This window comes from Ruegeria sp. BI11 (assembly GCF_056538005.1).
Genome location: NZ_JBQFSM010000002.1, coordinates 1 through 455,029 on the forward strand (window position 1 = coordinate 1; position 455,029 = coordinate 455,029).

A 455,029-nucleotide genomic window follows, 5' to 3' on the forward strand; every position below is an offset into this window, starting at 1 on the left:
CACCAGCCCCCACATGAAGAAAAGGCGCGTCACCCCAAATCTCGACAGCCGTCAAACCAGCCAAAACATCGACTTCTTCAACAGTATCCGGACAAAGCGGACACTAGGAGTTGCCTCCCGTAAGTCCAGTTCACGGGAACAACTTGGATGACTACTCCTCGATCTTGAGGATCAGAGGAGTTTCAATCTTCGCGTCAACATCGAAAGTTGAGCGCCCGGTATGGTTCAGGTGACGTCCATAAGTATGAAGTGAAACTGCCACTTTGTCGCCGTTGTTAACGACGCTGTGGATGTCTTCCGGTAGACAGCAGACTGCGGTGCCGGGGTAGAGCGTCTCCTCCTTGGTTGGTACAAGGTCCGCGAAACCGGGCTTGGAGCCATCGTCTAATCGTTGATAGTTGGTTTCGTGTTCCTGCCCCTCAATCCCGGATACGACTGCCCAAGTCTTGTGATTATGGGCTTCTACACCTCGCCCCGGTGCCCAAGCGATAGCAAAAACTGCAAGATCGTGATTGTCCTCTTCGTGCAATAGATGAAGGCCAACACCCTGTTCAGGGTCAGTGTACCGATACTTCTCGTCGAACCAACTCGGATCGGAAGCGAGACGTAGCGCGAGAGGTTTAATCCTTTCGGTTATTATCCCAACCTCCGTCTCCTCTGCGACTATGGCGCGAATGTCTTTGACGTAATCTTGAACAGAATAGGCAATCATGAATGCACCTCCCCGTGTGAGTATTCATCAGGATAGCCGACAACCTCTGGAACCCAAAGCCGACACTCGGGCTGAGCGCAGCGTCGGACACAACGGGCTCAAACCGGTCATTTGACGGTTTCGGTTGGATAAGGGCTCAAAACCATCCGTATCGAGCGCACCAACGACCATGCAGCATATGACGTTGGATGTCAGTTCCATCCTCTAGGGTGCAAACACCAATAAACCTGTCGTAGCTTCGTCTTCCGTTGACCTTGCACGATGCCTTCTTTCCAAGGACGAGCCTGTCCATTTCAAGCGTGGCTTGGTTACCTTTTAGGGTGCCAGATTCATCGCAGTCTAAAGTGGCAAGTCGCACGGCTACTCCTTTCACCTCGATTGTATCGCCGTCGCGAACATGGGTCACTTCTCCCGACAAGATGTGACCATCGGCCTTCGGAAAGTACGCTCCACTTTTCATGCTTAAGCCGTCATTCGTGACCACTCCCACTAAAACGAGAAGTGCAATGAATGTAGTCACCACCCATTTGTTAAGACTGAAAGAGCGTTTGAAGACCTTTTTCGTGTTATAGGAGCGAATAATCGCTCTACGCACCTTTGGTGCCACGAATTTTCGCCCAATCCTTAGTCCGATAGCTCGAGCAACTGCAGCCAATAAACAAAGGCAAAAAGCAGCAAGCAGTATTACAGGAAGGCTCAATTCCGACATACGATGGAACTGCCCCTTTTTGGGCCACACAGCAAGCTGGAAGTTATGATACTCCAGCCTCAGCAGGTCAGTCTTTCTCTATTTCGCTGCTGTTGCGTACTTCAAAAACAAATTCTCCGCTTTGACCAAAACCGGACCTTGGATCTGAGCACCAATAATCGACTACTTCTTTGAAGCCGCCATTTGCGCAAACTAAAAGAGCAACCGCGTTGAAGCGAACGCCAAATATTATTGTTCAGATATCCAAGTTTGTTAGGAGCGCCCCCTGAACCGGCAAAAAGAGGTTTCGGTTCACCCCCTTCGCCAGCACAAGGAAATAGCGCCGCCTCCCCCATAACTGGAGCGGCACCAAAGAATTCTAGTGTATTGAGTTACGGTCTCTGGAAGTGACAACCAGGCTTCGGTGTGTTCCGTCGCAAGGCGCAGTGAGACAGCCCCCATGCCACGATGGTTAGACACACGTCCCACATCAGGTTTACCCAGAGGTAGTGAGATTTAGATCATCATTCACGCATCATCGAAAAGGCCTGTCAGCCCCTTCTAGCAACCCCACCATGAGACCTAGCTATCTCCTGTCGGATAACCGAGGGTGACCCAAGTCTTCCCCCGAGTTCATCATACAACGCCTTGAAGGTCGTCAGGATCACGTCATCCAACTCGGCCCTCTTGGCATAGACGCTAATGCCCAGGTCGTCTTTGTTGGAATGACCAACCGCTAGGTTCCTGACCTCTCTGGCAACACCAGCATTCACCAGAGCGGAAACAGCGGTTCGCCTGAATGAATGCATATCCCATTTGGAGGTATCACCCCCGAGCGCCTTTCTCGCTTTCTCCAAGGCTTTCCCAAGGTAATGGCTAGGTTGCTTGTCGTAGCCCCCCAAGTTGATCCGAGGGAACAACCGACCCTTATTCTCGGGACAAGACGGTTCAACCACACCAGCTCTATTGATGGCCTCTCGAAGCAAAGCACAATCATCTTCGCCAACAATCATGACAGACCGCTTCCCGGCTTCTGTCTTGGCCTCAGGGATGTTGATGCAAATGTGGTCTCGTCTGTCGTCAATGTCGGACAAGTAGCGCCCACAGATTTCATTCAGTCGGCATCCGGTTACCCAAAGTAGCCGCACGGTGACGAACATTTCGAATTGGTATTTGAGGGCAGAGTTGCCAGCTATGTAGGCCAGCAGGCTTTCAGCTTCCTCTCGGGTTACTGGCCTGAGCTTCTTCTCTCTTGGGTCAGCTTTCTTCTTCTGACCCGCCACCCGCCTCAGGAGAGACGAAAAGGGATTACGCACATCGGGATCGACCAAACCCCAATGATCTAAAACGCGCCAGTAGGACGCTAGGCAACACTGATAGGACTGCAAGGACCGCGCTGAGAGAAGTTCGCCAGTACGTTCAGAAGGTGTTCGCTTGAGGTACTCCATGAAATCCAGAGCCAACGCCCTGTTGATCTCTGTAACCTCAATGTTCCCGGCGAACGCCTCAAAGCCCTCAAGGTGTTGTCTGTACCTTACCTTTGTGGACTCTTTGATACCGTCTGCTTCGGTCATCCAGCGATGAGCCGTGTCCCTTACGGTGCTCCCCTCCTGCGGGTTATGTCGTGCGACCTGCCTAACAATAGGCTCGGGCATAGAACCCTCACCAATCGACGCAAGAATTTCCGGCAAGACTTCTTTTCGCCGGATCAAAGCCTCAGCCAAATCCTGCGTTCCGAGACCACGCACGATCTCTTTTTTGCCGATGATAGCTTGATATTCGTTGGGAACTGCGACTCTGACCGCGTATCCCTTGCCTCTCTTAAAGAGGCCCTTTGGTACCCGTACATCCATCTCAAAAGGCTCCATTTACCGTTACATTCGGCGAAGAAACCTATTGAAAATCAAGCACTTGGTGCGGTCGAGAAGACTCGAACTTCCACGGGTGTTACCCCACAGCGACCTCAACGCTGCGCGTCTACCAATTCCGCCACGACCGCACTGCCAGTGACTTGGTAGAGGGGCGTATAGACCCAGATGATCGAGATGTGAAGAGGCAAAAAACACGCCGGTTTGAATTCCCCAGCCGCATCCATATCTATAACGTCCAAAGGAACCTTATTACCCGTTCAGGAGCCTGAACATGACCGCCGCAGATTCTCGACCCGTCCTTCAGATAGATATAATCTCAGACATTGTTTGCCCCTGGTGCATTGTTGGATTTCAACAGCTTGATCGAGCATTGAAGCAGGAAGGCGTTCTGGCGCATCTCAGGTGGCATCCGTTTGAACTGAACCCCAACATGCCGCCCGAAGGCCAGAACCTGCGCGAACATATCCTCGAAAAATACGGCTCGACACTTGAACAGAGCCAACAGTCACGGGACCGGCTGACCACGCTTGGGGCCGAACTGGGATTTACGTTCAACTTCAACGAGGACAGCAGAATAGTGAACACTTTTGCTGCGCATCAGTTGTTGGATTGGGCGGAAACGCAGGGTCGTCAGCATCCGATGAAACTGGCGCTGTTCAAGGCGTATTTCACTGAACAGAAGGACGTGTCCAAGGTTGACGCATTGCTTGATGCAGTTGCGGATGCCGGTCTACCCGTAGATGCCGCGCGGTCTGCGCTCGAATCTGGCGAGCACGTCGCCGCAGTGCGCAAAAAGCAGGAGTTCTGGACGAGCCGAGGCATTTCCGGTGTTCCGTCGATGGTGTTTGGCGGCAAATACCTGGTGACCGGGGCGCAAGGCACGGAGACCTACGCCCAAATTCTGCAACGGTGCCTGGCCGAGGCTGCCTGACCCCTTCCCCTTGCCGCGCCTGCACGATATGGAACCGCCATGGAATGGAAGATCACCGACGGGTTGACCGATTACACCGAAGCCGTCGCATTTATGGAGGCGCGCGTTGCCGCTATTGCAGCCGGCGAAGCCGACGAATGTGTCTGGCTGCTCGAGCACCCGCCTCTCTACACGGCCGGAACCTCGGCCCGGTCTGAGGATCTGACTGACCCAGACCGGTTTCCCGTATACGAAGCCAAGCGTGGCGGCGAGTACACCTATCACGGGCCCGGTCAGCGCGTGGCCTATGTCATGCTTGATCTGAACAAGCGCGGCAAGGACGTGCGGGGCTTTGTCAAAAAGCTTGAGAGCTGGGTGATCGCCGCGCTAGCAGAATTCAACGTAAAGGGCGAAATCCGCGACGGTCGCGTCGGCGTGTGGGTGCAGCGCGATGACAAGCCGCTGACGGTGACGGGCCAGCCCGCCGAAGACAAGATCGCCGCCATCGGATTGCGGCTGCGCAAATGGGTCAGTTTCCACGGCATCTCGATCAATGTCGAACCTGACCTTGAACATTTTTCCGGCATTGTCCCCTGCGGAATCAGCGAACATGGTGTGACCTCTCTGGTCGATCTTGGGTTGCCCGTGACAATGGCCGATGTGGATACTGCCCTACAAAAAACCTTTGCGGATAGCTTCGAAACGGCCCCTGCGTAGCCTGAATTCGAATCGCCATTTGCGGGAAAATGGATTAACAATTCCCGCCCAGAATTCACTTTGTTTCCGAACACGAATGCAATCCACCATTTAGCCCGTTAATTTTGAGTTTAATTGGCGGAAAGCTCACTCAGAACGATACAAAACGCGCGTTTACGGGTAGTCTATATTTACCGTTCTAGAGTGAGTGGTGTGTTAAACCGGTAATCCCGGAAAGCCCGGGTGTCGGACAAGTGTTTGGTTACGAGTCTGCCGTTCCGACCCCAAATCGGAACGGCAATTCCATTTCAGGCCAATTGCACATTGTCATGCCCAAATCGAGGCAACGCTTCCCGCGGTTGACCGGCGCGTTCCACTTCCAGCGTGACATGTCCAATTCCGAACTGTGTCTTCAGGGTATCTTTCACGGCCAGCCTTATGGATTCCGAATCCGACCAATTCATAGCTTCAATCTCAAGATGCGCGGTCAGGGCCGGTTCCCTCTCCTGCATGCTCCAAAGGTGGATGTGATGGACACCTGCCACACCTTCGGTGGTTTCGATCGCGGTAGCCACCTCCTCGGGCGTCAGATCGGGTGGCGCGCCAAGCATCAGCACTCGGATGGTTTCCCCGATCTCAGATTTAACGTGCCACAGGATGTAGACCGAGATCAGGATCGTCACTGCGGGGTCGACCCAGGTCCAGCCGAACAGGATGACGGACGCTCCGGCCACAATGACGGCAACTGACCCGAGCGCGTCCGCGACATTGTGGATGAAAGCCGCGCGGATGTTCACACTGTCTTTTGACATCGAATAGGTCAGTGCAGCGGTGATTAGGTCGACGACTAAGGCAAGCGCCGCGATCCAGACGACCAGCCAACCGTTGACGGGTTCGGGCTGGAAAAACCGCATTACACCTTCGTACAAGAGATACACCGACAGCACGATCAATGTTGTGTAGTTGACCAATGCCGCGACCACTTCGGCGCGGCCATAGCCGAAACTCATGCGCGGATCGGCCGGGCGGCGGGCGATCTTGCGCGCGAAGAAGGCAATGATCAGAGCGATTGCATCTGAAAAATTGTGTAACGCGTCTGCAATCAGCGCCAGAGACCCCGACAGGATGCCGCCGATGACCTGCGCCAAGGTCAGCAGCATGTTCACCGCAATCGCCCCCGCGACGCGCAAATCACCTGCGTCCGGGTCGATATGGTGGTGGTTGTGTCCTTCGTGGCCGTGATCGTGTGCCATGGTGCCAGTGATCCTTGTTTTGGCTGCACAGCTTATGTAATTCCTCTAGCCACTAGAGGTTCAAGAGACGAAAGCGAAAAAATGTATTCAATCGGAGAGCTTTCCCGCCGGACGGGCGTCAAGGTGCCCACAATCCGGTTCTACGAAGACAAAGGGTTGCTGCCACAGCCGGAAAGAACAGCAGGAAACCAGCGCCGCTATGACGCCGCCGCATTAAAACGGTTGCAGTTCATTCGCCATGGCCGGGACCTTGGGCTGCCCCTGACCGATATCGAGGCATTGTTGTCATTGGAAGGCGCTCGAGGCGCTGATCTGAACCGGGCGCATGAGATCGCCGAGCGTCAACTGGCCGATCTGCGTACGCGTATCGCCCAACTGAGCAGGCTTGAGGCGGAACTGACCCGCATCGCCTCGGCTTGTGACGGTGAGCACGACCATGTCTGCGCCGTGCTCCACACGTTTGGCGACCACAGCGCATGCCTGGGGCCGCATGACAGAAAGTACTGATCAGGCCAGCACAGCTTTGATCTTGTCCGCGTGCTGAGCGATCAAGTCGAAATCACCCATCTTGCCCGGTGGTCGCATGGCAACACCTTCCTGACGCGGCAGGATATGAAAATGCAGGTGGAACACCTCTTGCCCGCCCGCGGCTTCGTTGAATTGCTGGACGGTGACACCGTCCGCGTCAAATGCATTGACCACAGCGTTCGCCAGTTTCTGGACGGTTGCCGTCACAGCAGCCAGCTGCGCGGGCGATGCGTCCAGCAGGTTCCGGCAGGGTGTTTTGGGGATCACCAACAAATGTCCGTCTGACCGCGGCATGATATCCATGAAGGCCAGGGTTTCATCATCCTCGTACACGCGGATCGCGGGAATTTCTCCACGCAGAATCTTTGCAAAGATGTTGTCGGGATCGTAGGCGGCCATATCTTGTCTCCGGTTTCGGGAATTGAGGTTAGTTCTGCGACCCTCAATAACGGGGGTCAAGGCGGAACTCTGCCATCCAGCCAGATTGGACGCGGACGGGCCCTTGAAATCCGGAAGGCAATCGCCAGATAGGGCCTGTCCGAGACCGGGAATTCGCGGGTTTCCCTCCTGCCCGCGACAATTATTCTTGATCCAGATCAAACTCGGCCATTGAAGGTGCCCCCTTCGCCCTCTAAAACCAGCAGGAATCCCGCGCGCCGGAGAGGTCTGGCTGCGCGGTTTAGTTGCAACAGGAGGCACCTATAATGGCAGACGCAGCCATTCATGGTCACGAGCATGAAGACAATCGCGGTTTCTTTACCCGCTGGTTCATGTCGACCAACCACAAGGACATCGGGATTCTGTACCTGATCTTCTCGGCGATTGCCGGTCTGATCTCGGTTCTGATGACCGTTTACATGCGGCTCGAGCTGATGCACCCCGGTGTTCAGTTCATGTGCCTGGAAGGCTTCATGGCCGATCCGTGCACACCGAACGGACACCTGTGGAACGTGATGATCACCTATCACGGTGTTCTGATGATGTTCTTCGTTGTCATTCCGGCCCTTTTCGGCGGATTTGGCAACTATTTCATGCCGTTGCAGATCGGTGCGCCGGATATGGCGTTCCCTCGTATGAACAACCTGTCGTTCTGGCTGTACGTCGCAGGCACCTCGCTGGGTGTCGCTTCGCTGCTTTCCCCGGGTGGTAACGATCAGCTCGGTTCGGGCGTGGGTTGGGTTCTGTACCCGCCGCTGTCAACGACCGAGGGCGGCATGTCCATGGACCTTGCGATCTTTGCCGTGCACGTATCGGGCGCCTCCTCGATCCTCGGCGCGATCAACATGATCACCACTTTCTTGAACATGCGTGCCCCGGGCATGACCTTGTTCAAGGTACCGCTGTTCAGCTGGTCGATCTTCGTCACCTCGTGGCTGATTCTTCTGTCGCTGCCGGTTCTGGCGGGCGCAATCACCATGCTGCTGATGGATCGCAACTTTGGCTTCACCTTCTTTGATCCGGCCGGCGGTGGCGATCCGATCCTGTATCAGCACATCCTGTGGTTCTTCGGCCACCCGGAAGTGTACATCGTGATCCTGCCGGGCTTTGGCATCATCAGCCACGTGATCGCCACCTTCGCTCGTAAGCCGATCTTTGGTTACCTGCCGATGGTTTGGGCGATCATCGCGATTGGTGTTCTGGGCTTTGTCGTGTGGGCGCACCACATGTACACCGTCGGCATGTCGCTACGTCAGCAGGCATACTTCATGCTGGCCACCATGGTCATCGCGGTGCCTACTGGCGTTAAGGTGTTCTCATGGATCGCGACCATGTGGGGCGGTTCCATCGAGTTCAAGACACCGATGCTGTTTGCATTTGGCTTCCTGTTCCTGTTCACCGTTGGCGGTGTAACTGGGGTTGTGCTGTCGCAGGCTGGTATCGACCGCGCCTATCACGACACCTACTATGTGGTTGCGCACTTCCACTATGTGATGTCGCTGGGTGCTGTCTTTGCGATCTTTGCTGGTGTCTACTTCTACTTCTCTAAGATGACTGGCCGTCAGTACTCGGAGTTCTGGGGCAAGGTTCACTTCTGGCTGTTCTTCATCGGCGCCAACTTGACCTTCTTCCCACAGCACTTCCTGGGCCGTCAGGGCATGCCGCGCCGCTACATCGACTATCCCGAAGCATTCGCACAGTGGAACTTCGTATCGTCGATTGGTGCGTTCATCTCCTTCGCTTCGTTCCTGCTGTTCTTTGGCATCGTGATCTACGCCCTGCTGCGTGGCGCGAAAGAGACCCGACCTAACCCGTGGAACGAATACGCGGATACGCTTGAATGGACCCTGCCCACCCCGCCACCTGAGCATACGTTCGAGCAGCTGCCGAAGCAAGAAGACTGGGACAAGGGCCACGCGCACTGATCCCGTATCCGGATAAAATCCAGAAAAGCCCCGCCCAGTGCGGGGCTTTTTTTCCACTGCGTCGCTCCGCCCGTGCGTGCGTAGACACATCCAGTACCGAGCGAATAGTATTCAAAAACAGGAATTCAGAGCACCCCGACGGAAAACACGCAAACCATGATACTTCACGACGGCATTTCGATCAGAAAACTGCTAAAGGGTTCGGTTGGTTTTATCGGTATCGTTCTGGCTTGGATTTTTCTGGTTCAGGTAGTGGATGAACTGACACCCATTGACCTGATTTCGAACCCAAGTCCACCGGTGGCGATGCTCGGTTTGGCGGTGGCGTTCTTTCTGGGGTTCAAGAATACCTCGACCTATGGCCGCTGGACTGAGGCACGCAGGGTCTGGGGCGATATCGCCAATACAAGCCGGGACTGGGGCAATACGATCAGTACCCTTGTTCAACCCGATGCCTCTGTGATTGATGCAGACCTGCGCGATGAGCTGATCGAACGGCACATCGCTTGGCTAAACATGCTGGCCTATCAACTGCGTCAACCCGCCACCAACGGCCGCAAGCGCAGGCCTTGGATGTTCGGTCATAAGCCTGTATCCGGCCGCGAAGATCTACACCAAAACCCCGAAAGCTGGCGGAACAGCCAACTCGAGGCGGATTTGCCGCTGCTGGAGGGTAAGGCCAATCGCGCGGCCTGTCTTCTCAACCTGCAGGCTCGGCGCGTGTCAGACATGGCGCAACAGGGAAAGATAGACCCTTATTGGCACGTAGCGCTGATGGACCGGCTTTCCCGCTTTACGACGGCACAGGGCCAGTGTGAGCGGATCAAGAACACGCCGTTCCCGCGTCAGGTCGCCGAAGTGGGCCGCCTGTTCAGCTGGATATTCATTTTCCTGCTGCCGCTGGCCTTCAATGATGAACGTTCCATCATGTTGGGCGTTGACGCCTCGATATTGAGAACAGTCTTGGTCGACTGGATGACCTTTGCCCCTGTCGGGGCGCTGGTCTGCTGGATTTTCTTCGTGACCGAGCGCGTCAGTGCCTCGATGGAGGACCCATTCGAAGGGGATGTCACCGACGTTCCGATCTCGGCGCTATGCAGGACAATCGAGATCGATATGCGTCAAATGACTGGCTGCGGCGTCCCGCCACAGCCTGCGCAACCTGTCGAAACAGCCCTGTTTTGAACCAAGCGCCGTCACGCTGGCGAACCGGGTGTTTCAGGCACAATTCGAAAATCCGACCATTTTAGGGTATGATACGTGAAGCAACTCTGAGATCGGAGTGATTACATGCCTGAAATTGATTTTTGGTATTCCATTGGCAGCACATACAGCTTCCTGACGATCATGCGGCTGGATGATTGGTGCGACGAACACGACGTGGCGGTGACTTGGCGGCCGTTCAACGTGCGCACGGTCATGGCGGAACAGAAGAATATTCCATTTGCAGGCAAACCAGTGAAGTCCGCTTATATGTGGCGGGATATCGAACGTCGGGCCGCAAAATACCACATCCACGCCAAGCTGCCCGCGCCCTATCCGATCTCGGACCTGCCGCTTGCCAATCAGGTTGCCTTGCTGGGCATGGGGGATGGCTGGGGCAAGAATTTCACCCAGACCCTGTATCGCATTTGGTTCGAAGACAATATCGAGGCCGGCAGCGAAACCGCGATCTCGGAGGCGCTGCACAGATGCCAGCAGGATCCACGATTAGTGCTGGCCCGCGCCCGCAGCCCCGATACTGTCGCTGCACTTGAGGCAGAAACCGAACAGGCCGCGAAACTTGGTGTTTTTGGCGCGCCAAGCCTAGTCGTCCGCGGCGAGGTTTTCTGGGGAGATGACCGTCTGGACGATGCACTGTCTTGGGTACGCGTCGGCCACGTTGCGTGATCATTTACCGTCGACACATCCCTACGTTGCGCTAAATATTAGACATGCCCTATCAATGGAAAAAGACATCAGAATCCGAACAAGAATTGCGACTTTGGCCGCATAATTCTCTGCCGCCGCGTGGTGCGATGATTGTGATCATGTCCGTGTTTCTGATTGGAATGATCCCTTTGATGGCAGTACTCGGCTCGGCCATCCTTTGGGGGCTGTTGCCGTTCTTGCTGCTAACCGTTCTGGGCCTGTGGCTGGCTATCCAGACCAACTATCGCGCGCGCAGTGTGTTCGAGATTCTTACTCTGACCGGCACGCGGGCACATTTGGTCCACCATGATCCGCGAAGCGGTCAGCAGGAATGGACCTGCAACCGCTATTGGGCCCGCCCCGAGATGCACAAACGCGGTGGGCCTGTCCCGAATTACGTAACCCTGACCGGAGACGGACGCGAAGTCGAAATCGGAGCATTTCTGTCCGAGGAAGAACGTATCGCGCTGTATGATGACCTGATACAAAAACTGCGCGAACCGGTCGCGCAGTAAGTGCTACTTCAGAAGATAAAAGGCCTCAGCAACCGCCGCCTGTCGCGGCGCAAAGCTGATCTTTGACCATGGGCCCAACTTTGCCGAAATCCATCCGGCCAGTGTAGCGAGTCTTAAGTTCCCCCATCACCTTGCCCATGTCGCGGATCGAGCCCGCTCCTGTCGCGGTGATCGCCGTTTGGATGGCCTTGGAAACTTCGTCATCGTCCAACTGTTTGGGCAGGAATTCCTCGATAACCTCTACTTCGCGCAGTTCGCGCTCGGCTAAGTCTAGCCGTCCACCCTCTTCATAGGCGCGCGCGCTTTCCTTACGCTGTTTGGTCATTTTACCAAGGATTTCAAGAACCTCGGCGTCGCCGCAGCCCTTGGCCTCTTCGTTGTCAGACGCCCGCGAAGCAATATCGCGGTCCTTAATTGCGGCATTGATCAACCGCAGCGTCGATAGACGCTCGGCGTCCTTGTCTTTCATTGCTTGCTTCAGGGCTGAGTTCACCCGTGATCGCATATCCATATGTTCTGTCCATCCCCATGGAAAAGGAACCCCGACCATATCGAAACAAAAAGCGTGATACAACAGGGGGCGAATATCATTAACCCTTTGATTTTCCACAATAGCCCAAATTTTGAACAGACTTGACCCAGCGCCACAACCCCCTTAGGTATGCGCCGATTTACCCAGCAGGAGAGTCGCCCCATGGCCCAGAACGTCCCGTCCAAGCCCACCGCATGTCTGGCTTTGGCCGACGGAACATTGTTCTACGGGATGGGCTTTGGTGCCACCGGCCATACTGTGGCCGAGCTGTGCTTTAACACCGCAATGACCGGATATCAGGAGATCATGACCGATCCCTCTTATGCCGGTCAAATCGTGACCTTCACTTTCCCCCATATCGGCAATGTCGGTGTGAACCCCGAGGATGATGAAACCGGCGATCCGGTTGCAGCTGGGATGGTGGTCAAATGGGACCCGACCGAGCCGTCCAACTGGCGCGCAACCGAAGAGTTGAAGACCTGGCTGACCAGCCGTGGCCGCATCGCTATCGGTGGCGTAGACACCCGCCGCCTGACCCGCGCCATCCGTCAGCAAGGCGCGCCGCATGTGGCCCTGGCCCATGATCCCGAAGGCAATTTCGACATTGAGGCGCTGATCGCCTCCGCGCGAGGCTTTGCGGGGCTTGAAGGCATGGATCTGGCCAAAGAGGTAACCTGCGCCCAAAGCTATCGCTGGGATGAGATGCGTTGGGCCTGGCCTGATGGTTATCCCCGTCAGGAAGAACCTGCACACAAGGTTGTCGCCATCGACTACGGCGCCAAGCGCAACATTCTGCGGTGCCTGGCCTCGGCTGGCTGCGATGTCACCGTGCTGCCCGCCACCGCGACCGCAGCCGAGGTGTTGGCCCACAATCCCGACGGGGTATTTCTGTCCAACGGCCCTGGCGACCCGGCGGCGACCGGCGAATACGCTGTCCCCATGATCAAAGAGGTTCTGGACACTACTGAACTGCCAGTCTTTGGCATCTGCCTTGGTCACCAGATGTTGGCACTGGCGCTTGGCGGTCAGACCGTCAAGATGAACCACGGGCACCACGGCGCCAACCACCCGGTCAAGGACATGGAAACAGGCAAGGTCGAGATCACCTCGATGAACCACGGCTTTGCAGTGGATGCGCAAACGCTGCCCGACGGCGTGGTCGAAACCCACCGGTCCCTGTTCGACGGATCGAACTGCGGCATCCGCATGACGGATCGTCCGGTCTATTCCGTGCAGCACCACCCCGAAGCCTCGCCCGGCCCCCAGGACAGTTTCTATCTGTTCGAGCGCTTTGCCGAAGCAATGGCCGCCCAGAAAGCAAAGGCATAAACACCTGTTCGATCATGGTTAACCTGCTGTTAACCTAAATATCGCAACCCTGACGTTTGGTAATCGCGTCAGGGTTGTTTCTTTATGGTCGAGCTTAACCTGCAGCATTTCGCGCGCGCAGCGCCGATCCCTACGCAGGAGCGCAAGCCGTTGGGGGCTTGCCTGATCGACCGTGGACTGATCACCCAATCTCAATTGGACGAGGCGCTGTTTCTGCAATCATGGCAACAGGCACCATTGGGCGAAATTTTGGTGGCCGAAGGCTGGGTCAACCGTCAGGATGTTCTAAGCGCGCTGTCTGAACAGACCGGTCTACAAATTGCCGATTTCAATAGCTCGCCCCTGCCCTCGGAAACTTGTCAGATCAGGCCAGTTGACTTCTGGCTAACCCATAACGTCATCCCCTGGCGACGTTTGGGACCCATCTTGCTTGTTGCAACAGCGCGGCCTGATCTGTTCCCAACAGTGCGCAGCGAGTTGGAGGATGTCGGTTACACCATCATGCCGGTACTCGCCGCCGCCGATCAGATTGACGACACCATTGCACGCGTATTCTCCTCTCCCCTCGCCAAAACGGCAGAGACACGCGTGGAGCTGGATAAAAGCTGCAGATCATGGACCTCGAGATCTCGTCTCGGACCCGCCTTTGCTATGACAGGTGTTACGGGTTTGTTTGCCGCATTTCCCACTGTAGGCCTGACTGTTTTGACCGCCGCTGCCGTGATCAGCTTGATCCTTTTCATGTGCCTCCGTCTGGTTGGCCTGCTAGCCTTTGTTTGGCAATCCTTAAAGCGCCAACCTGATTTAAGGTCACCTAACCCACCAAAGGCGTTGCCCTGCGTGTCGATCATGGTACCGCTCTACAAAGAGCGCGAAATTGCTGATGCGTTGATCCGTCGGCTACGGCGACTGACATACCCCAAGGCGCTGCTGGACGTCATTCTGGTGCTTGAGGAAGCTGATGAAGTAACGCGTGCCGCCCTTGCACAGGCTGATCTGCCCAGCTGGATCAGGACAGTCGAGGTCCCCGAACTGAGCGGATTAACCACAAAACCGCGCGCGATGAACTACGCGTTGGATTTCTGCCGTGGCGATTTTCTGGGCGTCTGGGATGCCGAGGACGCGCCGCAGCCGGATCAGATCGAACGTGTCGTCCGGCATTTCGAGCGGGCCGACGACAATGTCGTATGCCTGCAGGGTGTACTGGACTATTACAACCCCCGCACCAACTGGCGATCGCGTTGCTTTACCATCGAATACAACAGTTGGTTTCGGGTCATCCTGCAGGGCATTGCTCGGCTAGGACTTGTCGTGCCCTTGGGTGGCACCACATTCTTCTTCCGCCGCGACAAGCTGTTGGAATTAGGCGGATGGGACGCCCATAACGTCACCGAGGATGCCGATCTTGGCGTGCGCCTTGCGCGAGCCGGCTATCGCACTGAAATGGTCGACACCACCACCTTTGAGGAGGCGAACTTTCGCGCCTGGCCTTGGGTTCGGCAAAGGTCGCGATGGCTCAAAGGGTTCATGGTCACATACCTTGTACACATGCGGGCACCCTTGCGTCTGCTGCGGGATCTGGGCCTCCTACGGTTTCTTGGCTTTCAAGCGTTTTTTCTGGGAACCATAGGTCAATTTCTTCTTGCCCCGGTTCTGTGGTTGTTCTGGCTGACAAGCTTCGGTGTGAGCAGCCCGTTGGACCCTATTCTCTCTGACACCATGATGGCGTTGCTGATCGGTCTTTTCCTAAGTGCCGAGATCACCAATGCCACTGTTGGCGCGATGGCCGTTTCTGCACGTGAAAGACGGTTTCTATTGGCATGGGTCCCGACAATGCCACTGTATTTCCCGTTGGGCATTCTCGCAGCGTATAAGGCCCTGTGGGAATTGGTGCTGAACCCCTTCTTCTGGGACAAAACGCAACACGGGCAGGCCTGTGAAGAGAGCCTGCCACCAGTGTAATCAATTCTCGCGTTGAACCGCGTCCTGTTTCAGACGTGTCATGAACGCCACCGAAATGTGATCCTTAAGCGCGCGCGCGGCGGCCTCTTCGTCGCGTGCAGCGATCGCCTCGACGATCCCTTTGTGCTCGCTCTGCGCGATCTCTCCGCGCCCCTGCACGGCCAAAGACGTCGTCGCCATCAGTGCCATGGTGCGATGCACAAGGTCCAGCTGCTGCACTAGATAGCGGTTATGCGAGGCTAGATGAATCTGCTCGTGAAACCGGCGGTTCGCCCGTGACAGAGCTTGGGGATCATTAACCAACGCGTCGTCCTCGGCCACCATTTCCTGCAGCACCTTGATTTCTTCCTCAGTAGCGTGCTTGGCAGCCAGCTTGGCAGCCAGCCCCTCCAACTCGCGCCGCACGACGTACAGTTCAGCCATCTGATTGTGGTTCAGAGAGGCCACGATCAACGACCGCCCGTCCCGTTCAAGCAGCGATTGCGTCTCAAGCCGCTGTAGGGCTTCGCGGATGGGTGTACGCGACACGCCGAACCGTTCGGCAAGTTCGCTTTCCACCAGACGGTCGCCGGGCTTGTAAACGCCCACGTCGATCGCTTCGAGAATAAGGCTGTAGGCGTCTTTGGACGGCTGTCTGGATTGGGTCATTGGGTGGTTTGTCTCCTCGTTCGGACATGTCTATCCGTCACTTGCCCTGCGGATCAAGTGCAGCATTGAAAACCATGCCTCCGCAGCCTAAACAATCCCCATGGTCAAACCTGCTTTTGCTCACGTCACCCAATGGGTGTTCGACCTCGACAATACGCTCTACCCGCCGCATATGCGCCTGTTCGATCAGATCGAGGTGCTGATGACGGATTATGTGGTACAGGCCATCGGCGTTGACCGGGCCGAGGCGGATCGTCTGCGCTCTCACTATTGGCGGCAGTACGGGACCACCTTGGCTGGTCTGATGGCCGAGCATGATCTGGACCCCGATCCCTATCTGCACGCAGTCCATCAGGTCGACATGAGCCACATGGACCCGGATGCTGAACTGGCTGATCACATCCGATCCCTGCCCGGCCGCCGGATCGTCTATACCAACGGCAGCGCACCCTATGCGGAACGTGTGCTAGAGGCGCGCGGCCTCAACGGACTGTTCGATGCGATCTATGGGGTCGAACACGCCGGTTATCGCCCCAAGCCCGAACAAGCGGCGTTCGAGGCGATCTTTACCCAAGATGGAATCGATGCCCCACAGGCTGCTATGTTCGAGGACGACCCGCGCAATTTGGCCGCCCCGCATGCGATGGGAATGCGCACCGTTCACGTCGCGCCCGAGCCGCACGAGGCCGACCATATCCACCATCACACAGACGATTTAACCGCGTTTCTGGCCCGCCTGCGATAGGCTGTCACACTGCGACGATCTGCACATTCTGCAGGTGCGAAATCGATCCTATATGCGCCTCAGCGACGAACAGAATCGGAGACCCCATGAGCGCGATCGAGATGCCTCGGCGCCTGCCCATCTGGCAGCGCCTGTTGTTTGCAATCCCTGTTTTCGGTTGGCTGGCCCGCGATGCCGCCAACGGAACGGCCGAGGATTGGTATTACACGGCCGGTGCCATTTTCAGCATGTGGGGATGTTCAGCCCTGCTGTTTGGCCTGCCGGGTCTTTTCATTCCGGCTGTCATGATGGTGCCCATGATGTTCATCCTTCTCATCCTGATTTCGCGCGGCTGACACACGGGACAGGATGTCACTTGGCACCGGCCTTGCAACCGAACTAGGTTCTGCCCGAGACTGAGGGACCAAGGCCATGACTAACAGCTGTGACATCCTGATTTCCGGCGGAGGGATCGCCGGGCTGACTGCGGCGGCGGTCTTTGGAACTGCCGGGTTCGACGTGGTCTGCGTCGATCCCTCTCCGCCGATTACAGAACGAGACGTGGACGGGTCTGACCTTCGGACTACGGCGTTTCTACAACCGGCGCATGGGTTGTTGGCTCAATGCGGGCTGTGGCAGCGGCTGGATGAATACGCCGCCCCTCTGCAAATTATGCGAATCGTGGATGCGGGCGGCGATGTGCCTGAACCGCGGGTGGTACGTGATTTCAACGCGGCCGACATCTCGGACCAGCCCTTTGGCTGGAACCTGCCCAACTGGCTACTGCGGCGCGAGATGGTCGCGCGTCTGGCCGAGCTGCCCAATGTCGATTTCCGCCCTGGCACCGGCACAGTCAGCCTGTTCACCCGCACCGCCGAGGCCCGCGTTGGGCTGAGCGACGGCAGCCGTATCCGCTGCAAGCTGGTGATCGCGGCAGACGGGCGCAGTTCCCCGATGCGCGAGGCCGCCGGGATCAATGTCCATACCACCCGGTACGGCCAAAAAGCGCTGGCTTTTGCCGTCACACATTCGATCCCACATGAGAATGTCTCGACTGAGATTCACCGATCTGGCGGGCCGTTCACTCTGGTCCCCCTGCCCGATTGGCAGGGTCAGCCCTCATCGGCGATTGTCTGGATGGAGCGCGGCCCCCGGGCAGTTGAACTGCTAAACACCGAGCCCGAGGCGTTCGAGGTACTGATGACCGAACGCTCATGCGGGTTGTTCGGGCCGTTGAAACTGGCCTCACGCCGAACGATCTGGCCGATCATCAGCCAGTCGGCGGAACGGCTGTCGGGTGAGAGGATTGCCCTGATGGCCGAGGCCGCCCATGTGGTGCCTCCGATCGGAGCGCAGGGGTTGAACATGTCGCTGGGCGATCTGCGAACCTTGCTAGATCTGGCGCAAGCCCGCCCCGAAGGTCTGGGCGATGCGCAGATGCTGGACGCCTATCACAAGGCCCGCCATACCGAAATCGAGTTGCGTGTCAAAGGGATCGACCTGCTGAACCGCGCCTCGATGATCGAGGCGCGTCCGCTGCGGGATGCCCGGGCGATGGGACTGAATGCGCTCTATTCCCTGCCGCCCGTGCGTAAAACGCTGATGCAGATGGGCCTCGGCGTACGCTGAGGCCTCTAAATCACAACACCTGATCCAGAACGCGCTTGAGCCGCGCGATCGTGCCGTCTACGTCATACAGCTTGTCCAGCCCGAATAGGCCCAAACGGAACGTGCTGAACCCCTCGGGCTCATCACATTGCAGTGGAACGCCTGCCGCGATCTGCATCCCCAGGGCAGCGAATTTCTTGCCGTTCTGAACCTCAGGGTCCGAGGTATAGGTGACTACAACACCTGGTGCGCCAAATCCGTCCGCCGCAACCGAGACCAGACCTTTTTCTTTCAGCATCGCACGTACCCCATCACCCAAGGCCCACTGTGCGTCACGCAATTTTTCGAAACCGTAATCACGGGTTTCAACCATGGTGTCCCGGAACGCCAGCAGCGCATCGGTCGGCATGGTCGCGTGATAGGCATGGCCACCGTTCTCATACGCCTGCATGATCTGTCGCCATTTCTTCAGATCCACCGCGAAACTGTCGGATGTCGTCACTTCCAACCGTGCTTCAGCGCGCTCGGACAGCATGACCAGACCGGCACTGGGCGTTGCACTCCACCCTTTTTGCGGGGCCGAAATCAGGACGTCCACGCCAGTTGCCTTCATATCAATCCAGGCACAGCCCGAAGCGATACAATCCAACACCATCAGCGCGCCAACCTCGTGTGCGGCCTCAGCCATCGCGGTCACATAATCATCGGGTAGAATGAGGCCCGCAGCCGTTTCCACATGCGGAGCAAACACCACATCCGGGCGCTGTTCACGAATTGTTGACACCACTTCTTCGATAGGGGCCGGTGCAAATGGGGATGGGGTGGAGTTTCCGGTCTGCCGCGCCTTGAGCACCGTCGCCGATGCGGTCAGAGAGGCGGATTCGATAATCTGGCTCCAACGATAGGAAAACCACCCGTTGCGAACGACCAAAACATTGGCGTTACGCGCGAATTGACGCGCCACAGCTTCCATCGCATAGGTGCCGCCGCCTGGAATCAGCGCCGCGCCATCGGCGTTGTAAACATTGCACAACATAGCCGAAATATCGCGCATGACGGTCTGAAACCGGGCCGACATGTGGTTCAGAGACCGATCCGTGAATACAACCGAGAATTCTTCGAGCCCGTTCGGGTCGATATTTTCCAAGAGCGCGGGCATGTTGTGTCCTTTCCAAGCGTCTTCAGGATTTCTGAAACTATGCCATGATTGGCAAAGCCACTATCGCTATTGAAAGTGACCCAAGGGAACCCAAAAACCTAACGAAAAACCGACTATTCTATGCGCAAATTGCGCCATTCTTGACGCCAAACAGTGTCAACACCCCTTTACACCCTGACGTGTTTCTGAACAGATATATTCACTTTGTAGAAGAAAGGTATTGTTTCTCGTGACTGCTCAAAAGCGGATCAGTTTTCAGGTTGTGCGTGACGAAGTTAAACGGCGTATTGAAAGCCGGATTTGGCCACAGGGATCATTGCTTCCAACGGAAACGCAGCTAGCCGAAGAATTCAACTGTGCGCGTGCAACGGTAAACCGCGCGCTGCGAGAGCTTGCCGAACAAGGGTTCGTCGAACGCAAACGCAAAAGCGGAACCCGGGTCAAAAAAGAACCCAGCAAGCACGCGAAACTGGAATTTTCTCTGGCACGTCAGTCAGTTGAGAATCAAAACTCAACCTATCGCTATGCACTGGTCGAACGTAACGTCGTGTCCAGCCCCGGTTGGCTGGCTTCGCAACTCAGCGTGTCACCCGATGCGCGGGTGTTGCATGTGATCTGCATGCACTATGCCGACAACCGCCCCTTTCAGTTAGAGGAGCGTTGGATCAACATCGACACTGTGCCCGACGTAGAGAATGCCGACCTCAGCACGCATGGCCCGCATGAGTGGCTGCTTAACGTCGCTCCTTTTACCGAGGCTGAGGTTGCATTCTGCGCAATTTCCGCTGACGGGCGGCTGGCGGAATTCATGGGCACCACCGCCGGCACGTCGATGATTCAATTGGAACGCACCACCTGGAAAGACGGTGTTCCAATGACCTTTGCCCGGATGACACATCACCCCGGCTATTGTATCCGCACCAAATACTGATCCTGCTTAGCCGATTGGACCGGGCAAACGTTCCTCGCTTAACAATACGTTTGCCTCAACCTCACCCGCGCCGGGTAAGGTCATGATCCGCCGTCGCAGCACCCGTTCGAAATCGGACAAGTCGCGGGCAACAACCCGCAGGCGATAGTCGTATAAACCCAATACGTGTTCAACGGTCTGCACCTCGGGGATTGCGCTGACGGCGCGTTCAAAATCCTCAAGACTGACCTGCCCCTTACGCGCCAGTTTAACACCCAGAAATACGGTCACGCCGAATCCCAGCGCCTCGGCATTCAGGCGTAGGCGACGCCCCTTGATGACCCCTGCGGTTTCCAGTCGGCGGATGCGCCGCCATGTTGCCGGTTGGGACAGCCCCAGCTTGCGCCCCAACGCCCCGGCGCTTTGCGTGGCATCCTGCACCAGCGCTCGCAGGATTGTCCGGTCAATTTCATCAAGCTCGATCATACCGGCAATACTTCGTTTCGTTTAACCCGCGCGATATGCATCAGCGCCTCGATATCGGCTATGTGCGGCAGAGTGAGGATACGATCACGATAGAGCTGCTGATAGTGGCTCATGCTACGTGCAATTATTGACAACCGAACGTCGACACGACCCAAAAATGTTTGAATCTCAATAACCTCTGAGACATTTCTCGCAGCCGCCGTGAACTCGTCAAACGCGCGCGGCTGCGTTTTGTCCAGTGTCACGCGTAGAGAGACCTCGACTGCATATCCCATCGCTGCCCAGTCGATAACGACTTCCTGCCCTAGAATGACGCCCGAAGCCTGCATCTTTTCGACCCGACGCCAGCACACGCCCTGACTGATCCCACACCGCTCGGCCAGTTCGGCCATGGAAAGGGTCGGTTCGGCTTGCAAGTGGCGCAGAATGCGTCGGTCCATATCATCAAGCATGATTTATCCGATAAATGACGAATTCACGAATAAGTTTTCGCATTTTTCTTCAATAGTCGATTGTAAAGCGCTCGCCAATAGCCGTGCGCCCCTCTAAAACCACGGCAACCGTAACTGAAAGGACCGAAACATGCGCGTCTATTACGATCGCGATTGCGACATCAACCTGATCAAAGACAAAAAAGTGGCAATCTTGGGCTACGGCTCGCAAGGCCACGCCCACGCACTGAACCTGCGGGATTCGGGCGCCAAGAACCTGGTTGTTGCTCTGCGCGAAGGGTCGGCCTCGGCCAAGAAAGCCGAAGCCGAAGGTCTGGAAGTCATGGGTATCGCCGAAGCGGCAGCATGGTGCGACGTTATCATGTTCACCATGCCCGACGAGCTGCAGGCTGAAACCTACAAAAAATACGTGCATGACAACATCAAGCCGGGTTCGGCCATCGCATTCGCGCATGGCCTGAACGTCCACTTTGGCCTGATCGAGCCGAAAGAAGGCGTCGACGTCATCATGATGGCCCCCAAAGGTCCCGGCCACACCGTGCGTGGCGAATACGTCAAAGGTGGCGGCGTGCCCTGCCTGGTCGCTGTCCACAACGACGCAACCGGCAAAGCGCTGGAAATCGGCCTGTCGTATTGCTCGGCTATCGGTGGCGGCCGGTCGGGCATCATCGAAACCAACTTCCGCGAAGAATGTGAAACCGACCTGTTCGGCGAACAGGCGGTTCTGTGTGGCGGTCTGGTCGAACTAATCCGCTGTGGTTTCGAAACGCTGGTTGAAGCCGGTTACGCACCGGAAATGGCCTATTTTGAGTGTCTGCACGAAGTGAAGCTGATCGTTGACCTGATCTATGAAGGCGGCATCGCCAACATGGATTACTCGATCTCGAACACTGCCGAGTACGGCCAGTACGTCACCGGCCCGCGCATCTTGAAATACGACGAGACCAAAGCGCGCATGAAAGCCGTTCTGGACGACATCCAACAGGGTAAATTCGTTCGCGACTTCATGCTGGAGAACGCTGTCGGTCAGCCGACCATCAAGGCGTCGCGCCGCGCCAATGACGAGCACATGATCGAGGAAACCGGTGCGAAACTGCGCGCCATGATGCCTTGGATCTCGGCAGGCAAAATGGTCGACAAGGAAAAGAACTGATCCTAACTGTTCTTAACTAAGGGGCGGCCAAACGGCCGCCCTTTTTTGTCACTGCCGTTTACCTAGCCGAGGCGCAAAATGGTTGATCAACCCACATCCCGCGATTGGAGCGGCGTGATCGCTCTGGGCCTCATCTGGGGTGGCACCTTCATGGTTGTTGCCATGGCGCTAGAGGGGTACGGGCCGGTTACCGTTGCCACTGCGCGTACGACGTTGGGTGCATTGACTTTACTGGGGATGATGGCGCTGACCGGACGCAAGCTGCCGACCGGCGATCTGAACCTGTGGTGGTTCATTGCCATCATCGGGCTGCTGTCCACTGCCTTACCCTTTATGCTGCTCAGTTGGGGACAGCAATATGTGGCTTCGGCCTTTGCCGGGCTGTCGATGGCCGCGATTCCACTGATGGTGCTGCCACTGGCACATTTCTTTTCAGACGAACCGTTAAATGCCCGCAGGTTCTTCGGTGTTTCACTGGGGTTTTGCGGGGCCTTGGTGCTGATCGGACCGGGTTTGACGCAGATCGGGCAAGGAAACGAACCCCTGGCGCAGTTGGCCTGCATCGGCGCAGCTTTGTGTTATTCCTGCGCGTCGATCTTCACACGGCGCTGCCCGCCGATTGATCCAGTAGTGCTGGCCGCACTGTCTCTGGTGGTAGGCGCCGTCCTTTTATTGCCGATCATGCTGGTGACCGAGGGCCTGCCACGCTGGGAAGGCACACGCCCCGGTCTGGCCATTGTCGCGCTGGGTCTTTTGCCGACGGCCTTTGCCACACTGTTGCGCGTATCGATCATTCGCAGCGCCGGGTCCGTCTTTCTGACGCTGGTCAACTATCAAGTGCCAATCTGGTCGATGGTCTTTGGCGCATGGATTCTGTCCGAGGCCCTACCCCTGCGCTTTTACATCGCGCTGACCATGATCCTGACCGGTCTGGCCATCAGCCAGTGGTTCAGCTTGCGCAAGATGCTGTTCGGTCGTTAACTGGCAACCGCCTCAACCTCGGCCACAATGCCATCGACGACTTGCGTCAGCAAGGCATCATCTTCACATTCCGCCATCACACGGATCAGAGGTTCAGTCCCCGACTTACGGATCAGCAGACGGCCTTGCCCGTTCAGACGCGCCTCGGCATCTGCTATGGCCGCTTTGACCGAACTGGTCTCCAGCGGGGTTTGCCCTTCGCCGTAACGCACGTTTTTAAGCAGCTGTGGAACGGTTTCGAATTGCACCGACAGCTCGGACGCCTTGCGGCCCGAATGCACCATCTCGGCCAGGAAATGCAGACCGGCCATCAGGCCATCTCCGGTGGTGGCGAAATCGCTCATGACGATGTGGCCCGACTGCTCGCCGCCCAGGTTGAACCCGCCTTCGCGCATCCGTTCGACGACATAGCGGTCACCAACAGCCGTCCGCTCCAGCCGCAGCCCCTGCGCGGCTAGATGCCGTTCCAGCCCGAGGTTCGACATGACGGTTGCAACCAACGCGCCGCCTTCAAGTCGATCCGCCTTGGCCCAGCTGGTCGCCAGTAGCGCCATCAACTGATCTCCGTCAGCCACCTGCCCGTTTTCATCCACCATCACGACACGGTCGGCATCCCCATCCAGGCAAATGCCCACATCCGCGCCGTGCGCGACAACCGTCTCGGCCGCGAGCTGAGGTTTGGTCGAACCGCAATGCAAGTTGATATTCTTACCGTTTGGCGCAATTCCGACCGGAATGACGTCTGCACCCAACTCCCACAGGACTTCGGGTGCGGTGCGGTGGGCCGCGCCGTTGGCACAATCAACCACCACTTTCAGCCCGTCCAAACGCAGATCCCGGGACAGTGATGATTTTACCCGCTCACCATATCGGAACCGCGCATCGTCCACACGGCGAGCCCGGCCAATGTTCTGCGCCTGTGCCGGTTTGACACCCTCTTCGATCAGACGCTCAATCTCCAGCTCAGCCTGATCGGACAGTTTGTACCCGTCGGGGCCAAAGAACTTGATGCCATTATCGTCGGCCGGGTTATGACTGGCCGAAATCATCACACCCAGATCTGCCCGCATCGAGCGAGTCATCAACCCCACCGCCGGCGTCGGCACCGGACCCAATAGCAGCACGTTCATACCTGTCGAGGTCAGCCCCGCCGTCAACGCGTTTTCCAGCATATACCCGGACAGGCGCGTGTCCTTGCCGATCACCACCCTGTGCGCACCGGATTGATCGCGGCGGAAATAACGCCCTACGGCAGCCCCAATACGCAAGGCCATTTCGGCCGTAATCGGATGAGTATTGGCGGTGCCCCGCACCCCGTCGGTTCCGAACAGCTTACGCATCGTATACTCCGTTAATTTCCTGCCTGCGACTGGATTAGCGGACGGCAGCCCACAGACGCAAGGCCTGAACAGTATGAGCCACGTCATGAACACGTACGATTTGCACGCCTTGTGACAATCCAGCTAAGGCCACGGCGATTGACCCCGGCGCGCGGGCATCCTTGCGTGGTTCTTGCCCAATCTGCCCGATAAAGCCTTTGCGCGAGACACCCAGCAGAATCGGGCATCCCAGCCCATGGAAAAGGCTGAGGTTTTGCAGCAGGGTCAAATTGTGCGCCTGAGTCTTGCCGAACCCAATGCCCGGATCGATCACGATCTGGTCGCGGCTCAGTCCGATCTTTTCCAGTTTTTCAACCTGACCTTCAAGGAAATCGTAGACGTCCAACAGCACGTCATCATATTGCGGGTCGTCTTGCATCACGGAGGGATCGCCCTGCATATGCATCACGCAGACGGGCGCGTCCACTTCAGCACAGAACGGCGCAAGCTGCGGGTCAAACGTAAAGCCGGAGACGTCATTAATCAGCCCTGCCCCGGACTTCCATGCCGCCCGTGCAACGTTAGCCTTTCGGGTGTCGATGGAAACAAGCACCTTGGTCTGAGCACGAATGGCTTCGATTACTGGCTGCGTCCGATCGATTTCCTCATCCTCGGGCACGAATGTAGCCCCCGGTCGGGTCGATTCACCACCGATATCCAGAATGCTGGCGCCGTGGGCCACCATCTGCTCAGCAGCGGACACTGCCGCCTCGACCGAATTATGCACCCCGCCGTCCGAGAAACTATCGGGCGTGGCGTTGAGGATGCCCATGATCTGCGGACGATCCATCGCAACACCCGCAATCTTGGCGCGGGGGCGCATCAGCCGGTTCAGCACCTCGGCTGGGATATCCTGCGCGGCGACAATCGTCGGCGCATCCGTGCGAGAAAGTTGCTCTGCATGAGTAAACCACAAGTCCTGCCCGGCAAGGGAAACCGCCCCATCAGGGCGTGCTCGGCCGTGCTGCACCAGCGGTCGGAAATACGTGGTCACAGTTGCGCCTGATCCAATGGAATGGCCCGCAGAGGCGTCTTTGGCGCATTCGGCAAGGCACCGCCGATGACCATCATCTCGCTGGCTTCAAAAGTTGCCGCGAACCAGGCTGCCAACGCGACAGCGTCCGAAGGGGCCGCCGATGGCCCATCCACTGCATCCAGCACAATCTTGGACGGAGCCCAAACACAGATTTGCCCGTTCTTCATCGCCCAGTCCAATTCTGTCCGCGTCGACACCACCACGCACCGGTGATCCCGTGCAGCTAGAACCCAAGCGTTTTGTTCGATCGCCAGCAGATCAATCCGGCGTTGTGTCATCGCGTGACCGGTCTGCGGCACCGTCAGTTCCGACGCGCCGACACACAGGATCAACGGCCGCTGACGGTTTTCCAACTGATCAATCCAACCCGTCAGGTTAGAGGACGAAATGGCCTCGTTCGACAGGAAAACCAACCGCGGATGAGGGCGTTCTTCCTCGACCATATCGTGATGAACCGTGTCCTTGCCGCGCACGATTTCCACACCCAGAGCGCCCGGTCCACGATCAAGTTTTTCAATGCGAACAAAGGCCCTTACGGCCTGAGGTTCAAGCAAAATACGTTCCGCCACTCGGTCGGCCAACGTTTCAAGCAAGTTCAAACGCTCGGCAGCCAGCTCGTGAGCAATCGCTTCGGTCACGCGGTCGTATGACAGGATGCGATCAACGTCGTCATCAATCGGGTCGGTCAGCGGACGCACCTCGACCACGATGTTGAAGCAGATGCGCTGTGTAGTACCACGCTCAGCCTGAAAGGCACCAATCTCAATTTCAACAATATGATCCCTGAGCGAGATGCGATCCAGCGGGCCGCGCGTAGCGGTCGCTTCGGACCGTTCGGACGGGTGCGCAAAGGCAAGGCGGATTTCAGAGCTCATTGGGCTGACCTTTTCGGGCTTGGTAGAGTGATCCACCAAATTTATTGGATGCGCGCGCGTATAGCATCGCAACAAACGCCATTCTAGTCGTTGATTGCGGCGTCAGGTCACGCGAAACCAGCTCATCATCCCAGATGAGGCGTGTCCCAGCATATGACAATGCAACAACCAGTCGCCCGGATTGTCAGCCACAAGGGCGATTTCGCGGGTTTGCCCGCGCTCCACCAGCACCGTATCGCGCCATGGACCAAGACTGCCGTCAGGCAAGATCAGTCGAAAATGGTGCCCATGCAGGTGCATAGCATGCGGAAAGGCGGTCTCGTTGACAAACTCGATCCGGTGAACATTACCCCGCTGCGCGTCCAGAAAGGGGTCCTGCGGGCGTTCAGCATACCCGTTCAAGGCCCAGAACCGACCCAGCTGCGCCAACTCGCGGCCGGAAAGCTGTGTGTCGCCAAGCTGCGCGGATTCCAGCCACCGCATCGCGCCGCCCTGCAACGTCATCCGATGCAGGGCGGCATTGTCCAGCGTCACTTGAGGCAGCGGATTCGGGGGCAGCGGCGTAACACCCGACCGGGCGGTGTTTGCAGACGAACCGGACACGGGGAACCGGACCAAACCAAAGCCCCCGTCGCGCTCGCGACTGATCAGACCGGCGACCGTGTCAGGTTCGGCCACAACGTCCAAGATCAAATCCGCCCGCTGAGCCGGGGCCAACGGAAAGCCTTCCTCAACCGCAAGCGGGGTCTTAAGCGGCATACCATCCAGTGCCACGATCCAACCCGCTACACCATCCAGGGCCAGATCATATACGCGCGCGTTCGAAGCGTTAATCAGCCGCAGGCGTAAACGATCATGGCGACGAACGGGAAAAGCGGGATCAAACCGACCATTGACTGAAATGAGGTTCCCCAACCGCCCGGCATGGCTAAGATCATGACCATTGTCGAAATCATCAACGATATGCCCTGTTTCCGGGTCCAGTCGCCAATCGTCCAGCATCAGCGTCAGGTCCTGATCGACGTCCGGCCCTTCGGCTTCTTCAACGATCAGAGGGCCGTAAAGACCGCGCGCGACCTGTTCGACCGAGCGGTTATGCGCGTGATACCAATAGGTTCCCGCGTCCGGGACCATAAAATCGTATTGGAACCCCTCACCCGTCGCGATCACGTCCTGAGTCAGCCCCGGTACACCGTCCATCGCATTGTCGATCCGGATGCCATGCCAATGCACTGTCGTGGGCTCAGGCAGTTCATTCACCAGCCTACGTTGGACCCGCGCCCCCTGAGGCACCCGGATTTCGACGCCGGGCACACCACCGCCATAGGACCAAACAGGAGTTTGAGGAAAGCCGTCCGGGGCGATCTGCTGCATCGCAGTCTGTGCGATCAGATCAGAGCCGGACGCACGGACCGAGTGCGGCAATACCGTCAGTGCGGCTATCGATTGCAGAAACTGTCTGCGTGTAAATGTCATTGCGGGCCTCCTGGCCCGCAACATAGTGTATAAAACGCCCCGCGCCATTAGGCTTCCAGCGCGGGTGCGTCAATCAGTTGCTCGCTGTTCGATAGTTGTGCCTGTAGAAAATATGAACACCGATCCGCGCGGTTTCCTTGTACACGCGCGACCAGGACGGACGAACCGCCGTGGTGTGGTAGTGTGTGGCACCCTCGGTCAGATCTTTGGCAACACCGTCGATGGCTGCGCGCGCTACTTTAGAAACGCGCTCATACGCCTTCTTTTCGTGGATCACTTCTTTTTGGCCATCACAGGTATAGGTGAACTGGCACTGGTATTTCTTACCGGTCCCCTGCTTGATCACACCGCACAGCGAGTCCGGAAACCGGCCACTGTTCACGCGGTTCAGGATAACCTCGGCCACGGCAAACTGTCCGCGCACGCTTTCGCCGCGTGCTTCAAAGTACAACGCTTCGGCCAAGCATTTGAAGTTTTCGTCCCCGGTGGCCTTGGGCTGTTGGTCCAACCAATCCTTCGAGTACGACATTTTTTTTGGCTCAAGCTCTTTGCGGGGCTTGAACAGAGTCAGATAGTCGCGAAAGTTCTGACCCGGCACTTCAGTCCGGGTAACAAGTTCGCGTTCGGCAGTATCGGTGGCTTTCCTTTCAGCGAAAGACACACTCGGCAGCATGGTTGCCGCCATCGTGGCAGCAGCCAGTATGTATCGTAGCATCAGATAACCTCGCACAGGCACATATCGCGCCGTACCCTCCCCCGGCGGGCGCGACGAGGCATTTAGCGCAGTCCGGCGCAGACGTCCAGATCAGAAGAAAACGCAAGTGGAAAATCGCCCGTAGCGAAAATTAATTCTGCCACAAGGTTGCTTAAAAACCACTAATCCTAGGGCTAACGGCCCGTGTCAACCCCCAAGTCTGGACGAAATTGCCAGTTGGGCGGAAGCCAGCCGAGCAACAGGCACCCGGAACGGAGAGCATGACACATAGTCAAACCCCAGATCGCGGCAGATGGCGATTGATTCGGGGTTACCGCCATGCTCACCACACACTGAAAGAGTAACATCCGGCTGGGCCTGACGTCCACGTTCTGCGCCCAGTTTCAGCAATTCTCCGACCCCTTCCGGGTCGAGCACATGGAACGGGTCCTCGACGAAAACCCCCTGACGAACATAGTCAGACATGAACCGGCCCGCGTCGTCGCGCGACAGACCATAGGTCATTTGTGTCAGATCGTTGGTGCCAAAACTCAGGAACGCAGTCTGTGGCGCAATATCATCCGCCCGCAAACAGGCCCGAGGCGTTTCAACCATGACGCCCAGACGGTATTCGAATTCCTCTCCACGTTCGCTCGCAACCGACGCCGCAACCGAGTCGATGCGGGATTTGACCAGCTCAACCTCGCGCTTGGCCGAAACCAGCGGGATCATCACCTCGGGCACAACGGGTGCACCGTCCTTGCTGGCCTCAAGCGTCGCCTCGAAGATGGCGCGCGCCTGCATGTCGTAGATCTCGGGCACGGTCACCCCCAAGCGTACACCGCGCAATCCCAGCATCGGGTTATATTCGCTCATTGCCGCGACACGCCGTTCGACATCCGACACCGGCAGATCCAACGCTTCGGCCAATTCGCGCTGTCCACTGCGTGTGGTCGGCAGGAATTCGTGCAGCGGCGGGTCGAACAGGCGGATACAGACAGGCTGGCCTTCCATGATCCGGAATAGCTGCACGAAGTCGTCGCGCTGCATGGGCAGCAAGCGTTCCAGAACCGCCGCACGTCCCGATGGGGTCTGCGCAAAAATCATCTCGCGCATCACGATCAGGCGACCGGGATCAAAGAACATGTGCTCAGTGCGGCACAGGCCGATCCCCTGCGCCAGAAAGTTCCGGGCGGTCTGCGCGTCTGCCGGTGTATCGGCATTGGCGCGGATGGCGATGTCGCGCTCGTCATCGGCCCAGCTCATAAGCGTTTGAAAACAATCGTCCAGCGCAGCCTCAAGCATCGCGGGTTGCCCAGCCAGAACCTGTCCCGAAGATCCGTCGATTGTCAAAACGTCGCCCGTTTTGAACACTCGTCCATCCGGTGCTGACAGCAGCCTTTTCTTGGTCTGAAACCGCATCTCGGAAGCACCGACAATACAAGGCAGCCCCAAACCGCGCCCGATAACCGCGGCATGGCTGGTCATACCGCCCTTTTCGGTCAAAACGGCAACAGCCGCATGCATCCCGCGCACATCCTCGGGCGAGGTTTCGCGGCGCACCAGAATACACGGTTCGCCTCGCGCGGCGCTGGCCTGCGCCTCGGCGGCAGTAAACACTATCTTGCCTGTCGCAGCACCCGGGCTGGCGGCGATACCGGTGGTCAGAACGTCCCGCTCTGCTTCGGGGTGGACCTGCCGGTGCAGCATTTCGTTCAGGGAATGCGGATCGACCCGCATCACCGCCTCTTGCGGCGGGATGATACCGTCTTCAGCCAGGCGAACTGCGATCCGCATCGCCGCACGAGCACTACGTTGTACGCGCACGCCATCCAGAATGTGCACATGGCCATTCTCGATCACGAACTCGACCTGCATTTCCTCGCGCAGTTTGGTGCGCATCAATGCCGCATGCGTCTTGAGGTCAGCAAATGCTTTCGGCGCGACCTCTTCCAGTGATTTCCCGCGCGGGTCCTTTTCCAAATACAGCGCGGCCACGTCTTCACCCAGCGCATCGCGGCCCTGGCTCTGGCTGAGGTAGCGACCGGTGATCTGTGGCATTCCCGTCGTAGGATCAATCAGTTGCAACACGCCCGAGCCACATTCGCCCTGCCCGACACCGGGGATCATTTCCTGAATGACCAAACCCAACCCCGCATCCGCAGGTGCCCCCTTGGCCTGACGCAACAACCGCGCCGAGGTTCCATCCCATGCACGCGCCATCGACCGCAGCACTGCTATCAACTGTTCGCCCCGTTTCTGGGGGAATACTTCGTCCGTCTCGTCCTCATAGGCGCGTAAGGACTGGCTCAGTCCCTCACTGCCATCCGCGTTAATATCGTCAAAAACGTCCGCGTCCAGACGGGCCACATGAATTGCGTAGCTTTGGACAAATCGCAGGTACAATGCGGCGGCGGCCTCGGCCCCCATCGAATCCGACAGGTCCACATAGCGCGCATCGTTCATACCGATATTCAGGATAGCACCGGGGCCGCCCCAATCGGGGTCTTCGGAACTGGGCCGCACACACAGCAACGCCGACTGATCGAATTGCTCCAATATGGCGTCGATGTCGGGCACTTGCCCTTCCGCAATCCGATGCACCGCATCAAACGACAGCGCCACCGTTCGCGGCACCGGAAGGTCCAAACGGACCAGACGTTGCAGGCATTTCGCCCGACCGCCATGAGTGTTGGCGGCGACGGGGGCTTCGGTCGTGATCAGAGTAGTATGCGGATTATTCTGCACTGCAGCACCTTTTGATTTCACTGCAGCATAAGCCCTTGCACCAATGGCGCAAGGGCGTTCTGGATTAACCTTCGATCTTGCTGAGATCCGCCACGCTGGAGCAGACCTGACGGATTTGGCTCAGCAGGTTCAAACGGTTGCGGCGAACGATATCGTTGTCCGTGTTCACCTGAACCTCGTCAAAGAACGCATCGACCGGGCCACGCAGCGCCGCCATTGTGGCCATCGCCTTGGGGAAGTCTTCGGCCTTCAATGCCGGTTCGATTTCTGCCTGCGCCTGCTCAAGGGCCGCAAACAGCGCCCGTTCACTGTCCGTCTCGGCGAATTTCACATCCGCGCCATAGGAGTATTCGACGCCATCCTTTTCCTCGGCCTGCGTCAGGATATTGTTGGAGCGCTTGAAGCCCTGCACGAGGTTCTCTCCATCCTCGGTGGCAATCACCGCACTCAGAGCGCGGGCGCGTTTGACCAGTAGGTTGAGGTCGTCATTCCCCTCCATCGCGATGCAGGCGTCGATGATGTCGTGACGTATACCCTCGTCCCGCAGGAAAACCTTGAGGCGGTCGTGGAAAAACGACAGCAAATCCGCAGGCACTGCCGAGACGATGGCATTCGCCGCCTCGACCTGGTGGGCCAGTTCGTGCACGCGTTTGGCTACCGCGTCTTTGTCCTCGTCGCTTGCCTGTGTTTGCTCGGCCTTGGCACCCAACAGGGCAGCTTGCCACTCAGGCAGCTTCAAAAGAACCTTCAACGCAGCTGCAAACAGGTCGGCCATCGACAGGCGCAGATCGTTTTCCAGAACCAGCCGCGTGACACCCAAAGCCGCACGGCGCAAGGCAAAGGGGTCTTTTGATCCAGTCGGTTTCTCATCAATCGCCCAGAACCCGGTTAGCGTGTCCAGCTTGTCGGCCAGCGCAACGGTCACCGACAGGGGCGCAGTCGGCACATAATCCGACGGACCCAGTGGCGAGTAATGTTCCTGCGCAACGGCAGCCACGGCGGCGTCTTCGCCAGCGGCTTCGATGTAGTAACGGCCCATAAGCCCCTGAAGTTCCGGAAATTCGTAAACCATTTCCGAGTTCAGATCAGCCTTGGCCAGACGCGCGGCTTTCTCGGCCTGATCCGCATCTGCACCAGTCACTGGGGCCAGTTCGCGGGCCAGCGCAGCGATGCGGTCGATCCGCTCGGCCTGCGTGCCCAGCTTGTTGTGGAAGGTCACATTCTCAAGCGCGCGGGTCCATTGGGCGATATCCGATTTGGCGACACGCAGGTCGTTCTCCCAAAAGAATTTGGCGTCTGCCAAACGCGCCGACAGCACCTTTTGGTTGCCCGCCAGAATGGTCGCGCCATTGTCGGTGGTTTCGCGGTTGGCGACGGTTATGAACCGCTCGATCCGACCCGTCTTTGGATTGCGGACCGAGAAGAATTTCTGATGCTCTTTCATCGAGGTTTGCAGCACCTCAGGCGGCAGGTCGAGGAACTCCTCGTCGATCTTCCCCATCAGGACCACAGGCCATTCAACCAGCCCCGCGACTTCGGCCAGCAGGCCCTTGTCGTCGACCACTTCCAGACCGGCGGCAAAGGCCATGTTCTGGGCGTCGTTCCAGATATGTTCAGCCCGTTCGGCGGGGTTCAGTACCACAAAGGCACGCTTCAGTTTGGCGACGTAATCGTCGAAGGAAGTAACCGTAAACCGATCCGGCGCCATAAAGCGGTGACCCGCAGTGGTATCACCCGCCTTGATCCCTTCGACCTCAAGCGGCACGACCTGCGCGCCTGCCTCATCGGACAGAATGCACAGGATCGAATGCAAGGGACGCACCCAACGCAGTGAGCCGCTGCCCCAGCGCATCGACTTCGGCCAGGGGAAGTTGCGAATGGTCGCCTCTAACACCTCGGCCACGATCTCAGCCGCCGGGCGACCCGCTTTTTCGATGGTGGCGAAATAGACCGCGCCCTTGGGTGTGTCGCGCTCTTCCAACTGATCGCGGGTTAGCCCTGCGCCACGCAGAAAGCCTTCGATGGCTTTATCGGGTGCGCCGACTTTCGGCCCTTTGCGTTCTTCGCGGATCGTCGGGCTCTCAGTCAGAAGACCTTCGATCGCCAGCGTCAGGCGGCGCGGCGTGGTCAGCGCGGCGGCACCGGCATAGGTCAGACCGGCCTCGACCAAACCGTCGGTGATCCGCTTTTTCAGGTCCTCACCCGCGCGGGTCTGCATGCGGGCGGGGATTTCCTCGGAAAACAGTTCGATCAGCAGGTCGGGCATTTTCGGTCCTTAGAAATTGACGATCGTCTGGATGACGATGGCATTGGCGATATCCACAAAGAAGGCGGATACAAGGGGCAGCACGATAAAGGCAATAGGCGACGGGCCATATCGCTTGGTAACTGCGGTCATATTGGCAATGGCGGTCGGGGTCGCGCCCAAAGCGAAACCGCCAAATCCCGCAGACAACACGGCGGCGCGATAGTTGCCGCCCATCACCGGGAACAGCACCCAGATCACAAAAGCCACAGTAAACAGGGTCTGCGCGGTCAAGACGGCAACGATGGCCAGACCCAGCTCGGCGATTGTCCAAAGTTGCAGGCTCATCAGCGACATCGCCAGAAACGCCCCCAGCGAGAATTCCGAGATCAGAGCCAGCGAGGGTGTGCGCGACACTGGCGGCGCATTTGGCGCAACGGCTTCGCGCAGGTTGGCGATGACGATCCCCATGATCAGGCAGGGCACGAACGATGGCAACTTCAGCCCGGTGGCAAGGATCGCCTCATTCAGCGCCAAGCCAAAGATGATCGCCACATTCAGATGCAGCAGAACACGCATGATTGTCAGGTGGTCGATCTTGGCCTCATCCTCGTTGGGATTGTCCGGCAAGCCAACCGTGTGTTCTTCGCCCGGACGCTCCGGTGACAGGTTTTTACCTTCGATCAATAGGCGCGCAATCGGCCCGCCAACCAGAGCGGCCAGCACAAGGCCCAACGTCGCCACAGCTACGCCCAGTTCTGTCGCACCCGTCAGGCCGGTCGCAGCACCAACCTCGGGTGCCCAGGCAATCGCCGTGCCGTGGCCACCGATCAGAGAGGCTGACCCAAACAGAACCCCGGCCTGCGCCGGATAGCCAAAGGCCACGGCCCCAACCGCACCGACAACATTTTGGGCAACAATCGTTACTATCGTCAAAATTACAAGCAATAACAGAGGCTTGCCACCAGCAATCAAGTCAGACAGGCGGGCATTCAGGCCGATCCCGGCAAAGAACACAATCAGCAGGAAATCCCGGGCGGCCAGGTCGAAACTCAACTCAAGACCGAAAGCCAGATACAGAAACAGCAGCAGGAACGAAGCCAGTAGACCGCCCGTCACCGGTTCGGGAATATTGAACTGCCGGAGCACAGCCACCCGCGCGTTGATCTCAGCCCCGATCAGATAGACCGCGATGCCCAGCGTGGCAGTTAGCAGGTTTGAAACCTCATGCACGGCCTCGGTCATAGCGCCCTCAGCTTTCGGGTCGCGGCGGGCATTCCTCGCCGACTACGGTGCCGTCATAGGCCTTTTCACCGCAATTATTCAGCGCGTGCCAGACATAGCCTTTGCCATCTGCGGTTATGGCGACGATCCGGTCCACACCATAGTGAATATTCTTGGCGCCCATATAAGCCTGCGCCTGCCCCGTTTTCAGGGCCTCGGCAATGGCCACTGCGTCGTAGCAATCAAACCAACCCGGCGCGGTCAGCGGTTCGGGGTCTTCGACCGACTGAAAAACTGCCAGGTCTTCACCCGTCATCTCAGTTTCAAAACACGCCCGGTAGCGGATCGGAGAGCTGTCCGCATCGATCGCCTGAAACGCCGAATAGACGATTAGCCGGGGTTCCTCTTCCCCTTCGGCAAGCAATGCCACGTCCTGCCCCGGTTTGGCCTCGACGTTATAGTAGAACCCGTACACCTGCAGGTAATACATTCCCACCCCGGCCAACACCGCGGAAACAAGAAGGATGATTGCAAGCAGTTTTCCGGTCATCTTCTCAACATCCCAATCACGCGGCCTCTTTCAACTTGGCAAAAAATAGGCCAGTTTCCAAACTGATACAGGTCGGAACGAGGCTTTTTGAATGGACATGACCCTTGCCGTTGGGTTCTTCGGCGCGCTGTTTGCGATCATGAACCCGATCACCAACCTGCCCGTCTTCCTGAGCGTAACTGACGGCCTGACGCCCACCGACCAGCGAAAGGTCGCGGCGAAAACAGCGACGTACTGCCTGATCCTGGGTGGAGCATTCGCGGCCATTGGCAATCAGACGCTTGGCCTGTTCGGAATCAGTGTTGATGATCTGCGCGTCGCGGGTGGTCTGGTCGTACTTATGATCGGTTTGAACATGCTGAACGGCAACGAAAGCACCTCGCATCACGGGACCAAGGGGGAAAAGCAAGCCTACCCCGAACCCGCAACTGTGGCCTTCTACCCGCTGGCCTTTCCTATTTTGGTCGGACCCGGAACGATCACAACGCTGATCCTCTATGCTCACCACATTTCGAAACCCATGGACGCCATCATATATGCAGGCGTGTTTCTGGTTGTCCTGTTCCTGCTGTTCATCACCTTCTGGAACGCCTCGGCCCTGGCAAAACGTCTGTCCGACAACGCACGCGTGATCATGAGCCGCTTCATGGGCATGATCCTGTCGGCCATCGCAATCGGCATGATTGCGGATGGCCTGAAAGTGCTGTTGCCGGGATTGGCCTGAGCGCGCCATCAGGCCTCGAACCCGGCGGCCTTGGTCTGCACGAACGCATCGGCACATTGCTTGGCCAGCGCCCGCACGCGACCAATATAAGCCTGCCGTTCCGTGACCGAGATCACGCCCCGCGCATCCAGCAGGTTAAAGATGTGGCTGGCCTTGATGCATTGGTCATAGGCCGGGTGAGCCATGATGATGCGCTTGCCAGTTTTGGGATCGTCATGATCCTGCGCAAGAATGGCGGCGCATTCGGCCTCGGCCTCTTCGAAGTGACGCAGCAGAACTTCGGTATTGGCAACGTCAAAGTTCCAGCGGGCATATTCTTCTTCGGTCTGTTTGAAGATGTCGCCATAGGTCAGCGGGCTGGGCGATTGCGGATCGTTGAAAGGCATATCCATCACGTGGTCGATGCCCAGCACATACATTGCCAGTCGTTCCAGACCATAGGTCAGCTCACCGGAGACCGGCGCGCAATCGTGGCCCCCAACCTGTTGGAAATAGGTAAACTGGCTGACTTCCATACCGTCGCACCAAACTTCCCAGCCAAGCCCCCAGGCACCCAGCGTGGGGCTTTCCCAGTCATCTTCGACAAAGCGGATGTCATGCAGGTCCATGTCGATACCGATGGCCTGAAGGCTGCCCAAATACAGCTCCTGCAGATCCGGCGGGCTGGGTTTGATCAGCACCTGGTACTGATAATAATGCTGCAACCGGTTCGGGTTCTCTCCGTACCGCCCATCAGTCGGGCGGCGCGAGGGCTGCACATACGCTGCCGCCCACGGTTTCGACCCCAGGGCGCGCAATGTGGTGGCTGGGTGGAACGTACCCGCACCAACCTCCATGTCATAGGGCTGCAGGATGGCGCAACCTTTCGAGGCCCAATAGGTCTGAAGTCGCAGAATAATTTCTTGAAAAGAACGTGGTACGCTGGACGGTTCGGTCATGACATTCCCTTTGGGCACGTCTGCGCCCGGTTCCGGTCGGTTTTGCCCTTCCTATGCAAGGGGCCAAGGGGCGTCAACGGGCCAATCGGGTCAGGCTGTCACTGCGCCGCCACACTGGAAATTCCCCGTATTCCGGGCATGGCTTTCTGCGTCTCAAATCGCGTAGTCTGCCGCAAAGCTAAAACACTGCGAACACGGGCAGACAATGACACGCATATTCACTGCAATTTTGTTTCTATTTTCTATCGGCGCAAGCGTCGCATCAGCGCAACAGGACGCTGGTGTTTGGGTACAGGTCGAAGCACGCCCTTCGCTGCGCGAAGCGCAAGAGCGCGCACAGGCTTATGCAAACGTCCTGCCCGATGTGAACGGGTTTCGCCTGAACTCTGGCTGGTATGCCATTGTTATCGGGCCCTATTTGCGCAGTGATGCCGAGCAGGTCCTGGACGTTTACCGGGCCGAGGGTCAGATACCCGCTGACAGCTACATTGCCTTCACAAGCTCATTGGGTCAGCAGTTCTGGCCGGTCGGAGAAAATATCCTGAACCGGGGTGTGGTGACGCCGCCCGTCGAAAACACCCCGCAACCTGAGCCGACCATATCCGGGCTGTCGGCTGAGCCCGCAGATGAAACCCGGTCGCAGGCCTTGCAGTCTGAACGTTTGCTGACCGCACTAGAACGTAGGGATTTGCAGACCGCCCTTCAGGCCGCAGGTTTTTACAACGCCACCATCGACGGCGCATTCGGTCAAGGAACACGCCGTTCAATGGGCGATTGGCAGCGTTTCAACGGCTTTGAAGTCACTGGTGTTCTGACCACAGCGCAACGCAAGGCGCTGATGGATGACTACAACGCACCGCTGATCAGCGTCGGCATGGCGCGTTATTCGGACCCGCAGGCCGGTATTGATCTGGACCTTCCGTTGGATGTCGTTGCCTTTGACCGATATGAGGCCCCCTTTGCGCATTTCCAAGGTACCGACGATTTGGGCGCCAAGGCGCTGTTGATCAGCCAGGAAGGCGACAAGGCCACCCTGCGCGCGCTGTACGAGGTCATGCAGTCGCTTGAGATTGTCCCCCTGGGCGGTCCGCGAGAGCTGCGTGGTGATCGCTTTACGCTGGAAGGTCGCGGCAATGGTGTTGTCTCCTATACTCAGGCAGCGCTGAAGGACGGCCAGATCAAAGGTTTCACGCTTGTCTGGCCCGAAGGGGATGAAGGTCGTCGAGCGCGAGTTCTGGCCGCGATCAAGGCCAGCTTTACCACCAATAGCGCTGTGCTGGACGCAGGGGCCGGGGCGAATGCCGAGCAACGGATCGATCTTGTTTCCGGCCTGCAAATCCGCAAGCCGCGCCTGTCCCGGTCCGGCTTTTTCACCGATGCCAGCGGTACAATCCTGACGGTATCCGAGGCCACCGACAGCTGCACCCGGATCACCCTGAACGACGATCAGGAAGTTCAGGTCGCCTGGGCCGATGCTGATCTGGGCGTGGCCGTTCTGCGCCCTCGCAACAACCTTGCGCCGATCAGCGTTGCGGAATTCGGCACCGACCAACCGCGCATCCAATCCGAGGTCGCAGTGTCGGGCTTTTCGTATCAGGGCGCACTGGGGGCGCCGACGCTGACCTATGGCCAGATCACTGACGTGCGCGGCCTGAACGGAGAAGACGGTGTCAAACGTCTGGCGATGGCCGCCCAACCGGGTGATGCGGGCGGGCCTGTTTTTGACGGCGCAGGTCAGGTTGTCGGTATGTTGCTACCCACCCCGTCCGATGGGCGCACCCTGCCCGCCTCGGTCAGTCTGGCAGCCACGGCTGAGCGGTTGAACACGGCGCTTGAACAGGCGGGCGTCTCGGGCCAACCGGGTCAATCGACTGCCGAGATCTCGCCCAACGAACTTAGCCGCAGGGCCAACGGAATGACCGTTCTGGTGCATTGTTGGGATTAAATTGATCCCAAAAAGTGGAACGCCGCCCCTTTGGGCGGCGTTTTTTGTGGTTACACGATATCAGGCGTTACGCGAATCAGGGTTGGAACCGGCGCATCAAAGGCCGCGCGCAGTGCGGTCTGCATCTCGGTCAAACTGGTAGGCGCGGCAGACAGGGCCCCAAAAGCCTCGGCCAGTTTGCAGAAATCCGGGTTGTGGGCGATCACCGCGTTCGGCGCGATCTGACCTCGGACCATACTGTCCTCGATCTCTTTGAGCTTGCCGTTGTCCCACAGGATAATGGGCAGTGAAAGGCCCAGCTCGACCGCTGCGCCAAGCTCCATCATTGTATAGTGAAATCCGTAATCCCCGGCGATCACAGCTGTTGGTTTTCTCCGACGCGCTACCGCACCGCCAATACCAGCGGGCAAACCATATCCCAGCGTGCCAAAGCCGGTCGGGTGATGCCAGTGATAGGGATAGGCCATATCCCAGACCTCTTTCCCCGCATAGGCGATTTGGGTCATGTCGGAATAGATCATCGTATCCGCTGGGATGGCATCACGCAGAGCATCAAGCACCGGAACAATCCCCGGCCGCTCGGCATCGACCTCGGCACGCCAGCGTCTGCGCGCCTCGGTGATTTCTTCCGGTGTCCAACCCGTTGCGGGTTTCACCTTGTCAATCGCACCCCACAAGGCATGCGCAAAGCTTTCCCCATCAGCCTGCAGCTTGACGCCTGCGCGATGGTGGTCGGACAGAACTCTGGGATCAAGATCGACCCGCACCAGATGAGCGTTGTGCCCCAGGTTGTCGCGCCACAGATCGACCTCGCCAAGTTCAGCACCCACGGCAACTACAAGGTCAGCAGACCCTATTACCTCGGCACTGCCGGGGCGGGTCAGCATGGCGCCAAAGTCCAGTGCATAACCCTGCCCGGCCATCCCACGCCCGGCAAAGGTTGTGAAACAGGCCGCACCCAGTTCCGTCAATATCTGTCGCCACAGATTGGACCGCGCGCCACCGCCCAAAATGAACAACGGCCTGCGCGCGATATTCAGCAGTGACATGACCGGTGCTATATCGGGCGGCAAAACCTTGGTGCGCAGACCCGGCTGATTGGGAAATGGCGCGGGGTCGGCATCGGCCTCAAGCTGGGCAATCGGCACCTGAATATGTTTGGGACGCGGACGGAACAGTTCGAATTCTTCAAAAGCACGCTCGACCAACCCATAGGCGGCCTGTGCGGAATTGGCCTGCCGCGACCAGTCGGTCACGGTCTCAGCAGCTCCAAGCTGATCCTTCATCTGATGCAATTGCCCATGTACCGCCTGTGATTCATCCAGACACGAAGACATCACCAGCAAAGGCACCGAATCCGTATAGGCCTGCCCCATCGGCGTCATGATATTGCACAGCCCAGGCCCGGTGATGACATAGGCTACACCCGGCTTGCCGGTCGCGCGGGCATAACCATCGGCCATAAAGCCAGCCCCCTGTTCATGCCGGGCCAGAACATGCGTGATGCCGGCTTCCTCGATGCCGCGATACATTTCTTGGTTGTGAACGCCGGGGATACCGAAAATCACGTCAACGCCCCGATCTTTCAACATATGTGAAATCTGGGCACCCAAAGGTCTTTTCATCAGTTTCTCCAGAATTGGACGGTAAACAACGCATAGACGGCCAGCAATTCCAACCGCCCGACCAGCATGCCGATGGACAACAACCATTTAGCGGTGTCATTCAGCCCGGCGAAATTTCCTGCTGGGCCGATCTGGCTGCCCAGCCCCGGCCCGACATTGGCCAGTGCCGTCGCAGCCCCCGAAACCGAAGTGATAAAGTCCAACCCGGTCAGCGCCAACGCCCAGGCCAGTACGCCCAGCGACAGCACAAAGAACATGAAAAAGCTCATCACCGAGGTCAAAACATCCGTCCCGATTGTGCGTCCGCCATATTGCGGGATGAAGACGCCGTGGGGCGATCGGATGCGGCGAATTTGGGTTTTGATCGACGCAAACAGCAGCTGATAGCGGAAAATCTTGATCGAGCAGGCAGTCGAGCCCGCGCAGCCTCCGATCAGGCCTATCAGAAAGAACAGCATGACGGGGAAACTGCCCCAAGTCATATAGTTGACGCTGGCATAGCCTGTGCCGGAAATGATCGATGTGATGTTGAACAGCGATTCCCGGAATGCCTGTTCCCAATGATGCGGAAAGACGACGGTTAGGAAAACCGCCATGACCAAAACCAACACAAGGACTGTTGCAAGGAAGGTTTGTATCTGGCTGTCCTGCCACAAAGATTTCGTGTTGCCATTGGCGAACTGAACATAGCGCACGAAGGGCAGCGCCGCGAGGATCATGAAGACCGCAGCCGCATACTCGATCGGCCCCGAAAAACTGGCAAAAGACGAGTCGTAGTTCGCGAACCCTCCAGTCGCGATGGTGGTCATTGCATGCACAACAGCATCAAAGAACTTCATGCCTAGACCGGTGTAGACGAGCGCGCAAACAAAGGTCAGAAAGACATAAATCAGCGAAATTTGCCCCGCAATTTCTTGCGCACGCGGCAGGATTTTCCCCATGGTTTCAAAACCTTCAGAGCGGAAGATTTGCATCCCGCCAACCCGAAGTTCGGGCAAAAACACCATGGCGACAACGATGATTCCGATACCGCCCAGCCACTGCAGCAGCCCGCGCCACAACAACAAGCCTTGAGGCAGATCATCAAGCCCGGAAATGACGGTCGAGCCGGTGGTGGTCAGCCCCGACATTGCCTCAAAATAGGCGTCGACAAAGCGCAGCTCGGTTTCACCAAAAAGAAACGGGATTGCGCCAAAAAAGGGCAGCGCCACCCAGACACCGGTTGTCAGCAAAAAGGTCTGACGGATCGTCAGACCTTCGCCCACCCCGTTTGAACAGCTGATGGACAGTACAACACCCGTCAGCATAGTGATGATGCCGCTTCCCAGAAACACGTGCCATTGGCCCCGGCCTTCGATGAAATCCGCAAGCATAGGCAGCATCATGGTCGCCCCAAGAATGGCGACCAACAGGCCAATCACATATCCAACCGGGCGCATGTCCGTCATGAGGCGCAGCGTTGGCGCGCCTGCACGACTGTGTCAAGCGGATGTCCCGTTTACTCGTCGGTTTTGCTGACGGGTGTGGGCATCGCGGGCGGTTTCGAAGGCGCGCGCGTCCGGTTTTGAGGTGCCGCAGGTTTGTTCGCTTCCGCCAGGGGCGCAACGGGCTTAGCCGCTACTTTCGGGACTACGGGTGTCACGGCAGGTGCCTCTGGCTTAGGCGTGGCCGGTTTTGTTGCCTGCGCCTTTGGCGCGGCTGGCTTGGCAGTGGCCTTTGGTGCCGCGGGTTTCGCAGCTGCTTTCGGGGCCGCAGATCTGGCCGTTGGTTTGGGAGTGACGGGCTTTGCCTCAGCCTTGGTAGCCACCGCTTTAGGCGCAGCAGCCTTGGCAACTGTGGGTTTGGCGACCGCTTTTACCACAGCTGGCTTTGGCGCTGCAGCCTTAGCGGCAGTTTTTGCCACAGCCGGTTTGGGCGATTCGGCTTTCGGAGTGGTTGTCTTTTTGGCTCGAACGATTGGCTTGGATTTGGGCGCGGCTGTCGGTTCGGCTTTGGCCACTGGCTTGGCGGCCGCCGTTTTGGACTTGAACTCCGGCTTCTTCTCTGCCGGAGCAGGAACCGAGGATGACGCATGCAGGGCCTGTACTGGCACGAAAGGCAACTCCATGGCCGAGCTTGCCAAAATCTGCATGATCTTCAGTTGGTTGCTGACCGCGTAACCGGCCATTCGAATGGCCGCCGCCTGAAATTCAAGCGGTTGGGTAATCGGATTCATTAGTCATTTCTCCTGTAAAAGCGATGCAACCTTCAAAGGAAATAACGAACTTGCCCCGCCCCGATCTATGGGGCGGACGACCAAGGCCTGAAATCCCCGGGCGTTGCACGTCACGGCTTCCTTTCAGAGTGGTCTGAGGGCTGGCAGGCACACACACCACGGCTGCATTCCTCGCCAGTTTAGCGCGAAACACACTGCTCGTGCAGAAATTTTGCTGCGATGCGGCAAAATTTCGCCAATTGGATCAAATTGAGACTTTAAGGTTCCCTTACCGAGTTACCCGACGTGGAACAGGGTCGTGAACAGGCGCGGGTCCAGACTGGCCGAAACAAAGGTTGGACCTTCGGTCAGGACTGACACCGCATCATGGCTGTGCAAGCTTTCCTGATGGCTGGCCACTACACGGAAATCCCCGACATGGTGATCGGCCAGAAGCTCAGCGCAGAATAGCCGCGCGGCGTCTTCGACAAAGATTGGGTTGGCGGCGTTCAACTCGGCAAAGGCTTGTTCATCCTCACGCTTGACCATTACTTGCGTTTCCGTCGGCACGGCGCGACGGCACAGTGCGATCAGGTCCTCGAACCAAAGACAGTTCGCTGTACAATCCAGAACGACGGAAATCCGCGCGACAGAACGCTGTGAATGCGGCGTTGCCAACTGCCCCCGCGTAGCTCGCGCATGTTCGCTCAGTTCAAGCGAGCATGGGCAAGTCGACGAGTAAACGTAATCCAGATGCATGATCTTCTGGCGCACACCGTTCTGTTCGACCAGTTCCAAGGCAATATCGTAATATTGATATCCTTTCAGCCCCGAACGCAGGCTTTCCACCCGATCCGGGTAGGAAAATCGCATCTGTATCCGTGCATCGAAACTGTCCAGATCGGTCATGTAGTCATCCAGGGCAGCTTCCATGACGTCAAAACTGAACGTACGCTCAGCATGTTTGTAGAACGAGCGCATGATGCGGGACATGTTGATGCCCTTCTTTTCCGCCTCAAGACTGACCGTTCCGGTGACCGAAGTCTCAAGTGTCAGGTCCTCACCATGCTTACGGTGAAAACGGATCGGCAGGCGGAAATTGGAAATGCCAACATGCTGAATTTGCTGTTTGGCCCCGCGGATCAGGCTGGATGGCCCGTTCTGAAGGTCAGGCAACGTTGCGCGATAGGCCGCGTCGACCTTGAAGTCTTCGGCATAGTCACGTGAAAGCGATGGATAATTTACTGGAACCAGCCCCGGAACCAAGCGCGCAACAGCCGGATCAAGCTGGCTGATTTCAGCTTCGGTCGCAGTCTCGGCCCATTTGCGCAGAGTTTTAAGCGCGGCGGCTGCGTCATCATTGTCAGGTGCGTCTTCAATGCTGCGGGGGTGCACGTTCATCGAACGGGGCTCCTTGGTTGGTCGCCGGAATATATACGGGATCGGCAGATTTTCCAGTCTAACCTTATACGCGCAAAAACAAAGCCTGGATGCATATTTGCACAGGGCGCCATATCTGCGCCCCATGCATTGCGGTGAATGCGGGATTTACCGCTGGGAAACGTCCAGCGCCTGCTTGATATCGGACAACAGATCGCCGGAATCTTCCAGACCAATAGACAGGCGGATCAGGCCGGGCGTGATGCTCAGCTCGTCCTTCTGCTCATCGCTTAGGCGCTGGTGCGTCGTTGTTGCCGGATGCGTTGCAATCGACTTTGTATCGCCCAGATTGTTGGAAATCACCGGAATCGTCAGTGCGTTAAGGAAGGCAAACGCGGCCTTTTTCCCGCCCTTGATGTCTAGCGACAGCACGGTGCCGCCCTTGCCGCCCAACTGTGACTGAACCAGCTCATTCTGCGGATGCGTTTTCAGCCCCGGATACAATGTGCGTTCCAGCGCGGGGTGACCTTCCAGCGCCTCAGCCACGATTTGAGCCGTCTCAGCCTGCGCATTGACCCGCAGGGTCATTGTCTCAATACCTTTCAGCATGATCCAGGCGTTGAACGGGCTGAGCGCACCGCCGGTGTGCTTCATATAGGGTTCAACCGTACCGCGGATGAAATCTTTGGAGCCGATGATGACACCACCCAGTGCACGTCCCTGCCCGTCGATATGCTTGGTCGCGGAATAGATCACCACGTCCGCACCTTGTTCGATGGCCCGCGAAAACACCGGAGTGGAAAAGACGTTATCCACAACAACCAAAGCCCCGGCTGCGTGGGCAAGTTCAGACACAGCGGCAATATCGATCACTTCAAGCGCCGGGTTCGACATGGATTCAAAGAACACTGCCTTGGTGTCGGGCCGGATCGCTGCCTTCCATTGCTCCAGATCGGTGCCGTCCACATAGGACACATCCACCCCGAACCGGGTCAGGATGTTCTCAACGATATATAGACACGAACCAAACAGCGCCTTGGCCGAAACAATGTGGTCCCCGGCCTTAAGCATCGAGGTGAGCGCACCATTCACCGCCGCCATCCCCGAAGCCGTTGCAAAGGCATCCTCACCGCCCTCCAGCGCCGCGATGCGCTGCTCGAACATCGACACGGTGGGGTTGCCATAACGGGCATAGATGAAGTCATCCGGGCCACATTCCAGGAACCGGGCCTCGGCCTGTTCGGCATTTTCGTAGACGAATCCTTGGGTTAGAAAGATCGCCTCGCTGACTTCATTGTATTGGCTGCGACGGATGCCGCCATGGACGGCTTGGGTGCGTTTGTTCCAGCTTTCGCTCATGTCATTCCTCTCGACCCTTGTCTGGCAAGGGCATCAAAAAAACCCCAGACGCGGTCAAGCGAAAGGGGCCTTTCATCCTGACCTTTTAGCGGTTTTGTTTAGCGTGGCCCGCAATCCGGTAACAAATCGCCACGTAGTGGAGTTGGCCATACGCCGCACATGCGGTCGCGTCAACCCTGACAGGGGCAACGTTTCGGATATGTAACAGTCGATTTACCAAGTGTTCCGACCGGCGCTTTATGTGTGCTTAGCTCTGCTGCTCACGGCTTTTTGCCTCTGCCCGTCACAAAGGACCCTTGCCGTTTGGACAGAAAGCCTCATGATCCCTTCAACCCAAGGAGACGTCATGATCGACCTGTATTTCTGGCCCACCCCAAATGGTTGGAAAGCGTCCATCGCTTTGGAAGAGATGGAGCTGCCCTACACCACTCATCTGGTCAATATCGGCAAGGGGGACCAGTTCGACACCAAGTTCCTGAAGATTTCCCCCAACAACCGCATGCCCGCCATTGTCGACCCGGATGGCCCGGATGGCGCGCCAATCTCAGTGTTCGAAAGCGGCGCAATCCTGATGTATCTGGCACGTAAGACCGGGCGCTTTTACGGCAAATCCGAGCGTGACCGGATCGCGGTCGAAGAATGGCTGATGTGGCAGATGGGCGGCGTTGGCCCTATGGCCGGTCAGGCGCACCACTTCCTGAAATACGCGCCCTATATGGACCCGCCGCAAGACCTTCCCTACGCCCAAGACCGCTATCGCACCGAGGTCGGGCGTCTGTACGGCGTGCTGGATAGGCGGCTGGCTGAAAATGAATATGTTGCGGGTGACTTCTATTCCATTGCCGACATTTCCATCTGGGGCTGGGCCAGCCTATGGGAAGGCCAGCAGCAGGTGCTGGAGGATAAGCCCCACTTTGCCCGCTGGCTGGAAACGGTTAGCGCCCGACCCGGCGTCCAGGCCGGTCGCGCGCTACATGCCGAATTGCGTGGGGATAACCGGGATAGACTGGCACAAGAGACCTTGTTTAAGCGATAAGGCACGTTGATCCAGTGTCGGCTCTGAGCCCAAATTGACATCTACGTTTCATTATGCGCGCCTATAGTTATGGTAACTAAAAAGTGAAGACAGCTCGTGTCCTTGGATCAAGCCTATGCCAGCAGTCCAACGAACTCACGACCCAACGCTATTTCGATTTAGGGGAACAACTTGACCGAACATTTAACTCTCAGAGACGGTAGAACGCTCGCTTTCAGCACTTACGGCGACCCTAATGGTACACCTGTGATTTTTAGCCATGGGTTTTCCGACTCTCACGTAATTCGTCAACCCGACGACAGTTTAACCGCTTCGCTTGGAGTGCGATGGATTGCGGCAGATCAGCCCGGTGTCGGAGGGTCCAGTCCGAAGAAGGATCGGAAAATGGTCGATTGGGGCGCTGATATGGAAGATCTGGCTGACCATCTTGGCCTCGATACATTCAACGTAGCGGGCCATTCCGGGGGCGGCCCCCACGCTTTGGCCGTGGCCCTTCACATGCCTGAACGTGTACGCAAAGTCGCGCTCGCGTCTCCTGTGGCGCCATTCGATGAGCCCGGCGTTACCAAAATGTTGGTGTTGAAGGATTTGAAGACCATCGCGAAACTGCGCCACCTGACATTGTTGATCCGCTGGGCAGAGCGCATCGGAGCAAAAAACGCTTTGAAAGACATCCCTTCATATGTGGAGTCTGTCGTTGATCAATTGCCCAACGAAGCCAAAACAATCCTCCGCAATCCAGAGCAACAAGCTTTGTTTGAAGAGAACTTTCGCCTTGGCTACCAACAACACGAGGAAGGTGTTTTCGAAATGACGATGGCTCTTTGGGACTGGGGGTTTTCGCCAAAGGAAATCCAGCAGCCAGTGGAGATGTTTTATGGTACTGCGGACGACATTATTTCACCAGAATTGCCACGACACCTTTGCTCTGAGCTTGCTAACTGTACAACGCACGAGTGGTCGGGCGCAGGGCACTATGGGTTTGTGGATCGCGAACGGTGGACCGAGTTTGTAGGCGCGGTCGCCAGTCTGTCTTAAAAGTTAAAGGCAGTTCGTCCCGCATTGCAGACCTACCTTCCCCCCTCACCAAACATACTGCATGCCCGAGAATCCTTCGATCTCTTCCGCGACCACATGGGTCACCGAATGCGCCCGCAATATGCCGATTTGCGCAAGGACAATCGGGGCACGCAAGCGCAGAGCAATTTGTTCAAGTAAAGGGAAATCCCTGCTATACTCTGACTTTAAATAGGAAAAGGATATTGCAAAGCCCGGTCCGGTGCGCGCCTCGACAGAAGAATTGAGGCCGGTCATGATACAATCGATCGGACCTGAAAAGGAACGAGTTATTTTATGCGAGTATTGGCCTCTTTGTTTGTTTTTTGCGCAGGTATGGCGAGTGCCGCGCCGGATTGCGAGGAACCTGCGCAGGCTCAACCACACGAGCTTGTGGCGTATGACCCGTCCGCTGAACTGGATGTTCTTTTAGAGGAAGACGCTGCACCTCCCCTCCCTAAGCAAGAACTTACTGTATCTCCTAGACCGCGACTGCGGCCCTGTAAGTTCCGTCAAATCGAAGTCGGCCGCGAACGGATGCGAGAGCGCGGTGCGGTGTGTGGCGACTGGACTATTGTCGGCGAGGTCCGAAAGCCTTTTATAGGAAAGTACCGGGGATGCGGTGTTGCTGAACCGGTGAGAATCCACATGGTCGCTGATGTTTTCCTCAGCCAATTGGCACTGATGGATTGCGAGACCGCCATCACGCTCAAGACATGGTTGGAGAATACGGCCAAACCGGCCTTTGCCGATCAAGGTGGCGGTCTGAAAGGAATGCGTCTGGCTGGTCACTATGCATGTAAGACACAGAACAACCAACCGAACGCACGGATGTCGGAACATGCCCGGGGCCGCGCGATTGATATCTCATCCTTTATACTTATGGATGGTACTGTGATTACCGTACGCGACGGGTGGACAGCCGAAGATACAAGCGACGTAATGCACGAGCTTCATGCCGGCGCCTGCGGTCTGTTCGGCACGGTTTTGGGCCCCAATGCCGACCGCTATCACAAAGGGCATTTTCATTTTGACACGGCTCGCCGCAGTAGCGGACCCATTTGCCGCTAGCGGCCTAACCCTTCCCCTGCACCAGCACATCCAGCATGGGTGAGATATCCTCGATCTCTTCCGCGATCACATGGGTCACCGAATGCGCCCGCTGCATCCTACCCGTGACCCGCAACAACCGCCCCGAGATCACCGCGCGGCGGAATTGCTCGTAGATCTTGCGCCAGACCACCACGTTTACGATGCCGGTCTCATCCTCAAGTGTGACAAAGATCACCCCCTTGGCCGTCCCCGGCCTCTGCCGCAGGATCACCAGCCCGGCGACGGCAACGCGCGCACCCTCGGGCGGGTCGTCCAGCCGGTTGGCTGGCAAGCAGGTCGGCGGGCGCGGCCAGTTCCGATTTGAAACCGCAGGACGAACAGGGGCAACAAGCATGAGAACAAAAATAGAACAAATTGCATGAAAGTCCAGACACGGCGTGTTGAGTCGCAAATGGTACTGGAAAGACCTAAATGCCTTCACTAAGGAAGAATTCGACAATCGAAAGAGGAAGACGCACGCAATGGCAAAGATCACCTATGTCGAGCACGGCGGTACCGAACATACAGTCGAGGTCGCCAACGGACTGACCGTCATGGAAGGGGCCCGTGACAATAACATCCCCGGCATCGAGGCCGATTGCGGCGGCGCCTGCGCCTGCTCGACCTGCCATGTCTACATCCACCCCGACTGGGTCGAGAAAATCCCGGGCAAGGACGACATGGAAGAAGACATGCTGGACTTTGCCTATGAACCCGATCCAGCCCGCTCGCGGCTGACCTGCCAGATCAAAGTCACGGACGAGTTGGACGGCCTGGTGGTTCAGATGCCCGAAAAGCAGATCTAATGCTATTCCAAGCGCCGCGTCTGCCCACCCGCCTGTGGCGACGTGGGGCACGCGGCGCGCTGATGACATTGTGTATGTGGCCGACCGGAGAAGTTGCTGCGGTTGCTGAAACAATCACAAGCGCTCGCTTTACAGAACCCACCACACGCTATGCTCATGGGGTTTTGGGCGATAACATAGAGTATGGCGCACTGGAACTGACTGTTAACGGTGATGCGTTCACCATTCGACTGCCTTACAACAGAGTGTTTGAAGACCTAGCCCCAAGGCTAATAGACATAGACATGGACGGCGCATTCGAGGTCATCGTGGTTGAATCCCACAACCAAACAGGCGCTCAACTGGCGATCTATGACAGCAACCAAGAGAAAATCGCCGCCACACCACACATCGGCACCCGATTTCGCTGGCTGGCTCCGATTGGCGCCATTGATATGGATGGCGATGGTCATGTGGAAATCGCCTATATCGACCGGCCCCATCTGGCTAAGACCCTGCGTATCTGGCGTTTCAGCGATGGTGGCTTGACCGAGATTACCGCCCTGCCCGGCCTCACCAATCATCGTATCGGCGAAAACTTCATCACCGGCGGCGTCAGAGATTGCGGCACCGGTCCCGAGCTAATCGTCGTCAGTGCCGATTGGCAACAGATCGTCAGCGTCAGCTATGAAGAGGACTGGAAAACACAGGCGCTGTCTCCGTTCACCCGCACTGCGATGAAACAAACTCTGAACTGTTCAGATTAAACACAACTGCAGCCCGCGTCAGCGGGCCGCCCGGCCCAAGGCCTTTGGCGGTGCATTCTTGATGCAGCGTCAGGGCGCGGGAGCTTTTTGGATCACAGCGCCCGCCAACCGATATCGCGACGGCAAAACCCGTCAGACCAGTCGATGCCATCAACCGCCGCATAGGCCCGATCCCGCGCCTCCTGCAATGTGTCTCCACGCGCGGTGACATTAAGAACCCGACCGCCCGAGGCCACAATCTGCCCATCCGAAGCTTTGGTTCCGGCATGGAACACCATATTCCCACTATCCTCGGGCAACCCTTCAAGGCCGTTAATCAAACTCCCCTTTTCATAGGAGCCGGGATAACCATTTGCCGCCATCACCACGGTCAGGGCATGATCATCCGCCCAATTCACCCTTGCCTCGCCCAAGCGGCCCTCGGCCGCAGCATGCATCAGGTCCATTGCCTGTGCACCAAGACGCATCATCAGAACCTGACATTCAGGATCACCAAAGCGCACATTGTATTCCACCAGCCGAGGCTGACCGTCTTTGATCATCAGACCGGCATAGAGAACGCCCTGAAACGGCATGTCACGACGCTTCATTTCGGCCACCGTGGGCTTGATGATTTCTTCCATCGCGCGCTCTTCAACTTCGGCGCTCAGAACCGGTGCCGGAGAATAGGCCCCCATACCGCCGGTGTTCAGGCCGGTATCGCCCTCGCCGACGCGCTTGTGGTCCTGTGCAGTACCGACGGACAGGATGTTCTCACCATCACATAGCACGAACAAAGACGCCTCTTCACCATCCATGAACTCTTCGATGACCACCTCGGCCCCTGCCCCGCCAAACGCGCCACCGAACATATCGTCAATAGCGTCCAGCGCAGTTTGCTCATCCATTGCCACGATCACGCCTTTACCTGCGGCGAGCCCATCAGCCTTTACCACAATCGGCGCGCCCTGTTCGCGAACATAGGTCTTGGCTGGTTCTGCCTCGGTGAACCGCGCATAGGCCGCAGTTGGTGCCCCCGACGCATCGCAAATTTCCTTGGTAAAGCTTTTCGACGCTTCCAACTGCGCTGCTGCGGCTGATGGTCCGAATACCAGCACACCTGCCTCTCGCAAACGATCCGCTACGCCTGCGGCCAAGGGCGCCTCGGGGCCGACAATCACAAAATCAATCGCGTTTTCCTCGGCAAAGCTGACGACCTCCCCACCGTTTTCAATATCCAGCGCGGCACAATCCGCAATCTGCGCAATTCCTGCATTACCCGGTGCCACGATCAGACGGTCACATTTGGGGTTCTGCATCACCGCCCAGGCCAGGCTGTGTTCCCGCCCACCACTGCCGAGAATAAGGATATTCATGAATGCTCTCCGATCTGCTTGGCCTCGCCTTGCGGGCGTTCTAAGCTGGCCGGGCATTTGACACAAGGCGCTGAAATGTCCGACCTGCTTGACGACCCAATTCCCGGCCAAAACACCCCTGAATACACCGTCTCGGACATCTCGGGCGAGGTGAAACGCACGCTCGAAGGCACGTTTGGCCGAATCCGTGTGCGTGGTGAGGTCGGACGTGTGTTCAAAGCGCGCTCGGGGCATCTGTATTACGACATCAAGGATGACCGAAACGTGCTCGCCTGCACCACGTGGAAAGGTCAGATCTCGGGCTTGTCCGTCGTGCCTGAAGAAGGGCTTGAGGTTGTCGTCACCGGACGTCTGACCGCGTTTGGCGCGCAGTCGAAATACAACCTGAACGTCGATGAAGTCGCTGTTGCCGGGCAAGGCGCGCTGATGGCGTTGCTGGAAAAACGCAAGAAACAGCTTGAGGCCGAGGGGCTGTTTGCCCCTGAACGTAAGAAACCCTTGCCTTACTTGCCGCAGGTTATCGGAGTTGTGACTTCACCTTCAGGTGCGGTCATCCGGGACATTCTACACCGCCTGCGGGATCGGTTCCCGCGTAAAGTTCTAATATGGCCGGTCGCCGTGCAGGGATCAAATTGCGCCGCCGAGGTTGCGAATGCGATCAACGGCTTTAACCAGCTTACTCCCGGCGGCGCGCTGCCTCGCCCTGACTTGATCATTGTCGCCCGGGGTGGCGGTTCGATCGAAGATCTGTGGGGCTTTAACGAGGAAATCGTCGCACGCGCCGCTGCTGGGTCAGATATCCCACTGATTTCCGCCGTGGGGCACGAGACGGACACGACGCTGATCGACTATGTCTCGGACCGTCGTGCGCCCACCCCCACTGCCGCCGCTGAACTAGCCGTGCCCGTGCGGATGGAGTTGTTGGCTTGGACCGGGGAACAAGGCGCGCGTCTATCCCGCGCCGCAACCGATGCGGTCCAACGGCGTTCGCAGCGCCTGCGCGATCTGTCTCGAGCGCTGCCCCGTCCGGACAGCTTGTTGAACACTCCGCGGCAAAGCCTTGATTTGATTGCAGATCGCCTGACCCCGGCGCTAGAACGCGGCGTTCAAAATCGCCACCTTCAAGTGGTGAAACTCTCTGCCCATTTGCGCCCCTCAACGCTGCGCAACCTTGTTTCAAGCCGACAGGAAGCGGTGCGGAACCTGTCCTCGCGCCTGTCCTTGCGCCCTATCCAGCGCGAGATCGAGGTGCAGCGACAGACCATTGCGCGCCTTTCTGATCGCATGAACGTCGCCCAGACAACACGCCTGGACCGAGCGCGGCAACAGTTGGACGCCACCGACCGCCTGCGCGAAACGCTCAGCTACAAAGCCACATTACAACGTGGATACGCTGTGGTCCGCGCCGAGGACCAGGTTGTCACGACGAAAGCGCAGGCTGAAAAGCTTAGTTCACTCCAAATCGAATTCGCCGATGGCGTATTGACCACTGGTCAAATGGCAACTCAACGGCCAGCCTCGAAAAAACCGCCCAAAAAAGATGCGCCAGATCAGGGTTCTTTATTCTGAACTGGCCTCAGACACCTACATCCGGCCCATGACAGATCATCTCTTCGTCGACATCCTCGGCTTCGTAGAGTTCTGTTTCCTCAGGATCACCGTTGAATTGGGCGATCAGGCCGCCCCCTGAACGGGTGAACACCCAGCATTGCGGGTCCAACCGGTCTTCGTAGATGAAACAGATCTGGCCGTCCTGTTCGTACCAGACGCCATGCTTGCAATCGCCGTCCAGAAACGACCAGATGACACGGCGATTAGGCAAGTATCTTTCGACGCCATAAACCTGCCCCTGAAATCCGTAGAACAGGGTTTTTCCCTGCGTGTAATCATCGAAATCAGCCCCCGACAACGCCGATTGCGCTGACGCCAAAGACGCGGGCAGCAAAAGAAGAATCGCAAGATACCTGAGCATGATCGCATTGTGTCAGAAGGCCTTGCGCAGTGCCAATCACCAATTCCCCAAAACCGCCTGCCTCTACGTCACCGATTGAGGAGAATCAACAACCCGTCACAAGCTAAGGAAAACACGAGGGATTTACATGCCGACTGTACTCTTGTGGCTCGCAGCCGCCTGTGCCTTGGCCTATCTGCCGTTGTCACCGCGCCCAGCCAGCGCCTTGCGAACAGTGCTAAAGACGGCCTCCGTCGCCTTGCTGGCCGTCATCGCCTTGTTGGGTGCAAGCCCGCTCTTATTGGTCGTCGCTTTGTTGCTGTGCGCCATCGGCGACGCGCTGTTGTCGCGAGAGACGGACGGCACCTTTATGGTCGGCATTGGTGCTTTCGCCGCAGGTCATCTGACCTATATCACTCTGTTTCTGACCGACCCTTCAAGCAATCTAGCCCTGATTTTCAACCGGCCCGGGTATTTCTGGTCACTCATCATTCTTGGCATTGTTGCCGCTACCCTACTGACTCCAAGAGCCGGAGATCTCAAAGGGCCCGTGCTGGGTTATATCCCGATCATTCTGGGAATGGGTATTACCGTTCTGTCCCTTCCGGAATCCGGGACACTGCGCTGGGCCCTACCGGCGGCCTTGGCTTTCATTGCATCGGACCTGATCCTAGCGACCGAAAAGTTTCTGCTGCCCCCAGATCACCCTACCCTAAGGATCACCCCCTATCTGGTCTGGCCGCTTTATTGGGGCGCGCAAGCCGGTTTGCTGGTCGCGTTCCTCTGACCCTTTGCAACTGTCGCAAATCCGCATTAGGTGAGGGGAACATCTGCGGAGACCAAAAATGGCGTTTTTCTCAAAGCTCAAGGACAAGCTGTTCAAATCCTCGTCCCGTCTCGAACAGGGGCTTGAGGCCATCGTCGAAGATGGTGGCGAGGAAACGGCCGCCCCCGATCCGATCATCCCCGAGCCCGAGCCGCAGCCCGAACCTGCGCCGGAAGTTCCGCAACCGGTTCCCGAAGTGCCTGAGCCTACGCCAGCACCGCAACCTGTCGAAGTACCTGAGCCCGCGCCTGTTGATCCGACACCTGCGCCCCCGCCGCCCGAGGCGCCCCCCTCCAAAGGTGTGCTGGGTCGGCTGTTCGGCCGCAGCGAGGCTAAAACCGCCGTACGCCGCACCTTGGACGACGACATGCTGGAACAGCTCGAAGAGCTGCTGATCGCATCAGACATGGGCGTCGACACCGCCCTGCGCGTCACCGCGAACATGGCCGAGGGACGTTATGGCCGAAAGCTCTCGACGCAGGAAATCAAACAGCTTTTAGCGCAGGAAGTGGCCCGCGTTATGGAGCCAGTCGCCAAACCCCTACCCATCTACTCCAAACGCCCGCAAGTGGTGCTGGTCGTTGGCGTGAACGGATCTGGCAAGACCACAACAATCGGCAAACTGGCCAGCCAGTTCAAAGCCGCAGGCAAAAAGGTCGTGATCGCTGCCGGCGACACCTTCCGCGCAGCCGCGGTCGAACAGTTGCAAGTCTGGGGCGAACGCGCGGGCGTTCCCGTCCTGACCGCCCCCGAAGGGTCCGATCCGGCCAGCCTTGCCTTCGACGCCCTGACCAAGGCGCAAGAGGACGGCGCCGATTTGCTGATGATCGACACCGCCGGTCGCCTGCAGAACCGAGCGGACCTGATGGAAGAACTGGCCAAGATCGTTCGCGTCATCCGCAAGAAAGACGAAACCGCGCCCCACAATACCTTGCTGGTGCTGGACGCTACCACCGGTCAAAATGCGCTGAGCCAGGTGGAAACCTTCCGCAATCTGGCGGATGTCTCGGGCTTGGTGATGACGAAACTTGACGGTACCGCCAAGGGCGGCGTCCTGGTCGCGCTGGCCGACAAGTTCGGCTTGCCCATCCACGCCATCGGTGTCGGCGAGCAGATCGACGACCTCGCCCCCTTCGACCCCGAAGAATTCGCCGCCGCGCTCACCGGTCTGGATCAATCCTGATCCACAGCTTCATCTGGCCCCCAATATCCTCCGGGGGTCTGGGGGTGGAAAACCCCCATCCTCTCCCTCCAGCGAAAAGACCTGATATTTGAGCGACTGGCTGATCTCCTTAGAAGGCACTGAAGCAGGCCACCAACTCGCCCTTGGCCTCGCTTTGATGGCCGCTTTCCTGCACGCAGTGTTCGGCGCCCTGCAAAAAGGCCGTCACGATCCGTGGCTGTCGCGTGGGGCCATCGACGCCAGCTATTGCCTGATGGCCGCGCCATTCGCCTTTTTCGTTGTGCCGTGGCCCGAACCCTATATGTGGCCAATCTTTGCTACCGTCTGGCTGATCCATGTCGCCTACAAGGTCTTGCAGGCGATGGCCTATACCAAGGGCTCCTACACCGTCGTCTACCCGGTTGTCCGTGGCACCGGCCCCCTGTTCACCGTCATCGGTGCCTATCTGTTGTTCGGTGAAACATTTACTGGCACCCAATGGTTTGGTGTGGGCGTCCTGCTGGCCGGTATCTTCGGATTGGCCGCTTACAATCTTCGATTCCTCGAAACCAATCGCGAAACGCTGAGTATTGCGCTGGTCTTGGCCGTCGCGACCGGTTTGTTCGTAGCGCTCTATACTACCTACGACGCCTATGGCATTCGCGCTACTGCTGATCCATTCACCTTTCTGGCCTGGTTCTTCATGATCGACGGCGCGACCATGCCGTTTTATGCGTTTCTCAGATGGCGTGCCATGATCAACCGCCCGGCCATTGGCCCTTTGATGCTGCGTGGCCTTGCAGGTGGCATAATCGCCCCCATGTCTTTCGGAGCCATCATGCTGGCCACAAGGCTCGACAAGGTCGGCGAAGCAGCCGTTTTGCGTGAAACCTCAACCGTCTTTGCAGCGCTGATCGGATGGCTGGTTCTGAAAGAAACAGTGGGGCCAAGACGGATTGCGCTGATGGCATTGATTGCATTGGGCGCCGTAATAGTTGAAATGGGCGGGTAAGCAGCAGGAAACCGTTATGACAGGCAAAAAAGAGATCAACCCGTTTCTGAAACAGGTGCTGGAGCTTGGGCCCCCGTTGGCCTTCTTCTTCATCTACCTGCGCCTGCGCGATGACAGCTTCCTAATAGGTGGCATCGAATATTCCGGCTTTATTGTCGCCACCATCCTTTTCGTACCGCTGATGCTGGCCGCGATGGGTGTTCTTTGGTATCTGACCGGTAAGCTCAGCCGAATTCAGATATTCACCGCATTCATGGTCATCTTCTTTGGTGGTCTGACCGCCTGGTTCAATGATGAGCGGTTCTTCAAAATGAAAACCACGTTGGTCTATGGCTTCTTTTCAATCATGCTGGGCATTGGTCTGCTGCAGGGCAAATCCTACCTCGCGTATGTTCTGGATGAGATGCTGCCGATGCGCCACGAAGGCTGGATGATCCTGACCCGGCGGCTGTGTGGTTGCTTCGCAGTGCTAGCCGCAGCCAACGAATTTGTCTGGCGGACAATGTCCACCGACCTTTGGGTCAAGATTGAAACCTTTGCTTTTCCCATCGCGCTGATGGTGTTTCTGATGCTCCAGTTCAATCTCCTGCAAGGCTACATGGATGACCCTGACCACCAATAGATGAGCCGGACAAGAAGGCCCTCGCCTCATGCGTTTGCACTGGATTGTCGGTTAAGACCGACAAAAACCTTGGCTTAACGCCGAAGCTGTGGAAGGTTGTGTCACCACCAAACCACTCACAGCCGGAGAATCTGGAACTCATGACAGCTTTCCCAGACAGCGGCTTCCTGTCCGAGGCATCCGATGGGCTGAAGGCCATGCTTTCCGCCCAGGCGACTGAAATCACATTGAATCGCGGCGATGTCCTGTTTGAACAAGGCGACGAAGGCGACGCATTGTATGCGATCCTTGAAGGCACACTTGAGGTGTCATTTCTTGCCATGAGCGGTCGAAAATTATCGCTAACCCTGATGCGCCCTGGAGAAGTGTTTGGAGAGATCGCCCTATTCGACAGCGGCCCCCGAACCGCCACCATCGCCGCAGCAGAACCCTCGCGCGTTCTGCGTGTCCGGCAAGGTGATGTGATGGAGCAAATTCGCCAGCATCCCGATCTGGCGGTCGACCTGATCCGGCTGGCTGGTCTGCGTATGCGGTGGATGGGATCGCAACTGAACGAACAGGTGTTCCTGCCTATGCCGATCCGGCTGGCTCGAAAGCTGCTACATTTGTCCGGCCTTCAAGATGACCCGTCGACACGAATTACGCTGTCGCAAAGCGAACTAGCCGAATTTGTGGGTGCCACCCGTGAAGCTGTGTCAAAGACAATCTCGACCTGGAAACGCGACAACGTGGTAGAAGCGTCGCGCGGTGGTTTGATGATTCAAGATTTCCAGGCCTTGCGCGAATTGGCGGAGTCGGACCTGATCTGACCCCCTGTGACCTGCTTCACAGACCTTTTACCGCGCAAAGCCTAGTCTCAATTTGTTACCGTAGGAGGTCAGAGAATCATCCCCGATATCTGTCCACTGACCTCTCCCTGTATCAGAGCCATACGCCTCCCCGGTGTATGGCTCATTTCATTTCAGGCTTCTAATAGCAAAAGGCCGGGGCATTAACCCCGGCCTTTTGACTTGTTAAGTTGTCAGTTATTCACCCAAGCTAAGCGCTACAAAGCGAGGCTCTCCACCACGGCGCACCAGTAGCAGCAACGACTTGCGACCAGCCTCGCGCGCTTCTTCCATGCGCGTCTCAAGGTCGCCAATTGAAGTAACCTTCTGCTGACCGGCTTCGGTGATCAGATCACCGGCGCGCAGACCCTTGGAATAGGCTTCTGACGTTTCGTCCACCTCGGTTACAACCAGACCTTCAGCATCCGCGTCCAGACCAAGATCGGTGCGCAGCGTGTCGGTCAGGGGTGAAATTGTCAGACCCAAAATGTCGGCGTTCTCTTCAGGCGCAGCCTCCGGAGTTTCTTCCTCTTCGCTGTCAGCGCGTTCTGCATCCTCGCGGCGGCCCAGTGTTACAAGAACGGTCTGAGTACCCCCGTCGCGGTGCACCACGACACGAACCGATTTGCCAACCGTGGTCTCGCCCACCTGACGAACCAGGCCGCGGGTATCTTCGACCTCGACTCCGTCAAAGCTGAGGATCACGTCACCTGCTAGAAGGCCTGCTTCCTTAGCCGGACCATCCGGAACATCGCTGATCAGCGCGCCCCCAGGTTTGTCCAGCCCCATCGCTTCGGCCATGTCCTCGGTCACGTCCTGAATGCGCACACCCAGCCAGCCACGGCGAGTCTCGCCGAATTCGCGCAGTTGATCGACGACTTTGACGACCACATTGGACGCCATCGAGAATCCGATCCCGATCGAGCCACCATTAGGTGACAGGATCGCGGTGTTCACGCCGATCACCTCGCCATTCATATTGAACAGCGGCCCGCCCGAGTTCCCTCGGTTAATCGCAGCATCGGTCTGAATGTAGTCATCATACGAACCGCTCAGCGCCCGGTTGCGGGCCGACACGATACCAGCCGAGACCGAAAATCCCTGCCCTAACGGGTTGCCCATGGCGATCACCCAATCACCCACGCGGGCAATATCGCTGTCGCCGAATTGTACATATTGTAGAGGACCCGTGGCTTCGACCTTGAGCAGCGCGATATCGGTTTTTTCATCCGTGCCGATCACCTTGGCGGGCAGCTCTTTCTTGGGCTGGCCATCACCGGGAAAGAATTCCACAAGAATCTCATCAGCTTCGGCGATGACGTGATTATTGGTGACGATATAGCCGTCTTCGGAAATCACAAAGCCCGATCCCAAAGCATTGCTGCGGCGCGGGGCGTTTTCACCATTATCTCCGCGATCCTGAAACTCGCGGAAGAAATCCTCGAACGGAGAGCCCTCGGGCACGATCCCTTGCGGACCGGTCTGGTTTTCAATCAGCGTCGACGTCGTGATGTTCACTACCGCTGGGCTGATCTTTTCGGCCAATGGAGCTAAGCTTTCGTTCCGCGCCTGCGCGGCAACGGCTTGGGCCAGTACAAGCAGCATCCCCGCAAAGGCCAACCACATCAGCCGCATGAAACTAACACCATCGTCCCTTTGGACCGAAATACTGCGCGCTTGTGCCTGCACTTGGGAACTCCTTGTCGACAATTCTATGGCGGTCGCCCTTCAGCAACCCTTCTTAGCAACCAATGTAGTCAGTTTGTCCAAGCCCGCAACTCGGGATCGCGGGTAATTCACTGGCAATTGAAATGTCTGTATTAAAACCCGAGCTGATACGCGCCCCAAAGCAACACCAGACCACTAACCACGCATAGCAGCCCGGCCAACCGGCGCGCCTGTTCAGGCAAGCTCCGCAGCGCCTCAAGCATACGTTCAATAAGCGAAGGGGCCAGCGCATAGGCCAGCCCCTCGACAATCAGTACCAGCCCAAGGGCCAGAAGGATCATACCCATTACCGGCCGCCCTGACCGGTCGGCGATTTCAGGTAGTTGAAGAACTCGGAATCCGGGGTCAACACCATCGAGCTGTTGCCCCCGCCCAGAGCCTGTTCGTAAGCGGATAGCGAGCGGTAGAATTCAAAGAACTCTGGGTCCGCGCCATAGGCTTCGGCAAAGATCGCGTTGCGTTCGGCGTCAGCCTCACCGCGAATGATCTCGGCCTCACGGTTGGCATCCGATACCAGTTCGACCACGGTCCGGTCGGCCTGCGCGCGGATACGCTGCGCGGCTTCCTTACCACGGGCGCGTTCGTCGGTGGCTTCACGTTCCCGTTCGGCTTTCATCCGGTTAAAGGTCGCTTCGAGGTTGGCTTGTGGCAGGTCCGTTGCTTTCAGACGCACGTCAATCACGTTGACGCCCAGCGCCTGTGCCTCCGCAATGGCGCTGTTGCGGATACGCAGCATCAGTGCGGCCCGGTCAGAGCTGAGGATGTCGCGGGACGACACCGAACCCAGAACTTCGCGGGTTTCGGCGCGCAGGATACGGTCCAGACGATCCTCAGCGAGAGGAATACCGCCAACACCAACGGCCTGACGGAACCGGTTCAAGTCGGCGATCCGATACCGCGCAAAGGCATCAACAACCAGACGGCGATCATCCAGAGGCGTAACCTCCAGCGGCTGAACGTCAATCGACAGGATGCGGTCGTCATAACGCACCACGTCATCGACAAACGGCAGCTTGAACGCCAGACCCGGGGTTTCCTTGACGTCGACGACACGACCAAACCGCAGAACAAGAGCACGCTCACGCTCATCCACGATGTAGATCGAAGACAAGCCAACTACAGCCAGAATGATGACGGCAATTAGGATAAGGGGTGATTTACGCATCAGTTGCTCTCCTCGGCCTGATTGCGGCGCAATTCGTTCAGCGGCAGATACGGCACGACGCCCTGCCCCTGACCGGTCGAGTTCTCATCCAGGATGATCTTGTCCACGTCACCCAGAACTTGCTCCATCCGTTCCAGATACAGGCGTTTGCGGGTCACGTCCGGCGCTTTGGAGTATTCCTCCAAAACCGCGCTGAAACGGCTGGCCTCACCCTGGGCACTGTTGACCTGCTGGGCGCGATAGGCTTCGGCTTGTTCCAGAACCTGGGCGGCTTCACCACGCGCATCAGCCAAAACCTGGTTTGCATAGGCGTCAGCCACGTTCTGTAGACGGTCACGTTCCTGCGCAGCCGCCTGAACGTCGCGGAATGCTGCTATCACGTCTTGCGGCGGGTCAGCCTTGTCAAAGTTTACACGAATGATGTTCACGCCGGAATCGTAGCTGTCCATCGTCGACTGGATCAGTTCCTGCAGACGCTCAGCGATAATACCACGGTCCCGGTTCAGGATCGGGGCCAGCTCGCTTTGCGCAATAATCTCACGCATCGCCGATTCTGACACGGCCTGGATCGTCTGACGCGGGTCGCGCAGGTTGAACAGGTACTTGGCCGGATCGTTGATGTTCCAAACGACCTGATAGTCGATATCGACAACGTTTTCATCGCCGGTCAGCATCAGACCATCGTCGCTGCCACGGGCGCCGCCCATGTCTTCGGTCTGTTCACGAGTAACCGGGATGACCTCGGCAGTCACGAAGGGCCACGGGGCAATGTTCAGACCCGGGTTTCCAACGGCAGAAAACTCACCCAGAAACAGCTCAACTGACTGTTCTTCGGGTTTTACAGTGTAAACGCTGGCAGCGCCCCAAAGAACCGCTGCGACAAGCACGCCGATCGCAATCGTACCTTTGGTAAAGATCGGACCTCCGCCACCTGCTCCCCGTCCACTGCCGCCACGGCCGCCACCGCCCCCCATCAGGACGCGCAGCTGTTCCTGGCCTTTTTTCATCAGCTCGTCGATCTCGGGGATCTGCGGGCCATCGCCTTCGGGGGGCTTGCGCCCGTCCCCGTTGTTACCCCGATTTCCTCCGCCACCGGAAGAGCCTCCGCCCCCCCAGGGGCCACCGCTGTTGCCCGCCATATGTATCTATTCCTTCGTGTTGGACCGTGTGATCACGGGTTCCCTTGTAACTTGTGTACGCGCGGTTGCAAATCAAGCAGTGCGTACAGGTTGCCGCATTGTCACCAGTTCTTCGGCCATGACCGGATGAACCGCAACCGTACGGTCGAAATCTTCCTTGGTTGCACCCATTTTTACGGCGATTCCGGCCAGCTGGATCATCTCACCTGCGCCCGGGGCAACGATGTGGCAGCCCAATACCTTGCGTGTGGCTTGGCTGACGATCAGTTTCATCAGCACCCGTTGTGTGCCGCCGGCGAAAGACTTCTGCATCGGCTTGAAAGATGTCGCGTAAACCTCAATCGGTTCCTGCGCCGCTGCGTCCTCTTCGCTTAGGCCCACGGTGCCGAATTCCGGCTGGGTAAAGATCCCAGTAGGGATCAGTTCGTGATCCACAGGCGTCGGGTTGCCTTTGAATACGGTTTCCACAAAGGCCATGCCTTCGCGGATCGCAACCGGAGTCAGGTTCACACGGTCAGTCACATCCCCGATCGCGTAGATCGAGGGTACGCCGGTCTGGCTGTATTCGTCCACGATAATCTCACCCTTGCGACCACGCTCGACGCCAACGGCCTCAAGCCCCAGATTATCGGCGTTGGGTGTGCGGCCAGTAGCATACATGACCACGTCAAACAGTTGTTCAGTCCCGTTGGTGGCCTTAACCCAGATCTTGTCACCTTGCTTTTTCATCTCCAGCACATTGGTACCCAGATGCAGGTCAATGCCGTTCTGGCACATCTCTTCACTAATCAAACCACGCGCCTCTTCATCGAAACCACGCAAAATTTGCGCACCGCGATAGAACTGAGTGGTTTTCACGCCCATCCCGTTCATGATGCCCGCGAACTCGCTGGCGATATACCCGCCGCCCACGATCAAGATGCTCTGGGGCAGTTTTTCCAGATGGAAAATCTCATTCGAGGTAATCGCTAGATCCGAGCCCGGAAACTCGGGCACAACCGGACGGCCACCGGTTGCGATCAGAATGTGCTTGGCCGTTTTACGAGTGCCATCGGCCAGTTCAACCGTGTGCGCATCGACTACATGAGCGCGCTGATCAAAGCTTTCGACACCGTTGTTTTTCAGGATGCTGCGATAGACACCTTCCAGCCTGTCTAGTTCCGCTACCAGCTTGTCGTGGAACGTGTTCCAATCCAGCGCGCCGGGTTTGACATCCCAGCCATAGGCCTGCGCGTCCTGCATGGTGCCCGAGAATTCACTGGCAAAGACCATCAGTTTTTTCGGCACACAGCCCCGAATGACGCAGGTACCGCCGTAACGATCTTCTTCGGCCAGCGCCACCTTGGCACCATTCTCACCGGCTGCCACACGCGCCGCGCGCACCCCGCCCGAGCCGCCTCCGATGACGAACAGATCATAATCAAAGCTCATTTACCGTGCCTCTTCCAAATTACCGCAAGCGCCCATTGGGCTTGCAAGGGGTGTACTCTATCTCGCGCTGCTGTCCATAGTCTTCCGTTTGGCAAACTGAACCTCCCACGGGCTGTCCAAGTCGGGCCAATACTCGCGCAAAGTGTCGATGAACTGGTCAGATATGCGCTGCGGAATGCGTTTCAACGGAAAGTCTGCGAGACTATTCTCGTTTCGAAGTCGAATACAAACTGCCGCTTGCGCCTGAAAAGGTATGCAACTGCTCGCCCGCAGCACCTCAATCGCCTTCACCTCATCCCAGCGGCAACTGACGATTTCACAAAGCCCAGCTGGCTTTTTGTAAGCAAAAGAAAGCCCTTCGGGCGAAACAGAGGCAACCAAATCAGTTCTGCGAAGCAGCTGACCTAAGTAAATTAGGACACAAACAGCAAGAATGCCCATGCTCACGTCAAAAAACAGGGCATATGGGCTTTCCGGGCGCGGCGTAAAGCCAAAGTAGGCGATCGGTATCAATCCCAACAAGATAGCACCGCCGCCCCTCAGAACTAGGCGCAGTACTCGGGTGAGCTTCTTTTCTCTGACAACGAAAGTGGCCGCTGCTTCCAACCCTTAATCCGCCAGATCCGAGAAAAGGTTCTCACCACCATCCACCAGCTCGTCCAGCTCGGTTGTGCCTGCGTTGATATCGCGCAATTCGACCCGACCGTCGCCGTGGCCGATCACAACCTTGTCACAGATGTCGATGAACAACCCGTTCTCGACCACGCCCGGCACCTGATTGAGCACCAGCGCCAATTGGCGTGCATTGCCGATGCGTTGCAGATGCAGGTCCAGAACATGGTTGCCCTCATCTGTCACAAAAGGTGCCTCACCATCCATGCGCAGCATGGCCGAAGTACCCAGAACATCCATTGTGTCCAGCACCTCTTGGATCAAAGTGCGGGTGGTTTGCCAGCCAAAGGGGATCACCTCGACTGGCAGGGGAAATGCGCCCAGGGTTTCGACCTCTTTACCCGCATCGGCGATGACAACCATCTGGTCACTGGCTGTGGCCACGATCTTTTCCTGCAGATGCGCACCACCGCCGCCTTTGATCAGGTTCAGATCACCATCGAACTCATCCGCGCCGTCGATTGTCAGGTCCAGCCATCCGGCTTGATCCAATGAGACCACTTCGATCCCGACTTCACGGGCCAGTTGAGCGGTACGGATCGAGGTCGGAACTCCCTTTATCCGCAACCCTTCGTTCTGCACCCGTTCGCCAAGCCGGCGCACCATCCAGGCCGCGGTTGAGCCGGTCCCCAGACCGACACGCATACCGTCCTGAACCAAATCAGCGGCGCGGCGTGCGGCAACAAATTTGGCATTGTCGATGGGTGACAGATCTCCGGTCATGGCAGCGTTTCCCTTTATTACTGCCAGACTTATACGGAATGCAGTCACCAACCGCGAGAGCCAATTCGACGCTGGATAGCGTAAACATGTGAGGAAAATACGCGTTTCCGATGGGAAACGTCGCAATCGAGGCTTCCGGCATCCGCCCTGCATTGTACATAGGAACGCATGACCGCGCCCTATCGCTTACACTATGCCCCCGACAACGCCTCGCTTGTGATCAGACTGGCGCTGGAAGAGATGGGCCTGCCCTATGAAACCGTTCTGGTGGACCGCCGCCGGAACGATCAGGACAGTGCGGCCTATCGGGACTTGAACCCGAACGGATTGATCCCGGTGTTGGACACCCCACAAGGACCGATCTTTGAAACGGCGGCCATTCTGTTGTGGCTGGCGGATACGCATGCACAACTGGCTCCTGCCCCAGACTGCCCGGACCGGGCGGCGTTTTTGAAATGGCTGTTCTTTGCATCCAACACGCTGCACGCCGATCTGCGCATTCTGTTCTATGCCGAGAAATACATCGACGCCGCTCAGGCCGAGACCCTGCGTACAGGAATACGCCCGCGCCTGCGCCGACATCTGCAAGTACTGGATGTCGTGGCCCGGAACGCACCGATCTGGCTGCACGCCGATACTCCCTCGGTTCTGACCTATTATCTGGCCTGCCAAATGCGCTGGATGGCGCTGTACCCTGCCAGCGCGGATCGCAGTTGGTTTCAACTGGCGGACACGCCTTATCTGCAAGAAATCCTGACGCGGCTGGAATCCCGCCCCGCAACCCAGGCCGCCATCGCGGCCGAAGGGTTGGGGGTTACGCCGTTCACTTCACCACGTTACGCTACACCTGAAGAAGGCTCAGCTACCTAATATGTTTTTATCTGTCTTCGATATGTTCAAAGTGGGCATCGGCCCGTCTTCGTCTCATACCATGGGGCCGATGGTGGCCGCCGCGCGTTTTCTGGACCTGATGCGCGCGTCTCCGTTCGAATTCGCGGGGCTGCGCGGCTCGCTGCACGGATCGCTGGCCTTTACCGGGGTCGGACACGCCACCGACCGCGCCACCATCCTCGGGCTGGCCGGGTTTGTGCCCGACACCTATGACAACGACAAGGCCGAGGCCGCACTGGCCGAGATTTCCGAAACGCACTTGGTCACGCCCGAAGGGTTGCCGACGCTTCAGTTCAACCCAAAGAGCGATCTGATCTTTGATTATGAAAACAACCTGCCCGGCCACGCCAACGGCATGATCCTGATGGCCACCGACGCGCAGGGCGATGTGATCCTGCGGCAGGTTTACTATTCGGTCGGCGGTGGGTTTGTCCTGACCGAAGAGGAACTGGCCGATGGCAAGGCTACGGACGAGGGCGACCCGGTCCCCTTCCCGTTCAAATCCGCCGCCGAAATGCTTGAAATGGCAAAGGCCAGCGGCAAAAGCATCGCTCAGATGAAGCGCGAGAACGAGATTTCGCGCGGCTGCGCCGACAGTTTCGCCAAGGGCACCGCACGTCTGTGGGAGGTTATGAACAACTGCATCGAACGCGGCCTGTCGACTGACGGTATTTTGCCCGGCGGCCTGAACGTGCGTCGCCGCGCCAAGGGCATTCACGATGCCCTTCTGGCCGAACGGGGCATGAACCTGAACGCGCCGCACACCATCAATGACTGGATGAGCGTCTATGCGATGGCGGTGAACGAGGAAAACGCTGCCGGCGGGCAGGTTGTCACCGCCCCGACCAATGGTGCAGCTGGCACGATGCCTTCAGTGCTGCGCTATTACCTTGATCACGTGCCGAGCGCGTCGGAAAGCCATATCGAGGATTTCCTGCTGACCGCTGCCGCCATCGGCGGGCTGGTAAAATATAACGCTTCGATCTCAGGCGCCGAAGCGGGCTGTCAAGCCGAGGTCGGAAGTGCGTCGGCTATGGCCGCAGCAGGGCTGTGCGCCGTTATGGGCGGCACGCCGGAACAGGTTGAAAACGCCGCTGAAATCGCGCTGGAACACCATCTAGGCATGACCTGTGACCCGGTTGCTGGTCTTGTGCAGGTGCCCTGCATCGAACGCAATGGGCTGGCTGCGATCAAAGCCGTTTCAGCGGCCTCTCTGGCATTGCGTGGTGATGGGAAGCACTTTGTGCCGCTGGACTCCGTCATCGAGACCATGCGCCAGACCGGCCATGATATGCATGAGAAATACAAAGAAACGTCTTTGGGTGGTCTGGCGGTGAACGTACCCAACTGCTGATGCCGCAATAAGGGAGATACCATGCGGGGACATTGTCTGTGCGGCACCATCCGGTACGAGGTTACGCCTCCGGTCCTGTCCTGCGTCACCTGTCATTGCGACAGTTGCAGACGGCAATGCGCCGCGCCGATGACCACTTATTTCGGCGTGCGCGACGGCCAGTGGCGCTGGACTAGTGACGAGCCGAAAACCTTCGCTTCGTCGCCCGGTGTCACCCGCAGTTTCTGCCCCGATTGCGGCACTCCGATATCATTCCGGTCGCAATCCATGTCGGATGTGCTTCATCTTTATGTGGCGACGCTGGAAGACCCCAACCAATTGGAACCCACATTGCATGTGGCGCATGAGGAAAAGCTGCATTGGCTGAAGCTGGGTGACGGCCTGCCCACCTGCATCGGGCCGGACTACACCAAGGTTCAGCCTCTGCCCTAAACGCTTTCCACCGGGTCCCAAACCCCGTAGCGTCACGCGTATGACACAAGATCGCCCGGTCTTTGGCATCGTTTTGATGCTTGGCTTTTGTATCATCGCGCCGATGGGCGATGCGATGGCAAAACTTTTGGCCGAAACCACTCCCATCGGCATGCTCGTCTTTGTCCGCTTTGCAGTTCAGGCGCTGGTGCTGATCCCACTAGCTCTGCTGACCGGACGAACACTACGCATGCGTGGCCGTATTCTGCGGTTGACCTTCATTCGCACGGTTCTGCATGTCCTAGCCCTCGCAGCCATGTTCAGTTCACTGCTGTTCCTGCCGCTGGCCGATGCGATCGCCATCGTCTTTGTAATGCCGTTCATCATGCTGATTCTGGGCAAATGCGTGCTGGGAGAAACCGTCGGTCCGCGCCGCCTGACTGCCTGTGCCGTGGGCTTTGTTGGCACCTTACTGGTCATCCAGCCCAGCTTTGTTCAAGTGGGTACCGCAGCCCTGCTGCCGCTGGTGGTGGCATTGCTCTTTTCCCTGTTCATGCTGGTGACCCGCCAGATCGCCAAGGACACCGACCCAATCGCCTTGCAGGCCGTGTCAGGCCTGATGGCCACTGTACTATTGCTGCCGATTCTGTTGGTTGGGTCAATCAGCAGCACTTGGGTCGTATCGCTGATCGTTCCGCACCCGGACATCCACCTTTTGCTGATCGCAATCGGGTTGCTGGGCACTGTAGCTCATCTGTTCATGACATGGGCGCTGCGTTTTGCGCCTTCGGCAACGTTGGCGCCAATGCAGTATCTGGAAATTCCGATGGCCACCCTGTTCGGCTGGCTCATCTTTCATGATCTGCCCAACGGGATCGCGGCTATCGGTATTGGGATAATCATCACCGCGGGCCTCTATGTCATTCTGCACGAGCGGGCCAACGCCCGATCTGCTCCGACAGAAACGCCTGCATGACCTGATCCAAGGCGTCGCGCGGCACCATGACCAACAGGCCGGGCCCGTCCACTTCTAGCTCCACACTCGACAAGGCGCGATTGGAGGTCCCGACGCGGCCGTTCGGCTCTAACACCAAATCGTCGATCGGCCATTCCAGCCCCCGGCTGCGCCCGGTTACCCGCTGAAACGGGAAAAGCGAAACCACATCGCCGGGTGAGAGATCAAACGCGATCCGTGGCGGCGCGTGGAATACGACCTCATGTTCCCCCAGCAAAACGCAGGGGCGATCCTGCAGCCGGACTAACGCATTGAGCACCGCCAACTGGTGATCCAACCGTCCGCCCAGAAATCCGATCCCCAGAACCAGCGGTGCTTCGACGCTGCGCAGGGTCTTGTCGAAATCCGTGCTGTCCTGCTCGCGGATCGGGAACAAACGATCTGCCGGAATCCGGTCACGATAAGAGCTATTCAGCGAATCAAAATCACCGATAACCGCATCCGGCATACGCCCCGAATCCATAACCGGGATCGCTCCGCCATCTGCGGCCACAATGGCATTGACGCGAATCAGCGCCAAATTTAGGTCTTCGGGACCGATTTCTCCGCCTCCGACCACCGCGATTGGCTCCTCAGACCGCACAATTGACTGATTTTTTTTAAGATTGATCATTTTTCCCGGATTTGGACACATTGAGACCACAAAATGGTAGGTTCATGCAGAGAGTTTCGAGCCATTGGTGTGCCCGTCGCCGGGAATATGGCTCTCGTAGTTTGTAGAGGACGTGCGTCTGATGGTACAGAATAACAAGGTTTTGACCGTTTCTTATGGAACCTTCTCGTGCACTTTGGAAGGCTTTGATGATTCCTTTGAAACGATGAAAGCGATTGCCGAATATTTCCGCGATCTCGCGGCGGATGATCGCTACTTTGGTTCTGAACCCCCGCAGCCCGACACAGAAATGCTTACCCGGATCGCGCAGCGTGACGCGTCCCGCAAGGTCGAAGCCAGCCAAAGCGATGCCGGCTTGCTTATCCGCGCAACCGACGAAACTGCCACTCCACCCCAATCCGCTGCCAGCGCGTCGGGTCTGAACGTCATTGGCACCCCGTCCCCCTCTCAGCCTGTTTTCACCGACGCAGAGGCCGTGGAAGATACCCCGCCACCTGCTGCGGACAGCATAGCAGCCAAGCTGCAGCGCATCCGTGCCGTTGTCTCTCATTCCGAAGAGAACTCGGTCATCTATACCGAAGACGAAGACACGACCCTGATGAAAAGTGCCGGTCCGTCTGACGCGGTTGCTGCGGCCTTTGCAGCTGGTTCGCTTGATCCCTCAGATCTGGACGTCGCGCCCGAAGTCAGCGCCCCCGCCGAAACACAAGACAATGCGGAGGAAGTGACCGAAGCGGAGCTTGAAGTGCCACAGTCTGAGGACGCGGAGACCTTGGTTCTGGAAAGCGAACCCGAAGCTTTGGAAGAAACCGAAGCCCAGGAAACTGAAGCGTTGGACACAGCTGAGGAAGACCAGACCGAAGAAGAAACGTTGGATGCCCTGTTTTCGGATCTTGAGTTTTCCGCCAAAAACGCGACCGAAGAAGAACCCAATATCCTTGGCGACACCGGTTCGGAAGAAGACACTATCGCTCCTGCCGATGAAGGCGTGCTGACGGAAGAGGATGAAATCGACCTGCTGGAAGAAATTTCAAGCGTCGAAGCTGTTCTAGCAAAGCGCGCGGCCAAGGCAGACGATGAAGGGGCCGACTTGGATCGGGATGTGTCGCGTCTGATGGACAAGGCCGGCGAACAGCTGAACGATCCGGACACCAGCAATCAGCGCGAAGCCTACACGCATTTGCGCGCGGCTGTCGCGGCAACCGAAGCCGAACGTGATGGCAATAAGGCCGCGGGGCAGGACGGTGAAGAACAGGGCTATCGTGGTGATTTGTCTTCGGTCGTCAGCCCGCGCCGCCCGGACGTTCAGGTTACCAGCATGCGCCCAAGCAGCGATGAAGCGGCCCCTCTAAAGCTGGTGGCTGAACAGCGCATCGACAATCAGACCGTAGACACCGGGCCTATCACCCCTCGCCGCGTCAAATCCGAAGCTGAAGCTGAAGACGAAACACCCGAAGAAGGTGGTTTTGCCCTATTCGCTCAGGAACAGGGTGCGCAGTCCCTGCCCGACTTGCTTGAGGCTGCCGCGGCATACCTGTCCTTTATCGAAGGTCAGGAACAGTTTTCGCGCCCGCAGTTGATGAACAAAATCCGCTCGCTCAAGCAGAATGAATTCAATCGCGAGGAAAGCCTGCGGTCCTTCGGTCAGTTGCTGCGCGACGGAAAAATCGAAAAAGCAGGCGGCGGGCGTTTTGCGGCCTCGACCGACATCGGGTTCCGCCCGGATGACGAGCGCGCAGCGGGTTGACCGCAGACCAGATCATTTGAAAAGGGGCCAGAGATTTCTCTGGCCCCTTTTTGATTTTCACTGGCATGGACGACGGTCAATCCGAGTTTTGCTCTGGGTCTTCTTTTCCGACACCCTTGAAGACAAACTTGAACGGCAGGGCCCACAGAATGCCCAATACGACATAGACCAGCAGTTCCAGCCAGATCGGTGGGCGATCGAGCCAGTTCACCACCGTCACCACCGCCACGATATAAACCGGAAGCCCGATCAGCAGCAGCACCAGCGACCAGCGCCGCCGGGCCTTGTAGCTCAGACCGGTTTTGCCGTTATCACTCATCAGTCGGCAAACGGGTCGGTCACCAGAATGGTGTCATCCCGCTCCGGGCTGGTGGATAGAAGGGCAACGGGGCACTCGATCAGTTCTTCCACGCGACGCACATATTTGATCGCGTTGGCTGGCAAATCGGCCCAGCTACGCGCGCCTTCTGTGGATTCGCTCCAGCCTGGCATTTCTTCATAGATGGGTTTGCAGCGCGCTTGCTGGTCTGCAGCAGTGGGCAGATAATCCAGACGCTCACCGTCCAGCTCATATCCCACGCAGATTTTCAGCGTTTCGAACCCATCCAGCACGTCCAGCTTGGTAAGCGAGATGCCGTTCACACCACTGGTCGCACAGGTCTGACGCACCAGACAGGCGTCAAACCAACCGCAACGCCGCTTGCGTCCCGTTACGGTACCAAATTCATGCCCACGTGTTCCCAGGCGCAGACCATCGTCGTCATCCAGTTCGGTCGGGAAAGGCCCCTCACCCACGCGGGTGGTGTATGCCTTGACGATCCCCAGAACAAAATCGACCGATCCCGGTCCAATACCTACGCCGGTCGCCGCTTGCCCGGCGATCACGTTGGAAGAGGTCACAAAAGGATAGGTGCCGAAATCAATATCCAGCAACGCGCCTTGCGCCCCTTCGAACAATATACGCTTACCCGCCTTGCGCTTTTCGTTCAGCACTTTCCAGACCGGAGCTGCAAAAGGCAGGATTTCCGAAGCGATCTCTTTCAGTTGGTCAACCAGCTTGTCCCGGTCGACTGCTTCGATTCCCAGACCTTTGCGCAGCGGGTCATGATGTTGCAGCGCGCGGTCTACGCGCGCTTCAAGCGTGGCCTGATCCGCCAGATCAGCAACGCGCACCGAGCGGCGACCAACTTTGTCTTCGTACGCCGGGCCAATGCCGCGCCCGGTTGTGCCGATTTTGGTGCCTTTGCTGGCGGCTTCTTCGCGAGCCCGGTCAAGCTCACCATGGATCGGCAGGATCAAAGGTGTGTTTTCGGCGATCATCAACGTTTCAGGTGTGATCTCGACACCTTGCTCACGGATCGAAGCGATCTCCTTGACCAGATGCCATGGGTCCAAAACCACACCATTGCCGATGACGCTCAGCTTACCGCCGCGCACAACGCCCGAGGGCAGCGCGTTCAGCTTGTAGACTTCGCCATCAATGACCAGCGTATGACCGGCGTTATGCCCGCCCTGAAAACGCGCGATCACGTCTGCCCGCTCGCTGAGCCAGTCGACGATCTTGCCTTTTCCTTCGTCGCCCCACTGGGCGCCGACAACAACCACATTGGCCATATTCGGTCCTTTTGCGCTGAGTTACCAAACTCGGGTCGTATAGCTGGGTCAACGCGACAGGGAAACCGGTAATTCGCCGCAGTTAAGAACCACGCTACGCGTGGTGCCTCCGGCGGAGGTATTTTTGGCCAGATGAAGATCGGATCCCCTGTTTACCTGCCCACAAATACTTCAGGGGAGTCGCCGGGAACGGGCGGCGGGGGCAGCGCCCCCTATTCACTTGCCACTAAATGCACAGGTTGCCCATGCGGCGTCGTCAGGTATGCCTCTTCCCAGGCATTTCTTAACTGCTGAATGTCACCCGGTTCAGCCGAGCCCTGTTCGACCAGCAATCGCTCAAGGGTTTCCAGCCACGCTTGGAAGTAGTCATCCCCGCCATCCAGTTCCCTGTCTAGCCCGTGTCGTTTCAACGTCTGCGAAAACCTTTCGGCCCAGTCGGGCCAGTCGAATCGTCCGGCCTCGTTCAATGCAACAGTCACGGCAAAGACCTGGGCGTGCCAGGGTTCGGCGAAAACCGGTTCTGGCGCGGAATGGGTGACGCAGTTGCTCATGCGGGCTCCAGATAGCTTTGCCACAGGTCCAGAACCACCTCATCATTCGGATGCTCCGGATCGGCCCACAGTTCAGAGGCGGCAAAGGCCACCGCATAAAGGGGTTCCGGGGCCTCACCCAAACCGTGCGCATTTGAATCCGGCAGAACATGGGTGCCGTGCAGCCGCAAAATTCGGCCATTTGCACCAGCCGCATAGATCGGTAGCCGCGTATGGCCGCCTGTCACCAGACGATTGGCTGCAGGATCCACAGTGCGAACTTTCTGCCCAACCTCAAACTGTATCGGCACGTCTGAGGGCCGATCTGCTGGCCCGCCTTTGGCCAAGGCTCCTGAGACGGTCCCTGCTTTCAGAACATGGGCTGTCAACGGGTGTGGGTTTTCTGTGCCCGCGCCCGACAAATCATCCACAGTTAGCACACCCTTCTCGACCAGCAGATCGGCCAAACCGGATATCCACTTTTCGTAATAGGAGAATCGCGCGTAGTCCTTCGGCGACAACTTTTCCCGCGCGTGGCGCGAAACGTCGATGTTCCATTGCCCCAGAAACCCCGCCGCAAGCGTCACGGCCAATGCGCGACCGTGCCAGTCTTCGGCAAAGACGGGGGCGTCTTCGGCCTCGGGATTAACCGGGCCGTCCCCAAAGCGACCGCCCATATCGTGCACACGGGTCATGATGGCACCTTAGGCAGGCCTGTGCCAATCATGCTGTCCCGGGTGACAAGTGTGGCGAGGTCGTCTTCGCCCAACCCTTCTGACCCTTCCGGGCGCATCGGCAACACGAGGTAGCGTATCTCCGCGGTCGAATCCCACACTCGCACAGCCGTTTCGGCCGGCAATGCGACACCAAATTCGGCCAATACTTTGCGAGGTTCGCGCACGGCGCGGGCTCGATAGGCATCGGATTTATACCAGCCCGGCGGAATACCCAGCAGAGGCCACGGATAGCAGCTGCATAATGTGCACACGACCATGTTGTGTTGATCCGGCGTATTCTCGACCGCCATGATGTGTTCACCCTGTCGACCGTAGAAACCCAGATCGGCAACAACTGATGTAGCGTCCTCCAGCAGAGCTTTCCGGAACGCTGGGTCAGCCCAAGCTTTCGCAACGACCTGCGCGCCATTCTGCGGGCCGATCTTATTCTGATAGGTGTCGATGATCTCATCCAGCGCTGCGGGATCGATCAGTCCCTTGCGCGTCAGAATCGTTTCAAGAGCCTTGACCCGCAGCGCAGGTTCAGGCGGCAACAAGGCGTGCGGGTGGTCGTGATCGTCATGTGGCATGGCCCGCAGCCTGCGTCAGCAATTGCCCACCTGTCCAGTCTCTTTGATGTGATACGGCCCATCACGTGTTATGATGCTAACTCATCCCTTGCCCCCGCTGGCAAACTTGCATAAGTACCACGCGATACACGCCACGCTGTACAGGACCACCATGGAAAACGTCGTTCTCATCATCCATCTTCTTTTGGCTCTGGGCTTGATCGCCGTTGTCCTGATGCAGCGGTCCGAAGGCGGCGGCCTGGGTATGGGCGGTGGCGGCGGTGGCGCCATGACAGGCCGTGCAGCAGCGACCGCGCTGGGCAAAGTGACCTGGATTCTGGCGGCCTGTTTTATCGTGACTTCGATCACGCTGACCATTCTGGCCGCTCAGAAGTCTTCAGGCAGCTCGGTTATCGATCGTCTGGGCGTTCCGGCTCCGGCCGCGACCGAGGAAAGCACCCCGGCGGTTCCGTCGGCGGATGATCTGTTGCCTCCGGCTCAGGGCGACAACGCGCCCCTGATTCCTCAGGCCAACTGATCCACAAAACCTAGAAATCTTAAAGAGAGCTGCAACAGCATCTTGCGGTTCTCTTGCGCTATTGGCGCGAATCCTTTATACGTGAAGTCCCGTGATGCAGCGGTTTTTCGAAGCCGCCGGGCAGCTGATTTTGACGTCTCACGGGAGCAGCCGAAAAACATGGCGCGTTTTATTTTCATCACTGGTGGTGTGGTTTCATCCTTGGGCAAAGGACTGGCATCGGCGGCCTTGGGTGCGCTGTTGCAAGCCCGGGGATACTCGGTGCGTTTGCGTAAGCTGGACCCCTATCTGAACGTCGATCCCGGCACGATGTCGCCGTTCGAACACGGCGAAGTATTCGTCACCGATGACGGGGCCGAAACCGATCTGGATCTGGGCCACTATGAGCGTTTCACTGGTGTGGCTGCCCGCAAGACTGACTCGGTCAGCTCGGGGCGAATTTATTCCAACGTGTTGGAGAAAGAGCGCCGCGGCGATTACCTCGGCAAGACCATTCAGGTGATCCCGCACGTCACCAACGAGATCAAGGATTTCATCTCGATTGGTGAGGATGAGGTCGATTTCATGCTCTGCGAAATCGGCGGTACGGTGGGCGACATCGAAGGCCTGCCCTTCTTTGAGGCCATTCGTCAGTTCAGCCAGGACAAGCCGCGCGGTCAGTGTATTTTCATGCATCTGACGCTGCTGCCTTACATCAAGGCTTCGGGCGAGTTGAAAACCAAACCGACCCAGCACTCGGTGAAAGAACTGCGCTCGATTGGCCTGGCTCCCGATATTCTGGTTTGCCGATCCGAAGGACCGATCCCGGCCAAAGAGCGCGAAAAGCTGGCGCTCTTCTGCAACGTACGCCCCGACAGCGTGATTGCGGCACAGGACCTCAGCACCATCTATGACGCACCTTTGGCGTATCACAAAGAAGGCCTAGATCAGGCGGTTCTGGATGCGTTCCAGATCAGCCCTGCCCCCAAACCCGATCTGACCAAATGGGAAGACGTCAGCGACCGCATCCACAACGCCGAAGGCGAAGTGAAGGTCGCCATTGTCGGCAAATACACTCAGCTAGAAGACGCCTATAAGTCGATTGCCGAGGCGCTGACCCATGGCGGCATGGCCAACCGGGTTAAGGTCAAGGTCGAATGGGTCGATGCCGAAGTGTTCGATACCGAAGACGCCGCCCCTCATTTGGAAGGTTTCCACGCGATCCTCGTGCCGGGTGGATTTGGTGAACGCGGCACCGAAGGCAAAATCAAAGCGGCGCAATATGCGCGTGAACACAAGGTGCCCTATCTGGGCATCTGTCTGGGCATGCAAATGGCCGTGATCGAAGCGGCCCGCAACGCCGCAGGTATCACCGAAGCCGGGTCCGAGGAATTCGATCACGAAGTCGGAAAACGGCGTTTTGAACCAGTGGTTTACCATCTGAAAGAGTGGGTGCAGGGCAACCACAAGGTCGAACGCAAAGTAGGCGACGACAAGGGCGGCACCATGCGTCTGGGCGCATACAATGCGGTGCTGGCCGAGGGCTCGAAAGTGGCCGAGGTTTATGGTGGCACGCAGATCGAGGAACGTCATCGCCACCGCTATGAAGTGGACATCAAGTACCGCGAAAAGCTGGAAAAGGCGGGCCTGAACTTCTCGGGCATGTCACCAGACGGACGTTTGCCCGAGATCGTCGAATGGTCGGATCATCCGTGGTTCATCGGTGTGCAATATCACCCCGAGCTGAAATCCAAACCGTTTGACCCGCACCCCTTATTCCGCGACTTTGTACGCGCCGCAAAGGACAGCTCGCGCCTGGTCTGATCTCGGACAGATCACTGTATTGTGTTAGTCGGCGCGAAACATCTTTACGCGCCGACTATTTGCACGGTTAACTGCCGCCATAGCAGCGACAGGAGACCGGCATGACCAACCAGATTACCCAAGCAGAAGAATTCGCCGCCCTACACAGAAAGGGCGAACCGGTCATCCTGTACAATATCTGGGATCCGGGCAGCGCCGGGGCTGTCCGCGAAGCAGGTGCCAAGGCGATTGCGACCGGCAGTGCTCCAGTTGCAATGGCACAGGGGTTCGGGGACGGTCAGAAAATCTCACTGGATGCAGCCTTGGACAATGCAAGCCGGATTGTGGCGGCAGTAGACCTGCCCGTGTCGCTGGATTTCGAGTGCGCTTATGCCGAGGACGTACTGGGCGTTGCTGCCAACGTTAAACTGGCGCTGGAAACTGGTGTCATCGGCTTTAACTTTGAAGATCAGATCGTTGGCACCAGCGACCTTTACGACATTGAAACGCAGGAAGCGCGCGTCCGTGCCATGCGCGAAGGCTGTGATGCTGCTGGTGTCCCGGCCTTCATAAACGCCCGAACGGATATCTTCCTGAAAGCAAAACCTGACACTCATGACGATAGGATGCTGGACGATGCGATTGCACGGGCCAAGGCCTATGCAGACGCCGGGGCCAGCGGTTTTTTTGCTCCGGGGCTCAAGGATGAAGGGCTGATTGCCCGGCTCTGCGAATCGACTGACCTGCCCGTAAATATCATTGCCCTGCCCGGCACCCCTGACACTGCCACGCTGGCCTCATTGGGTGTGGCGCGGATCAGCTATGGCCCTGTGCCCTATCGTCAGATGCTGGGCTGGTTGCAGGAACAGGCAAAACAGGCCTTTCAATCGGGTTGATCCATCAGCAGACGGATCACGCTCAGCGTGTTCCTGCCAAATCCGGTAATCTTGCGACCATTCGGCCTTTGACGGATCGTCAGTGCTTGGCGGTCCTCAAATAATGAAATAACCTGATAACATGTTGAAGAAATTCTTTCAGGCTTTTCGCCCACCGCAGCACGATAACTTGCCTGACCCAGATGCCGAGCTGGCCTTGGGTGCGCTCATGGTGCGCGTGGCGCAGGCGGATCGTGACTATAAGCTTGAGGAAATCAGCCTGATCGACCGCATCCTTGCGCGGCTTTACCAGCACAACGCGATCGAGGCCGCCAAGGTCCGTGCCACTTGTGAAAAGTTGCACGCCGCCGCGCCAGAAACCGATACGTTTGGCAAGCTGATCCGCGAGACCACCGACCTGCACGAACGCCTGGCCGCGCTGGATGCTCTATGGGAAGTCGTTTTGGCCGATGGCGACACGGACGAGGGTGAGATCAAGATCGTGGAAGAGGCACGCATTGCCATGGGCCTCAGCTTTAACGACAGCCAGACCGCCCGCGAGCGTGTTCAAAGAACCTTGGAAGAGCATTAAGCCCCATCTATATCTAACTCATGTTTAGTGATTTCCTCTCCCGGCTAACACAGCCCGCCCCTGATCCGCTTGCCGATGATGATGCCCGTCTGGCCTTGACTGCCCTGTTGGTACGCATCGCCCGGTCTGACAACGACTATGCCGACACCGAGATGGCCCGAATCGACAAGATTTCGGCCCAGCGCTACGGCCTGTCTCCGTTCGAGGCCGCCGCCCTGCGCGCGCGCGCCGAGGATCTTGAGGCCGAAGCCCCCGACACAGTGCGCTTTACCCGTGCGATCAAAGAGGCGGTAGCCTATGACGACCGCCTAGCCGTGGTGCAGGCGATGTGGTCGGTCGCATTGGCTGACGGGCAGCGCACCGGCGAGGAGGACTCGCTGTTGCGGCTAGTAGTCAGCCTGCTGGGCGTCAGCGATGTGGATTCGGCGCTAGCACGTCAAAAGGCCGCCAAGTCGTGATCGCGATGCTGGGCATGTATGACATGCCCGCAGTGCAGCCTGCGAATGATCGGTTCTGGGCATTGATTCGTGACCACTTGGGCTATGGTCCCGCTCAACTGACCCGAGACACCGATTTCTGGAATATCTGGAAACATCCAGACCTGATCTTTGCTCAGACCTGCGGCATGCCCTATCGCACCCATCTGCATGGCAAGGTAAAGTTGGTAGGCACCCCGGACTATGGGCTGAAAGACTGCCCGCCCGGCTATTACCGATCCGTTTTTGTGGCCCGACGCGACGATCCGCGCGATCTGCGCGCCCTTACGGTCGGCACCTTCGCCTATAATGAAACTCTGTCGCAATCGGGTTGGGCAGCTCCGATGGTCCATCTTGAGAAGCTCGACCTTCGCCCCAAGACCATGCTGGAGACCGGTGGACATGCGCGTTCGGCCGACGCAGTAGCCGATCGTCGGGCTGATTATGCGGCGTTGGATGCTTTGACCTGGGAACTGCTCAAGGCGCATTCTGATCTCGGCCCGACCTTGCGCGAAGTCGACATGACATCGCCAACACCCGCCCTGCCCTATATCACTGCCAGCGGACAAGACGCGCCAGAAATCGCGCGCGCGGTACGGGCTGCAATTGGCGACCTGACCCTGCATGATCGCGGCCTGCTGCACCTTCGCGGCCTGATTGACATTCCTGCGGACAACTATCTGGCGGTTCCCAATCCGTCTCAGGATTAGACTATCGGACGTGACTACTATCCAAATCGGGCAGTACCTGTGGTCAATTTGACAGTTTCAGCACCCGTTGATGTCATTTGCGCATTGCATTGCCCCGATTTTTGCGCCCTATTACCGCACCAACACCGACAACACATGGGCCACCCGTGACAGATTCCACTCCCGTTATCGAAATCAAAAACCTCCACAAAAGTTTCGGCCATCTCGAAGTGCTGAAAGGGGTCGATATTACGGCAAGGCGCGGGGATGTGGTTTCGTTGATCGGATCGTCTGGATCGGGCAAATCCACTCTGTTGCGCTGCTGTAACCTGCTGGAAGATAGCCAGCAGGGCGAGATCCTGTTCAAGGGTGAACCCGTTCGCTGGGCCGGAGACCTGCACCACCGCCGTCCGGCCGACCCTAAGCAGGTGATGCGCATCCGTACCAACCTGTCGATGGTATTTCAGCAGTTCAACCTGTGGGCCCATATGACCATCCTGCAAAACGTGATGGAGGCCCCGGTGACCGTTTTGGGCCGCGATCCGAAAGAGGTTGAGGACAGCGCCCGCAAGTATCTGGAAAAGGTTGGCATCGGCGATAAGTGCGACGTTTACCCCGCGCAACTGTCCGGCGGCCAGCAACAACGCGCAGCCATCGCCCGCGGCCTCTGCATGGAACCCGAGGCGCTACTTTTTGACGAACCCACCTCGGCGCTGGACCCGGAACTGGAACAGGAAGTGATCAAGGTGATCAAGGATTTGGCCGCCGAAGGTCGCACCATGATCATCGTGACCCACGACATGAAAATGGCGGCTGATATCTCAAGCCATGTCGTATTCCTGCATCAGGGCTTGATCGAAGAAGAGGGCCTGCCGGAAGATATCTTTACGTCCCCCGAATCCGAACGGCTTCGGGGCTTTCTATCCGCCACACAAGCGGCTTAACTTCAGGACAGAAAACAAAACTGGGGAGTATCCAATGAAAAAACTGATTCTGACCACTGCAGCCCTGGCGCTGAGCGCTGGCATGACCATGGCGGACACCATCCGTCTGGGCACCGAAGGCGCTTATGCGCCGTGGAACTTCGTCAATGATGCGGGCGAGATCGACGGTTTTGAGCGTGAGCTGGGCGATGAGCTGTGCAAGCGCGCCGGTCTGGAATGCGAATGGGTCAAGAACGACTGGGATTCGATCATTCCGAACCTCGTGTCGGGCAACTACGATGCGATCATCGCGGGTATGTCGATCACCGACGAGCGTGACGAAGTCATCGACTTCACCCACAACTACACGCCGCCGGATCCGTCGGCCTATATCGCCATGTCCGATGGCGTAGACCTGACTGGCGGAGTGATCGCAGCGCAGACCGGTACCATTCAGGCGGGTTACGTTGCTGATTCCGGTGCAACTCTGGTTGAGTTCGCAAGCCCGGAAGAAACCATCGCCGCCGTACGCGGTGGTGAAGCGGATGCAGTTCTGGCAGACAAATCCTTCCTGGTGCCTTTCACCGAAGATGGCTCGGGTCTAGTCTTTGTTGGCGACGAAGTTCCGCTGGGCGGTGGCGTCGGCATGGGCATTCGCGAATCCGACGGTGAGTTGAAAGAAAAGTTCAACACAGCGATCCAGTCCATGAAGGACGACGGCAGCCTGAACGAGCTGATCACCAAGTGGGAAGTGTCCTCGACCTTCTAATGAACTCCGCGGCGCGCCTGTTCTAAGGCGCGCCGCCTCTGCGCCCTTGCCAGTCAAAGAGGCCCGCCATTTTCTCGTTTTGCACTGATCCCGATACACTCGGCACGTTCCGTTGGTTCTCGTGTTACCTGACCAATGGTGTGCATTGGGTGTTCTACCTGTCCTTCTTCAAGGTCTTGCTGTTGCTGGCTATTACAGCGCCCGTGGCGTTGGGTTTTGGCTTCTTGGGCGCCATGGCAGCCCGATCGCACTTTCCGCCACTCAGCTTACTGGGCAAGGGCTATATCGCAATCGTGCGTGGCGTGCCTGACATTGCCTTCTTCATGTTCTTCGTGATCGCGCTAGATCAGGCATTCGAATGGACCCGGCATCAGATATTGTGCCCGGAGTGGACCGATCCGATCCGACAGGGCAATGACTTCATCGTTTGCCAGGCTGCCAAACTGCCGCTCGGCACTGCCCCTGAATGGGTGCACGAAACTTACGGGTTCTTTCTGGCCGTCATAACATTCTCGATCGTTTTCGGTGCCTTTGCCGCAAATGTGCTTTTTGGCGGTATGCGCGCCGTTCCTCACGCTCAGCTGGAAACGGCCGGAGCCTATGGGATGACCCGCCGCCAGACCTTCTGGCGCATTCTTGTGCCCCAAATGTGGGTCTATGCCCTGCCCGGCCTGTCGAACCTGTGGATGGTGCTGATCAAGGCCACTCCGCTGCTGTTCCTGCTGGGTATCGAAGATATCGTTTATTGGGCGCGCGAGCTGGGCGGCTACAAGAACCCGAAATTCACCCAGTACCCGCATGGTGACTGGCGCATGTGGTACTTCCTTGCCCTGCTGGTGTTCTACCTGGGCATGACCCGCGTCTCGGAAATCGGGCTGGAACGGCTGATGCGCCGCCTGTCCCATGGTCAGGCGACCTCGGGCGGAGAGCTGTTGCGCAAGGAGACCACCGCATGAGCTGCTTGCAAACGATTCAGGACTACGGCCTGCGCTCAATCGGGATTGGCGAACGTCTGCTGCCGCGGAATGATTTTACCCTGTGCGAACAGTTTACCCTGATCGGCTCGGGTATGATCTGGAACATCTATTTCGGGATCATGGCGCTGATCACCGGTTTTTTCCTGGCAACAGCGCTTGCCATGGGCAAGGCATCTAAGAACAAATGGCTGCGGAAACCGGCAGAGTGGTTCATCTTCCTGTTCCGAGGCTCGCCGCTGTTTATCCAGTTCTTCTTTGCCTATTTCTTCTTCCTGTCGCTAAAGCAGAGCTACCCGTTCCTCGACGCGCTCACCTCGGCCTGGCTAGGCGCTTTGATCGTGCTGTTCTTTAACACTGCGGCTTATTCCGGAGAGATCTTCTATGGCGCCCTGCGCTCGATCCCCAAGGGCGATATAGAGGCCGCGGACGCCTATGGTATGACCGGCTGGGCGCGGTTTCGCCGCATCGTGTGGCCAACCATGCTGCGGCTGGCATGGCCTGCCTACACGAACGAGGCGATCTTCCTGTTCCATGCGACAACGCTGGTGTTCTTCTCGGCCTTCCCGGTCTGGCAGCAACGTGGCGATGCGCTGTATTACGCTGGCTATTTCGCGGACAAGACGTTCAACCCGTTCATCCCCTACCCGATTCTGGCCTTCTACTTCATCCTGCTAACCCTTGTGGTCATCTGGGGCTTTGGTCGGGTAAACAGGCACTTGAACCGCCACTTGCCCGCCGCCAAGCAGAGCAAGATGAAGCTGAGATTGAATCTGGCGCGCTAAACTCAGGCGCGCCAGCCGTCCCATTTTGATTTACGACAAACTACACCCAATGCGTCCGCAAGGTCGCGTTGTTCGTGTGTCTGGTTAAGGAGAGATGGTACCGCCTCCCTGGCTTGAACAGGGGACCTCTGGATCCACAATCCAGCGCTCTAACCAACTGAGCTAAGGCGGCACTCGTGAGGGGCGATGTACCGAACGCGCCGAAGGAATGCAAGAGGATTAAAGCCGAATTTTCCAGCTTTGTTCGACGAGATCGACACCAAAAGAATGCACCGGATTACTGGCCAGCAACTGCCACCCGTTCGCCCGATACAGCGCGCAGGCTGCCTCGTGGCTTTCATGGGTCCACAGGCGCATTTCTGCATACCCAACGCTACGCGCGTAGCCCATACACGTGTCCAGCATGCGTTTTCCCAAGCCCTTACCCCGTGCATCAGGCAGCAGTAGAAAAAGCCGTAGTTTTGCAGTTTGTTCATCCAGAGCGACGCAGAATATGCTACCAAGTCTTTTGCCGTCATGTTCCGCGATCCAACCGCGTTCGCAGGTTGGATCATGGTTGACGACAAAATCCTCAAGAATGCTCTGGACCAAAGCACCGAAAGAGGCATCAAAACCCTCGTCACGAGCATAATACCAGCCGTGCTGCTCTACCAGCCAAGCTGCATCTCCGGCGCGAAAGGGCCTGATCTGAACGTTTTCCATTCCTTATCTGACAGCAAAGGCAGCTTGATTCTCAACCCTTTGCGCGCTAGCACGAACGCCTAGTCCCGGAGGCGAACATGGGCATCAACACCGAACGTGACATTCAGGCAAACCTGCAGATCGGCCCTACCGATCACGGCATGGTGCGGCTATTCATTGAGGCAGATAACCTCGAAATCCCGATGGATTTTGACCCCGAAGAAGCCGAGGAAATCGCGGACGAAATCCGCGCTGCTGCTCAGGCTGCCCGAGCCGTCCAAAGCTGATCGCCTAAATCCGAGGATCACGCAGCGCCTGTAACCTGCGCGCCGCGTCGGTTGCGAATTTCTGAATCATCTTCTTGCGCCGCGCCGGGGCAACTTTGTCTTCCGGCGCCATGCGCACGATCTCGGCATCATAGGCGTCGGCGATGATCAGGCCGGTATCCGCAGGCAGCAGATCGGTCGGAAAGTCGATATCGACGGCCCAGAAGAATCGATCACACCACTCAAGATAGCCCTGCCACTTGGAATCGGACTGATAATCCGCCCTGCTGGATTTGCATTCGATCACCCAAAGCTCACCCTTTGGGCCCAGCCCCATGACATCGACGCGGAGACCCCGCATCGGCACGAATTCTTCAATTGATACAAACCTGTGGGCCGACAGATGGCGGGCCACACCGCGGGCAAGTTTTTGTCCGGGTTGCAGATCGAGTGTCATACGGGAAATGTGAACAATTCGTGAACAAAAATCAAGAACCACTTCACCCTTGACATGATACCTTTTGGTATTTCATTTATATGATACCAAAAGGTATCTCTAATGGTGAAGCAAATGCAGCCTCAAACTCAAAACGCCTTTCGTGCGTTGGCCGATCCAACGCGTCGCGACATAGTACAGATGCTTGCCGCACAGGACATGACCATCGCCCAACTGACCGAGCGGTTCGACATGACCCGCGCGGCCGTCAAAAAGCACCTAATCGTTTTGTCAGATGGTGGCCTGATCACGGTCGAAGCGCGCGGACGGGAACGTATCAACCGGCTGGCACCGCAGGGTATGGCCCCTGTTCTAGACTGGCTCAGCTATTTCGACCAGTTCTGGGACGACCGCCTGAACAAACTGAAAGAAGCCATTGAAAGGAAAGACACATGACACATGCCGTTCTGCAAAAAACGATCTTTCTACGGGCCGAACCCACAACCGTCTGGGCCTATTTGACGGACCCTGACCGTCTGGCCGAATGGTTTCACAAACCCGAACGCCCCCTATCCGCTGGCCAAAAGCTTGAGATGTTCGGAACAACCAGTGGTGATCTGTTGATATGGGGAGAAGTGCGCGTTGCACGCCCGCCGGAATACCTGGAATACACATTCACCGTCAAACCCATGGGGGACGCCGTCAGCGTGGTAAAATGGACGCTAGAACCCGTGCCGGGCGGCACCCGACTTGCGTTGCAGCACGAAGGCCTACCACAAGGTGCCGAAGCCTTTGGCCTGATCCTGTCGCTCGATAGCGGCTGGGATGAGCATTTCGGCAAGATGCGCACTGCCCTGAACGAAACAGTTGATGCCTGACCCCTTGTGCAAACCCGCCGCAACCCCTACTTAGGCGCGTGGCGGGTTCTGCCCTTCTTGTGATAGGTAGCATTCTGGTGGCCTTAAGCAATTCCGAGGGGGCTGGCTCTGTTCAGGTCCTGGCCTGATTACCCGGCGCCCACCTGTACATACAGGTCCTCGGGAATCACACCGCACGGTTGACTGGCGGTCCCGCCACATTCTTTCTGGGTAATCAACGCCCTGTGCGGGCTTTCTGTTTCGCAATTGCGGGCTTGAAACTATGAACAACTGGAGTTCCACGGCGTGGGCCTTCGGGCTTTTCCGCCATGCTCATAATCACATAGGCGAACTGAACCCCGGCAAAGACGATCCCGTTCATGAACCAGATCATCAGGATCGCGATCACCCCGATATCTGATCCAGTGATCAAGCTGCGTAAATTGGCCACGTTCAGCGCCAACAGCACCCCGACAAAAATGGCCGAGATGACAAAACCCCATGCGACCTGTGTGATATACAGTCTGATCAGTTTGGGCATGGCTGGCCTCCTTGCGCTATGACATTCAGGTTAGCGCATCTAAGACCGGGGTAAAGGCGTCAGAACGCCTCGGGCTTGGCTTCGCGCGCCATGTGATCCAGCACGGCGTTGACGAATTTCGGTTCTTTGCCTTCCGGGAAAAAGGCGCGGGCGACGTCGACAAATTCGGTGATGACCACTTTAGGTGGCGTGTCGCCCTGAGTCAGTTCGGCACCAGCAGCACGGAAAGTGGCGCGCAGGGTTGGGTCGATGCGCGCGATCGGCCATTTGGCGACCAATGCGCGGTCAGTCATCTGATCAATCGGTGCCTGATAGTTCACGGCATCCTCAACCAGCTTGCGAAAGACGCTGGTGTTACCGTCCAGCATCTCTTCGCCCTCATAGACGGCGCCGAAACGGTGATCCAGAAACTCATTCACAACCTGTTCGGTCGTCTGGCCCGACTGCTCCATCTGGAACAGCGCCTGCACGGCGTAGAGCCGGGCGGCAGATTTCATCAGGCGTTTCTGGTTGGCCGGTTTCGGCGCGTCTGTCTGGGTCATGCTGTCGTGGGTCCGTTGCTGTCGCCCGCCACAAGGATGGACTCGGACGGGGGCTTGAAGCCGACGCCCTTTTTCGAAGCGCCCCACTTACGGCTGAGCGCGATCAGATGCAAGGCCGCAGCGGCTGCTCCGCCACCTTTATTCATCTTTTCAGGATTTGCGCGGACTTCGGCTTGATCGTCATTCTCGACGGTCAGGATGCCGTTGCCGATCAGCAGGCCCTGCAGGCCCATCAACTGAATGGCACGACTGGAGTCGTTGCAGACGGTCTCATAATGCGTGGTCTCACCGCGGATGACGCAGCCCAATGCCACATAGCCGTCGTAGTTACACTGGCGGTCTGCCATGGCGATGGCAGTTGGGATTTCCAGCGCACCGGGAACCTCAACAACGTCACAAGTGCCACCAGCAGCTTCGATCTCGGCCTTTGCACCAGCGACCATGTTATCGGCAATGGCGCGGTAGAAAGGAGCCACAACCAGCAGCAGTTTCACCGGTTTGTCGAAGGTCGGTGTCGGCAGGACGCCATGTTTGTCTTGTTCAGCCACGATCAGTCATCCTTGAGAATGGAGCGGGTACCGACGATGGACAGGCCAAACGCGTCGAGCCCCAAATATACAGTTTCCGGTGAATCCGTCAGCAGCACCAGTTCCTGAATGCCCATCTTGGACAGGATCTGCGCGCCCAGACCGGTTTGCTTGATGGTGCGCGGCCCTTCGTCCTCGACTGCATACAGCGAGTTGCGCGGCTGGCGGAACAAGCAGACGACGCCGCGGCCTTCCTCGGCGATCTTTTCCATCGCGCGGGGCAGTTCGCGCGATGATTTGGGACCGAGGCCCAGAATGTCCGGCGCTTCGTGCAGCGCGTGGGTGCGGGTCAAGACAGGCTCGGGTGTGGTTACATCGCCTTTGATCATCACGACGTGCTCAATCCCGTGGGTCTGATCGGTGAAAATCCGCATCTCCCACTCGCCACCATATTCTGAGGTGACGGTTTCACGCGACGTCTCAACTACAAGATTGTCATTGCGAGAGCGGTACGTGATCAGGTCGCTGATCGTGCCGATCTTCATGTCGTGGGTTTTGGCGAACTCAACCAGATCGGGCAATCGCGCCATCGTGCCATCAGCCTTCATGATCTCACAGATCACGCCCGACGGGTTCAGGCCGGCCAGACGTGAGATATCCACGGCGGCCTCGGTATGGCCCGCGCGGACCAGCACCCCGCCCCGTTTGGCGCGCAGGGGGAAGATGTGGCCGGGGGTGGCGATATGCGCCATCGTGTTCTGTTCGTTAATTGCGGTCGCCACGGTCAATGCGCGATCGGCGGCGGAAATGCCGGTTGAAACGCCCTCACGCGCCTCAATCGACACAGTAAACGCGGTTTCATGGCGGGACGAGTTGTTTACGGCCATCATCGGCAGATCCAAGGCCTCGATCCGCTCCGCAGTCATCGGCAGGCAGATCAGCCCACGTCCATGGGTGGCCATGAAGTTGATCGCGTCGGCGTCGGCAAATTCGGCGGAGATCACCAGATCGCCTTCGTTTTCGCGATCTTCGTGGTCAACCAGAATATACATCCGGCCCTTGCGCGCCTCGTCGATGATGTCTTCAATCGGGCTGATCGCGTCGCGCAATTGGGCTTCGACAGGTCCTGGGGTTTCAAAGCTCATGAGGCAGCCTTTCACAGAGCATGTTTGACCCGGTGGATAGACTACCAGAGGGCCAAAGACCAGAGCACTTGCGGCACCAGACGATCCCGACGCGACGTAGTTTCAGGACATCTCGGCCAGGCGCGCGACGTAGCGGGCCAAGGTGTCGATCTCAAGATTCACCTTGTCGCCAACTGAGACGTCACCCCAGGTTGTGACTTCCTTGGTGTGCGGGATGAAATTGATGCCGAAATCACAATCATCCACATCGTTGACGGTCAGCGATGTTCCGTTCAGTGCGACCGAACCTTTCGGAGCAATAAACCGGGCCAGATCCTTGGGTGCGCGCAGAGTAACGCGGGTGCTGTCGCCTTCGTCCTGCACGGCGACCACTTCGGCCACGCCGTCCACATGGCCCGACACGATGTGTCCGCCCAATTCGTCGCCAACCTTCAGGGCACGTTCCAGATTAACGCGCTTGCCGACCTGCCAGCTGTCCAGATTTGTTTTCGACACAGTTTCGGCGCTGATCTGCACATCATACCAATCATCGCCCAGTGCAATTACAGTCAGGCACACCCCATCGCTGGCGATCGAGGCGCCGATATCGATTCCAGCCGTGTCGTAATCCGTTTTGATCCGGGCTCGCAGATCGCCCTGCTGATCCAGTTCGGTGACGGTGCCGATATCGGTGACGATCCCTGTAAACATTCCGCTAACCCTTGGTTTCTAACCTGATCCAGTGTTCCTAGCCGAGGTAAGCGCAAGCGGCGTGGCGGGCAAGCCCCAGCTTGCCGTGAAAGGCCGAAACGGGCATAATTTCCCGAACAAAGGGCAAGAGCAGTATTGATGTCACCCGACGCCACAGGCCTGAACCGCCGTGTCTTCCTGTTTCTGCAGGGACCACATGGTCCGTTCTTCAACGGACTCGGTCGCATGCTGCGATCTTCGGGGGCCGAGGTCCTGCGTGTCGGGTTCAACGCCGGGGATCAGGCGTTCTGGTTCGACAAAGCCTCGTACGTCCCATTCCTCGACGCGCCTGAGCTTTGGCCCAACCGGTTGTCTGAGCTGATCATTGATCGGGGCATCACGGACATTGTCCTCTACGGCGACACGCGTCCAATTCACGCCAGCGCCGTGAAGATCGCTCAAACCAAAGGTGTGACCATTCATGTATTCGAGGAAGGCTATCTTCGCCCCTGGTGGGTGACTTATGAGCGGTTCGGATCCAACGGAAACTCGCGCCTTATGACGCTGGACGTAGATCAGATGCGGCACGCTTTGGATCACACCACAGCCCAGTCACCGCCACCGCCATCGCATTGGGGGGATATGCGGCAGCACATTTTTTACGGGGCGCTTTATCACTGGTTCGTGCTGTTTCTGAACCGGCGATATCGCAATTTTAGACGCCATCGGGATCTGCCCGTCTCAAAGGAGTTCAGACTGTATTTCAAGCGTCTGGCCCTGATGCCCTTTCATCGGATTCAACGCCGCTGGGCCACGGCACGCGTGCTGGGAAACGGTCACCCCTATCATCTTGCACTACTGCAACTGGGGCATGACAGCTCGGTTCAATCCCATTCGGATTATTCCTGCATGTCCGACTTTCTTGAGGATGTCATCCGCGGGTTCGCCAGTGGAGCGTCTGAGCATCACCGGTTGGTCGTGAAAGAACACCCGCTGGAAAACCACCGCGAACCATTGCGCCACCGCGTGCAAGAGTTGGCACAAGCACATGGAATTTCGGATCGCGTACATTATTTACCGGGTGGCAAGCTAGCCAAACTGCTGGATGGCGCAAGTTCTGCTGTGACCATCAACTCGACTGCCGGGCAGCAGGTTTTATGGCGTGGCATTCCGCTGCGTATCTTCGGAAAATCGGTCTATGACAAACCCGAATTCGTATCGCGCCAACCGCTGGCGGCATTCTACGCCAACCCGATGGCCCCTGATCAGGATGCCTACCAGATCTATCGCCAATTTCTGTTGAAAACGAGCCAAGTGCCCGGAGGATTCTATTCACGCCGGGGCCGAAGGCAGCTTTTGCGCGGCGTGACGGATATGATCCTGACGGCCGAAGATCCCTATCAATCCGTCCTGTCTCACAAAGAGGCGCAGACGCCACAGTTAAAGCTTGTTGAGTAAAACTGGCCGGTTGGCGCTAGAAGTTATCGCGCGAACCGGGTAGCCTGCGCCCAACAAAAGACGATAACAAAAACGACCGAGGATTACCGGCAGTGCAGCGCTTTCCAATCCAATGGATACGGGGAATTTCCATTGTGGCCGCAATTGGTCTGTTGGCCGGGTGCCAACTTCCTAAATCCGGCCCCAACAAAACCGAGATTCTGGCAGGCTCCACAGAAAAAGGCGGCAATGCTTTCGTAGTCGAGGTCGACGATCGTGTTGCAAGGGCAACTTCGGCGATCCAGCAATACGGGTTTTCGTCCTCTTTCCGCAATGCCCAACGCCTGGCGGCAGACACTGTGCGCCCCGGCGACATCCTTGGCCTGACGATTTGGGAAAACGTCGATGATGGGTTGCTGTCCGGTGAACTTAGCTCCTCGACCCTTCTTGAACAGATACAGGTCGACAGCGACGGATTCATTTTCGTGCCTTATGCCGGACGCATTCGGGCCTCGGGCAACACGCCCGAGCAACTGCGCCAGCTGATCACCAGCAAGCTGCAGGAACAAACGCCTGACCCACAAGTCGAAGTTCGTCGTGTCGCGGGGGATGGTGCCACAGTTTCTCTTAGCGGTGAGATTGGGGTGGCGGGAATATATCCGATTGAACGACCAAGCCGCACACTGTCCGGAATGCTGTCGCAGGCTGGTGGCGTTGCAGTAGGCTCTGACATCGCGCTGGTAACGTTGATCCGAGGAAATGAGCGTGGGACGGTCTGGTATGACGATCTGGTCCGCAGCCCTCAACTAGACGTCGCGCTACGCGGCGGAGACCGCATTCTGGTCGAGGCTGACAGCCGGTCCTATATTGCACTGGGGGCAACCGGGCAGTCGCGTGTGGCCTTTGACACGCAAGACCTATCGGCGCTTGAGGCACTGGCTCAGGTGGGTGGATTGCAATCCCTGTCCTCGGACCCGACCGGTATTTTCGTGCTGCGCAAGGAACGGCAGGACATTGCTCGCAACGTCATGGGCCGCCAGGATCTGCAAGGGGATCAGCGCATGATCTACCTGCTGAACTTGACCGAGCCCAACGGATTGTTCGTGGCCCGGGATTTTGTCATCCGCGACGACGACACAATCTATGTGACTGAAGCCCCTTATGCACAGTGGAGCAAATCGATCTCCTTGATCGCCGGTGGCCTGACACCGGTCGCTAACGTCGCCACTCTGACGGGCGGCTGATGCAACCTGCCCCAACAGCCGGGACACAGCGGACCCGGCTGTTTGTCTACAACGGTGGCTTCCTGACACAACGCCGCATAAGGCGCATCCTGCACCTCAAAGGTTATGACATTCGACTGGGCCTGCCCAGCGACAAGGACGTCGTGGGGGTTTGGGGCAACAGCCCAACCGCTCATCGTGGCATTGGAATCGCAACCCGACACAACGCGCCGGTTCTGCGAGTTGAGGATGCCTTTTTGCGCTCATTACATCCGGGACGGACAGGTGATCCCCCGCTGGGTCTACTGCTTGACCGGTCCGGGGTGCATTTCGACCCAGCACAGCCTTCGGACCTAGAAACTCTGTTAGCGACTCATCCGTTGGACGACACCGCACTGCTGAACCGGGCCCGGTACGGGGCTGACAGAATGCGTGAATTGCATCTCAGCAAGTATTCTGCCGTCGATCCCTCCCTACCGCCGCCAGAGCCGGGTTATGTTCTGGTGGTCGATCAGGCGCGGGATGATGCGTCGGTTACTGCCAGTGCGGGGGATGACGCGCGGTTCCGCGAAATGTTGGTGATGGCGCAAGAGGAAAACCCCGGTGCCCGCGTTCTAATCAAAACACATCCCGAAACCGCTGCCGGGTATCGCAGTGGGTACTATTCGGATCAGGATGTGTCCGACCGGGTTTCGTTTGTGACCGATCCCATCAGCCCTTGGGCTCTGCTGGAAGGCGCGATCGGTGTCTACACCCTGTCCTCACAACTGGGGTTCGAGGCCATAATGGCCGGGCACAAGCCGCGTGTCTTCGGCCAGCCCTTCTATGCCGGTTGGGGCCTGACACAAGATGAGGCGTACATTCCGCGCCGCCAGCGCAGCTTGACCAGAGCGCAATTATTCGCGGCTGCGATGATCCTCTATCCCACGTGGTACGACCCCTATCAGGACCAGTTGTGCGAGCTGGAAAATGTGCTGGACACGCTTGAGGCACAAACACGTGCATGGCGTCAAGATCACAAGGGCTGGACGGCATCCGGCATGCGAATGTGGAAGCGCAAACATCTGCAACAGATGTTCGGTCGTGAAAAGAAAATCCGGTTTACCCCGGACCAACCAGAAACATCCGACCGTCCCCATATGGTCTGGGCCAATCAGACCCGCGGTGCGGAGAAGGTAGTCAGGGTAGAGGACGGTTTTTTACGATCCCGCGGGCTTGGTGCCAACCTCGTGCCTCCGCTGTCTTTGGCAACGGACGATCTGGGCATCTACTACGACCCGACGCATCCAAGCCAGTTGGAAGAGTTGATCACCGCGCGCGAAACTCTACGCCCGGATCAGGAACTGCGGGCTGAACGGCTGGTGGCGCAAATCGTTTCGGGTCGGCTGAGCAAATACAATACCGGAGGTGCGGCCCCTGATCTCCCCGAAGGGCATCGCATTTTGGTTCCGGGCCAGGTCGAGGACGATGCCTCGATCCTGCTTGGCACCACGACGATCCGGACCAATACCGATCTGCTGCGAGCCGCACGTGAGGCGAATCCGAATTCGATCCTGGTTTACAAACACCATCCCGATGTCGAGGCTGGGCTGCGCGAAGGGTCAATTGATGACGAGAGCCTTGCTGACGTGATCGTCAAAAACACAGACCCTGCCGTGCTGCTGTCACAGGTGAACGAGGTCTGGACGATGACCTCACTGCTTGGTTTCGAGGCCCTGTTGCGTGGGGTGCCTGTGACCACGCTTGGGGCACCGTTTTATGCCGGGTGGGGGCTGACAAACGATCTGGGAACGGTACCAGCGCGGCGTGGCGCAAGGCCATCGATGCTGGGATTGGTGCATGCTGCCCTGATTGACTATCCGCGATACCTTGATCCGCTCACCGGACAGCCCTGCCCTGTCGAAATTGCTTTGCAACGCTTGACCGACGGCTATGAACGAAAAGGCGGGCCATCTCTGCGTCTGTTATCAAAACTGCAAGGCGCGCTTGCCACGCATGCGCACCTATGGCGTCGTCGTTAGCGAAGCGCCCGCGCCCAGCGATGCAGCACATCCGGACCGATGGCCCGGGTTTCAATCAGGTCAAACCGAGGGGCTGCATCCAGTTTCTCCAACCCCAGCGCCCCAATCGCTGGCAAACCTTCGGCACCGATTGTCAAACCCGCGCTGAAACCCACCAACTCATCCACCAGATCATCGGCCAGAAAGGACGCCGCCAAAGCCGATCCCCCTTCGCAGAAGACGCGCGTCAATCCGGCCTGGCCTAGTTGCTGTAGCAGGTCAGCCGCATCTATGTGATGATCCTGTAGCGCACAGGGGATCAGACGCGCGCCCAATCCATCCCACGCGCGGGCGCGTTCGGCATCCGGGGACGGGCCATGGCACAACCAAACCGGGACTTCAGCAGCAGTGCGCGCCAACTGCCCCATCAGCGGAATATCCAGATGGCGCGAGACAACCACTCTTACCGGTTGCGCCTCGACCCCCAGATCGCGAACGGTCAGTGACGGATCATCAGCCCGCGCAGTCCCCGCGCCGACCATCACCGCGTCATGGCGCGCGCGCATGGCATGAACTGCCCGGCGTGCTTTTGGCCCCGTGATCCACTGGCTGTGCCCGGTTGACGTCGCAATACGCCCGTCGAAACTGCTGGCCAGTTTGAGGGTTACAAACGGGCGTCCTTGTTCCGTTTTCAGGAAAAAACCCGCATGATCGCGCGCGGCTTGTTCCGCCAGAACGCCGGTAGTGACCTCAATCCCGGCCTCGCGCAGCATCGCAAAACCCTGTCCTGCCACACGCGGATCGCTATCCTCGACCGCTGAAACGACCCGCGACACACCCGCCTGGATCAGTGCCTCGGCGCAGGGCGGTGTTTGGCCATGATGGGAACAGGGTTCCAACGAGACATATGCAGTTGCACCACGCGCGGCCTCGCCAGCCTGCGCTAGCGCCTGGGTTTCACCATGCGGACGGCCACCGGGTTGGGTCCAGCCGCGCCCGACGATCCGACCGTCGCGCACGATGACACACCCCACGGCGGGGTTGGGCCAGCAAGTCCCTTGGCCGCGCTGCCCCAATGACAAGGCCAGCGCCATATATCGCTTATCTGTGTCGCTCACTCGTCCGTCGAAGGCTGCGGCGGGCGCAGTTCGTGGACAAACTCCTCGAAATCATCGGCCGCCTGGAAATTCTTGTATACACTCGCAAAACGAACATAGGCCACGGTATCGATCCGCGCCAGAGCTTCCATGACGATCTCACCAATCTTGCTGGACGGAATATCAGTCTCACCCATGCTTTCCAGACGGCGGACGATGCCCGAGATCATCTGGTCGATCCGATCCGGATCAATGGGACGTTTCTGCATCGAAATCCGGATCGAGCGTTCCAGCTTATCCCGGTCGAAATCTTCCCGTTTTCCGTTGGTTTTGATCACCACCAGATCGCGTAGCTGCACGCGTTCATAAGTGGTAAACCGCCCTCCACAGGCGGGACAAAACCGGCGTCTGCGGATCGCGACGTGATCCTCTGCCGGGCGTGAATCTTTGACCTGAGTGTCGATATTACCGCAAAACGGGCAGCGCATCCGCCGTCTCCTCGTCCCTTGTTCCGCCTCTTATTGTAAGCGCAATGGCTTAGTTATCCACAACTATAGGGCAGCCGCTAGGATTTGGGTAGTCGGAATTTTTCACCGCAATATAAAGGGGTCACGCGAAATGCGCCGCAACCTTTCGGTGATGCGGCGCGGTGCGATGTTCGAATAGATAGATACCCTGCCAGGTGCCCAGAACGGGTTGTCCGGACACCACAGGGATCGACAGGGATACCGGCAAGAGCGCAGCTTTGATATGGGCCGGCATATCATCAGGTCCTTCATAGGTGTGCTGCAGATAAGCCATGGACGGATGATCCGACGGTGGCACCAGCCGATCAAAAAAGGCTCGCAAGTCCGTTTGCACCTCAGGGTCCGCGTTTTCCTGGATGACCAGAGAACAGGAAGTATGCCGCACAAATAGCGTCAACAATCCATCACGCTCGACCGAGTTTAGCCAGTGACGCACATCCGCTGTGAACTCGTACAGCCCCGGCCCTTGTGTGGAAACTACAAACTCGGTCTTCATGCGATCGTCAGCCCTACATCAGTCGATGAAAGGTCGTGTGCTACACCGTCCATTGGCCGCCGACACGGACATGTTGAAACCCGGCTGAAACCCCGTCGAAAAACCACTGCTTTGCTGCGGAACGCCCTCGGGAGCCGTAAGCGAAAACTGCACTGCTGTTCTGCGCCCCGTGGCCTCGCTTGGACCATAGCCGCGCTTGACGTAAATCCGTTGTTGCCAACTAGCGCCAAGTGTTCTGCGTGCAAAATCAGAGGCTGCACACCAGTACCCGTCTGTATCGGTGCGTCCGCGCGGGATCACCTCAAAGACTGTGTTGCTAAGCGCTACGGTCTGATAGCCAAACCGAGCGAACGTCGCTGACGCTGGCGTAGACAATACCAGGGCCGCGAACACCGCGTAAGTCATAACCTTTTTCATAATCACACTCTTTCCTGTTTCGAGGTAGGTCTTGACCTAGTGTACTCTGAATTACGACAAAGTCGGTTCACGATGAATTCAATCCGGGCACGTTTCGACGTGAACAGGTTCTAGCCAGCCGCGATACCGGATCAATAACCCAAGACCCAGCATTTCGGCCGAAACGTCAAAGCAAAAATGCCCTGTTTTATTCTGCCATTCTACTGTTGAAGAGCGTGGCAGTAAAAATGCGGGGCACGGAAGACCCAAAATACTTAGGCGCTGGATGTGGATCATCAAGCGTCCTGCATCGATCTCTGGCACCAGCCAAAGGGTCAGACGGCCCAGTTGTTCACGAACGCATTCCAGGCCGTGATCATATGTCAGCAGGGATCGAGTCGTATGGCCGTCGAAATCTCGCGCCCACTGCCAAGTATTGCCGTCACGATCGATTCTGACTTGCACCGGTATATCATCACCATCCGGAGGAAAGCGCCCCAACCGCAGGGTCAGTTTGGTCAGCCACCCTTTGCCCCCGACGATACTGCACCGTCCTGCGTAATGCCCGGGACTAGTGTGCAGTCGGTGCAGGGCTGAAGGCACATCAACTCCGGCAGGTAGCGATTGCAGAAAGGGATCGAGATCCACTCAAAACCCCTGGGGTAAAAAACGGGATTGCAGTGCAGCATCTGGGATCATGCAGGTCGGACTGCGTCCGAATATCTTGTACCTGTTGCGCGCGACGGCGTGGTACAGCGGATCCTTGAGCCATCCGGGCAGAAACCTGCAAATAGACAGGATTGGCCAAATCCCCGGCAGCGCATTCATCGCCGCTGCGAACGCGTCCAGACGCTGATGCACCTTGCCATTAACAATAACAAGGTTGGTTTCGAAATCCTGCGTGGGCAGCCCAAGTTCTTGATACAACCGTTGCCCCAGCGGCGATTGCGCAGTCGCGAATTTAAAACGCTGCGATTTGTCTCGCACTGTCATGAACTAAAAAAATCCGGAACACAGAACGCATTCGCCATCGAAAACAATAGCATCCTGAGCATCCACAAGTTCAGCGATGGCAAGGTTCGACATGTATGCTGCCCCGGTCGTTTTACCTGCACTAACACTTTCATCCCGGCCAAGACCGGGCAATGCGACATGAGGCCGTCCGATTTAAAGGTGCTTGAATGTGCCGGGGAGCCACCGGTTTAGGTGGTTGTTTTATCCAGGGCTCTGACCTCATCCCCATAAGGTGCTAACCCGACATCGGGCGGGATTTACAAAATGTCCGCCCTTTGGTCTTGTATTTGTTGGCCAAAACCATTCGAATTCCAGACATTGAGGCAATACTTTTAAGCGAATAACGCCCAATGGCCACACGGGTGCCGAGCCCGATTGAAAACATGGTGGAAAAGTTATGGAAGTTGACATTGCCCGCCTGCAGCTTTTAACCAAAGCGCTTGATCAACGGACAAACAGCACCGACGCGTCGGACCGTATCCTTCAAAAATGCGAGCTGACCCGGGATAAAATCGCAGCACCGTCAACAACGTGCAGCGCCCAGCAAGAGGCCATGTTTGCGCGCTATGCCTGTGATACCTTGGGCGACATCACCTTTGCCGCACAGGCCGGACTGCAGTTTTCCTCATCCTCAAGCCTGACGGCCTATATTAGTAAGTATTCACGTGACTTGCGTCAGGTGATCGAAAACACGTCACGCTTTCACATGTTCATCGATCCTGCCATTGCCTTTGCACTCCGTCTTGCCGGAAACTTTGCCACCGTCGAGGCCGAATGGAAGGATGCCAGCTACGCCCGCTATCACCGCCGGACCGAGTTCCTCATGTTCGCCGGACTGGCCCGTATGCGGATCCTGACGCAATCGAACTTCTATCCGATTGAGATACGGTTTCAGCATGAAGTCGGAAGAAACAGCGTTAATTTTAAAAAACTTGCAGGATTTCCAGTTGTGTTTGGCGCGGAAAGGCTGGAAATCGTCCTTGCCGTATCCTCGCTGGACTTGCCAGTTCCAACCTATGACTCGAACCTGCGCGCGCATCTTCTAGAATATGGCGAACGCGTCCTCGCCGAACGGCGTTCGCCCAAGCAAAAACTAAGGGCACAGGTCGAAGGGCTTATCACCCGATCAATGCCCGGTGCTGTCATTCACGCCGACGAGGCTGCCGCCAATCTGGGGATGAGCCCGCGCACTTTTACCCGGCGGCTAAAAGAGGAAGGGGCCAGCTATCGCGATATCGTCGACGATCTCAGATGCGATCTGGCGCAAACCTTCATTACCAACGGCATGCCGCTGTCCGAGATTGCCTATTCTCTGGGCTACGCGGACCAACCAGCCTTTTCGACCGCTTTCAAACGCTGGACTGGTCAGGCCCCCAGCACGTTCCGCAGCCGTCTGGATTTACCGGACAAGCCCTAAGGTCTGTAGCCGGGGGTCATCAGCCGCAAAGCCTCGCCCCGGCCTGTCCCATGAGTGGACAATGCGGATATAAAGAGGCGCAGGGACCTTGCCTTGTGACTTCTCGCCAATTTGATCTTTGATGCGGACAATGTGAAAGCCCGTTGGCAGAAAGAAAAAAGGCGCCTCATTCGAGACGCCTTTGGTTTTATTGATCCAGGAAAGATCGCAGCTTACGCGATCGGCTGGGATGTTTCAGCTTGCGCAGCGCTTTCGCTTCGATCTGACGGATCCGTTCGCGGGTCACACTGAACTGTTGACCGACTTCTTCCAGCGTATGGTCGGTGTTCATGCCGATACCGAAACGCATCCGCAGAACCCGCTCCTCACGCGGCGTGAGCGAGGCCAGAACCCGAGTGGTCGTTTCCTTGAGGTTTTCCTGAATGGCGCTGTCCAGCGGCAGCACGGCATTCTTGTCCTCGATGAAATCGCCCAGTTGGCTGTCTTCCTCGTCGCCAATCGGCGTTTCGAGTGAGATCGGCTCCTTGGCGATTTTCATCACCTTGCGAACCTTTTCCAGCGGCATCTGCAGCTTTTCGGCCAGTTCTTCCGGCGTCGGCTCGCGGCCGATTTCGTGCAACATCTGACGGCCGGTCCGGACCAGCTTGTTGATCGTTTCGATCATGTGGACCGGAATACGGATTGTTCGCGCCTGATCCGCGATGGATCGCGTGATCGCCTGACGGATCCACCAGGTCGCATAGGTCGAGAACTTATAGCCGCGGCGGTATTCGAATTTGTCTACCGCCTTCATCAAGCCGATGTTACCTTCCTGAATAAGATCAAGGAATTGCAGGCCACGGTTCGTGTACTTTTTGGCAATCGAGATCACCAAGCGCAGGTTCGCTTCGACCATTTCCTTCTTGGCCTGACGCGCCTCTTTCTCACCCTTCTGAACCTGTTGCACGATGCGGCGGAATTCAGGGATGTCGAGACCGACATACTGCCCGACCTGGGCCATGTCGTTGCGCAGTTCCTCAACCTTGGCGGTCGAGCGTTCAATGAACATCTGCCAACCCCGGCCCGGCTTTTCGGCCATCTCAGCCAGCCAGTTCGGGTCCAGTTCGCGGCCGCGATAGGCGTCGATAAACTCGCGACGGTTGATCCGAGCCTGGTCCGCCAGCTTCACCATCGCACTGTCCAGCGACATAACGCGGCGGTTGATGCCGTAAAGCTGGTCAATCAGCGCTTCGATCCGGTTGTTGTGCAGGTGAAGACCATTCACCAGTTCAACAATCTCGGCCCGCAGCTTCTGGTAGGTCTCTTCGTCCTTCTCGCTAAACGAGCCATCCTCGTTGAGCGTGGCTGAAATCCGGCTGTCCTGCATTTCCGACAACATCGAGAAATCGGTCGAAATCCGCTCGAGCGTGGTCAACACCTGATCTTTCAGGGCCGCTTCCATCGCAGCCAACGACATGTTTGCCTGATCGTCGTCGTCGTCATCATCGTCGCTAGCGATCGGGTTGCCGTCCGCGTCCAGTTCCGGGCCAGTGTCCTTGGCAGGCTTTGCCGCCTGCACTACCGAGGTATCGACAACAGGCTCTTCGACGTCGCCGTCTTCGTCCATCTGGTTGCCAAATGTGGTCTCCAGATCAATGACGTCACGCAGAAGAATGTCTTCGGACAGCAATTCGTCGTGCCAGATGGTGATCGCCTGGAAGGTCAGCGGGCTTTCGCACAGACCGGCAATCATGGTGTTGCGACCGGCTTCGATCCTCTTGGCGATAGCAATCTCGCCCTCGCGGCTCAGCAGTTCGACACTGCCCATTTCGCGCAGATACATGCGCACGGGGTCGTCGGTGCGATCCAGTTTTTCTGTCGCGGCGCCAGCCAGCGCAACCTCACGGTTACTTTCCGTGGTAGTCAGTTCCGTCGAGCCTTTATTCTCTTCCTCTTCGGCCTCTTCATCTTCGATGATGTTGATGCCCATTTCGGACAGCATCGACATTACATCTTCGATCTGTTCCGAGCTGACCTGATCAGGCGGCAGCACCTGATTAAGCTGGTCGTAGGTGATGTAACCTTTCTCGCGGGCCTCGGCGATCATCTTTTTGACCTGGGCCTGGCTCATGTCCAGCGAGATTTCCTGTTCCTGCTCGTCGGATTTGCGGTCTTCGTTCGTATCCTTGGCGGCCATTCAATGCTCCTGCAGGGATGGGTGATTCGTTTCAACCGAATCATTAGCGCGTAGAAGTGATTCGGCCACCCGTTTACCCGTTTTTCTTTTCCAGTGCCTTACGAAAACACCAGTTCATCGGCGTTTCCGTTCAAAATTGATGCCTGACATGATTGCTTTGAACGCATCTTTCTCGTCGCGGTTGATCCGCGCGCCATTGTCGGCGATGTCGAAAACAGCCCTGTCCTCGTTCTGGCTGCGGCTTGTGCGGTTGCGCTCTTCGGCGGCTTGCGCCAGCCGGTACGTCAACGCCTCATCGGCCAGATCGGACAGTTCCTCTGCAGCTTCGGCAATCTCAGCATCCAACCCCCGGAGCGCTTTGATTTTTGCGAGTTCCTCGGCCAGCGTCATCTCGGCCTTTTCAACGTCGCCTGGTTTGTACACACAGGGGATTACTGCGACATGGCGAAGGGCCAGCAGATTTTCAAGGGCTTGGGGCCCCAAAGTTTCGGCAATGTGGTCTTTCAGGTTGTCAGGGTCGTCAATCGCATGGCGCAGGATCGCATGACGCAGGGCCGCATGGTCGGGATCTCGGCACTCCATCTCTTCCAACTGATGTTCAAACTGCACAACGACTTCGGGATTCAAGGCGGCAATGGCCAGAATGGCCGCCTCGCGCAGTTGAATTTCGGCCCCCTCGGAAGACGCCAGGAACGACGCCCGCGCGCCGGGCGTTGCCGGTTGTTTCTGCGACTGCCATTTGCCACGTGGTTGCCATTGACGATTCCCGGATTGACGCTGCGGGCGGAACAGTTGCCAACGCAGATCCTTGATCTCTTGCCCATAGTGAGACCGGATAGACGGGTCTCGGATCAGTTTGATTTTGTTCCGCAACACCTTGTCCAACGCCGCCTTGCGTTCCGGGCTGTCAAAAACCTTGCCTTCCGTTTCACGCTGCCACAGCAGTTTGACCATCGGAATGGCCCCATCCAACACGGATTGGACCGCCCCTGCCCCTTCGGCGCGCAACAGATCGTCAGGATCCTTGCCTTCCGGCATCAGGGCAAAGCGCAGGGATTTCCCTGCCTCCAACAGCGGCAACGCCAGATCAACAGCCCGCATGGCGGCCCGTAGACCAGCCGCATCACCATCCAGTGCGATGATCGGCTCGTCCGAGATTCGCCACAGCAATTGCAACTGATGTTCGGTAATCGCGGTACCAAGCGGCGCGACCGAGGCGCCAAACCCGGCCTCGGCCAACGCAATTACGTCCATATAGCCCTCGGCCACGACCAGAGGCAGCCCCTTGCCAGCTGATTGCCGTGCGGGGCCGTGGTTATACAGGCTGCGCCCCTTATCGAACAACTCAGTCTCAGGTGAATTCAGGTATTTGGCGTTGTCATTCGGGTCCATCGCCCTTCCGCCAAAAGCGATGCAGCGCCCGCGCGGGTCGCGGATCGGGAACATGATCCGATTGCGGAACGTATCATATGGCTTTTTGCCTTTGTTCGATGGCTTGGCTAAACCTGCTCCAAGGATCAGATCCTCGGCCACGTTCTTGCCACGCAGATGATCCCACAGCGCCTGCCATCCGTCGGGGGCAAAACCGATTTCCCAACGCTCCAACGCCTGCGCATCCAGTCCGCGGCGGGTCAAATAATCTTGCGCTGCACCCCCGGCCCCGGTCTTAAGTTGCAGGCGGAAGAACTGCGCCGCCTGATCCATAACTTCGGCCAGTTGCGAACGGCGGTCCTGCTTTTCCTGCGCTTTCGGATCGCGCGCGGGCATCGGCATCCCGGCTTCGCGTGCCAGAATCTCGACCGCCTCGATGAACGAGACATTCTCGGTCTCTTTCACAAAGCTGATCGCGTCACCTTTGGCGTGGCAGCCAAAACAGTAGTAGAACCCCTTTTGATCATCGACATGGAAGGACGCGGTCTTTTCGTGATGAAACGGGCAAGGTGCCCACATGTCGCCCTTACCCTGATTGGACTTGCGTGCGTCCCACATGACCTTACGCCCAACAACCTGAGACAGGCTAAGGCGGGTACGCAGTTCATCAAGAAATCCGGGGGGCAGTGACATGGGTCAAACTTGGCAGAAATGAAAACGCGCGCCAAGGGGAAGGCGCGCGGTTGTCCACAGAGAATTCGCTGACCTGTGGATTATTGCTGAAGACACAGCTCCAACCAGGCGGCACCCAGGTCCTTTTTGCGCACGTCACGCATCTTTTGCTCATAAACCCAAGGGGTGATCAACGGAATGGCAGCGTTGTAGTTTTCGGGCCATGTCGGGCTAGTATCAGCTACCGCCTGCGGTACGTCGCGCTCCTTGACCCTATTTAGTCGGGCCTTTTGGATCGCCGCAACGACATCGGCTTGGTACTGGCAGCTTTGTTCTTTGGTTTCTTCAGCAGCCAGAGGTGTGGCCAGCAACAGGGCCGCGATGGCGGTACGCAACATGGGTAACTCCCGGAATCGTTTCTTTCGCGGCAGCTTACCTGTCAGACACTTCGCCTGCCATCGTCCTTTTTCCCGCGTGTGACTAATCTAGGCCGGACAGCAACAGGGGCAATCGGACGACGGTCCGATTGCCCCTGTCAAGCAAAGGATCAAAGGCCCTTGGCGCGATAGCTTTTCGAAACCCGATCAATCGCCACGATATAGGCCGCCGTCCGCAGATCCTCGACATCGTCGCGGCTGTGCCAGACCTCGCGCATAGATTGGTAGGCAATACGCATCGTGTCATCGAGACCCGAACGCACCAACTCCAACTCGTCAGCACCACGTAGATACTTAGCCTTAAAGTCCGGAGACATCGACCACGCATCACCCAGATAGCGGTCCAACCGCTCCAACTCGCTGACGATTAGCTCGTGCCGCGCCTCTTCCTGACGGCGCTGCATCCGGCCAAAGCGGATATGGCTGAGGTTCTTTACCCATTCAAAGTAAGAAACCGTCACACCACCAGCATTCGCGTACATGTCGGGGATGATCACGGTGCCCTTCTTGCGCAGGATTTCATCTGCGCCAGCCGTCACCGGACCATTCGCTGCCTCAATGATCAAAGGCGCTTTGATCCGGTCGGCATTTGACAGGTTGATGACACCTTCAAGCGCCGCCGGGATGAGGATATCGCATTCGGCCTCCAGAACGTCAGCGCCTTCGGCAGAATGTGTCGCGTCCGGATAATCGCTGACGCCACCATGCTTTACGATCCACTGGCGGACCGATTCAACATCAATCCCGTCGGGGTTATACAGCGCACCATCCCATTCGATGATGCCGACGATGCGGGAACCGTCCTCTTCGCTCAGGAATTTCGCCGCGTGATACCCCACGTTGCCCAATCCCTGCACGACAACGCGCTTTCCGTCCAGTTTGCCGGACAGCCCGGCTTTTTGCGTATCCTCGGGATGCCGGAAGAACTCGCGCAAAGCGTATTGGATGCCCCGCCCGGTCGCCTCGACACGCCCGGCGATACCACCGGCATTCAACGGCTTGCCGGTCACACAGGCGCGCGAGTTGATGTCGGTTGTGTTCATTCGCGCGTACTGGTCCGAAATCCACGCCATCTCACGCTCACCCGTGCCCATATCCGGCGCAGGCACGTTCTGAGAAGGGTTGATCAGATCACGTTTGGCAAGTTCGTAGGCAAATCGCCGTGTGATCTGCTCCAGCTCGTGCTCTTCATATTGCCGCGGATCGATGCACAAACCACCCTTCGAGCCGCCAAACGGCGTTTCCACAAGCGCACATTTGTAAGTCATCAGTGCCGCCAGAGCTTCGACTTCGTCTTGGTTCACGGCCAGAGCGTAACGAATACCGCCCTTGACCGGCTCCATATGCTCAGAGTGAACGGAACGATACCCGGTGAAAGTATGAATCTCACCCCGCAGACGTACGCCGAACCGCACCGTGTAGGTCGCGTTACAGACCCTGATTTTTTCCTCCAGCCCGGGGGGTAAATCCATCAGGGACGCCGCCCTGTTGAACATAAGGTCCACACTCTCGCGAAAACTGGGTTCTTTTATGGCCGTCATTTATTCCTCCATGCCGGCGAACGAATTGCCCTCTGCCGTTTTGTCGCACCCATTGGGTAAACGATCAATAATTAAGCAGAAATAAAACTCGAAAAACGCATCAAAAAAACTGTGGTGGTCACTGAGTCGCCAAACTCGGCTTGATGCAACGAAATTGTCGCTCATTCGAAAACAGAGGCGCCCGATGCTGGCAAATTATCCCGCTTTTACCGGCAAACCCGCCCAGTAGGTGGCGTTTTCGCCTAAATCCCGCCACGATTCGGCGTTAATTTTTGAGAGTTAATATTTCCTTAGCAGTTTGGATGTCTGCTCAGCGAGGCTGTCAAAATGAAGAAGCGCATATTTCTAAGCGGCACAAAGAATTCTGAGAAAAAGGCTACGGCCGTACGCCGTTTCGCCAGGGACGAAGATGGTGCGGTATTCACGCTGTTCGTGATCATCGGGCTACTGATGATGTTTGCGACAACCGGAATGGGCGTCGATATCATGAAGTTTGAGCGTGAACGAGCATCGATGCAAGCAACCTTGGACCGCGCTGTTCTGGCTGCCGCCAATTTGGATCAGGTCGATATCCCCGCCAAAGTGGTTGCCGAAGAATATATCAACAAATCCGGTTTGGAGGACGTTAACTACGAAATCCAAGTATATGAGGGTATTGGAGCTCGAAGGGTAGTCGCGACGTCCGATAAAATCGTCAGAACAAATTTCATGAAATGGGTGGGCATCCCCGCCTTGAATGCCGAGGTAACCAGTACTGCGGAAGAATCTGTTGGTTCTGTTGAAATTTCGCTGGTTCTGGACATGTCAGGTTCGATGACCCGGACGTCCGCCACCGAGGGAAAATCCAAAATTGCGGTTCTGCAGGAAGCAGCCAAAAGTTTCGTAACTACGATGTACGAAAAGGAAAATCCTGACAAGATTTCAATCTCGATCATCCCCTACGCAACACAGGTGAATGCGGGTGAGAATATTCTGGGTAAGTTCACCAACGTGACGTCGGAACACAACTACTCACATTGCCTGAACTTCAGCGGATCAGATTTCAGCAGAGCCGATTTAGATCCAGACGGCTCATATTTGCGCACAGCCCACTTCGATCGCTATCGAACTAACGGAACCCAATGGGAAGCCCCCAGATATCCCACTTGCCCCACTCGCGCAGGAAGTGAAATCATAGCTCATACAAATGATATCGATGATTTGCATGACCAAATCGACGACCTGACCGCGCAAGGCAACACCTCAATCGACATCGGCGTGAAATGGGGCATGGCTTTGCTTGATCCCGATTTTCAAGACATTATAGGTCAGTTGTCGACGGAGAGAGAGAGCCCGACTTCGAGCAAGACAATTGTTCCTGCGACGTTCAGTGATCGCCCGAAGAACTATGAAGACGATGTTGAAAAAATCCTTATCGTCTTTACCGATGGTGAAAACACTTCGCAATATAGATTGGATAACGATCTACGTGACGGCAATTCGGATGTTTGGTTCAATACTGAATACACCCATTCGGACGGCAAAAAAGGTGAATACAGCGTCAGAGTCTCAGACCCTGATGAATCGCCTCTTTACTACTGGTCCCGCCAACGGGTGTACCGTGGCCACCCCCATGGCGACCATGAGGCAGGTGATGCGGTTCGCCTGACTTATCCTCAGCTGTTTAACCGAACCTCGCTGCGTTGGAATGCAGAAAACAATTACCGCTTTGACAGCAACCGTATCAACAACTGGTACTACGGTGCATATAACTCCATCGGTTCGTCCACGAAGAACACTCGCACTTCGAATATCTGTTCTGCCGCAAAAAATAAGGGTGTGATCGTCTATGGCATTGCCTTCGAGGCACCTGCAGTCGGCGTAACCACCATTGAGGATTGTGCCAGCAGCCCCAGCACTGTTTACGCCGTCAACAGCGACGGGAGTCTGGGCAGCAACAACCTGTCCCTTGAGCAGGTGTTTGAATCCATCGCGGCATCGATCAAACAACTGAAGCTGACACAATGACCCGTGGAATTCTAAGCAAAATATTACGGTTCAGACGATCCGAGAAGGGCGCGTTGGCGGTTGAGTTCGTCATCCTGTTCCCCATGTACCTCGTCATAATATTGTGCGCCGTAGAATACGCACTGGTTTCTGTAAAGCAGGTTATGCTGGAGCGTGCTGTCGATATAGTTGTCCGCGATATTCGTCTGGGGACCGGATCCGGGCCCACACACAACACGATCAAGGAAGCAATTTGCGAAAGGGCACTCGTCATTGATGACTGCTCTAACAACTTGCAGCTCGAAATGATCCTTCAGAGCGCTTTTACCGGTGTGACACTGCCGGTGGAACCAGACTGTACAGATCGCGCGGAACCGGCAAAACCCGTCCGGGAATTCAGAAACGGTGCAGCAAATGAATTGATGATTCTGCGCGCCTGCGCCCAGATTGATCCGGTTTTCCCCGGTTCGGACATGGCAATCGCCCTGATGAGTGACGACGGCCTTATTTCCCTGACTGCAACGACCGCTTTTGTTCAGGAGCCTTGATCCAATGCGTTTTCTTTCTAGTATCCGACAGCATCTGCAGAAGTCAGCACGTCGTGAGAACGGGAGCCTCTCGCTGGAGGCGCTGCTCCTCTTCCCGATTTTGGTTATGACGCTTTCGTTGACCTATACGTTCTTTGATGGCTTTCGCCAAAGCACACTGAACATAAAAGCGGCATATACGGTCAGCGATCTGCTTTCGCGGGAAAAGGATACTGTTACTGACACCTACATCGAGTCCATGCACACCTTGATGCAACGGATGGTAGACAGCACCGCAGATTTAAGATTGCGTGTGTCATTCATCAGGTATTTCGCAGACGGCAACTATTACGATGTCGAATGGTCGACAACTTGCGGCTTTCCAGGGATTTGGAACAACAGCAATATCGAAATATTGCGTGAGCGGCTTCCGCCGATGGCTGACTTGGAACCAATGATCCTTGTCGAGTCGTCGAACGATTACGAATGGACGATTAAGCCTGCCTGGCTGGATACTGACTATCAGTTCGAGAACTATATTTTCACGCGTCCACGCTTTGAAGATCAGATTATCGGGGATGTTTCTCCTCTAGGCTGCCAGACGTAACCAGCGCCTGCAGCATTTCGCACATAAACTTGGTTTCGGCGGCCGTTGCCACTCCGCCGACGCCTATCCGGCGCCCCAAACGCCACCACAGGCCCGGTGCCCAACTGTTTTCCGCACTTTCCCTTGTCTTCAGAAGAAACCCGTTTGAGGGTTTGAATGCAAAGACGCCCCGGTCGATGCCCTCAATGTCCTCCACCCTTGCAATCAGCTTCCCTGCCCCGGTTCTGAGTTCGGTTTGCGTCAGCTCGATCGAGTCATCGGTCGCGAACCACATTCGGTAGGCCAGCCAGAAAGACGCACCACCAATCGCCAGCAGGAAAACCAGCCAAATCGGCTCTGACGGATGTGCTAGGGCTACATAGAACACGAGTATGCCGACACCGCCCAACATTCCGGTGCCCAACCAGCGTCTGGCGATTGAAGGTTTAACAGTGGCCAAAACGTCTTGCTGCATGTGACTCCCCGATATTTTCGTCAGGGTTTAGCGGTTTTGATCCGGGAAGGACAGAGGGGTAGATTTCCGCACAGCAACCGTTCTTTTCTGCGGATTGACCCATCCCGCACCTAACATACATGGATGCCAAAGCTAATGGAGGTCACAATGTCCCTACGACCCGTTTTGGAAACCCGCAATGCCGTCCCCACGCTAGAAGGCGCAGGCGTCAAATTACATCGCGCGTTCGGGTTTCAGGACCCGGCGGAACTGGACCCGTTCTTGCTGTTTGACGACTTTCGCAATGAACGCCCACAGGATTATCAGGCGGGTTTCCCCTGGCATCCCCATCGTGGCATCGAAACGATCACCTATGTTCTGGCTGGCACCGTTGAACACTCAGATTCGTTGGGCAACAGCGGAACGCTAGGCGCCGGAGATGTGCAATGGATGACGGCAGGATCCGGGATTTTGCATCAGGAGATGCCCGCAGGTAATCCCGCAGGCCAGATGCACGGGTTCCAGCTATGGGGTAACCTGCCATCGACACAAAAGATGACCACACCGCGCTATCAAGACGTGCAAAGCAAAGAAATCCCGGAAGTTATAGACGACGACGGCACCAAAGTACGTGTGATTGTAGGAGAGTTCTGGGGCAAGACCGGTCCGGTCGATGGGATTGCAGCCGACCCGCAATATCTGGACATTCAAATCCCCGCGGGCATCAGGAAAACTTTCCGCATCGACACCTATCGCCGTGCATTCGCATATGTGTTCGAAGGTCAGGGTGCCTTTGCCGATGCCTCACAACCTACTGGCGTCCTACTGGAAAAGGAAGTTGCAGGGCAGGAACTCAACATCCGTGATATGTCCGGTGATCGAACGCTCGTCCGCTTTGGTACCGGGGACGAGATTACGGTACAGGCCGGCTCTGAAGGCGTGCGGTTCCTTTTGATATCAGGTGCACCGATTGCCGAACCCGTGGCTTGGCACGGCCCCATTGTCATGAACACTCGGTCCGAGTTGGAGCAAGCCTTTCGCGAATTGCGCAACGGCAGTTTCATTCGACCAGCGCACTAGGACGAGACGGATCGGCGGACCATGTCCCAATAGACCTGCTCGACTTCGTCCAGCGACAGGCGCCCGCCCGCGCGATACCAGGTCATCACCCCGTTCAGCATGGCAATGACCGCCAGGGTGGCGATCTTGGTATCCGCGATACTAAACACCCCGCCCTCCTGCCCTTTGCGCAGAATGGCCTCAAGCGCGTTTTCATAGCTGCGACGTAAAGCTTCGATTTCCGAGAAATTCTCGGAAGTCAGGTTGCGCAACTCCATATAGGCAATGAACACCTCATCGGGGCGCTCCAGGTGAAAGCGGATGTGGAACCCTACAAACTGACGCAACGCCTCGGACGCATCGGTCGGATGGTCAAGGTCGTCAAATGCCGACAACAACTCTTGCATGTGCTCGTGCATCAGGCGGTAAAGCAGGCTTTGCTTGTCCGGCGTGTAGTTGTACAACGCCCCGGCCTGCACCCCGACCTCGGATGCGATCTGGCGCATCGAAACAGCCGCATAACCGTGGCGGGCGAACAACCCCAACGCTGCCGTGCGGATGCGTGGGCCGGTGATATCAGAATGTGAACCTTGCGTACGTGCCATCCTGCCACCGTATCTGAACGTTTGTTCAGATAGAACCCCGCTTGAACCAAACCACTAAAAGGTGCATCACGGTTGTTATTGTCCTTGAAAGGGTTCTGCATGAAGCCCCTGTCCTTGCTGATCCTGATGCTCGCCTGCGCCGGATGCGCCAATTTTCCGGAATTGGAAGGGAGCGAACCGCCTGAGCTCAAATCAGCCCGTTATCCCAAGCTTATTCCGTTGCAGGAAAATCTGGGGCCAGCTGTCGATCCGGTGAGCGAGGCCGCCGAGGTCGAAGAAGACCTGATCGCACGACGCGAAGCGCTTGAGAAAAAGTCCGCAGAACTCCAGAACGCGGAAATCAACTGAGCCTTTGCGATTCAGCCCCGCCCGGGGCCGCGATGCATTGCACCCTAGCGCCGAACCCGCTAAGGCAGCGCAGAACGGGCGACAGGCCCGAAACCACGAAATTTCGAGCGGAAAGGAACCCACGGGATGACACAGGCGCTGCGGCTGGGAATTGCGGGCTTGGGAACGGTTGGCGTGGGTGTCGTGAAGATCATCCGCCGCCATGCTGACCTGTTGCAGGCGCGTACGGGCCGACCTGTCGAGATCGTTGCCGTTTCGGCGCGCGATTCAAACAAGGATCGCGGTGTAAATCTGTCGGACTACGCTTGGGAAACGGATCCCGTGGCGCTGGCGAAACGCGATGATATCGACGTGTTCGTCGAGCTGATCGGGGGCGAAAACGGCCCGGCCAAAGCCTCGGTCGAGGCGGCGCTGGCAACCGGCAAGGACGTGGTGACCGCCAATAAGGCACTGCTGGCGATTCATGGACAGGAACTGGCCGAAAAGGCCGAAGCCGCCGGTCGTGTGATCCGGTTCGAGGCCGCCGTTGCGGGCGGTATCCCCGTTATCAAATCGCTGACCGAAGGGCTGGCCGGGAACGACATCACACGCGTCATGGGCGTGATGAACGGCACCTGCAATTATATCCTGACCCGCATGCAATCGCAGGAACTGGGCTATAATGCGCTGTTCGAAGAATGCGCGCAGCTTGGCTATCTTGAGGCCGATCCGAACCTAGACGTGGGCGGCATTGACGCAGCACATAAACTGGCGCTGCTGTCCTCGATCGCGTTTGGTACAAAACCGAATTTCGACGGCATCCAGATCGAAGGCATTCAGCAGATCACCCTAGAAGATATTCATCAGGCCGCCGACATGGGCTATCGCATCAAGTTGCTGGGTGTTGCGCAACGTTCAGCCCGAGGGTTGGAGCAGCGCATGCAGCCCTGCCTGGTGCCCAGCAGCTCGCCCCTTGGGCAATTGGAAGGCGGCACCAACATGGTGGTGATCGAAGGCGATGCAGTGGAGCATGTCGTTCTGCGCGGCCCCGGTGCCGGCGAAGGCCCCACGGCCAGCGCTGTGATGGGCGATGTCTGCGATCTGGCGCGCGGGCTGCAAATTCCGACCTTTGGCCGCCCCGCGAACTCGTTGCAGGATGCCAAGCCTGCCGTGACCGGCCTGCCCGCCCCCTATTATCTGCGCCTTGCCCTGTTCGACAAACCCGGTGCGCTGGCCAAGGTGGCGGCCATTCTGGGCGATGCAGGTGTTTCAATCGACCGGATGCGCCAATACGGACACACCGAAAGCACCGCTCCGGTTCTGATTGTCACCCACAAGACCACGCGCGCCACGCTGGACGTTGCCCTGAACGGGCTGCGGGAAACCGATGTGGTGGCGGAAGAGCCCGTTGCATTGCGCATCGAAGAGGTTTGACCCTTGCGGCCTGCCCAAGGGGCAGGCTATGCCGAAGAAAACGCCGATACTGACCTGAGGATAGTGAAAAATGAGTGCTGCCAAGATTGATTTCAACGACCGCCTGTTGTCTCTGGGCCTTGCGCGGGTCGCAGAACAGGCCGCACTGGCTTCGGCCTCGCTGGTTGGCCGCGGTGATGAGAAAGCCGCCGATCAGGCAGCGGTAAACGCCATGCGCGAACAGCTGAACCTGCTGGATATCGCTGGCGTTGTGGTGATCGGTGAAGGCGAGCGAGACGAAGCGCCGATGCTGTACATCGGCGAAGAGGTCGGCACCGGTGAAGGCCCCGGCGTGGATATCGCGCTGGACCCGCTGGAAGGCACCACACTGACCGCCAAGGACATGCCGAACGCCCTGACTGTGATTGCCATGGGCCCGCGAGGTTCGATGCTGCATGCGCCAGACGTTTATATGGATAAGCTGGCCATTGGTCCGGGTTTCCCTGAAGGTGTCGTCAATCTGGACATGAGCCCGCGCGAGCGTGTTGAAGCACTGGCCAAGGCCAAGGATTGCAAGCCCGCCGACATTACTGTGTGCATTCTGGAACGCCCTCGTCACGAAGCGATGATAGCTGAGGTTCGTGAAACCGGCGCCTCGATCCGCCTGATCACCGACGGTGACGTGGCCGGAGTCATGCACTGCGCCGAAAGCGAAACAACTGGCATCGACATGTATATGGGATCGGGTGGCGCGCCCGAAGGTGTTCTGGCTGCCGCTGCGTTGAAATGCATGGGTGGGCAGATCTTTGGCCGCCTGTTGTTCCGCAACGATGATGAACGCGGACGCGCTGCCAAAGCAGGCATAACCGATCTGGACCGGGTTTATTCCCGCGACGAGATGGTCACCGCCGACGTGATCTTTGCCGCAACCGGCGTAACCGGCGGATCGCTGCTGCCACGCATCAAGCGCGAGCCCGGTTGGGTTGAGACCACCACCTTGCTGATGCGGTCGAAAACCGGTTCAGTCCGCCGCATGTCGTACCGCACGCCGATGTGGCCACACGACAACGCGTGATGGTTTGCGCCTTTGTTCTTCGCAAAGGTATCGATAGTTAAGATCAGGCCGGGTCCGAGAGGGTCCGGCCTTGGTATATGAAAGGCAGGTCATGGGCTTTTTAGGGGTTGAGCAGTCATTGAACGGACGGCGCTGGGTCGGACCATCGGCTGAAACCGAGCGGGCTACTGAAGTGCTTATCCAACAGGCCGGTCTGCCTCGCGCTGTGTGTCAGGTTCTGGCGCGGCGCGGCGTCCCCGCGATGGAGGCCTCTGGGTTTCTGGAACCCAAACTGAAAGAACTGCTGCCCGACCCACATGACATGAAGGATATGGAGAAGGCCGCAACGCGGTTCTTGTCCGCAGTAAGAAACAAGCAGCGGATCGCCGTTTTCGCAGATTACGATGTGGACGGCGGCAGTTCCGCAGCATTGCTGCTGGTGTGGCTGCGGCAGATGGGTCTACAAGCCACTTTGTACGTCCCCGACAGGATTGACGAAGGTTATGGCCCCAACGTGCCTGCCATGCAGGAATTGGCCGCAGCGCATGACCTGATCATCTGCGTCGATTGCGGCACGCTGAGCCACGAACCGATCGCCGCTGCTAAGGGCGCGGATGTAATCGTTCTGGACCACCACTTGGGCGGGGAAACCCTGCCGGACTGTGCCGCCGTGGTAAACCCGAACCGGCAGGATGAAAGCGGAGATCTGGGCTATTTCTGTGCCGCCGCCGTCGTTTTCTTGATGCTGGTAGAAGCCGGGCGTCAACTGCGTGAGGCAGGCGCGAATGGCCCTGAGCTGATCAGCCTACTGGACCTGGTGGCGCTGGCGACCGTGGCGGACGTCGCCCCTTTGGTCGGAGCGAACCGGGCACTTGTTCGTCAGGGGCTGAAGGTCATGGCCCAGCGGCAGAGGCCGGGTCTGGTGGCTTTGTCCGACGTAGCAAGAATGGATTCGGCGCCGAACAGTTACCACTTAGGGTTTCTGCTTGGACCGCGTGTGAACGCGGGCGGACGCATCGGTCAGTCCGATCTGGGTGCGCGGTTGCTCAGCACCGATTCGATGCATGAGGCGCAGGCGCTTTCGCAACGACTGGATGAATTGAACACCGAGCGGCGTGACATCGAAAATGCCGTGCGTGCCGCAGCGTTGGAGCAGGCCGAGGAACGTGGCCTGGATGCGCCGCTGGTCTGGGCTGCGGGCGAAGGCTGGCACCCCGGCGTGGTCGGCATCGTGGCCTCACGCCTGAAGGAAAGCGCCAACCGCCCCGCGATTGTCATTGGCTTTGACGGAGATGAGGGTAAAGGCTCGGGCCGCTCAGTCTCGGGCGTTGATCTGGGTGCCTCAATCCAACGGCTTGCCGCCGAAGGGTTGCTGGTCAAGGGCGGCGGCCACAAAATGGCGGCGGGCCTGACTGTGATGCGTGACCAGTTAGAGCCTGCCATGGCGCGCCTCAGCGAATTGCTGGCCAGACAGGGGGCGGGCGAAGGCGGGCCGGCCGATCTGAAACTGGACGGAACCCTGATGCCCGGCGCAGCCACTATTGATCTGATCGAACAGATTGAAAAGGCTGGCCCGTTCGGGGCCAGCGCCCCTGCCCCGCGATATGCTCTGCCAGACCTTCAAGTCCGATTTGCCAAGCGCGTTGGCGAATCTCATCTGAAACTGTCCCTGTCCGATGGGGTTGGTGGCGGCCTTGATGCCATCGCTTTTGGAGCCTTTGACGGTCCGATGGGTGAAAAGCTGTCAGATCACGGCGGTGTACGCTTTCATTTCGCCGGACGGCTAGAGGTGAACTCATGGGGTGGACGCCAAAGCGTGCAACTTCGGCTCGAAGACGCGGCAGAGGCAATTTAAGCTCGAATTCGAACCTTGGAAAAAACTTTCACATCCTTGCGTTTTTCGGCTTGCGGGGGTCCGGGTGAAACCGTAAAAGGCCCTCCACAAGCCAGCGTGGCCCGTTCGTCTATCGGTTAGGACGCCAGGTTTTCAACCTGGAAAGAGGGGTTCGATTCCCCTACGGGCTACCACTTGTGCTTGCGCCATACCAAATGGCCCGTTCGTCTATCGGTTAGGACGCCAGGTTTTCAACCTGGAAAGAGGGGTTCGATTCCCCTACGGGCTACCACTTCCCTATTTAGATACCAAACTTCTCGTGGCACAGATTTTGTATCTGCCCCCAGATTGACTTGAATTCCGGTGTTTTTTCCGCCGCATAGTGAAAGTTCTTCATCAATCCGGTGAGCTGCGTAAACACCTGCCGCACCTCGGCCTTGTCAGCGAACTCCGCATTAGATTGGGTCACGTCGTAGACCAGCTTGAAGGTCATCTTCTGACGTTCTAGCGGCACCGTCGCGTCTACTTTGTCAAACGCGTCCTGCTGCAGATAAACCATATCAACGAACAGCGCTTTTTGCTGGGTTATGAAATCTTGGATCGTGACGCCTTCTTCCCCGGTCACCTGCATCATCTGTTCGACCTGTTCGCCTTTTTCGATCAACGCTAGCAAATCGCGGACTTTACCAGTCCAGCCGGGTTCGGCGTTTTTGTCGTACCAGTTGGACAATTGATCCGTATAGCGTGACCAGCTGAGCATCGGATCGACCGCAGGATAAAACCGCTTGTACGCGCGCTCCGAAGACAAGCCGAGGAAGCATTTCACCGTAGAGAGGGTCGATTGCGTTACCGGCTCGTCAAAATTGCCACCAGCGGGTGAGACCGTTCCGATAAGGGTCAGACTACCCAAATCCCCGTTATTGGTTTTCAACAACCCCGCACGCTCGTACAGCCCCTTGATCGAGCTTTCCAGATAGGCGGGAAAACCCTCTTCACCCGGGATTTCTTCAAGCTTTCCGGATGTTTCTCGCATCGCCTGTGCCCAGCGGCTGGTGCTGTCGGCAATCAGCAACACGTCATAACCCATCTGTCGATAGTATTCGCCCAGCGTGATACCGGTGAAGATCGAGGCCTCGCGCGCGGCTACCGGCATGGACGACGTGTTACAGATGATGATCGTCCGATCCATCAGACTGCCCCCCGTGGCCGGGTCGGTCATCTTGGGAAACTCGTGGATCGTTTCCACCACTTCACCGGCACGCTCGCCACAGGCCACGACGATGACGATGTCCACCTTGGCATTGCGTGCGATCAGGTTTTGCAACACTGTTTTACCCGCTCCAAACGGCCCGGGAATACAAGCCGTTCCACCCCGCGCAATGGGAAAGAACGTGTCAATCAGGCGCTGAGAGGTCAGGACCGGTTCGGTCGGATACAACCGCTCGGACAGCGCGCGTTTCAGAATGCTTTCCGGCAAAGGCCGACGCACCGGCCATTTCTGACACAGGGTCAGGGTGTGTTCGCCGCCCTGTTCATCTTCCAGACGTGCCACTATGTCGTGGATCGTAGCCGCGCCTTTTTGCACCCAGACAACTTTGTAGTCGCCTAACCAGTTAAAAGGCAGCATGATCTTGTGAGTGAAATGGCCCTCGGGCACCGTTCCAATGCTATCGCCAGCCGTCACCGTGTCCCCGACCTTGACGGACGGTGTGAACGACCATTTCGCCTGATCGTCCAGTGGTGCCACATCCGCCCCGCGTGGCAGGAAGGTGCCAAATTCGGCCGCCACTTTGGGCAATGGCGATTGCAACCCGTCGAACACCTGCCCCAGCAGCCCCGGCCCTAACTCAACCGACAGCAATTGGCCGGACTGCTCGACCGGATCGCCCACCGCGACACCATCTGTACTTTCATAAACCTGCACATCCGCCGTATCACCACGCACGCGCAGCACCTCGGCTTTCAGGCGTTCCTGACGCCCGCCCGGACCGGAACGTGTCGGCAGGATAAAGACCACTTCGTTCTTGACCAGCTGCCCGGGTTGCCCCGAGGCGTCATGATTGGCCTGAATCTGCACCAATCCCTCTTGCACCGAGACAACCCGAGCGGTTGCGGTCTGTGAGGCGGGGGGTGGGGCTGTCATGTGCTTGCTCCATCAAAGTCGATCTTGGCAACACCTGCCATGGCTTGCTGCGCCAGTTGTTCAAATCTCTTGGCCGCGTCCTGCGCATTGCTTTGCGCCCAACGGTCAAAAATGTTCCAAATCAGCACGTAGATCGCCACCGCCTCGAAATCGAAGTAATGGCGGGCAGCGTGGCGTTTCAGCTGCTTGTGGCTGACCGACAAGAGCAGCCGTTCCAAGCCCAAAGGATCTGCAGCGTCCAGTAGTTGTTGGGCTTCTTTGATCCAAGGCATCGGGCCTTCCAGTCGGAAGCTTGGGTCGCTCCAATTGGCAGAGATATGTCGGGCCCAACGCCCCATACCAAACGATCCGGCAGGCGGGCTGCCCCCCTGTTTGCGCAGGCGCAGCGCAGCTACCGCTGTACGCAAGTCCATTCGTTCGATTAGCATCTTTCGCAAGGTGGGCTGGGGGATTTCTCGTAACGCCTCGTTGCAGCGTGCGATGGCTTGCCCATCAGTGACGCCCATATCATAGTCACCCCAGTTCAAAGCATGTTCCAACACCTTCAAAACGCGCGTATTCTCAGGATTCAGCGCGGTCAGACGTCGATCCAGGCGCAGCCGCGACAGGGGCGGCTGTTTAGCGACAAACAACCGCTCAGACCCCGGCAAGCTGCAGATCAGCGCGATATAGGCGTCTGGGTTTGGCATCCTAACGGATCACCCCCTCCAGAACTGCACGGAAGCGCGGCTGCAGATGTTCCATCAGCAAGGAAGCCACCGCTTTATCCGTCAGGTCCAAAGCCACGCCTTGATCCTCAGCCCGCACCCGGATGCCAGCATCGGCATCGTCCGAGGCATGCAGTTCGACCTGCTCACGCAGCATTTCAGCCGTCAGGCCCAGTACGTATTTGGTGAGCTTTCCGGATTGGATATCGTCGGCATTCTGTTTGATATCCTCTTGCGTAGCGACCTTGGCGGGAAGAATAACCTCTACCTTACCCTCCAGTTTAGCTCCTTCCGCTGCCCGGCCTACGACCTCGAGTATCATCTGCCTCAACAGGTCTGGGTCGGCCATTTCCTTGGTGACAAGGCGTTCGACATCTTCGCGGAATTGATCCGTTAACCCAGCTTTCATGGTCAGCACCGCATCCCGCATAGCGGTGTTCAGCGCCTGTTCGCCCGCTGCGCGGTAGTTGTCGGTGTCGGCACGGGCCTTCTGCTGATACCCATCCGCCTCGCGTTTAGCATCAGCCAGTATCTTCGCGGCCTCAGCCTTTGCTTCAGCGCGCAGCTTTTCCGCATCTGCCTGCCCGGCGGCCACCCCATCATTGCGCAGCTTATCGATCAGCGCATCAACGCCGTGAGAGATCATGCCATCCTGTGCCATCAACTTATCCCCGCGCTGATGACCAGAGCAAAGACGAAGGCAAAGACGCCAAAACCTTCAATGATCGCCGCCGGGGCCAGCGATAACCCGAAGATTTCCGGCTTTTCCTTGGTTGCGTTAATCGCTGCGGCACAGGCCCGGCCCTGCCAGATACCGCAATACATCAAGGCGATGCCTGACAGGATGCCAATTCCGAACAACCCACCCGCATTCTCAGGCGTCACGTCACGGTTCAGGGTGAACATGATGACGATGCCGTAGATCACCATGGTCGAGGGAAATGCTGAGACACCGACGAAGCGACCATAACCTCCCTCGGTCTCGGTCATGGCGCCGATGCTGGCCATACCGGCAATGGAACAGCCAATGGCGCTTGCCGCCGCGCCCAGCGCCATGGGTGCGTAAATCCCCAGCCAACCCAATGTAAGAACAAGCTCATTCATTCCTGAACCTCCTTGCGGGCGAACGGGCGAAAGACAATGCCTTCGTCCGGCAAACCCCATTTAAAGAATTCGATGTAGTTGAGACGCAGACCGTGAACGACGCCGCTCATCATCGCGAGGGCGAAGTTCAGGGCATGGCCGACGATCAGGATCAGCAACGCGAACAGAATGCCAGGCCCCTTCAGCGCATGCATCACCGACACCGCCAGATCGTTAAATGTGATCGCCAGTGAGGCCGATGCCAAGCCCAACGCAAACAGGCGCATATAGCTGAGCACGTCTCCGAATGCGCCCATCGCCCCCGCCAAAGCTTGGATGCCGCCGATCAAGCGCCATAACCAATCGGTTGGCTTTTTGATCTGCCGGTCGCTGGAAAACAGTAGAATGGCCAAAATGCCCGTGCCGAGAATCACCGCACCGGGCGTTGGGGCCGCCCCCTTCATATAGCTAAGCCACAGGACAAACCCGCCGATCAGCGCGGCGATCCAGCCCAGATTGGCAATCGCTTTGCGCTGCCCCCAGGCGGCGTGGGCAGCCAGCGCATTGGCAAGCACAAGATGCAGCACACCTACAACGATCGAAACCATCATCATGGCGTTAAAGTTGTTCAGATCGAGCAGTTTGATCTTGGCGAGGGCGGACCCGTCCAGCGGGGACACACCGAAATAACTGCCCACCAGAACCCCATACACAATCGTCGCGCCCGAGATGATCAGCCCATATCGGCGCCATGATTTCTGCCCGGCAGTTCCGTCCATTCGTTTCCAAAATAGAAGCAGGCCAAGCAGAATAACCGCGCCGTACCCCGCATCGGCTACAATCATGGCAAAGAAGAACGCGAAGGACACGGCAACGATGACACTTGGGTCCCAATCCTTGTAGCCGGGCACTTGATAAAACAGCGCCAAGTCAACAGCAGCATTGCGTTTTTGCGGTTGCTCCAACAGCGTGGGCGGCGAGTCCTCCGGGTCCGCGTCCTCGATCAGAACTGCTGCATCCTTACTTTTCGCCATGTCCAGAACAGCATCAATGCGATCCTCCGGCACCCAGCCCTGCAGGGCGAACATCGCCTCTTCGTCGCGCACTTTCTGTGTCGCATGGGCAAGCTCCGCAGCGCTCTCGGCCACCGACAGGTTACGTCGCATCAGCGTCAAATAGCGGGTCTGCGCGACCCGCTCGGCCTCAAGCGCTTCGATGGCAATTTCCGCCTCTTCCAACTGGGCTTCAAGCTCATGAATAGGCAAGGAACCGGTATGGGTGCGCGGTACTGGCAGAATGTCGTCGGCTGGCTCGTCCGGCGCGATCAGGACGGCATAAATAAACCGATGATCCTGCTCCAGGATGGCCCAAGGCAGCGTCAGGCCGTTCAAAGCATCGCGATGCTTCAACGGCAGTTGGTAGAACCACAGCCGGTTGCCTGCCAGAACGTCATCGGGTGGGAAGTCCAGATCGCCCCACGGTCGCACCTGTGCAATTCGGTTGACCAGAAAGTCCCGCCGGTCCATCATGTCACGGCTGCGCTGCATAAGGTCCTGCACGTCCTTGACGAATTGATCCATGCTAAAGTCCGGATCGCGCTGTATCTGACGGCGCGGCTCAGCCACATCTGTCAGAAAACGCAATGCTTTATAGGCGTTTCTTGCCCCGCGTTCGCTGATCTTTTCTGGCTCGGCTGGTGGCAGGGCCAGTGGCAGCACATGCATGCACCCCAGGTCTTGCAACGCCTCAAGCGTTTCGGTTTTCTGCCCGGCCCGCCCCACCAGCGAAAGCTTCTTGAGGCACGCGATACTCATGTGGCCGCCTCCTGCGCGTGTTTACGCTTGGAAATTTTCGAGCGAACCACGGCCTGCATCTGCTCATCGCTCAGATAGATGCGGATTTTCTTGATATTGGCCTTGGCACGCGGGATCAGAACCTTTTCAAAAAGGTTCACCCGCTGCGTGATCGTGGCTACGGCTTTGTCAAATATCCTCACCCGTTCTTCGGCCACTTTTACCCGCAAGCGTGCTTCGATCATGTCATGTAGCAACTGCGCTGCGGCATCGACCCAATGAGGCTTGGCCAGCAGAGAATAGGGGCGCACTGCAACTTCGATCCGGTCCAAATCGGGCATCTTGACACCCACAACGTTGACCTCTTTGACCTTGTAGTCCTTCAGTTCCACCAACCCGTCCAAATCAATGGCCTGCTGCGCCAGCATCGGCAGTTTTGCCCCCACCTGCTGGGCAAGTTCATGCACCTCGTCCTGCAGTCGGCGCACATCCTCGCGGGCTTTCACCCGTTCCGCCATCAATTGCTGACGTTTCAGGTCTAGCGACGGCAGAAACCGCTCATAGCTTTTCAGCTGTGTCTGCTCGCGCGCGAGCGACGATTTATTCAGCTGCAACCGCGCCATCGGCATCCTTTGGGAAATACTTGTCGACCAGAGCTTGCTTCATCAGCAATTGTTCAGGTGAAAAACACTCGGCCAACGTCTTCCAGCCCAAATCTAGCGCCTCCTCTAGCGGGATCGAGACGTTGATGTCCATGAACCGCGTCCGGAACAACGCCCCGAATTTCAGCAACTGATGGTCGTAGTCCGACAGATCAAAGGCCATCGCCTGTTTCTGTGCAGCGTCGCGACTTTCCGAATAAAACCGGATCATCGTGTTCATGATTTGCCCGTGGTCTTCGCGGGTCGTCTTTCCGATCACATTCTGCTTGAGGCGTGAGAGACTGCCGAACGGATCAATTACGCCGGAATGCAGGTAGAACTGGCCTTCAGTGATATAGCCCGTGTTGTCCGGCACCGGGTGGGTCACGTCATTGCCTGGCATCGTCGTCACGGTCAGCACGGTGACCGACCCGCCCTTGGCGTAATCACACGCCTTTTCGTACCGGCGCGCCAACTGCGAATATAGATCACCCATATACCCGCGCTGCGATGGCACGCGTTCCTGACTGATGCCAACCTCTTTCATCGCATCGGCGAAAGCGGTCATATCGGTCATCAGGACGAGTACACGCTTGCCCTCTTCCACCGCGAATTTTTCGGCCACGGCCAGCGCCATATCAGGCACCAAAAGGCGCTCGACCAGAGGGTCCATCGCCTGATTGACGAACATTACCGTGCGAGAGAACACGCCCGCATCCTCGAAGGATGTGCGGAAGGTGTGGTAATCATCAAAGATCAATCCCAGTCCGCCGAACACCACTATATCGGCATCCGCCTGAATACCGATTCGGCTAAGAAAGGCGTTGAACGGCTCGCCCGAAACCGAGAAGATCGGGATCTTCTGGCTTTCAACCAGCGTGTTGAATACGTCGATCATCGGCACATCGGTGCGGATCATCTTGTTGGGAACCGCACGTTCAGCCGGGTTTACGGTGGGACCACCGATGTCGATGCGCGGCTCGGCTGACAGGTCAGGCCCACCGTCGATTGCCACCCCTGCCCCGTCGAACACGCGCCCCAAAATATTAGCCGAATACGGCGTCTGCATCGGGTGGCCAAGAAAGGTTGCCGTCGCCTCGGTCGAGATGCCCTTGGTGCCGGAAAACACCTGCAACGTTACCACATCCCGGTCGATTAAGATCGCCTGTGCCAGAGTTTTTCGGCCATCCACCGTCTCGATCACAGCCAGATCGTTGAACCGAACAGCCGGGTCGCGAGAGCCATCAATCGGCACCCGAACCTTGATCGTGTCACCGACAATTTCCAAAACACGCGTGTACTTCAACAGACTTCGGGACATCACCTACCCCCATGCGTCAAAGACATTTTCAGTAATTCCGCCACAGTGGTCAGTGGCATTTTTTGCAATCGTAATGACAGCTTACAACGAATTCAATAATTGGCAACCAAGGATAACTTCACGCTTCGAAACCGGTGGAATTCTCATTTACTAAAAATTTAGTTTGACACCTGCGCAGAAAATCGCTGATGCTGCACGTCATCCGGTTAGCGCCGGACAACCATAATTCTTGGGAGGAGACAGATGCGGAGACATCTACTTTCCGCAGTGGCGGCGGCTGCCGTCATTGCGGGGCACGGTCCCGTTTGGGCCGACGAAGCCGCAGCACAACGTTGGATCGACGACGAATTCCAGCCATCAACCTTGTCGAAAGACGAACAGATGTCGGAAATGCAGTGGTTCATCGAAGCTGCACAGCCTTACGCTGGCATGGAAATCAACGTCCTGTCCGAAGGCATCCCGACCCACTCTTACGAATCCGAGGTCCTGACCAAGGCGTTCGAGGAAATCACCGGTATCAAGGTCAACCACCAGATCCTCGGCGAAGGCGAAGTGGTTCAGGCGGTTCAAACCCAGCTGCAGACCGGTCGGAACCTGTATGATGGCTATGTCAACGACAGCGACCTGATCGGCACCCACTCGCGCTTGCAACTGGCCTATCCGCTGACTGACATGATGGCTGGCGACTGGGCGGCGACAACCTCGCCGACGCTGGATCTGGATGACTTCATGGGCATTCAGTTCACCACCGGTCCGGATGGCAAGCTGTATCAGCTGCCTGACCAGCAGTTTGCGAACCTCTACTGGTTCCGCAAGGACTGGTTCGACGACGAAGCCAACAAAGCCGCGTTCAAAGAAAAGTACGGCTATGACCTGGGCGTTCCGGTCAACTGGTCGGCATACGAAGACATTGCCGAATTCTTCACCAATGACGTGAAGGAAGTCGACGGGGTGGCGATCTATGGCCACATGGACTACGGCAAGCGCGCACCTGACCTTGGCTGGCGTATGACCGATGCCTGGCTTTCGATGGCAGGTGCCGGTGACGTGGGCGAGCCGAACGGCGTGCCGGTCGACGAATGGGGCATCCGCATGGAAGCGGGCACCTGTAACCCTGTTGGTGCGTCGGTATCACGCGGTGGTGCTGCAAACGGCCCGGCTGCGGTCTACGCGATCCGCAAGTGGGACGAATGGCTGCGGGCTTATGCTCCTCCGGGTGCGGCGTCTTATGACTTCTACCAGTCGCTACCGGCGCTCAGCCAAGGCAACGTGGCCCAGCAGATCTTCTGGTACACCGCCTTTACAGCCGACATGGTGAAGCCGAAGTCCGAAGGCAACAACACCGTGGATGACGAAGGCACGCCGCTGTGGCGGATGGCGCCCAGCCCGCATGGTCCCTACTGGGAAGATGGCCAGAAGGTGGGCTATCAGGATGTGGGTTCGTGGACCTTCCTGAAATCGACCCCAGCGGATCGTGCTCAGGCAGCTTGGCTCTATGCTCAGTTCGTGACCTCCAAGACCGTTGACGTGAAAAAGTCCCACGTGGGTCTGACCTTCATTCGCGACAGCTCGGTCAACCACGAGTCGTTCACCGAACGCGCGCCTAAGCTGGGTGGTCTGGTCGAGTTCTACCGCTCGCCTGACCGTGTGGCATGGTCGCCGACCGGCATCAACGTGCCGGACTATCCGAAGCTGGCCCAGATCTGGTGGCAGCAGATCGGTGACGTGAACTCGGGTGCGTTCACTCCGCAAGAGGCGATGGACCGTCTGGCCGAAGAGATGGACATCACTATGGCCCGTATGCAGGCCGCGGATGAAAGCGCCGGTGTCTACGGTGGCTGTGGTCCTCGCCTGAACGAACCGCAGGATCCTGCCTTCTGGTTGGAAAAAGAGGGTTCGCCAAAGGCCAAGCTTGAGAACGAAAAGCCGCAAGGCCAGACCGTCAACTATGACGAACTGGTTCAGCGCTGGCAGGCTCAGTGAACCATTGAAACCTTGGGGATGCCGATTCAGGCATCCCCACCCCAAAGGCCAGTGCGACGCACTGTAGGACCGGAACCCACGGACATGATCGAATTACAAGATGCCACCAAACGTGTTGGCAACGTCATCCATATAAAACCCACCAACCTGACGCTGCAAACGGGCCATTTCAACGTGCTGTTGGGCGCGACGGGCTCGGGCAAGACCTCTCTTATCAAGATGATGGCCGGGCTGGACCCGATCGCCTCGGGCAAGGTTCTGATGGATGGGCAGGATGTGACCCGGCTGAACACGCAAAAGCGGCAGATCAGCCTAGTGCACCAGTTCTTTGTGAACTACCCGCATATGAGTGTTTTCGACAATATCGCGTCGCCGCTACGCGTGGCTGGCATGGCGAAATCCGAGATTGAAGGCCGCGTGGAAGAGGCCGCCGACCTGTTGCAGCTACGCCCGATGCTGCACCGTCGCCCGCACGAGCTGTCGGGCGGGCAACAACAACGTACTGCGCTGGCCCGTGCCATCGCGAAGGAAAGCCGCGCCGTGTTCCTGGATGAACCGCTGGCCAACCTCGACTACAAACTGCGCGAAGAACTGCGAGAGCAACTGCCCGACCTGTTTGCTGGACGCGGTGCCGTTGTGGTCTATGCCACCTCGGAACCCGAAGAGGCCCTGTTGTTGGGGGGTTACACCGCCCTGATGGAAGATGGCCACGTCACGCAGTTCGGCCCGACCGCTGATATCTATCGCAATCCCGAAAACATCGCTGCTGCGCGAGTCTTCTCAGACCCGCCAATCAATGTGGCTCGTATCTCGGTCTCTGGCGCTCAGGCGCAATTGGAGGGCGGAGGCAGCTGGACCGTTTCGGACATGGCAGATGGGAAATACACGGTTGCCGTGCGCCCACACCGAGTTACGCCGTTCCGTACATCTAACGCGGATGTTGAACTGACCGGTCGCGTAATCGTCACTGAATTGTCCGGCTCTGATTCCAGTGCGCATTTCCAACATGGTGAGGAGGCATGGGTGTCTCTGGCCGCTGGTGTGCATCCATATCGGGTGGGTGAGGATCACAGTTTCTACATGAACCCGGCCCATTGCCGGTATTTCGGCCAAGACGGCAAAAGGGTGGCCTGACATGGCACAGATCAAGCTTTCAAACCTGCGACACAGCTATATGCCAACGCCGAAAGGCCCCGAGGACTATGCGCTGAAAGAAATCGACGTGACTTGGCGTGATGGCGGAGCTTATGCACTGCTCGGCCCGTCGGGCTGCGGCAAGTCGACATTGCTGAACATCATCTCGGGGCTGCTGACCCCATCCGAGGGGCAGATTCTGTTCGATGACCGCGACGTGACCGCCCTACCCCCGGATCAGCGCAACATCGCGCAGGTGTTCCAGTTCCCGGTGATCTACGACACGATGACTGTGGGTGAAAATCTGGCGTTCCCGTTAAAAAACCGCGGCGTGGACCCGGCGACGATCAAGCGCCGTGTTGATGAAATCGCCGAAATGCTGGACGTCACGGATATGCTCAACACCGGTGCCAGCGGCCTCAGCCCGGACAACAAGCAGAAGATTTCGATGGGTCGCGGTTTGGTGCGCGATGATGTGAATGCGGTGATGTTTGATGAGCCACTGACTGTGATCGACCCTCACCTGAAATGGAAACTGCGGTCCAAGCTGAAAGAGCTGCACCAGCGCGTGCAAGCCACGATGATCTACGTCACCCATGACCAGACCGAAGCGCTGACCTTCGCCGACGAGGTCGTGGTGATGCAGGAAGGCGAAGTGGTTCAGATCGGCACCCCGGTCGAACTGTTTGAACGCCCGCAGCACACATTTGTCGGCCACTTCATCGGCTCCCCAGGCATGAACGTTCTGCCGTGTGAGGCGAAAGGTGACCGTGCCCTGTTCGAAGGTCACGAGGTGATGCTGGAAGGTCCAACCCACGGAGACGGAGGCCGCACCGATCTGGGCATCCGCCCCGAGTACGTGGGATTCGGCGACACCGGTATCCCGGCTCATGTGACCAAGGTCTCGGACATTGGCCGTCACTACGTGGTCAGTGCGATGGTCGGCAATACCGCCCTGAAGGCCGTGACCGAACACAATGTGCCCGAACCCGGATCACAAGTCTTCCTGCAATTCAAACCTGAACAATCCCGCGTCTACCGCGACGGCTGGATCGCAACCGAGGAGCGGGCGAAATGAGAACGGAAAACCAAAAGGCATGGTTCTTTGTCCTGCCGGTTTTGGCGCTGGTCGCGTTCAACGCGCTGGTGCCGATGATGACGGTCGTCAACTACTCGGTGCAGGAAACCTTTGGCAACAACCAGTTCTTCTGGGAAGGGCTGGGTTGGTTCGAACAAATCTTGCGGTCCGACCGGTTTCAAGCCGCGCTGGGACGGCAATTTCTGTTTACTTTCTTGATCTTGCTGATCGAAGTTCCCCTAGGCATTATCGTTGCGCTTTCAATGCCGCGTAAAGGGTTTTGGGTGCCGGTTTGTCTGGTTCTGATGGCCCTGCCCATGCTGATCCCGTGGAACGTGGTCGGCTCGATGTGGAACATCTTTACGCTGCCCAAAATCGGCCTGCTCGGGTATTTCCTGAATGACGTTTTGGGCATCAACTATGACATGACCCAACAGCCAATCTCGGCCTGGATTACAGTCATCGTCATGGATGTCTGGCACTGGACGTCTCTGGTTGTGCTCCTGTGTTATGCGGGTCTGGTTTCGATCCCCGATGCCTACTATCAGGCGGCCAAGATCGACGGTGCCAGCCCGTGGTCGGTGTTCCGCTACATCCAGCTGCCAAAGATGAAAACCGTCCTGACCATCGCAATTCTGCTGCGCTTCATGGACAGCTTCAACATCTATACCGAGCCCTTCGTCTTGACAGGAGGCGGTCCCGGAAACTCAACCACCCTGTTGTCGATCGACCTTGTGAAGATCGCTTTGGGACAGTTCGACCTTGGTCCTGCGGCCGCGATGAGCCTGATCTACTTCGCCATCACACTGCTTGTCTCTTGGGTCTTTTACACTCTGATGACAAAGGATGACGCGCAATGAAGAAGCGGTCCCTTATCCCGATCCTCTATATCGCGTTTCTGATGCTGCCGATCTATTGGCTGGTCGCGATGTCCTTCAAGACTACGAATGAGATCCTGTCGGGATTTTCCCTGTTCCCTCAGACCTTTACGTTGGAGAACTACATTACGATCTTCACCGATCCCACGTGGTACTGGGGCTACATCAACTCGATCATCTACGTGACGATGAATACGGTACTTTCCGTGTGCGTCGCCCTGCCCGCGGCGTATGCTTTCTCGCGCTATCGGTTCCTGGGCGACAAGCAACTGTTCTTCTGGCTGCTGACCAACCGGATGGCCCCTGCCGCGGTCTTCGCATTGCCGTTCTTCCAACTGTATTCCTCCATTGGACTGTTCGATACACATCTGGCTGTGGCGCTGGCACATACGCTGTTCAACGTGCCACTGGCAGTGTGGATTCTGGAAGGTTTCATGCGCGGTATACCGAAGGAACTTGATGAGACAGCCTATGTCGACGGCTATTCCTTCCCGCGTTTCTTCGTGACCATCTTCCTGCCCAACATCAAAGCCGGCGTCGGCGTCGCGGCCTTCTTCTGTTTCATGTTCTCGTGGGTGGAAATGCTGCTGGCCAAAACCCTGACGGCGGTCGAGGCCAAACCTATCGCCGCCGTGATGACCCGCACGGCGTCCAGCGCGGGGTATGAGCTAGGCCTGCTGGCCGCTGCCGGGACACTGACCATCATCCCCGGCGCCATCGTCATCTGGTTTGTTCGCAACTACATCGCGCGCGGTTTCGCGATGGGACGCGTGTGAGGTTCGATATGCGTAAACTTCTATTCACCCTCCCCTTCCTGCCCTCGACGGCCTTTGCCCAGGCACAAGCCGGATGGGGCAATGTTGGCCAGCAAGAAGAAAAGGGGTTCTCCTGGACTGACCCTCTGTGGCCCGATTTCTGGATGGCTTGGACCCCGGCGACCCTGGCTGTGTTCGTAGGCATCTTTTCGGCCATTGCACTAATCGGCGTGCTCGAAGGGTTCAAGTATCGTGACGGAATCGAACGGCGCGGTGTTCTGGGCCTGACGACCACGCTGGGGGATCGGCTGTTTATCACCCTGTTGGGCTCGGCCTACATCTTCCTTGCCTGGCTGGGACTGGTAGGCCAACCGGTCTGGACACCGCTTTTCCTGTCCATCGGCTGGGGCATCTTCGTCTTCTGGAAAGTTTAAGCTTTGCGAAACAGCGAAAGGATGCTTGTCTGTCAGGCATACTAAAAAATGCGACACGAAAGACCGATGCGAAAGAAAAAGACAACAAACCTGCTGACCGAAGTGGAACTTGAGTTCATGAACGAGCTCTGGGCGCTGGGTCAGGGCTCGGTCCGTGACGTGCTTGATCGCCTGCCAGCCGAACGCAATCTGGCTTATACGTCCGGCGCGACCATCCTGCGTATTCTCGATGAAAAAGGGTTTGTCGAAAGCCGCAAGGACGGAAAGACGCTGATTTATTCGCCGCTGCTGGAAAAGGACAGGTATCAGGCAAGGTCGCTGCAAAACCTTTCGCGGACTCTTTTCGACGACACGCCCGCCACACTGGTCGCGCGTCTGGTTGACGACGCAGGGCTGAGCGAAGCCGATCTGGAGGAAATTCGAGCACTGGTAGAGAGGAGACTGCAAAATGACAGCGGTTAAACCGGTTCTCGACGCTTATCTGGAATTGAATCTGGTCCTTGGGCTGGCTGCGCTTATATGGCTGGCTGCGCGGGGTATTCTGTCCAGAACTTCCTATAGCCACAGTTTTGTGACGCAACTGCGCGCGCTCAAGGCGCTTTGCCTGTGTGTTGTCCTCAGCCCCGTTCTGGCTTTGGGCGTGTCTGTGCTGGCCAGTCACACCCCGGCCAAGGGGACTGTAGCCATCGGCGACATCGCCGTGGCAGCCTATCTGCGCGGTGACATCGCCATGCCAGCCACCCAGTTCGAAGCCTTGCTGAATACGCGCCAGCGATGGGTCGAAGTTTTGTTCAGCGGGGACTACCCCATTGTCTCGGCTATCCTTGTACTGCTGGCGTTGGCCGCACTGGCTTATACCCTGCGCGTGATCCGCGATGGACTGTCGATCCGCGAGACAGTGAACACCAGCTTCCTGTGGCGGCGTTCGGCCAAGGTGGATATCCGCTTATCCGACCGCATCGCCGTGCCATTCGCCGTGCGCGGGCTGCGCCGACGCCATGTGGTGCTGCCCAGTCACCTGCTGGATTCCCCGCGCGAGATGCGCTTTGCCCTTGCACATGAGCTGCAACACATCCGCGCCGGTGACGTCGAATGGGAACTGGGGTTCGAACTGCTGCGCCCCCTGCTGTTCTGGAACCCAGCCTATCTTGTTCTTAAGTATCAGTTCGACCGCCTACGAGAGCTGGCCTGCGATCAGTCGGTTGTGGCCCGCAAGGGCATCGACACGCAGGATTACACCAACTGCCTTCTGGATTATTGCGCCCGAACCGTTTCGCGCGGCAGCCCTCGGGTGCTGAACGTAGCCCTCGTTACGGGCGGCAAAGCCAAGCGGGTGCTACGGCAGCGTGTGATCGCCCTGGCCGACGCGCCGTCGGTAAACTCCTCAATGCCGATCATGTTTCTTGGCCTGACCGTTCTGTTCGCTCTGTTGCTTGGCCTTGGTGCCGCTTCGGTTCAACAGACTGAGGATTGGAGCCACGACCGGCTAATGTTGTCGACTGTCGTCAACCTCGAACGGCTGGAAGCGCGCAATCAGGGAAACTGATTGGATCTACCAGCCCCGCCGCCCAAATAGCGCTTGCAATCGAGTCTGGCCAGAAAACGGGTCCATCGGTTGCGGCGTGGCCAATTTTGATACCACCCGGCGCACTAGAACCCAACAAACCCCTGCGAAAATTACTCCTCCCAAGGCTTGGCCCAACAGCACTCCCGGCGCACCCGCGATATAGGCGCCCGCCACCGCAAAAGGCCAGGTACCCAAGGTATGCCGCCCCCAGTTCACCCAAGTTGAATACACCGGGTGGCCCAGATTATTGAAACTGGCATTCGCGACAAAGATCACGCCGTTAAAGAAAGATGCCAAGGCCAGCGGCCCGCAGAACAGGTAAATCAGCGCCCGCGTTTCCCCCTGCGCCTGAAACAGATCAGCAATCGGCGCGCGCAATAAAAACAGCGTGACGGCCATCAGGCAAACATAGACAGCGGTGAATTTGACCCCGGCCAGAAAGCTCTTTTTCACACGACCGTATTGCCCTGCCCCGAAATTCTGTCCGACGATCGGCCCAATGGCCCCGGACAAGGCAAAGATGACCGAGAACGCCACGGGCAGCAACCGTCCAATCACGGCCATGCCAGCCACCGCATCAGTTCCGAACTGTGCGATCTCACGAATTACGATGGCATTGCCGATCGGGGTAGCGATATTGGTCAAAACGGCAGGTACGGCAATCGCCCCGACCGGACGGATATCAACCCCAAGCTGCTGTAAAGATGGTCGACCAAAACCGCTGTGCACCCGAACGGCTGGTCTGACCGCCGCGATCAACATGCAAATACGCGCAATGACCGAGGCGATGGCAGCCCCATCCAGCCCCAGCCCAACGGCAAAAATCAGGATCGGATCAAGCACGGCATTTGCCACGCCGCCATAAATCGTGGCCATCATCGAACGCTGCGCATCTCCGTAGGCGCGCAGAACCGCCATCCCGGTCATCGCTACAGCCATCACCCACATGGTTGGCAGAATGATCGAGGTATAACGGGCGGCTAGTCGCAGAACTTCGCCCTCAGCGCCTAATAGAGACAGCAGGAATGTCAAATTGAACAGAACGACCACAGAAACGATCAAGCCGACCACGGCACCCAGTACAGCCACACTGGTGCCGAATTGGCGCGCTTGCTCATGTCGCCCGGCGCCAAGCTCCCGTGCGACCAAAGCCCCGGCAGCGATCGATAGGCCAACATTGATCGAGTTGGTGAAAAACAAAAGCGTCCCGGCATAACCAACCGCTGCGGCCAGTGCATCGTTCCCCAGCATTGAGATGAAGACCATGTCGACGAAATCGACGGCGAAAATTGCCATCAGGCCGATACTGGTGGTCAGGGACATGCGGGTTACGTGCCCCATCAGGCTGCCCGTAAGAAAGACCGCTTTGCTTTTGGATTGTGTCGCCATGCCGTCTTCGGCCTCTTTATGCGTTCGTTTTTTTGCGTCCGCTACTGGAGCTGTCCGCTAAATCTCTGGTTCCTTTTGCGCAGCTTGATAACCGCGCAGGAACTGCAGGACAAACTCCGACAATTCCGACCGAACGGCATCCGCATCCAGTGCAACAAAGCGACCCTCGAGGGAAAGCTTGACGATCCCATGAACTGCTGAAAACACCGTACGTGCGCGCAGGGCTAGTGTGGCCTCATCCAAATCGGGGCCGAACTGTGCCAATGGGTTGATCACTTGGGCGATCAGCGACGCGTGCTCCTCAAGGTGCCATTCGGGTACGAGCACCCCTGGCGGCATCCTGTGATCAAACAGTGCCGCCCAGAGGTTCGGATTTTCGGTACCGAATTCAAGATAGGCCAGCGCGAGCGCAAGAAGCTTTTGATCAGGCGCGGACTGAGATGCAGCTGCTCTCTGCAGGCAGGTGTGCAAACGCGCAAGCGTGCGAGAGTTCACCGCCAGAATCAGCAGATCTAAATCGTCATAGGCGTTATACAGGCTGCCCAAAGCGCAACCTGCGTCCTTGGTCACATCACGGGCCCGCAGCGCGGCCAATCCGTGCTTTTCAATCCTGTTTTCAGCTGCGTTCAGAAGATTTTTCTTTAGAATTTCTTTCTTATTTTTAGGCACTTACACCTCCTGTATCGCAACTTTATGAACGTTGTTCATTTTTAGTATTGAACAACGTTCATAAATATCGCACCCTCACTACATGAACAATGTTCATAAACGAGGAGCCGAAGATGTTCAAACAGTTTGCCACTTTGTTTCGCGGTCGAGCCCATGAGGCTGCAACCGCAATCACCGACCGCCACGCCCTTCCCATCTTGCGCCAGCAAATCCGTGATTGCGCTCATGCCGTGCAGATGTCGCGCAAAGCCGTTGCCGTCGCGATGGCGCAGAATGAACAGGAAAAGAAACAGCATGACCGATTGAACCGGCAGATTGCCGACCTCGAAACACGCACACTGGATGCGCTGCAACAGAACCGTGAGGATCTGGCGCAGGATGCGGCGGACGCAATTGCTCATCTTGAGGCGGAACGCGATGTGTCGACCCAGGCTCAAGCTCGGTTCGATACCGAAATCGCCCGACTGCGCACAGTTCTGCGCGAGGCCGAAACCCGATTGCGCCAATTGCAGCGTGGTCAACGCCTTGCCACGGCGGCGGATAAAACACAGCGCCTTCAGAAAGTAGCCCCAGACAGCGGTCTATCCACACTGCGCGAAGCCGAAGACACCCTGCAGCGCTTGCAGGAGCGTCAAAGCGAAATGGATGCAACTGCCCGCGCCATGACCGAATTGGAGGCCACCGGATCAGCGGAAAACGTCCGCGACCGGCTGGCCGAGGCAGGATGCGGCAAGCCTTTACGCTCTAGCGCTGACGAGGTTCTAGAGCGTCTAAAAAAGAAAGCTCAGAAATCCGGCAAGTCGAAATCGAACTGACGTTAACAAACCAATTTAACTAACTGAAAGAGTGAAAGGAATAATATCATGAATACCGAAGAAACTCTGAACCTGCCTCAGTCGAATGCATGGAACATGTTTACCATTGGCTCATTTATCGTCGCTGCGCTGATGATGGCGGGCGGCATCTACTTCCTCGAGGCCAGCTTTGCTGCGAAAGGGTTCTATTCGATGTCGGCGCTGATGCTGGTACACACCACCGTTTCGATCACCAAAACCCTGCGTGACCGCGAAGAATCCCAGCGACTGCACAACAGGATCGAGGACGCAAAGACCGAGAAACTGTTGAAAGAAGTCGGCGACAATATCGCCGCCTAAACAATCACATCGCGCAGTGAAAGGCGCGCGCGGCTGGGGGTGGTTCCGTTGGCGACCCCCAGTCGCAAAGCATTGAACAGCACACTGTCGCTGGGCAGTGCGAACCGGTCCGATACGGCTAAGCGCGTGGCTGGATCATCTGCCAACGCCGCCGCAGGCCACCCGACCATCCCCCGCGCAGAGGCCTGTAGCCAGCTTCGATAGAACACGCGCCCAGCCTCGACCATCGACGCACCGGAGGGCCAGTGGAACAAGGCGATTGCCCCTGCCTCTTTGCTGCGGGTGGCCTCGCCTGAAAGTTTCGGACCAAAGCCCAACGCGGACAACAGATCAAAGACCCAGCCGCCAAGCACGAACGGCACGAACCGTGCGGTGATGGCATCCATGGCCAGCACGTTCCGATTCAGACCATCGGTTTCAAAATTTGGATCGTCCCTGTGCAACCGCATCCAATTCAACAACTCGGCGCGAAACGCTCTGGACCGCAGGATCCGGGCCGATGCGATGTCGATCTGGTCGGCAAGCCATCCGATCTGATCCGCGTCTGTCACTAATGTCATGTGCCGGACACTCCAGCCCTCAAATGCGGCACCCGGCGTTGGTGAAAATCCGGCACGATGGGTCAATCGCCCGGACATCTGGGCTGACAAAGCGGCCACCTCTGGGTCCGCCACCCCCTCGGGAACAATCCGAGCGATTGGGCGCAATCCGTTGACCCCGACACCGTCCAATAGACTCACTCTGGCCCCTTCCCCACGCCCGGCTAAAGCCAGAACCGTGGCTTCTACGGCCGCCCCGCACGAGACCTCTAAATCGCGATCCTCTGGGTCACCGATGGGCAAGCGTCTTGAGAGGTCCGCGAAAACTTCGATACCGCCATTCCGCAGCCCCCACCGCGCGGGTTGGGTATTGTGGGCTGACGGTGCGAGCATTGCCTGCCCCACTACGGCTTCGAAATCCGCTTGGTCCATTAAATCAGATCCTTGGAAAACAGATGCAGCCGGTGTAGCGGCTTGGCCCCTGCCTTTTCGGTTTGTCGCAGGCTGGCCGTGTTTTCATCGGCAATCCAGGTGCCCCCAACGGTTTTGTACCCCGCCGCAATCATATCCCGCGTCATGTCGCTCAGCATCAGTGGGTTGACCGAGCGTCCTTGAAACTCTGGCATGACGCCCTGAAAAATCACCACAGCACGGTCCCTGCGGGCCTTGTATCGCAGGTAATGCCAAGGCAGTGACAAGCGTATCCGCGAGCCGAGCCGCCGCAATAGCGGGTTCAGATCAGGGATCGCAATCACCGCCCCAACCGGTTTGCCCTGATAATGCACCACCTTGGAAATGCGCGGGTCCATGATCCATTTCAGATCTTTTGCCTGAAAAGCAAACTCTTCAGCCGAGACTGGCACAAACATAGGGTTATCCGAAAAACTGCAGTTCAGGATCGCACGGGCATCCTCAAGCCGCTCGGCAATGGTTGATCGGGTGACGGGCGCGAAAGAAAACCCCTCCTCCAGCAGCTGCGCGCGCTGAGCGTCGGGCAAAACTTGCGGGGCTGGGTTTGTGTCCAGTCGGCGTTCGAACGTAGTCACAGGGAAATGCGCCGTGTACCCGTTCGCCTGCAGTAATCGTGGCAGGTGCGCTGGCCCCCAAATCTGGTCGGTAAATGGAGCTTGATCGAAGCCCGCTGTCATCACGCCTGCCTGCTGCATTGCGGTCAGGTTGAAATTGCCCGTCAGCCGCGCCATGCCTTTGGCGCGGGCCCAGTTTTCAGCGGCCCCTAGCAAAGCTGCCGCCGCATCCGGATCATCGGCGCAATCGAAGTAACCAAAGCAGGCGCGCGCTTCGTCATGTAAGTCGTTCGACGCCCGATGCAGATGGGCGGTTATCCGACCCACAGGTTCCTGGTTCCGCAACGCGGTGAAATAAGTGAAGTCGGACGCGGCCGAAAACAAAGGGTTACCAAGGGACAAGAACCGTTTCAGGTCTGCCTTCATCGGCGACACATACGGGGTGCCCGGCCCATAGGCGTGAAACGGAGCTGCGAAAAAGCTAGAGAAATCTCGTTCCAGAAGCCGGATCATGTTTGTTTCCCTGCAACCAGAATGCCTGCCATCCGTTGCACCGCTTGCAAGGCTGCCCCGGTGCTGTCCAACGCGGCGATTTCGGGGTTGTTCAACATCACTACCCGAAACGGGTCAGCGGACAGCAGCACGGCATGGGTTGCATCGAAACGGGAGAACAACCAGTTGACCTGTTCGTCCTTGGCCTCGCCCAATTGTTGCACCGGCATTTTGGTGAAGTGGTCTTGCAGATCCTCAAGGTTCATTTCCTCCAAATCTGCCGCTTCCACCAGTACGGCATCCGGGGCGCCGGCAGCACGGCGCAGCAGGGTCAGGCTGACCTCGGGGCCCTGCCCCTTGGCCTCGGCAATCTCGCGCAGAGCGATCAGTTGGCGGTCTTCGATCCGTAAGGCAATTGCGGCCTGCCAGATCGCCAACAGAATAAGCGCAGACAGGATAATTGCCATCGTCTGCACACTGCCTCCGAGGTCAAGCGATGCAAGATCGGACAGGATCAGGGTCATCAGCCCTGTCACCAAAAATACGATCCCGAAACTGCGCAGAATATCCCGCGACCGCAGACCCGAACGATTCATCCCAATCGACAGCCAGCACAGAACAAGAACCGCCACACCACCCAACCGGGCGGGGGCCTCAACCATCGCGTCCCGCATGTAATCCGTCGCTAGGAATGGCAGGATCAGCAGGAAAGACAGGCTTATCCGGTTGATGGTCCTGTTTTCCGCTACGGACAGGCTGGCGCGGTCGCGGCGCAGCACGAACACGGCCACACCGCCCAGCCCGATCAGTTGAAATGTCAACAAAGCGGCCAACCGAAGGCCCTCAAGGCTGCTGAACTGAAGAAGACCGAACAGCGATAGAACCACCGCCCCCAAAGCGCAGGTCAGTTTCAGGATCGGCGGGGCATGCCGACGCATCAACCCTTCGGCTAGGATGAGCGCCGCCAAGGGCAACAACGCCGCACAACAGTTTGCAACCGCCGAGAAAAACCAACCCCAGTCATTCCAATGACCGATCCGTGACAGCATCAGAATGATCAGCAACCACAGGCAAAATCGAAATCGTTTGGCGATTTCTGGCCTGTGCACAAGATCGCCCAGATGCAGCAGCACAACCAGCGCGCCCAGCGCGGCGCAAATCGATACCCATAAATCAGCCGTAAAGGCGGCCCCGGTCATGCTGCTAACAGCCTGTTCATTTGTCGACGAACCAGCGGGCGCATCAAAGCGGCCAGAATGCCCGGCAAAGGCCGCTCAATCTTGCCGGTATGAGGGTTCAGGAACCAGCCGCGATGATCTGCTCCGTGCGGACGGCCCAGAACGGCATTAATCGCCTCGCCCCCCATCAACGTTCCGGCCATGATCACCATCGGGGCAAAGGACATGCGGCTGCGGGTACCTGCAATCACCTCCCCCGCCAGCGCTAGATCAACATGATGGCGCGACGACGAATGCGTCAGCACATACTCGGCCTCTGCCGTAGCTGCCGCATCGCGCATGCCTGGTGTCAGTGAATTCCAAGCAGAGTCTTGCGTTGGATACCCCAGGCGCTCTTCCGGCATCGGATCGGCAGGCTTAGTGACATAAACCGACGGCAGGGGCGAAGCATAGGCGTCAATCACTGCCCGCCCCTTGGCACGCGCGGTCCGGTACAGCAGCAGGCTGGCACCAAGATCATCGGTGCCGTTGATCACCACATCCGCAGTTTGAACCAAACGATCTACATGATCGGTCCAATCTGACCCCAGAACCTCAATCTCGGCTTCGGGATTGATCTGCATACACTGATCGCGGGTCGCCTTGGCCTTGTCGTGGTCAACGGTCGCCAGGGTGGCGAAAAGCTGACGGTTCAGGTTCGAAATTTCGAACGCGTCTAGATCAGCAAGGATCAAGCGCCCTACTCCGGCGCGGATCAGGGTCATGATCGCACTGCCGCCCATCCCTCCGGTCCCGCAGACAAATACACGGGCATTGCGCAACGCCGACTGTTGATCCTCAGAAACAAAACCGAGATTGCGTGTCGTGAATTCCTGATAGGTAAATTTGGTCATTTTTCCTGTTCTCGTGCCCGCAGGATGCCAAAGTCCCGCCGTGTATCGGCCCACTGCCACAACGGCAGCGCCATACGTTGCAAAACAGCAGCGACGACGGCCAGCGCGACAGCCGCAAAGGACCCCCGGGGAACCTCGCGCCCGACATAGGACAGAGCGGTCGGCGTATCCATCTGGCCCAACTGCAACACATCGTCGCCACGATCATAGTTCAACTGATCGCGGCAATATTCGTTGACGATCTGGTCCCGGTGCTTGGGGGCATCCTCGAACGTTTTCTTCAGATAGTCCGAGCCGCCAGTATAAGCGTTGGTGATTACGAAACGCTCTTCATCAAATCCGGCTTCGGGGCCTACCCCAAAGACGTGACGATGATGCCGCATAATGCCACGCGCCAGCAAAAGGTGCAGAAGGCTACGCCGGCTCTGCGCGCCTCCCTCCGGAGTAGGGAACACCCGTGCGAACCCGTTTCCGACCAGCCCCACAACGGCAGGCACCTGCGTGACATTCGAAATCCACAGCGGGCGCATACCATTGCGAAACAGCATCAGCACGCAGGTCAGGCCATACAACACCCAGCTAAGCCCTTGGCTGCGCAGGTTTGGGTCGACCATGACCAGCCCCAGATGCAAAACCTCTTCGGACCGGTGCCCCAGGTCGACATCAATCAAGGCAAGCGCGTTAAAGGCCACAGGCGTCTGATCATCCCGGCGCGAGACCAAAGTGATAACGGATTGCCCAAGCCGGTCGCGATCCCTGGCGAAAACTCCATAGGCCAATTCACCTGCTGGAAGGGTTTTGGACGCCACCTGACGCAAGTCGGCAACCAACTCGTCCAACTCGGAAGATGACATCCATAATCCGGGTCGTTCGACAATGCGAACGTGATATCCGCCCGAGGCGTTCAGCCGGATATCCATATATTGCTGAGACGCGGCGTTAATGATGGCGCTTAACAAAGCCTGTTCCTGTTATTCACTACTCATCGCCAGATACGAGTTTCAATTTGGCAAAACTATGGTTTGGACCGCGCGTTTTCACGTCGACCGGAGTTATGCCTTATGAGCCGGTTAAAATCCGTTTCGTGCAAGTGGTGAATTCCACCAGTCACTTGCACTTTCTTAGATTGCCGCACCTGGGCAAATTGACCAGCCTAAGCCAAAACGAAAGGAGACTTAGGTTATGAAAATCGTCACGGGAAAACAGACCCGCGTGGATGTGGCCGCTTTGGTGCTCGCCCACCAAAGGGGCGCATGAACGAGGATGGCCGGATTCCCGAACATCTTGATAGCCTGACCGAAACGAAACTCAAGACGTTGCAGAACGCACCCGCGGCAATGTCTTATCAAGCGTTACCACGTTGGTCTTCTAGGATGGTTCAATCAGACCCATAACACAGCAAACCATTATTATATAATAAAAAATCCCCGTCCGGTTGTTAACATCAGATCGGGTTTAGCTATTTGCGCTGAGCATGTTAGGGATTGATGGCAGTCAAACCCAGTTTCGGTTCTGAATATCACAGCCCCCCGCGCGTCTGAAGCTCCGCAATTTGGGACGCGAGTACGCGAAGTTCTGAATCTGATTTTGGATCAACTCAAGGCTTAAAGCCAATGGTGCGATATTTGCCGAAGTTTTTAAGAGAAATACCTGCCAATTTCGGGAAAACGCTGCGCGATGTCGGCTGCTGTTTTCGATCCGAACACCGGTGTAGGATCACCCGCGAGGATCGCGTCGGTCTGGGCTCGTGCTGCCTCAATCAAGCTGGGTGAGCCCGCATCCGACCAGGCTTGTGGCGTCGTTCGATCCGCAAGCGCGGGATAATAATAGTCGCTTTGCATGCGACCCAGCGTTTGACCCGCACCAAGAAAATGCCCGGGACCATCCAAACACATGTCGCGGATCACATCGAATGCAAGCGCATCCTCGGTGATCTCAAACCCTCGTGTCGCACGCATCACCGAGCCTATTAGGTCATTGTCCAGCACAAAGCTTTCTTTGCTCGCTGCCAGAAGCGAGCCGTACATGCCAGCGGCTTCGTAGATCAGATTGGCCCCTGCCAACGCGCTGAGTAATTCGGTTATGCCTTTTTCGTACCCCGCCTGAAAATCCGGCAGTTTGCTGTCCGTCATCCCCGCACTCACCGCACAGGGAATACCATAATATTGCGCCATCTGCGCACAGGCGGCCATCAACACGCCTTGCTCGGCACTGCCACCGGACATCGCTCCGGTGCGAAGATCGCTGACAAAAGGCAACGCACCAAACAGCGCCGGGTGCCCGGGATTCAGTAAATTCAGATAGACAAGCCCGGCAAGAACCTCAGCGGTCTGCTGTGCGACGGCGCCCGCCAAGGGAGCAGGGCTTGTCGCGCCCGCCTGCCCCGCCGACACCAGTTTAAGCGGTGTGCCGGTGTCGGCCGCGCATTCTATGATGCGTAATGCGTCGGCGGCAAAAGTCAGGGGGGGTACGACAAAACATGTGGAAACGCAGCAGAACGGTCTTGCCCGCCAGGCCGCTTCGCTCCCCGAGATCATATGGAACATCTCGACCGCTGCACGCATAGTCTCGGCAGAACTGAAGGAAGTTCCGATTGGCTTGGCCGTACCCGCTGCACAAGCAAAAGCGGTGTTCATCTCCATTGCGTGTGTGTCAGGTATATCCCGTGCGACAACGGTGCGCTGAAACATGTGGATATTGGGCAGCGCTTCAGCCAGCCGCGCCATGTCGTGCAGGTCCTTCAGCCTGCTATCGCGCACCTCGCCCGTTTTGCTGTCGACGATGTGGACCGCAGCACCCGACGTGCCAAGGTGTATGCGTGTACCGCTTGGCTGCAAGTCATATTCCGGGCGCTGACCGTACAGCTTGAAACCGCGCCCAACCACTTCCAGCACCTGTTCAACCATCTTGAACGGAAACAAAAGCCGACCGCCCTTTGAAACCGAGCCCCCAGCAGCAACGACGGTGTCGACACAGCGAGAGGACGCATTGGCCATGCCGATCTCGGCCAGAATGCGCAGCGCGGTTTTATGGATAGCTTCAACGCCATCGGTTGAGATCGGGCGGTATTGACCACCTTCAATGCCCGGCCAGATCGCGTGGGTTGGGCCTGTGCCCGCCCCACCCTTTCGCTGTAACCTGCGAGCGGCCCGCCCTGATCTTACGCGGTTCATGCATATTCTCCCTGACGGCAAAACAGCGCGGAAACGGCCGGCAACTCGGGCCAGATCCGCAATCGCTCGATCCATGTTTCGGGCACTTGCCCCGCATTTGCCGCGAACTTCGCCCACAGCTGCGATTGTGACATCGGGGATTGCGGCGCACCTGTGGGGAAGCTGCAGCTCTCTTCGATGGTCTGTCCATCATCAAGCGTCAACACAACCCGGTCTGGGTCTTTGGCCGAATAGTTCTGACCGGGCTGATTTGGCGCAAAAGCGTGCACACGCGACTTGGCAATCAGGCGACCAATTATCGGCTCGTTCCACGCTTCCGCCTTGAGGTCGGCATGCGTCAAGTCACCATGAACTATCCCCATTGCCGCCACAAACGGTAGACTGAACAACGCCTCTGGGGTGGATTTGGGTTGATCAAATGGCAAAACGGCGGCGTGGAAATCGGGCAAGTAAAGGTCAACCGCACTTATTTTCGACGGGTCAATGCGATCGCGAATTCTTAGCGCGCAGGTCATGATCCGATGTGTATATCCGCAGCTTGGCCAAGGCTTCAGAACCAACCCATATTCGGCCAGCGCGTATCCTGTTCCCAGTTTCCCCAACGCCTCCTCCAACCGTTCGGGCGCAAGCCCACCCATCAAAGCCGCCTGCCCGCGTTCATGATCCAACACATGGGCCTGTCCGGTGACACCCGCGCGACCCAGACAGGCGGCTTCGACCCCTGCCCGTGCGGCGAACCCCGCCTGAACCGGCTTGGCATTGGACCCGAACTGGCAGGTATAGCCACCGATGGCACTGATGGAGAGGGACATCGCGTGGGCCGTCTCCACAGCGTCAAGCCTCATAAGGCGTGCGCAGGCGGCAGCCGCCGCTGTAGCCCCCAAAGTAGCCGTGGAATGCCACCCCGCATCGTAGTGTTCAAAGTTCAACGCCTCCCCCAGACGCGCTATAACTTCGAACCCCGCCAGATAGGCCTGCGCTAGTTCACGGCCCGACGCCTCTGACCCCATGACGGCCAGCATCGCGGGAAACAAAACGACGGTCGGATGCGTGTTGCCGGGCAATTCCCAATCATCGAAATCCAGCGCGTGACCCGCGACGGCATTCAAAAATGCCGCATGCGGGCGCGACGTTGTTACTTCGGCGCCCAGCACAGTTGCGTTGCCTTCCACGGACATTGCCCTCACAGCCGCGCGGGTTTTGTGGGCCACTTCGGTTCTTGCACCTGCTAGAATGCAGCCCAAAGTATCGAGCACCCCATCGCGCAGCACGCCCAAGGTATCCGTGTCAGGCGCAAGCGGATCTTCGACCACAAATGTGGCCAAACGGGTAAGGGCGGTCTGGGTCACGGCACCCATCCGGCAATCAGGATGACACCGGTGGTTCTTATGCGAACTAGAGCTTCATCCCGAACCTGATGTGCCAGCTCCAATATTTGGACGCACTTCCATTGTCGCTGGTTATAAACAACCGTTGCCTGCACCTTCATAATGCACCTCACTTGAGGAATACCGCATTTCTAGGAGAATGCTAATTTTGCTTGTTTTTCTCCGATAGATCGAAAATCCTTATATTTGACATTCCGCAGGGGAATGATGTGACATCTCTGAACTGGAAATTGCTGATTGCTTTTGAGGCGGCCGCGCGGCACCAAAGCTTTACGCGTGCCGCGCAAGAGCTGAACGTACAGCAACCCGCGATCAGCCGTCGCGTCGCCGCACTTGAAACGGAACTTGGTGTCGGGCTTTTGAATCGTACCCGGCCCAATATTTCACTGACGCGAGAAGGTGAGGTTCTGTTTCGCGCTGTCGCCAGCGGCATTATGCAAGTCAGCAGCGCAGCAGAACAAATCTGCCATCGTTCAGACAGAAAGGTTGTCACCGTTAACACGACCATCGGTTTCGCCAGCTGTTATCTTATGAAACGCCTGCCCGCCTTTCGCGCGGCGTATCCCGAAATCTCTATCGAATTGATTTCCCGGGATCAAAACGATGCCTTTGGACCTGACGCAGACATCATCGTTGCGTTTGACCATCCAGACCGGCTGCCGGGGGTTAAACACCGCCTGATCTTTCAGGAAACCATGGTCGCCGTGGCACATCCGAATGTCGCGAACACGATCCCTGACACCCCGACGGCCTTATCCCAATGCCCCCTTCTTTATCTTACAATGGGCAATCACACCGACGACTGGAATACGTTCTTCGCAGGTACTGGCGTCGCTCCACCTTCGCCGGTGTCCGAGCGAAAATTCACCAGCTTCATGGTTTATCTGCAGGCCGCATTGAACGGTGACGGCGTGATCTTGGGATGGGAAACACTGTTGCAGGACCATTTTGACCTTAAGCAACTAGCGCCGGTGACAACAAGGCGACTAAATACAGAACGCGGTTATTTCGCGTGCCTGGCGGAGCGCGCTCATCGCAACTCCGCAGCGTTGAAAATACTGGATTGGCTGGCAGATGCCTAACCATCTCATGTGTAGATTGTACTACGGTAGGTTGGCAATCAGCTCGCTTTGGTAGCCAAACAACGCGGGCAGCCCGCCCGTATGCAGCATGACAACCTTCTGCCCCGGCTGGATTTTTCCTGTTTCAACCAGATGCAGTAATCCGGCGAAAGTTTTCGCGGTATAAACAGGATCGAGGAAAATTCCTTCGGTCCGAGCCATCTTTTCCAAAGCGGCCTGTGTCTTGGGGCTTAACTTGCCGTAGCCTGGGGGCAAGGCCTCGTCCATAACCTCAATCCTGTCCTGCAAAGGAGCTGCTTCAATACCAAGCAAATCAGCCAGCTTTTGCAGGACGATTTCCATTCGTGAGTGCTGCTGGTTCCTATCGCGGCGCACGCAGACACCGAACATCGGCGCGGGCACCTCTGCCAACGCGACCCCGGTCAGCAAGCCGCCATGCGTCGCCCCGCTGCCCGACGGAACCACGACCGCATCGAAACCGCGCATCTGTTGGCACATTTCCAGACCAGCGGCGACGTACCCCAGAGCACCCAGCGGCGGGTGGTGCAGCCCCAGATGAATGACGTAAGGCTTGCGTCCTTGCGCCTTCAACTCATCCGCCCGCGCATGCAGGGCTGCATCTGCTCCGGCCTCATCCTCACCCAGAGGATAGCTCATGTGTTCTGCCCCCAGGATTTTGGCCAACAGCACATTCCCGGAGGTGTAATAGTCAGGCCCCATATCGCGCACCCGCTCTTCCAGTTGCAGGACCGACTGCATGCCCAACCTTGCGGCGGCTGCGGCGGCAGAGCGTACATAATTGGATTGAACCGCACCCGTGATCAGGACGGTATCAGCACCTTGCTCCAGCGCGTCGCCGAAATAGAATTCGAGCTGCCGTGTCTTGTTTCCCCCAAACCCGAGGCCCGTCAGATCATCGCGTTTCAGCCAGAGATCAATACCCAGCTCGTCAGACATCCTGTTCAGGCGTTCTAGCGGAGTTGGGCCGGACATAAATTGGGCGCGTGGGAATTGGGCCAGAATATCTTTGTGTGTCATCACTTGCCCCTCAGAGATAGGCCATCACATAGGCACGTTGAAAGAGAACACAGCAGGCGATCAGCGAAACCACACGGATTGCTGCGGTGATTAGAGGTTGCGGCAGATACCGGCTGATAGCGCGGCCAATCAGGCTGCCGACAAGAGTGACTACAGCGAAGGCCCATAACTGCGGCCCGAACGGGATCGCCTGCGCCGACGACATGCTGTGCAACAAGAACGCAATGCCATAGGCCACCAGAGCAATAGGCTGAACCAACTTTGCGACTTCTTTGGCTTGGCAACCCTTCGCAATCAGACCGAACACCATCAGGGGACCCGGTGTCGCCGCCCATACGGTTGCTAGCCCGGACAAACCCGATACGGCTGAAAAACCCGCCGTGCCAATGGCGCGGTGAAAAGGGATCAAAGTTGTAATCAACCCGATCAATAGCAAGCAGGCCGTCAGGGTAAGAACGAACACCTCGCTTAGAAACGGGTAGATCGCCAGCCCTGCGACCACGCCGGCAAGGCACCCGGAAATGCCGACAATGATAGTCTTCCGTTTAATCGCAATGATGCGCCGGTCGGAAGCAATCAATGACACTATGGTGTTCAACAACAGCAAGACGGGCACGGCTGTCGATGTTCCCAACAGGATCATCATTGGCGGGCCCGCGATGATGCTGAACCCGATACCAACGCCGACCTGAAGTACAGCACCCAAGCAGATGGCGACCATCAGGATGGATAGCTCGACAGTCACTTCACACCCCCTTGATCATGGTCACCCCTTGCAAGGATTGGAGTATCCGCAATTGCGGGCCGGGGTCCATGCCTTTCCGATAAGGTAGGAAACGCACGGCCCGTTAATATTTACGTCCAGGGCATGATCCCGGAATATGCGCTGCGCGTGGCAACTGTGTGTGCCATTTGAGCCAAGGTCGTCAGGTCAAATACCGGCAGCTGAAGCTCTTGCTGAATAAGCGCGGAGTATGGCGGCAGATCGGTGCATTCCAGAACGATAGACCGGATGTCAGGTGACTGCTGTTTCAGGTTGCGCACCGCTTCCATCAACTCGGCCTCGATCAGATCTGTATCCATTCGGGTTCTTGTGTTTCGCAGGATCACTTCGGCGAATTCGCTGGTGTGCTCCAACCCTTGTACGGCGACGGGAATATTAGCGGCCCCGACGCCTTCAAAATGCCGATCCGTCAACGCCGAGGCGTCGGCTGTCACTACGCCTACCGGCGCGTCGGCCCCGGTCATATGAAAGGCCAGAGGCACCTGGATCAGGCTGGATGAAAATACAGGGACGGACACCGCCGCCGCCAGTTCCTTTTGAAACAAGGCCAGAAATCCGCAGCTGCCGGTGATGGCTCGCACGCCTTCGGCCTCAAGCCTCTGCGCACCTTTGATGAACGGGTCAAGAAGCTCGGGCGTGGGGTTTTTCAGCAGGGTCGGAACGGTCACGCCGTCGATCATTTCATACAGAACTGGAAACGGTAGGCTGGATGGATTCTTGATATGGCCCGGAGGTTTAGGGAAATAGCTCTCAAGACAAAGAACGCCTATTGAGGCCCCGCAGATGTTCTGACCGCCTTCGTAGATCGGCATGGTATTCAAGTCCTTTCGATGTGAATGTGCCGCAGATTCAAAACCGGTTGGGGGAATACGGCGCCAGATTGATGTTCGGCTTGCGGTCGGACACAAGATCAGCAACCAGTTCTCCGGTTTTTGGGGCCATCATCAGGCCGTAGTGTGAATGCCCGAACGCAGCATATAGCCCGGTTTTGCCCTCAATCTGTCCAATCGCAGGAAGGCTGTCGGGGAATGAGGGTCGCCGCCCCATCCAGAACCGCGCCTGACTGGTATCGAGATCCGGCACCATGGATTTAGCCTGTTCCGTCAGGATCCTTTCCTTGCGCGGATCGACCGGCGCGTCGACCTTTGCGAACTCGGCCGTCCCGGCCACCCGAAGCCCATCCGCCATCGAGCTTGCCACCACCTTAGCATCCACATCCATGACCGAGTTGTTCAGGTTGGCGGCGGGTGTCGGGAATTCAACGTGATACCCACGCTCGGCGACAAGCGGAACAGACAGACCAAGCGGTTTCAAAAGGTCGGCTGACCAAACGCCCGCCGCCAGAATGACCTTGCGCGCGTGCAAACTCCTTTGCGGCGTGGACAGATGCCAATCGCCGTCCTGTGTCGCGGTCAGCCCAGTGATCTCAGTCTTTACGATCTCGGCACCCTGCCGGCGCGCTTTTTCCGCCAGAACCGCTCCAACGCGCCCAGGCGAGGTTACGCGGGCCTGCCCCTTGATCAGTACAGCCGCTTTGAACTCGGGCGTCAGCGCAGGTTCCAGACGGCGCAATTCCTGACCGTCCACGCGCTCAAGCTGACCGCCTTTTTCCTGACGAATTAGATAGTCGAGGCCTTCTAGGTTTGCTTGTTCAGGACGACGGAACGCATGGACATAGTAGCTGTCAGCAATCAGATCCTCGTGGCCAGTGCCTTGCAGGTACCGACGGTACAGGTCAATCGACGGACGGCACAGAAGTTCCATCGCATCCGATACTTCGCGCACAGTCTTTTCACTGGAATTGCCCAGAAATCGCAGACCCCAGGGGATCATCTTCGGCCAGAAGGCAGGCTGGACCGAAAGTGCGCTTTTCGGGTCTAAAAGCATCTGGGGCAGTTTCTTCCATATCCCCGGAACCGCCTGTGGGATGATCGACCACGGCGACACCACGCCGGCATTCCCGAACGAGGTCTCCTGACCCGGCTCGCCCCTATCGACGAGCCGAACCTGGATGCCGCGTTCCTGAAGTGACAGGGCGCAGCAGATGCCGACGATGCCGGCACCGATGATGGTGACTTGTTCCGTCATTTGTCAGGCCGTGGAATGGCTGCGATTGCGGGCAATCAACTGCGTTACAATAACCGGTGAAGCCACGGCCAGCGCGACCAGATCGGCGGTCAATGTCGGAGCCACGAAAATAACCCCGGCGACCGCCATTAAGATGCGCGACACCATGTTCAAGGGGCTCAGCCAATAGCCAACGACCGCTGCAGACAGGGCGATTACCCCCGCGATACAGCTTGAAGCCGTATAGGTGAATTCCCACAGATCAAACCCTGTCGAAGACACGAACAGCAGAACCGGCGCGTAGACAAATGCCATCGGCGCAATGACCTTACCCAACCCGAGAGTAAAAGCCGACAGTCCGGTGCGGAACGGGTTCGAGTTCGCAATCGCCGCCGCCGCATAGGCCGAAGTACAGACCGGCGGCGTGATTTCAGAAACTACCCCGTAGTACAAAACGAACAGGTGGCTGGCGATCGGCGGCACGCCAAGCTGCGCCAGCGCAGGCTGCGCGACGGATACCAGCATGATGTACAACGCCGTAGTCGGAATGCCCGCGCCCATCAGGATGCAGACGATGGCAATGAACACCAGCGAGATGAACAGCTGCAGGTCTTCCATCGCAAACAGCTGGAAGCTGCCGAACGAGATCATGTTGTACAGATCCGACGCCAAATTGCCCGCGCCCTGCGTCACCATGAACCCGATGCGGAACCCGATGCCAGTGGTGTTAATCACACCGACCACGATGCCCACGGCAGCAGCCGCGGCACCTACAGCCAGCGAGTATTTCACACCCAATTCGACCGCCTGCAGCATCTCAGGCACTTCGATCCGTTTTTGCGGATTGAGCGTTGCGACCACAGACAAGGCGCAAAGAATGGCCGTCATGGTCAGATCGAACCCGCCATCCGAGAACTTCCAGAGGACAAAGGCCAGGAATGCGGCTGCGTAGATCAGCGTCGGAGGCTGTTTGATCCGCGACATACCCGCAATCACCGCCAGCGAGATACCACAGAAAGCTGACATAAATGGCGTGTAACCAGTGAACAGAACCACCAGAAGACCGATCAGAGGGACAATGTTCGCCCAGCCTTCGGCCCAGACGGCCTTGAGCTGCGGCAGCTGCTCTTTGGCCAGACCCTGCAAGTTCAGTTTGCGCGCCATCAGGTGTACCACGGCAAAGACACCGACATAGTGCAGGATGGCCGGGAAGATCGCCGCGATCACGATAGTGGTATACGGGACCTCAAGGAACTCGGCCATAATAAACGCAGCAGCACCCATTATCGGCGGTGTAATCTGTCCACCCGCCGAAGACGCAGCCTCGACCCCGCCAGCAAAATGGCCGGGGTATCCAAGGCGCTTCATGTTGGGAATTGTCAGCGCGCCGGTTGAAACGGTGTTGGCCACCGAAGAACCCGAGATCGTGCCGAAGAAGGCCGAGGATACCACCGACACTTTTGCCGGACCGCCAGTATAGCGGCCCGCCAAAATCGTGGCGTTATCGATGAAAAGTTGCCCCAGACCCGTACGCTGTGCGATCACGCCGAACAGGACAAAGTGGAACACGATGGTCGAAACGACCCACAGAGTGACGCCATAGATGCCTTCCTGCGGGAAATACATCGAAGACACGAAGGTTTTGAAGTTCACACCGGGATGTTGCAGCAATCCGGGGAAATACGGCCCCAGCAGCGCGTATGAGATGAATACGCAGATGATCAGCGGCAAAACCCAGCCCAACGTGCGGCGTGCGATGTCCAGAACCAGCAGGATGATGACGACACCAAGGAACACGTCGTACCCGTTCGGGTTACCCATCCGGAAGGTCTGCTCCTCGATCCCCAGAAAGGGAATGCCACGCCAGGCAACGCCAACATACAGCGCCGCAACAATGCCCAGCGCCATGAAGACCAGATCATAAAGGGGTATGTTGCCGATGCGGAACCGGCTGACTTTCAGCGCATACAGGCTTTGCGACCCGATAATCGGGATCGTCGCGTAAACCAGAATAAACAGCAGGGCCAGATAGATACCCATATGCCAGTGGTCGGCAGGCAGGCCAAACCCGGCAGTGAAAAATTCATAGAACGCAAAGATCAGTGCAACGACGCGCAGGACCTTACCGGTGGTTGGTGTGACCTGCCGAACAGCGGCACCTTCGTCGAACTGTTCTTCGATGGCCGCAAGTTCCTCGGCCGTCAGTTCGTGGTCATCAAGTTTCTGGGTCTCGGTCATGATGGCCCCCTGATTTTGCATAATTCAAGTGTGCGGTGCCCCGCTATGGGGCACCGGACGATAGGTTACGGTGAGTTGCGATTACTGCAGAAGCCCAGCTTCTTTGTAAAACTTCTCGGCACCCGGATGCAGCGGAACGCCCAGCGCTTCGACACCGTCCAGAGCTGTATCCGGCGTGATCTGCTTGCCCTTGGCATGGCCGTTGTCCAGTAGTTTACGAGTGTTGTCGTTCCACAGGGCTTGGGTCAGTTGATAGACCAGATCATCCGACAGGTCCGAAGACACGACCAGCATCGCGCTGACCGCAGGGGTCTTGGTTTCGCCGTCGATGCCTTCATAAACGCCGCCAGGAATGGCCGAAGGGATATAGGCCGGGATGATCTCGTTGATCTTGGCCAGATCTTCGTCGCTGAAGGAATGCAGGTTCATACCCTTGGTCGAGGACAACTGCACCATCGCGGCAACCGGCCAGCCCGCAGCATAGAAGTAGGCGTCCAGCTGACCGTCGGCCAAACGCTCGGCGCTTTGGCTGTTGTTCAGCTCGGCTTCGTCCATGTTGTCACGGTTGACGCCCCAAGCATCCAGCATCTGCAGCACGGCAACTTGCGTGCCTGATCCCGCCTGCGCGATACCGACTCGCTTGCCCTCCAGATCGCCCAGATCGTTGATCGTCGAACCCGCTGGCAGCACCAGATGCAGGTCTTCAGGGAACAGATTGGCGACAATGCGCAGCTTGGGGTGCGGTTTGCCTTCGAACTTGCCTTCGCCCAGATACATCGATCGAGTGACGTCCGCCGCCGCAAGGCCAGCTTCCAGTTCGCCGTTCTGAACAGCAGCGTTGTTGAACACCGACGCGGTAGTCGATTGCGCGATCGCAATCAGACCCGGAACACCGCACTGGCCACCTTCTTCACAGGGGCGCGAACCCGGAGGGGCCGAGATGCCGTTAGCTATGGTGCCGCCAATGGGGAAATACGTTCCGCCGGCGCCGCCGGTGCCAATACGGAAAAAGGTCGGGTCCTGCGCCAGCGCCGGTGCGGCCAGCGCACCAGCCAAAGCCAGTCCAGTCAAGCATTTCACTAATTTCATTTTTATCTCCCAAGTTTGAACGTCGGATTCGGTTTCCCCGAATTTCGATCCTGCAAGCGTAAAGGCAATTTTCATAAAAACAAATTTGTTATATTTCACAAAACTAAACTTTAATTTATATATCAAACATGAACCTTACCCAGCTTAATGTTTTTCGCGAGGTGATGGAGTCCGGCTCCATCTCGCAGACCGCCAAGAAATTGAACCGGACGCAGCCAGCGATCAGCCTTGCCCTGAAGAACCTCGAAAAATCATTGGGACTGACGTTGTTCGAGCGCAAAGGGCGTCGGCTGATTCCGGTCCCCGAGGCGCATTACCTGTTAGCCGAAACCACAGGTATTCTGGATCGCCTTTCAACGATATCCAACACCATGGAGGGGTTGATCAAAGGGCATTCCGGCAGTCTGAATATCGCCACGATGCCCGGCCCATCGGCTTTTTTGTTCCCACGCTTTATCAGTCAATCAGTGGGCGAAAACCCTGATATTCAGATTACCCTGTCCTCGCGCAGCTCACCGCAAATCATGGAACTTGCAGGGACTCAGAATATCGATTTCGGCTTTGCAGATTTTGAACATTCGACCGGAAGAAAAGCACAATACTTAGCCGAACTCATTCGTGCAGACTGTTTCTGCGCGATAGACAGCGAACATCCCCTGGCCTCGCGGGATACCATAACAATTTCCGATCTGGACGGGGCACCGATGGGGGGATTGTATGCAACCCATCCATTTCAGCGGAAAATCCGACGATCGTTTCGGGACATGTCCGCAAATTACAACCCAACTGTGACCTGTCAGTATTTTTTGCCACTCATTCCCTTTGTAAGTTCGGGCCAATGCTGCACCATCGTTGATCCGTTGACCGTTGCAACCGAGCGCGAGATGAACCTATCCAATGGCAAGGTCGTCTTCGTGCCCTTAAGCAATCCGCTAAGGTACGAGTATGCGATCCTTGAACCTGCCCACCGGCCTCCATCCCAATTGGCTTTAAAGATCAAGGCAGGTTGGAAAGCCGAAGTCTTAAAGATGCTCGAGGAAGTGGGGGCCAATCCTCGAACCGAATGGATTGGGGATGTGCACAGCAAGTAGTGATTAACTGGTCACGTAAGCATTGGGTCATGCAACCCCACTAGTTGCAGCGGTCAACTAAATGCGAGTCGCGCTGCAAACACCTGATCGGACAAAACGAGGACGAGACACTTGGAAACCGGGAACATAAAGAACATGAAAAGCAAGGTGAAGGTGGTTGAATTATAATTGTTTTATGGCGGTGTTGTCAGGCAAATTCGAACCAGTTTCAGCCGGACCAGAATAGCTGCCCTTTATGCAGCACCAAGTTCTCGCCACTCGGCGAGAGCCGCGGTGCGTGTCAGCTTGAAGGTATCTCTGCTGGCTAGCGATCTTTCCTGATTGAAGTGGTTTTATACGGAGGAATGGTTGGAGGCGAATTTCTGTAGACTTCGCATGTGCCTGAAACGCTGCATGGCGCGTTCACATCGTCGAAACGGCTGGTGCGAATTCTCGACGCGGTTGTTGAACCACCTTCCCCTCTGTTGTTTTTGGAACGCGCCCATTTCTCTGAGCGCCACCTTGTAGGAAACGAAGCGATCCGTCACGACTTCTTCTGCACAACCATGGCGCTTCATCAATTTCTTAAAAGATTTCAATGCTGCAGCTTTGTTTCGACGTTTGGTGATGACTGCTTCCAGCACCTCGCCTTCGTGATCAACGGCCCGCCAAAGATAATGCCGCTTGCCATTTACCCTCACGAAAACTTCGTCAACGTGCCACTTCCATTTGGAGAACGCGCGCAGTTGCTGAACTCGCTTTCGTCTGATCTCAGAGGCAAACATCGGACCGAACCTGTCCCACCAATATCGGACGGTCTCGTGGCCCACCTCAATTCCCCGTTCGTGCAATAGGTCTTCTACGTTTCGAAGCGAAAGCGGAAATCGAACATAAAGCATCACTGTCAAACGAATGACCTCTGGATTGGTTTTGAAGTATTTGAAGGGAGCAAGTTTGGTCATTCCCAAACGCTAAGCAACCACCCTGTCCCACTCAAGGAAAGTTAATCTGACAAAACCGAGCGTACAGCATCACTGCCAGACGAATGACCTCTGGACTGGTCTTGAAGTACTTGAAAGGCGATTGTTTAGCCATACGCGAAGGCTCTGAAAGCACCCTGCCCGCCTCAACCCAAGTTCTTCTGACAAGGCCGGTTTAGGTGACGTTCAAGATCGGACTATCCAACAATCTGACCAATTCTCCAAAATAACCTCCAGAACGCGCGGGACGTGTGGGATCAGATGTAATTGCCACAGCAAGGTTTCGATCAGGATGGGCCGCTATGATTTGCCCTCCATACCCACGCGCCAATGCATAGCCTGAAGGGGACAGAAACCAGCCATAGCCGTAATCCAATCCAGAGAAAGGCGAACGGCCGTGTGGCTTGCTCGATTCCAAAACCCAACGCTCAGGAATGATTTCCCTGTTGGCAAAAGCCCCGCGGTCCCGAAGCAACACCGCGATCTTCAACATTGACCTCGGCGTAATCGCCATCTCATTCCCACCCAAGTAGTAACCCTGCGGATCCTTGGTCCAAGCAGGTATTTCGATACCAAGCGGTGCACCCAGCCTCTCACGCGTCAGTCTCAAAAGACTTTGTCCGGTGGCCACGGTCAATGCCGCGCCAAGTACATGGGTCGATCCAGTGGAATAGAGCATCCGCTCTCCGGGCTCAGCAACCATCGGTCGTGTCAACACATCCGCAATCCAGTTGGGAGAGTTGATCCATTCTCCGTAATTGCTGCCTGAGGTTCTTTCGAGACCTGCCCGTAGCGTCACCAGGTCCTCCATCGTAATACTTTCAGAACCGGGTGTCGCATTAGCAGGCAAGAGTTGCGGAGCAACCTCCTGCAAGGTGGCATCTACCGATGGAATTTCCTGTCGATTGATCGCCGTCCCAAGCAACAGAGCTACAATACTTTTCGAACAAGATTTTATATTGGCCGGCCTATCCAAGCCTGCCCCCTGTCGGGCCTGAGCGAAAATGACCTCGTTTCCACGTTGAATTTGAAGTGAGTGCAACTGCGGCAGGTGGCTAATCGCATCACTCAGGGCCGCAGTTTGTCCCCGTGCAATATACGGAACAGCCATTGCGGTTGCGGTGACCAACAGAAACTTTCGACGAGTAGTCATAGGATTCATTTGGAAGCGTTTCTCCGAATGTCCAGAGACCGACGCAACATCGTAGCTATTTTGTTCAGAATGTTAGATACGCTCTCCAAAACGTAATGTGGGATTTGAGGCAACAGGAAGCTTGGTTCGTGCATTTGGCTGACATCCTGGCGCGTTAGAACTGTGGTAGACTGGCCCTGAGGACATTCTAGCAGGAGAGCTCCAGTTGCTACCGAATTCACTCCGTCTCACACTCTCCGCCATGACGATTGCCATCTCGGCAGGCGCCCTGCCCGACCGCGCCGAAGCGATATCGCCAGATGTTCCGGCGTGGCTACAAAAGCATGTGGGTACGGGTGATGGGCAAATCGCGCCGATCGTCCTGAAAAGGGCTCGAGCGCTTTACAAAGAGAAACTACGCCGAGGCGAAGTAAGGAACCCCTGCTATCTTGCCAAAGACGCAACCCGTCCCAGCACTGCAAGAAACGGCAATCCGGGCAGGCGATTTTACGTCATTTGCGAGTCACAAAAGTCTTTCCGGGCGGTCTCGTCCGGCTATGGAAATGGACGAAAACTCAAGGGCGCCAATTTTTCGAATGGTCGGCAATGCGCGAAGAATTTCAGCAATGCAGAAGGATCCAAACTAACCGCCGGAGGTGCCTATGTGACGGCCGAAACCCGCACATCCTTCAAAGGTTACTACAGTCGATCCGGAAAAACTCAACCGTTCTACAGAACATTCCTATTGTTTGATGGTGAAGGTGAAACGAGCAATGCCAGGGAACGAGCCATCGGTGGGCATCCCGCTGTTTTCCTTAAGTGGCAATGCAGGTTCAAAAGCCCACAAAGCACGCATGCAGACAACGACGGTTATGTCCCCTATGGAAGGCTTGTGAACTACACTGGTGGTCGCAGCAATGGTTGCACAACCTGGTCACAGTCCGCCTCAAAGGACATTTTAGCGCTTGTAGAAGGGAACCCGACGACCCTTTACATCTACCCAGAATCCAAAGACATCAACGCTGTGGCCAAGGCGGTGAAAAAAGGGAAGTCACTGTCGCGCGCTGGGATTTACTGGAACGCAGCTTGCTTGCAAGCAATTGGCGCACCAAAATTCTGGCCCAAAAGCAACCTCCAACCGATCATAAACAGTTGGAGAGCATCTTTACCCAAGCAACCGCCGCTGGAATTGCCGATCTGCAAGTAGATAACACTGCGCAAGAGAACCCAAACGCGCTGCATACCACGACTTTCTGCTTTCGGCTCCAAGCTTCGAACGTCGCGTCGCTACCTTCCCACTTTGTGTGAATACCGGCCCCCATCCCGAAGCGCGGACTCGTGCACTCACTCAATACGTCCTGATGGGAATGAGTGTCTGTCCTAAAACCCGGCTACTCAAGGCATCTGGCGATCCCAAATCAACTTCACCATCCAGAAGCAGTGCTCATTTTGAGGCCAAGCGACCATGAAAAACGGATTTTTGCTGAGACACTGGCATTGGCGAAGCCGTTTTCGTTGCCGTCTGGCATCCATTCGATTGCTGCATGAAGACTCTGGACAAAATTTCTGCTGGCCGGTTTTCCATGCTGCCTGCGGATTGAGTTTTGTAAGTACTATCTGCGGCAACGTGTAGTAACACTGCCGAAGCCGATAACTGTTGAATCGCGGCTTGGATTCCTGAGCGAAACCCCGACCCACTATATAAGAAAAACAAAACCATGTTTGTGCACACAGGGTATCTGACTGACATATCCGAATACGAAAAGTGCGCCACGCGCGCGTTGCCCCATCTGAAACCCGAAGACATTGCCATCGCCACTCGGGAACGCGTAAGATTTTTGCCATTGCGAAGTTTCTGGATCAGCCTGGGCTCAGCATTCGAAATATGCCACTTTACATCCTCTGAGTGTGGATAGCCCATGATCTTCAAAGCAGCACCTGTTTCTGCCTGTACGACCCTTATTTCAAAGGCTTAGCGTTCTCAAGAGCGGGTCAAGTTACTGCAATCCATGATAACATGCGGGGCCATCAAGCATTGACAAATATTACTTCGGTGACGGCAACTACCAAAGATGGATAACTTATCGGACCTCAGACTATTTGTTCGGGTTGCTCTGACAGAGAGCTTCGCTGCTGCGGCACGTATTGAAGGCATGACCAGCTCTGCAATTTCAAAGGCTGTTCAGCGTGTCGAAGCAGAGGTCGGGGCAAAGCTCTTCTCGCGCACCACACGATCTGTCGCGTTGACCGTTGAAGGAGAGAGACTCTTGGAAGGCGCTCGCAAATTGCTGGATGAAGCAGAGAGCCTCAAGTCCGAGTTCACGGATAGTCTGGATGAACCGAGAGGGAAACTCGTCATTTCTGCATCAGCGGTGTTTGGTCGGTTGTGGCTAACGCGGCGCGCCCTGTCCTTCATGTGCCGCTACAAACATGTCGAGGTGGAACTGAGGTTCGAGGATCGCATCGTCGATCTTGCGTCCGAAGGTATCGATGTCGCGATCCGCATCGGCACGTTGGGCGACAGCGCCAACCTTGTCGCTCGAAAGCTATTTAGTGATGTCATACATACCGTTGCAGCTCCAACTTACATAGAACGTTACGGGCACCCACAGCGGATAACTGATCTGGAAGGGCATCGCGGCATCCACTATCGGGCCCAAAACACCGGACGTCTGTTTCCCTTCCTTTTTGAATGCGAAGGTAACCCCATACGTCGCACGTTGGACCCGGTTCTTGTCGCCAACGACATAGACGCCATTCACCAAGCTACGGAAGCCGGACTCGGGATTGCACAACTACCAACATACTTAATCCTTGATTCATTGGCGCAGAACCGACTGGTAAAAGTAATGGAAGACGTACGCGTGGACAGCTTTCCTTATTCGATTGTTTATCTTGATCGCAGGCTTGTTGCGCCTCGGGTGAGGGCATTCGTCGATTTTTTGGTGTCAAATCCACCAAGTTTCTGAGCTAAATCATTATTATTAATGCTTAATTTAATTAGGTCCCGACAGGAAAGATTGATCATCCTGCCCCCGGGGTACTCGATCCAAAATTAAACAAGACATTCTGACCATAACCCAGGGCACATAGCTCAATGGTGAGGACAGAATAATGGCATACAAAGAACACCTGTTTTCCGGTATCGCAGTTGGCGCAGTAGTCGCCGGCGGTTTGTGGTACGCGGCAAACACAATGCAAATATCCAGCTTCGTCGGCACGGCCGAAGCGTCTGCGCCAGCGGTGCCTCCCCCAGCACCCACGGTTGAGGTTTTCCCAGCGGAAGTTCGTGAAATAACGGATTGGGATGAATTCACCGGTCGTTTTGAAGCCGTGGATGAGGTCTTTATCCAAGCAAGAGTGTCTGGGCACTTGGACAAAGTGCACTTTGCATCAGGGCAAATCGTCAATAAGGGCGATCTGCTGTTTTCAATTGACCCGCGTCCTTACCAAGCTTTGCTTTCAGAAGCCGAAGCGCATCTGGCCGAAGCGCGAGCAGCTGCCAAACTGAGCCAGTCGGAACTTGAGCGTGCAGAGCTACTCCGCGAACAAGGTCATATCAGCCAGTCTATCCTGGACACGCGACGCCAGAATGCTGCGATAGCCGAGGCCAGTATCGCTTCGGCCAAGGCAGCGATTGAACGCGCGCGGCTGGACCTTGAGTTCACACAGATCCATGCTCCCGTCACTGGGCGGATTTCCGATGATTTTATTAGCGAAGGTAACCTGGTTTCCGCAGGGTCTGGCTCAGCAGCGCTGACGTCGATCGTGTCTATTGACCCAATTCACTTCGTGTTTGACGTGACCGAACAGCATTATCTTGAGTACATGCGACTGAACAAAGACATCGGTTTTCGTGGCCTTGCAGGTGACCTGCCAGTCGAGATCATGTTGACCGGTGGCGCAGATTTTGAGCATTCCGGCCAGATCGATTTCGTCGACAACCGTCTGGATGCCGGCACCGGGACCCTCAGGGGACAAGCTGTGCTGGAGAACAAAGATGGCCTGCTTGTTCCCGGAATGTTTGGGCGTATGCGCCTTGCGGCTGAAACCGATGCCAACGGCATCGTCATTCCCGAAAAGGCAATCAACTCGGATCAGGCGACCAAATTCGTTTGGGTTGTAGGCGCAAACGGCACGATTACCCGCCGCGACGTCGTCCTCCACGACCGCCACGATGGTTTGCGAGCCGTCGAAGGTCTGGAAGCGGGCGAACAGGTCGTCGTCAGTGGACTGCACATGGTCGCTGCCGGTGCAAAGGTTCAGGTTCGCAATTCATCGGACACCGATACGACCGAGGTCGCGCTGCGTTGATCGCAGCATTCTGTAAGGTGAGGACAATCCAATGAAACTGCCCCATTTCTTCATTGATCGACCGATCTTTGCGATCGTGATCTCCGCATTTATCACTATTGTTGGCGCGCTGAGCTACTTCACGTTGCCAGTGGCGCAATACCCGGAGGTTGCTCCGCCGACCGTTCAGGTAACCGCGCAATACCCAGGTGCCTCCGCCGAAACAATCGCGCAAACCGTGGCAACGCCGCTTGAACAACAGATAAACGGCGTTGAAGGGATGCTGTACCTCTCGTCGCAGGCGACAGGTGACGGCAATCTGACGATCACTGTCACATTCGAACTGGGCACTGATCTGGATGCGGCACAGGTTCTGGTTCAGAACCGTGTCGCCATCGCCGAACCTCGCCTGCCGGAAACTGTGCGGCGCCTTGGTGTTGTCACTCAGAAAGCCTCTCCCGATCTTTTGTTGGTTGTCCACATGTTCTCGCCCGACGCATCGCGCGATGCGCTCTACATCACAAATGCAGCGCAACGGGTGCGCGATGAGTTGACGCGTCTTGGCGGCGTTGGCGACGTAGCCCTCTTTGGTGCGCGGGATTACTCCATGCGTATTTGGCTGGACCCCGAGCGTATTGCAGCGCTTGGCATGACCCCGGGCGAAGTGATTTCGGCCCTGCGCAGTCAAAACGCGCAGGTGGCCTCGGGCCTTTTGAATCAACAGCCGACCCCAGATGCAACCGACTTCGAAATCTCGGTGCAGACAGCAGGTCGGTTGTCGGATGTATCCGAGTTTGAACGGATCATCGTAAAACGCGGTGAGGAAGGACGGATCGTGCGTCTTTCTGACATCGCGCGGGTCGAGCTTGGGGCCGCGAACTATACGACGCGTGCCTACCTGAACACAGACGCCGCTGTCGCAATGGTCGTGAACCAGCGCCCCGGAACCAATGCGTTGGAAACGGCAGCAGATGTTCTAGAAACTGTCGAACGGCTGAGCCAGGATTTCCCCGAAGGCCTTGCATATGATGTCATCTACAATCCAACCGAATACATCCAGGCATCGATTGATGCGGTCGTCAAAACCATGCTCGAAGCGGTTGTGTTGGTCGTGGCTGTCATCTTGCTGTTCCTAGGCACCTGGCGTGCGGCTGTAACCCCCATTCTGGCAATCCCGGTTTCGCTTGTCGGCACTTTCGCGGTTATGTCGGCCCTCGGGTATTCGATCAACAACTTGTCTCTGTTTGGCCTTGTCCTTGCAGTTGGTATCGTCGTCGATGACGCAATCATTGTTGTCGAGGGGATTGAAAAACATATCCGCAACGGCGCCTCCCCACGCGAAGCCGCCCGTAAGACGATGAGAGAAGTCTCGGGCGCGCTGATTGCCACCTCTCTGGTCCTCGCTGCTGTGTTCATCCCGACGGCAGCCGTCGCCGGTATCTCGGGTGAGTTTTATCGCCAATTCGCTGTGACCATTACTGCAGCCACCGCAATCTCGCTGCTGGTATCGCTGACGCTGTCACCCTCTCTGGCGGCGATGCTGCTAAAACCGCATGGCGAGCAGAAACCTGGTCTGTTGATGCGTCCGATTGCGTTTGCACTGTCCAAATTTGATGCTGGCTTTGATCGCGCATCAAATGGCTATGCCTGGGCCACACGCCGGCTGGTGCGCGTACCGGCCATTATGTTGAGCCTGTTTGCCGGTTTGCTGCTGCTGACAGATGCCCAGTTCTCAAAAGTACCGGGTGGTTTCGTACCTGAGCAGGATCAGGGGTACTACATCACCGTGGTCCAGCTTCCCCCAGGCGCATCGCTGGAACGTACGGACAAAGTTGTGCGTCATGCGGTGGATGAACTGCTTGATATCAAGGGCGTGGAAAACGCTGCTGTCTTCTCGGGCTTCAACGGGGCCACTTTCACCACCGAGTCCAACACCGGCGTGATCTTCTTTGCTACGACACCGTTCGAGGATCGCAAGACACAGGGCGTAAGAGCCGAAGATGTTTTGGCCGAAGCCCGTCAGCGCATGGCGACCATCGACGATGCGGCAATCTTTGTTATCGCACCCCCGCCCGTGCGCGGTATCGGGACCGGTGGCGGCTTTAAGATGATGCTTCAGGATACGGGTGATGTCGGCCCTGTCGCTTTGGAACAAGCCGCAAGGGCGCTGTCGGCTGAGGCCAATGCAGACCCGGGTCTTGTCGCGGTCTTCTCGCTGTATTCCACCGGCACCCCGCGTGTCTGGGCCGAGATTGACCGTGAGCGCGCCGAGATGCTTAACGTACCGGTTGCAAACGTCAACGAGGCTCTGGAGGTCTACCTTGGGTCGTCCTACGTGAACGATTTCAACCTGTATGGCCGGACATACACCGTAGTTGCTCAGGCTGATGCCCAGTTTCGTGAGACCGCCGAAGACGTCGCGCGCTTGCGCACTCGGTCCGACGACGGTGCAATGGTGCCCCTCGGCGCGGTGGCAAGCTTCGAAGACACCACAGGCCCTTTGCGTCAGCCGCGGTACAACCTCTTCCCGGCCGCTGCTGTGCAAGGTCAAACTATGCCCGGCGTGTCCTCAGCAGAAGCCTTGGAACGTATGGAGGCACTGGCCGATCGCATTCTTCCGGAAGGTATCAGCTATGAGTGGACTGAACTGAGCTATCAGGAAAAGAACACCGAGGATACCGCTTTGATAGTGTTTGGCTTTGCCGTGCTCTTTGTGTTCCTGGTTCTGGCGGCACAGTATGAGAGCTGGGCCTTACCCGCTGCCGTCATCCTGATCGTTCCAATGGTTCTATTGTCTGCGATCACCGGGGTCTGGATCGCAGGTCTGGACAACAACATTCTCGTCCAGATCGGGTTTGTGGTACTGGTCGCCTTGGCATCAAAGAACGCGATCCTGATTGTCGAGTTCGCGCGCCAGGCCGAGGATCAGGGCCTTGATCGCTGGCAGGCCGCGGTTCAGGCCGCCCAAACAAGATTGCGTCCGATCGTCATGACCTCACTTGCCTTCATTCTCGGTGTGGTGCCCCTTATGATGGCAACCGGCGCAGGCGCTGAGATGCGTCAGGCGCTTGGTGTCTCTGTCTTCTCGGGGATGCTGGGCGTTACTGTATTCGGCCTACTCTTCACACCACTGTTTTATGTTGTGCTACGCGCAATCGAACAACGTGTCTTCGACAAAGGGACCGCCGAAGCTTCACAGGCGGAGGAAACTGCGAAGTATCAAAGCGTCTGATCCCTCACCTTCAGACGCCTTGACGAAGCCCGCCACACAACGTGGCGGGCTTTTCTTTTGAGAGTATATTTCAACTCAGGGTACCCACCTGGCCTAGAAGACGGCTGCGTGAACGGCTGCCTGCTAATTGAGAGGTGAAACGTGTCAGCTTGAAAATGTCTGGGCTGCTGAGAGAGCTTTCTTGGTTGAATTAGTTGAAGACGCAGAAGTTAACAGCGGCGACTTCAAACAATCCCCGAATGCGCCTGAAACACTGCATTGCACCCTCTCTTCATCGGAATGGGAGTTTTGAGCTCTCACCCGCGATTGTTGAGCCATTGCCCCCAGTTCTCTTAGCGCGACCCGAAACAAGGCGAAGCGCATCTGTGACCAACTCGTTGGTTATGCCATGTCGTTTCATCAATTTCTTAAAAGTTTTCAAAGCCGCCTACTTTTTTCGGCGTTTGTTCACTACTGCTTCCAGCACCTCGCCCTCGCGATCAACCGCGGACCGCAGTTAGTGGCGCTTGCCGACTATCTTCCCGTAGACCACGTCGACATGCCACATTTATTTCTGCACTGCACATAGTTACTGCGCTCGATTTCACCTGATCGAGGAGGCAAACATTGGACCAAAACGGTTCCATTAGCTGCGCACAGTTTCGTGGCTCACGTTGATCTCCCGCTCGTGCAGTAGGTCTTCTTCATTCTGCAACGAAAGCTGAAGCCGAAGGTTCAACATCACCGCAAGGCGGATGAAGTCCAGACTGGTTTTGAGGTATTTGAATGAGGCAGGTTTGCCCATCCCTCAAAGCTACGAAAGCCCTTGCCGCTCAAGCAAAGCTAATCCAAGAAGACCGCTCGGGTGTTTCCGGCTATACTCACAGCAATGCATCGCGCCAGCGCGTGAACAACAATTACCAAAACAACCGCTGGCGCAGAGGGGGATTACCATGGAACAACGCCTCTCAGCTATTCTGGCGGCCGATATGGTCGGGTACTCGCGCTTGATGGAAGTCGACGAGCTGGGTGTTTTGTCACGTCAAAAGAAACACCGGCGAGAGTTGATTGATCCGGAAATAATCCGTCGGCGCGGAAGCATTATCAAAACGACCGGAGACGGCATGCTGGCCTCGTTTGAGTCAGTTCAGGACGCGGTTCAATGCGCCGTCAACATTCAACAAGCCATGAGTCTAAGAGAAACCGAACTGGAGGACGACAAGAGAATTCGATTTCGCGTGGGCATCAATCTGGGCGATGTCATTTTCGACGACGGCGATATCTTCGGGGATGGTGTGAATGTCGCCGCGCGGCTTGAAGGTTTGGCAGAACCCGGAGGCGTTTGCGTCTCAGATATCGTGCATCAGGCGATTCAGGACCGGGTCGACGCGCCGTTTCGCGATATGGGTGGCCAACGCGTAAAGAACATCAGCCGCCCCATTCGAGTCTGGCAATGGTCCCCTCAGGCGGCCCCCGTACGTGTTGCTCCAGAGATTTCTCTGCAGCAACACGTGAAGTTCTGCAAATCGGCAGATGGCGTTAATCTCGCCTGGGCGTCGACCGGAGAAGGCACCCCTGTTCTGAAAGCCCCCAATTGGCTTAATCACATCGAGTATGAGTGGAGCAGCCCAGTCTGGGGTGACTTCCTGTCAGAAATGTCCAAACTATGCCAATTGGTTCGGTTCGATCAGCGGGGCAATGGGCTTTCCGATTGGGAGGTCGAGGACATATCAGAAGAACGCATGATCGACGATATGATTGCCGTGGCCGATGCTGCCGGGCTGGATCGTTTTGGCCTGTTCGGCATAAGCCAAGGGGCTGCTTTTTCAATTCGATTTGCAGCAAAACACCCCGACCGTGTGAAATTTCTTATCTTGCTCGGGGGGTTCGTGCGGGGGCGCATGATGCGGGGAAACCCAGACGCCGAAAAGTTCTACGAGGCTGCTCGTGCCATGGTATCGGCCGGTTGGGGCTCACCAAACCCCGTTTACCGCCATTTCTTTACGTCTTGCTACATGCCTGATGCGACATTGGAAGAAGGGGCAAGTTTCGACGAAATGCAGCGCATATCCGCCAGCCCAGAAACGGCCTTGCGGATCGTGGAAATGAACGCCTACGTGGACGCGCGCGCGGCTGCTCAGCGCCTGAAAGTTCCGACTTTGGTGCTGCATGTTCAAGGCGATATGGCCGCTCCTATCAGTGAAGGACGTGAGACAGCCCGGTTAATCCCGGCGGCTGAATTTGTTGAACTTCCCGGTGCAAACCATTGCATGATCCGCGGCCATTCGGGATTTGATGAATTCTTTCAGGAAATCGAGCCGTTTCTAAAAGAACATGCATATTTTTAAACAACTTACGCTAAGATGAGTCTGTAGTTGCTTTGTACTCGCAGTTTCCTACAGACCGTATTTTTCGGAGGACGTAATGACTGATTTTCCAGAAGACGTTTCCTAAAATTTGCACTGATTAACTCAAGCCAAGTTCTTCTGACAAGGCCGCGTTCTGCCATTAGATCATTCATATGTCCAAGCCTAAAAAATGTTCAACTTCAACTGTGGATATTGTTTCGTGCGCTCGGGATGAACTCAAACCATCAAGCGCAACGCGTGAAGTTACAGCGCAATTAGGCCGACAATGGGGATCGCAATTAGCCCAATAACAAATGTCGCGATCAAAAGGGCTGATGCTGTGGCCGAGTCACACCCATATCGTGCAGCTATCACCGCAGCCAAAGCGCCCGATGGCATAGCTGCCTCGACAACCAGGATATCTTTTTGAAATTCGGTTAAACCAAGCACAATCGCAAAAGCTGCTGCGACCAAAGGTTCGAGGATCAACTTCAACACACACACCAGAAAGAGTAGCCCTGCAATTTCCCGGAACGGGATAGGCTTCAGCATGAGACCAATTGTGAAAGCGACTAGAAATGTGAGTGAATCGCTAGCGATCCTCAGTACACCTGTCAGCAAATCCATTACTTTATGATCTGGAGCAAGATCAAAGGAAGAAACAAGGATCCCCAAGACAAAGGCAATAAAGATCGGAGATTGAACAAAAGAAATCGTCGCATCGATCACGTCCGGGCCATCTTCCATATCGGCACCAAAATAGCTGGCAATCGCGACACCGAACGTAAAGAGCGGAAGGATTACGCCGACTTCGCCCATGATTACTAGCTGGCTCATCACTTCAGAATTGTCGCCGTAGATACCGTGAACAAGTGAGTAGCCCAGCGTAGATGTGCTTCCTACTCCCGAGACCAAAATTACAGAACCCAGGACTGGGCGTTCCAACTGTAACCACCTGCCGACCAGCCAAGCCACCACCATTACCAAAGCGGTCGAAGTGAAAATAACAAAGGCAAGATTAAGGTTATGAAAATTGAACGGCTCGCGGCTGAGATTTGCAAAAATCAGCGCCGGAAGAGCGAAGTCTGTTACAAGCCGCGCGAACACTCCCTGTTCATGTGCTTGAATAACATTTTTTTTTCGAAACCAGATCGCGGCCCCAACTAAGACCAGCATCACAATAAACGTGTCGAACAAACTTTCAAATTGCACTTGTTACCCCACTCATTGATGAGCGCGCTCCGTACGGTGTACCGACACTAACCCGGAGCAAAGCGCCGTGCCAGAGCTCAAGATCAGTGCTAAACCGTTTACCATGGGCGATCTCTCTATCAAAAAGCTCCTCACCGTGGGTCTTCGAATAACATAGTTAAGCCGAAATCTGTCCTTTATACCGAGCGTTCATACTGTGAGTGGTTTTAGAAGCCAGCAGCCTAAAACGGACACTTAGTGCTAGGCATTGGCATTTCCGAAGAGCGCGTTGGCGGGGGTGTCCGAGTCTACTAGCGCAATGCACCGTTGGTGTTTTTTAGCCAAATAGTGCAGAATATTTTCGGATCTACCGCACACTATGTAGACCATTCGGCGGGATAGCGGATATGAGACAAGACCGCGACAATTACTCCAGACGACCTAATCTCGTTGCGCGCGGCGTCGCAAGAATCGCGCTTTCAGTTCGAGCGAAACTGCTTACCGCGTTTTTAGGCGTCACCTGCTTGCTTGTCGGTCTCGCTCTATTTGGTCTGTACTCATTGCACCAAGCAAATGTCCGAACCGAAGCGATGATTCAAGACCAAGAGCGTATCGCTTTTTTCAACGATGCATACATCAGTTTATCCAATATCATTGCATATACGTTGGCAATATATCCGAGTATGGAATCTGAGGTTGCTCCAAAAGAATATGGTTTTTTTAGAGTGCCGACTTGGGCTGCTTATAATCGAACGGTCGACCTGGAACGGGACCTTGCGCTGGGTGCGCGCCGGTTCGGACAGACCGGTATGCCAGATGAGAAAACGATTTCCGACCTTCGGGCTGACCTTCAGCCCATTATACCAATCACTTTGGAAATAAGGCGCTTAGGGGCTGAAGCGAAGTTTAGAGAGGCTGCGGAATATGGAATTGCGCAAGCTTTCGAACCACTCCAAGCAATGCAAAGAGATGCCTATACCGTCGTTCAGCAAATCGAACGTGAGATGCGAAGCCGCGCGAGGACGACGACACAGGCATATCTTACCTCACGTCAGAACATCGTCGCGGTGGCGTTGATTGCGATCGGCGTCGCGCTTCTTCTTGGTTATTCGATTTCTTCTTCACTTCTGTGGCCAATTCAACGCATCCGCGTAGCACTGGGTAGGCTTTCCAAAGGTGGGTTCGATGAAAAAGTTGACGTTCCTAATCGGGACGAACTTGGTGAGCTGGCGCATCATGTCAATCAGACCAGTCTAAAACTAGGAGAGCTTTACGAACAAGTAAAAGCGCAAAAAACGCAGTTAGCCGACTGGAACGCAGTTTTGGAAACACGCGTGGCCGAGCAGGTCGAAGAGATCGAGCGCACCAACCGCTTGAAGCGCTATTTGCCTGCACAGGTGGCCACGATGATTGTCGGCGCTTCTGATGAAGAAGATGTACTGCGAACTCGTCGAGCGGAGATTACAGTTTTGTTTGCCGATCTGCGGGGGTTTACCGCCTTTGCGAGCGCTGCGACTCCGGATCAGATTATTGAAGTTCTCAATACTTTTCACAGCACCTGTGGCCCACTTGTTGAGGCGCATGGAGGAACACTGGAGCGGTTCCTAGGTGATGGTTTGATGGTTCTGTTCGGCGCTCCGGTTCCGGTAGAGCATGCGGCTCAGCGGGCTGTAGATTTGGCGCAAGAAATGCAAGGAAGGGTGCGCGGTGCCATGGCATCGTTCAAAGCTGGCGCAGACGAAAGAGGTCTGGGGCTTGGAATTGGGATTGCTACAGGCGCTGCAACGATGGGCCAGATCGGATTTGAAAACCGCCTTGATTACTCTGCCATTGGCCCGGCCCCAAACCTCGCAGCAAGACTTTGTGAAATCGCCAAAGATGGCCAAACACTGATTTCTCACGCCACAGCTTGGCAGGTGAAAAGCGAAATGATGCCCGCAGGCCCATTCGATCTTAAAGGGGTCGGTTCAAGTATAGCAGCATTCCAGCTGATATCTTGTGCGGAGAGAGTCTAAGGCTGCGCCTCTGTTTGGATTGCAGGAGAACCAACCAATATAGAACTGGAATGCTGTTTTTGCGTAGAAGGCCTAACCTTGCAAAGTCTGCGATCGGCCATTGCAGACATTTGCCGTACTGGATGTGCCGCATCGCAGCGTTCCCAAAACGGACCTTGGTTGGCTGCAGAGAAAGTACTGGGGTACGTTCAGATTTCCCAAATTATGACTGTTCAGACGCAAATTATTCACGTCTTTCAGACCACCCCCTTCTGAATGAAGTCGGCGCTTCACCGTAGCGTTTCTTGAATCGTACCGTAAGTTGTGTAGCGCTGCTAAAGCCTGTGGCTGCCGCGATCTCCGCAACCGCCATCTCGGTTTCGCTAAGCAATGCGAAAGCCCTCGAAACGCGCAGTTCTATATAAAACTGTACAGGCGAAGTTTCGACATACTTTTGAAAAAGGCGCTCCAACTGGCGACGAGATATCTGCACGGCTTCTGCTATTTCAGAGATATCTAACGGCTCTTCCAGGTTTTCCTGCATGATCTGCATCGCATTGATCAGGTACTGGTTACGACTACCCAACGCCACCGAAAAGGCTGATTTCTGAAGCGTTTTACTATTATTGGACCGAAAGTGGATGCACATGTCCGAAACGATGACCGCCAGATCATTTCCGAAATCGGATTCGATCATGTCCAACATCATGTCGGTCGCGGCATTTCCGCCGCCACATGTCATAAGTTCATTGTCGATCTCATATAGGTTTGATGATGGCTCCAAGTCATCAAAATGTTCGATGAAAGCAGGGTGGTTTTCCCAATGCAATGTGAATCTTTTACCTGACAGAACTCCTGCCTTAGCAAGGGCGAAAGCGCCCGTGCAGATACCTCCCAGATTACATCCAAAGGTTCTTTGGCGGCTGATCCACGACAGGACTTTAGAGTTTGTACTTTCCGCCGGTTCAATACCCGAGCAAACAAACAGCCGCGAGGATCGCGGTAGATTACGCAGGGCATAATCCGGTGTAATTTCAATCCCATTCGAGCAGGTAACCGGATTTCCGTCTTCGGTAATCAGGAACCACTTATACAGTTCCTTGTTTGTAACTTGATTGGCGATCCTCAGAGGTTCCACTGCAGCGCTAAAGGCTAGCATAGTGAGCTTAGGCAGCAGCAGGAAATAAATCTCCTTGGCCGATCCATCATAGTCTATGCGATAGCTGGCCGCACCCTTTGGGACAAAGTTTCTAGGGTCCATATGCTCTCCTCCTACTATCGACCAAGGCGGATGAAGGGCACCAACACCTTATTTGGTGTTGGTGCAGCACGATCAGGCACTCATCTGCGCAACAGGTTCGCCGCTTTCCTCCCAGGAGCGAATCTCTTCTTCGCTCGCTTTAGGTGAAAAGAGCCCGGTCATGGCATAGAAGATACCGATCACCGGTGACAGCCAGCAAGCAAACGCGAGTGGAATATACAGCAGGTTTTCGAAGTTTCCGTCCGCAATTCCCAAGCCAAGTGCAGTGATCACGAACGCCCCACCGGCATTCCATGGGATCAGAGGGGACACCAGTGTTCCGCCTTCCTCTACCGCCCGGGATAGGTTCAGCGGGGAATAACCCATCGCGCGATAGACCGGTGCATACATCCGGCCCGGCAGAGCAATCGACAGGTAGGGATCACCCGCAACAGTGTTGGTCGCGACAGATGTCAGAATGGCCGAGGTTTGAATACCAGCAAACGTTTTCACCTTCGAGATGACAACTTTGATGATGGCCTGTAGGCACCCAACGCGTTCAAGTGCTCCGCCGAAACCCAGGGCCAGCAGCACCAGAGAGATCGTCCACATCATCGACTGGATTCCACCGCGGTTCAGCAGGGGATCGATCTCGGGAACACCTGTATCAATCGAATAGCCGCTGTTGGCGAAGGTGAACGTCTCATGCAGCCCTGCCCCCTGACAGAAGATAGCCATGATGCCGCCCGCTACGGCGCCCGCAAACAGTGACGGGATCGGAGGTTGTTTCATGACGGCCAGCACAATGACCAGAACCGCCGGAAACAGCATGATCGGAGAAATCCAGAACGCGTCGTCCAGCGCGGTCGTAATTGCGTGAATTCGGTCAAACGAAACCTGAGACGTATCAATCAGAGTGAAACCAACGACAAAGTAAATCACCAGTGCAATCAACATCGATGGAACTGTCGTAGGAAGCATATTCCGAATGTGATCGAAAAGGTTTGTCCCTGTCACGGCTGGGGCAAGGTTGGTTGTATCCGACAAAGGCGAGATCTTGTCGCCGAAGAACGCGCCAGAGACCACCGCCCCTGCCGTCCAATACATTGGAATACCAAATCCGGCTCCGATCCCCATCAGCGCCAAACCAACTGTGCCGGTGGTTCCCCACGAGGTGCCCAATGAAACAGAGACAATGGAGCAAAGGACCATGCCTGCGGCCAGGAAAAGTTCAGGCGACAAAATCTTGAGACCATAATAGATCAGTGTCGGCACAGTCCCGCTTGCTATCCACACACCAATGATCATTCCCACTGTAATCAGTATCGACACTGACGGCAGTGAGATATTAATTACGTGGAACACGCCTTCTTCGATGCTGGGCCACTTGTGCCCTAACAGAAGGCCAACGATGCCAGTGATCGCGATCCCGAATGCCAGTGGTATATGCGGGGTAAAGTCCCCGAAATAGAAAAGCTGCAGCCCAAGCACACACAGGGTAAGCACTATTGGCAAAAGGGCCAGTAATAAGCCGGGCTGCCGTATGTTGTCTTCATTCGCAGACATATGGGTCTCCTCCTTTGGAATAATCCAGATCCGTGATGATCTGCGGAAGAAACCAAGTTTGGCGGTGTGAGACTGTCGGTCAGAGCGCACATCTTGTTAGAATTTGCGACATTGGGGCGTCGGATTTCGGCGGGTTCGAATGAATTGAAGACTGACCAATGCGATCACGCTAAACAATTTACCTGCGTTTAGGCCATCTCACCTTCCTTATTGGAGCACCTTACAAATTTTGCTCGAATTGAAGTGGTTCTGTTGGTCACGACCCATAAGAGGCATTGAATAAGTACCGCACATGCTGTGGTCGCAGCCGGCTTAGCGGTCAACCGCTGCGAGTTCAAAGTTACGTGCGCGTCAGAGGCCGGGAGCGCAATAGGGCTACACTTCAAATATCTACATTCAATGACAGAAGCCCTACAGGTTTTATTGCTTGATCCAGTCGGCCTGCGTAATCGCTTGAGTAAAACATTCGCGAAATGCTTAAGAACATTGCGCAGCTCGATTGAGATTCAACTGACCTTCGTACGAAATAAAAACTGATTTTTTGCACATCCATGTCACAAACCCCATGCTTGCTGCGTCCTGTTTCTGTACACCCCTAAAACAGGAGCGCCACATGAAATCCCGCCTCAACCATTTCGCTGTTGCCCCGCAGCTGATGCAGCCAATGCTAAATATGGAGGAATGTCTCAAATCATCGAGCCTGGAGCACAGTCTCATCGAATTGGTAAAACTGCGTGTGTCGCAGATCAACGGTTGCGCATTCTGCATCCACATGCACACCCATGACGCGCGTGCGCAGGGTGAAAGTGAAGACAGGCTTCACTTGTTGAATGCCTGGCGAGAATCATCTCTCTATTCCGAGCGTGAACGCGCCGCTCTTGCCTGGGCCGAAACGCTGACCCGCATCGAGCAGAATGGCGCACCGGATCACATCTATGAAGAGATGGCCGTTCAGTTTTCAGATCAGGAAAAGATCGCCCTGACATTAGCGGTGACAACGATCAATGCCTGGAACCGCATTGCTATTGGCTTTGCAACGCCACATCCTACCGCCAAGGAGGCCTAGGCCGTATGAGTCATATGACTTCACTCGTCAACGACCAGACTTTTGTCGATCTGCGACCGCGCTTGTTTGCGGTCGCCTATCGAATGCTGGGCACCGTAAGTGACGCAGAGGATGTAGTACAGGACGCATTTTTGCGTTGGCAGAAAGTTGATCATGTCAGTGTGAGGGACGCGACGGGGTTTCTGATCCGAACGGTCACACGATTATGTCTCGATCACATGCGGGCCGCGCGTACTCGGCGCGACACATATCCCGGTGAGTGGTTGCCCGAACCACTGATCACAGATGATGACACGGAGCGACTGGATTGGGACGTCTCGGTGGCACTCCTGCTGGCGCTGGAGCGGTTAACGCCTCTCGAGCGGGCAGCCTTTCTACTCCACGATGTGTTCGAGCAATCCTATGACGAGCTGGCACGGGCACTGGAACGCACACCTGAATCCTGCCGCCAGCTTGTCAGCCGAGCTCGGAAACATGTGCAGCGCAGCAAACCTCGAACGCAGGTTGAGCCGCAACAAGGCGAAGCTATCGCGAAGGCATTTTTTATGGCCGCCAAAAGCGGCGACACCGACGTTCTTACCAATTTGCTTGCGCAAGACGTACGATTTGTTTCGGATGGCGGCGGCAAAGTGCTGGCGACACTCAATCCGATTTTGGGCCGAGACAAGGTGATGCGGCTATTGTCTGGACTGGCGCGTAAATACTCTGATCAACCTGACCAACAATGGCAATTCTGCCACCTGAACAATCTGCCATCGATCCTCAGCCACGAAACTGACGGCATTTTGCAAACAACATCCTTGGAGATCGAATACGACTTGATTACAGCTGTTTACGTGGTGCGCAATCCGGAAAAGACTCGTCATCTGTCTTTTGGCGAACACGCGCCCATCTACCTCGGCCTATCTGACTGAGCTGACAACATCGGCCCATACCAGTCATTTGGCGAGATGCAGAATTTCTGCGCCCAAACCCGCATTGCGGACATTCGCTCCAAGCTGCACGTTCTGGGAGCCGACGAATATTCAGCTCGCGGACAATGCCGCCATCGGACGGCTTTCAAGCGGCAATAGGTCTCGGCTCCTTCTCAACCATTCGTTCATTCCGTCTATATCACTATCCATTCGGCAGGTATGCGCCCAGACTTGCGACCTCCGTGACCAGACCCAATCGTGATAGCATGCGCGCCAGAAGAGCGGCTCTGAGGGAAGGAGCATTTCAATGTCGGCAGAGAAGCAACTGGAAGACCTAAAGGCAAGCTGGGCGGCGCTTGCGGAGGGAGACATGGACAAGCTCGCCGGATTCTACGCGGAAGAGATGGTTTTCGTGCTGCCCGGACAGGAGGATGTGTTGCAAGGCCGCACGGCATTCAGGGCTGCGCTGGACGGGATTGGAGAGGCTCTGCCGCCCGGCTTCGACATTAAGGATCTACGCTACTGCCCCGGTGACAACGAGATCGTGAACATCGTGGAGTTCACTTCGGACAAGCTACCGGGAGGTTCACAATGTGCGGTTTTGTTCAGGTTCGGTACCAACGGCCTGGTGGTCGAGGAGCGATGGTACATCGATACCGAGCAGTGGAAGGCTGCGTTTTAGAGGGATGCATCGATCCGCGCGGCGGCGTGCGTAAATCCTATCGCGAGCGCCTCGGTGCGTAAAGTTCGGAGGCGTGCCTTTACATCCTCGCCGCGCCCGTCGCGAGCGAGCGCGCGGCCACGTTCGCCGAAAAACCGGCTCCACGGTAGAGGCTCGCCGCTGGTGTATATCTCTAGCTGTTCGGCGTACCGGTCGGCCTCGTCCCAATCCCCGAGATCGAGGGACACCTCGATAGCGTCACGATAAAACCAGAGCGGATTGTGTGCACCGACACCTTGCACGACGAGTTCCTCTCCCTCCGCCAGGATCTCTCGCTGACGGTCACCGTCACGGGTGACGAGCGCGAGGCTGCCAAGCGCCCGCCCGCCGAGAAAGCGCATGCTGGACTCTGATTGACGAAATGCGTCAACCGCGCTCACGACCAAGCGTTCTGCATTAGCATGGTCGCCCTGGAGCGCAGTCGCGCGGCCGAGATACTCGCGGCCAACATTTTCGAAATTTACCGAGCCGATCCGTTTTGCGGCATCGATGGTGCTCAGCGCCCAGTCCCTGGTTGCCGCAATGTCAAAGAGCTCCAGCGTGTAGATACCGACCAGTAGGGCCACCACCTCGGCGCGCGGATTGAAGTGCGATCTTGCCAGCTGCAGTGCTTCCTCACAGTCCGCGAGGGCATCCTCTGTACGGCAGAGATAGAGCAACGTCTGACCACGCATCGCAAGATTTGCCGCAATCGCGTCGTCGAGGCCGTGCTCACAGCCAAGAGAAACACAATCATCGAACCGTGCGTGGGCCGAGATCATCCGCGCTGCGGCAAACTCGGCGTCACCCAGATTGCCCTGCGCCTGCGCCTCTAGTTCACGGGACCCCGCTTGCCGGGCGAGATCCAGCGATCGGCGGTTCTCGGCAAGACTGGCCGCGGTGTCGCCGCGCACGAAGTGCACGCCTGCCTGAAGCTGGCAAATCCGGGCGCGCTCATTCAGCAGAGGCGCGTCGTCCGCCTCGCGAAGCGCGTTTGAAAGCGTGTCGAGCACGTCGTCGTAGGCCTCAGCGATGCGTTGCGCCTCGGCGACCCCGATGAGCGCCCTGGATCGTTCTGCTCCGCTATCTGTAGCATCATGGGCGGCGCGATATGCTTCGATCATCTGGTCGGTCTTGCCGAGGCGCCTCGACAGATCGCCCAGCAGCATTTGCAGATCGTATTGCTCTGGGCCTGTTGAGAGCTCACTTCCGCGCACCGCGAGTTGCATTGCGGTTTCGTAGCGGACTCGCGCCGCTTGGTCCTGCGCCGCCGCCAGGACAGCGGCCGGAGCCTCAGGCGACTCTGCGCAGTCGAGGTGCTGAGCATGCAAGATCAGATCGCGGGTTCGATAGTGCTCGGCTGCACGCAGATGAAGTTCGCGTCGCCTGTCGCGCAGAATCGACGCATTGACGCCTTCCCGGATCAGGGCATGGGCGAACAGATGCTCCTCACCCTCGAGTCTGACAAGCCGATGCCGGATGAGTGTTTCGCATTCGTAGGTAGGTTTCCCTATCAGATCGCGAAGCGTCGATAGTTCAAAGCGATTGCCGAGGACCGATGCCGCCATGATCGCCTCGCGATCCCGAACCGGAAGCCGGTCGATCCGTGCCAGTACAAGGCCGTGGATCGTGTCCGGCAAATCTGTGCTCTGAACGTGGGATAGGTTGCGCATCATCTGCTCGAGAAAGAGTGGGTTTCCGTCCGAACGCTCAACTAGTCGCCCGAGGTCGATGGCAAGCCCATCGGCCAAGGCCTCGGCAAGCTGAACCGCATCTGCCTCGTGCAGTGGTTGCAACTCGATCGACGTGATCGGGCAGCCTCGGAAGAACCGGGCAAAATCAGGGGATAGTGTCCACCCGTCAATCCGGCTCGTCAGCGTAAGAATTGCCGGACAATGGGACAGGTCCGCCGCCAGTCCAGAGAGGACGTCAATCGTTGCCTGTTCCGCCCAGTGCACATCCTCCATCACGATTAGCCGTGGTGCCTTTGCGGCCTGCGCTGCGATAAGCGCACCAAGCGTCACGCCGATGCCGGCGAGCCGTTCATCGCTCGGCATCTTGGAATAGATCCGCTGCAAGTGATCAGGCTGTGGAAGATCAAGCAGGTCGTTTAAGAAAATCAAATTACCCGCGGCGATGCTCCCGTCAATGAGAATCTGGTCAAGCACTTTGCGGCGTTCTGCTGCATCTGTCTGAAGCGGTAGCCCCAACAGGGTCGAGGCTAGGTCGCGCAGAACGCGTGGGCCACGAGCAGCACCAAAATCGACAATGTGCAGACGGTGAGTTGCAAATCCCTGTGCATCGGCGATCCCAATATATTCCTCGGTCAGTCGCGTTTTGCCGATCCCAGCCTCGCCGCGCAGAAACACGATATGTCCGGACCCGTCTGCTCGGACGCATTCGGTGATGGACGTGAGCTGGCTTAGTTCAGCGGCGCGGCCAACAAACGGCGTTGCGTAATCCGTTTGCTCCGATTCCCGGAAACACTTGAAGGCCCAAATCGGAACTTCCGCATCGAACCCCTGCACCGACGCCTCGCCTCGTGACGCAAAATCAGCAATCTGCGAGGTCGCTCGGTAGACCGCTTCAGACACCAGCGTCTCTTCAGGTGCCGCTATGTCGTCAAGACGGGAAGCCAAGTTCACGGTATTGCCGGTTACCGTGTACTCGACATGTTGCTCGCTGCCCGTCCGGTTGGCGACAACTTGACCGGAGGCGATCCCGACGTGGGCGCTGAGATCGAGACCCAGTCTATCGGACAGGTTGCGGATCGCATCGTGGATTTCAGACGCTGCACGCAGCGCCCGTTCAGGATCATCGGAGTGGGCGATCGGTGCGCCGAAGACGGCCATGACACAATCGCCGATGTGCTTATCGACCCTCCCTGCGTAGTTCTCGACGACCGCGTCCACGGCGGCGAAGTAGTTATTCAGAAGCTTGTGTGCTTCCTCCGGGTCCAGACGAGCTGAGAGCCGCGTGTAGCCTGTCAGGTCCGCGAACAGCACCGTGACCTGCCGTCTTTGGCCAATAACCGCTCCGGCACGGTCCGGAGTCACCTCGGCCGCTGTTGCCGCGGCATCGTTGACGGCCTTGAGGATCTTTTTTCTGTGACCAAGCAGCACACCGATTGAGGCCAGATCCGCGTCGGTCAATTCAGGCAACGTGTCGATGTCTATCGCGTTCTCCTCGAAGACCGCGACGTACCTGTCTAGACCAAGCTCCCTAAGCCATTCAGTGATCGACATCCGGAAAACACCCGAGGATAGAACCCAGTGCGACAATAACAGACGCACGAAAGGATGTCGTCGCTTCCCTATGGGCGACGAAATAGAGGCGGTGCACGAATAGCAAGTGTGCCCGAATGAAAATCGGTGCCAGACTTGGCACAACTCTATGCCGTAGCGCTTCCTGTCGGTCAGCCTGCACTATCCTCCTGTAATGGGGCAAACCGTCCCTCGGGCATGTCCACAGCTCTGTAGGCTTCGACGAAAGGTAGGATGTGTTCATCCGGCCGCGCAAAGCGCCGATACATCCAGACAACGTCGGCAATTTTTATTCCCGGACGAATCTTGTTGAGCCTGTCCCGCGCGGCAATGGCGGCGTCGCGCGGACCAAGTTCAGCCAGAATTGCGACCTCTATGGAGACCGACCACCAGATGTCCGGCTGTGCCCCCTTGCGATAGGTGCTCAGTGCTGTTTCATAATCTCCGTTCAGGAAATGATACTCGGCCAGCGCCTGATACCAGTTTGGGTCTGCTGCATTTGGGTCAAGCGCTATTGCATTCTCAACAAGCGCAGCGCCCAATTCCAGACGCCCGGACCAAATAAACTCATAACCGATTTGCCCTTGCAAATAACGATCTGTCCCCAATGCAAGCGCTGTTTCGGCGGACGAGAAGAACCCGTCAAGATCGCGCTGAATCTGAAGCACAAGCGCCAGAAGGAAGTGACCGCGGGCAGAATACGGGTTCAGGGACACTGCGTTCCGCGCCGCCTCTTCCGCGCGTTGGATTTTCTCGTCCTGCGTCCCCGGATACAGCCCGGTGAAAAGCTTCACATCCGTTAGCAGCGCCTCGGCCAATTGCGCCCACCCGCGCCAATATTCGGGTTCGTCTTCAACAACACGTAGGATACAGCCGCGGACGCGCTCTTGCATATCCCGTCGGTTCAGGAAACCAACGCGCAGCAGGGAACATTCATAAGACGAGAGATGCTCCGGAGGTTTCGCACGCGCATGACCTGCGTGAATGCGCTTGATGGTGCTGTCAGACGAATTCGAAACAGTCTCAGTTTGCCGCCAAATCCGCGAACTTATCCGGAATAAAGTTGACGCCACTCGGTAAGAGCGGCGGTGCGCGTCAGCTTGAAGGTGTCTCGGCTGGTTAGCGGTCTTTTCTGGTTGAAGTGGTTGTAGACGGAGGAATGGACGGAGGCGAATTTCTGCAAACTTCGCATTCTCCTGAAACGTTGCATGGCGCGTTCTCTTCGTCTGAAAGGCAGGTGCGAATTCTCAGCGCGGTTGTTGAGCCACCTGCCCGTCTTTTGTGTTTCGAGCGCGCCCAGCTCTCTGAGCGCGGCTCTGTATGAGGCGAAGCGATCCGTGACGACGGTTTCCGCTTTGCCGTGCCGCTTCATCAATTTCTTAAGGAATTTCAGTGCTGCAGCTTTGTTTCGACGTTTGGTGACAACGGCTTCCAGTACCTCGCCTTCTTGATCGACGGCCCGCCAGAGGTAGTGTCTCTTGCCATTCACCTTCACAAAAACTTCGTCCACGTGCCACTTCCATTTCGAAAATGCCCGCAGTTGCTGGACTCGCTTCCGCCTTATCTCTGATGCAAACATCGGACCGAACCTGTTCCACCAGTACCGGACAGTTTCGTGGCTTACATCGATGCCTCGCTCATGAAGCAGATCTTCGACATTCCGAAGCGAGAGCGGGAAACGGATGTACAGCATCAAAGCAAGGCGGAAGATCTCGGGACTGGTCTTAAAGTATTTGAAAGAGGCAGGTTTGGTCATATGCAAAAGCTACGCAACCGCCCTGCCCCGCTCAAGCAAAGTTCTTCTGACAAGACCGTTCCTTCAATTCCCAGTCTAAAGCCAACGCTCACCCAAACATGTTTATCCACCGGATCACCATTGGTGAAAGGCAGATCAGCAGAAGAACGGGCATCATACACATGGCCATTACGGCTGACATCTGCACTGGCAGTCGGTTGGCTTTCTCCTGCGCGCGAAGCTCGCGATCCACGCGCATGTCGGTGGCAAACCTGCGTAGTGAAGCAGAAATGCTGGTACCGTATTGATTGGATTGCAGTAAGGCGTTGGCGAAAGAGTTGACCTCATCAATGCCGACGCGTTCCGCCATGTCCATAAAGGCAGCCTCACGTTCCTTACCTGCTTGCAGTTCCAATTGGAGTATCGTGAACTCTTGCGAAATCTCCGGTGCCGCATGTGCCATCTCGTGCGACACTCGCACCATTGCAGCGTCAAATCCCAACCCAGCCTCTATTGCAACCTGCAACAGGTCCAGCGCATTCGGAAGGCTGTGTTCGATAGCCTGGCGGCGCTTTCTTATACGGTACCGCAGCCAAAGGGCTGGGCCGTAGAATCCAACTACCATCAAGCCGGTGACAATCTGCAGCGCGTTCACCCAGGTGATGCCCTGCAAAACATTGGCAATCCCTAGCTGAACCTGAGTTTCCAGCGGCAACGCCAATGCCATAACGAAAGCGGTCGGCAGCACAAACCCCATAACCAAACGAAACAAATAAAACGATCTGATGGCATGTCTGCGCTGAATACCAGCCTGCTTTAACATTCTACCAATTCGGGAACGTTCGCGTTTCGACGAGGGCACAAATGCTTTGAGCAGACCATGAGGGTCGCTGTCATCCCCCTGGATGAGGTCAAAATCTGCTCCGTATCCCCGAGAAATCGATCCGACTCGCATCCGGCGCGCGGCCGTGTCATCGGTTGCGGTCATGCCAGAGATTCCGAGGATTACAAAGAAAACACTTACGGCGATCCCGCCCAGTACAAGATACTGAAGTGGAAGGTCTTGGCCGTTCAGAAAGTTTTGAAAAAATTCCATTATTCCGCTCCCACTCAGAATTTAAATTTGACAAGCCGCTGCAGGATAAGCCCTTGAGCAATTGTCAGGCCGATGATCGCACACGCGAAATATGGAAACAGCGGATCATTTCGGACATCGCCGTAGAACGAGGGCGTGGACATCTCGATTGTGAAGTAGATAAACACCGGCAAGATCGTGAGAATTAGGCTGCTAAGACGTCCCTCAGCAGAGATTGCCTTGATCTTTTTTTGCATGGTTTGCCGGTCTCGGATGACCTGGGACAGGATGCTGAGGACACGGGCAAGGTTGCCACCGGTTCCGTGCTGAATACCGATGCTGACGGCAAGATAGTTCGCATCCTCTGTTCCGACGCGTTTCGCGAAATCCTGAAAAGCTGTTGCAACGTCGTCGCCATAGTTAATCTGGTCTTGAATAATGCCAAACTCAGAACCAATCGGATCCGGAAGATCCGTCGCCACATTTCCAACAGTTACCGCCACGGGGTGTCCGACTTTCAGGCCGCGGGCCATAAGATCCAATGCATCCGGCAACTGTTTCGTCAGTTTTTTGGATCGGGCATCCTTCATGGCGATCAGCACCAGCACCGGCAGAACGGCGCTCAGAACGGCACTCAGAACTAGGGCAATTTCCGGGGCGAGGAACTGCGATACCGCGACAAAGACCGCTACGGCCACACAGGTGGCAGCGAGGACTATCCAGATTGGGCTGATCGTTAATCCAGCCTGAACAAGCAGACGACGAAAACGGGCGATTAGGCCGGGTTTTTCACCGGGCGCCGTCATTGCAGGATCACGCAGGAGTTGCAGAACCTGATCGGTCGAAGCCCCGCTTTGGATCAGCTTCATGCGGCGGTTTCTGGCCTCACTGATAGACTCCTTGCGTAGGAAAAGCTGCTGCAATCCTTCGTAGGCAAGAAGGATTCCAAGAAAAATCGAAATGTAGAACAGAATGCTCAGGGTGTTTGGTTGCAGGTCAATCATGACGACATGGCCCCGCGAATAAACATGTTGGTGTCCACGTCGATCCCGGCGGCGATCAGCTGATCGAAGCATTTTGGACGAATGCCCGTAGGTAGGAACTCTCCCAAAACCTGTCCGTCCTCGGATTTACCACGTCGTTTGAAAACAAAAATGTCCTGCATGGTGATCGTGTCATCCTCCATGCCGGTAATTTCCGAGATGCTGACGACTCTGCGGGTGCCGTCACTAAGGCGGCTGAGTTGGAGAACGATCTGTATCGCCGAAGCTATCTGCGACCGGATGGTTCTGACAGGTAAGTCAGCGCCGAGCATTGTAACCATCTGCTCGACCCGGCTTAAGGCATCACGCGCCGAGTTCGCGTGAACTGTCGTCATCGACCCGTCATGACCCGTGTTCATGGCTTGAAGCATGTCAAAACACTCAGAACCACGAACCTCGCCCACAATGATGCGGTCGGGCCGCATTCTTAGGGCGTTACGGACCAGATCACGTTGGGTGATTACACCTTGCCCTTCCGCATTTGCAGGGCGGGTTTCCAAGCGAACGACATGGTTCTGCTGAAGCTGTAATTCGGCAGCATCTTCGATGGTAACGATACGTTGCTTGCCGTCGATAAACGATGACACCGCGTTCAGCATTGTCGTTTTACCCGTGCCGGTGCCGCCTGAAATAAGAATATTCAATCTTGCTTCGACAAGCGCCTCAAGGAGTTTCGCCGCTTGATCATTCATGCTTTCCTGATCAACAAGCTTTTTTATTGTCAGTGGGTTACGAGAAAACTTGCGAATTGACAAAGCGGGCCCATCGACTGAACACGGTCGGATGATCGCGTTGACACGACTGCCGTCTTCCAAGCGGGCGTCGACCCAGGGTTGAGACTCGTCAATGCGCCGACCAACCTTGCTGACGATCTTGTCAATAATTCTCAACAGATGGCGCTCATCACGAAACCTTACATTTGAATGCTCCAGCAAGCCGAAACGCTCGACGTAAACACTGTCATACGAATTTACGAGGATGTCGTTGATGGTCGGGTCTTCCAGCAGTGGCTCCAAAGGTCCCAATCCCATGACTTCGTGGATCAGTTCGTCAACCAGCGCGGTAAAAGCTTCGGACCGCATATGCATGTTTTCAGCTTCGACCAGACCGGTTACCAGAGATGCGATCTGGCGTTTCAATTCCGAACGTTCGACCTTATCGATTACTGAAAGATTTAACCGGTCCAGAAGCTCACCATGCAGGCGGCTTTTGAGTTCCAGATGAGCCTGCAGGTCGGTGTCCACGGGATCAGGAGCCACCTTGGACTTGGCGGGAATGTCAATGGGTCGTTCCAGTGTCAGCACGTTCGACTTGGAAGCAACCTTACGTGATCTAAATTCGTTGAACACGGTGATCTCCTTTTATGCTTTATTCGTTGCCACTGGCCGCGTGTCAGCCGAAACGGCAGCGGCCAGTTTTGCTAAGGCTTTTCCAAGATCCGATTGCGGTTTCATGTCCACAACGGGTCGTCCAAGATCGACGGAATTTCTTGCAACTTTCGGATTGTCCGGTAGCCAGTGTTTCAGGCTCGTTTCCAATACCTTTTCTGCTTCGCGGACATGCGAAGACCTGATCAAGGTGCTCCGTTCTCTGTTGACCACGACTTCCACCGGAAGGCCGACGTTTGCCTCGCGGTAAAAATCAATCAATCGCCGCGCCTGTCGCACGCATGGGACAGTGGTATCGGTAATCAAAGCCATCTGTGCGGCTCGTTTGAAAATGGGTTCAACCCATTCAACAACGGCGCAGGGAAGGTCGATGATGATATAGTCATAACGTTGCTGCAGCCGACCCAGCATCCCTTCGATCAGATCAGGGCGTATCGATTGCAATGGCACCATCGGAGCAGGCGCGCACAGTACGTCGACGCCAAGTCCATGCTCTTGCAGGATCGAAGACAGAAAGTGATCATCAGGAATTTCGGAGTTTTCAATGAGCTGAAGGAACCCTCCGTTATCCTCGATATCCAGAAAAACATTCGAATTTCCGAACTGAAGATCAAAATCTAAAAGTGCTACACGATTTTTTGCGGACTTCCGGAAGAAAGATCCCTTTCCGCCGACAAGAGAGCACGCCAGGTTGACAGCTACTGTTGTAGCCCCGATACCGCCGCGTGCCTTTGCGACCGGTATAACCTTGCCTAACGCCGACGGACCATCAGCAAAAGTTGTCTGTGAAACCGCACGCGCATTTAGTTTTTCATTGACAGCGGTTTTCAATCCTTCGCCATCAATCGACAGCGGCAAAACCTCATCAATACCGATCTTGTACAACTCGCGCGCTTTGGTGATCGACAGATCATTCTGAGTGAGCGCAACAAACAAGGTGTCATCGTCGCGGTGCGTCAGGACGGCCTCGATAGCGCGGAGCTCTCCTGTGTCATCAGGGTCGATTTCAAAGATCACCAGATCATGTTTGAATGCAATATCGAGGGCAGTTCCATTCAACATCTGAAACGATGCCCCGTTCCTGGTGACTTTATTTTCCTCATTTTCGGGAAAGACATCCGCAACCAGCTGCGCGATCTCTGCGCTTTCCGAAACAAGCATAATGGCCTGTGATTTCGGCGTGAAAACATTCTGATCTCTCATCCTGACTCTCCTAATGCAAGGTCTTCAGCAGGCAGCGAGACGCTGAAGTTTGAGTAACCGACTGTCGAAGATATTGTGCTGTTAGTTGCGCCCGCGGCATTTGCCAGCGCGGCCAACGGTGACACGAATTGAAAATCATTAAGGTTCAATTCGACTGAGACCATGGGGGTATATGGACCACCTAGGAAACCCAGATTGGGGTTGAAGTCATAATGAAATTGTAAGTTGTCTATTGTGGCATCGGGGGGCAAAAGCGGGCTAATCCGGGCCCAGATTTCCGAGGCCGTAGCATTGGTTGCGACACCGGAACACGAAGGGGTTTGAGGATCCGCACAAACCCCGGCCGAGGCACTGCAGGACGTGCCAAACCGCGGTGACAAAGTAGAGGTTCCCCGCTGATGCGTCGTGGGTACTCCGGGGCACGCAGGCGGTCGAACGATTGCAATGCGCACTGCAAGTTGCGAGGCTTTTTGAGCATTCGCAACGCTATAGGACATGCGACCGAAATCCAGTAACGCCATGAATAGGAAGAGAAACAGGGAAACGACAATGGCGAACTCGACAAGAACGCCGCCTCTTTGATCCCGAAGAACTTTCTGCCCTCGGCGAAGCAAGTGCGTGCGGATATGAAGCAGACCTTTCATTGCCCAAAAATCCGTGAAGTGTCCGAAACGTCAGTCGTCACCGAAGACAGCCCGTTGCCAAAGAGAGACAGGATTCCGCCCATCGGAAACTGAATGGTGATGTTCGCACTGACCGTACCGACGGGCGCCGGGTTGACCCGATAGGATCCTGATACACAGGACAAGCTGGGTGTCACCGAATTGACCGTTATGCTGGGTGGGAACAGGCCGTTGGCATTTTTGTCGTCCTCGACGATGCCCTTCAGAGTAGTAGTGAGTCCCGCAACCGAGCCACCAGAGGTACAGATATCTGCCGGAGTGACTCTGGACAGATAGCGACTGGCGTCGCGAACGCCTGCTATGACCGATTGGTATGACCACATCATACGTGCAGATTCCAACGTGACCGCCAGCAACAACAGCATAATTGGCATGACCAGGCCAAATTCCACGAGGATCGCGCCATCATCCTTTTTTGCAAAGCGTTTGAGGGATTCTGCGAGGTGGGTTTTCATGATCCTGCGTCCCATCACCGATACAGTTGCACGAGGTCGCGAAAGATACCGCCGAACCCATTACCGCCGCTGCCGACACCTGAAACATCAGGGAAGCCTACGATTTCGCCGTGGATGTCAAAGCTGGGTGGTGAGCTACCGTCATCCCCCACCGGTTCGGTTAGGAAAACGGCAACAAATTTCGTGACCGGAACCCCCCTGGTCGAGCCGGAAACCGGGTTTTGAGCGCAATCAATGCCTGCTGCGGTCACGACACGACGCGCCGGGTTTGTGGACATTTGGTTTGAACACATCGGGCGGCCGGTTTCCGCAAGCGACGGGTCCAGGATCGAATTTGCGTTCGGTGGTGAATGTGGGTTGCTATTGCCGTACGCGATTTCCCGCAGGTACATTCCGTATCTTGTACCAGCAAACACGCTATCCGTTACGCTAAGCGCTGGAAGGTGAGCATCGCTGCCAATTCCGTCCGCTGTGCCGTCTGCAAGGTCATGGTTCCGGTTAAGATACCCTGCGCGATCCCAGACACCGTCTCCGAACCGGTTGTTACCGCCACACGTACCTGCTGCCATGCAAGTGTCGCGACCAAGAGCAGCCGTGTCAGGCGTTACCTCTTCGTTACCTTGAATGCAGGAACCACCGCCATTTTTCTGTATACCTTTGATGACATTCGGAGCTGGCGCAAAGTCAGGGTTGTTTTTCTCACCGTTAAGTACGGAGCGGAAAATATCAAAGCGGACATTGAACGCGGCATTGGTGATTCCGACCTTCTGACCCGGTTCAGTATCCAGACCATTGGTGAGGACGCATTGCGTGATCTGGCTTTGCGCCGCGATGAGGCAGGCAAGTTTGTTCCCGCCTTCATCCGCACATACGCCAGAGGCATCTTCAAATGTCGCCAGGTCGATAAACCCGAAGTTCCCCGGCCCCCAAGCAGTCCCATTGCCGCCACTGCGAAGCAGGATCTGATCGCCAACGTTCAGTGTAGATTCCCAATGCGGAGGCAGGCAGAACATTAAAGGTGAGATATCGCAGGCCGCTTTGGAGTATCCCGCGACAGCCTCGGCCGATACGCTGGCCGATACGCCACTTCCACCAAGCATTCTGTCCAAAGCCGAAGCAAGGTTCATGCTAAGGGATTTGGGCGTCAGCACGATATGCGCAAATTTGGCTTCTCTTGGATTGGTGGTGACATCTGCGCCCAACGGCGTGAGGTCCGAAACCGGCAGAGCGGAGTGAAACAAAAGCGTATAATCCGACGAGCCCGAAAGCGTGGTAGGACCGTTGGCAAATGTCTGGCTGTCACTGATCAAGTTGGCCGCTGCATTGGTTGCGCGGGTGATGGCATCAGGTTGTCCGTCCAACTCTCCTGCGGCAGCCAGGGCTACGTTGTCCGCGAAGGACTGAAGCTCTGCATGGGTTGAGTTTAATCGGCCTACATCCAGCGTGATCGCAAAGAAACCGAGAAACGCAACAAATGCTGTGCCCCAAAGGATCGCAACCGTGCCGCGCTCGTCCTTAGCAAAGAATGATATGTTGGCTTTCAAATGCATGGCGCAGACTTATTGTGCAGCGTTCTGGCTAACTTCGATCGAGCGGGCTTTTGGCTTGACCTCTGGGCTGACAGCTGTCGGAGTAGATGGGGCATCCGTCTGATTGCTGGATTCCGTCTGAGGGGGTGTCTCCGTTTCTGTCGCTTCGTCAGCTCCTCGGGAGTTTCTCTGAATGACGACAACTTCGGATTCCGTGCCGCGGTTCAACCTGACTGTCGGTTGCGCTTCGACTTTTTCAGCCGGGCCTTCTTCTTGAAGAAGATCGCGCAAGCGAACCATTTCCATTGGTTTGTCCTCGACACCGTCCAACGTTCTGAGAGTGAGGCTCAGGGTTCCGGCTTTTTGGGCCAAAGCCAGACGCTGGCCTTGCTGAGGGGTCACTTCCACCGTGATCGTGCGGGCAATTTCGGGTTGATCGCTCAGTTCTTCGGATTGCTGATCCACACCAATCACACGAATCTTCTGCAAGATAGTGACAGCGCTCAGTTCCATATTCGCACCCTGCGTCAAAACAATATCAACCCAGTCTCCTGGTGTAACAAACCCGCCGACCGCGGTAACGGCGTCGACTTCGATCGCCATAGCGCGCGTATTTTCACCCAGTTTTTGAACCAGCGTGACCTTCTCTCCAAAATTCGAAACTTTCGTAAGAAGCATGACTTCACCGGGATAGAACCGTCCCTTAGCGCGGCGCAGCTGCCGGCGACTATCTGGAACAAGTACGTCTAGCTCAGTGAACACTCCGGCGGGTAGCGCTTCGCGTGGCCAGAGATGAGTTGTGACATGGTGCTCTTCAATCGTCTGCCCAAAAGCGATTTCCGATCGCGCGACGTAGATCTCAACCAGATCAGCGTTCATCGACGGTCCGGGCGTAGTCGTGGTGAACTGAAGGTGATCTTTCGCCAGGAACACAGAGCCTGACGCAATCGCAATTCCGAATAATGTGGTAATAACTGGTCTGATACGCATCTCTGTCTCCAAAAGTTACACTCAAAAAGTTCGAAACTTGAACAAAGGTGATTTCGAAAATTCTGGCGGTATATTCTGCGCCGCTACACTGATGCACAGGCGCAGAATTCTGTTTTGGTTTGCCAACTACAATTTATTGCTGGTTCAGCAGGGGTTGGTGGTGCCAGTGGCAGTCAGAGCGCCGCAAGCGCCTCTAACGTTCGTAGCCGTTGTTGTCCCCAGAAACGAGAAAGCACCAACTGCAATTGATGCGACAACCAAAAGGGCAAGGCCATATTCAACAATAGCCGCACCGCTTTCTTCTTTGACAAACTTCTTCATAAATTTGGTCATGTTTCCCCCGAAAGGTTAAATTGAAATCCACGCTGCATTTGTTGCAACGCAAGCCATACATTTCGCATCGGCTCTGAAATAACGATAGTGATCAAAAAATATTAAGCCTTCCGATAAAAATAGGAAAATAACAACTAAAAGTTGTAATATTTGATGTCGAAACATCTTTGAAGATATTAAAATAAACCCTGCATTAACAGGGCATTAACATTTTTTCGAATCACCCCAAACGGAAACAATGCGGCTATTCAGGGCGCAATTATGGCCAAAAGCTGTGGCAAAATCGGCCGATATACTATTTCTTTGAATCAGGCGAAATCTGAAGTCGAGTTGCGAGAGGCGGGAAATTTATTTATTTAAAACAATGTATTGAAGGTGATGTGAAAGAATTCCCATCACGACTTTTCTCCAATCAAAGCCTTAAAGCCAGTTGCCGAGCCAATGCGTCCTGAACAAATTTGTAACTGCGGTGGAACCGAGTTGGTACGTCCAGCTGCGCAACGATTACAGGTTTGGTTAATAGAGTAATGAGTGTCAGTTTTCCCAAAGACGTTCAGGCGCAAGATAGCTTGAGTTTGGTTATGGAGTGGATGCATGCATTAGCGGGCAACAATTCCGTTTCGCAAGTATTGAATCATCTAATCAGTTTAATTAATGCTGATGCTGCATTAATTGCGCGAACATATAAGTCAGAACGAAAAGTAAAATATATTGCTCGGTGTTGTGGAGAGGAAGGAAAAGTCTGGCCTTACCAACCCCGCACCCAAATAGAGCTTGTTCTTGGTGAGTGTTTTTCAACGGCAAGGGTTGGCTCAATTTGGAGTTTGTCTGACGCATTAGTTTCGAGCAAATCAGTAGTGCCTCATCATAACGAGCGAAATTTGTTTGGGTTAAGTGAGGCAATTGTCGTGCCGCTTGAAAGAACTGGCGGGCATGTAGATCACCTTGAACTGCATTACAAACACAGACCTGCCCAATATGATCTGGACTTACTGGCCATATTGGCGCCGACACTAGCGTCCGGCTGGTGCAAGCGAACGCCTGGTTCAATTTCCTCGAGTTTGGAGAAGGGGCGCCACCACCAACTTAGAGAGGTTTCGGAAAACAAGCATGTTCCAATTTTGGATCCTCAAAACCCTGCGGGGCTAAGCCGGTGTGAATTTCGGGTTTGTGCCATGTTGAAGGAGGGATTGACGGTCAAAAAAGTTTCTCAAGCCCTGACTGTCTGCCCTACGACTGTTCGTTCGCATCTGAGTTCAGTTTTTTCGAAGACAGGCGTTTCTAATCAAGTTGAACTGCTGCACTTGTTAAATCGAAAAAATGTTTCAGACCGTGGATCCAGTGATGCTGAAACAGCGCGTATCGGTTGATCGCAAGTGAATGCCAAAGCTGTAAAGCAACTGGTTGGCCACGTAGGTTGGCTAAACGCTCCATTAATTGCTCAGACGTTGAGCGATGGAGCAAGGTCAAATACGACTACTGATACTCTTCTATAATCATGGGCTATTTAGATCATTAGTGGGGTCTTAAGTAGCGAAGAGCCACTAAGAATATTGTTGATCTATCGGCGACAAATTTAACCTAAGGTGAACAATGTGTTCTCGTAGTATTCAACAGACATCGCGCATACTCATCCTACCGAGCCGAGACGGTTAAGGGCGCTTGGCTCCCTGGAAGGGGAACAGCATGATTAAGTCTGCCACTGAAAACGCTAGGGATCCGGTTTCTGTAAAAATGAAACCATCACGTTCCGCCGCACACGAATATTTGTCAGACACAACGAAATCCGGCAGCGGGCGTTTCCCGCCTGTCGAAAATGCTCTGACGGCAATCGTAAACAACGAACTGCTAGAAAGAGCAAAAAGGACGTCTGATCCTTCATCATGACGTCTGCAGTTTTCCCGGGACACGTCCTACCCGGGAAAACACCAACGCAAAAGCCCGCTCCAATCAGAGCGGGCTTTTTTACAGTGAGAACTCAAGGACAGTGAGCCAAATGGTTTTCGGGATCATGACGCGAGGCCGTGCGAAACTAGGACGAACGGTTCCTCACCTACAGCATTCCAACCCGGTACTTAGCCATTACCAACAAGTTCTTCATCTTGTTCTCCACCAGGCGTCTGATCTTCTCCGACCGGCTCGGCACTGACTTCATCGTCTTCGTATTTGTCTTCGTCATACGAACTGCCAAGCGTGGTTTTGACAGCATCTTCATCGGGATTGGAGGCGCGCACAGCGTCCAGGACACGGTCCTGTTGTTGCGTTGCGACCGTGTCGTCTTCAGAAAAGCCACCCTTGTGATGATCCAAAAGGTTGTCTTCTGCCTGATGCACGGCTTCTGCGGCCGCCAACTGATTTTCCGTAGGGCGGTCAATCGGATTACCGTCTTCGTCCGTGGTTAAGTCGTGTGCGTCTTTGACGGCTTGGGCGTCTTCCAGTGTTTCAGGGTCAGTCGACCCAGGATTGGCTTCTTCGTTGGCGAGGACGTCCTCAGCTTCCTCTATGGACAGAGGGGCTTCGTCCAAATAATCCAGCGCTGCATTGATTTCCTTCACGTCTTCAGGGCTCAACGTGTTGTTTTCACCCATAATATGATTGAATTCGGCATCCGCTACGGCAAGACCTGCAGCCAGGCTGACCGGCCCTGTTCCTTTCATATACTGACCGTTGGCGATATGCGCGAGCTTTGCCTTGGCGCTAGAGTTAATGGCACCGTTCAGCTTGCCAAGGTTGCGCGGTTTAAGCGGACCATCTTCAATATATGCGGCTTTCCTGCTAGTCGGACGCAGAGATCGTTTAACCGACGTAGGTTTTGTTTTTGCCGCGGTAGTTACCTGCTTGTTACCATTGAACAGCCCTTTGAAACCTTTTCTTTGCTTTTTATTCGCAGTTTGTTTCTTGTTACCGCCAAACAAACCATTCAGAGAAAATTGACCTTTCTTAGAGGATCCGGAGGTGACCCCTTTGGAGCCATTGGGCTTACGACCAGATTTCCCGGCCTTTTTGCCTCCGCCATTCCTGGATGCCGCTGACCCGTTGCTCTTGTCTTTACCTTTTCCACTACTCGCGCTGCTGCCGCCATCGCCATGGCCTTTACCACCGCCATTGCCCTTACCGCCCCCATTTCCGTTGCCACCGCCGTTACCCTTGCCACCGCCGTTCCCCTTTCCTTCCTTGGCGTAGGCGGCATCAGGGAACGCGAACGCGCCAACAATTGCTGTAGATCCCAGCAATGCGATTGCTATTGCAGTGGCTTTTAATAAGCCGGTCGATTTGGTTTTCATGACGGTCCTCGTTTGTTGTGTGCGAATTTCGTCAGACAGCGCGCCGCGTAGAATAACGGCAGAACAAGTATATGTGTCGGAATCAGGAACCAACTTGCAGATTTAAGCCCATTATCGTTGAACCTGAGACGAACCGACCGTTCATCGTGAGTTCACCATGAAATCTGTAGATTTAGGACACAATTGCGCAGTAATGAGTACGGAAGATGAGAAAGCTCGTAATCATTGTTTGTCTGCTCGCCTTTTTCCAGATCGGAGAAGGGCAAGCTGCCGTGCGCGAGCTAAAGCAATCTGAATTGCGCCAAGCAACAGCTTCTGGCGGCGCCATTCGCTTGAAGAGAGTCCTCAGGGGTGTTGAGAGAGTTTTTGGTGGAAAGCCGGTTGATGCACGCGCTTTCCAAACCGACAAAGTTTACTACCGCATTCTGGTGAAAAAGCCGAACGGGAAAATCGTAAGCGTTATTGTGGATGCCCAAACTGGTGTCGTGGTGTCCAATCGTTCGAATGTTGGGCGTCAAATTTCCAACGCCGCTCGCTCTACCACTGGCAACTCTGCCAAGTCCGCTGCGCAAGGACAATCCCGCAGCAAAGGCAATCAGGGCAATAGCGGAAGTAATGGCAACGGAAATTCTGGCGGCAACTCCGGTGGCAATGGTGGCGGCAACTCCGGTGGCAATGGTGGCGGCAACTCCGGTGGCAATGGCGGCGGCAACTCCGGTGGCAATGGTGGCGGCAACTCCGGTGGCAATGGTGGCGGCAACTCCGGCGGCAATGGTGGCGGCAACTCCGGTGGCAATGGTGGCGGCAACTCCGGTGGCAACTCCGGTGGCAATAGCGGCGGCAATAGTGGCGGCAACTCCGGCGGCAATAGTGGCGGCAACTCCGGCGGCAATAGTGGCGGCAACTCCGGCGGCAATAGTGGCGGCAACTCCGGAGGCAAAAAATAGTGGTTAAAATATTTTTCGAAGGCCTGTAGAAACAAAATATGAGAGTATTACTCGCTGAAGATGAACCCCACCTTTGTGAGCAGATCAAAAAGCTGCTGAACGCTGAGGGCCGAGTGGTCGATGTTGTTAACAACGGAACCGATGCTCAGCATTTGGGAGCAACCGAACCATATGACGTGATCATTCTCGATCTTGGGCTTCCGGAACGAGATGGCATCTCAGTTTTGCGCGACTGGCGAAACGCAGGCGTAAAAACCCCTGTATTGATCCTGACTGCACGCGATGGGTGGAGCGAACGGGTCGATGGATTGGATGCCGGTGCGGATGATTACATGACCAAGCCATTTCATTTACCCGAGCTGGCCGCACGTGTGCGTGCCATCTTGCGCCGCCAGAGTGGGCAACTAAATCCTGTTATCGAGATGGGGGACGTCATTCTTGATACGCGTAATGGACGTGTGACTGTTGATGGCGTTCCGATCGACTTAACCGCCCAGGAGATAGCCGTTCTTACTTACCTGGCTCATAACGCCGGGCGCTTGATCCCAAGATCCGAACTTTCGGAACATATCTACGAGTATAATGGTGACCGGGACTCGAATACCATCGCGGTTTTTATAAACCGGCTGCGTAACAAATTGGGACCTGACCTGATCACTACGGTTCGGGGTCGCGGATATATGATCGATACACTCTAATGTTGTCACTCCGTCAACGGGCATTGCTTGGGGGTATAGCGTCCGGGGCCTTGTCAGTTGGCGTGGGCACGTTAGCGGTGTTTTCATTCATCGATTCCCGAGTTTCAAACCGGTTCGATACCGCCCTTCGAGATCGCCACACCCAGCTTGTCGTAGGGCTGAGCGTCACGACCCAAGATCCAGGTGCCCTGCGTGACCTCATGTTCGACCCTGCATATAGTTCGCCATACTCCGGCAGATACTGGCAGGTCACCAACGGCGACGGAGACGTTTTCACGTCTGCGTCACTGTTTGATGAAACAATCGCCGAACCACCCGAGGCCTCAGATTACGCTACCCTTTGGAACACTACGGGCCCCGAGGGCGAAACGCTGCGCAGCGTGTACCAACAGATTGCCTTCGAAGATGGCACCGTCTGGGGCATAAGTGTTGCCGAAAGCCAAGCGCAATTGGTCAATGAAAGACAGGCGGCTCAGCGCAGTCTTCTGCCGGTGTTTGGGTTGGTTGGCCTGATTGGCGTTGCGAGTTCGTTGATGCTGATGTCTGTCATCCTGGGGCCTCTTCGTAAATTGCGCACGGATGTGGCCCATCGGTGGGACGCTGATGACGACCTGAAACCAAAGGATTATCCGGAGGAAGTGGCCCCATTGGTTGATGACCTGAATCAACTTTTGCGTCGCAATAGGGACATTGTGTCCGGCTCGCGCAGGCAAGCCGCTGATCTGGCACATGCTTTGAAAACACCTGCCACTATTCTGAGAAATGAATTGCAGGCTATGTCCCAGTCCGGAGTCGACACAAATATCGCTGCTGAAGCTCTCGATCGGATCGACGCTCAGCTCAGTCGGTCGCTCGCGCGGATCAGGGCCCTAAACACGGCTGAGTTAACGCACTCCCGGACGGATATTTCACACTCAGTCGAACGTCTCGCACGGCTGTTTTCAAAAATTGCCGAGAGGGAAGGCAAAAAGCTGTATGTTAAAAGCGATCCCGAACTCTGGGTGCGAATGGATACGCAAGATATCGAAGAAGTTCTCGGTAACTTACTTGATAACGCGGTCAAATGGTGTCGTGGCCAAGTAAAACTGATTGCGGAAAGCCGGGAAGACTGCGTCGAGATCTGTATCGAAGATGACGGACCGGGTATCCCTGAGGACGCAATACGCGAAGCATTGCGCTCTGGTGGCCGGCTTGACACGTCGGTGAGAGGCAGCGGGTTGGGGCTGTCAATTGCGGTTGATCTTCTTAATGCATACGATGCGCACTTTGACTTAGGAAAATCTGGCTCGCTTGGAGGTTTAAGCGGCCGGGTGGTGATTCCAACTAAGCCCTAAACGGCGGCGACTGAGAAAATTTGTGGCTCTTTGCATAGATTTCTGAGCAGCCTCATCTGACTGGTCCAGTTTGATTGTTAGTGCATTGTTGGCCTCCGATCCATTGGGATGGTGCTGTCAGACGAATTCAAACCAGTCTCAGTTTGCCGCGAAAACGGTGTACCTATCCGGAACAAAGTTGACGCCACTCGGCAAGAGCGGCGGTGCGCGTCAGCTTGAAGGTGCCTCGTCTAGCTAACGATCTTTCCTGGTTGAAGTGGTTGTAGACGGAGGAATGGACGGCCGCGAATTTCTGAAAATTTCGTATGCGCCTGAAACGTTGCATGGCGCGCTCACGTCGTCGAAATGGCAGGTGCGAATTCTCGACACGGTTGTTGAGCCACCTGCCCGTCATTTGTTTTTCCAGTGCACCCAGATCTCTGAGCGCAGCCTTGTAGGATGCGAAGCGATCCGTCACGATGTTTTCCGCTTTGCCGTGTCGCTTCATCAATTTCTGGAGAAATTTCAATGCCGCCTGCCTGTTTCGGCGTTTGGTGACAAATGCTTCTAGCACCTCACCTTCGTGATCGACTGCACGCCAGAGATAGTGGCGTTTGCCATTCACCGTCACAAAAACCTCGTCCGCGTGTCACTTCCATTTTAGAAGGCTCGAAATTGCTGAACACGCTTTCTTCGGATCTCAGCAGCAAACATCGGGCCGAACCTGTTCCACCAAAATCGAACAGTCTCGTGGCTCACCTGAATTCCCCTTTCGTGCAACAGGTCTTCCACGTTTCGAAGCGACAATGGGAACCGAACGTATAGCATGACTGCCAGACGAATGATCTCTGGACCAGTCTTGAAGTACTTGAATGGCGATTGTTTGATCAAGCGCGTAGGCTACGAGGGCACCCTGGCCGCCTCAACCCAAGTTCTTCTGACAAGACCCGGAGGAGTGAACGGCGGCGAGCTTCTGCAAACTTCGCATCCGCCTTAACCGCTGCATCGTATGTTGCGAACGGCTGTTTCGTCCGCAGAGCAATCATTCATGACTGGCGTAGCGAATGTCCACTTCGGGCCCAACGCGGTTATCCGCCGCATTGGGCATGAACGACCACTTTGCGGACTTTGCCGACAATGCAGCTTGACCATGTTGCTGACGCAGCATCCGTTCGCAGATGCGGTACTATTTTCGCTACATCGCAGCCGATGTCGCCAGATTTGTCATTCGCATGCAACGACTTCGCTCACTTTGAAACCGTGCTTTTGCCGCTGGCTATCCCGATAAGCGAGACGCGGATAAAACTGCCCTTCGGGTCATGGCGGGCGACTACCGGTCCATGCTCACTCAGGACATCCGACGATTTTAGCAAGGCTTGCGGCCTGTCCCAACGGGACCAACGTCAATTGTGCGGACCAAAGCTGAAACTCAACACATTTTTTTGTCATCACTGCTATCAATCGAGCTTGGTTTTCAAAATGGTCTGCGCCCTGGCCCGTTTTCTGTCGGCGCTTGTCCAATACTTGCTGATTGCTCCGGAGCCAGCTTGCCGTCCTCAACGTAAATCGGGTTTCGCAACTAGCTTATTGCCAGGGAATAAATTTCAACCAATTCATCTCGACCGCGAAGCTTATGGGCGCCGATGCGCTTAAATTCTATCGGCTTGACCAAGGCACTGCGAACAGAGCTGGAAACAAGAATATTCACTTCAGCCTGGGTGTCGCCCAAAACTTTTCCGGCTTCTTCCAACCGCTGCGCGACATTCACTGCGTCGCCTACCACAGTATAGCTCAGCCTCCCTTCACTACCGATGTTTCCAACAACCACACGACCGATGTGAAGCCCTATGCGTAGTCTCACAGAATAGGGTAAGCCAGCCGCCGTTCGTTCATTTTGATTATACTTCTGAACCCACCGAGCGATCTCAGTCGCAGCTTGGCAGGCCAGATCAGCCGCGTCATCTTGATGTTCCAATGCGCCCCAGACAGCCATCACCGAATCTCCGATGAATTTGTCGATGGTACCGCGATTTTTCTGAATGCAATCCGCCAGCCCGGCAAAGTGGTCATTTAGGAACAATGCCGTTTGAGAGGCCGTAAGATGTTCCGACAGTGTCGTAAACTCGACAATATCCGTAAACATGATGACGACATCCCGATGAGATGAATTGATCTGTTTGCCGGCATGGTGGCGCATCAATTGACGGACCAAACGCTTAGGGACATAGAGTTCAAACCAACGCAGGCCTTCGAGCATGAAATTGTATGAACGTGCCGCCTCATCCAGTTCTCGGAAGAAGGAACCTTCGATTTCGGCAATATTCGAAATATCTAGATCATGTACACGCTTTGCGCTGTCAGACAGCCGTCGAACAGGCTTGGCGATCTTCTGACCAATCAACGCCGCCACCCCGGCCGAAATGACCGCCATTATAGCACAGAACCATATCGCCCATTTTAGTCGAGCTGCTTCCGAAATAATGTCGTGGGTTTCAAAATATGTGGCTACGGTAAGTGCTTGATCGCCATAGTTGATCAGCTCTTCAAAGAATATGACATACTCCCAATCGGCGTAGGCAACAAAACGCGTGTTCGCCCCGGTCAGAAAGTACTTTGCGACGCTAAGGCGATCATTTGGCTGCCACATGGCCGATACGATGGGATCGGAGAACCGGTCTTGCTGCGGAAGTGGTGCCGCACGATTTAAACCCGCATAACCAAATGCCATCAGTGGGTGGGCCAATACGGCATTCCTACCGTAAAGCATGAACACATTTGCACCGAACTCCATTTCCTGATCAGCCAAAAATTCAGAGAGTTTCACGACCGAAACCCAGGCTGATAGAACCCCAATTATTTTACCTTTCTGAATGATTGGACTTTGGTAGCTTAGCACCGACTGACTGTATTCATCGCGCCAGAGAATACTGCCCCAACGCGCTTTCCCGGTGTCAATTGCTTCATCTACAAGGTGGCGCAGATCGACATCGTCCCCGAGTTTTAGGAAAATGGGTAGTGTCTCTTCCTGGGTACGTTCAACGCCTGTCAAAGTGTGCTTTCTGTCAATAAATTGTATCCTAACAATCTGAGGGGTAGCTGAAACAGCGCCAAGCAAAAGGCTCACAAACTCTTCAGATCCGTCCGCCTCCACTTCGCCAGCGGCAATCCTGCTCGCGATAAAATCAACTTGATCAGAAGCTGCTGTCAAATAGCGCTCTACCTGTTGGCGTTGGGTTCCGATGATTAGCTGCGCCTTCTGTGTCAGCAAATCCGAGGTATTGCGGTAGCCAACAACTAGACCCACACCCAATACACCTGCGACTGAAGTGAGAACAAAGAAGCCCAGCCCAAGCGCCAAGGCGACCGACATCGAGGCATGCCACTCGCCACCTTCCCCTTGGGAAGTAATTGCTTTTTTGCCCCCCATGACGCGCCCCGTGAACGAGACAAACTTTTGGTGTAATTCTGTGGATTATATACATTTTCTTGAATTTTTAAAGTCTTGCTTACTTTGGGTCACCTTCGGGCTAATTGGTAGGGCTTCAGCTACGCCAGTAGGTCAGCTCTGGATTCCATGAAAAGATTGCGCCACACGGCAATTGCAGCGGAACTTTTCAGCTCGAAAGTGTCTCAACCGATGGATGAGCGCTTTTCTCTGAATTGGATATAGATGAAGGAAAAAACGGCGGCGGATCTTTGCAAGCCTCGCTTTCGTTTGAAACTCCGCATGAGCAGTTCTCTTCCTATTCATTCTCCTCGTCAGAACAGGAAGCTTGAGTTCCAAACTCGGTTGTTGAGTCACCTAGCCCTGCGAGATGGTTAAATGTGAAAAGACCTGATTGCAGCTTTGAGCATCCTACACAGAAAAGTAATTCGCCCAACGCCAGCTCTGGTCTCGAACCTAACCACTGCCGCGTTGCGACCGTAGGTCTGGTCTGGATTGGCGAGCGGCAAGTGCCGCCCGCCAACATAGTTCAAATGTCGATTTGCTCGGCGATGCTCAGCGCATCTTCAAGTTCGACACCAAGATATCTGACAGTGCTGTCAACCTTTGTGTGTCCAAGCAACAGTTGAACCGCCCGGAGATTTCCGGTTTTGCGGTAGATCTCCGCCGCCTTGGTCCGGCGCAGCGAATGGGTGCCGTAGCCACTGGGTTCCAACCCAATCGCAGCCACCCAATCCGGCACAATTCGGCCATATTGGCGGGTTGAGATATGAGGGCGGTCATGAAACCGGCTGGGAAACATGCAACGGCAGCCGATCATTTCCGGCGACTTGATCCATGCGGCAATGGTATCCCGCGTGTTTTCAGAGAGTTCGAACTGAACGGGTCGCCGGGTTTTGCTCTGGATCACAGACACCCTTTCGCGAACGCGGTCATCTCTGACCAAATCGCAGACGGGCAGTTTCACCAAGTCGCATCCGCGAAGCTTGCTATCAATCGCTATGTTGAACAGCGTGAGATCACGCAGATTCTTAGCCAATTCGAGCCGCGCGCGGATTGCCCTCACTTGTTTCGGCAACAGCGACCTTTTCTGGCCGACGATCCGGCCCCTGTTCCAGGCTCTTCGTTTCGGGGTAACAGCGGGGAGTTAGACTCTTGACATATTGGGCCCTTCAATCCTCCCCCCAATCCCCGACATCATCACCGCGCTGATACCTGAATTTTACTGTTGGTTTGAATGGCCGTTGTCCGATTGCTTGTTCTTCGGGAAACGCTGCGGGTGCATTGGGCTGGTCTGAGCCCGTAGCCGACCTTTGAGTAGAGGGGTGAAACTGGTTATTTAGCGCACCAAGCTAGGAGACAATAGCAGTGCTGTGATACAAAAGGACTGAACACTCGGTACAAGGCTCCCTGCGCTCATTGTGTCAAATCGGTCTAAGGTCTCAGTACCGAGCTGGTTCAATACGCTTTATTAGGCAAGAAAATGTCTCAGTATGATTGAGTTCAGCAGGTCTCCACTTTTAGATAGCGTTGCTGCTTGGCTGATGGGGTGCGGTCTTCGCGATACTAAGGCCGAGGATGTAGTGCAAGGCTTTGGCAACCGTCTGGTTTCCGCTGGTGTCCCTGTAGCTCGGATCAACGTCGGGGGCATGGTCCTGCACCCAATTTTTGGCGCCTTGAATGTGCTTTGGACGGTCCGCGACGACCAAGCCAAGGTCGAACTAACGCCCAGAGACCAGCTTGCGACACCTGGATTCCGCAATACACCTTTTTTCGATTTGGCGCATAACGGCGGTTCCTATAGGCGTTACAAATTGGAGGATGGGTCGGTCGAGACCAGTTTTCCGATCCTGGAAGACCTTCGTTCAGATGGTGCAACGGATTACCTGGTTCAATTTGAAAGCTATCATCGCGATGACGCTAGCCGCTGGTCGGATTTTCCGCTCGGAATGGAGGGCGTTATGATGTCGGTTTCTACACGACGTATAGGCGGATTTAGCGACTCTGAAATCAACTATATCCGAGCACTCATGCCTGCCCTTGCGCTGGTTATAAAAAACGCTCAATCGCGCATTCTTGCGCAAGGTCTCATGGATGCCTATCTAGGAAGCTACTCTGGAAACCGTGTCCTTGAAGGCGTAATCGAGCGCGGCGATGGAGGGGCAATCGACTGTATTTTGTTTTATTGCGACCTTAGAAACTCCAGTCGGATGGCAGAAGACATGCCATTGAATAGATATCTTGCGTTAATTAACGACTATTTCGATTGCACGGCCGGAGCAGTAGAAGATCACGGCGGTGAAATCCTTAAATTTATCGGCGACGCGGTTATGGCAATCTTCCCAGTGGACGAAAAGTCGAGGCCGGCAGTCGACATGAGCCGCGCTGCATTGTCTTCAGTGTTGGAGAGCTTAGCTCGCGCGAGGGAAAAAAACATCACCTGGCAAAAGCACGGCGGCAGAATTGAATTTGGAATTGCCTTACATCGGGGTTCCGTAATGTATGGAAACGTCGGCACGGAACGTAGGCTGGATTTCACCACGATTGGCCCGGCGGTAAACCAAGTCAATCGGCTTGAGGGACTGTGTAAGTCTCTAAAAACACCTTTGGTAATGTCCTCGGAATTCGCAGCGGATGTTGCAACGCGGCTTGAGCCCTTGGGACAACACCAGTTAGCAGGTATGTCACAAACAACACAGGTCTTTACGCTTCCAGAGTTCGCACCACCGGTCGATAAAAGTAGCTCAATCAATCGATCCAAATGAACGATTTATTTGATCTTAAGTTAGTCATTTCGGTTTTCTGCAACAAATAATGAACGACTGCTTTGTCCGCGTAGCGGACGTCGAGCGGAATTAGCTGAATGTCTGCATCCAGCGCAAAGCGGACATAGCAGCGGCCGCAGCGTTCATCGAAGAGGGCAGCAAGCAGACCTTTGCCGCAGTTTCAGCAGAATTTATCGCAGGCCCGACAAGCAGACATTCAGGATCGAATTTACAACCGGCTTACGCCGACGATAACGCCATGACCTGAAAACAAATAAAGTCCAATAAGCTCTCAAATTTAAGACGGATGCAAGGCTGTGAATGGCTCATACTGTATCGAATGTATTCGTTGGAGGCGAGCTTTGCCCCCAAAGTGAAAGTCTGGTTTGGTGATTCACGGGCCCAGGTCACCAGGTGACCTTCAACTGTCAAAAGTTTACAACAGAGCCCGATGCGGAAGGATTCTAATAAGGCCAAAACTGGCTTTGGATGCAAAAGCCCCACGCAGTCTCTGCGCGGGGCTCTTCAATATCTGATTTTTAACCTAGTTCCCAGCCGAAACCGAACCGATCGACCAGAACATCGTCTCGCCTGATGCGTCGTCGACGCCGTCATTGTCGGTCATCACAAACGCCTCGCCAGAGGGCAGGATGGCCAGACCTTCGATCTTGTCCAGCACATAGCCACCGGTTGAGGTCAGATCGGGCAGCAGGTCGCGGACCTCTTGCTTGCTTACGACGGGGAGTTCACCACCCAGCGGCACAGGCGTCATCTCGGACAGCGGGATGCGATAGACCTTTTTGGTCACTGCGCGGTGGCCGTGCTGGTTGTCGCGCTCGATCACATAGACATGGTCGCCGAAGGCTACGATTTCCGACAGACCAACCCAGCCGGTTTCAGGATCGGCCTTGGGATAGAGAACCGCACCCCATTCTTGGGTCTCCAGATTGTAGGCTACCAGTTTCACGTGGTTTTCCGGATCGTCCTTCCACTCGCGCTGGACGGCCATCCAAAGGGTGTCATCAACCCTGGTGATGCCCTCAAAGCCAAAGCGCTTCTCAACAGCCATCAGCTCGGGCGGCAGGCCGATTTCGCCTTTGCGGTCCTTAATCAAACCATCGGCCGAGACGTGATAAATCGCGTGCGGGATGACCCGGTCGGTGCGGCCTTCAGAGGCGACGTAGAACCCGCCTTCGCCATCCAGCGTGATGCCTTCCAGGTCCAGCTTTTGTGCGGGATTGCCGTCCTGACGGTGGATGCGGATTACGTCCACGATGCGGGCGGGCTGCTGGCTGGGGTCAATCTTGAAGATCGAGGGCTGGAAGCCGTAGAAACTATCATTGACCGCATAAATCATGCCGTTTTCGTCGGCGACCAAACCGGAGAGCGCTCCCCACCCAATCAGCTCATCAGTGCCTTCCGAGGTCAGATGCGGATAGTTGGCGCGGGCGTCTTGATATTCGAAGATGCTGACATGCGCACGCGGGCCGCCATCTTTGATCAGGTCTTTTTCGTTGGCCGAGATCAGCAGGTTGCGCTCGGGAATGGCAACATAGCCTTCCGGGCCAACACCCGAAGGCAGCAACTGTTTAAGCACCGGGTTGGCCGGGTCGGTCGCGTCATAGACACCCACGACCGAGGCGCGCTCGGCGCCCACAAAGATCATCGGTGCACCGCCGAAAGTGGCTGCGGTCACGCTTTCGGGCTCAACGCCTTTGCTGTCCGAGCGTTTGTCGGGGTAGTGGCCGATCTGGATGATAGCTTTCTCGAACTCGGTGCCATTTTCGTAAACGACCGTGCCGTCCTTGTGGAAGATCGTCCAGCCACGCGAACCGCCCTCATAGTCGCCTTCGTTGGCGATGGCGAAGTGACTGTCGTCGATCCACTTCACCGCGTCCGGCTCGCGCAGGCGGCCCGGCTGGCTTTCGGTGAAGATCAGCGCGCCACGCTCGTCGGTGGCGTCGATACCCTCTAGATCCACGCTACCTGCCGAGAAATGGCTGACCACGTTGCCGCCTTTGTCGACAACCGCAATGTGGTTGTTTTCTTGTAAGGTGACGACGGTTTCGCCAAGGCCATTGATGTCAACGAACTCAGGCTCGGGATCGGTCGGGGCAACCTCGGCCAAACCGGTCAGCGAGGCTATCTTCATGCCTGCGCAATCCAGCGCGCCGTCTTTCAGCGGCACCAGCGCCAACGAACCAGCCGGCAGTTGCGGGATGATGCCGTCATTCAGGTCTTCGTCGCGCTCATTTTCAATCGCTACGGCAACAAAGCTACCATCGGGGGCAATGGCGACACTGTCGGGCTGACCGCCCAGATCACAGGCACCAGTCGCCGCCTTGCCCGAAATATCGACTGAGATCAGCTTGCCCGAAGGGGCAGTGTAGCTCTCCGAGGTGTTCACGCCCACAAAGGCCGTCGTGTCAACAATACCAACTGAGGTCGGCTCGCCACCCACTTTCATCGCTCCCAGAGGAGCCGGGTTTGCCGGGTCAGTGATGTCGACCATGCCGATCACGCCCAGCGGGCTGTCGGTGTAGACCAGCACCATACCGTCCGCAGTTGCTGCGATGATCTCGGGCGACGTCTCGCGGGTGGTATCGGCCCCCTCGGCCATGTTCTTGACTACGGGGAAAGACGCAATTCGGTTGAAATTCATCTCTGCCACGGCCTGACCGGTTGTCAGGGCAAAGGCAGATGTCAGGCAGGCAAAGCGCAATGACATCGTTTGGTATCCTCTCTCGCTTGGATGAGAGTGGCATGGCCGTGGTTCATTGCGGTTTTGTGACGGTTCGGAATCAGTTTGATGACAAGCGCAAAAAGGTAAGTCACCACCGTATACGCTGGCCAATTTAAAACCCCTCAGACCAAAGGTTGTGTCGCAAGTTTTCGACATCTTTATCCGAAACGAGATATCCATATCTGATTGTGTCGACAGATCACGCGCTTGCGACCCGAAAATCCATGTCGATTAGCGAGATTGACGGCGATGACTTCGTACTCTTCGCGCATAGATGCGCCAGAGAATTCTCTGGTTGGTTCGTTTGGAACTTTTTGCCAGACGCTGTATGGGAACAAACGTAGCGCCATGGTGCGGACGAAGCACAAGCTTGAAAAGTGAGCCATTTGCCTCGGTTGCGGTTGCTCTGTTCTGCAAGGCAGACACTCGCCGCTATTTAGCGAATGACCGCGCCGAGCCCAATCCACTAATTCTGCATTTCGACTTAACGGCAGCTTTGGATGGACTTTACCGAGCGATAGACGATACCTAGGTGAGAGATTTTTCCATAAAATAGACTTTGTCGCGCCAAGAATGGGGAAAGCCCTCTGGATGTGGCATTGGGACGAAACCAGCCTTCTCATACATTGCGCGCGCATGCGTCAAAAACGTTGCGGATGAGTAGAAAACCCGGGTGTAGCCGTCAGCGGCCATCTGCTCGAACATGTGCTCTAGAAGCTTTCGACCAAGGTGATGGCCGCGACCAGCAGGACTTACGAACATTCGGTTAAATTCAGCGGTTCCTAGACTAGCTTCACTATACATGACGCACCCCATAGGTTTGCTATCAACTGACGCAATCAGAATGCCGCCAAGTGGCCGTTCGTGCAGTTTTGGCAAATTCTTCAGGATCGCCTCAAAGCTGACAGGGTCCATCGGATGGTCGTCACCCCGAGGCCAATCAGTTGGATAGTTTTCCCAGTGCCAATCCAACCATTCGCGGCATAGCGCACGAGCGGCTTCAATGTCTTCTCCATTGCTGGCCAGCCGAATTGCAATTTCTGTCACGCTCAACCCTCTACTCTCAAGAGGAATTTTCAATATTTTTTATTGTGAAGCAATGGCCCAAGAACCAGAAACGGACTTTGGTGCGGATGCGGCGAAAGACTGGTTTGTCCGCAAAGAATCCAAGGCACTCATAGTGATTTTGTGCTGCGCGCGCACGCAGCGGGAAAATTGCTACGCCTGCGTGGCCCTCGACGCTGCTATGCAGCGGAAAACCTGCCATTCGTTCGTAGTGCGGCGAGCACCCAGAGGGCGAGGATAAAGTCGCGGGACAAAGCTGACTTCTTTCGGATTAAAAAAATCAATAAATGTGGTCACACTGGAAACTCAATCTTTCAGAACCACGCCACATCGCAACTAACTTCATTGAGATGTCCGCCGCTCTTTTTCCGGCCAGAATTCATCCACCACGACATATGCGATGATTACAAAGAAGGCGGCGCTGGCAACTTGCAAAACTCGAGTGATGCTCTTGACGTCAGCCTCGTCTGAAAACGGTGCAACCGACCCGCCGTATACAATCAGAGCCGTTGTAATAGCGGAGCCGGCGGCGGCGGCGAGCGGGACTTTTGACTTTCCAAGTGCTCCGAGTGTTAGGCAAAAGAAAAAACACAGCATAATGGGGGTTAGAATTACAGGAGCTATTACGTTTATTTCATAACAAATGATGGATACAGCCGCCCCAAGAAGGTTTGCCGTCAGCATAGCTTTTGCAACTGTTTTGCCTGCAGCGGGCATTGCCGCAAGCTGCTGGCTCAGCAGAGCGACAAAAAACAGAACCAGTAGTGCAGATGCGCCGGAAACAAAAAACGCCAAGGCAAACGGCACTGTTACAAGCGACATCCTGACTATTCGGCGATGTGGGTCGAAGTTCGGCGACGATGCGGCCTTCTTTTGAGCGGGCGTTTGAGGTTCAGCGGGTATCAACACGAACATTAGTGTCGATACAAAGCCTGCAAACAGCAGGTTCAAAGGTATCCAATACACGAGCACCAAGGCCAGATCCTGTGATTGCAAAACCAAGTTCGGGATCATCAGTGCACCCATCAGGGCAATGACACCCGGTAAAACTCCGGCTCCGGAAACCGACCACATGAAAGACAGGATTATTCCAATGGCCACCAGAATAAGAAAAACAAGAGGATATGGTGAGAAGATTGACGACACCAGGAACGAAATGAACATCAATCCAATCGAAAAAACAAACAGCTTAGCAAATGCTGCCAGAGGCAATGCGGCTGGCGCCTGCAAAAACAGTGCGGTGAACACCGCCCCAACGACGGCAAGTGGCCAGCCAAGAAACAAGCCCAAGGAAAAGACGCCGGTAACACCCACCGCAAGCCGGGCGACAGAGCGTTGGTCCTCAGTACGCATAGGACAGTATTGAAACCACGCGGATGTAGGTGCGGCCTACGAGATTCAGCAACGAGTTGTCACTTAGATACATGATCACATCGGCCTGCCCGTTTAACTGAAAGCGAAGATCATCTTCGGCACTTCCAGCTTCATAGCCGGGTAAAACAATCCTGACTGGGAACCTTTCCGGCTCCCGCAAAAATCCCTTGGTGCTTGGCGGGCTCGCCAATTGCCCCGGCTCATCACCGCCACTCAAAGAAACAGCAGCACTAAAGCTCTCAATGACGCCCGGAACAATCTTACCTGGATGCATATCCAACACCACATCAACCGGAGACCCTATTGAAGCTCTTCCCAGGTTGTTCTCTGTAAAATACGCTTCGATCCAGACGTCAGTTGCATCCAGAAACGTCAAAAGATCCTGGCCGGATCGCGCATACGTTCCGGGGGCTATCAGCAGATTAGAGATGACGCCTGTCGCCGGGGCACGCAGTTCGGTCCATTCAAGGTTCAGTTCCGCATCCGCCAAGGCCGCCAATGCGCGCTGGATTTTCGGGTTATCAATCCCATCGTCACCAAGCCTTTGCTTTGCTTTTTCCAGATCAGCTTGTGCGTTCTCAAAGTTTGCCTCAGATTCTGCCAGTTGTCCTCGTGCGTCATCGGCCTTTGAGACGGCAATCAACCCTTTCTTTTCAAGCGCAAACACACGTTCCGTCTGAATGCGCATTGTGTCCAGATCGCTCTGGGCCCTTGCGAGTTTGGCTTGTGCTGCACTTACCTCTGCCGAAGACGCACCCACCTCTTGGGTCGCCGCTTCGAGATCAGCTTCCGCCTTTGAACGCTCAATTTCGTAGGGCCTCGAATCTATTCGAACCAGAACATCACCTGCCGAAACGACTTGGCCGTTTTCTACCAAGACTTCCGTTACCGTTCCGGTCACCTGAGGCACGATTTGGGTGGCCACAGCTTTTACTCTGGCGTTACCGGTAAATGGCGTTTTCCGATCAGCGACCAGGTACCAAACAAGAAAAATCAGAATGACAGCCAGGGTGGTCCAAATCGTCTTCCTCATTTCGCTGCACCTTCTGCAGCGCCCTCGGCTTCGGGCGAGACATCAATCCAAACCTTGAAGAGCTCATAGAAGACAGCAAAGAGAACCGGCCCCATAAAGACACCGATCAAACCATACGCCATCATACCTCCGAGAACACCGATGAGGATGACCAACATGGGTGTCTCAAGGCCTTTTGAAATGAACACGGGCCTTAGGAAACTGTCCATTATCATGACGGGAACGGCCAATACGGTGAAAACCAAAGCAGTTCCGCCGGACATGGAACTCCATGCGTAGATAATTACCGGTATTAGAACCAATCCAGGCCCGATTTGGATAATCGAGAGTATCAGGCAGATGAATGCCAGAGTGGCGGCCGAAGAAATCCCGAACAAAGCCAACAGTATCCAAACGAAGACAGCCTGAATGGCTGCCACGCCGATCACGCCCTTTGTCACGTTCCGGATCGTTGCGCCTGCAAGCGTTACGAATTCACCGCCGCGTGGTGCGAAGACACGGTTGGCAAAGCGCTGAAGGCCCTGGACCAAACTTGGCCCGGGGCTGAACAAAGCCCCCATAATCAATACGGACAGAGCTAAGCCAAGCAGCCCGATTCCGATGCCCAGCACCTTTCCGAAGAGCGATTTGGTGATCTCAAGGATTTGTGTGCCATATTTCGCAAGCGCGCCGTCAAGATTGCGCTCAAACATTCCCCAGACTTCGGCAATTTTGTCTCCGACCAAAGGCAATTCCTTGAGACCCTCGGGCGCAGGTGGGACCTTCAACTCACCTTTGTCTGCTTGTTCCGCGAATTCAGACCCAAGTTCTGCGGCACCGGACACCGCGGTAGCGACTGGTCCGAGGGTCAGAACAAGGCCCAACAAAACCAAGATCGTCGTGGCAAGTTTTTTCCGTCCTCCCAGTTTAGACTGAAGCCAATCAAATGCCGGGTAAAGCGCCACACAGAGGATCGTTGCCCAGATAACCACGCTCGCAAGCGGGGCCACCATGACCAGGGCGCTGTAGAGGAATAGTCCGAGAAAGAGCAATCGTATCGCTAGATCGACAATCTTTGCGTCCTGTGTCTTTTCCATTCCATCCCTCCATATGCTTTTCGAATGTTACACTCAAAAAACATAATATGTATATTTTTTTGAATTTTAGTGATCATCTATTAGCTTGAAGATACAAATGAATCCGGGCCACGGCTTGAGAGGCCCAGTCAAACCAATGCCTGGGCATGAACTCGATTTGGCCAAATTGGGATAATCTATTTGTCGGCTTTTTTGTCGTCTTGGGACAAGATTGTATCTGCAACTGTGGTCGCCGCGGTCACGAAGACACCGAGACCTACAATGATGTATACCATTGTGAAGATTTTCCCTGCCGCGGTTTCAGGTGAGAAGTCACCAAACCCCACGGTCGAAATTGTCACCACAGAAAAGTAGATTGAGTCGAGCCAACTCCAACCTTCGACAAAGTGGTAAAAGATCGAGGCCCATAAAATCATTCCAATTGTGAAAGCAAGAATGCCTTTCACTCTACCGTCTTTGAAAGCGACGCCTATCCCTCTTGTTATTCTGGTAAGTGAGTTCATCGTGTCCTCGTCGATTAAAGAATTCATATATAGCAGTAATTAGATGAATGTGGGAAATAGATGGATTTTACTGCTTTTAGTTTGGAAGATGAGTCCAGCCGCCATAGCCAAAGCTCGCGCAACTGTCCGTTTCTGGCTATTGAGAAGGTGCTGTCAGACAAATTCGAACCAGTCTCAGCTAGGCCAGTAGAGCTGCCCTTTATTCGGCGCAAAGACAGCGCCACTCGGCAAGAGCAGCGGTGCGCGTCAGCTTGAAGGTGTCTCGGCTGGTTAGCGGTCTTTTCTGGTTGAAGTGGTTGTAGACGGAGGAATGGACGGAGGCGAATTTCTGCAAACTTCGCATTCTCCTGAAACGTTGCATGGCGCGTTCTCTTCGTCTGAAAGGCAGGTGCGAATTCTCAGCGCGGTTGTTGAGCCACCTGCCCGTCTTTTGTGTTTCGAGCGCGCCCAGCTCTCTGAGCGCGGCTCTGTATGAGGCGAAGCGATCCGTGACGACGGTTTCCGCTTTGCCGTGCCGCTTCATCAATTTCTTAAGGAATTTCAGTGCTGCAGCTTTGTTTCGACGTTTGGTGACAACGGCTTCCAGTACCTCGCCTTCTTGATCGACGGCCCGCCAGAGGTAGTGTCTCTTGCCATTCACCTTCACAAAAACTTCGTCCACGTGCCACTTCCATTTCGAAAATGCCCGCAGTTGCTGGACTCGCTTCCGCCTTATCTCTGATGCAAACATCGGACCGAACCTGTTCCACCAGTACCGGACAGTTTCGTGGCTTACATCGATGCCTCGCTCATGAAGCAGATCTTCGACATTCCGAAGCGAGAGCGGGAAACGGATGTACAGCATCAAAGCAAGGCGGAAGATCTCGGGACTGGTCTTAAAGTATTTGAAAGAGGCAGGTTTGGTCATATGCAAAAGCTACGCAACCGCCCTGCCCCGCTCAAGCAATGTTCTTCTGACAAGACCGCCGCCTGCGCCAGCCAGAGTTCCTGACGCCCGATATCAAGGCATTCGGAATAGCCGTCCATCGTGATATCCCAATAATGTATACCATAGTATGCCTAATGAGAATTGCCATTTCAACTGCCGTTCCACTCAGATTCCGGCACATATACATGCCCATCCGCCAATTTACGCGCAGTCCTCACCAGACCGGCAGAAATTACGTTGAACTCCCCATCGTTCGAGAAGTCCACCAGAACGTCGATCTTGCCCGAGGCGTGCTCCAACACAACTTCAGCCGGGCTTGAATCCGGGCGATCAAGCAACCCGTCTGCGACGGTTCCGGGCGTCAAAGCGCAAGATGCCATGCATTGCGCACCCGTAACGGCCATTGTCGGGTGAGTTTTCCATGGCATGAAATACCGAACTGCAAGGGTACCACCCTCTCTTGCAGGTGCCATCAGGCCGAATTTAGGAGTTACCGATTTCGATACGTCCCCCATACCCATCAGTTCCCCGGCTTCGATCCGCACTGCCTCCATCCGGTCGAAGAAAACCCGGTTGGCATTCAGCTCTTCGGCGCTTTCATACCCTGTCAGTCCGAAATCCGCTGCCCGGGCTATGGCCATCGGCATAGCGACATCTATGCAAGTCAGCTCGATCCCCTGCACTGTATCGCGCAAGTTTCCTGTGGGTAGAAATGAACCTGTCGCCGAGCCCACAACGCCCATAAAGTTCAGTTGCACGGGTGCAGAATGACCGGGAACCCCCGCGATTTCCGCATCGCCCTCGTAGACCAACTCTCCGCCTGGGGTCTGCACTTTGGCAACGACACGAGCGCCTGTATTGACGGCGCGAATGCGGATTTCGGTCTCATCGCCGTTGGGCTGAAGCATTCCCATTTCGATCGCAGCTGGACCAACTCCTGAGAGGATGTTTCCGCAGGTGGGTTTAAAATCGACCAGCTTCTCATCAACAGAAACCTGCGCGAAGAAATAGTCGATATCGGCCCATTCGTCCTCGCTGACTGAAAGCATCGCCACTTTGGTCGTCACTGCGTTACCACCACCGATCCCGTCGATATTGAGCGCTTGTCCGGCCCCGAGGGCAGCGACCAGCACATCAGCCAGCGTGCCCCTGTCTTCAGGCAGATCAGAGCGCCGAAAATAAGGCCCTCGGGAAGTGCCGCCGCGCATGAAAACATATGGGATTGCTGTCTGGGTCATTGCGAACCCTCCTTTACAAACCGTTGAAATTTCTGATTTCAGCGCTGCCCGGCCCGCCAGATTGGCAGGCCGGGCAACCGTGGAGCGCCTACTTGAGTGGCCATGGCAGGTTCACCATGCCCTGCAACAAGCCCGGCGGGAAATCCCGGTTCAAAGCGCCAGCCATGAAGCACATGAAACCGATGCCGCAGGCCGTCAGGAGAAGCGTCATCTGCCAGCTTGACCCGGCGCGAATGCGGAAGAATGCGATCAGGAACCCAATCAAGGCGAGGATGAACCCCACAACCCAAGTGGCCGCGATCAGACCTGCAAACCACGCGAGCGTTGACCATAGTCCATGTGGCGCGCTCGCATCCTCACCGGCGAGTTCCTTGTCAGCAAAGATCGCGTCCCCCTCGGGTCGCCGCATCATCTGGATCAACAGAATGACGCAGCAGAACAGCGACACGCTGCCAATCACGAGCGGGATGATTTTGTCGGTCATGTTGTAGTCAGGGATCATGTTGGCATTGACCAACGCTACGATCAGATAGGCCATGATCACCAACAGGAAGATCAGCGGCGCGCGCTTACTGCCGGATTTGACCTCACCTTCGGCCATGATCATCTTGGCTTGACGAATGCCTAGAATGACCGAAACTACCGTGACCACTATCAGTACAATAACGATCGGGCTGAAGACGTACTCCATGCCTTCGCCAAAGCTTTTGCGGAAGCGGAAAGAGGCAATCTGGAACGCCTGGTTGGTGAATTTCTCTACCGGGTTCGACAGCACGAACCCAATCAGAAAGGCCGGGCGCGACCAGTCGAAACGGCGCAGGAAAATGCCGATCAGGCCGATGACAAACAGGGCCAGAAGGTCTTCGAAGTTTTGGCCGGACTGGAAAGCCGCAAAGCTGATCAGCATGAACAGAAACGGCGCCAGATAGGTGAAACGAATTGTCGTCAGCTTGGCGATCCCACCCGAGGCTGCAATACACAGGATGGTGCCCACCACGTTGGCGAGAGCCAGCAGCCAGACAATCGAATAGGTGATGTCGAGATTATCCTTGAGCATGCTAGGACCAACCTCGATATCGCCGGATCCCAACAGTGCAACAGCGCCGATAAAGATCGCCATCGAACCCGAGCCGGGGATACCAAACAGTAGCGTTGGGACGAGCCCCCCGCCCTCTTTGGCGTTGTTCGAGCTTTCCGGCCCAATGACGCCACGCACTTCGCCCTTGCCGAAGTTGCTTTTGTCTTTGGTCGACTGAACCGAATGACCATAGGCAATCCAGTCAACAACCGAGCCACCAAGCCCGGGAATGACACCTACAACCACGCCAATGATCGAACAGCGGACCGACAACCAGATGTTCGCAGCCCAGTCTTTGACGCCATCCAGCCAACCAGCTCCCAGCGAGGCTCCCTTGGCAATCGACCGGTCTTGTCGCAACAGCGAGACGATTTCGGGTATCGCAAAGATACCCAAACCAACGATGACCAACTTCAGACCATCGGTCAGGTAAGGAATGTCATAAGTCGCCATGCGCAGCGAACCGCCAGCGTCCGCCTCGCCAATCGTACCGACCATCAAGCCCAGCCCTGCGGCGGCGACACCCTTCAGCGGGATACGTCCGGCGAGAATGGCTACCATCGACAAACCAAGAATGGTGATCATCAGCATCTCGGGCAGACCGAATGCTAGAACGATGGGCCGCGCGACCAAGATGAACATGGTCAGAAAAGTTGCGCCGACCAAACCGCCAAACAGCGATGAGGCAAAGGCCGCTGACAATGCCCGCGCGGCCTCACCCTTTTTCGCCATCGGGAAGCCGTCCAGCACCGTGGCCTGCGAGGCAGAGCTACCGGGGATGCCCATAAGAACTGATGCGAAGGTGTCAGAAGTCGGAACAACGGCAACCATCCCGATCATCAGCGCCAACCCAAGGATAGGGTCCATGCCGAACATGAAAGGCAGCAATAAGGACAGACCTGCAATACCGCCAAGCCCTGGGAAAACACCTACGGCCAGTCCCATAACGACGCCGAGAACAAGATACCCCAGAACAATAGGTTGCAGGATCAGACCCCACGCGTCACTGAGCGCGGGAACAGCGGTGGCGAAAACCTCCATAACGGCCGCCTTTCATAAATTGTCTTGTGATTGGAAAAGCGCGTGCCCGACATTAGGGCACGCGCAGTGGTGTCTAGGCTTAATTCAACTCGACACCGTAGGCTTCTTTGAGCCAATTCAGAACGTAGGCTTTGGCGTTGTCGTCGACGTTTGTCGCGGTTTGCAGCGCCGCTTTAGAGCCGTCACCTACGAACACCGGGTATTTGCCCACGCGCTTCGAGGAGATGTCGGCAAAATCGCTGCGCTCGGTTACAGCCTGGAACGCTGCTGTGTATGCGTCGACCACTTCCTGAGGTGTATCACCCGGCAGGAACGCCAGCTTCTGAACCGGGAAGCCGGCTACAAAGAATGCTTTCCACGCATCCCATGCCTCACCGCTGGTTTCACAGCCATCGGTGGCTTCACATACTTCCTTAAATGTCGGGATATCCGGGAAGGTCGGGTCACGGACGATATTACCATCCGCATCCAGCGCCCCCCAAGTCATCATCGGCACAGCCTGACCGGATTCAACCAGCGGGGCCGATCCACCCAGATAGCCGGACGAGGTCTGATAATCGATGTTGGCTTCACCGCGCTCGAACATCAGACGACCATCGCCACGGCCTTTGATGCCAAAAACAGGTTCAACATTCATGCCCAGCATTTGCCATGCCAGCAGCGGCACAAGGTCAAGGCGTGTCGCGCCCTGTGAACCGTAAATGAAGTTGGTGTCTTTTAGCGCGTTCGCGGAGCCATCAAACTTTGCTCCGTCTTCGGCGTTCAGATAGGCAACACCGCCGGTTCCCGACGCCATAACTGGAATCCAGTCGTTATATTCATAGCGCACGCGGGGATCGCTCAGCAGATACGGGAATTGAGTTGAACCGGAGGTGCCAAACAGCAGCGTTCCATCATCATGGCTCTGCTCCTGGAACCAGTTTGCGCCTTTGGTTGAACCAGCGCCCGGCATAAATTTTACGACCACTGTAGGTTGACCCGGTAGAGCTTCCGACAGAAGCGGCGCAAAGAAGTTGGCCCACTTTGCAGACCCCCCCGTTTCCGAGAACGGGATCACCCATTCAACGGTCTTGCCCGAGAAATCGACCTCGGCAGCGGCAGGTGCGGCGATACCGGCGGCGGCGATCAGCCCCACGACGGCGCGACGGGTGAAATAGGAAATGGTCATTGGTTCCTCCCTGTTGACCAGACAACCACGCTAGCGCCCTCTGCGCCACCGAGATCGCAAATAGAACTGTGGGGTTGATTCCCCCTCCCATCTGGCAATCATGGAGCGCCAACCTTGCGCGAAACTTGCAGGAGCACGAATGCGGATCGTCATCGTCGAGGATAATGAGACCCTTGCCAACGCCATTGCCTATCGCCTGCGGGATCGGGGTCATGCAGCAGAAGTGCTTGTGGATGGCGATGAGGCTGAATTGTATCTCGCGCAAGAGGGCGCGGACCTAGTTGTTCTGGACATCAATTTACCCGGACAGTCTGGTCTGGAGATTCTAAAGTCTCTTCGCAATCGTGGCGACGGAGTGCCGGTGATCTTACTCACGGCACGTGCCGAAACACGCGACCGCGTTTCCGGGTTGGATATGGGTGCCGATGATTATCTGGTTAAGCCATTTGAAATGGACGAGTTGGAAGCACGTATCCGGGCGCTTTCTCGACGCAAAGATCTCGACTACGGAGCAAAGGAGAACATCGGTGGTCTGGAATTCGACCGCGCCGCACGTCAGGTCAGTGTGCAAGGAGAAGTAATGGATATTCCGCGGCGGGAAATCGCGGTGCTTGAATGTTTGCTAGAACGCCGCGGCAGGATTGTTCCCAAAAGCCAATTGACCGATTACGTCTATGGCGTGGGTGCCGATGTGGAAGCCTCGGCCGTTGAGCCTCATGTATCTCGGCTGAGAAAACGTCTTCAAGATCTCGGTATTAGAATTAAGACAGCCCGTGGTCTGGGATATCTGCTTGAGGTGCAGAAGTGATCAATCACGGCTCGCTCAGGTTAAGACTTTTCATTCTTATCCTAACCCCCTTGGTGCTAATTGCCGCTCTGCTTGGTCTTTGGCGCTTTATGATTGCGCAGAATACGGCTCAGGAATTGTTCGACGACAGCCTGTTATCTGCTGGCCTGGCCATATCGCGAGATGTTGCGATTTCAGGAGGTGACGCGCTGTCACCAACGACACGCAGCATGATCCGCGACGCGTCGGGCGGAGAGATATTTTATCACGTTACGGGCCCCGGCGGCATTTACGTGACGGGCTATGCCTACCCTCCGGCAGCCACCACCCCATCTGCTCAAGAGGCGTACAAACCGCAGTTTTTCGAAGCGCTCTACCGCCAAGAACCAGTGCGCGTTCTCAAGATGACGGAACGCGTGACCATAGAAAATCTAATCGGAGATGCGACGGTTACCGTCTGGCAACGTATGGCGGATCGCAATGCGTTTGCGAATGAACTGTCAATCCGCGCAGGAATTCTCATGGGAGTTCTGCTGGCCACCCTCGCAATTGTGGTGTGGTTCGGCGTTGCTCGTGGCCTTAGGCCATTGTTGGATTTGCAGGACGCAATTGACCTGCGTTCACCGGATGACCTTAGTGAGATTAAGCGCCCTGTCCCAGTCGAAGTTCAAGGAGTTGTCAGAACCCTGAACCGGCTTTTTGGGCAGGTGGAAAAAAGTATCAACGCCCATCAAGTGTTTATATCCGAAGCTGCACATCAGCTGCGGAATCCAGCGGCCGCCGTGCAGTCGATGGCCGAAGCGCTGCAGGACGCGAAAACGGATGTCGATCGAGAAAAACGCATCTCAGAGCTTGTGGCGGCTGCAAAAAACTCAGCGACGGTGGCTGAACAGCTGTTATCACTTGAAAGGCTCAGGCAGCCGACGCACCAAGACCAAATGGATAAAATTGACTTCCGCTCGGTCGTGGAAGAGGCCTGCGCGGAGATGGGAGTTCACATCCTCGCAAAGGGTATCGAGTTTGATGTCACGATACCTGAGACGGCGGTCAAGGTATTCGGCGACCGGGTCTTTCTGATTGAGGCTCTAAAGAACCTGTTGGACAACGCAGTCAAACACGGTGGCACAATGTTGAGCCAAATTTCAGTTGTGCTGCGGTGTGACGGAAAATACGTCAACCTTACTGTGACCGATGATGGTGTTGGCCTTTCGCCAGACCAACGCGAAGCGGCATTCAATCGGTTTTCTCAATTGGAGTATTCAGAGGGCAGCGGATTGGGGCTGTCAATCGTCTCTGCAGTGGCGGAGCGCCACGGAGGAATGGTCGAAATCAACCCAGTCGAAAGAGGAGCGAGAATTACGCTTGAGCTTCCCATAGTCCTGTAAGCTGTTTCTAATTTCACTCGGAACCCAAAACCAGTCAAAGTCAACGCGAGTTTTTGCGGTTGCCGCGAAAGTCAGTTTTTCGCCCTGAGCGACGAACGCAGCTCTCAAAATCTGTATCTATGTCGTCTTCAGGGCTCTCTGCGGACCTCGGAGGCAGCGCGCCATCCTCTGATATGGTGCCTCGTCAAGGTCGGGTTGTCGCTTTGGGAGAGCATGGCGGATCGGAGGATCAGTCATGGAAACACCAAACCTACCGGCCATTCGCGCGCTTCACCCTGCTTGGAACAAAGGACGTATCGTTAGCCAGAAAAGACCGCTGAAGCCAAACCACGTCTGGGCGATCCGAGTCCGACTTGAACTGGCCGAGAACCATCGCGACCTCGCGCTGTTCAATATGGCAATCGACAGCAAACTTCACGGCTGTGATCTTGTGAGGATGAAAGTCGTCGACGTGATGGCATCAGGACAGATCAAAGAGCGTGCCTCCGTACTTCAAAGCAAACTCAGAAACCAGTCCGCTTCGAGATTTCCGAGGGCACGCGGGCTTCAGTCGAATAGTGGATGGGGGATGAACTCATGGTTGTCTCGGAGTATATTTGGCCTGGCCGCTTCCGTGAGCGCCTGCACATTTCAACACGCCAATATTCGCGGATCGTCCGCGATTGGGTCACATCCATTGGCCTTGAGGCAAGCGCATACGAAACGCATTCAATACGGCGTACCAAAGTAACCCAGATCTAAAAGAAGACTGGCAACCTGCGCGCCGCGCAGTTGCTTCTTGGACATACGAAGATGGACAATACAGTTAGATATCTTGGCGTTGAACTTGAAGACGCTCTAACTATTGCCGAAGCCATTGAAATTTGTGCAGTTGGGTCACTTTCACGGGCGGCCCAGAGCCGACATCCAGCGGTAGGTCGCGATGCTGCGGACGCAGTTCTCATTTCCGACATTCGCCGCGACTGCCAAACCCCGATCTGGGCAACCTTACAATTGGCAACAAAGCTGCTGTTTTTCGCAACTCTGCTAGTGGTCGCTTTGGTGAAAATCTTGGATACAGGATGTAGATTCAGCGTTGAAACTCACCATCAGACAACTCTCGAACGCAGTCCAGCAAGGCGGTCGAGTATCGAGATGTTTCGTCTTCCAGCCGAAACAACGGCACGGATACGCTGACTGCGGCAATTGGCTGGGCGTATTCATCGAGGATGGGCGCGCCAAAACATGCTATACCGGTTTCGTTCTCCTGACTGTCAAAAACGAACCCCTTCGCACGGCATTGATTTATCTGCGCGCGCAATTTGATTGGATCAGTGGTTGTGAACGGGGTGATCGGCTCCAGAGTCGCATTTTCCAGGAAGGCGGCGAGCTTTTCTTCGGGCAAAGCCGAAAGGTAGGCTTTGCCGACTCCGCTGGAGTGAAGCGGGACAAACGTGCCTACGGTCGAGTTCATGCGCACTGTCTCAAGGCTTTCGATCTTGTCGATATAAACAAGCCCCTCACCACTTGGCACGGCGAGATGTACTGTTTCGCCGGTCTGATCCCTGACGCGAACCAAGGCATCCCGCGCCCTGTCACGAATGTCAGACTTGGCCAGCGCAGAACGGGCAAGATTGATCAGGCGCGGGCCGGGTTTGTAGCTTTTGTCCTTTAACTGCACGATCAGCCCTTCGAACTCCAAGCCATTTAACAACCGGTAGAGAGTTGGGCGCGTAAAGGCGCATTCTTCCAGGAGCTCGGCCAGAGTTGGCGGGTTTTTGCAGTCGCAAATATGCTGCAACAATCCAATGCTGCGTGCAAAGCTTTGGGTTCCCTGGACCTGTTTTGCCATTCCCACCTCTCCGATTGACGGGGCGTATTGGCTGTGTATATTCCATATATTGGTCAGTTTGTCCATAATGTGGATTAAAAAAACTGATCGCAATGGGTAGGAGCCGAAATGCCACTGACCGAAACCGACGAAAATCCGCGCGTGCCATACAAGCATCCGATCCCGCAGGATGCCTTGCCCGAGATTGTGATCCCTGACGCGCTGGCCGAAGATGATCCGCGCATGTGGGTACAACAGGCTGAGCACGTGTTTTTCCGCCCGCTCTGCCTGAATGTCTCGCAAGGCTACTGGATGAACTTGCTGAAAGTCACCAAGTCCGGTGTTTTGTCGCGCCACCGCCATCCAAACGCGGTGCATGGTTTTGTTATGAAAGGGCGTTGGCATTACCTGGAGCATGATTGGTTTGCCGAAGAGGGCAGTTATGTATTCGAACCGCCCGGAGAGACCCACACCCTTGTTGTGCCCGATGATGTTGAGGAAATGATCACCTATTTTCAGGTTAACGGGGTGATGTACTACTGCGATCCCGACGGAAATCACCTGGGCTATGAGGACGTGTTCACTAAGATCGATATGTGCCGTGCGCATTTCGAAAAGGTTGGCCTAGGCGCTGACTACGTGAAGAATTTTATCCGGTAAGACATCATGAGCAATGTAACCTATGACTTCGCAGGCCGCACCGCCGTTATTACCGGCGGGGCAGCCGGGATCGGAGCCGAAATCGCACGCTACTTTGCGGCTGCCGGCGCCAACGTGGCGATCTGGGATCTTTCAGAACCAAATGACGCCCCCGAGGGTGCAATCGCTTGTAAAGTAGATATCAGCCAACCAGACCAGATCGCCGCGGGTGTTGCAGAGACCAGAAAAGCCTTCGGTGGCATCGATTTTCTGTCGCACAATGCGGGTTTCGCGGGTCCAACACTTCCGGTCGTGGAAAATGATCCGGCGGTCTGGGCCCGCGTAATTGAGGTCAATCTGACCGGGACTTTTTACTTGGCTCATGCTATCGTTCCCGTGATGCAAGAGGCTGGCTTTGGCCGGATCGTCAATATGGCCTCGCTTGCAGGCAAAGAAGGCACGCCTAACGCCTCGGCCTATTCGGCGTCCAAAGCAGGTGTCATTGGTTTTACCAAGTCGCTTGCCAAGGAACTGGCGCAGACTGATATTCGCGTCAATTGCATCGCTCCCGCTGCCATCAAGACGGCGATTCTGGATCAGATGACGCCAGATTTCGTGCAAATCATGATCGACAAATCCCCAATGAAACGCCTCGGCTGGGTTGAAGAGGCCGCGCGCATGGTGATGTGGCTGAGTTCCGAAGATTGCACATTTAACACTGGCGCAGTCTTTGATCTCTCAGGAGGAAGAGCGACCTATTGATGGCGCAGATTCGCAATTTTACGCCAGGCCCCGTGGAAGTGGCTGCAAATGTGTTGGCGGCGCAACTCGGTCCCCAGGGCCTGCATGTTGGTCCTGAGTTTTCGCAAGCCTATGTACGCGCGACTGAAAATCTGAAGACTGTATTTGGAACCAGCGGGTATGTCGGGATCATACCAGGCTCTGGCACATTGGCCAATGAAATGGCGATCCGGGCGATGCTGGACGAGAGACAGACAGCATTGATCCTGGATGCGGGCTATTTCAGCAATATCCTGAAAAAATCTGTTGAAGGCTGTGGGGCGACTGCCGTGTTGATGCCTGTCCACGAAGGTCAGCCCGCGGACCCAGAGGCCGTGCGTGCGGCGCTGTCACAACAGAAATACGACCTCCTCTGTTTTACCCATGTAGAAACCTCGACCGGATTGCAGCAACCGGTCGAAGCCCTCGCCAAAGTCGCCTCAGAGGCGGGCCTTCCCGTCATGGTCGATAGTGTCAGCGCACTTGGCACATCTCCTGCGCAAATGGATGACTGGGGGGTGTCGGTGATGACGTCGGCCTCGCAGAAAGGGTTGGGCTCTGTACCGGGGATCGGGTTAATTGCCGTAGCAGATGAGGCTTGGGAGCGGATCGAAGCGAAGCAGTCTCAGCGCGGTGGCTTCACGGATGTAATACGGTGGCGGGATCAATACGACATCGCAAGGGACTGGCATCCAATCCTGACGACCATGCCCGTGGCGGTCGTTCATGCGCTGGACGTCGCGCTGGATGGCATGCTGAAAGAAGGGTTGAACACCCGCTACGCCCGTCACGCTGAGGCGCGCGATTTCATATGCAACGGTATGAAACGTCTCGGTCTGGGAATGCAGATCCAATTAAACGCCCGCGCCGCAGGGGTCACCGCGATCAAAACCGGCGACCGCTTCGCGTCATCCGAACTAGTGACCTTTCTGATCGCCGAACATCAAATCCGCATTGCCGGAGGTTTTGGAGCAAATAGAGAAGAAGTGTTCCGAGTGGCGCATATGGGCGAAAACGCACAGATCGAAGCAATGAAATCTGTGATTTTGGGCATCGAGAGCTTTTTGATCCGTTAGGCTTAGGGTCGACATAAAAATCAGCCAAAGCCTCTTTGCCCTTCCATGATGCACACTGCAGCCGTTATTCACACACCCCGCAGCGTTGGTTGCTCTGGGCCCGTTACGGTTATCGAGTACATTGCAGAATCGACCGAAAGGTCGACCCGGGCGATTGATAGCGACAGCCCTTTACCGACATTCGATATTTTTTAGATGTTACTAGTCGACTTACCGAAAGCCGCCATTCGTGCACAGAGCAGCATTTTGAGTTGCATAGCGACAGCAATGCCTGAAAAGTGCTGTTCGAAGAAGTAAAAGCACAAACGGACTGGTGAACAAGAAGCCTCGTCAACGCTCTTGCAGCAATGCTCACTTGATAGGATATGAAGTGAGTAGTTAACCGGCTGGCATGCCACTCCGTGAAACAGTATAAGACGTTTCTTGCGCAACAAGACAGGGATCGTGGGTCACCGCCATGAGGTCATTATCGAACCCCGCCGTGGCAGTCGAAAAGGTTGTCCGCCCGAAGGTCCGTGAGTACTTTATGGACCGGCGGGCCGAGGTAGATATGTTTGTGGCAAGGCATTTCACCTGGCCCGGAACACTTCTCCTTCACCGGTCGGCGCTCGGTTGGGACATCCTGCGCGCCCCGATGAATGTGATGCTATCGCCGATCCTGGTGCTGACGCGGATCGCGGCATATCTTTGCCGCCGTGCCCGGTGGCATGGCGGCTCGGACTGGCTGGCCTCAAGGCGGATCCTGTTGCACACCACTGTTGCGCGCAGGGTCGAGGCCTGCGTCGTGACCGATCTTCTGCAACTGTCCTTGGCGCAAGGGGCTACGGCTCGTAGTCCGGACGCGCTTTCGCGCGCCATCCTTGCTGCACCGAAGTTTCGCGAAATGATCCGAAAACGTGAGAGCTCGGCAGATGCGGAGGCTCTCAGCCATCGAATGGCGGGTGCGATTTCCGAGTATGCAGCAACTCGGTCTGCTGTTGCCGAGATGACTACTGTGCTCTGTGCGCTTGTTGTCGGAGCACTGGTCTTTCAGGCGCTTACACCGGGCATGATCTCGATGGCGCCGGGCGTTGCTGATGCTATGGCAAGCACCAATGCCATCACGGAGTTTCCACTGGGTCAGACAATTGGTGGGATTTGGTACGGTTTTTTCCCGACGGACGCATCGCCCTGGCTTACCACCGTCACCATGGTGGGGCTTGTCATGATCGGATCGGTTTTCGCCGCGTTCGCAGGTGTGTTTGCCGACCCCGTTCAGAGTCGCTTTGGCATTCATCGCCGCCGCCTTCTTCGTCTGATCGATACGCTCGAGGTCGAACTTACAGGACTAGGACAGAGCCCCTTCGTCGCGCGTGAGCATTTCTACGCCCGGCTTTTGGACCTCTGGGATGCTGGTGCGGGTTTACTCCGTGTCTTCCGGAACTGACGCGCAGACTTGGAGGCGAGCCTCGGCCCAAACCGGTCACTGGCCAAAGGTTCACACCGCTGCGGAGCGATCCGTCAGGCCGGATGTTCGCTGCGAAAGCAACGTCGGCAGTCTAGCGAACCTAAAGACTGTCTCTCAGTTCGATTGGCCTGCCCATTGTGACAACACATCCAGCACGCGAACAATGGATGGGTGGGACTTCAGTCTTTTTGGAAACGCAATTCGGTAGCTACTTGGCAATTCCAACCTTGGACTATCCAATTTTACAACCCGTTCCGCCGACAGATCATCAGCCGCCATCGCCGCTGGAACCAAAGCTGCGCCAAAACCGTGGCCAGCAAATTTCAGAGCTACGCTGCTGGATCGGACCGACATGCCCAGGCCTCGGTTAATAGTTTTTCCGACAGGCAGCACAGTTTCCCAATTCGGTGATGATGCAAAACCGCTGCCCCAACGAGTATGGATCAGATATCTGTCCGGCAAACCCTGCACATGCGGACCGAAACGGCGTACGAAATCCGGGCTAGCAACCGCAACCAGACTATCGACAAAGAGGTTACGGATCTGAAAGTCGCCATACAGATCATGACCAAAGAAGATGCGCATGTCGATCTTGTCACGGGCAAAATCTATTGGGTCATCGTCAATACGCACATCAATGGGGGAATACTCATCTGCGTTCAACAGCGGTGCCAGCTTGCGCGGCAGCCAGGTTTCAACAACAGAATGAGGCGCGCTCAGCACCAATCGGGTCTTCTTGATCTGCTCGCTTTGCATTTTGGCCGACAACGCCGCCAGGCTGGCCATGGCCTGGGCGAGCTGAGGGTAAGCTGCCTGCCCAGCATCGGTTAGCGACAGCCTGTTACCCTGACGGATAAACAACGCCTGTTGCCAGAACTCCTCCAACAGTTTCACCTGCTGGCTGACAGCGGGGGAACTGACGCCCAGTTCGGCAGCGGCTGCCGTAAAGGATCCGGTTCTGGCGGCCGCTTCAAAGGCTTTGAGAGCGTTCAGAGGGGCATTGTAGATCACTGGCATACCAATAGTTTTTCTTATGCATCATAAATAGAAATACTGTTTGTTGAAAAGGGGGCCAGTTGTACCGTGTGCAAAGGCAAAAGGAGGACTGACATGCGCGATCTTATCAATCTGCAGGATTACCCTTTGGATCAGCCCGGCAGCACAGACTGGGTCGCCTTAGTTGCCGACTGCAAGGCCAAGCTTGCAAAGGACGGCTTGTTCAACCTAGCGGGGTTTATCAATACTGACGCACTGCCCAGCGCGGTCGCAGAGCTCAAGCCGGTTCTTACGTCAGAATCCTTCACCCATGCCCGCAAGCACAACATCTATTTCCAAAAAGAGATTGTAGGGCTGCCCGCTGACCACCCGGCGTTGACCGAGTTTGAAACCTCGAACAGCACGATATGCGCGGATCAAATGGGCCAGGCAGCGGTGATCCGGCTATATGAGTGGCCGCCCTTTGCGCAATTCCTTGCAGCGGTGATGGGGAAGACAGAACTGTTCACCATGCAGGATCCTTTGGCGCGCGTGAATGTGATGGGCTATCACGAGGGACAGGCGCTGAACTGGCATTTTGACCGCTCCGAATTCACCACGACCTTGCTTTTGCAAGCACCCGAGATTGGCGGCGAGTTTGAATATGATCAGGATCTGCGCAGCGAAGATGACCCGAACTATACTGGTGTAGCTGATCTGTTGGAAGGCCGCCGCACCCCTATGCGCATCGAGCTAGAGCCAGGCACGCTCAACATCTTCAAGGGTAAGAACACCGCCCATCGTGTTACACCCGTGCAGGGTGATCAGGACCGCATCATCGCCGTCTTCTCCTACTACGAGCGCCCCGGGGTTCAGTTTAGCGACGAAGAGCGCGTTGGCTTTTACGGTCGCACCGCATGAGCCTCGACACTGCCTTTAAGGATGATCGCAAGCTCACCTACCTGAACGCCGAAGGCGCGGACAAACCGCTTAATAGTCCGGTTGGCGATGACGTACTGGCCCGCGCACGCGCCTATCGGCTGAGCCGTTTGCGCGCGGCGCTGGACCAATCGGATTGCGCGGCGCTGCTGCTCTATGATCCCTGCAACATCCGCTATGCGTTTGACTGCTCGAATATGCAGGTTTGGACGCTGCACAACCCGATGCGTTACGCGCTTATTCTGGCCGGTGGCCCGGCGATAATGTTCGAATTTAAGGGCTGCCTGCACCAATGCGAGGGATTACCGGGCATTGACGAAATCCGCGTTGCCAAAACCTGGATGTTCATGGCGTCGGGTGACAAGGTCAGCGCGGCAACAGTCACCTGGGCTGATGAGATTGCCGACTTGATCCAGAAGTACGGCGGTGGAAATACGCGCATCGCCTGTGACAGCCTTGTCGGCAGCGGGGTCTATGCGCTTGAGGCACACGGGCTGAACTATGTCGAAGGCACGCAACTGACCGAAATCGCACGCTCCATCAAATCGGCGGACGAAATCGAGTTGATGCGCTGGACCATCCGCGTGTGCGAGGCCGGGATGGCTCGGATTTACGACCACTCTCGTCCCGGCGTTACCGAGCGCGAGCTTTGGGCGCACCTGCATTTTGAGAACGCCCGATCCGGCGGCGATTGGTTGGAGACCAAGCTGCTGACTTGCGGTTCACGTACGAATCCCTGGTACCGGGAATGTTCCGACCGGGTGTGTCAGGCAGGCGAGATGATCTCCTTCGACACAGACATGATCGGGCCTTATGGGTACTGTGCCGATCTCTCACGGTCCTGGACCTGCGGCTATACCAAGATGAGCGATACTCAGCGGCGGCTCTATGACACAGCTCTGGAGCAGGTTCATCACAACCTAGACCTTCTTCATCCAGGCCTAAGCTTCAACGAATTTAATGACAAAAGCTGGCGCATCCCAGACGCGCATGTGCCCTATCGCTATTCACTCGCAATCCACGGCGTTGGTATGGCTGACGAATGGCCGGTAGTGCCTTTGCATGTAGATTGGGGGCCGGATGCAATGTCAGGGCATTTTGAGCCTAACCAGGTGGTCTGTGTCGAAAGCCTGATCGGCGAACAGGGATCGGAAAGCATCAAGCTGGAAACCCAGGTTTTGGTCACAGAAACAGGGGTCGAACGACTGGACAGCTTTCCGTTTGAATAGCGCTGCTTCAAAATTTAAGTGAACTCGATCTCTGATTACAAGGTCAGAAGACGGCATGTTAGCTGCCAATTATCCGCAGTGCAGTATCGGTCACTCCGGGCTCGTTCTAGACCTCGGAGCTGATGCAGCATAAGCCCCTGCCCCGTTTTTCGTGACCTGTCAACAGCCCTTACCGGACACTCAGCTGCGTTCATAATTGCTGCGGACGCTGCCCACAAAGCCGCCGTTCGCCGCAACGGTGGATTTGATCGGTTGGTAAATTGGCAGATTGCGCAACAAACCCTCTATTTCAATTGAATATTTGAAGGATAACTTTGCAAAAAATATTGGTAGCTTGCATCAAACTACCAAAAGCCCAAATGACCTTCCGCAACTTCTTCTTCGATTTCGGCAAATGGTCCGCGGGTCTCTACTTTTCGTTGACCTGCTGCAAACACGGTTTCACAAGGCAGATCCAGCGTCAGGTTCTCTTCGTTGTCGCCGGTGAGTACAGCCAATCGCTTTTCAGTCATCCCGTAGACGACGGTTCCAATTCCTGCCCAATAGCAGGCCCCGGCGCACATGCAACACGGTTCCACGGATGTGTATAACGTACATTTTTCCAAGTATTCAGGTTGGTACTTTCGGCTTGCTGCTCGGGCAACATTCAATTCCGCATGCCCAACGCCTTTTTCATACGAGTACGAGTTTCCTGCGCGAAACAATATGTCGCCTTGGGGGCCGACGAGAACGGCCCCGAAGGGATGGTTGCCGGTTTCTCGGCACTCTTGGGCTATCTTTATGGTTTCACGCAGATATTTCAGATCATCACACATCTGTTTTTCCTTTTGCCCCTGAATATTCCGGGAACCGTTTGCCCTGCGGGTCAAAGTAGTTCTTCTGTAGCTGCGGTGTTCCTCAGACAGGGCTGACTGCACCATCAGTGTTTTTGGCAAGAAAAGCCGCGCGACGCTCAAACAGGCCTGGAAGTACTTCGTGAACCTCAGCGATCAGATCAGACATATCAGCGGTCATGAGCTTTTCATCACGCACGATCTGGTTACCGTCCACCATTGTCATGACTACGTCCGAGCCCTGCGCTGAACGAACAAGATTGTAATGGAGGTTAAAGAACTCACCCTCACCAATCAAAGGTGTCATCCGCGGCGTTTCGGTGGGTACTGCAATGATGTCAGCTTTCTTGCCGACCTCCAACGAGCCGATCTCATCCTCCAGGCCGATGCTTTTTGCGCCGTCGATGGTGCCCATTCGCAGGACCTCCCACGCGTCCAATGCGCTGGCGTCCAGATTGTTCAGTTTCCCGAGAAGAGACGTGCATTTCATGTCGTCGAACATATCGAGGTTGTTGTTCTCTTTTTCGCCATCTGTACCGATTCCGACAGCAACGCCGGCCTTGACCAGCTTTTCCACAGGCGCAATGCCACTTGCCAGTTTCATGTTGCTGACCGGGTTGTGGGCGACGCCAACGCTATTTTCGGCAATGACTTCGATTTCTGAATCGTCCAGCCACACACAATGGGCCAGCAGAGTATTTCGAGGTTCAAAGAAACCCAGTTCCTTGAGAATATGAACCGAGCGCTTGCCATAGCGACGATCCATTTCCCGCAATTCGATCTCGGCTTCGTTACTGTGCGTATGAAAGCCAGTGTCGTATTTCAGAGCCAGATCAATGAAATCCCGGTGCCTTTCAGGCGAGGCATAAAACAAATGTTCCAGACCCACCCAAACATTGATCCGAGCCTCCGACCTGCGATGCCAGTCTTCAAGAATCTGTTCGTTAGATGCCAGAGTTTCGAAATAGTTGTAGTCCGGGTGTTCGCCGACATACGGCACAAGGACTGACCGTGTGCCGATTGTATCCGCGGCCTTCGCGCTACCGTGCATATACCGCCACATGTCAACAATTGTTGTCGACCCGGACAGGGCTGATTCTGCATAGCAAAGCCAAGATGCCGCTTCCGCCTCGCGCGCATTGAGAACCCGATGCATGGGGTCAATATACATGCGTAGCCAGTCCCAAACGGGCAACCCTTCGGCCGTTCCGAGCAGGATGCCCGAATGGCAATGCGCGTTTCTTGATCGCCCGGAAGGCCGTCGGGGCGGTAAACAGCGCTGCAACCTCATGATCCTGAATGACTCGCCAGAAGGCGCCTGCGTCGGGCGTGCCCACCGGCTTGCACTCGTAGACCACGGTGGCGCAGCCATGTAGCAGCGGCCCGTAGCAGATGTAGGAGTGCCCAACGACCCAGCCCACGTCTGATGCTGCCCAGAACACCTCACCGGGTTTGATCCCATAGAGGCGACCCGTCGGGAGCAATGGGGTTTTGCTGATACTGGCAATTGAACACGGCTGCGCCCATTTCACGACGCTTGGTTTCCAGCGTGTCCTGACCCAAACGGGACGGGCACAAGAGATCACCCGGTTTGCGGCGCATGACTCTTCCACGCCCAAGAGGCACCGTCTCATGTTCTTCGGCGATGGCAGGCAGGTTCAGATGCCGATAGGTGCCACGTTCGAGCAGGTAACCCGGCGGATCCATCTCGTGTAGTCGTTGTGCAACCATAACGACACGCCCTTCGGTCGGGTTGTCGAAGCGCGACAGCAAGGTCCTCTCAATGAACTCCTGTGCCTTGACAGCTCGGCCTCGGAACCCGCATCACCAGCTTTCAGCAGGTCATCGATGATGATGTAATCGGCGCCATGGCCATTAACAGAACTGCCGATTGAGACAGCCTTACGGCTGCCTCCCTTTGTGGTGCGGATTTCTTCTGAGGTTTTGCCCCTTTTGGCCAAAACCGTTTCAGGGAACATTTCCCGATACCAGGGCGCCGACATGATCCGACGACAATCTTCGGAATGCTTGCGCGCCAGATCCAGCCCATAGCTGGCAACACTAGTCTTGGCGCTCGGTAATTGCTCGAGAAGATAAGCACCATACAAAACACCCAGTGTAGCGGATTTCAGGCACCAGCAAACCGCGCTCCAAAATCATCCCATAGGATTCAAACCTGTCCTGGAAGCCATAGAACGATAGAAGGGAAGGCAACGAGCATCGCGATAGTCGCAGCATCCGCCATAAAGAAAGGCGTTACACCTTTAAAAACATCCTGAACGCTTAGGTCATCACGAACGCCGGCCACGACAAAGCAATTCAGCCCGATGGGTGGGGTGATCAGGCAAAACTCGGCCATTTTGACAACCAGAATGCCGAACCAGATTGCGCACATAGGCCCGGACATACCGAAGGTACTGTCGGCTGCACTTACGGCCTCACCACCGTTCAATGCCATGACGGCGGGGTAAACTACAGGCAACGTCAGCAACAGCATTCCAATCGCATCCATAAACATGCCTAATACGGCATAAGCCAGAAGAATACAGATCAGGATTAGCATCGGAGACATCTCAAGCGAGGTAATCCAGTCGGAGAATGCACTTGGCAGTTCGGCGAAACCGAGAAAACGAACGTAAACCAACACGCCCCAGATGATCGTGAATATCATGACGCTCAGCTTGGCGGTTTCCAAAAGCGCGTCTTTGAGTTCGGACCAGCGCATGCCTTGATACAGCGCCATGAGGAACACCACGAAGGCTCCGATGGCCCCGCCTTCTGTCGGCGTACCCCAGGCGTCACCTCCGAACGGGTTGTAGACAAAAAAGATGATAGTCACGACTACAATCACGATAGGCAATGCGGGCGGCAGCGAGAGGAAACGTTCTTTCCACGTAAAGCCCCTGACTGCGGGACCAAATCCTTTGATCACGACGGCCATACCAATGATCAGCAAGCCATAAATTACCGCCGAGAACATGCCCGGGATGAATCCGGCCAACAGCAGTTTGCCCACGTCCTGTTCGACAATAATCGCGTAGATGACCAGAATGGCCGAAGGCGGAATGAGCGAGGCGAGCGTACCGCCTGCAGCGACGACACCTGCAGCAAAGCGCTTGTCGTAGCCGATCTTCAGCATCTCGGGGATTGCGATACGGGCGAACACAGCGGAAGTGGCGACCGATGCCCCGGATACTGCCGCAAACCCAGCGGTTGCGAAAACGGTCGAAACCGCCAGGCCGCCCGGAACCCAAGCCAGCCATCGCTTAGCCGCCTCGAACAGTGCCTTGGTCAGGCCCGCGTAATAGGCAAGGTAGCCAATCAGGATGAAAGTTGGGATAAGGCTCAATGCCTGGCTTGAGATTTTGGAATGCGGCACCTGCCCCGCTGTTTTGACGGCCACAGTCACAGCCTTGCCGAACCGCGCCGGATCGTACCCAAACTTGGCCCAAAAGATCCAGATCAGCCCAACCATGCCAGCTGTCGCGGCGGCAAAGGCCACTCGCATCCCCAACACCACAAGAACAAGCATACCGCCCGAGACGATCAGACCAATTTCAATGGGTTCCATCAGATTTAACCTCAGTTGTCGTGGCCCGAGACATGCTCGGCTTCCATTGCAGCTTGAGTGGCTGCATCGGTTATTAGTGGGACGGCAATAGGTGCCTGATCGGGGTGCCTGATCGCGCGACCATAGGCCCAGAGCTGCAGAACAAGCCTTAGGCAAAGCACGCTAAAGGCGACGGGGGCCAACAGCTTTGCAGGCCACAACGGGATACCTATGTCGATAGAGCTGTCGCGGCTCCAGAGGGGAGCACCAAAGTCAAAGCTGCGTGCGAAATGCGCCCAGCTCCCCCAGATCAGCAAGACGATCAGCGCCAGAATGACAGCGGTTGTGACAAACTCAACGATATAGAGCGTCCGGCCTCTAAGCGCTCCAACAACCATGTCCATTCGGATATGACCGCCATCACGCTGCGCATAGGAAATCCCCATGAAGGCGATCAACGGCATGGCCTGCTCGATCCAGTCCACGTAACCGGGAAGTGGCGCATTGGCGAAATTCCGACCACCAACGGAGACCACGGCCATGACCATCAGCGAGAAAACTGCAAGACCGCTGATCAAAGCCAGAAAGCTCTCCAGTTTGTAAAGGCGTTGATCGAGAATGCTGAGACGGCTGTCGTCAGACAGCACCTGGGATGACCCGGCCATCGTTGTACTCCGCTGTCAGGGGAAAGGGCACCCGACGCCAGCTTGGCCGACGCCGGGTTGTGAGTGGATTAGCTGCCGTTTGCGATCTTCCCAGTCACAAGGTCATAGAGCTCTTGTGCTGGTAGGCCACGCTCGGTGTTTTCTGCAATCCAGGCCTCGGCCGCGGGTGCGGCAGCGGCTTCTTTGAACGCTGCGATTTCTTCATCGCTGAAAGTGACCCGTTCGATGCCGCGCTGATCCAGCTCAGGGCCCCACGCTTCCATCGTTTTGGTCTGGTAGTGGCTCACGTAGTGGTCCAGTGCCTCATCCACCGATCCCAGCAGAGCTTCGCGGTGTTCGTCAGATAGGTCTTCCAATGCCAGCGTGTTAACCACGACAGGGCAGTTGACGGTGCCGGGGTTGAGGTTCGTCGTCCACCACGTGCCATTTTCAATGGTGCCAAAGGACATATGCGCGTGTGGTGCAAAGCTGACAGCTTTGACGATGCCGCTATCCATCGCCTGACGCACTTCCGACGCAGACATCGAGGTCGGAACTGCCCCGACCGTCTCCATCGCCTTGCCGATACCACCTGTCGCCCGTACGCTCAGACCTTCAAAATCGGTTAGAGATTTCGGCGCTTCACCGACACCAACAAGGTTGTACTGCGGCAGCGGCGACGGCATCAGCAGAGTTGCGTCCCAGCGGGCCAGATCCTCGACAACGGCCGGGTGTTGATAAACGGCCATTGACAAGTCGACCTCTTGCTCCAGCGATGTCACACCCAGAAACGGCAGTTCCAAGACAGTGATCGAGGGGTTCTTGTCGCGGTGATAGCCAGCACAGAACTGGGCCATTTCAAACGCGCCAATCGAAATCCCATCGAGGTTTTCCTTGTTCTTCGAAAGGCCACCATAGCTGATGTTCAGAGTGAACTCACCGTTGGTCTTTTCGTTCACCAGTTCGGCAAGTTTCTCGACGTGTTCGGTAAAGGCACGACGCTTGCCCCACAGGGAAACGTTCCATTCGACAGCCAGTGCTTCGGATGCAACGGTCAGTGACAGGGCAGCAATGGCCGCCCGGTTAAGATGTTTGCGCATAATGGCTCCTCCCAGATCACGCAATTCGCTTGAGTGGAGTATTCAGGATGTGCAGCAGCCTGCCTATGAAGGAAAATGCGCGTGAACAGTCAGATCCCCTGCGGATATCCGCAGAGTGGTTTCATCTACAAAAGCGCCTCTTTATCGAGACCGAGTTTGACGATCTTTTCGTTGAGCGTCCGGCGGCCAATCCCAAGCGCTTCGGCGGCGGCATCCATGCGGCCTTTATGCGCCTTGATGGCTTTCCCGACGAGTTCACGTTCAAAAGCGGCAACCGCTTCGCGCAGCGTATCCGGCACGTCGTCGAAGTGCTGATCGCTTTGGATAGCCTTCACCACCGACCCTCCTCCGCGCCGGGCCGCCAAAATGCGCCGTTCGCAGACATGGCGCAATTCACGTACATTCCCGGGCCAGCTATGCGCAAGCAAAGCGGCCAAATCGTCCTGATCGAGTTCTGGCGCGTCTATCTCATAAACCTGCGCGTATTCGTTCAAGAAATGCGTTGCCAACAGAACAAGATCATCCCGTCTTTGACGCAGAGGAGGTAAAGACAGGACAACAGTATTCAATCGAAACAAAAGGTCCTGACGTAGGCGGCCTTCCTCGGCTGCCAATACAACATCTTCGTTGGTTGCTGACACGACCCTGAAGCTTACTGGCACTGGCGACACAGCCCCCACCGGCAGCACCTGCTGATCTTCGATGACCCTTAGCAGCTTGGCCTGCGCTGCAGGCGGGCATGAGCAGATTTCATCCAGAAACAAGGTCCCGCCCGATGCCGCCACTAGTCTTCCGTCGGATTCACCCGCGACGCCGAACATTTCCGCCTCAAACGTATCGGCAGACAATGCGGCGCAATTCAGCGCCAGAAACGTTGCTTCCGGCGAGCGGCCCAAATCATGTAAAGCATGCGCAACCAGCTCTTTCCCGGTGCCTGTATCCCCCTGCAACAAAACCGCAACCGATGTATCGGCAAGATCAAGTACTTCTTGTCGCAAGTCTGTAATGGCGTCTGTTTGACCCAGCAGGATGCGGTCAAGCCCCGACAGTTTGAACAGCCGGTCTTTAAGGCGGGCATTGCTTTTCCGCATTCGGTTTTGCTCAGCCGCGTGCTTCAGCACCGTCAGCAATCGCCGAGGTTCATATGGCTTTTCGATGAACCCATACGCCCCGTTCTGTATGGCCTGAACCGCCATCGGGATGTCACCATGTGCCGAAATCAATACCACCGGAGGCGCCGCATGCTTGTCCAGTCTGGCCAGCAATTCAAGTCCCGACATGCCGGGCATACGCACATCCGATAGAATGACATCGGGCGAGGCGCTGGCCAGATGTTCCGTCACCTGGGTCGCGCGCGGCAGGGCACTAACAGTCCAGCCAGCGGCTTCGAGCAACTCGACAAGAGATTGTCGCATCGATTTGTCATCATCAACGACCAAGACTTTGAAGGGTTGCTGCTGGGTCATTCGTCCGTTTCTTCAGTAATTGAGGCCATCGGGAATGTGACACGGAAAATTGTTCCACCGCCATCGCGATTTCGGGCCGTCATTGTGCCATCGTGATCATTGACAATGCTGGTGGAAATGGCCAGTCCCAAGCCCATGCCTCGCCCGCTCTCTCTTGTGGTTACAAATGGCTCTTGCAACTCAGCCAGCGTTGCCTCGCCCAACCCGTGACCATTGTCCTGAATTTCAAACACTGCTTCATCGTCAGAAGCCATGACAGCGATATGGATTTCAGGTGCATCCGCTTCGTCCATCGCGTCAATCGCATTGCGCACGAGATTAGTGATGACCTGTTCGATTCGCAGGGCACTGCCCCGGATAAAGACCGGGCCGATCGGCGCATCAATTGAGACTTTCACCTTGCCCTGTTCGATGTTTGGCGCCAACAGCGCCAAAGCGGCGTTGACCGAGGCACATAAATCTACGTCGTCGAACGCCTCACTCTCTGACCGTGCGAAAAAACGCAATTGGCGCGTGATCCCTTCCATCCTGTCAACCAGGCTTCCGATTTTTTGCGGCAACTTGGTCTCACCAGAAGATGAGATCTCTTCTGCCACTAGATGATTGCGCATCGCAGCGATGGGCTGGCCCAATTCATGCGTGACCGACGCGGAAAGTTGCCCCAGAGCCGCCAGTCGGCTTGCGCGCTCCAACTCGCCTTGGGTGCGTTTGAGGCTCTGTTCGGCTGTCTTCCGGTCGTCAATTTCGATGGCGAGCCTTTCATTCGCCTCACGTAGCTTTGCTTCTTCCTCTTCAGACCGCGCCAACGCCGCGCTTACGCGTCTTGCGCGTTGTATTTGGAAGAAGATAAATGCGAGCCCCGCCAAAAGGACAAAAACTGCAGTTACAAGCCAACTACGCGCTACGGCCTGGTCGTCACTTACAAAATAGTGAAGCGACCACCCATGGGGTAAATCTGTCGTTGCAAGATGCAAACGCTTCGTCCCCGCAATTCTGGCCTGATCCCCCGGTAGCTCAACCCAATCCAACGCATCTAAGTCTTGCCCTGGAAACTGCCTGGCATCTCGAATTCGTTCTTGCTGTGGTCCTGACAGTGGCGTCAACGCACGATATTGCCAATCCGAGTTCGAAGAAAGCAGAACGACACCGTCTTCATTGGCCAATAGAACCTGTTCGCCCGAGTTTTTCCAACTATCCTGAAGATCAGAGAAATCGATCTTAATCGCTATCACACCAATAGAAGCTCCCTGGTCGTCAAGCACAGCGTTGGCGATGAAGTATCCTGGCAGACCAGTCGTTGCCCCGATGGCATAGAAGCGGCCCTGTTTACCAGAAATGGCGCTTTGGAAATACGGGCGGAAAGCGTAGTTTTGGCCAACAAAGCTCCCTGTGTCGCGGTAGTTCGATGCGGAAATCGTGATCCCGTCTTCGTCCATCAGGTAGATCGCATCCAGCCCGGCCTGCTCTGCAAAATCCTCGAGGCGTCGGTTTAAAGTTTCGGTGCCGTCTCCTTCGGCTGTTCCAACTACAAAGGAATCCTGTGACAGCACGTATGTGAGGTGGGAAAATCGTTCGAGTTCGCTGCTTACCGAGCTTTGGTATAGAGAGAGTCGGCCCTGAGCTTTTGAAAGCTCCTCCGAAACGAAGTATTGGTAAGAAACCAAATAAAGGCCAATGCTGGCGGCAATGGCTACTAAAATACCAACAATATACGAAGTTGATCGCATTGAGTGCCCATAGACTGCGACAGCATAGGATCACAGCAGGATTTAGCCGTCCATCCCAAGACTTCTAGTTCGACAATTGCATATTCAGTACAAACAAGCATGACCAAACAGTTTTAGAACGCAATTCAATGAACAAACCTGCGGAAACAACTTTTGCTTTCCGCGCGTAGACGCGGCCCAAACCTGCCATTGACCCGCAGCCTACGATGCTGCTGTGCGGCTCACCGAACCCGTCATTCGCTGCACGAGCTCGACCCTGAGCATCTAGAACTCACCCCGCGGTTCTTTGCTAATCCGTAAGCTGGAAACATGGCGCGCGTGGGGGTTAGGAATCTGGAAAAGCGAATACTATGCGCCTGTCCTTTTCGAATTGTGTCTAAGGGATAAAATCGAACCGCTACGGGGAACCCCCAATATCGCGTCCACATCTCGTTTGTTAGGCTTGAGTTAACGGAGCAACCACACACAACTCCGAGACCCCCGAGATTGAGAGGCTGGCTTTACCCCCTCGTCCAGCCTCTCGCTCTGCCCATTACCTCAACCTTGATATGACAGGCAGATCTGGCTGTGAGCGGCAGCGTGGTTCAAGTGCATCCTATTAACCAGCTTGGGTAACTTCGATGCCGCATTCATGCAGGAGGCCTTCTAAACTTCGAAGGGACTGAGGAAACCGAATGCACAGCATCACCGGCAAACGGATGAGTTCTTTCTCGTTTTGAGCGGCAAAATGCGCATTGAATTGCGAGGCTGCGATGTCGTTCTTAGGGCTGGAGAGCTTTTATGTTGTCCCAAAGGCTGTAGAATACCCGCCTTTTGCAGACGGCGACGTCAATCTATTGCAGATCGAACCAAAAGGTTTCCCAAACCAAACAGGCCCGACAACTTCTGCCACCAAAGTGTAGATATGGCCGACGTTCATAGAGCCCGCAGCATCAATGCGAGTTCCAGCACATTGGCGACCCAAGCCGGAAGCTCGATTGGATATTGCAATGCTGCATTTGCAGTCCGCGTAATCGAGCAAATGTAAATAGTTAAAACTTTGCCACAGGTACAGTCGTCGAACCTATCTCTAGAGTTCAGGAGCCATTGCGTAACATTCTGTTTTTCTTAATAATCTCACCAAGGGTCGCGCGCGCATCCGGCAACACCGCTGTGAAGCGCACCATAAAACAACCATCGTCGTGATGCTGGTCCATTACTTTAGCGTAAAGCGTCAGATTGCTGTCAGACCCGCCTTGCCACTTGATCTGGAACTGAAGATCCCTGAAAGGCTTTGGTGCTGTCTCGGATTGTATGCACGCTGCGACGGGGGAAAGCTTCAGAAGCTGGCCGTGCTGCGCCATACCCACAACCTGTTTACCGACAACCGCTCTGTACGAGAGCGCAACAGGCAAATTTATGTCTGCCATCTCCACAGATTGCGATGAAAGGGTGATCGCATAGGTGCCCCCCATGCCAAGCAATTCATAAATCTTCAAAGGATCGCCAGAACCTTTGGGTTCAACCGTGCGCATCGCTCCTAGTTCAATAGGGGTTTTGACGGCTTCACGCGTATTATCTGCGATCAGTATCTGGCCACCGACAGTGTAGCTTTCGATCCTTGCAGCTAGGTTGGTTGTTCTACCCACAACGCTATACTTGGCGCGTTTATCAGAACCGATATTGCCAACGACGACTTCACCCGTGTTCAGACCGATGCCCATCTCGATTTCCGGGAAGCCGTTTCTGGTATTCCATTCATTAACCCAACCCATCCGTTGCTGCATTTCCAGCGCACAGGCCAAAGCGCGGTCAGCATCGTCGGGCCGTTGCAAGGGTGCGCCAAACACCACCAAGATCGCGTCGCCGATGAAGGCATCAATTGTGCCATTGTATTTCTGGATGACGTTGGTCATTTCGCTGAGGTATGTATTCAGCATTGCCACGATGCTTTCCGGTGGCAACTCGTCAGAAAGGGTCGAGAACCCCCGCAGATCTGACATCAACATGGTAACCGTGGTTTTCTTCCCGCTGAAGTCCACTCCATCCGCCGATTTCAACAACTGGTCCACAACTTCCGCGGCAAGAAACTGACCGAACGTCTGTTCAAGAAATTTTGCTTGAACCTCAAGCTGCTCGGTTCGCTCGCGAACTTTTTCTTCCAGATGTTCAACGATCTCAGCATTGCGCATTGAAACGGCAATCTGTCCTGACAGCAGCGACAGCAGTTGCGCTCGTTCCGGTTTGAAGGCCGAACTCACCAGGTTGTTTTCCAGATAGACCAGGCCAATCAATTCGTTCAGGTGGAGGATAGGCTGACACAGAACGGAGCGCGTTTCGTTTTGCTGAACGTAGGGGTCAACCATGAAACGCTCGTCAAGCTGAGCGTCGTCCACCAGAACGACCTCGTGCGTTCGCGCCGTGAAATTGATTACGCTGGTCGGGAGAATTCTGGACCCTTGGTCGGAATCGAGAGGAACGGGATTCTGGAATGTACCAACCTCGGACGTAACGCTGACCTCTGTCTCGATCCTCAATTCGTCGCCATGTGCAAGTAAAAGCACGCCGCGTTGAGCACCGGCGTTTTCGATCAGAATTCCAAGCAACCGATCCAGAAGCCGCCCCTGTACCACTTCCGCTGAGATCGTCTGAGCCGCTTTCAACAGCGTATTCAGGTCAAGGTCCTGCCCCAAGAATAGATTGGTCGCTTTTTCGGTAGTTGAGGTAAGGTTTTCAGTGATCTGTTGCGTGGTTGCGCGATGATCACGATATTCGGTGAGGAGTTGTGGGAACTCCAGCTCTAGCTCCTCCACTTTGCGATGCGCCCCCCACAAACGGTAGGCATGCCGGGCATCGCGTAGGTACATCGAACCGATCCGAGCGCTGGGTCGACGCTCAATCACGTGTCGCGCGGCCAGTTCACACGCCAGGGCCTCATCCTGTAGAAACCGACCCTTCTGTGCTGCATCAATGGCCGCGTCCAATAGGTCCAGCACATCTGCATCATTACCGTTCAGGCGCGCAATTTCCGCCCTCACCATAAGGGTTTTAGCCAGGAAGTTGTCCGGACCGGACTCCGCCCATTGGTTCAGCCTTTCGTGATTTTCTTCCAGACGGCTTTGCATATCGGGATCGGGCTCGCCATCCCGAAGAAGCGCGGCGATCGAAAGCGATTGATAGAGAAGGTGGTCGGCAAGGCAGGGATGGTTGACGACAAAGCTGAGGATCGGCTCCACCAAACGCGTCTCAGCAAGCGCTTCTTGCGGTTTTCCGAACACATAAAGGGCTTGGGCTTTTAGAATTCTATAGAAACAGATGGCCATGGACATCTGGTTCTCTTCACACCCGGCCAGAAATGTTGCTTCTTCCAGATCTTCGGTGGAAAAATCAGTGCTGGATTGCGTACGTCCCGCCAGCGTTGAAAGCACCAGCCGATACGCGTTAATACCAGCAGCAGCACCATGGTTTTGCGCGCGTTGGATGGTGTCCAACTGGGCTGGCATCGCATCCAGTACGTCTTCAAGCGGTTTGCCCGCGAAGCTGTCAATCACGACGCGGTACATTACCAGATAACCCGCCCAGAGAATGTCGCCTGAATCCGTCCCCTCCCGATAACCCCGTTCGATCACGGGTATCGCATTACGTACATGTTTTACCCACGGGATGAGCTCCACGCCGGTAACCAGGCACACAGTTGCTGTCGGGGCACGTGCACCAAACTTGTCGCAGAGCCGCAAGGACAGCTCACCGAATGCCGCACCCTCGCGGTACTTGCCCATGAACGCGCCAAGGATCAGGCCGAAATTGGCAAAAAACAGTGCAGATTCCGGTGCGTTACCGTGCTTCAAAGACAATTGCACCGAAGTGCCGACAATCAGCGGGAAAAGCTCTTGGTTGTTCAGGAACGCTGCGATGGTCAGATGCCGCAAGCTGCGTTGCGCCAGCGCGATTTCAGGGCTGTCGACGTCTGCATTGTCAAAAAGCGCCGCCGGGTTTGTGGCCCCAAGCATCGCCGCAGCCTGGCCGATCGCGTTTTGGCCGGCTTCTTCCAGATTATCCAGGCTCATCTGGACGCCGACAAGCTCCAGGGCCTTGATACCAGCATCAATGGCTTCGTCGAATTCCATCAGCAAAGTATGCTGCGCAATACGCGTGAAGTAGATTTCCGCCTTTTCAAGGTCAGTTCGTGCGTGTGCCAACGTTGTGGTCACAATTTCGGTACATCGCTCGAAATTGCCGGTCAAGTATTCGAGCGCTGCGGACAGGCGCTGAGCTTCAAACATCAGCTCATAATTTTCGTCCCAGCCGTCCGGACCCAAAAGCTCTGACGTGACGTTAACGAAAGACAGCGCGGCCTCATAGGCAGCCGAGTCAAAAGCCCTGCGCGCGGCAATCAGGTCAAGATGCGCAAGATCAAGCTGCTCTGCTCGGTCCTCCATTCCGCCCCGCCCGATGTTGAGTTGATCGACAACTTCAAAAATTCGGTCATTCAACTCTTCCGGTGTCAGCCGGGCTCTGAGCTGGCGTCCAATGGCAAGATGAACGCTGTTGTGCCCGTCAGTATCGATCAGATCATAGGCGGCCTGCTGAATACGGTCGTGTTGAAACTCAAAGTCCCGCACGACAAGCGGGGACAAGACGTTATCCGTCTCCGTTACAACCAGATCAGAGAGCGGCTGGATCATCTCCTTCTGAATGGCCGGCAGCAGGCGTTCGAACGCTTCCTGAGGTTCGATTTTCAAGATCAGCGCGAGTGTATCGATGTCAAATCGGTTGCCGACACAGGATGCAATTTGCAGGACGGATTGTGTGCCCTGCTCCAACCTGCGCAGTTTTTCCAGCAGAAGGTCGACCACATTGTCGGTGATCTTTACCGCGCGGATCGCCTGAATATCCCATGTCCATTTCGTGGGCTCGTAGGAGTTTACGGTCTTTTGGACAATCAGCTTTTCATGGTGCAGGTCCATCAGAAACTGCCGTGTAAAAAGCGGGTTGCCTTGGGTCTTTTGCACCACGAGTTGCGCCAGTTCGATAACCTGTGATGCATCCGCATGAAACGTGTCCGCAATCAAATCTGCGATATCGGACACGCTCAGCGGGGCTAGTGACAGATTTGACAAACGCCCCCCAGCCTCCCGAACCGATTCAAGTGCCCGCGACATGGGATGCATCGCGTCTACTTCGTTGCTGCGATACGAGCCGATCAAAAGCAGGCGGCCAATCTGATCGTCGGTCAAAACAATCTTCAATAGCCCCAGCGTCGCGCTGTCGGCCCATTGAAGATCATCCAGAAACAGCACGACAACCCGGTCGTGGGCACAAAGCGCGCGCAAAAACCGGCGAACGGTTTGGTTGAACCTGTTCATGGCCTCTGTGGCGTCCAGCTCTGGTGCAGCAGGCTGTGGCCCGATGATCAACTCTAGCTCCGGCACAACGTCCAAAAGGACCGATGCATTCGGGGCCAAAGCGTCATTGAGTTCCTTGCGCCAGGTTGCGTACCGTGTCTGACTTTCGGTCAGCAATTGCCGCACAAGGTCCTGCAGGGCGACCGTCAGGCCCGAATACGGGTCGTTTTTTTTGAACTGTTCGAACTTGCCCTTGATGAAATAACCACGCGCTCGGGTGATCGGTTTATGAACTTCGTTCACCAACGCCGTCTTGCCAGCACCCGAAGAGCCGGAAACCAACATCATCTCAGCAGGTCCTTGACGGACGCGTTCAAATGCTTCGAGCAATGTGCGCACTTCTTGATCGCGACCATACAGCCGTTCAGGCACCGTAAAACGCTGCGCACGATCCTTGAGACCCGGCACAAACTGGTCGAGATCGACGCCAAGCCGTACAGCTGTAAGGTCTGCAACGATGCCAAGGGCGCTTTGATAGCGATCCTCAGCCTTTTTGGCCATCATTCGCTGCACAATCTTGGACAGCGCCAGAGATACGTTCGGATTTTGCCTATGTGCAGGAACAGGTTCGCGGGCGACGTGGCAGTGTACAAGCTCTAGTTTGTCGTCAACCTCGAAAGGCGGCACACCTGTGAGCATCTGGTAGAAGGTTGCGCCCATCGAATAGAAATCGGTGCGATGGTCAAGCGTTCGGTTCATGCGCCCGGTTTGTTCGGGAGAAATATAGGGCAAACTGCCTTCTAGAACCTCTGGGCTTTTCAGGATTGGATGCTCGGTCGAAAACCGAGTCGCAATCCCAAAATCAATCAGTTTCACCTCGCCAGTTCCCGGATTTATGAGCACGTTTTGAGGCGAGATATCCTTGTGGATCACGCGCGCCTGATGAATGCCGTCAACAGATCGGGCAATCTGAATAGCGGTCTCAAGGAATTCTTCGTGTGACAGCGCTCGGGACGACAGCAGATCCGCGACAGAGATCCCCTCGAAGTCCTCCAGAACTATCATGAGCGACTTGTCATGGCGCTGTAAGTCCAGAGCTTTGATCACGCCCGGTAGGTTCAGGCTGCTTGTAATCTCGAACTCGCTGCGGAAGCGCGCAAGCCTGCTGGCGCTGGGAAAATCGCTTTTTAGGAGTTTTATGACAACGCGTTCACTATCAGAGTCGCGCGTTGCGCGGAACACGAACGAATTGGTGCTTTCATAGAGAGTCTCGGACAATTGAAAGCCCGGAACAAAAGACATCTGCACGTTAGCCATTTGCGCTGTCACCCACCGACATTTTGTTTGCACCATAGTACCCTATACCATGGCCGACTTGTGCAAAATTGAGTTCCGAAAAATTGCCAAACGGGATGAATTTCGTCAGCTTCGGCAGTATTTCCTGCTCCCACTTTTCCTGTTCTGTACAGGTCCCGATTTCTGTGCCGGGCAAGTCGCGCCCAACGTCCAGAAAATCGGTCATCGCATTCATATGGCCCGCCAAGTAGTCATGCCCGCGCGCGCGCTCAAGACTGCGGGACGCCAGGTTCCAAAACGGACTGTCCCATCGCGATCCACGCGCGTAGTGCCAGGTAATAAACAGTGAGTTGCGCAGGACATAAGAGCGCATGGTCCGGTTCGCGTGTTCCACGGCACCCACGTCCGGCGCGCTTTGCGGGTGGTGATCCGTCATCCAGCGCTGCGCGATGCGGACTTGCATGATCGTGGCACCGATGGCCGTGGCCTCAAGTGGTTCGACGAATGACGCGGCATTGCCAATGGTGAAAATACGACCATCAAACCAGTTGCGGCGCATGAAGTTCGGAAAACTTACGCGAACACGGATTTCCGTTGGTTCGACCTGCTCTTCTTTGAGAAAAACATCGAAATCCGCCAGTACGTCTTCGTCGCTGCTGAGTGAAGGATTGAAGACATACCCGCAGGAGGTCCAGTCCCGCAGTGGGATTTGGAATATCCACCCATGTGGTCGGGCGATTAAACGGGACATGCTGGTTTCGGTACTGGGTGGCAGACGGCGCACCATCGCGCGGCCAGTGGGTATCCAATCCATGCGAATGATCTCGGGATCTTCTGGTGCTTGCGTCCAAGCCCCCGCAGGAAATCCCCGCGCGTCCAACACATAGTCGCATTCCAGTTGACTGCCGTCCTCAAACCCGATGGCTACGCCACCGGGCAGCGCCTCTAGGGACACAACCCGGGCATCAAGCTGCTTTGCCCGCACATGATCACTGATAATCCCCGTCACACGACCGGCGTCAAAGTGGTATCCGAAAAGACGCGGTGGCTGAAATCTGTTCACGAAATCCGTGCTATGTGATCCCCATGCTTCATAGTGTGACCCAAGCTTTACTGTCGCGCCACAACGTGCGCCCAGTTCGTCCGGTCCGATGCCTGTGACCTCGTCCAGCCACAAAGGAAAGCGTGGTGTTGTTCCTTCTCCGACACCGATTGTCGGGATGCGGGAATCGTAAATGTGCCACAGCTCAGCCTTCGGGAAATAGCGAGTCATGTGGGCTGCAGCAATGAAACCGGCCGTTCCGCCGCCCAATACACCAATTTTCATGATACAGCCTCATTTGTTAAGGTTTCCGGTATGCGCAGCATATGCTGGAGTTCCAACAACATTATGGCCAAAGAAGGATCAAAAGGGGCAGCCCGTGTAAGGCTGTTGATCTGATCCGCCAAACCGGGTTGCGACGCAGCTGTTGTCCAATCGTTCGTTGCGATCATCCAGGGCAACTGGTTATGCTTGGCAAGTTGAAACTGGAAGCGGTTTGCCGTGTTGGTCATGTTTTGGTCTGGCTGATTTAGATAACCTTGCAGCAACTGAACACCTCGGGCCGCCGCCGTCATTCCCAGCCCGGCATAGGGGTCAAGAGCACAGACGCTGTCACCAATTGCAAACAGATTGTCTGGCCAGAAAGAGTATTGTTCGTAGTGCCGACGGCGATTTGCGGTGCGACCAAACAGATGCGGGGGCGTCACCGGCACTGCGCGTTTCAGGACGTCATAAAGTTCTGTGGCCGGTAGCAACGCCGCCGACGCAAGAAAGGTCTCGTCATTTGTCGGCAATGGGACATCTTCGGGAGTTTGCAGCACCACCCCCCACAGATCGTTCTCTGCCCGCATCATCATTCCTGCACGTCCATGGGTCGGCGCCAACGCAAGGCCTTGCCAGTCCGGGGCTTGATCTGGTGCCAGCCGCACCCAACGTGAAACATACTGCCGACCCGGTGCGATTTCGGTCAGGGCGATCTGGTGCTGCTCGCCATAAATTCGGGCAAGCCAGCGTGGCAGACGCGAGGCGGCACCGCTGGCATCGACGACCACATCAGCATTGTTCAAAACTTGCAAAGCGCCGTTGGTCGACTGAAGCCTCACACCACATACGCGTGCGCCATCTCGCGAGACCTCAAGCCCAATAACGCGCTGGACCGTTTTAATCTGCACATCGCGGGCTTCGCGTAACACTGCAAGCAGCGCGCTTTCGATGAGCCCGCGTGAGGCCCCATAGAGGGTTATGCCAGTTTCAACCCTCGGCAACCACCCTGAGGCCACCCGCATCGCAACATCTGCACCCGCGTCATAAACCACCGCACCGCGTGCAGTCAATTCGTCGCGCCAACCCGGAACCAGTTCGTCAAAAGCTTGGGCGCCAGCTCCCATTAACATGTGCAGGCAGTGGCTTTGCGGCAATTCGGGGCGTGTTGCGGGCGCGCCATCCGAAGGTTCCACGTAGTTTGACCGTTCCAGAACCGTAACGTTGGCAAAACAGTCCTTTAGCATGTTTGCACAGAGCAGTCCCGCAATACCCCCACCAATGACAAGCGCTTGGGCGCCTTTTATTCGTGGCTTAGCTGGCTGTGGAACGGCTGGCATTTGCACAGGAGTCAGAACGCGTTTTCGGGGGTGTCGTAGGAAATTCGCTCAAAGGTTTGCGAGACGACAAATTGGAAACCGTCTGTCCTTCCTTCTGCATCGCGGGGAACAAATGGACCGATTATCCGGCGCTGATTGGGATTGAGGAAATACTGATTGTTGTAGTAGTCCCCGGTCGGGAAGTTCAAATGAAACAGGTAGGTTCCGGGGGAGCTCTCGACACCGTGGACTTTGATATCACCGGTGATCGAGTCGCAGGACTTGCCGTCGACTTGCAGTTCAAACTCACGCAGCACAAACAAATCTTTAAGCGCCTTACCATGTTCGTGCTCTTGTATCAGCTCGTCCAGGCTTCCAAGGTCTTCCTGCCTGTAGTGCATTACTTTCCCGGGTTCTTTCCAGTCGATCGTTAGGATACTGGGTCCGGTGTAGAGGTACTTCCCCTTGTTGTCATAAACGATTGAATGACCAGTCCACATTCCAATCATAATGTCGAATGGACGGGCATAGTCGAAATAGCTGCTAGTCATCTGGGGTTCCTCACTCAATGAGTCAAAATTGTATCACGTGGGGGTTCAGGTCTTGCTCACGGGCTGGCGTAGAAAGCCATCCCTGACGCACGGGTATGTCATAAAGGCGCCCAGGACCAAATCGAGCCCAGAAATGGCGCAAGCCCGGAGCCACAACGCGCACCACTGGAAAATTCACATCTGGCCGAGTCTGGTCGAGAACAAAGACATCAATGCCATTGTCTTTTAAGCGCGATACGCAGGCTTCGATATCCGAGAGAATGTCGCCACTTGCCAGACTTTCGCTTTCATCAAGCTTTAGCATCGGTTGCCTGGTGTCGGGTACAAGATAATCGGCTTTGGAAAGGCTCGTTTTTCGCCACCAACTTATCGCTTCGGAACTGCCAAGATGAGTCGCGTCGAGGGCCGTACCGCCTGTTTTTGGAACGGCTTCCAGAGATTGATTAATTTCCGTAAGTGCCCGCGACAGAGCCACCTCGGGATCGAGATGACAGCCAAACCCGTAAATAATGTCTTCTTCGGACTTGTCTATTCTGCCCGAAATGGCCGCAAAGGTAGGTATGCCAATGTCGCTTGTTACGTCTATCACCCGCAGATTTCTGCTTAGCTTATTGTAATGAAACGATAAATCGCGCCCATATGTGTCGCTGGAACTTGCTATATCGACACCAGGGCGGATTAGCCGGTTGTACCACCAAATCGCGACCGCATCTCTTTCAATCAGCTCCAGCAGACCCTGCAGAATAGCTTCTTCCAGTGTGCCGCCAGCGGCGCAGCCGTTGGAATCCGCACGTCCATAGACGGAGCCGGCGCCTTGATAGCCGAAATAGCACATTGATGTCGGCAGGTATCGCATGGTGTCATCACTCAGCGACCAAAGCGGTGTCCATTCGATTTCGGCTTCCCGGTCAAAAGGCTCCGGCACCCAGTATGCTTTGTGGTCTTTGCAATTAAGCGCAGCACGATCCGCATATTGTTGAGCGCTGTAGCCCTGGCATTCGTTCGGTAAAATGACCGGCGCATCTAGGTCCTTGAGCGCGGCAAGGCGCCGAAGCTCGGTGCCATCAAAAACGCCACAGTAGCGTTCCAGGGACTCAGCCACCGCACTGATACGAGCCTGCTCTGGGCTGCGACCTTTTCCACCTGATCGCCGCCGAAGTCCTTCGCGCAGAAAAAACCGGGTGTCATGCAAGTCAGAAAAGTTGTGATCGGCGGAGTAGGTTGGCGTGATCCAAGACCCTTGGCCGGAAAAACCACCCCGAACACCCGGGGCGAGTGAGCCAACAATACCGGTGATCGGGCTTACATTTCGGTCCAGAATTGCCTGCACATCATTGGTGTGGCAGGACCGATGCCCACCATCTGAGTCACGAACTTTGGGTCGCGGCTGTAGATTTGGTTTAGGTGGCGTTTCGGGCATGGTGAAATTGTCACCGCATACCGGGCATTGCGGTCGGCGTGTTAGAATATGCTCCTGCCGTTCCATCGACAGATGTTCCGTGCTGATCACTCGGTTAGCCAACACCGACGGGCCGCCGACACCGATCCAACGTGTCACTTCAGTAGCGAGTTCTGCCAGGGCTGCGGTCTGCGAAGTGTCACTATTGGCTTCTGGGGCGAGCCGGGTGCCGGTCAAACCTGAAAGAGTGCCGATATGGGTTTCGACGCGGCGGTGCCATCTCAGACGATTTGCAAGGCATTCCCAGCACGCTGTTTCACCGGGAAGAAATGCAGGGCCTAGCCAGCTTTGAATACCGCCTGGGTTGACCAAAATCCACGGCCGTCCTTCTGCAACAAACCGCTTGTTCAACGCGTCCAATTCAGCGGCAAGATAGTTGTTGGTTACAACAACGCTCAGCTCGCCGCGATCAACGACGCGCACCCCGTTTTTTTCGAGAAGCGCGCGCAGACTGTCGCCAATTCGGCCAATGCAGACGACATCTACCGGCGTGTTTTTCACACGCTCTGCCGCTTCAACAGGGTTCACCCCCGCCAACTCCCAAAAGGCCTGCTGGTCGCGCGGCATCACCGAACTGTCTTCGGCTAGAAATCCACGCTTTTTGAGCAGGTCCAGAGCAGAGAGAATGTCGGCGCTAGCATAGCTCTGGCACAGTTGGTCGAAGATATCCTCGACCAACTGCTTTCCGTCCAGAAAAGGTGCCAGATCGGAAAAAATAGTAGACTTCAGGCAGTTGTGACCTTGCTCGCTGAACAAGTACAAGCCTTCTTCGGGAACTACGATTGCCTTGATGCTGGATTTGAACCGTGGTGCCGCAGTGGCACTGTCATACATAAGAGCGCTTGCCTTCAGCAGCAGGCCGGTGGTGCAACAGCAGTATCATGCTCGTGGAGATCATCATCGTGCACGTCGTCGGGTTTGTCTCCGACACTCACGATCTTTGAAAAAGTCTTGCCGATTTCTTCGCCATATGCCTTTACTGCGGCTGTTGGGTCTTGCTCGAGCAGCGTCCGAAATTCCGGATCTTTCCAGGCTTTTGCATGCATTTTGCCCCAGTCTTCATTCGTCGGTGCTGTCATTGAATATTCCTCCTTTGGTTGATTGCCGTCTGCACATTTGTAACGATTTGCTGCTTTTTGTTAACCTTGTCACACAAGCAAAAGACACGATCAAGTTGTGACGAGGCCTTTCTGCCAAGAGTTAACCTAAATAAAGCGCATACATTACGGACTTATGTGGTTTTGGGCGGCAGGCCGACGTCGGACCTCGAACCTATTGGGTGTTCCTGAAACGGGTTCCAACCTAAAGCTGCGCGCTATTGTTTGGATGACGACTACCATCTGTGACAAGGATTGAGCAGCCGCAATACAAACTCTTGGACCGGCCCCGAAAGGCATATACGCTTTGGCCGAAAGCGGCGGAATTCGACCCGCAGCAAAGCGGTCAGGTTGAAACTCAGAAGGCTGCGAAAAGTAGCGAGGATCTCGATGCAGCAGACCCGGGCAGACCCAAACTCCCTGCCCTTCAGCCAGTTGGTAGTCACCCATCCTAAAGCCGCGCGCCACTTCACGATAAAGAATTGGTGCCGGGGGCGTCATGCGCATCGACTCTCGCAAAATCGCCATTGTTCGGCTTGTGCCAAGCGCCGCATTACTGAAACGTTCGGAATCATCAAGGGGTGCTGCCTCATCGACCAGTTGCCAGTCCAGATCATAGTCGGCAATGTCGGTCCAGAGCTGCGTCAAAGCGAATGGCATAGTTAGATGGCCCGCAAAAAGCATCTGAACAATTTCCCCCACGACGTCTTGTTTGGAAAGAACGTCGGGAGCCATGTGATGCGCCCTCACCAAGGCCGAGAGAACGTCACCTCGATCAACGAATTCCTCAAAACGAGCGCGGATGATGGCCAGGACCCGATCCATGTTTCTGGGTGCCCGAGGGCGCGTCATTTGCACCGCTCCTTCGGCACCGCCCACAGTCGCAGTGAAGTCCTCTCCATAGCCCTCAAGGTAGGGCACAAGGCCACTGCGCTCCTGAGCAGTTCCCCAACCCTCAAGATCGGCATCCAAAACTGTGCGCAGCGCGAGTCGGGAAATCAACAACCGAACCTCATGCGCAAGGTCAATCGGTTCTCTGTCCGCCCAATGGGCAGTGATCGATTCCGTGAGTTCTCCTGTCAAAACCAGCCGAGGTTCACGCAACACGGAACGAAAGAGCGGCAGCAAGAGTTGGCGACGCTGGCGCCAAATTTCAGGATCGTCCAGCGTTGTCAGCCCGTCGCCCCAATACCCGGCGTTCGAGGCCCGCAAAAAATCAGGCTTGCGCAGATCTGCCTCGTGGAAGCGAAAAAGGTTCCGGGCAAGGTCAGCATCATTTACAAAGATGATCGGTCCGGTGCCCAGATCAAAACTCGAAACGTTTCCATACGTATCCGCCAACTGACTGAGAAAGTCGAACGAGCTGCGGTGAAAAAACTTCGCATTGAGCCGCGCATTTTGGGTGCCGACTGGTCCGGGCGGCAAAGTCAATTTGAAGTCCTGCAAGGGTTTTCGTTATGAACCAGCCAAATGTTTGGGCATATGGGTTGGCTCCCGACGTCCTGCTCGACGAGACCGGCGAAGTTGCGAAGTTGCACAGCGCTACTGAGTCGATATCTGTTACCGACCAAGCCCAAAAATCGCTTGCCAAGAAACTCGCCCAAAGCTGTTGGAGTGAAGAGGAACTGGCAGCTTGCCTCGGCCCAAGTCCAGATGCAGAGGTTAACTGTGCGTCGTTCTTGTTGCGCCTTGATCAGCGCGGGTTTCTCTGTCGTTTTGTTATGCATAACGCTCAGCCTATCGCTGTTTGTGCGCCACAACGCGCGCCCGTCAGCGGCCTTCCGAAATTCGAACCGGATACTACTATTCGGCTTTCTCAACAGACACTTTTGCAGCCCCGACAAAATGGGATCAGAGCGATGGCCCCTGGAAGTTGGGCGACCGTGGATCTGTTGGACCCACAGATCGGCCCATTGCTTTTTAAGCTGTCCGAGGGCGTTGAGGCGGCGCAGGCCCCAAATTGCGTGCCGAGTCTTGAACCCCATGCTTTCGAGGCTTTGATGCAACTCTTTGCGTGGTGCGATTTGCTGGAAGGCCTTGAGGAACCTAAAACGCCTGTGCATGAAGCGCTTTTCCATAGCCAAACACGCCTCGGCTTCGCAAGGAAAAAACTCGGAAAAACGGGAAAATCGCATAAGTCTGAACACCCAGGTAAACATGTGCCGGACATTGCGCTGCCGCTCCCCGAAATCGCGGATATTATTGCAAGCGACCCGCCGCATATGCTGGTGTCCCGCCGTCGAAGAAGTCGTCGTGATCAAGGTCGCACACCAATCAGTCTTGCGCAGCTTAACGAGTTGCTTTTCCGATGTTTCTACCAAGAGAATGGTCACCGCTCTTATCCCAGTGGTGGTGGTATTCACCCATTGACTGCGTATCTTGTTGTTAATCATTGCGACGGTTTGGAGCCAGGGCTTTATTCCTACGATAGTGAACGTCACGGCCTCACAAGGGTTAGCAAAATCATTCCTGCTCTCAAGAGTCTTTTGAAAGACGCCGCAGCGTCAGCCAACTGTGTTTCGCACACACAAATTTTGCTTCTTTTATCTGCTGACATGGCGACCACCCGCACCGCCTACGGTGCACTGGCGTACTCATTGGTCCTCAAAGAGGTTGGCGCTGTTTATCAAAATGTTCAACTCGCAAGCGAGGCGATGCAGTTAGCGGCATGCCCCCTGGGAACCGGAAACTCTTTAGTCTTCGCAAATGTCGGTGGGCGAAATGTGTGTGATGCGCCATTGGTTGGTGAAATGATTATTGGGTCAAGTGAGTGAGTTGTTGATGGGGGGATGCAAAGGCAAATGTCCGTCGCGGAACCTTCCAGTTCGACAACTCCGTCGCCGCTGACATTGGTGCAGATAGTTATCTGATCGATGGTGAAACGGTCACCAAGACCGATGGTGGCGGTGCTGTAAGACGAATTCGAACCAATCTCATTTTGCTGCGGAAACTGTGAACCTATCTGGAAGAAAGCTGGCACTACTATACTAGAGCGGCGGTGCGCGTCAGTTTGAACGTGTCTCGATTGGCGAGCGATCTTTCTTGATTGACGTAACTGTAGACAGAGGAATGGACGGAGGGGAATTTCTGCAGATTTCGCGTACGCCTGAAACGCTGCATGGCGCGTTTTAATCGTCGGAACGACAAGTGCGAATTCTCGACACATCTGTTGAGCCACCTGCCCGTCTTTCGCTTTTTCGTAACACCGAGTTCTCTGTGTGCCGCCCGATATGATACGAAGCTATCCGTGACCAACTCGTTCGATGCGCTGTACCTCTTCAAAAATTTCCTGATTAATTTCAATACCTCAGCTTGTTTCGACGTCTGGCAAGCACGACTTCAAACACCTCACCTTCGTGATCAGCGGCCCGCCATAGATAATACCGCTAGCCACTCACTTTCACGAAAACCTCGTCTACGTGCCACTTCCATTTGGAGAACACGCGCAGCTGCTGAAAACGCTTCCGTCTGATCGCAGTAGCAAACATCGGGCCGAACCTGTTCTACCGATATCGGACAGTTTCGTGGCTCACGTCGATGTCTCGCTCGTCCAGCAGATCTTCGACATTCCAAAGCGAGAGCGGGAATCGGATGTACAGCACCACCGTAAGACGAATGATCTCGGGGCTGGTTGTGGAGTATTTGAAAGAGTCAGATCTGGTCATGGGCAAAAGCTTCGCAACCGTTCTGCCACGCTCAAGCAAAGTTCTTCTGACAAGACCTGAACGACCACTTTGCGGACAAAGCGGACGCTCAATCGTTTGATTTTCGCCCCGATCTGTATTCTGGAAGTTTGGCCAAGGCCGATTTCAACGCGTCACCCCATCCATCGGAAACACTGCGAAAGTACTGATCGTCAGTTTCGAATCTTGACCGCGTACCGCCGTCAAGGCTGTCTTCATCGTAGAGAAGCAGGTCAAGCGGAGCCCCGACAGACAGATTGGCCTTAATCGTGGAGTCAAAACTGACAAGCAAGAGTTTTACGGTTTCTGAAAAACTCATTTCCGGATCATAGGCGCGCACCAAAATTGGGCGACCGTACTTCGTCTCGCCGATCTGAAAGAACGGGGTGTCGTCGCCGGCCTCGATAAAATTGCCTTCAGGGTAGATCAAAAACAGGCGAGACGGGCCGCCCTTGATCTGGCCTCCAACAATGAGCGTCGCATGAAATGCGCTGTCTGCTTGCTGACCAGACCGGGCATGCTCCTCGATGACGTCGTTAAGCGTAGCCGCGACCAGTTGCGCAACTTGAAACATCGTCGGTGCCTCTAAGATCGATGGTGAACGATCTGCCGGCGCTTTTGTTCGTTCTTCCAGAAGGCTTATTGTGGCCTGAGTAGTGGCCAGGTTTCCGGCCGTTAGGATTGTGATAGACCGGTCCCTTTCGACTGTCCAGTTGAACATCTTGTTGAAGGTCGAAACATTGTCCACGCCTGCATTCGTGCGTGTATCGGACATGAACACCAGCCCGCGATTCAGCCGCATGCCCACAGCATAGGTCATCAAATTCTCCGTTACTGCTGTGCGACTTGCAACTGCACTGTCAATTGCTCGCCCGCTGTCCCAATTCTATTCCCTATTACCGGTGCGGCTTGAGCATAGTCCAGCCCGGTTGCGACGCGTACGTATCGATCGTCAGGTGAAATCCCATTTGAAACGTCAAACCCCACCCAGCCAAGCCCATCCAAATGCACTTCGGCCCAGGCATGGGTCGCGTCCTGCAGCTCCGTTTCGTTCATCATCAAGTAGCCCGAAACGTAGCGTGCTGGCACTCCGAGCTGTCGCGCGCAGGTAATAAGGATGTGCGCGTGGTCCTGACACACGCCGCGCTCGGCTTTTAGGGCATCTTCTGCGCTCCAGCCCGGGTGCGAACTTCCAATTTCGTATGAGACCTGAGCTCGAATTTTTTCGGACAGAGCATGCATCTGCTTCAGCGGCTCGCTGTTGGGCAATGCGCTTATCAGCTCTGCAACTCCTTTCCCTGGCGATGTCTGCGGAGTGCTTCTTTTGAACAGCCACAAGGGCGTCGACCCTTCGTGACGCCCCAGAACACCGTGCGTGTCTTTCACTTCAACAACGCCTTCGGAGATCAACGAGATACTTTGAGTGTTTGCTTCGAAACTGATCAATTCCACCGTGTTACGGTGATAGTCTTCAAATGTAAGCTCTTTGCGCCCGCCGGTGACCTGGGTGCTCCAACTTACAATGCTCTGATTTCGAAATGACTTTGGTGTTTTTCGCAGCTGTTGCAGTCCGAAAGGAACCGGAGCGTCAAAATCGTATCGTGTCTCGTGTCGAATGTGCAGTTTCATTGGCTACTCGTAGAACCTGTAATCAATCTCGATCTGACGGCTCAAATTGCCGAGATCGGTCAGAAATTCCTGAATGTACTCATGCAGACCAAATTCAAAGATATCCGAGATTTTCTGATCCAGGTACTTCTCGTAGAGAGCATTCGATGCCTCGCACGAAGGCCCGGCAAAGCCGTAGTCTTTCTTCAGGTAGGACAGGTTTTCCTGAATCTTTCTGCAGCAGAAGTGCAAACTGCGAGGCATCCGCTGATCCAGGATCAAAAACTGCGCAATGTCAGACGGCCGCGTTTTCTCACCATGGGTCATTCGATAACCGCCGCCAGCGCCGACAGAGCGCAGGATGCTTTCCCATTGGATGTTGTCCAGTGACGAGCCGACTGAGAAGGCTGTGGGCAGAAGAACATAATATTTCACGTCCAGAATGCGGCCGGTATTGTCGGCCCGTTCGACAAATGTCCCGATGCGGGTGAAATCGAAAATGTCGTTGCGCAGCATGGTCCCCAAAGTGGCACCACGGACTAGAGCCGCCTGTTGTCGAATGAGTTCCAACGTTGCAGGTAAGTCCCGCTCATTCACGCGTCGTTTCATCACCTCATCGATCTGCATCCAGGTGGAGTTAACCGCACTCCAGACATCATGGGTGAGCGCCGTCCGAACAAGGCGCGCGTTGTCCCGGGCTTGCTTGATGACCGACTTGATCGAGGATGGGTTATCAGCGTCACGCAGCACCCAATCGACTGCATTGTCTTTTGAAATCTCGTCGTACTTGGCGTGGTACTCATCCAGAACTCCGGCCGTTTTCAGAACCGAACCCCATTCCTCGGCAGAATTCTTAGTACGGGTCAACGCCATTCTCTGACCTGTTTCAAGCAGCCTCGTCGTATTTTCCGCTCGCTCAAGATACCGGGACATCCAGAACAACCCGCCAGCAGTTTTTCCCAGCATGGTCAGTCCTCCAGAACCCAGGTGTCTTTGGTCCCGCCACCCTGGCTTGAATTCACGACGAGAGATCCCTTCTTAAGCGCCACACGGGTCAAACCGCCGGGCGTGATCTTGATCCCTTCGGGCGACACCAAAACGAACGGCCTTAGGTCAACATGTCTGGGCGCAAGTCCCGAGCGCGCAAAGATCGGAACCGTCGAAAGCGACAGAGTCGGCTGGGCAATGTAGTTCCCGGGCCGCGATTTGAGCTTGTCGCGGAACGCCGAAATCTCTTTCTTGCTGGCGGTCGGTCCGATCAACATTCCGTAGCCGCCAGACCCGTGTACTTCTTTCACAACAAGCTCACACAGGTTGTCCAGCACGTAGGAGAGAGACTCAGGATCACTGCAGCGCCAGGTCGGGACGTTTTTTAGCAAGGGCTTCTCACCCGTGTAGAATTCAACAATTTCAGGCATGTAAGAATAGATCGCCTTATCGTCGGCAATACCGGTCCCCGGTGCGTTGGCGATCGTGATGCCTCCTGCGCGGTACACGTCCAGGATACCTGGAACGCCCAAGGCGCTATCGGGGTTGAAATTCAGGGGGTCCAGAAAGTCGTCATCTACCCGGCGGTAAAGTACGTCGATGGGCTTATAGCCTCTGGTGGTGCGCATGCAAACACGCCCATCGACAACGCGTAGGTCGTGGCCTTCGACCAATTCCACGGCCATCTGATCAGCAAGAAACGCATGTTCGTAATAGGCTGAATTATAGATGCCGGGGGTTAAAACCGCGACAGTGGGTTCTCCGACCGCGCAAGCTGGTGCGCAGGCAGCAAGAGATCGTCTCAGATTGCGGGGGTAGTCCGAAACATTCCGAACATTAGTCGCGCTGAAGAGCTCGGGGAACATCTTTAGCATCGTTTCCCGGTTCTCCAACATATAGCTGACCCCGGATGGCGTTCGGGCATTGTCTTCCAGAACGAAAAACTCGTCTGGTCCGGTTCGCACCAGATCGACGCCGACAATGTGCGTATAGACCCGACCAGGGGGTGAGACACCAAGCATCTGCGGCAAGAAGGCCTCGTTTCCGGCAATCATCTCGGCTGGTACACGCCCGGCCCTGACGATTTCTTGACGGTGGTAGATGTCGTGTAGAAATGCATTGATTGCCCGCACCCGCTGTTCGATACCGCGTTCCAGCCGCTGCCATTCCCGCGCTGAAATAACTCTTGGCACGATATCAAACGGTATTAGACGTTCCTCAGCCTCGGCTTTTCCATAAACGTTAAAAGTGATGCCCGTCAGTCTAAAGACTTCCTCGGCTTCGCGCTGTTTCGCCCTCAGTCGTGATGCATCTTCAGCATTGAACCAGCGGCCGATCTCTTCGTATGGACCTCTGAGTGATCCATCGCCGTTGAACATTTCATCAAAATACTCACTCATGCTTTTAGTTTCACGCATAAATCAGAATTTTCAAGTCATTCAGGCTTGGCTGGATGTCGCCTCGGGGGATAGCGTCTAATTTTCAGGCTATCTAGTCAGTTTGATAATTCTAACAACATGGTGTTTTTCGTGTTTCCAGTTGAAGCCGCATTCAATGTGTTGCACTCAACAGTAACTGGTTTTGCGCTGGATTTGAACATCCGCATTGGGGTTCGAAGCCGTCATTCGCCGCACGCGGTAAGAATGACTACTCTGCGGACGAAGCAGACGTTTAGGACCCTAAGTCAACGGGCAGTTCTACGTAAAAAGATCAGTAGAAAGGTACTTCAATCCGGAGTCGCAAATGATCACGGAAACGGTCTGGCCTTTGTGAGGGCCTTTTAGTAGCTCGACAGCACCCGCCACGTTAGCGCCGGCAGAAAACCCAGCGAAAATGCCTTCGAAGCGCGCCAGATCGCGACAGGTCTGACGCGCTGTGTGGCCATCAATTTGAAGAAAACCATCCCACACGAACCCTCGAAGGAAATCGAGATCACCCATAACATACCCTCCTCCCTGAATTGGATGTTCGGGGCTTGTCACTTCCTGACCCGCGATCACAGCAGCACCTTCAGGCTCAATGGGATAGCATTTGATCTCTGAATTCCGCGATCGCAAGTACTTGGACGTCCCGGCCAAAGTGCCACCCGATCCGACAAAATCACAGAAGGCATCGATGTTGCCGCCGGACTGTTCCCAAAGTTCCGGGCCAGTCGTATGTTCATGGGCACTGGGATTGCCTTCTCGTTGGAATTGGTCAGCTCGAAATGCGTTGCGTTCAATCGTCAGTTTTGCAGCCACGCGATCAACCTCTGCGAGGTCCGCGCCTGATACTTCCCCTGGGCGACTTCCCGGCATTTGATCTACCAACACGACTTCAGCACCAAGAGCCTGCATCATTTGTGCACGCTCAGGCGAGTTGCCTTTGGACATGACAGCAACGAATGGGTAGCCTTTGATACTGCAGACGATAGCAAGGCCGGTGCCCATATTGCCACTAGTCAGCTCAACGATTGTCTGCCCTTGCTCTATCGTGCCATTGGCCTCAGCTGCTTCAATGACTCCAAGCGCCGCGCGGTCTTTTTTGGAGAATCCGGGGTTTAAGTAATCGAGCTTGGCTAAAATTTTTCCCTCGCAGCCATAATGCTTTACCAGCCGATCAAGACACACCAAAGGTGTTTTTCCAATCGCTCCAAGAATGGAACAAAGTGTACCAGTCATTTTAAGAGCCCCAACTCTGTTTCGAAGCGAACTTTGGTAGACACTGCAGAGTTTTGCAACTTGGGCGCCTAGCGCTCTTCCACCATGAAGTAACTTGAGGCTGCTCTGTAGACGACACAGCCTATCGCGGAAATCAGGTTTGCCGTTAGAGACCGACCCAAAATTGACGTCCAGTCTCGGAAACTAAAGTGGCAAACAATTTCATGTGGATACCTGCTGAAGTGCCAACTCACAAATATACCTGCTGGTTATCAACTGCTTCCAATAGTGCCGTCGCAACTGCGTCGATCATTTTGGTGCGAGGTGAGGCTGACATACTTGCCAGGCCAACAATGCGCTTAGGTCCATTCCGTTCAAGGGAGATTCTTTTGAGCCGCAAGTGGTCATATGCAGCTAAGCGGCTGTCTGGTATGATTGATACGCCAAGTTCAGCGGCCACCATACTTGAGATTGCTTCAAGGCTCTCTAGTTCCATGGCGTCCTTGACTTCAATGCCCTTTCTTTGCAGCCAAGTCTCGATTTGCCTTCCCACAACCGCATCACGAGTAAAGCGAATAAACGGTGACGCACCAAGCAGTTCTTTCGGAGGTAAATCTGGGGTGTTTTCTGAGACAAGCAGGACCAATTTCTCGGATACAATTTCAGAGAATTCCAACGTGTTTGGCAGAATATCTGGTCGGGAAATGATCGCCGCTTGAACCTGCCCGCGGTCTAATTGCAGCAAAAGCTGATTGGTCAAACCTGGAACAATTCTTACACGGATATCCGGATGCACGGACTTTAGCCTCGCTAGCGCAATCGGCACCAACCCAGTCAGGGTCGTTGGAACGGCACCCAGAGTTATTTCGCCAGAGAGCTCGTTGTTCGACCTCACCCTTTCCGCCAAACCGTCGTATGCGGCCACAACCGCAGCGGCCTCTCCGACAAACGTTAGCCCGGCACGGGTCAGTTTGGGTGATTTGGCCGATCGGTCAAATAATACGAGCCCCAACGCGACCTCCAGATTCCGCATCTGGTGACTGACCGCCGAAGGAGTTAGATGCTCCGCCTCTGACGCGGCACGGAAGCTACCATGTCGATGAACTGCGATTAGAGTTCGCAGTGCCCGAATGCTCATTCCGATAACCTCGCTACCGCTAAAACCGTGACCATTATGTGAAATTTTTTCACTAATTAGTCAAAAATTTTTCGTTTTTGTTCATTTTTACTGAAGTGTACCTTGCGCATAGCCCGCCCTATGAAACCAAACCCAGAGGTGCTTATGGTTGCTCCTAAATCCAACACCTATACTTCCATCGTCGCCAAACCCTTCGCTCCAAATCTCGGGGCTGAGATCTACGGAGTCGATCTAAGCCGGCCTATTCCAGACAACCAGTTCGCAGAGATCTGCGACGCTTTTCACACCTATCAAGTACTGTTCTTCAAAGAGCAGAAAGAAATTCCACCTGCGCAGCACATTGAATTTGGGAAGCGCTTTGGACCGCTTCATGCGCACCCCGCAGCCCCAACAATGGAAGGATATCCAGAGATTTTCGAAATCCATGCAACCAAGAATTCCAAGGTAGCAAACGGTGAGTTCTGGCACTCTGACGTCTCTTGCGACGAGACGCCTCCTCTTGGAACTATGCTTCAAATCCATATCGCCCCTCCCTGTGGCGGGGACACTATGTTCAGTGATATGTATGCGGCCTACGACGATCTTTCTGAACCGATAAAAGATATGATCAACGGGTTATCTGCACTTCATAGTTCAGAGCACATCTACAAAGGCCGCTATAGCGACCGGGGACAAAAAGACAGCGATATTGATTGTCCCGAAGCAGTTCATCCGATTGTTAGAACTCATCCGGAAACGGGACGGAAATCGCTATTTGTGAACCGAACTTTTACGACAAAGATTGTGGGCTTGTCGGATAAGGAAAGCGATGCGATCCTCAACATGCTTTTCGAGCATGCGGAACAAATCAACTATCAAATCCGGTTCAGGTGGTCGCTTAACGACATGGCCTTTTGGGACAACCGGTGCTGTATGCATCGTGCGATCTGGGACTATTGGCCCGCAGAGCGTAAAGGCCGACGTGTGACCGTGAAAGGCGATAGACCTGTTTAGTGTCGACCGAACCAAATTGCTCAATCAAAGAAACCAGATCTTTAGGAGCGCAAAGTGCGAGCTGCAGTCGTAAGAGAGTTTTGTGAAGACCTTTCGATTGAGACGGTCCCGGATCCAACCTGCCCAGACAATGGAGTGGTCCTGGAGGTCGCTGCCTGTGGCGTATGCCGCTCGGATTACCATGGATGGTCTGGTGCACACCCCAAAGTTCAAAATGGCTCCATCTTAGGGCACGAATACTGTGGAACTGTGGTGGAGGCAGGGCCTCAAGCGAAGCACAATGTTGGTGACCGCCTCATAGCGCCATTCATCTTGGGGTGCGGCAGCTGCAACGCTTGTCAAACAGGCGTATCAAACACTTGTGCTAACCAAATCGTTCCTGGATTTGGAACGCCTGGTGCCTACGCAGAATACGTTGCAGTGCCTTTTGACCACAACTTGGTTCACTTGCCACAAACGCTGCCCCCTGCCTTGGCGGCAGGGCTCGGGTGTCGTGTAACCACTGCTTGGCATGCTTTGACAGACCGTGCAGATGTGGCAGCTGGTGAATGGGTGGCTGTCCACGGAACAGGAGGGATTGGCTTGTCCGTTCTTCTATTGGCAAAATTGCTTGGATGCCGAGTTGTCGTAGTGGATGTGGTTGAAGAGAAACTTGAGCACGCAAAGCTCAACGGCGCGGACGCCACAGTAAATGCAAGCAAAGAAGACGCCGCGGCTGCGATCCGAGATATCACGGATGGAGGAGCACAGGTTTCCATAGAAGCACTGGGGATCGAAACAACGACGAACGCATCCTTAGAGTGTCTCGCTATCCTTGGTCGACACGTGCAAATTGGTATGCCGTCGGGTGACGGCCAGATGCAGGTGAACATGCGTGCAATCTATTCCAATCAGCTCTCGTTTTTCGGCACTCGTGGTATGCCTTCATGGAAATACCCTCGCCTTCTAGGAATGATCGAACGTGGCGAAGTGGATATCCAGCCAATGGTCGCCAGAGAAATCCGATTGGAAGAGGCTAGCAATGAACTTCGCGCAATGAATGGACCGACTTCCCCCGGAACCGCTGTTATCACAAGGTTTCAGCCGTGAAGCTTTAAATGGGCCACACCAGATTGATGATAACGACGACTACGAAGTAGGCTAGAACAACTTTCCAGTTCCATTGGTGCTTGTTTTCTTCGTTGATCACGCCAGCCGATTTCAATGCCAGGTTAGTGATGATGGTGCTGTCAGACGAATTCGAACCAGTCTCAGCTAGGCCAGTAGAGCTGCCCTTTATTCGGCGCAAAGACAGCGCCACTCGGCAAGAGCAGCGGTGCGGGTCAGCTTGAAGATGTCTCGGCTGGTGAGCGATCGTTCTTGGTTAAAGTGATTGTAGACGGAGGAATGGACGGAGGCGAATTTCTGTAAACTTTGCAAACGCCTGAATCGCTGCATCGCGCGTTCTCTTCGTCGGAAAGGAAGGTGTGAGTTCTCAACCCGGTTGTTAAGCCACCTGCCCGTCCTTTGTTTTTCGGTAACGCCAAGCTCTCTGAGCGCGGCTCTGTATGAGGCGAAGCGATCCGTGACGACGTTTTCCGCTTTGCCGTGTCGCTTCATCAATTTCTTTAGGAATTTCAGTGCTGCAGCTTTGTTTCGGCGTTTGGTGACAACGGCTTCCAGCACCTCACCTTCGTGATCAACAGCCCGCCAGAGGTAGTGCCTCTTGCCATTCACCTTCACGAAAACCTCGTCCACGTGCCACTTCCATTTGGAGAAGGCCCGCAGTTGCTGAACACGCTTTCTTCGGATTTCAGCAGCAAACGTTGGGCCAAACCTGTTCCACCAGTACCGGACAGTTTCGTGGCTTACATCGATGCCTCGCTCATGAAACAGATCTTCGACATTCCGAAGCGAGAGCGGGAAACGGATGTACAGCATCACCGCAAGGCGGATGATCTCGGGGCTGGTTTGGAAGTACTTGAAGGAGGCAGGTTTGGTCATGGACAAAAGCTACGCAACCGCCCTGCCCCGCTCAAGCAATGTTCTTCTGACAAGACCTTTACCCAATTTGGGAAATCGGCGAGATGCGCCTATTTTTTCATCCAAGACCAGGGTCGCTGTCTAAAATTTAGACGCACGATGTCGAAATAAGCAGATTTCGACACTGTAGATTAGTGTTCCGCCCCTTCAACAGAGAAACAGGTGCCACCAAACCAAGCTCTAAAGGTGTCTTATTACCCAAGTTACAGCCATATTGCCCACGCACAGTGCTGTTCCACCGCGTGCTGCAGGCGCCGTCAGCTTGAGCACCAAGCAATTGGGCGACAGGACAGTGCTGAACAAGTTTCGCCAGTCCGGGTCTTTCAAGTGCCTGTTCCCCAGGACCAATACACCTCATCTTGACGCGGTTCTCCTAAACACGGCCGGCGGCGTAACCGGGGGCGATTCATTTCGATTTTCCGGCAAGGCGGCGAAAGGAACCGCGCTGACTTTGACAACACAAGCCTGCGAGCGCGCCTACAAGGCCAAGCCGCAAGAATGTGGCCAGATTACCAATCATCTATCTGTTGAAACTGAAGCCCGACTGAACTGGTTGCCGCAAGAGACCATTCTGTTCAATGGCAGTGCTCTGGACCGACGCCTGAAAGTCGAGATGGCGCCGGATGCCGAGTTGCTGATGGTAGAGCCTCTCATCTTCGGGCGCATCGCTATGGGCGAGACACTTACCGATATCCGCCTAAACGATCGGATCGAGATGCAACGCCAAGGAAAGACGGTGTTCCTTGACGCGATCCAGTTCTCTGGTGATTGGCAAAAGCATCTGTCCAAGCCGCATATTGCAAACGGCGCAGGAGCGATGGCGCTGATCGTCTTTGCTTCGGAGTCGGCCGAAGGTCATCTGGATTCCATTCGCAAAATGCTCCCCAAGGACGCAGGGGCAACACTAGTCCAAGACGGCCTTCTGGCTATCCGTATTCTGGCCCACAACAGCTTGGCTCTTCGCCGCGCATTGATGCCGGTTTTGTGCCGGTTGAACAAAAACACATTACCCCGATGCTGGATGCTCTGACATGAACCTGACACCTCGTGAAAAAGATAAACTGCTGGTCGCCATGGCCGCCGAGGTCGCTCGAAAGCGACTGACACGTGGAGTCAAGCTGAACCACCCAGAGGCGATCGCCCTGATCACCGACGCCGTGGTCGAGGGCGCGCGCGATGGACGTTCAGTTGCTGACATGATGCAAGCCGGGGCCGAGGTGATCACCCGCGAGCAATGCATGGAGGGTGTGCCTGAAATGATCCACGAGGTTCAGGTCGAAGCCACCTTTCCAGATGGCACCAAGCTGGTGACTGTCCATAACCCCATTCGCTGAAAAGGAAACCAATATGACACGCATGCTTTTCCCCGCCCTGATCTTCGCTGGCCCCGCAGCAGCCCATAACGGAACGCATATCCACGCGCACGGCACCGATTACGCCGCGATGGGCGTTGGGCTGGCAGTTGTTGCGCTGGCCGCTGTCGCGCTGATCACAAAGCTGAACAGATGATCCCCGGAGAGCTGTTCCCGGCTGATGGTGAAATTGCCCTGAACCCCGACACTGATGCGATCACTTTGATGGTCGCCAATACCGGAGACCGCCCGGTTCAGGTCGGCTCACACTATCATTTCGCCGAAACCAACCCGGCGCTCGACTTCAATCGCGCTGCCGCGCATGGCCTGCGTCTGGACATTGCGCCGGGCACCGCTGTGCGGTTCGAACCGGGGCAAGAGCGTGAGGTCTCACTGATCCCTATCGGCGGAGCGCGCAATGTTTACGGCTTCAATCAAAAGGTCATGGGGGCACTCTGATGCCAGCAACAATCAAGCGCTCAGACTATGCCGCGATGTTCGGCCCCACCACCGGGGATAAGCTGAGGCTGGCCGACACCGATCTTGTGATCGAGGTCGAACGTGATCTGACCAGCTATGGCGAAGAGGTCAAGTTTGGTGGCGGAAAGGTAATTCGCGACGGGATGGGGCAGTCTCAGGCCACGCGCGCCGAAGGTGCTGTGGATACGGTCATCACCAACGCACTGATCGTCGATCACTCAGGTATCTACAAGGCTGACGTTGGCCTGAAAGACGGGCGGATCGCAAAGATCGGCAAGGCAGGAAACCCCGATACACAACCAGGTGTCGACATCATCATCGGACCTGGAACCGAGGCCATTGCTGGCGAGGGTCGTATCCTGACGGCAGGTGGGTTCGACAGCCATATCCACTTCATCTGCCCGCAACAGATCGAAGACGCGCTGCATTCCGGCCTGACCACCATGCTGGGTGGCGGCACCGGTCCGGCGCATGGAACGTTGGCGACCACCTGCACCCCTGGCCCCTGGCATATCGGGCGGATGTTGCAGGCGGCGGATGCCTTTCCCATGAATCTGGCGTTTGCAGGCAAGGGCAACGCCTCGCTGCCCGCAGCGCTTGAGGAACAGGTCAAGGCCGGGGCCTGCGCCCTGAAACTGCACGAAGATTGGGGCACGACCCCTGCCGCCATCGACTGCTGCTTGTCGGTGGCAGACGCAATGGACGTTCAGGTTATGATCCACACCGACACGCTCAATGAATCAGGCTTTGTCGAAAACACCGTGGCAGCCCTGAAGGGCCGTACAATTCACGCCTTCCACACCGAAGGCGCAGGCGGCGGCCATGCTCCGGATATCATCAAGATCTGCGGCGAGAACCACGTGCTGCCGTCCTCGACGAACCCGACTCGGCCTTTCACAGTCAACACGGTAGAAGAGCATCTGGACATGCTGATGGTCTGCCACCACCTCGATAAATCCATACCCGAAGACGTGGCCTTTGCCGAAAGCCGCATCCGGCGTGAGACCATCGCAGCCGAGGATATCCTGCACGACATGGGCGCATTCAGCATCATCGCGTCTGACAGTCAGGCCATGGGCCGGGTCGGAGAGGTTTTGATCCGCACGTGGCAAACCGCAGACAAGATGAAGAAACAGCGCGGGCGCCTGCCCAAGGAAACCGGTGAGAACGACAACTTTCGCGTTCGCCGCTATATCGCGAAATACACCATCAACCCGGCCATTGCCCATGGGCTCAGCCACGAGATCGGGAGCATCGAGGAAGGCAAACGCGCCGACCTCGTCCTTTGGAACCCAGCCTTTTTTGGCGTGAAGCCCGAGATGGTTCTGCTGGGCGGCACCATAGCCTGCGCGCAGATGGGTGATCCCAACGCTTCGATCCCCACACCGCAGCCCGTTTATAGTCGCCCTATGTTTGGCGCTTACGGACGGTCGGTGGAAAACTCGGCGATCACATTTGTCTCGCAGGCGGCTCAGGCGGATGGGATCGGTGATACACTGGGATTGGCAAAGCAAACCGTCGCCGTCCAAAACACACGAGAAATTGGCAAGCAGGATCTTCTGCTGAACAACGCGACACCGCATGTCGATGTCGACCCGGAAACCTATGAGGTGCGCGCGGATGGCGAATTGCTAACCTGTCAGCCTGCCGAAGTTCTACCGATGGCACAGCGATACTTCATGTTCTGATTAAAAATTACGCTGCATTGCAGCAAGCGCATCCCGGGCATGACCAATCACCCACTACTAAGCGAGTGAAAGATGACAGATATTAGGACGCAAGGGAGGACCAACGTCTCGCAAACATACGAGGGTCCCAATGGCACACACAGAAAATCACCCGCATACCGGTTTTTCCGTATTCGGCCTGTTCTCGGCGATCGGTTCGTCGATCTATTCGGCTCTTGCTCGATTGGCCGAAGCACGATCGCGCACCGATCAAATCCAGTTCCTCCAATCGCTGAGCGACGAAGAACTGCGCAAACGCGGCCTGTCCCGCGACCGGATCGTACAACACGTTTTCGCGGGTTCTATCTGGTAACAGTTGTCCGTTCTACAGAGGGGGCATTGGCATGACCATCCTCCTTTGTACAGCACGTCAGTATTCTGATCATTTACACGGCGAGCCTGCAGACGCCCTGTCGCTGACCTATGAAGACCGGTTTTTGCGCCGCAAGGTTCTGACATGCGAAAGTGGCGAACAGATTCTTGTCGATCTGGCGCAAACGACGTCATTAAACCACGGCGGCGCTTTGGTTCTGGATGACGGCCGCGAAGTAGAAATACAAGCTGCACCCGAAGTTCTGCTGGCGGTAACAGCCCCGGATCTGGCGCGTATCGCATGGCATATCGGCAATCGCCATACGCCTTGCCAGATCGAAAAGGATCGCCTGTTGATCCAAGTCGATCACGTTATCCGAGACCTGCTTCTCAAAATCGGGGCAAATGTGCGAGAGGTGCACGAGCCGTTCACCCCCGAAGGCGGGGCCTATGGCCACGGCAGGACCCATGGCCACGTCCACTGACGCCGACATCCTAACGCTGACACAATGGTTGTCCCCTGCCTATCCTGTGGGGGGATTTGCCTACTCTCACGGGCTTGAGGCAGCGATTGACCGGGGAACTGTTGCGAATTCTCAGGACACCGAAGCCTGGATTTCAGATGTGCTGGAACATGGTTCTGGATGGAATGATGCTCTGTTCGTTGTGGCGGCCTTTAATGCGCAGGACAAAGATGAACTAATCAACATCGATGTCATGGCGCGGGCCTTTTGCGCGACATCCGAAAGGCTCATGGAAACCGAGTTGCTGGGACAGGCCTTCGGAAAGGTCACAAAAGGCGTCTGGGAACTGGACCTTGAGCAGTTCACCTACCCCGTCTCAATTGGACGGGCTGCAAGACTACTAAACCTTCCCTTGCTGCTGACGACCAAGATGTTTCTGCAAGCATTCGCAAGCAACCTTGTCGCATGTGCGACGCGTCTTGTGCCACTGGGGCAGACTGATGCTCAGAGGTTGATCCGCCAGCTGACGCCGCTTTGTGCCCAGATTGCTGAAAGAGCACAAACGGCAAGTTTGGGCGCGTTAAGCTCTACGGCGTTTTTGGCGGACATTGCGTCCATGAAACACGAAACACAATATTCGAGGATTTTCCGCACATGACCAGTATGAACGGCCCGCTTCGCGTAGGTATTGGAGGCCCGGTAGGAGCCGGAAAAACCACCTTGACCGCCGCCTTGTCTGAAGCGCTGCGCGATGTCTGCTCGGTGGGTGTTATTACCAACGACATTTATACGCAGGAAGATGCCGAAGCGCTGATGCGCATGCAGATTCTGCCACGGGACAGGATCATCGGCGTCGAAACCGGTGGCTGCCCGCATACAGCGATCCGCGAAGACGCCTCGATCAATTTGGCGGCCGTCGCCGAAATGCAGACACGTCATCCTGACCTCGACGTGGTGTTGATTGAAAGCGGAGGCGACAATCTATCAGCCACATTCAGCCCGGAACTGGCGGATATGACCATCTACGTGATCGATGTCGCCGCAGGCGAGGAAATCCCTAGGAAAGGCGGGCCGGCGATTACGAAATCGGACATCCTTGTGATCAACAAGACCGACCTTGCGCCGCATGTTGGCGCTTCGCTGCAGGTCATGGAACGTGATGCGAAAATGATGCGTAAAGGACGACACTTCTTGTTCTCGTCACTTCGTCACAGAAGCGGGGTCGACGCAATTGTGGATCTGCTTGTGAAAGTCGGAGGTCTAGAGGTTTCGAAAGCGAAATAGCCCCCGAGATCAAGGGGCCAAGTTATCGATGCCCAAAGCCTATTGGAGAAACCGAAGGCACGATCATCATTTTCGCACTTGCCTGGATGTTTTTATGCTTTTGCTTGCAGGCTGAATGCAAACAAAATTCACCAGGGGGTGCTGTCAGACGAATTCGAACCAGTCTCAGTTTGCCGCGGAAATCGCGAACTTATCCGGAACAAAGTTGACGCCACTCGGTAAGAGCGGCGGTGCGCGTCAGCTTGAAGGTGTCTCGGCTGGTTAGCGATCTTTCCTGGTTGAAGTGATTGTAGACGGAGGAATGGACGGAGGCGAATTTCTGTAAACTTTGCAAACGCCTGAATCGCTGCATCGCGCGTTCTCTTCGTCGGAAAGGAAGGTGTGAGTTCTCAACCCGGTTGTTAAGCCACCTGCCCGTCCTTTGTTTTTCGGTAACGCCAAGCTCTCTGAGCGCGGCTCTGTATGAGGCGAAGCGATCCGTGACGACGTTTTCCGCTTTGCCGTGTCGCTTCATCAATTTCTTTAGGAATTTCAGTGCTGCAGCTTTGTTTCGGCGTTTGGTGACAACGGCTTCCAGCACCTCACCTTCGTGATCAACAGCCCGCCAGAGGTAGTGCCTCTTGCCATTCACCTTCACGAAAACCTCGTCCACGTGCCACTTCCATTTGGAGAAGGCCCGCAGCTGCTGAACACGCTTTCTTCGGATTTCAGCAGCAAACGTTGGGCCAAACCTGTTCCACCAGTACCGGACAGTTTCGTGGCTTACATCGATGCCTCGCTCATGAAACAGATCTTCGACATTCCGAAGCGAGAGCGGGAAACGGATGTACAGCATCACCGCAAGGCGGATGATCTCGGGGCTGGTTTGGAAGTACTTGAAGGAGGCAGGTTTGGTCATGGACAAAAGCTACGCAACCGCCCTGCCCCGCTCAAGCAATGTTCTTCTGACAAGACCCCATAGAGATCTCGCATCGCTAGCTTTGGATCACCGAATTACGTGAACCGAACACTTGGCATGATGCACGACTCTGTTCGCAGTGGAACCTAGAAATATGTCCTCGAATCCGGGCTTATGCGAAGCTAACACGATGCAATCGGCGTCGCTCTGGTTTGCGAAGTCGACAATTGCCCTACCCGCATGCCCGGAGATGAGCTGTACCTTCGCGTCTGAAATTTCAGAGGCAGTCTTATGAAGGTTCTCCAATATCTCATGCCGCGTATGTGCAAGCACTTCACTCGGAATCTGAGAACCCACATATGCCGGAATAGGTTCTTGGACGTGCACAACGGTGAAAACAGCGTCGGCATCAGCCAATTGGCGCGCAGCCTTAAACGACGCTTGAGTATCGTGTTCTTTGTCCAGAGCAACCGGGATCAGGATGTTCTTGTACATTTGACCTCCTATCTACTGCTCCGATGATTTCAGTTTGGTTTTTCGGCGGCACGAACCCTAAACAGGCTCGGACTTTGAAGATTTCCCCGCGCTCTTTGTAGCGGCTGCAACGTCATCAACTGTTTTCTCAACAGCTTCAGCTTCGGTTTCAGCGACATAGGATGCACAACGAGACACGGTTTCGAACCACTCCTGCGCGTCAGCAACCAACCGCTCAGCCGAATGTCGCTGCCATTCCGTCATAGTCTGAAGGGCTTTCGATGGATCGGACGGGTTCGCAGAAGACACTTTGCGTGCAGCTTGTAGAGCCGTCCGCACCGCCTCATGACGCCGTTCGAACCAATGCTGCGCAAAGGCCTCTGTTTCTTCGAGCATTTTTTCTTGCGCGTCCCAAAATTGTTCGATCTGGGCACCGAAGGCTGGATTGCCAGACATGGGCGGCTGCATTTGCTTGAAAACATCCACAAGTGAGGTCGGGCTATTTGTGCTAGATGTCTTTGTCGGCATCGAAAGTTCCTCCTCATTTCCTGAATGAGCTATTGTGCCACCTGCGGCGCGCTTTCGCCTTAATACAGATCAATATCCCCCATTTTTTAGGATCTTCGGCTTAGGCTGCGACGGGACATTGGCATTCTCTCCGACATCGGTTCCAAGATGGCAGGGTTGGAGTTAAAGTAGTTTAGACAAGAACTTAACGCTTGGATCTCTATGCACATTGCCGGCTTTCTGATTACCCTAGGTGTCCTCTTCCTTGCCGGATTGGCGGCCGATCAACTTGGCCGGGTCACGCATCTTCCTCGTGTTACAACCTTGCTTTTCCTCGGTCTGATCGCCGGGAACGCCGGAATGGGTTTGATCCCACTCGACGTTGCAATGTGGTTCGACGAGATTTCCATTGTGGCTTTAACGATGGTCGCGTTTCTTCTTGGAGGTTCTTTAACCCGCGAGAACCTGGTTCGGCATGGCAGAGCCATTCTGACGATTTCGATTTCAATCGTGGTTGCAACCCTTGTTATCGTGTCTGCTGGATTAACCGCAATCGGCGTACCCTTCGGGTTGGCATTGGTGCTGGCGGCAATTGCTACAGCTACGGCTCCGGCCGCCATGACAGACGTGATCAAGCAATCTGGGGTGTCCAACAGCTTCACCGAGACATTAAAGGGCGTCGTCGCAATTGATGACGCTTGGGGTCTGATCGTTTTCAGCATCGCCTTGGTTCTGGCCGGTCATTCGGATGGTTGGGCCACCGTCACGACCACAGCGATGTGGGATTTCGGAGGGGCTATTTTGTTGGGTTCCGCGCTAGGCGTGCCATCCGCTTACCTCACAGGTCGCTTGAAGCCGGGAGAGCCAATGCAAGCCGAAGCGGTAGGAATCGTATTTCTGACAGCAGGCCTTTCGTTGTGGCTTGAAGTTTCGTTCCTTGTCGCAGGCATGGTTGCTGGCGCAGTTATTGGGAATCTTGCCCGCCATCACGACCGTGCTTTTCATGAGATCGAGCACATTCAGTGGCCGTTCATGATTTTGTTCTTCCTACTGGCTGGCGCCACGCTGGATATTGAAGCCTTCGGCTTGATGGGCTGGGCTGGTGGTCTTTTCCTATTCTTGCGCGCCGTCGCCCGCCTCGTCGGGGGTTATTGCGGAGCGAGACTTGGCAGCCTGCCTAGCCGTCAGACCCGCTGGTACGGCCCAGCTTTGTTACCACAGGCCGGTGTCGCGGTAGGAATGGCCCTCATCGCCGGAGAGCAATTTCCACATTGGGCCGCGTCGATCATGGCCTTTACTCTAGCCAGTGCTGTGGCTTTCGAGGTGTTGGGGCCGCCGTTGACTCTCATGTCAATCAGACGAACGGCTGACACAGATGAGCAGATTGGTCCATGACTATTCAGACTGAGTCGATTCAAGAAAGGCGAGCAAATTCGCCAACGGCAGGCCTACCATCATTGGTTGCCCACTAGGCAAAGCCACCGCGATATGTTGGTCTGTCTCAAACACCGCACCAAAGATTGGCATTTCGCCCCCATGGGCGAGCAATTGCGAACGACCGTCAATCTGTTCAGCTATACGATCTATCGGAAACACACCGTCGTTTTCGCCTGCCAATTTGGTGAGGTCAGGTGTTCGAATAGCCAGCATTTCCGCCATTGGCCCGTCTCCGGTTGCTTCGAAACCGTGACATTGCCAGCAATACGTCCGGTACAAATCACGTCCATCATCGACGCTGACCTCCTGCGCTAGTACGGGCCCCGTGACGAACAGTGCCAGTAAAATCCCACGAACAATCTGCATACGCTCCTCCAATTAGCTGCCCCGGATGCAGATCTTATTAATGCGCATCCTTAAGAAACTTCTTTGACCTTGCTCATGTTGCACCCTTCAGCACGAAGATTGGCGTTTAGGTCGAATAGCGCATGAGCACGTGCCAAATCTAATCAAGTCCAGCCTCCAACTACGCCACGCCGTCATTGACCTCACCACCCTTGCGCCCAGACGGCACTCCTTCCAATGCGTTCAAATGCCAACGAATTCGCCAGAGGTGATAAGACACGCGATGCAACCATCTGAGGGCATCCAAGCGAGCCCAGACCACTTCATCCGGCAGACTGTCAGTCGCAGCGTCGGAGATGAGCAAGTCTCTGCGAAGTTTCCTCTGTCGCCGCATAAAACGGCGAAGACGGTTCAGCGTGCTTTCACACTGCAATGGATTGTCGATCTCTAAATAGCCGTCAGTCGCTGTAATCAACACCGAAGCAAGCCGCTGCAAACGCCGGTCTTTCGGTAACTCGCTTATCCGATCATCTTGGCTACACCGGTAAAGCAGCCGGTCAAGATGGTCGAGGACATGGTACATACTCTTGATGCTGGATATCTCTGCGTCGGACCTGCTGGGCAATTCTATCTTGTCTAGGTACGAGCGCGCTTCCGATACAGCAGTCTCGATGCTGTCCCGCCCATACTCGGTTCCGCTTGTCTGAGATATACCCATTCATGACCGAAGGTGCGCCACTTCGGCCCTTACAATTTGTTCGACTGCAGCTTTTGCTGCATCCACCGCTATTTCCGGTATCCCGAGGACGAGTGAATCCAAAGATCTCGTTAACTCAGCCCCTTTGTCGGGTACGAGCGCCTCGACAAATCTGGCGAAGGGTTTCGCGAACGGCAAGATCAGCGCCACGCCTATGGCTTTGAAGAAACTATGGAACGCGACAAGCGCAGTCAGAGAGTTTCCAGCCCCCGTCCCGCTTACAAAGACCGCAGTAAACGGCCCCAGCAGAAAAAATGCCATTGCCCCTGTCATCACGTTGTAGATCACATGAGCAAAACCGGTGCGGCGCGCCATCGTGCCCCCACCCAAGGTGGCCAGAACAGCGGTGAAAGTTGTCCCCACGTCCATTCCAATGACCAGAGCCGCCGCTTGAGGGAAGTTCACAGCACCGGCGCTCAACGCAGCCAATGCCGTTGCAACACCAGCACTCGAAGACTGCGTCACCATGGTGATAACGACACCGATCAATACAAGCTTCATCCTGCCCAGCAGCGTATCAGGTGGAAAATCGGCAGGGGTAACTACGCCGCGAAAGGCGTCAAGCCCGGACTTTAGTTGCTCGATCCCAATGAAAATCAAGCTGAATCCGGCCAACGCCAGCCCAAAGCCGGCAACCGCTTTCCTTCCCGAAAGCGCCAGCAAAGCCCCAACAAAAACAACGGGCAACATCACTTGCCCCAAGTCCAGCTTGAACCCCAAAAGCGCGACGAGCCAACCTGTCATGGTCGTTCCGATATTGGCCCCAAAGATGATCCCAAGCGCTTGAGGAAACGTGAGCAGGCCAGATGCGACAAATCCGACGGCCGCGACGGTCGTCGCGCTGGAAGACTGGATTGCAGCGGTCGTGACCGCGCCCGTTACCGCCCCGGTAAAAGGTGTCGATGTGAATCGGCCCAAAATATCTCGCAGTCGCGCCCCTGCCAAAGCCTTCAAACCGTCCGTCATCAACAGCATGCCGATAAGGAACAGGCCGATGCCACCCAGGGCTGGTAACAGGTTCCAGAGCATCACGAATTGCCTTCCACCCTAAATCTCACACCGCCTAACATGTTTGCTTTGCCTTTAAGTCCGACGACAAACGATAGTTGGTTTGCGTTCAGCCTCGCAGACCCGAAGCCGCGAGTTGATTGACATAGATCAAAGCACCAATACGAATTACATAGTGAAATTCGAATGTTTGGACATATTCTACATTCACCGTCCTGTCCCCAAGTAAACACGAAGGTGAACGGAATTTTGAAGGAGTGGAGGTTCCACCCACGGGGGCTCGGCAAGAGTGATGGCGAGCCCCCAGTTAGTTGATTGGCACCCAATGTGCCCAGACGTCGAGACACAAGGCATTCGGTGCGGCTTGGACCATAGGATTAAGCCGCTGCGCCAATCGAGACAAAAAGAGAAGGACGCCACTGACGACGTTCGGAGTGGGCAGTTGGCGGAAATCACTTATGAACTCTGTTGATCCAAACGAACAGAAACTCAGGCGGGCCCTTACTACCCCGTTGCTCACGCTTTATGGCCTTGGGGTAACGGTCGGAGCGGGCATTTACGTTTTAGTCGGTGCAACAGCAGACATTGCCGGACCGTTTGCGGCGTTGTCGTTCGTTGTAGCTGCGCTCGTCGTATCTCTCACCGCGCTTTCGTATGCAGAACTCGCAACTCGATTTCCTGTCAGCGCAGGTGAAGCAGCCTATGTTGAGGCGGGATTTCGGAAAAACTGGATGGCGGTTTTCGTTGGGCTTGCGGTGGCAGCCTCGGGCGTTATCTCCGCTTCGGCCGTTGCAATTGGGGCAGCATCATACCTTCACGCTTTGACCGGTTTTGCGATCCCTATTTTAACTATCAGTGTTGTTTTGATCATGGGTCTAATCGCGCTCTGGGGGATCACTGAGTCGGTCTTTGTTGCGGCTGTCATCACGATCATCGAGATCGCAGGTCTTCTTTTTGTGATTGGCTGGGGCATGTCGATCCAAGATCCGCAGGGATACGGGATCAGTTCGATGCTTCCCCCGCTTGAACTCGACGCGTGGAAAGGCATTTTCGCTGCATCACTTCTCGCCTTCTTTGCATTTGTTGGCTTTGAGGACATGGCCAATGTCGCGGAAGAGGTTAAAGACCCTGTGCGCACCATCCCAAAAGCGATTTTGCTAACGCTCGTTCTGGCGACCGTGTTGTATCTAGGAACTTCAATGACTGTTCTACTTGTTGTTCCGATCGATGTTCTTTCGATGTCCGCAGCACCCCTCGCGCTTGTGTTTTCAAACGCCCCTGAGGTGGTTAAACAGGGCTTTTCCGCGGTCGCGATTGTGGCGACAGTCAATGGAGTACTGATCCAGATGATTATGGCCTCACGGGTGATCTACGGACTAGCAGACCGTGACCATTTGCCGAAGGTTCTGGCGATAGTCCCTAAAGCAACGCAGACACCGGTTGTTGCTACTTTGCTGGTTGTGGCGATCATCGTTCTGCTGACTCAAACTATACCGATTGGTACTCTGGCAGAGCGCACATCCCAGATCGTTCTGGGCGTCTTTGTGCTCGTCAACATTTCGCTGATCCTGCTGAAGATGCAGCCGGACGAGGCCGCCAAGCATTTCCGCGTTCCTCTTGTGGTACCAATCTTTGGTGTGATCACCAGTGCATTGCTTTTCGGAGCTGGATTTCTCTAACTAGACAAAACGACCCAAAGGCCTCAACGAGCTGCCATGTCATATGACGACTGACCAAACTTCCATGGGATCAAAACTTTCGGCCTGGTGGCATAGAACGTTTGTGGATCTGGTTCAGCAGCTGCAATGGTCCTATCTGCCGCCATTGATGGTCTATTTTGCGGCCGGTGTGTCCGGCCTGACCTCGGTCGTCGGTGCTTTTTTCTTAAAAGACTACCTCGATTTATCCGCCTCTTTCGTTGCAGGGCTAGCATTTTGGGCTGGTATCCCGTGGATACTCAAAATGCCGCTTGGTCATGTCGTGGACCTGTTTTGGCGCTGGAAGTCCCTGCTGATCTTGTTCGGCGCGTCCTTGATCACGTTGTCTTTGCTCACCATGTACGGGCTCGTGACCGCACCTGCGCAGATGTCCAGTTTCATGCCGTTGGAAGACTGGTATGTTTTTGCCTTGCTCTTGGCGCCTTCGGGCTATGCAATTCAAGACGTTGTTGCCGACGCCATGACGGTTGAGGCGGTGCCAAAGGTTGACCAGAACGGCGCACCATTTTCGCCGGAAGAAACTCGTGCACAGCACACAACGATGCAGACCTTGGGCAGAGTTTCGATCATTTCCGGGTTTGCGGCGGTTGCGGCTGTAAACATCTGGATATTCTCTGGAACCGAGGAACTGCAAGAATCCGAACGCCTTGCGCTTTATGGCCAAGTATATCTGATAGCTCTGGCCATCCCGGTGTTGTCCGTCAGTGGAGTGGTTCTTCACAGCTTTATCCAGCGTCAACTTATCAAGCGCGGCCACCCGCCTCACACACCGGATGAAGTCACCGAAGTCAAATGGTCCATATTGCTCGGCGGCCTTGCCTTCGTTGTGCTCAGCATCGTGCTGGGAACTGCCGATTTCGAATTTGCGCAAGAGACCGTTTTTGCGGTTTCCCTGACTGTGATCCTGTACCTCATGTCGCGTCTGCTGAAGGAGTTGGACCCGGCCCAAGCCAAAGCCCTAATCGGGACAGCGACAATAATTTTTGTATTTCGTGCCGTTCCTCTGCCGGGACCAGGCCTGACTTGGTTTGAAATCGATGAACTGGGGTTCGATGAGCAATTCCTGGCAATTCTGGCTTTGTTGACTTCGATGCTGGCCCTGCTCGGGTTAATCGTCCTTCGACCATTTATGGCCAACCGCTCGATTGCGCATGTGGTGGCGTTGCTAACGATTGCGGCGGGCGTTCTCGCACTGCCTAACCTTGCCCTCTACTACGGTGTGCACGAATGGACGGCGGCGCATACCGGCGGAGTTGTCGACGCAAGGTTCATTGCCATTCTTGATACAGCTGTTGAGTCGCCGCTTGGACAGATCGCCATGGTCCCGATGTTGGCTTGGATCGCACGCAATGCCCCTGTTCAGTTAAAAGCGACCTTCTTCGCGGTGATGGCATCGTTCACAAACATGGCTTTGTCGGCCAGCAGCCTCAGCACCAAATACCTCAACCAAACATACGTCGTCACTCGCGCCGTCACAAATCCAGAGACCGGTGAAGTCACGTCTACCGCGGACTACAGCCAACTTGGGTACTTGCTGATCTCCGTGGCCGTGATCTCGATGATCGTTCCACTGGCCACAGTGTTCTTTGTTCAAAACTCGCGCTTCCGAACGAGCGAATGATCACTGGCTTTCGACCTCTCCTAGCAGAGCTCTGAGAAGTGAGACCGGGACGCCGATGTTTGAACCGCCAAACTCGGGCAGGATCGCAGCATTTACGGCAACGACCTCGCCCCGCCGATTCAATGCTGGCCCTCCACTCCCACCGGTCGTGGTCTCGGCGTCATAAACTATAGCGCTCCCGCTTGTCCGCGCAACTATCCCCCGGCTTGCTAGCGGGTGTATCTTGCTTTGCGCGGAAAGCCGGGACGCTATCGACCAAAAATTCAACGTCCCTTCTGCTTCCAGTTCCTCTAAAAAGCCCGGACCAGCCTGCGCGATCAATGCTTTCAAACCCGTTGGATACCCCAACAGATAAAGCTCTTCACCTACACGCGACGTGGCATCTGCCAACGGAATGCCGAGGTCGTGAACGCGGCTTGGCTCTACTGCCAAAATCGCCAAGTCTGCCGCTTCGCTGAACCGGACCAAACGCGCCTCTATTGGTTCCGTCTGATCAGGCAAATAGGCCAGCAGCCTCAACATTTCAGGCTTGAGACCAGCGTTGTTCAGCGCTTTTTCTCGTTTCCCCGAGGTCCAAGGCAAAGCGACATGGCGGTTGGTGGCCATCAACGGTGCCCCAGCAATCAAAAACCCGGTTCCGGTGAACTGAAATTCTGCGGGTTCGCCGGTCCCGTCCGGTTCGATCCAAGGTTGGCCAAACGGGGTTTTCAGGTTTTCTCCGTTCGGTCCCAACACGTGCCGCAAAATCTTCCCGCTTTCCACGTGGCGCAGCCCATAAGCCCCTTGAATGAACGCGACGGATTGAATCGAAGCAGCGATTACGCGCGTGGGTGCTCCCGCCCGCTGTTCCAAGGTTCCAAGACGTTGTTCAGTCGACAAGACCTGGTTCTCAAAAGCGTCACGCAATGAAGCAAAGTCATCAGGCGTAAGTGCGTCTTCTCGCGTCTGAGCGAGCATAACCGCGACCGCTTCGATCTTGCGGGACTCCTGTTCGATACTATCCGCCAAGCGCCGGTCGTTTTGGTAAAGCAAGTACCCAAACCCCGCGATCACAAGAAGCGTCGCAAGAACTGTGATCCTGAACAATATCGTGGTTTGAGAGGCAAGCCGCCGCCCACTGTCGCGCAGGGCACCAGACATCTTTTTAGCGAAAGGTCGACGGCTCGTTCGGGTGTAAGCATATGCATCACTGAGGATATCCTCGACTGTATGGTGCGCGGGAAATGAGTGATCGCACAACCTATACCGAGACATAGGGCCCTTTTCGCCGAACTCGATCATGTCGCCATGGTTAAGAGACGCCGATGAGGTTTTTTGTCCGTTCACCCATACATTGCGCCCTGCTGACGCGGTTATAGTGTAACCGTCGTCAGCCCACTGTAAGGTGGCAATATCGTTGTCATGCGGAGGCAGGTCGTCTTCAGGTCGAAGGCTTAACACCCTGCCATCGTCAACAGAAACAGTTAGGCCTTGATCAACAAGCCAGTTCACGGTTCCGCGCGATGGTCCGGTCAGGCTCTCCAGAAAGGCCCGCACCTCACCTTCACCAGCATGTCCTGAGGGTGTCATGCCACTCTCTTCTGGTTTTCGCATTGTGGCCCCCTACCCAAACGCGTGAGGGCATTCTACCACGCTTAAACGCCAATCCCATGGCCTGGTACGAATGTGCAAAAAACACATTTGTACAAATACTTGCGGTGCCTGCGCGGATTCAACCAAAGACACTTATCAGGACGCAACTCTTAGAAGGTCGATCCACGATAGACCCTCTGCCTTGGTCTTTTCAAGCACTGTATCGATCCACCAAACCGTCTATTTCGACGATACCTTGATCTTACGGCTTGGATCCCTAGGCTCTGACTTCGGCATTTCGATATGCAGAACGCCTTTGTCGAATTCAGCTGAAATCTTGTCGATTTCCACAGTGTCTGGCAGCGACATGGCTCTGGAAAAACTGCCATAGCTTCTTTCGCTGACACGCAGATCGCCCGTTTCATCATGCGCAATCTTCTTCTGACCGCGCAGGATCAGCCTGCGATCCTTGATTTCAATTTCCACATCATCCTCTTCGAGCCCTGGCAATTCAGCCGTCAGGACAATCGCAGAATCCGTTTCTTGGACATCGATTGCCGGTGAAATCGCACCTGTCATGTCAAGAGACGGAAAACCCGTGCGTTGCGCAGCCGTTTCCATTGGTAGGAAAGGTGATCCTCCCCCGAAAAAACGCGACATCAGGGTTTCCATTTCACGCCGAAAGTTGTCGGAGAGCGGATGCGTTCCAGTGAAAAGTTGCGGGGATTTTTTGTCTTCTAGCATTTTTTGAGCCTCCTCCTTTGGTCCGATTTCGCGCGCGCAACATTATGACAGAAAAGGCGGTCAAGCACCTTGATCTTGCGCAAGCATACAACCTCATCCGTCGCCAGATCGCTCGCACCGGTTGAACGAACAGAAACGGGAACCGTCGTCCAACAGGCTTGCCAGGTCGTGCTGGAGTTAACACCAATCTCAGTAGTCTTGATCGGAACCCCAGGTCAGCTTAGCGTTTATTCTAAATGAGCCCGAGTTGCCTACCTTTAGCGCAGTGGAGCAAAACCGTATGAAATGGCCTTATCTGGCGCTGATTTACGTTTTGCTGATCTTGGCTCCCTTGGGTTTTTCTTGGTCTCTGGGATGGCCACCGCGATCATTTCATCAAGAGCTCGCGTCCGGGCTTGGAATGCTTGCGTTTTCAATAATCTTAGTGGAGTTCCTGCTGTCTGGGCGGTTCAGGTTCATCTCCTCCGGCTTAGGTATGGATGTGACCATGCGGGTGCATCAGCTGATGGCCCGTACAGCACTCGGCTTAGCGCTGATACACCCGCTTCTGTATCAGGGTACGCCTTCTGGCGGACGCCGACCGTGGGATGAAACAAACCAAATTACGATTTCCACCGACTTTTCAGCGCTGGTATCGGGCATCGGCGCTTATTTTTTACTGTTCATTCTGGTCGCCTCGGCAATTGCGCGTAAATCCCTTGATTACAAGTACGAGACATGGCGCCTCTTACACGGGCTGGGAGCCTTGGTGATTGCGTGCCTGCTGTTGCATCACACAGTCTATGCTGGGCGCTACGGTGGGCATCCGCTACTAACCTATCTCTGGCTTGCCCTAACCAGTATTGCAGTTGGAACTTTGCTGTATGTCTATCTCGTTCGCCCTTTACGTCAGAGGAAGAGACCGTGGCGCGTCACGTCTGTGTCTCGACTAACACCGAAGCAATGGGAGTTGCGCGTCGTGCCAGATGGTCACAACGGACTAAACTTCGAAGCAGGGCAATTCGCTTGGCTAAACGTCGGCCACAGTGTTTTTTCGCTGCATGAAAACCCATTCTCGATTAGTTCAGCACCCGCCGAAGGCCCCGAAGTTTCATTCGTGATAAAGGAGCTTGGGGATTTCACATGTGGCCTCGGACAGATCGCTCCGCAAACCACGGCCTATCTGGATGCCCCGCACGGGAATCTGTCGATCAGCCACCGCACTGAGACAGGTATTGTTCTGATCGCAGGTGGTGTCGGGATCGCGCCCATGTTGAGCATTTTGCGTCAGGTGCGGTTGAGTGGAACACAGTACGATCTCAAGCTTATCTATGGCAACCGGGTGGAGGAACAGATTGCTTTTCGCCAGGAGTTGTCCAAAGAAGAAACAGTATTTGTTCTATCCGAGCCGCCAGAGGATTGGTCCGGAGAGACAGGCTTGATCGACGGTCATCTGTTGGACCGCAATTTGTCTTCTGAACAATTTGAAAGCTGGCTTTTTGTTCTCTGCGGCCCCCCTGCCATGATGGGCACGGTCGAAGATCATCTGATTGAGCGGGGCACCGCGTCACACCGGATTTTGTCTGAAAGGTTTGACTATGATTAGACTGCTCAGAAACCTGCCCGCACGCCAACAAGTGAAACTCGCAGTGTGGTTGATCAGTATTTCAATCTTCGTCGCTGTCTTGGCCTTTTGCTTAAGGTAGAAAGCTAGACCGCCAGGGGTTGGCTAGCTTCAAGGCTGCCGGCCGAAAAGGCAGGTTTTCTTGTAGATGGATGCCGTCACGAACTTCCTTAAAAACATGCTCCGCGTGGACAGCATGAGCATACCGCAACGATCCAGATATGCCCCTATGAGACGCCTTTGATGGAGATCAAGGGCAACGCACGTCACTTATTCATAATAAGCAATCTATTCAGACCGATTTTTGGGAGGATCGGAATGACCTTACTCATCGCCTTCGCCACGGTCGAAGGCCAAACAGCAAAGATTGCGCGCTTCATCACCGATCTCGCGAAGAATGCCGGTTTCGACGCAAAGCTGATCAATACCGATGAAATGCCCAGTCACGTTTCACTTGACGATGTGGTCAAGGTTATTCTCCTGGCCCCTGTCCACGAGCGTAAGCACCCCAAGTCATTCGAAGCATTTGTCGCTTCAAATAGAGATGCCTTAATGAAGCGAAAGTCTCTCGTGCTTTCCGTCGGTTTAAAAGCTGCTTTCGCGTCAGGTCGAGAAGAAGCACGCGACTATCTTGACGAAATGCTTCTTCGAACAGGTTTTGAACCAAATGCGACGGCTTTGATCGCAGGCGCGGTGAGGCCCGAAAACTACGGGTATTTTGAGAGGGAGATTCTTCAGCACGTCGTCTTGCTCGGTCGAAAAATCGATCCACGAGAAGGGGCAAGGGAGTTTACTGACTGGGATGAACTCACGTTGATTGTGATAGAGTTCCTTGGCGAAAACGGGCGGGCAAACACGCTTCAACCTCAGGCAAACTCTTAAAAAAGTTTCTCAAGTATTTACCGATGAACTTTGATAGCTATGACTCCCAGAAAGTCACAGTTATCGGCTCACTTCATCAGTGTCCGAAAAGCACTGGTAAACTTGTCTGCTCCAACATTGCTTGCGTCGTGCCCCCAAAAACTGACTCTCGCAAATGGGAATGCCCATAAGCGCCCATAACAATGAGATCAGCCCCCGCTTCTCTTGCTCGTTCTTGAATGCAATGTGCAACTGAATTTCCCCCGCACTGGAACTGCGACACGGTCACGTTGCAACCGTGATGGCCGAGCCATTCAGCTAGGTCAGTTCCGTGCACACTACCTTCTACGTCCTCAGGCGACGGCAAATCAAAACATCCAATTACAACTTCCTTGGCAGCCAGAAGAATGGGTAAAGCTAAATGCGTCGCCCTGGACGCAGGCAAGCTGTCATTCCATGCCAAAAAAACGCAGTCGCGTTGGGCAAACGGATCTCCATTGATCATCAGAGCAACCGGCGAATGAAACAATACTCCGCACGTGATCTTGTGAAATAAATCGGGGTCTTTTCGCAAATCAGCGTCTAGAAAAGCGATATCAGAGCATTTGGCTTGTTCTGCTACAAGTTGCTGTAACTCTTCACCAAGTCCCATGAAGCCAGTTACATTTGCAGATACGCCCTGCCCAGCAAGAAGCGCTTCAACTTCAGTGGCGCGAGACTTCAGGGCGGCATTTTTCGCGTGAAGAACGTCCAACCAGTTTGAGGGCAGACCCGCCTCAACGAACCTGTTTGAACCATACTTCAGGTAAGGCAGGTTAGGTAAGGCCGCGATCAATACGCAATTCAAGTGGTCGTTCTGGATATGGGCAGTTTCAGCGCATTCCAAAATCGACGCGTCGTCAGCATCAACTCCTACATAGTATGCCACTGTTCTGTGTTGCATTCCCGACCTCCGCACGGAATTTCACTTCGCCCGAAAGCAGTGCGCATTGATTGAACCAGCAAATAGCCGATGTTGTTAGCCGCTCTTCTTACTTCGGCAGCATGAAAAACTCTTCCAGCACAATCTTGCCTTCCGCCACCGAATACACCGCGATCTCGCGCAGGGTCATACGCTCACCCGTGGCCTTCTGAACGACTTCGGCTCTGAAGCGGACTCCAAAGCGGTTGGGTGGGTGGACGTAGGGGCCATCCAATTCTAGTTCTTGGATTTCATGCGATGCCAACCAATCCTCTCTTTTTCCCTTGATGGCTTCTCGCCCCTTTGAAACGCGAAATTGTCGAACCGGAGGCACGACTGCCTCTATCGACTGTGCGTTTTCGGCATACATTTCATCAACACTTGCAAGGCCCCTGCGCTCACGCATGGCCTGGACGAATGATCTTCCGATTTCAATCAACTCTTCCATGAGCCCCCCCCTGAATTACCATTGACAGTACCACTTCTTGCCCGCGCTAATCTTGACAAGGATCAATAAGCATATCGATGGATACTGTGAGGCCGGTTCGAACAAGTCTCAGCTAGGCCAACAGAGATGTCGCTTATAACGCGCCAAGTTCGCGCCACTCGGCAAGAGCGGCGGTGCCGTGTCAACTTGAAGGTGTCTCGGCTGGGAAGGGATCGCCCCTGGTTGAAGTGATTGGAGACGGAGGAGTGAACGGCGGCGAGCTTCTGCAAACTTCGCATCCGCCTTAACCGCTGCATCGTATGTCGCGAACGGCTGTTTTGTCCGCAGAGCAATCATTCATGACCGACGCAGCGAATGTCCACTTCGGGCCCAACGCGGTTATCCGCTGCACTGGGCATGAACGACCACTTTGCGGGACTTTGCAGCCATCCGCATTCTTAATTCAAAGGACCGCAGTCAGCCCTAAGCGGACATTCACAACTAGACTTCGCAGGTTCCACGACGCGTGGCTAAGCCGAACTAGATCTGCCGAGGCAATTCTATACCTTTGACCCAAAACACAGTGTTTCAACCAAATCCAAGAAACCACTGAATTATGAACGCGTTCGCCAAATCGACAAAGAATGCTGACACCAAAGGCAGAACAATAAATGCCACTGGCGAAGGGCCATACCTTTGCGTGACTGCGGTCATATTCGCAATGGCGGTTGGCGTTGCACCCAAAGAGAAACCGGCGAATCCCGCGGATATGACGGCTGCGAAGTAGTTTTTTCCCATCAGGCGGAACACGATGAAAATTATAAACGCGACGGCCGCGATTGATTGCAAGAGCATGGTGGTTATCAGAACTCCCGCACTGCTGGCGAGCGTCCACAACTCCATACTCATCAGCGACATTGCCAAAAATACTGACAGGCTGAATTCGGAGATCACGTTCATTGCCGGCGTACCCGCGGGCCATTTGAGCTTTGGAAACAAGGGCGGCAACAAGTTCGACAGTACGATGCCGCTTAAGAGGCACGGCACGAACAGGGGCAGCTTGACCCCTGCTGCCTCCAGTGCTTCGAACACGGAGTACCCAATCGCAATAGCGATGTGAATCCACAGAACACAATTCATCAGATCGACATGAGTAACTGTCGATGGTTGGTCGGTAGTTGGCTCCGCAACCGTCGCAACTTCTTCTTCAACGTCGTCGACACTCTTGAGGTCGTTCTTTTGAATGAGAAAACGGGCAATGGGCCCACCCAGAACGCTGGCCAGGATCAGACCAACGGTCGCCGTGGCTATTCCCAGTTCAGAAGCGCCGACAACTTGGTAGCTATTTTCTATGGTTGGGCCCCAGGCAATGGCTGTGCCGTGGCCTCCAATCAAAGATGCGGTTCCCAACAGCACGCCTGCTTGTGACGGCATGCCGAACAAAAGCGCGCCAATCATGCCCACCACGTTCTGTACGAGCATAAAGGCAATCGTGAGCCCAAGCATGAGCACAAGAAGGGGTCCACCCTTTATCAGATCAGCAAAACGGGCGTTTAGACCAACTGTCGTGAAAAAGTAGACCAACAAAAAGTCTCTGGCGCTTAGTTCGTAGCTGATTGCACGGCCAGTGGCTAAAACCACAAGCAAAGCCAGAATGGCCGCCAGAAGGCCTCCGCTGACTGGCTCCGGAATGCTGTACTTGGACAAGACTGCGTAACGACGGGTCAACCGTGCGCCAAGAAAATAGACCAATATACCGATTGTAACGGCGCCAAAGCTGTCAATTTCTATCGGATCAAGCATTTCCATGGTGTATTGTTTCCCCGTTCAAGCAAGTGAACTTCTGTCAATTTTGTTAGCATTGGTTTTGTCTAAGTCTTTGAATTTGATAAGTTAGATCAGGTATCCTTTTTGATTTTGCTCGGTGGTACTCCAGTCCACCCCTTGAATGCGTGCGCGAAGCTCGTTGCGTCAGAGTAGCCGAGCATTTCCGCCACTTGCGTCACACTGTGATCGCCTTCCTTCAACAATTCTTCCGCGCGATTACGCTTCAGATCCGCGAGCAGTTTGCCAAGGGTCGTGCCCTCTTTCCTTAGCTTCCGAGCAAGCTGCTGCTCGGATACGCAACACCCCTGCCCCGCTCAAGCAAAGTTCTTCTGACAAGACCCTCAGGCGTAGAAATGGGACTCGCCAAAAGCGGCGTGCCGCACACTACAGGCGGTACTCAGGCTGCATTGGAGTATCTCAAGGCCGCGTAACGCCGGACAGAGTCTCCAAAAACTCAACCAGGTCTGCAATCTCCTGCTCGGATAAATTCAGTTCAGAGAGTATGGCTTCGCCATCGGCGTGAAGCCTTTCTATATCAATTTCGTTATAGTGTCGGACTACGGCGTCCAGATCATCCAGGCTGCCGTCATGCATGTAGGGGGCGGTTTCGGCCACACCTCGAAGGCTGGGCGTACGAAAGGTTCCAAAATCGGAATGGCTCCTTCGTACATTTCGGACCGCCCACGCGCCTTGCTTTTCCGGATCGTCAGTCCAGGCTCCGTCCAATGTGTAAGGGCTGGAGAGCAAGAAGTTCAACCCTCCGAACCGGCCATCGTCGACTTCGGTTTCACTCAGAAAATATGGCACGCCCGCGTCGTGGAATTCGTTGTTGGAAAATCTCGGGCCATTATGGCAGAACGCGCAATTCCCGCGCCCCAAGAAGAGCTGAAGCCCTCGCTGGGCAGCTTCGGGGTAGTTCGCAGCCTCTACCAGATCGCTGCGCTTCAACGCGTCGCGAAAATCGTCAAATTGTGTCCGCTCGGTTACCAGCGTTTCCAGATAAGCTGATAGGGCCTTGGCAATGTTTACCAAGACCTGCTCTGTGTCTTGGCTTTGAACATCGCCAAAAATGACCTCAAAATCTTCAATGTACGTACTCTCGGAAATGGCTCTCATTAGGCTTTCTTTGCTGTGCGCCATCTCTTGTTCTTCAATGATCGGATGCAAGCTGGCAGCCCATAGATTATCGCTCTTTCCACCCCACCCGTACCATCGCAGACCAGCCAGATTTCGCAGTGATGGCGTATTCCGATCCAAAATCACGCGACCGAATGTTCGTGCCTCGGAGTTGGTGAGTGCCCGCTCGGGGTCGTGACAACTTGCACAGGCAAATGCACCATCAATCGACAACACCGGATCGTCGAAAAGCGCTGCGCCCAGCGCAATCGCTCGGGGATCTTTTGAAACCCTGTTGCTTGGATCAGGTTGGAATGATGGTGGCCACGGCCCAAAGGACAGCGTTTGTTGGATTTCGTCTTCTGACAATAGGACTTCTGCACGCACCGAACTCGTCAGCAAGACTAGCGCAGCTGTCACCCACAACTTCATTTCAGCGCAATGTCAAAGGTGTAGGATACCGATTGCCCGTTGTATTCGACGTCCACTTGAAGCTCCCACATTCCCGGCATGTGAAACAGCATATCATCAACACGGAACACACCGTCGCCTTTTGCAGTGACGACTGGAAGGTAGTTCATCCCGTGTTGGTGAGCAGGCATGATTGCATCGATGCGCATATCACTCACGGCAATTTCGCTGCACATAGTGAGGATTATTGAAAACGGTTGAGCCAACGGAATTTCGTTGACAGTCACATGCACCGCAGGCGCGTTCTGAATTTCCGAACCCATCCGTTGCCCGGTCGCCTCACAAGCGACGGCAGCGCCAGAAGATACCAGAAACCAGACGAGCCAGCGGATCATTTTGATGCCAGCAATCGTTCTGCGTTGGCATAGGCAATGTTGTCCGCGATCTGGTCTGGAAGCAAATCCAGCCATTCGCGTGAAAAATCTGCATGCGGGCCGACGTAATACCAGCGCTCCGGCGCAAATGTATCGGTACCGACCATAAACCGATCAGGATGCGCTTCGAACGCAGCTTGCCAATCCGGATCGACACGGCCCTGCGAGACCATGTCGGAACGGAACGCCAGATCGGCCCAAAGCCGGGGATACGCATTTAAAGCGTCGACAACCTTTCCCGGATCGTCAAAGCCAGAATGTGCCCACAATACCCGAGCCTCCGGCCAGGTTTCGAAGATCAGGTCAACCGCGTCGCGATCACCGTGATGGTGCAGAATTAAGTTCCGTTCCTTCGCCAGTGCGATCATACGCTGGATAACCGGCGTTTTGATATCGTCCCCATAGGCGTGAAACTCGCCGATGGCTTCGTAGTCGTTCTTCGACAGATTTGCTTCCAGATAATCGATTACTGTTTCGTCGTGCATCCAGGTGTTGATCTCACCGCGACGACGATAGGGACGAAGTGCCGGAACAACGATGTCCGGCGCTGCAGCCAAAAGCAGTTGCGTTCCGTTATTGTCCGAGCTGGAAACCAGGGCTTTCCGCACGCCTGCATCCCGCAGGATTTTGGCCACTTGTTCGGGCGGAACCAGTTTCACGGCATCATGGCTGTAGTGAATATGTGCATCGAAAATCGGTCGCTCGTCGGCGATGGCCACTCCGCTGACTAGCGCTGCACATACAATGAATGTGTATTTTAGCACTTCAAGCATCCTCCATAGCGTTCAGTCCCGAGCAAGCGTGACGTCGAAATTCACGTGCAGGTAAGGTTCAGTGATCCTACCAGAAAGTGCCATGTCATCGGGAAATTCCGAAGCTGGTCGTTCAACATACGTCATCACCAGATCGTCTCGAACACCAAAGACCGTATCCTGATCCAGATAGGGATCGTCGTCCGGAAAAATCTCGGTCACGAGTGAGCGATAGCCGGGGGCTTTGACGATAAAGTGCAGGTGTGAGGGCCTCCACGGATGGCGACCGCAAGCACGCAGAATATCGCCAACTGGCCCGTCAGACGGCACAGTGTATTCAACTGGCTTTACTGTGGTGAACGCGTATCTGCCATCGTCACCGACTGTCATCAGTCCGTGGAAAGAGTAGGTGTCCTGTTCTTCATCCTGACTGGCGTAGAGGCCGTTGGGTGCCGTTTGCCAGATGTCGAGTTCTGCTCCTGCAATGGGATTGCCCGCTGTGTCCCGAATGATGCCTTCAGCAAGCAGAACCGGCCCGCCGTAATGTCGTTTCATATCCCCACCCATGGGCAGCGGAGGTGCGCCGGATACATGAAACGGGCCCAACACCGACGAACTTGTTGCGTCTGGACTTGAATGCAGCATGTCCACCAAAGAAGACAGGCCCAGGACGTCCGACGCCAGCACAAACTCGTGCCGGTCCTCGGTTTCCACAGCGGCACAGCCCTCGAGAAACGCAATCCCAGCTCGCCATTCGTCATGCGTCAGGTTGGTTTCGCGCGCGAAGTCATGAAGGTGTTTGACAAGTGACCCCATGATTTCGCGCATCCGCGGATCAGTGTCTTTGGACAAGTATCCCATGAAGACGTCGGTGATATTGTCTTTGGTGACAGTGCGCATCTTGGCCTCCTTAAATCAGGGCAAGGCTGAGGATCGGGAACTCGATCAGAATGAACAGAACAATTAGCATCACGAACGCAAAGGGAAGCGCGCCCATGAACACGTCCTTAAGTGATATGCGATCATCGTTGATCGTGGATTTTATAACAAAGCACGATATGCCCAACGGCGGTGTCAAAAGCCCGATCTCAGCTCCGACCACGGTGATTATCCCGAACCAGATCAGCGACATATCAAGGGCTTCGGCCATCGGAAGAAACAATGGCACAACGATCAGAATGATGGACGCAGTGTCGAGCAACGTTCCCAAGAAAAGCATCAGCAAGACATAGAGCAGCATGATCGACCAGAAGGACGCCGAATTCCCGGCGAGCAAGTCCTGCAACTGGTTGGGTAGCCCGGCGAGTCCCAGCATGCGGCTGTAGATTGACGCTGCTGTGATCAGGAACAGGATCGCCGCTGTGATATGGCCGGTCTCCAGCAACGCATCCCAGAAGGCTCTGGGCGTCATGGATTTGCGCGCAACGGCGATAACCAGCGCGACCAGAGCCCCGGCTGCCCCTGCCTCGACAGCAGTTAGCCACCCCGTGTAAATGCCGCCGAGCACCACGGTGATGATGAACAATGTCGGCAGGGTTTTAGATGCGATCTCGCGCCCTGACATCCACTCGGTGTCTTCGACGACGCGGCCTCCAACGAAAGATGGTGTGAAACGCCCCATGACCCAGATCGCGCCGACATATGCGATTGCCAGCATAATCCCCGGGATAACCCCCGCTAGGAACATGTCCCCCACGGATTGTTCCGCCACAAAAGAATAGATAATCAGCATCGCCGAAGGCGGGATAATCATCCCCAAAACCGAAGACCCGGCAACCACGCCAACAGCAAAGCGTGGGTTATAGGCCTGCGCCATCATCTGCGGCACTGAGACTTTGGTGAACACGGATGCGGATGCAATTGACGACCCGGTTACGGCAGCAAAAACGGCATTGGCCCCGACGGTCGCCATGCCGATTCCGCCTTTGACCTTGCGAAACCGCATCGTCATGACTTCGTAGATGTCCTTACCTAATCCAGCCTTTGAAACGATGAGCCCCATGAAGGTAAAAAGAGGGATTGTAGCGAAGCTGTATTCCATCGCGCTGTCGCCGACCGCCACTTTCAGCAAGTTAAGCGCAAGCGTGAAGTTGTCCCGCATCAGCCAGATCGACACGAACGAGACCACGCCCAAAGCAATCGGAATGTAGACGCCGGCGTAAATCAGAAAGACGATTGCAATGACCGAGATCAGGCCAATCTCAATCGGCGTCATTCTGCGGCCTCGTCATGCTCTGGGGTGCGAATAAGTTGCGGGCGGTCCTGCGCCGTGACGACCTTGAGCAGGAAAATCACGCAGGCAAGCGCAGTACCGCACGCGATGACCAGTTTGACCGGCCACCATGGCAGTGTGAAAAGACCCGGAACGCCAAAGTAGTCCTGCGTCTCCCACATGTGTAGAAATTCTGGAAAAGTCACATAAGCGATCAAAGCCATGAAGATTGCCGAGATGGCGTTTATGATGCGCCGCAGGTTGGCTGTCAGGCCGGGGCGGCGATGGTGCAGCAGGTTTAGAAACCCGTCAGAACGTGTCAGCCGGTCCACTCTGACTACGTCGGCCAATTGGAAAAAAACGATCATCACGACCGAAAACTGCACCATCTCGTAGGTTCCGCGCAGTGGGGCAGAAAACAGACCGCGCGCAACGACATCCACGTTTAGGATAACCACCAACGCCAGAACGACGAGCGTACCCAAAGCGTTGGCAGCGATTGCAAGCGAATTGGCAACCCGTGACAGGACAGCAACAGCAGTCTTCAGCATGTAAGGCCCCTTTCTCAGGTCGCCGAAAGGTTATTTGACCGTCCAGTCGCGCACACCAGTGAATCCGGCGCCCTGAAGCTTGCTCAGATAAGCGGCTAGCATCTCTGTGCCCTGTTCGCCGTTTTCGTTAAGCGTTGCAGCCCATTCCTGCGCAACATTGGGCATCGCATTTGCCCACGCGGCGCGGTCTTCATCCGAGATTTCAATGATCGATCCGCCAGCTTCTACAAAGGCATCTCGTGACGCTGCGGCTCGGTCCATCGCAATGCCTGCCACATGGTCACGGTAGTCAATAGCCACGGCCTGTAGTACTTCTTTGACCTCATCGGGCAGACTCGCCCAGTAGTCGGCATTGACGGTGACTGTTTTTGTATTCACCGCACCAAGGTCTGCCTTCAACATGTAAGGGGCCACTTCGACGATTTTGAACGTCTTGGAAGCTTCCGGCCAAATCATTACGCAATCGACGAGGCCGGTTTGGACCATGTTGTAGAAATCTGTAAGACCACCGCGAACGCCAGCCGCGTCCTTGATACCCTCGAGATAGCGCAGGTTCAGACCAGCACCCGCGATCTTGCGTCCTTCAAGGTCTGCAACTTTCTCGACCGGCTCTGAGCAGAACATCTGATATGTGTCGAGCACAACGCCTGTCGCCAGATAGACCTGATTTTGCGCAGCGAACTCATTCTGCATCGCCGGGTATTCTCGCGCGATCTCGTCGACCGCCTTGGCCACTGCGCGAGCATCCGACGCGACGAATGGTGTCGAGCCCGAGATCCCCTGGCTGGGCAGCTTGGACGAATGGAAGATGGTTGTGACGATGCCAATGTCGCCCAAACCCAACTGTACGCCTTCCAGAACACCTTTGGGTTTTACAATAGAACCGCCATAGTTCTCCTGCCAGTTCATCTTGTAATTGCCGGACTCGGCCAACCGCTTATCTACTTCAGGAATAAAGAAGTTTGTGAATTCTTTCACCCACAAGGCCCGGTCTGGGTAACCATCAATTACGACAGCTGAAATGGTCTCTTCCGCTGCGACTGACAGTGCCATAGTGCTTGCCACGGCAACACCCAGCAGACTGCACTTGGTCCAGTTTTTCATTATCTCTCCTCCCAGAAAGTTTGATCTTGTTGCCCTTTATTTGTTCGCCTTGAACCCCGGCAGTCAGTCCTCTCCACACCAACCGATTTGCGCAGCATTGCGACGGCAAAGTACTTGGCCGATTGGCCGCCCACTTGCGTCATTTCCTCATGCATAAGAACAAACCCTGTCGAACGGAAATCGCGGCAGTTTGTGAAACAAACCCGTTTCATCGGCGTAACCTAGATTGCACAGAAAGTTCGATTTGAGGGTGGTTCCTGCAAAGAACTCCTCGTCGACAATCTTGTTCGAAAAGCCTGACATGGCACCAACGTCCAACCCAACGGCCCGTGCCGCGATCATGAAATAAGCGCCCTGAAGCGTACCATTGCGAAACGCCGTATCGGCCACGTAATCGGGATTATTTTCGAACAACGGCCGACGATCTTCGTGTGGGAAAAGGAAGGGCAGTTCCTTCCAGAACTCCATGTCGTAGGCAATTATGGCCGTGACTGGCGCGCCCATCATCTTTGGCACGTTCTTTGGCTTCAAAGACTTGGCAAGCTGCTCTTTGCCCTCGGCACTTTTCACGAAAATGAACCGCGCAGGCAGTGTATTCATACTGGTCGCGCCGTTGATCGTGATGTCGTAAATCTCTTCAAGCAACGCGTCGGAAACCGGCTTGTTTGTCCACGCATAGTGCGACCGGGACTCGCGCAGAATCAAGGCGATTGCGTCATCCGACAGACGAGGAATGCGCGCGCGCAGTTCGCGATGATCTTGCTGCGCCTTGGCGCGAAGTGCCTCCAGCTCTGCCCCGGTCGGTGCGCTCATTCTGCTGCCACCTTTGACCTGTTGTCTTTTTCGTCCACGATCGGGCTGGCACAGACGCCGATACCTTCGATCTCGACCTCAACGGTTTCGCCCGGCTTCAACCAGCGAGGGTCGGGTTTTTTGGCGTGGCCCACGCCCGGCGGTGTTCCCAATGCAACCAGATCTCCCGGTTCCAGGGTCATGAATTCCGAAATTGTCGCGATCACCTGGCGGACACCCCAGATCATGTTGGCGGTATTCGAACTTTGAAGAACCTCATCGCCAACGCGGCTTTCGATCTTGAGGCCCGAAGCGCCTTCGGGCAACTCATCCTGAGTCACGGTGAAGGGGCCAATTGCGCCCGTGTCGTCAAAGTTCTTACCCGGCGTCCACTGAACCGTTTTGCGCTGATAGTCCCGCACCGACCCATCGTTGAAAACGGTATAACCAAACACATGATCCAGCGCGTTTTCTTCCGAGATATGGCGACCGCGTTTCCCAACGATCAGCATCAATTCCGCTTCATAATCGAAATGCTCGGAAGCCGCCGGTCGCACCATGGGTTTGCCAGCCGCCATGATTGAGTTCTTTCCGCGCATGAACAGCGTGGGGTACTCGGGAATGTCGTATCCACCTTCTTTGATATGGTCGGTATAGTTCAATCCCATGCAAACAATGGTCCCGGGGGCGGCCACCGGCAATGCCGGCGTGATAGTCGAGACTGGCACAGGCACCGCTGCTGAGATTTTATCGGCCAGTGAGTCGCTCAAACCAGGATCGGCAATCAACCCCATCAGATCTGTGCCGACACCAGAGTCCAAAGCCGTTAAATTTACTGCTTTTTCGCCGTTCACGGCAAACACCGCGGTACCTTCCGAAGTCTCTCCCACTAGGTATTTCATTTTCATCATCCATATCAGTTTGCTTGATTTTTGCCGATTATTTTGCCATGTGTCAAATAATATCGATTTTATTGGAGGGCGCAGATGGTTGCCTGGGCAGACTACAAATCAGAAGCACAGAGCCGCGGCGCACTTGCTTTGGAGCTTTACGTTGCACACAGCACGCCTGCCAAAGCGCCCGAAGACGTGAAGGCGTCACTTCCTGATCACCTGGCATATCAGGCGCAGCTTGAACGTTCGGGTCAGCTGGCTTTTGCCGGACCAATGTCGGATGAAACCGGTGAGCATATGCAGGGAATGGGCCTGATCATCTACCGCGCCGACAGCCTTGAGGCCGCTCGAAATCTAGCCGAGGACGACCCGATGCATAAAAGCGGGGCGCGCAGTTTTGTTCTTCGGCGCTGGATGATCAACGAAGGCTCACTGAACCTGACAGTCGGCCTATCGACCGGAACAAGCGCCCTCAGTTAAAAGCACTTCAAAGATTGCGCATTCAAAGAGGAAAAGTCGGATATGGACGTCATGCTTGATGCCGAGGGCAAAGAGAAATCAGCCACTCATGGTGCGTATCGACGGCTGCGCGATATGATCCTCACAGGCGAGTTGCCGCCCGGACAGAAGCTCAAGATCGAACAACTCCGTGGTCTTCTGGACACGGGCGCAAGCCCGGTTCGGGAGGCGCTTAGCCTCCTGACGTCTGACATGCTGGTCGAGCGGATTGATCAGCGCGGATTTCGGGCGGCGCCAGTCAGCAAATCCAACTTCGAGGAAATACTGTTGCTCCGATGCAACCTCGAGGAAACAGCGCTGCGCGCTTCCATCGCTAATGCAGATGGAGCTTGGGAGGACAGGCTTGTTTTGCGGCATCACCATATGAAAAAGGCCAGTCAAAAAGGTGCACCAGACTTCGAAGACGCCCACAAAGCGTTTCATATGGCCTTGTTGGAAAATGCAAAACTGCCGTTGCTGCTACGGTATTGCTCGCAGCTTTATGACCTCAACATTCGCTATCGTTATCTGGCGGCGGGAGGGCCAAGTTACAAAAAGCGCGATATCGCTGCCGAACACCAGCAAATCCTGGATGCCGCACTCGACCACGATGCAGACAGCGCAACCCGGCACTTGCTCAACCACTACCGCCGAACGGGTGAGTACCTGAGCAGTCAGATGGAGTCCTGAAATGCAGCGGAACTGGTTTCTGGGCGATCTTCTGAATCAGCTGTTCGATCGTCCCGGCCAAAAGCGCGGCAACGATGACAATCGATCCATTGCAGAGCTTTGTGAGGCCTTGTTGTCCGCCGAAGGCGAAGTATCGGGCTTCACCCTCGCCTCCACAATTCTTGATCGCTACCAGACCTTGAAAGACCCCGAGAAATTGGAGTTTTTCGCCTATTTGAATGACCAACTTGAGCTGGACGTGGATCAGCTTGCCGAAGTGGCAAGCCTCTATGCCAACGACAGAAGTGTCAATTTATATCAAAAGCTTAGCGAAGTCGCGGAACCCAGACGGCAAGAGTTGTTGCGCCGATTGAACCAACCATCCGGCGCGACACAAGAACTCGTAGCAATGCGCGTTGACCTATTGCGCTTTCTTAAATCCAACCCCGAGCTCAAACGAACAGATACTGATTTCGTTCAATTGCTGAGAAGCTGGTTCAATCGGGGCTTTCTTGTCCTCAAACAAATCAGTTGGGATACCCCTGCCTGCGTTTTGGACAAGATCGTTGCCTACGAAGCGGTCCATCAAATCAACGATCTGGATGATCTGCGACGCAGGCTCTACCCGCCGGATCGTCGTTGCTTTGCATTCTTCCATCCTTCGATGCCAGATGAGCCGCTGATTTTTGTCGAAGTTGCTCTGACGGCTGAAGTTCCAGACGCAATCGATGCGCTTTTGTCCGAAGATCGGGAACCGATCGAAACCGAACAAGCGAAAGTCGCGGCGTTCTACTCTATCTCGAATTGCCAGAAAGGTTTAACCGGTATCAGCTTTGGCAATCTGTTGATCAAACAGGTTGTAACTGAGCTGTCGCGAGAACTTGAGGGGCTTGATACATTTGTGACCTTGTCGCCGATACCGGGGCTGAACCGTTGGCTAGGGGGCGAAACAGATAATCCTGAGCACGGCCACGCCGCCGAGGCCGTACTTGCGGCAACAACCTCGCCGCAAGATTTGCGCGCAATGGCCGCCCGGTACCTGTTGTTCGCCAAACGCGAGGATGGGATGCCGCTGGATCCCGTGGCCCGCTTTCACCTCGGAAACGGTGCCGAGTTGCACGAGTTGCACGCCGAAGCCGATTTGTCACCGAACGGACGATCACAATCCAGCGGTGCGATGGTGAACTACCTGTACGATTTAAACAAAACAGAACGTCATCACGAAGAATTCGCGACACCTGCGACGATCGAAGCCTCGCGTTCTGCTCGCGCAGCCTCAACCGCTGCGCTTGCGACCAAGCCAAGGGAAAATACCGCGTGACCAACACTCTATACGACAGCCTGTTTGCCCGGCATGAGGGCAACGAGGCTCCGTTCCTGCAACTCGACGATGACCAGGTTGTGTCCTATGACGCGTTTTTGAAGCGCACCGCGCAGGTCGCGCATGTTTTGCAAAACAACGGCGTTTCACCTGGCGATCGCATCGTTGTGCAAGCGCCCAAGCTGGCCGATACGATAGCCCTCTACGCCGCTTCGGTACAGGCAGGTGCAGTCTACCTGCCGCTTAACACTGCCTACACATTGGCAGAGTTGGACTATTTTATCTCTGATGCCCAACCTTCGATGATCGTTTGCGACAGCAGAGACGAAATTGAAGTCGGAAAATTGGCGGCTCGGTCTGGGGCGAAGCTGCGGACACTCGGCGGCGTTTACCCTAGCCTGAGCAGCGAGGCCGACGCGCAGCCCTGCGTATTCGAAACCGTGGATCGCGCTCCGGACGATCTTGCCGCGTTGCTCTACACATCAGGCACCACAGGCCGTTCCAAAGGCGCAATGCTGAGCCATCAAAACCTATTGTCCAACGCCCAAGCTCTTGTTGGTCTGTGGGGTATCACAAACGACGATCGCTTGGTTCACGCGCTGCCGATCTTTCACACGCACGGGCTTTTCGTGGCGGTGAATACGTCACTACTCGCCGGTGCCAGAGTTCGCCTTATGCAAAAGTTCGACCTCGGCGCCATCCTGGATGAATTGCCCCAGTCGACCCTTTTGATGGGGGTTCCCACTTTCTATACCAGACTGTTGGCAGACGACCGGTTCACAAAAGAGATCACAGGGAACATGCGCCTGTTCGTCTCGGGCTCTGCCCCCCTGCTTGCCGAAACCCATCAGGCATTCGAAACGCGCACCGGCCACCGCATACTTGAGCGCTATGGCATGACCGAGACAAACATGAACACCTCTAACCCCTATAGTGGCGTACGTCGCGCGGGAACTGTCGGCATGGCACTGCCCGGCATCGAGGTGATCGTAACACATACGGAAACCGGAGAACCACTGCCCCCGGGTGAAGTTGGAATGATCGAAGTCCGCGGCCCCAACGTGTTCAAAGGCTATTGGCAGATGCCCGAGAAAACCGCCGAAGAGTTGCGAGAGAACGGGTTCTTCATCACCGGGGACTTGGGCCAATTCAGCGGGGACAGCTATCTATCGATTGTGGGCCGGTCGAAAGACCTGATCATTACCGGTGGTTACAACGTGTATCCCAAAGAAATTGAAGAGATCCTGAACGACATCGACGGTGTTCTGGAATCGGCGGTTTTCGGCGTCCCCGACAACGATTTTGGCGAAGCAATCATCGCCGCTCTGGTTATTGAGCCAAGCGTAAAACTTGAAGCGGATCAGATTGCTGAGACCATCAGGAACAAGCTGTCGCGCTTCAAACATCCGCGCCGCTACGAATTCGTCTCGGAATTGCCGCGAAACACTATGGGAAAAGTTCAAAAGAACGTGCTGCGCGAACGGTACGCGGACATGGAACTGTCGCCGGCAGAATCTTAGTAAGCCCATCCAGATGCTCAATCAAATCAAGACTTTCAGATCGGATACTACCCTCCCCTTCAGACTGCCAAACTCATTAGGAGATCCATAATGACCCGCATGACGGCAAAAGACTTCGACCAGGAACTTCTGGACCTGTACGACTTTTACGCGCACGGCAAGATCACCAAGCGCCAATTCCTGGATCGCGCCGGAAAGTTCGCGGTCGGCGGCGTGACAGCGGTTGCGTTGCTGAACATGCTCAGCCCGAATTATGCGATGGCTCAGCAAGTGTCATTCAACGATCCTGATATCCACGCAGACTACATTACCTATCCGTCACCCAATGGAACCGGTGATGTCCGAGGGTATCTTGTCCGGCCCGCTGGCGTTGAAGAGCCCCTACCTGGGGTGCTGGTGATCCACGAAAACCGCGGTTTGAATCCTTACATCGAGGATGTGGCGCGCAGGTTGGCAAAAGCCGGATTTATGGCGTTGGCCCCCGACGGTCTGACATCGGTTGGCGGCTACCCGGGCAACGACGCCGATGGGCGCGAGTTGCAAAAGACAGTGGACCGTGTCGAGTTGATGAACGATTTCTTCAATGGGTTTGAATACTTGCTGAACCGAAAAGACTGCACCGGCAAAGTCGGTGCTGTGGGTTTCTGCTATGGCGGTGGTGTGGTCGGCGCAATTGCCGTGGCCTACCCCGAACTGGCGGCAGGAGTGCCATTCTACGGACGTCAGCCTGCGACAGAAGATGTACCCAAAATTCAGGCACCGTTACTTGTTCAGATGGGAGAGCTTGACGAACGCATCAACGCAGGTTGGCCAGATTTTGAAGCCGCTCTGCAATCCAACGATAAGGTTTACGAGGCGTATATCTACGAAAATGCCAACCATGGTTTTCACAACGACAGCACGCCGCGCTATGATGAGGAGATGGCAAACCTAGCTTGGGATCGCACTATTGATTGGTTTAACACCTATCTGAAATGAGTTCCCGGAACGGTGAAGCGACTGCAACAATTTTGTCATGGCTTCGGTGCTTACAGGTCCCGAGAGGTGCCGTAAGGCGACTTCCAACCAGTTTCTGGTAGGCCTGAGAGACTGTCCTTTAAGCCGCGCAAAGATCGCTCCACCCGCCCTGAGCGGCAGACCGCGTCAGCTTGAAGGTGTCTAGGCTAGAGAGAGTGGAATGCTCCATTTGATATGGATCACCGTTATGTTTGGGAAACGGAGGACTGAGAATGTCGAACAAGAGACAAGGTCAGAAGAAATAGTTCAGAAACTTCGGCAAGTTGATACGATCGTCGGTTATGGAATGATGCTTGCAGATGCGATCCGCGAGGTTCGCATAAGGGGACCGGCTGTGGCCGGTGCCCTTTCAAGGCTGGGTTATTCCGAGATTTAAGCCCGATAGAATAGGTGCCCGGGGTAGGCGCGGGAAAGCTTTCTAACCCGCGCTGGATAGTGCAGATCGCTGTCTTTCTACCCACAAGCCCTTCTAGGTCTGGTCCTACAAATCCGATCAAAGGTATCGAGCCAGCACTTTCGGGAGGAGTTGAAAGTGCTGGCCCGTGCGTTGGCGCTCCCTGTTGGCTTTTTCGCCCCCGCGCATGCTGGCTTACTCTGGGAGGAGCGAGAACCAGCAAATTTCGTGTTGCCCTCTGACGTAGAGAGCCTCGGATCAATTAGTCAGCCATTAACTTCGCGGCATATTTTGGGATATCGGATCGCGAAATTCCGATCTGAGAGAGTTGATAGTCGCTCATGTTCGAAAGTGTGGAGAGCATTCGAGCCATTTGCAGTGCCTTTAAGGCAGCATTTGCTGTGGATCCGATCCACGCCAAGAAGCTGATTGATTGCGCGATAGTATGACCGCGATTTGTACCAACCGTCTGGGTGTCAACAGCCATAGGCGGCCTCCAAAGCGAGTTTTTTGATGTTACTGCGCGGGATGCCCAGATCTGTCAGGTCGCGGTCAGACAGAACTGAGAGCTCATAATACGTTGCGCGATAAATCCTGCGCTTGGACTGTGCATTTCGCATCGTGTCCAACTTTTGATGAAAGAACGTGCGGCCAGCTTCGAAAACGACATCCAGCCCGCTGTTTGATCGAGTAATTGCCATGATATTACCTCGCTCATTGCTGCAATGCAGTATTTATGCTGCAATGCAGAGATAGGCGAGTTTGGTAGCGCTCTCAATTTGGCAATTTGGCAAAGGCCCCATGCCAGATTGGAACAGCAAGGGTCATGACATGGATATCTCTGCTCAAATGTTAATCTTTGCGACGGTTGTCGAGCAGGGAAGCATATCTGCGGCTGCACGATCAATGAGACAAACCCCATCGGCTGTAAGCAAGCAGATCGGCTTGCTCGAAGATCAGGTGCACTACCGCCTTCTGAATCGCACCAGAACAGGTGTCTCCCCGACGCAAGAAGGCCAAGCATTCTACGAAAAATGCAAAGCGATGGCTGAAAAATTCAAAGAGGCCGAAGCGATGATCAATAACTTTGACGGCATCCCGCGCGGACTACTTAGAGTCGCGTCCACGGTTGCCTTTGGTAAGTCCCAGCTTATTCCTGCTCTGCCTGAATTCATGGAAGAAAATCTCGAGGTTCAAGTGTCGTTGGATTTAACCGACCGAGAGATTGATCTTCGGAGTGAAGGGTTCGATGTAGCGATCTGCTTTGCTGAACAACGCAAGAACCCAGATGTGGTCGTCAGGCGCATTATGCGGAGCCGCAGGGTGCTTTGTGCTTCACCTGAATACATTGAGCGGTCTGGAACGCCGTCGAATTTTACTGAATTGGCCGATCACAATTGCCTCAGGGTTGTAGGAGGAAGCCAAAGGAACTCTTGGAACAGCATCGAACCAAAGGCAGGCGACGAATTTGAAGCAACGGGCAGTTTTCAAGGAAACAGCACTGATGTCGTCTTTCGAGCGGCACTAGCCGGTATAGGGATTGCGCGGCTCCCCTGTTACATCGCAGACTGCAAGTTTAAATCCGGCGAACTCGTCCATGTTATGCCGGAATACGCACCACCCAGCACTGATATCGTCGTGATGTTTGCCGACAGGCGCAATCTAGCGCCCAAAACCCGAGCGTTCGTGGATTACCTGGTGCGACGGTTTCGGAATGTCCAAGACGATAACTGATTGGGCAATCAACAGTGAAAACTAACTGGACGGCTTTAGATCGTCTCGGCCTCAATTCCCGGGAAAATCGAAAGCACAAGCGCCTGAAAGGATTGCACATCCCCACTTCGAACTGCTGGTCCTGCAAAGAGCTTTTCCGTACAATTCGGAACTAGATCCAACCCGATATAGAGCCTTATGAAGGCAAGTTGGACACTCGCGTAGCTGGTCTGAGGACGACCCGCTGTTGCCGGTGTGCGCAATCCGTGAAGAACTAAAACAGCGAACATTGCGAGAAAACCGATAAACGCGCAGGCACATAGAATGTTGATGGTTCCCATCCCCGTCAACGCGGAGATACGCCAGCTGACCAAAAGGGGGAACAAGCCCAACAGAAAAACAACCTCGGTATCGCGATAGGTGCTAACAAAGTCAGCGCAACGGACAAGCAAAGAAAACCGATCAGAAAGTAAATCGCAGATGAACTCTTAATCGCCGAAACTGCTTCATCGCTTACTCCGAAATGCGACAAACCTAACCAGATAAGAATGGCGAGCAACGCTGCAATACCGGTAAGCACGGCGGAAGAAACACGAAGCGTCTGTATCATTCGAGGATAGGTCAAAACTGCGCCTCCAAGTCAGGTCATCTTTTGTCGAATGAGCGATCCGGTTCTCCGATTAGACAATTCAGCACCCACGGGTAGCTTGTCGTGACATAATATCCGTACTGGCCATCCACAGTCATGCCATTGCACTTATCTAGATCGCCAGCCGCAGTGAACTCGTAGTCATCGATATATGTCCCGTCCGGAGTACCACCCGGCCCGTTAGGCGGCGCAGGCCGAGGCGTAGTCTTGAGTTGGTAGCCGGAAATCGCAGGTCTTATCGTACCATCCCTGTCTTTGAATATCGTCCCGTAGATCGGAAAGCCGTCAGCGGCGAAGCCAATAGCTGGTGACGGCTTATCAAGGTCATGATCCAAAAACAGAGCATTTGGATTGGAATGGTAATGATACCTGCCATCGGGCTGGGCATGGGCATTGTGCAGATCTACACCAAAATACTGATCGTAGGACGGCGGATCGAGCAACCATGGATCAGTATCTCGACACCCCGCCAATACATTGCCGTTCTTGTCTGCTCGCGGGCCGCTCGGGCGATAACACCCAGCCGAAAGCAAATCGACCGGCACGCCATTCAATAAAATGGCATCATAACTCCGTTGCGACAGCGCGGTTTGGTTGCTGGCCTTCTCCGGATTTCTGGGAATCCGAAAAGTGCCAGGCAATTCGCGTACATTGTTAGCGAAGTTGGCTGTAGGCCCGTTGAAATCATGGTTAGGAATGCCATTGGTCTTGAGGGTGCAGTGCTGGCTTTCTGCCGAGATTTCGATTTCGGAGTTAAACCGTTGTTGGCGCGTTACATCCTCCACTGAAGCGGAATACACTCCTGCATAATCCGCGCAGTCTCCAGATCGGTTGCTGAGCAAAAGGTTGGTGATGTCCTGGGCTTCGTTTTGCGCATTAGCCTGAACGGTAACAAAACCCACGAAAAGCGCGCTGATTGCCAAATATACCAATCGCATGGTTCAATCTCCCAAGGGTTTTCGAAATTCCATAAATAAGTCACTCGATGAGAAGTTAGGCCAAGCGTCCAATCGTCAGAAGGCTACGCGATCACCACCCTTCAAATCCAGAATTTCCCTGGCTTCATCAGGCGTCGCCACCTGACTGCCTAGATCTTCTACGATGCGTCGAATTTTGGCGACTTGCTGAGCGTTGCTTTCGGCCAACTCTCCACGTGAGATGAACAAGCTGTCTTCTAGGCCAACGCGAAGATTGCCGCCCATCTGACTTGCAGTGGTAGCAAGCGACATCTGCGCACCGCCGGCTCCGAGAACGGACCAGCGGTAGTCATCACCAAACAGGCGATCTGCTGTGCGTTTCATGAAGATCAGGTTGTCGACCTCAGGCCCGATACCACCGAGGATTCCAAAGATGAACTGAATGAAAATAGGTGCTTTGAACAACCCAATATCCATGCAGAATTTCAAGTTATACAAGTGGCCGACATCGTAGCATTCATGTTCGAATTTGATGACATGCGGCGCGAGCGTTTCTGCCGCTTCTCGAATGTCCCGGAACGTATTGCGAAAGATGTTCTGATCGGAGTTCGCGACATAGCCTTTCTCCCAATCAAATTTCCAATCATCATCGCCATACCGGTTGGCCAATGGGTGAAACGAGAAGTTCATCGAACCCATATTCATCGAGCACATCTCGGGGCTGAAAGTCTTGGCCGGGTTGATCCGGTCTTGAATGGATAGTGTCAGCGATCCTCCAGTCGATAGGTTCACAACGGCATCGGTCGCCTGTTTTATGCGGGGCAGAAATGGCGCAAAGTCATTTGGGTCGACGGATGGCGACCCGTCCTCGGGATTTCGCGCATGCAGGTGTAGGATCGACGCTCCTGCCTCGGCGGCCTCAATCGCCTGCCGCGCGATGTCATCATAAGTGTAGGGCAAGGCATCCGACATAGTGGGTGTATGGATCGCTCCTGTTACGGCGCAAGTGATGATCGTTTTTTTTTGACGGGCCATGGGTTCAGTGCTCCTTGGGTTGTCCGATGTGCTTTACGCGATAGCCCAGCGGGAAAAGTTGCAGATCATAGCGGCTGCGGATCACGCCCCAGATACCTTTCGGTGCCTTAAGCATGACGACAATCGCAACCACTCCGAGAACGATGAGGTACGTTGTTCCGAGGTCGGCCAGAGTTTCGCGAAGCGCGAAGAAGACGAGCGTACCGATAATCGGACCTTCGATGGTGCCGATGCCACCGATCACCACGATAAAGATTACAAAGGCCGTCCAGTCATTGACGCTGAACGCCGCATCCGGTGATATGCGCAGCTTTTGAAGGAAAATAAGAGCGCCGATCATTGCCGTGAATGCCGACGTTACGACGTACACAATGAACTTCGTTCGCCAGATATCGATGCCGAGGCTACCTGCAGCCAATTCGTTGTCGCGAATTGCCGTCAACGCCAAACCCTGGCGCGAGCGCAGGAAGAGATACACTGCAGTCACCACCAGCACAGCTGCTCCGAGCGCCAACCAATAACTGAGCGCTTCTCGCATTGCGCGACCGGACGCCAGAGATTTAACGATGGCAACGGGTAGCGAAGATCCGGATCCCCCGCCAAGCGCTGAGATTTGTGCGAAGCTCAGTCTAAAGACCTCTGCGATTACCCAGGTGCCAATGGCAAAATATGCGCCCCGAAGCCTGAAGATCAGAATAGCAACAGGGATAGAGATCAAAGCCCCTAGCGCACCTGCAGCTGCGATAGCAACCAGTGGGTGCAAACCGCCCAGCATCGTAAGCGCAAAAAGCATATAGCCGCCGAAACCCACATAGGCTTGCTGACCAACCGAGACGAGGCCGGCGTAGCCCGCCATGAGGTTCCAAAGGGTGGCAAGGGAGAGATAGAGAAACAGCTCTCCCATCAAGCGCATGTCGGCGCGGCCTGCCCACCAGGGCGCTGCAATCAGAACAAGCAGAGCAATTGCGGTTAGGATCGCAGCAATTCTGGCAGCTTTTGATGATCGAGATACAGAATAACCTTGCAGATTCATCCAGAAACCCTCGGGAAGAGGCCGTTCGGACGAACGGCAAGAATAACAAGGAAGGCAATATGGCCGGCTAGTACTTGCCAGCCCGGATCAATCTTGGCTCCGATGGTTTGCGCGACGCCAAGAATAACGCCGCCAATTAGAGTGCCCCAAAGGTTGCCAAGCCCGCCGATAATTACAGCCTCAAAGCCAAAGATCAGGCGACCACCACCGATGGACGGATCAAAGCTTGTCCGAATACCAAGCAGGATACCAGCGATTGCCGTCACACCTAGGGCAAGCGCCATGGCTAGTCCAAAAATATGCCGACGATTGAGACCCATGAGCTGGGCGATGTCTTGATTGTCGGACACTGCTCGAAATGCGCGACCAAGTGCGGTGTGATAAAAGGTCCATTGCAACCCCCAGATTACAGCAATCGCAATCCCGAAGGTTAGCAGCGGTAGTATCCCGAGGGTCACACCGCCTACTGCAACGCTGGCTGTTTCCAGCGCACCAGCATTCAATGTTTGGGGGTCGGCCGTGTAGACCTCCAACAACCCGTTCTGAATAATCACACTCAGCCCAAACGTGACAAGCAACGGCGGAAGAATATCATCGCCCAGAGTTTGGTTCAGTAGACCGCGTTGAAGGGCATACCCAATAAGCGCCATAGCGGGAACGACAATCACCAACGCGGCCATAGGATGCATCCCGGTCGCGGTCGTTACGGTCAGCCCGAGATACGCGGCCAACACAATCAGATCGCCATGGGCAATATTGACAAGCCGCATAACTCCAAAGATCAGCGACAGACCGGCGGCAAACAACGCGTATAGCCCACCCAGCAAAGTTCCCTGCACGATAGCGTTCAGCCATTCCATATTATTCGATCCCGAAGTACGCGCGCGAAATGTCTTCGCGCGAAACGGTGTCAGACGCGCTTTCCAGCGAAACGCGCCCCTCCTGCAGGCAGTAGACCCGGCTTGAGACCGAAAGTGCCTTGGTGATGTCCTGTTCGACGATGATCGCGCTCATGCCCTCGCCGATGATGCCGGGCAGCGCCTCATAGATGTCCTTGATGATGATCGGTGCCAGCCCCAGGCTAATTTCGTCGAACAGGATCAGATCAGGATTGGCCATCAATGCGCGCCCGATGGCTACCATCTGCTGTTGACCGCCTGAAAGCGATGTTGATGCCTGATCTTTGCGCTCTTCGAGGATCGGGAACAGATCATAGACAGCTTTCAGATCCCAAGGGCCCGGGCGACCAACTTGGGCTCCGATCATCAGGTTTTCTTTGACTGACAAAGATGGGAATAACTGGCGACCTTCTGGAACCATGGCAAGGCCAAGTTCTGCAACCTCGTCTGCGCGAAGCCGGCTGATATCCTGACCTCGATAGTGAATCTGATCCACTCCGTTCGTCAGCAACCCGGTGATTGACCGCATCAGGGTCGTCTTGCCTGCGCCGTTTGCACCAATGATTGCCAGAACTTCTCCCTCGCCGACGTCCAATTCGACATCATAAAGCGCTTGGAAATCGCCGTAATAGGAGTTCAAACCGCGTGTCTGAAGAATTGAGTCAGGCATCGGCTTCGATCCCCAGATAGATTTCTTTGACTTCCGCGCTTTCCATGATTGCCTGCGGCTCGCCCTCGGCGATCTTCTTTCCGAAGTCTATGACGATCAGACGATCCACGACAGCCAGCAGGGCGTGCACAACATGTTCGATCCAGATGATGGTGACGCCAGAGGCGTGGATGCCTTTGATGGTCTGGACCAGTGACTTGCACTCGGCTTCAGTCAAACCACCTGCAATCTCATCCAGCAACAGCAGTTTGGGCTTGGCGCAGAGCGCACGTGTCAGCTCCAGTCGTTTTCGTTCCAGCAGGGTCAGACTGCCCGCAAGAACGTTTGCCTTGAGCAACAGTTCCGTTTGATCCAGAACCTCCAGACAAAAGCGCTCAGCCTGATGTCCGCGCATGCCAGCCGATTGCGTGGCGGCGATCATCGCGTTTTCGAAAACAGTCATTCCCGAAAACGGCTGCGGGACCTGAAAAGAACGCGCGATACCTGCATGGCTGCGCTTTGAGGCGTTCCATTTGGTGACGTTCTCCCCATTGAATTCTATGACACCGGAGTTCGATTTCAGCGTCCCAGTGATCAAGTTGAACATCGAGGTTTTGCCAGCGCCGTTGGGGCCTATTACCCCGAGTGCTTCGCCTTGCTGGACCTCATAGCTCATAGCATCGGCGACAGTGACCGCGCCAAATGCCTTGCTCAGGTCTTGGAGTCTCAAGATTGTAGTCATGTTTCTCTCGGATAGAGGGTTCGGCGCCAAGATCGGTACCGAACATCTGTTCAGCCCAGCAGTTTCATATCTGCTGTCACCGGAACTTCGGGCGCGGTGCTGTTTGCAACGATCTGCAATTCGTAGGCGTCTCCGGACTTCTGCCACTGGCCACCGACCAGCGGTGTTTTGGTGACGTTGTTCATCGGCCCATCACCCCAGTTCACCGGCCCGACGATTGTGTTCAGGTTCGTGGAGGTAATTGCGGAAATGACCGAAGATGGGTCTTCCAGATCATCCGCCCGTTTGATGACATCTGCGACGACCTCAAACAGGGCATGTTTAAAGCCAAGGGGTTGAGTCCAAGGTCGACCCGACTCTGCTGTATAGCCTTCGGCAAGGTCTTTCGAGGAAATGCCCGTGAGTGAGGACGAGAACGGATGATGCGGAGACCACCAGACCTCGGTTGACAACCCGTCACCACGTTCGCCCAGTGATTCAATGACGGATGGGAACAGAAGTGCTTTGCCAATGGTCACGACCTTCGGGTTGAACCCTTGCTGGGCGGCTTGGCTCCAGAACGTAGCGAAATCAGGTGGGATCATATTGCCTGTTACGATTTCGCAACCAGCAGCCTTGAACGCTGCGATCTGGTTTGAGAAATCGTCGGACAGAGGCTGATAGCGACCTGGATCGGTCAGCGTGTATCCGGCGGCGGCAAGCGGTTTGGGCAGGCCCAGTTCCGCATCGCCCCAAGCATTACCGTCGGCATCGTTGGGGAAGAGACCACCCACTGCCTTGGTCACGCCAGTTTTGTCCCACATATCAAGGAACGCTGCGATCACATCTTCAAGGCCCCAAAAGAAGTGATAGGTCGTTTCAAACCCCTCACCCGGAACGCCATTGCGGCCAAAGAAATAGGGCTGCCAAGGGCAGTCGGTCGTGATGCAGGGAACTTCGTTGATCTCTGCCTGATCAGCAACAGGGTTCACCGTGTCCGGCGTTGAAGCCGCCACGATGATATCGACCTCATCGCCCAAGATCAGGTCAGCCGCGACCTCTGCTGCGCGGTTGGGGTTGGACTGACTGTCTTTTGAGATGATCTCGACATTCCAGGTCTTTCCATTGTTGTCCAACCCGGCCGAAAAGACCTGCTGTATGGCTTGAAGCACGTACTCGTCGGCCTCAGCGAAACCAGCTAGTGGACCGGTGCGTGGGCTGACGTTGCCAATCCTTAGCGTCGGGTTTGCAGCATAGGCACGCGTTGCCCGGAGGATGGCCGGAGCAGCGATTGCGGCCGTAGCGCCGGCAATAAAACTGCGCCTCGTGGCCGTCTTAAAAGTCTTTGTCATTGTGTCCTCCCTTCACCGGCCTCCCGCCAGTGTTTGATTGATCTTACAAAGTCTTCTCGAGATTTTTCAGATGTTTCGCCACACGTTGGCGAACCTGTTCTGCTTCGCCCTCGGCCCATTTCCTGAAACCTTCGCCTGATTTCATGCCAAGCTTACCTGCATCGACAAGCGACTTGAGGTAAGATGAAGGTCCCTTATGCGCTTCGAGATCGTGCAGTACGTTTTCGTGGATATCGAGCGTCAGGTCGGTGCCAACCAGATCTGCGTTCTCCAACGGGCCAAGGACCGCCAATCGCCGCCCAAAGCTGGACTTGATCACAGTATCAACGGCTTCCGCGTCGCAAATACCGTTTTCCACCAGACTGACCGCTTCGCGCCACAACGCATGTTGAAGGCGATTGCCGATAAAGCCGGGCACGTCCTTTTCGACCATCACCGGAGTTTTTCCTGCGTCCTTCAGCAGATCGAACATGGTTTGCGCGATCTTGGGGTCAGTCCATTCCGTCTTGATAACTTCAACTAGCGGGATCATATGCGGCGGGTTCCACCAATGCGTCCCCAACGAGCGGTTTTTCAGCCGCAAACCGGACATGATCTGAGTAATCGGCATGACCGAGGTATTTGATGCGAGTATGCAAGTCTCTGGTGCATGCATCTCGATCTCGGCAAAGATCGCTTGCTTGAGCGCCAACTTTTCCGGCGCCGCTTCAAAAACAGCATCGGCATTTTGAACCGCACCTTGTGTCGTCGCAAAAATCTCAATCAGCTTGAGGGTTTTTGTGATTGTGACCTCGTCGTCCCCCATCGCGGCCATGCTCGCGCGGATGCGGTCAGGCACGGTGGCTCGTGCCTCTTCAACGGGATCTGTGATGGCGACATATTGACCTGCTCTTGCCAAGGTCAGTGCGATACCGTGCCCCATAAGACCCGCGCCAATTACCGCTATCTGCTGTTTCTTGCGCACCATTCTTTAACCCGCCGTATATCCGCCGTCGGCATGCAGGATATGCCCGGTGTAAAAATCAGAGGCGCGTGAGGCGAGAAACAGGAGCGGACCTGCCAGGTCTTCAGGCTCACCCAGTCGTCCTTTGGGAACACGGGTTAGGAAGCCATCGCGCACTGCTTTCGCTTCGTCGGTTTCTTCGAACATCCAAGCGGTCAAAGGCGAACGAAATACTGTGGGCGCGATGGCGTTGACGGTAATCCCTGTTGGACCCAGCTCACATCCCAAGGCTCTAGTAATACCGTTCACGGCCGCCTTTGACGCGCAATACGCTGTGTAGCCGGCAGGGTGCCCCAAGATGCTGCGCGCAGAACTGACGAAAATGATCTTGCCATATTCGCTTTGCTTCATGTGTGCCGCCGCCGCGCGCGCCAACAACCAGCTTTGGTTCACGTTGGCATCCATCACTGCGTCAAAGGTTTCCGGCGCCATTTCGTTGATCGGCGCAACTTTGTTCATACCGGACGCGACAACGAGAATGTCGAGTTTACCAAAGTTGTTGATGGCTTCGTCGACCAAGGCCGCACATGACGCTTCATCAGTCGGTCGTGTGTTTATTGCAACGACCGTTGCACCAAGTACCTCGCACTCTTTGGCAATCTCATCGAGCGCATCTTGGTTGCCTGCAGCCAGTACCAGATTGCAACCAGCCCCGGCGAGGGCACGCGCGGCCACCATCCCGAAGGCACCCGAGGCTCCGGTGATCAGCGCGACGTTTCCCTTAACGTCAAACATCTTGAGTGGATCAGACATTCTTTTCGTCCTCAGCTTTCTGGCGGATACGGAATGACCACCAGTATTTTGCTGGTGTGGTTGGTGCGGTTTTCAATTTTGCGTATTTCGCCCGGCGCGATCGTGCAGCTATCCATGGGCCCAAGAATGGTTTCTATGCCGTCAACGATGACAGTCATTTCACCTTCCAGAACGACGTAGACTTTCTCAAAAGGGCTAGAGTCCGGCCCTGCGCCACCGCCCGGTAGGAACTGGCTGAAGCCGATCCACTGATTTGTCGGCCCGCCTTCCTCAAACCCCTGCAAGCGAAGCCCATGACATCCAAAATGGTTCGGTGCTTCGTAGGGTTGGGCGTCTTGAAAACGCTTCAGATGCATGTCCATCTCCGCTCAGGATTAATGGCGGCCGCCAGCGAACCAGCGACCGGTCCGTGAGTGTTCAGAAGTCTTCGCCAGCTTCGATGCGGTAGGATTGGTTCTTGTCGATCATCGCGACCAAGCGGATGATGCAACCGTCGCCACGGTCCCAATTCCACGGGAAGAACGCGAAGGTACAACGCTTCCCGGTCACTGCATCCAGATCGCCGCCGACGTTTTCGATGCCGAGAATGCCTTTAGAGAAGAGCATGTTGTGCACTGGCTCCCACTCGGGGAAATCAACCTCCCAGGGGGTGCCGCCTGACCACTCAAGATACTCTTTTTCGAGGTGTGGCATGATCGGACCGTTTCGCTGCGGACCGATGGCAGTTGCCAGCGGGTGATCGTTCGCCTGGGTATCGTGGCCAACGACTTTCACACCCTTCTCTATCATCCACTCAGCAGCGGAAGGAACGAGACCCGGGCAATAAGCAAAGTAGTCACCATCTTCATATTGCTTGTGCCAGCCGGTGTTGATGATCAGCACATCACCTTTGCGGATTGCGTGACCACAAGCCTTTTCCAGATCATCACCGGTGATTTGCTCCCACTTCCGTTTGGGTACAGAGACCACCAAACCCGAGCCGAAGAAATGGGGGAGCGGGACCTCGTCGATGAATGGCGTTCCCTGAACAACATGCGCTGGCGCATCAATATGCGTGGTCACGTGCATCGTCGTGGTAATCGTCTGAGACAATACGCCGGATTTGGCCATATAGTGCTTTCGGTCGATCTGGACGTCCTTGAAATACGGCCAGTTGGGGCACTGAAACCCGTATCTGTGGCTAAGGTTGTAAAACTCAAGCCCCATGTCATTGTCGGTGTTTGCCTGAAACTCAATGCCGCGGATTTCAACCATTGGGCATATCTCCTCTATTCGCCGACAACGCGGCGGTGTTCGCTTTTCTATTGTCTGGGTGGCCTCCCCACCTGTCCCGTATGATGATGCATACGCACCGCATTACGGTCAACTAAAAACTCACTATACGGTTGACTTGCACCGCATTGTGGTACAACACTAATAAATTACCAGGCATTCGAAATTACGATGCCAGGACAGGATGAGGTGGGTTAAATGACTGAAAAAGCGGATAAAGGTGGCATTCAGGTCATTTCCAGAGCGGCCTCTATTATGCGTGTTTTGAAAGAAAACCAATCCGGAATGAGCTTGGGAAAAATCGCCGAGCGCGTTGACCTGCCCCGTTCTACGGTACAGAGAATCACAAGCGCACTGGCTGCGGAAAAACTTGTTATAGCAGATGCAAATGGGGGTGGCTTGAGGCTCGGCCCCGAACTAAGCGCTCTCGCAGGCGCAGCGCAGTACAGCATCGTCGAACACTGCCGGCTTCTCTTGACGGAGCTAACCCAAAAAACCGGGGAAACCACAGACCTCGCTGTGATGCGTGGAATTGGCATGGTTTTTCTGGATCAGGTTCCGGGCGTTTACCGTTTGACCACGGTCTCGCAAGTAGGCGAAGTCTTTCCATTGACCACCACGGCAAATGGTAAAGCCTGTCTTGCGCAACTCACAAAAGAGGATGCGATCAAGCTAATCAGAAACGAATGGGACCGGAATGGCGTACATAGGAATATAGATGAGTTCCTGTCAGAATTGGATGTGATCCGAGAACACGGCCTAGCCTATGATTTAGATGAGCATTCTGGAGGTGTATCCGCAATTGGGTTTTCTTTCGTCGATTGGGTTGGCGATCTGCACGCGATCTCTATCCCGGTGCCCACTACTCGGTTTGCAAAACAGAGATCAACCATCGAAAAAGCGCTTCTTGAAACGGCCGCCAATATCCAACTAACTATCCGGTGAAAGTCCGCTTTTGCGTTCTCACAATTACTTGCCATGCCATTTTCGTTCCGAATAGCAGCCCTTTGTGCGTTTGCAGCATTTTCCAGCGCCAGCTGCCTCTGGTGTTCCGGGAAAATCGCCCGTGCTGCAACGCGATCAGCACTGCGACCAGGCTAGACTAAAAGGTTGCGATATTTTTCCGAAATTGCGGTCACTGCTGCCTTGGTTTCCAAAGGCAATTCAGGCTGCTGCAGTTCCGCCAATTTCTCTCGGAGGTCGTCGTCAAGTCGCGCAAACAAGTCTTGATCTGCTAACCCAGAATTGCTGAGCGGAATGTTCGGGCCAAAATACCGGGAATTCCAAACCTGGGTCCGGCAATTGTCGACCGTGTGCTGATGAGCGAGGAAGTTTCCAGTGGGGCCAACTTCTCGAATGAGATCAACAGCCATCTGGTCGGAAGATATTTCCAACCCCTGCCACATCTTTCGCAGCAGCCCTGCCAGATCGTCGCACAACAAAAGCGCGTGCAGCGAATAGGTCAGTCCCTGATCGAGCGAACCCATGTAGTCGATTGTGGCGGGACGGTTGTAGAACATCTGTGTCATGTTTGACGAAATTTCCCAGACCGCATCCTGATTGAAACGGCGGGCAACCGAACAGCCGCCGATGCCGGTCAGCGAGGGGAACCCCAGCGCGCGGCGCACTTGGCACATCGCCATGTCGGCAACCGAGGTCTGAGAGAAACTACCAATGGCACCTGTAGCAGGTTCCATGAAGTTCACATCCGAACACCCAACGCAGAAACTACCTTTAGCAGCCAACTGACCAAGCACGATGGCTGCGAAATCGGTCATCAGAGCATGGGTAATGCATCCGGCCAAAGTGATTGGTGAAGAGGCACCGCCAATCGGCAGAGTGCCGACGCCAACCGGAATACCTGCCCGAGCAGCATTGATGATCTGGTCCGAGTGGATCCGCGCGAGATTGACTGGCAGCGGTGTGATCAGATGCAAAAAATACGGCTTGGCTTTAAGTGCATCATGCGATCCGCGCAAGGCCGAGGCCATGTCGATTACCGCTTCCAAAGATGAAGGATGTTCGCAAAGGTATTCCAACGGTTTGATGGTGTTTTCCATCATGCATGCAAATTCGTCGATTTCGCCGAACTGGTTCGACTCCTCGACGTTCTTCACAGCGATGCAGACCGCATCAACATGCGGAAGCTTGTCCGCAACTCTTGTGATAAGGGCAAGGTCCTCGCGTGTCGAAGGTCGAGGCTCGCCGGTATTCTCATCATAGACTGCAATGCAGGTCATGCCAGGCATGAACCAAGTGTGATCGCAATCAATCGGAATGGGATTTTCTCCGTTGCGGTCCCATAAAGTGGTCATGCGGGCAGCGGTTTCCAGCGCCCTGCGGGTCACGGATTCCGGGATAGTAACGATCCCATTATCTAAAAAATTACAACCGGCACCCCGCAACAGACCGTCAGCTTCACCTCCTGCCTCAAAGACTACGCCTGAGGTGGCAAGCAGCTCGATGGCTGTGTTCACGATTTCATCAACCTGGGCTTGTGTAAGCGGCGTGTAGGCTGGAGTAGTCAGGGAATGCGGACCTTTGTTGACGACGACATCAGTGGGCAATGGAGATCTTCTGCGGCTTCTGTTTCGGCGCATTTCTCATGTCCTCAAAGTTTGAGCAGCTGCTCAAACTTGGCGCACTGCAATCGTCTTGTCTAGTCATCAAAACACATCTGCTGTAATTTTTTTATTTGAGCGCTCAAATAAAAACTGATAGTGATTCCCTTCAGAGGAAAGGAGATCCTTATGAAGGACGAAGTGCTGATTTACTCTGATCCCAGAGCCGGACGCACCGGGCTGCCCGCCTGGAGCTACACCAACCCAGAGCTCCTGGAAGAAGAAAAGGAGCTTCTGTTCCGACGACACTGGCAGCTTGTTTGCCACGTGAATGACGTTCCCGAACCCGGCGATTTCATGGCCGCGGATTTCACTGGCGAAAGGGCCTTGGTGGTCCGGGGGGCGGACGGTGAAGTTCGCGCCTTCCATAATCTTTGCCGCCACCGCGGAAGCCGCGTCGTGGCTGAAAACAAGGGTCATTGCAAGAACGCCATCATCTGCCCGTTTCATGGCTGGGCCTTCAATCTGGACGGAACGCTGCGCGGTGCAGCACGCCCCGAGACGCTACCGGATCTGGATCCGGTGGAGTGGGGATTGAAGCCGGTCGAGATGGACATTTGGCACGGCTTTGTCTTTGTCCGCTTCAAGGCGGGCCCGCAACCCAAGGTTTCAGAGGTGATGGCTCAGTTTGCAAAAGAGTTGGCTCCTTACAGCCTGGCAGAGCTTCTACCGGACGGGAATGGGATCAGCGTAACGGAAATCGCTGCAAACTGGAAATGCGTCCGTGATGTCGACAACGAAGGCTATCATGTGCCGCTAGCACACCCTGGTTTGCACGATCTCTTTGGGGCCAACTACGAAGATCAACCGTTCAGCAATGGCGCTGCCAGGTCCTTTGGTGGTTTCCGCCCCGGTTCCGGGCGTATGTGGAGCGTGCGCAATTACAAGAAGTTGCTGCCGAGAGCGGAGGCGTTAGATGACGAACACCAGGCGGCTTGGCTCTATCTGGGGCTTTTCCCAAATCTGGTGTTTGGCATCTACCCGGACTCAGTAATATTCTACCACGAGTTTCCGGTGGAGAACGGGCGCACCATCCAGCGAGCCGCCTGTTACAAACGACCGGCAGAGGATCGGCAACTGCGCGCTGCGCGCTATCTCAGCGGGCGGATCGACAGGATAACCTCGAAAGAAGATGAGCAGCTTATCGAATGGTGCTGGGAGGCGGCCTTCTCCAGTGGTTATGACGGCGTGATCCTATCAGATCTGGAGCACGGCGTTCGCAGCTACCACGATGAGTTGCGCAAGCTGTTTCCGATTCTGGAACATGCTGAACCCGACTCGGGGCAATTGAAGACCCGGAATGCAGAGCTTCTTGCACAGCTGGGCGAGACATGAGTACGAGCGCCGCCACGAACAGGGCGGCGCTCTTAATACCGGCCGGGAGGAGCCAGGAATGTTAACCGGAGAGAAGCGTCAGGGCCTCGCATTGATCAGCCCGACTTTACTCTATTCACTACTGTTGCTGGCCGCTCCGCTGGTGATGGTCGTGACTTTCAGCTTCTGGACCCAGAATTACCTCGAGCTCGATACGACCTTAACACTGGACAATTACCGCGAAGCTTGGAGCAAACCAATCTACCGCACCTTGTTGCTCCGCTCACTAAAGATTTCGCTGATTGTCACAGTGGTAACCGTGACCCTTGCGTTTCCGATCGCGTACTACCTGTCCTTCCACGTCAAGCACCGCAAGGCGTTGTGGTTGTTTCTGATCACCGTCCCCTTCTGGACCAGCTATCTGCTGCGGGTGTTTCTGTGGAAAGTGATCCTCGGATACAACGGCGTTTTAAATACCGCGCTCACCGGGATGGGCATCATAGACCAGCCGCTAACTTTCCTGTTGTACAACGCCAATGCGGTGGTGCTGACCCTGGCCCATGCCTGGGCGCCCTTCGCGATTCTGCCAATATTCGTAGCGCTGGAGAAGATCGATCGCTCGCTGCTGGAAGCTGCCGAGGATTTGGGCGACGGACCGGTGCGCAGGTTCTTTCGGATCACACTGCCGTTGGCAATGCCCGGGGTGGTAGCCTCTACCCTAATCGTACTGATCCCAACCATCGGAGATTTCATCACTCCGAAATTGGTTGGCGGTACCGACGGGTTGATGATCGCGAACATGATCCAAATTCAATTCGGCAAGGCAAATAACGCGCCACTGGGGGCGGCTCTGGCGATCTCTTCGATGCTGATCGTGGCTAGCATCAGCGCGGTGATCTTCTTTGCTGGCAAACGTTTTGGAGGCAAAGTGAAATGAACTCGGTACGTAAAGGGCTTTCCCCGAAATGGCTGGTTGTCTACGCCGTTGCCTACATGGTTTTTCTCTACGCACCGGTCATCCTGTTGCCGATGTTCGCTTTTAACGACGCCACAATCATTTCATTTCCACTGACCGGGTTTACCACCCAGTGGTTCGACGTGCTGTGGAAGACTGATGCCCTGCACGGTGCAGTACGAAATTCGCTGGTTGTCGGCGTCACGTCAGCGGTGCTGAGCACCATCCTCGGCGCCTGCGCAGCGCGGGCGGCAGCTCGCTACCGGTTCCCAGCCAAACGCGGCATCATGAGCTTCATAATGCTGCCGCTTGTGCTGCCAGAGATCATCGTTGCAGTGGCCCTGTTGGTTCTTCTGATTCAGCTGGGCATGCCGTTGTCGCTGGCAACCGTGGTACTGGGCCATGTACTGATCTGCACGCCCTTCGCCATCGCCATTCTGAACTCTGCATTTCAAGGGCTGGATCAAAGCTTGGAGGAAGCCTCGTACGACTTGGGTGAAAGCCGCTGGGGCACCTTCCGTCGCGTGGTTCTGCCATTGGTCATGCCTGGCATCGTGTCCAGCCTGCTGATCACTTTTACCATTTCGCTGGATGAATTCATCATCGCCTTTTTCCTGACCGGCACAGAAGTCACCCTGCCCGTCTATATCTGGAGCCAGCTGCGTTTTCCTGCCAAGCTGCCGTCTGTGATGGCGCTCGGGACTATCTTGCTGACTCTGTCCGTCCTACTCCTGATCCTTGCCGAGTGGTTCCGCCGCCGTTCAGCCCGGAAACAAGGTATCGAAGCTTCAGCTACCGGAGGATTTGCCTGATATGGCCACCCCATCCCCAAAACCCATCATCGACCTCACCGGCGTCACCAAAAATTTTGGTAGCTTTCAAGCCCTAAAAGGCATTGATGCGACCATCTACGAGGGCGAGTTCTTTTCTCTGCTGGGCCCTTCGGGCTGCGGCAAGACCACCCTGCTACGCATGATCGCCGGGTTTGAGACGCCAACGGACGGCTCTATCGTTATCGCAGGCCAAGATATGGAGGGCGTTCCCGCCAACCGCCGCCCCACCAATATGGTGTTCCAATCTTATGCAATCTTCCCACATCTCAGCGTAGCAGAGAACGTCGGCTATGGCTTGAAGACCCGCAAGATGCCCAAGGCTGAAATCGCCCACGAAGTGGAGCAGGCGCTGAAAATGGTGGATCTTGGCGGGTTGGGCGATCGCGCTGCCCACGAGTTATCCGGGGGTCAGCGTCAACGGGTTGCTCTGGCCCGAGCACTGGTGATGAAGCCTAAGGTTGTGTTGTTGGATGAGCCTTTGTCCGCGCTCGACAAAAAGCTGCGCGACCAAATGCAAGTGGAACTGCGCCAACTCCAGCAAAAGCTTGGTATTACTTTTATTCTGGTGACCCATGACCAGGAAGAGGCACTGACCATGTCCGACCGGATCGCCGTTATGTTCGAAGGCAGGATTGCACAGCTCGCCAGCCCGGAAGAGTTGTACCGCCGCCCGGTGGACAAGCGTGTTGCTTCGTTTATCGGAGTAATGAATTTCCTCGACGCCAAAGCCTCGGGGCGTATGAACGGCCATCTGGCGCTCGATATTCCGGCGCTTGGCAGTATCGAGTTACCAACAGCGCAGATCCCCGAAGGAATGGACACTCAGAACCTGGATTCGATTGGCATCCGACCGGAGATGCTGACTATCCTCTTTGATGGCAGCGAACCGACCGAGCAGGTGGCCAGGGGGCAGGTAACTGGAACCGCCTATTATGGCGACATGACCTATTACAGCGTGCGCCTGCCCGGCCATACCGCGGACGTGACAATCTCTATGCGTAACACCGCAGGCCGTTCCATTGTTCCTCCCGGCAGCGAGGTTCCGGTGGGCTGGGGCGCTGACTCCATCGTATTGTTCCAGTGACCCTGTTTGCCTTAGTTGGTCGCCCGGAATAGCATCAAGTTGTGGAAAACAAGAAACGCCCCACCAATTTTGTGGGGCGTTTCTTCTTTCGTGAATACAAGGCGGCTTCAGAAACCAGCTTTAATCAGTTCGAATTCAGCGATCATCTTCTCGCGCAGGCCCGAAGGCACCGGCGCTTGCCACAACGTCTTGGCCCGCAGACTTTCACTGCTGTCCAGCCCCATTGCGGCGAGGTCGTCCGCGTTCATTTCCGCCATGGCCTTTGCGTTGCCGTGGCCATAGCCCCAGCTGGACACAAGATAATTAGCGGTTTTAGGTTCCAACCAAGCGTTGATGAAGTCATAGAACTTGTCTTCAGAGCCGGGCGAATTGGCTAGCTTCGCATAACCACAGACCCAGCTGGACGCACCCTCTTCTGTGTCGCGCTTGATTGCGATTGGGTGACCTTCATAGGTCATCGTCGAATAAGTCTCGTTCCAGGCCCAGGCCAGATAGACCTCACCGCTTTGCATCAGCTGTGCCAGCGATGCGCCATCGGACCAGTAGGTGCGAACATTCTGGTGCACCGCGCGCAGGAAATCAGATGCTGCCTGAAACTGTTCGTCCGTGGCATTGGTCCAGTCTGTGACTCCAGTGGCGAGGAAACCCAATGCATAGGCGTCATCTACATTGTCGCCTATCGAGATCCGCCCCTGATGCTTGGGATCTGCAAAGGCCTGTAGGGTTGTCACATCCGCATCGTTTAGATGTTCGGTGTGATAGGTGACGGCAGTGTTACCCCAATCCGCTGGAATGAAATAGCTCTGGCCGTCCTTGGTGTAGGCTTCAATGTCGCGGAAACTCGGCTCTAACTCGTCCCAGCGCTCAATACGCGCAGTATCCAGTGGGGCAAGCAACCCGGCCTCAATCCACTTTGGAACCGACTGTGAACAGGGATGGGCGACGTCTGCGTGGAAACCGGAACGCAATTTCTGGAACGCTTCCTCCTCGTCACCGAAGAAAGCGAAGGTCGGCCCGTCCCCATGTTTTTCGATGTAAGCAGAGAAGAACTCAGGGTCTTCGTAACCGGCCCAGTCAAAAACGGTCAGTTCCGCATCGTCGGCCAATCCAGTACCTGCCTGAAGTGACAAGGCCATGCCAAGTGCAGTGGCTGTTTTCAGAATTTTCATGAAAGTCTCCCTGTTGCTGCGGCCCTGATTTCCTGCCTTTTGCCTCCTCCGGCGCAGGTAGGGGCGTAGTAAAAAAAAGGTTAAAAGGGAATCTGACTTGACACAAGAATTATTTGAGCGCTCAATCAAATTATGACGCAAAACCTGCCTATCGAAGGGTAACTACTGATGCGCGATTCTCGCCATGACATCCTCTTCCAGCCACTGAAAATCGGCCCCGTGGAGACGAAGAACCGTTTTTATCAAGTGCCACATTGCGCAGGCATGGGGTGGCGTCGCCCGCGCACCGTCGCGGCAATGCGGGGGATGAAGGCGGAAGGCGGCTGGGGGGTTGTGAACACTGAATTCTGCTCGATTCATCCAACTTCGGATAACGACTACTACCCCTATGCCGCGCTGTGGGACGAGGATGATATTCGGGCCAACCAGTTGATGACCGACGCCGTACGTGAACATGGCGCGCTGGCCGGGGTGGAGCTGTGGATAGGCGGCGGTATGGTGACGAATTTCGGCACCCGGCTTGCCCCACTGGGAATGCGCAATCGTCCTCAGACAGATTCCACCGTGCTGCATCCGGGACAGGCGCGCAAAATTGATCGCGAGGACATCCGCAACATCCGCAAATGGCATCGCGACGCCGCCATGCGTGCAGTCGAAGCTGGATTTGACATCGTTTATGTCTATGCCACCCACGGCTACCTGCTGTCGGAATTCCTCGACCCGGTGAACAACACACGCACTGATGAATACGGCGGCAGCCTGAGAAACCGGGTTCGGCTGGTGCGCGAACTCATCGAGGAAACCAAAGAGGCCGTTGGTCACAAATGCGCCGTGGCCACCCGTTTCAGCGTTGGGCTGGACGATGCCGAAAGCTATGATGCCTTCGCCATGCTGGCGGACCTGCCAGACTTGTGGGACCTAGTGGTGCCCGACTACGGGGTTGAGATGGGGGCGAGCCGTTTCGTCAAAGAAGCGTCTTTTACGGATAGTATCGCGCGGGCAAAATCACTGACCACCAAACCCGTTGTGGCGGTGGGGCGTTACACCTCACCTGACACCATGGCGCAGGTGATCCGCCAGGGCGGGCAGGATCTAATCGGTGCTGCACGCCCGTCAATCGCTGACCCGTTCCTGCCAAAGAAAATTGAAGAAGGCCGCAGCGAAGACATACGCGAGTGCATCGGTTGCAACATCTGCTACGCACATGACTCACTTGGTGTGCCACTGCGCTGCACCCAGAACCCGACCATGGGCGAGGAATGGCGCCAAGGCTGGCATCCCGAGAAAGCCGGGCGCAGCGAGAAACCTGAAAAAGTGCTGGTTGTCGGAGCAGGACCCGCCGGGCTGGAAGCTGCCCGAGTTCTGGGCGAGCGCGGCCATTCGGTAATGCTGGCCGAAGCAAGCCGCGTACTAGGAGGCCGCGTCACCCGTGAGTCCCGTTTGCCAGGGATGATTGAGTGGGCCCGCGTACGCGACTGGCGTGTTGGGCAGATCGAAAAACTGCCCAACGTGGAAATCTACCCAGAAAGCCCTCTGACAGCATCCGATGTGCTGGATCTTGGCGCCTCCCATGTGATCGCCGCCACGGGGGCGGTCTGGGCGACGGATACCATCGGGCGGCATTCGGATACCGGCTTGGAGGAGGAAGCGCCCGGCATGGTCGTGTCGGCGGAGACTGTGCTAACTGGGGAACCCCTCAACGCGGATCATGTGATGATCTACGATGACGATCACTACTACCTCGGCTCAGTTCTGGCCTTGAAGCTGCGCAAGGACCGGCACCGGGTCACGCTGGTGACACCCGCTGGTCGCCCTTGCGATTGGGGCCAATGGACGACCGAGGTTTACCAATCCAATGCCGCCTTGATTGAGGCGGGCGTTGCAGTCGTACCCAACCGGATGTTGGTGGCGGCCCACGAGGGAGAGGCAGTCCTGTCCTGCATGTTCTCAGAGAACCGCAGTACTCATGCCTGCGATGCAATTATCCCGCTTACCCGCCGCCTGCCGGTGCTGGATCTCTATGATGGTCTAAAGGGTATGGGAGATGGATTGCACGAGTCCGGCATCAAGTCAGTAATCCGCATTGGCGACGCCGAAGCCCCCCATATCATTGCCGCCGCAGTGCAAAGCGGCTACCGCGCCGCGATGGACCTTGGAGAGGAAGTTGATCTTGCCCGAAAATACGGGCGCCGCGAACACACGGTTTGAACCGGCAAACCGGTCTCTATCGGGCGAGTTACCTCGCCATCAGCGGTTCAGCTGTTGATCTCATAGACAATAAAGGGGGTTTTCTCAGCTACTTTGTCATAGAGGATTCTTCCTGTGTAGTTGAACTCCTGTGTCATCCAGTAAAGGCTAGGGATGCCAGCCAATAGCGCACGCTGACGTACCGCCTCGATCAAGGCGCCGCCCACCCCTTGCCCCCGTACCAACGGGTCAGCAAAAAGGTCCATAAGATAGCAGGTGTCCTTGGTTGACCAAAGCGTTCGGTGAAAAAGGTAGTGCGCCAACCCGACCAAACGGCCATCCAATTCAGCTACCACCCCTTGGAACTCACGATCACTCTCTTTCAGAAGCCGCGCCCAGGCCGTCTCATAGACCGCCTCCGGCAAAGTTGTTTCGTAAAACTCCAGATAGCTAGTCCAAAGGCGTCGCCATTCGACTTCATCTGCGGCGGTTAGTGGTCGAATTGTGAGGGCGTCACGCTTAATTGAGGTCATTTCTGATTGAGCGCAGTGTGACACTCTCCCTTAGCTAACGCAGTTTCCACCTGCTGAATGGCGCGTTCAAGGATGTCGAACATTTCGTCGATCTGCTCCAAAGTGATGATCAGCGGTGGCGAGAACACAGCCATGTTGATCAGCGGCCGCACGATCAGGCCCATCTCTTCGCAGGCGGCATCGATCATCGCGCCAAGCTTGCGCTCGGCTTCCAGATCCTCCGCCCGGCATTCGATACATCCCAAAAGTCCTTCACCGCGGGCATCGCCGACGATTTCAAACTTCATAAGTTCGCACAGGCGTGCTTGAAAATGCGGGGTGACGGTGCGGACATGCTCCAGGATACCTTCTCGCTCAATGATCTCGATATTCTTCAGCGCTGCGATGCAAGAGACCGGATGACCTGAATAGGTGTACCCATTTGTGTAGGAAGACGGTGTACCCAAGTGACTCATCTGTTCCATAACCCGGTCTGAAATGATGCATGCGCCCAAAGGCAAATAACCAGAGGTCAGACCCTTTGCGCAGGTGATCATGTCGGGCTGAATACCGAATACTTCCTCGGAAGCAAACCAATGACCCAGCCGACCGAAACCGGTCACCACCTCGTCAGAGATGTACAAGATATCGTTGGCGCGGCAGAGCTCCCAAGTCCGTTTGTGGTAGCCGGGAGCAGGCACAATGACGCCTCCGGAGGAAAGGATCGGCTCGGCAATGAAAGCGCCAATGCTTTCCGCGCCAATCTCTGCAATGGCGGCAGCTAGGTCGGCGACTTTGTTATCGCACCAATCCTCGACGCTCATGCCCGCAGGACGGCGATAGGGGTTCACGTCGGGCAGGAAATGCACCAGGCGCATCTCAAAATCGAAGTGGCTTTGGTCGCGCTCTTTGCCGGTTACCGAATGGGCCAGATAGGTCGAGCCGTGATAGCCCTTTTCTCGGGCGATGATCTTCTTCTTCTGCGGTATGCCACGACGGTTGTTCATGTACTGCATCGTACGCAACGCCGTATCCACGGCCGTCGAGCCACCGGTAGTAAAGAAGACGTTGTTCAAATCGCCGGGTGCCATATCGGCAATCTTCTTGGCGAGCATCGCCGATGGTTCAGTGGTGTTGGTAAAGGGAGAAGTATAGGGCAGTTTCATGACCTGCGCGGCGATAGCATCGGCCATCTCCTGACGCCCATAGCCGATCTGGGTGCACCACATACCGCCGGGCCCGTCGATGTAGCGCTTTCCGGAGGCGTCCCACAGGTGAATCCCATCGGCGGTCTCCATCAGCATGTTGTCGTATCCGCGCCAGTCGTCCATTGCCATCCAGGGGTGCAATTGATGGGCGCGATCCCACTCATGCAGCGTGTCGGGGCTCGGCTCGTTGGAAAACGTATTCGGTTTCATTTTTGTCATTGGAAGTACCTGATCCGATTTAGAACGGGCGTGGCGGGGTTGACCGCGCGCGGCTATTGATGAAAAAGGGTTTGTCTTCGATGGTGACTGGCACAAGGCGCTTGTCCCATTGACCCTCTTCGTTGACATAAACTTCAGCCCAGAGGTCATCGGTGATGCCCTCGCCGAAAGGCGCTTTGAACTCGGCCAGCGCGATATTGCGCTTGGTCGTGGGAGACCACACGCCAGAGGTCACGTGCCCCACTTCTTTCTTCTTCTTGTGATAGATCAGAGCGCCATCCGCGGGTTTGAACCCGCCAATATCGATCTTGCGCAGGTGATAACGCAGGCCGGATTGTCGTTGCTTCAGTAATGCACGGCGCCCGTTGAAATGGCCCTTGGTGAAATCCACCATTTTAGCGAAGCCCAGCTCCAGCGGGCTGCGGCCGCGCCCCAAGCGCATAGCAGTGTGAACAGGTTGGAAGTCGAAACCAGCCGCGACGAACCCTGCCTCGATCCGGCAGATATTGAGCGCCTCGAAGCCGATCGCTTTCAACCCCCAATGGCTGCCTGCCGCCCACAACCGGTCCCACAAGTCCAACGCGTTGCCGTTCGGAACCCAAAGCTCATAGCCGAGATCGCCGGTGAACCCGGTGCGCGATACCCAGAGATCCGGTTCGATTTCGCGCCAGTCGAAGGGCTTCATCACTCCAACATCACCCAGGCCTGCATCCTTCAACAGCGAGTACGAGGTCGGCCCCTGCAATGACAGCGCCCCGATGTCCTGGCTCTCGTCCACGATTTCTGTGTCAAATCCCCAGGCGGTGTCGAGAAGCCATGTATACATCGGCTCCTGGCAGCAAAGGCGGAAATCTGTTTCGGAGTAGCGGAACATGGTGCCATCGTCGATCACCATGCCCTCTTCGTCGCACCATAGAACATAGCCGACCCGTCCGTCGCGCAGCTTGGCGGCGTCGCGGGTCACCAGCCGGTTCACGACCTCCAATGCGTCCGGCCCGGAAATGCGATATTTGTGCATCGGTGAAATGTCGAACAGGGTTGTCTGATTGCGGATGGCGAAATATTCAAATTCCACCGTGTCCAATGTGGCGGGCGAGACATAACCCGCCCAACTGGTCCAACTCTTGGCCGTACTAAGCGCCTCCAGCCGCGGCTGGAACGGAGTTTCAATCAGGCCAATGGGAACATGTTTGGTCATCAGAGCACCCCGTCCTTCAATATCTGCATTGCGCTGTTACGGCCGGCCAAACCGGTCACGTCTCCGCCCGGATGGGCGCCCGCACCACAGAGGTAGTAGCCTTCGGGTCCAAACCGGTAATGCGCCATACCGTTGGCGGGCCGCACCGTTAGAATCTGGTCGATGCCCATCTCAGCATGATGCCAATGCCCGCCCGGCGCGCCTGTTCGCGCCTCGATACAGGCGGGACTAAGCACCTGCTTCTCAATGACCAATGCCCCAATGCCGGGTGCGTACTTTTCCAGCGTAGCAATTGTGATCGCCGCAAGCCTTTCACGCGCGGCATCATTCCAGCCGCCCTCCAGCCCGTAGGGAACAGAAGTGACCACAGCGGAGATCACATGCCGCCCGTCTTTGACCAGCGTTGGGTCTGTCAGGCTGGGAATGATCGCTTCAATAACTGGGTTTTCCGGCATCTCTCCGTATTTTGCCGGGTTGAAGGCGCGTTCCACATAAGTTGCACTGGGGGCGATCAATAGTCGGCTTGCCGCAAGGTCGGTATTGTGGCCGGTGAACTCTGGCGCGCCGTTCAGCACCAGATTGACCTTAGCAGCCGAGCCTTTGCAGCGCTGGTTGCGCATTCGCCGGACGGCTTCGACGTCGTAGTGTTTTGCGCCTGCCAGCATCATCGCGGGCATCGGGCCTGTATTGCTCAATACTGCCCGGGCAGAGATTCGGGTACCGTCCTCGAGCACCACGCCTGCTGCATGATCGTTTTCAACCAACACCCGGGCCACGCCGCAGCCAGTAAGGATTTCAGCCCCGGCGGCGCGAGCCGCAGTCTCAAACGCAGCAGAAACTGCGCCCATCCCGCCCATTGGCAGCTGCGCACCGCCGCCCTGCCCCATGCGGTACATCAAGGTAAAAACAGTCCCTGGCGAGCGCGGACCTGCATAAGCGCCGCGCACCGCATCCGCTGCCAACGCTCCGGCCAGCGGGCTGTCCTCAAGATCGTCCAATATCAAGTCATAGGCGTTGGACAGGAGCACGCGGAGAAACTCGCGCATGTCTTTTTTGCCTATCCGCTTTAGATCCAGCCCCAGCTTTGCCAACCCGCCAAGTTCGGTGAGCGCATTCAGGCTGGTCAAGCCGCCTTCAAACGACGGAGGGGATTTCGTAGAAAGCTGGCCCAGCAAACCCGCAAACAGAGTCAAACGGCGCATCAATTCGGCAAAGGGCGCAGCTTCGGGATGAGGTCGGCCGTCTACCATTTCTGCCTTACCATCACGGATGATCGCATGGTTACCGTCTTCTGATAGCGACACTGAAGCTAGCTTGCGCAATTCCAAGGGAGCACGTGCTGACCCAAGGCCCAACTCTTTCGTCACTTTAGGGTGAAGGTTGTAAAGCAGATGCGCGATCTCCGGCACCTGAATCCCTCCTGCAAGCGTGGTGTTGCGCGCCATACCGCCTGCAGTCTCGTTCTTTTCGATCACGCAGACCGATTTACCCTTACGGGCCAGCGTCGTAGCCGCAGCCAGCCCGTTATGACCCGCGCCAATGACAATCGCATCATAGGTAGGTGTCGTCATCATTTACTCCTCAGGCTGCGTAGCCGGTCATTGCGTTGCTTTTGCCAATGTTGCGCAGGATTTCTTTGGCCGCGTTCGCACCCGGCGCCGCCATCACCCCACCGCCCGGATGGGCTGAGGAACCGACGATATACATGCCATCAATCGGCGTATCGTATTGCGCGTAGCCGGGGACCGGACGGTTAAAGAGCAGCTGATCAAAGGTAAGCTCGCCCTGAAAAATGTTGCCTTCGGTAAGGCCGACTTCTTGCTCGATATCCCAAGGGGTGCGGATTTCAGCATGTAGAGTCTTGCTGCGGATGTCGGGGCAGGCCTGTTCCAGTTTGTCGAAGACACAATCGGCAAAGGCGCCGCGGGTCTGGCCATTCCAGTTGGTTCCGGCGCGCACGCCGCCCACTTCAAGATCATAGGGCGCGTATTGCACAAAGACGGTCATCATGTGTTTGCCCGGTGGGGCCATGGTCGGGTCGATCTGACTGGGGATCAGCATGTCGAAATAGGGGTTTTGCGACCAGCGCCCCTCTTTCCAATCGTCATAGGCACGTTCCAGTTCGTTCAGACTTTCGGCGCAATGCAAATCGCCGCGCAAGAAAGGCGCACGCTTGGGCGCGGCTGGAAACTCGGGCAAGGCGTCCAGTGCAATGTTCAATTTGCCCGAGGAGCCGCGAATCTTGAACCTTTTGACTGCCTTCAGGAAATCGGTGGGCAGGTGCTGCAGCTCGGTATGTTCCAGAAAAGTACGCTTCACATCCATATTGGAGGCTACTAAGGGCGCGCGATAATCATCGCCGTTTTCCAACGCGACCCCTGTGACCCTGCCATTGGAAACCAAAAAGCGGTCGACGCCAGAGCCGGTTACGATAGTGCCGCCTGCTTCCTCAAAACAGGCTCCAAGCGCGTTGGAGATTGCCCCCATGCCGCCACGGGCAAAGCCCCAAGCCCCAATCGCGCCGTCCACGTCGCCCATGTAGTGATGTAGCAAAACATAGGCTGTGCCGGGCGAATAGACGCCCAGTCCGGTACCGATGATCCCTGCCCCGGCTATGTGCGCCTTGATCAGATCATTCTCGAAATGTTCGTCTAGGAAGTCGCCGATTGACATCGACCAAAAGCGCAGGGTCTCGCCCAACTCCTTCTTGCCAAGCCCATGCGCCTGTTTGATCAGAAACAGCAGCTCGCCGATGTCGCGCGGCTTTAACGATGTGGGGTCCGGTGCGTTTCGCAACAAGAAAGGCCGAATGAAGCGGCATTGCCGGATCACTGTCTGGCTGAACCGGTCATAGGCATCTGCATCATGCGCACTGTGGCGACTTATTTCCCGGCGCAGAGCGTCATGGTCCGACATATAGGCGAAATAACCGCCGTCGCTGCTAAAGCTTGCACCACCTTCATAGGGGATTACCTGCAACCCATATTTTGGCAGTTCCAGGTCGCGAACGATTTCGCGACGAAGCAACGAACAGACATAGGAGCAGTTGGAGTAGGTCCAACCTTCATGCAGCGACCGGCTCACAGCTGCGCCACCGATCCAATCGTTCTTTTCCACAACCAGAACCCTCAGCCCTGCCTTAGCCAAGTAGCAGGCTGTAGTCAGGCCATTGTGCCCTGCCCCTGCGACGATCGCGTCATATCTGTCGTGCTGCCCCATGAATCTCTCCTGGCTCGACCTTTGTCAGGTGGAGCGTAGAGGAGAAGATATTTTTCGTAAAGTTTTTTTGAGCGCTCAAATAAAAATAAGTGGGCTGACAGGAACAGCGAATTGTGGAACAAGGGAAAAAGTTGAAGTTTGGTTTGGATTTCTCATGGTGGCATCAAAGGGCAGCGGCAGGAAGCCGCGCAAGGAACGCAAGGAAAACGCCGATATGCGACGGCGTCAGATTCTCGATGCGACTCTTAAGTCGATTGTGACTAACGGGCTTGCCAAGACTACGCTGGCGACCGTCGCCAATGAAGCCGGGCTGTCCCAGGGTGTGGCAGTCTTCTATTTCAAGTCAAAAACCGGAATCTTAACTGAAGCCCTGCGGGATCAGTACCAAACCTACGAGGCCCACTGGGTGGCGGCATTGGGCAAGGCAGCAGAAGACCCCGCGACCCGGTTGCGCACAATCATCGAGGCGGATTTTAGCCCCAAAATCTGCAATTCCAATGCGCTCGCCATCTGGTTTGCCTTCTTCGGGGAACAGAATTTTGTTCCACAATATGCCGAAATTAACCGCGAATTTGAGGACAAACGGTCCAAGATGCTCAGCGAGATCTGCCATCAGCTGGTGCCGGAAGACCCTGACAAGGCCAGTTTAGCTGGCGGCTGGATCGATACGCTGACTGACGGTTATTGGCAGAAACTGCATCTGTTCCCACACATCTACTCACGTGAAGGGGCGCTGACACAGACACTAAATTTCCTTCAAACGCTATTCCCCAGCCATGCGGAGGCATTCCAAGCAAAGGTTGGGAAGTAGACCAAACAGCAGCCTTGCAAACGACTTAGATCACTCTAAGGGCAGCCGAAGAATAAGCGACTTCTACCTTAACCTAATCATTCGGTCAGCCTCTCTTCGGAGTGTGTATTCAAACTTGACTATTAGCATTTGCTTATGAAAGTCCGCAGCGTTTTCGCCGGTTCGAGCCAGCTGCAATTTCTATCCTGAATGTCTTCTTGTCGGACCTACAACAAATTATGCTGCTGCCGCGGCGAACGACAGCTTTTTTGGCCCTTATCTGCCATTGGCTTATACACGACACCGCAGTACAGCAGCCAGTAAATCCAGACCGTCGCCGCATGTGCGCGCTTCAGGAAAAGTTGAATGGGTAAGCGACGACTAAAACCGTCACTCAAGCCGCTGTCGGCAGTAACTTTTTGAGCAATCAGGTTGTGCCCTATCCCGTTTCGACATCCTGAAGAAGTGCGGGGATCAGTTTCTCAGCCAGCGATGCGACCGCGTCGACGCGCGCGATGCGCCGTATCCCTGGGCGATAGGTTAGAAACACCGAATATGGCCGCGACATGTGGTTGGGAAGACATCTGACCAGCCGACCATCGGTCAGGGCGTCCGCCAGCATAAACTCTGGCAGAAAAGCGTAGCCTTGTCCGGTCACAGCCAGGTCGAACAACACCGGGAAACTTCGAGTTGCGAAGGGTCCGCTGACCTGTATTGGAGATGCATCCTTGGGCGAAATGAATGTCCAGGTGGTCTCTGCAACGTCACTGCGGAACGTCAGGCAAGGTTTGTCGCTTAGGTCGCTTGGCGCGTTTACCGGGAAACGTGTCGCGAGCTCCGGTGCAGCAACCAACCAGCATGAAAAGCTACCGAATTCCTTTGCAACCAGGCGATCATCGTCGAACGTGCCTATTCGAAAGGCCAGATCCGTGCTTGGGTCCTGCATATCTTCAAAATCATAAGCCGAACGCATGACCAAAGTGAGATCGGGAAACCTGTCTCGCACCGCCGGAAGCAGCTTCGCGGCGATGAGCGACCCGAATTCAACGGTCGCAGCGATATTGACCTGTCCAGACACATCCCCGGCTTCTTCGCGCGCAATGTCATCGAGAAGATCAATTTCGGCGAGAATGGATTGAATGCGCTGATGCAGCCGGATGCCTGTAGGGGTCAGCTTGACTGACCTGCCACTGCGTTCTAGCAGTTTGACACCAAAATGCTCTTCGAGCCGAGAGATGTGCCGGCTGACCCCGGACTTCGCCATGTTCAGATGGTCGGCTGCAACACTGATACCCCCCAGACGCGAGACGGTATGAAAGCTGATGAGGGCGGGCATGCCGACTGTTCTAATATTCACAACCATTTGTTCATCTTGATACGTCTGTTGCTTTTTTCTGACAATACTTAACTTCGGCTCATCAGACGGTCCCAGTCAGGGATCACATGTAGGAGAAAGCAAATGAACATTCTCGTCACAGGGGCCAGCAGCGGGTTTGGCAATCTGATCGTGGCTGACTTGATCAAAGCCGGGCATCGAGTCGCAGGGACGGTTCGTGATCCGAACGGACGCAATCAGGACGCAGCCAGAGCGCTGCGAGAAATCGGTGTCGAAGTGGTCAATATCGATGTGACCGATGACGCGTCGGTCGAAGCAGGTGTTGCCGAGGTCGTTGCTGCCTTTGGCCACGTCGATGTCCTGGTCAACAATGCGGGTGCCGGTGCACATGGCTTACAGGAAAACTTCTCCGGGGAAGACTTCCAACGCATCTTCGACGTGAACGTCTTTGGGGTCCAACGCATGACGCGCGCGGTGCTGCCGAAGATGAGAGAGCGGCGATCCGGGTTGATCTTGAACGTCACCAGCCTTCTTGGTCGTGTCACCATTCCGTTCCTGGGGCCCTACAATGCTGCCAAATGGGCGGTTGAAGCTATTAGCGAGAACTATCGCTGGGAGTTGAGCCAATTTGGTGTCGACGTGGCGGTGATTGAGCCGGGCGGCTTCCCGACGAATTTCTTTGCCAACCTTATTGCTCCGACGTCGCGCGACCGGGATGTAAGCTATGGCGAGTTTTCAAGCGCCCCTGAGGCCATGCTTCAAGGCATGGGAGAGGCCCTGGCAAACAATCCCTTGCAAGTGCCGCAAATCGTGGCAGACGCAGTACTGAAGGTTATCCATACCCCCGCAGGCCAACGCAAATTCCGCAATGAAGTGGACAAAAGCGGCATGTCCGAGCCTGTTATTCCGATTAACGAGCAGGCGGAAGCGGCCACCAAAGCGCTCTTTACCGCTTATGGTATGGAAGGCATGATGACGCTTAACTCGGCCGTCACTGACGCAGCGTGATACTTGCGTTAAGCCCGGATAGGAGTCTGGGCTTGCCGCCCGACTTCCGCAATCGAAAAGGTGTAACGTATGACCCATCCCGCATTCCATTCCGACACTGTTGCCGTCATCACAGGTGGGGCGTCCGGCATTGGTCTCGCTGCCGCGTTGAAATTCGCTCAAATGGGCATGCGTGTGGTTGTCGTCGATCGGGATGCAGCGAAGCTGTCCACCGTCGCTGATCTGATCAGGGCTGCCGGGGCCGCAGATGTGATGACCGCCGAGGTCGATGTCAGCGATCGCTCACAATTGCAAGCGCTTGAGAAACGTGTGTCAGACCGTTTTGGCGGCACAGATATCCTGATGAACAATGCCGGTGTGGGCGGCAAATCATCCACATTGGACAATGCGGAACCATGGGAGAAAATGCTGGGCGTCAATCTGTGGGGGCCAATCCACGGCACGCAGGTCTTTGCCCCAAATATGATCGCCAGAGGCAGGCCGGGCGCAATCATAAACACCGGATCAAAACAGGGTATTACCACCCCGCCCGGAAACCCGGCCTACAATGTTTCAAAAGCGGCTTTGAAGGCCTATACCGAGGCATTGTCACACGAGTTGAGAACTGGCCCGGGACACAAAATCACAGCCCATCTGCTGGTTCCTGGCTTTGTATACACCGGCATGATCTCTGCACCGGAAAAACCCGCCTCTGCTTGGACCGCTGAGCAAACTGTTGATTTCTTTATTGACAGTGTGAACCGGGGTGACTTTTACATCCTGTGCCCGGACAACGACGTGACGCGGGATATCGACGAAAAGCGCATCGCATGGAACTTGGCGGACGTGATCGAAAATCGCCCCGCGCTTAGTCGCTGGCATCCGGACTACAAGAAATCTTTTGCCTCCTACATGGATGGTGCCGGCTGACCGTATTAGCCGACACTCCAAGGGCAAAATTGCATGTTGCGACCACAAAGACTCGAGCGGCCCAAAGCTGCCCTCTATAGCGACAGACGTCGCTGCGATGCAGCTTCTACAAAGCGGACGTTGATCAACTGCGCAGCATTTCCAACATTAGCGTACACTCATCGGACAAAACGAACTCTTGCAACCGCAGCTTCAATTGTTGCCACGCGACCTCACTTGCTCCGGGATCGGCGCATTTACACATGTCAATCGCCGCCACTTCGGCGCTTCGCAACGTCTGACAGACCCCGGGCCAGCAGGTCGAATACGATCCGGATACGGCGGCTGGTCTGTAACTCCCGATGGGTGACCAGCCAGATTGGAAACTCAAGCGAAGGGAAATCCGGCAAGACCTTCTCTATGCCAGGTTCAGCCTCGCCCAACGTTTCGGGCTGCATAGAGACGCCGTAGCCCGCTTTCACCAATTCCCATGCGACGACACCGCTCTCGCTCGACATCACGAAGCTCTCTGCACGAACGGGCACGCCCATGTTGTGCAGTGGGGCCATTAGCCGCTCGGGGTCGGCATTGCCGACGAAATCGAGTGCGGCCACATCGCGCGGTGTCCGTGGGCGGCTTGCACGATCGAGATAGTCGGTCGCGGCATAGAGAGTGGCGCGAAAGTCGCCCAAGTGCCGTGCGATCAGGTCCGGCTGATCTGGGCGGACGTGGCGTATCGCGATGTCCGCCTCGCGCTGCGTCAAATTCTGCATCTCACTCGACGCGAGAATGCGGACGCGGATGCCCGGCGCCATCTGTCTCAACGGCTTGAGCACGCCCGGCAGGATCGCTGCTGACAAGAGGTCCGTTCCCGTGACCGTGACCTCTCCGGTGACATCCTGAGATTTACCGTCGGCCACCATCGAGATGAGCGTCGCAGCCTCGCCCATCGTGCGCATGTGATCAATCAGGTCGCGCCCTGCTTCCGTCAAGGTAAGACCACGGACGCTGCGTTCTACCAACGTGACGCCAAGTGCCTCCTCCAACGCACCGATCTGCCGCCCTATCGTCGGCTGCGTTGTCTTCAGCACGCGCGCCGCACCGCTGAACGAGCCTTCCTCCGCTGTCGCGAGGAAGGCGCGTACCTGGTTCCAATCGAAGGAAACGGCCTGCCAGTTCATTCATGAGCGTATAGCAGGTGGACGAATTTAAGCAATCGACCTTTTATGAGCGCATGGATGATACCGGATGCGAAACGAGATCGGCCCGGTCTCTGCAATCGAAAGCGACACAATGCATTCCGCAGTTTCTTACGACTGGCGCATCCGCGCCGCTTCAAACCTGAAGTGCAACGCGCAAAGGAAACCGACATGACTGCCCAAGCCTTCTGGGACCGGCATGCGCCCAAGTACGCCAAGAAACCTATTGCCGATGTCACCGCCTACGAAGAAAAGCTGGAATGCGTCACTGCGCTTCTTCGATCGACCGATCGCGTTCTTGAAATCGGCTGCGGCACAGGCGGCACAGCCAGGAAGATCGCGCCTGTCGTCGCTCATGTGACCGCAACCGACCTCTCTGCCGAGATGATCCGGATCGCCCGGTCACGATCAGGTGGCGATGCCGCGGGAACACCAGAATTTCTTCAGGCGGAGGCGGCGCAACACATTCCTGGCCAACCGTTCGAGGTCGCTTGCGCGTTCAGCCTGCTTCACCTGGTGGATGACATGCCGACCGTGCTGGATTCAGTATTCCACCAAATGAAACCCGGCGGTCACTTCATATCAAAGACGGTTTGTCTGAAGGACGCGCCGCGCTGGATGCGAGCCATGGTTCGTTTGCTCATGGCCCTGCGGATCGCGCCTAATGTGATCATCTTGAGTCGCGCTGAATTGACCCGGCACCTGATCCGGGCCGGGTTCGAAATCGAGCAGACGCGGTACTTCGGAAAGAACCGACTGAGCCCCTTTATCGTCGCCCGCAAGCCCGCCTGAGGCAGACCGACACCTTATTCTGAGAGACTGAAGCATGTACTTTATCAGCCGTCGCGAATGGGCGTTCCTTGCCCTCGTGTTCCTCTACTCTTTCATTCCGGCAGTCGTCGGGCTGGTCCGGATTCCGGAACTTTTCGGCGCTCCGGCGATCATACCGCCGAACCCGCGTGCGGTGATCGATCCCCTCCCGATAACATTGCATATCCTCGGCAGTTCAGTTTTCTGCCTTGTGGGGGCTGTGCAGTTTCTGCCGAGCCTGAGGCGCTACCGCCCCGCCTTGCACAGGAACCTCGGGCGGATCGTGGCGGCCGCGGGATGCGTCAGCGCGCTTACCGGGCTATGGATGACCGTAGCTTACGTATTTCCCGACGCCCTGCAGGGACCATTGCTTTATGGGGCGAGGGTCACGCTTAGCCTCGCGATGATCGCCCTCATCGCATGGGCCGTCGTCGCGATCCGGTCGCGAAACGTCGCTGCGCACCGCGCTGCGATGCAGCGCGCTTATGCCATCGGCCAAGGGGCCTCAACGCAGACCGCGCTCTTTCTGGTCACGATGGGCCTCTTCGACACTGAGCCGTCGGGGTTTTCGCGAGACCTCCTGATGGTTGGGGCGTGGGCCATCAACCTTGCGATTGCGGAACTCCTGATCCCCCGCGCCTTTGCAACGCGCACATCCGGTGCCGTGATCTGAACCCAATCGTGCTCCCGGCCTGACACCGGCAAACTCCAGAAACACAGAAAGAAGGCACCAAAATGAGACGGCTCGATCCCCATATTCTTCTGTCGGCCCTGTGGCTGTTCATACTGCTCAACATCATCTTTCGCGACATTCACCAGTTTGTTCTCGCGTCCCATATCGAGATGCTGCTGACAGGCCATTATAACGGCATCGAGATCACCGAAGGGCTGATGCTTCTCGGCGGTTTCCTCGTCCAGGTGCCGATTGCGATGGTGCTCTTTTCGCTCCTGCTAACCCGCAGGATCGGTCGCCCTGTCACCTTCCTTGCAGTGATCGTCACGACGGGTACACTCCTTTCCTCGGCCCCCACCGACATGGATGACACCTTCCACCTCGCTATCGAGATCGTGGCTCTAATGGCAATTCTCTGGACTGCATGGACGTGGCCCGAGCACGAACACACCGCGCCGCAATCCGACGCAAGTTCTTCGTAAAAAACGTGTGCGCACCGCGGACACTATGAATGAGTAATAGGACTAAAGAGATGTTGGCAGAAACGCCTTTAGACGATGCGGTCGATCTTTATGACAAACTCGCACCTCGCTATGACAAACTTCATCATCGCTGGCTGCGTCATGCAGGCGGCGAGGCGCAGGCCGCCCTGGAAGGCCTTGTGCGTGCACTTGCGTCGCCGAATTCGAGTTTTTTGGATGCTGGCTGCGGCACCGGCAATCTGGCACGTGCATTGATTGCCGAGGGTATGCCCCCGAATTTGATGACCCTTCTCGACCCGTCCGCGTCGATGCTTGCACGCTGCGCCGACATTCCCGTGCCAAAGATACAAGGACGGTTGGAGTCCCTGCCGTTTGAGGATGGCACCTTCGATCTTGTGACGTGTGCTTGGGCTTTGGAAACCGTCCCCGATCCCTATCTGGCTTTGACTGAGCTTTGCAGGGTTGTTCGAGCCGGCGGCGCGCTTTGTCTCGCGTTTTGCGCGGACGAGCCTGCCCGTGGTCTTGCCGGAAGCCTCATGCGCCAGGCGCTTTTGTTTCGCGGGACCGGCCGATTTATGTCCCGCTCCCGATTGATGCAGGCAATCGAGCGTTTCGAAAATTTTGAAGTGCGGGCAATTCCGAGCCATGGTCCGGCCTCGACCTTACTTGCAAGGCGGTCTGGCGCAGCAACCCAGGTGTCTTTGTAGCCGGGCTTAAAGTTGAAAATGACGCCCACAGAATTACGGAGATCAAGCATGATCGGATATGTTACCTTCGGAACCAACAACTTCGAGGCCGCGCTGAAATTCTACGACGCCTTGTTTTCGAGTGTGGGCGCAAACCGCCTTTGGAAACACGGCGATATGGCCGCATGGGGCCGCTCAAGGGCCGAGCCTGCGTTATGCCTTGTTTGTCCGTTCAATGGGGAACCGGCAAGTGTTGGAAACGGGGTGATGGTCGCTTTGAAAATGACCAACAGAAAAGCCGTCGATACGCTTCACGCCAAGTGCCTCGAACTTGGCGGAACAGATGAGGGCCCCCCCGGTCCGCGCGGAGATCATGGTTTCTACGGAGGGTATTTCCGGGATCTGGATGGCAACAAACTGAATGCCTATGTCGCAGCGTGACAGCAGGCATAGAGTTGGCTGTTGAAATATCGCGTTCAGAGGACAATGAGCGACGAGCACATCGAAAGACGCCGCAATGAGATCTGAAATAAAATTCGTCCGATTGTCGGAAATCGACCCAGCCGAAATCTTGGCGCACATGTCCGACCCTCGTGTGGCCGAGCATATGCCGCTTCTGAAATTTACTTGGAATGCCGAGACAGTGGCGCGGTTTGTCGCCAAAAAGGAAGAGTGTTGGCGCCGTGATGGACTTGGGCATTGGGCATTTTTGTCCGATGACCGATATGTCGGCTGGGGTGGATTTCAAAAAGAAGGAGTCGAGTGGGATTTCGGACTGGTCTTGCGGCCCGACACGTTTGGCCTCGGGCCGCGCATCTCGCGAAAGGCGATCGACTTTGCAATTTCCGATGAACGCATCCCGTATGTGACCTTCCTTTTACCACCGTCACGCACGAACCTGCGGGCACTCGACAGACTTGGTGCTTGGCGGGTTGGCGAAGTCGATTATGACGGCGCGACCTTCCTCAAATTTCAACTTGCGACAGAGTGACAGCATTGTCCGATTTCTGGTACATCGCCAGCTCCAGAGTGTGTTGTAACTCGCGGCCCATAGCCGCCGTCCTTGCGGAAGTTGAATGCTGCATTGCGGCTTCCCAGAAGCGGACATTGAAAGACGCCTGTTGAAAACTGAACAGCTCGAGGCGCTGCAATGAGTAGATTATACTCAGGCGCAGCCACAGCTTCATCCGAGCAACATACGCATTTCCCCATTTTCAAGGACAGCAGAACGACGAGGATCGTGTATCGCAGTATGAACCATGGCATGAGCCAAATCATCGGAAGTTACACCGATGGACGGCATCAGCCTTTGGAGCGGTTTGAAAAGATAATCAGCTGTCTTCCATGTGTTCTTCGGGCCTGACGGCGCAATATAACCTGGACGAAAGGCGAATTTCCGTTCGAGGTCAGATGCAAACAATTTGCTCTCCGCCTCGCCTTTTATCTTCAGCGCGAAGGACATGCCGCCGCCATCTGGCCGAGCACCCTGGGCAGAAAACAAGCAGAACGTCACACCGGGCGCAGACCTCTCGCAAGTCGCCAGCAAGGCGCGTAACCAATCGACTGTGATCTCCTCGTATTCCACTCGACTGACTCGCGCGGAATAAGTGGCAAGGCAATGGAAGACAGTGTCGATGCCATCGAGATAGGGTTCGATGGCTTGGGTATCGCCGAATGCTGCAAACCTCACATCGGTCAGCTTTGGGTCGTCTATATTGCACGGCCTGCGCCCAATTGACACGATTTCGCGCGCAGTTTTTTCGTTCAGCAATGCCGCAAGTACCGAGGTACCCACCATCCCAGTCGCACCGGTCAGCAGGACGCGCCCAAGTGGTCGTGTTGTCTTGTCAGGCGGATTGAGCACGGCGCTCTGCCTCGGTTTTCAAGCCGCGATTGAAAGCTTGGTAACCTTCCACATACATTTTCGCCAAGCGCCCGCCCATCAGGAAGGTTATGCCACCCATGATCTCGTCGGATTGTACGAAGCGGGTTCTGCCACCTTCCAGCGGTTCGACACAAAAGTGATGGTTGTCGCGAATGCCGCCCGGCCCCTTCTCAGCCCAGAAAAACTCCGTCCCCTCCACGACCGAGATCGTGTGATCCAAGGTGGTCAGTTTCTCCTTTGCTGAATCAAGCTGAAAGTCGACGGTGATTGTCGATCCATCCTTGATCTCTCCCTTGATACCCACAAGGAACACAGCCCAGTCCTTGTAGTTTGCCGTGTCGGTCAGAACCGACCAGACCAGGTCCGCCGGCGCATCGATCAAAATGTCTGTGTGGATTTTGTGATGTGAGAGGTTCACCTTTTCCGATGATCCGGTTTCCATGACTGTCCTTCCGTTGCGGTCTCAGGCGCTCAGCGGCGACACGCGATCACTGCCCTGAATTGTGATCAGCCCGAAACGATCCCGCATGCGCTTGGATCGAAAAAGGTAGATCGAGATGATGATGTAATTGACGCATTCCTGGGCGAAGTTCCGGTAGCGATCCGGATTTTCTAGCATGTCGAAGGTTTGCACAGCACACATCGTGGCAAGCGCGGTGAACATCACCAGCATGGCAATCGGAGTGACGCTCCAGCGCAGGACGTATCCGGCCAGATAGGTGGCACCCGATGCGGTGATCAGGATCCAATGGAGAGTTTGCATGCCCGGCGGAAAGGTCGCGTTTTGCAAAGACATGAGCGGTGCCAGACCGGTGAAGTATTCAAGAAACCCGAGAACCCCCCAGCCCAACATGATACCAGAGGCGAGTACGATCAGATACTCGAACCCTTGCGAGAGACGATCCATGAACGTGTCCATCACAGTCCCTCAGATCGCGAATGTCTGACCGGTCATCTCTTCCGAGAGACGCCACAGACGTTTGGCCAAATCGTGGTCGTCGCAAATCGGATTGCGGTTCGCGACACCGGTCTTGCCGCTCATCTCTTCGGGGCCTGTAGGGCCGTAGTATTCGCCACCTTTGACCTGATTAGACAAAGCGGCGAACAGAGACGGCTTCGCGGCGTCTTCGTTTGAGTGCAGAAGTTGTTCGACTTGTGCCTTCATGTTAGCGCGCGTTGCTTCGTCCAAATCGTTGAACAGACCGGAGTCCGACCCGCCCGGATGCACAGTCAGCGATTTCAGCGACTTGCCCGAAGCCTTGAGGCGACGGTCCAGTTCGTCACCGAAGAGCAGGCAGGCAAGCTTGGATTGACCGTAAGCAACGCCGCCATCCTGGCCGCATGTCAGATCGTCAAAGTGAATGTTCGCATTCTTGTGGGCGATACTGGAGAGTGAGACGATCCGCGATGCAGGGTTGTCAGGGATCATGTCGATCAGACGCGCAGTCAGCAGGAAATGTCCCAGGTGGTTGGTTGCGAACTGCAGCTCGACACCATCTGCATTCGTTTGAACGGAGTACAGCAAGATACCCGCGTTGTTTATCAGCACATCCAGCTTGGAGTACCGGGCGCGGAAAGCCTCAGCGAACGCGCGAACCGAAGTCAAATCGCTTAAGTCCAGCACGAGGATGTCGATTGATGCGGGGGGAATCCGCGCGAGCACGTTTGCTTTGGCCGCTTCGGCTTTTTCAAGGCTGCGGCACGCCATGACGACGTGAAAACCTGCTTCGGCCATACCGACTGTTGTTTCAAACCCGATGCCATTGTTCGCACCGGTGACGATTGCGATTTTCTCAGATTGTTTAGACATCTCGCGTCCTGACAAGTTGACATTTTGTGGGTGATTGTCAATATTGACACTAAGCGCTCATTTGTCAATATGTAAATCATGGAAGATCGCTACGACTACATCCTCGCAGCCGCGAAGCAGCTTTTTCTTCGCTACGGCGTGAAGCGAACGGGCATGAACGACATCGCCCAAGAAGCGGGCATCTCGCGCCAAACACTTTACAAGGCATTCGCAAACAAGGACGAGGTGCTGCGGGCCACAATCCGTTCGCTGGCAGACAGGGTCGTTCTGGATATCGAGACCGGACTTGAAAAAGTTGATGACCTTGGTGCGCAACTTGATGTGGTCTTCAAATACGCCGTCATCGAGCATTATGACTTTTTGCAATCCTCGCCCAATGCCGAGGACATCATCGCTGGCGTAACCTCGACAAGTCAGAAAGAGCTGGAGGCTGGCGCAATGCGAAACACAAAGATCATTGCACGCATCCTGGAGCGATATTCAAGCGCGATCGAAAACTGTGACCTGACTGTTGATCAGTACGCGGACTTCATTCAGTGCTCCTCAACAGCGGCCAAGTACAGCGCAAAGAGCAAAAAACACTTGGTCGAATTGTTATCCGCTTTGCGAATGTCGGCGTTGAAAGTCACCAGCAGCGTTTAGACGGGCTCGGCCCAGAGCCGACTTTGAGCACTTCGTTGGATTTCGCAGCCGCAGCCCGCATTCCGGCCATTCGCTGCAAGCGCGAAATCTAAAAGGACCGCCGTTGAGGATCGCGTGAGAAAGGCGACAATTGGCTCCTGATCGTGAATGTCGATTTCATTTCTTCATTCTGAGTTGGTTATCGAATTTGACTATCCCGCGAAATATTGAAGCACTCACAGAAGAGCTCTTTCATTTAGTCAGAACGACGAAGGAGTGCAGGCGCTGATCACTTTGCATGGCGTATCACCAGCATTCCGAAACCTGTGTGGCAATATGCTTGAGAAGTAGTACGCGTCCCCGGGGCCCAGAACCCTTGACTGCCCATCTACTGTGACCTCAAGACGGCCCTCTATCACAACCGCACATTCCTCTCCTTCGTGCGACAGTACAGATCGACCCGAGTCGGCACCGACATCGTACTCTTCAATGAGCATCTGGAGTTTTCTGTCTCGGCGCTCTCCTGCGACAAGCAAATAGGAGACTCCAGGTGATCCCAAGTCGCGCATTCTTTCGTGCGGGTAAAAAAACGACTCCTCGTTTTGCAATTCAAAACTGAAGAAGAAGCCCAAATTGACGTCTACCGAGGCAAGGATCTTCTTTAGCAGCGCCACGGAAGGCTGAGTTGAACCACTTTCGATTTGAGAAATCGTTCCGCTACCCACTCCCGCGCGTTTGGCCATTTCGCGTTGACTGAGGCCCTTGGTCGTCCGAATCAACTTTAGACGACGTGCTGTTTCGAGATCTGATGACAAAACCGTTACTCTGGTGATTTCTTGCTTCGGATCGAAAGCATTCTAAGGGCGCAACGATTTTTTTCAATAACTTACAGATTAAAATAAAGCCGGGTGTGCGGAAGACCTGAATTCTGCAAGGATTTGTCATCAAATGAAAATCTGCTTCACGAGGAATGAACGTGCTCGATCAACCCAACACAATGTCATCGTTTTGGATGCCGTTTTCAGCCAATCGTGATTTCCTTCGCGAGCCCCGAATGATCCAAGCAGCCGAGGGGATGTACTACACCAGTTCTGATGGTCGGAAGGTCATGGATGGCACCGCCGGGCTGTGGTGCGTCAACGCGGGTCACCGGGATCCACTAATCGTTGAGGCCGTGCAAAAACAGGTGCACGAGTTGGATTACGCACCGAACTTCCAGTTCTCCCACCCTCAGGCGTTTGAGTTGTCGGCAAAGCTGACAGCGATGATGCCTGAGGGGATGAACCACGCATTCTTCACCAACTCTGGCTCAGAGTCTGTCGATACTGCGCTCAAGATCGCGCTGCATTACCACCGGATGCGTGGTGACGGAACTCGCACCCGCTTGATCGGACGTGAACGTGGTTACCACGGTACCGGATTCGGTGGCATCTCGGTGGGCGGCATCGTTAAGAACCGGATGCATTTCGGGACGCTCCTGACAGGAGTGGATCATTTGCGACACACGCATGATCCAGAAAAAAATGCCTTTTCCCGCGGTTGCCCGGAACACGGTGCGGAACTGGCTGATGATCTGGAACGATTGGTCGCGCTTCACGATGCCTCGACCATCGCGGCAGTGATCGTTGAACCAATGGCTGGGTCCACCGGTGTGCTTCTGCCGCCGAAGGGATACTTGAGGCGACTACGGGAAATCTGCGACCGCCATGGCATTCTGCTGATTTTCGACGAGGTCATCACCGCCTTTGGTCGTTTGGGTGTGGCAACAGCATCGGAGTTTTTCGATGTGAAGCCGGACATCATCACGACGGCCAAAGGCCTGACCAATGGCGTCATCCCGATGGGTGCGGTCGTTGTTTCAGACAAGATCTATGACTCGGCGATGGAAAATGCAGATGCGCCGATCGAGCTGTTCCACGGCTATACCTATTCCGCCAATCCTGTATCCTGCGCCGCCGCGCTGGCTACGCTGGAAAGCTACAAACAGAACGATCTGTTCCGCCGCGCTGCGTTGCTGTCGGGGCCTTGGGAGGATCAGCTTCACAGCCTCAGGGATCTGCCGAATGTCATCGATATTCGCAATCTGGGACTGGTGGGCGCGGTCGAGCTGGCACCACGAGAGGGCGCACCGGGTGCACGGGGCTATGATGCGATGAAACGGGCCTGGGACGCGGGAATAATGATCCGTGTCACAGGTGACATCATCGCCTTGTCGCCACCACTAATCATCTCGGAGCCCGAAATAACGACACTTTGTCAAACACTTGGAGAGGTATTGGCTGACTTGCCATAACCCCTGATTTCTAACCCCAAAAAGGACTGACATCATGAAAGATGCATCCCCGATCACCTTGATCGGCCACTACATTAATGGCCAAATCACTGTTCCTTCCAGCGAAAAGACCCAGCCGGTATTCAACCCCGCAACCGGGGCACAAACCGGCGCGGTGTCGCTGGCGACGGTACAGACGGTTGACGATGCGGTTGCAACTGCCAAAGCAGCGTTTCCCAAATGGTCGAATACCCCGCCGATCCGCCGCGCCCGCCTTATGAACAACTTTCTGGCCCTGGTACGCGAGCATAAGGACGATCTGGCCGGCGCCATCACTGTCGAACACGGCAAGGTGTTCACAGATGCGCAGGGTGAAGTTGAGCGCGGCATCGACATCATCGAGTTTGCCTGCGGTATCCCGCAACTCCTCAAAGGCGATTACACCGAGCAGGTCTCCACCGGAATGGACAACTGGACAACGCGTCAGGCGTTGGGCGTTGTGGCTGGGATCACTCCCTTCAACTTCCCGGTCATGGTGCCGATGTGGATGTTCCCGATCGCCATCGCCGCAGGCAATACCTTTATCCTGAAGCCGTCGCCGACTGATCCGTCCGCAGCGCTGCTGTATGCGGATCTGATGCAGAAAGCCGGTTTCCCCGATGGTGTGTTCAACGTCGTGCAAGGTGACAAGGTTGCCGTTGATGCGTTGTTGGAGAACGACGACGTCAAGGCCGTGTCCTTTGTCGGTTCGACCCCGATTGCGAACTACATCTATGAAGTTGGCGCGCGGCACGGCAAACGCGTTCAGGCTCTGGGTGGTGCAAAGAACCACATGTTGGTTATGCCCGATGCCGATATGAACAAGGCTGCGGACGCCCTGATCGGCGCAGCCTTTGGCTCGGCAGGCGAACGCTGCATGGCGATCTCGGTTGCTCTGCTGGTTGGTGATGCTGCCGATAAACTCATGCCGGTCCTGAAAGAGCGCGCCGAAACTCTGAAGGTCAAGAATGGCCTTGAGTTGGACGCCGAGATGGGTCCGATCGTCACAGCCGCTGCGCGTGATCGGATCAAAGGGTACATTGACTCTGGCGTTGCAGAAGGTGCTGACCTACTGGTCGATGGTCGCGACTATACTGTCGATGGGCACGAGGCAGGCTATTTCTTGGGTGGCACCCTGTTCGACAACGTTACAACCGACATGAAGATCTACAGGGAAGAGATCTTCGGCCCCGTCCTGTCCTGCGTCCGCGTCTCGACCTTCGCGGAAGGCCTGCAACTAATCAACGACCACGAGTTCGGCAACGGCGTGTCGCTGTTCACTCGCGACGGCAATGTAGCGCGCGAGTTCGGCAAGCAGGTTCAGGTCGGCATGGTCGGCGTCAATGTTCCGATCCCGGTTCCGATGGCCTGGCACGGTTTTGGCGGCTGGAAGAAGAGCCTGTTCGGCGACATGCACGCCTATGGCGAAGAAGGCGTTCGTTTCTACACCAAGCAGAAATCCATCATGCAGCGTTGGCCCGAAAGCATCTCGGAAGGTGCCGAGTTCGTCATGCCAACGGCTAAATGACCATCCGATCCAAGGAGTGAAGAATATGTTCATTGGTGTTCCCAAGGAAATCAAGAACCATGAATACCGTGTTGGCTTGACCCCTGAAAGCGTCGCGGAACTGGTTTCTCATGGTCACAACGTCATCGTAGAGGCCAATGCCGGCACGGGCATTGGGGCTGATGATGATGCCTATCGTGCCGCTGGCGCGGAGATTGCCGAAACCGCAGCGGATATCTTTGCCAATGCTGAGATGATTGTGAAGGTGAAGGAACCTCAGGCCGTTGAACGCGCTATGCTGCGGGAAGGTCAGATCCTTTACACCTATCTGCATCTGGCCCCCGACCCAGAACAGACCAAAGATCTGGTCGACTCGGGCGCTGTCTGCATCGCTTATGAAACCGTCACCGACGACAATGGTGGTCTGCCCCTGTTGAAACCGATGAGCCAAGTTGCCGGTCGCATGTCGATCCAGGCCGGTGCCGGTGCGTTGGAGAAAGCAAAGGGAGGCCTGGGCGTGCTGCTGGGCGGTGTGCCTGGTGTGAAACCAGGCAAGGTCGTGATCATCGGTGGCGGTGTTGTTGGGTTCAATGCAGCTCAAATGGCCGTCGGCTTGCACGCGGACGTGACCATTCTGGACCGCAATCCGGCAGTCCTTGAGAAATTGGAGAACCATTTCGAGGCGTCGGCCAAGGTTGTCTATTCAACCAAAGCTGCACTGGAGGAAGAAGTCACCAATGCCGATCTGGTTGTTGGCGCGGTTCTGATCCCGGGCGCTGCTGCGCCCAAGCTGGTCTCGCGCGAGCTGATCTCGAAAATGAAACCCGGTGCCGTCGTCGTGGACGTGGCGATCGATCAGGGCGGCTGCTTTGAAACGTCCAAAGCCACCACTCACGCAGAGCCTACCTATGTTGTCGACGATGTTGTTCATTACTGCGTCGCTAACATGCCGGGCGCAGTCGCCCGAACCTCGACCTATGCACTGAACAACGTCACGCTGCCGCACGCTCTGGCTATTGCCAAGAATGGCTGGAAGCAGGCGCTTGCAGACAATCGTCACCTGATGAATGGCCTGAACGTGGCCCACGGAAAGGTGACGTACAAGGCTGTGGCCGATGACCTTGGATACGAGTTCATCGCCCCGGAACTTTGCTGAACTGAAGCAAAGAAATGTCCCACCGCGCGTAATGCGGCGGGACACACACCACTGAGGAGGAAACCTTAATGATTACGAAGATTAACCGCCGCGCCCTCGGCGCGATGGGTGGCGCTGTTTTGCTTGCTGCAACCACACTCTCAACAGCAGCCGCAGCGGAAGACATGACACTGCGCTTTGCCGGCGTGTTCCCGATTGACCATCAGGGCACGAAAATGATGGAGCAGGTCGCAGCGGATGTCGCTGCAGCAGACGTCGGACTGAAGATCGAAGTATTCCCGGCAAACCAACTGGGTTCGGGTGAGGCACTGTTCGAAGATGTTGCGCGCGGCAATATCGACCTGGCATCGGCGTTCATCTATGCCGATACCGATCCACGCCTGGAATTCCTGTCCATGCCGTTCTTGCTGGGCGGCTGGGATGACATGGAAAGTACGCTTCTGAACATGGATTCCGAGTTCAACACCATCCTGCAAGAGATCACCGACGAATATGGCGTGCGCGTCATGGCGCAGAATCCGGAAGGGTTCATCGGCATCGTTTCGTCGCAAGAGCCCCAGAACTGGAATACTTTTGACGACAAGGGCATGAACATTCGCGTCTGGTCGTCCAGCGTTGTGAAGTCGATGGTCGAAGAACTGGGTTACCAGGCGACCACCATGGCATGGGGCGACATCTTCCCCGCACTTCAGGCTGGCATTGTCGACGGAGCAATCTGCTGCACGAAGACCGCGACTTACTCGATCTTCGCCAAGTCGGATGTTGGCACCCATTTTGTCGAGTACAATTCGATCTCAGAGCTGACAACCTTCTATGCGTCGCAGCGGACACTCGACAAGCTGAACAACGATCAGCGCGCCGCGCTGCAAGCCGCGATGACCAAGGCGTCCGAAGACTTCTTTGCCTACAATCGTGAGAACGACGAAGTGTTCGGCCAGAAATTGCTCGACAAAGGCTACACCATCCTGCGCCTGAGTGACGAAGAACAAGCTGCGATGGCCGCACATGTCCAGGAAACGGTCTGGCCCGCGATGGCACAAAATGTCGGTCAGGACATCATCGACCGCCTGCTGGCAGCAAAAGAACAGCAATAAACACTGAGAAGAAGGGCCCGCAAATCAGCTGGCCCTTTTTTGGTCTTTGGCTCAACTAAGGGAGGGAGAAAGATGTCTAGTTCTGAAGCTGAACGTCCATTGGTCGTCGAAAGCGCAGAAAAGAAGAGCTCGCAAAAAATCACTGACGAGTTGCCAGTCATTATTGGGTATCCACTGAAAGCAGTGGCTTTTGTCATGAGGCAGATCGTTATGTTTGCCGGTTTCCTGATGGCTTTCACATTTGGGGCAGTTGTTGTCATCCGGTATGGATTTGGAGGTGATCTGTTTGCTTACGAAGAATGGCTTCTGGGCATCAGCATCATCGGCTTTTTTGCAGGTGCTGTTCTGGCCTCTGCCCGCAACCTGCACATCAACGCGGACATTCTTGGCATTGTGATCCAAAACCCTCGGTTGATTTGGTGGCGCGGCTTTGTCGTGCTGACAGTCGAGGTGCTGGTGATCCTATTCCTCATGTACGCCTGCTATGTCTCGCTGCTTGATGACTTCTCATTCCCCCGGTTGCGCGCAACCCCGGTGCTGCGCATCCCATTTGTGACCTGGCGGATAGCAATCATGATTGCCTTTGGCCTCATGGCGACGTTCACGGCGGCATATCTGTACGTGCATATCCGCAAGGGGCTCGGGCTTCCCTTGAGATCAGAAATGCAAAAAGGAGAAACCCAATGATCATCGGAGGAAGTCTCCTAATCGTCTGCTTTATGCTGCTGTTGGGCGTCAGCGTTTATGTAGCATTCGGATCGGTTTTGATTTTCATCGCCCTTGTCGGAGATCAATCCATCACAGGTTACTTGCCCACCGGTTCTACAGGTATCCGATCACTTGTACTTCTGGCGATCCCACTCTTCATGATCGCCGGTGGCATCATGGAAAAAGGTAAAATCGCGGCCCCTCTTGTCTCTCTGGCTGAAATGTTCATTGGCCATATCAAAGGAGGATTAAGCGCGGCTGGGGTGTTGGCCTGCGGTGTGTTTGGCTCCATTTCCGGTAGTGCCAATGCAACGCTGACCTGTATCGGCGGCATCATGATGCCCCACCTGAAAAAGGCCAACTATCCGGGTGGGCAATCGGCGGCTCTGATCGTGGCGGCCAGCCCCTTGGGTCTGTTGATCCCACCGAGTTCGTCTCACATCCTTTATGGCTGGGTTGCACAGCAGCACGTACTGAAGTGCTTTTTGTCCACGGTCATTCCGGCGATCATCCTGATCACTCTTTTGATCGTCGTTAATCAGTTCATGCTGCGGAAGTATGACGACATCAACCTAACGGAACGTCCTAAACCGTTCCTGCCGACATTCGGAGTTCAGGCACGTTTGGCCGGGCCTGCGCTTATGATGCCGCTGATCATTCTGGGCGGGATCTATGGCGGCATAATGACGCCAACCGAGGCTGCGGGTATCGCAGTGGTCTACTCGATCCCGATCGCGATTTACTTCTACCGTGGCCTGACCTGGAAAACCCTGGCCCAGACGATCCAGAATTCCGGTGTTACGATTGGTGTGGTCATGGTCATGATCTTCATGGTTCTGATCGTGTCGGACAACCTGATCTCGCAGGGTGCACCTCAGTTGGCCAAAGATCTGGTCTATTCCGTTTCGGACAATCCGGTCGTCATCCTTCTGATGATCAACGTCGTGATGATCCTGATCGGAATGCTGATGGACGATATTTCGGGTCTGCTTCTGGCGACTCCGATCTTGCTGCCCATCGCGCAGAGCACTGGTATGGATCCGATCCACTTTGCGGCTGTGATTGGCGTGAACCTTGGTATGGCGAACATCACCCCACCAACTGCGCCGCTGCTTTACCTTGGTGCTCAGGTCTGTGATGAGCCGGTTTCACGCATGTTATGGCCGACTTTGATCTTCATAGTCTTTGCATGGCTTCCGACGCTGATGCTGACGACTTTTGTCCCAGAGTTGGCCCTGTTCCTGCCTGATCTCTTGCTCAGCCGGTAGTGGCAAGAAAGCGCAAAAGCCCAAGACGAAATAGCACGCACCCCAACCTTACGGCTGGGGTGCCTGAGCGCCCTCCTAAAGATGAAGTGGGAGAGGCCAGTTCGCAGAAGAAAACTGAAAACCTAAATACGGAGGTTTAAAATGTACAAAAATATTCTAGTCGCGCTGTCTCTGGAGCATGGCATCAGTGAACACGCGCTTGCGGCGGCACATGCCCTTGTATCCGAAGGTGGAAAAATCACTGCCGCGCATATCCATGAGCCCCCAAATAGACAGATAATGTACTATATGGATGAAGGGATCGCAGAAAAATCTCTCCAAAAAGCAAAGGCGCGCTTGGCCGAGCGCCTAACAAGTGAGACCGACGTGTCTTCTATCCTGCTCGAGAGCCAATCGGCAGGTCGCGCAATCACCGAATACGCCAACAAACATGGCATCGACTGTATCGTCCTCGCTTCACATAAACCCGGGATGAAAGAGTTCTTTTTAGGTTCCACGGCTGCTCTCATTGTTCGCCATGCTCAGTGTTCGGTGCATGTACTACGTCTGTGACGCTGGTACCCGCAACATGTTAGCAACTTTACCCTGTGAAATCTGCGGTGATAAGCACGTCTCACGGCAACCTAGGTCTAATTTTGGCGTACCAAAAGAGTTTCATTTTGCGGCATTTGGGAGGTAGGACTCGCGGCCGACCTCGGCGGCAACGCGCCATCCTGTAATATCCTCTTTCGTCAACGTCGGGTTGTCGTTGTGGGCGGGAATGGCGGAAAGGAGGATCAGTTATGGAAACACCAAACTTACCTGCCATTCGCGCGCTTCGCCCAGCTTGGAACAAGGGACGCATCGTCGGTCAAAAACGGCCGTTAAAACCTAAACACGTCTGGGCAATTCGAGTAAGATTGGAGCTCGCAGAGAACCATCGCGACCTCGCTCTCTTCAATATGGCCATCGACAGCAAGTTGCGCGGCTGTGACTTGGTGAAGATGAAAGTCGTTGACATCATGGCCTCTGGTCAGATCAAGGAGCGGGCTTCGGTGCTGCAAAGTAAAACTCAGAAACCGGTCCGCTTCGAAATTTCTGAAGGTACTCGGACCTCCGTCGAGAAGTGGATGAAAGACGAACTCATGATTGGGTCGGAATACCTTTGGCCAGGGCGTTTCCATGAGCGTTTGCACATTTCAACGCGCCAGTATGCGCGGATCGTGCGTGATTGGGTCACGTCTATAGGTTTGGAAGCAAGCGCATATGGCACGCATTCAATGCTGCGGACAAAGGTCACTCAAATTTACAAGAAGACAGGCAATCTGCGCGCGGTACAACTCTTGCTTGGGCATACTAAGATGGACAGTACCGTTCGGTATCTCGGTGTTGAGCTTGAGGATGCACTTGCCATAGCAGAGGCCATTGAAATCTGACTACTATGGGCCGCTTTCGTTAGCGGCCCAATCCAGCCGTTCAAGAATATCCGATTCTGCACTACAGCATTCCCCGAAGAAGACATTGCCGGACTGCCCCGCACTTTGGGTGTTCTTGGTCGGTCCAGGTTTAATGTTAGAGTATCATCGGCCCTTGTCCCTAAAGCGGACCTGCATCCAAATCCCAATAAGGCACGTCGTGCCCGATGCGTTCTACGACGAAATCCAAAAACGCGCGAACTTTCGCTGGCATGTGCTTTCGTTCAGGGAAGACTGCGTACAGCGCCTGTTCAGGCAGGCGATACTCGGGCAGCACCCTGACCAGACGGCCACTGGTCAAGTGGGCTCCGGCAATAAAGGTCGGCAGGCGGCCGATACCAAGACCGTCAAGCAGCACGGTGCACAGGGCTTCACTGTTGTTCACGCGCAGAACACCAGATGTCTGAACGCGCATGTCACCCGCGGGCCCGGCTAAGCGCCATTCCGAAGGGTCGCGCGAATAGGCGTAGTGAAGGCAGGAATGCGCCAGAAGATCCTCAGGTGTTTCTGGCGTTCCGGACTGCGCAAGATAGTCCGGCGCAGCGACAATCACGCTGTGGATCGGGGCGAGTTTGCGTGCGATCAGGGCCGAGTTCGGCAACGTTCCGGCGCGTAAGGCCACGTCGATGCCCCCTTCGACGAGATCGACAAATTTGTCATCCATCGTCAGGTCAATTCTGATCCCCGGATATTGCCTGAGGAATGCAGCAATCATAGGCGCAACATGCAGTTGTCCAAAGGACATGGGTGTACTGAGCCTTAGTAATCCAACCGGTTGCCCCTGCAACGCCGCAACTGCGTCTTCGGCGTCCTGCGCTGCGTCAAGCGCCTGCGCCGCGTGGGCCAGATAGATTTCGCCCGCCTCGGTAAGGGAAATGGACCGTGTCGACCGATGAAAGAGCTGCGTTCCCAGATGGGCCTCCAGCACGCCGATCCGCTTGCTGACCGCTGATTTTGTAAGACCCAGATGCCGGGCGGCGGCTGCGAAACCGCCATGGTCCGCCACGGCCACAAACACAGGGATAGCGCCAATTTCAGTCATGTTTTGCGATCCTTTGGGCGAATTATTCTCACCTATAAGTTTCAAATTCACACGATTATCATCAAATAGAAAGCCTAATAGGTATCTGCATGTCCTGTTAACGCCGGAGGCTGCCATGCCCAAGATGCTTATCAACGGAGTTCTGCGTGACAGACCGCTCGCCTCGGACGGTCGTTTTCACCGCCTGCAAAGCCCATTCACGAGCCACATCAGCGTGCAACCAGGCGCCCCGTTTCCGAACACGCCCGGCCGATACCACCTTTACCTGTCCAAAGCCTGCCCCTGGTGTCATGGCGTCGATCTGATTCTAACTTTGAAAGGCTTACGCAATGCGTTCAGCATCACATGGATGGACCCGGTCATGTCGGAAAACGGCTGGGTCATCGACCAGACGCTGTTCAACGATCAAAGCGGTGTAGAACGCACCCGCTTCCTTTACGAAGTCTATCAGCACGCCAAGCCGGATTACACGGGTCCGATCAGCGTGCCTGTGCTACTGGACACGGATACAGGCCGGATCGTCAGCACCGAATCGGCCGAGATCATGCGCATGCTTCAGACGGCGTTTCCCGATACCGCGGGACCCGATCTTCGCCCGTCCCATCTTTGCGACGAAATCGACCGGATCGCCGAACAAATTCAGTCACCGATCCGCGAAGGCGTCTATCGCGCCGGGTTTGCAACCAGCCAGATCGCGTATGGCGAGGCCGTAACGGCGCTCTTTGCCTGCCTCGACGCGATTGAAGAAACGCTTGGCCAACGCCGGTTCCTAGCCGGAGACGTGCTGACAGAGGTTGACCTGAAGCTGTTTCCGACACTTCTGCGGTTTGACCCGGTCTATGTGACCCACTTCAAGACCGACTACAAACGCATCAGCGACTATGTTGCCCTGTCCCGCTATCTGGCCGACATCATGCGGTTGCCGGGCGTGGCTGACACTGTGGACATGGCCCATATCCGTCAGCACTACTTCCTCAGCCATCGGCACATCAACCCCAGCGGAATTATCCCGATCGGCCCGGCTTCTCTGCGCTTAACCGATGTGCCGGAAATGGGGGCCGCGTGATGCCTGATATTGTCAGAAGATCCCCTGTATCCGCGCTGATCTTGGCCATCGGTGTCCTGGTGGGGGTCAGTTTCACTTTGTCCAAATTCGTCTCGATGGCAGGAATATCAGCTCTGACCGCTTTGTTCTGGCAGGTTTTGCTGGCCAGCATCGCGCTGTTGGCGTTGTGTTTGCTGTCGCAGAAGCGCGTGGCGCTCAACGCGCGGCACATTCCCTATTATGTCGGCGCCGGAGTTTTCGGTGTCAGCGGCCCCGCTGTGATCGGGTTTCTGGTGCTGGAGCATGTGAGCCTTGGGTTCTATTCCGCCCTCGTCACGCTGTCACCGCTGTTTACCTTTGCGATAACGGCACTGATCGCGCGCAGGATGCTGCCGTTGCACCGCCTGGTTGGTATTCTGATCGGCCTTGCCGGGGTCAGCCTTGCCACCATGGGTGGGTTTGACCTGTCGGGAGTCGAGCCGGCGTGGATTGCCCTGTCGCTTTTGGGGCCCTTGTTTCTGGCCTGCGGCAACGTCTTTCGCAGCTATGCCTACCCGCCCGGCGGCGATCCGTTGGGGCTGGCGACCGGAACGCTTCTGTCACAGCTGTTGCTGATTTCCGCCCTAATACTGGGACGCGGCACCACAATCAGCGACGTCTCGGTGCCCCCTGCCCTGCTTGGCGCAATCTTCGGCATCGGATCCATCACTGCGCTCAGCTATGCGCTGACCTTCGAAGTACAGCGGCGCACGGATGGCGTTGGGTTCGCCCAGGTCGGCTATTTTGCCACGCTTTCCGGCATCGCAATCGGGGCAATTGTCTTTCGGGAACCTCTTGGCCTTGGGCTGCTGGGGTCCCTCGCAATCCTGTTCCTTGGGCTAGCCGTCACCAACGGTCACCTGAAACTCCCAACGGTCCTGCATCGAGGGTCACAGGCCAACCAGACTTAGACCCACCGATAACTTTCAAACAGAAAAGGAAACCAAAACATGCAAATCACTGCCCCCACCACAGCGGCCCACGCGCCCCGGATCGCGTCCCTTTATACCGCGGTTGACGCGCTCGACGAAGCGGGCGTTGTTGAGCATGTCACCGAAGACGTGCAATTCCAGCTTGGCAATTTTGAACAGATTGACGGGTGCATAGCCGTGCAAGCCGCGAACGCGGATTTCTTTGCCACGATCCAGGGTATGCAACATACCATCACCGGCATCTGGTCCAGCGGCGATACCGCGTTCTGCGACGGCACCGTACACTATACGCGCAAGGATCAAAGCACACACGACGTGCGCTTTGCTGCAAGGTTCAACTTTCGCGAGGATAGGATCGCGGAATACCGAGTGTATGTGGATATCTCGGGTCTTTGACGCCCCTGGTTAGGGCGGCGCGCATTGCCTGCCGCTCTGGCCGACACAGACAGAAACGGCCATAATTGCGATCCAGCTTCGGAAGAGGGTTCGATGACCGATCGCAGCATTCTGGAACAGCTCATGACGATGTCCGACGACGTCTGGGACCGGCACACAAACCCGTGGAGCGGCTGGAGCCGCCTGAGCATCCCTCCCCTGTTCGTTCTGGCCGTCTGGAGCCGGGTTTGGCTGGGCTGGTGGTGCCTTGTTCCAATCGGGATTGTTGTCTTCTGGACATGGTGGAACCCGCGCGCCTTCAGCAAAACGGGCAACGCGGATAACTGGATGTCAAAGGGAGTGCTTGGGGAACGGATTTGGCTTGCGCGGGCGAAATCGCCGATCCCTGCAAGGCACCGCCGGATGACTCTTATTCTGGCCGCAGTCAGCGCGGTCGGAATCGGCCCCTTGGTCTGGGGGCTTTGGCAGCTTCAATTCTGGCCGACGCTTCTGGGGTTGCTGCTGGTTATGGGTGGGAAGCTGTGGTTTCTGGACCGCATGGTCTGGCTGTTTGAAGACACTCGGGCAGCAAGCACCTGGCAAGGAAAATAGCGGCGCTGTGAAAACGGAAAGCAGGAGCATCAGATGCCCCTGCCATTCCGGGTCTGCCAGGACACGCTTAAGCTTGTGGACCCCCATGCGCCGAGGACCGCTGCGACAGCCCCAAAGACATCAGGGACACACCGGCGAATATCAGGTTCAGGCCGGCAAGAACCCCCAGCAGAACAAGGGACGAGCCATTGACGATACCGGTCAGGATCAGGCCGCCAAGCAGGATGGCCATCGCGCCGGACGCAATCATCAGCGCCATGGGCCGCTCCTGACGCGACCGAATGGCAATTACGATCCGCAACACACCTTCGGCCAGAAAAACCGCGCCAAGCGCAAGGGTCAGTGCCAGAACGCCGCCGAACGGATCAAGCAACAGAACAAGCCCCGCAAGCGCGTTCAGAACACCGATGGCCAACAGCCAGAAGAACCCTTTCCACGCCTTTTCCGCAAATGCCTGAATCGCTGTGACGATGCCTCCGCCCAGCAGGGCCACGCCGACAAAGGCTTCGACAGCGAGCGTGGACATCAGCGGGAAGGCTACGGCGCACAGCCCTACACAGAGCATGGCGACGCCGAGCACAATCAGCCAGACCGGTCGAGGCTGCCAACCGGCGACCTCTTCCATGAGCGCGGGTTTCGGCACGGTTTCATTAACTGAATCAGTCATGTCGACCTCCAGGATCAGGGTCAGGCGACCGACTTGTCGAGATGATCGCGATAGGCGGCAACGGCGGCGTGCAAGGCTTCCCAATGGTTCTTCGCCTGATCATGCGCGTCCGTCACAGCGTCTTCGCCTTCTTTCTGGATGCGATCGGCAAGGTCAGTGACCTTGTCTTTTGCTTCCTGCAGATCGGATTGCAGCTTTGTCACCTGCTCCTGGGTCCACTTGTCGGTCGCGTCGCCCGCGTCCTTGACCTTCTGTTCGAACGATTTCAGCTCGTCCTCGACACGGGTATAGTCGTCTTTGGCTTTCTGTACGAATTCGGAAAATGTTGTCATGGTTCAGTCCTTTCATGGGTCATATGTTTGCTGGGCTCTTTTGAGCGCCATGGCCCAGACCCTCGCAGATCCACGGCCCGCATCCGAGTGAGTCACGGTTAAACCGCCGGGTTGTCTTGTGACGCGGCCCGTCATCGGACAAAGTTGAGCGACGGAGGGAAACATGCTTGCCGAAGTAAGCTCTGCCATCGATCCAAGCGCTATTCAGGAACAGTTGAAGCGCGTCCTCGTCAGTCCGCATTTCGCGGATACCACGCGCCTGAACCGCTTTCTGTCGCATATTGTCGGCGAAGCGCTAGCGGGTCGGTCCGAGACGCTGAAAGGCTATGCAATCGGCATTGACGTTTTCGACAAGCCCGAGGATTTCGACCCCACCATCGACACGATCGTTCGGGTTCAGGCCAATAAAATGCGCAGCCGGCTGGATCTCTATTACGCTCAGGAAGGGCGCGAGGACCCGGTTCGAATACATATTCCCAAGGGGTCCTACGCCCCGGTTTTTGAGATCGCGTTTGACCCCGAACGCCGGACCGATGCCGAAACGCCCCCGGCGGCAACCGGACGGGTCGCGGTGGCCGTGATGCCCTTTGACAACTTGAGCGGAGACCCGTCGCAGGAATATCTGGCCGATGGGTTTACCGAGGAAATCATCTCGGCCATCGCCCGGTTTCGCGAGGTGAGCGTGCTGTCCCGGCACGTCACCTTTCGCTTTCGCGGCCGCGGCCGCGATCCGCGCGCGGTCGGAAGCGAACTCGACGTCCAATATCTGGTCGAAGGCAGCGTGCGACATTGGGACAACAAGCTGCGCGTCACCGCCCAGCTTATTGACGCGGAAACCGGCCAACAGGTTTCCGCGGACACTTATGACCGCGACCTGAGCGCGGACAGCCTATTTGAAATTCAGGACGATATCGCCGCCCGGATCGCCACGGAAATCGCGGAACCCCACGGAGTGATCCATCGAACAGGTGCAGTGCAGCGCAGGGCACAGACGCACACGCTGGATGCCTATCAGTGCAGGTTGCTGGCCACCGAATACTGGCGTGAACCCACGGTTAAAAAACACAAGAAGGTCCGCGACCTGCTGGAGCGCGCCGTTGAGATTGATCCCGAATATGCCGGCGCCTGGGGGATGCTCGCGATTGTCTACGGCGACGAACTGCGCGGCGGGTTCAATTTTCGCAAGTCCCCCCCGCCCTTTGATCGCGCGCTGGAGGCCGCACAGCGGTCGGTCGCTCTGGATCCGCTGAACGCAACCGGCCAGCACGCGTTGTTTTTGACCCATTTTCATCGTGGAGAGTTCGAAAGCTTTGAAGAAGCGGCCGCTAAAGCATTGCGGGCCAATCCGAATTATCCAGACATGTTGGCCGATCTGGCGGCCTGCTTTGCGTTGCGCGGCGATCTTGAACAGGCCGCGAGACTGAGCGCCCGCGCGATCGAGCTGAGCCCCAACCCGCCCGGCTGGTACCACGCAAGCACGTTCCTGATCTGTTTCATGAAAGATGATTACAGCGGCGCGCGTTCAGCGGCGCGCAAAGTCGGTGGTGGCATGTGGAATGGTTCTGAAGTGCTTGAGCTTATGTGCATCCCTTACACGGAACCGGACGCCGACCTGGATTCAACCCTGTTGGCCCTGAAGACCAACATTCCCGATGTTGACCGTTTTATCCAGACGCTCTACGCGATCTGGCATGTGCCATCTGACATCTCACAGAAAATGACTGAGGCGCTGCGCGCAACCGGGGCGCTGGACTGAGGTCCGGCCGTCAGGAATTTAACGGTGACTCACTCTGCCCGTTCGACCACTGTGCGTAGGCTGGTCCTGACATCGCAAACAGACCCGGAACCAACCAATGCTAACTCTGCCTCAGCGCCTTGATCTTATGAAACTCGCAACGGACATCGCAAAAACCAAGGCCAGCTGGTCCGAAGAAAAGCCGACCAAACTGGAAGAGGAAATCCTATCCATTTATGAGAGGCTCAGGCCAGGTGTTGAAAGCGGCAGCGCCTTTGAGAACACCAGCATGTCCGATGTAAAAACCGCGGTTGATGTCGCCTCGACCATCGACGAATTTCTCGATTAGCCGGCCCTACTTCACAAACCCAATCCACGCCGACTCTCATCAGGATGTTGTATGTGTGCAATTCCAACAACTATCAAGTGCGATCGCCCCAACCCGAACCTTAAGCATAGTTCTCTTACACGACGGTAGCGGCACGCTTTCCTGTATTCGCTGCGATTGCGAAAGCTAGCACCAAGATCGGATTTGAGATTTTTGACCCACTTGAGGATGCCGTTATAGACAATAGACTGCGAACCTTGCGACCGAGCATCAATTCTGGACGACACAGCACAATGCCCCAGTTGCATCGCATACCAGACCCTTCTCAAAAGTATTTTTATTTTTCTGATGACGAGCAAGCACGGAACCTGAGCCTGAGTTGATCTTGCTGAGCGCGTTTTCGAGAAATTGGACGCGAACACCCGGCGCCCACGCAACGTTGTTGTTGGGAGCTGCAGGTTCCGCTGCACATATCGCCAACACGTCCTTATTCAAACTAATCAGTCTCTGTGACGAAGGTACGTTTCTAGCAGGTGAGAGATTCCATCCGAACATTTGGTGGTAGAAGTTGTCCGGGAATGCGCCGCCGCGAGATAGGTAGTGTTCGTGCGTAAACTGACGAGCGGGGACAGGATAGTCGTGACGCGAAACAGATATACCGAAGAACGCGCCAAGCGGATCACGCAAGAGGCAGTTCTGACCAACCCCTGGAACTTCAAAGGGCGGTTTCACTACCGATCCTTTGAGATGGGCGGCGAGCTTGGCAGCCTGATCTACGTCTTCGACCTCAATATAAGGAATCCAGCCTTCAAAGGACACCTGATTTTGAGAAACGACCCCGGCCCCTGCCTCTCCATCGAGAGTGGCGAGGACAAAATCTCGATGGCCGCCGCCCCATGCGAAATCTGTGGCGTGTTCGACAATATAGCTCCAACCTGCCACGCTTTCGTAAAATGACCTGGAAGCTTCCACATCAGGCGTGAAAAGATCGTGCCAGACAACTCGGCCAACTTTTTCTTTTGTCACCGCGACTTCATCCAAACTGCTTCCGTTCGCCATAACTCTCGTTTGCGGTCCAAATATTGATGCAGATCAATTTGCGCGGTTCTGGTCCGTGAAATCACTTAATTCAGTGGCTCCGTTGGCGGTCAGCCATTCTGCAAATTTACCCATAGCATCCGTTGCGGGGCGATCCGAAGGCTAGGCGAAGCAATATTTACCAGCGTTAACGGCTTCACTGAAGGGTTGTATCAGGCGGCCGTGTTCGGTGTAGCGTTCGAACATGGGCACAGATAATAAGGCCGCCCCAGTACCAAAGGTGGCCAACTCGGCAAAGGCCACTGATCTGTCCAGAATTGGTCGCTTTACACGCGGGCAAATCGTTCCAACTGCTTCGAACCAACCTGGCCATCCGGCACCCTGAATTACGACGGTACCGCGTCGGCTGCATATTGAGACAGGAATTCCTCTGAGGGTGGGATCTGAGTGATAACATCAATCAGTACCCCGTTTGGATCGCGATATATCGCATGGCGTTGGCCAAACGGCTCGCTCACAAGTGACTTTGCCACCGGAACTCCTTCCGACCGAAGTCGTTCATCCACTTTGTCGACATCCTCGACTTCAAAATTGAGGATCATGCCCTTAGACGCACCGCGGGAAACCTCCGGGATCGTCTCGTGGTCCGACTGGACGATCGCGAGATTGACCGACGGATCCGCTTCACTTTGTAGATGCACATACCAATCCGCCTCGAACGCTGCGCGGAAGCCAAAGTGACGTTTATAGAACTCTGCCGTCTCAGAAACCGTCTCAGACTGAATGACCGGATAATATTGAGTGACACGCATTTTTGATCTCCTTAACTTACATGCACTTTGTATGTATCATCAATTTGCAAATACATGCAAGATGTATGTAAGGTGCTTGTAGTGATATTCGGAGCCGTTAAATTTGCCCCCAGAAAAACCCGCCCGACGCAGCCAGGCAGACCGACGCGCCGAAACGCGTGCCAAACTCGTAGAGGCTGCCCGCAAATTGTTTGTGGATTCGGGATTTGCCGACACTGCAACCCCAGACATCGTACGTAAAGCCAGCGTCACCCGCGGCGCGCTGTATCATCATTTCAAGGACAAGGCTGACCTTTTCCGCGCCGTCGCAGAAGAGGAGGCCAAAGCAATCTCACACCATATTGACCAGGAAACGCGCAATGTGGCCGATCCCGAACAGGCCATGATGGCAGGATCGAATGCCTTTTTTGATGCGATGTTGGTTCCAGGTCGGGTGCGCCTCCTGATGGAAGAGGCCCCAGCGGTATTAGGGCACAGCACCGCTGTCGCGTTGACCCGGGCCAATGGAACAGAGGAACTTCGTGAAGGGCTTTCGCGGGCTCTTCCTAAGCATTCACCAAAACAGATCGATGCTTTGACTAATTTGTTGTCGGCCGCGTTTGATCGCGCCGCTCTTGAGATCGCCTATGGGGGCGATCCGGAGGTCTACAAGGAGGTTATGAACCATTTGATTGGTGAAGTACTCAAGGGCAACTAGCAGACCTCGGAAGCCCCGCAGTATGGGTCCCTACCCTTTCTTCCGTGAGTTACTCGGCCCATAGCTGCCTTTCACCGGTTGGTCGAGACACTGCGACCGCGCCCGCATTCCGGTCATTCGCTGCAAGTGCAAATTTTGGCGCTGCACAAACTCACAGGTTGCGGGACAAAGGGAACTTTCACCGGGCAGGTGCCAAGGTCTGCTTCCGGATTTCTTTAAGATTTTCGAGCGTTTCTTCTTTGGCTGAATAAGGAGGCGATTGCGGCTTCAAAAAAACACTAATGTCGGCGATCTCGCTTATGCCAGCGTCGATACAGGCGTCCTTTGAAATATCTACTTGCCACGCCACAGCAACCAATACGTGACACCAAACGCCAGACCGAGTCCAGAATACCCAACGAAATAAAGCGGCTCCAGGTCCGTCGTATCGAGTGTAATGACCTTTCTGGCAACGGCCATCAGGGCAGTTGCAACTACCAGCTTCACATGTATGACATCGGCCGTCAGGTAGAGCGTGACATTCGTGTAAATCTCGATAGCGATCAGCACAACAAGCGCGGCCGCAAAAACCTCCAACAGAACACTGACGTCAAGAATCAGGGCCGGTGGACTTACAAGCTTGATGTAGAACGAGTAACCGGCGTCGATGACGGCAAATCCGATCACAACGACCATGAACAAAGACATCACCCGAACGGCGTGTCGAATGAGCCGATTGCAGCTTCTGACAATCAGATCCTAATGGTCAGGGTCAAGCTCGACATGCGCTTGCGCATTGCGTTGCATCTGATCGGCCATCAAGACCTCCCTATTTTCGACGTTTCATAAAAAGTTCTTCAGCCAAACGTCAGCGCCCTCTGGGCAAGACGACCTGAGCCTGCAAACGCAAGCGAACGCCTTCGGCACCCACTTCGGGCGCTTCGAGCCAATAGCCCGCCCCCGCTTGCAGATTGACCGGCAGCGCCCCCCATTGGACCAGCTTGGAGACCGAAGCGTTTATAGGCACAGCCCAGGCATCAGTTTCCCAGTCATAGGCGCTTTCGCTTTGCAGCGAATAGGTCCACGCGCCTTCGGTGGAATAAGCAAGAAAGGGCTGGACAAAACTCACATTCGTGGGGGTGTCGGGGTTGCTTTCTAGATCCCACAGATGATTGGCCAGCGCACCATAGGTCCACGGACCGGTCTGTCGCAGTGCAATGCCGGTGATCCCAGCAGCCCATGTATCACTCGATACGTCGCTAAAGGTTGGAAAGCGCACAACGGGACCCACGCCCCACGTTATGTCCCCGGTTCCGATTGGCGAGAACCACGCAGAGAAAAGGATATCTCCGAACCCCTCCTGGCGTGTGCCCGGCACAACGTCTTCCTGCCAGATGTAAGGAATGATAGTTCGGGTGATCAGGTTAAGGTCATCGTTCAGTTGAAAGGGCACGACTGGTTGAAAGTTCAGCGTGGTGCGCGAGCCCTGATCAGAGACGCCCAGATTTTCATCATGGTTCAATTGAAACGGAACCGAGACGATTGCCGCAAGCGGGTTGGCCAGTTCCTGGGCCAGATCGGATGCCTCGTCTGCAACGGTTGTGGTTCCGGCACTGGCTGCAAAAAGCAGCCCCATAAGAGTATGGGATCGACGCATAGCCGTGTACTCCTTTTGAAATGCAGGTTGGGCGAGTGGCCTAGTTGATCGGCTCCAACTTCGGGAAGGTCCAATTGCCGTTCAGGATTGCATCCTCCGGCTCATAAAGGCGGATCGCATAGTTCCAGCCCGAAGTGATCGGCAGACAGTTCACGCGGCCATCGTCGCACCCACCGAAATGCAACGTGACCGAGCCGTCTTCTGCTGCTTCGGCTGTGTAACCGTTGTAGCTGTTTACGCCCAGATCATTGGCTTCCAGAAAGCCGTCACCGTTATAGACAGTCACCGACCAGAACGCCCGAACCGGCACATCCTTGACGGTTACCGCATGCGGTGTTTCGCCGTCATTCTGATCGACCGCGTCCAACAGATAGATCGCGGCCTCAGGCGGAAGACCGCCCCAACCCGAGAACGCACCGACCAGAAACTGAACCGGATCAATCTCGTCCTTTGTTCTGCCAAAGGCGCGGGCTGAATCGGTGCCCAGCAAGGATAAATCGTTTATCGCCTGACGCGCAGTGGCAAGTTGTTCGGTGTTCCAGTTGGGCGCGTCAAACGGGCCCGTTCCACCGCCGCTGACGACAATTCCATCCTGTGCCGCTTGCGCGGCGGCAATATCATCCGGGTCAGTCACATCGACGAATGTGCGAAACGCGATGAAACCAAAGCGCGTACCAAGGTCTTCCTGTGTGATTTGATACGTGCCGGGCTCTGCCTCGGCATACATGAAGTGGTCCTGATTGATGACATGCATCGAGATATAGCGGCCATCCGCTTTAGGCAGTGTCACTTCGACGGGTTCGCTCAAATCCAGCAGAACGCCGGAGTAGAGCGTGTCCTGGTTCATGCGGATGACGGGCTGGTTATCCGGTGTGGTGGCTTCGCGCATATGCCCCAATTCGCCAACAGCGAGGCCGAGATTGGCCATGTTGGTCCGAAACATGTGATCTGTCTCGGCGCGCACAAGGGTGTCGACGGTCACATCGACCATGTCTTCGGCCCAAACGCCTGTCGGGAGTGTAAGCGCGACTGTCAGAAGAAGCTTTTTCATCGTAAGCATCCTGTTGTTCAGTTTGCGGGTTCTACGGAGGGGAAGACCCAGCTTCCGTCGATGACCTCTGGGCCCGGCTGATAAAGGCGCACGGCATAGTTCCAGCCATCCATGATCGGGAGACAGTTCACACGTCCGTCGTTGCAACCGCCGAAGTGCACGGTCACACTGCCATCGTCATTCTTGGTGCCTGAGACCGAGTTGACCACATACGTGTCGAGGGAATTGAGTTCAAAAAACCCGTCTGCATTATAAAGGCTCACGGACCAGAATGCGTTCACTGGCACATCCGCCGGGACCTGGATTTTGTATTCCCCAAGCGGCAGGCCGGGCTCGATATTAAGATAAAAGGCCTCGTCTTCTGGCAGCCCACCAAAGCCGACTGCTGTGCCAAGGAAATGGCGTAATGGGTCTACATGATCTGCCTTACCAAAAGTCCGGACGCTGTCTGTGGCGAACCTGCCCAGCTCAATTGCGGCTTGGCGCAGCGCCTCAAAGCTCTCCGCGTCGTAATTGGGCATTTCGAAGGGCGTTGCGGAGGCAGCATCAATGGTGAACCCGTCCTGAATTGCATTGACCGCCGCAACATCCTTGGGGCTCTCGGCATCCACCAGTATTCTCATGAAAACAAGTACGTAGGGGGTATGGAATGTACCCATGTCAAGCTGGAACACACCGCCACCGTCGAACACTTCATTGATGAAATGATCCTGATTGACCACCATCGTCGTCATGTATCGGTCGCCCACATCGGGCAGAGTCAAGGTTGCGCCTTGGCTGATATCAATAACCGCAACGCTGTAGAGTGTGTCGCGATTCATCCGAATGGTGGGCTGATTGTCGATGGGGGTGGGTTCTTTGAAGTGAAAGAACTGATTTACGCCTCCGGCCAGGCCATTGTACGTCTTCAGTTCATTGTCTGTAGCAGCCCGAACAAAGTTGTTTATGGTAATGGGCACTTCGTATGTCTCAGCAAGTGCATCGACCGTGGTATCAAAGCTCTGAGCGGTCGCTGTGCTTCCAATCAGGACAGCTAAAGCAGCAAGTTTCCAGCGTTTGTGCGTGAGATTCATAGTTTGCCCGCTCCACTAGCCAATTACAGAAATGCATTGCTTGATGGTCCCGGCACCTGATCAAAAGCGCATTCTCACGCCTCTCATTTTGTTGTTTTTTAAAATGCTACAATTGGAGCCTTGGCCATCTCTCTCCAACAAACCACAAAGTTCGAATGTATGCCCTGACAGATTGGAGCGACCGCTTCCGAAAACTGGTTAAAAATGACAGGTAGCGATAGCGTTTCGGCCAACAACTAGAAACTCTCTTTGCATATTGACCCGACGGCGGTCCTATTATTCGTGTGGTGATGTCAATCTCTTAGAGCGCACTCTCTGCGGGTAGCGTGGTTCAATTCGATTGAGCCCCTACCAGCGGGCACCTGACTTTTTTACCTCAAAAAGTGACTTCCGCTTTGACGCAGGTCAGGGACACAGAGCCGCGCTGGTCTATGCTTGACGTGCCCGACCTTTCAATTGCGGGGTCTTAAGGAGCTATGATGACAGGGCATGACGCACATGCTCAACACAGAACACCGCCGCTTACACGCGGGCGGGTTATCGTGCCGCTTTTGCTTGCGTTTCAAGAATCCGGTCAATCTGTAGAAAGTCTCCTAGCGGAATTCGATCTATCCTTCTCGGAATTGAACGCTCCGAGTTGTTTCATTCCGCACGACACTGTCTATGCCGTGTTTGAAGCCGTCGCACAAAAGACATCCCCAGACTTTCCAGCACTTGTTGGTCAAACTTCAGATCCGACCGTTGCATCCCCATTCGGACAGGCCTTTCGCGTAGCAAAGTCGCTGGCCGATTTCATTGCCAGGTTTTGCGTTCATGCGGGAAACAACACAAACGCGGTCACCATGACACTCGATGTCTCTGGAGAGTTCGCCGTGCTGTCCGCCAAACGCAGGTTCACGCCATGCTGTTCGCCCGCCTATATGGATGCGTTTCAGATCAGCCGATGGGCTACGTTGCTGCATGAAACCGCAGGTCAGCGTTGGGAAGCAAATAAGGTTCTTGTGCGTGTGAACCGTCCTGATCTGCTCCCGTCTTACTTCTACGGTATCCGGGCGGTAGGTGCGGGCTCAGACGGGTATTCCATCCGCTTCCCAAGTGCCTGGCTTTTGTTTGAACTGGTTAACCGAACCGCGACCGAGTACGTGTTGACCACTCAGGACGAAAAAAACCCTGTACCTACAGACTTGTTGAGTTCGATCCAAAGCGTTGCCAACTCAAGGGTCGGGCGCACGGACTTGTCGGCTACGGCGCTCGCCAAGGCATGCGGTTTTCGAGGCGCGGTTCTCAACCGACGGCTTGCTGTCTATGGGACATCACTGTCGCGCATCGTCATCGAAGCCAAATGTGACCAGGCGAAACATCTGCTTTCCAAGTCTGAATTGTCGGTGGGCGATATCGCTGATCATTTGGGATACTCTGACGCGACGGCCATGACACGGGCCTTCAAGAAATGGACGGGTCAAACACCGTCAGAGTTTCGCGCCCGTGAAATGAATAGCGTTAAGGCATCTGTTCCGATACTCGACCCGGTCGAATGCGATTGTGAAACGTAACAGGACAACGGCGCGGCCCATCTTTTGCCGCGCCTCGAACTCGGGATAGGCAAAGGGGGGAGCGGGCCATGGCGTGCTTAAAAATACGGTGTATCGCAAGCAGTTTTCTGGTTGCGGCGACGATGCTGCCCGGCGGATCAACAGCAGTGGCACAGGACTGCGACTGGAGTTTTTCCGGCAGCTTCTACATCTACGCGGCGGACACCAAGACAACCATTGGATCGCTGGAGTCGGAACTCAGCTTCAGTGAAGCGGTTGAAAACCTTGATCTGGCATTCATGGGTACACTTGAAGCGCGAAGTGGCCGGTGGTCGCTGATCGCGGACTACATGCGCACAGACCTGTCCTTTGACAATGACACTCCCGGCCCGGTGTTCAGTGGCGCTGAAACCAGTCTGAAGACGCAGTTTTTAAGTGGATATGCCGCTTACACGGCCTATCAAGACCAAAACCTGGCCGTCGATCTCGGTGGCGGGTTTCGCTGGTTTGAGACGAGCAGCACGATCACTCTGGTCGGCGGCCCCACCCCGGCACCAAGTTCCAGTGCCAGCGACGATTGGATAGACCCTCTGATTGCGGCCCGTATCCGGTATCAGATCAATGACCGATGGTCGGCCGTTGCCTTGGCCGACTATGGTGGATTTCGCTCAGATCGCGAAACCGCACAGTTTTTGGCAACGGTAGGTTATGCGATCGCTCCAAAGTGGAATTTGCGCGCAGGTTATCGCTACATCATGGTCGACAAAGGTGAAGTTGACAGCAGGTTCAAGCTCTCACAATTCGGACCCGTGTTGGGTGTGACCTACAGCTTCTGAGTAAGGGCATTATGCGAAAGGCGGCCATGCCGAACACAAACAGGTCTGTAATATCGAAGTTGCGCCAAGGCGCGAGCAGCGGTGCCGACATGCTTGGGACCGACAATTGCAGCCGGATGCGAACAGTCGGACAAAGGCAATTCAGAAAAGGAACGACGAGGCGACTGATTGCCAGAGCTTTGCCTGCGGCAACCGTGTGTTCGTTCTGTGTCCTCGCTGCCTGCGGGCCAAACATCTATGACGAAATTGAACTGATGCCCTCCCCAACGGTCTATGCCGAGGCTGCTTTTGACCCTTACAAGGACATCACGGAAGACAATTTCGTGCAGCGTTCGCAGCTATTCTACGCTACAGATCGGCTGCCCGCGGTTCCCGGCGACCCACAAGCCTATTACAACAATGAGCGCGGTCACATTCTGCGTACCGGCATTGCCGAAGTGCAAAGCAACCCCCCATTGGCGACGTTGAAAAAGCTTCGCCACGTTACCATGACGCGCGACCGCGCTAAGGACTACACGCTCAGCTTGTCTGACGTACAAGAGATTGGTGTCATGCCGTTCAGTGTCACGCGCTACATGAACGATCCACCTTCGCAAAAGGAGATGAAGGCAGCCGGACTTCGGTTTGCCCAATGGATTGACGATCACCTTGCAGCCTCTCGCAACAAAGACATTTTCATCTATGTCCATGGCTACAATGTCGATTTTGATTACTCGACCCTTGTCTCCAAAGAGTTGCAACACTTTCTGGGCTATCAGGGCGCCTTCATCAGCTACAACTGGCCCGCTACACCCAATCGCTTGGCGTATTTTCGGGATCAGGAATCTGCATTGGCGACGCGCCGCAATTTGCGTTCTCTTGTCGAATACTTGTCGGCAAACACCAACGCCCGGCGCATTCACCTTATAGGATACAGCGCAGGCTCAAGGCTCGCATTTGAAGCCGCCTATCAGATTGCTTTGCGGCCTGGGCCAAAGCCGCGGCTGGGGCAGTTGATCCTGATCAGCAGCGATCTTGATCGAAGCTATTTCTTGCAATCAATTGAAGACGGCCTTCTGGATGCCGTTATAGGTGTGACACTCTATCAATCGCAGACCGATTCAGCGCTGGCGATGTCACGGTTGGTCTTCGGCCGCGACCGTCTGGGTCAGGTTTCCGATGAAGCAATAAATGGGTCTCTGTTCCAGCGCCGACTGTCTGAGATGAAAACCCTACATATCATCGATGTGACCGAGGCCGAAGCAGCCGATACAGGAAACGGGCATTGGTACTTTCGGTCTTCGCCCTGGGCCAGCAGTGACCTGTTCATTTCTCTGCTTACAGACCGAGATCCTCAAGCGCGCGGGCTTGTGCGTGCTCCGGGCGAAGCTGTCTGGAGTTTTCCATCGAATTATCCGCAGACACTGCAACGCTTTCGAAATGGCAGCTAGTACTGGGACTCCAGTGGGTCAGAACCATTAGAACCAGTTTCTGGATTTAATCTATGAGCCTGACAACGCACCTAGAATGCTCAACGCAAAGCTGACGTTCGAGCAACGCGCAGCATCGGTAGAAGTGGGCTCACAAAGGACCTCGGGGCCGATGCAGAAAGGGTCCCTGCCCTGCCAATAACGGTTCACGCAGGCGGCCCAGAGCCGACATCCAGCACCCAATCGAGATGCTGCGGTAGCAGCCCGCATTCCTGCCATTCGCCGCAGACGCGAAATCACGTGCAATCCGAACAGGAAATCTGCGGACAAACCCGCCCTTTGCTGACGCAGAAAACACTCGCGGGCTCGGCATGGTTCTTGCCGTGAAGCAACATGTACCGCTAGAGCGGCCATTGAATAGCCACTCCGTGGCGCCAAACCACTTAGTTCTGTTCGAAATTGGCGGTTCGGCGGACTTCGGGTTATGGACTGGCCACTGTCTGCGATGCTCTTGTTGACCATCATTCGATAACTCTTGAGCAAAGACTGTCAATATTCGCCCTACTTTCGATAGTCTACGGCTCTCATCTCGCCGTCACTGACGACATTGGTTTCTGCACCTGGTACGATGTCGGTATTTTGTGCGGCCAGAACGGCCCAACCGCAGTGCTTTCGCTGCGCGACAAACACCATGATGGCAAAACGGGCATCAAGACGTCGCCCCTGTTTATCAAGCTGTCCTTCCAGTTTCCAACGCGTATGGATGATAGCCAAATCGTCACTGACCAGCCGCACCTTGACACGCCGCGCCGCAATCTCGGTCTTGCGGAAAAACGTCTTCAGCCCATAGCGATGCGCGCGTTCGATGTCATCGCGGTTGTCCCACCAGAGGCCCACGACATTCACGAAATCCGCGTCTTCTACAAATAGGGACGCAAGAGCATGCGCGTCGCGGGCATTCCAGGCTTCGGCAAACAGCCGGGGGATATCTTCGGGCTTCTCAGGCATAGGCACGCAGAACCGCCGGGATCAAGATATCCTCTTCGTCATAGGTGTGCCGGTTCAGTATTTTGTTCAGTACCTTGGCCTGCTCAAGCGCCTTTCCGACCGTGGCTTTTGATGTGCCCTCTCCACTAAGTTTGGCAAAGACCAATTCCGACTGATCCAGCGCCTGGTCTAGGAATATGTGATCGTTTTCCAGAAGATCAATCGCTCGCGACAATTGCGGAAACCGCCCAAGGAAACCTGGCAGGACATTGGCATCCTCAAACCCGTGATGCCCATAAACATGTGCAACCAGATCAATGCCCAGACGGTTCATGCCGGTCAGCCCCATCACCTCCTGAACGCTACCTTCGGGTTCGTCCAGAACGGCCTCCAGCCCCCCGACCAGCCGGGCGCTGGCCTCGGATATTGAGGCGTGCAAGCGTTGCAGATGAGCAGGCCAGCCCAGAAACTGCGGATCATTGTCCCAAGCCGCACGATCTGCGGGAAAGATACCCTCCAAAAGCTCTGTGCTCACCTTGTCGCGTGTTGCGACATGGTATTGGGGGGCATTGTAATCATACTGTGCCACGGCTAACTCAGTCCTTGCGCTTTCATGGCGTTCTGGACGCCAGTGTCTTCCAGCATGGTCTCCATGAACCGCTTCACTGCGGGATATTCCTGCCAGGGCTTTGGCGTGTGCGCCGTCCAACGGGTCATTGCAAAGGCATATGGATCGGCGATCGTCCGTTTGCCCCCAACCACATGCGTGCCGCGTTCCAAAAGCATCTCAAGGTGGTTCATGACCCGGTCAATACGGCCGTAGGCGGCCTCGCGCACATCATTCTGTGCGGCTTCTTCAGTGCTGGCCGTAAACCGTTCCGGCACAAAGAAGGGCCAGAATGCCGGATGGAAATCCCCTGTCAGAAAGGCCAATGCCTCATCCAGTTCAAACTGGCTGATCGGGTCTTTCGCAACACCAAGATCAGCATTGGGGAACTTCGTCTCAATGTATTTCAGGATCGCATCCGCCTGGGTCATGATCCTGTGATCACCATCCTTCAGCGCAGGCACCATGCCAAGCGGGTTGATCTTCAGATAGTCGTCTGATCCCAGTTCGACGCGTTCAGCCTCATAAGATGTACCAGTCCATTCCAGTGCGATATGTGGAGCAAGGGCACAGGTTCCGGGTGCGTAATAGAGTTTCATCATCTTGCTTTCTTTCTTGCGTCAGTTCTCAATTCAGATGCGGGGTGAAGGTCAGGATCTCCACCTCGGAGCTTGGCTCACTAAAGCCGTCTTTTACCACTGGACGGTCAAACAATCCGGTCAGGCGGTTGCCAGCGATGTCTTCGAGCGTTGTATTCACTTCGAGTTGATGTGGTGCCTTGGCCCACGGCTTTGCGGCGTGAACACCCATTCCCGTTCCTGGTCACCAAGACGCAATGTACCGCGTACAGAACTCCCCTCGGCATCCTTGACCCGAATGCGGTAGGCCAGTGACAGGTGGTCTGTTGGGCCGTCCAGAACCACGCGCAGGGAGTTTTTACTGCCCGCAGCAGGAGTGATGATTTCCCAGGCGGCCAAATCAGGCGCGTCGAAATCAGCGTCAGCAACATCGAAGCTCTTGCTGTAGTCGCTGGCTATGCTGCATCCGTTGCGTGTCTCGGCACTTGCGCGAACCTGTAGAGTATAGCTCTTTCCTGCCTCCAGTGCCCGGCCCAATGTATTATGTGCCACCAAACCGGTTTTGACGCGACCCGGGTCAAACAGCACCGTCAGGCGCCTGTCATCAGGGGACCAGAGGTCGAATTTGTTTTCGATAAACGCACCGGGCACGATTTCCCCGTCCGCATCCAACAGAACGACCGAGTTCCATATCCCCTCTCGTGCCATGGACTCGGAGAAGTAGATATAAAAACGCAGCAGGTTCTCGGGCAGGATGTCCACTGTCGGATACACCTGTTCAACCTTTGCTGTCGGCGAACTGCCGTATTCACAGGCATGTGCAATCCCACTGGCCGATATGAAACCGGCCAGTGCGACGCCCGCAGATACAATCAGGCTTCGCATCTGCATCCTACCTTTGCAGATCAGGATAGCCTGCATCCGCTTTCAGCAGGTTCTGGAATGTGCGGTAGAACTCCTGCTCATCGGAATAGGCGTAATCAGGGAAGTTGTATTCGCTCACAAAGTCATTCAGGCGGAAATAAGCGCCCTTGCGGAACGACACCAGATCAACGTCGCCGGTATCGAGGTTCCGTTTCAGCGTCAGTAGATACTGCTCATCCTGATCATCGGCCTGCAACACGGCGCCCAACGGACGCGCTGTGGTTTCCACACCGGCATCCCCCCACAATACAGGTTGCGACAGGCCTTCGCTTTCCGATGCGGTCGCAAGGTCGGTCACGCGCATCAGGTCGGCGTCGCGTTCCTTGTTGATGACCAGCACATATTCTTCGGGCTGGAACTCATCATTGGGCGCGGTGAAATGCAGCACCTCAAGCGGGGTATTGCCATAGCCAAGCTCAGCGACAGTTTTAGCAATGACGTGGCTGCCATCGACCAGATCAGCCGAAGGGATCGTGACCAATGGCGTACAGGTATAGGCCGCCACAACGGTCTGCGTCCCGTTCAGGTCCACTACGCTCATCGCGCGGATCGGGGCGCGGGTTTCGGTCTGATTGTGAACCGTATGGAACATCTCGATACTGGAAGCGGCGGCGCTGCTGTCAAACGGATACGGCACCTGCCGCAGGGTCGAGGCGAACTCCCCCGTCGATAGCCCCGCCACAAACAGCGAGCCGTCGACATAATCCATATCGGTGACAGTGAAGGTCGAAGCCGGGATGTCACGCCAGAACGTCACGCTATCATCCGGGGTATCGCTCAGCGCGAAGGATGTGCTGTTCAGAGCCGCAAGGTCGAGTGGAACAATGGTCCCATCCTGATCGACCCGGATGACCATTGGGGATTTCTCAACGCCTGCGCGGATCGAAAGGGAAATGTAGGTTTCCTTCGAGACCTGGTTCACGGCAATATCGTGATAGCTGATCGCAAAGGGGTTCACCCCCAACTGCTCGACGATCTGCGCGCCGAGCCCGATGAGGTTATAGCCGCGAGATTCTGTGGCTGGAACGGCATCCGGCAGCGTATATGCGTAAATCTTTGCACCATCGGAATCTGCAACGAACAAGGTGTTGGCATCCGCAAACTCAAGAACGGTGGTGGATTGTGGGTTGTCAGATGCGGCTGCACCGGTTGCAAGCGCAAGAGAAAGCGCGCCTGTGGCGAGTGGGATAATGAAGTTCGGTTTCATGGGGCCTCCTGTCTGGTTCGGCGGGGTGCAGTGGTAGAAGGCCTTTTCTGTCATCTGGAATTTTCAGATTTCCCGGATCAGATCGGGCCGCTTCATTGACTGTCGTAACAACATGACATCTACCTACGATTGATGTTAGTAGGAACCAAATGGATACCAAGGGGAAATTCTGTGCAAATAAGCGTAGGCATCTGTTGCAAAATGTGGAGCAAGGTTTTGCCATGCTTTCTTCCAAAGCTGTGATGCGTATCATAATTGAGGTCCGGAATGGCAAATGATGCAAAGCAGAACATGACCGATCACCATTGCCCAGCCGAGGTCGCGATTGAGATCATAGGTGGCAAATGGAAATGCCAGATACTCCACACGCTGCAATCGGGAACCAAACGGTATGGCGAATTGCGCCGCGAAATGCCCGATGTTACGCAACGCGTCCTGACGCGAAAGCTTCGTGAGTTGGAAGACCATGGGGTCATCCACCGCAAAGTCTATGCGGAGGTGCCGCCAAAAACCGAATACTCTCTCACAAAAAAAGGGAAGTCTCTGGACGCCGTTCTACGTGAGCTGGAACGTTGGTCGCAGCAGTGGACAATTGAAGGAAATTAAGAGCTGGACATTCAATTTCTGTGACGTGCTTGGGTTGAAAGGCCCGCGTTCTTCCTATTTTTCAACGCTCTAAGTCGTCGAAATTTCGGCTCGAACGATTTGATTTCTATCAGCTCACAGCGGCCCGCTGAAAAAGCAGCGTTTCCCAAAGACAGGCAATGGGATACCGGCCCTCAAACAAACGGTAAAAAGAAGATGTCGGCGCAGTGCCGATCTCTGGGGATGCGGGTAGGATCCATTCTGCCAACGTGTGGATTGCCCGGTCTAATTTCACTGCATTGCGTACCAATGGCTGGTCTATCTGTCACCTCGCAGCGCTAGGAACTTCGCAGATGCAGCAATAATCATGCTGTGAGCGTGCGTGTGTCATTGAGGCGAACTTACAGGTTGGGCTCCTTCCGGACCTCAGAGGCTGCGCAGCAATCCGTGATATGGTGCCTCGTCAACGTCGGGTTGTCGTTTTGGGAGGGCATGGCGGATCGGAGGATCAGTCATGGAAACACCAAACCTACCAGCCATTCGCGCACTTCGCCCCGCATGGAACAAGGGCCGCATCGTGGGTCAGAAACGACCGCTGAAGCCAAAGCATGTCTGGGCGATCCGTGTTCGACTTGAATTGGCCGAGAACCACCGCGACCTAGCGCTGTTCAATATGGCGATCGACAGCAAGCTGCGGGGGTGCGATCTCGTGAAGATGAAAGTCGTCGATGTGATGGCATCTGGTCAAATCAAGGAACGTGCCTCGGTACTGCAAAGCAAAACGCAGAAACCTGTTCGCTTTGAGGTTTCCGAAGGTACGCGAGCTTCCGTTGAGAAATGGATGGAGGATGAGCTAATGGTCGGGTCAGAATATTTGTGGCCAGGTCGCTTCCATGAGCGACTGCACATCTCAACCCGCCAATATGCGCGGATCGTCCGCGAGTGGGTCACTTCGATCGGTCTCGAAGCGAGTGCTTACGGTACTCATTCAATGCGAAGAACAAAGGTCACCCAGATCTACAAAAAGACGGGCAACCTTCGGGCAGTGCAACTACTTCTCGGACACACAAAGATGGACAGTACAGTCCGGTACCTAGGTGTTGAACTAGAGGATGCTCTGGCCATCGCTGAAGCCATTGAAATTTAACTTCGCAGGGCCGTCTTCGTCGACGGCCCACAGCCGACATTAGATATCTCTAAGAGTTCACCCATCGGCTTTCCGAGAACTGTCGTTCGTATAAAACGCCGCAATTTCAACAAGCGGATGGCCGTGAGGCGAACAAGCCTGCCGTCGTTGAGAAGCGATGTTAAGCAAACTTGATTGCTTTGAGAGGTCCGATTAACGTTTCTGCAACCATATATTTTCGCGACTTTTAGGACATGCAGATATAGATGACACCTGATGTGCAAACCGCCCGCCGCATGGCACAAGATCACTGCGCTGCTTGGACAAACCGGGCGTCAGGCGATGTCGCGGGAAGATATGCTGAACATACATTAATGATAATGAACGGTGGCGAGCCAATGAAGAGCCGGACCGAGATTGGCGACATGGCGGCGGGATTTATGGCTGACTTCCCAGACCTCGTTCTTAACCTAGACACGGTTCTCGTCGCCGATCACCACATGGTCTATGCGTGGACTTTCGAAGGCCATCATAAAGAAACCGGTAACCACGTTCGTTTCTCGGGCTGGGAAGAATGGGACCTAGACGACAACCTGAAGGTCACCAAATCGCTCGGTTGGTATGATGGCGCGGATTATGAACGCCAAGTTGCGGGAACATGACCATATCCGGCACCAATTTACGCACTGTTCGCACAGTCATGTACGGCAAGTCAGACCTAATTTGACTCTAGTCGGTGCTCTTAATTGCCTACAGCAAGTGAGAAGGCGTCCATCGGAAAAGGCTTTTCTCATATTCGGTAATTGATTTCGAGAGCCACTGCATGAACAGCTTTGCCGCCGGTCGAACCGGGCCGGGCAAAGTGACAAGGTAGTAGCCGATCTGAGGTATTGGATCGTCGAACAGCGCCACAAGTTGTCCCGACTTCAACTCGTCAGAAACAAAAGCCGGGACCGTCGCCCCGATACCATCACCGCGACGGATGCCATCCAGCAGCATATTGCCCGGCACGCGGACAACTCTCCGGTCGGCGTCAGTCGCAACTCCGACCTTTTCTAACCACAGGTCAAACTCGACTGACGCTTGCTCCTGAAGAAGCGTGAAATCTAGCAATTCTAAGGGATTCGTGAGCACCCGGTTTCCGATTAGTTCGCGGGACGCGACGACCGTTAGACAGCCTGGCAGCAGTATCTGCGAGACAAGCCCTTGCCAGCGACCCGTTCCGTATCGGATGGCCATATCAACCCCGCCCGGCTTGAGATCGACAGCCTGGATCGTTGAATCGATCCTCAATTCGATATTGGGGAATTCGTTAATAAATGTCGACAGACGCGGCATGAGGAACGCGCTTGAAAACATCGGAGTCGCACTGACCACCAACGGTCGAACCGACTCTGCACTCGACATGCTCTCGGTCAAGGAGGCCATTTCAGCGAAGGCTTTAAGCAGGCCAGCCGACAGGAATTCGCCTTGCGATGTCAGAGAAATGCCGTGTCGGGTACGTGTGATAAGCCGAGTGCCGAGATGTTGTTCGAGCCCGCGGATTTGCTGGCTGACTGCGGAATGGGTCACGTTCAGCGCCTCTGCCGCCCGGGTCAGATTTCGAAACTCGGCAGCAGCGGCGAAGGCTCTGAGAGATGTCAAAGAGGGAAGCGCGCGCCAATCCATAAGTAAGATCATCTAACAATATATAAAAATTTACAACTATGTGATCCTCCGGTGCCGCCGCATGCTGGTGCATTAATTCATTGGCGACCACACGAGGCAAACATTATGGAAATTGCTGTTTTGGGACTGGGCAATATGGGCTCAGCACTAGCGCATTGCTTGCACAAGGCAGGCCACGATGTCAGCGTTTGGAACCGCACGTCGGCAAAGGCAGTGGTTTTTGCCGAGGCTGGAGCCACGATCTGCTCTTCACCGAATGATGCCATTGCGGTGTCTGATTTTGTCATCATCTATGTCAAGAGCCACAGAGAGACTATTGAACTGGTCAACGGGCTAAGCGTCTCGCTCGAGGGAAAGACCATCTGTGACATGAGCACGGGCGATACCTCGGATGCCGATAGACTGGTCGCTATCCTTCAGGGAAAAGGGGCTGGCTACATGCTGGGCATGATCAATGCCTACCCTTCCGGCATTGGTGGTGACGAAACCACAATCCTTACGGTGGGCAGTGCCGGAACTTGGGGCCGCTATGGCAATATCATCAGAGAATTGGGTGGAAAGTCCGCCCATGTTGGAGAGAAACCAGCGGCACTTGCCGCGCTCTTTGCCGGCCTCTTCACGGTTCGGCAGGGGTTCATGTTCGGAATGATCTACGGTGCACTTGTCTGCCAGAAAGCGGGCATCCCGATGCAGGTTTATGTCGACCAACTCCCTGCTACAATCAAATTGGTCAATGACTACCATGACCTCTTTACCAGAACTGTTCCGGTTGAGGATTACGACAGTGCGGAAGCCTCCCTGAAGGTTTACGCGATGGCGCAAGAGGACGCGTTGAAGACCTATCACTCACTTAAGGCGCCCGCTGAATTCATCCAGTTGATGCACGACCGCACCAAAACGGCTTGGGACGATGGCTACGGCGACAGACAGCTGACCGCACTGGTCCAGCATATGACGGATGCCTGATGCAAAAATGCTCCGGCCCCAAGCCGCCGTCTAGCTCTGGTACCTACCGCTGCAGATGCAGCCCGCTTAGCAGACATTCGCCGTGCGAACTGCTCTGGACCGAGGTGTAAATTGGCTGTTTGACGTGATCTTAAGGCCAATTGTCTCCCTCATGATCAGTTTTGCGACTGTATTCCCGATTTCCTCACGGATGGGGGCGGCTTCGATTATCTCTTCCTCATGCCAAGCAACATTCAGTTGCGAGGCAGAAAATGGATCAAAGAAAAGGAAAGAGAAATGGCAAATCCACGCCCTACGAACGGCCCATCAACCACAGGAAACAAATCTGGTTCTGGCCGCGGAAACAATCCGCCTAAGGGGAAATAAGTAGCCTCTAGCCAGCCGCGCGCAGCACGCACAAAGGCTTCTACAAAAGGCTCGGCCACGACAGTTACTGAAAGAAATGATTGGGATGGTGGTTGCGCCGCCATCCCCTTATCGAGGTGCAAAGTGTATTATTCAAAAGACAAGGAGTTGAACAAGGTGATTGCAAAAGAAGTGAAGTCTTGGGTGCGTTATGTCTCTGGAAAAAAACACTCAAAGCTATTCCTGGCTGGTGGTGGATTGCTGGTTTTCTCACGAACACCGAGTGATCGACGGGCGTTTCGAAACGTGAAGGCAGAGCTGTCCAGGCTGCACCGCCAACAGGCTGAGGTGTGACCATGCTCGACACTCTGCCGAAAGCTCAACTTCCAACTTCACATTCCGCACTCCTTTATGCTGTGTCGCTATTCGGCTCACCGAAATGGCAGCACGCCGAACGCCGCCGTTATGCAAATTCGGAGATGCGATTGGAGGGAGGGGCTGACCGAACGCTCGAGTTGCTTGATCTGCTAAGGCAGGCGTTGGGTCTGGAGCAATCATCAACCCTATGGGGCGATGTTGTTGAGCAAGCTTTGAGACTTGGGCTTTCTCTGGATGCGTTAGAGCTCCACACGCGGACATATTCGGTAAATCCGCAGCAGGCACTTTGGGTGCTTCTTGCGTTCGACGTTATGCCTGCCCTTGGCAGAACGTGGGGCTTCTGGTGTCAGGATGAAGCGCTTTTACCTCGCATGCCTGAAGAAGATCTTTGGTTTTTGCCCCATCAAGACACTGCGAACTCAAATCGTTTGATCCTGCCGGTCGAAGCAATTCTGAGTTGGTGGCTGAAGCAGGTGGAAGGACCTCTCGATCGGCTTTGGGGAGAGTACGATGAAGAAAGGAGACGGACCCTTGACAACTGGAAGTCAGGCCGAACGACGCCAGCGATTTCCAGGATCATGGAGTGGTTTAATGACGATCATAAGTTTTCATATAAGAGTTCAGACGAAGCTCATCTGTCGACACCGCAGCTTCGCTCGTTGTTGCTTTGGGCGCGTGCACTCGAGCAAAGTTACAAGGATCTCGTTGGATTTTTGACGCCAGGTGTTCAGCCGAACGACGCGGATCCTATGCGCAACAAGGCGCTGCAATTGATCGAGCTTTTTAGGTGGAGCCACGAGGCTACTGTCGCGACAGACCCGGCCAACCCGGCATCGGCCGATCAGGCTTTCGCTAAGGCTCTACCATTCTGGATAAAGGAAGGCCCGTTTCGTGTGATTACACCAGACGGGTCCGGAAGGCTACTGGCCACAGAGCAGGTAGCCGATTTCCTGAGTGGAATAATAAGTTCTGTACCGTGCGACGATACGCTCCCCGATGTTTTTGGAGATCTAAAGCTAAGGTCGCCGGCGATAATGACATTCAACGGAAGCTTGGTAGAACAGCGACAAAGGATTCAGGAAGCCATCGATCACTGCATTGAAATCCAGAAAAGCAATGAACCCGATCGCCAATACCGTGTCGCAGCACACTTGGTAAAGCTTCGAAAATTGCCCGGCATTGCCGAGTTTGAACCGGACCTCGCCTATCTTAGCGCCCTTAACGCAATTTCGTCAGGAAATTTTGACGGCGCGTGCAAACACGCTGAAAAGGCTCTCGAACTCTGTCTGGCACGGTCCATCGGTCCACTGAAACTGGATATCGCTAAGCTCAACTTCTCACTTGCGGTTGCTCAGGAAGCGTTCAGCCGTCGCAGTGCGGAACGCAGTTTTCGATTACTTTGCAAGTCAGTTGAGCCTGAAGTAGCTGCTCGCTGGAAGCTCGGTGAAGGCCCGATCGATTACTCTATGCGCTTAGCGGCGGCCGATCACGCGGCTTGGTTCTGGGAGAACATTGTTCGCCCTTATGAAGGGGTGGAAATCGAAGCGCCGCTTCAACAAGAATCTGACATCATTAGGTCATACGCTGGTTTGCTTCTCTCCAGTGCGTCAGAGTTGGAGGTACGCGGTTTCATCAAGCACTTTCGCGGCAAGCTTAAGCGCAAGCTAAGAGATGTGCGTGGTGACACGTTCTTCACTGTGACATCAAAGATGGTGCCGGATCTTGTGCGTGCAATGAGGCAAATGCCGACCTATTCCGGAATCCACAAAGATCCGGTCGAACTTGCTAACTCGATGGCCGAAACGCATTTGAAGCTAGTAAGCTTGCTGCCCACGGATGTTCTGAATGCGCGGGACTATTTGAAACAGACTGCGCTGATGCTGGCGGCCGAGCGAAAAGATGTAGACATGGTAAACGCCCTCATTGATCGCCATGTGGATATTGATGCGCGTGACGCACTTGGTCGGACAGCATTGCATTCAGCCGCCAAGGTCGGAGCCGATCGATGTTTTGAAGCTCTTCTTGTTGCTGGCGCGAACCCAACTCTCCAAACTTACACCGGCAAGACGCCAGCCATTTTTGCCGCCGAATTCGGTCGTGCCACGATCTTCCAGATGAGATTGGCATACACGGCATATCAAATGGGCAAAAGCGAGCTTGAGGAAGCGCACAAACTGGCGCAGGACTCTGCGGAGCATTTCAAGGCAAAGCGCAAGGCATATGCCATTCAGGGATATGAAATTGCGGGACGGAAGGGCTTTCAGAGGATTGCTGAGCTTACGTTGAAGGTTCTGGATGGGTGACCTCTTGGAATTTGGGTTGCGAGTGCGGCCCAAAGCCGACATCCAGCCGTCTACAGGGATGCTGTACCGCGGCTCAGCAATGCTGCCGTTCGCCGCATATGCACGATACCATGCCGGATCGACAGTACGTAAGTGATCAAAATGGTAGTGCCTGCAATGGTCAGTAGGGCGCCGTCTACAAGTTGCGGGTGAGATCGAGAAAGACCCGGCCGTTCGGTTTGAAACTTCGATCTCCCGCCGTAAGTATAGGCCGTTTTGCTACAACAAAACTGATGTTGTTCAAGCACTGCGATTAATTAGGCAGGTGCAACGGTGTGATGCGCTTTATCAGGTTGCCAAAGATGTAGAGCCAGATCCTGCGTCCATTTTGTTGAAAAGTTGATTTGACGCTCGTTGTGGTCTTTTGCCAACCTCCAAACAGTCAGCATTTAGGGAATCACTTGAAAATGAAATCAGGATACAGCGCGCTCGCGCTAGCTATTTTGCTCGCAGGCTCGCCGCTACTTGCTCAGCAAGCCGACACCGTTTTCCTGAGTGAAAACATCATCACGTCAAACCCCGAGTTGCCACTGGCGCAATCCGTGGCGGTTGCGGGAAACACGATCATTTGTGTACGCACTGATGACAGTTGCCGCGAGTTGGCAGGCGATGGCACCCAGATCGTGGATGCGGGCACAAATACCGTTATGGCTGGTATCATCGACACTCACTTGCACACACGCATCTTTGGGCAGACGCATTTCGTCATGCTCAACCTGTTCGGTTACAACGATGCGTCGCGTGAGGAGGTTGTCGAAGTAATCCGGGAGTACGCGGCGACGCTCGGGCCAGATGAGTGGGTGATCGGCGGCGGTTGGTCCGACGCGCATTTTCAGAATCCCACCAAGGAAGAACTGGACGAAATCGTTGGTGGACGCCCTGCATTGATCTCCGACAATACGCAACATAACGGCTGGTATTCGACGAAAGCTCTGGAATACCTCGGGATCACTGCCGATTGGGAGCCACCGAAAGGCGGCTACATGCCTTTGAATGACGCTGGCGATGAACCTTCCGGACTTTTGCAGGAGAAAGCTCACCTTTCGACAGGGTTTGTCGAACAGCACAAACTCTATTCTTTTGAGAAACAGGAGGAAGCGATTATTGGTGCCGCTCGCGTGCTCAACGCGGTCGGGGTCACCGGTGCAACGGAAGCTGCCGCCGGGTCCAAGGAGGGGGCAGATGACGTCTACGTCCGTTTGGCGCAAAAAGGAGAACTAACACTCAGGCACGAATTAGCCATGGTGTTCTGGGGCACCGGCACGCCAGAGGGCGATACCGCAATGATCGAACAATTAGAGATACGGCGGGCCGCAGTCGAGGATGCGGGCGTTGATCCCAGTATTCTCCATGCGAACACTGTGAAGTTCGCTATTGATGGAACACCGGGGCGTTTTGCCTATATGGAAGGCCCGTATCTGGACGGCACACGGCCGGATATGAACTTTCGACCAGACAACCTTGCAGAGATTTTCGACGCACTAACAGAGCGTGATTTTACCTTGATGCTGCACGTTGAAGGGAACGCGGGGATCCGCCGCTCGCTCGACGCGCTGGAATTTGCACATGAAACCGGCGAGCCCCTTCGCGACGACATCCCTCAGATTTTCACGCATGTTGACCATTTGTCTATCGACAACGCTCGTCGCATGTCTCGGCTCGGGGTTTCCGGGCAGCTTCAACTTCACTGGGCTGATCCCACCGAGGAGTACTTTCGTAATGTGACCAGTCAGAACCTGCCAAAAGAGGTGCTGGAGCGTATGTACCAGTTCAAACTCGTGACCGAGTTCATGGAGTATGGATTTGGACCTGACGCGCCGACGTCTCCTGTGTTTTCGCCGTGGGAAGGAATGGAGATCGGCATGACACGACAGGCTATGGGAACACCCGGCGGTCTTGTCATGCCCGGTGAACCATTGACCTTTGAAGAGGTTATCCATGGCTCGACCCTGGGTAGTGCACGCCTTCAGGATCGGGGCGATGTGTTGGGGAGTCTCGAGGAAGGCAAGATTGCAGACATCATCGTGCTCGACCGAGATATTCGCAGACAGGCCGAAGAGAACGTTTTTGAATTTCACAAGACTGAAGTGCTGCAAACCTATTTTGGCGGCGAACTGGTCTACGATATTGATCGCGACGGCGAACCGGACAAACTATTGACCGAGCCGGAGTGGGAAGAAGGCGACGACGAGAAACTGCGCCGAGGCGTCGCAGTTACTAGCGTGAGAGTGTCTGAGGGATGACGAGTCCGCTGTCAGCTTTTGCGATTGGCGCTCTGTTTGGTCTGATATCTCTCCCGGTTGCGGCACAAAGCATTGAGAGCGCATGGCAGCGCGCGATTGCGGGCCAGCAACCCGGTGGTATGCCGTTTGATCCGCTTGCAGCTCCGCTTGATTTGACCCGAACGCCAGTCAGTGTAGCGCCGCAAAACATGTCGACAGGTACGCGTGTGATTGGCTGGCAGGATCTGCTACCAGTGCATGTCTCCAGCGAAACGCCCTTTGCCGACATGCGACCGTTTCTGCGCGACGCCATGCGCATCCACGTCGAATGGCGCACGTCGACACCGCGCGAACGGGAAGATATGGCACTATTTGAACGCAACGAAGCTGCTCTTACACTCCTCTCAATGCATCAAGTTGACGTAGACGGCCTGATGAGAGAGCGGCGGAACATCATCGCTCAGAATGGCAAAGCAAGGCGCGCACCCAACCAGAACATTCTCGGACAATCTATACGGCTTGCCGGTTACGTTGTCCCGCTCGCCTTCGAAGAGAAAAAGGTGACAGAATTCCTGTTTGTGCCAGTTGCAGGTGCCTGCGTTCACACGCCAACACCGCCTCCAAACCAGATTGTCCATGTGGACTATCCAAAGGGTGTTGCCTTCAGCTCAATCTTCGAAGCTTTCTGGATCGAAGGAGAATTGAACGCCGAGGATACACGGCGCGACGTCGTCTTTTTTGATGGCGCTGCAAACATTGAGGCGCAATATAGCCTGAAAGCAAAGACCGTAGAGGTCTACAATTCTTGGTGAAATCAATCGTCAGCCATGATTGATGCTTGAGCCATTTGATAGAGAGAATGTCCAAACGAACTTATGGATCCGTTGCCCCTTACCGGACATTTGAGCTCGAATAGACAGAAGGGCGCAATCTGCGGACGGCCTATTGGGGCCAAGCCGCACGCAGCTATTCTCCACTTGTGAGACAAGCAACAGACGATTTATTGGCTATTCTGAAACGGCCCGAGCTCCTCTGGCCCAGGCTTTCAGGCAAAGAAGTTCTGCGGCGATCATTGCGGCTGCGTTGGAGGTCATCTCCGCATGATCAAACGGGGGGGAGACTTCGACCACATCCATGCCGACTGGATCGAGCCCCTTCATGGCCCGGATTATGGCGAGCGCTTGGTAGCTGGTAAGCCCGCCCGGGACCGGTGTGCCCGTCCCGGGAGCAGTGGACGGATCGAGGCAGTCTATGTCGAAGGTCAGGTAGGTCGGACCATCCCCAGCGGTGGACAAAATGGTTGCGGCAATCTCTTCAGCTGGAGCAGCATGTACGGCGTCTGCATGCAAGATTTTCATGCCATAGGTCTCTTCGCCCTCGAAACAGGTGCGGATGCCCACCTGAACGGTCCGTTGCGGATCTATGATGCCCTCGCGAACCGCTAGGTTGAACATACTGCCGTGATCCATGCGTCCACCCTCGTCGGGCTCGACGTCCCGATGGGCATCAAACTGGATGAGACCGATTGGGCCGTACTTCTCAGCATAGGACTTAAGTACCGGATAGGTGATGAAATGATCGCCGCCCAGAACAAGGCTGGCCGTTCCTCCCGAGATTATCTCCGATATGTGGCGCTCTATGGCCAACGGGACGTCTTGGGGCACGCCCCAGTCGAAAACGCAATCACCGTAATCGATTGCTGCAAGCGTATCGAATGGATCAAACCGCCAGGGCCAAATTGGGCCCCAGGCATGTTGAGCGCTTGCCTTGCGAATTGCCTCTGGGCCAAAGCGGGTTCCAGGACGGTTACTCACAGAAAGATCAAAGGGAACTCCGGTGATCGCTACATCCGCCCCCTCAAGATCCTTTGTGTATTTGCGGCGCATAAAACTCAGAGCGCCGGAATAACTGGGCTCAATCTGTGAACCTTTGAGTGCGCCACGGGTAAAGGCGGCATCGATGCCATAGGATTTAAGGTCTGTAGCCATGGTGTTTTGGTCAGTTTCTTGTGATAGGTTTCATGGCTTTTTCTATTCTCATTATCGGCTGGATGCTATCTGGTGATCTTGATCTTGCAGCCGATTTTCGGCGGCGCAGTGATTATCTTAGTTGCAAAATCAATCGAATGTCAGCTTTCGGCAGAGGTCCTTGCCTATTATGCGGACACAACGAAAGTCAGCTTTCCGCCCTTTCGGGCCCAAGGACCAAGGTTTCGCTGGGCGGTTCAAGGCCGACGATCGGCCTCGAACTTTGTTTTCTGGGTGCTGTCAGACGAATTCGAACCAGTCTCTATTAGGCCAGTGACGCTGTCCTTTATCCAGCACCAAGTTCGCGCCACTCGGCAAGAGCGGCGCTTCGTGTCAACTTGAAGGTGTCTCGGCTGGCTAGCGATCTTTCCTGGTTGAAGTGGTTGTAAACGGAGGAATGGACGGAGGCGAATTTCTGCAAACTTCGCATGCGCCTGAAACGTTGCATCGCGCGTTCGCGTCGTCGAAACGGCAGGTGCGAGTTCTCGACGCGGTTGTTGAGCCACCTTCCCGTCTTATGTGTTTCGAGCGCGCCCAGCTCTCTGAGCGCGGCTCTGTATGAGGCGAAGCGATCCGTGACGACGTTTTCCGCTTTACCGTGTCGCTTCATCAATTTCCTGAGGAATTTCAACGCGGCCTGCTTGTTTCGGCGTTTGGTGACGATTGCTTCCAGCACTTCGCCCTCATGATCTACAGCCCGCTAGAGGTAGTGCCTCTTGCCATTCACCTTCACGAAAACCTCGTCTACATGCCACTTCCATTTGGAGAACGCGCGCAACTGCTGAACACGCTTCCGTCTGATCTCAGCAGCAAACATTGGGCCAAACCTATTCCACCAATACCGGACAGTTTCGTGACTCACGTCGATGCCTCGCTCGTGCAACAGATCTTCGACATTCCGAAGCGAGAGCGGGAAACGGATGTACAGCATCACCGCAAGACGGATGACCTCTGGGCTGGTTTGGAAGTACTTGAAAGAGGCAGGTCTGGTCATGGGAAAAAGCTACGCAACACCCCTGCCCCGCTCAAGCAATGTTATTCTGACAATACCCTTCTAAGGACTGAAATGGGCTCGATGCGGTCATTCAGTGAAATCTGCTCAACGTCTGTTGCGCGGACTTTTCCGTTAGTTAGCCAAATCATAAAAAAGCAATAGAATGGATCAAAATCGGACGACGGCCACTTTGTTCACCGTTACAAACGCGTTTTGAGACCGATCCTTACTGAACCGGTTCGAGTACTCCGAAACAATTGAACTTAACCTAGCCAGATACAACGCAAAAAGCGGCTTTACCCAGGCGCAAATCCTAAGCGTCGCTATCAATCAACTATTACTCTGCTGGTAACCAATTTGCGTCGGGATCGTAGATTGTGATTTCACCTATGATATTGAATGTCTCCGGCCCAAAATCAGCCTCGTAGATTATGCCGTTTTCGCTAACCAGAAAGGAATGGATGCCAGTTTCCCCATATTCAGAAGGTACTGCCAGCAAGGCATGTCCCGCTATAAAATGATCACCAACAAAGTAGGAATAGGCACCTCCTGGTGCATTCGGCCCCTGACCCTGCAAGATCGTGTAATAGTACCCTAAGAATGGTTCGGCTTCATAGTCGACCTCACCGTCGCTCCACCCGTAAGCTGCGGCTCGGGCAAGTGCTGCACCAACGAAGCTGTCATCTTCTGGCCAGAAAAGCCCGTTTCGCTTTCCTGGATCGGAAATGATCGTCTGTGCGAATTCCATGACGCCATCACCGTTGTGATCCTGAAGGCGGAATGCGGCTTGAAGATCAACATAGGCCTCAAGCAATTCGATCACTTCCAATTCATTCAACCCGATTTCGCGGGCTGAGAGTTCCTCGATCCCAGCTTCCAAGTCAAAGCGCCAACCGTTTTCTGTTTGAAGAATTGGGATCGGAAAGGGCCAACTGTCTTCACCCAGAAGAAGTACAACCCCATCACTCTCTGGCTGAAAACGGTACCCTTCAGCGTACATGCTGAGCACTTCTTTCCGTCTTTCTTGATCTTCCGCTGGATCACCCGTTCCAATCAAATCTTCGGCTTCGGGTCCGAAAACTGCGAGTAGCTTAATCTGATCATTGGCCTTCAACGCATCAACAAATGCGTCCAATGCGGTTTGAGGAGTATCAAATTGCGCTCCGTCCGACAGCGCCGTGCTTGTGGTCGCAGCTATCAACAAAACTGAAAGTACCGATCTTAGCATGTTACCGTCTCCGCTTGCCCTTGGCGGCGTGCCCACGCTTGGACGCGCTTTGTGTTCTGCTGCCGGACGCATTTTTCTTCATCGCTTGCCCCTTGGACGCCGCTGGCTTGCGCTGGGTGGTTGCAGCTTTCTTCGCTTGCGGCTTCTTAGCGGTCTGCGACCTTTGTGCGACAGGTTTTTTCGCCGCATCCGGACGTTTGGTACGATCGATTACCTGCTGTTTTGCTGCAGCTTTATCCCGATCGACATTGCCGCGGTTCACCTGAGGCAGCGACTTGTTCCCATTGCTCCGGTTTGCCAGAGCACCGCCAGCAACAGCCCCTGCGCTCGCGCCGACTGCGGCCGCAGCAGCCGCACGGTCCCGGCTTATGTCTGAAACACCGGTCTCGCGGCTCAACTTAGCGCGCAGTTCATCCGTTCGACCCTCAGGACGATTAACCGGCAATTCGCCGCGACCACTTTCAGGTCTTTTGTGATCGGCAATTTTGTCTCGGGCCTCCTGTTGACGGTCAGGATCGGGTTTCCAACCGATATCCGTTCGGTCACCCAGATCTATGTCATTACCGATATTGACGTTGCCATCGACATCAATGTCGATGTCAGGGTTTCTGTAAATCGGGCCACCACCCCAGCCGCCGCAGTTTCGGCATCCCCAATAGTCATACCAATCGTCGTCATCGTCGAAAATCTCGTCGATTAGAGCCACGGCTCCAAAAGTCAGCAAGGCCGCGCCCACAACATCTCCGGTTGAGGTGCCAGTATAGACAGTCTCAGGATTATACTGCGGGACGTACACTGTTTCGGGCTGTGTCGGAGTAATAACAACAGTTTCCTCATCAGTTACCTCGACAGTTTGCTCGGGCCCTGAAACAAGAGCGCCGCTGTCAATCGCCTGATCCCGCATTACTTGAACTGCACTCATCACATCATCGGATTGGGCCAGCATGGCTGTTCCTACCGTCTCGGTCCAATCGATATGGGTGGCCATTTGACCGACGACTTCCGGGAAGGCTGTTGCCAATACAGTGACGGAAGGATCCCAGCCCATGGCTTCGATTTCCGGTTCAAGTTCGACGGGCTCACGGTCGGCGTTGTCCAGCAAATACCGCTCTGCCTTTACAATCTCTAGTGGCTGTGTTGCTGCGACAAATATCTGTATGAGTAACGTGTCGGGGTAAAGAGCCACCGGAGCGACCAATGTCTGCAACTCTGCGTCAGTTAGCAGGTCTGATGAAGTCGCCGTGTCCTCTTCCGTCTCAATGGCTTCATCAGATGCCTCTTGCGCAATGAGTGCAGTAGATGCGGCAAAACTGAGAGCAATTATTAGATATCTAAACATATTGCGATCCTTCAATTTATCCAAAGATCACCTAAGATTGCGATTCTGACAACCGGACCGCAATAGAGATGGTTTTGATCTAGTTTCGACCATCCTATGAAATCTGGGCGAGCATTCACTTTGGCCTCAAAGAGATCGTTCGCTGCACGGACTTTGCAGGCATTCGAACTTAGTCGGAATAAGTTCCGGATCAGAGTTGTGTTATGGTGCTTTCAATTAAGGAGGAAAAATTGTTTCGCTATGTTTTGCCAGCAGCTCTCATTCTGGGGAGCCCAGTCTTAGCTCAGGATGCAATAAATCCGTCAGGCCTTTCCGGTCCTTCCGGCCGACCTTATTCACCTTACGCCAAGCGCGCATATCCAACTCAAGTCTTTTTTGGTGACACCCACGTTCACACTGGTCTTTCCGGGGATGCTGGTGGAGGCGGTACGCGCCTCATGCCGCGTGACGCCTATCGATTTGCGCGTGGCGAAGAAGTTGTGTCGAATACGGGTCAACCTGTGAAATTGTCGAGACCGCTCGACTTCTTCATGATTACAGATCACTCAGATGCGATGGGTGCGATCACCGATATAATTGGGGGTGCTCCAAACATCTTGGCGGATGAACAAGGCAGGTATTTCCACGAAGAGTTCAATAAAGGCGGGGAAGCCGCCTTGGCGGCTGCGCTCGAACTTACTGCAGCTTTTGCACAAGGGCAGGTTTCACCGGCGTTAAATTATCAACCAGGAAATCCGGCGTACGCGCGTGTTTGGGACGGCATCATAGATGCCGCACAAGAGTACAATGATCCCGGCGTGTTCAGCACCTTTATCGCCTATGAATGGACATCTCTCGTTGCAGGGAACAATTTGCATCGAAATGTGATCTTTCGCGACGGCCCCGAGCTCACAAGACAGATACTGCCTTATACAACGACGCCGCCCGTCGGCTCACCTAATCCTCGTGATCTTTGGAAGTGGTTGGAGAACTATGAGGAAACCACTGGTGGGCGTGTGCTCGCTATCCCGCATAACGGAAACCTATCGAACGGTTGGATGTTCCCACTAGTGGATGACTTTGAGGAAGGGGTGCCTTTAGATCCCGCCTATGCAGAGGCGCGAAACAAATGGGAAAGGCTTTACGAACCAACACAGATAAAAGGCGACGGTGAAGCCCACCCGTTCCTGTCACCTGACGACGAATTTGCTGACTTCGAAACTTGGGATTACGGCAATCTGGATGCTTCTGTTCCTAAAGAGCTGGAAATGTTGCCCGGTGAATACGCACGATCTGGGTTGCTTCGCGGCTTAGCCTTGCAAAAGGCTTTGGGCGCAAACCCATTCAAGTTTGGCCTAGGCGGAGCGAGTGACACGCACACAGGTTTGACGGCTCCTGACAACGACAATTTCTTCGGGAAGTTCACCGGGTATGAGCCCAGCGCAGAGCGCAGCCAACATGTCAGTAAGACCTATGCTGACGGGACTGTTGCGCTGCTTTCGTCCCAATACATTACTGGCGGTTTGACAGCTGTGTGGGCGCAGGAGAATTCCCGCGAGGCAATCTGGGATGCGATGCATCGGCGCGAGACCTATGCAACTACAGGACCACGAATGCGCGTCCGAATGTTCGGAGGCTATGGCTTCAAAGAAGAAGATGCCCTGCGACGTGACTTGGCTCTGGTGGGTTATTCCAAAGGCGTGCCGATGGGTGGTGACCTCAGTCCTGGGGAAGGCGCCCCTTCCTTTTTAGTCTATGCACTTCGCGACCCCGTGGGAGCAAATCTGGATCGCATCCAAATCATAAAAGGTTGGTTGGACGCCGAAGGCCAACAGCAGGAAAAAGTCTATGACGTGGCTTGGTCTGGGGCCCGCGAACCAGATGCCGCCGGTAAGTTGCCCTCAGTCGGCACCACAGTGGACCTTTCTATCCCCTCGTGGACCAACACAATTGGGGCCTCTGAGCTGGGAACTGTGTGGCAGGACCCGGATTTTGATCCTTCGGAAAGCGCATTTTATTATGCTCGGGTTGTAGAAGTCCCGACCCCCCGATGGACCGCGTATGATGCCGTCAAATTTGGAATACAAATGCCAAGTAACGTCCCAATGACGGCACAGGAACGCGCATACACTTCACCAATTTGGTACTCGCCACAACAGTAGTACGATTTACGGTGTTCGCCTGGTTTGGGCTCGAAGCGGACATCCCCCGAAACGTAGCGAGCGACCGCAATGCGGACAAAGCTGTCGTTTGCCTCGGGCACCATCGATCGGTGAAATCGGTTTATAAACCAATAAAGAACTGGAACGGTTTTTCTTAGAACGTCACAACCGAGACCAATTTGCGTAACAGCAAAACAAATGTGGAAAAAGGTGCTGTCAGACAAATTCGAACCAGTCTCAGTTAGGCCAATAGGGCTGTCCTTTATGCCGCACCAAGTTGGCGCCACTCTGCGAGAGCGGCGGTGCGTGTCAACTTGAAAGTATTTCTGCTGGCTAGCGATCTTTCCTGGTTGAAATGGTTGTAGATGGAGGAATGGACGGAGACGAATTTCTGTAAACTTCGAATGCGTCTGAAACGTTGCATGGCTCGTTCGCGTCGTCGAAACGGCAGGTGCGAATTCTCGACGCGGTTGTTAAGCCACCTGCCCGTCTGTTGTTTTTCGGTGGCTCCCAGCTCTCTGAGCGCGGCCCGATACGATGCGAAGCGATCCGTTACAACTTTATCCGCTGTACCGTGTCGCTTCATCAATTTCTTGAGGAATTTCAATGCTGCCTGCTTGTTTCGACGTTTGGTTACGACTGTTTCGAGCACCTCGCCTTCTTGATCGACGGCGCGCCACAGATAGTGCCGCTTACCGTTCACCTTCACAAAGACCTCGTCGACGTGCCACTTCCATTTGGAGAATGCGCGCAGCTGCTGAACACGCTTCCGTCTGATCTCAGCAGCAAACATCGGGCCAAACCGGTTCCACCAATATCGGACATTTTCGTGGCTCACGTCGATGCCTCGCTCGTGCAACAGATCTTCGACATTCCGAAGCGAAAGCGGGAATCGGATGTACAGCATCACGGCCAAGCGGATGATCTCGGGACTGGTTTTAAAGTACTTGAAAGAGGCAGGTCTGGTCATGGGCAAAAGCTACGCAACCGCCCTGCCCCGCTCAAGCAATGTTCTTCTGACAAGACCTAACAATGTCCTGAATTACCATTGGCTATTCTTTACCTTTCGTGGTTTGCCTCAAAACCAAGCGCGTAGAAGTGCGCGCTTGCTGTGCCGGCGTAACTCCATCCTGCAGCCACAGCAAAACAGTGTCCGCCACTTGTTCGCCAAACTCAGAGACGCCGCAGTGTACCGTCGACAGTGCTGGCCAGCATTCCGAGGCTTCTTTGATGTCGTCGAAACCGACGATCTGAAACTCCGTGCCAATCTTAACTTGCGTTTCATGGCAGGCATTAATCATCCCAAAGGCAATAAGGTCATTAAAGCAAACTGCGGCGTCGCACTCCGGATGCTCCTTGAAAAGGCTGATCGTTGCTTCATGCCCAAATGAACGACTGGATTCCCCTGTCTTCACAATAGGCTGCAAACCATTGCGCTTCATTGCACCAATGTAGCCAGACAGTCTTTCCTGAGTGACTTCAGCGCCATCCAGGCCTCCGATGAAGGCGATGTTCCGCGCGCCTGTGTCTATCAGGTATTGCGTTGCCGCGCGCCCACCCTCTGCATAATCGGGGGCGATAAAGGGAAATCTGGCCGTTTCGCTGTTAACTTGCCGCAAGACCTGCATCAAAGGGATGCCGGCTCGCTCGACCGCGGACAAGGTGTTCGAGACATCGCCATAAGCTGGCGATAGGATCAAAGCGGAAACCCCATGCTCCAGCATCGCGCCCACCACCTGATCCTGAAGCTGGGGGTCTTCGTTTGTATTGGCCACTACGACCGCATAGCCTCGGGAACCCAGTGCCATCTGCAAGGACGTCGCAAACTCAGTGAAAAATGGGTTGGTCAGGTCGTTGATTACCAAACCAATAAGCGCCGTTCCCGTGGATCGCAGATTTGCCGCCGACCGGTTGTAGACATACCCAATTTCTTTCATGGCAGCATGAACCAGTTTGCGCGTCTCCTGCTTCACCTGCGGACTACCCTGCAACACTAGGCTTACAGTCGATTTGGAAACACCCGCCGAGTTGGCGACATCTATGATCGTGGGTCTGCGCATTCAGGCTATTGTTCAACTCCATGCAGGCTGAGAAGCGTGGTCATCCGTGCTTTAGCCAGTTCCGGGTCCGAGAGCAAACCGGCCTGATCCGCAAGTTTGAAGACCTGCGCGTAGTGGCAGATATCGCGGCTGGATTGGAACCCGCCCGGCATGATGAAATGGGACTGCGACCCGTTCAGCCACGCCAGATAGGCGATCCCGGCCTTGTAGAACCGGGTCGGAGCCTTGAATATCTCTCGGCTGAGCGGAACGGTCGGTGCGAACAACGCGGTGTAGCGATCCATGTCTCCCATCGCCAGCGCTTCTAGCGCCTGACTGGCGGCGGGGGCAATAGCGGCGAAAATACCCAGCAACGCATGCGAGAAATGCGTTCCATCCCCGGCAATTAGGTCCGCATAGTTAAAGTCATCGCCCGTGTATAAGCGCACGCCTTCCGGCAGCCGCGCGCGGAAGTCTTCTTCGTGGGTTTGATCCAGCAGAGAGATTTTGATCCCGTCCACTTTGGCCGGATTCTCATTGATCACAGACAGGACGAAATTGCTGGCGGTATCGACATTCGCACTGCCCCAATAGCCGGTCAGAGCAGGGTCAAACATGTCGCCCAGCCAATGCAGGATAACCGGTTCCGCCGCACCGTCAATCAGCGCTCGATAGACGTCATGATAGGTGTCCGGGCCCGCGTTGATGGCCGGGAACGCGCGCGAGGCCATCAGGATCAATTGACCGCCTGCCGCCTCAATCGCTTCGGCCTGATGTTCGTAAGCCGACAGGATTTCACCAGCGGTATTTAACGCGCTCAGTGGCAGGTGGTCTGTCCCCGCCCCACAGGCGACGCGGGGTGACATTGGATGCGCCTTTGCGGTCGTCATTGTCCGTTGGATCAGCTCCAACGCAGTCGCCCAATCCACACCCATCCCGCGCTGAGCAGTATCCATTGCCTCGGCCAGACCCAAACCCTGATCCCACAGCCCTTGACGAAAGCGCAGCGTCGCATCCCAATCCACCGCCGGACGCCCATTCCAGGGGTCGCGTTCCGCCAGCGGGTCCGAGACCACATGCGCCGCAGCAAACGCTGTGCGCGTCAGAGGCACTTTCGGCGCTCGTGGCCCCAACGGCGTGCCGGTCAGCGTATAGGGTTCAAGCTGCCCCTCAGGATTTGGCAAAATCAGTTTCATTTTCTCAAACCTCCAAATCCAGAACCAGAATACCGTCGATACCGCTCACAGCGTTCTCGACCAATTGTGCGCCCAGCGCTTTGTGCGTTTCGTTGTTTTGATAGTTCTCCAGCGCGGCCCAATTGTCGAAATCGATCACGAATCCATGCATGTATCCGCGTTCGATCTGCTCGGGGCTTTCACTGCGGCCTCCGGTGAACCCACTGGCCCCCGGCTGGGAACCGGCCACGGCTGCGAGACCTGCATAGATGGCCGCGATGGTCTCTTCGGTCACGTCGGGGCGGAACTTGGTCAGTACGATATGGCGGATCATGTTCAGAAACCTTGATCTTGTTTGATCATGTCGGCGGCTTTTTCGCCGATCATGATTGTGGGTGCATTGGTGTTCGAGGAATTGACCGTCGGCATGATCGACGCGTCGGCAACGCGCAGCCCTTCGATCCCATTGAACCGTAGGCGCGGATCCAAAACGGCTTCGTCATCGCTGCCCATCCGGCAGGTGCCTGCGCAGTGATGAGATGTTTTGGAGTGCACGCAGATGAAGTCGAAATAGTCCTGCTCGGTGCGCACGTTTGGCCCCGGCAAGCGTTCGGCCAAGACGTACGGCTTCAGCGCATCCTGAGCGAGGATGTTCTGCACCAGCTTCAGCCCACGAATGGACATCTCGCGATCATAAAGATCCGCCAGATAGTTGGGATCGATCAGTGGCATGACCGCAGGGTCGGAGCTTTGCAGCCTAACCGTTCCGCGCGACCTTGGTCGCAGGAAGCAGGCGTTCAGGGTGACCCCACCGTTTGGCATTGCCTCGACGCCCGCCTCGATGCCCGTGCCCAGCCCCAGATGCATCTGAATGTCGGGCGAGCGCGCCTTCGGGTCGGCGTACCAGAACCCACCCGTTTCAAACAGGCTGGATGCAACCGGTCCTTTGCGGGTGAACGCGTATTGCAGCGCGGCGAGGGCCGAGAGGTGCAGCTTGGCGAAACGGTCATAGGTGTGCGGCCCGGTCACTTCGCAGATCGAGTACAAATCCAGATGGTCTTGCAGGTTCGCGCCGACCTGAGGCTGATGACAAACCGCGTCGATGCCGAGACCGTCCAGGTGATCCGCCGGACCGATGCCCGACAATTGCAACAAACGCGGTGAACCAATCGCGCCCGAGGACAAGATGACTTCTTTCGCGGCGGTAATCTTGTCGCCGGTCATCATCTCGATGCCCGTCGCCCTACCGTTCTTCACCATGATGCGGCGGACCTGTGCGCCGGTGCGCACCGTTAGATTGGGGCGGCTGCGGTTCGGCGCAACAAACGCCATCGCGGCAGATGAGCGCCGAGCGTTGCGCTGGGTCAGTTGATAATACCCCGCGCCGTCCTGTTTGGCGCCGTTCACATCGCGTGTTTCTGGAATGCCCACCTGCCCCGCGGCCTTGATATAGGCGTCGCAGATTGGCAGAGGCGCTGCGGGCATGGACACGCCCAGCGGTCCACCCGTGCCGTGGAATTCGCCTTCGTAAGTGTCGTTGTCCTCGGACTTTTTGAAATAGGGCAGCACGTCGGCATAGCTCCACCCCTCGCAGCCCATCTGCCGCCAGTCGTCGTAATCCTGCGCCGCGCCACGAGTGTAGATCTGCGCGTTGATTGCCGACCCGCCGCCGATCACCTTGGCCTGCGTGTAGTTGAACACCTTGTTCTGCATGTGCTTTTGCGGAACCGTGGACCAGCCCCAGCTGCCGATGCCCTTGGTCATCTTTGCGAATCCGGCGGGCAGGTGAAAGAACGGGTGGCGGTCGGTGGACCCGGCCTCAAGCAACAGCACTTTGGCCGAGGGCTCTTCGGACAGGCGCGCGGCAATGACCGAACCTGCCGAGCCGCCTCCGACAACAATGAAATCAAATCCTTCAGACATTTTGATGTGCCCTGCGTTAAAGACGTGAGATCGACAGACCGCCATCCACGGGGATCGCGGCTCCGGTCGCAAAATGCATCTGTCCCTGCACCAGCGGGACAACGACGGACCCGATGTCTTTTGGTTCACCCCAGCGGGCTGCGGGGACAAGACCGCCCTCGATACGGTCGTTATATTTGTCGCGTACGCCTGCCGTCATCTCAGTGGCGATGATGCCCGGGCGCAGTTCGAAGACGCCTATGCCATGAGGGGCCATGCGCACCGCGAACAGCTGGGCCATCATCGCCGCCGCCGCTTTGGACACGCAGTACTCGGCCCGTTCAATCGACACCATCGTCGCGCTGACCGAGGTGACAAAGGTGATCGAACGATAGGTTTCTTGCGGCTGCTCCAACATGCGCCGGGCCACCTCTTGCGCCAGAAAAAACGGTCCGCGCAGGTTGATGTTCTGCACGAAATCCCAGTTCTCGGGCTTCAGATCCAGCATGTCACCACGCACCGGCGCCCCCACTCCTGCGTTGTTTATCAACGCGGTGATCGGGCCCAAATCGGCTTCGACCTGATCCAGTAGCGCCGGAACGTGATCAATATCGGACACGTCGTGCTGCACATAAATTGCACTTGGGCCAAGCTCTGCCAAAGCCGCCTTAACGACCGGTTTGTCGGGTGTCGAGCGAGAGGCTAGTGCGACCTTGTACCCCGCCGCGATCAAGGCGCGCGCAATCCCAAGGCCAATGCCCTGTTGTCCTCCAGTCACCAATGCTGTTCCGATCATGCGGAAAACTCCGTTTCAATGATGTGCCGACCTGCCCTGAACGCCAGTGCGGCTATCGTAAGGGCCGGGTTAACCGCACCAGACGTCGGAAGGACCGAAGCGTCGACGATGAACAGGTTCTTGTGGTCGTGACAGCGGCAATAGGTGTCGACGACGCTGCTAGCCGGATCATTTCCCATCCGAGCCGTGCCGCATTGGTGCGACGGCGTGCGCCGGTCAAATGGCCGTGACAGCACCACCGGAAAACCCGCTTTTTTAAGATGCGCCTTCAACCGGGCTACAAGGGCCTCATGCGCCGCCCAATTCGAGCGTTTCCAATCCAGCCTGATCCGGTCACCTTCAACCGTTACGCGGCTGTCCGGGTTGGGCAGATCTTCGGACATAGCATAGAAATCGAAGCTTCGATTGGCGATCAGCGCAGCAATTGGACCCGGCAAATGGGTTTGTGATGCAAGGATCGGCCCGGTGATCTTACCCAGCATCTGAATATTGCCCAGCGGCGCACCGCCTTCTTCGTCACCGTTGTAATAGTCGTTACACATCAGTGTCTTCTGATAAACAGCGCGGTTCCGGCGCAGCGGATGCAAGGCCAGGACTGCCGAGCAATTGTGGTTCATAAAGTTCCGCCCAACTTGATCCGAGCGATTTGCAAGACCAGTTGGGCAATTGTCCTTCGCAGATTGCAGCAACAAGACCGCCGACTGAACCGCCCCGGCCGCCAGAACGATAATCGGCGCGTCCAAGGTGCCATGCCCGTCAACGTTAACGCTGGCGATAAGCCCGTCACCGCCGGCAATAAGCTTCCGGGCGCGGGCACCAGTCAGCAATTCAACATTGTCATGTTTCAAAGCCGCGGAAAGCGCACGGGTTTCCGCATCCATTTTGCCGCCGCGCGTGTTTGGAAACGCATCCCAAGTGGTTTGTCCCGCCGCAAGCCATGCATCGATGTCCACGCCCAACGGCACCGAGGACGGTGTCAGCCCGGTGTGGGTTAACCGAACCCTCAGGTCGGCAATGTCCGCTTCATCCGGCACTGGTGGGAATGGATAGCCTCTGCTGTGCGGCGGTTCGGTGGGATCCTCGCCAATGGTCCCGTGCGCGTCGTAGAGCTCCTCGGCCCTAGTATAGTCGGGCTCCAGCTCTTCATACGACATGGGCCAGCCGGACGAATGGCCGCCCATATGCTGACGCGGCTCAAAATCCTCTTTCCGGTAACGGATCAATGCCGCTCCGTAGAACTTGGAGTTTCCGCCCACGCAATAATAGTTTCCCGGGTTGAAGGGTTTACCTGCCCCATCCAGCCATGTTTCATCGGGGCGAAAATGCCCGTCGGCAAAGATCGCCTGTGGGTCCCGATCCTGCGGCGAGGGCTGCAAACGCTCACCTCGTTCAAGGATCAGGATGCGGCAACCGGACGGCGCGAGTGCTGCAGCCAGAGTTGCCCCGCCGATACCCGACCCAATGATGATGACGTCAGCACGGGTCATGGAAGGATCCGCATCTCGCTTTCCGGATCAAAGGCAACGGCCTTTTCCATGTTCACGGCAAAGGGGAAATCCTGACCCGGCGCGACCTCGGCATCCGAGCGCATCCGGGCGATCACGTCGCGCCCACCCAGTTGCATCGACACAAACGTGTCAGACCCTGCAGGTTCCGTGACCACAATACGATTGGCCATTTGCGCAATATTCGAAGATTTCCGATCCGCGCTATCCATATCGGTGATGGTTTCCGGACGGATACCCAACAGAATTTCACGCCCATCCCATGCCGTCAGGTTATCCTGACTGAAGGGGAGTTGCGCCATCGACCCGTCGTGAATGGCGACCTCGGCATGTGGACGGCCGTTCAGAACGGTCACTTTCGCAGGCACAACGTTCATCGCGGGTGAGCCCATAAAAGTTGCCACAAAGATATTGGCTGGCGTGTCATAGATCTCTTGCGGCGTACCCAGTTGCTGCACATAGCCACCGTTCATGACCGCGATGCGGCTAGATAGGGTCATCGCCTCAATCTGATCGTGGGTCACATAGACGATGGTGGTCCCGAGGTTCTGGTGCAGTTTCTTGATCTCGGTCCGCATATCAACGCGCAGTTTGGCGTCGAGGTTGGACAGAGGCTCATCGAACAAGAACACTTCCGGTTCCCGCACCAAGGCGCGCCCCATAGCTACCCGCTGACGCTGACCACCCGAGAGCTGACCGGGCTTGCGGTCCAACAGTTGCTCGATCTGCAACAGCTTGGCTACCTCTTGCATCGCCTTTTCCCGCTCGGGCTTGGGAACACCATGCATCTCAAGCCCGAAAGTGATGTTCTGACCGACCGTCATGTTCGGGTACAAAGCATAGCTTTGGAACACCATCGCGATGTTGCGGTTCGACGGGTGAACCCCGTTCATCACCTGATCCTTGATGCGAATTTCACCGCTGGTGATATCCTCAAGCCCCGCGATCATGTTCAGAAGCGTGGACTTACCACAGCCCGAGGGGCCGACGAGCACCAGGAACTCACCTTCCTGCACTGAGATATCGACCTTGTGCAGCACCTCGACCAACCCGTAGGACTTGGTCGCGTTGTCTATGTCCAGAAAACCCATGAGGCCTTATCCTTTCACGGAACCCGCCATCAGGCCGCGGACGAAGTATCGACCGGCCACGATGTAGACGAGCAGAGTTGGCATGGCGGCCAGAATGGCGCCTGCGAAATGAACGTTGTATTCCTTCACACCGGTTGACGACTGCACGAGGTTGTTGAGTGCAACGGTCATCGGTTGGCTGTTGGCATCGGCGAAGGAGGCACCAAACAAGAAGTCATTCCAGATGTTGGTGAACTGCCAGATGATCGACACCACTGCGATCGGCCCGGAACTGGGCAGCAAGACGCGCCAGAAGATCTGGAAGAACCCGGCTCCGTCGATCTGGGCAGCCCGGATCAGTTCGGTCGGGAACACGGCATAGTAGTTGCGGAAATACAGCGTCGTGAAGCCGATCCCATAGACCACATGCACCAGCGCCAGACCCCATGTGGTACCGGCCAGACCGATGATCCCCAGCATCCGCGCCATCGGGATCAGCACGATCTGGAACGGAATGAAGCAGGCGAACAGCATCAGACCGAATAGGATGGTATCATACTTGAAGCGCCATTTGGTCAGCACATAGCCGTTCAGCGCGCCGAGAATGGTCGAGACGATCACCGCCGGAACCACCATCTTGATCGAATTCCAGAAATACGGCTTCAACCCCGTCGGATCGACACCGATCTGCGCCGAAGACCACGCCTTCAGCCACGGCTCGATCGTGAACACTTGCGGCAGGTTCATCATCCCGCCGCCGGTGATCTCTTCCAGCGGTTTGACCGAGTTCACCAGCATCACATAGAGCGGTAGCAGGTAGAACAGACCAAACAGCAGCAGCACCAGATAGATCAGTGCGCGCGTAACGCGGCCGGTGCGGATTGCGGTATCTTGAGTTGCTTGGGACATCAGCGTTTCTCCCGCAATTCGGCGTAAAGGTAGGGGATCATGATCGCCGCGATGGTCATCAGCATAATCGTGGCCGAGGCCGCACCGATGCCCATCTGGTTCCGTGTAAACGTATAGGAATACATAAAGGTCGCGGGCAGTTCGGTGGCACGACCGGGCCCACCGCCGGTTAGGGCGATTACAAGGTCAAAGGTCTTGATCGCAAGGTGGCTGAGGATCACGAAGGCCGACAGGAATGCGGGGCGCAGTTGCGGGATGATAATTCGGCGATAGAGGTTCCAGTTCGAGGCCCCATCCATCTGCGCTGCCCGCAGAATTTCGTTGTCGATCCCACGCAGGCCAGCCAGAAACATTGCCATCACGAAGCCGCTGGTCTGCCAGACCGCTGCCAGAACAACCGTGTAAATCGCATAGTCGCGGTTCTTGATCCAGTCGAACTCAAAGCTCGTCCAACCCCAGGTGTGCATCACGTTTTCCAAGCCGATGCCGGGATCCAGAAACCATTTCCACGCGGTGCCGGTGACGATGAAGCTCAGCGCCATCGGGTAAAGATAGATCGGGCGTAGCAGTCCCTCACCGCGGATTTTTTGATCGAGGAAAATCGCAAGACCCAGCCCAAGGCATGTGCAGATCACGATATACAGGCTGGCGTAGATGCCCATATTGATCAGCGATGTTTCCCAATGGCTCAGCCGCCACAGCTTGTCGTAGTTTTCCCAGCCGACCCAACCAAAGGTCGGCAGAATGCGGCTGTCAGTAAAGGACAGGTAGACCGAAAACAGAATGAAACCGTAGACAAAGACCGTCATCATCGCAATCGATGGGGACAGGACCAGTTTGGGAATCCAGTTCTGAAGGCGTGTCTTGAAATCCGCGTCGGCTGAACCAGCCATGGCGCGCCCTCCTCGTTCGAGTAGTTGTGGGTCGGAGCGATTGCGCCCTCATGGTGACAGGGCGGCCAACCCGCCGCCCCATCGGGAGGATCACGATAAGATCACTTGGCGATCGAAACTGCGTCGACCAGTTCAACGACAGCAGTCTCGCTGTCATATTCGCCGTTGAAATGGGCTGTGACGACGTCATAGACCGCGTTCTTCACAGATGCCGGTGCGGCGTGGCCATGGGCCATCGAACCGAACAGGTTGCCCGAGGAAGCAGCAGCTGCCAGATCCTTCATGCCCTGCTGACCACAGGCATCCAGATCACTTCCGTCCACATCGGTACGCGCGGGGACAGACCCCTTCACCTTGTTGAAGGCAATCTGGAAGGATGGCGAAAGGATCGCGCTGGCCAAAGCGGCCTGTTCAGCCGATACCGAACCGCCCTGATCGAACATCATGAACTGGTCGGCATTGAAGGTGACCTGATCCTGAGTGCCGGGGAAGCGGAAGCACAGGAAATCGTCACCCGGCACCTTGCCCGCATTCAGGAATTCACCTTTGGCCCAGTCACCCATCATCTGGAAACCGGCTTCACCGTTGATGACCATTGCCGTCGCCAGGTTCCAGTCGCGGCCCGAGAAATTCTCGTCCACGTTGTCGCGGATGAATGCCATGCGGTCGAACGCTTCTTTCATGGCGTCGCCACCTAGCGTTTCCTCGTCCAGGTCAATGAACGCCGCCTTGTAGCCATCTGGCCCAAGTGTCGACATCGCCACCGCATCGAATATGGTCGCATCCTGCCAGGCCTGACCACCATGCGCGATCGGAGTGACACCGGCCGCTTTCAACGCCTCAACCGCAGCGACGAATTCGTCCCAGTTGGTCGGCTGTGCAATACCGTTGGCGTCCAGCACCGCCTTGTTAGCCCAGACCCAGTTGGTCGAGTGCACGTTAACTGGTGCCGAAACCCATTTACCGTCATGTTTGGCAAAGGCTTTAAGAGCATCTGGAACGACGTCGTCCCAACCTTCCTTGGCGGCCACTTCGTTCAGATCGGCCAGTGCACCCTGATTGGCCCAGTCGATAATGTCAAAGCCCAGAGCCTGAACGGCTGTTGGTGCGTTGCCAGCGGTGACGCGCGCGCGCAGAACGGTCATCGCCTGTTCGCCACCACCGCCCGCAACTGGCATGTCGGTCCAGCCGATTCCCTGCCCGGACAGGTCGTCCTTGAGAACATTCAACGCTGCGGCCTCACCACCTGAAGTCCACCAGTGCAATACTTCGACGTCTTCAGCGTGCGCAAGGCTGGTCGTGCACAGCAGACCCGCCACAAACAGCGATTTTGTCTTCAGCAGTTTACGCATTCTTGTTTCCTCCCTTAATGCGTTCTTCTTATTCGGGACCAATCTGGTGCCCGGTCTTAATCTTGCGGAACCCATGGCGCTCGGCTGTTGCCGATGCGCATGACCACTGATTTCACTTCGAAGAATTCCTCGAACCCGTAACGTCCGATTTCCCGCCCCTGCCCGGATTGCTTGAACCCACCGAAGGCGACCTCCGGGAATCCGTCCATCCAGGTGTTGGTCCAGACCGTTCCCGTTTCTGCACGACGGGCGAACTCCAGGCAGGTATGAACGTTTTCGCTCCAGACCCCTGCTGAAAGACCGTAAGCGCTATCATTGGTTAGCGCGATTGCTTCGTCCAGTGTTTTGAAGGTCAAAACGGACAGAACCGGTCCAAATACCTCTTCGCGAGCGATGGGCATTTCTGGCGACACGTCAGAAATCACTGTCGGCTGGTAGAACTGATCGCCCAGGCCTTCGACCTCTAGCGGCTCACCACCCAGATCAACAGTGGCGCCGGACGCCTGCGCTTGTTTAACATAAGAGTCGATTTTTGAGTTGTGTTCGGGTGTTACGATAGCTCCGACTTGCGTTGTCGGGTCCAGTGGATCGCCAAATTTGACCTTGCGCGACAAGGCAACGACACGTTCACGGAAATCAATGGCGATGTCTTCGTGCACAATGATGCGACTGCTTGAATTGCAGCACTGCCCAACATTGAAATAGACGCCGAACACAACGGCATCCGCAGCTGCATCCAGATCGGCATCGGGAAAGATGACCTGCGGGTTTTTGCCTCCAAGCTCCAGCGCGACTTTCTTGAGCGTGTGCGATGCCACTGCGCTGATCGTCTTACCCACTGCGGTAGAGCCGGTAAAGCTGACCATATCCACACTTTCGTGGGTAGACATCAAACTGCCGACCGGAACGCCGTAGCCCAAAACGATGTTGCAAACGCCGGCGGGCAATCCAGCTTCGACTAGCAACTCGCCCAGCATCAAGGTCGTCGACGGCGTCATCTCGGACGGTTTCACGACGACAGAGCAGCCTGCGGCCAGTGCAAATGGCAGTTTCTGGCTAAGGATCCAGAACGGAAAGTTCCATGGCGTGATGATGGAGACGACACCGATAGGTTCCTTCAGCACGACGCCCATCATGTCAGCGCCCAGCGTGTTGTGGCTGTCGCCATGGGTACTGCGCGCCAATGACGCCGCGTAGCGCCACAGATCCGCGGCACCGCCAACCTCGCCCTTGGATTGGCTGATCGGCTTGCCGCTTTCCAGCGTTTCGATCAGGGCGATCCGGTCGACATTCTGTTCAATCAGGTCCGCGACTTTCAGCAGGACCGCCGCGCGTTCCTTGCCCGATGCGCGACTCCAGACACCGCTGTCGAACGCCTTGCGCGCCGCCTGGATCGCCGCTTCGGCCTCAACCTCGCCCCCAGTGGCCGAGCGGCTGACGATATGGCCGTGCGACGGTGAGCGGCGCTCGAACGTCTCGCCCGAGGCGCTGTCCTGCCACGTGCCATCAATAAGATGCTGACCCACAAATAGAGGCGGCAGATCGAACGGGATGGCAGGGTTGATGGTGATGTCTTTCATATCGTCAAAGGCCCGAAAATGTGGGGTTTCGTTTTTCCATGAACGCAGCAACGCCTTCTTCGCGGTCCGCTGAGGCGGCAATTGCTGCACTACCAAGGGCTTCGACCACGGCATGAGTGTCTTCCCCGACCGCTGCATGGATCATGTTTTTTGAGATTTCGGTGGCGCGGGGCGAAAGGTCGCTTAGTTCGACGGTGATCTCAAGCGCGCGCGCCAAAACGTCGTCGGTCACCTCGGTCGCATAGCACAAGGCAAGTGCACGGTCGGCACCAATACGGCGCCCGAAAAGAGCCATCTCTTTCACCGCAGCTTCGGGGATCAGCCGGGTCAACCTTTGCGTCCCGGACCAACCCGGCACGATCCCAACCCGCGCTTCAGGCAAGGCCAGCGTGGACCGCGGGGTCATCAGGCGCAAATCGCAGCAACTGGCCAACTCCAGCCCGCCGCCGAAGGCGTGACCGTTGATCGCAGCGATAGTCGGTTTGCCGATCCGTGCCAGCCGATCAAAGATTCTGTGTCCGTCTCGGACCCAGTGACGTGCAAACTCGGCGGGGCTCAGACTACCCCATGCTCCAATATCGGCTCCGCAACAGAACGCTTTTTCTCCTGCGCCAGTCAGAACAAGCGCACGAATGGACGCGTCACGCTCGACCTCTTGCAAGCGAGCCTCCAACGCGTCCAGCATGTCCACGGTCAGAGCATTGAGCTTGGACACGTTGTCCAAAGTGAGGACGGCGGTTGCACCCTCGATATGAAACCCAAGCTTGCTCACAGGGTCATCCCCATCGGGCCGACTGCGAACAGTGACTTGGACATCTGAGCCGCATTTTCCGCGACTTTGACGCGACCGCCCGATGCTTCGACAATGTCGCGCTGCGCCTCAATGCCAGGCATGATTTCCGTCGCAACCAGCCCCTGATCCGTCAGGCGAATAACACAACGCTCGGTTACATAGAGCACATCCTGACCGGTTTCCCGGGCACGGCGGCCCGAGAATGTGACATGTTCGACCTGATCCACCATCTTGGTGAATTTTCCGGGGGCATTCACACGGATACCATCATCCGACAGATCAATCTTGGCGCCAGCTTCGAACCAGCCCGAGAACACGATCTTTTTGGCCCGCGCGGTGATATCGACAAAACCGCCGCACCCTGCAGTCAGGTAGGGCTTCTTCCCAAGTTTGGAGACGTTCACATTGCCGTTGACATCAACCTCGAGGAACGAGAGGAACGACATGTCGAAGCCGCCGCCCTGAAAATATATGAACTGCTGTGGGGACGGCACGAAAGCATGTGCGTTGGATGCGCAGCCAAAAGCAAAGCCGGTTAGTGGGACACCACCGACGGCCCCTTGCTCGATCGCCCATGTTACAGCCTGAGGATGCCCCTCTTCCAACAAAACACGCGGGACCATTGCGCTGATGCCAAAGCCCAAGTTGGCGCTCATGCCACTGCGCAATTCTTGGGCGGCACGACGGGCGATGACCTTTTCGACGCCATGCTCGGCCAGCGAAAAGCTGTCCCAAGGGCGCATGATCTGGCCAGAGATCGCAGGATCATAGGATGTCTCGGTCGTCTGCATCTGCTCTGGGTCTTCAACGATCAGATCGATCAGATGCCCTGGCACGCGTACATCATGCGGACGCAGGCTGCCAGCTGAAGTCACACGCTGAACCTGCGCGATCACGATCCCACCGTGGTTGCGTACGCAGATCGCTTGCTCTAGCCCGCCCAGATAGGCGCCTTCATGTTCATAGGTCAGGTTGCCGAATTCATCCGCCGTGGTTGCGCGCAAAACACAGACGTTCGGGTTGATGTTCGGGAAGTGCAGCCAGGTCTGACCGTCGAACTCTCTCCGGTTCACGATAGGCGCTGCCGCGCCACGCGCATTCATCGCGCACCCTTCGCGGACAGAGTCCACGAAGGTCTCAAGCCCGACTTGCGTCAGAACACCGGGCCGATGCGCTGCGGCCTCGCGATGCATGTCGAACAGAATTCCTGACGGCACGTTATATGCGGCGACCCGATCCTCGACGATCATTTTCCAGATTTCCGGCATCTCAAGGCTGGAAGGGCCCGACGGGTACGATCCGGCAAGAACGCGGCTTAGCAATCCATCTTGCGCCAGATAATCCATGCCCTTCACGCCATACATATCCCCGGCGGCGATAGGGTGCAGCGTTGTTATGTTGCGCGGATGCCCCTCCGTGCGAAACCGCTCTCCTAGCGCCTTCAGCAAAAGGTCAGGGCACCCCAGTGCCGAGGACGATGAAACGGTTACCACCGCATTGTCAGGAATGCGAGAAACGGCCTCGGAAACGGAAACAAGCTTGGTCATCAGAAGCCACCATAGTCTACGTTGATGCGCCTACCTGACGCTGCGGCCTCACGAACGCTCAGCGCGACGGACAGCGATTTCACTCCGTCAGGTCCGTCCGCGGCTGGACGGCCTTGACCCGCTACTGCGGCGACAAATTCGGAGACGCCCTGAATGTAGAGCGAATGATCCGAAAACGGGATTTCTTCGCTTCCGGCTTCAGTCACCAGTTTTATTACCCCAACCGGGCGCTGCGTCATGACGCCATCCGCAAAAATCGAGCCCTTGGTCCCGTGCACTTGTAGGCCCGAACCGGCAAAGGGGTGCGTAAAGCTTTCGTGCGTCATGACCATCGCCCCCGATGGCATCGTCCAGACGGACATGCACGAGTCTTCGACCCCCTGCCCCATCCCAGAGCTGGCCATTTGCGCAACGACAGAAACCGGGTCCTCATTAAGCAGGAACCGCGTGACATCCGCATCATGAACGACGATGTCGGGGATCACGCCGCCGCCAGCATCTGCTGAGTTGATGCGCCACCCCTGTAGGTTCCCCGGCAAATGTACCGCGTGATGTATACGCAGCGAAAGAACGTCACCGACGCGCCCGTCTGCAATGAGGTCACGAATGGCTCGATGGCTGCCAGAGCATCGCAGGTGGTGATTTGTACCAAATGCCACGCCAGCTACTTCGGCTGCGCGCACCATTTCGACAGCTTCCACCTGTGTCATCCCAAGCGGCTTTTCACATAGAACATGCTTACCAGCGGAAATGGCTGCCATTGCCTGACCGTGGTGCTTCTCATTGGTCGAGGAAACATACACAGTGTGAACGTTCTCGTCAGAAAGCGCAGCGTCCAAGTCCGTCGTTGCGTTGGGAATTCCGTGTTCCTTGGCCCAGGTCTGAACCCGATCTGGAGAATTACTGACAACCCAGGTCACGTTGTTGCCTGCCTGCCGGCGCACCGCGTCCAACATGTATTGCGAAGCTATTGTGCTCGCTCCGACAAATGCCCAATTCATCCACTCACCCCATAATTGGAACGTTCCAATAATCAATAGTGGAACGTTCCAATTATGACAAGAGAAAATTCGATAGGCACTCTATGTATAATAAATTAAACAGAAAATTAGATACAGATCGCCCTTTTTCAAAAGGGCGCCAGGAATCGAGGGGGTGTCATTGCGTCGTCGCGCCAAAACTGAGTCGCAGAGGGCAGCCTTGTGCCACTTGCCTCACTGCGTCAAGGCAACCCCTTCCACCGTCACCCGGTGCATCAGGCGTCGAAATCCGTGGTAGTCGTTGATAGCTTTGTGCCACGTTGCTCGATTGTCCCAAATGGCGACGTCCCCTGCCTGCCAACGGAGGCGGCACTGGAATTCAGGCTGCTTGCAATGATCATAAAGCATCCCAAGCACCGCCGCAGACTCACCGGCGCTCAAACCCTTGATTTCGGTGGTGAACACAGGATTGACGAACAGTCCACGCCTGCCGCTCAGCGGATGCGTGATGACAACGGGATGCAATGCGTCTTGCGTGGCGGCTTCTGCATTACCCAAACGACCGCTTTTTGCGGCTTCTGAATCCATGATGCTGGCGCCAAAGACATGGCGAGAGGAATGCACCGCCCATAGACCATCCAGAAAACCACGCATCGTGGGCGACAAAGCCTCGTAGGCAGCAGCCATTGACACAAACAGCGTGTCGCCGCCGTGCGGCGGGACTTCCAAGGCGTGCAGAATTGAGCCCATGGCCGGTTCCTGATCATAGGAGTGGTCGGTGTGCCAGCCCTCTCCCACAGCTTCTTTCTGATCTTTTTCTTTCAAAACCGTGGCGATCTCGGGATAGCCGTCGACAGGTTTGAAAAAGCGGTTCACGTTGATCGGGCCGAACCTTCGCGCAAAGGACAGATGCTCTTGCGGGCTAACGCTTTGGCCCCTCAGAACGATTACGGAATACTCTGCAAAGGCCGTATTTATCGCATCAAATTGATCTTCGCGCCGGATGTCCGCCCCGACGATTTCCGCGCCCAATCCACCGGTGAGAGGTTTTATCTCCATGCGCCTTCCTCCCTGCTTTGCTCAGCCTAAAGAACGAGGAATATCACTTCAACGCAAGCGGCGCGGCTTCATACAATTCCAATGGAAGATCGTCCGGATCTCTGAAAAACGCAAACCGACGTCCGGTGTATTCATCGACACGGATGTCTTCGACGGGAACACCCTTCTGTTCCAGACGGACTTTCAGCGCCTCGATATCATCTACAACAAACGCAAGATGCCGCAGACCTCGTGCTTCGGGGCGAGACGTGCGTTTGGGCGGGTTGGGAAAAGAAAACAACTCGATCTGAGACCCATCAGGCAACGCCAAATCCAGCTTCCAGGATTGCCGCTCTGCCCTGAAGTTTTCCGCAATTATCTGCAATCCTAGCGTTTCTGAATAAAACGCCTTGGACCGTTCATAGTCCGAACAGATGACTGCAGCATGATGGATTGATTTCAGACTGCCCAAAGACTCGGTCCCTTTTTTAAATCAAGTGGTTCGGTCCAGCTCTTGAGGCAATTCTTCGCTCCACTTTCGAAGTTCATCAAGAAAACAAAGAGCAGTCTGACCAAACTCGGTCACCGAGTATTGCACGGAAACAGGAGACGTATCCATAACCTGCCGGCGCACCAGGCCCTGCTCCTCAAGCTGACGCAACCGCTCGGTGATCATCTTCTTGCTGGCCCCACCGATCATACGGGACAGGTCGTTGAAGCGCACAGGGCCATCCTTGAGGTGCCACAAGATTGATCCGGTCCATTTTCCGCCAATGATCCGCATACCGCGTTCGATTGCGCACGGCTCCAGACAGGCCTCGGAAACCTGTCGACGCCCTTTCGCATCCTCGTCAATCCGCGCTCGCATCTCCGTCCTTTCGATCAGAAAACTAGGTTACTAAATGTATACTGGTTGATTTCCTATACCTGCACAATCAAATGCTCTGTGAACCCACCCAGTGCCAAGGGTTCTGAAATTGCACATATAGGATACGGACATGAGCAAAATCCTGATCGTGAACGGCACCCAGCCCTACGAATTCGCCCCCGGACAGTTGAACGCCAGCCTGACCGAACACGCGCGTAACACGTTGACTGCAATGGGCCACGAAGTACGCGTGACAACCGTTGCCGAGGGCTATGACGCCAATGCTGAGGTTGAGGCGCACCTTTGGGCCGACGCAATCATCATGCAGTTTCCGGTGAACTGGATGGGAGTTCCGTGGGTTTTCAAGAAATACATGGATGAAGTTTACACCGCTGGAATGGATGGACGGCTAAGTACTGGTGACGGCCGGACGGCAGATGCGCCAAAGGCCAATTATGGGATGGGAGGCGCGCTGAGCGACAAGACGTATATGCTTTCGGTGACGTTCAACGCGCCAAAAGAGGCGTTCGACGACGTAACCGAACCGTTCTTTGCCGGTGACAGCGTTGATGACCTTTTGCGCCCGATACACCTGACTGCAAAGTTCCTCAACTTGAAGCCATTGCCGACGTTTGCAGCATTCGATGTAATGAAGAACCCGGATATCGAAACTGATTTCGTCCGATTTAAGTTACACCTCAAGACAGCATTTACAGAGGTTGAACATGTCCCAGCCTGATATCCATCTTTACACCGCGGGTACGATGAACGGGTACAAGCCGGTCATCTTCCTGGAAGAGGCAGGTGTCCCCTATGACCTGACTCACATCAACTTTTCCAAACAGGAACAAAAATCGCCGGATTATCTGGCGCTGAACCCAAACGGAAAAATCCCAACTATCGAAGACCGCTCGGATGGGCGAGCGATCTTCGAGTCCGGTGCGATCCTGTGGCACCTGGCCGAGAAATACGGAAAATTCCTGCCATCGGACCCGGTCAAAGGGTCCGAGGTCATGCAGTGGATGTTCTTTCAGGTCGGCCATATCGGTCCAATGATGGGACAGGCGATGTACTTCCAGCACATCGCCGCGCCCAATGGCCATGAAGAGCCCTTCTCAATCCGCCGCTACGTAGACGAAAGCCGCCGCTTGATGGAGGTGATGAACACGCGCCTGAACGGGCGTGAATGGATCGCCGCGGACGAATACACCATTGCTGACATGATGCTGTACCCGTGGGCACGCGCTTATGTCTGGGCGCGGGTGGGAGTGTCGGACTTGCCACATCTAAATGCCTGGTTCGACCGCCTCGATGCCCGGCCCGCCGTGCAGCGGGCGCTGACCATTCCCACGGCCAATCCGCAGTTCTGGGATGCCGATGCGGATGCCAGCGCTTTTACCAAGGAAAACGCGGCGCGGTTTTCCAGTGATGTGAAAGGAACCTGAACCGTGGAAGATACTCTGACCATTCGCGTCGATATCGTGTCAGACGTTGTTTGCCCGTGGTGTGTGATTGGCTACCACCAGCTGGCCAAGGCCGCGCGACGCCCATACCGAACTGGATATCCATTGGCATCCCTTCGAGTTGAACCCGCAGATGGCCGAGGATGGCGAGAACCTGCGCGAACACCTGGCGTCAAAATACGGGACCACATTGGAAGGATCGATCAAGGCGCGTGCCCGCCTCACCGAGATGGGCGCGGCACTTGGGTTCACGTTCAATTACGCTGATGACATGCGGATGTATAACACCTTCCGCGCGCATCAGTTGATCGACTGGGCCACAGAGCAGGGCAGAGGCCACGAGATGAAGCAGACCCTTTTCTCGTCCTTCTTTACGCATCGCGAGGACATCTCGGACATACAGGTTCTCGCCGACGCAGCCGCAGGCATCGGGCTGAAGCGCGCGGATGCACTTGCCAAATTGCAAAGCGGAGAACGTGCGGCAAGCGTCCGCCAGAAAGAGCAATTCTGGATTGGCCAAGGCATTCAGGGCTTGCCCGCAATGGTGTTAGACCAACGTCACCTTGCAACCGGCGCGCAAGGTGAAGAAAACTACGCCCGCATCCTGCGGCATCTGCGAGGTAACAGGGCCGCGTAACGCCAGTGAGTACCGGCCCCGAGCGGCGTGGTTACCGCAAGATTAACTGGGTGTCGTCCGGCCTGCCCTCGCTTAACAACCGTTACAGGGGTTGCAAGGTCATGATCTCCGCGACAACCTTCGTCTTTGAAAAGCAACTCAATCAGAGTGGCCGCAGGCCGGCCACTACAGCCTGTCAACTTTCAAGAGTTCCCAATTTATGGCACTGCATGACCACCCCATGTGGCGAAAGCCGCAACACCATCAAGACCTCGACCACGCGCATGACCATGTCCACTGGGCCGAGCTGTTCTATGACCTGATCCATGTCGTGACGATATTCCTGCTGGGCAACTATCTGTCACATCACCTTGATCTGCATGGTTTTCTTGTGTTCGCCGGCGTCTTCATCACGCTTTGGTACGCATGGGGTGAGCTCAGCATTTTCAATTCGATTTACGTCAGTACCGATTTCTGGCACCGCCTCATCATGTCGGTGATGATCTGTACGGTTATGTTCATGGCCGCTGCGATCCCGGCCATCGACGGTAAAGGTTGGGTCTTCTTTGCGTTAGGATTTGCCGCGAACAGAGCCATGATCGCCGCGCTGTACTATCGCGCCAGGCGTGTCAATTCCTCGGGCGAGTCTATGTCAGCGGCGCAGATCCGCAACTTCTCGGTCTTTGCGGTGATCTTCGCCATCACAGCGTTTCTGCCAACACCGCTTGCTTATTGGGTGTTTGCCGCCGCGATGGTGGCCACACAGGCAATGTACATGATCCCCGGCGTCACTGTCTTGCAGTTTGAGCGGTTCGTCCCCCGCCTTGGCCATATGGCCGAACGGTTTGCGCTGCTGACACTGATCGTATTGGGCGAAGGGTTTTTCAAACTGGTCGTCACCCTGTCCGAGAAAGGCATCTACAAAGTTTCGCCCGACGTACTGGTCAATTTTGTCATCGGTGGTGTGTCGATGTTCGTCATGTGCTGGATCTATTTCGACTTTGTCGGAAATGCCAAACCAAAGGACAAAAAGGTGTCGACATTGGTCATCTGGTGGCTTGCGCACCTGATCTTGATGTTGTGCGGAGTCATGGTCGGAGTGGCCCTTGCTGCAGAGGTAAAGGTCGGGTTTTGGGAGCCATACCCAACCGAATATGCCGCCATTGGTTGTTTCGGCCTTGCTGGCTACATTGCCATGCTTTGGGTGCTTCAGAACGTCATTGAACACCGTCTTGCCTCGGATTTCGGACGTTGGGACGTACGGGTGTTTGGGATCGTTCTGGCAATTGCCTGTTTCTATGTCGTCCCACATGTCCCCTCGTTGGTCGGCAATCTGATCTGGGGCACAGCCTTGCTATCGCAGATCGCGTTTCCCTTGATGCGCGCCTGGACAAAGTTTCGACATGAGTGAAGCTGTGACGGGTTCGAGCAGTCTTAGAAGACGAGTTTATTGGTGGCTGGAACGCCCGGACCGGGCTGCCACCGGCCCCTGGTTGCTGGAACTGGCGCTGATCGCCCTGATAACGCTGAACGTTGCCGCTGTCATCCTTGAGACGGTCGAATCTATCTATGACCGCTGGGGGCTGACGCTTAATGTTTTTGAGGGCCTGTCTCTGTTCGTATTCGTTGTCGAATACGCGGGCAGACTCTGGGTTGCGACGGAAAACCCAAATTACAGAACGCGAGCTTCCTGGGCCGTTTCTCCGATTGCTATCATCGACTTACTGGCGATATTGCCAGCGCTGCTTTACCTGTTTTTCCCGGTTGACCTGCGTCTGCTGCGAACCTTCCGTATGTTGCGGCTACTCAAACTCACGCGGTATTCGCCCGCACTGGGCATGTTGCTAGCCGTGTTCGAAGAAGAGGCCGGCGCCTTTTTTGCAGGCTTCTTCATCCTGATGGTGATGCTGATCTTTGCCGCCAGCGGTGCCTGGCTGGCAGAACACGAAGCGCAGCCAGAAGCATTTGGCTCGATCCCCGCTGCGATGTGGTGGGCTATGGCGACGTGACACCCGTTACAGTCGCCGGCAAGATTTTCGGCGCTGCGATCACGGTAATCGGCATTGGCATGGCTGCATTGCCTGCAGGGATCATCGCCAGCGGCCTTAACGATCAGTTGCACCGTCGGCGTGCCAGCCTGGAACGCGAGTTTCGAAAGGCCTTGGAAGATGGCGATATCTGCGAGGCGGACGAGGCAGACATTGAAGCAGTTCGCAAGCATTTGGGCCTGTCTCGCCGCTCTGCCGACCATATCCGAGAACGTGTGCATGCCGAAACGGTGTCAGAAGCGGATCGCTGTCCCACTTGTGGTCAATCCACCCACCCAAAAAAGGACACCTGAGCGTTTGTTTATGCGCGAAGGTTAGGAAAGGCACCTGTCCGACTCAAGACGACTTCTTCTAACAAAGCCCTCTAGAAAGCAGTTCGCGCACGCGACCTTCACCCCCAAGGGCCAGTCCTGGATGGTGGTTTTCTGTTGCGAGCCTTTCTGCTTGCGTCGACTGTATTAGTCTGCTGGGCGAGCGTTCTCAACGCAGCTATCCGGTTTGCCGTCGACGGGTGAGTTGAAAACAGCTTGTCACGTGTGTGCGCATGCAATGGATTGATAATAAACATATGTGCGGTCGACGGGTTGCGTTCTGCAGCATCGTTGTCGATGCGTGAAGCTCCTTGCTGAATACGTTCGAGGGCAGACGCCAATGCCAGAGGCTGACCGCAAATCTCGGCACCGACGCGATCGGCCGCGTATTCTCTTGTCCGACTAATAGCCATTTGGACCAAACCCGCCGCCAATGGCGCCAATATCATCAGCGCAATGGTCCCCACTAATCCAACAGCGCTATCCCGTCTTCCACCAAAGAACAGTGCGAAGTTTGCCAGCATCGTAATTGCGCCCGCGAATGTGGCAGTTACGGTCATAATCGCAGTGTCATGGTTCTTAATATGTGCGAGTTCGTGCGCGACAACGCCCGCCAGTTCGTCCCTTTTGAGGGTTTGAAGCAACCCCGTAGTGACGGCAACGGCAGCGTTATTGGGATTGCGGCCTGTCGCAAATGCATTGGGCTGGGGTGTTTCAATCAAATACACAGCGGGCTTTGGCATGCCCGCGTTATTTGCAAGATCCCCGACCATTTGCGACAGTCCCATATGGTCACCAGATGAAACTGGCCTTGCGTTGTGCATGCGAAGGACCATTTTGTCTGAGTTCCACCAGGTAAACAGGTTCATGCCTGCTGCCAACACCAAGGCGAACAGCATGCCTCCTGTACCTGCCAGCAGGTACCCCAGCCCCATGAACAAGGCCGTCATTGCGGCCATCAATATTGCAGTCTTCGCATAACCCATTCGAAACAGACCTCTACACGGCTCATGCATGATGTGTGATCAATACGCTCATGTTGCAATGATTGTCGCCCGAATCTGCGGCAATGCGGACTATCACGCTGAGCAAATGATGATTTGCTTTCGAACTGACTTATAAAAAATTCATTTAAGTTCAGTTACTTAATTCTGCATCACCGCTAAAGAACGTTTTCCAAAGTGTGAACAATTGTACTTTCAAGAAGTTGAGTTTCTGACAGTATGGACCTGTGTGTTTAAACGAGTGATGTTGGTTAGAAGATGTATTTTGCCAAGTTCGAAGAACCGTTTTGCGCGGTCGATGACATCCGCAAAGATGAGTTTGCCCGGAAATATCCGTTGCTGGACAATAGATCTGTTCATGCGCAGTGGAAGAAAGGTTCCTGGCAAATCACGCGGATAGGTGAGATCTGGAAGAGGACCGGGAAGGTTTTCTCTGTTCCATATGAAGGCATCGACGGATACCCATCTTTCCAGTTCGCAGTAGACGGAACTCCGCTTCCTTTGATGGAAACTGTGTTAAAGGCGCTGCCAGCTGATATGACGCCTTGGCAACGTGCCTTTTGGATGATCTCTCCTAAGGCGGAACTTGGAGGAAGCAATCCCGCGAACTCCATTCAATCTGGGGATACCCGTGTGGTCGACGTGGCACGTAAATTCGGCGTCGATTTCCACAATTAGACAGATACCGACCGAAGAAACTCGACAGGGTGCTGTCAGACGAATTCGAACCAGTCTCAGCTAGGCCAGTAGAGCTGCCCTTTAAGCCGCACCAAGTTCGCGCCACTCGGCGAGAGAGGCGGAGCGTGTCCGCTTGAAGGTGGCTCTACTGGCGAGCGATCTTTCCTGGTTGAAGTGGTTGTAGACGGAGGAATGGACGGAGGCGAATTTCTGTAAACTTCGCATGCGTTTGAAACGTTGCATGGCGCGTTCGCGTCGTCGAAACGGCAGGTGCGAGTTCTCGACTCGGTTATTAAGCCACCTGCCCGTTCTTTGTTTTTTTAGCGCGCCCATTTGTCCGAGCGCAGCCTTGTAGGATGCAAAGCGGTCGGTAACGATCTCTTTGGCGCAACCATGCCGCTTCATCAATTTCTTGAGGAATTTCATTGCTGCAGCTTTGTTTCGACGTTTGGTGACAACGGCTTCCAGGGTGCTGTCAGACGAATTCGAACCAGTCTCAGTTTGCCGCCAAATCCGCGAACTTATCCGGAACAAAGTTGACGCCACTCGGCGAGAGCGGCGGTGCGTGTCAACTTGAAGGTATCTCTGCTGGCGAGCGATCTTTCCTGGTTGAAGTGGTTGTAGACGGAGGAGTGGACGGAGACGAACTTCTGCAAACTTCGCATGCGCCTGAAACGCTGCATTGCACGTTCGCGTCGTCGGAACGGGAGGTGTGAGTTCTCGACGCGGTTGCTGATCCAACGGCCCGTTTGTTGTTTTTCGAGAGCACCCAAATCTCTGAGCGCCGCCTTGTACGATGCGAAACGGTCTGTGACGATCTCTTCGGCGCAACCGAGCCGCTTCACCAATTTCCTGAGGAATTTCAGTGCTGCAGCCTTGTTTCGGCGTTTGGTGACAACGGCTTCCAGCACTTCGCCCTCATGATCTACAGCCCGCTAGAGGTAGTGCCTCTTGCCATTCACCTTCACGAAAACCTCGTCTACATGCCACTTCCATTTGGAGAACGCGCGCAACTGCTGAACACGCTTCCGTCTGATCTCAGCAGCAAACATTGGGCCAAACCTATTCCACCAATACCGGACAGTTTCGTGACTCACGTCGATGCCTCGCTCGTGCAACAGATCTTCGACATTCCGAAGCGAGAGCGGGAAACGGATGTACAGCATCACCGCAAGACGGATGACCTCTGGGCTGGTTTGGAAGTACTTGAAAGAGGCAGGTCTGGTCATGGGAAAAAGCTACGCAACACCCCTGCCCCGCTCAAGCAATGTTATTCTGACAATACCAAATTGCAGGTTATCAGGGAAATCCACCCCAAAGCGACCCCGCCAAAATGCGGCACTGAGACTTGGGCCTGAATTGCACTCCGAGTGTACGGTCTGCTCATTCTCTGATTGAAAGCGCATGCGCCAACTCGCGGGAAATACGGCACAATTCTGGATCAGAAAACACAACTGAAGTGAGACGGGTATGGGTGGCGGGGAGACAGGGATTCGAACCCTGGGGACGCTCTCACGCCCAACGGTTTTCAAGACCGCCGCATTCGACCACTCTGCCACCTCCCCGCGTAGGGCCGGGTCTAAGGCCAACTGAAATCGGTGGCAAGAGCAAATAGGGAAATCTTGCCTAAGCATGCGCAGCGGTCTTTCCATAGCACCCTGCCCGCGTTATGATTCACGCGAGGACCGTAATAGACCGGCGATAAGAGAACCGGCAGTTGGCGGGGTTCAGGAAACGAGACCCCTTCAGGCAAGGGATGACAAAATGAAGCGAGCGACTGAGACACGCGTAATACCGCGATCGTGGGCGGTGCTGGCCGTGACTTTGGCAGTTCTGGCAGCATGTGACGAGACACTGTCGACCGAAGAGGCGTTGCAAGACGCCTCAAGTAACGACACTCAATCCAGCGGCACAATCGAAATTTTCCCGGGTCACGCAGACAAATCACGTGAAACGGTCGAGGCACCGGACGCATTCAACGTATCCGAGGCGGCGTTGTGGGATGGTCGTCCGTCATTGGGTGGTATCTGGGTCGCCCACCCGGATGTGACCCAACCCGAACGCGTGGTCATCAAGAACCCGAATAACAACAAATCCGTAAACGGTGCCCTGTTTCGGCGGGAACGCAACCTGCCCGGTCCGGCATTACAACTGTCATCTGCGGCAGCAGCTGAGCTGGGTATCCTAGCAGGTGCGCCGACCAAAGTTCAGGTGACCGCCCTGCGGCGCAAACCAGTTAAAAAAGAAGAGCCTAAACCCGAAGAAGCCTCGGTAACTGAAACAGCTGACAACCAGCCGGTCGCCGACGAGGCGAAATCAGAAGATGTCGCAGTAAATACGGCTGCAACTGACGAACAGCCTACCAAGCGCAAATGGTGGCAAAAGAAGGAAACCGTTGCCACAGCAGGCGCAGCCGGAGTCGCCGCGGCGGCAACCAGCGACACCACAGTTGAGGCAACTGCTGAAGTGGCGGACGACGTGGTGGAAACTGCGGCTGACACCGCAGTTGAATCGGATTCAGCTGAAACCGAAAAGCCCGTCAAACGCAAATGGTGGCAAAAGAAAGAAACGGTCGCCGCCACAGGTGCAGCCGGGGCCGCCGTCGCAGCAACAGACGACTCCGCTGCCGAAACAACCTCTGAGGCAGTTGACAACGTCGTTGAAACCGCAGCTCAGGCTACCCCGTCTCTGTCTGATCCCGAAGTTACAGCACCCGAGGAAAAACCAGCCAAAAGAAAATGGTGGCAAAAGAAAGATTCCAACGAGATCACCGAAACGCCACTTGATCCCGTTGCAGGCGCTGCCGCCGCTATTGAAGCAGCCGATCCCACTCCGGTCAGCGCCCCCGCCACGACGACCCAGAGCCAGACATCGCGGTCTCTGGCCAAACCGTTTGTTCAGGTCGGAACGTTCAACGTCGAAGCAAATGCCAAAAGCGCGGCCCAGAAGATCGAGCGGAACGGAATGCTCGCCAATATTCGCGAACTGAAAACCGACGACAAAACCGTTTGGCGTGTTCTGGTCGGCCCGGCGACAACCCGCTCGGAACGCAATGCATTGCAAAGCGACGTCAAGGACCTTGGCTTTTCCGACGCGTTCTCTGTCAAGAATTGAAACAAAGGAGGCCTCACATGCTGTCCTCACTGCGATCAACCGTTTTGACCCTTGGGCTGGCTATGTTTGCCCTGCCCGCCCACGCCTTTGACACAACAGCCCGTGCGGCCTACGTGGTAGACCAAACCACAGGTACCGTTCTACTGTCCAAAGAGGCCGACCAGCCCCTACCGCCTGCGTCGATGTCAAAGCTCATGACGCTTTACGTCGCGTTCGAGGCGCTGCGCGATGGCCGCCTGACACTGGATGAAACACTTCCGGTTTCGGAACACGCCATGAGTTATGGCGGTTCGACAATGTTCCTGAATACGCAGGACCGCGTCCGGGTTGAGGACCTGTTGCGTGGCATCATCGTGCTTTCTGGCAACGACGCCTGTGTTGTAATCGCCGAGGCGCTCAGCCCTGATGGAACCGAGGCTGGATTTGCCCGCTACATGACCCAACGTGCCCAACAGATGGGCATGGACAATTCCAACTTTGCCAACTCGAACGGTTGGCCTGCTGCCGGGCATATGATGTCCGTTCACGATCTGGCCGTGCTGGCAAATCGGTTGATATCGGATTTCCCGGAATACTACCCCCTGTTCGCCGAAGAAGAGTTTGAATTCGATGGCCGCGCGCCGTCAAACAAACGCAACCGAAACCCTCTGCTGAAACTAGGGATCGGCGCGGATGGCCTGAAAACCGGCCACACGCAAGAGGCCGGGTACGGTCTTGTCGGTTCCGCCAAACAGGGTGACCGCAGGGTTATCTTTGTACTCTCTGGGCTCGATAGCACCGGCAAACGGGCAGAGGAGGCTGAGGCCGTGGTTAACTGGTCGTTTCGAAATTTTGTCGAGAGGACAGTTGCCAACGCGGACACGCCGATAGCAGAAGCCAAGATCTGGATGGGCGCGCAAAAGACCGTAGGCCTGGTCCCGGAAGAAGACCTGTCTCTGTTGTTCCCGGTACTGGGTGACAAGAACATCGAGGCCGAGGTTGTTTATGACGGCCCCGTCAATGCACCAATCGAAAAGGGTCAGCAACTGGCTGAGTTGGTTATCAAACCCGAGGGACTGCCGGAAATCCGCCGTCCGCTGGTGGCATCTGAAAGCGTCCCGGCCGGAGGCTTCGTGGTACGTATGATGACTGTGGGCGGAATCTTTCTGACCGACGTGATCGGCAATCCATTGGACGCATTGTGACAAAACCCGGGTTATTTCTGACCTTCGAAGGCATTGACGGATCAGGCAAATCCTCGCAAGCACGCACACTGGCCGAGCGTTTACGCGATCTTGGTCACGACGTCGTGCTGACGCGTGAACCCGGCGGCTCGGCCGGGGCGGAGGAAATCCGGCGTTTGGTTCTGGAGGGCGACCCTGATCGCTGGTCTGCTGAGACGGAGCTGCTGCTGTTCACGGCTGCGCGGAGGGATCATCTGGAGCGCACCATTGAGCCTGCCCTGGCCGCTGGCAAGGTGGTGATTTGCGACCGTTTTGCCGACAGCACTCGCATGTATCAGGGTTTGTCGCGAGGCGATTTGCGCGGGGCGGTCGATCAACTGCACAGCTTGATGATCGGGCGCGAACCTGACCTGACACTGCTGATCGACATGGACCCCCAGATCGGTCTGGCCCGCGCCAAGGGGCGACAAGGCACAGAAGAACGGTTCGAGGATTTCGGCATCGACCTGCAGCAAAAGATGCGCACCGGGTTTCTGGCTTTGGCCCAAGAGTTCCCGGACCGTTTCCGCGTAGTTGACGGCAATCGGGACATGGACAGCGTTGCACAGGATGTGACAGATATCGTTCTGCAAGCTTTGTGACAGACGATAGATGAGCGACGATACCCCGACCCCGGATCAGGCCCCCGGTGCCCCGCACCCGTGCGAAACCCAGCAATTGTTCGGGCAGACTGCGGCCGAACAGGCGTTTCTAAGCGCCTACACCTCGGACCGCCTGCATCACGGTTGGCTTTTGACCGGATCGCACGGGGTGGGCAAGGCAACCTTGGCCTGGCGGATCGCACGCTTTTTGCTGGCAACGCCTCCGATGGAAGAGGACGGGCTGTTTGGTGCCCCTCCGCCACCTGAAACGCTTGCGATTGATCCCGAACACCCTGTCGCGCACCGCATTCTGGCGGGGGCCGAGCCGGGGCTGGCCGCTATCACACGCTCGGTGAACGATCAGGGGCGGCTGCGCAACGAAATCGTCGTTGATGACATCCGCAAGCTGGGGAAATTCTTCGGCCTATCCTCCGCCGATGGCGGGCGTCGTGTCGTGATCGTCGATTCTGCGGATGAGATGAATGTCAGCGCGGCGAACGCCTTGCTGAAGATGCTCGAAGAACCGCCTGCGCGCACGACATTGCTGCTGGTTTCGCACCAGCCGTCGCGCCTGCTGCCGACAATCCGGTCTCGTTGCCGAACCCTGCGCCTTTCACCGCTTGGACCCGAGGATATGCAGGCAGCCCTGACACAAACCGGTTCGGAACTGCCCGCACAAACCGATCATCTGGCCGCGCTTGCCGCGGGATCCGTCGGGGATGCAGTACGGCTTATTAATTTGGGTGGGTTAGAGATCTATGCCGAACTGATCGCCATTCTAGGCACCCTGCCCCGCATGGATCGCCAGCGTGCGTTGGCCTTGGCCGAAGCCGCCGCCCAGCGCGGCGCAGCTGAGCGGTTCGAACTGCTGCTAAACCTGATCGACGTCGTCCTGTCCCGCCTTGCGCTGACCGGCGCAACCGGTGCGCCGCCTTTGCCCGAGGCTGCGCCGAACGAGGCGGAAGTGCTGTCTCGCCTATCCACGTCCCCATATCAGGCCCGCCAATGGGCCGAGGTTGCGGCGACAATCACGGCGCGCACACGTCATGGTCAGGCGGTGAACCTTGACCCTGCCGCTCTGGTCCTAGATACGGTGTTCAAGATACAGGAAACCGCCGGTCAGAGCAGATGAGCGACACCCCCCAGATCACCGACAGCCATTGCCATCTGGATTTCCCCGATTTTGAGGGGCAGCTGGATCAGATCATCGCCAATGCCGCCGAGGCAGGCGTGACCCGCATGGTCACGATCTGCACCCGTCTGCGCAATGAACCCACCATTCGTGCCATTGCCGAAGCCCACGCGCCGATCTTTTTCGCCGCCGGCACGCACCCCTTGAGCGCCGCGGATGAGCCCATGGCCACAGTCGACGAACTGGTCGCGCTGTCCCAACATCCGAAATTCGTGGGCATTGGTGAAACCGGGTTAGATTATCACTACACGGCCGACAGCGCCGAGGTTCAAAAGCAATCGCTACGCGTCCATATCGAAGCCGCGCAGCGTACTGGTCTGCCGTTGATCATCCACGCGCGCGCAGCTGATGACGACATGGCGCGTATTCTGGCCGAGGAACACCGCAACGCGCCCTATTCCTGCGTGATGCATTGCTTCTCATCCTCGGCGGAACTTGCCCGAGCCGCGCTGGATTTGGGGTTCTACCTGTCCATGTCCGGCATCGCTGCCTTCCCTAAAAGCCAGGAATTGCGCGATATCTTCGCCGCCGCCCCGGTCGACCGCGTATTGGTTGAAACCGACGCCCCGTATCTGGCCCCGCCCCCCTATCGCGGCAAACGCAACGAACCGGCCTATACCGCCCACACCGCCCGCAAAGGGGCCGAAGTGTTCGGGATGGACTACGCCGATTTCGCCGCCCAGACGCAGACCAATTTCGACCGGCTGTTCACCAAGGCCGCGACCTACAAGGCGGCTGCATGACCCAGCTGCGCTGCACCATCCTCGGCTGCGGTTCGTCCGGCGGCGTGCCGCGATTGGGCGGACACTGGGGGGATTGCGACCCGCAGAACCCAAAAAATATCCGTCGCCGCTGCTCGATGCTGGTTGAACGAGACGGGTCCGACGGCACAACCTCGGTTTTGATCGACACCACGCCCGACATGCGCAGCCAATTGCTGAGCACTGGAACCGGTCGCTTGGATGGCGTGGTTTACACCCATTCCCATGCCGACCACGTCCACGGCATCGACGATCTGCGCATGATTGTTTTCAACATGCGCGAAAGGGTCCCGGTTTGGGCCGACGGCGATACGCAGAACGCGTTGCTGGGACGTTTCGGATATGCCTTTATCCAGCCCGAAGGCTCACCTTACCCACCGATCCTTGACCTAAAGTCTATCGACGGACCGTTTGAAATTGACGGCCCCGGTGGCCCGATCCCGTTTCACCCGTTCAAGGTCAACCACGGCTCGATCGACTCGTTGGGTTTCCGAATGGGCAAGCTGGTCTACCTGCCAGATGTGGCCGATCTCTATGACGATTCCTGGCCGATGATGGAGGGGCTGGATTGCCTAGTCATTGACGCCCTGCGCCGCAAACCCCATCCCACCCACACCCATCTGGAAAAGACGCTGGAATGGATCGAACAGCTGAAGCCCAAACGTGCGGTGCTGACCAACATGCATATCGACCTCGACTATGTCACGGTCGACGCTGAAACCGCCGAACACATCACCCCCGCCTATGACGGCATGGTGATTCACCAGGACCTGTAGGGTACTGCCGTTGCAGCCCGTAATACCCCTCGGGACGGCAAGATGCTGCAAACTCTAATCAACGTAATCCTTCCAGTTTTCCTTGTGATCGGCGCCGGATACGCCGCGACCCGTCTGGGATATTTCAAAGAAGTCCATGTCGAAGGGTTGATGAAGTTCACCCAAGGATTTGCGATCCCCTGCCTGCTGTTTCTGGCCATCGCTCATCTGGACTTGAACGCCAGTTTTGATCCTGGACTTCTGGCCAGCTTTTACGCGGCTGCAACTTTGTGCTTCACCGCCGGGCTGTACGGCGCCCGCCTGATCTTTCACCGCGAGTGGGAGGATTGCATTGCCATTGGCTTTTGTTGCCTGTTTTCGAACTCGGTCCTGCTGGGCCTTCCGATCACGGAACGCGCCTACGGCCCTGAAAATCTGGACGGGAACTACGCTATCATCTCCTTCCACGCGCTATTTTGCTACGCCGTAGGCATTACAGTGATGGAAGTGATTCGAAACCGAGGCAACGGCAGCAGGCGTATGGTCCAGTCGGTAATGACCGCAATGTCCCGCAACGCACTGATCCTCGGCATTGCGCTAGGATTTGTCGTCAACCTGTCGGGAATCGGTGTACCTGGGGTTTTGGACGAAGCGCTCAGCCTAATTACTCTCGCCGCCTTGCCCGGTGCTCTTTTCGCGTTAGGGGGTGTGCTGGTTAAATACAAACCCGAGGGTGACCTGCGAGCGATCGCCTATGTCTGCGGCATCTCGTTGCTCTTGCATCCCAGCCTTGTTTGGTTATTTGGCGCAACGATAGGCTTACCGCAGGATTTGTTCCGCTCTGGTGTTCTGACATCCGCGATGGCCCCCGGTTTCAATGTTTATATCTTCGCTAATATGTACGGTCGCGCAAAACGAGTTGCGGCCTCCTCTGTATTGATCGGAACGGCGGCCTCGCTGGTGACGGTCTGGTTCTGGCTGACAGTTTTAGGCTGAGAAACGTATAGTTTGGATTGACTCTGGCCTGTCCGGACACACCTATCGGTAAAGCTAACGGGACTATGAAAATGCACCAAGCCCTTATCGTCGCCCACGGTCAACCCTCGGACCCGATCACGGCCGAACAGGCGTTGTCGGACTACGCCGCCAAGGTAGATGCCCTGTGTGATGAAGTGGGCGTTCAGTCGGCCACTCTGGCTGCACCGGGGGTGTTCGAACAATGTGTGTCAGAGTTGACGGATAAAGCGGTGATATACCCGCTGTTCATGGCGAAGGGGTGGTTTGTTACCAGCGCCCTGCCCAAACGGTTAGCGGGGCGCAACCTGCGCATTCTCGATCCGCTTGGCATCGATCCTGAACTTCCCGGATTAGTAGCCGAGGCATTGCGTGACAGGTTGGCCAAAAACCGTTGGGTTGCGCGAGAAACCGATCTGGTTTTGGCCGCCCATGGCTCGGGTCGTAGCCGCAATCCATCCGCCGTCACACGAACATTTGCCAGCGCGTTGGGACAACATCTGACTTTCAGATCCATTCGTCCGGGATTCGTCGAAGAATCACCGTCGATCACCGAGGCAGCGTCGGGTCTGCCAACACAAACTCTATGCCTGCCATACTTCGCTTGCACTGGAGGCCATGTTCTCGATGACATTCCGCATGCTCTGGAAGAGGCAGCCTTCAAAGGTCAGATCATGCCCGTGGTCGGAGAACTGCCGCAGATCAAACACCATATTGCCACTACCCTTACCCGCGTGTTCCATCAGGGCTGAAAAGGACCGAACAGGGCCTTAGCCGCCCAGACCCGAGGGAACTCCGGACGATGCGTCACTCTGCCGATGCCCCACCAGCGTCGAATACAGACAGTGCCTCGATCTGCCCTTTCTTTTCGCCTCATAAAGAGCCAGATCGGCTGCATTCAAAATCTCGGCAGTATTCGGGGGTGAAAACTGGGTCGACAACGCGGTGCCGATACTGGCTGAAATCTGGCAGGCGTTATTCTCGAACACCATCGGTCTTTGCAACTGATCGATAAGACGTGCCGCAATTGCCGACAGGACTTTTTCGTCCGTCAGGCCTTTAAAAATAATAACAAACTCATCCCCACCAATACGAGCCACTGTGTCATCATTGCGGGTTTCCTCTACCATGATCCGGGCAGCCTGCTGCAACACATGATCCCCCGCCGCGTGCCCGTATTGATCATTAACAGATTTGAAGAAATCCAGATCGAGATGCATCAAGGCAAAGGGCGAATTCCCCGAGATCAAATGCCCCAGCACCACATCCATTGCCCGCCGGTTTTTTAACCCGGTCAGCATATCGGTAAAGGCTTGTTCTTCGGCCGCTAGCATTGCCCCCTGCAGCCGCAGGTTCAAAGACCGTGAAGCCTCCATCGCGGCAGACTTTGCCTCAACCAGATACAGCAACTCGATCGCAAGGTCGGTGCCCGAAAAATCCGCACTGGTCAGCGCATAGTCACGCACCCCGTCCAGAATAGAAATCCCAAAGGACAGGTTGATAACGGCGCCTTTTCCTGCGGGCAACGGCGCAATCAGCCCCTTGAGAGCCGTACGTGGCTTATCATGGAGTTTCAGGTGCAGTTTTGCCCCGGCCAATGACATCAGCGCCGAAAGGGTCGTAACGGCGCGCGGACGGACCAGCTCGAAAACCTCCAGAAAATCCTTCCCCGCCATCGGATGATCGGGGCGCAATTTCTGCAAAGTGGGCCCAACGCGCATTATCCGACCCTCTTCGTTCACCAGAACGAACATCGGGCACAGTGTTTCAAGCAGTGTTCCAAGATCGCCGGTATCCCTCATGATTTGCGCGCCCCCAAATCAAAATGACGCCCCTCGGCAAAAGCGCTTTCGACCAACATGATCGAAATGACTTCGGCCTCGCCCTCTTGCCCGTTATGGGACAACATGGCCAATGCTCCGTAGTCGTCGGCCATAGCGCGCAAGACCCCAACCATAACGCTGGGATATCCGGACAAACCCGGATGGCAATACAGCTGATATTCTGTCGGGCTCACCTCGATGAGGTCAAGCGCCGGCAGGCAGAGATCCGAAACCGCCAACCGGACCCTGTCGGACAAATCGTCCAGAGAGTGCAGGAATTCGACATAAGTGACCCCGCCGAAGCGCAGCAGGCGACGCAGATCCTCCATTTTGGGGTGGGAAACCAGAAAGGTTCCCAAGTCCTCAAGAATTTCGGCCCGCGGGCGCTTGAGGTCAGTACACAGTGCGTCCAAAACTCGAATGGTCATGTCATCATCGTAGACGAGCATGGCCTCAAACTCGGTAAAGCCCAGTTCCGCCACCTCAGTTACACGCAGCCAGCACGACTGCCCGTAAGTTGCGCATACAAATGATTGTACCGCCCGATTGATCAGACCATGCATGAGATGCCCCAGATTGCTTTACTGTTCAATCTGGCCCGAGATTCCTTAATAAAACCCCAAGATTGGCTTTGAGATACCTACAATCCGAACAAGTATCACAGTGGAAGCCTTTGACAGAGAACTAGAAATCCGTAGGAGCGCCGCCTTCAGCCTTACGGCGAGCGACAAAGTCGGCCAATTCATCCCTGATCCCGTCATCCAACGCCGGTGGTTCAAAACTGGTGATGATCTCTTTGAACATGTGATGAGCCCGTTCCGCCGTCCAGATACCGCCTGCAACGTTCCAGCCTTCGTAGTTTTTCCAATCACTGAGGAAGGGCTGATAGAACGCGGTAGTATATCGGTCCTGCGTATGCTGTATGCCAAAGAAATGGCCGTCATTACCTACTGCACGAATTGCATCCAACGCGATTTCATCAGGGCCGGTCGCCGTAATCTCGGGCTGCATATAGCGCTGAATTTGCTGCAGAATTTCGCAATCCATAATAAATTTCTCGGGGCTGGCGATCAACCCACCTTCAAGCCAGCCCGCTGCGTGGTAAACCATGTTCGTGCCCGATTGAACGGAAGCCCACAACGAGTTCGAGGTCTCCCAAACCGATTGGCCATCCGGCACGTTTGCGGCACACACACCCGACGACCGCATCGGCAGGCCGTAAAACCGCGCCATTTGCCCGGTCATCTGGGTCGATCGCATGTATTCCGGTGTACCAAATGCCGGTGCCCCTGATTTCATATCTACGTTCGACGTGAACGTCCCGATGACGCACGGAATCCCTGGGCGCACGTATTGGAACAGGGCAATCGCGCACAAGGATTCGGCTAGGGATTGCGCCACGGCTCCTGCCATCGTCACAGGCGCCATCGCTCCGGCCAGCGTAAACGGCGTCACAACTATCGCCTGACCCCGTCGGGCCAATCGCAGGCACCCATCGATCATCGGATGATCATGCTTCAACGGTGAGGTCGAGTTGATGTTCGAATACATCCGAGGTGTTGCTTCGAACTCCTCGTGGCTCAGCCCGCCAGCGATGCGGACCATTTCCATCACATCCTCGACCCGTTCTTTCCCAAGGCAATAAGCATGCATCGCCTTGTCGGTCATCGTCAGCTTGTCATAGAGCACATCCAGATGCCGCACGCTGGCGTGGATATCGACCGGTTCGACCGGATACCCGCCCGCAAAGTGGATACAGTTGAAATATTGTGTTAGCTTCAACAGGTTGCGACACATTTCTCGATTACCGGGAACCTTGGTGCCGATCTCCATATCCCAGTAATTCGGCGGCGAGGAAACGTTGCCGAACACCATGTTTTTTCCGCCGATCTCAATCGTGCGGTCCGTGTTACGCGGAGTGATCGTAAAGTTTGACGGTGCCTTGCCCACCATATCCATGACAAAGTCCCGGCCCATGCGGACGTTGTCGCCCTCGACCGTACAACCCGCCTCGCGCAAAATGCCCTTGGCTTCTTCGTTGTAAAACTCGATCCCAATCTCTTCGAGGATGCGCATAGCCCCTTCATGGATCGCCTCGATCCCGTCCTGATCCAGCGGCTCGGTCGGGTGGTCGATATTGATCGGCGGGTTCCACGGCATCTGGTCGATCACTGCAGTGCCTCTGCGCTCGGCAGCTCCGGCCCGTCCGCCCCCACGACGCCTGCGAGTTTTTGTGTCTGCCATTTGATCCTCCGGAGCTTGCGTTAGTACAAGCAAGCCCCGAAGGTCGTGGGCCGGCCGCTCTGATTGCGACAGACTTTGTCGGTTTTAATCCCGAAGCGGCGAAATTGGCTGGCGAGACCTTAGTTTTTCGCCAGCCAGTCAGGAATGTGTCCGATATCCGGCAACACGACATCCGCCATCGGTGCCAGCGCTTCGGCCGGAGCCATGCCGGTGAGAACGGCGATTGTGGTCATCCCCGCCGCGCGTCCCGCTTCTAGGTCGTGCAGGCTATCGCCCACCATAGCCACCTGTTCCGGCGCGACACCTACATGGGTTGCGAAGGCAAGCAGCTGCCCGGGGCCGGGTTTATATCCGTGGCCGCTGTCATACCCTGCCACGAAATCGAAGTGATCGCGAATCCCGACCGAGGACAGATGCTGTTTCGCGGGCATCTCACCATCATTTGTTGCCACGCCCAGCTTAAGCCCGGCCTGCCGCAAACCGTCCAGAAAGGGCACCAGGGGCACAGCCTGCGCCTGCGGAGCCGAGGCAGATTCGGTGTTAAGAAGGTCAACCAGGTCTTGCTGGGTCATGTCCGGCAGATGCGGAGTCAGAACTTCGGCAATTTCCTCGACAGTTCCAGCGATGACGATGCTGTCCTCGGAATAAGCGACCTCTTCCAAATCAAAGCCGATAACGCGTCCCAATTCCGATGCGCGCGCGTGGTCTCCATCGGCCAGGCGCATCACGACGTTACGTCCAAAAGCCCCCCAAGTGTTGGCGAAGTCAAACAAGGTACCGTCCTTGTCGAACAGGATTGCGTCGATTGGCATTGCATGCTCCTGCAGTTTGGTTGGATCAGGTCCAGTGGACTTCGGCGCCGCCGGACAAAACCGCGCGGGCCTGACCAGGCAGGTCATAGGGCACGGAATTTGCGTCACAGAAAGCGATCACCCACGAGTCGTCAAGCATAAGAAACTCAAGCACCGATCCAAGAAACTCGGGCTCGCCTGCTCTGTCGCGTAGGTCATTCGCAGATGCTCCGGTCGAGCCAAGGAAAATCGGCAGCAATTCTTCATTGCCCACCAGCCAGCCTAGAACATTGAGCGCCAGCGTTTCGGCAGATTGGGCGGTGATTGACATAAAATAGCCCCGGATCAGGTCTTGGAAAGGGTTTGTTAACCAGACTCATAAACACTTTAGCAACGCATGCAATCAACGGTGACTGATATGTCCGTGCAAGGAACTATCCTTGTCCTCGACGGGACCTCAACCAATCGCATCATGCTGAAGGTTCAGCTGACTGCGGCGTGGTATCACGTTGTCCAGGGGGAACGGCTGCAAGGCCTGCCTGGGCTGTTGCGGCGCGCCAAGCCCGATCTGGTGCTGACTTCGCAGACTTTGCCGGACGGTACCGCAGCCGACGTTAAAAGACTTGTAATGGCTGACCCGGACCTGATTGACGTGCCTGTGATTGCAATTGCACAGCAAAACGACAAGGCGGCCCGTTTAAAGGCACTTTCTGACGGGTTGGACGATGTTCTTGCTCATCCGTTCAAAGATACGTTCCTGCTGGCACGGGTGCGCAGCCTTTTGCGCGCGCGTGCAGATACGCAAGAGCTTCAGGTTGGAACTAATTCAAACCCCATCGGATTTGCCGAACCCGGCGCTGCGTTGATCGCGCCCGCAAAAACGGCCCAAGTTGCCATTCTGACGCAATCGTCCTGCACCAGCGCATTGTGGAAAAAGGCCCTATCGAAACGGGTGGCGCACAACCTGTCTGCGCATACCACGTCAAACCTTCAGGGTATTCTGTCGGGCCCCGTCCCAGACGCCATTGTGTTTGAGATTGGTGCAAACCCATCGGGTCTTAACTTGCTAGCCGACTTGAAATCCCGCAGCACCACGCGGCATACGGTTCTGATCGGCGTTCTGGAAGAAGAGAATGCTGAACTGGCATCGGAAGCGCTGGACCGGGGGGTCGACGCGATTTGCATGGGCAGTTTCTGCGCCGAAGAAACTGTACTACGTCTGGAGAACCAGATCGCGCGAAAGGCCCGGCTGGACCAAATGCGCGCCTCGCTTCGCCGGGGGCTGGCCGAATCCTGGGTCGACCCACTGACCGGTCTGCACAATCGTCGTTATGCAATGCGCGCGATGGATCAAATCATGCACAAGGCCGCAAGGGGCTTTGCCGTGATGCTGGCAGACCTGGATCACTTCAAATCTATTAACGACACGTTCGGCCATACCGGAGGAGACCTCGTGCTGGCCGAAGCGGCGAAACGGATGAAGCAAACGATAGGTTCAGCCGGATTCATTGCGCGGATCGGCGGAGAAGAGTTCATGATTGGCCTAGCGGACACCACGCAAGCCGGGGCGCTGAAACTAGCACGGAGCTTGTGTGACTGCATCCGAAGCAAGCCCTTTGACCTACCAGATACCCCTACCCCGGTTCCGGTCACGATCAGCATCGGGTTGATTGCTGCCCAACCAAGCGAGTTGTTGCAATCACATCAACCACCCCGGTTGGAGGGGCTGATCAAGTCAGCCGACACTGCGCTCTATGCTGCCAAGTCGGCCGGGCGAAATCAGGTTCGGGTTCTGCAGAGCGCAGCCTGAACGGATTAATCCTTGTGCTTGCGCCCATGCGCCTTGCGCGTCACAACCTCTTGCAGTCGGTCCGCATAGGCCTGACGTTCTGCATCGGTCATCGCGGTGATGCGGGTAAGCCATTTGTCCTGTAAGGCACCTTGCAACTCGGCCATGGCCTGCGCTTGTTGCTGCAGCAACACCTGAACAGCCTCGGGATCGAATGGTTCCGCCCGCAAGGCTGCCTCAAGCGCGGCAAAGTCCTGTAGCCGCATCTTTGCCCCTTTGACATGCCGCTCGGACAGCTCGCCCCTCAGCACCTTACGTTCCTCTTTGGGTAGCGCACGATACAACGTCGGGGCAAATCCGGGCGGAGCTTTGCCGTGATGCCCACCTTTGACCCTGTAGACAGTGCCCAGGGCAACCCCGGCAATCAAAAGGTTCAACGCCAACGACACGGTCAGTAGAACCGTCACCCATCGTTTTTTGGGTTTGGCATTATCGCTCATTCGGCGTCCTCCAGAAAAGTTGCATCCAGACCAAGATCAGCGACCACAAAGCTGGTGTCCTGCGGATAGATAATCGTTGCTGGGTCGGGCAGAAAGTCAGGCGCGGCAAAGCCGATCCAGACCCCTGCGGCGCTAGCCGCGACCAAGCCTCCCATGCTTTGCCAGCCCCCGATCCCGTCCAATATCCGCGCCCAGACAGAACGCTGTGGATCGACAGGTTTCAATCGGTCAAGACGTACCGTTTCGGCATCCGTCAGAATGCGGACTGCCAGTTCATGGGGCAGCTCAGTTCGGGCTTGCCGTGCCTGAGCAAACAACTGATCCAGTTCCATATCGTTTTCAGTCATCTTCGTACCCCAGTTCATCTTGTCGTCCGGCCAGTATTGCTGCCAAGGCGCGCTTCCCGCGCGCAGTCAGGCTTTCCACCGCTTCCGTCGAAATACCCATGATCCCGCCGATCTCGGGGTTAGGCAGTTCTTCGATATGCCGCAAAATGACCGCCTGACGCTGACGGTCAGGCAACTGCGACAACGCTAACTGCAGCGCGTCCTTACGTGCCGCCTCTTGCAATCGCTCGGCCGCGCTGAGGTCTTCATCCTCAGGCTCGGGCACATCGTCCAGACGATCCGGCCTTTTCTTGCGCTGCACGTCCACGCACAGGTTCAGCGTGACACGATATAGCCAAGTGGACACTTTGGCCTGTCCCGGCACCCATTTCGGAGCCATCTGCCAAAGCCGCATCATGGCGTCCTGCGTTACATCTTCGGCCTCGGCCCTGTTGCCCAGCATTCGCATAGCGACTGAGAAACAACGCGGCCCCAACCGGTCAGTCAGTTGACGGGCAGCCGCAGCGTCACCGTCCGCGAAGTGCCGCAGCAACGCATCATCCGATGTATCCGCGGCACAATCTGCGCCGCGGACATCCTGTAATGGAGAGGTCAGATCCTCCATCCTTCATCAGCTGTCGTCAGAGTCCGCCTTGCCGTGTTTCTTGTGCTTGCGGCCCATCCGCTCTTTCGCATCGGCATATTCCTGCTCCGAGATCGTCCCGTTGTTATCCGCGTCGATTCGGTCAAACATCTTGCCAGCGCGGCGCGGCTTGGGCAACTCGTCCTCGCTCAGAAAACCGTCCTGATTGGCGTCATGCTTTTCGAACATCTTCGTCACGCGGTCCCCGGCGCGCTTTTGACCAGCGGCCTGCATTTCCTCGACGCTCAGTTTGCCATCGCCATCTGTGTCAGCGTCTGAGAATCGCTTCGTGCGATGGGCCTCCATTTCTTCTTGCGTCAGTTGACCATCACCGTTCGCATCCAGTTCCTGAAAACTTGCAGGTTCGCGATCCTTGGGTCCAGCCGCCAATACGGAAGTGCCTGTGATTGCGACGGCCGAGATAAGGATGGCCGGAATGAATTTGGCGCTTTTCATGTCGTTTTCCTTTTGTTTAGCGGCCCCATCGCCGCTGCTCACATAGTTTCAAACGGCGCGGCGCGCGGGTTCCGTCGCAAAAACACGAAAAAACTTTGCCCCCTCTTTGCCCGGTTAAGTCACAAAGCGACGCACCCCCCTTTTCTGAACAGCAAAACAAGCGCAATATCTCGGGCGAACGAACGCGCGAGTTTCACCATGACAGATCAGACGATCGACACCACGACCGAGAATGATCGCCCGACCTGGCCTGCATTGGTCAGAGGTTTCCGTTGTCGCTGCCCGAAATGCGGTGAAGGAAAGATTCTGAAGGGCTATCTGAAGGTCAAGGACAGCTGCGACAGCTGCGGGCAAGAGCTGTTTCACCACAGGGCGGATGACGGCCCGGCTTATCTGACCATTCTGTTGGTCGGCCACTTGCTGGCGCCTGCGCTGCATGTGACCTATGTGGAATGGCGCCCCGAACCCTTAACCATGTTCCTGATCTTCGCCATCGGCTGTACTGCCCTGTCGCTGTTCCTTCTGCCTCGGTTGAAAGGGGCCGTCGTCGCCTATCAATGGGCACGCCGAATGCACGGGTTTGAAAAAGCACAATGACCTCAAGCATCAGGTCATACATCGCATGACAATAGACAAAACAGCAATTCGGGATGCGGCAACAGTCATCGTCCTGCGGGATCGTATGACAAATCCGTCGATCCTGATGGGGCAACGTGGCGCAAAAGCCGTGTTCATGCCCAACAAATTCGTGTTTCCCGGCGGCGCGGTCGATGCCGAGGACAGCGCTGTTCCATTGGCCTCCCCCCTGCCCGCGCTGTGCAGCGACAGGCTAGGCGAAAAGTCCGAGCCGGGTTTGCAAAACGCGCTGGCGGCAGCAGCCGTTCGCGAGTTGTGGGAGGAAACCGGGCTGATCCTGGGCGATCCCGGCACTTGGACCGATGCGATCCCGGACGACTGGCAGGACTTCGCCGCAATGGGCTATCGCCCCTCTGCCAACGCGCTTCAGTTTGTATTCCGCGCTGTGACCCCGCCGGGTCGCCCGCGCCGTTTCGATGCGCGATTCTTTCTGGTTGACGCAAGTGCGGTTCAGGGGGATCTGGACGATTTCAGTCGCGCCTCGGACGAGCTGTCTCATCTGCAATGGGTCCCACTGGATCGCGCCCGGGAACTGGACCTGCCGTTCATAACCGAGGTCGTTCTGGCGGAAATAGCGGCCAGGGTTACAAACCCTGAACCGCCCACCACAGTGCCTTTGTACCTGCATACCGAAGAACAAAGTCTGTTCCTGCAGCTTAAAGGGTATCCTATGCCCGAAGCGGACTAGGCCTCACTTCATCCGGCTGATAACCGCAGTCACTTCGGGCTTTTTACCAATCTCTGCCTTGGCAGTCTGACGCACGATGCGGCGCATGGCTTCTTCCAGTTTGTCATCGTCGCGCAGCGTCTTGGCTTCGGCCCGCATCAGGAACTGGTTCAGGTCCTCTTCCAACACCTCAACCAGCGCCGCACGGGACGTTCCGATTTCGGGCAGACCCATGGTGTCACACCACGGCTCACCCAGCGGCTCATCCTCTTCATCCAGAATGACCGTCACCGTCACATGACCGTTCAGTGCCATGCGAATTCGGTCGCGTACGATGCCGTCCAGCGCCCCGACCTTGACGGTTCCGTCCAGATAGGTGCGGCCGGTTTCGATATAATCCACCACCTTCGGCATATTGCTCGTCAGGTCAACCATCGTTCCGTTGACCGCCAGAATACCCGTGCGTCCGCCTGCCTCAGCCACCTTGGTATGTTCGCGCAGATGCCGGTGCTCACCATGCATCGGGATCACCATCTGCGGGTTGATCAGCGCGTGCACTTTCTCAAGATCCGGACGGTTAGCATGGCCGGACACATGGTACAGGCCCGAGCTGTCATCCACCACATCCACGCCCTTTTCGCTAAGCTGGTTCATGATGAAAATCACGCCGCGCTCGTTTCCGGGGATGGTTTTGGATGAGAAAAGGAACAGATCACCTTCTTTCAGTTCCAGCCCGCGATATTTCCCCCGCGCCAGCTGAGCGCTGGCGGCGCGGCGTTCACCCTGGCTGCCGGTTACGATCAGCATCAGGTTCTGGCGCGGCAGGTCCACGGCCTCTTCGGCGCTGACGACCTTAGGGAAGTCCGTCAGGATGCCGGTTTCGGTTGCGGCTTCGATCATCCGCCGCATGGCGCGCCCCAGCAACACAACCGAACGCCCGGCGCGTTGGCCCGCTTCGGCCAGTGTTTTCACCCGAGCCACGTTCGAGGCAAAGGTGGTCGCGACCACCATACCCTCGGCGCTTTCAACCAGTTTGGTGATCTCGGGGCCGACTTCGGATTCAGACCGACCGGCGTGATCCGAGAACACATTGGTGCTGTCACAGACCAACGCTTTGACGCCAGATCTCGCAACCTCGGCCCATAGGTCGGGATCGAACGGTTCACCCACCACGGGGTTTTCATCCAGCTTGAAATCTCCAGTATGCACAATCCGTCCCTCGGGCGTATCAATCACCAGCCCTGCGCTTTCGGGGATCGAGTGCGACACCGGCAGGAAGCCAACCGTAAACGGACCGACCGAGACCTGCTCGGGCCAGGCCGAAACCGTGCGGACCGCGTCCTCGGGGTGGCCATGCTCCTCCATCTTCCGGCGCGCGATATTGGCGGTGAAGGCACGGGCGTAAATCGGCGCGCCCAATGCTTCATAGCAATGCGCCACGGCACCGACGTGATCTTCATGCGCGTGAGTAACGAAAACGGCCTCAAGACGGTCCGCCCGTTCGCGCAGCCATGAGATATCGGCATGGATCAGATCAACGCCCGGCGTGGTATCCATATCCGGAAAAGTCACCCCAAGATCCACCAGGATCAGTCGTTCTTTCCCAGGCTTTCCATAGCCATAGACGTAAGCGTTCATGCCAATTTCGCCGGCACCACCCAGCGGCAGGTAGATCAGTCGTTCACTGCTCATGTCGAGCCATTATCCTTGTTATAGCGATGGATCACGGTCAGCCCGTGCATCGTCAGATCGTCTTCGATCGCGTCAAACCCGACATCCGCCTGATCGAACAAAGGCGCAAGCCCACCGGTGCCGACCACTTTCATCGGCATGCCGTATTCTGCCTTGATCCGGGCAATCAGCCCCTCGATCAAGCCGGAATAGCCCCAATACACGCCGGACTGGATGCAGCCAACCGTATTCGTACCGATCACTTTTTCCGGGCGGGTAATGTCGATATGCGGCAAGGCCGCTGCGCCTTGGTGCAGCGCCTCAAGGCTGAGGTTCACACCCGGCGCAATGATGCCACCGACATAAGCCCCGTCGTGGGCCACAACGTCGAAATTCGTGGCCGTCCCGAAATCGACAACCACCACGTCACCACCATGACGATCAAAGGCGCCAACCGCGTTGGCCAGCCGGTCCGGGCCGGGAATCGTACCTTCGTCGATGCGCGGTGCCACGGGCAACAGGCATTCCGGCTTACCCACAACCAGCGGCCGACACCCAAAGAAACGGTCAGCAAAAATACGCAGATTGAAAACCACGCGCGGAACGGTTGACGCGATTACTACGTCGGTAATTTCCGCTTCGATCCCGTAGTGTTTCACCAGCGTCGAATACCAGGTGAAGTAAGCATCCGCCGTTCGCGAATGGTGGGTCGAGGTACGCAGGGTGCACAGAAACTTTTTACCGTCCCATATCGAGAAAACAGTGTTGGTATTGCCGCAGTCGATAGCCAGAAGCATCTGAGCCCCCTTCAGAAAAACACGTCCGCCGCAGGAATGCTGGCGCGGCCCTTGGCGGTCTTTAAGACAAGGTTGCCGTTCGAGTCCACGGTTTCAAAGGTTCCCACAGTCTCGGACGTTGAGGTGCGGGCGGTGATGACCTCACCCAAACGGGCGGCGCGGGACAACCAGGCGGTTCGGATTGGCTCGAAACCGTAAGTCACGAACTGACTTTCATATCGCGCATAGGCCGCGGCCAATTCGGTCAGAAAATCCTCGGGCAGTACTGCTGCGCCGGTTTCCGACAACAGCGAGACCGGCCGCACCGCGCTTTGCTCCACTGCATAGGCTGGAGGTGCCTCGGAAAGGTTTACGCCGATGCCAATCGCCAGATGCGACACACCACCCCCCTTCCCGGTGCTTTCCAACAGGATCCCTGCCAGCTTGCCCCCGTTCAACAGCACATCATTAGGCCATTTCAGCGAAAGCCCGCTCGCGCGCCCGGTAACCGCAACACAGGCATCAAACAACGCCAGTGCCGCCACAAAGCTGCGCAAGGCCGCCTGTTCAGGATTGCCCTGCGGTCTCATCAACAAAGTTGCTGCCAGATTGCCTTTGGGGTTGGCCCAGGCCCTGCCCCGTCGTCCCCGCGCGGCTGTCTGATGATGCGCCATGATCCAGACCGGGCCCGGCGCGGTGGGTGCAAGTCGGGCGGCCTCATTCAGGGTGCTGTCGACTTCCTGCACAATGTGGAGCCCGTATCCTTGTGGCCAATCGGTCATGTCAAAAAGGCTCGGTCTTTTGACCGAGCCCCCTGTCGTTGGATGTTAAGCACGTCAGTTGACAAGCGTCGCCGCCGCAGCTGCAGCTGCGCCCTCGATGCCGAACTGATAGAATACGCCGACCAGCATCAGCGCCGCCGACCCCATCAACGCGACCCACAGAACTGGGGTGGAATGGGTTTCGATCGGGTCTTCGTTCTCGGCCCCGAAATACATGTAGAACACGATCCGCAGGTAATAGAACGCACCGATCACCGATGCGATGGCTGACACGATCACCAATCCGGTTAGACCCGCGCTGATACCTGCCTGCCATACGCCAAACTTGGCGAAAAAGCCCAGCATGGGCGGAACGCCGGCGAGGCTAAACATCAGGATCAAAACTGCCAGGGCCTTACCCGGATCGCGTTTGGCAAACTGACGCAGAGCATCAATATCGGTGACAGGTTTTCCATCACGCTCCATCATCAGGATGAAGGCAAAGGTGCCGATATTCATGGTCACATAAATCGCCAGATACATCAGCATCGCCTTGATGCCCATTTCGGTACCCGCCGCCAAACCGATCAGCGCATAGCCCATATGAGCGATCGACGAGAACGCCATCAGTCGTTTGATGTTGCGCTGGCCAATCGCGGCAACCGCACCCAACAGCATCGACAGGACCGAGAGCAGCACGATTACCTGCTGCCAGTCCTTCACTACGCCACCAAAAGCGTCATGCATCAGGCGGGCAAACAGCGCCATCGCCGCTACTTTCGGTGCCGTGGCAAAGAAGGCGGTGATTGGTGTAGGCGACCCCTCGTACACATCCGGTGTCCACATATGGAACGGCACGGCCGAAACCTTGAAGGCAAGACCCGAGATCAGGAAGATCAGACCGAACAGCAAACCAACCGAAACGTCATCGTGGTGAACTGTCTGGATGATGCCTGAGAACAGCGTGGTGCCGGTAAAGCCGTAAACCAACGATGCACCATACAGCAGCAGCCCCGAGCTGAGCGCGCCAAGCACGAAGTACTTCAGACCGGCTTCCGTCGATTTGGCGCTGTCACGACGCAGTGCGGCTACGACGTACAGCGACAGCGATTGCAGCTCCAGCCCCATATACAGGGACATGAGATCGCCCGCGCTTACCATCATCATCATACCCACGGCAGCCAGGGCCACCAGCAAAGGGTATTCAAACCGCAGCAGATCACGACGCGCCATATATTCCTGGCTCATGACCAGCACGGCGGCGGCAGACAGCAGGATTGCAATCTTGGCAAAGCGCGAGAACCCGTCATCGACGAACATGCCGTTGAAGGCCACGTTGGTTCCATCGCCATTTGTCGCAATCCAGAAGGACAGCAGCGCCATCAGCCCCGCAGTCGTCCACACCAATACCGGCGCCAGCGCGTCTTTCGTCGTGTAAACGGCCCCGATCAAGGCGGCCATCGCATACACGGCCAGAATGATTTCCGGCAGGATTATTGTCAGATCAGCCTGGATCATGTCTCCAAAGCTCCCTTAATGCGAGGCGGCCGTCTGGGTCGCGGCCTCTGCCGCGGCCAGAGCCGTGTCATAGTTCGAAATCAGCGCGGCGGTCGAATTGCCGATCACGTCGGTCACAAGCGAAGGATAAACGCCCAGCAGGATGGTCATCACGATCAGCGGCGCAAAGATCAACCGCTCGCGCGAGCTCATATCCGTCATCGCCTTGAGGCTTTCCTTGATCAAATCGCCAAACACCACCCGGCGGTATAGCCACAGCGCATAAGCGGCTGAGAAGATCACGCCGGATGCAGCCACAGCAGTTACCCAGGTATTGACCTGGAACGCGCCCATCAGCGTCAGGAATTCGCCAATAAACCCGGAGGTACCCGGCAAGCCCACGTTGGCCATAGTGAACAGCATGAAGACCAGCGCATAGGCGGGCATGCGAATGACCAGACCGCCATAGGCATCGATGTCACGTGTGTGCATCCGGTCATAAATCACGCCGACACACAGGAAGAGCGCTGCCGAGATAAACCCGTGGCTGAGCATCTGGAAGATCGCGCCGTCGATCCCCTGCTGGTTCGCAGCAAAGATGCCCATGGTCACAAAGCCCATATGCGCGACCGAGGAATAGGCGATCAGCTTTTTCATGTCCTCCTGCACCAGCGCCACCAGCGAGGTGTAGACAACGGCAATTGCCGACATCCAAAGCACTAGATCAGTCATTACTGCCGATCCCACCGGGAACATAGGCAGGCTGAATCGCAGGAAACCGTAACCACCCATCTTCAGCAGGATCGCCGCCAGCACGACCGAGCCCGCAGTTGGCGCCTGAACGTGCGCGTCAGGCAACCAGGTGTGCACGGGCCACATCGGCATTTTCACGGCGAAGGATGCGAAGAAGGCCAGGAACATCAACGTCTGCATACCGCCGACGATGTAGACACCCAGCACGCTGAACCCCTCAGACGAGAAGTGATGGGTCATGAGTGCTTCGATATCGGTGGTGCCCGCATCCGCATACATTGCAACCATCGCCACCAGCATCAGCACCGAGCCGAGGAAGGTATAGAGGAAGAACTTGAAGCTCGCATAAATACGGTTCGCGCCACCCCAGATGCCGATGATCAGGAACATCGGGATCAGGCCCGCTTCGAAGAACAGGTAGAACAGCACTAGATCCAGCGCCATGAACACGCCCAGCATTAGCGTTTCCAGCAGCAGGAACGCGATCATGTATTCCTTGACGCGGTCGGTGACCTGCCAGCTGGCCAGAATGGTGAGCGGCATGATGAAGGTCGTCAGCAGAACGAACAGAACGCTGATACCATCCACGCCCATCTTGTATTTCAGGCCCAGCAGCCACTCGGCCTCTTCCACCATCTGAAAGCCGGTATTGGACGGATCAAAGCCCGTATAAATACCGATCGAGACAAGGAAGGTCACCGTGGTCGCCACCAACGCAACCCATTTCGCGTTGCGCTGCGCAGCCGCGTCCTCACCATGCAGGAACAGGGCCAGAATGCCTGCCGCCACTGCGGGGATGAAGGTGACGATCGAGAGGATATTATCCATTAGTGTGCGCCTCCGCCGATCGACATCCAGGTGACCAGGGCTGCGATACCCAGAACCATCCAGAAGGCGTAAGTAAAGATGTAGCCCGTCTGCGCCTTGCCTGCGAGGCGGGTGAAGAAGGGAATGACGCCCATCGAAACCCCGTTCAGGAAGCCGTCAATGGTGTTGCCGTCACCGCGTTTCCACAGGAATCGACCAAGCGCAACGGTGGGCTTGACAAAGATCGCATCGTAGATCTCGTCAAAGTACCACTTGTTCAGAAGGAACAGGTAAAGCGGCCGCTGGTTCTGTGCCAAACGCCCCGGCAGGGACGGGTTCACGATATAGAACCAATAGGCCATGACAAAACCCAGCACCATCGCGACAAACGGTGAAACCTTTACCCATTTCGGAGCTGCATGGGCATCGTCCAGAATGTGGTTGTCCGGCGCGATATAGATCGCGCCCTCGCCCGGTTCACCTGCGAAGACATAGTGGTGGTCCCCACCATGCGCATCCTTCTCGCCGTGGCCATCATCGGCTTGAGCGTCATCGGCATGCCCCTCATCAGCGTGTGCATCATCCGCATGTGAGTCCACTGTGCCATGATCGCCCGCCTCAGCATGCTCCGACGCCTCAGCCACCGGAATGCCATAGAACTTGCCGACCTTGTCCGCGTGGCCAAAGAAATTGCCGTACCAGATCATCCCGGCAAAGACCGCACCCAAGGATAGCACGCCCAAAGGCACCAGCATGGTCATCGGGCTTTCATGTGCGTGGTCGTGCGTATGCTGATCGCCACGCGGCGTGCCGTAGAAAGTAAGAAAGATCAGACGCCAGCTGTAAAACGCGGTGAACGCAGCTGCGATTACCAACAGCCAGAAGCCATAGGCCGACCCGCCTGCATAGGCGCTCTCGATGATGGCATCCTTGGACAGGAACCCTGCAAAACCGATAGTCGTCAGCGGAATGCCAACACCGGTGATGGCCAGCGTGCCGATCATCATCGCCCAGAAGGTATAGGGGATTTTCTTTCGCAGGCCGCCGTACTCGGTCATCTCTTGCTCGTGATGCATCGCGTTGATCACTGAACCGGCGCCAAGGAACAGAAGCGCCTTGAAGAAAGCGTGCGTGAACAGGTGGAACATCGCCGCCGAATACATGCCCACACCAGCAGCCACGAACATGTAGCCCAGTTGCGAACAGGTCGAATAAGCGATGACGCGCTTGATGTCGGTCTGCACCAGACCCACAGTCGCGGCGAAAAACGCGGTCGAGGCTCCCAGCACGGTGATGAAACCGGTCGCGCCCGGCGCAAACTCCATCAGCGGCGACATGCGGCACACCAGGAACACACCCGCAGTAACCATGGTCGCGGCGTGGATCAGCGCCGACACAGGTGTCGGGCCTTCCATCGCATCCGGCAACCAAGTGTGCAGGATCAATTGCGCCGATTTACCCATCGCACCGATGAACAGCAGGACGCAGATCACCTCGATGGCGGTCCACTCACCCCACAGGAAGTGCAGTTGCGTTTCCGCCAACTGCGGTGCCGAGGCAAAGATGTCTGAGAAGTTGATGCTGTCGGTCAGGAAGAACAGCGCAAAAATGCCCAGAGCAAAGCCAAAATCGCCGACCCGGTTCACCACGAAGGCCTTGATAGCAGCGGCGTTCGCCGAAGGTTTACGGTAATAGAAGCCGATCAGCAGGTATGACGCGACACCCACGCCTTCCCAGCCAAAGAACATCTGAACCAGATTGTCCGCCGTCACCAGCATCAGCATGGCGAAGGTAAAGAACGACAGATAGGCGAAGAAGCGCGGCTTATAGCTCTCGCCCTCGCGCCACTGCGGATCGTGATCCATGTAGCCGAAGGAATACAGATGTACGAGCGCCGACACTGTCGTCACCACGATCAGCATGATCGCGGTCAAACGGTCCAGACGCACGGCCCAGCTTGTCGACAGCGAGCCGCTTTCGATCCAGCGCATGATCTCGACCTGCTGGGTCACCCCGTCAAACGTAAAGAATACGATCCAAGACAGCAGGCAGGCCAGGAACAGCAAGCCGGTGGCCGTCCACATCGCGGCCTTCTCGCCAATAAATCTCCAGCCGAACCCGCAGAGCAGCGCGCCCACCAGCGGGGCAAAGAGGATGGTGGTTTCCATGTTCTCTTACCCCTTCATCATATTGACGTCTTCAACCGCGATGGTGCCGCGGTTGCGGAAGAAACAGACCAGAATGGCCAGACCAATCGCCGCCTCGGCCGCCGCAACGGTCAGCACAAACAGCGTAAACACCTGCCCGACCAGATCGCCGAGGAAGCTGGAAAACGCCACGAGGTTGATATTTACCGCCAGCAGCATCAACTCGATGCTCATCAGCAGGATGATGACGTTCTTGCGGTTCAGGAAGAGACCGAAGATGCCGATGACGAACAGCGTCGCCGCGACCGTAAGATAGTGTTCAAGTCCGATCATAGCTTCGCTCCTGGCGAGTCGGGGTAGTAGAGTTTGCAGCCGCAAAATGCGTCTATCGTGTCGCCATCCAAACGGTGCTCGTAGAAATTGTCGAATTCGCTTTCGTCGTAGGAACGAAGCTCAATCTCCGACGCTTGGACGCGTAGATCATTCAAGTTGTCGAATTCAGAAATTTCTAACGGGCCGTCGGGTGCAAGATGGTGCCCAATAAGGCTTGGCGTAAATCCTGCGACATGAGGTTGGCCTTCTTCTGGATAAGGTCCTTTGCCAAGCAGTAGGATAGCCTGCACATTCTCGCAATCAGTGATCACCAAGTTGGTTTCAGGACTACATGCATCTAGCCTGTGAACCGTTTGCACTAGAAAGCCTGATTTGACTTTGCTGACCGGTGTTCCAAAGTAATCATCGTATTCGCCGGCAAAGGCAAAACTACAGTATTGCCCACGGACAATTGGAAATATGCCTTCGCCACCTTCTTGGTTGCGGATCTTGTCGAGTACTTCCCAATGATACTCTGTACCCGTTTCCATCAGGATGCCCGCCATTGAGGCCGACGAACAAGCATAGGAAGCGCTGCTTGACGCAACCCAAGCGAAACAGATCGCAGGGATATGCTTCGAAACTCGTCTCACAACCCCTGCCCCGGTTTCACGTCCTTCAACTCCATCGCCTTGGCCGGGTCGCGCATCATCTGGCCAACGATGTCCTGACGCTTGATGTCCTGGCGGTGGCGCAGGGTCAGCACGATGGCGCCGATCATGGCCACCAACAGGATCAGACCCGCCAGTTGGAACAAAAGGAAGTATTGATCGTAAAGAATGACACCCAGCGCCTCAGTGTTGTGGCGGTCCGTGGGGACCGGCTGCGCCAGATTGGCTGCCGCACCCTGCGCGCTGTCCCATGCGCCAAAGGCCATGACGAACTGCATCAGGATGACCAGACCGATCAGCAAGGCCAGCGGCATATAACGGGCCATCTCGGCTTTGAGTTCGGCAAAGTCCACATCCAGCATCATCACCACGAACAGGAACAGCACCGCGACCGCGCCGACATAGACGATGATCAGCAGCATCGCCACGAACTCGGCCCCCAGCAGCACGAACAGCCCCGCCGCGGACAGGAAGGACAGGATCAGCCACAGCACCGAGTGTACCGGCTGGCGGCTGATCACCGTGAACAGCCCGCCGGTGATGGCGCTGATGGCAAACAGATAGAAGGCAAAGACGGTCATTGATCCTCATCCTTGTTGTCGCCCATGACCTCTTGCGCCAAGTCCAGCGCGCGGGTCATGGCCGGGATGCCGGCAAAGACCGACATCTGACCGATCGTTTCCACGATCTCTTGTTTCTTGGCCCCGGCTTCCAGCGCGTGGCGCACGGTCTGACGCACAGCCGAGTCCGCTTGCGCGCCCTGACAGGTCAGCCCGGCCAGCGTCAACAGCAGGCGGGTTTTGGCATCCAGCCCGTCCTTGTTGACGGTGTTGCCGAACATCATCTCCATGACCTCTTTGGGCATGGTCGGCCACAGCGCCTCGAACCCTTTGGGCGAGAAACTCTCCATCGCCGGGTTCATCGCCTTTGCCATGTCCTGAGCCTGCTTCATCATCAGCTCAAACGGATTAGTCGGCGTGTCATTCATTATTCACCGTCCCATCCACACCCGGCCAAGGAGAATATGCAAAAACCCAAATTACTACGATGTTGACGAAGGGTATCGACATCAAGAGTGCCAGCCACGGCGACGAGCCTGTGCGCCTAGCGATTTTCATCGACGGAAGCCCAAAGGCAAAAAAACCAAATGCCAAAAAGATCAGAAGGGCCGGAAGACCAGTAACTTGATACTGCATATTTTCAGTTGCACTATTCATCTTATCTCCGATCACCTATACGGCGCGTCCATTTCCAGATTGCGGGCGATCTCGGCTTCCCAGCGTTCACCGTTGTCGAGCAGTTTCTGCTTGTCGTAGAACAGCTCTTCACGGGTTTCGGTGGCGAATTCGAAGTTCGGGCCTTCGACGATGGCATCGACCGGACAGGCCTCTTGGCAGAAGCCGCAATAGATGCACTTGGTCATGTCGATGTCGTACCGCGTGGTGCGGCGGCTGCCGTCTGCACGCGGCTCGGCGTCGATGGTGATCGCCTGCGCCGGGCAGATCGCCTCACACAGTTTGCAGGCGATGCAGCGTTCTTCACCGTTCGGGTAGCGACGCAGGGCGTGCTCACCGCGGAAACGCGGCGACAGAGGCCCCTTTTCGTGCGGGTAGTTCACAGTAGCTTTCGGCGCGAAAAAATACTTCAGCCCCAGTTTCATGCCGACCCAGAAGTCCTGCAGCAAAAAGTACTTGGCAGCGCGGGTATAGTCGATTTGCGTCATGATCAGCCTCCTACGCTCCAACGAGCGAACGCGCCCCAGAACCAGTCGAATTTTGCCGCAAAGGCCACGAACACCACCCACGCCAACGAAAACGGCAGGAAGACTTTCCAACCCAGCCGCATCAATTGGTCATAGCGGTAGCGCGGTGTGATTGCCTTGACCATCGCGAAGAGGAAGAAGAAGAACGCCATCTTGGCGACCATCCACAGCACGCCATCCGGCAGGCCCGGGATCGGCGACAGCCAGCCACCGAAGAACAGCAGCGTGGTCAGGGCGCACATCAGGAAGATCGCGATATACTCACCGGCCATAAACAGAAGGAACGGCGTGGCCGAGTATTCCACCTGATAACCTGCGACCAATTCCGATTCCGCTTCGGGCAAATCGAACGGTGGGCGGTTGGTTTCCGCCAGCGCCGAGATGAAGAACAGGAAGACCATCGGGAAATGTGGCAGCCAATACCAGCTAAAGAAGCCAAAACGGCCATCCTGTGCGTGTACAATCTCACCGAAATTCATCGATCCAGTCGAGATGATCACGCCGATAATGATCAGGCCAATCGAAACCTCGTAAGAGATCATCTGCGCGGCAGAGCGCAGAGAGCCGAGGAACGGGTACTTTGAGTTAGACGCCCAACCCCCCATAATCACGCCATAAACTTCCAACGAGGACACAGCGAAAACATACAGGATGGCGACATTGATATCCGACAGCACCCAGCCATCATTAAACGGGATTACCGCCCAGGCGATCATCGCCAGAACAAAGCTGGTCAGTGGTGCGAGCATGAAAACCGTGCGGTCGGCCCCGGCGGGTATGACCACCTCTTTCACCACGTATTTCAGCGCATCCGCCACCGATTGCAGTAGGCCATAGACGCCCACCACGTTGGGGCCGCGGCGCATCTGGACAGCGGCCCAGATCTTGCGGTCGCCGTAGACGAGGAACAACAGCGAGATCATCACAAAGGCAACGACTGCAAGCACTTGCGCCAGAATGATGATGGCTATTCCGCCTGGGGTGTTAAAGAATTCAGCCATTGGTCCTCACACCGTGGGTATTCCGTTTTCCACGCGCGCTGCGAAGGCCATGTGCCTGCGCAAACTGCGTCTGGGTCGGCGCGTTGGTGTAAACAGCATCCGCTGCACTTACGCCACCCTTATTGTTGCGTCTCACACGCATTTCCATACCCACCGCATTGCAGGCACCCAAACGTGATATGAAACAGGTCCGGCTCATTCCGCCGCGATCTTTTTAGCATTGCGTGCCTGGGCTTGCGCCGACAGTTCGGCCATCAGTTGCGAGGCTCGGGCAATCGGGTTGGTCAGGTAGAAGTCTTTGATTGCGTTGCGGAAAGTGGCTGTGCCCAGCGGGCCTTCCCCTACCGATTGCGCTTCGTTTTCGATCACTTCGTCAATACGTGCCAGATGCGGCACCGCCTCGATCAGTGCGCTGCGTAGTTGCGCCAGCGAGTCGTAGGGCAGCTTTGCGCCCAGCTCGGCCGACAGGGCCCGCAGGATCGCCCAGTTTTCCTTGGCTTCGCCTGGTGCAAATCCCGCGCGCATGGCCAATTGTGGGCGGCCTTCGGTGTTCACGAACAGACCGTTTTCCTCGGTATAGGCGGCGCCGGGCAGGATCACGTCTGCACGGTGTGCACCGCGGTCTCCATGGCTGCCCTGATAGATGACAAAGGCACCTTCGCCAATCTCGACCTCATCCGCACCCAGATTATAAATCACGTCCGCCGCGCTTACGGCATCCATGCCACCTTCGTTGGTCGCATCCACGTCCATCGCACCCACACGCGAGGCTGCGGTATGCAGAACGATCAGGCCGCTTTCTGTATTCCCAGCAATGGCTTGGGCAGCGGCCAGAACAGCGGTGCCATCAGCCTCTTGCAGTGCGCCCTGACCGACAATAACCAGAGAAGCCTTGCCCTTGATCTCATCGTCACCGCCCATGTCGACAACTTTTTGCAGCGCCGCGCGGTCATCGCCCATGTGATGATATGCATAGGTCAAATTGACGGCCGGACCGACCAGAGCCACCTCGGCCCCGTGCGCCCAAGCCTTGCGGATACGCGCATTCAGAACCGGAGCTTCCTCACGCGGGTTGGTACCGATCAGCAGAATACGCTCGGCCGTGTCGATATCTTCGATCGCGGCAGTCCCGGCATAGGCCCCGCGGTTGCCCGCAGGCAGCTTGGCCCCATCCGTACGGCATTCGACGACACCGCCCTGCCCCTCGATCAGTTGTTTCAACGCAAAGGCCGCTTCGACCGGGGCCAGATCACCCACGATACCCGCTGACTTTTCAGCCCCCTTCAGCGCCTCGGCGGCTTTGGTCAGGGCCTCGGGCCAAGAGGCCGGGCGCAGCTTGCCGTTTTCACGAACGTATGGCTTGTCCAATCGCTGACGACGCAGACCGTCCCAAACAAAGCGTGTCTTGTCGCTGATCCATTCCTCATTCACGCCGTCATGGTTACGCGGCAGGAAACGCATGACCTCGCGCCCCTTTGTGTCCACGCGAACGTTCGAACCCAAGGCATCCATAACGTCGACGCTCTCGGTCTTGGTCAGCTCCCAAGGGCGGGCCGTAAAGGCGTAAGGTTTCGAGGTCAGCGCCCCCACCGGGCACAGGTCGATGATGTTGCCTTGCAGGTTTGAATCCAACGTCTGGTTCAGATACGAGGTGATCTCGGCATCTTCACCCCGTCCGGTCTGACCCATCTGAGTGATCCCGGCGACCTCGGTCGTGAACCGAACGCAACGGGTGCAACTGATGCAGCGGGTCATTGCCGTCCCAACCAACGGCCCCAGATCCAGATCATCAACCGCGCGCTTGGCTTCTTTGAAGCGCGAGCCGGACAGACCATATGCCATCGCCTGATCCTGCAGATCACACTCTCCGCCCTGATCGCAGATCGGGCAGTCCAAGGGATGGTTGATCAGCAGAAACTCCATCACCCCTTCGCGGGCCTTTTTGACCATGGGTGAGTTCGTCTTGACCTCCGGTGCTTGCCCCTCGGGCCCCGGGCGCAGATCGCGGACCTGCATCGCGCAGGATGCGGCGGGCTTCGGCGGGCCGCCCACGACCTCAACCAGACACATCCGGCAGTTCCCAGCGATCGACAAACGCTCGTGATAACAGAAGCGCGGTACCTCGACCCCGGCTTGCTCACAAGCCTGGATCAGGGTCATCGCACCATCGACTTCGATTTCCTGCCCGTCGATATTGATCTTTCGGAGGTCAGACATCGTCTAGTTCGCCCTCAAATACACGCCAATGGCGCTGTTTCTTTCAATCTCTGCCCGTCCCAGCGTGCAGAAGGAATTGGGGTTGTTGTAAGTGACACCGTGCTGGGCCAGATAAGCCTCGCCCTTGGCGCGCATCCGGTCCTTTTCGGTATCCGAATCCACATAGGCCCGGATTTCATCATCCGAGTACCCCAGCTTGTTCGCTTGCGACTTCAATCCCCACAACACACCGATCGCTTTTAGACGCCGCCCACTTATCGAGGGGCAATACTCCGAAATCTCATTTGCAATGGCGATGTAATAGAGTTCGTTGTCGATCTCTTTGACTTCGCGCAAGGGCGGTTTCGCTTCAGCAATGCTTGGCAGGTTCAGAACAGACAGCAACGCCAGCATTTTCACTCCGGACATGACAATTCCTTTCTTCTTGGGAAACCCAAGACGATCGGCAGCCAGGGGGCTATGCAATAACAACCCCTTTGTCACAGAGTGATATGCGGGCATGCGCGTCATGGTCGCTGGCACGCCCCTGCAAAGGTCAGTTTGTCGTCGCTGATGCGCAAGTTCTGAGGTTCGGTATCCGGGCCGACCTTCCACGCGATGCTGGAAGAACCAAAATTCTTAATGCAAAATCTTGTTCCCTCATACCGCCCTGCTTCACGCGCACCATCCAACGAGGCCGAAACCCCATTAACAACCACGGTGAACTCGGTCGGCATCTTCTTTTTATCGACGGGCTTTGCCTTGGCCCGAAAATACTTACCGTCAAAGAGGACGCGATCACTGGACGATGTGACTCCTCCGCACGCGGAAACAACCGACAACGCAATAATTCCGCCCAGCATGGATACGCGGCCGGCAACGCATTTACGCCCGAACATTCGATATTTCCCCCGAGCCAACATCAAAAAGCCGCCACCACTGCCATAAGACCCATCACGAACATGCAGGCCCAAGCAACAACATAAAGAACTGAACGCAGGCCAGCATTTGGCTTACCAATGCCTCGTAAGTGAACGATTAGCATAACCAAACGCGCAACCAGCGCGATGGAAGCCAACAGGTTGACCCAAAACGGGCTGACACCCATCAAAATGGCTGCCGCTGTGACCGTCAGATAAGCGGGCAGCGTCTCAGTCCCGTTCAGATAGGCCCGGTTCAAGCGGTAGGCCGTATCGCTATAATCCTGATCCGGGGTCGCACCCGGAGCCAATCCTTTGTTCTGCTTCGCCAAGGCGCTGAAGGGCGCCATGAACAGCACCACAAGTGTGAAAATCACCACCGAGGCAACTGCGTGACCATATTCCGCGAACATTTCCATCTCGATCACTCCGCCGCCATCGCGCCCATACGGCCCGATTTCTGGGCCTTGATGCGATCTTCGATCTCTTCGCGGAAGTTGCGGATCAGACCCTGGATCGGCCAGGCAGCCGCATCGCCCAATGCACAGATCGTGTGGCCTTCGACTTGTTTGGTCACATCAAACAGCATGTCGATCTCTTCCAGTTCGGCCTCGCCGCGCACCAGACGGTCCATCACGCGCATCATCCAGCCGGTGCCTTCACGGCAGGGCGTACACTGGCCACAGCTTTCGTGCTTGTAGAACTTTGACAGCCGCCAGATTGCCTTGATGATGTCGGTGGACTTGTCCATTACGATCACCGCTGCCGTGCCAAGACCCGAACCCAAATCATTGCGCAGATGGTCGAAGTCCATGATCGCATCACGCATGTTCTCACCACGCACACAAGGTACCGACGACCCACCCGGGATGACTGCAAGCAGATTGTCCCAGCCACCTCGAATGCCACCGCAATGGGTTTCGATCAACTCCGCGAAGGGAATAGACATCGCCTCTTCTACTACACAGGGGTTGTTCACATGCCCCGAGATGGCAAACAGTTTGGTGCCCGCGTTGTTCTGACGACCAAATCCAGCGAACCAGTCGGCTCCACGCCGCAAGATGGTCGGTACAACCGCAATGGACTCCACGTTGTTTACTGTGGTGGGGCAGCCATACAACCCCGCGCCTGCCGGGAACGGAGGTTTCATCCGCGGCATGCCCTTCTTGCCCTCAAGGCTTTCGATCAGGGCTGTTTCCTCACCGCAAATATACGCCCCTGCCCCGTGATGCAGGAACAGGTCGAAATCCCAACCTGAACCAGCAGCGTTCTTGCCCAGCAGCCCAGCATCGTATGCTTCGTCAATCGCGGCCTGCAGCGCCTCACGCTCGCGGATGTATTCGCCGCGCAGGTAGATGTAGCAGGTATGCGCGTTCATCGCGAAAGACGCGATCAGGCAGCCTTCGATCAACGTATGCGGATCATGGCGCATGATCTCGCGGTCCTTACAGGTGCCGGGCTCGGATTCATCCGCGTTAACCACCAGATAGGCCGGACGACCATCGCTTTCCTTGGGCATGAACGACCATTTCAACCCCGTGGGAAAGCCAGCACCGCCGCGACCACGCAGGCCTGAATCTTTCATCGTCTGAATAATCCAGTCACGCCCATTGCCAATCAGGCCAGCTGTGCCGTCCCAATGCCCGCGGGCCTGCGCGCCTTTCAGCGTGCGCTCATGCATCCCGTAGATGTTGGTAAAGATCCGGTCCTGATCCTTCAGCATCGCGTGTTACCTTCAGCTATCCTGACGCATGCGCCAGAGTTGAAATATATTAACGCCTGCATAGATGAATCCCGCCAAAGCAGCGAAATCAAACAGCAGCGCAAATCGCCCCGGCAATCCCAGCGCGGGGCCTATGAACAATGTCATGGCAAGCCAAAGCAGCATGGTCGCGGCGATGACCACCCCGATATGACGGCCCTTGCGGGCTATGGCCTGTTCCTTGTCCTTATCCATCTCATCCTTCATGCCCTTATTGAGCATGTATCCTAGTCTTCGTAAGTGCCGTCTTCTTTGGCACGTTTGGCGAATTCGGTTTCCTCACCCGCCGCCAGCTTACTGGCCTGTTCGATCCAGCCATCCCGCTCGATCCGGCCTTTGAACTTCAACCGCGCATCAACCCAGGCCACCTGCTCGACAGTCCAAGCCGCAATCTGGTCATAGTGATAAAAGCCCAGCTCGTTTAGCGTCTGTTCCAGTTTAGGGCCGACACCTTTCAGCAACTTGAGGTCATCGGCCTTAGCACCGCGCGGTTCGGTCAGAGTTTCCGGCTGGTCTTCTTTGACCTTAGCCTCTTCGGCCTGTTTTACCGCAGACTTACCCGACACAGGTGCTTTCGGAGGTTTCGGCGCCGCCTTGGTCGCCGCAGCCTTACCGTCCTTACCCAGCCAAGGGCTCAGGATCGGCACCTCGGTCCCGTCGATGCGCTTAACTGTGTCACCCAGATCATGCGCCAGTTCAACACTTGCGTTGTACTGGGTTCTGCCACTGTCATATTCCGTCAGGCTGGTCAGACCCTTAAGAGGTTCTGCTGCATAACGCCCATTCTGCGGACCCGGCGTCGGTACTTTGCCCGCAACCAGATCGTTGAGGATTTTGCCAAAGCTATCGGTGGTCAGGTCCTCATAGTAATCCTTGCCAATCTGAGCCATCGGCGCGTTGGTGCAGGACCCGAGGCATTCCACCTCTTCCCAGCTCAACTTGCCATCTGCCGACAGCTCATGCGGCTTGCCGGCAATCTTTTCCTTGCAAACCGCAATTAGATCCTCGGCCCCGCAGATCATGCAGGAAGTCGTGCCGCAGACCTGAATATGCGCCACCGAACCAACTGGTTGCAATTGGAACATGAAGTAGAACGAGGCTACTTCGAGCACGCGGATATAGGCCATGCCCAGCATGTCGGCGACGGACTCAATCGCCGGACGGCTCAGCCAGCCCTCTTGTTCCTGCGCGCGCCACAGCAGCGGAATAACCGCGCTGGCCTGACGGCCCTCGGGATATTTCGTGATTTGCGCTTCGGCCCACTGTTGGTTGGCAGCAGTAAAGGCAAAGCTTTCGGGTTGTTCGGGGTGAAGACGGCGGAGCATTAGCGGTCAATCTCTCCAAATACGACATCCATGGTGCCGATGATGGCGGCGACGTCGGCCAGTTGGTGGCCCTTTGCGACGTGATCCATGGCTTGCAAGTGCAGGAACCCCGGAGCGCGCAGCTTGGCGCGGTAGGGTTTGTTGGTGCCATCGGCGACCAGATAGACGCCGAACTCGCCCTTAGGGGCCTCCACGGCGGCATAGACTTCGCCTTCGGGAACGTGGAAGCCTTCGGTATAGAGCTTGAAGTGATGGATCAGGCTTTCCATCGAGGTCTTCATGTCCGAGCGTTTCGGCGGGGTGATCTTGCCTCGTGCCAGAACATCACCCGGGCACTCGCGGATTTTGGCGATGGCCTGCTGAATAATTTGCAACGACTGGCGCATCTCTTCCATGCGGACGAGGTAGCGATCATAACAGTCGCCATTCTTACCGACAGGGATCTGGAACTCGAACTCGTCATAACACTCATAGGGCTGCGCACGGCGCAAATCCCATGCTAGACCCGATCCACGCACCATGACGCCCGAGAAGCCGTATTTCTGGATGTCATCCTCGGTCACGACGCCAATATCGGCGTTGCGCTGTTTGAAGATGCGGTTTTCGGTCAGCAGCCCGTCGATATCATCCAGAACGGAGGGGAATTCGTGGCTCCAGGCCTCGATATCGTCCAGCAGTTCCGGCGGCAGGTCCTGATGTACACCACCGGGGCGGAAATAGGCGGCGTGCAGGCGAGCGCCACAAGCACGCTCATAGAACACCATCAGCTTTTCGCGTTCCTCGAACCCCCACAGCGGCGGCGTCAGCGCGCCAACGTCCATAGCCTGCGTGGTCACGTTCAGCAGGTGATTCAGGATGCGCCCGATCTCGGAATACAGCACCCGGATCAGCGAGCCACGACGCGGCACTTCAACCCCGGTCAGCTTTTCGATAGCCAGACACCAGGCATGTTCCTGGTTCATCGGTGCTACGTAATCTAACCGGTCGAAATACGGCAGGTTCTGCAGATACGTGCGGCTTTCCATCAACTTTTCTGTGCCACGGTGCAGCAGGCCGATATGCGGGTCACAGCGTTCGACAATCTCGCCGTCCAGCTCAAGAACAAGACGCAAAACTCCGTGCGCCGCAGGGTGTTGCGGGCCGAAGTTAATGTTGAAATTGCGGATCTTCTGTTCTCCGCTCAGCGCGTCCGTGCTGCCGTCATCGTATCTTGAGCCGTCCATCAACGCCCTCGTTTCTTCTTTGCTTCGGCCCGGACCCGGACCTTTTCAGCTTCGGCCGCTTTGGCAGCAGCCCCTGCAAGCAAGACGCCCAATGCGCCCAAAATGATCAGTTCGCCCATCATGTCAGCGGCGCTCCATCTCTTGCAGTTTCATCGCCATCATCCACAGCAGGACAATCACGACCGGAGAGATGATGCATGCAAACGCCCAGTTCTTGTTGATCCCGAAATGCGGCAGCAGTTTCAGCATCGGGACGACCGTTGCCACCACCAGAATTATCCAGATCAGGAACTCCATGATTACGTCTCCTGCTTTTCATCCCCCGGAAGAATGTAATTCGCGCCTTCCCAGGGGGACATGAAATCAAACTGACGGTATTCCTGCACCAGCGACACAGGTTCGTAGACCACGCGCTTTTGCGCTTCGTCATAGCGAACCTCGGTATAGCCGGTGGTCGGGAAATCCTTGCGCAGCGGATGGCCGCGGAACCCATAGTCGGTCAGGATACGGCGAAGGTCCGGATGACCCGAGAACAGGATGCCGAACATGTCGAACACCTCACGCTCGAACCAATTGGCAGAGGGGTGTACGTCAACGATCGAGGGCACCATGTCTTCTTCGCGGATCGAAACCCGCAGACGGATGCGTTGGTTCTGGTACATCGACAGGAAGTGATACACCACGTCGAACCGCTTGGCCCTTTCCGGATAGTCCACGCCAGTGATGTCAACCAACGACGAGAACTGACAATTCCGGTCGGATTTCAGGAATTCCACGAATTCCACAAGGTTCGACGGCGCCACATCCACGTTCAGCTCGCCGTGGGTCACATCCCAAGACAGAACGCAATCGGCCCGTTTCAGTTCAAGCTGCGCGCCGAGTTCCTTGAGTGCTTCGCTCATCAGCTCTCTCCTCAGCGTACGATGGTGCCAGTGCGGCGGATTTTGCGTTGCAACTGCATAAGACCGTACAGCAACGCCTCGGCGGTCGGTGGGCAGCCAGGCACGTAGATATCTACCGGAACCACGCGATCGCAACCACGCACGACAGAATAGGAATAGTGATAATAACCACCGCCGTTTGCGCAGGATCCCATCGAGATCACGTAACGCGGCTCGGGCATCTGGTCATAAACTTTGCGCAGAGCCGGGGCCATCTTGTTGGTCAGCGTTCCCGCCACGATCATTACGTCCGACTGGCGCGGAGACGCACGCGGGGCAATCCCGAACCGTTCCGCATCATAGCGCGGCATCGAGGTATGCATCATTTCAACCGCGCAGCAGGCCAGACCAAATGTCATCCAGTGCAGCGATCCGGTGCGGGCCCAGTTGATGATGTCTTCGGTCGAGGTCAGCAGGAACCCTTTGTCCTGCAACTCGGCATTCAGGGCCTGGGTGGCGACTTCTTTGTCGACGCCGGCGGTGTTTGCACCCGTCATCACTCCCATTCCAAGGCTCCCTTTTTCCATTCATAGGCAAAGCCGATGGTCAGAACGCCCAGAAATACCATCATCGACCAGAACCCCACATCGCTGATGTCCTTAAAGCCTACGGCCCACGGGAACAGGAAGGCAATTTCCAGATCGAAGATGATGAAGAGAATCGAGACCAGATAGAACCGGACGTCGAATTTCATCCGCGCATCGTCAAAGGCGTTGAAGCCACATTCATATGCGCTGACCTTTTCAGGGTCGGGGTTGCGGACTGCCAGAACCACAGCCGCCAGAATCAGGACGATTCCCAGGCCGACAGCAACGGCCAGAAACACCAGAATCGGGAGATACTCCCGCAGCAGGTCTTCCACGAATAGCTCCTTTCCTGCGCAACCCGGACGGGGGGCGCCGTCAATTGGCGTGTTGACTGGACATTCTCTATCCGCGCGGGGTCAGAGGGTCAACCGAACACAGACGCGCAGGGGGGTAATAATCCACTTGTCATGGCAGGTGATCCCGACAAGGTGATTCCAATCGCAACTGCATTGAAACTAAGGCCTAAACCTAACTTTTCCATACAGGTTTTCGCTTTTCAAAAAACGCGCTGATTCCCTCTTTGGCCTCATTGGTTTCCCACCGCTCTACCAAGGCGCGGATCGTCTGGTCGATCACGGCATCGTCAATGTTAGGCCCCAGCTTTCGGACAAGTTCTTTGGCCGAAGCCACCGCGCCTGGCGCACAGGAAAGATAGGGGAGAACCTCGGCTTCGACCGCCTCACCCAAGTCATCGGCTGGAACGGATTTCGCCAGCAACCCAAGTTCAACCGCCTCGGCGGCATCGAACATCCGGGCTGACATAAAGACACGCCGCGCTCGCGCTTCGCCCATACGGGCGATGACATAAGGGCCAATCGTGGCCGGGATCAGACCCAGCCGTGTCTCAGTCAGGGCCATCTTCACGCTGCCCACGCCAATGGCCACATCGCAAACGGCGGCCAATCCGACGCCGCCCCCAAAGGCATTACCCTGAAGTGCACCGATCAACGGGCGCGGCATGGTGTTCAACGCTTGAAGCATTTCGGCCAGCTTGCGCGCCTCGGCAAACCGTGTTTCGGGGTCGGCGGCCATCTGGTCCTGCATCCATCCCAAATCGCCGCCGGCACAGAAACTCTTACCCGCCCCGGTCAGCACCACCACACGCACCGTATCATCAGCGCCCAATTGTGCAGCCGCTTGGGTCAGCTCGGCAATCATCTGAGCCGACATAGCGTTATGCTTTTCCGCCCGATCGAGCGTTAAAGTCGCAACACCACGCGAATCTGTGGTCACCGAGATCGTTTCAAACATACCCGCCCCTCATTCCGGTCGCATGGCCCGCGCAATCTGCGCGGCCTCTTCAACAATTTCCAAATCAAGCCCGGTTTCATAACCCAACCGTTCCAGATGGGCAGCTACGGCCTCGGTCGCGACATTCCCCGCTGCTCCGGGCGCATAAGGGCAACCGCCCAATCCACCAACCGCCGCATCAAAAGTCCGCACGCCCAGCGCCAGCGCAGCATCGATATTGTCGATGGCTCGGCCATTGGTGTCATGGAAATGCCCAGCCAGACGGGTTACTGGCACGCGTTCACGCACGGCCAGCAGCATATGTGCGATGGTATCTGGCGTCCCCTGCCCGATCGTATCGCCTAAGGAAACTTCATAGCAGCCCAAACCGAACAGTTGATCTGCAACCTCGGCCACCTTCTCGGGCGGGGTAGGGCCGTCATAAGGACAGTCGGTCACGCAGGACACATAGCCCCGCACCGGCAGATCAATGTGGCGCGCAGCCTCAAGGATCGGCGTAAACCTCTCGATGGATTCGGCAATCGTGGCGTTGATATTGGCTTTCGAGAACCCTTCGGAGGCGGAAGTGAAAACCGCGATCTCATCTGCCTTGGCCGCCAAAGCATCTTCATATCCCCGCATATTGGGTGTCAGCGCAGCATAGCGCACCCCATCGGCCCTTTTAATCCCAGCCAACACATCTGCGCTGCCGGCCATCTGCGGCACCCATTTAGGGGACACAAAGCTGGCCACCTCGATCCGGTTGAACCCTGCGCGGCTGAGGCAATCGACCAGTGCCACCTTCTCGACCACCGGAATCTCACGCTGCTCATTTTGCAGGCCATCGCGTGGACCTACCTCGAAAATCTCGACCCGCTCGCCCATGGCTGCGCTCCTCCCGGTTTTGTTCCGTTTCCTGTTCGGATAGCCTGACTGTGCCACGCGAAGCCGCAAGGGAACAGATTACTCTTCTTTCAACCTGATCAGCGCAGCCCCGGCCTCGACCTGTGCGCCATCTTCGGTCAGTACCTCGGCCACAACACCGTCGCGGGCGGCCAGCAGGGAATGCTCCATTTTCATGGCTTCCAAAATGGCCAGCCGATCCCCCTCCTTCACCTCTTGACCCACGGCAGCAAACACCGCCTTGACCAACCCGGGCATGGGGGCCTCGATCACGTTCGTATCGCCCGCAGCGCTGGCATCGCGGTCCAGTGGATCAACGATGTCAAACGCCTGCCCATAGCTGTCGAAAACCGTGATCCGTGTTCCCGAAACCGAAACCTGCGGCATTGGGCTGCCGCCAATGGACCAAATACCGCTGCTGCGTTCGGCGATGACGATCTCTTCACCAACCTGCCAAATCTGGCGATCTGGGCCTTCAACCTGAACGTCCAGATCAAAGACATCATCCGCCTTAAGCTGCACCGCGCGATGTAACGGAGCCCACAAGGAAAACCCGGTCTCTTCAGCCGTTTCCACCAGATTTAACGCCGTCATTGCCGCCGCAACACAGGACGCAGTCTTAATCGGCGCAGCCTGTGTCAGCGCGTCAATGTCCCGTCCGATCAGACCGGTATCCACATCCCCTGCAGCAAAGCCCTCATGCCGGGTCAGCGCGCCCAAAAAGGCGAGGTTGGTGACGGTTCCAGCCACTTCGGTCTGGAGAAGGGCACGGTGCAACTGCCCCAACGCAACCGCACGTGTGGGGCCGTGAACGATAACCTTGGCGATCATCGGGTCATACCAAGGGCTGATCGTATCGCCCGTGCGTACTCCGCTGTCGGCACGGCAGGCTGCAGGGAATTGCAGATGCGTCAGTGTGCCCGTTGCGGGTAGGAACCCCTTGGGAACGTCCTCGGCATAGAGGCGAGCCTCAAATGCATGACCGGTGATGGAGAGTTCTTCCTGACGTTTCGGGAGGGTTTCTCCGGCGGCGACGCGCAATTGCCATTCAACCAGATCGACCCCGGTGATCGCCTCGGTCACCGGGTGTTCCACTTGCAGACGTGTGTTCATCTCCATGAACCAAAAACGATCCGGGCGCAGACCGTCCGACGCGTCGACGATGAATTCGACCGTCCCCGCCCCCTTGTAGCCAATCGCTTCGGCCGCACGCACGCCTGCCTGCCCCATCGCCTCGCGCATTTCAGGCGTCATGCCGGGGGCCGGCGCTTCTTCGATCACTTTCTGATGGCGGCGTTGCAACGAGCAATCGCGTTCGAACAAATGAACCGCATGGGTGCCATCGCCAAAGACCTGCACCTCGATATGACGTGGTTTGGCGACGAATTTCTCGACCAGAACGGCGTCATTGCCAAAGGCGGTTTTCGCCTCGCCGCGCGCGCTGTCCAACGCAGAGGCGAAATCCTCGGGGCGTTCGACCAGTCGCATGCCTTTGCCGCCGCCTCCTGCCACAGCCTTGATCAGGACCGGGTAGCCGATGGTTTCAGCAGCACCCGCCAAATGTTCGGGGTCCTGATTGTCACCGTGATACCCCGGAACGACGGGCACACCTGCCCGCTCCATAAGAACCTTGGCCGCATCCTTGAGGCCCATCTTGCGGATCGCCTCTGCCGAAGGGCCAATAAAGGTTAAACCCGCTGCCTCGACCGCATCCACAAAATCAGGGTTTTCCGAGAGAAAACCATAGCCCGGATGGATAGCCTGCGCCCCAGCATCCAGCGCGGCCTGAATGATCACGTCGCCCTTTAGGTAGCTTTCAGCCGGAGCCGCCCCGCCAACATGAACCGCCTCATCGGCCATCTGCACATGCTTGGCCGAGGCATCCGCGTCGGAGTAAACCGCAACGCAAGACACCCCCATTTTCTGAGAAGTATCCATCACCCGACAAGCAATCTCGCCCCGGTTGGCAATCAGGATTTTGTAGAACATGTTTTACCCCTCAACAGCCAGATCTTCGACAAGACGGAAACGTTCGCACAATAGCTCCATCTCGGGATCGAAACCGCCATTGCGCTCGAAGTAACGACGGTGATCCTCGCGCCATCCATCAAGCGTTTCATTCTCACCCTCGGCCAATGCGAAGTCCTCAGTCACATCGCAGAATCGACAGATCGAGACATCGACTGTTTCGATCACCAAAGCCGGGTTGTCATCCCATTCCAGAGCGATATCGCGCCGCCCGACAACCGGTGTCTCGGGACTTCCGTCCGGGTAATCGCGCAGCGCCCCACAAGTTGCTTTTTTTTGGCCCGAGCGCACCAGTGCCAGCAATTCAGCACTCAAGGAAGCGCTATCGCCGAACTTAAAAGTCTGTGCGCCCGGGTAGCGGGCCATTACTTCTGTCAGGTTCATGCGCATTACATCCTGAACACGCCGAAACGTGTCTCCTCAATCGGGGCATTCAACGCAGCGCTCAGCGACAGGGCCAGCACATCGCGGCTTTTGCGGGGATCGATAATGCCGTCGTCCCACAACCGGGCCGAGGCATAGAGCGGGTGCGATTGTTCCTCGAACATCTCCAGCGTCGGGCGTTTGAACTCGGCCTCTTCCTCGGCGGACCATGTGCCGCCCTGCCGCTCGATCCCGTCGCGTTTGACGGTGGCCAGCACGCCCGCGGCCTGTTCGCCACCCATCACCGAAATGCGCGAGTTCGGCCAGGTCCACAAGAAACGCGGCTGATAGGCGCGACCGGCCATGCCATAGTTTCCGGCTCCGAAGGATCCGCCGACCAGCATTGTAACCTTCGGCACGTTTGTCGTCGCCACGGCAGTCACCATCTTGGCGCCATGCCGCGCGATACCTTCGTTTTCATATTTCCGCCCGACCATGAAGCCGGTGATGTTTTGCAGGAACACCAGCGGGATTTTGCGCTGAGAACACAACTCGACAAAATGCGCGCCCTTCTGCGCGGCCTCGGAAAACAGCACGCCGTTGTTGGCGACAATCCCGATCGGGCAGCCTTTGACATGCGCGAACCCGGTCACCAGCGTTTCCCCAAACCGAGGTTTGAATTCATCGAACCGGGAGCCATCGACCAGCCGCGCGATCACCTCGCGGATGTCATAGGGCGTGCGCAAATCCGCAGGGACGACACCCAGAATTTCTTCGGGGTCAAAGGCCGGATCTTCGGGGCTGGCCCAGTCCACTGTCTGCGGCTTGCGCAGGTTCAAAGACCCGACCGCCCGGCGCGCCAAGGCCAGAGCGTGAGCGTCATCTTCGGCCAGATAGTCCGCCACACCTGATAGGCGGGTGTGCACATCGCCGCCGCCGAGATCTTCGGAACTGACAACTTCTCCGGTCGCAGCCTTGACCAAGGGCGGCCCGGCAAGAAAGATCGTGCCCTGCTCTTTCACGATGATCGTCACATCCGACATCGCGGGCACATAAGCCCCACCCGCCGTACAAGACCCCATCACAACGGCGATCTGGGCAATCCCCTTCGCGCTCATCCGTGCCTGATTGTAAAAGATGCGGCCAAAGTGGTCGCGATCCGGAAAGACCTCATCCTGATTGGGCAGGTTCGCGCCGCCGCTATCAACCAGATAGATGCAGGGGAGGTTGTTTTCTTCGGCAATCTCCTGCGCGCGCAGGTGTTTCTTGACCGACATCGGGTAATAGGTGCCGCCCTTCACGGTGGCGTCGTTGCACACCACCATAACCTCACGCCCTTGCACCCGACCTATGCCCGCTACGACCCCGGCAGCAGGCGCGGCATCGCCATACATCCCATGCGCCACCGTTGCCCCGATTTCGAGGAATGGAGACCCCGGGTCCAACAGGTTCGCCACCCGACGTCGAGGGAGCATCTTGCCCCGGGATTCATGACGCGCGCGGGATTTCTCACCACCGCCCATGCGGGCTACTTCGGCGGCGGTAGAGATTTGGGCCAGCGCTTCGAGATGGGCAGCACGGTTTGATTTGAAGCCCTCGGAGGAGGGCATAGCTTTGGATGTGAGTTTCATTGTTGCACCTCATCAGCAATTCGCTCCAAGGATCGCCACTGCAACCATTCTCCGGTTTTCAGATACGCGTCGCACCACACATCTGGTGAAATATCGGCAACCGGAGAAGAGTCACAGACGTCAAAAACATCTTCGACCAACTGTCTATACGTTCGCTCATAACCGCGCGCACGCCAGGTCGTGCCGTTAATACTTTGAGGAAGGCCATCTCGAATTTTGCCCGACAGGAAAGAGACCTGCTTTGAAAATTCAACAAAACACCTTTGCTGTTTGTCTTTTGCGCGACCGATCATACAGTATTGAACGGCGAGATCCGCGCAGTTGGTATCCATGAACATCCCGTTGGCAGGTTGTGTTAGTTGTGTACACCCTTCAAACCACGCCAAAACATCAACCGGGACCGGATTGTTTTCCGCTAGCGCTTGGCAAGCGAATGACACTGGCAAAAAATAAACTGCTAGTTTGTGTCTCATACCTTTACCTCTCCTGCCGCCCGCGCCTTTAATTCCTTCCGGATCACTTTCCCTGTCACTGTCATCGGCAACGCTTCCAGAAACTCAATTTCGCGCGGATAGGAATACTGCGCCAGACGGTCCTTGACCCAGTCCTGCAACTCTCGTCCCGAGGCCTCAGTGCCCTGCTTCAACACCACATAAGCTTTCACGATCTCGGTCCGCAGCGGGTCGGGCTTGCCGACCACACCCACGGTTGCCACCGCCGGATGGGTCAGCAGGCAATCCTCGATCTCGGCCGGACCGATGCGGTATCCGGCCGAAGTGATCACGTCATCATCACGCCCGACAAAGCGCAGGTAGTCGCCCTCCCACACGCCCCGATCTCCAGTGATCAGCCAGTCTCCCCGAAACTTCTCAGCAGTCGCCTCGGGGCGGTTCCAGTATTCAAGCAGCATCGAGGCCGAGCCGCGCCGGATGGCCACGTCGCCCTCTTCATTTGTTGGATTGCCATCCTCATCAATCACCGCAACCTCATGCCCGGGCACCGGCTTACCAATGCAGCCGGGTTGCACCGGGAAATCCTCGGCACAAGAAGACACGACCATGTTGCATTCGGTCTGGCCGTAGAATTCGTTGACTGTCAGCCCAAACGCCTGCTGCCCCCAGGCCAGCATCTCGGCACCCAGCGGCTCGCCCCCCGAAGCGACCGAGCGCAAACCGGGGAGAGCCTGATCCGCCGCCTTCAGCATCCTCAACGCGGTCGGAGGGAAGAAAACGTTCCGCACCCCGCCGCGTGCGATCACGTTAGCACAGGCTTCGGGCGTGAATTTCTCAAGCCGCGCGGCCACCACCGGGATACCCAGCGCCAAGCCGGGCATCAGAACATCAAACAAACCTCCAATCCACGCCCAATCGGCAGGCGTCCACAGGCAGTCACCATCGCGCAGGTGGTTATGGCTGATCGAGACACCCGGCAAGTGGCCAGTCAAAACGCGGTGCCCATGCAGTGCGCCCTTGGGGCTGCCCGTGGTTCCCGAGGTGTAGATCAGCACCGCGGAGTCCTCGGGGCCGGTATTGGCAAAAGGGAAAGGATCATCCGATGGTGCAATCTGATCGACCAACACCGGCTGGGCCAGATCGTCCAGCAACGCCGCCCCTTCAGCATCGGTCAGCACCAATTGCGCGCCCGCGTCCCCCACGCGCGAGGCCAAAGCGTCCCGCTTGAACAGCTTGAACAGCGGCACCGAGATCGCCCCGAGCTTCCAGATCGCCAAATGCGCCGCAGCGCACCACGGCGACTGACTCAGCAACACTCCCACGCGGTCGCCTGGCTGCACCTTCTGTTGTAGTTCCCGCGCGATCCCATCGGTCATGCGCGTGAGCTGGCCAAAGGTGACATCCTCACGGCCCGTGCCTGTCAGATCAATGATCGCCACGTTGTCACGAGGATGCGCTAGGCATTGCCGCGCCATATTGAGCTGTGCCGGGATTTCCCAGACGCCCATCTCCTGCATACCGGGTATGCGCCTATTGGGATGCATGCGCAAAACCCCTTGTTTTTCTGACCCTTAGCGGCTGCGGACAATCTTTCGATCTCACAGAAACTTGATGCAGATCAGAGTTCGCCGCGCGTTGGTCCTGCACAAGCGGCCCATCAGCAAAATCAAAGGCCATAAAATGACCAAAACACTCACCGCTTTGACGCTTTCGACTGCGCTTGTCGCACTTGCCGCCCCTGCCATGGCCCAGAACCAGGGTGACTGGACCGTGGGTGTTGGTGTTGGCTATCTGGACCCGAAATCCGATAACGGAACTCTGGCTGGTCTTGATACCGACATTGACGCGGACACCAGCGCAATCTTCACAGTAGAGTATTTCGTCCAGGACAATCTGGGTATCGAACTGCTGGCCGCGACCCCGTTCAGCCACACCATCGCGCTGGGGGGCACCGACCTGGCCAGCACCAAACACCTGCCGCCCACCCTGTCGCTGAACTATCACTTCGCGACCAACAGCGCATGGAAGCCCTATGTTGGTGCCGGTTTGAACTATACCATCTTCTTCGACGAAAAATCCGCGCTTGGTGATCTGGACATCGACAACTCCTTTGGAGTTTCGCTGCAAGCCGGTTTGGACTACATGATCACCGAAAAAGGAGCCGTGCGTCTGAACGTGC

General features: G+C 55.9%; 443 protein-coding genes, 5 tRNA genes, 12 pseudogenes and 1 riboswitch (1 of these 461 cut by a window edge). Of the genes and pseudogenes, 183 read left to right on the forward strand and 277 right to left on the reverse strand.

The window, feature by feature from the left end:
* Positions 1–151: 151 nt before the first annotated feature.
* The 4 genes from ACR0DT_RS04795 to ACR0DT_RS04810 all read right to left on the reverse strand — a co-directional run bounded on the left by ACR0DT_RS04795 (position 152) and on the right by ACR0DT_RS04810 (position 3,399).
* Positions 152–712 carry a cysteine dioxygenase family protein gene (locus ACR0DT_RS04795; protein ID WP_480709662.1) on the reverse strand — a complete coding sequence of 187 codons (561 nt, stop codon included), beginning with the start codon at positions 710–712 and terminating at the stop codon, positions 152–154.
* 136 nt (positions 713–848) lie between these two features.
* A complete protein-coding gene (locus tag ACR0DT_RS04800) occupies positions 849–1,421 on the reverse strand; it encodes a thermonuclease family protein (protein WP_480709663.1) in 573 nt (190 codons plus the stop codon).
* 530 nt (positions 1,422–1,951) lie between these two features.
* The gene (locus ACR0DT_RS04805; RefSeq protein WP_480709664.1) at positions 1,952–3,268 is read right to left on the reverse strand and encodes a tyrosine-type recombinase/integrase; all 1,317 of its coding nucleotides are present in this window, start codon (positions 3,266–3,268) and stop codon (positions 1,952–1,954) included.
* A gap of 44 nt (positions 3,269–3,312) precedes the next feature.
* Positions 3,313–3,399, reverse strand: a tRNA-Leu gene (locus ACR0DT_RS04810).
* Positions 3,400–3,542: 143 nt separating this feature from the next.
* Between ACR0DT_RS04810 and ACR0DT_RS04815 the strand changes: the two genes are divergently transcribed.
* Entirely contained in the window at positions 3,543–4,202 is a 660-nt protein-coding gene (locus tag ACR0DT_RS04815; RefSeq protein WP_480709665.1) for a DsbA family oxidoreductase, read from the forward strand.
* A 39-nt stretch (positions 4,203–4,241) separates the two neighbouring features.
* On the forward strand, positions 4,242–4,898 hold the full coding sequence (lipB, locus tag ACR0DT_RS04820) for a lipoyl(octanoyl) transferase LipB (protein ID WP_480709666.1): 657 nt from the start codon (positions 4,242–4,244) through the stop codon (positions 4,896–4,898).
* Between the two features lie 287 nt (positions 4,899–5,185).
* Here lipB and ACR0DT_RS04825 read toward each other — a convergent pair whose 3' ends face one another.
* Complete coding sequence (locus ACR0DT_RS04825; RefSeq protein ID WP_480709667.1) at positions 5,186–6,130, reverse strand: cation diffusion facilitator family transporter; 945 nt, start codon at positions 6,128–6,130, stop codon at positions 5,186–5,188.
* A gap of 81 nt (positions 6,131–6,211) precedes the next feature.
* Between ACR0DT_RS04825 and ACR0DT_RS04830 the strand changes: the two genes are divergently transcribed.
* Positions 6,212–6,637 carry a MerR family transcriptional regulator gene (locus tag ACR0DT_RS04830; protein WP_480709668.1) on the forward strand — a complete coding sequence of 142 codons (426 nt, stop codon included), beginning with the start codon at positions 6,212–6,214 and terminating at the stop codon, positions 6,635–6,637.
* Here ACR0DT_RS04830 and ACR0DT_RS04835 read toward each other — a convergent pair whose 3' ends face one another.
* Entirely contained in the window at positions 6,638–7,057 is a 420-nt protein-coding gene (locus ACR0DT_RS04835) for an HIT family protein (protein WP_480709669.1), read from the reverse strand. It abuts the gene before it with no gap.
* 305 nt (positions 7,058–7,362) lie between these two features.
* Here ACR0DT_RS04835 and ctaD point away from each other — a divergent pair, with 305 nt between their 5' ends.
* The 4 genes from ctaD to ACR0DT_RS04855 all read left to right on the forward strand — a co-directional run bounded on the left by ctaD (position 7,363) and on the right by ACR0DT_RS04855 (position 11,447).
* On the forward strand, positions 7,363–9,021 hold the full coding sequence (ctaD, locus tag ACR0DT_RS04840) for a cytochrome c oxidase subunit I (protein WP_480709670.1): 1,659 nt from the start codon (positions 7,363–7,365) through the stop codon (positions 9,019–9,021).
* Between the two features lie 156 nt (positions 9,022–9,177).
* Positions 9,178–10,206, forward strand: a complete 1,029-nt coding sequence (locus ACR0DT_RS04845; protein ID WP_480709671.1) for a bestrophin family protein — start codon at positions 9,178–9,180, stop codon at positions 10,204–10,206.
* Between the two features lie 105 nt (positions 10,207–10,311).
* Positions 10,312–10,911: a DsbA family protein gene (locus ACR0DT_RS04850; RefSeq protein ID WP_480709672.1), complete on the forward strand. Its 600-nt coding sequence runs from the start codon at positions 10,312–10,314 to the stop codon at positions 10,909–10,911.
* Positions 10,912–10,955: 44 nt separating this feature from the next.
* Entirely contained in the window at positions 10,956–11,447 is a 492-nt protein-coding gene (locus tag ACR0DT_RS04855; RefSeq protein WP_480709673.1) for a DUF2244 domain-containing protein, read from the forward strand.
* 25 nt (positions 11,448–11,472) lie between these two features.
* Here ACR0DT_RS04855 and ACR0DT_RS04860 read toward each other — a convergent pair whose 3' ends face one another.
* Positions 11,473–11,958, reverse strand: a complete 486-nt coding sequence (locus tag ACR0DT_RS04860) for a GatB/YqeY domain-containing protein (RefSeq protein ID WP_480709674.1) — start codon at positions 11,956–11,958, stop codon at positions 11,473–11,475.
* A 183-nt stretch (positions 11,959–12,141) separates the two neighbouring features.
* Here ACR0DT_RS04860 and carA point away from each other — a divergent pair, with 183 nt between their 5' ends.
* Together carA and ACR0DT_RS04870 are read left to right on the forward strand one after the other, a co-directional pair.
* A complete protein-coding gene (gene carA, locus ACR0DT_RS04865) occupies positions 12,142–13,308 on the forward strand; it encodes a glutamine-hydrolyzing carbamoyl-phosphate synthase small subunit (RefSeq protein ID WP_480709675.1) in 1,167 nt (388 codons plus the stop codon).
* A gap of 84 nt (positions 13,309–13,392) precedes the next feature.
* The gene (locus tag ACR0DT_RS04870; RefSeq protein ID WP_480709676.1) at positions 13,393–15,270 is read left to right on the forward strand and encodes a glycosyltransferase; all 1,878 of its coding nucleotides are present in this window, start codon (positions 13,393–13,395) and stop codon (positions 15,268–15,270) included.
* Here the strand turns inward: ACR0DT_RS04870 and ACR0DT_RS04875 are convergent, their stop codons facing one another.
* On the reverse strand, positions 15,271–15,918 hold the full coding sequence (locus ACR0DT_RS04875; protein WP_480709677.1) for a GntR family transcriptional regulator: 648 nt from the start codon (positions 15,916–15,918) through the stop codon (positions 15,271–15,273).
* Positions 15,919–16,018: 100 nt separating this feature from the next.
* Here ACR0DT_RS04875 and ACR0DT_RS04880 point away from each other — a divergent pair, with 100 nt between their 5' ends.
* From ACR0DT_RS04880 to ACR0DT_RS04890, 3 genes are all read left to right on the forward strand, one after another.
* Positions 16,019–16,663 carry a pyrimidine 5'-nucleotidase gene (locus tag ACR0DT_RS04880; protein ID WP_480709678.1) on the forward strand — a complete coding sequence of 215 codons (645 nt, stop codon included), beginning with the start codon at positions 16,019–16,021 and terminating at the stop codon, positions 16,661–16,663.
* A gap of 86 nt (positions 16,664–16,749) precedes the next feature.
* Positions 16,750–16,998, forward strand: a complete 249-nt coding sequence (locus tag ACR0DT_RS04885; RefSeq protein ID WP_480709679.1) for a hypothetical protein — start codon at positions 16,750–16,752, stop codon at positions 16,996–16,998.
* Positions 16,999–17,074: 76 nt separating this feature from the next.
* Complete coding sequence (locus ACR0DT_RS04890; protein ID WP_480709680.1) at positions 17,075–18,271, forward strand: UbiH/UbiF family hydroxylase; 1,197 nt, start codon at positions 17,075–17,077, stop codon at positions 18,269–18,271.
* A 10-nt stretch (positions 18,272–18,281) separates the two neighbouring features.
* Here ACR0DT_RS04890 and ACR0DT_RS04895 read toward each other — a convergent pair whose 3' ends face one another.
* Complete coding sequence (locus tag ACR0DT_RS04895; RefSeq protein ID WP_480709681.1) at positions 18,282–19,409, reverse strand: aminotransferase class V-fold PLP-dependent enzyme; 1,128 nt, start codon at positions 19,407–19,409, stop codon at positions 18,282–18,284.
* Positions 19,410–19,638: 229 nt separating this feature from the next.
* Here ACR0DT_RS04895 and ACR0DT_RS04900 point away from each other — a divergent pair, with 229 nt between their 5' ends.
* Positions 19,639–20,340, forward strand: coding sequence for a GntR family transcriptional regulator (locus ACR0DT_RS04900; protein WP_480710268.1), 702 nt, complete (start codon positions 19,639–19,641; stop codon positions 20,338–20,340).
* Positions 20,341–20,346: 6 nt separating this feature from the next.
* On the opposite strand, the gene ACR0DT_RS04905 is transcribed toward ACR0DT_RS04900, so the two are convergent.
* Together ACR0DT_RS04905 and ACR0DT_RS04910 are read right to left on the reverse strand one after the other, a co-directional pair.
* Positions 20,347–20,805 carry an Lrp/AsnC family transcriptional regulator gene (locus tag ACR0DT_RS04905; protein ID WP_480709682.1) on the reverse strand — a complete coding sequence of 153 codons (459 nt, stop codon included), beginning with the start codon at positions 20,803–20,805 and terminating at the stop codon, positions 20,347–20,349.
* Positions 20,802–21,257 carry an Lrp/AsnC family transcriptional regulator gene (locus ACR0DT_RS04910; protein ID WP_480709683.1) on the reverse strand — a complete coding sequence of 152 codons (456 nt, stop codon included), beginning with the start codon at positions 21,255–21,257 and terminating at the stop codon, positions 20,802–20,804. The genes ACR0DT_RS04905 and ACR0DT_RS04910 overlap by 4 nt, the downstream gene beginning before the upstream one ends.
* A 130-nt stretch (positions 21,258–21,387) precedes the next feature.
* On the opposite strand from ACR0DT_RS04910, the gene ilvC reads away from it, so the two are divergent.
* The gene (gene ilvC, locus ACR0DT_RS04915) at positions 21,388–22,410 is read left to right on the forward strand and encodes a ketol-acid reductoisomerase (protein ID WP_480709684.1); all 1,023 of its coding nucleotides are present in this window, start codon (positions 21,388–21,390) and stop codon (positions 22,408–22,410) included.
* A 78-nt stretch (positions 22,411–22,488) separates the two neighbouring features.
* Positions 22,489–23,391, forward strand: a complete 903-nt coding sequence (locus ACR0DT_RS04920; RefSeq protein ID WP_480709685.1) for a DMT family transporter — start codon at positions 22,489–22,491, stop codon at positions 23,389–23,391.
* Here ACR0DT_RS04920 and glmM read toward each other — a convergent pair.
* The 9 genes from glmM to ACR0DT_RS04965 form a co-directional block, all read right to left on the reverse strand.
* Positions 23,388–24,731, reverse strand: a complete 1,344-nt coding sequence (gene glmM, locus ACR0DT_RS04925; RefSeq protein ID WP_480709686.1) for a phosphoglucosamine mutase — start codon at positions 24,729–24,731, stop codon at positions 23,388–23,390. The genes ACR0DT_RS04920 and glmM overlap by 4 nt on opposite strands.
* Positions 24,732–24,765: 34 nt before the next feature.
* Complete coding sequence (gene folP / locus ACR0DT_RS04930; protein WP_480709687.1) at positions 24,766–25,764, reverse strand: dihydropteroate synthase; 999 nt, start codon at positions 25,762–25,764, stop codon at positions 24,766–24,768.
* The gene (locus tag ACR0DT_RS04935; protein WP_480709688.1) at positions 25,761–26,681 is read right to left on the reverse strand and encodes a dihydroneopterin aldolase; all 921 of its coding nucleotides are present in this window, start codon (positions 26,679–26,681) and stop codon (positions 25,761–25,763) included. Before ACR0DT_RS04935 ends, folP begins: the two co-directional genes overlap by 4 nt.
* Before the next feature lie 102 nt (positions 26,682–26,783).
* Positions 26,784–28,157, reverse strand: coding sequence for a multicopper oxidase family protein (locus tag ACR0DT_RS04940; protein WP_480709689.1), 1,374 nt, complete (start codon positions 28,155–28,157; stop codon positions 26,784–26,786).
* Between the two features lie 73 nt (positions 28,158–28,230).
* Positions 28,231–28,872 (reverse strand): cell wall hydrolase, encoded by a 642-nt coding sequence (locus ACR0DT_RS04945; RefSeq protein ID WP_480709690.1) that lies wholly within the window; start codon positions 28,870–28,872, stop codon positions 28,231–28,233.
* 186 nt (positions 28,873–29,058) lie between these two features.
* A complete protein-coding gene (locus ACR0DT_RS04950; protein WP_480709691.1) occupies positions 29,059–31,620 on the reverse strand; it encodes a putative PEP-binding protein in 2,562 nt (853 codons plus the stop codon).
* Positions 31,621–31,663: 43 nt separating this feature from the next.
* Entirely contained in the window at positions 31,664–33,865 is a 2,202-nt protein-coding gene (gene glyS / locus ACR0DT_RS04955) for a glycine--tRNA ligase subunit beta (RefSeq protein ID WP_480709692.1), read from the reverse strand.
* A gap of 9 nt (positions 33,866–33,874) precedes the next feature.
* The gene (gltS, locus tag ACR0DT_RS04960) at positions 33,875–35,089 is read right to left on the reverse strand and encodes a sodium/glutamate symporter (protein ID WP_480709693.1); all 1,215 of its coding nucleotides are present in this window, start codon (positions 35,087–35,089) and stop codon (positions 33,875–33,877) included.
* A 7-nt stretch (positions 35,090–35,096) separates the two neighbouring features.
* Positions 35,097–35,618: a DUF6446 family protein gene (locus tag ACR0DT_RS04965; RefSeq protein ID WP_480709694.1), complete on the reverse strand. Its 522-nt coding sequence runs from the start codon at positions 35,616–35,618 to the stop codon at positions 35,097–35,099.
* 91 nt (positions 35,619–35,709) lie between these two features.
* On the opposite strand from ACR0DT_RS04965, the gene ACR0DT_RS04970 reads away from it, so the two are divergent.
* On the forward strand, positions 35,710–36,342 hold the full coding sequence (locus ACR0DT_RS04970; RefSeq protein ID WP_480709695.1) for a MarC family protein: 633 nt from the start codon (positions 35,710–35,712) through the stop codon (positions 36,340–36,342).
* Positions 36,343–36,350: 8 nt separating this feature from the next.
* Here the strand turns inward: ACR0DT_RS04970 and ACR0DT_RS04975 are convergent, their stop codons facing one another.
* Complete coding sequence (locus ACR0DT_RS04975) at positions 36,351–37,280, reverse strand: glycine--tRNA ligase subunit alpha (RefSeq protein WP_480709696.1); 930 nt, start codon at positions 37,278–37,280, stop codon at positions 36,351–36,353.
* Between the two features lie 205 nt (positions 37,281–37,485).
* Between ACR0DT_RS04975 and ACR0DT_RS04980 the strand changes: the two genes are divergently transcribed.
* Positions 37,486–39,225, forward strand: coding sequence for a serine protease (locus ACR0DT_RS04980; RefSeq protein ID WP_480709697.1), 1,740 nt, complete (start codon positions 37,486–37,488; stop codon positions 39,223–39,225).
* A gap of 50 nt (positions 39,226–39,275) precedes the next feature.
* Here the strand turns inward: ACR0DT_RS04980 and ACR0DT_RS04985 are convergent, their stop codons facing one another.
* From ACR0DT_RS04985 to metZ, 5 genes are all read right to left on the reverse strand, one after another.
* The gene (locus tag ACR0DT_RS04985) at positions 39,276–40,850 is read right to left on the reverse strand and encodes a thiamine pyrophosphate-binding protein (protein WP_480709698.1); all 1,575 of its coding nucleotides are present in this window, start codon (positions 40,848–40,850) and stop codon (positions 39,276–39,278) included.
* A complete protein-coding gene (locus ACR0DT_RS04990) occupies positions 40,850–42,298 on the reverse strand; it encodes a TrkH family potassium uptake protein (protein ID WP_480709699.1) in 1,449 nt (482 codons plus the stop codon). The genes ACR0DT_RS04985 and ACR0DT_RS04990 overlap by 1 nt, the downstream gene beginning before the upstream one ends.
* Before the next feature lie 50 nt (positions 42,299–42,348).
* Positions 42,349–43,065 (reverse strand): hypothetical protein, encoded by a 717-nt coding sequence (locus ACR0DT_RS04995; RefSeq protein WP_480709700.1) that lies wholly within the window; start codon positions 43,063–43,065, stop codon positions 42,349–42,351.
* A gap of 276 nt (positions 43,066–43,341) precedes the next feature.
* Positions 43,342–44,445, reverse strand: coding sequence for a GTP cyclohydrolase FolE2 (folE2, locus tag ACR0DT_RS05000; RefSeq protein ID WP_480709701.1), 1,104 nt, complete (start codon positions 44,443–44,445; stop codon positions 43,342–43,344).
* Positions 44,446–44,592: 147 nt separating this feature from the next.
* Positions 44,593–45,783 (reverse strand): O-succinylhomoserine sulfhydrylase, encoded by a 1,191-nt coding sequence (gene metZ / locus ACR0DT_RS05005; protein ID WP_480709702.1) that lies wholly within the window; start codon positions 45,781–45,783, stop codon positions 44,593–44,595.
* A 65-nt stretch (positions 45,784–45,848) separates the two neighbouring features.
* Positions 45,849–45,926: riboswitch (SAM riboswitch) on the reverse strand.
* 203 nt (positions 45,927–46,129) lie between these two features.
* On the opposite strand from metZ, the gene ACR0DT_RS05010 reads away from it, so the two are divergent.
* A complete protein-coding gene (locus ACR0DT_RS05010) occupies positions 46,130–46,819 on the forward strand; it encodes a glutathione binding-like protein (protein ID WP_480709703.1) in 690 nt (229 codons plus the stop codon).
* Between the two features lie 171 nt (positions 46,820–46,990).
* Positions 46,991–47,857, forward strand: a complete 867-nt coding sequence (locus ACR0DT_RS05015) for an alpha/beta fold hydrolase (RefSeq protein ID WP_480709704.1) — start codon at positions 46,991–46,993, stop codon at positions 47,855–47,857.
* A gap of 45 nt (positions 47,858–47,902) precedes the next feature.
* Here the strand turns inward: ACR0DT_RS05015 and ACR0DT_RS05020 are convergent, their stop codons facing one another.
* The gene (locus ACR0DT_RS05020) at positions 47,903–48,133 is read right to left on the reverse strand and encodes a hypothetical protein (RefSeq protein WP_480709705.1); all 231 of its coding nucleotides are present in this window, start codon (positions 48,131–48,133) and stop codon (positions 47,903–47,905) included.
* A gap of 279 nt (positions 48,134–48,412) precedes the next feature.
* Between ACR0DT_RS05020 and ACR0DT_RS05025 the strand changes: the two genes are divergently transcribed.
* Positions 48,413–48,946: an extensin-like domain-containing protein gene (locus tag ACR0DT_RS05025; RefSeq protein WP_480709706.1), complete on the forward strand. Its 534-nt coding sequence runs from the start codon at positions 48,413–48,415 to the stop codon at positions 48,944–48,946.
* Positions 48,947–48,950: 4 nt separating this feature from the next.
* Here ACR0DT_RS05025 and ACR0DT_RS05030 read toward each other — a convergent pair whose 3' ends face one another.
* Positions 48,951–49,322 carry an OB-fold nucleic acid binding domain-containing protein gene (locus ACR0DT_RS05030; RefSeq protein ID WP_480709707.1) on the reverse strand — a complete coding sequence of 124 codons (372 nt, stop codon included), beginning with the start codon at positions 49,320–49,322 and terminating at the stop codon, positions 48,951–48,953.
* Positions 49,323–49,449: 127 nt separating this feature from the next.
* On the opposite strand from ACR0DT_RS05030, the gene ACR0DT_RS05035 reads away from it, so the two are divergent.
* Complete coding sequence (locus ACR0DT_RS05035; protein ID WP_170759256.1) at positions 49,450–49,773, forward strand: 2Fe-2S iron-sulfur cluster-binding protein; 324 nt, start codon at positions 49,450–49,452, stop codon at positions 49,771–49,773.
* Positions 49,773–50,519 (forward strand): FG-GAP repeat domain-containing protein, encoded by a 747-nt coding sequence (locus tag ACR0DT_RS05040; protein ID WP_480709708.1) that lies wholly within the window; start codon positions 49,773–49,775, stop codon positions 50,517–50,519. The genes ACR0DT_RS05035 and ACR0DT_RS05040 overlap by 1 nt, the downstream gene beginning before the upstream one ends.
* Before the next feature lie 92 nt (positions 50,520–50,611).
* Here ACR0DT_RS05040 and purD read toward each other — a convergent pair whose 3' ends face one another.
* The gene (gene purD / locus ACR0DT_RS05045; protein WP_480709709.1) at positions 50,612–51,874 is read right to left on the reverse strand and encodes a phosphoribosylamine--glycine ligase; all 1,263 of its coding nucleotides are present in this window, start codon (positions 51,872–51,874) and stop codon (positions 50,612–50,614) included.
* Positions 51,875–51,949: 75 nt separating this feature from the next.
* Between purD and xseA the strand changes: the two genes are divergently transcribed.
* Positions 51,950–53,443: an exodeoxyribonuclease VII large subunit gene (gene xseA, locus ACR0DT_RS05050; protein ID WP_480709710.1), complete on the forward strand. Its 1,494-nt coding sequence runs from the start codon at positions 51,950–51,952 to the stop codon at positions 53,441–53,443.
* Positions 53,444–53,450: 7 nt separating this feature from the next.
* Here the strand turns inward: xseA and ACR0DT_RS05055 are convergent, their stop codons facing one another.
* Entirely contained in the window at positions 53,451–53,846 is a 396-nt protein-coding gene (locus ACR0DT_RS05055) for a hypothetical protein (RefSeq protein WP_480709711.1), read from the reverse strand.
* A gap of 127 nt (positions 53,847–53,973) precedes the next feature.
* Here ACR0DT_RS05055 and ACR0DT_RS05060 point away from each other — a divergent pair, with 127 nt between their 5' ends.
* The 5 genes from ACR0DT_RS05060 to ACR0DT_RS05080 all read left to right on the forward strand — a co-directional run bounded on the left by ACR0DT_RS05060 (position 53,974) and on the right by ACR0DT_RS05080 (position 58,256).
* Positions 53,974–54,612 carry a lysoplasmalogenase gene (locus ACR0DT_RS05060; protein WP_480709712.1) on the forward strand — a complete coding sequence of 213 codons (639 nt, stop codon included), beginning with the start codon at positions 53,974–53,976 and terminating at the stop codon, positions 54,610–54,612.
* A 58-nt stretch (positions 54,613–54,670) separates the two neighbouring features.
* Positions 54,671–55,834, forward strand: coding sequence for a signal recognition particle-docking protein FtsY (ftsY, locus tag ACR0DT_RS05065; protein WP_480709713.1), 1,164 nt, complete (start codon positions 54,671–54,673; stop codon positions 55,832–55,834).
* Between the two features lie 88 nt (positions 55,835–55,922).
* On the forward strand, positions 55,923–56,825 hold the full coding sequence (locus ACR0DT_RS05070; RefSeq protein ID WP_480709714.1) for an EamA family transporter: 903 nt from the start codon (positions 55,923–55,925) through the stop codon (positions 56,823–56,825).
* Positions 56,826–56,841: 16 nt separating this feature from the next.
* Positions 56,842–57,447 (forward strand): inner membrane-spanning protein YciB, encoded by a 606-nt coding sequence (locus tag ACR0DT_RS05075; protein ID WP_480709715.1) that lies wholly within the window; start codon positions 56,842–56,844, stop codon positions 57,445–57,447.
* Between the two features lie 140 nt (positions 57,448–57,587).
* Positions 57,588–58,256 carry a Crp/Fnr family transcriptional regulator gene (locus ACR0DT_RS05080; RefSeq protein ID WP_480709716.1) on the forward strand — a complete coding sequence of 223 codons (669 nt, stop codon included), beginning with the start codon at positions 57,588–57,590 and terminating at the stop codon, positions 58,254–58,256.
* A gap of 216 nt (positions 58,257–58,472) precedes the next feature.
* Here the strand turns inward: ACR0DT_RS05080 and ACR0DT_RS05085 are convergent, their stop codons facing one another.
* From ACR0DT_RS05085 to rpiA, 7 genes are all read right to left on the reverse strand, one after another.
* Positions 58,473–59,909: a Do family serine endopeptidase gene (locus ACR0DT_RS05085; protein WP_480710269.1), complete on the reverse strand. Its 1,437-nt coding sequence runs from the start codon at positions 59,907–59,909 to the stop codon at positions 58,473–58,475.
* Positions 59,910–60,094: 185 nt separating this feature from the next.
* Complete coding sequence (locus ACR0DT_RS05090; RefSeq protein ID WP_480709717.1) at positions 60,095–60,289, reverse strand: DUF2065 domain-containing protein; 195 nt, start codon at positions 60,287–60,289, stop codon at positions 60,095–60,097.
* Entirely contained in the window at positions 60,289–61,167 is an 879-nt protein-coding gene (hflC, locus tag ACR0DT_RS05095; protein ID WP_480709718.1) for a protease modulator HflC, read from the reverse strand. Before hflC ends, ACR0DT_RS05090 begins: the two co-directional genes overlap by 1 nt.
* Entirely contained in the window at positions 61,167–62,306 is a 1,140-nt protein-coding gene (gene hflK, locus ACR0DT_RS05100) for an FtsH protease activity modulator HflK (protein WP_480709719.1), read from the reverse strand. Before hflK ends, hflC begins: the two co-directional genes overlap by 1 nt.
* Positions 62,307–62,378: 72 nt before the next feature.
* A complete protein-coding gene (gene gor, locus ACR0DT_RS05105; RefSeq protein ID WP_480709720.1) occupies positions 62,379–63,737 on the reverse strand; it encodes a glutathione-disulfide reductase in 1,359 nt (452 codons plus the stop codon).
* 57 nt (positions 63,738–63,794) lie between these two features.
* Positions 63,795–64,343 carry a hypothetical protein gene (locus tag ACR0DT_RS05110; RefSeq protein ID WP_480709721.1) on the reverse strand — a complete coding sequence of 183 codons (549 nt, stop codon included), beginning with the start codon at positions 64,341–64,343 and terminating at the stop codon, positions 63,795–63,797.
* 3 nt (positions 64,344–64,346) lie between these two features.
* Positions 64,347–65,132, reverse strand: coding sequence for a ribose-5-phosphate isomerase RpiA (rpiA, locus tag ACR0DT_RS05115; protein WP_480709722.1), 786 nt, complete (start codon positions 65,130–65,132; stop codon positions 64,347–64,349).
* 168 nt (positions 65,133–65,300) lie between these two features.
* On the opposite strand from rpiA, the gene ACR0DT_RS05120 reads away from it, so the two are divergent.
* Genes ACR0DT_RS05120 through ACR0DT_RS05135 form a run of 4 tightly spaced genes read left to right on the forward strand, consistent with a single transcriptional unit; the run spans position 65,301 to position 68,764 of the window.
* The gene (locus ACR0DT_RS05120; RefSeq protein WP_480709723.1) at positions 65,301–66,002 is read left to right on the forward strand and encodes a glutathione S-transferase family protein; all 702 of its coding nucleotides are present in this window, start codon (positions 65,301–65,303) and stop codon (positions 66,000–66,002) included.
* Between the two features lies 1 nt (position 66,003).
* Positions 66,004–67,377 carry an L-serine ammonia-lyase gene (locus tag ACR0DT_RS05125; protein ID WP_480709724.1) on the forward strand — a complete coding sequence of 458 codons (1,374 nt, stop codon included), beginning with the start codon at positions 66,004–66,006 and terminating at the stop codon, positions 67,375–67,377.
* Positions 67,378–67,398: 21 nt separating this feature from the next.
* Positions 67,399–67,809, forward strand: coding sequence for a GFA family protein (locus ACR0DT_RS05130; protein WP_480709725.1), 411 nt, complete (start codon positions 67,399–67,401; stop codon positions 67,807–67,809).
* 40 nt (positions 67,810–67,849) lie between these two features.
* Entirely contained in the window at positions 67,850–68,764 is a 915-nt protein-coding gene (locus ACR0DT_RS05135; RefSeq protein WP_480709726.1) for a DMT family transporter, read from the forward strand.
* Here the strand turns inward: ACR0DT_RS05135 and ACR0DT_RS05140 are convergent.
* Positions 68,709–69,416 carry a thiamine diphosphokinase gene (locus ACR0DT_RS05140; protein ID WP_480709727.1) on the reverse strand — a complete coding sequence of 236 codons (708 nt, stop codon included), beginning with the start codon at positions 69,414–69,416 and terminating at the stop codon, positions 68,709–68,711. The two genes, ACR0DT_RS05135 and ACR0DT_RS05140, sit on opposite strands and share 56 nt — an antisense overlap.
* A 121-nt stretch (positions 69,417–69,537) precedes the next feature.
* Between ACR0DT_RS05140 and ACR0DT_RS05145 the strand changes: the two genes are divergently transcribed.
* Positions 69,538–71,163, forward strand: coding sequence for a hypothetical protein (locus ACR0DT_RS05145; protein ID WP_480709728.1), 1,626 nt, complete (start codon positions 69,538–69,540; stop codon positions 71,161–71,163).
* A 76-nt stretch (positions 71,164–71,239) separates the two neighbouring features.
* Here ACR0DT_RS05145 and ACR0DT_RS05150 read toward each other — a convergent pair whose 3' ends face one another.
* From ACR0DT_RS05150 to nthA, 5 genes are all read right to left on the reverse strand, one after another.
* Positions 71,240–71,482, reverse strand: a complete 243-nt coding sequence (locus ACR0DT_RS05150; RefSeq protein ID WP_480709729.1) for a DUF2842 domain-containing protein — start codon at positions 71,480–71,482, stop codon at positions 71,240–71,242.
* Positions 71,482–72,777, reverse strand: a complete 1,296-nt coding sequence (locus tag ACR0DT_RS05155) for an adenylosuccinate synthase (protein WP_480709730.1) — start codon at positions 72,775–72,777, stop codon at positions 71,482–71,484. Before ACR0DT_RS05155 ends, ACR0DT_RS05150 begins: the two co-directional genes overlap by 1 nt.
* Before the next feature lie 212 nt (positions 72,778–72,989).
* Positions 72,990–73,328 carry a nitrile hydratase accessory protein gene (locus tag ACR0DT_RS05160; RefSeq protein ID WP_480709731.1) on the reverse strand — a complete coding sequence of 113 codons (339 nt, stop codon included), beginning with the start codon at positions 73,326–73,328 and terminating at the stop codon, positions 72,990–72,992.
* Complete coding sequence (gene nthB, locus ACR0DT_RS05165) at positions 73,325–74,002, reverse strand: nitrile hydratase subunit beta (protein ID WP_480709732.1); 678 nt, start codon at positions 74,000–74,002, stop codon at positions 73,325–73,327. Before nthB ends, ACR0DT_RS05160 begins: the two co-directional genes overlap by 4 nt.
* On the reverse strand, positions 73,999–74,613 hold the full coding sequence (gene nthA / locus ACR0DT_RS05170; RefSeq protein ID WP_480709733.1) for a nitrile hydratase subunit alpha: 615 nt from the start codon (positions 74,611–74,613) through the stop codon (positions 73,999–74,001). Before nthA ends, nthB begins: the two co-directional genes overlap by 4 nt.
* Before the next feature lie 151 nt (positions 74,614–74,764).
* Here nthA and secG point away from each other — a divergent pair, with 151 nt between their 5' ends.
* The 10 genes from secG (at position 74,765) to ACR0DT_RS05220 (ending at position 82,995) form a co-directional block, all read left to right on the forward strand.
* The gene (secG, locus tag ACR0DT_RS05175; RefSeq protein WP_058280875.1) at positions 74,765–75,130 is read left to right on the forward strand and encodes a preprotein translocase subunit SecG; all 366 of its coding nucleotides are present in this window, start codon (positions 74,765–74,767) and stop codon (positions 75,128–75,130) included.
* A gap of 159 nt (positions 75,131–75,289) precedes the next feature.
* Entirely contained in the window at positions 75,290–76,933 is a 1,644-nt protein-coding gene (locus tag ACR0DT_RS05180; protein ID WP_480709734.1) for a CTP synthase, read from the forward strand.
* Between the two features lie 101 nt (positions 76,934–77,034).
* The gene (locus ACR0DT_RS05185; protein ID WP_480709735.1) at positions 77,035–77,808 is read left to right on the forward strand and encodes an isocitrate lyase/PEP mutase family protein; all 774 of its coding nucleotides are present in this window, start codon (positions 77,035–77,037) and stop codon (positions 77,806–77,808) included.
* Between the two features lie 121 nt (positions 77,809–77,929).
* Positions 77,930–78,379 (forward strand): tellurite resistance TerB family protein, encoded by a 450-nt coding sequence (locus ACR0DT_RS05190; RefSeq protein ID WP_480709736.1) that lies wholly within the window; start codon positions 77,930–77,932, stop codon positions 78,377–78,379.
* Between the two features lie 20 nt (positions 78,380–78,399).
* Complete coding sequence (locus ACR0DT_RS05195; protein ID WP_480709737.1) at positions 78,400–78,837, forward strand: tellurite resistance TerB family protein; 438 nt, start codon at positions 78,400–78,402, stop codon at positions 78,835–78,837.
* Positions 78,834–79,565 carry a phosphate/phosphite/phosphonate ABC transporter substrate-binding protein gene (locus ACR0DT_RS05200; protein WP_480709738.1) on the forward strand — a complete coding sequence of 244 codons (732 nt, stop codon included), beginning with the start codon at positions 78,834–78,836 and terminating at the stop codon, positions 79,563–79,565. The genes ACR0DT_RS05195 and ACR0DT_RS05200 overlap by 4 nt, the downstream gene beginning before the upstream one ends.
* Positions 79,566–79,711: 146 nt before the next feature.
* Positions 79,712–80,488, forward strand: a complete 777-nt coding sequence (locus ACR0DT_RS05205) for an ABC transporter ATP-binding protein (RefSeq protein WP_480709739.1) — start codon at positions 79,712–79,714, stop codon at positions 80,486–80,488.
* Positions 80,489–80,522: 34 nt separating this feature from the next.
* A complete protein-coding gene (locus ACR0DT_RS05210) occupies positions 80,523–81,236 on the forward strand; it encodes a transporter substrate-binding domain-containing protein (RefSeq protein WP_480709740.1) in 714 nt (237 codons plus the stop codon).
* A gap of 68 nt (positions 81,237–81,304) precedes the next feature.
* The gene (locus ACR0DT_RS05215) at positions 81,305–82,192 is read left to right on the forward strand and encodes an ABC transporter permease (protein ID WP_480710270.1); all 888 of its coding nucleotides are present in this window, start codon (positions 81,305–81,307) and stop codon (positions 82,190–82,192) included.
* Entirely contained in the window at positions 82,189–82,995 is an 807-nt protein-coding gene (locus ACR0DT_RS05220) for an ABC transporter permease (RefSeq protein ID WP_480709741.1), read from the forward strand. Before ACR0DT_RS05215 ends, ACR0DT_RS05220 begins: the two co-directional genes overlap by 4 nt.
* Positions 82,996–83,090: 95 nt before the next feature.
* Here ACR0DT_RS05220 and ACR0DT_RS05225 read toward each other — a convergent pair.
* Together ACR0DT_RS05225 and ACR0DT_RS05230 are read right to left on the reverse strand one after the other, a co-directional pair.
* A tRNA-His gene (locus ACR0DT_RS05225) sits at positions 83,091–83,167 on the reverse strand.
* A gap of 47 nt (positions 83,168–83,214) precedes the next feature.
* Positions 83,215–83,697 carry a GNAT family N-acetyltransferase gene (locus tag ACR0DT_RS05230; protein WP_480709742.1) on the reverse strand — a complete coding sequence of 161 codons (483 nt, stop codon included), beginning with the start codon at positions 83,695–83,697 and terminating at the stop codon, positions 83,215–83,217.
* A 77-nt stretch (positions 83,698–83,774) separates the two neighbouring features.
* Here ACR0DT_RS05230 and ACR0DT_RS05235 point away from each other — a divergent pair, with 77 nt between their 5' ends.
* Positions 83,775–83,963: a DUF6324 family protein gene (locus ACR0DT_RS05235; RefSeq protein ID WP_226688614.1), complete on the forward strand. Its 189-nt coding sequence runs from the start codon at positions 83,775–83,777 to the stop codon at positions 83,961–83,963.
* Positions 83,964–83,967: 4 nt separating this feature from the next.
* Here ACR0DT_RS05235 and ACR0DT_RS05240 read toward each other — a convergent pair whose 3' ends face one another.
* Complete coding sequence (locus tag ACR0DT_RS05240; protein ID WP_480709743.1) at positions 83,968–84,399, reverse strand: MmcB family DNA repair protein; 432 nt, start codon at positions 84,397–84,399, stop codon at positions 83,968–83,970.
* A gap of 114 nt (positions 84,400–84,513) precedes the next feature.
* On the opposite strand from ACR0DT_RS05240, the gene ACR0DT_RS05245 reads away from it, so the two are divergent.
* Both ACR0DT_RS05245 and ACR0DT_RS05250 read left to right on the forward strand, forming a co-directional pair.
* Positions 84,514–84,834: an ArsR/SmtB family transcription factor gene (locus tag ACR0DT_RS05245; protein ID WP_480709744.1), complete on the forward strand. Its 321-nt coding sequence runs from the start codon at positions 84,514–84,516 to the stop codon at positions 84,832–84,834.
* Positions 84,831–85,256: an SRPBCC family protein gene (locus ACR0DT_RS05250; RefSeq protein WP_480709745.1), complete on the forward strand. Its 426-nt coding sequence runs from the start codon at positions 84,831–84,833 to the stop codon at positions 85,254–85,256. The genes ACR0DT_RS05245 and ACR0DT_RS05250 overlap by 4 nt, the downstream gene beginning before the upstream one ends.
* A gap of 214 nt (positions 85,257–85,470) precedes the next feature.
* Here the strand turns inward: ACR0DT_RS05250 and ACR0DT_RS05255 are convergent, their stop codons facing one another.
* From ACR0DT_RS05255 to ACR0DT_RS05275, 5 genes are all read right to left on the reverse strand, one after another.
* Positions 85,471–85,776, reverse strand: coding sequence for a hypothetical protein (locus ACR0DT_RS05255; protein WP_480709746.1), 306 nt, complete (start codon positions 85,774–85,776; stop codon positions 85,471–85,473).
* A 59-nt stretch (positions 85,777–85,835) separates the two neighbouring features.
* Positions 85,836–86,318, reverse strand: a complete 483-nt coding sequence (gene nusB, locus ACR0DT_RS05260; protein WP_480709747.1) for a transcription antitermination factor NusB — start codon at positions 86,316–86,318, stop codon at positions 85,836–85,838.
* Positions 86,315–86,866, reverse strand: coding sequence for a 6,7-dimethyl-8-ribityllumazine synthase (locus ACR0DT_RS05265; RefSeq protein WP_170441641.1), 552 nt, complete (start codon positions 86,864–86,866; stop codon positions 86,315–86,317). The genes nusB and ACR0DT_RS05265 overlap by 4 nt, the downstream gene beginning before the upstream one ends.
* Before the next feature lie 2 nt (positions 86,867–86,868).
* Positions 86,869–87,990: a 3,4-dihydroxy-2-butanone-4-phosphate synthase gene (ribB, locus tag ACR0DT_RS05270; RefSeq protein ID WP_480709748.1), complete on the reverse strand. Its 1,122-nt coding sequence runs from the start codon at positions 87,988–87,990 to the stop codon at positions 86,869–86,871.
* Positions 87,991–88,092: 102 nt separating this feature from the next.
* A complete protein-coding gene (locus ACR0DT_RS05275; protein ID WP_480709749.1) occupies positions 88,093–88,680 on the reverse strand; it encodes a riboflavin synthase in 588 nt (195 codons plus the stop codon).
* A 138-nt stretch (positions 88,681–88,818) separates the two neighbouring features.
* Here ACR0DT_RS05275 and ACR0DT_RS05280 point away from each other — a divergent pair, with 138 nt between their 5' ends.
* From ACR0DT_RS05280 to ACR0DT_RS05290, 3 genes are all read left to right on the forward strand, one after another.
* On the forward strand, positions 88,819–90,117 hold the full coding sequence (locus tag ACR0DT_RS05280; protein WP_480709750.1) for a capsule biosynthesis protein: 1,299 nt from the start codon (positions 88,819–88,821) through the stop codon (positions 90,115–90,117).
* A 92-nt stretch (positions 90,118–90,209) separates the two neighbouring features.
* Complete coding sequence (locus ACR0DT_RS05285) at positions 90,210–91,340, forward strand: polysaccharide biosynthesis/export family protein (protein ID WP_480709751.1); 1,131 nt, start codon at positions 90,210–90,212, stop codon at positions 91,338–91,340.
* Positions 91,340–93,340 carry a capsular polysaccharide biosynthesis protein gene (locus tag ACR0DT_RS05290; protein WP_480709752.1) on the forward strand — a complete coding sequence of 667 codons (2,001 nt, stop codon included), beginning with the start codon at positions 91,340–91,342 and terminating at the stop codon, positions 93,338–93,340. Before ACR0DT_RS05285 ends, ACR0DT_RS05290 begins: the two co-directional genes overlap by 1 nt.
* Here the strand turns inward: ACR0DT_RS05290 and ribD are convergent.
* The 6 genes from ribD to ACR0DT_RS05320 form a co-directional block, all read right to left on the reverse strand.
* Positions 93,337–94,437 carry a bifunctional diaminohydroxyphosphoribosylaminopyrimidine deaminase/5-amino-6-(5-phosphoribosylamino)uracil reductase RibD gene (gene ribD / locus ACR0DT_RS05295; RefSeq protein ID WP_480709753.1) on the reverse strand — a complete coding sequence of 367 codons (1,101 nt, stop codon included), beginning with the start codon at positions 94,435–94,437 and terminating at the stop codon, positions 93,337–93,339. The genes ACR0DT_RS05290 and ribD overlap by 4 nt on opposite strands.
* A complete protein-coding gene (gene nrdR, locus ACR0DT_RS05300) occupies positions 94,434–94,904 on the reverse strand; it encodes a transcriptional regulator NrdR (protein ID WP_005983889.1) in 471 nt (156 codons plus the stop codon). Before nrdR ends, ribD begins: the two co-directional genes overlap by 4 nt.
* A gap of 121 nt (positions 94,905–95,025) precedes the next feature.
* The gene (locus ACR0DT_RS05305) at positions 95,026–95,439 is read right to left on the reverse strand and encodes a secondary thiamine-phosphate synthase enzyme YjbQ (RefSeq protein WP_480709754.1); all 414 of its coding nucleotides are present in this window, start codon (positions 95,437–95,439) and stop codon (positions 95,026–95,028) included.
* Between the two features lie 18 nt (positions 95,440–95,457).
* Positions 95,458–95,856: a hypothetical protein gene (locus tag ACR0DT_RS05310; RefSeq protein WP_480709755.1), complete on the reverse strand. Its 399-nt coding sequence runs from the start codon at positions 95,854–95,856 to the stop codon at positions 95,458–95,460.
* 78 nt (positions 95,857–95,934) lie between these two features.
* Positions 95,935–96,483, reverse strand: a complete 549-nt coding sequence (locus ACR0DT_RS05315; protein ID WP_480709756.1) for a DUF4166 domain-containing protein — start codon at positions 96,481–96,483, stop codon at positions 95,935–95,937.
* Positions 96,484–96,828 carry a thiol-disulfide oxidoreductase DCC family protein gene (locus ACR0DT_RS05320; RefSeq protein ID WP_480709757.1) on the reverse strand — a complete coding sequence of 115 codons (345 nt, stop codon included), beginning with the start codon at positions 96,826–96,828 and terminating at the stop codon, positions 96,484–96,486.
* A gap of 418 nt (positions 96,829–97,246) precedes the next feature.
* Here ACR0DT_RS05320 and ACR0DT_RS05325 point away from each other — a divergent pair, with 418 nt between their 5' ends.
* Complete coding sequence (locus ACR0DT_RS05325) at positions 97,247–98,266, forward strand: helix-turn-helix domain-containing protein (protein ID WP_480709758.1); 1,020 nt, start codon at positions 97,247–97,249, stop codon at positions 98,264–98,266.
* Between the two features lie 187 nt (positions 98,267–98,453).
* Here the strand turns inward: ACR0DT_RS05325 and rpoD are convergent, their stop codons facing one another.
* The 4 genes from rpoD to ACR0DT_RS05345 form a co-directional block, all read right to left on the reverse strand.
* On the reverse strand, positions 98,454–100,442 hold the full coding sequence (rpoD, locus tag ACR0DT_RS05330) for an RNA polymerase sigma factor RpoD (RefSeq protein ID WP_480709759.1): 1,989 nt from the start codon (positions 100,440–100,442) through the stop codon (positions 98,454–98,456).
* A 114-nt stretch (positions 100,443–100,556) separates the two neighbouring features.
* Positions 100,557–102,506 (reverse strand): DNA primase, encoded by a 1,950-nt coding sequence (gene dnaG / locus ACR0DT_RS05335; protein WP_480709760.1) that lies wholly within the window; start codon positions 102,504–102,506, stop codon positions 100,557–100,559.
* Positions 102,507–102,586: 80 nt separating this feature from the next.
* The gene (locus ACR0DT_RS05340; protein ID WP_480709761.1) at positions 102,587–102,883 is read right to left on the reverse strand and encodes a hypothetical protein; all 297 of its coding nucleotides are present in this window, start codon (positions 102,881–102,883) and stop codon (positions 102,587–102,589) included.
* Between the two features lie 149 nt (positions 102,884–103,032).
* Positions 103,033–104,463, reverse strand: a complete 1,431-nt coding sequence (locus tag ACR0DT_RS05345) for a Glu/Leu/Phe/Val family dehydrogenase (RefSeq protein WP_480709762.1) — start codon at positions 104,461–104,463, stop codon at positions 103,033–103,035.
* A 327-nt stretch (positions 104,464–104,790) separates the two neighbouring features.
* Between ACR0DT_RS05345 and ACR0DT_RS05350 the strand changes: the two genes are divergently transcribed.
* The 3 genes from ACR0DT_RS05350 to ACR0DT_RS05360 are packed head-to-tail and all read left to right on the forward strand — an operon-like array spanning position 104,791 to position 107,583.
* Positions 104,791–106,470 (forward strand): TadE/TadG family type IV pilus assembly protein, encoded by a 1,680-nt coding sequence (locus ACR0DT_RS05350; RefSeq protein ID WP_480709763.1) that lies wholly within the window; start codon positions 104,791–104,793, stop codon positions 106,468–106,470.
* Entirely contained in the window at positions 106,467–106,997 is a 531-nt protein-coding gene (locus tag ACR0DT_RS05355; protein ID WP_480709764.1) for a TadE/TadG family type IV pilus assembly protein, read from the forward strand. The genes ACR0DT_RS05350 and ACR0DT_RS05355 overlap by 4 nt, the downstream gene beginning before the upstream one ends.
* Positions 106,998–107,001: 4 nt before the next feature.
* Positions 107,002–107,583, forward strand: coding sequence for a TadE/TadG family type IV pilus assembly protein (locus ACR0DT_RS05360; protein ID WP_480709765.1), 582 nt, complete (start codon positions 107,002–107,004; stop codon positions 107,581–107,583).
* Here the strand turns inward: ACR0DT_RS05360 and ACR0DT_RS05365 are convergent.
* The gene (locus ACR0DT_RS05365; RefSeq protein ID WP_480709766.1) at positions 107,546–108,037 is read right to left on the reverse strand and encodes a hypothetical protein; all 492 of its coding nucleotides are present in this window, start codon (positions 108,035–108,037) and stop codon (positions 107,546–107,548) included. The two genes, ACR0DT_RS05360 and ACR0DT_RS05365, sit on opposite strands and share 38 nt — an antisense overlap.
* A 147-nt stretch (positions 108,038–108,184) precedes the next feature.
* On the opposite strand from ACR0DT_RS05365, the gene ACR0DT_RS05370 reads away from it, so the two are divergent.
* Positions 108,185–109,096, forward strand: a complete 912-nt coding sequence (locus tag ACR0DT_RS05370) for a pirin family protein (RefSeq protein ID WP_480709767.1) — start codon at positions 108,185–108,187, stop codon at positions 109,094–109,096.
* Here the strand turns inward: ACR0DT_RS05370 and ACR0DT_RS05375 are convergent.
* Positions 109,093–109,680: a TetR/AcrR family transcriptional regulator gene (locus ACR0DT_RS05375; RefSeq protein ID WP_480709768.1), complete on the reverse strand. Its 588-nt coding sequence runs from the start codon at positions 109,678–109,680 to the stop codon at positions 109,093–109,095. The two genes, ACR0DT_RS05370 and ACR0DT_RS05375, sit on opposite strands and share 4 nt — an antisense overlap.
* A 99-nt stretch (positions 109,681–109,779) precedes the next feature.
* On the opposite strand from ACR0DT_RS05375, the gene ACR0DT_RS05380 reads away from it, so the two are divergent.
* The 6 genes from ACR0DT_RS05380 (at position 109,780) to ACR0DT_RS05405 (ending at position 114,600) form a co-directional block, all read left to right on the forward strand.
* A complete protein-coding gene (locus ACR0DT_RS05380) occupies positions 109,780–110,028 on the forward strand; it encodes a hypothetical protein (protein WP_480709769.1) in 249 nt (82 codons plus the stop codon).
* Between the two features lie 126 nt (positions 110,029–110,154).
* Entirely contained in the window at positions 110,155–111,441 is a 1,287-nt protein-coding gene (locus tag ACR0DT_RS05385; protein WP_480709770.1) for a homoserine dehydrogenase, read from the forward strand.
* 70 nt (positions 111,442–111,511) lie between these two features.
* A complete protein-coding gene (glpX, locus tag ACR0DT_RS05390) occupies positions 111,512–112,495 on the forward strand; it encodes a class II fructose-bisphosphatase (RefSeq protein WP_480709771.1) in 984 nt (327 codons plus the stop codon).
* Positions 112,496–112,586: 91 nt separating this feature from the next.
* On the forward strand, positions 112,587–114,329 hold the full coding sequence (recJ, locus tag ACR0DT_RS05395) for a single-stranded-DNA-specific exonuclease RecJ (protein ID WP_480709772.1): 1,743 nt from the start codon (positions 112,587–112,589) through the stop codon (positions 114,327–114,329).
* A 98-nt stretch (positions 114,330–114,427) separates the two neighbouring features.
* Positions 114,428–114,502: transfer RNA gene (locus ACR0DT_RS05400), tRNA-Glu, on the forward strand.
* 23 nt (positions 114,503–114,525) lie between these two features.
* Positions 114,526–114,600, forward strand: a tRNA-Glu gene (locus tag ACR0DT_RS05405).
* Between the two features lie 9 nt (positions 114,601–114,609).
* On the opposite strand, the gene ACR0DT_RS05410 is transcribed toward ACR0DT_RS05405, so the two are convergent.
* Genes ACR0DT_RS05410 through ACR0DT_RS05440 form a run of 7 tightly spaced genes read right to left on the reverse strand, consistent with a single transcriptional unit; the run spans position 114,610 to position 121,996 of the window.
* Positions 114,610–116,451, reverse strand: a complete 1,842-nt coding sequence (locus ACR0DT_RS05410) for a V-type ATP synthase subunit A (protein ID WP_480709773.1) — start codon at positions 116,449–116,451, stop codon at positions 114,610–114,612.
* Positions 116,448–117,140 carry a hypothetical protein gene (locus ACR0DT_RS05415; protein ID WP_480709774.1) on the reverse strand — a complete coding sequence of 231 codons (693 nt, stop codon included), beginning with the start codon at positions 117,138–117,140 and terminating at the stop codon, positions 116,448–116,450. Before ACR0DT_RS05415 ends, ACR0DT_RS05410 begins: the two co-directional genes overlap by 4 nt.
* A gap of 1 nt (position 117,141) precedes the next feature.
* On the reverse strand, positions 117,142–117,819 hold the full coding sequence (locus tag ACR0DT_RS05420) for a hypothetical protein (protein ID WP_480709775.1): 678 nt from the start codon (positions 117,817–117,819) through the stop codon (positions 117,142–117,144).
* Positions 117,819–118,262, reverse strand: a complete 444-nt coding sequence (locus tag ACR0DT_RS05425) for an ATP synthase subunit C (RefSeq protein WP_170324458.1) — start codon at positions 118,260–118,262, stop codon at positions 117,819–117,821. Before ACR0DT_RS05425 ends, ACR0DT_RS05420 begins: the two co-directional genes overlap by 1 nt.
* Entirely contained in the window at positions 118,259–120,055 is a 1,797-nt protein-coding gene (locus ACR0DT_RS05430) for a V-type ATP synthase subunit I (protein WP_480709776.1), read from the reverse strand. Before ACR0DT_RS05430 ends, ACR0DT_RS05425 begins: the two co-directional genes overlap by 4 nt.
* Complete coding sequence (locus ACR0DT_RS05435; RefSeq protein WP_480709777.1) at positions 120,052–120,657, reverse strand: V-type ATP synthase subunit D; 606 nt, start codon at positions 120,655–120,657, stop codon at positions 120,052–120,054. Before ACR0DT_RS05435 ends, ACR0DT_RS05430 begins: the two co-directional genes overlap by 4 nt.
* On the reverse strand, positions 120,635–121,996 hold the full coding sequence (locus tag ACR0DT_RS05440; protein WP_480709778.1) for a V-type ATP synthase subunit B: 1,362 nt from the start codon (positions 121,994–121,996) through the stop codon (positions 120,635–120,637). The genes ACR0DT_RS05435 and ACR0DT_RS05440 overlap by 23 nt, the downstream gene beginning before the upstream one ends.
* A 243-nt stretch (positions 121,997–122,239) precedes the next feature.
* On the opposite strand from ACR0DT_RS05440, the gene ACR0DT_RS05445 reads away from it, so the two are divergent.
* From ACR0DT_RS05445 to ACR0DT_RS05480, 8 genes are all read left to right on the forward strand, one after another.
* Positions 122,240–123,979, forward strand: coding sequence for an ABC transporter substrate-binding protein (locus ACR0DT_RS05445; RefSeq protein WP_480709779.1), 1,740 nt, complete (start codon positions 122,240–122,242; stop codon positions 123,977–123,979).
* Positions 123,980–124,063: 84 nt separating this feature from the next.
* Positions 124,064–125,113: an ABC transporter ATP-binding protein gene (locus ACR0DT_RS05450; protein WP_480709780.1), complete on the forward strand. Its 1,050-nt coding sequence runs from the start codon at positions 124,064–124,066 to the stop codon at positions 125,111–125,113.
* Between the two features lies 1 nt (position 125,114).
* Complete coding sequence (locus ACR0DT_RS05455; RefSeq protein WP_480709781.1) at positions 125,115–126,191, forward strand: ABC transporter ATP-binding protein; 1,077 nt, start codon at positions 125,115–125,117, stop codon at positions 126,189–126,191.
* Positions 126,188–127,051: a carbohydrate ABC transporter permease gene (locus ACR0DT_RS05460; RefSeq protein WP_480671985.1), complete on the forward strand. Its 864-nt coding sequence runs from the start codon at positions 126,188–126,190 to the stop codon at positions 127,049–127,051. Before ACR0DT_RS05455 ends, ACR0DT_RS05460 begins: the two co-directional genes overlap by 4 nt.
* Entirely contained in the window at positions 127,048–127,845 is a 798-nt protein-coding gene (locus tag ACR0DT_RS05465) for a carbohydrate ABC transporter permease (protein WP_480709782.1), read from the forward strand. The genes ACR0DT_RS05460 and ACR0DT_RS05465 overlap by 4 nt, the downstream gene beginning before the upstream one ends.
* Positions 127,846–127,853: 8 nt before the next feature.
* Positions 127,854–128,258: a DUF2160 domain-containing protein gene (locus tag ACR0DT_RS05470; protein ID WP_480709783.1), complete on the forward strand. Its 405-nt coding sequence runs from the start codon at positions 127,854–127,856 to the stop codon at positions 128,256–128,258.
* A 66-nt stretch (positions 128,259–128,324) separates the two neighbouring features.
* The gene (locus ACR0DT_RS05475; protein ID WP_480709784.1) at positions 128,325–128,720 is read left to right on the forward strand and encodes a BlaI/MecI/CopY family transcriptional regulator; all 396 of its coding nucleotides are present in this window, start codon (positions 128,325–128,327) and stop codon (positions 128,718–128,720) included.
* Positions 128,707–129,804 (forward strand): M56 family metallopeptidase, encoded by a 1,098-nt coding sequence (locus ACR0DT_RS05480; protein WP_480709785.1) that lies wholly within the window; start codon positions 128,707–128,709, stop codon positions 129,802–129,804. The genes ACR0DT_RS05475 and ACR0DT_RS05480 overlap by 14 nt, the downstream gene beginning before the upstream one ends.
* 6 nt (positions 129,805–129,810) lie before the next feature.
* On the opposite strand, the gene ACR0DT_RS05485 is transcribed toward ACR0DT_RS05480, so the two are convergent.
* Positions 129,811–131,214, reverse strand: a complete 1,404-nt coding sequence (locus tag ACR0DT_RS05485) for an MATE family efflux transporter (protein ID WP_480709786.1) — start codon at positions 131,212–131,214, stop codon at positions 129,811–129,813.
* Positions 131,215–131,271: 57 nt separating this feature from the next.
* On the reverse strand, positions 131,272–131,883 hold the full coding sequence (locus ACR0DT_RS05490) for a TetR/AcrR family transcriptional regulator (RefSeq protein ID WP_480709787.1): 612 nt from the start codon (positions 131,881–131,883) through the stop codon (positions 131,272–131,274).
* A gap of 113 nt (positions 131,884–131,996) precedes the next feature.
* Here ACR0DT_RS05490 and ACR0DT_RS05495 point away from each other — a divergent pair, with 113 nt between their 5' ends.
* Positions 131,997–132,698 (forward strand): PspA/IM30 family protein, encoded by a 702-nt coding sequence (locus ACR0DT_RS05495; RefSeq protein ID WP_480709788.1) that lies wholly within the window; start codon positions 131,997–131,999, stop codon positions 132,696–132,698.
* A gap of 48 nt (positions 132,699–132,746) precedes the next feature.
* Positions 132,747–133,037, forward strand: a complete 291-nt coding sequence (locus ACR0DT_RS05500; protein ID WP_480709789.1) for a YiaA/YiaB family inner membrane protein — start codon at positions 132,747–132,749, stop codon at positions 133,035–133,037.
* Here the strand turns inward: ACR0DT_RS05500 and ACR0DT_RS05505 are convergent.
* The 7 genes from ACR0DT_RS05505 to ACR0DT_RS05535 all read right to left on the reverse strand — a co-directional run bounded on the left by ACR0DT_RS05505 (position 133,034) and on the right by ACR0DT_RS05535 (position 141,686).
* Positions 133,034–134,008, reverse strand: coding sequence for a nitroreductase family protein (locus ACR0DT_RS05505; RefSeq protein WP_480709790.1), 975 nt, complete (start codon positions 134,006–134,008; stop codon positions 133,034–133,036). The genes ACR0DT_RS05500 and ACR0DT_RS05505 overlap by 4 nt on opposite strands.
* Positions 134,008–135,114 carry a hypothetical protein gene (locus ACR0DT_RS05510; RefSeq protein WP_480709791.1) on the reverse strand — a complete coding sequence of 369 codons (1,107 nt, stop codon included), beginning with the start codon at positions 135,112–135,114 and terminating at the stop codon, positions 134,008–134,010. Before ACR0DT_RS05510 ends, ACR0DT_RS05505 begins: the two co-directional genes overlap by 1 nt.
* On the reverse strand, positions 135,111–136,292 hold the full coding sequence (locus tag ACR0DT_RS05515) for a hypothetical protein (RefSeq protein WP_480709792.1): 1,182 nt from the start codon (positions 136,290–136,292) through the stop codon (positions 135,111–135,113). The genes ACR0DT_RS05510 and ACR0DT_RS05515 overlap by 4 nt, the downstream gene beginning before the upstream one ends.
* Positions 136,289–137,164, reverse strand: coding sequence for a ThiF family adenylyltransferase (locus tag ACR0DT_RS05520; RefSeq protein ID WP_480709793.1), 876 nt, complete (start codon positions 137,162–137,164; stop codon positions 136,289–136,291). Before ACR0DT_RS05520 ends, ACR0DT_RS05515 begins: the two co-directional genes overlap by 4 nt.
* Positions 137,161–138,123, reverse strand: a complete 963-nt coding sequence (locus ACR0DT_RS05525) for a hypothetical protein (RefSeq protein ID WP_480709794.1) — start codon at positions 138,121–138,123, stop codon at positions 137,161–137,163. Before ACR0DT_RS05525 ends, ACR0DT_RS05520 begins: the two co-directional genes overlap by 4 nt.
* 678 nt (positions 138,124–138,801) lie before the next feature.
* Positions 138,802–140,337 carry a trimethylamine methyltransferase family protein gene (locus ACR0DT_RS05530; protein WP_480709795.1) on the reverse strand — a complete coding sequence of 512 codons (1,536 nt, stop codon included), beginning with the start codon at positions 140,335–140,337 and terminating at the stop codon, positions 138,802–138,804.
* Positions 140,334–141,686, reverse strand: a complete 1,353-nt coding sequence (locus ACR0DT_RS05535) for an MmgE/PrpD family protein (protein WP_480709796.1) — start codon at positions 141,684–141,686, stop codon at positions 140,334–140,336. The genes ACR0DT_RS05530 and ACR0DT_RS05535 overlap by 4 nt, the downstream gene beginning before the upstream one ends.
* Before the next feature lie 248 nt (positions 141,687–141,934).
* Between ACR0DT_RS05535 and ACR0DT_RS05540 the strand changes: the two genes are divergently transcribed.
* Positions 141,935–142,807 (forward strand): LysR substrate-binding domain-containing protein, encoded by an 873-nt coding sequence (locus ACR0DT_RS05540; RefSeq protein WP_480709797.1) that lies wholly within the window; start codon positions 141,935–141,937, stop codon positions 142,805–142,807.
* Between the two features lie 21 nt (positions 142,808–142,828).
* Here ACR0DT_RS05540 and ACR0DT_RS05545 read toward each other — a convergent pair whose 3' ends face one another.
* The 6 genes from ACR0DT_RS05545 to ACR0DT_RS05570 form a co-directional block, all read right to left on the reverse strand.
* Positions 142,829–143,845, reverse strand: a complete 1,017-nt coding sequence (locus ACR0DT_RS05545; protein ID WP_480709798.1) for a D-cysteine desulfhydrase family protein — start codon at positions 143,843–143,845, stop codon at positions 142,829–142,831.
* 10 nt (positions 143,846–143,855) lie between these two features.
* Entirely contained in the window at positions 143,856–144,590 is a 735-nt protein-coding gene (locus tag ACR0DT_RS05550; protein WP_480709799.1) for a TSUP family transporter, read from the reverse strand.
* A gap of 110 nt (positions 144,591–144,700) precedes the next feature.
* Positions 144,701–145,441: an aspartate/glutamate racemase family protein gene (locus ACR0DT_RS05555; protein ID WP_480709800.1), complete on the reverse strand. Its 741-nt coding sequence runs from the start codon at positions 145,439–145,441 to the stop codon at positions 144,701–144,703.
* 37 nt (positions 145,442–145,478) lie between these two features.
* Positions 145,479–146,717: an NAD(P)/FAD-dependent oxidoreductase gene (locus ACR0DT_RS05560; RefSeq protein WP_480709801.1), complete on the reverse strand. Its 1,239-nt coding sequence runs from the start codon at positions 146,715–146,717 to the stop codon at positions 145,479–145,481.
* 3 nt (positions 146,718–146,720) lie between these two features.
* Positions 146,721–148,934, reverse strand: coding sequence for a TRAP transporter permease (locus tag ACR0DT_RS05565; protein WP_480709802.1), 2,214 nt, complete (start codon positions 148,932–148,934; stop codon positions 146,721–146,723).
* Between the two features lie 81 nt (positions 148,935–149,015).
* Entirely contained in the window at positions 149,016–150,023 is a 1,008-nt protein-coding gene (locus tag ACR0DT_RS05570; protein WP_480709803.1) for a TAXI family TRAP transporter solute-binding subunit, read from the reverse strand.
* A gap of 128 nt (positions 150,024–150,151) precedes the next feature.
* Between ACR0DT_RS05570 and ACR0DT_RS05575 the strand changes: the two genes are divergently transcribed.
* The gene (locus ACR0DT_RS05575) at positions 150,152–151,114 is read left to right on the forward strand and encodes a LysR family transcriptional regulator (RefSeq protein ID WP_480709804.1); all 963 of its coding nucleotides are present in this window, start codon (positions 150,152–150,154) and stop codon (positions 151,112–151,114) included.
* Between the two features lie 233 nt (positions 151,115–151,347).
* Here the strand turns inward: ACR0DT_RS05575 and ACR0DT_RS05580 are convergent.
* A pseudogene (locus ACR0DT_RS05580) lies at positions 151,348–152,055 on the reverse strand (IS6 family transposase).
* A 193-nt stretch (positions 152,056–152,248) separates the two neighbouring features.
* Complete coding sequence (locus ACR0DT_RS05585; protein ID WP_480709805.1) at positions 152,249–153,235, reverse strand: serine hydrolase domain-containing protein; 987 nt, start codon at positions 153,233–153,235, stop codon at positions 152,249–152,251.
* A 232-nt stretch (positions 153,236–153,467) separates the two neighbouring features.
* Here ACR0DT_RS05585 and ACR0DT_RS05590 point away from each other — a divergent pair, with 232 nt between their 5' ends.
* The 4 genes from ACR0DT_RS05590 to ACR0DT_RS05605 all read left to right on the forward strand — a co-directional run bounded on the left by ACR0DT_RS05590 (position 153,468) and on the right by ACR0DT_RS05605 (position 160,730).
* The gene (locus tag ACR0DT_RS05590; protein WP_480709806.1) at positions 153,468–154,412 is read left to right on the forward strand and encodes a hypothetical protein; all 945 of its coding nucleotides are present in this window, start codon (positions 153,468–153,470) and stop codon (positions 154,410–154,412) included.
* 865 nt (positions 154,413–155,277) lie between these two features.
* Complete coding sequence (locus ACR0DT_RS05595; RefSeq protein WP_480709807.1) at positions 155,278–156,174, forward strand: substrate binding domain-containing protein; 897 nt, start codon at positions 155,278–155,280, stop codon at positions 156,172–156,174.
* A gap of 145 nt (positions 156,175–156,319) precedes the next feature.
* Positions 156,320–157,519, forward strand: coding sequence for an efflux RND transporter periplasmic adaptor subunit (locus tag ACR0DT_RS05600; protein WP_480709808.1), 1,200 nt, complete (start codon positions 156,320–156,322; stop codon positions 157,517–157,519).
* 31 nt (positions 157,520–157,550) lie between these two features.
* Positions 157,551–160,730, forward strand: coding sequence for an efflux RND transporter permease subunit (locus ACR0DT_RS05605; RefSeq protein WP_480709809.1), 3,180 nt, complete (start codon positions 157,551–157,553; stop codon positions 160,728–160,730).
* A 193-nt stretch (positions 160,731–160,923) separates the two neighbouring features.
* Here ACR0DT_RS05605 and ACR0DT_RS05610 read toward each other — a convergent pair.
* Positions 160,924–161,514, reverse strand: a pseudogene (locus ACR0DT_RS05610) (DDE-type integrase/transposase/recombinase); the annotation flags it as partial.
* 148 nt (positions 161,515–161,662) lie between these two features.
* Here ACR0DT_RS05610 and ACR0DT_RS05615 point away from each other — a divergent pair.
* On the forward strand, positions 161,663–163,057 hold the full coding sequence (locus ACR0DT_RS05615) for an alpha/beta fold hydrolase (protein ID WP_480709810.1): 1,395 nt from the start codon (positions 161,663–161,665) through the stop codon (positions 163,055–163,057).
* 264 nt (positions 163,058–163,321) lie between these two features.
* Here ACR0DT_RS05615 and ACR0DT_RS05620 read toward each other — a convergent pair whose 3' ends face one another.
* Positions 163,322–164,269, reverse strand: a complete 948-nt coding sequence (locus ACR0DT_RS05620; RefSeq protein WP_480709811.1) for an AEC family transporter — start codon at positions 164,267–164,269, stop codon at positions 163,322–163,324.
* Between the two features lie 386 nt (positions 164,270–164,655).
* On the opposite strand from ACR0DT_RS05620, the gene ACR0DT_RS05625 reads away from it, so the two are divergent.
* Complete coding sequence (locus ACR0DT_RS05625) at positions 164,656–166,263, forward strand: adenylate/guanylate cyclase domain-containing protein (protein ID WP_480709812.1); 1,608 nt, start codon at positions 164,656–164,658, stop codon at positions 166,261–166,263.
* A 223-nt stretch (positions 166,264–166,486) separates the two neighbouring features.
* Here ACR0DT_RS05625 and ACR0DT_RS05630 read toward each other — a convergent pair whose 3' ends face one another.
* Together ACR0DT_RS05630 and nhaC are read right to left on the reverse strand one after the other, a co-directional pair.
* On the reverse strand, positions 166,487–167,503 hold the full coding sequence (locus ACR0DT_RS05630; protein WP_480709813.1) for a GlxA family transcriptional regulator: 1,017 nt from the start codon (positions 167,501–167,503) through the stop codon (positions 166,487–166,489).
* A gap of 72 nt (positions 167,504–167,575) precedes the next feature.
* Entirely contained in the window at positions 167,576–169,048 is a 1,473-nt protein-coding gene (gene nhaC, locus ACR0DT_RS05635) for a Na+/H+ antiporter NhaC (protein WP_480709814.1), read from the reverse strand.
* A 613-nt stretch (positions 169,049–169,661) separates the two neighbouring features.
* Here nhaC and ACR0DT_RS05640 point away from each other — a divergent pair.
* From ACR0DT_RS05640 to ACR0DT_RS05650, 3 genes are all read left to right on the forward strand, one after another.
* Complete coding sequence (locus ACR0DT_RS05640) at positions 169,662–170,114, forward strand: carboxymuconolactone decarboxylase family protein (RefSeq protein WP_480709815.1); 453 nt, start codon at positions 169,662–169,664, stop codon at positions 170,112–170,114.
* Positions 170,115–170,119: 5 nt separating this feature from the next.
* Positions 170,120–171,028, forward strand: coding sequence for a sigma-70 family RNA polymerase sigma factor (locus tag ACR0DT_RS05645; RefSeq protein WP_480709816.1), 909 nt, complete (start codon positions 170,120–170,122; stop codon positions 171,026–171,028).
* Positions 171,029–171,335: 307 nt separating this feature from the next.
* Entirely contained in the window at positions 171,336–171,710 is a 375-nt protein-coding gene (locus ACR0DT_RS05650) for a nuclear transport factor 2 family protein (protein WP_480709817.1), read from the forward strand.
* Here ACR0DT_RS05650 and ACR0DT_RS05655 read toward each other — a convergent pair.
* The 12 genes from ACR0DT_RS05655 to ACR0DT_RS05710 all read right to left on the reverse strand — a co-directional run bounded on the left by ACR0DT_RS05655 (position 171,707) and on the right by ACR0DT_RS05710 (position 185,425).
* A complete protein-coding gene (locus tag ACR0DT_RS05655; RefSeq protein ID WP_480709818.1) occupies positions 171,707–174,973 on the reverse strand; it encodes an adenylate/guanylate cyclase domain-containing protein in 3,267 nt (1,088 codons plus the stop codon). The two genes, ACR0DT_RS05650 and ACR0DT_RS05655, sit on opposite strands and share 4 nt — an antisense overlap.
* 170 nt (positions 174,974–175,143) lie before the next feature.
* Positions 175,144–175,884 carry a tetratricopeptide repeat protein gene (locus tag ACR0DT_RS05660; RefSeq protein WP_480709819.1) on the reverse strand — a complete coding sequence of 247 codons (741 nt, stop codon included), beginning with the start codon at positions 175,882–175,884 and terminating at the stop codon, positions 175,144–175,146.
* A 155-nt stretch (positions 175,885–176,039) separates the two neighbouring features.
* Positions 176,040–176,747, reverse strand: a complete 708-nt coding sequence (locus ACR0DT_RS05665; protein WP_480709820.1) for an IS6 family transposase — start codon at positions 176,745–176,747, stop codon at positions 176,040–176,042.
* Positions 176,748–176,835: 88 nt separating this feature from the next.
* Positions 176,836–177,822 (reverse strand): type II secretion system F family protein, encoded by a 987-nt coding sequence (locus ACR0DT_RS05670; protein ID WP_480709821.1) that lies wholly within the window; start codon positions 177,820–177,822, stop codon positions 176,836–176,838.
* Between the two features lie 14 nt (positions 177,823–177,836).
* Positions 177,837–178,805: a type II secretion system F family protein gene (locus tag ACR0DT_RS05675; RefSeq protein WP_480709822.1), complete on the reverse strand. Its 969-nt coding sequence runs from the start codon at positions 178,803–178,805 to the stop codon at positions 177,837–177,839.
* A complete protein-coding gene (locus ACR0DT_RS05680; RefSeq protein ID WP_480709823.1) occupies positions 178,802–180,193 on the reverse strand; it encodes a TadA family conjugal transfer-associated ATPase in 1,392 nt (463 codons plus the stop codon). Before ACR0DT_RS05680 ends, ACR0DT_RS05675 begins: the two co-directional genes overlap by 4 nt.
* A 12-nt stretch (positions 180,194–180,205) precedes the next feature.
* Positions 180,206–181,435, reverse strand: coding sequence for a CpaE/TadZ family protein (locus ACR0DT_RS05685; RefSeq protein WP_480709824.1), 1,230 nt, complete (start codon positions 181,433–181,435; stop codon positions 180,206–180,208).
* The gene (locus ACR0DT_RS05690; protein WP_480709825.1) at positions 181,432–182,079 is read right to left on the reverse strand and encodes a TadE/TadG family type IV pilus assembly protein; all 648 of its coding nucleotides are present in this window, start codon (positions 182,077–182,079) and stop codon (positions 181,432–181,434) included. The genes ACR0DT_RS05685 and ACR0DT_RS05690 overlap by 4 nt, the downstream gene beginning before the upstream one ends.
* On the reverse strand, positions 182,076–182,573 hold the full coding sequence (locus ACR0DT_RS05695) for a TadE/TadG family type IV pilus assembly protein (RefSeq protein WP_480709826.1): 498 nt from the start codon (positions 182,571–182,573) through the stop codon (positions 182,076–182,078). Before ACR0DT_RS05695 ends, ACR0DT_RS05690 begins: the two co-directional genes overlap by 4 nt.
* Positions 182,574–182,587: 14 nt before the next feature.
* The gene (locus tag ACR0DT_RS05700; protein WP_480709827.1) at positions 182,588–184,123 is read right to left on the reverse strand and encodes a TadE/TadG family type IV pilus assembly protein; all 1,536 of its coding nucleotides are present in this window, start codon (positions 184,121–184,123) and stop codon (positions 182,588–182,590) included.
* Positions 184,124–184,132: 9 nt separating this feature from the next.
* Positions 184,133–185,092, reverse strand: coding sequence for a Flp pilus assembly protein CpaB (gene cpaB / locus ACR0DT_RS05705; RefSeq protein WP_480709828.1), 960 nt, complete (start codon positions 185,090–185,092; stop codon positions 184,133–184,135).
* Positions 185,093–185,236: 144 nt separating this feature from the next.
* Positions 185,237–185,425, reverse strand: coding sequence for a Flp family type IVb pilin (locus tag ACR0DT_RS05710; RefSeq protein WP_480709829.1), 189 nt, complete (start codon positions 185,423–185,425; stop codon positions 185,237–185,239).
* A 527-nt stretch (positions 185,426–185,952) separates the two neighbouring features.
* Here ACR0DT_RS05710 and ACR0DT_RS05715 point away from each other — a divergent pair.
* Both ACR0DT_RS05715 and ACR0DT_RS05720 read left to right on the forward strand, forming a co-directional pair.
* On the forward strand, positions 185,953–186,795 hold the full coding sequence (locus tag ACR0DT_RS05715) for a helix-turn-helix transcriptional regulator (protein WP_480709830.1): 843 nt from the start codon (positions 185,953–185,955) through the stop codon (positions 186,793–186,795).
* 316 nt (positions 186,796–187,111) lie between these two features.
* Positions 187,112–187,312, forward strand: coding sequence for a hypothetical protein (locus tag ACR0DT_RS05720; protein ID WP_480709831.1), 201 nt, complete (start codon positions 187,112–187,114; stop codon positions 187,310–187,312).
* Between the two features lie 188 nt (positions 187,313–187,500).
* Here the strand turns inward: ACR0DT_RS05720 and ACR0DT_RS05725 are convergent, their stop codons facing one another.
* Positions 187,501–188,709 (reverse strand): hypothetical protein, encoded by a 1,209-nt coding sequence (locus ACR0DT_RS05725; protein ID WP_480709832.1) that lies wholly within the window; start codon positions 188,707–188,709, stop codon positions 187,501–187,503.
* 206 nt (positions 188,710–188,915) lie between these two features.
* Here ACR0DT_RS05725 and ACR0DT_RS05730 point away from each other — a divergent pair, with 206 nt between their 5' ends.
* From ACR0DT_RS05730 to ACR0DT_RS05740, 3 genes are all read left to right on the forward strand, one after another.
* Positions 188,916–189,656, forward strand: coding sequence for a PepSY domain-containing protein (locus tag ACR0DT_RS05730; protein ID WP_480709833.1), 741 nt, complete (start codon positions 188,916–188,918; stop codon positions 189,654–189,656).
* Between the two features lie 38 nt (positions 189,657–189,694).
* Entirely contained in the window at positions 189,695–190,354 is a 660-nt protein-coding gene (locus tag ACR0DT_RS05735) for a response regulator transcription factor (RefSeq protein ID WP_480709834.1), read from the forward strand.
* Between the two features lie 77 nt (positions 190,355–190,431).
* Complete coding sequence (locus ACR0DT_RS05740) at positions 190,432–191,688, forward strand: sensor histidine kinase (protein ID WP_480709835.1); 1,257 nt, start codon at positions 190,432–190,434, stop codon at positions 191,686–191,688.
* A 163-nt stretch (positions 191,689–191,851) separates the two neighbouring features.
* Here ACR0DT_RS05740 and ACR0DT_RS05745 read toward each other — a convergent pair.
* From ACR0DT_RS05745 to ACR0DT_RS05755, 3 genes and pseudogenes are all read right to left on the reverse strand, one after another.
* Positions 191,852–192,558: pseudogene (locus ACR0DT_RS05745) on the reverse strand (IS6 family transposase).
* A gap of 688 nt (positions 192,559–193,246) precedes the next feature.
* Positions 193,247–195,094, reverse strand: coding sequence for an adenylate/guanylate cyclase domain-containing protein (locus ACR0DT_RS05750; RefSeq protein ID WP_480709836.1), 1,848 nt, complete (start codon positions 195,092–195,094; stop codon positions 193,247–193,249).
* A 547-nt stretch (positions 195,095–195,641) separates the two neighbouring features.
* Positions 195,642–196,214, reverse strand: coding sequence for a tyrosine-type recombinase/integrase (locus tag ACR0DT_RS05755; protein ID WP_480710271.1), 573 nt, complete (start codon positions 196,212–196,214; stop codon positions 195,642–195,644).
* A 391-nt stretch (positions 196,215–196,605) separates the two neighbouring features.
* Between ACR0DT_RS05755 and ACR0DT_RS05760 the strand changes: the two genes are divergently transcribed.
* On the forward strand, positions 196,606–197,877 hold the full coding sequence (locus ACR0DT_RS05760; protein ID WP_480709837.1) for an adenylate/guanylate cyclase domain-containing protein: 1,272 nt from the start codon (positions 196,606–196,608) through the stop codon (positions 197,875–197,877).
* 544 nt (positions 197,878–198,421) lie between these two features.
* On the opposite strand, the gene ACR0DT_RS05765 is transcribed toward ACR0DT_RS05760, so the two are convergent.
* From ACR0DT_RS05765 to ACR0DT_RS05795, 7 genes are all read right to left on the reverse strand, one after another.
* Positions 198,422–200,605, reverse strand: coding sequence for an esterase-like activity of phytase family protein (locus ACR0DT_RS05765; RefSeq protein WP_480709838.1), 2,184 nt, complete (start codon positions 200,603–200,605; stop codon positions 198,422–198,424).
* 543 nt (positions 200,606–201,148) lie between these two features.
* Positions 201,149–201,667, reverse strand: a complete 519-nt coding sequence (locus tag ACR0DT_RS05770; RefSeq protein ID WP_480709839.1) for a GNAT family N-acetyltransferase — start codon at positions 201,665–201,667, stop codon at positions 201,149–201,151.
* A 360-nt stretch (positions 201,668–202,027) separates the two neighbouring features.
* Entirely contained in the window at positions 202,028–203,038 is a 1,011-nt protein-coding gene (locus tag ACR0DT_RS05775) for a DUF2955 domain-containing protein (protein ID WP_480709840.1), read from the reverse strand.
* Positions 203,028–203,984, reverse strand: a complete 957-nt coding sequence (locus tag ACR0DT_RS05780) for an HlyD family secretion protein (RefSeq protein WP_480709841.1) — start codon at positions 203,982–203,984, stop codon at positions 203,028–203,030. Before ACR0DT_RS05780 ends, ACR0DT_RS05775 begins: the two co-directional genes overlap by 11 nt.
* A 104-nt stretch (positions 203,985–204,088) precedes the next feature.
* Positions 204,089–205,168 carry an AI-2E family transporter gene (locus ACR0DT_RS05785; protein WP_480709842.1) on the reverse strand — a complete coding sequence of 360 codons (1,080 nt, stop codon included), beginning with the start codon at positions 205,166–205,168 and terminating at the stop codon, positions 204,089–204,091.
* Between the two features lie 176 nt (positions 205,169–205,344).
* The gene (locus ACR0DT_RS05790) at positions 205,345–205,671 is read right to left on the reverse strand and encodes a potassium channel family protein (RefSeq protein ID WP_480709843.1); all 327 of its coding nucleotides are present in this window, start codon (positions 205,669–205,671) and stop codon (positions 205,345–205,347) included.
* 199 nt (positions 205,672–205,870) lie between these two features.
* On the reverse strand, positions 205,871–206,515 hold the full coding sequence (locus ACR0DT_RS05795) for an IS6 family transposase (protein ID WP_480710272.1): 645 nt from the start codon (positions 206,513–206,515) through the stop codon (positions 205,871–205,873).
* Between ACR0DT_RS05795 and ACR0DT_RS05800 the strand changes: the two genes are divergently transcribed.
* Complete coding sequence (locus tag ACR0DT_RS05800) at positions 206,438–206,662, forward strand: hypothetical protein (protein ID WP_480710289.1); 225 nt, start codon at positions 206,438–206,440, stop codon at positions 206,660–206,662. The two genes, ACR0DT_RS05795 and ACR0DT_RS05800, sit on opposite strands and share 78 nt — an antisense overlap.
* A gap of 86 nt (positions 206,663–206,748) precedes the next feature.
* Here ACR0DT_RS05800 and ACR0DT_RS05805 read toward each other — a convergent pair whose 3' ends face one another.
* The 3 genes from ACR0DT_RS05805 to ACR0DT_RS05815 all read right to left on the reverse strand — a co-directional run bounded on the left by ACR0DT_RS05805 (position 206,749) and on the right by ACR0DT_RS05815 (position 211,124).
* On the reverse strand, positions 206,749–207,837 hold the full coding sequence (locus ACR0DT_RS05805) for a 4-oxalomesaconate tautomerase (RefSeq protein ID WP_480709844.1): 1,089 nt from the start codon (positions 207,835–207,837) through the stop codon (positions 206,749–206,751).
* Between the two features lie 88 nt (positions 207,838–207,925).
* The gene (locus tag ACR0DT_RS05810) at positions 207,926–209,956 is read right to left on the reverse strand and encodes a tripartite tricarboxylate transporter permease (protein WP_480709845.1); all 2,031 of its coding nucleotides are present in this window, start codon (positions 209,954–209,956) and stop codon (positions 207,926–207,928) included.
* A gap of 79 nt (positions 209,957–210,035) precedes the next feature.
* The gene (locus ACR0DT_RS05815; RefSeq protein WP_480709846.1) at positions 210,036–211,124 is read right to left on the reverse strand and encodes a tricarboxylate transporter; all 1,089 of its coding nucleotides are present in this window, start codon (positions 211,122–211,124) and stop codon (positions 210,036–210,038) included.
* A gap of 139 nt (positions 211,125–211,263) precedes the next feature.
* On the opposite strand from ACR0DT_RS05815, the gene ACR0DT_RS05820 reads away from it, so the two are divergent.
* From ACR0DT_RS05820 to ACR0DT_RS05830, 3 genes and pseudogenes are all read left to right on the forward strand, one after another.
* Positions 211,264–211,932, forward strand: coding sequence for a response regulator transcription factor (locus ACR0DT_RS05820; RefSeq protein WP_480709847.1), 669 nt, complete (start codon positions 211,264–211,266; stop codon positions 211,930–211,932).
* 53 nt (positions 211,933–211,985) lie between these two features.
* On the forward strand, positions 211,986–213,296 hold the full coding sequence (locus ACR0DT_RS05825; RefSeq protein WP_480710273.1) for a sensor histidine kinase: 1,311 nt from the start codon (positions 211,986–211,988) through the stop codon (positions 213,294–213,296).
* 235 nt (positions 213,297–213,531) lie between these two features.
* Positions 213,532–214,160, forward strand: a pseudogene (locus ACR0DT_RS05830) (tyrosine-type recombinase/integrase); the annotation flags it as partial.
* A gap of 205 nt (positions 214,161–214,365) precedes the next feature.
* On the opposite strand, the gene ACR0DT_RS05835 reads toward ACR0DT_RS05830, so the two are convergent.
* Positions 214,366–215,127, reverse strand: a complete 762-nt coding sequence (locus tag ACR0DT_RS05835; RefSeq protein WP_480709848.1) for an IclR family transcriptional regulator — start codon at positions 215,125–215,127, stop codon at positions 214,366–214,368.
* Between the two features lie 108 nt (positions 215,128–215,235).
* On the opposite strand from ACR0DT_RS05835, the gene ACR0DT_RS05840 reads away from it, so the two are divergent.
* The 4 genes from ACR0DT_RS05840 (at position 215,236) to ACR0DT_RS05855 (ending at position 219,027) form a co-directional block, all read left to right on the forward strand.
* The gene (locus ACR0DT_RS05840; RefSeq protein WP_480709849.1) at positions 215,236–215,766 is read left to right on the forward strand and encodes a 2,4'-dihydroxyacetophenone dioxygenase family protein; all 531 of its coding nucleotides are present in this window, start codon (positions 215,236–215,238) and stop codon (positions 215,764–215,766) included.
* 6 nt (positions 215,767–215,772) lie between these two features.
* Entirely contained in the window at positions 215,773–216,507 is a 735-nt protein-coding gene (locus ACR0DT_RS05845) for an SDR family NAD(P)-dependent oxidoreductase (RefSeq protein ID WP_480709850.1), read from the forward strand.
* The gene (locus ACR0DT_RS05850) at positions 216,507–217,601 is read left to right on the forward strand and encodes a pyridoxal-phosphate-dependent aminotransferase family protein (RefSeq protein ID WP_480709851.1); all 1,095 of its coding nucleotides are present in this window, start codon (positions 216,507–216,509) and stop codon (positions 217,599–217,601) included. Before ACR0DT_RS05845 ends, ACR0DT_RS05850 begins: the two co-directional genes overlap by 1 nt.
* A 457-nt stretch (positions 217,602–218,058) precedes the next feature.
* A complete protein-coding gene (locus tag ACR0DT_RS05855) occupies positions 218,059–219,027 on the forward strand; it encodes a DUF6635 family protein (protein WP_480709852.1) in 969 nt (322 codons plus the stop codon).
* A 135-nt stretch (positions 219,028–219,162) separates the two neighbouring features.
* Here ACR0DT_RS05855 and ACR0DT_RS05860 read toward each other — a convergent pair whose 3' ends face one another.
* Positions 219,163–220,065 (reverse strand): LysR family transcriptional regulator, encoded by a 903-nt coding sequence (locus ACR0DT_RS05860; protein WP_480709853.1) that lies wholly within the window; start codon positions 220,063–220,065, stop codon positions 219,163–219,165.
* Between the two features lie 93 nt (positions 220,066–220,158).
* Here ACR0DT_RS05860 and ACR0DT_RS05865 point away from each other — a divergent pair, with 93 nt between their 5' ends.
* Positions 220,159–220,944, forward strand: coding sequence for a HalD/BesD family halogenase (locus ACR0DT_RS05865; RefSeq protein ID WP_480709854.1), 786 nt, complete (start codon positions 220,159–220,161; stop codon positions 220,942–220,944).
* Complete coding sequence (locus ACR0DT_RS05870; protein ID WP_480709855.1) at positions 220,941–222,191, forward strand: M24 family metallopeptidase; 1,251 nt, start codon at positions 220,941–220,943, stop codon at positions 222,189–222,191. Before ACR0DT_RS05865 ends, ACR0DT_RS05870 begins: the two co-directional genes overlap by 4 nt.
* 344 nt (positions 222,192–222,535) lie before the next feature.
* Here the strand turns inward: ACR0DT_RS05870 and ACR0DT_RS05875 are convergent, their stop codons facing one another.
* The 9 genes and pseudogenes from ACR0DT_RS05875 to ACR0DT_RS05915 form a co-directional block, all read right to left on the reverse strand.
* Entirely contained in the window at positions 222,536–223,006 is a 471-nt protein-coding gene (locus ACR0DT_RS05875; protein WP_480709856.1) for a nucleoside deaminase, read from the reverse strand.
* 82 nt (positions 223,007–223,088) lie between these two features.
* Positions 223,089–224,315 carry an amidohydrolase gene (locus tag ACR0DT_RS05880; protein WP_480709857.1) on the reverse strand — a complete coding sequence of 409 codons (1,227 nt, stop codon included), beginning with the start codon at positions 224,313–224,315 and terminating at the stop codon, positions 223,089–223,091.
* Positions 224,263–224,490, reverse strand: a pseudogene (locus tag ACR0DT_RS05885) (AMP-binding protein); the annotation flags it as partial. The gene ACR0DT_RS05880 and the pseudogene ACR0DT_RS05885, both read right to left, overlap by 53 nt.
* Positions 224,468–224,755: a hypothetical protein gene (locus ACR0DT_RS05890; RefSeq protein ID WP_480709858.1), complete on the reverse strand. Its 288-nt coding sequence runs from the start codon at positions 224,753–224,755 to the stop codon at positions 224,468–224,470. The pseudogene ACR0DT_RS05885 and the gene ACR0DT_RS05890, both read right to left, overlap by 23 nt.
* Before the next feature lie 439 nt (positions 224,756–225,194).
* The gene (locus ACR0DT_RS05895) at positions 225,195–226,595 is read right to left on the reverse strand and encodes a TRAP transporter large permease (protein ID WP_480709859.1); all 1,401 of its coding nucleotides are present in this window, start codon (positions 226,593–226,595) and stop codon (positions 225,195–225,197) included.
* An 11-nt stretch (positions 226,596–226,606) separates the two neighbouring features.
* Positions 226,607–227,239, reverse strand: a complete 633-nt coding sequence (locus ACR0DT_RS05900) for a TRAP transporter small permease subunit (RefSeq protein ID WP_480709860.1) — start codon at positions 227,237–227,239, stop codon at positions 226,607–226,609.
* A 68-nt stretch (positions 227,240–227,307) separates the two neighbouring features.
* Positions 227,308–228,318, reverse strand: coding sequence for a TRAP transporter substrate-binding protein DctP (gene dctP / locus ACR0DT_RS05905; RefSeq protein ID WP_480709861.1), 1,011 nt, complete (start codon positions 228,316–228,318; stop codon positions 227,308–227,310).
* Positions 228,319–228,443: 125 nt separating this feature from the next.
* Positions 228,444–229,784, reverse strand: coding sequence for a sigma-54-dependent transcriptional regulator (locus tag ACR0DT_RS05910; protein ID WP_480709862.1), 1,341 nt, complete (start codon positions 229,782–229,784; stop codon positions 228,444–228,446).
* Positions 229,781–231,511 (reverse strand): sensor histidine kinase, encoded by a 1,731-nt coding sequence (locus tag ACR0DT_RS05915; RefSeq protein ID WP_480709863.1) that lies wholly within the window; start codon positions 231,509–231,511, stop codon positions 229,781–229,783. The genes ACR0DT_RS05910 and ACR0DT_RS05915 overlap by 4 nt, the downstream gene beginning before the upstream one ends.
* 661 nt (positions 231,512–232,172) lie before the next feature.
* Here ACR0DT_RS05915 and ACR0DT_RS05920 point away from each other — a divergent pair.
* Positions 232,173–232,538 carry a cupin domain-containing protein gene (locus ACR0DT_RS05920; RefSeq protein WP_480710274.1) on the forward strand — a complete coding sequence of 122 codons (366 nt, stop codon included), beginning with the start codon at positions 232,173–232,175 and terminating at the stop codon, positions 232,536–232,538.
* A gap of 49 nt (positions 232,539–232,587) precedes the next feature.
* Here ACR0DT_RS05920 and ACR0DT_RS05925 read toward each other — a convergent pair whose 3' ends face one another.
* The 7 genes from ACR0DT_RS05925 to ACR0DT_RS05955 all read right to left on the reverse strand — a co-directional run bounded on the left by ACR0DT_RS05925 (position 232,588) and on the right by ACR0DT_RS05955 (position 245,291).
* Positions 232,588–238,152, reverse strand: a complete 5,565-nt coding sequence (locus tag ACR0DT_RS05925) for an AAA family ATPase (protein ID WP_480709864.1) — start codon at positions 238,150–238,152, stop codon at positions 232,588–232,590.
* A complete protein-coding gene (locus ACR0DT_RS05930; protein ID WP_480709865.1) occupies positions 238,145–239,458 on the reverse strand; it encodes a tryptophan 7-halogenase in 1,314 nt (437 codons plus the stop codon). The genes ACR0DT_RS05925 and ACR0DT_RS05930 overlap by 8 nt, the downstream gene beginning before the upstream one ends.
* On the reverse strand, positions 239,455–240,681 hold the full coding sequence (locus ACR0DT_RS05935; RefSeq protein WP_480709866.1) for an FAD-dependent monooxygenase family protein: 1,227 nt from the start codon (positions 240,679–240,681) through the stop codon (positions 239,455–239,457). Before ACR0DT_RS05935 ends, ACR0DT_RS05930 begins: the two co-directional genes overlap by 4 nt.
* A gap of 104 nt (positions 240,682–240,785) precedes the next feature.
* Positions 240,786–241,304: a hypothetical protein gene (locus tag ACR0DT_RS05940; RefSeq protein WP_480709867.1), complete on the reverse strand. Its 519-nt coding sequence runs from the start codon at positions 241,302–241,304 to the stop codon at positions 240,786–240,788.
* Positions 241,305–241,326: 22 nt separating this feature from the next.
* A complete protein-coding gene (locus tag ACR0DT_RS05945; protein WP_480709868.1) occupies positions 241,327–243,597 on the reverse strand; it encodes a TOMM precursor leader peptide-binding protein in 2,271 nt (756 codons plus the stop codon).
* A 14-nt stretch (positions 243,598–243,611) separates the two neighbouring features.
* Positions 243,612–243,842 (reverse strand): hypothetical protein, encoded by a 231-nt coding sequence (locus ACR0DT_RS05950; protein WP_480709869.1) that lies wholly within the window; start codon positions 243,840–243,842, stop codon positions 243,612–243,614.
* 144 nt (positions 243,843–243,986) lie between these two features.
* Entirely contained in the window at positions 243,987–245,291 is a 1,305-nt protein-coding gene (locus ACR0DT_RS05955; RefSeq protein ID WP_480709870.1) for a cytochrome P450, read from the reverse strand.
* A 26-nt stretch (positions 245,292–245,317) separates the two neighbouring features.
* Between ACR0DT_RS05955 and ACR0DT_RS05960 the strand changes: the two genes are divergently transcribed.
* Entirely contained in the window at positions 245,318–246,634 is a 1,317-nt protein-coding gene (locus ACR0DT_RS05960; protein WP_480709871.1) for a SagB family peptide dehydrogenase, read from the forward strand.
* 208 nt (positions 246,635–246,842) lie between these two features.
* Here the strand turns inward: ACR0DT_RS05960 and ACR0DT_RS05965 are convergent.
* The 7 genes and pseudogenes from ACR0DT_RS05965 to ACR0DT_RS05995 all read right to left on the reverse strand — a co-directional run bounded on the left by ACR0DT_RS05965 (position 246,843) and on the right by ACR0DT_RS05995 (position 253,915).
* Positions 246,843–247,525 (reverse strand): annotated as a pseudogene (locus ACR0DT_RS05965) (IS6 family transposase).
* Between the two features lie 88 nt (positions 247,526–247,613).
* On the reverse strand, positions 247,614–248,363 hold the full coding sequence (locus ACR0DT_RS05970; RefSeq protein WP_480709872.1) for a proteasome-type protease: 750 nt from the start codon (positions 248,361–248,363) through the stop codon (positions 247,614–247,616).
* Between the two features lie 11 nt (positions 248,364–248,374).
* The gene (locus ACR0DT_RS05975) at positions 248,375–249,172 is read right to left on the reverse strand and encodes a transglutaminase family protein (protein ID WP_480709873.1); all 798 of its coding nucleotides are present in this window, start codon (positions 249,170–249,172) and stop codon (positions 248,375–248,377) included.
* A 3-nt stretch (positions 249,173–249,175) separates the two neighbouring features.
* Positions 249,176–250,117: an alpha-E domain-containing protein gene (locus ACR0DT_RS05980; RefSeq protein WP_480709874.1), complete on the reverse strand. Its 942-nt coding sequence runs from the start codon at positions 250,115–250,117 to the stop codon at positions 249,176–249,178.
* 2 nt (positions 250,118–250,119) lie between these two features.
* Positions 250,120–251,538: a circularly permuted type 2 ATP-grasp protein gene (locus ACR0DT_RS05985; RefSeq protein ID WP_480709875.1), complete on the reverse strand. Its 1,419-nt coding sequence runs from the start codon at positions 251,536–251,538 to the stop codon at positions 250,120–250,122.
* 297 nt (positions 251,539–251,835) lie between these two features.
* Entirely contained in the window at positions 251,836–252,798 is a 963-nt protein-coding gene (locus tag ACR0DT_RS05990; RefSeq protein WP_480709876.1) for a PLP-dependent cysteine synthase family protein, read from the reverse strand.
* A gap of 229 nt (positions 252,799–253,027) precedes the next feature.
* Complete coding sequence (locus ACR0DT_RS05995) at positions 253,028–253,915, reverse strand: LysR family transcriptional regulator (RefSeq protein ID WP_480709877.1); 888 nt, start codon at positions 253,913–253,915, stop codon at positions 253,028–253,030.
* Between the two features lie 144 nt (positions 253,916–254,059).
* Between ACR0DT_RS05995 and ACR0DT_RS06000 the strand changes: the two genes are divergently transcribed.
* The 3 genes and pseudogenes from ACR0DT_RS06000 to ACR0DT_RS06010 all read left to right on the forward strand — a co-directional run bounded on the left by ACR0DT_RS06000 (position 254,060) and on the right by ACR0DT_RS06010 (position 255,997).
* Positions 254,060–254,908, forward strand: a complete 849-nt coding sequence (locus ACR0DT_RS06000) for a TauD/TfdA dioxygenase family protein (protein WP_480709878.1) — start codon at positions 254,060–254,062, stop codon at positions 254,906–254,908.
* Positions 254,909–255,043: 135 nt separating this feature from the next.
* A pseudogene (locus ACR0DT_RS06005) lies at positions 255,044–255,349 on the forward strand (alcohol dehydrogenase catalytic domain-containing protein); the annotation flags it as partial.
* A 141-nt stretch (positions 255,350–255,490) separates the two neighbouring features.
* Positions 255,491–255,997 (forward strand): zinc-binding dehydrogenase, encoded by a 507-nt coding sequence (locus ACR0DT_RS06010; RefSeq protein ID WP_480710275.1) that lies wholly within the window; start codon positions 255,491–255,493, stop codon positions 255,995–255,997.
* 4 nt (positions 255,998–256,001) lie between these two features.
* On the opposite strand, the gene ACR0DT_RS06015 is transcribed toward ACR0DT_RS06010, so the two are convergent.
* Entirely contained in the window at positions 256,002–256,196 is a 195-nt protein-coding gene (locus ACR0DT_RS06015) for a hypothetical protein (protein WP_480709879.1), read from the reverse strand.
* Positions 256,184–256,891 (reverse strand): IS6 family transposase, encoded by a 708-nt coding sequence (locus ACR0DT_RS06020; RefSeq protein ID WP_480709880.1) that lies wholly within the window; start codon positions 256,889–256,891, stop codon positions 256,184–256,186. Before ACR0DT_RS06020 ends, ACR0DT_RS06015 begins: the two co-directional genes overlap by 13 nt.
* A gap of 331 nt (positions 256,892–257,222) precedes the next feature.
* Between ACR0DT_RS06020 and ACR0DT_RS06025 the strand changes: the two genes are divergently transcribed.
* From ACR0DT_RS06025 to ureG, 9 genes are all read left to right on the forward strand, one after another.
* Entirely contained in the window at positions 257,223–257,960 is a 738-nt protein-coding gene (locus tag ACR0DT_RS06025) for an urease accessory protein UreD (RefSeq protein WP_480710276.1), read from the forward strand.
* Between the two features lies 1 nt (position 257,961).
* Positions 257,962–258,264 (forward strand): urease subunit gamma, encoded by a 303-nt coding sequence (locus ACR0DT_RS06030; RefSeq protein WP_480709881.1) that lies wholly within the window; start codon positions 257,962–257,964, stop codon positions 258,262–258,264.
* A gap of 13 nt (positions 258,265–258,277) precedes the next feature.
* Complete coding sequence (locus ACR0DT_RS06035) at positions 258,278–258,439, forward strand: peptidase M23 (RefSeq protein WP_170332115.1); 162 nt, start codon at positions 258,278–258,280, stop codon at positions 258,437–258,439.
* The gene (locus tag ACR0DT_RS06040) at positions 258,436–258,741 is read left to right on the forward strand and encodes an urease subunit beta (RefSeq protein WP_480709882.1); all 306 of its coding nucleotides are present in this window, start codon (positions 258,436–258,438) and stop codon (positions 258,739–258,741) included. Before ACR0DT_RS06035 ends, ACR0DT_RS06040 begins: the two co-directional genes overlap by 4 nt.
* Positions 258,741–260,450, forward strand: coding sequence for an urease subunit alpha (gene ureC / locus ACR0DT_RS06045; protein ID WP_480709883.1), 1,710 nt, complete (start codon positions 258,741–258,743; stop codon positions 260,448–260,450). Before ACR0DT_RS06040 ends, ureC begins: the two co-directional genes overlap by 1 nt.
* A gap of 130 nt (positions 260,451–260,580) precedes the next feature.
* Entirely contained in the window at positions 260,581–260,802 is a 222-nt protein-coding gene (locus ACR0DT_RS06050) for a DUF1127 domain-containing protein (protein WP_480709884.1), read from the forward strand.
* A 31-nt stretch (positions 260,803–260,833) separates the two neighbouring features.
* Complete coding sequence (locus ACR0DT_RS06055; protein ID WP_480709885.1) at positions 260,834–261,286, forward strand: urease accessory protein UreE; 453 nt, start codon at positions 260,834–260,836, stop codon at positions 261,284–261,286.
* Positions 261,252–261,923, forward strand: coding sequence for an urease accessory protein UreF (locus ACR0DT_RS06060; protein WP_480709886.1), 672 nt, complete (start codon positions 261,252–261,254; stop codon positions 261,921–261,923). Before ACR0DT_RS06055 ends, ACR0DT_RS06060 begins: the two co-directional genes overlap by 35 nt.
* A complete protein-coding gene (gene ureG, locus ACR0DT_RS06065; protein ID WP_480709887.1) occupies positions 261,920–262,549 on the forward strand; it encodes an urease accessory protein UreG in 630 nt (209 codons plus the stop codon). Before ACR0DT_RS06060 ends, ureG begins: the two co-directional genes overlap by 4 nt.
* A 190-nt stretch (positions 262,550–262,739) precedes the next feature.
* On the opposite strand, the gene ACR0DT_RS06070 is transcribed toward ureG, so the two are convergent.
* The 3 genes from ACR0DT_RS06070 to ACR0DT_RS06080 all read right to left on the reverse strand — a co-directional run bounded on the left by ACR0DT_RS06070 (position 262,740) and on the right by ACR0DT_RS06080 (position 264,377).
* Positions 262,740–263,447, reverse strand: a complete 708-nt coding sequence (locus tag ACR0DT_RS06070; protein WP_480709888.1) for an IS6 family transposase — start codon at positions 263,445–263,447, stop codon at positions 262,740–262,742.
* 87 nt (positions 263,448–263,534) lie between these two features.
* The gene (locus tag ACR0DT_RS06075) at positions 263,535–263,942 is read right to left on the reverse strand and encodes a universal stress protein (protein WP_058278664.1); all 408 of its coding nucleotides are present in this window, start codon (positions 263,940–263,942) and stop codon (positions 263,535–263,537) included.
* A gap of 57 nt (positions 263,943–263,999) precedes the next feature.
* Positions 264,000–264,377 carry a phasin family protein gene (locus ACR0DT_RS06080; RefSeq protein ID WP_480709889.1) on the reverse strand — a complete coding sequence of 126 codons (378 nt, stop codon included), beginning with the start codon at positions 264,375–264,377 and terminating at the stop codon, positions 264,000–264,002.
* A gap of 273 nt (positions 264,378–264,650) precedes the next feature.
* Here ACR0DT_RS06080 and ACR0DT_RS06085 point away from each other — a divergent pair, with 273 nt between their 5' ends.
* On the forward strand, positions 264,651–265,823 hold the full coding sequence (locus ACR0DT_RS06085; RefSeq protein ID WP_480709890.1) for a cation:proton antiporter: 1,173 nt from the start codon (positions 264,651–264,653) through the stop codon (positions 265,821–265,823).
* Here ACR0DT_RS06085 and ACR0DT_RS06090 read toward each other — a convergent pair whose 3' ends face one another.
* The 3 genes from ACR0DT_RS06090 to ACR0DT_RS06100 all read right to left on the reverse strand — a co-directional run bounded on the left by ACR0DT_RS06090 (position 265,824) and on the right by ACR0DT_RS06100 (position 267,996).
* Positions 265,824–266,243 (reverse strand): c-type cytochrome, encoded by a 420-nt coding sequence (locus ACR0DT_RS06090; protein ID WP_480709891.1) that lies wholly within the window; start codon positions 266,241–266,243, stop codon positions 265,824–265,826.
* Positions 266,244–266,391: 148 nt separating this feature from the next.
* Positions 266,392–266,793 (reverse strand): hypothetical protein, encoded by a 402-nt coding sequence (locus tag ACR0DT_RS06095; protein ID WP_480709892.1) that lies wholly within the window; start codon positions 266,791–266,793, stop codon positions 266,392–266,394.
* A 135-nt stretch (positions 266,794–266,928) separates the two neighbouring features.
* On the reverse strand, positions 266,929–267,996 hold the full coding sequence (locus ACR0DT_RS06100; protein ID WP_480710277.1) for a Na/Pi cotransporter family protein: 1,068 nt from the start codon (positions 267,994–267,996) through the stop codon (positions 266,929–266,931).
* A gap of 437 nt (positions 267,997–268,433) precedes the next feature.
* Here ACR0DT_RS06100 and ACR0DT_RS06105 point away from each other — a divergent pair, with 437 nt between their 5' ends.
* Together ACR0DT_RS06105 and ACR0DT_RS06110 are read left to right on the forward strand one after the other, a co-directional pair.
* Positions 268,434–269,654, forward strand: coding sequence for an APC family permease (locus tag ACR0DT_RS06105; protein WP_480709893.1), 1,221 nt, complete (start codon positions 268,434–268,436; stop codon positions 269,652–269,654).
* A 64-nt stretch (positions 269,655–269,718) separates the two neighbouring features.
* A complete protein-coding gene (locus tag ACR0DT_RS06110) occupies positions 269,719–271,314 on the forward strand; it encodes an MFS transporter (protein WP_480709894.1) in 1,596 nt (531 codons plus the stop codon).
* On the opposite strand, the gene ACR0DT_RS06115 is transcribed toward ACR0DT_RS06110, so the two are convergent.
* Together ACR0DT_RS06115 and ACR0DT_RS06120 are read right to left on the reverse strand one after the other, a co-directional pair.
* Complete coding sequence (locus tag ACR0DT_RS06115; protein WP_480709895.1) at positions 271,315–272,883, reverse strand: trypsin-like peptidase domain-containing protein; 1,569 nt, start codon at positions 272,881–272,883, stop codon at positions 271,315–271,317.
* A gap of 243 nt (positions 272,884–273,126) precedes the next feature.
* Positions 273,127–273,630, reverse strand: a complete 504-nt coding sequence (locus tag ACR0DT_RS06120; RefSeq protein ID WP_480709896.1) for an Hsp20/alpha crystallin family protein — start codon at positions 273,628–273,630, stop codon at positions 273,127–273,129.
* Between the two features lie 280 nt (positions 273,631–273,910).
* Between ACR0DT_RS06120 and ACR0DT_RS06125 the strand changes: the two genes are divergently transcribed.
* Entirely contained in the window at positions 273,911–275,215 is a 1,305-nt protein-coding gene (locus tag ACR0DT_RS06125; RefSeq protein ID WP_480709897.1) for a ferredoxin reductase family protein, read from the forward strand.
* Positions 275,216–275,551: 336 nt separating this feature from the next.
* On the forward strand, positions 275,552–276,115 hold the full coding sequence (locus tag ACR0DT_RS06130) for a flavodoxin domain-containing protein (RefSeq protein ID WP_170426893.1): 564 nt from the start codon (positions 275,552–275,554) through the stop codon (positions 276,113–276,115).
* Between the two features lie 76 nt (positions 276,116–276,191).
* On the opposite strand, the gene ACR0DT_RS06135 is transcribed toward ACR0DT_RS06130, so the two are convergent.
* The 14 genes and pseudogenes from ACR0DT_RS06135 to ACR0DT_RS06200 all read right to left on the reverse strand — a co-directional run bounded on the left by ACR0DT_RS06135 (position 276,192) and on the right by ACR0DT_RS06200 (position 287,583).
* Complete coding sequence (locus ACR0DT_RS06135; protein WP_480709898.1) at positions 276,192–277,037, reverse strand: universal stress protein; 846 nt, start codon at positions 277,035–277,037, stop codon at positions 276,192–276,194.
* A gap of 88 nt (positions 277,038–277,125) precedes the next feature.
* Complete coding sequence (locus ACR0DT_RS06140) at positions 277,126–277,503, reverse strand: SnoaL-like domain-containing protein (protein WP_480709899.1); 378 nt, start codon at positions 277,501–277,503, stop codon at positions 277,126–277,128.
* 133 nt (positions 277,504–277,636) lie between these two features.
* Positions 277,637–277,814: pseudogene (locus ACR0DT_RS06145) on the reverse strand (IS6 family transposase); the annotation flags it as partial.
* Between the two features lie 256 nt (positions 277,815–278,070).
* Positions 278,071–279,291 carry a sodium/glutamate symporter gene (gltS, locus tag ACR0DT_RS06150; RefSeq protein ID WP_480709900.1) on the reverse strand — a complete coding sequence of 407 codons (1,221 nt, stop codon included), beginning with the start codon at positions 279,289–279,291 and terminating at the stop codon, positions 278,071–278,073.
* An 89-nt stretch (positions 279,292–279,380) separates the two neighbouring features.
* Positions 279,381–279,596, reverse strand: a pseudogene (locus ACR0DT_RS06155) (helix-turn-helix domain-containing protein); the annotation flags it as partial.
* 130 nt (positions 279,597–279,726) lie between these two features.
* The gene (locus tag ACR0DT_RS06160; protein ID WP_480709901.1) at positions 279,727–280,845 is read right to left on the reverse strand and encodes a cytochrome-c peroxidase; all 1,119 of its coding nucleotides are present in this window, start codon (positions 280,843–280,845) and stop codon (positions 279,727–279,729) included.
* A gap of 8 nt (positions 280,846–280,853) precedes the next feature.
* Positions 280,854–281,231 carry a hypothetical protein gene (locus ACR0DT_RS06165; RefSeq protein WP_480709902.1) on the reverse strand — a complete coding sequence of 126 codons (378 nt, stop codon included), beginning with the start codon at positions 281,229–281,231 and terminating at the stop codon, positions 280,854–280,856.
* Positions 281,228–282,034, reverse strand: a complete 807-nt coding sequence (locus ACR0DT_RS06170) for an amidohydrolase family protein (protein WP_480709903.1) — start codon at positions 282,032–282,034, stop codon at positions 281,228–281,230. Before ACR0DT_RS06170 ends, ACR0DT_RS06165 begins: the two co-directional genes overlap by 4 nt.
* Before the next feature lie 21 nt (positions 282,035–282,055).
* Complete coding sequence (locus ACR0DT_RS06175; protein ID WP_480709904.1) at positions 282,056–282,922, reverse strand: dioxygenase family protein; 867 nt, start codon at positions 282,920–282,922, stop codon at positions 282,056–282,058.
* 10 nt (positions 282,923–282,932) lie between these two features.
* Entirely contained in the window at positions 282,933–284,237 is a 1,305-nt protein-coding gene (locus tag ACR0DT_RS06180; protein WP_480709905.1) for a TRAP transporter large permease, read from the reverse strand.
* Entirely contained in the window at positions 284,234–284,785 is a 552-nt protein-coding gene (locus ACR0DT_RS06185) for a TRAP transporter small permease subunit (RefSeq protein WP_170336376.1), read from the reverse strand. Before ACR0DT_RS06185 ends, ACR0DT_RS06180 begins: the two co-directional genes overlap by 4 nt.
* A gap of 30 nt (positions 284,786–284,815) precedes the next feature.
* Positions 284,816–285,889 carry a C4-dicarboxylate TRAP transporter substrate-binding protein gene (locus tag ACR0DT_RS06190; protein ID WP_171211989.1) on the reverse strand — a complete coding sequence of 358 codons (1,074 nt, stop codon included), beginning with the start codon at positions 285,887–285,889 and terminating at the stop codon, positions 284,816–284,818.
* 147 nt (positions 285,890–286,036) lie between these two features.
* Complete coding sequence (locus ACR0DT_RS06195; RefSeq protein ID WP_480709906.1) at positions 286,037–286,702, reverse strand: malonic semialdehyde reductase; 666 nt, start codon at positions 286,700–286,702, stop codon at positions 286,037–286,039.
* Positions 286,699–287,583 (reverse strand): fumarylacetoacetate hydrolase family protein, encoded by an 885-nt coding sequence (locus tag ACR0DT_RS06200; RefSeq protein ID WP_480709907.1) that lies wholly within the window; start codon positions 287,581–287,583, stop codon positions 286,699–286,701. Before ACR0DT_RS06200 ends, ACR0DT_RS06195 begins: the two co-directional genes overlap by 4 nt.
* Positions 287,584–287,667: 84 nt before the next feature.
* Between ACR0DT_RS06200 and ACR0DT_RS06205 the strand changes: the two genes are divergently transcribed.
* The 5 genes from ACR0DT_RS06205 (at position 287,668) to yghX (ending at position 292,560) form a co-directional block, all read left to right on the forward strand.
* The gene (locus tag ACR0DT_RS06205) at positions 287,668–288,054 is read left to right on the forward strand and encodes a YciI family protein (protein ID WP_171126194.1); all 387 of its coding nucleotides are present in this window, start codon (positions 287,668–287,670) and stop codon (positions 288,052–288,054) included.
* Between the two features lie 42 nt (positions 288,055–288,096).
* Positions 288,097–288,762, forward strand: a complete 666-nt coding sequence (locus tag ACR0DT_RS06210) for a GntR family transcriptional regulator (RefSeq protein ID WP_480709908.1) — start codon at positions 288,097–288,099, stop codon at positions 288,760–288,762.
* A gap of 1 nt (position 288,763) precedes the next feature.
* Positions 288,764–290,062, forward strand: coding sequence for a malonyl-CoA decarboxylase (locus ACR0DT_RS06215; RefSeq protein ID WP_480709909.1), 1,299 nt, complete (start codon positions 288,764–288,766; stop codon positions 290,060–290,062).
* Positions 290,059–291,582, forward strand: a complete 1,524-nt coding sequence (locus tag ACR0DT_RS06220; protein WP_480709910.1) for a malonate--CoA ligase — start codon at positions 290,059–290,061, stop codon at positions 291,580–291,582. Before ACR0DT_RS06215 ends, ACR0DT_RS06220 begins: the two co-directional genes overlap by 4 nt.
* A gap of 90 nt (positions 291,583–291,672) precedes the next feature.
* Positions 291,673–292,560 carry a YghX family hydrolase gene (gene yghX, locus ACR0DT_RS06225; protein WP_480709911.1) on the forward strand — a complete coding sequence of 296 codons (888 nt, stop codon included), beginning with the start codon at positions 291,673–291,675 and terminating at the stop codon, positions 292,558–292,560.
* 695 nt (positions 292,561–293,255) lie between these two features.
* Here yghX and ACR0DT_RS06230 read toward each other — a convergent pair.
* The gene (locus ACR0DT_RS06230) at positions 293,256–293,480 is read right to left on the reverse strand and encodes a DUF1127 domain-containing protein (RefSeq protein WP_170383499.1); all 225 of its coding nucleotides are present in this window, start codon (positions 293,478–293,480) and stop codon (positions 293,256–293,258) included.
* Positions 293,470–293,694 carry a DUF1127 domain-containing protein gene (locus ACR0DT_RS06235; RefSeq protein ID WP_353394477.1) on the reverse strand — a complete coding sequence of 75 codons (225 nt, stop codon included), beginning with the start codon at positions 293,692–293,694 and terminating at the stop codon, positions 293,470–293,472. Before ACR0DT_RS06235 ends, ACR0DT_RS06230 begins: the two co-directional genes overlap by 11 nt.
* Before the next feature lie 130 nt (positions 293,695–293,824).
* On the opposite strand from ACR0DT_RS06235, the gene ACR0DT_RS06240 reads away from it, so the two are divergent.
* Positions 293,825–294,727 carry a LysR family transcriptional regulator gene (locus tag ACR0DT_RS06240; RefSeq protein WP_480709912.1) on the forward strand — a complete coding sequence of 301 codons (903 nt, stop codon included), beginning with the start codon at positions 293,825–293,827 and terminating at the stop codon, positions 294,725–294,727.
* Positions 294,728–295,351: 624 nt separating this feature from the next.
* Here the strand turns inward: ACR0DT_RS06240 and ACR0DT_RS06245 are convergent.
* From ACR0DT_RS06245 to ACR0DT_RS06295, 11 genes are all read right to left on the reverse strand, one after another.
* Positions 295,352–296,293 carry a YHYH protein gene (locus ACR0DT_RS06245; protein ID WP_480709913.1) on the reverse strand — a complete coding sequence of 314 codons (942 nt, stop codon included), beginning with the start codon at positions 296,291–296,293 and terminating at the stop codon, positions 295,352–295,354.
* A gap of 75 nt (positions 296,294–296,368) precedes the next feature.
* Positions 296,369–297,307 carry a 3,5-dioxohexanoate:acetyl-CoA acetone transferase gene (kce, locus tag ACR0DT_RS06250; protein WP_480709914.1) on the reverse strand — a complete coding sequence of 313 codons (939 nt, stop codon included), beginning with the start codon at positions 297,305–297,307 and terminating at the stop codon, positions 296,369–296,371.
* Positions 297,308–297,311: 4 nt separating this feature from the next.
* Positions 297,312–298,340 carry a branched-chain amino acid ABC transporter permease gene (locus ACR0DT_RS06255; protein WP_480709915.1) on the reverse strand — a complete coding sequence of 343 codons (1,029 nt, stop codon included), beginning with the start codon at positions 298,338–298,340 and terminating at the stop codon, positions 297,312–297,314.
* Positions 298,337–299,200 carry a branched-chain amino acid ABC transporter permease gene (locus ACR0DT_RS06260; RefSeq protein ID WP_170332018.1) on the reverse strand — a complete coding sequence of 288 codons (864 nt, stop codon included), beginning with the start codon at positions 299,198–299,200 and terminating at the stop codon, positions 298,337–298,339. Before ACR0DT_RS06260 ends, ACR0DT_RS06255 begins: the two co-directional genes overlap by 4 nt.
* A 1-nt stretch (position 299,201) precedes the next feature.
* Complete coding sequence (locus ACR0DT_RS06265) at positions 299,202–299,909, reverse strand: ABC transporter ATP-binding protein (protein WP_480709916.1); 708 nt, start codon at positions 299,907–299,909, stop codon at positions 299,202–299,204.
* Positions 299,902–300,630: an ABC transporter ATP-binding protein gene (locus tag ACR0DT_RS06270; RefSeq protein WP_480709917.1), complete on the reverse strand. Its 729-nt coding sequence runs from the start codon at positions 300,628–300,630 to the stop codon at positions 299,902–299,904. Before ACR0DT_RS06270 ends, ACR0DT_RS06265 begins: the two co-directional genes overlap by 8 nt.
* A 50-nt stretch (positions 300,631–300,680) precedes the next feature.
* Positions 300,681–301,961: an ABC transporter substrate-binding protein gene (locus ACR0DT_RS06275; protein ID WP_480709918.1), complete on the reverse strand. Its 1,281-nt coding sequence runs from the start codon at positions 301,959–301,961 to the stop codon at positions 300,681–300,683.
* Positions 301,962–302,004: 43 nt separating this feature from the next.
* Entirely contained in the window at positions 302,005–302,928 is a 924-nt protein-coding gene (locus ACR0DT_RS06280; protein WP_480709919.1) for a 3-hydroxyacyl-CoA dehydrogenase family protein, read from the reverse strand.
* Positions 302,929–302,931: 3 nt separating this feature from the next.
* A complete protein-coding gene (locus tag ACR0DT_RS06285; RefSeq protein WP_480709920.1) occupies positions 302,932–303,717 on the reverse strand; it encodes an SDR family NAD(P)-dependent oxidoreductase in 786 nt (261 codons plus the stop codon).
* 11 nt (positions 303,718–303,728) lie between these two features.
* Positions 303,729–304,079 (reverse strand): cupin domain-containing protein, encoded by a 351-nt coding sequence (locus tag ACR0DT_RS06290; protein ID WP_480709921.1) that lies wholly within the window; start codon positions 304,077–304,079, stop codon positions 303,729–303,731.
* Positions 304,080–304,134: 55 nt separating this feature from the next.
* Positions 304,135–304,971: a cyclase family protein gene (locus ACR0DT_RS06295; protein WP_480709922.1), complete on the reverse strand. Its 837-nt coding sequence runs from the start codon at positions 304,969–304,971 to the stop codon at positions 304,135–304,137.
* A gap of 216 nt (positions 304,972–305,187) precedes the next feature.
* Here ACR0DT_RS06295 and ACR0DT_RS06300 point away from each other — a divergent pair, with 216 nt between their 5' ends.
* A complete protein-coding gene (locus ACR0DT_RS06300; protein ID WP_480709923.1) occupies positions 305,188–305,934 on the forward strand; it encodes an IclR family transcriptional regulator in 747 nt (248 codons plus the stop codon).
* 152 nt (positions 305,935–306,086) lie between these two features.
* Here ACR0DT_RS06300 and ACR0DT_RS06305 read toward each other — a convergent pair whose 3' ends face one another.
* A complete protein-coding gene (locus ACR0DT_RS06305; RefSeq protein WP_480709924.1) occupies positions 306,087–307,589 on the reverse strand; it encodes a trimethylamine methyltransferase family protein in 1,503 nt (500 codons plus the stop codon).
* Between the two features lie 150 nt (positions 307,590–307,739).
* Between ACR0DT_RS06305 and ACR0DT_RS06310 the strand changes: the two genes are divergently transcribed.
* The 4 genes from ACR0DT_RS06310 to ACR0DT_RS06325 are packed head-to-tail and all read left to right on the forward strand — an operon-like array spanning position 307,740 to position 311,796.
* Positions 307,740–308,945 (forward strand): aromatic ring-hydroxylating oxygenase subunit alpha, encoded by a 1,206-nt coding sequence (locus tag ACR0DT_RS06310; RefSeq protein ID WP_480709925.1) that lies wholly within the window; start codon positions 307,740–307,742, stop codon positions 308,943–308,945.
* 58 nt (positions 308,946–309,003) lie between these two features.
* A complete protein-coding gene (locus ACR0DT_RS06315) occupies positions 309,004–309,861 on the forward strand; it encodes an ABC transporter permease (RefSeq protein ID WP_480709926.1) in 858 nt (285 codons plus the stop codon).
* On the forward strand, positions 309,858–310,691 hold the full coding sequence (locus ACR0DT_RS06320; RefSeq protein WP_480709927.1) for an ABC transporter permease: 834 nt from the start codon (positions 309,858–309,860) through the stop codon (positions 310,689–310,691). Before ACR0DT_RS06315 ends, ACR0DT_RS06320 begins: the two co-directional genes overlap by 4 nt.
* Before the next feature lies 1 nt (position 310,692).
* Complete coding sequence (locus tag ACR0DT_RS06325) at positions 310,693–311,796, forward strand: ABC transporter ATP-binding protein (RefSeq protein WP_480709928.1); 1,104 nt, start codon at positions 310,693–310,695, stop codon at positions 311,794–311,796.
* A 107-nt stretch (positions 311,797–311,903) separates the two neighbouring features.
* Here ACR0DT_RS06325 and ACR0DT_RS06330 read toward each other — a convergent pair whose 3' ends face one another.
* The gene (locus ACR0DT_RS06330) at positions 311,904–312,965 is read right to left on the reverse strand and encodes an extracellular solute-binding protein (protein ID WP_480709929.1); all 1,062 of its coding nucleotides are present in this window, start codon (positions 312,963–312,965) and stop codon (positions 311,904–311,906) included.
* 168 nt (positions 312,966–313,133) lie between these two features.
* Here ACR0DT_RS06330 and ACR0DT_RS06335 point away from each other — a divergent pair, with 168 nt between their 5' ends.
* Positions 313,134–315,173: an oxidoreductase gene (locus ACR0DT_RS06335; protein ID WP_480709930.1), complete on the forward strand. Its 2,040-nt coding sequence runs from the start codon at positions 313,134–313,136 to the stop codon at positions 315,171–315,173.
* Between the two features lie 47 nt (positions 315,174–315,220).
* On the opposite strand, the gene ACR0DT_RS06340 is transcribed toward ACR0DT_RS06335, so the two are convergent.
* The 5 genes from ACR0DT_RS06340 to ACR0DT_RS06360 are packed head-to-tail and all read right to left on the reverse strand — an operon-like array spanning position 315,221 to position 321,508.
* Positions 315,221–315,685, reverse strand: coding sequence for an N-acetyltransferase family protein (locus ACR0DT_RS06340; protein ID WP_480709931.1), 465 nt, complete (start codon positions 315,683–315,685; stop codon positions 315,221–315,223).
* Entirely contained in the window at positions 315,682–317,082 is a 1,401-nt protein-coding gene (locus ACR0DT_RS06345; protein WP_480710278.1) for an aminotransferase, read from the reverse strand. The genes ACR0DT_RS06340 and ACR0DT_RS06345 overlap by 4 nt, the downstream gene beginning before the upstream one ends.
* 28 nt (positions 317,083–317,110) lie before the next feature.
* A complete protein-coding gene (locus ACR0DT_RS06350) occupies positions 317,111–318,289 on the reverse strand; it encodes an aminomethyl transferase family protein (protein ID WP_480709932.1) in 1,179 nt (392 codons plus the stop codon).
* Complete coding sequence (locus tag ACR0DT_RS06355; protein ID WP_480709933.1) at positions 318,289–319,860, reverse strand: phytoene desaturase family protein; 1,572 nt, start codon at positions 319,858–319,860, stop codon at positions 318,289–318,291. The genes ACR0DT_RS06350 and ACR0DT_RS06355 overlap by 1 nt, the downstream gene beginning before the upstream one ends.
* Positions 319,861–319,870: 10 nt before the next feature.
* Entirely contained in the window at positions 319,871–321,508 is a 1,638-nt protein-coding gene (locus ACR0DT_RS06360) for a phytoene desaturase family protein (protein ID WP_480709934.1), read from the reverse strand.
* Here ACR0DT_RS06360 and ACR0DT_RS06365 point away from each other — a divergent pair.
* The gene (locus ACR0DT_RS06365; protein WP_480709935.1) at positions 321,507–322,319 is read left to right on the forward strand and encodes a TetR family transcriptional regulator C-terminal domain-containing protein; all 813 of its coding nucleotides are present in this window, start codon (positions 321,507–321,509) and stop codon (positions 322,317–322,319) included. The genes ACR0DT_RS06360 and ACR0DT_RS06365 overlap by 2 nt on opposite strands.
* A 418-nt stretch (positions 322,320–322,737) precedes the next feature.
* Here the strand turns inward: ACR0DT_RS06365 and ACR0DT_RS06370 are convergent, their stop codons facing one another.
* The gene (locus ACR0DT_RS06370) at positions 322,738–323,634 is read right to left on the reverse strand and encodes a LysR family transcriptional regulator (protein WP_480709936.1); all 897 of its coding nucleotides are present in this window, start codon (positions 323,632–323,634) and stop codon (positions 322,738–322,740) included.
* 123 nt (positions 323,635–323,757) lie between these two features.
* Here ACR0DT_RS06370 and ACR0DT_RS06375 point away from each other — a divergent pair, with 123 nt between their 5' ends.
* Together ACR0DT_RS06375 and ACR0DT_RS06380 are read left to right on the forward strand one after the other, a co-directional pair.
* Positions 323,758–324,642 (forward strand): SDR family oxidoreductase, encoded by an 885-nt coding sequence (locus ACR0DT_RS06375; protein ID WP_480709937.1) that lies wholly within the window; start codon positions 323,758–323,760, stop codon positions 324,640–324,642.
* A 69-nt stretch (positions 324,643–324,711) separates the two neighbouring features.
* Complete coding sequence (locus tag ACR0DT_RS06380) at positions 324,712–325,551, forward strand: SDR family NAD(P)-dependent oxidoreductase (protein WP_480709938.1); 840 nt, start codon at positions 324,712–324,714, stop codon at positions 325,549–325,551.
* Between the two features lie 245 nt (positions 325,552–325,796).
* Here ACR0DT_RS06380 and ACR0DT_RS06385 read toward each other — a convergent pair whose 3' ends face one another.
* On the reverse strand, positions 325,797–326,711 hold the full coding sequence (locus ACR0DT_RS06385; RefSeq protein WP_170689465.1) for a LysR family transcriptional regulator: 915 nt from the start codon (positions 326,709–326,711) through the stop codon (positions 325,797–325,799).
* A gap of 189 nt (positions 326,712–326,900) precedes the next feature.
* On the opposite strand from ACR0DT_RS06385, the gene ACR0DT_RS06390 reads away from it, so the two are divergent.
* The 6 genes from ACR0DT_RS06390 (at position 326,901) to ACR0DT_RS06415 (ending at position 330,371) form a co-directional block, all read left to right on the forward strand.
* Positions 326,901–327,521 (forward strand): class I SAM-dependent methyltransferase, encoded by a 621-nt coding sequence (locus ACR0DT_RS06390; protein WP_170689464.1) that lies wholly within the window; start codon positions 326,901–326,903, stop codon positions 327,519–327,521.
* Between the two features lie 34 nt (positions 327,522–327,555).
* Complete coding sequence (locus ACR0DT_RS06395; RefSeq protein WP_480709939.1) at positions 327,556–328,212, forward strand: DUF2306 domain-containing protein; 657 nt, start codon at positions 327,556–327,558, stop codon at positions 328,210–328,212.
* Between the two features lie 62 nt (positions 328,213–328,274).
* Positions 328,275–328,694: a DUF6326 family protein gene (locus ACR0DT_RS06400; RefSeq protein WP_085824872.1), complete on the forward strand. Its 420-nt coding sequence runs from the start codon at positions 328,275–328,277 to the stop codon at positions 328,692–328,694.
* A 29-nt stretch (positions 328,695–328,723) separates the two neighbouring features.
* On the forward strand, positions 328,724–329,401 hold the full coding sequence (locus ACR0DT_RS06405; protein ID WP_480709940.1) for a methyltransferase domain-containing protein: 678 nt from the start codon (positions 328,724–328,726) through the stop codon (positions 329,399–329,401).
* A gap of 48 nt (positions 329,402–329,449) precedes the next feature.
* The gene (locus tag ACR0DT_RS06410; RefSeq protein ID WP_480709941.1) at positions 329,450–329,821 is read left to right on the forward strand and encodes a VOC family protein; all 372 of its coding nucleotides are present in this window, start codon (positions 329,450–329,452) and stop codon (positions 329,819–329,821) included.
* 76 nt (positions 329,822–329,897) lie between these two features.
* Entirely contained in the window at positions 329,898–330,371 is a 474-nt protein-coding gene (locus tag ACR0DT_RS06415; RefSeq protein ID WP_170410345.1) for a GNAT family N-acetyltransferase, read from the forward strand.
* Here ACR0DT_RS06415 and ACR0DT_RS06420 read toward each other — a convergent pair.
* Genes ACR0DT_RS06420 through ACR0DT_RS06440 form a run of 5 tightly spaced genes read right to left on the reverse strand, consistent with a single transcriptional unit; the run spans position 330,346 to position 333,075 of the window.
* A complete protein-coding gene (locus ACR0DT_RS06420) occupies positions 330,346–330,567 on the reverse strand; it encodes a hypothetical protein (RefSeq protein WP_480709942.1) in 222 nt (73 codons plus the stop codon). The two genes, ACR0DT_RS06415 and ACR0DT_RS06420, sit on opposite strands and share 26 nt — an antisense overlap.
* Positions 330,564–331,244 (reverse strand): NAD-dependent epimerase/dehydratase family protein, encoded by a 681-nt coding sequence (locus ACR0DT_RS06425; protein ID WP_480709943.1) that lies wholly within the window; start codon positions 331,242–331,244, stop codon positions 330,564–330,566. The genes ACR0DT_RS06420 and ACR0DT_RS06425 overlap by 4 nt, the downstream gene beginning before the upstream one ends.
* Positions 331,228–331,707 (reverse strand): SRPBCC family protein, encoded by a 480-nt coding sequence (locus tag ACR0DT_RS06430; RefSeq protein ID WP_480709944.1) that lies wholly within the window; start codon positions 331,705–331,707, stop codon positions 331,228–331,230. The genes ACR0DT_RS06425 and ACR0DT_RS06430 overlap by 17 nt, the downstream gene beginning before the upstream one ends.
* A gap of 21 nt (positions 331,708–331,728) precedes the next feature.
* A complete protein-coding gene (locus tag ACR0DT_RS06435; protein ID WP_480709945.1) occupies positions 331,729–332,172 on the reverse strand; it encodes a hypothetical protein in 444 nt (147 codons plus the stop codon).
* Positions 332,173–332,193: 21 nt separating this feature from the next.
* Positions 332,194–333,075 (reverse strand): oxidoreductase, encoded by an 882-nt coding sequence (locus ACR0DT_RS06440; protein ID WP_480709946.1) that lies wholly within the window; start codon positions 333,073–333,075, stop codon positions 332,194–332,196.
* Positions 333,076–333,153: 78 nt separating this feature from the next.
* On the opposite strand from ACR0DT_RS06440, the gene ACR0DT_RS06445 reads away from it, so the two are divergent.
* The gene (locus ACR0DT_RS06445; RefSeq protein WP_480709947.1) at positions 333,154–333,717 is read left to right on the forward strand and encodes a TetR/AcrR family transcriptional regulator; all 564 of its coding nucleotides are present in this window, start codon (positions 333,154–333,156) and stop codon (positions 333,715–333,717) included.
* 239 nt (positions 333,718–333,956) lie between these two features.
* Here the strand turns inward: ACR0DT_RS06445 and ACR0DT_RS06450 are convergent, their stop codons facing one another.
* On the reverse strand, positions 333,957–334,511 hold the full coding sequence (locus ACR0DT_RS06450; RefSeq protein ID WP_480709948.1) for a cupin domain-containing protein: 555 nt from the start codon (positions 334,509–334,511) through the stop codon (positions 333,957–333,959).
* A gap of 155 nt (positions 334,512–334,666) precedes the next feature.
* On the opposite strand from ACR0DT_RS06450, the gene aptA reads away from it, so the two are divergent.
* From aptA to ACR0DT_RS06490, 8 genes are all read left to right on the forward strand, one after another.
* Positions 334,667–335,989, forward strand: coding sequence for an omega-aminotransferase AptA (aptA, locus tag ACR0DT_RS06455; protein WP_480709949.1), 1,323 nt, complete (start codon positions 334,667–334,669; stop codon positions 335,987–335,989).
* 34 nt (positions 335,990–336,023) lie between these two features.
* Entirely contained in the window at positions 336,024–337,535 is a 1,512-nt protein-coding gene (locus tag ACR0DT_RS06460) for a CoA-acylating methylmalonate-semialdehyde dehydrogenase (RefSeq protein WP_480709950.1), read from the forward strand.
* Positions 337,536–337,560: 25 nt separating this feature from the next.
* A complete protein-coding gene (gene ald, locus ACR0DT_RS06465) occupies positions 337,561–338,670 on the forward strand; it encodes an alanine dehydrogenase (RefSeq protein ID WP_480709951.1) in 1,110 nt (369 codons plus the stop codon).
* 104 nt (positions 338,671–338,774) lie between these two features.
* The gene (gene dctP, locus ACR0DT_RS06470; protein WP_480710279.1) at positions 338,775–339,764 is read left to right on the forward strand and encodes a TRAP transporter substrate-binding protein DctP; all 990 of its coding nucleotides are present in this window, start codon (positions 338,775–338,777) and stop codon (positions 339,762–339,764) included.
* A 72-nt stretch (positions 339,765–339,836) separates the two neighbouring features.
* On the forward strand, positions 339,837–340,451 hold the full coding sequence (locus ACR0DT_RS06475; protein WP_480627364.1) for a TRAP transporter small permease: 615 nt from the start codon (positions 339,837–339,839) through the stop codon (positions 340,449–340,451).
* The gene (locus tag ACR0DT_RS06480) at positions 340,448–341,740 is read left to right on the forward strand and encodes a TRAP transporter large permease (RefSeq protein WP_170511078.1); all 1,293 of its coding nucleotides are present in this window, start codon (positions 340,448–340,450) and stop codon (positions 341,738–341,740) included. The genes ACR0DT_RS06475 and ACR0DT_RS06480 overlap by 4 nt, the downstream gene beginning before the upstream one ends.
* A 141-nt stretch (positions 341,741–341,881) precedes the next feature.
* Positions 341,882–342,292 (forward strand): universal stress protein, encoded by a 411-nt coding sequence (locus ACR0DT_RS06485; RefSeq protein ID WP_480709952.1) that lies wholly within the window; start codon positions 341,882–341,884, stop codon positions 342,290–342,292.
* Between the two features lie 230 nt (positions 342,293–342,522).
* Positions 342,523–343,155 carry a tyrosine-type recombinase/integrase gene (locus ACR0DT_RS06490; protein ID WP_480709953.1) on the forward strand — a complete coding sequence of 211 codons (633 nt, stop codon included), beginning with the start codon at positions 342,523–342,525 and terminating at the stop codon, positions 343,153–343,155.
* Between the two features lie 160 nt (positions 343,156–343,315).
* Here the strand turns inward: ACR0DT_RS06490 and ACR0DT_RS06495 are convergent, their stop codons facing one another.
* Positions 343,316–344,236, reverse strand: a complete 921-nt coding sequence (locus tag ACR0DT_RS06495; protein ID WP_480709954.1) for a LysR family transcriptional regulator — start codon at positions 344,234–344,236, stop codon at positions 343,316–343,318.
* Between the two features lie 115 nt (positions 344,237–344,351).
* Between ACR0DT_RS06495 and ACR0DT_RS06500 the strand changes: the two genes are divergently transcribed.
* From ACR0DT_RS06500 to ACR0DT_RS06515, 4 genes are all read left to right on the forward strand, one after another.
* Positions 344,352–345,302 (forward strand): glutathione S-transferase family protein, encoded by a 951-nt coding sequence (locus ACR0DT_RS06500; protein ID WP_170683961.1) that lies wholly within the window; start codon positions 344,352–344,354, stop codon positions 345,300–345,302.
* Positions 345,302–346,231: a DMT family transporter gene (locus ACR0DT_RS06505; protein ID WP_480506372.1), complete on the forward strand. Its 930-nt coding sequence runs from the start codon at positions 345,302–345,304 to the stop codon at positions 346,229–346,231. Before ACR0DT_RS06500 ends, ACR0DT_RS06505 begins: the two co-directional genes overlap by 1 nt.
* Before the next feature lie 39 nt (positions 346,232–346,270).
* Positions 346,271–346,648, forward strand: a complete 378-nt coding sequence (locus ACR0DT_RS06510) for a nuclear transport factor 2 family protein (RefSeq protein WP_480506371.1) — start codon at positions 346,271–346,273, stop codon at positions 346,646–346,648.
* 93 nt (positions 346,649–346,741) lie between these two features.
* Positions 346,742–347,239, forward strand: coding sequence for a DUF6653 family protein (locus ACR0DT_RS06515; protein WP_480709955.1), 498 nt, complete (start codon positions 346,742–346,744; stop codon positions 347,237–347,239).
* Between the two features lie 67 nt (positions 347,240–347,306).
* On the opposite strand, the gene ACR0DT_RS06520 is transcribed toward ACR0DT_RS06515, so the two are convergent.
* Together ACR0DT_RS06520 and ACR0DT_RS06525 are read right to left on the reverse strand one after the other, a co-directional pair.
* A complete protein-coding gene (locus ACR0DT_RS06520) occupies positions 347,307–347,906 on the reverse strand; it encodes an HdeD family acid-resistance protein (RefSeq protein WP_170451070.1) in 600 nt (199 codons plus the stop codon).
* A 20-nt stretch (positions 347,907–347,926) separates the two neighbouring features.
* A complete protein-coding gene (locus tag ACR0DT_RS06525) occupies positions 347,927–348,238 on the reverse strand; it encodes a hypothetical protein (protein WP_170451072.1) in 312 nt (103 codons plus the stop codon).
* A 163-nt stretch (positions 348,239–348,401) separates the two neighbouring features.
* Between ACR0DT_RS06525 and ACR0DT_RS06530 the strand changes: the two genes are divergently transcribed.
* Together ACR0DT_RS06530 and ACR0DT_RS06535 are read left to right on the forward strand one after the other, a co-directional pair.
* Positions 348,402–349,994, forward strand: a complete 1,593-nt coding sequence (locus tag ACR0DT_RS06530) for a tetratricopeptide repeat protein (protein ID WP_170683955.1) — start codon at positions 348,402–348,404, stop codon at positions 349,992–349,994.
* Between the two features lie 97 nt (positions 349,995–350,091).
* Positions 350,092–350,322: a hypothetical protein gene (locus ACR0DT_RS06535; RefSeq protein WP_480489035.1), complete on the forward strand. Its 231-nt coding sequence runs from the start codon at positions 350,092–350,094 to the stop codon at positions 350,320–350,322.
* A 249-nt stretch (positions 350,323–350,571) separates the two neighbouring features.
* Here ACR0DT_RS06535 and ACR0DT_RS06540 read toward each other — a convergent pair whose 3' ends face one another.
* Together ACR0DT_RS06540 and ACR0DT_RS06545 are read right to left on the reverse strand one after the other, a co-directional pair.
* Positions 350,572–351,360, reverse strand: a complete 789-nt coding sequence (locus ACR0DT_RS06540) for a VOC family protein (RefSeq protein WP_480529211.1) — start codon at positions 351,358–351,360, stop codon at positions 350,572–350,574.
* Between the two features lie 365 nt (positions 351,361–351,725).
* Positions 351,726–352,151: a VOC family protein gene (locus tag ACR0DT_RS06545; RefSeq protein WP_170728043.1), complete on the reverse strand. Its 426-nt coding sequence runs from the start codon at positions 352,149–352,151 to the stop codon at positions 351,726–351,728.
* 103 nt (positions 352,152–352,254) lie between these two features.
* On the opposite strand from ACR0DT_RS06545, the gene ACR0DT_RS06550 reads away from it, so the two are divergent.
* Positions 352,255–352,848, forward strand: coding sequence for a TetR/AcrR family transcriptional regulator (locus ACR0DT_RS06550; protein WP_480489031.1), 594 nt, complete (start codon positions 352,255–352,257; stop codon positions 352,846–352,848).
* Between the two features lie 333 nt (positions 352,849–353,181).
* On the opposite strand, the gene ACR0DT_RS06555 is transcribed toward ACR0DT_RS06550, so the two are convergent.
* The 4 genes from ACR0DT_RS06555 to ACR0DT_RS06570 form a co-directional block, all read right to left on the reverse strand.
* Complete coding sequence (locus ACR0DT_RS06555) at positions 353,182–353,535, reverse strand: phosphate-starvation-inducible PsiE family protein (RefSeq protein ID WP_170738391.1); 354 nt, start codon at positions 353,533–353,535, stop codon at positions 353,182–353,184.
* Positions 353,536–353,695: 160 nt separating this feature from the next.
* Positions 353,696–354,484, reverse strand: a complete 789-nt coding sequence (locus ACR0DT_RS06560) for a transporter (protein ID WP_170400928.1) — start codon at positions 354,482–354,484, stop codon at positions 353,696–353,698.
* A gap of 40 nt (positions 354,485–354,524) precedes the next feature.
* The gene (locus tag ACR0DT_RS06565) at positions 354,525–355,535 is read right to left on the reverse strand and encodes a DUF1254 domain-containing protein (protein WP_170717655.1); all 1,011 of its coding nucleotides are present in this window, start codon (positions 355,533–355,535) and stop codon (positions 354,525–354,527) included.
* Between the two features lie 17 nt (positions 355,536–355,552).
* A complete protein-coding gene (locus ACR0DT_RS06570; protein WP_170431627.1) occupies positions 355,553–356,608 on the reverse strand; it encodes a DUF1214 domain-containing protein in 1,056 nt (351 codons plus the stop codon).
* A gap of 479 nt (positions 356,609–357,087) precedes the next feature.
* On the opposite strand from ACR0DT_RS06570, the gene ACR0DT_RS06575 reads away from it, so the two are divergent.
* From ACR0DT_RS06575 to ACR0DT_RS06585, 3 genes are all read left to right on the forward strand, one after another.
* Positions 357,088–358,161 (forward strand): AraC family transcriptional regulator, encoded by a 1,074-nt coding sequence (locus ACR0DT_RS06575; protein ID WP_170717657.1) that lies wholly within the window; start codon positions 357,088–357,090, stop codon positions 358,159–358,161.
* Between the two features lie 68 nt (positions 358,162–358,229).
* The gene (locus tag ACR0DT_RS06580; RefSeq protein WP_480709956.1) at positions 358,230–358,976 is read left to right on the forward strand and encodes an outer membrane protein; all 747 of its coding nucleotides are present in this window, start codon (positions 358,230–358,232) and stop codon (positions 358,974–358,976) included.
* A gap of 254 nt (positions 358,977–359,230) precedes the next feature.
* The gene (locus ACR0DT_RS06585; RefSeq protein ID WP_170400931.1) at positions 359,231–360,406 is read left to right on the forward strand and encodes an alpha/beta hydrolase; all 1,176 of its coding nucleotides are present in this window, start codon (positions 359,231–359,233) and stop codon (positions 360,404–360,406) included.
* A 540-nt stretch (positions 360,407–360,946) separates the two neighbouring features.
* Here the strand turns inward: ACR0DT_RS06585 and ACR0DT_RS06590 are convergent.
* The 5 genes from ACR0DT_RS06590 to ACR0DT_RS06610 form a co-directional block, all read right to left on the reverse strand.
* Positions 360,947–361,393 (reverse strand): SgcJ/EcaC family oxidoreductase, encoded by a 447-nt coding sequence (locus tag ACR0DT_RS06590; RefSeq protein ID WP_480710280.1) that lies wholly within the window; start codon positions 361,391–361,393, stop codon positions 360,947–360,949.
* Positions 361,386–361,961 carry a hemerythrin domain-containing protein gene (locus ACR0DT_RS06595; RefSeq protein ID WP_170689473.1) on the reverse strand — a complete coding sequence of 192 codons (576 nt, stop codon included), beginning with the start codon at positions 361,959–361,961 and terminating at the stop codon, positions 361,386–361,388. The genes ACR0DT_RS06590 and ACR0DT_RS06595 overlap by 8 nt, the downstream gene beginning before the upstream one ends.
* A gap of 2 nt (positions 361,962–361,963) precedes the next feature.
* Positions 361,964–362,581, reverse strand: a complete 618-nt coding sequence (locus tag ACR0DT_RS06600; RefSeq protein ID WP_480702783.1) for a glutathione S-transferase family protein — start codon at positions 362,579–362,581, stop codon at positions 361,964–361,966.
* Positions 362,582–362,734: 153 nt separating this feature from the next.
* Entirely contained in the window at positions 362,735–363,442 is a 708-nt protein-coding gene (locus ACR0DT_RS06605; RefSeq protein WP_480709957.1) for a hypothetical protein, read from the reverse strand.
* Positions 363,443–363,449: 7 nt separating this feature from the next.
* Positions 363,450–364,688 carry a hypothetical protein gene (locus tag ACR0DT_RS06610; protein WP_170689471.1) on the reverse strand — a complete coding sequence of 413 codons (1,239 nt, stop codon included), beginning with the start codon at positions 364,686–364,688 and terminating at the stop codon, positions 363,450–363,452.
* Between the two features lie 267 nt (positions 364,689–364,955).
* Between ACR0DT_RS06610 and ACR0DT_RS06615 the strand changes: the two genes are divergently transcribed.
* The 3 genes from ACR0DT_RS06615 (at position 364,956) to ACR0DT_RS06625 (ending at position 367,061) form a co-directional block, all read left to right on the forward strand.
* Positions 364,956–365,294 carry a winged helix-turn-helix transcriptional regulator gene (locus ACR0DT_RS06615; RefSeq protein WP_170689470.1) on the forward strand — a complete coding sequence of 113 codons (339 nt, stop codon included), beginning with the start codon at positions 364,956–364,958 and terminating at the stop codon, positions 365,292–365,294.
* 493 nt (positions 365,295–365,787) lie between these two features.
* Complete coding sequence (locus tag ACR0DT_RS06620; RefSeq protein ID WP_170689469.1) at positions 365,788–366,420, forward strand: tyrosine-type recombinase/integrase; 633 nt, start codon at positions 365,788–365,790, stop codon at positions 366,418–366,420.
* A 245-nt stretch (positions 366,421–366,665) separates the two neighbouring features.
* Positions 366,666–367,061 (forward strand): nuclear transport factor 2 family protein, encoded by a 396-nt coding sequence (locus ACR0DT_RS06625; RefSeq protein ID WP_170689468.1) that lies wholly within the window; start codon positions 366,666–366,668, stop codon positions 367,059–367,061.
* 88 nt (positions 367,062–367,149) lie between these two features.
* Here ACR0DT_RS06625 and ACR0DT_RS06630 read toward each other — a convergent pair whose 3' ends face one another.
* Positions 367,150–368,079: a LysR family transcriptional regulator gene (locus tag ACR0DT_RS06630; RefSeq protein WP_480709958.1), complete on the reverse strand. Its 930-nt coding sequence runs from the start codon at positions 368,077–368,079 to the stop codon at positions 367,150–367,152.
* A 39-nt stretch (positions 368,080–368,118) separates the two neighbouring features.
* Between ACR0DT_RS06630 and ACR0DT_RS06635 the strand changes: the two genes are divergently transcribed.
* The 4 genes from ACR0DT_RS06635 to ACR0DT_RS06650 all read left to right on the forward strand — a co-directional run bounded on the left by ACR0DT_RS06635 (position 368,119) and on the right by ACR0DT_RS06650 (position 375,132).
* Positions 368,119–369,033 (forward strand): NAD(P)-dependent oxidoreductase, encoded by a 915-nt coding sequence (locus ACR0DT_RS06635; RefSeq protein ID WP_480709959.1) that lies wholly within the window; start codon positions 368,119–368,121, stop codon positions 369,031–369,033.
* 701 nt (positions 369,034–369,734) lie between these two features.
* Complete coding sequence (locus ACR0DT_RS06640) at positions 369,735–372,059, forward strand: ankyrin repeat domain-containing protein (protein WP_480709960.1); 2,325 nt, start codon at positions 369,735–369,737, stop codon at positions 372,057–372,059.
* Between the two features lie 446 nt (positions 372,060–372,505).
* On the forward strand, positions 372,506–374,341 hold the full coding sequence (locus ACR0DT_RS06645) for an amidohydrolase (RefSeq protein ID WP_170486578.1): 1,836 nt from the start codon (positions 372,506–372,508) through the stop codon (positions 374,339–374,341).
* Positions 374,338–375,132 (forward strand): DUF3299 domain-containing protein, encoded by a 795-nt coding sequence (locus ACR0DT_RS06650; protein WP_480709961.1) that lies wholly within the window; start codon positions 374,338–374,340, stop codon positions 375,130–375,132. Before ACR0DT_RS06645 ends, ACR0DT_RS06650 begins: the two co-directional genes overlap by 4 nt.
* 195 nt (positions 375,133–375,327) lie before the next feature.
* Here the strand turns inward: ACR0DT_RS06650 and speB are convergent, their stop codons facing one another.
* The 4 genes and pseudogenes from speB to ACR0DT_RS06670 form a co-directional block, all read right to left on the reverse strand.
* Positions 375,328–376,308 (reverse strand): agmatinase, encoded by a 981-nt coding sequence (speB, locus tag ACR0DT_RS06655; protein ID WP_170352649.1) that lies wholly within the window; start codon positions 376,306–376,308, stop codon positions 375,328–375,330.
* A gap of 325 nt (positions 376,309–376,633) precedes the next feature.
* Positions 376,634–377,341, reverse strand: a pseudogene (locus ACR0DT_RS06660) (IS6 family transposase).
* A 337-nt stretch (positions 377,342–377,678) separates the two neighbouring features.
* A complete protein-coding gene (locus ACR0DT_RS06665; protein WP_480709962.1) occupies positions 377,679–378,569 on the reverse strand; it encodes a DUF2950 family protein in 891 nt (296 codons plus the stop codon).
* Position 378,570: 1 nt separating this feature from the next.
* Positions 378,571–379,908: a DUF3300 domain-containing protein gene (locus ACR0DT_RS06670; protein ID WP_480709963.1), complete on the reverse strand. Its 1,338-nt coding sequence runs from the start codon at positions 379,906–379,908 to the stop codon at positions 378,571–378,573.
* A 203-nt stretch (positions 379,909–380,111) separates the two neighbouring features.
* Between ACR0DT_RS06670 and ACR0DT_RS06675 the strand changes: the two genes are divergently transcribed.
* A complete protein-coding gene (locus ACR0DT_RS06675) occupies positions 380,112–382,049 on the forward strand; it encodes a DUF3604 domain-containing protein (protein WP_480709964.1) in 1,938 nt (645 codons plus the stop codon).
* Positions 382,050–382,311: 262 nt separating this feature from the next.
* Here ACR0DT_RS06675 and ACR0DT_RS06680 read toward each other — a convergent pair whose 3' ends face one another.
* From ACR0DT_RS06680 to ACR0DT_RS06765, 18 genes are all read right to left on the reverse strand, one after another.
* Complete coding sequence (locus ACR0DT_RS06680; RefSeq protein WP_480709965.1) at positions 382,312–383,019, reverse strand: IS6 family transposase; 708 nt, start codon at positions 383,017–383,019, stop codon at positions 382,312–382,314.
* An 82-nt stretch (positions 383,020–383,101) separates the two neighbouring features.
* Positions 383,102–384,109 carry a LacI family DNA-binding transcriptional regulator gene (locus ACR0DT_RS06685; RefSeq protein ID WP_480709966.1) on the reverse strand — a complete coding sequence of 336 codons (1,008 nt, stop codon included), beginning with the start codon at positions 384,107–384,109 and terminating at the stop codon, positions 383,102–383,104.
* A 5-nt stretch (positions 384,110–384,114) separates the two neighbouring features.
* The gene (locus tag ACR0DT_RS06690; RefSeq protein ID WP_480709967.1) at positions 384,115–385,284 is read right to left on the reverse strand and encodes a dihydrodipicolinate synthase family protein; all 1,170 of its coding nucleotides are present in this window, start codon (positions 385,282–385,284) and stop codon (positions 384,115–384,117) included.
* A gap of 4 nt (positions 385,285–385,288) precedes the next feature.
* Positions 385,289–385,597: a Dabb family protein gene (locus ACR0DT_RS06695; protein WP_480709968.1), complete on the reverse strand. Its 309-nt coding sequence runs from the start codon at positions 385,595–385,597 to the stop codon at positions 385,289–385,291.
* A gap of 2 nt (positions 385,598–385,599) precedes the next feature.
* Positions 385,600–387,186 carry a GMC family oxidoreductase gene (locus tag ACR0DT_RS06700; RefSeq protein WP_480709969.1) on the reverse strand — a complete coding sequence of 529 codons (1,587 nt, stop codon included), beginning with the start codon at positions 387,184–387,186 and terminating at the stop codon, positions 385,600–385,602.
* Positions 387,187–387,202: 16 nt separating this feature from the next.
* Positions 387,203–387,961, reverse strand: a complete 759-nt coding sequence (locus tag ACR0DT_RS06705) for a 3-ketoacyl-ACP reductase (protein ID WP_480709970.1) — start codon at positions 387,959–387,961, stop codon at positions 387,203–387,205.
* Complete coding sequence (locus ACR0DT_RS06710; RefSeq protein ID WP_480709971.1) at positions 387,958–389,448, reverse strand: GMC oxidoreductase; 1,491 nt, start codon at positions 389,446–389,448, stop codon at positions 387,958–387,960. Before ACR0DT_RS06710 ends, ACR0DT_RS06705 begins: the two co-directional genes overlap by 4 nt.
* Complete coding sequence (locus ACR0DT_RS06715; protein ID WP_480709972.1) at positions 389,445–390,557, reverse strand: ABC transporter ATP-binding protein; 1,113 nt, start codon at positions 390,555–390,557, stop codon at positions 389,445–389,447. The genes ACR0DT_RS06710 and ACR0DT_RS06715 overlap by 4 nt, the downstream gene beginning before the upstream one ends.
* A 6-nt stretch (positions 390,558–390,563) precedes the next feature.
* On the reverse strand, positions 390,564–391,445 hold the full coding sequence (locus ACR0DT_RS06720) for a carbohydrate ABC transporter permease (protein ID WP_480709973.1): 882 nt from the start codon (positions 391,443–391,445) through the stop codon (positions 390,564–390,566).
* The gene (locus tag ACR0DT_RS06725) at positions 391,445–392,338 is read right to left on the reverse strand and encodes a carbohydrate ABC transporter permease (protein ID WP_170496900.1); all 894 of its coding nucleotides are present in this window, start codon (positions 392,336–392,338) and stop codon (positions 391,445–391,447) included. The genes ACR0DT_RS06720 and ACR0DT_RS06725 overlap by 1 nt, the downstream gene beginning before the upstream one ends.
* 101 nt (positions 392,339–392,439) lie before the next feature.
* Positions 392,440–393,690: an ABC transporter substrate-binding protein gene (locus tag ACR0DT_RS06730; RefSeq protein ID WP_480709974.1), complete on the reverse strand. Its 1,251-nt coding sequence runs from the start codon at positions 393,688–393,690 to the stop codon at positions 392,440–392,442.
* 56 nt (positions 393,691–393,746) lie between these two features.
* Positions 393,747–395,270 (reverse strand): aldehyde dehydrogenase family protein, encoded by a 1,524-nt coding sequence (locus tag ACR0DT_RS06735; protein ID WP_480709975.1) that lies wholly within the window; start codon positions 395,268–395,270, stop codon positions 393,747–393,749.
* A 4-nt stretch (positions 395,271–395,274) separates the two neighbouring features.
* Positions 395,275–396,042: an enoyl-CoA hydratase/isomerase family protein gene (locus tag ACR0DT_RS06740; protein WP_480709976.1), complete on the reverse strand. Its 768-nt coding sequence runs from the start codon at positions 396,040–396,042 to the stop codon at positions 395,275–395,277.
* Complete coding sequence (locus ACR0DT_RS06745; RefSeq protein ID WP_480709977.1) at positions 396,039–397,610, reverse strand: acyl CoA:acetate/3-ketoacid CoA transferase; 1,572 nt, start codon at positions 397,608–397,610, stop codon at positions 396,039–396,041. Before ACR0DT_RS06745 ends, ACR0DT_RS06740 begins: the two co-directional genes overlap by 4 nt.
* A complete protein-coding gene (locus tag ACR0DT_RS06750; protein WP_480709978.1) occupies positions 397,610–398,611 on the reverse strand; it encodes a Gfo/Idh/MocA family protein in 1,002 nt (333 codons plus the stop codon). Before ACR0DT_RS06750 ends, ACR0DT_RS06745 begins: the two co-directional genes overlap by 1 nt.
* Before the next feature lie 213 nt (positions 398,612–398,824).
* Positions 398,825–399,649, reverse strand: coding sequence for a TauD/TfdA family dioxygenase (locus ACR0DT_RS06755; RefSeq protein WP_170496890.1), 825 nt, complete (start codon positions 399,647–399,649; stop codon positions 398,825–398,827).
* Positions 399,650–399,692: 43 nt separating this feature from the next.
* Positions 399,693–400,100 carry an SMU1112c/YaeR family gloxylase I-like metalloprotein gene (gloA2, locus tag ACR0DT_RS06760; RefSeq protein WP_480662819.1) on the reverse strand — a complete coding sequence of 136 codons (408 nt, stop codon included), beginning with the start codon at positions 400,098–400,100 and terminating at the stop codon, positions 399,693–399,695.
* A 21-nt stretch (positions 400,101–400,121) separates the two neighbouring features.
* A complete protein-coding gene (locus ACR0DT_RS06765) occupies positions 400,122–400,496 on the reverse strand; it encodes a winged helix-turn-helix transcriptional regulator (RefSeq protein WP_170496888.1) in 375 nt (124 codons plus the stop codon).
* A 130-nt stretch (positions 400,497–400,626) separates the two neighbouring features.
* On the opposite strand from ACR0DT_RS06765, the gene ACR0DT_RS06770 reads away from it, so the two are divergent.
* From ACR0DT_RS06770 to ACR0DT_RS06795, 6 genes are all read left to right on the forward strand, one after another.
* Positions 400,627–401,235, forward strand: a complete 609-nt coding sequence (locus tag ACR0DT_RS06770; RefSeq protein ID WP_480709979.1) for an NAD(P)H-dependent oxidoreductase — start codon at positions 400,627–400,629, stop codon at positions 401,233–401,235.
* On the forward strand, positions 401,222–401,941 hold the full coding sequence (locus ACR0DT_RS06775) for a glutathione S-transferase family protein (RefSeq protein ID WP_480709980.1): 720 nt from the start codon (positions 401,222–401,224) through the stop codon (positions 401,939–401,941). The genes ACR0DT_RS06770 and ACR0DT_RS06775 overlap by 14 nt, the downstream gene beginning before the upstream one ends.
* A gap of 67 nt (positions 401,942–402,008) precedes the next feature.
* A complete protein-coding gene (locus ACR0DT_RS06780) occupies positions 402,009–402,596 on the forward strand; it encodes a DsbA family oxidoreductase (protein WP_480709981.1) in 588 nt (195 codons plus the stop codon).
* 199 nt (positions 402,597–402,795) lie between these two features.
* Positions 402,796–403,986: a low temperature requirement protein A gene (locus ACR0DT_RS06785; RefSeq protein ID WP_170496883.1), complete on the forward strand. Its 1,191-nt coding sequence runs from the start codon at positions 402,796–402,798 to the stop codon at positions 403,984–403,986.
* Positions 403,979–404,584 (forward strand): ion transporter, encoded by a 606-nt coding sequence (locus ACR0DT_RS06790; protein WP_480709982.1) that lies wholly within the window; start codon positions 403,979–403,981, stop codon positions 404,582–404,584. Before ACR0DT_RS06785 ends, ACR0DT_RS06790 begins: the two co-directional genes overlap by 8 nt.
* Positions 404,581–404,916 (forward strand): hypothetical protein, encoded by a 336-nt coding sequence (locus tag ACR0DT_RS06795; RefSeq protein WP_480709983.1) that lies wholly within the window; start codon positions 404,581–404,583, stop codon positions 404,914–404,916. Before ACR0DT_RS06790 ends, ACR0DT_RS06795 begins: the two co-directional genes overlap by 4 nt.
* 98 nt (positions 404,917–405,014) lie before the next feature.
* Here ACR0DT_RS06795 and htpX read toward each other — a convergent pair whose 3' ends face one another.
* A complete protein-coding gene (gene htpX / locus ACR0DT_RS06800) occupies positions 405,015–405,920 on the reverse strand; it encodes a zinc metalloprotease HtpX (protein WP_480709984.1) in 906 nt (301 codons plus the stop codon).
* Positions 405,921–406,196: 276 nt separating this feature from the next.
* Between htpX and ACR0DT_RS06805 the strand changes: the two genes are divergently transcribed.
* Positions 406,197–406,616, forward strand: a complete 420-nt coding sequence (locus ACR0DT_RS06805; protein WP_480709985.1) for a hypothetical protein — start codon at positions 406,197–406,199, stop codon at positions 406,614–406,616.
* An 81-nt stretch (positions 406,617–406,697) separates the two neighbouring features.
* Here the strand turns inward: ACR0DT_RS06805 and ACR0DT_RS06810 are convergent.
* From ACR0DT_RS06810 to ACR0DT_RS06820, 3 genes and pseudogenes are all read right to left on the reverse strand, one after another.
* Positions 406,698–407,087, reverse strand: a pseudogene (locus ACR0DT_RS06810) (DDE-type integrase/transposase/recombinase); the annotation flags it as partial.
* A gap of 50 nt (positions 407,088–407,137) precedes the next feature.
* A pseudogene (locus tag ACR0DT_RS06815) lies at positions 407,138–407,845 on the reverse strand (IS6 family transposase).
* Positions 407,846–408,091: 246 nt separating this feature from the next.
* Positions 408,092–408,181 (reverse strand) — tRNA-Ser (locus ACR0DT_RS06820).
* Positions 408,182–408,380: 199 nt separating this feature from the next.
* On the opposite strand from ACR0DT_RS06820, the gene ACR0DT_RS06825 reads away from it, so the two are divergent.
* The 8 genes from ACR0DT_RS06825 (at position 408,381) to ACR0DT_RS06860 (ending at position 416,008) form a co-directional block, all read left to right on the forward strand.
* Positions 408,381–409,730, forward strand: a complete 1,350-nt coding sequence (locus ACR0DT_RS06825; protein WP_480709986.1) for an SPOR domain-containing protein — start codon at positions 408,381–408,383, stop codon at positions 409,728–409,730.
* 17 nt (positions 409,731–409,747) lie between these two features.
* Positions 409,748–410,914 (forward strand): D-alanyl-D-alanine carboxypeptidase family protein, encoded by a 1,167-nt coding sequence (locus tag ACR0DT_RS06830; RefSeq protein ID WP_480709987.1) that lies wholly within the window; start codon positions 409,748–409,750, stop codon positions 410,912–410,914.
* Complete coding sequence (tmk, locus tag ACR0DT_RS06835) at positions 410,911–411,534, forward strand: dTMP kinase (protein WP_480709988.1); 624 nt, start codon at positions 410,911–410,913, stop codon at positions 411,532–411,534. Before ACR0DT_RS06830 ends, tmk begins: the two co-directional genes overlap by 4 nt.
* Before the next feature lie 10 nt (positions 411,535–411,544).
* The gene (locus ACR0DT_RS06840; RefSeq protein WP_480709989.1) at positions 411,545–412,666 is read left to right on the forward strand and encodes a DNA polymerase III subunit delta'; all 1,122 of its coding nucleotides are present in this window, start codon (positions 411,545–411,547) and stop codon (positions 412,664–412,666) included.
* Positions 412,663–413,469, forward strand: coding sequence for a TatD family hydrolase (locus ACR0DT_RS06845; protein WP_480709990.1), 807 nt, complete (start codon positions 412,663–412,665; stop codon positions 413,467–413,469). The genes ACR0DT_RS06840 and ACR0DT_RS06845 overlap by 4 nt, the downstream gene beginning before the upstream one ends.
* The gene (locus ACR0DT_RS06850; protein ID WP_480709991.1) at positions 413,466–414,263 is read left to right on the forward strand and encodes an MBL fold metallo-hydrolase; all 798 of its coding nucleotides are present in this window, start codon (positions 413,466–413,468) and stop codon (positions 414,261–414,263) included. Before ACR0DT_RS06845 ends, ACR0DT_RS06850 begins: the two co-directional genes overlap by 4 nt.
* A 42-nt stretch (positions 414,264–414,305) precedes the next feature.
* A complete protein-coding gene (locus ACR0DT_RS06855) occupies positions 414,306–415,238 on the forward strand; it encodes an AEC family transporter (protein ID WP_480709992.1) in 933 nt (310 codons plus the stop codon).
* Between the two features lie 71 nt (positions 415,239–415,309).
* Positions 415,310–416,008 (forward strand): sirohydrochlorin chelatase, encoded by a 699-nt coding sequence (locus tag ACR0DT_RS06860; RefSeq protein ID WP_480709993.1) that lies wholly within the window; start codon positions 415,310–415,312, stop codon positions 416,006–416,008.
* Positions 416,009–416,026: 18 nt separating this feature from the next.
* Here the strand turns inward: ACR0DT_RS06860 and ACR0DT_RS06865 are convergent, their stop codons facing one another.
* From ACR0DT_RS06865 to ACR0DT_RS06885, 5 genes are all read right to left on the reverse strand, one after another.
* Entirely contained in the window at positions 416,027–417,058 is a 1,032-nt protein-coding gene (locus tag ACR0DT_RS06865) for a GGDEF domain-containing protein (RefSeq protein WP_480709994.1), read from the reverse strand.
* A complete protein-coding gene (locus ACR0DT_RS06870) occupies positions 417,055–417,642 on the reverse strand; it encodes a heme NO-binding domain-containing protein (RefSeq protein ID WP_480709995.1) in 588 nt (195 codons plus the stop codon). Before ACR0DT_RS06870 ends, ACR0DT_RS06865 begins: the two co-directional genes overlap by 4 nt.
* A gap of 121 nt (positions 417,643–417,763) precedes the next feature.
* Positions 417,764–419,323 carry a trimethylamine methyltransferase family protein gene (locus ACR0DT_RS06875; protein WP_480709996.1) on the reverse strand — a complete coding sequence of 520 codons (1,560 nt, stop codon included), beginning with the start codon at positions 419,321–419,323 and terminating at the stop codon, positions 417,764–417,766.
* A gap of 119 nt (positions 419,324–419,442) precedes the next feature.
* Complete coding sequence (locus tag ACR0DT_RS06880; RefSeq protein WP_480709997.1) at positions 419,443–420,135, reverse strand: HAD family hydrolase; 693 nt, start codon at positions 420,133–420,135, stop codon at positions 419,443–419,445.
* A gap of 25 nt (positions 420,136–420,160) precedes the next feature.
* A complete protein-coding gene (locus ACR0DT_RS06885) occupies positions 420,161–420,445 on the reverse strand; it encodes a DUF3572 domain-containing protein (protein ID WP_480709998.1) in 285 nt (94 codons plus the stop codon).
* An 87-nt stretch (positions 420,446–420,532) separates the two neighbouring features.
* Between ACR0DT_RS06885 and ACR0DT_RS06890 the strand changes: the two genes are divergently transcribed.
* Positions 420,533–421,924 carry a diguanylate cyclase gene (locus ACR0DT_RS06890; protein WP_480709999.1) on the forward strand — a complete coding sequence of 464 codons (1,392 nt, stop codon included), beginning with the start codon at positions 420,533–420,535 and terminating at the stop codon, positions 421,922–421,924.
* A 5-nt stretch (positions 421,925–421,929) separates the two neighbouring features.
* On the opposite strand, the gene ACR0DT_RS06895 is transcribed toward ACR0DT_RS06890, so the two are convergent.
* Genes ACR0DT_RS06895 through ACR0DT_RS06910 form a run of 4 tightly spaced genes read right to left on the reverse strand, consistent with a single transcriptional unit; the run spans position 421,930 to position 423,828 of the window.
* A complete protein-coding gene (locus ACR0DT_RS06895; RefSeq protein WP_480710000.1) occupies positions 421,930–422,403 on the reverse strand; it encodes a periplasmic heavy metal sensor in 474 nt (157 codons plus the stop codon).
* Positions 422,400–422,750, reverse strand: a complete 351-nt coding sequence (locus ACR0DT_RS06900) for a hypothetical protein (RefSeq protein WP_480710001.1) — start codon at positions 422,748–422,750, stop codon at positions 422,400–422,402. Before ACR0DT_RS06900 ends, ACR0DT_RS06895 begins: the two co-directional genes overlap by 4 nt.
* Positions 422,743–423,354, reverse strand: coding sequence for an RNA polymerase sigma factor (locus ACR0DT_RS06905; protein ID WP_480710002.1), 612 nt, complete (start codon positions 423,352–423,354; stop codon positions 422,743–422,745). The genes ACR0DT_RS06900 and ACR0DT_RS06905 overlap by 8 nt, the downstream gene beginning before the upstream one ends.
* Positions 423,355–423,360: 6 nt before the next feature.
* Complete coding sequence (locus ACR0DT_RS06910) at positions 423,361–423,828, reverse strand: EF-hand domain-containing protein (RefSeq protein ID WP_480710003.1); 468 nt, start codon at positions 423,826–423,828, stop codon at positions 423,361–423,363.
* Between the two features lie 198 nt (positions 423,829–424,026).
* Here ACR0DT_RS06910 and ACR0DT_RS06915 point away from each other — a divergent pair, with 198 nt between their 5' ends.
* Together ACR0DT_RS06915 and ACR0DT_RS06920 are read left to right on the forward strand one after the other, a co-directional pair.
* Positions 424,027–424,425 carry a DUF983 domain-containing protein gene (locus tag ACR0DT_RS06915; RefSeq protein ID WP_480710004.1) on the forward strand — a complete coding sequence of 133 codons (399 nt, stop codon included), beginning with the start codon at positions 424,027–424,029 and terminating at the stop codon, positions 424,423–424,425.
* A 25-nt stretch (positions 424,426–424,450) separates the two neighbouring features.
* A complete protein-coding gene (locus tag ACR0DT_RS06920; protein WP_480710005.1) occupies positions 424,451–425,152 on the forward strand; it encodes an NUDIX hydrolase in 702 nt (233 codons plus the stop codon).
* A 3-nt stretch (positions 425,153–425,155) separates the two neighbouring features.
* On the opposite strand, the gene ACR0DT_RS06925 is transcribed toward ACR0DT_RS06920, so the two are convergent.
* From ACR0DT_RS06925 to ACR0DT_RS07085, 33 genes are all read right to left on the reverse strand, one after another.
* Positions 425,156–426,823: a ribonuclease J gene (locus ACR0DT_RS06925; protein ID WP_480710006.1), complete on the reverse strand. Its 1,668-nt coding sequence runs from the start codon at positions 426,821–426,823 to the stop codon at positions 425,156–425,158.
* Positions 426,820–427,599, reverse strand: a complete 780-nt coding sequence (locus ACR0DT_RS06930) for a type III pantothenate kinase (protein WP_480710007.1) — start codon at positions 427,597–427,599, stop codon at positions 426,820–426,822. Before ACR0DT_RS06930 ends, ACR0DT_RS06925 begins: the two co-directional genes overlap by 4 nt.
* A gap of 11 nt (positions 427,600–427,610) precedes the next feature.
* Entirely contained in the window at positions 427,611–428,360 is a 750-nt protein-coding gene (locus tag ACR0DT_RS06935; protein WP_480710008.1) for a biotin--[acetyl-CoA-carboxylase] ligase, read from the reverse strand.
* A gap of 54 nt (positions 428,361–428,414) precedes the next feature.
* Positions 428,415–429,857, reverse strand: coding sequence for an NADH-quinone oxidoreductase subunit NuoN (gene nuoN, locus ACR0DT_RS06940; RefSeq protein ID WP_480710009.1), 1,443 nt, complete (start codon positions 429,855–429,857; stop codon positions 428,415–428,417).
* Positions 429,858–429,872: 15 nt separating this feature from the next.
* A complete protein-coding gene (locus ACR0DT_RS06945) occupies positions 429,873–431,417 on the reverse strand; it encodes an NADH-quinone oxidoreductase subunit M (protein ID WP_480710010.1) in 1,545 nt (514 codons plus the stop codon).
* A complete protein-coding gene (gene nuoL / locus ACR0DT_RS06950) occupies positions 431,417–433,564 on the reverse strand; it encodes an NADH-quinone oxidoreductase subunit L (protein ID WP_480710011.1) in 2,148 nt (715 codons plus the stop codon). The genes ACR0DT_RS06945 and nuoL overlap by 1 nt, the downstream gene beginning before the upstream one ends.
* Before the next feature lie 6 nt (positions 433,565–433,570).
* Positions 433,571–433,876 carry an NADH-quinone oxidoreductase subunit NuoK gene (gene nuoK, locus ACR0DT_RS06955; RefSeq protein ID WP_005984024.1) on the reverse strand — a complete coding sequence of 102 codons (306 nt, stop codon included), beginning with the start codon at positions 433,874–433,876 and terminating at the stop codon, positions 433,571–433,573.
* On the reverse strand, positions 433,873–434,421 hold the full coding sequence (locus ACR0DT_RS06960) for a hypothetical protein (protein WP_480710012.1): 549 nt from the start codon (positions 434,419–434,421) through the stop codon (positions 433,873–433,875). Before ACR0DT_RS06960 ends, nuoK begins: the two co-directional genes overlap by 4 nt.
* Positions 434,422–434,504: 83 nt before the next feature.
* Complete coding sequence (locus tag ACR0DT_RS06965) at positions 434,505–435,107, reverse strand: NADH-quinone oxidoreductase subunit J (RefSeq protein WP_170713795.1); 603 nt, start codon at positions 435,105–435,107, stop codon at positions 434,505–434,507.
* Positions 435,104–435,514: a carboxymuconolactone decarboxylase family protein gene (locus ACR0DT_RS06970; protein WP_480710013.1), complete on the reverse strand. Its 411-nt coding sequence runs from the start codon at positions 435,512–435,514 to the stop codon at positions 435,104–435,106. The genes ACR0DT_RS06965 and ACR0DT_RS06970 overlap by 4 nt, the downstream gene beginning before the upstream one ends.
* Entirely contained in the window at positions 435,507–435,743 is a 237-nt protein-coding gene (locus ACR0DT_RS06975; protein WP_480710014.1) for a hypothetical protein, read from the reverse strand. The genes ACR0DT_RS06970 and ACR0DT_RS06975 overlap by 8 nt, the downstream gene beginning before the upstream one ends.
* An 11-nt stretch (positions 435,744–435,754) precedes the next feature.
* Positions 435,755–436,249, reverse strand: coding sequence for an NADH-quinone oxidoreductase subunit NuoI (gene nuoI / locus ACR0DT_RS06980; protein ID WP_480710015.1), 495 nt, complete (start codon positions 436,247–436,249; stop codon positions 435,755–435,757).
* A 2-nt stretch (positions 436,250–436,251) separates the two neighbouring features.
* Complete coding sequence (gene nuoH / locus ACR0DT_RS06985) at positions 436,252–437,289, reverse strand: NADH-quinone oxidoreductase subunit NuoH (protein WP_480710016.1); 1,038 nt, start codon at positions 437,287–437,289, stop codon at positions 436,252–436,254.
* Between the two features lie 195 nt (positions 437,290–437,484).
* Positions 437,485–439,506, reverse strand: coding sequence for an NADH-quinone oxidoreductase subunit NuoG (gene nuoG / locus ACR0DT_RS06990; RefSeq protein WP_480710017.1), 2,022 nt, complete (start codon positions 439,504–439,506; stop codon positions 437,485–437,487).
* Positions 439,507–439,509: 3 nt separating this feature from the next.
* Positions 439,510–439,914 carry a DUF5333 domain-containing protein gene (locus ACR0DT_RS06995; RefSeq protein ID WP_480710018.1) on the reverse strand — a complete coding sequence of 135 codons (405 nt, stop codon included), beginning with the start codon at positions 439,912–439,914 and terminating at the stop codon, positions 439,510–439,512.
* 98 nt (positions 439,915–440,012) lie between these two features.
* Positions 440,013–440,384 (reverse strand): hypothetical protein, encoded by a 372-nt coding sequence (locus tag ACR0DT_RS07000; protein ID WP_480710019.1) that lies wholly within the window; start codon positions 440,382–440,384, stop codon positions 440,013–440,015.
* Between the two features lie 23 nt (positions 440,385–440,407).
* Positions 440,408–440,824: an MAPEG family protein gene (locus ACR0DT_RS07005; protein WP_480710020.1), complete on the reverse strand. Its 417-nt coding sequence runs from the start codon at positions 440,822–440,824 to the stop codon at positions 440,408–440,410.
* Between the two features lie 5 nt (positions 440,825–440,829).
* On the reverse strand, positions 440,830–442,128 hold the full coding sequence (gene nuoF, locus ACR0DT_RS07010; protein ID WP_480710021.1) for an NADH-quinone oxidoreductase subunit NuoF: 1,299 nt from the start codon (positions 442,126–442,128) through the stop codon (positions 440,830–440,832).
* A 12-nt stretch (positions 442,129–442,140) separates the two neighbouring features.
* Complete coding sequence (locus tag ACR0DT_RS07015) at positions 442,141–442,362, reverse strand: DUF5337 domain-containing protein (protein ID WP_366551632.1); 222 nt, start codon at positions 442,360–442,362, stop codon at positions 442,141–442,143.
* Positions 442,363–442,394: 32 nt separating this feature from the next.
* Positions 442,395–443,492 carry an NADH-quinone oxidoreductase subunit NuoE gene (gene nuoE / locus ACR0DT_RS07020; protein WP_480710022.1) on the reverse strand — a complete coding sequence of 366 codons (1,098 nt, stop codon included), beginning with the start codon at positions 443,490–443,492 and terminating at the stop codon, positions 442,395–442,397.
* Positions 443,492–444,715 (reverse strand): NADH-quinone oxidoreductase subunit D, encoded by a 1,224-nt coding sequence (locus ACR0DT_RS07025; protein ID WP_480710023.1) that lies wholly within the window; start codon positions 444,713–444,715, stop codon positions 443,492–443,494. Before ACR0DT_RS07025 ends, nuoE begins: the two co-directional genes overlap by 1 nt.
* Positions 444,715–444,837, reverse strand: a complete 123-nt coding sequence (locus ACR0DT_RS07030) for a hypothetical protein (RefSeq protein ID WP_257599041.1) — start codon at positions 444,835–444,837, stop codon at positions 444,715–444,717. The genes ACR0DT_RS07025 and ACR0DT_RS07030 overlap by 1 nt, the downstream gene beginning before the upstream one ends.
* Before the next feature lies 1 nt (position 444,838).
* Entirely contained in the window at positions 444,839–445,012 is a 174-nt protein-coding gene (locus ACR0DT_RS07035; protein WP_480710024.1) for a hypothetical protein, read from the reverse strand.
* A 2-nt stretch (positions 445,013–445,014) separates the two neighbouring features.
* Positions 445,015–445,617 carry an NADH-quinone oxidoreductase subunit C gene (locus ACR0DT_RS07040; protein ID WP_480710025.1) on the reverse strand — a complete coding sequence of 201 codons (603 nt, stop codon included), beginning with the start codon at positions 445,615–445,617 and terminating at the stop codon, positions 445,015–445,017.
* Positions 445,618–445,628: 11 nt separating this feature from the next.
* Entirely contained in the window at positions 445,629–446,162 is a 534-nt protein-coding gene (locus tag ACR0DT_RS07045) for a NuoB/complex I 20 kDa subunit family protein (RefSeq protein ID WP_010442777.1), read from the reverse strand.
* A complete protein-coding gene (locus tag ACR0DT_RS07050; RefSeq protein WP_050602775.1) occupies positions 446,153–446,518 on the reverse strand; it encodes an NADH-quinone oxidoreductase subunit A in 366 nt (121 codons plus the stop codon). The genes ACR0DT_RS07045 and ACR0DT_RS07050 overlap by 10 nt, the downstream gene beginning before the upstream one ends.
* Before the next feature lie 193 nt (positions 446,519–446,711).
* Positions 446,712–447,494, reverse strand: coding sequence for a crotonase/enoyl-CoA hydratase family protein (locus ACR0DT_RS07055; protein ID WP_480710026.1), 783 nt, complete (start codon positions 447,492–447,494; stop codon positions 446,712–446,714).
* A gap of 9 nt (positions 447,495–447,503) precedes the next feature.
* The gene (locus ACR0DT_RS07060; protein WP_480710027.1) at positions 447,504–448,358 is read right to left on the reverse strand and encodes a hydroxymethylglutaryl-CoA lyase; all 855 of its coding nucleotides are present in this window, start codon (positions 448,356–448,358) and stop codon (positions 447,504–447,506) included.
* 78 nt (positions 448,359–448,436) lie between these two features.
* Positions 448,437–450,365 carry an acetyl/propionyl/methylcrotonyl-CoA carboxylase subunit alpha gene (locus tag ACR0DT_RS07065; protein WP_480710028.1) on the reverse strand — a complete coding sequence of 643 codons (1,929 nt, stop codon included), beginning with the start codon at positions 450,363–450,365 and terminating at the stop codon, positions 448,437–448,439.
* A gap of 3 nt (positions 450,366–450,368) precedes the next feature.
* Positions 450,369–450,788, reverse strand: a complete 420-nt coding sequence (locus tag ACR0DT_RS07070) for an ASCH domain-containing protein (RefSeq protein ID WP_480710029.1) — start codon at positions 450,786–450,788, stop codon at positions 450,369–450,371.
* Positions 450,789–450,793: 5 nt separating this feature from the next.
* Positions 450,794–452,398, reverse strand: a complete 1,605-nt coding sequence (locus ACR0DT_RS07075; protein ID WP_480710030.1) for a carboxyl transferase domain-containing protein — start codon at positions 452,396–452,398, stop codon at positions 450,794–450,796.
* On the reverse strand, positions 452,395–452,871 hold the full coding sequence (locus tag ACR0DT_RS07080) for a hypothetical protein (protein WP_480710031.1): 477 nt from the start codon (positions 452,869–452,871) through the stop codon (positions 452,395–452,397). The genes ACR0DT_RS07075 and ACR0DT_RS07080 overlap by 4 nt, the downstream gene beginning before the upstream one ends.
* Positions 452,868–454,394 carry an AMP-binding protein gene (locus ACR0DT_RS07085; RefSeq protein WP_480710032.1) on the reverse strand — a complete coding sequence of 509 codons (1,527 nt, stop codon included), beginning with the start codon at positions 454,392–454,394 and terminating at the stop codon, positions 452,868–452,870. The genes ACR0DT_RS07080 and ACR0DT_RS07085 overlap by 4 nt, the downstream gene beginning before the upstream one ends.
* Positions 454,395–454,530: 136 nt before the next feature.
* Here ACR0DT_RS07085 and ACR0DT_RS07090 point away from each other — a divergent pair, with 136 nt between their 5' ends.
* Positions 454,531–455,029, forward strand: the 5' portion of a protein-coding gene (locus tag ACR0DT_RS07090) for an OmpW/AlkL family protein (RefSeq protein ID WP_480710033.1). The gene runs 104 nt beyond the window's last position; 499 of the gene's 603 nt are visible here — the first part of the coding sequence; the start codon lies at positions 454,531–454,533; its stop codon lies beyond the right edge, outside the window.

Excerpts from the sequence above, each read along its gene's own strand:
- ACR0DT_RS07045 (WP_010442777.1), bottom strand. The coding sequence starts at position 446,162 with ATGGGAGTGATGACGGGTGCAAACACCGCCGGCGTCGACAAAGAAGTC.
- ribB (WP_480709748.1), bottom strand. The coding sequence starts at position 87,990 with ATGAGCTTTGAAACCCCAGGACCTGTCGAAGCCCAATTGCGCGACGCG.
- ACR0DT_RS06585 (WP_170400931.1), top strand. The coding sequence starts at position 359,231 with ATGCCCTCCCCAACGGTCTATGCCGAGGCTGCTTTTGACCCTTACAAG.
- folE2 (WP_480709701.1), bottom strand. The coding sequence starts at position 44,445 with ATGAACGTGCACCCCCGCAGCATTGAAGACGCACCTGACAATGATGAC.
- ACR0DT_RS06510 (WP_480506371.1), top strand. The coding sequence starts at position 346,271 with ATGCAAATCACTGCCCCCACCACAGCGGCCCACGCGCCCCGGATCGCG.
- ACR0DT_RS05570 (WP_480709803.1), bottom strand. The coding sequence starts at position 150,023 with ATGAAATTAGTGAAATGCTTGACTGGACTGGCTTTGGCTGGTGCGCTG.
- ACR0DT_RS06100 (WP_480710277.1), bottom strand. The coding sequence starts at position 267,996 with ATGCTCTGGAACCTGTTACCAGCCCTGGGTGGCATCGGCCTGTTCCTT.
- ACR0DT_RS06395 (WP_480709939.1), top strand. The coding sequence starts at position 327,556 with ATGTACTTTATCAGCCGTCGCGAATGGGCGTTCCTTGCCCTCGTGTTC.
- dnaG (WP_480709760.1), bottom strand. The coding sequence starts at position 102,506 with ATGTCACTGCCCCCCGGATTTCTTGATGAACTGCGTACCCGCCTTAGC.
- ACR0DT_RS07030 (WP_257599041.1), bottom strand. The coding sequence starts at position 444,837 with ATGATGGGCGAACTGATCATTTTGGGCGCATTGGGCGTCTTGCTTGCA.
- ACR0DT_RS07085 (WP_480710032.1), bottom strand. The coding sequence starts at position 454,394 with ATGCATCCCAATAGGCGCATACCCGGTATGCAGGAGATGGGCGTCTGG.
- ACR0DT_RS06280 (WP_480709919.1), bottom strand. The coding sequence starts at position 302,928 with ATGGTGCGCAAGAAACAGCAGATAGCGGTAATTGGCGCGGGTCTTATG.
- ACR0DT_RS06755 (WP_170496890.1), bottom strand. The coding sequence starts at position 399,649 with ATGGAGATAAAACCTCTCACCGGTGGATTGGGCGCGGAAATCGTCGGG.
- ACR0DT_RS04835 (WP_480709669.1), bottom strand. The coding sequence starts at position 7,057 with ATGGCCGCCTACGATCCCGACAACATCTTTGCAAAGATTCTGCGTGGA.
- ACR0DT_RS05310 (WP_480709755.1), bottom strand. The coding sequence starts at position 95,856 with ATGAAAAAGGTTATGACTTACGCGGTGTTCGCGGCCCTGGTATTGTCT.
- ACR0DT_RS06770 (WP_480709979.1), top strand. The coding sequence starts at position 400,627 with ATGAGCAAAATCCTGATCGTGAACGGCACCCAGCCCTACGAATTCGCC.
- ACR0DT_RS06385 (WP_170689465.1), bottom strand. The coding sequence starts at position 326,711 with ATGAACTGGCAGGCCGTTTCCTTCGATTGGAACCAGGTACGCGCCTTC.
- ACR0DT_RS05240 (WP_480709743.1), bottom strand. The coding sequence starts at position 84,399 with ATGACACTCGATCTGCAACCCGGACAAAAACTTGCCCGCGGTGTGGCC.
- ACR0DT_RS05605 (WP_480709809.1), top strand. The coding sequence starts at position 157,551 with ATGAAACTGCCCCATTTCTTCATTGATCGACCGATCTTTGCGATCGTG.
- ACR0DT_RS06790 (WP_480709982.1), top strand. The coding sequence starts at position 403,979 with ATGAGTGAAGCTGTGACGGGTTCGAGCAGTCTTAGAAGACGAGTTTAT.
- ACR0DT_RS06345 (WP_480710278.1), bottom strand. The coding sequence starts at position 317,082 with ATGAAACCGAATACGTTTTCCAACGAGCCGAGCCCCGACACGCTGCAT.
- ACR0DT_RS05530 (WP_480709795.1), bottom strand. The coding sequence starts at position 140,337 with ATGAACCGCGTAAGATCAGGGCGGGCCGCTCGCAGGTTACAGCGAAAG.
- ACR0DT_RS06575 (WP_170717657.1), top strand. The coding sequence starts at position 357,088 with ATGACAGGGCATGACGCACATGCTCAACACAGAACACCGCCGCTTACA.
- ACR0DT_RS06825 (WP_480709986.1), top strand. The coding sequence starts at position 408,381 with ATGAAGCGAGCGACTGAGACACGCGTAATACCGCGATCGTGGGCGGTG.
- ACR0DT_RS06195 (WP_480709906.1), bottom strand. The coding sequence starts at position 286,702 with ATGAGCGCACCGACCGGGGCAGAGCTGGAGGCACTTCGCGCCAAGGCG.
- ACR0DT_RS05155 (WP_480709730.1), bottom strand. The coding sequence starts at position 72,777 with ATGGCCAATGTGGTTGTTGTCGGCGCCCAGTGGGGCGACGAAGGAAAA.
- ACR0DT_RS05025 (WP_480709706.1), top strand. The coding sequence starts at position 48,413 with ATGCGAGAGCGCGGTGCGGTGTGTGGCGACTGGACTATTGTCGGCGAG.
- ACR0DT_RS05665 (WP_480709820.1), bottom strand. The coding sequence starts at position 176,747 with ATGACCAAACCTGCCTCTTTCAAATACTTTAAGACCAGTCCCGAGATC.
- ACR0DT_RS06860 (WP_480709993.1), top strand. The coding sequence starts at position 415,310 with ATGCACCAAGCCCTTATCGTCGCCCACGGTCAACCCTCGGACCCGATC.
- ACR0DT_RS05995 (WP_480709877.1), bottom strand. The coding sequence starts at position 253,915 with ATGAGCATTCGGGCACTGCGAACTCTAATCGCAGTTCATCGACATGGT.
- ACR0DT_RS06070 (WP_480709888.1), bottom strand. The coding sequence starts at position 263,447 with ATGACCAAACCTGCCTCCTTCAAGTACTTCCAAACCAGCCCCGAGATC.
- nuoL (WP_480710011.1), bottom strand. The coding sequence starts at position 433,564 with ATGGAAACCACCATCCTCTTTGCCCCGCTGGTGGGCGCGCTGCTCTGC.
- metZ (WP_480709702.1), bottom strand. The coding sequence starts at position 45,783 with ATGAGCGAAAGCTGGAACAAACGCACCCAAGCCGTCCATGGCGGCATC.
- ACR0DT_RS06490 (WP_480709953.1), top strand. The coding sequence starts at position 342,523 with ATGGAAACACCAAACTTACCTGCCATTCGCGCGCTTCGCCCAGCTTGG.
- ACR0DT_RS06830 (WP_480709987.1), top strand. The coding sequence starts at position 409,748 with ATGCTGTCCTCACTGCGATCAACCGTTTTGACCCTTGGGCTGGCTATG.
- ACR0DT_RS06665 (WP_480709962.1), bottom strand. The coding sequence starts at position 378,569 with ATGCTAAGATCGGTACTTTCAGTTTTGTTGATAGCTGCGACCACAAGC.
- purD (WP_480709709.1), bottom strand. The coding sequence starts at position 51,874 with ATGAATATCCTTATTCTCGGCAGTGGTGGGCGGGAACACAGCCTGGCC.
- ACR0DT_RS05960 (WP_480709871.1), top strand. The coding sequence starts at position 245,318 with ATGAACCAGCCAAATGTTTGGGCATATGGGTTGGCTCCCGACGTCCTG.
- dctP (WP_480709861.1), bottom strand. The coding sequence starts at position 228,318 with ATGCGCAAACATCTTAACCGGGCGGCCATTGCTGCCCTGTCACTGACC.
- ACR0DT_RS06190 (WP_171211989.1), bottom strand. The coding sequence starts at position 285,889 with ATGAAAAACTGGACCAAGTGCAGTCTGCTGGGTGTTGCCGTGGCAAGC.
- ACR0DT_RS06095 (WP_480709892.1), bottom strand. The coding sequence starts at position 266,793 with ATGTACCATGTCCTCGACCATCTTGACCGGCTGCTTTACCGGTGTAGC.
- ACR0DT_RS06670 (WP_480709963.1), bottom strand. The coding sequence starts at position 379,908 with ATGTTTAGATATCTAATAATTGCTCTCAGTTTTGCCGCATCTACTGCA.
- ACR0DT_RS05520 (WP_480709793.1), bottom strand. The coding sequence starts at position 137,164 with ATGACCAAATTTACCTATCAGGAATTCACGACACGCAATCTCGGTTTT.
- ACR0DT_RS05470 (WP_480709783.1), top strand. The coding sequence starts at position 127,854 with ATGCGTAAACTTCTATTCACCCTCCCCTTCCTGCCCTCGACGGCCTTT.
- ACR0DT_RS06735 (WP_480709975.1), bottom strand. The coding sequence starts at position 395,270 with ATGAAAGACATCACCATCAACCCTGCCATCCCGTTCGATCTGCCGCCT.
- nusB (WP_480709747.1), bottom strand. The coding sequence starts at position 86,318 with ATGACCCAGACAGACGCGCCGAAACCGGCCAACCAGAAACGCCTGATG.
- ACR0DT_RS05250 (WP_480709745.1), top strand. The coding sequence starts at position 84,831 with ATGACACATGCCGTTCTGCAAAAAACGATCTTTCTACGGGCCGAACCC.
- ACR0DT_RS06135 (WP_480709898.1), bottom strand. The coding sequence starts at position 277,037 with ATGCAACACAGAACAGTGGCATACTATGTAGGAGTTGATGCTGACGAC.
- ACR0DT_RS06765 (WP_170496888.1), bottom strand. The coding sequence starts at position 400,496 with ATGCGAGCGCGGATTGACGAGGATGCGAAAGGGCGTCGACAGGTTTCC.
- ACR0DT_RS05735 (WP_480709834.1), top strand. The coding sequence starts at position 189,695 with ATGAGAGTATTACTCGCTGAAGATGAACCCCACCTTTGTGAGCAGATC.
- lipB (WP_480709666.1), top strand. The coding sequence starts at position 4,242 with ATGGAATGGAAGATCACCGACGGGTTGACCGATTACACCGAAGCCGTC.
- ACR0DT_RS06535 (WP_480489035.1), top strand. The coding sequence starts at position 350,092 with ATGCTAACTCTGCCTCAGCGCCTTGATCTTATGAAACTCGCAACGGAC.
- ACR0DT_RS05305 (WP_480709754.1), bottom strand. The coding sequence starts at position 95,439 with ATGAAGACCGAGTTTGTAGTTTCCACACAAGGGCCGGGGCTGTACGAG.
- ACR0DT_RS07060 (WP_480710027.1), bottom strand. The coding sequence starts at position 448,358 with ATGGGCGAGCGGGTCGAGATTTTCGAGGTAGGTCCACGCGATGGCCTG.
- ACR0DT_RS05700 (WP_480709827.1), bottom strand. The coding sequence starts at position 184,123 with ATGCATTTGAAAGCCAACATATCATTCTTTGCTAAGGACGAGCGCGGC.
- ACR0DT_RS05365 (WP_480709766.1), bottom strand. The coding sequence starts at position 108,037 with ATGCAGCAAGACGTTTTGGCCACTGTTAAACCTTCAATCGCCAGACGC.
- ACR0DT_RS04965 (WP_480709694.1), bottom strand. The coding sequence starts at position 35,618 with ATGACCGGAAAACTGCTTGCAATCATCCTTCTTGTTTCCGCGGTGTTG.
- hflC (WP_480709718.1), bottom strand. The coding sequence starts at position 61,167 with ATGCGTAAATCACCCCTTATCCTAATTGCCGTCATCATTCTGGCTGTA.
- cpaB (WP_480709828.1), bottom strand. The coding sequence starts at position 185,092 with ATGCGTATCAGACCAGTTATTACCACATTATTCGGAATTGCGATTGCG.
- ACR0DT_RS06885 (WP_480709998.1), bottom strand. The coding sequence starts at position 420,445 with ATGTCAATCACCGCCCAATCTGCCGAAACGCTGGCGCTCAATGTTCTA.
- ACR0DT_RS05565 (WP_480709802.1), bottom strand. The coding sequence starts at position 148,934 with ATGACCGAGACCCAGAAACTTGATGACCACGAACTGACGGCCGAGGAA.
- ACR0DT_RS05355 (WP_480709764.1), top strand. The coding sequence starts at position 106,467 with ATGACCCGTGGAATTCTAAGCAAAATATTACGGTTCAGACGATCCGAG.
- ACR0DT_RS05255 (WP_480709746.1), bottom strand. The coding sequence starts at position 85,776 with ATGCCCAAACTGATCAGACTGTATATCACACAGGTCGCATGGGGTTTT.
- ACR0DT_RS06475 (WP_480627364.1), top strand. The coding sequence starts at position 339,837 with ATGTCTAGTTCTGAAGCTGAACGTCCATTGGTCGTCGAAAGCGCAGAA.
- nuoH (WP_480710016.1), bottom strand. The coding sequence starts at position 437,289 with ATGGCTGAATTCTTTAACACCCCAGGCGGAATAGCCATCATCATTCTG.
- ACR0DT_RS06200 (WP_480709907.1), bottom strand. The coding sequence starts at position 287,583 with ATGAAATACCTAGTGGGAGAGACTTCGGAAGGTACCGCGGTGTTTGCC.
- ACR0DT_RS06910 (WP_480710003.1), bottom strand. The coding sequence starts at position 423,828 with ATGAAAAGCGCCAAATTCATTCCGGCCATCCTTATCTCGGCCGTCGCA.
- ACR0DT_RS06600 (WP_480702783.1), bottom strand. The coding sequence starts at position 362,581 with ATGATGAAACTCTATTACGCACCCGGAACCTGTGCCCTTGCTCCACAT.
- ACR0DT_RS06890 (WP_480709999.1), top strand. The coding sequence starts at position 420,533 with ATGTCCGTGCAAGGAACTATCCTTGTCCTCGACGGGACCTCAACCAAT.
- nrdR (WP_005983889.1), bottom strand. The coding sequence starts at position 94,904 with ATGCGCTGCCCGTTTTGCGGTAATATCGACACTCAGGTCAAAGATTCA.
- ACR0DT_RS05480 (WP_480709785.1), top strand. The coding sequence starts at position 128,707 with ATGACAGCGGTTAAACCGGTTCTCGACGCTTATCTGGAATTGAATCTG.
- ACR0DT_RS07000 (WP_480710019.1), bottom strand. The coding sequence starts at position 440,384 with ATGTTCGGGCGTAAATGCGTTGCCGGCCGCGTATCCATGCTGGGCGGA.
- ACR0DT_RS06745 (WP_480709977.1), bottom strand. The coding sequence starts at position 397,610 with ATGACCAAGCTTGTTTCCGTTTCCGAGGCCGTTTCTCGCATTCCTGAC.
- ACR0DT_RS04935 (WP_480709688.1), bottom strand. The coding sequence starts at position 26,681 with ATGAGCTCTGAAATCCGCCTTGCCTTTGCGCACCCGTCCGAACGGTCC.
- ACR0DT_RS06610 (WP_170689471.1), bottom strand. The coding sequence starts at position 364,688 with ATGAAACCGAACTTCATTATCCCACTCGCCACAGGCGCGCTTTCTCTT.
- ACR0DT_RS05455 (WP_480709781.1), top strand. The coding sequence starts at position 125,115 with ATGGCACAGATCAAGCTTTCAAACCTGCGACACAGCTATATGCCAACG.
- ACR0DT_RS06620 (WP_170689469.1), top strand. The coding sequence starts at position 365,788 with ATGGAAACACCAAACCTACCAGCCATTCGCGCACTTCGCCCCGCATGG.
- ACR0DT_RS06260 (WP_170332018.1), bottom strand. The coding sequence starts at position 299,200 with ATGGAATGGCTGAACGCTATCGTGCAGGGAACTTTGCTGGGTGGGCTA.
- ACR0DT_RS06210 (WP_480709908.1), top strand. The coding sequence starts at position 288,097 with ATGGACGTCATGCTTGATGCCGAGGGCAAAGAGAAATCAGCCACTCAT.
- ACR0DT_RS06050 (WP_480709884.1), top strand. The coding sequence starts at position 260,581 with ATGGCACACACAGAAAATCACCCGCATACCGGTTTTTCCGTATTCGGC.
- ACR0DT_RS06560 (WP_170400928.1), bottom strand. The coding sequence starts at position 354,484 with ATGCGTCGATCCCATACTCTTATGGGGCTGCTTTTTGCAGCCAGTGCC.
- ACR0DT_RS05290 (WP_480709752.1), top strand. The coding sequence starts at position 91,340 with ATGCAACCTGCCCCAACAGCCGGGACACAGCGGACCCGGCTGTTTGTC.
- ACR0DT_RS04860 (WP_480709674.1), bottom strand. The coding sequence starts at position 11,958 with ATGGATATGCGATCACGGGTGAACTCAGCCCTGAAGCAAGCAATGAAA.
- ACR0DT_RS04805 (WP_480709664.1), bottom strand. The coding sequence starts at position 3,268 with ATGGAGCCTTTTGAGATGGATGTACGGGTACCAAAGGGCCTCTTTAAG.
- ACR0DT_RS05465 (WP_480709782.1), top strand. The coding sequence starts at position 127,048 with ATGAAGAAGCGGTCCCTTATCCCGATCCTCTATATCGCGTTTCTGATG.
- ACR0DT_RS04920 (WP_480709685.1), top strand. The coding sequence starts at position 22,489 with ATGGTTGATCAACCCACATCCCGCGATTGGAGCGGCGTGATCGCTCTG.
- ACR0DT_RS04975 (WP_480709696.1), bottom strand. The coding sequence starts at position 37,280 with ATGACCGAACCGTCCAGCGTACCACGTTCTTTTCAAGAAATTATTCTG.
- ACR0DT_RS05545 (WP_480709798.1), bottom strand. The coding sequence starts at position 143,845 with ATGACACACAAAGATATTCTGGCCCAATTCCCACGCGCCCAATTTATG.
- ACR0DT_RS05945 (WP_480709868.1), bottom strand. The coding sequence starts at position 243,597 with ATGTATGACAGTGCCACTGCGGCACCACGGTTCAAATCCAGCATCAAG.
- nuoF (WP_480710021.1), bottom strand. The coding sequence starts at position 442,128 with ATGCTGAAGGATCAGGACCGGATCTTTACCAACATCTACGGGATGCAT.
- ACR0DT_RS05985 (WP_480709875.1), bottom strand. The coding sequence starts at position 251,538 with ATGAGTGAGTATTTTGATGAAATGTTCAACGGCGATGGATCACTCAGA.
- ACR0DT_RS06615 (WP_170689470.1), top strand. The coding sequence starts at position 364,956 with ATGGCAAATGATGCAAAGCAGAACATGACCGATCACCATTGCCCAGCC.
- ACR0DT_RS06555 (WP_170738391.1), bottom strand. The coding sequence starts at position 353,535 with ATGTCTTTGTTCATGGTCGTTGTGATCGGATTTGCCGTCATCGACGCC.
- ACR0DT_RS05910 (WP_480709862.1), bottom strand. The coding sequence starts at position 229,784 with ATGACCCAGCAGCAACCCTTCAAAGTCTTGGTCGTTGATGATGACAAA.
- ACR0DT_RS04795 (WP_480709662.1), bottom strand. The coding sequence starts at position 712 with ATGATTGCCTATTCTGTTCAAGATTACGTCAAAGACATTCGCGCCATA.
- ACR0DT_RS06645 (WP_170486578.1), top strand. The coding sequence starts at position 372,506 with ATGAAATCAGGATACAGCGCGCTCGCGCTAGCTATTTTGCTCGCAGGC.
- ACR0DT_RS05135 (WP_480709726.1), top strand. The coding sequence starts at position 67,850 with ATGACACAAGATCGCCCGGTCTTTGGCATCGTTTTGATGCTTGGCTTT.
- ACR0DT_RS06570 (WP_170431627.1), bottom strand. The coding sequence starts at position 356,608 with ATGAATCTCACGCACAAACGCTGGAAACTTGCTGCTTTAGCTGTCCTG.
- ACR0DT_RS06700 (WP_480709969.1), bottom strand. The coding sequence starts at position 387,186 with ATGTCTGAAGGATTTGATTTCATTGTTGTCGGAGGCGGCTCGGCAGGT.
- ACR0DT_RS04970 (WP_480709695.1), top strand. The coding sequence starts at position 35,710 with ATGGACATGACCCTTGCCGTTGGGTTCTTCGGCGCGCTGTTTGCGATC.
- ACR0DT_RS05865 (WP_480709854.1), top strand. The coding sequence starts at position 220,159 with ATGCGCGATCTTATCAATCTGCAGGATTACCCTTTGGATCAGCCCGGC.
- ACR0DT_RS05430 (WP_480709776.1), bottom strand. The coding sequence starts at position 120,055 with ATGAGTATCGCGTGCCTCAAGAAGCTTTCGCTGGTGGGGCGGGCCGGG.
- ACR0DT_RS06185 (WP_170336376.1), bottom strand. The coding sequence starts at position 284,785 with ATGCTGAAGACTGCTGTTGCTGTCCTGTCACGGGTTGCCAATTCGCTT.
- ACR0DT_RS05835 (WP_480709848.1), bottom strand. The coding sequence starts at position 215,127 with ATGGCAAAACAGGTCCAGGGAACCCAAAGCTTTGCACGCAGCATTGGA.
- ACR0DT_RS06405 (WP_480709940.1), top strand. The coding sequence starts at position 328,724 with ATGAGTAATAGGACTAAAGAGATGTTGGCAGAAACGCCTTTAGACGAT.
- ACR0DT_RS06970 (WP_480710013.1), bottom strand. The coding sequence starts at position 435,514 with ATGAATGACACGCCGACTAATCCGTTTGAGCTGATGATGAAGCAGGCT.
- ACR0DT_RS05615 (WP_480709810.1), top strand. The coding sequence starts at position 161,663 with ATGGAACAACGCCTCTCAGCTATTCTGGCGGCCGATATGGTCGGGTAC.
- ACR0DT_RS05870 (WP_480709855.1), top strand. The coding sequence starts at position 220,941 with ATGAGCCTCGACACTGCCTTTAAGGATGATCGCAAGCTCACCTACCTG.
- ACR0DT_RS05750 (WP_480709836.1), bottom strand. The coding sequence starts at position 195,094 with ATGGGGGGCAAAAAAGCAATTACTTCCCAAGGGGAAGGTGGCGAGTGG.
- rpiA (WP_480709722.1), bottom strand. The coding sequence starts at position 65,132 with ATGACCGGAGATCTGTCACCCATCGACAATGCCAAATTTGTTGCCGCA.
- ACR0DT_RS05575 (WP_480709804.1), top strand. The coding sequence starts at position 150,152 with ATGAACCTTACCCAGCTTAATGTTTTTCGCGAGGTGATGGAGTCCGGC.
- ACR0DT_RS04815 (WP_480709665.1), top strand. The coding sequence starts at position 3,543 with ATGACCGCCGCAGATTCTCGACCCGTCCTTCAGATAGATATAATCTCA.
- ACR0DT_RS05280 (WP_480709750.1), top strand. The coding sequence starts at position 88,819 with ATGTCACCCGACGCCACAGGCCTGAACCGCCGTGTCTTCCTGTTTCTG.
- ACR0DT_RS06325 (WP_480709928.1), top strand. The coding sequence starts at position 310,693 with ATGGCCACCCCATCCCCAAAACCCATCATCGACCTCACCGGCGTCACC.
- ACR0DT_RS07040 (WP_480710025.1), bottom strand. The coding sequence starts at position 445,617 with ATGAGCGAAGCACTCAAGGAACTCGGCGCGCAGCTTGAACTGAAACGG.
- ACR0DT_RS05675 (WP_480709822.1), bottom strand. The coding sequence starts at position 178,805 with ATGATTGACCTGCAACCAAACACCCTGAGCATTCTGTTCTACATTTCG.
- ACR0DT_RS05180 (WP_480709734.1), top strand. The coding sequence starts at position 75,290 with ATGGCGCGTTTTATTTTCATCACTGGTGGTGTGGTTTCATCCTTGGGC.
- ACR0DT_RS05975 (WP_480709873.1), bottom strand. The coding sequence starts at position 249,172 with ATGAAACTGCACATTCGACACGAGACACGATACGATTTTGACGCTCCG.
- ACR0DT_RS04995 (WP_480709700.1), bottom strand. The coding sequence starts at position 43,065 with ATGAATCCGATTACCCAACCGCTTGAATTTCAGGCGGCGGCCATTCGA.
- ACR0DT_RS05990 (WP_480709876.1), bottom strand. The coding sequence starts at position 252,798 with ATGACTGGTACACTTTGTTCCATTCTTGGAGCGATTGGAAAAACACCT.
- ACR0DT_RS06240 (WP_480709912.1), top strand. The coding sequence starts at position 293,825 with ATGGATATCTCTGCTCAAATGTTAATCTTTGCGACGGTTGTCGAGCAG.
- ACR0DT_RS05805 (WP_480709844.1), bottom strand. The coding sequence starts at position 207,837 with ATGACCCAGACAGCAATCCCATATGTTTTCATGCGCGGCGGCACTTCC.
- ACR0DT_RS07035 (WP_480710024.1), bottom strand. The coding sequence starts at position 445,012 with ATGGAGTTCCTGATCTGGATAATTCTGGTGGTGGCAACGGTCGTCCCG.
- ACR0DT_RS06290 (WP_480709921.1), bottom strand. The coding sequence starts at position 304,079 with ATGGACATGCATCTGAAGCGTTTTCAAGACGCCCAACCCTACGAAGCA.
- ACR0DT_RS06040 (WP_480709882.1), top strand. The coding sequence starts at position 258,436 with ATGATCCCCGGAGAGCTGTTCCCGGCTGATGGTGAAATTGCCCTGAAC.
- ACR0DT_RS05030 (WP_480709707.1), bottom strand. The coding sequence starts at position 49,322 with ATGCTTGTTGCCCCTGTTCGTCCTGCGGTTTCAAATCGGAACTGGCCG.
- ACR0DT_RS05655 (WP_480709818.1), bottom strand. The coding sequence starts at position 174,973 with ATGTCGATCACTGAATGGCTTAGGGAGCTTGGTCTAGACAGGTACGTC.
- ACR0DT_RS05630 (WP_480709813.1), bottom strand. The coding sequence starts at position 167,503 with ATGGACCCTAGAAACTTTGTCCCAAAGGGTGCGGCCAGCTATCGCATA.
- ACR0DT_RS06355 (WP_480709933.1), bottom strand. The coding sequence starts at position 319,860 with ATGACGACACCTACCTATGATGCGATTGTCATTGGCGCGGGTCATAAC.
- ACR0DT_RS05360 (WP_480709765.1), top strand. The coding sequence starts at position 107,002 with ATGCGTTTTCTTTCTAGTATCCGACAGCATCTGCAGAAGTCAGCACGT.
- ACR0DT_RS06110 (WP_480709894.1), top strand. The coding sequence starts at position 269,719 with ATGGGATCAAAACTTTCGGCCTGGTGGCATAGAACGTTTGTGGATCTG.
- ACR0DT_RS04850 (WP_480709672.1), top strand. The coding sequence starts at position 10,312 with ATGCCTGAAATTGATTTTTGGTATTCCATTGGCAGCACATACAGCTTC.
- ACR0DT_RS06175 (WP_480709904.1), bottom strand. The coding sequence starts at position 282,922 with ATGCGCACTGTCACCAAAGACAATATCACCGACGTCTTCATGGGATAC.
- ACR0DT_RS05340 (WP_480709761.1), bottom strand. The coding sequence starts at position 102,883 with ATGTTGCGTACCGCCATCGCGGCCCTGTTGCTGGCCACACCTCTGGCT.
- ACR0DT_RS06215 (WP_480709909.1), top strand. The coding sequence starts at position 288,764 with ATGCAGCGGAACTGGTTTCTGGGCGATCTTCTGAATCAGCTGTTCGAT.
- yghX (WP_480709911.1), top strand. The coding sequence starts at position 291,673 with ATGACCCGCATGACGGCAAAAGACTTCGACCAGGAACTTCTGGACCTG.
- ACR0DT_RS06300 (WP_480709923.1), top strand. The coding sequence starts at position 305,188 with ATGACTGAAAAAGCGGATAAAGGTGGCATTCAGGTCATTTCCAGAGCG.
- ACR0DT_RS05555 (WP_480709800.1), bottom strand. The coding sequence starts at position 145,441 with ATGCCGATCTACGAAGGCGGTCAGAACATCTGCGGGGCCTCAATAGGC.
- ACR0DT_RS05140 (WP_480709727.1), bottom strand. The coding sequence starts at position 69,416 with ATGATCAATCTTAAAAAAAATCAGTCAATTGTGCGGTCTGAGGAGCCA.
- ACR0DT_RS05075 (WP_480709715.1), top strand. The coding sequence starts at position 56,842 with ATGACAGGCAAAAAAGAGATCAACCCGTTTCTGAAACAGGTGCTGGAG.
- ACR0DT_RS05595 (WP_480709807.1), top strand. The coding sequence starts at position 155,278 with ATGGATAACTTATCGGACCTCAGACTATTTGTTCGGGTTGCTCTGACA.
- ACR0DT_RS05060 (WP_480709712.1), top strand. The coding sequence starts at position 53,974 with ATGCCGACTGTACTCTTGTGGCTCGCAGCCGCCTGTGCCTTGGCCTAT.
- ACR0DT_RS06540 (WP_480529211.1), bottom strand. The coding sequence starts at position 351,360 with ATGGCGAACGGAAGCAGTTTGGATGAAGTCGCGGTGACAAAAGAAAAA.
- ACR0DT_RS06020 (WP_480709880.1), bottom strand. The coding sequence starts at position 256,891 with ATGACCAAACCTGCCTCCTTCAAGTACTTCCAAACCAGCCCCGAGATC.
- ACR0DT_RS07070 (WP_480710029.1), bottom strand. The coding sequence starts at position 450,788 with ATGAACCTGACAGAAGTAATGGCCCGCTACCCGGGCGCACAGACTTTT.
- ACR0DT_RS05235 (WP_226688614.1), top strand. The coding sequence starts at position 83,775 with ATGGGCATCAACACCGAACGTGACATTCAGGCAAACCTGCAGATCGGC.
- ACR0DT_RS06500 (WP_170683961.1), top strand. The coding sequence starts at position 344,352 with ATGCCCAAGATGCTTATCAACGGAGTTCTGCGTGACAGACCGCTCGCC.
- ACR0DT_RS04800 (WP_480709663.1), bottom strand. The coding sequence starts at position 1,421 with ATGTCGGAATTGAGCCTTCCTGTAATACTGCTTGCTGCTTTTTGCCTT.
- ACR0DT_RS05970 (WP_480709872.1), bottom strand. The coding sequence starts at position 248,363 with ATGACCTATGCTGTGGGCATGCGGCTGAATCGCGGGCTGGTGTTCATG.
- ACR0DT_RS04910 (WP_480709683.1), bottom strand. The coding sequence starts at position 21,257 with ATGCTTGATGATATGGACCGACGCATTCTGCGCCACTTGCAAGCCGAA.
- ACR0DT_RS05980 (WP_480709874.1), bottom strand. The coding sequence starts at position 250,117 with ATGCTGGGAAAAACTGCTGGCGGGTTGTTCTGGATGTCCCGGTATCTT.
- ACR0DT_RS05190 (WP_480709736.1), top strand. The coding sequence starts at position 77,930 with ATGTTGAAGAAATTCTTTCAGGCTTTTCGCCCACCGCAGCACGATAAC.
- ACR0DT_RS06370 (WP_480709936.1), bottom strand. The coding sequence starts at position 323,634 with ATGCCCGCCCTCATCAGCTTTCATACCGTCTCGCGTCTGGGGGGTATC.
- speB (WP_170352649.1), bottom strand. The coding sequence starts at position 376,308 with ATGGCTACAGACCTTAAATCCTATGGCATCGATGCCGCCTTTACCCGT.
- rpoD (WP_480709759.1), bottom strand. The coding sequence starts at position 100,442 with ATGGCCGCCAAGGATACGAACGAAGACCGCAAATCCGACGAGCAGGAA.
- ACR0DT_RS04890 (WP_480709680.1), top strand. The coding sequence starts at position 17,075 with ATGACTAACAGCTGTGACATCCTGATTTCCGGCGGAGGGATCGCCGGG.
- ACR0DT_RS06925 (WP_480710006.1), bottom strand. The coding sequence starts at position 426,823 with ATGAGCAGTGAACGACTGATCTACCTGCCGCTGGGTGGTGCCGGCGAA.
- ACR0DT_RS06305 (WP_480709924.1), bottom strand. The coding sequence starts at position 307,589 with ATGCGCCGAAACAGAAGCCGCAGAAGATCTCCATTGCCCACTGATGTC.
- ACR0DT_RS06435 (WP_480709945.1), bottom strand. The coding sequence starts at position 332,172 with ATGGATCGTCTCTCGCAAGGGTTCGAGTATCTGATCGTACTCGCCTCT.
- ACR0DT_RS05090 (WP_480709717.1), bottom strand. The coding sequence starts at position 60,289 with ATGGGTATGATCCTTCTGGCCCTTGGGCTGGTACTGATTGTCGAGGGG.
- ACR0DT_RS04870 (WP_480709676.1), top strand. The coding sequence starts at position 13,393 with ATGGTCGAGCTTAACCTGCAGCATTTCGCGCGCGCAGCGCCGATCCCT.
- ACR0DT_RS06965 (WP_170713795.1), bottom strand. The coding sequence starts at position 435,107 with ATGACCGTCTTTGCCTTCTATCTGTTTGCCATCAGCGCCATCACCGGC.
- ACR0DT_RS06380 (WP_480709938.1), top strand. The coding sequence starts at position 324,712 with ATGACCCATCCCGCATTCCATTCCGACACTGTTGCCGTCATCACAGGT.
- ACR0DT_RS05010 (WP_480709703.1), top strand. The coding sequence starts at position 46,130 with ATGATCGACCTGTATTTCTGGCCCACCCCAAATGGTTGGAAAGCGTCC.
- ACR0DT_RS06995 (WP_480710018.1), bottom strand. The coding sequence starts at position 439,914 with ATGTCCGGAGTGAAAATGCTGGCGTTGCTGTCTGTTCTGAACCTGCCA.
- ACR0DT_RS06130 (WP_170426893.1), top strand. The coding sequence starts at position 275,552 with ATGACCTTACTCATCGCCTTCGCCACGGTCGAAGGCCAAACAGCAAAG.
- ctaD (WP_480709670.1), top strand. The coding sequence starts at position 7,363 with ATGGCAGACGCAGCCATTCATGGTCACGAGCATGAAGACAATCGCGGT.
- ACR0DT_RS04845 (WP_480709671.1), top strand. The coding sequence starts at position 9,178 with ATGATACTTCACGACGGCATTTCGATCAGAAAACTGCTAAAGGGTTCG.
- ACR0DT_RS06390 (WP_170689464.1), top strand. The coding sequence starts at position 326,901 with ATGACTGCCCAAGCCTTCTGGGACCGGCATGCGCCCAAGTACGCCAAG.
- ACR0DT_RS05950 (WP_480709869.1), bottom strand. The coding sequence starts at position 243,842 with ATGACAGCACCGACGAATGAAGACTGGGGCAAAATGCATGCAAAAGCC.
- ACR0DT_RS04940 (WP_480709689.1), bottom strand. The coding sequence starts at position 28,157 with ATGACATTTACACGCAGACAGTTTCTGCAATCGATAGCCGCACTGACG.
- ACR0DT_RS05380 (WP_480709769.1), top strand. The coding sequence starts at position 109,780 with ATGAAGCCCCTGTCCTTGCTGATCCTGATGCTCGCCTGCGCCGGATGC.
- ACR0DT_RS06715 (WP_480709972.1), bottom strand. The coding sequence starts at position 390,557 with ATGGGTTTTCTGGACATAGACAACGCGACCAAGTCCTACGGGTTGGTC.
- ACR0DT_RS05785 (WP_480709842.1), bottom strand. The coding sequence starts at position 205,168 with ATGGAAAAGACACAGGACGCAAAGATTGTCGATCTAGCGATACGATTG.
- ACR0DT_RS05715 (WP_480709830.1), top strand. The coding sequence starts at position 185,953 with ATGAGTGTCAGTTTTCCCAAAGACGTTCAGGCGCAAGATAGCTTGAGT.
- ACR0DT_RS06730 (WP_480709974.1), bottom strand. The coding sequence starts at position 393,690 with ATGCGTAAACTGCTGAAGACAAAATCGCTGTTTGTGGCGGGTCTGCTG.
- ACR0DT_RS06625 (WP_170689468.1), top strand. The coding sequence starts at position 366,666 with ATGACACCTGATGTGCAAACCGCCCGCCGCATGGCACAAGATCACTGC.
- ACR0DT_RS05505 (WP_480709790.1), bottom strand. The coding sequence starts at position 134,008 with ATGGACCAAGCGGATTTCGAAGCCGTAGTGGGGCAGGCAATGCTCGCA.
- ACR0DT_RS06295 (WP_480709922.1), bottom strand. The coding sequence starts at position 304,971 with ATGGTTGAAATCCGCGGCATTGAGTTTCAGGCAAACACCGACAATGAC.
- ACR0DT_RS06375 (WP_480709937.1), top strand. The coding sequence starts at position 323,758 with ATGAACATTCTCGTCACAGGGGCCAGCAGCGGGTTTGGCAATCTGATC.
- ACR0DT_RS05860 (WP_480709853.1), bottom strand. The coding sequence starts at position 220,065 with ATGCCAGTGATCTACAATGCCCCTCTGAACGCTCTCAAAGCCTTTGAA.
- ACR0DT_RS06080 (WP_480709889.1), bottom strand. The coding sequence starts at position 264,377 with ATGTCTGGCAATCCAGCCTTCGGTGCCCAGATCGAACAATTTTGGGAC.
- ACR0DT_RS06440 (WP_480709946.1), bottom strand. The coding sequence starts at position 333,075 with ATGTCTAAACAATCTGAGAAAATCGCAATCGTCACCGGTGCGAACAAT.
- ACR0DT_RS05915 (WP_480709863.1), bottom strand. The coding sequence starts at position 231,511 with ATGCGATCAACTTCGTATATTGTTGGTATTTTAGTAGCCATTGCCGCC.
- ACR0DT_RS06400 (WP_085824872.1), top strand. The coding sequence starts at position 328,275 with ATGAGACGGCTCGATCCCCATATTCTTCTGTCGGCCCTGTGGCTGTTC.
- ACR0DT_RS04980 (WP_480709697.1), top strand. The coding sequence starts at position 37,486 with ATGACACGCATATTCACTGCAATTTTGTTTCTATTTTCTATCGGCGCA.
- ACR0DT_RS06675 (WP_480709964.1), top strand. The coding sequence starts at position 380,112 with ATGGTGCTTTCAATTAAGGAGGAAAAATTGTTTCGCTATGTTTTGCCA.
- ACR0DT_RS06430 (WP_480709944.1), bottom strand. The coding sequence starts at position 331,707 with ATGGAAACCGGATCATCGGAAAAGGTGAACCTCTCACATCACAAAATC.
- ACR0DT_RS04985 (WP_480709698.1), bottom strand. The coding sequence starts at position 40,850 with ATGAAAAGACCTTTGGGTGCCCAGATTTCACATATGTTGAAAGATCGG.
- ACR0DT_RS06710 (WP_480709971.1), bottom strand. The coding sequence starts at position 389,448 with ATGACCCGTGCTGACGTCATCATCATTGGGTCGGGTATCGGCGGGGCA.
- ACR0DT_RS05695 (WP_480709826.1), bottom strand. The coding sequence starts at position 182,573 with ATGAAAACCCACCTCGCAGAATCCCTCAAACGCTTTGCAAAAAAGGAT.
- ACR0DT_RS07080 (WP_480710031.1), bottom strand. The coding sequence starts at position 452,871 with ATGAGACACAAACTAGCAGTTTATTTTTTGCCAGTGTCATTCGCTTGC.
- ACR0DT_RS06415 (WP_170410345.1), top strand. The coding sequence starts at position 329,898 with ATGAGATCTGAAATAAAATTCGTCCGATTGTCGGAAATCGACCCAGCC.
- ACR0DT_RS04945 (WP_480709690.1), bottom strand. The coding sequence starts at position 28,872 with ATGCTACGATACATACTGGCTGCTGCCACGATGGCGGCAACCATGCTG.
- ACR0DT_RS05320 (WP_480709757.1), bottom strand. The coding sequence starts at position 96,828 with ATGACAGTGCGAGACAAATCGCAGCGTTTTAAATTCGCGACTGCGCAA.
- ACR0DT_RS06315 (WP_480709926.1), top strand. The coding sequence starts at position 309,004 with ATGTTAACCGGAGAGAAGCGTCAGGGCCTCGCATTGATCAGCCCGACT.
- ftsY (WP_480709713.1), top strand. The coding sequence starts at position 54,671 with ATGGCGTTTTTCTCAAAGCTCAAGGACAAGCTGTTCAAATCCTCGTCC.
- dctP (WP_480710279.1), top strand. The coding sequence starts at position 338,775 with ATGGGTGGCGCTGTTTTGCTTGCTGCAACCACACTCTCAACAGCAGCC.
- ACR0DT_RS06865 (WP_480709994.1), bottom strand. The coding sequence starts at position 417,058 with ATGAGGGATACCGGCGATCTTGGAACACTGCTTGAAACACTGTGCCCG.
- ACR0DT_RS06805 (WP_480709985.1), top strand. The coding sequence starts at position 406,197 with ATGTATTTTGCCAAGTTCGAAGAACCGTTTTGCGCGGTCGATGACATC.
- ACR0DT_RS05510 (WP_480709791.1), bottom strand. The coding sequence starts at position 135,114 with ATGATCCGGCTTCTGGAACGAGATTTCTCTAGCTTTTTCGCAGCTCCG.
- ACR0DT_RS06785 (WP_170496883.1), top strand. The coding sequence starts at position 402,796 with ATGGCACTGCATGACCACCCCATGTGGCGAAAGCCGCAACACCATCAA.
- ACR0DT_RS05925 (WP_480709864.1), bottom strand. The coding sequence starts at position 238,152 with ATGGCTAACGTGCAGATGTCTTTTGTTCCGGGCTTTCAATTGTCCGAG.
- ACR0DT_RS06125 (WP_480709897.1), top strand. The coding sequence starts at position 273,911 with ATGAAATGGCCTTATCTGGCGCTGATTTACGTTTTGCTGATCTTGGCT.
- xseA (WP_480709710.1), top strand. The coding sequence starts at position 51,950 with ATGTCCGACCTGCTTGACGACCCAATTCCCGGCCAAAACACCCCTGAA.
- ACR0DT_RS06525 (WP_170451072.1), bottom strand. The coding sequence starts at position 348,238 with ATGACAACATTTTCCGAATTCGTACAGAAAGCCAAAGACGACTATACC.
- gltS (WP_480709693.1), bottom strand. The coding sequence starts at position 35,089 with ATGACCGAGGCCGTGCATGAGGTTTCAAACCTGCTAACTGCCACGCTG.
- ACR0DT_RS05345 (WP_480709762.1), bottom strand. The coding sequence starts at position 104,463 with ATGACGGCCATAAAAGAACCCAGTTTTCGCGAGAGTGTGGACCTTATG.
- kce (WP_480709914.1), bottom strand. The coding sequence starts at position 297,307 with ATGGCCCGTCAAAAAAAAACGATCATCACTTGCGCCGTAACAGGAGCG.
- hflK (WP_480709719.1), bottom strand. The coding sequence starts at position 62,306 with ATGGCGGGCAACAGCGGTGGCCCCTGGGGGGGCGGAGGCTCTTCCGGT.
- ACR0DT_RS05485 (WP_480709786.1), bottom strand. The coding sequence starts at position 131,214 with ATGGCGACACAATCCAAAAGCAAAGCGGTCTTTCTTACGGGCAGCCTG.
- ACR0DT_RS05245 (WP_480709744.1), top strand. The coding sequence starts at position 84,514 with ATGCAGCCTCAAACTCAAAACGCCTTTCGTGCGTTGGCCGATCCAACG.
- secG (WP_058280875.1), top strand. The coding sequence starts at position 74,765 with ATGGAAAACGTCGTTCTCATCATCCATCTTCTTTTGGCTCTGGGCTTG.
- ACR0DT_RS06360 (WP_480709934.1), bottom strand. The coding sequence starts at position 321,508 with ATGGGGCAGCACGACAGATATGACGCGATCGTCGCAGGGGCAGGGCAC.
- ACR0DT_RS06680 (WP_480709965.1), bottom strand. The coding sequence starts at position 383,019 with ATGACCAGACCTGCCTCTTTCAAGTACTTTAAAACCAGTCCCGAGATC.
- ACR0DT_RS05020 (WP_480709705.1), bottom strand. The coding sequence starts at position 48,133 with ATGACCGGCCTCAATTCTTCTGTCGAGGCGCGCACCGGACCGGGCTTT.
- ACR0DT_RS05145 (WP_480709728.1), top strand. The coding sequence starts at position 69,538 with ATGGTACAGAATAACAAGGTTTTGACCGTTTCTTATGGAACCTTCTCG.
- ACR0DT_RS06875 (WP_480709996.1), bottom strand. The coding sequence starts at position 419,323 with ATGGCAGACACAAAAACTCGCAGGCGTCGTGGGGGCGGACGGGCCGGA.
- ACR0DT_RS07055 (WP_480710026.1), bottom strand. The coding sequence starts at position 447,494 with ATGTTTGAAACGATCTCGGTGACCACAGATTCGCGTGGTGTTGCGACT.
- ACR0DT_RS05085 (WP_480710269.1), bottom strand. The coding sequence starts at position 59,909 with ATGCGGCTGATGTGGTTGGCCTTTGCGGGGATGCTGCTTGTACTGGCC.
- ACR0DT_RS05160 (WP_480709731.1), bottom strand. The coding sequence starts at position 73,328 with ATGAGCAACTGCGTCACCCATTCCGCGCCAGAACCGGTTTTCGCCGAA.
- ACR0DT_RS07075 (WP_480710030.1), bottom strand. The coding sequence starts at position 452,398 with ATGAAACTCACATCCAAAGCTATGCCCTCCTCCGAGGGCTTCAAATCA.
- ACR0DT_RS06580 (WP_480709956.1), top strand. The coding sequence starts at position 358,230 with ATGGCGTGCTTAAAAATACGGTGTATCGCAAGCAGTTTTCTGGTTGCG.
- ACR0DT_RS06565 (WP_170717655.1), bottom strand. The coding sequence starts at position 355,535 with ATGAAAAAGCTTCTTCTGACAGTCGCGCTTACACTCCCGACAGGCGTT.
- ACR0DT_RS05370 (WP_480709767.1), top strand. The coding sequence starts at position 108,185 with ATGTCCCTACGACCCGTTTTGGAAACCCGCAATGCCGTCCCCACGCTA.
- ureC (WP_480709883.1), top strand. The coding sequence starts at position 258,741 with ATGCCAGCAACAATCAAGCGCTCAGACTATGCCGCGATGTTCGGCCCC.
- ACR0DT_RS05350 (WP_480709763.1), top strand. The coding sequence starts at position 104,791 with ATGAAGAAGCGCATATTTCTAAGCGGCACAAAGAATTCTGAGAAAAAG.
- ACR0DT_RS05410 (WP_480709773.1), bottom strand. The coding sequence starts at position 116,451 with ATGACAGCCCCACCCCCCGCCTCACAGACCGCAACCGCTCGGGTTGTC.
- ACR0DT_RS06975 (WP_480710014.1), bottom strand. The coding sequence starts at position 435,743 with ATGAATAGTGCAACTGAAAATATGCAGTATCAAGTTACTGGTCTTCCG.
- ACR0DT_RS05845 (WP_480709850.1), top strand. The coding sequence starts at position 215,773 with ATGAGCAATGTAACCTATGACTTCGCAGGCCGCACCGCCGTTATTACC.
- ACR0DT_RS05450 (WP_480709780.1), top strand. The coding sequence starts at position 124,064 with ATGATCGAATTACAAGATGCCACCAAACGTGTTGGCAACGTCATCCAT.
- glpX (WP_480709771.1), top strand. The coding sequence starts at position 111,512 with ATGAGTGCTGCCAAGATTGATTTCAACGACCGCCTGTTGTCTCTGGGC.
- ACR0DT_RS06075 (WP_058278664.1), bottom strand. The coding sequence starts at position 263,942 with ATGTACAAGAACATCCTGATCCCGGTTGCTCTGGACAAAGAACACGAT.
- ACR0DT_RS04905 (WP_480709682.1), bottom strand. The coding sequence starts at position 20,805 with ATGATCGAGCTTGATGAAATTGACCGGACAATCCTGCGAGCGCTGGTG.
- ACR0DT_RS05460 (WP_480671985.1), top strand. The coding sequence starts at position 126,188 with ATGAGAACGGAAAACCAAAAGGCATGGTTCTTTGTCCTGCCGGTTTTG.
- ACR0DT_RS05150 (WP_480709729.1), bottom strand. The coding sequence starts at position 71,482 with ATGAGTGATAACGGCAAAACCGGTCTGAGCTACAAGGCCCGGCGGCGC.
- ACR0DT_RS05650 (WP_480709817.1), top strand. The coding sequence starts at position 171,336 with ATGTCGGCAGAGAAGCAACTGGAAGACCTAAAGGCAAGCTGGGCGGCG.
- ACR0DT_RS05230 (WP_480709742.1), bottom strand. The coding sequence starts at position 83,697 with ATGGAAAACGTTCAGATCAGGCCCTTTCGCGCCGGAGATGCAGCTTGG.
- ACR0DT_RS05080 (WP_480709716.1), top strand. The coding sequence starts at position 57,588 with ATGACAGCTTTCCCAGACAGCGGCTTCCTGTCCGAGGCATCCGATGGG.
- ACR0DT_RS05685 (WP_480709824.1), bottom strand. The coding sequence starts at position 181,435 with ATGAGAGATCAGAATGTTTTCACGCCGAAATCACAGGCCATTATGCTT.
- nthB (WP_480709732.1), bottom strand. The coding sequence starts at position 74,002 with ATGACCCGTGTGCACGATATGGGCGGTCGCTTTGGGGACGGCCCGGTT.
- ACR0DT_RS05930 (WP_480709865.1), bottom strand. The coding sequence starts at position 239,458 with ATGAAAATTGGTGTATTGGGCGGCGGAACGGCCGGTTTCATTGCTGCA.
- ACR0DT_RS06085 (WP_480709890.1), top strand. The coding sequence starts at position 264,651 with ATGCACATTGCCGGCTTTCTGATTACCCTAGGTGTCCTCTTCCTTGCC.
- ald (WP_480709951.1), top strand. The coding sequence starts at position 337,561 with ATGTTCATTGGTGTTCCCAAGGAAATCAAGAACCATGAATACCGTGTT.
- ACR0DT_RS06605 (WP_480709957.1), bottom strand. The coding sequence starts at position 363,442 with ATGCGAAGCCTGATTGTATCTGCGGGCGTCGCACTGGCCGGTTTCATA.
- ACR0DT_RS06060 (WP_480709886.1), top strand. The coding sequence starts at position 261,252 with ATGGCCACGGCAGGACCCATGGCCACGTCCACTGACGCCGACATCCTA.
- ACR0DT_RS06485 (WP_480709952.1), top strand. The coding sequence starts at position 341,882 with ATGTACAAAAATATTCTAGTCGCGCTGTCTCTGGAGCATGGCATCAGT.
- ACR0DT_RS05515 (WP_480709792.1), bottom strand. The coding sequence starts at position 136,292 with ATGACCGGGGCCGCCTTTACGGCTGATTTATGGGTATCGATTTGCGCC.
- nuoN (WP_480710009.1), bottom strand. The coding sequence starts at position 429,857 with ATGATCCAGGCTGATCTGACAATAATCCTGCCGGAAATCATTCTGGCC.
- ACR0DT_RS06055 (WP_480709885.1), top strand. The coding sequence starts at position 260,834 with ATGACCATCCTCCTTTGTACAGCACGTCAGTATTCTGATCATTTACAC.
- ACR0DT_RS06270 (WP_480709917.1), bottom strand. The coding sequence starts at position 300,630 with ATGACTACAATCTTGAGACTCCAAGACCTGAGCAAGGCATTTGGCGCG.
- nuoE (WP_480710022.1), bottom strand. The coding sequence starts at position 443,492 with ATGCTCCGCCGTCTTCACCCCGAACAACCCGAAAGCTTTGCCTTTACT.
- ACR0DT_RS04895 (WP_480709681.1), bottom strand. The coding sequence starts at position 19,409 with ATGCCCGCGCTCTTGGAAAATATCGACCCGAACGGGCTCGAAGAATTC.
- ACR0DT_RS05040 (WP_480709708.1), top strand. The coding sequence starts at position 49,773 with ATGCTATTCCAAGCGCCGCGTCTGCCCACCCGCCTGTGGCGACGTGGG.
- nuoK (WP_005984024.1), bottom strand. The coding sequence starts at position 433,876 with ATGATCGGACTTGAACACTATCTTACGGTCGCGGCGACGCTGTTCGTC.
- ACR0DT_RS05775 (WP_480709840.1), bottom strand. The coding sequence starts at position 203,038 with ATGCGTACTGAGGACCAACGCTCTGTCGCCCGGCTTGCGGTGGGTGTT.
- ACR0DT_RS06505 (WP_480506372.1), top strand. The coding sequence starts at position 345,302 with ATGCCTGATATTGTCAGAAGATCCCCTGTATCCGCGCTGATCTTGGCC.
- ACR0DT_RS05850 (WP_480709851.1), top strand. The coding sequence starts at position 216,507 with ATGGCGCAGATTCGCAATTTTACGCCAGGCCCCGTGGAAGTGGCTGCA.
- ACR0DT_RS05690 (WP_480709825.1), bottom strand. The coding sequence starts at position 182,079 with ATGAAAGGTCTGCTTCATATCCGCACGCACTTGCTTCGCCGAGGGCAG.
- ACR0DT_RS07015 (WP_366551632.1), bottom strand. The coding sequence starts at position 442,362 with ATGGATAAGGACAAGGAACAGGCCATAGCCCGCAAGGGCCGTCATATC.
- ACR0DT_RS05795 (WP_480710272.1), bottom strand. The coding sequence starts at position 206,515 with ATGCTGTACATCCGTTTCCCGCTCTCGCTTCGGAATGTCGAAGATCTG.
- ACR0DT_RS06265 (WP_480709916.1), bottom strand. The coding sequence starts at position 299,909 with ATGCCTGACTCAATTCTTCAGACACGCGGTTTGAACTCCTATTACGGC.
- ACR0DT_RS06330 (WP_480709929.1), bottom strand. The coding sequence starts at position 312,965 with ATGAAAATTCTGAAAACAGCCACTGCACTTGGCATGGCCTTGTCACTT.
- ACR0DT_RS06775 (WP_480709980.1), top strand. The coding sequence starts at position 401,222 with ATGTCCCAGCCTGATATCCATCTTTACACCGCGGGTACGATGAACGGG.
- ACR0DT_RS05895 (WP_480709859.1), bottom strand. The coding sequence starts at position 226,595 with ATGGAACCCATTGAAATTGGTCTGATCGTCTCGGGCGGTATGCTTGTT.
- ACR0DT_RS05600 (WP_480709808.1), top strand. The coding sequence starts at position 156,320 with ATGGCATACAAAGAACACCTGTTTTCCGGTATCGCAGTTGGCGCAGTA.
- ACR0DT_RS05445 (WP_480709779.1), top strand. The coding sequence starts at position 122,240 with ATGCGGAGACATCTACTTTCCGCAGTGGCGGCGGCTGCCGTCATTGCG.
- ACR0DT_RS05375 (WP_480709768.1), bottom strand. The coding sequence starts at position 109,680 with ATGGCACGTACGCAAGGTTCACATTCTGATATCACCGGCCCACGCATC.
- ACR0DT_RS05210 (WP_480709740.1), top strand. The coding sequence starts at position 80,523 with ATGAAAAAACTGATTCTGACCACTGCAGCCCTGGCGCTGAGCGCTGGC.
- glmM (WP_480709686.1), bottom strand. The coding sequence starts at position 24,731 with ATGCGTAAGCTGTTCGGAACCGACGGGGTGCGGGGCACCGCCAATACT.
- ACR0DT_RS06640 (WP_480709960.1), top strand. The coding sequence starts at position 369,735 with ATGCTCGACACTCTGCCGAAAGCTCAACTTCCAACTTCACATTCCGCA.
- ACR0DT_RS06285 (WP_480709920.1), bottom strand. The coding sequence starts at position 303,717 with ATGTCTGATCCACTCAAGATGTTTGACGTTAAGGGAAACGTCGCGCTG.
- ACR0DT_RS04885 (WP_480709679.1), top strand. The coding sequence starts at position 16,750 with ATGAGCGCGATCGAGATGCCTCGGCGCCTGCCCATCTGGCAGCGCCTG.
- ACR0DT_RS06895 (WP_480710000.1), bottom strand. The coding sequence starts at position 422,403 with ATGAGCGATAATGCCAAACCCAAAAAACGATGGGTGACGGTTCTACTG.
- ACR0DT_RS05940 (WP_480709867.1), bottom strand. The coding sequence starts at position 241,304 with ATGACTAGCAGCTATTTCGACTATGCCCGTCCATTCGACATTATGATT.
- ACR0DT_RS05590 (WP_480709806.1), top strand. The coding sequence starts at position 153,468 with ATGACGATTGCCATCTCGGCAGGCGCCCTGCCCGACCGCGCCGAAGCG.
- ACR0DT_RS05035 (WP_170759256.1), top strand. The coding sequence starts at position 49,450 with ATGGCAAAGATCACCTATGTCGAGCACGGCGGTACCGAACATACAGTC.
- ACR0DT_RS05125 (WP_480709724.1), top strand. The coding sequence starts at position 66,004 with ATGTTTTTATCTGTCTTCGATATGTTCAAAGTGGGCATCGGCCCGTCT.
- ACR0DT_RS05660 (WP_480709819.1), bottom strand. The coding sequence starts at position 175,884 with ATGCAAGAGCGCGTCCGCGGCTGTATCCTACGTGTTGTTGAAGACGAA.
- ACR0DT_RS05130 (WP_480709725.1), top strand. The coding sequence starts at position 67,399 with ATGCGGGGACATTGTCTGTGCGGCACCATCCGGTACGAGGTTACGCCT.
- ACR0DT_RS06230 (WP_170383499.1), bottom strand. The coding sequence starts at position 293,480 with ATGGCTGTTGACACCCAGACGGTTGGTACAAATCGCGGTCATACTATC.
- ACR0DT_RS06750 (WP_480709978.1), bottom strand. The coding sequence starts at position 398,611 with ATGAATTGGGCATTTGTCGGAGCGAGCACAATAGCTTCGCAATACATG.
- ACR0DT_RS05425 (WP_170324458.1), bottom strand. The coding sequence starts at position 118,262 with ATGAATGAGCTTGTTCTTACATTGGGTTGGCTGGGGATTTACGCACCC.
- ACR0DT_RS05500 (WP_480709789.1), top strand. The coding sequence starts at position 132,747 with ATGAATACCGAAGAAACTCTGAACCTGCCTCAGTCGAATGCATGGAAC.
- ACR0DT_RS06945 (WP_480710010.1), bottom strand. The coding sequence starts at position 431,417 with ATGGATAATATCCTCTCGATCGTCACCTTCATCCCCGCAGTGGCGGCA.
- ACR0DT_RS06845 (WP_480709990.1), top strand. The coding sequence starts at position 412,663 with ATGAGCGACACCCCCCAGATCACCGACAGCCATTGCCATCTGGATTTC.
- ACR0DT_RS05720 (WP_480709831.1), top strand. The coding sequence starts at position 187,112 with ATGATTAAGTCTGCCACTGAAAACGCTAGGGATCCGGTTTCTGTAAAA.
- ACR0DT_RS05645 (WP_480709816.1), top strand. The coding sequence starts at position 170,120 with ATGAGTCATATGACTTCACTCGTCAACGACCAGACTTTTGTCGATCTG.
- ACR0DT_RS06650 (WP_480709961.1), top strand. The coding sequence starts at position 374,338 with ATGACGAGTCCGCTGTCAGCTTTTGCGATTGGCGCTCTGTTTGGTCTG.
- ACR0DT_RS05710 (WP_480709829.1), bottom strand. The coding sequence starts at position 185,425 with ATGACCAAATTTATGAAGAAGTTTGTCAAAGAAGAAAGCGGTGCGGCT.
- ACR0DT_RS05420 (WP_480709775.1), bottom strand. The coding sequence starts at position 117,819 with ATGGCACAGGATGGCATGATCTCTCACGGCGTTGATGCGCTGATCGAT.
- ACR0DT_RS05900 (WP_480709860.1), bottom strand. The coding sequence starts at position 227,239 with ATGGCCGGGTCATCCCAGGTGCTGTCTGACGACAGCCGTCTCAGCATT.
- ACR0DT_RS07065 (WP_480710028.1), bottom strand. The coding sequence starts at position 450,365 with ATGTTCTACAAAATCCTGATTGCCAACCGGGGCGAGATTGCTTGTCGG.
- ACR0DT_RS05855 (WP_480709852.1), top strand. The coding sequence starts at position 218,059 with ATGAGGTCATTATCGAACCCCGCCGTGGCAGTCGAAAAGGTTGTCCGC.
- ACR0DT_RS06695 (WP_480709968.1), bottom strand. The coding sequence starts at position 385,597 with ATGATCCGCCATATCGTACTGACCAAGTTCCGCCCCGACGTGACCGAA.
- ACR0DT_RS06590 (WP_480710280.1), bottom strand. The coding sequence starts at position 361,393 with ATGCCTGAGAAGCCCGAAGATATCCCCCGGCTGTTTGCCGAAGCCTGG.
- ACR0DT_RS06000 (WP_480709878.1), top strand. The coding sequence starts at position 254,060 with ATGGTTGCTCCTAAATCCAACACCTATACTTCCATCGTCGCCAAACCC.
- ACR0DT_RS06850 (WP_480709991.1), top strand. The coding sequence starts at position 413,466 with ATGACCCAGCTGCGCTGCACCATCCTCGGCTGCGGTTCGTCCGGCGGC.
- ACR0DT_RS06275 (WP_480709918.1), bottom strand. The coding sequence starts at position 301,961 with ATGACAAAGACTTTTAAGACGGCCACGAGGCGCAGTTTTATTGCCGGC.
- ACR0DT_RS06705 (WP_480709970.1), bottom strand. The coding sequence starts at position 387,961 with ATGATCGGAACAGCATTGGTGACTGGAGGACAACAGGGCATTGGCCTT.
- ACR0DT_RS05890 (WP_480709858.1), bottom strand. The coding sequence starts at position 224,755 with ATGGTTGCACAACGACTACACGAGATGGATCCGCCGGGTTACCTGCTC.
- ACR0DT_RS05220 (WP_480709741.1), top strand. The coding sequence starts at position 82,189 with ATGAGCTGCTTGCAAACGATTCAGGACTACGGCCTGCGCTCAATCGGG.
- ACR0DT_RS06905 (WP_480710002.1), bottom strand. The coding sequence starts at position 423,354 with ATGGAGGATCTGACCTCTCCATTACAGGATGTCCGCGGCGCAGATTGT.
- ACR0DT_RS05385 (WP_480709770.1), top strand. The coding sequence starts at position 110,155 with ATGACACAGGCGCTGCGGCTGGGAATTGCGGGCTTGGGAACGGTTGGC.
- ACR0DT_RS06685 (WP_480709966.1), bottom strand. The coding sequence starts at position 384,109 with ATGCGCAGACCCACGATCATAGATGTCGCCAACTCGGCGGGTGTTTCC.
- ACR0DT_RS05120 (WP_480709723.1), top strand. The coding sequence starts at position 65,301 with ATGACCGCGCCCTATCGCTTACACTATGCCCCCGACAACGCCTCGCTT.
- ACR0DT_RS04880 (WP_480709678.1), top strand. The coding sequence starts at position 16,019 with ATGGTCAAACCTGCTTTTGCTCACGTCACCCAATGGGTGTTCGACCTC.
- ACR0DT_RS05880 (WP_480709857.1), bottom strand. The coding sequence starts at position 224,315 with ATGAGGTTGCAGCGCTGTTTACCGCCCCGACGGCCTTCCGGGCGATCA.
- ACR0DT_RS06460 (WP_480709950.1), top strand. The coding sequence starts at position 336,024 with ATGAAAGATGCATCCCCGATCACCTTGATCGGCCACTACATTAATGGC.
- ACR0DT_RS05325 (WP_480709758.1), top strand. The coding sequence starts at position 97,247 with ATGGAAGTTGACATTGCCCGCCTGCAGCTTTTAACCAAAGCGCTTGAT.
- ACR0DT_RS07025 (WP_480710023.1), bottom strand. The coding sequence starts at position 444,715 with ATGGACGGCTCAAGATACGATGACGGCAGCACGGACGCGCTGAGCGGA.
- nthA (WP_480709733.1), bottom strand. The coding sequence starts at position 74,613 with ATGCCACATGACGATCACGACCACCCGCACGCCTTGTTGCCGCCTGAA.
- gltS (WP_480709900.1), bottom strand. The coding sequence starts at position 279,291 with ATGGAAATGCTTGATCCGATAGAAATTGACAGCTTTGGCGCCGTTACA.
- ACR0DT_RS06340 (WP_480709931.1), bottom strand. The coding sequence starts at position 315,685 with ATGACCTCAATTAAGCGTGACGCCCTCACAATTCGACCACTAACCGCC.
- ACR0DT_RS04825 (WP_480709667.1), bottom strand. The coding sequence starts at position 6,130 with ATGGCACACGATCACGGCCACGAAGGACACAACCACCACCATATCGAC.
- nuoG (WP_480710017.1), bottom strand. The coding sequence starts at position 439,506 with ATGTCTGACCTCCGAAAGATCAATATCGACGGGCAGGAAATCGAAGTC.
- ilvC (WP_480709684.1), top strand. The coding sequence starts at position 21,388 with ATGCGCGTCTATTACGATCGCGATTGCGACATCAACCTGATCAAAGAC.
- ACR0DT_RS04855 (WP_480709673.1), top strand. The coding sequence starts at position 10,956 with ATGCCCTATCAATGGAAAAAGACATCAGAATCCGAACAAGAATTGCGA.
- ACR0DT_RS06530 (WP_170683955.1), top strand. The coding sequence starts at position 348,402 with ATGCTTGCCGAAGTAAGCTCTGCCATCGATCCAAGCGCTATTCAGGAA.
- ACR0DT_RS06120 (WP_480709896.1), bottom strand. The coding sequence starts at position 273,630 with ATGCTAGAAGACAAAAAATCCCCGCAACTTTTCACTGGAACGCATCCG.
- ACR0DT_RS06920 (WP_480710005.1), top strand. The coding sequence starts at position 424,451 with ATGACAATAGACAAAACAGCAATTCGGGATGCGGCAACAGTCATCGTC.
- ACR0DT_RS05625 (WP_480709812.1), top strand. The coding sequence starts at position 164,656 with ATGAGACAAGACCGCGACAATTACTCCAGACGACCTAATCTCGTTGCG.
- gor (WP_480709720.1), bottom strand. The coding sequence starts at position 63,737 with ATGAGCTTTGATTATGATCTGTTCGTCATCGGAGGCGGCTCGGGCGGG.
- ACR0DT_RS07005 (WP_480710020.1), bottom strand. The coding sequence starts at position 440,824 with ATGGAAATGTTCGCGGAATATGGTCACGCAGTTGCCTCGGTGGTGATT.
- ACR0DT_RS06140 (WP_480709899.1), bottom strand. The coding sequence starts at position 277,503 with ATGGAAGAGTTGATTGAAATCGGAAGATCATTCGTCCAGGCCATGCGT.
- ACR0DT_RS06870 (WP_480709995.1), bottom strand. The coding sequence starts at position 417,642 with ATGCATGGTCTGATCAATCGGGCGGTACAATCATTTGTATGCGCAACT.
- nuoI (WP_480710015.1), bottom strand. The coding sequence starts at position 436,249 with ATGACGCAAATCGACTATACCCGCGCTGCCAAGTACTTTTTGCTGCAG.
- ACR0DT_RS06725 (WP_170496900.1), bottom strand. The coding sequence starts at position 392,338 with ATGGCTGGTTCAGCCGACGCGGATTTCAAGACACGCCTTCAGAACTGG.
- ACR0DT_RS06320 (WP_480709927.1), top strand. The coding sequence starts at position 309,858 with ATGAACTCGGTACGTAAAGGGCTTTCCCCGAAATGGCTGGTTGTCTAC.
- ACR0DT_RS05185 (WP_480709735.1), top strand. The coding sequence starts at position 77,035 with ATGACCAACCAGATTACCCAAGCAGAAGAATTCGCCGCCCTACACAGA.
- ACR0DT_RS05725 (WP_480709832.1), bottom strand. The coding sequence starts at position 188,709 with ATGAAAACCAAATCGACCGGCTTATTAAAAGCCACTGCAATAGCAATC.
- ACR0DT_RS05495 (WP_480709788.1), top strand. The coding sequence starts at position 131,997 with ATGTTCAAACAGTTTGCCACTTTGTTTCGCGGTCGAGCCCATGAGGCT.
- ACR0DT_RS06245 (WP_480709913.1), bottom strand. The coding sequence starts at position 296,293 with ATGCGATTGGTATATTTGGCAATCAGCGCGCTTTTCGTGGGTTTTGTT.
- ACR0DT_RS06165 (WP_480709902.1), bottom strand. The coding sequence starts at position 281,231 with ATGATCCGCTGGCTCGTCTGGTTTCTGGTATCTTCTGGCGCTGCCGTC.
- ACR0DT_RS06115 (WP_480709895.1), bottom strand. The coding sequence starts at position 272,883 with ATGACACCCTCAGGACATGCTGGTGAAGGTGAGGTGCGGGCCTTTCTG.
- ACR0DT_RS06205 (WP_171126194.1), top strand. The coding sequence starts at position 287,668 with ATGGTTGCCTGGGCAGACTACAAATCAGAAGCACAGAGCCGCGGCGCA.
- ureG (WP_480709887.1), top strand. The coding sequence starts at position 261,920 with ATGACCAGTATGAACGGCCCGCTTCGCGTAGGTATTGGAGGCCCGGTA.
- ACR0DT_RS06960 (WP_480710012.1), bottom strand. The coding sequence starts at position 434,421 with ATGGCGGGCATCCTGATGGAAACGGGTACAGAGTATCATTGGGAAGTA.
- ACR0DT_RS06880 (WP_480709997.1), bottom strand. The coding sequence starts at position 420,135 with ATGCCAATCGACGCAATCCTGTTCGACAAGGACGGTACCTTGTTTGAC.
- ACR0DT_RS05415 (WP_480709774.1), bottom strand. The coding sequence starts at position 117,140 with ATGCCAAACCCAGACGCCTATATCGCGCTGATCTGCAGCTTGCCGGGG.
- ACR0DT_RS06350 (WP_480709932.1), bottom strand. The coding sequence starts at position 318,289 with ATGACCAAACATGTTCCCATTGGCCTGATTGAAACTCCGTTCCAGCCG.
- ACR0DT_RS05560 (WP_480709801.1), bottom strand. The coding sequence starts at position 146,717 with ATGACGGAACAAGTCACCATCATCGGTGCCGGCATCGTCGGCATCTGC.
- ACR0DT_RS06855 (WP_480709992.1), top strand. The coding sequence starts at position 414,306 with ATGCTGCAAACTCTAATCAACGTAATCCTTCCAGTTTTCCTTGTGATC.
- ACR0DT_RS05820 (WP_480709847.1), top strand. The coding sequence starts at position 211,264 with ATGCGGATCGTCATCGTCGAGGATAATGAGACCCTTGCCAACGCCATT.
- ACR0DT_RS05760 (WP_480709837.1), top strand. The coding sequence starts at position 196,606 with ATGATTGAGTTCAGCAGGTCTCCACTTTTAGATAGCGTTGCTGCTTGG.
- ACR0DT_RS05935 (WP_480709866.1), bottom strand. The coding sequence starts at position 240,681 with ATGCTAAAGGACTGTTTTGCCAACGTTACGGTTCTGGAACGGTCAAAC.
- ACR0DT_RS06930 (WP_480710007.1), bottom strand. The coding sequence starts at position 427,599 with ATGCTTCTGGCTATCGACTGCGGCAATACCAACACTGTTTTCTCGATA.
- ACR0DT_RS05275 (WP_480709749.1), bottom strand. The coding sequence starts at position 88,680 with ATGTTTACAGGGATCGTCACCGATATCGGCACCGTCACCGAACTGGAT.
- ACR0DT_RS06420 (WP_480709942.1), bottom strand. The coding sequence starts at position 330,567 with ATGAAGCTGTGGCTGCGCCTGAGTATAATCTACTCATTGCAGCGCCTC.
- ACR0DT_RS06840 (WP_480709989.1), top strand. The coding sequence starts at position 411,545 with ATGAGCGACGATACCCCGACCCCGGATCAGGCCCCCGGTGCCCCGCAC.
- recJ (WP_480709772.1), top strand. The coding sequence starts at position 112,587 with ATGGGCTTTTTAGGGGTTGAGCAGTCATTGAACGGACGGCGCTGGGTC.
- ACR0DT_RS04830 (WP_480709668.1), top strand. The coding sequence starts at position 6,212 with ATGTATTCAATCGGAGAGCTTTCCCGCCGGACGGGCGTCAAGGTGCCC.
- ACR0DT_RS05810 (WP_480709845.1), bottom strand. The coding sequence starts at position 209,956 with ATGGAGGTTTTCGCCACCGCTGTTCCCGCGCTCAGTGACGCGTGGGGT.
- ACR0DT_RS06235 (WP_353394477.1), bottom strand. The coding sequence starts at position 293,694 with ATGGCAATTACTCGATCAAACAGCGGGCTGGATGTCGTTTTCGAAGCT.
- ACR0DT_RS06445 (WP_480709947.1), top strand. The coding sequence starts at position 333,154 with ATGGAAGATCGCTACGACTACATCCTCGCAGCCGCGAAGCAGCTTTTT.
- ACR0DT_RS05730 (WP_480709833.1), top strand. The coding sequence starts at position 188,916 with ATGAGAAAGCTCGTAATCATTGTTTGTCTGCTCGCCTTTTTCCAGATC.
- ACR0DT_RS06495 (WP_480709954.1), bottom strand. The coding sequence starts at position 344,236 with ATGACTGAAATTGGCGCTATCCCTGTGTTTGTGGCCGTGGCGGACCAT.
- ACR0DT_RS05670 (WP_480709821.1), bottom strand. The coding sequence starts at position 177,822 with ATGGAATTTTTTCAAAACTTTCTGAACGGCCAAGACCTTCCACTTCAG.
- ACR0DT_RS05440 (WP_480709778.1), bottom strand. The coding sequence starts at position 121,996 with ATGTCCCGAAGTCTGTTGAAGTACACGCGTGTTTTGGAAATTGTCGGT.
- htpX (WP_480709984.1), bottom strand. The coding sequence starts at position 405,920 with ATGGGTTATGCGAAGACTGCAATATTGATGGCCGCAATGACGGCCTTG.
- ACR0DT_RS06255 (WP_480709915.1), bottom strand. The coding sequence starts at position 298,340 with ATGAATCTGCAAGGTTATTCTGTATCTCGATCATCAAAAGCTGCCAGA.
- ACR0DT_RS04875 (WP_480709677.1), bottom strand. The coding sequence starts at position 15,918 with ATGACCCAATCCAGACAGCCGTCCAAAGACGCCTACAGCCTTATTCTC.
- ACR0DT_RS05640 (WP_480709815.1), top strand. The coding sequence starts at position 169,662 with ATGAAATCCCGCCTCAACCATTTCGCTGTTGCCCCGCAGCTGATGCAG.
- ACR0DT_RS05435 (WP_480709777.1), bottom strand. The coding sequence starts at position 120,657 with ATGGCGCGGTTGCAGCTGAATAAATCGTCGCTCGCGCGCGAGCAGACA.
- ACR0DT_RS06520 (WP_170451070.1), bottom strand. The coding sequence starts at position 347,906 with ATGACTGATTCAGTTAATGAAACCGTGCCGAAACCCGCGCTCATGGAA.
- ACR0DT_RS05765 (WP_480709838.1), bottom strand. The coding sequence starts at position 200,605 with ATGTCATTGCGCTTTGCCTGCCTGACATCTGCCTTTGCCCTGACAACC.
- aptA (WP_480709949.1), top strand. The coding sequence starts at position 334,667 with ATGAACGTGCTCGATCAACCCAACACAATGTCATCGTTTTGGATGCCG.
- ACR0DT_RS06480 (WP_170511078.1), top strand. The coding sequence starts at position 340,448 with ATGATCATCGGAGGAAGTCTCCTAATCGTCTGCTTTATGCTGCTGTTG.
- carA (WP_480709675.1), top strand. The coding sequence starts at position 12,142 with ATGGCCCAGAACGTCCCGTCCAAGCCCACCGCATGTCTGGCTTTGGCC.
- ACR0DT_RS06035 (WP_170332115.1), top strand. The coding sequence starts at position 258,278 with ATGACACGCATGCTTTTCCCCGCCCTGATCTTCGCTGGCCCCGCAGCA.
- ACR0DT_RS05475 (WP_480709784.1), top strand. The coding sequence starts at position 128,325 with ATGCGAAAGAAAAAGACAACAAACCTGCTGACCGAAGTGGAACTTGAG.
- ACR0DT_RS06915 (WP_480710004.1), top strand. The coding sequence starts at position 424,027 with ATGACAGATCAGACGATCGACACCACGACCGAGAATGATCGCCCGACC.
- ACR0DT_RS05055 (WP_480709711.1), bottom strand. The coding sequence starts at position 53,846 with ATGCTCAGGTATCTTGCGATTCTTCTTTTGCTGCCCGCGTCTTTGGCG.
- ACR0DT_RS05585 (WP_480709805.1), bottom strand. The coding sequence starts at position 153,235 with ATGAATCCTATGACTACTCGTCGAAAGTTTCTGTTGGTCACCGCAACC.
- glyS (WP_480709692.1), bottom strand. The coding sequence starts at position 33,865 with ATGCCCGACCTGCTGATCGAACTGTTTTCCGAGGAAATCCCCGCCCGC.
- ACR0DT_RS05875 (WP_480709856.1), bottom strand. The coding sequence starts at position 223,006 with ATGTGTGATGATCTGAAATATCTGCGTGAAACCATAAAGATAGCCCAA.
- ACR0DT_RS05195 (WP_480709737.1), top strand. The coding sequence starts at position 78,400 with ATGTTTAGTGATTTCCTCTCCCGGCTAACACAGCCCGCCCCTGATCCG.
- ACR0DT_RS06545 (WP_170728043.1), bottom strand. The coding sequence starts at position 352,151 with ATGCGTGTCACTCAATATTATCCGGTCATTCAGTCTGAGACGGTTTCT.
- ACR0DT_RS06365 (WP_480709935.1), top strand. The coding sequence starts at position 321,507 with ATGAATCTCTCCTGGCTCGACCTTTGTCAGGTGGAGCGTAGAGGAGAA.
- ACR0DT_RS06515 (WP_480709955.1), top strand. The coding sequence starts at position 346,742 with ATGACCGATCGCAGCATTCTGGAACAGCTCATGACGATGTCCGACGAC.
- ACR0DT_RS05840 (WP_480709849.1), top strand. The coding sequence starts at position 215,236 with ATGCCACTGACCGAAACCGACGAAAATCCGCGCGTGCCATACAAGCAT.
- ACR0DT_RS06410 (WP_480709941.1), top strand. The coding sequence starts at position 329,450 with ATGATCGGATATGTTACCTTCGGAACCAACAACTTCGAGGCCGCGCTG.
- ACR0DT_RS06900 (WP_480710001.1), bottom strand. The coding sequence starts at position 422,750 with ATGACTGAAAACGATATGGAACTGGATCAGTTGTTTGCTCAGGCACGG.
- ACR0DT_RS06105 (WP_480709893.1), top strand. The coding sequence starts at position 268,434 with ATGAACTCTGTTGATCCAAACGAACAGAAACTCAGGCGGGCCCTTACT.
- nhaC (WP_480709814.1), bottom strand. The coding sequence starts at position 169,048 with ATGTCTGCGAATGAAGACAACATACGGCAGCCCGGCTTATTACTGGCC.
- ACR0DT_RS06630 (WP_480709958.1), bottom strand. The coding sequence starts at position 368,079 with ATGATCTTACTTATGGATTGGCGCGCGCTTCCCTCTTTGACATCTCTC.
- ACR0DT_RS06720 (WP_480709973.1), bottom strand. The coding sequence starts at position 391,445 with ATGTCCCAAGCAACTCAAGATACCGCAATCCGCACCGGCCGCGTTACG.
- ACR0DT_RS05790 (WP_480709843.1), bottom strand. The coding sequence starts at position 205,671 with ATGAACTCACTTACCAGAATAACAAGAGGGATAGGCGTCGCTTTCAAA.
- ACR0DT_RS06335 (WP_480709930.1), top strand. The coding sequence starts at position 313,134 with ATGCGCGATTCTCGCCATGACATCCTCTTCCAGCCACTGAAAATCGGC.
- ACR0DT_RS05815 (WP_480709846.1), bottom strand. The coding sequence starts at position 211,124 with ATGACCATTTCCTATTTCACCCGTCGCGCCGTCGTGGGGCTGATCGCC.
- ACR0DT_RS06935 (WP_480710008.1), bottom strand. The coding sequence starts at position 428,360 with ATGACCGATTGGCCACAAGGATACGGGCTCCACATTGTGCAGGAAGTC.
- ACR0DT_RS06310 (WP_480709925.1), top strand. The coding sequence starts at position 307,740 with ATGAAGGACGAAGTGCTGATTTACTCTGATCCCAGAGCCGGACGCACC.
- ACR0DT_RS06690 (WP_480709967.1), bottom strand. The coding sequence starts at position 385,284 with ATGAAACTGATTTTGCCAAATCCTGAGGGGCAGCTTGAACCCTATACG.
- ACR0DT_RS04990 (WP_480709699.1), bottom strand. The coding sequence starts at position 42,298 with ATGACGGACATGCGCCCGGTTGGATATGTGATTGGCCTGTTGGTCGCC.
- ACR0DT_RS06180 (WP_480709905.1), bottom strand. The coding sequence starts at position 284,237 with ATGACGCCGATTGAGATTGGCCTGATCTCGGTCATTGCAATCGTCTTT.
- ACR0DT_RS06030 (WP_480709881.1), top strand. The coding sequence starts at position 257,962 with ATGAACCTGACACCTCGTGAAAAAGATAAACTGCTGGTCGCCATGGCC.